369 protein-coding genes, 5 tRNA genes and 1 pseudogene (2 of these 375 running past the window's edge) are annotated in these 461,373 nt (G+C 46.3%); 200 read left to right on the forward strand and 175 right to left on the reverse strand.

The window, feature by feature from the left end; genetic code table 11:
- The 4 genes from UNH61_RS06125 to UNH61_RS06140 form a co-directional block, all read right to left on the reverse strand.
- On the reverse strand, positions 1-832 hold the 5' portion of the coding sequence (locus tag UNH61_RS06125) for a site-specific integrase (RefSeq protein WP_326991251.1). It extends 272 nt beyond the left edge of the window; only the first 832 of its 1,104 coding nucleotides appear in the window; it begins with the start codon at positions 830-832; the stop codon falls past the left edge of the window.
- Between the two features lie 378 nt (positions 833-1,210).
- Positions 1,211-1,294, reverse strand: a tRNA-Leu gene (locus tag UNH61_RS06130).
- Between the two features lie 147 nt (positions 1,295-1,441).
- Positions 1,442-2,077 carry a LysE family translocator gene (locus UNH61_RS06135; RefSeq protein WP_326991252.1) on the reverse strand — a complete coding sequence of 212 codons (636 nt, stop codon included), beginning with the start codon at positions 2,075-2,077 and terminating at the stop codon, positions 1,442-1,444.
- A 55-nt stretch (positions 2,078-2,132) separates the two neighbouring features.
- Positions 2,133-4,034 (reverse strand): AAA domain-containing protein, encoded by a 1,902-nt coding sequence (locus UNH61_RS06140; protein ID WP_326991253.1) that lies wholly within the window; start codon positions 4,032-4,034, stop codon positions 2,133-2,135.
- A 136-nt stretch (positions 4,035-4,170) separates the two neighbouring features.
- Between UNH61_RS06140 and UNH61_RS06145 the strand changes: the two genes are divergently transcribed.
- The 4 genes from UNH61_RS06145 (at position 4,171) to UNH61_RS06160 (ending at position 6,773) form a co-directional block, all read left to right on the forward strand.
- On the forward strand, positions 4,171-4,575 hold the full coding sequence (locus UNH61_RS06145; RefSeq protein WP_326991254.1) for a DoxX family protein: 405 nt from the start codon (positions 4,171-4,173) through the stop codon (positions 4,573-4,575).
- A 171-nt stretch (positions 4,576-4,746) separates the two neighbouring features.
- Positions 4,747-5,061, forward strand: coding sequence for a hypothetical protein (locus tag UNH61_RS06150; RefSeq protein WP_326991255.1), 315 nt, complete (start codon positions 4,747-4,749; stop codon positions 5,059-5,061).
- A 61-nt stretch (positions 5,062-5,122) separates the two neighbouring features.
- On the forward strand, positions 5,123-5,842 hold the full coding sequence (locus UNH61_RS06155) for a DUF3592 domain-containing protein (protein ID WP_326991256.1): 720 nt from the start codon (positions 5,123-5,125) through the stop codon (positions 5,840-5,842).
- A gap of 334 nt (positions 5,843-6,176) precedes the next feature.
- Entirely contained in the window at positions 6,177-6,773 is a 597-nt protein-coding gene (locus UNH61_RS06160) for an NAD(P)H-dependent oxidoreductase (RefSeq protein WP_326991257.1), read from the forward strand.
- Between the two features lie 101 nt (positions 6,774-6,874).
- Here UNH61_RS06160 and UNH61_RS06165 read toward each other — a convergent pair whose 3' ends face one another.
- Together UNH61_RS06165 and UNH61_RS06170 are read right to left on the reverse strand one after the other, a co-directional pair.
- Positions 6,875-8,236, reverse strand: coding sequence for a DNA/RNA non-specific endonuclease (locus tag UNH61_RS06165; protein WP_326991258.1), 1,362 nt, complete (start codon positions 8,234-8,236; stop codon positions 6,875-6,877).
- A gap of 45 nt (positions 8,237-8,281) precedes the next feature.
- Positions 8,282-8,683, reverse strand: a complete 402-nt coding sequence (locus UNH61_RS06170; protein WP_326991259.1) for a nuclease A inhibitor family protein — start codon at positions 8,681-8,683, stop codon at positions 8,282-8,284.
- A 166-nt stretch (positions 8,684-8,849) separates the two neighbouring features.
- Between UNH61_RS06170 and UNH61_RS06175 the strand changes: the two genes are divergently transcribed.
- Positions 8,850-9,956, forward strand: a complete 1,107-nt coding sequence (locus UNH61_RS06175) for a DUF695 domain-containing protein (RefSeq protein ID WP_326991260.1) — start codon at positions 8,850-8,852, stop codon at positions 9,954-9,956.
- Between the two features lie 3 nt (positions 9,957-9,959).
- Here UNH61_RS06175 and UNH61_RS06180 read toward each other — a convergent pair whose 3' ends face one another.
- The 4 genes from UNH61_RS06180 to UNH61_RS06195 form a co-directional block, all read right to left on the reverse strand.
- On the reverse strand, positions 9,960-10,205 hold the full coding sequence (locus UNH61_RS06180) for a hypothetical protein (protein ID WP_326991261.1): 246 nt from the start codon (positions 10,203-10,205) through the stop codon (positions 9,960-9,962).
- Between the two features lie 10 nt (positions 10,206-10,215).
- Positions 10,216-11,223 carry an SPFH domain-containing protein gene (locus tag UNH61_RS06185; protein ID WP_326991262.1) on the reverse strand — a complete coding sequence of 336 codons (1,008 nt, stop codon included), beginning with the start codon at positions 11,221-11,223 and terminating at the stop codon, positions 10,216-10,218.
- An 11-nt stretch (positions 11,224-11,234) separates the two neighbouring features.
- On the reverse strand, positions 11,235-12,590 hold the full coding sequence (locus tag UNH61_RS06190) for a hypothetical protein (protein WP_326991263.1): 1,356 nt from the start codon (positions 12,588-12,590) through the stop codon (positions 11,235-11,237).
- A gap of 173 nt (positions 12,591-12,763) precedes the next feature.
- Complete coding sequence (locus UNH61_RS06195) at positions 12,764-13,618, reverse strand: AraC family transcriptional regulator (protein ID WP_326991264.1); 855 nt, start codon at positions 13,616-13,618, stop codon at positions 12,764-12,766.
- 913 nt (positions 13,619-14,531) lie between these two features.
- Between UNH61_RS06195 and UNH61_RS06200 the strand changes: the two genes are divergently transcribed.
- Complete coding sequence (locus UNH61_RS06200; protein ID WP_326991265.1) at positions 14,532-17,363, forward strand: FAD-binding and (Fe-S)-binding domain-containing protein; 2,832 nt, start codon at positions 14,532-14,534, stop codon at positions 17,361-17,363.
- 96 nt (positions 17,364-17,459) lie between these two features.
- On the opposite strand, the gene UNH61_RS06205 is transcribed toward UNH61_RS06200, so the two are convergent.
- From UNH61_RS06205 to UNH61_RS06270, 14 genes are all read right to left on the reverse strand, one after another.
- Entirely contained in the window at positions 17,460-18,251 is a 792-nt protein-coding gene (locus tag UNH61_RS06205) for an SDR family oxidoreductase (protein WP_326991266.1), read from the reverse strand.
- A gap of 48 nt (positions 18,252-18,299) precedes the next feature.
- Positions 18,300-18,881 (reverse strand): TetR family transcriptional regulator C-terminal domain-containing protein, encoded by a 582-nt coding sequence (locus tag UNH61_RS06210; protein ID WP_326991267.1) that lies wholly within the window; start codon positions 18,879-18,881, stop codon positions 18,300-18,302.
- Between the two features lie 226 nt (positions 18,882-19,107).
- A complete protein-coding gene (locus tag UNH61_RS06215) occupies positions 19,108-19,926 on the reverse strand; it encodes a class I SAM-dependent methyltransferase (protein WP_326991268.1) in 819 nt (272 codons plus the stop codon).
- A gap of 452 nt (positions 19,927-20,378) precedes the next feature.
- Positions 20,379-21,470: a TlpA disulfide reductase family protein gene (locus UNH61_RS06220; protein WP_326991269.1), complete on the reverse strand. Its 1,092-nt coding sequence runs from the start codon at positions 21,468-21,470 to the stop codon at positions 20,379-20,381.
- 42 nt (positions 21,471-21,512) lie between these two features.
- Entirely contained in the window at positions 21,513-22,016 is a 504-nt protein-coding gene (locus UNH61_RS06225; protein WP_326991270.1) for a protein-disulfide reductase DsbD domain-containing protein, read from the reverse strand.
- Positions 22,013-23,524, reverse strand: a complete 1,512-nt coding sequence (locus UNH61_RS06230) for a hypothetical protein (protein WP_326991271.1) — start codon at positions 23,522-23,524, stop codon at positions 22,013-22,015. Before UNH61_RS06230 ends, UNH61_RS06225 begins: the two co-directional genes overlap by 4 nt.
- 136 nt (positions 23,525-23,660) lie before the next feature.
- Positions 23,661-25,094, reverse strand: a complete 1,434-nt coding sequence (locus UNH61_RS06235; protein WP_326991272.1) for a RagB/SusD family nutrient uptake outer membrane protein — start codon at positions 25,092-25,094, stop codon at positions 23,661-23,663.
- Between the two features lie 18 nt (positions 25,095-25,112).
- A complete protein-coding gene (locus UNH61_RS06240) occupies positions 25,113-28,652 on the reverse strand; it encodes a SusC/RagA family TonB-linked outer membrane protein (RefSeq protein ID WP_326991273.1) in 3,540 nt (1,179 codons plus the stop codon).
- A gap of 118 nt (positions 28,653-28,770) precedes the next feature.
- The gene (locus UNH61_RS06245) at positions 28,771-29,973 is read right to left on the reverse strand and encodes a FecR domain-containing protein (RefSeq protein ID WP_326991274.1); all 1,203 of its coding nucleotides are present in this window, start codon (positions 29,971-29,973) and stop codon (positions 28,771-28,773) included.
- Positions 29,974-30,081: 108 nt separating this feature from the next.
- Positions 30,082-30,732 carry a sigma-70 family RNA polymerase sigma factor gene (locus tag UNH61_RS06250; RefSeq protein ID WP_326991275.1) on the reverse strand — a complete coding sequence of 217 codons (651 nt, stop codon included), beginning with the start codon at positions 30,730-30,732 and terminating at the stop codon, positions 30,082-30,084.
- Between the two features lie 282 nt (positions 30,733-31,014).
- On the reverse strand, positions 31,015-31,491 hold the full coding sequence (locus UNH61_RS06255; RefSeq protein WP_326991276.1) for a DUF6036 family nucleotidyltransferase: 477 nt from the start codon (positions 31,489-31,491) through the stop codon (positions 31,015-31,017).
- Positions 31,492-31,698, reverse strand: coding sequence for a hypothetical protein (locus UNH61_RS06260; RefSeq protein ID WP_326991277.1), 207 nt, complete (start codon positions 31,696-31,698; stop codon positions 31,492-31,494).
- Between the two features lie 252 nt (positions 31,699-31,950).
- A tRNA-Leu gene (locus tag UNH61_RS06265) sits at positions 31,951-32,034 on the reverse strand.
- Between the two features lie 76 nt (positions 32,035-32,110).
- Positions 32,111-32,923 (reverse strand): 2,3,4,5-tetrahydropyridine-2,6-dicarboxylate N-succinyltransferase, encoded by an 813-nt coding sequence (locus UNH61_RS06270; protein ID WP_326991278.1) that lies wholly within the window; start codon positions 32,921-32,923, stop codon positions 32,111-32,113.
- A gap of 27 nt (positions 32,924-32,950) precedes the next feature.
- Between UNH61_RS06270 and UNH61_RS06275 the strand changes: the two genes are divergently transcribed.
- The 6 genes from UNH61_RS06275 (at position 32,951) to UNH61_RS06300 (ending at position 40,602) form a co-directional block, all read left to right on the forward strand.
- Complete coding sequence (locus tag UNH61_RS06275) at positions 32,951-34,171, forward strand: glycosyltransferase family 1 protein (protein ID WP_326991279.1); 1,221 nt, start codon at positions 32,951-32,953, stop codon at positions 34,169-34,171.
- Between the two features lie 6 nt (positions 34,172-34,177).
- Positions 34,178-34,744: an L-threonylcarbamoyladenylate synthase gene (locus UNH61_RS06280; RefSeq protein WP_326991280.1), complete on the forward strand. Its 567-nt coding sequence runs from the start codon at positions 34,178-34,180 to the stop codon at positions 34,742-34,744.
- 69 nt (positions 34,745-34,813) lie between these two features.
- Positions 34,814-36,250, forward strand: a complete 1,437-nt coding sequence (locus tag UNH61_RS06285) for an HD domain-containing protein (RefSeq protein ID WP_326991281.1) — start codon at positions 34,814-34,816, stop codon at positions 36,248-36,250.
- Between the two features lie 105 nt (positions 36,251-36,355).
- Positions 36,356-36,931 (forward strand): hypothetical protein, encoded by a 576-nt coding sequence (locus UNH61_RS06290; RefSeq protein ID WP_326991282.1) that lies wholly within the window; start codon positions 36,356-36,358, stop codon positions 36,929-36,931.
- 103 nt (positions 36,932-37,034) lie between these two features.
- Entirely contained in the window at positions 37,035-37,934 is a 900-nt protein-coding gene (miaA, locus tag UNH61_RS06295) for a tRNA (adenosine(37)-N6)-dimethylallyltransferase MiaA (protein WP_326991283.1), read from the forward strand.
- 304 nt (positions 37,935-38,238) lie between these two features.
- A complete protein-coding gene (locus UNH61_RS06300) occupies positions 38,239-40,602 on the forward strand; it encodes an ABC transporter permease (protein WP_326991284.1) in 2,364 nt (787 codons plus the stop codon).
- Between the two features lie 112 nt (positions 40,603-40,714).
- Here the strand turns inward: UNH61_RS06300 and UNH61_RS06305 are convergent, their stop codons facing one another.
- Both UNH61_RS06305 and UNH61_RS06310 read right to left on the reverse strand, forming a co-directional pair.
- Complete coding sequence (locus UNH61_RS06305; RefSeq protein WP_326991285.1) at positions 40,715-42,295, reverse strand: hypothetical protein; 1,581 nt, start codon at positions 42,293-42,295, stop codon at positions 40,715-40,717.
- A 155-nt stretch (positions 42,296-42,450) separates the two neighbouring features.
- A complete protein-coding gene (locus tag UNH61_RS06310; protein WP_326991286.1) occupies positions 42,451-43,488 on the reverse strand; it encodes a hypothetical protein in 1,038 nt (345 codons plus the stop codon).
- 286 nt (positions 43,489-43,774) lie between these two features.
- Here UNH61_RS06310 and proS point away from each other — a divergent pair, with 286 nt between their 5' ends.
- The 3 genes from proS to UNH61_RS06325 all read left to right on the forward strand — a co-directional run bounded on the left by proS (position 43,775) and on the right by UNH61_RS06325 (position 49,079).
- Positions 43,775-45,250 (forward strand): proline--tRNA ligase, encoded by a 1,476-nt coding sequence (proS, locus tag UNH61_RS06315; protein WP_326991287.1) that lies wholly within the window; start codon positions 43,775-43,777, stop codon positions 45,248-45,250.
- Between the two features lie 146 nt (positions 45,251-45,396).
- A complete protein-coding gene (locus UNH61_RS06320; RefSeq protein ID WP_326991288.1) occupies positions 45,397-48,321 on the forward strand; it encodes a histidine kinase in 2,925 nt (974 codons plus the stop codon).
- Complete coding sequence (locus UNH61_RS06325) at positions 48,318-49,079, forward strand: LytTR family DNA-binding domain-containing protein (protein ID WP_078672331.1); 762 nt, start codon at positions 48,318-48,320, stop codon at positions 49,077-49,079. The genes UNH61_RS06320 and UNH61_RS06325 overlap by 4 nt, the downstream gene beginning before the upstream one ends.
- 83 nt (positions 49,080-49,162) lie before the next feature.
- Here the strand turns inward: UNH61_RS06325 and UNH61_RS06330 are convergent, their stop codons facing one another.
- Together UNH61_RS06330 and UNH61_RS06335 are read right to left on the reverse strand one after the other, a co-directional pair.
- Positions 49,163-50,740 carry a trypsin-like peptidase domain-containing protein gene (locus UNH61_RS06330; protein WP_326991289.1) on the reverse strand — a complete coding sequence of 526 codons (1,578 nt, stop codon included), beginning with the start codon at positions 50,738-50,740 and terminating at the stop codon, positions 49,163-49,165.
- A 339-nt stretch (positions 50,741-51,079) separates the two neighbouring features.
- On the reverse strand, positions 51,080-52,078 hold the full coding sequence (locus UNH61_RS06335) for an acyl-CoA reductase (RefSeq protein ID WP_326991290.1): 999 nt from the start codon (positions 52,076-52,078) through the stop codon (positions 51,080-51,082).
- Positions 52,079-52,169: 91 nt separating this feature from the next.
- On the opposite strand from UNH61_RS06335, the gene UNH61_RS06340 reads away from it, so the two are divergent.
- The 4 genes from UNH61_RS06340 (at position 52,170) to UNH61_RS06355 (ending at position 54,838) form a co-directional block, all read left to right on the forward strand.
- Positions 52,170-52,517, forward strand: coding sequence for a 4Fe-4S dicluster domain-containing protein (locus UNH61_RS06340; RefSeq protein ID WP_326991291.1), 348 nt, complete (start codon positions 52,170-52,172; stop codon positions 52,515-52,517).
- Between the two features lie 149 nt (positions 52,518-52,666).
- Positions 52,667-53,653 carry a D-alanine--D-alanine ligase gene (locus UNH61_RS06345; protein ID WP_326991292.1) on the forward strand — a complete coding sequence of 329 codons (987 nt, stop codon included), beginning with the start codon at positions 52,667-52,669 and terminating at the stop codon, positions 53,651-53,653.
- A 26-nt stretch (positions 53,654-53,679) separates the two neighbouring features.
- Complete coding sequence (locus tag UNH61_RS06350) at positions 53,680-54,498, forward strand: PASTA domain-containing protein (RefSeq protein ID WP_326991293.1); 819 nt, start codon at positions 53,680-53,682, stop codon at positions 54,496-54,498.
- Between the two features lie 34 nt (positions 54,499-54,532).
- Entirely contained in the window at positions 54,533-54,838 is a 306-nt protein-coding gene (locus tag UNH61_RS06355) for a rhodanese-like domain-containing protein (RefSeq protein ID WP_326991294.1), read from the forward strand.
- Between the two features lie 107 nt (positions 54,839-54,945).
- Here the strand turns inward: UNH61_RS06355 and UNH61_RS06360 are convergent, their stop codons facing one another.
- Complete coding sequence (locus UNH61_RS06360; protein WP_326991295.1) at positions 54,946-55,338, reverse strand: RidA family protein; 393 nt, start codon at positions 55,336-55,338, stop codon at positions 54,946-54,948.
- Positions 55,339-55,387: 49 nt separating this feature from the next.
- The gene (locus UNH61_RS06365; RefSeq protein ID WP_326991296.1) at positions 55,388-56,509 is read right to left on the reverse strand and encodes a hypothetical protein; all 1,122 of its coding nucleotides are present in this window, start codon (positions 56,507-56,509) and stop codon (positions 55,388-55,390) included.
- A gap of 232 nt (positions 56,510-56,741) precedes the next feature.
- Between UNH61_RS06365 and UNH61_RS06370 the strand changes: the two genes are divergently transcribed.
- Positions 56,742-57,287 carry an ORF6N domain-containing protein gene (locus UNH61_RS06370; protein ID WP_326991297.1) on the forward strand — a complete coding sequence of 182 codons (546 nt, stop codon included), beginning with the start codon at positions 56,742-56,744 and terminating at the stop codon, positions 57,285-57,287.
- Between the two features lie 139 nt (positions 57,288-57,426).
- Positions 57,427-58,179: a hypothetical protein gene (locus UNH61_RS06375; RefSeq protein WP_326991298.1), complete on the forward strand. Its 753-nt coding sequence runs from the start codon at positions 57,427-57,429 to the stop codon at positions 58,177-58,179.
- Positions 58,180-58,239: 60 nt separating this feature from the next.
- Here UNH61_RS06375 and UNH61_RS06380 read toward each other — a convergent pair whose 3' ends face one another.
- The 6 genes from UNH61_RS06380 to UNH61_RS06405 form a co-directional block, all read right to left on the reverse strand.
- Positions 58,240-58,779 carry a hypothetical protein gene (locus tag UNH61_RS06380; protein WP_326991299.1) on the reverse strand — a complete coding sequence of 180 codons (540 nt, stop codon included), beginning with the start codon at positions 58,777-58,779 and terminating at the stop codon, positions 58,240-58,242.
- A gap of 330 nt (positions 58,780-59,109) precedes the next feature.
- Entirely contained in the window at positions 59,110-60,312 is a 1,203-nt protein-coding gene (locus UNH61_RS06385) for a hypothetical protein (RefSeq protein WP_326991300.1), read from the reverse strand.
- 12 nt (positions 60,313-60,324) lie between these two features.
- Positions 60,325-61,221, reverse strand: coding sequence for a GMP synthase (locus tag UNH61_RS06390; protein ID WP_326991301.1), 897 nt, complete (start codon positions 61,219-61,221; stop codon positions 60,325-60,327).
- Positions 61,222-61,255: 34 nt separating this feature from the next.
- Positions 61,256-62,356, reverse strand: a complete 1,101-nt coding sequence (locus UNH61_RS06395; RefSeq protein WP_326991302.1) for a carboxylate-amine ligase — start codon at positions 62,354-62,356, stop codon at positions 61,256-61,258.
- An 84-nt stretch (positions 62,357-62,440) separates the two neighbouring features.
- On the reverse strand, positions 62,441-63,493 hold the full coding sequence (locus UNH61_RS06400; RefSeq protein ID WP_326991303.1) for a hypothetical protein: 1,053 nt from the start codon (positions 63,491-63,493) through the stop codon (positions 62,441-62,443).
- A gap of 7 nt (positions 63,494-63,500) precedes the next feature.
- The gene (locus UNH61_RS06405; protein WP_326991304.1) at positions 63,501-64,208 is read right to left on the reverse strand and encodes an alpha/beta hydrolase-fold protein; all 708 of its coding nucleotides are present in this window, start codon (positions 64,206-64,208) and stop codon (positions 63,501-63,503) included.
- A gap of 56 nt (positions 64,209-64,264) precedes the next feature.
- Between UNH61_RS06405 and UNH61_RS06410 the strand changes: the two genes are divergently transcribed.
- The 25 genes from UNH61_RS06410 to UNH61_RS06530 all read left to right on the forward strand — a co-directional run bounded on the left by UNH61_RS06410 (position 64,265) and on the right by UNH61_RS06530 (position 101,949).
- Positions 64,265-65,008, forward strand: coding sequence for an alpha/beta hydrolase-fold protein (locus tag UNH61_RS06410; protein WP_326991305.1), 744 nt, complete (start codon positions 64,265-64,267; stop codon positions 65,006-65,008).
- 239 nt (positions 65,009-65,247) lie between these two features.
- The gene (locus tag UNH61_RS06415) at positions 65,248-65,820 is read left to right on the forward strand and encodes a DUF4255 domain-containing protein (protein WP_326991306.1); all 573 of its coding nucleotides are present in this window, start codon (positions 65,248-65,250) and stop codon (positions 65,818-65,820) included.
- 5 nt (positions 65,821-65,825) lie between these two features.
- Positions 65,826-67,160, forward strand: coding sequence for a hypothetical protein (locus tag UNH61_RS06420; protein WP_326991307.1), 1,335 nt, complete (start codon positions 65,826-65,828; stop codon positions 67,158-67,160).
- A gap of 60 nt (positions 67,161-67,220) precedes the next feature.
- Positions 67,221-68,639 (forward strand): phage tail sheath C-terminal domain-containing protein, encoded by a 1,419-nt coding sequence (locus UNH61_RS06425; RefSeq protein WP_326991308.1) that lies wholly within the window; start codon positions 67,221-67,223, stop codon positions 68,637-68,639.
- 46 nt (positions 68,640-68,685) lie between these two features.
- Complete coding sequence (locus UNH61_RS06430; protein WP_326991309.1) at positions 68,686-69,627, forward strand: hypothetical protein; 942 nt, start codon at positions 68,686-68,688, stop codon at positions 69,625-69,627.
- Positions 69,628-69,666: 39 nt separating this feature from the next.
- Positions 69,667-70,593 carry a hypothetical protein gene (locus tag UNH61_RS06435; protein ID WP_326991310.1) on the forward strand — a complete coding sequence of 309 codons (927 nt, stop codon included), beginning with the start codon at positions 69,667-69,669 and terminating at the stop codon, positions 70,591-70,593.
- Between the two features lie 46 nt (positions 70,594-70,639).
- Complete coding sequence (locus tag UNH61_RS06440) at positions 70,640-71,107, forward strand: phage tail protein (protein WP_326991311.1); 468 nt, start codon at positions 70,640-70,642, stop codon at positions 71,105-71,107.
- 4 nt (positions 71,108-71,111) lie between these two features.
- Positions 71,112-71,615: a phage tail protein gene (locus UNH61_RS06445; RefSeq protein ID WP_326991312.1), complete on the forward strand. Its 504-nt coding sequence runs from the start codon at positions 71,112-71,114 to the stop codon at positions 71,613-71,615.
- Positions 71,616-71,618: 3 nt separating this feature from the next.
- Positions 71,619-71,786: a DUF5908 family protein gene (locus tag UNH61_RS06450; RefSeq protein WP_326991313.1), complete on the forward strand. Its 168-nt coding sequence runs from the start codon at positions 71,619-71,621 to the stop codon at positions 71,784-71,786.
- Positions 71,783-72,478: a hypothetical protein gene (locus tag UNH61_RS06455; protein ID WP_326991314.1), complete on the forward strand. Its 696-nt coding sequence runs from the start codon at positions 71,783-71,785 to the stop codon at positions 72,476-72,478. Before UNH61_RS06450 ends, UNH61_RS06455 begins: the two co-directional genes overlap by 4 nt.
- Positions 72,475-74,247: a type VI secretion system tip protein VgrG gene (gene vgrG, locus UNH61_RS06460; protein WP_326991315.1), complete on the forward strand. Its 1,773-nt coding sequence runs from the start codon at positions 72,475-72,477 to the stop codon at positions 74,245-74,247. Before UNH61_RS06455 ends, vgrG begins: the two co-directional genes overlap by 4 nt.
- A 41-nt stretch (positions 74,248-74,288) precedes the next feature.
- A complete protein-coding gene (locus tag UNH61_RS06465; RefSeq protein WP_326991316.1) occupies positions 74,289-74,579 on the forward strand; it encodes a PAAR domain-containing protein in 291 nt (96 codons plus the stop codon).
- 24 nt (positions 74,580-74,603) lie between these two features.
- Positions 74,604-75,032, forward strand: a complete 429-nt coding sequence (locus tag UNH61_RS06470) for a GPW/gp25 family protein (RefSeq protein ID WP_326991318.1) — start codon at positions 74,604-74,606, stop codon at positions 75,030-75,032.
- A gap of 33 nt (positions 75,033-75,065) precedes the next feature.
- Entirely contained in the window at positions 75,066-79,502 is a 4,437-nt protein-coding gene (locus tag UNH61_RS06475) for a baseplate J/gp47 family protein (RefSeq protein ID WP_326991319.1), read from the forward strand.
- 26 nt (positions 79,503-79,528) lie between these two features.
- A complete protein-coding gene (locus UNH61_RS06480; protein ID WP_326991320.1) occupies positions 79,529-86,026 on the forward strand; it encodes a hypothetical protein in 6,498 nt (2,165 codons plus the stop codon).
- Between the two features lie 31 nt (positions 86,027-86,057).
- Entirely contained in the window at positions 86,058-87,503 is a 1,446-nt protein-coding gene (locus UNH61_RS06485; RefSeq protein ID WP_326991321.1) for a contractile injection system tape measure protein, read from the forward strand.
- Between the two features lie 13 nt (positions 87,504-87,516).
- Entirely contained in the window at positions 87,517-91,044 is a 3,528-nt protein-coding gene (locus UNH61_RS06490) for a DUF4157 domain-containing protein (RefSeq protein WP_326991322.1), read from the forward strand.
- A 6-nt stretch (positions 91,045-91,050) separates the two neighbouring features.
- Positions 91,051-91,914, forward strand: coding sequence for a hypothetical protein (locus tag UNH61_RS06495; RefSeq protein ID WP_326991323.1), 864 nt, complete (start codon positions 91,051-91,053; stop codon positions 91,912-91,914).
- 16 nt (positions 91,915-91,930) lie between these two features.
- Positions 91,931-93,274 carry an OmpA family protein gene (locus UNH61_RS06500; RefSeq protein ID WP_326991324.1) on the forward strand — a complete coding sequence of 448 codons (1,344 nt, stop codon included), beginning with the start codon at positions 91,931-91,933 and terminating at the stop codon, positions 93,272-93,274.
- 12 nt (positions 93,275-93,286) lie between these two features.
- Entirely contained in the window at positions 93,287-96,172 is a 2,886-nt protein-coding gene (locus UNH61_RS06505; protein ID WP_326991325.1) for a DUF4157 domain-containing protein, read from the forward strand.
- A 33-nt stretch (positions 96,173-96,205) separates the two neighbouring features.
- On the forward strand, positions 96,206-97,078 hold the full coding sequence (locus tag UNH61_RS06510; RefSeq protein ID WP_326991326.1) for a hypothetical protein: 873 nt from the start codon (positions 96,206-96,208) through the stop codon (positions 97,076-97,078).
- 16 nt (positions 97,079-97,094) lie between these two features.
- On the forward strand, positions 97,095-98,468 hold the full coding sequence (locus UNH61_RS06515) for a vanadium-dependent haloperoxidase (RefSeq protein WP_326991327.1): 1,374 nt from the start codon (positions 97,095-97,097) through the stop codon (positions 98,466-98,468).
- Between the two features lie 11 nt (positions 98,469-98,479).
- Positions 98,480-99,262 carry a ParA family protein gene (locus tag UNH61_RS06520; RefSeq protein WP_326991328.1) on the forward strand — a complete coding sequence of 261 codons (783 nt, stop codon included), beginning with the start codon at positions 98,480-98,482 and terminating at the stop codon, positions 99,260-99,262.
- A gap of 28 nt (positions 99,263-99,290) precedes the next feature.
- Positions 99,291-100,577 carry a DUF4157 domain-containing protein gene (locus UNH61_RS06525; RefSeq protein WP_326991329.1) on the forward strand — a complete coding sequence of 429 codons (1,287 nt, stop codon included), beginning with the start codon at positions 99,291-99,293 and terminating at the stop codon, positions 100,575-100,577.
- A 19-nt stretch (positions 100,578-100,596) separates the two neighbouring features.
- Positions 100,597-101,949 carry an ATP-binding protein gene (locus UNH61_RS06530; protein ID WP_326991330.1) on the forward strand — a complete coding sequence of 451 codons (1,353 nt, stop codon included), beginning with the start codon at positions 100,597-100,599 and terminating at the stop codon, positions 101,947-101,949.
- A 62-nt stretch (positions 101,950-102,011) separates the two neighbouring features.
- Here UNH61_RS06530 and UNH61_RS06535 read toward each other — a convergent pair whose 3' ends face one another.
- Positions 102,012-105,311, reverse strand: coding sequence for a carboxypeptidase regulatory-like domain-containing protein (locus tag UNH61_RS06535; RefSeq protein ID WP_326991331.1), 3,300 nt, complete (start codon positions 105,309-105,311; stop codon positions 102,012-102,014).
- Between the two features lie 425 nt (positions 105,312-105,736).
- On the opposite strand from UNH61_RS06535, the gene UNH61_RS06540 reads away from it, so the two are divergent.
- Entirely contained in the window at positions 105,737-106,939 is a 1,203-nt protein-coding gene (locus UNH61_RS06540) for a bifunctional 3,4-dihydroxy-2-butanone-4-phosphate synthase/GTP cyclohydrolase II (protein WP_326991332.1), read from the forward strand.
- 56 nt (positions 106,940-106,995) lie between these two features.
- On the opposite strand, the gene UNH61_RS06545 is transcribed toward UNH61_RS06540, so the two are convergent.
- Positions 106,996-111,870 carry a translocation/assembly module TamB domain-containing protein gene (locus UNH61_RS06545; protein ID WP_326991333.1) on the reverse strand — a complete coding sequence of 1,625 codons (4,875 nt, stop codon included), beginning with the start codon at positions 111,868-111,870 and terminating at the stop codon, positions 106,996-106,998.
- Positions 111,871-112,486: 616 nt separating this feature from the next.
- Here UNH61_RS06545 and UNH61_RS06550 point away from each other — a divergent pair.
- Genes UNH61_RS06550 through UNH61_RS06565 form a run of 4 tightly spaced genes read left to right on the forward strand, consistent with a single transcriptional unit; the run spans position 112,487 to position 118,925 of the window.
- The gene (locus UNH61_RS06550; RefSeq protein ID WP_326991334.1) at positions 112,487-115,642 is read left to right on the forward strand and encodes a SusC/RagA family TonB-linked outer membrane protein; all 3,156 of its coding nucleotides are present in this window, start codon (positions 112,487-112,489) and stop codon (positions 115,640-115,642) included.
- Between the two features lie 18 nt (positions 115,643-115,660).
- Positions 115,661-117,217: a RagB/SusD family nutrient uptake outer membrane protein gene (locus tag UNH61_RS06555; protein ID WP_326991335.1), complete on the forward strand. Its 1,557-nt coding sequence runs from the start codon at positions 115,661-115,663 to the stop codon at positions 117,215-117,217.
- Between the two features lie 28 nt (positions 117,218-117,245).
- Positions 117,246-117,914 (forward strand): hypothetical protein, encoded by a 669-nt coding sequence (locus UNH61_RS06560; protein WP_326991336.1) that lies wholly within the window; start codon positions 117,246-117,248, stop codon positions 117,912-117,914.
- A 21-nt stretch (positions 117,915-117,935) separates the two neighbouring features.
- Positions 117,936-118,925, forward strand: coding sequence for a DUF5007 domain-containing protein (locus UNH61_RS06565; protein WP_326991337.1), 990 nt, complete (start codon positions 117,936-117,938; stop codon positions 118,923-118,925).
- A gap of 59 nt (positions 118,926-118,984) precedes the next feature.
- Here the strand turns inward: UNH61_RS06565 and UNH61_RS06570 are convergent, their stop codons facing one another.
- Genes UNH61_RS06570 through ggt form a run of 4 tightly spaced genes read right to left on the reverse strand, consistent with a single transcriptional unit; the run spans position 118,985 to position 122,710 of the window.
- Positions 118,985-120,022, reverse strand: a complete 1,038-nt coding sequence (locus UNH61_RS06570; protein WP_326991338.1) for a hypothetical protein — start codon at positions 120,020-120,022, stop codon at positions 118,985-118,987.
- Positions 120,023-120,028: 6 nt separating this feature from the next.
- Positions 120,029-120,451: a hypothetical protein gene (locus UNH61_RS06575; RefSeq protein ID WP_326991339.1), complete on the reverse strand. Its 423-nt coding sequence runs from the start codon at positions 120,449-120,451 to the stop codon at positions 120,029-120,031.
- A 3-nt stretch (positions 120,452-120,454) separates the two neighbouring features.
- Positions 120,455-120,985 (reverse strand): DUF1572 family protein, encoded by a 531-nt coding sequence (locus UNH61_RS06580; RefSeq protein ID WP_326991340.1) that lies wholly within the window; start codon positions 120,983-120,985, stop codon positions 120,455-120,457.
- Between the two features lie 18 nt (positions 120,986-121,003).
- Entirely contained in the window at positions 121,004-122,710 is a 1,707-nt protein-coding gene (gene ggt / locus UNH61_RS06585) for a gamma-glutamyltransferase (RefSeq protein ID WP_326991341.1), read from the reverse strand.
- 111 nt (positions 122,711-122,821) lie between these two features.
- Between ggt and UNH61_RS06590 the strand changes: the two genes are divergently transcribed.
- Positions 122,822-125,344 carry a M14 family metallopeptidase gene (locus UNH61_RS06590; RefSeq protein ID WP_326991342.1) on the forward strand — a complete coding sequence of 841 codons (2,523 nt, stop codon included), beginning with the start codon at positions 122,822-122,824 and terminating at the stop codon, positions 125,342-125,344.
- 83 nt (positions 125,345-125,427) lie between these two features.
- On the opposite strand, the gene UNH61_RS06595 is transcribed toward UNH61_RS06590, so the two are convergent.
- The 11 genes from UNH61_RS06595 to UNH61_RS06645 all read right to left on the reverse strand — a co-directional run bounded on the left by UNH61_RS06595 (position 125,428) and on the right by UNH61_RS06645 (position 136,222).
- Positions 125,428-126,036: a redoxin family protein gene (locus UNH61_RS06595; protein WP_326991343.1), complete on the reverse strand. Its 609-nt coding sequence runs from the start codon at positions 126,034-126,036 to the stop codon at positions 125,428-125,430.
- A gap of 145 nt (positions 126,037-126,181) precedes the next feature.
- Positions 126,182-127,141 (reverse strand): YihY/virulence factor BrkB family protein, encoded by a 960-nt coding sequence (locus tag UNH61_RS06600; RefSeq protein WP_326991344.1) that lies wholly within the window; start codon positions 127,139-127,141, stop codon positions 126,182-126,184.
- A gap of 93 nt (positions 127,142-127,234) precedes the next feature.
- Positions 127,235-128,284: an endolytic transglycosylase MltG gene (gene mltG, locus UNH61_RS06605; protein WP_326991345.1), complete on the reverse strand. Its 1,050-nt coding sequence runs from the start codon at positions 128,282-128,284 to the stop codon at positions 127,235-127,237.
- A gap of 137 nt (positions 128,285-128,421) precedes the next feature.
- On the reverse strand, positions 128,422-128,793 hold the full coding sequence (secG, locus tag UNH61_RS06610; RefSeq protein WP_326991346.1) for a preprotein translocase subunit SecG: 372 nt from the start codon (positions 128,791-128,793) through the stop codon (positions 128,422-128,424).
- A gap of 6 nt (positions 128,794-128,799) precedes the next feature.
- Complete coding sequence (locus tag UNH61_RS06615) at positions 128,800-130,080, reverse strand: hypothetical protein (RefSeq protein WP_326991347.1); 1,281 nt, start codon at positions 130,078-130,080, stop codon at positions 128,800-128,802.
- 32 nt (positions 130,081-130,112) lie between these two features.
- Positions 130,113-130,634, reverse strand: coding sequence for an LptE family protein (locus UNH61_RS06620; protein WP_326991348.1), 522 nt, complete (start codon positions 130,632-130,634; stop codon positions 130,113-130,115).
- Between the two features lie 25 nt (positions 130,635-130,659).
- A complete protein-coding gene (locus UNH61_RS06625; RefSeq protein WP_326991349.1) occupies positions 130,660-131,898 on the reverse strand; it encodes a sigma-54 dependent transcriptional regulator in 1,239 nt (412 codons plus the stop codon).
- 89 nt (positions 131,899-131,987) lie between these two features.
- On the reverse strand, positions 131,988-133,400 hold the full coding sequence (gene miaB, locus UNH61_RS06630) for a tRNA (N6-isopentenyl adenosine(37)-C2)-methylthiotransferase MiaB (RefSeq protein ID WP_326991350.1): 1,413 nt from the start codon (positions 133,398-133,400) through the stop codon (positions 131,988-131,990).
- Positions 133,401-133,577: 177 nt separating this feature from the next.
- Positions 133,578-134,081, reverse strand: a complete 504-nt coding sequence (locus UNH61_RS06635) for a hypothetical protein (RefSeq protein ID WP_326991351.1) — start codon at positions 134,079-134,081, stop codon at positions 133,578-133,580.
- A 23-nt stretch (positions 134,082-134,104) separates the two neighbouring features.
- On the reverse strand, positions 134,105-134,884 hold the full coding sequence (locus tag UNH61_RS06640; protein WP_326991352.1) for a (Fe-S)-binding protein: 780 nt from the start codon (positions 134,882-134,884) through the stop codon (positions 134,105-134,107).
- Between the two features lie 24 nt (positions 134,885-134,908).
- Entirely contained in the window at positions 134,909-136,222 is a 1,314-nt protein-coding gene (locus UNH61_RS06645; protein ID WP_326991353.1) for a (Fe-S)-binding protein, read from the reverse strand.
- Positions 136,223-136,362: 140 nt separating this feature from the next.
- Between UNH61_RS06645 and UNH61_RS06650 the strand changes: the two genes are divergently transcribed.
- Positions 136,363-136,860, forward strand: a complete 498-nt coding sequence (locus tag UNH61_RS06650) for a phosphoribosyltransferase family protein (protein WP_326991354.1) — start codon at positions 136,363-136,365, stop codon at positions 136,858-136,860.
- Here the strand turns inward: UNH61_RS06650 and UNH61_RS06655 are convergent, their stop codons facing one another.
- On the reverse strand, positions 136,861-137,799 hold the full coding sequence (locus tag UNH61_RS06655) for a DUF2279 domain-containing protein (protein WP_326991355.1): 939 nt from the start codon (positions 137,797-137,799) through the stop codon (positions 136,861-136,863). It abuts the gene before it with no gap.
- Between the two features lie 132 nt (positions 137,800-137,931).
- A complete protein-coding gene (locus UNH61_RS06660; protein WP_326991356.1) occupies positions 137,932-139,659 on the reverse strand; it encodes a phospho-sugar mutase in 1,728 nt (575 codons plus the stop codon).
- A gap of 124 nt (positions 139,660-139,783) precedes the next feature.
- Here UNH61_RS06660 and UNH61_RS06665 point away from each other — a divergent pair, with 124 nt between their 5' ends.
- Entirely contained in the window at positions 139,784-140,437 is a 654-nt protein-coding gene (locus tag UNH61_RS06665) for a protein-L-isoaspartate(D-aspartate) O-methyltransferase (RefSeq protein WP_326991357.1), read from the forward strand.
- On the opposite strand, the gene UNH61_RS06670 is transcribed toward UNH61_RS06665, so the two are convergent.
- The 5 genes from UNH61_RS06670 to UNH61_RS06690 form a co-directional block, all read right to left on the reverse strand.
- On the reverse strand, positions 140,438-142,924 hold the full coding sequence (locus UNH61_RS06670) for an outer membrane beta-barrel protein (protein WP_326991358.1): 2,487 nt from the start codon (positions 142,922-142,924) through the stop codon (positions 140,438-140,440).
- A gap of 192 nt (positions 142,925-143,116) precedes the next feature.
- On the reverse strand, positions 143,117-145,711 hold the full coding sequence (locus tag UNH61_RS06675) for a TonB-dependent receptor (RefSeq protein ID WP_326991359.1): 2,595 nt from the start codon (positions 145,709-145,711) through the stop codon (positions 143,117-143,119).
- A gap of 156 nt (positions 145,712-145,867) precedes the next feature.
- The gene (locus tag UNH61_RS06680) at positions 145,868-146,425 is read right to left on the reverse strand and encodes a DUF445 domain-containing protein (protein WP_326991360.1); all 558 of its coding nucleotides are present in this window, start codon (positions 146,423-146,425) and stop codon (positions 145,868-145,870) included.
- A gap of 89 nt (positions 146,426-146,514) precedes the next feature.
- Positions 146,515-146,588: transfer RNA gene (locus UNH61_RS06685), tRNA-His, on the reverse strand.
- 128 nt (positions 146,589-146,716) lie between these two features.
- Positions 146,717-146,790: transfer RNA gene (locus UNH61_RS06690), tRNA-His, on the reverse strand.
- Positions 146,791-147,210: 420 nt separating this feature from the next.
- Here UNH61_RS06690 and UNH61_RS06695 point away from each other — a divergent pair.
- Together UNH61_RS06695 and UNH61_RS06700 are read left to right on the forward strand one after the other, a co-directional pair.
- Positions 147,211-148,416: a hypothetical protein gene (locus UNH61_RS06695; RefSeq protein WP_326991361.1), complete on the forward strand. Its 1,206-nt coding sequence runs from the start codon at positions 147,211-147,213 to the stop codon at positions 148,414-148,416.
- A 120-nt stretch (positions 148,417-148,536) separates the two neighbouring features.
- A complete protein-coding gene (locus UNH61_RS06700; protein WP_326991362.1) occupies positions 148,537-149,079 on the forward strand; it encodes a hypothetical protein in 543 nt (180 codons plus the stop codon).
- Here UNH61_RS06700 and UNH61_RS06705 read toward each other — a convergent pair.
- Complete coding sequence (locus tag UNH61_RS06705) at positions 149,076-150,176, reverse strand: lipase family protein (protein ID WP_326991363.1); 1,101 nt, start codon at positions 150,174-150,176, stop codon at positions 149,076-149,078. The two genes, UNH61_RS06700 and UNH61_RS06705, sit on opposite strands and share 4 nt — an antisense overlap.
- A 134-nt stretch (positions 150,177-150,310) precedes the next feature.
- On the opposite strand from UNH61_RS06705, the gene aspA reads away from it, so the two are divergent.
- A complete protein-coding gene (aspA, locus tag UNH61_RS06710) occupies positions 150,311-151,714 on the forward strand; it encodes an aspartate ammonia-lyase (protein ID WP_326991364.1) in 1,404 nt (467 codons plus the stop codon).
- Positions 151,715-151,845: 131 nt separating this feature from the next.
- Entirely contained in the window at positions 151,846-153,183 is a 1,338-nt protein-coding gene (locus tag UNH61_RS06715; RefSeq protein WP_326991366.1) for an anaerobic C4-dicarboxylate transporter, read from the forward strand.
- Between the two features lie 73 nt (positions 153,184-153,256).
- On the opposite strand, the gene UNH61_RS06720 is transcribed toward UNH61_RS06715, so the two are convergent.
- Positions 153,257-155,713 carry an MG2 domain-containing protein gene (locus UNH61_RS06720; protein WP_326991367.1) on the reverse strand — a complete coding sequence of 819 codons (2,457 nt, stop codon included), beginning with the start codon at positions 155,711-155,713 and terminating at the stop codon, positions 153,257-153,259.
- Positions 155,714-155,834: 121 nt separating this feature from the next.
- On the opposite strand from UNH61_RS06720, the gene UNH61_RS06725 reads away from it, so the two are divergent.
- Positions 155,835-157,070, forward strand: coding sequence for an NAD(P)/FAD-dependent oxidoreductase (locus UNH61_RS06725; RefSeq protein WP_326991368.1), 1,236 nt, complete (start codon positions 155,835-155,837; stop codon positions 157,068-157,070).
- Positions 157,071-157,167: 97 nt separating this feature from the next.
- Here the strand turns inward: UNH61_RS06725 and UNH61_RS06730 are convergent, their stop codons facing one another.
- Positions 157,168-157,800 (reverse strand): deoxynucleoside kinase, encoded by a 633-nt coding sequence (locus UNH61_RS06730; protein ID WP_326991369.1) that lies wholly within the window; start codon positions 157,798-157,800, stop codon positions 157,168-157,170.
- A 6-nt stretch (positions 157,801-157,806) separates the two neighbouring features.
- Positions 157,807-158,313, reverse strand: coding sequence for a 2-amino-4-hydroxy-6-hydroxymethyldihydropteridine diphosphokinase (folK, locus tag UNH61_RS06735; protein WP_326991370.1), 507 nt, complete (start codon positions 158,311-158,313; stop codon positions 157,807-157,809).
- A gap of 87 nt (positions 158,314-158,400) precedes the next feature.
- On the opposite strand from folK, the gene sppA reads away from it, so the two are divergent.
- The 5 genes from sppA to UNH61_RS06760 all read left to right on the forward strand — a co-directional run bounded on the left by sppA (position 158,401) and on the right by UNH61_RS06760 (position 163,123).
- Positions 158,401-160,161, forward strand: coding sequence for a signal peptide peptidase SppA (sppA, locus tag UNH61_RS06740; protein ID WP_326991371.1), 1,761 nt, complete (start codon positions 158,401-158,403; stop codon positions 160,159-160,161).
- Between the two features lie 134 nt (positions 160,162-160,295).
- The gene (locus UNH61_RS06745) at positions 160,296-161,405 is read left to right on the forward strand and encodes an ABC transporter permease (protein WP_326991372.1); all 1,110 of its coding nucleotides are present in this window, start codon (positions 160,296-160,298) and stop codon (positions 161,403-161,405) included.
- A 39-nt stretch (positions 161,406-161,444) separates the two neighbouring features.
- On the forward strand, positions 161,445-161,972 hold the full coding sequence (locus UNH61_RS06750; protein WP_326991373.1) for an SRPBCC family protein: 528 nt from the start codon (positions 161,445-161,447) through the stop codon (positions 161,970-161,972).
- A 15-nt stretch (positions 161,973-161,987) separates the two neighbouring features.
- Positions 161,988-162,518, forward strand: coding sequence for an SRPBCC family protein (locus UNH61_RS06755; RefSeq protein ID WP_326991374.1), 531 nt, complete (start codon positions 161,988-161,990; stop codon positions 162,516-162,518).
- 110 nt (positions 162,519-162,628) lie between these two features.
- Positions 162,629-163,123 carry a DUF2911 domain-containing protein gene (locus UNH61_RS06760; protein WP_326991375.1) on the forward strand — a complete coding sequence of 165 codons (495 nt, stop codon included), beginning with the start codon at positions 162,629-162,631 and terminating at the stop codon, positions 163,121-163,123.
- Between the two features lie 122 nt (positions 163,124-163,245).
- Here UNH61_RS06760 and bioA read toward each other — a convergent pair whose 3' ends face one another.
- From bioA to UNH61_RS06790, 6 genes are all read right to left on the reverse strand, one after another.
- The gene (bioA, locus tag UNH61_RS06765) at positions 163,246-164,541 is read right to left on the reverse strand and encodes an adenosylmethionine--8-amino-7-oxononanoate transaminase (protein WP_326991376.1); all 1,296 of its coding nucleotides are present in this window, start codon (positions 164,539-164,541) and stop codon (positions 163,246-163,248) included.
- Between the two features lie 57 nt (positions 164,542-164,598).
- On the reverse strand, positions 164,599-167,055 hold the full coding sequence (locus UNH61_RS06770; RefSeq protein WP_326991377.1) for an ATP-binding protein: 2,457 nt from the start codon (positions 167,053-167,055) through the stop codon (positions 164,599-164,601).
- A gap of 279 nt (positions 167,056-167,334) precedes the next feature.
- Complete coding sequence (locus UNH61_RS06775) at positions 167,335-169,284, reverse strand: LTA synthase family protein (protein ID WP_326991378.1); 1,950 nt, start codon at positions 169,282-169,284, stop codon at positions 167,335-167,337.
- A gap of 62 nt (positions 169,285-169,346) precedes the next feature.
- Positions 169,347-171,332 carry a TonB-dependent receptor gene (locus UNH61_RS06780; RefSeq protein WP_326991379.1) on the reverse strand — a complete coding sequence of 662 codons (1,986 nt, stop codon included), beginning with the start codon at positions 171,330-171,332 and terminating at the stop codon, positions 169,347-169,349.
- Positions 171,333-171,392: 60 nt separating this feature from the next.
- Positions 171,393-172,655, reverse strand: a complete 1,263-nt coding sequence (locus UNH61_RS06785) for a HAMP domain-containing sensor histidine kinase (protein WP_326991380.1) — start codon at positions 172,653-172,655, stop codon at positions 171,393-171,395.
- 18 nt (positions 172,656-172,673) lie between these two features.
- On the reverse strand, positions 172,674-173,345 hold the full coding sequence (locus tag UNH61_RS06790) for a response regulator transcription factor (protein ID WP_326991381.1): 672 nt from the start codon (positions 173,343-173,345) through the stop codon (positions 172,674-172,676).
- 250 nt (positions 173,346-173,595) lie between these two features.
- Here UNH61_RS06790 and UNH61_RS06795 point away from each other — a divergent pair, with 250 nt between their 5' ends.
- Positions 173,596-173,982, forward strand: a complete 387-nt coding sequence (locus tag UNH61_RS06795) for a hypothetical protein (protein WP_326991382.1) — start codon at positions 173,596-173,598, stop codon at positions 173,980-173,982.
- Between the two features lies 1 nt (position 173,983).
- Here the strand turns inward: UNH61_RS06795 and UNH61_RS06800 are convergent, their stop codons facing one another.
- Positions 173,984-174,628: a hypothetical protein gene (locus UNH61_RS06800; protein WP_326991383.1), complete on the reverse strand. Its 645-nt coding sequence runs from the start codon at positions 174,626-174,628 to the stop codon at positions 173,984-173,986.
- An 81-nt stretch (positions 174,629-174,709) separates the two neighbouring features.
- On the opposite strand from UNH61_RS06800, the gene UNH61_RS06805 reads away from it, so the two are divergent.
- Positions 174,710-175,876 (forward strand): DUF5009 domain-containing protein, encoded by a 1,167-nt coding sequence (locus tag UNH61_RS06805; protein ID WP_326991384.1) that lies wholly within the window; start codon positions 174,710-174,712, stop codon positions 175,874-175,876.
- Between the two features lies 1 nt (position 175,877).
- Here the strand turns inward: UNH61_RS06805 and UNH61_RS06810 are convergent.
- The 6 genes and pseudogenes from UNH61_RS06810 to UNH61_RS06835 all read right to left on the reverse strand — a co-directional run bounded on the left by UNH61_RS06810 (position 175,878) and on the right by UNH61_RS06835 (position 182,567).
- Positions 175,878-176,993 (reverse strand): annotated as a pseudogene (locus UNH61_RS06810) (serine hydrolase domain-containing protein).
- A 4-nt stretch (positions 176,994-176,997) separates the two neighbouring features.
- A complete protein-coding gene (locus UNH61_RS06815) occupies positions 176,998-177,795 on the reverse strand; it encodes a PhzF family phenazine biosynthesis protein (RefSeq protein ID WP_326991385.1) in 798 nt (265 codons plus the stop codon).
- Positions 177,796-177,857: 62 nt separating this feature from the next.
- Entirely contained in the window at positions 177,858-179,621 is a 1,764-nt protein-coding gene (locus UNH61_RS06820; protein ID WP_326991386.1) for an ABC transporter ATP-binding protein, read from the reverse strand.
- Positions 179,605-181,344, reverse strand: coding sequence for an ABC transporter ATP-binding protein (locus UNH61_RS06825; RefSeq protein WP_326991387.1), 1,740 nt, complete (start codon positions 181,342-181,344; stop codon positions 179,605-179,607). Before UNH61_RS06825 ends, UNH61_RS06820 begins: the two co-directional genes overlap by 17 nt.
- A 143-nt stretch (positions 181,345-181,487) precedes the next feature.
- A complete protein-coding gene (locus UNH61_RS06830; RefSeq protein WP_326991388.1) occupies positions 181,488-182,057 on the reverse strand; it encodes an NAD(P)H-dependent oxidoreductase in 570 nt (189 codons plus the stop codon).
- 351 nt (positions 182,058-182,408) lie between these two features.
- Entirely contained in the window at positions 182,409-182,567 is a 159-nt protein-coding gene (locus tag UNH61_RS06835) for a hypothetical protein (RefSeq protein ID WP_326991389.1), read from the reverse strand.
- Between the two features lie 31 nt (positions 182,568-182,598).
- Here UNH61_RS06835 and UNH61_RS06840 point away from each other — a divergent pair, with 31 nt between their 5' ends.
- Complete coding sequence (locus UNH61_RS06840) at positions 182,599-183,045, forward strand: AAA family ATPase (RefSeq protein ID WP_326991390.1); 447 nt, start codon at positions 182,599-182,601, stop codon at positions 183,043-183,045.
- Entirely contained in the window at positions 183,035-183,793 is a 759-nt protein-coding gene (locus UNH61_RS06845) for a tRNA(His) guanylyltransferase Thg1 family protein (protein WP_326991391.1), read from the forward strand. The genes UNH61_RS06840 and UNH61_RS06845 overlap by 11 nt, the downstream gene beginning before the upstream one ends.
- Before the next feature lie 10 nt (positions 183,794-183,803).
- Here UNH61_RS06845 and UNH61_RS06850 read toward each other — a convergent pair whose 3' ends face one another.
- Positions 183,804-184,346 (reverse strand): hypothetical protein, encoded by a 543-nt coding sequence (locus tag UNH61_RS06850; RefSeq protein WP_326991392.1) that lies wholly within the window; start codon positions 184,344-184,346, stop codon positions 183,804-183,806.
- A 134-nt stretch (positions 184,347-184,480) separates the two neighbouring features.
- Between UNH61_RS06850 and UNH61_RS06855 the strand changes: the two genes are divergently transcribed.
- From UNH61_RS06855 to UNH61_RS06865, 3 genes are all read left to right on the forward strand, one after another.
- Positions 184,481-185,245 (forward strand): SDR family oxidoreductase, encoded by a 765-nt coding sequence (locus tag UNH61_RS06855; protein WP_326991393.1) that lies wholly within the window; start codon positions 184,481-184,483, stop codon positions 185,243-185,245.
- Between the two features lie 116 nt (positions 185,246-185,361).
- Complete coding sequence (locus UNH61_RS06860) at positions 185,362-185,754, forward strand: hypothetical protein (protein ID WP_326991394.1); 393 nt, start codon at positions 185,362-185,364, stop codon at positions 185,752-185,754.
- Positions 185,755-185,882: 128 nt separating this feature from the next.
- Complete coding sequence (locus UNH61_RS06865) at positions 185,883-188,303, forward strand: ABC transporter permease (RefSeq protein ID WP_326991395.1); 2,421 nt, start codon at positions 185,883-185,885, stop codon at positions 188,301-188,303.
- A 3-nt stretch (positions 188,304-188,306) separates the two neighbouring features.
- Here UNH61_RS06865 and UNH61_RS06870 read toward each other — a convergent pair whose 3' ends face one another.
- On the reverse strand, positions 188,307-189,611 hold the full coding sequence (locus tag UNH61_RS06870) for a HAMP domain-containing sensor histidine kinase (protein ID WP_326991396.1): 1,305 nt from the start codon (positions 189,609-189,611) through the stop codon (positions 188,307-188,309).
- A gap of 273 nt (positions 189,612-189,884) precedes the next feature.
- Between UNH61_RS06870 and UNH61_RS06875 the strand changes: the two genes are divergently transcribed.
- The 11 genes from UNH61_RS06875 (at position 189,885) to mrdA (ending at position 207,898) form a co-directional block, all read left to right on the forward strand.
- Entirely contained in the window at positions 189,885-190,427 is a 543-nt protein-coding gene (locus UNH61_RS06875; RefSeq protein WP_326991397.1) for a sigma-70 family RNA polymerase sigma factor, read from the forward strand.
- Between the two features lie 72 nt (positions 190,428-190,499).
- Positions 190,500-191,417, forward strand: a complete 918-nt coding sequence (locus tag UNH61_RS06880; protein ID WP_326991398.1) for a FecR domain-containing protein — start codon at positions 190,500-190,502, stop codon at positions 191,415-191,417.
- A gap of 56 nt (positions 191,418-191,473) precedes the next feature.
- On the forward strand, positions 191,474-194,992 hold the full coding sequence (locus tag UNH61_RS06885; protein WP_326991399.1) for a SusC/RagA family TonB-linked outer membrane protein: 3,519 nt from the start codon (positions 191,474-191,476) through the stop codon (positions 194,990-194,992).
- Positions 194,993-195,006: 14 nt separating this feature from the next.
- Positions 195,007-196,455, forward strand: coding sequence for a SusD/RagB family nutrient-binding outer membrane lipoprotein (locus UNH61_RS06890; protein WP_326991400.1), 1,449 nt, complete (start codon positions 195,007-195,009; stop codon positions 196,453-196,455).
- A gap of 142 nt (positions 196,456-196,597) precedes the next feature.
- Entirely contained in the window at positions 196,598-197,182 is a 585-nt protein-coding gene (locus tag UNH61_RS06895) for a sigma-70 family RNA polymerase sigma factor (protein WP_326991401.1), read from the forward strand.
- A 230-nt stretch (positions 197,183-197,412) separates the two neighbouring features.
- Positions 197,413-198,351, forward strand: coding sequence for a FecR domain-containing protein (locus UNH61_RS06900; RefSeq protein ID WP_326991402.1), 939 nt, complete (start codon positions 197,413-197,415; stop codon positions 198,349-198,351).
- Between the two features lie 132 nt (positions 198,352-198,483).
- A complete protein-coding gene (locus tag UNH61_RS06905; RefSeq protein ID WP_326991403.1) occupies positions 198,484-201,822 on the forward strand; it encodes a TonB-dependent receptor in 3,339 nt (1,112 codons plus the stop codon).
- 18 nt (positions 201,823-201,840) lie between these two features.
- The gene (locus UNH61_RS06910) at positions 201,841-203,637 is read left to right on the forward strand and encodes a RagB/SusD family nutrient uptake outer membrane protein (RefSeq protein ID WP_326991404.1); all 1,797 of its coding nucleotides are present in this window, start codon (positions 201,841-201,843) and stop codon (positions 203,635-203,637) included.
- 152 nt (positions 203,638-203,789) lie between these two features.
- Positions 203,790-204,902, forward strand: a complete 1,113-nt coding sequence (locus tag UNH61_RS06915) for a glycoside hydrolase family 76 protein (protein WP_326991405.1) — start codon at positions 203,790-203,792, stop codon at positions 204,900-204,902.
- 60 nt (positions 204,903-204,962) lie between these two features.
- Entirely contained in the window at positions 204,963-205,838 is an 876-nt protein-coding gene (locus tag UNH61_RS06920) for an SH3 domain-containing protein (protein ID WP_326991406.1), read from the forward strand.
- A 107-nt stretch (positions 205,839-205,945) separates the two neighbouring features.
- On the forward strand, positions 205,946-207,898 hold the full coding sequence (mrdA, locus tag UNH61_RS06925; protein WP_326991407.1) for a penicillin-binding protein 2: 1,953 nt from the start codon (positions 205,946-205,948) through the stop codon (positions 207,896-207,898).
- 48 nt (positions 207,899-207,946) lie between these two features.
- Here mrdA and UNH61_RS06930 read toward each other — a convergent pair whose 3' ends face one another.
- On the reverse strand, positions 207,947-208,840 hold the full coding sequence (locus UNH61_RS06930; RefSeq protein ID WP_326991408.1) for an Abi family protein: 894 nt from the start codon (positions 208,838-208,840) through the stop codon (positions 207,947-207,949).
- Between the two features lie 289 nt (positions 208,841-209,129).
- Between UNH61_RS06930 and UNH61_RS06935 the strand changes: the two genes are divergently transcribed.
- The 6 genes from UNH61_RS06935 to UNH61_RS06960 all read left to right on the forward strand — a co-directional run bounded on the left by UNH61_RS06935 (position 209,130) and on the right by UNH61_RS06960 (position 214,307).
- Positions 209,130-209,720 carry a TetR/AcrR family transcriptional regulator gene (locus UNH61_RS06935; RefSeq protein ID WP_326991409.1) on the forward strand — a complete coding sequence of 197 codons (591 nt, stop codon included), beginning with the start codon at positions 209,130-209,132 and terminating at the stop codon, positions 209,718-209,720.
- A gap of 114 nt (positions 209,721-209,834) precedes the next feature.
- The gene (locus tag UNH61_RS06940; RefSeq protein WP_326991410.1) at positions 209,835-209,984 is read left to right on the forward strand and encodes a hypothetical protein; all 150 of its coding nucleotides are present in this window, start codon (positions 209,835-209,837) and stop codon (positions 209,982-209,984) included.
- A gap of 18 nt (positions 209,985-210,002) precedes the next feature.
- Positions 210,003-211,274: an MFS transporter gene (locus UNH61_RS06945; RefSeq protein WP_326991411.1), complete on the forward strand. Its 1,272-nt coding sequence runs from the start codon at positions 210,003-210,005 to the stop codon at positions 211,272-211,274.
- Between the two features lie 161 nt (positions 211,275-211,435).
- Positions 211,436-212,353 carry a hypothetical protein gene (locus tag UNH61_RS06950; RefSeq protein ID WP_326991412.1) on the forward strand — a complete coding sequence of 306 codons (918 nt, stop codon included), beginning with the start codon at positions 211,436-211,438 and terminating at the stop codon, positions 212,351-212,353.
- Positions 212,354-212,375: 22 nt separating this feature from the next.
- Positions 212,376-213,308, forward strand: a complete 933-nt coding sequence (locus UNH61_RS06955) for an outer membrane beta-barrel family protein (RefSeq protein WP_326991413.1) — start codon at positions 212,376-212,378, stop codon at positions 213,306-213,308.
- 18 nt (positions 213,309-213,326) lie between these two features.
- Positions 213,327-214,307 carry a helix-turn-helix domain-containing protein gene (locus tag UNH61_RS06960; RefSeq protein ID WP_326991414.1) on the forward strand — a complete coding sequence of 327 codons (981 nt, stop codon included), beginning with the start codon at positions 213,327-213,329 and terminating at the stop codon, positions 214,305-214,307.
- Positions 214,308-214,310: 3 nt separating this feature from the next.
- On the opposite strand, the gene UNH61_RS06965 is transcribed toward UNH61_RS06960, so the two are convergent.
- Entirely contained in the window at positions 214,311-214,739 is a 429-nt protein-coding gene (locus UNH61_RS06965; RefSeq protein ID WP_326991415.1) for a response regulator, read from the reverse strand.
- A gap of 241 nt (positions 214,740-214,980) precedes the next feature.
- On the opposite strand from UNH61_RS06965, the gene UNH61_RS06970 reads away from it, so the two are divergent.
- The gene (locus UNH61_RS06970) at positions 214,981-215,403 is read left to right on the forward strand and encodes a secondary thiamine-phosphate synthase enzyme YjbQ (protein ID WP_326991416.1); all 423 of its coding nucleotides are present in this window, start codon (positions 214,981-214,983) and stop codon (positions 215,401-215,403) included.
- Positions 215,404-215,481: 78 nt separating this feature from the next.
- Here UNH61_RS06970 and UNH61_RS06975 read toward each other — a convergent pair whose 3' ends face one another.
- A complete protein-coding gene (locus tag UNH61_RS06975) occupies positions 215,482-217,197 on the reverse strand; it encodes a hybrid sensor histidine kinase/response regulator (protein ID WP_326991417.1) in 1,716 nt (571 codons plus the stop codon).
- A 440-nt stretch (positions 217,198-217,637) separates the two neighbouring features.
- Here UNH61_RS06975 and UNH61_RS06980 point away from each other — a divergent pair, with 440 nt between their 5' ends.
- A complete protein-coding gene (locus tag UNH61_RS06980) occupies positions 217,638-220,202 on the forward strand; it encodes a TonB-dependent receptor (RefSeq protein ID WP_326991418.1) in 2,565 nt (854 codons plus the stop codon).
- Positions 220,203-220,220: 18 nt separating this feature from the next.
- Positions 220,221-221,417 (forward strand): right-handed parallel beta-helix repeat-containing protein, encoded by a 1,197-nt coding sequence (locus UNH61_RS06985; protein ID WP_326991419.1) that lies wholly within the window; start codon positions 220,221-220,223, stop codon positions 221,415-221,417.
- A 6-nt stretch (positions 221,418-221,423) separates the two neighbouring features.
- Here UNH61_RS06985 and UNH61_RS06990 read toward each other — a convergent pair whose 3' ends face one another.
- Positions 221,424-222,839 (reverse strand): PLP-dependent aminotransferase family protein, encoded by a 1,416-nt coding sequence (locus UNH61_RS06990; protein WP_339070775.1) that lies wholly within the window; start codon positions 222,837-222,839, stop codon positions 221,424-221,426.
- 92 nt (positions 222,840-222,931) lie between these two features.
- Here UNH61_RS06990 and UNH61_RS06995 point away from each other — a divergent pair, with 92 nt between their 5' ends.
- From UNH61_RS06995 to UNH61_RS07015, 5 genes are all read left to right on the forward strand, one after another.
- The gene (locus tag UNH61_RS06995) at positions 222,932-223,399 is read left to right on the forward strand and encodes a GNAT family N-acetyltransferase (RefSeq protein WP_326991421.1); all 468 of its coding nucleotides are present in this window, start codon (positions 222,932-222,934) and stop codon (positions 223,397-223,399) included.
- A gap of 57 nt (positions 223,400-223,456) precedes the next feature.
- Positions 223,457-224,404, forward strand: coding sequence for an NADP-dependent oxidoreductase (locus UNH61_RS07000; RefSeq protein WP_326991422.1), 948 nt, complete (start codon positions 223,457-223,459; stop codon positions 224,402-224,404).
- 233 nt (positions 224,405-224,637) lie between these two features.
- The gene (locus UNH61_RS07005; RefSeq protein WP_326991423.1) at positions 224,638-225,510 is read left to right on the forward strand and encodes a DMT family transporter; all 873 of its coding nucleotides are present in this window, start codon (positions 224,638-224,640) and stop codon (positions 225,508-225,510) included.
- Positions 225,511-225,633: 123 nt separating this feature from the next.
- A complete protein-coding gene (locus UNH61_RS07010) occupies positions 225,634-227,640 on the forward strand; it encodes a hypothetical protein (RefSeq protein WP_326991424.1) in 2,007 nt (668 codons plus the stop codon).
- A 29-nt stretch (positions 227,641-227,669) separates the two neighbouring features.
- Entirely contained in the window at positions 227,670-228,149 is a 480-nt protein-coding gene (locus tag UNH61_RS07015; protein WP_326991425.1) for a DinB family protein, read from the forward strand.
- Positions 228,150-228,204: 55 nt separating this feature from the next.
- Here the strand turns inward: UNH61_RS07015 and ppsA are convergent, their stop codons facing one another.
- Positions 228,205-230,619: a phosphoenolpyruvate synthase gene (gene ppsA / locus UNH61_RS07020; protein ID WP_326991426.1), complete on the reverse strand. Its 2,415-nt coding sequence runs from the start codon at positions 230,617-230,619 to the stop codon at positions 228,205-228,207.
- A gap of 212 nt (positions 230,620-230,831) precedes the next feature.
- On the opposite strand from ppsA, the gene UNH61_RS07025 reads away from it, so the two are divergent.
- The gene (locus UNH61_RS07025) at positions 230,832-231,335 is read left to right on the forward strand and encodes an Lrp/AsnC family transcriptional regulator (protein WP_326991427.1); all 504 of its coding nucleotides are present in this window, start codon (positions 230,832-230,834) and stop codon (positions 231,333-231,335) included.
- A 10-nt stretch (positions 231,336-231,345) separates the two neighbouring features.
- Here UNH61_RS07025 and UNH61_RS07030 read toward each other — a convergent pair whose 3' ends face one another.
- Complete coding sequence (locus UNH61_RS07030; RefSeq protein ID WP_326991428.1) at positions 231,346-233,238, reverse strand: beta-L-arabinofuranosidase domain-containing protein; 1,893 nt, start codon at positions 233,236-233,238, stop codon at positions 231,346-231,348.
- A gap of 279 nt (positions 233,239-233,517) precedes the next feature.
- Here UNH61_RS07030 and UNH61_RS07035 point away from each other — a divergent pair, with 279 nt between their 5' ends.
- Complete coding sequence (locus UNH61_RS07035) at positions 233,518-234,390, forward strand: protease complex subunit PrcB family protein (RefSeq protein ID WP_326991429.1); 873 nt, start codon at positions 233,518-233,520, stop codon at positions 234,388-234,390.
- A 66-nt stretch (positions 234,391-234,456) separates the two neighbouring features.
- Here UNH61_RS07035 and UNH61_RS07040 read toward each other — a convergent pair whose 3' ends face one another.
- On the reverse strand, positions 234,457-235,305 hold the full coding sequence (locus UNH61_RS07040) for an NAD(P)-dependent oxidoreductase (RefSeq protein WP_326991430.1): 849 nt from the start codon (positions 235,303-235,305) through the stop codon (positions 234,457-234,459).
- A gap of 92 nt (positions 235,306-235,397) precedes the next feature.
- Here UNH61_RS07040 and UNH61_RS07045 point away from each other — a divergent pair, with 92 nt between their 5' ends.
- Entirely contained in the window at positions 235,398-236,621 is a 1,224-nt protein-coding gene (locus UNH61_RS07045) for an aminotransferase class I/II-fold pyridoxal phosphate-dependent enzyme (RefSeq protein WP_326991431.1), read from the forward strand.
- On the opposite strand, the gene UNH61_RS07050 is transcribed toward UNH61_RS07045, so the two are convergent.
- Positions 236,618-237,946: a GntP family permease gene (locus UNH61_RS07050; protein WP_326991432.1), complete on the reverse strand. Its 1,329-nt coding sequence runs from the start codon at positions 237,944-237,946 to the stop codon at positions 236,618-236,620. The genes UNH61_RS07045 and UNH61_RS07050 overlap by 4 nt on opposite strands.
- Before the next feature lie 174 nt (positions 237,947-238,120).
- On the opposite strand from UNH61_RS07050, the gene UNH61_RS07055 reads away from it, so the two are divergent.
- Entirely contained in the window at positions 238,121-238,663 is a 543-nt protein-coding gene (locus UNH61_RS07055) for an OmpA family protein (protein WP_326991433.1), read from the forward strand.
- An 85-nt stretch (positions 238,664-238,748) separates the two neighbouring features.
- Here UNH61_RS07055 and UNH61_RS07060 read toward each other — a convergent pair whose 3' ends face one another.
- Positions 238,749-239,744: an endo alpha-1,4 polygalactosaminidase gene (locus tag UNH61_RS07060; protein ID WP_326991434.1), complete on the reverse strand. Its 996-nt coding sequence runs from the start codon at positions 239,742-239,744 to the stop codon at positions 238,749-238,751.
- 175 nt (positions 239,745-239,919) lie between these two features.
- Here UNH61_RS07060 and UNH61_RS07065 point away from each other — a divergent pair, with 175 nt between their 5' ends.
- Both UNH61_RS07065 and UNH61_RS07070 read left to right on the forward strand, forming a co-directional pair.
- A complete protein-coding gene (locus UNH61_RS07065; RefSeq protein WP_326991435.1) occupies positions 239,920-240,957 on the forward strand; it encodes a Gfo/Idh/MocA family oxidoreductase in 1,038 nt (345 codons plus the stop codon).
- A 200-nt stretch (positions 240,958-241,157) separates the two neighbouring features.
- Positions 241,158-241,754 carry a porin family protein gene (locus UNH61_RS07070; RefSeq protein ID WP_326991436.1) on the forward strand — a complete coding sequence of 199 codons (597 nt, stop codon included), beginning with the start codon at positions 241,158-241,160 and terminating at the stop codon, positions 241,752-241,754.
- Positions 241,755-241,757: 3 nt separating this feature from the next.
- On the opposite strand, the gene UNH61_RS07075 is transcribed toward UNH61_RS07070, so the two are convergent.
- Positions 241,758-242,261: a DinB family protein gene (locus UNH61_RS07075; protein WP_326991437.1), complete on the reverse strand. Its 504-nt coding sequence runs from the start codon at positions 242,259-242,261 to the stop codon at positions 241,758-241,760.
- 892 nt (positions 242,262-243,153) lie between these two features.
- Between UNH61_RS07075 and UNH61_RS07080 the strand changes: the two genes are divergently transcribed.
- The 9 genes from UNH61_RS07080 to UNH61_RS07120 all read left to right on the forward strand — a co-directional run bounded on the left by UNH61_RS07080 (position 243,154) and on the right by UNH61_RS07120 (position 259,602).
- Positions 243,154-246,309: a SusC/RagA family TonB-linked outer membrane protein gene (locus tag UNH61_RS07080; protein ID WP_326991438.1), complete on the forward strand. Its 3,156-nt coding sequence runs from the start codon at positions 243,154-243,156 to the stop codon at positions 246,307-246,309.
- A gap of 13 nt (positions 246,310-246,322) precedes the next feature.
- Positions 246,323-247,762, forward strand: a complete 1,440-nt coding sequence (locus UNH61_RS07085; protein ID WP_326991439.1) for a RagB/SusD family nutrient uptake outer membrane protein — start codon at positions 246,323-246,325, stop codon at positions 247,760-247,762.
- A 60-nt stretch (positions 247,763-247,822) separates the two neighbouring features.
- On the forward strand, positions 247,823-250,510 hold the full coding sequence (locus UNH61_RS07090) for a hypothetical protein (protein ID WP_326991440.1): 2,688 nt from the start codon (positions 247,823-247,825) through the stop codon (positions 250,508-250,510).
- A 162-nt stretch (positions 250,511-250,672) separates the two neighbouring features.
- Positions 250,673-251,230: a sigma-70 family RNA polymerase sigma factor gene (locus UNH61_RS07095; RefSeq protein ID WP_326991441.1), complete on the forward strand. Its 558-nt coding sequence runs from the start codon at positions 250,673-250,675 to the stop codon at positions 251,228-251,230.
- An 87-nt stretch (positions 251,231-251,317) separates the two neighbouring features.
- Positions 251,318-252,514: a FecR domain-containing protein gene (locus UNH61_RS07100; protein WP_326991442.1), complete on the forward strand. Its 1,197-nt coding sequence runs from the start codon at positions 251,318-251,320 to the stop codon at positions 252,512-252,514.
- 335 nt (positions 252,515-252,849) lie between these two features.
- Positions 252,850-256,251: a SusC/RagA family TonB-linked outer membrane protein gene (locus UNH61_RS07105; RefSeq protein ID WP_326991443.1), complete on the forward strand. Its 3,402-nt coding sequence runs from the start codon at positions 252,850-252,852 to the stop codon at positions 256,249-256,251.
- A gap of 11 nt (positions 256,252-256,262) precedes the next feature.
- Complete coding sequence (locus tag UNH61_RS07110) at positions 256,263-257,726, forward strand: RagB/SusD family nutrient uptake outer membrane protein (protein ID WP_326991444.1); 1,464 nt, start codon at positions 256,263-256,265, stop codon at positions 257,724-257,726.
- Between the two features lie 32 nt (positions 257,727-257,758).
- On the forward strand, positions 257,759-258,607 hold the full coding sequence (locus UNH61_RS07115; RefSeq protein WP_326991445.1) for a substrate import-associated zinc metallohydrolase lipoprotein: 849 nt from the start codon (positions 257,759-257,761) through the stop codon (positions 258,605-258,607).
- 26 nt (positions 258,608-258,633) lie between these two features.
- Positions 258,634-259,602 carry a hypothetical protein gene (locus UNH61_RS07120; RefSeq protein ID WP_326991446.1) on the forward strand — a complete coding sequence of 323 codons (969 nt, stop codon included), beginning with the start codon at positions 258,634-258,636 and terminating at the stop codon, positions 259,600-259,602.
- A gap of 119 nt (positions 259,603-259,721) precedes the next feature.
- Here UNH61_RS07120 and UNH61_RS07125 read toward each other — a convergent pair whose 3' ends face one another.
- The 5 genes from UNH61_RS07125 to UNH61_RS07145 all read right to left on the reverse strand — a co-directional run bounded on the left by UNH61_RS07125 (position 259,722) and on the right by UNH61_RS07145 (position 267,586).
- Complete coding sequence (locus UNH61_RS07125; RefSeq protein ID WP_326991447.1) at positions 259,722-260,408, reverse strand: DUF3823 domain-containing protein; 687 nt, start codon at positions 260,406-260,408, stop codon at positions 259,722-259,724.
- Positions 260,409-260,455: 47 nt separating this feature from the next.
- Positions 260,456-262,225, reverse strand: coding sequence for a RagB/SusD family nutrient uptake outer membrane protein (locus tag UNH61_RS07130; protein ID WP_326991448.1), 1,770 nt, complete (start codon positions 262,223-262,225; stop codon positions 260,456-260,458).
- Between the two features lie 22 nt (positions 262,226-262,247).
- Positions 262,248-265,682, reverse strand: a complete 3,435-nt coding sequence (locus tag UNH61_RS07135; RefSeq protein ID WP_326991449.1) for a TonB-dependent receptor — start codon at positions 265,680-265,682, stop codon at positions 262,248-262,250.
- A 227-nt stretch (positions 265,683-265,909) separates the two neighbouring features.
- Positions 265,910-266,923 carry a FecR domain-containing protein gene (locus UNH61_RS07140; RefSeq protein WP_326991450.1) on the reverse strand — a complete coding sequence of 338 codons (1,014 nt, stop codon included), beginning with the start codon at positions 266,921-266,923 and terminating at the stop codon, positions 265,910-265,912.
- Positions 266,924-267,019: 96 nt separating this feature from the next.
- On the reverse strand, positions 267,020-267,586 hold the full coding sequence (locus UNH61_RS07145) for an RNA polymerase sigma-70 factor (protein WP_326991451.1): 567 nt from the start codon (positions 267,584-267,586) through the stop codon (positions 267,020-267,022).
- A 401-nt stretch (positions 267,587-267,987) separates the two neighbouring features.
- On the opposite strand from UNH61_RS07145, the gene UNH61_RS07150 reads away from it, so the two are divergent.
- The 4 genes from UNH61_RS07150 to UNH61_RS07165 all read left to right on the forward strand — a co-directional run bounded on the left by UNH61_RS07150 (position 267,988) and on the right by UNH61_RS07165 (position 276,717).
- The gene (locus UNH61_RS07150) at positions 267,988-270,552 is read left to right on the forward strand and encodes a GH116 family glycosyl hydrolase (protein WP_326991452.1); all 2,565 of its coding nucleotides are present in this window, start codon (positions 267,988-267,990) and stop codon (positions 270,550-270,552) included.
- A gap of 183 nt (positions 270,553-270,735) precedes the next feature.
- A complete protein-coding gene (locus UNH61_RS07155) occupies positions 270,736-273,819 on the forward strand; it encodes a TonB-dependent receptor (RefSeq protein ID WP_326991453.1) in 3,084 nt (1,027 codons plus the stop codon).
- Positions 273,820-273,846: 27 nt separating this feature from the next.
- On the forward strand, positions 273,847-275,628 hold the full coding sequence (locus UNH61_RS07160; RefSeq protein ID WP_326991454.1) for a RagB/SusD family nutrient uptake outer membrane protein: 1,782 nt from the start codon (positions 273,847-273,849) through the stop codon (positions 275,626-275,628).
- Entirely contained in the window at positions 275,629-276,717 is a 1,089-nt protein-coding gene (locus tag UNH61_RS07165; RefSeq protein WP_326991455.1) for a hypothetical protein, read from the forward strand.
- 109 nt (positions 276,718-276,826) lie between these two features.
- On the opposite strand, the gene fucP is transcribed toward UNH61_RS07165, so the two are convergent.
- The 8 genes from fucP to UNH61_RS07205 form a co-directional block, all read right to left on the reverse strand.
- A complete protein-coding gene (fucP, locus tag UNH61_RS07170) occupies positions 276,827-278,101 on the reverse strand; it encodes an L-fucose:H+ symporter permease (protein ID WP_326991456.1) in 1,275 nt (424 codons plus the stop codon).
- A gap of 11 nt (positions 278,102-278,112) precedes the next feature.
- Positions 278,113-278,979: a fumarylacetoacetate hydrolase family protein gene (locus tag UNH61_RS07175; protein ID WP_326991457.1), complete on the reverse strand. Its 867-nt coding sequence runs from the start codon at positions 278,977-278,979 to the stop codon at positions 278,113-278,115.
- Between the two features lie 6 nt (positions 278,980-278,985).
- Positions 278,986-280,218, reverse strand: coding sequence for a DUF6786 family protein (locus UNH61_RS07180; RefSeq protein WP_326991458.1), 1,233 nt, complete (start codon positions 280,216-280,218; stop codon positions 278,986-278,988).
- Between the two features lie 54 nt (positions 280,219-280,272).
- Positions 280,273-281,910 (reverse strand): altronate dehydratase family protein, encoded by a 1,638-nt coding sequence (locus UNH61_RS07185; protein WP_326991459.1) that lies wholly within the window; start codon positions 281,908-281,910, stop codon positions 280,273-280,275.
- A gap of 11 nt (positions 281,911-281,921) precedes the next feature.
- A complete protein-coding gene (locus UNH61_RS07190) occupies positions 281,922-282,704 on the reverse strand; it encodes an SDR family oxidoreductase (RefSeq protein ID WP_326991460.1) in 783 nt (260 codons plus the stop codon).
- A gap of 25 nt (positions 282,705-282,729) precedes the next feature.
- Positions 282,730-284,289 (reverse strand): aldehyde dehydrogenase (NADP(+)), encoded by a 1,560-nt coding sequence (locus UNH61_RS07195; RefSeq protein ID WP_326991461.1) that lies wholly within the window; start codon positions 284,287-284,289, stop codon positions 282,730-282,732.
- A gap of 20 nt (positions 284,290-284,309) precedes the next feature.
- Positions 284,310-285,449: a glycoside hydrolase family 172 protein gene (locus UNH61_RS07200; RefSeq protein WP_326991462.1), complete on the reverse strand. Its 1,140-nt coding sequence runs from the start codon at positions 285,447-285,449 to the stop codon at positions 284,310-284,312.
- Positions 285,450-285,556: 107 nt separating this feature from the next.
- The gene (locus UNH61_RS07205; protein ID WP_326991463.1) at positions 285,557-286,573 is read right to left on the reverse strand and encodes a substrate-binding domain-containing protein; all 1,017 of its coding nucleotides are present in this window, start codon (positions 286,571-286,573) and stop codon (positions 285,557-285,559) included.
- 104 nt (positions 286,574-286,677) lie between these two features.
- Between UNH61_RS07205 and UNH61_RS07210 the strand changes: the two genes are divergently transcribed.
- The 3 genes from UNH61_RS07210 to UNH61_RS07220 all read left to right on the forward strand — a co-directional run bounded on the left by UNH61_RS07210 (position 286,678) and on the right by UNH61_RS07220 (position 288,900).
- Positions 286,678-287,193: a GNAT family protein gene (locus UNH61_RS07210; RefSeq protein ID WP_326991464.1), complete on the forward strand. Its 516-nt coding sequence runs from the start codon at positions 286,678-286,680 to the stop codon at positions 287,191-287,193.
- A 114-nt stretch (positions 287,194-287,307) separates the two neighbouring features.
- Complete coding sequence (locus tag UNH61_RS07215; RefSeq protein WP_326991465.1) at positions 287,308-287,661, forward strand: YciI family protein; 354 nt, start codon at positions 287,308-287,310, stop codon at positions 287,659-287,661.
- A gap of 12 nt (positions 287,662-287,673) precedes the next feature.
- Positions 287,674-288,900 (forward strand): DUF6596 domain-containing protein, encoded by a 1,227-nt coding sequence (locus UNH61_RS07220; RefSeq protein WP_326991466.1) that lies wholly within the window; start codon positions 287,674-287,676, stop codon positions 288,898-288,900.
- Here the strand turns inward: UNH61_RS07220 and UNH61_RS07225 are convergent.
- Positions 288,897-289,316, reverse strand: a complete 420-nt coding sequence (locus tag UNH61_RS07225) for a carboxymuconolactone decarboxylase family protein (protein WP_326991467.1) — start codon at positions 289,314-289,316, stop codon at positions 288,897-288,899. The two genes, UNH61_RS07220 and UNH61_RS07225, sit on opposite strands and share 4 nt — an antisense overlap.
- Here UNH61_RS07225 and UNH61_RS07230 point away from each other — a divergent pair.
- The 12 genes from UNH61_RS07230 to UNH61_RS07285 all read left to right on the forward strand — a co-directional run bounded on the left by UNH61_RS07230 (position 289,315) and on the right by UNH61_RS07285 (position 310,094).
- Entirely contained in the window at positions 289,315-290,280 is a 966-nt protein-coding gene (locus tag UNH61_RS07230; protein WP_326991468.1) for an AraC family transcriptional regulator, read from the forward strand. The two genes, UNH61_RS07225 and UNH61_RS07230, sit on opposite strands and share 2 nt — an antisense overlap.
- A 178-nt stretch (positions 290,281-290,458) precedes the next feature.
- Entirely contained in the window at positions 290,459-292,894 is a 2,436-nt protein-coding gene (locus UNH61_RS07235) for an ABC transporter permease (RefSeq protein WP_326991469.1), read from the forward strand.
- Positions 292,895-293,135: 241 nt separating this feature from the next.
- Positions 293,136-293,720, forward strand: a complete 585-nt coding sequence (locus tag UNH61_RS07240; protein WP_326991470.1) for an RNA polymerase sigma-70 factor — start codon at positions 293,136-293,138, stop codon at positions 293,718-293,720.
- Positions 293,721-293,829: 109 nt separating this feature from the next.
- Positions 293,830-294,822: a FecR domain-containing protein gene (locus UNH61_RS07245; protein ID WP_326991471.1), complete on the forward strand. Its 993-nt coding sequence runs from the start codon at positions 293,830-293,832 to the stop codon at positions 294,820-294,822.
- Between the two features lie 222 nt (positions 294,823-295,044).
- Complete coding sequence (locus tag UNH61_RS07250; RefSeq protein WP_326991472.1) at positions 295,045-298,482, forward strand: TonB-dependent receptor; 3,438 nt, start codon at positions 295,045-295,047, stop codon at positions 298,480-298,482.
- 25 nt (positions 298,483-298,507) lie between these two features.
- A complete protein-coding gene (locus tag UNH61_RS07255; RefSeq protein ID WP_326991473.1) occupies positions 298,508-300,229 on the forward strand; it encodes a hypothetical protein in 1,722 nt (573 codons plus the stop codon).
- Between the two features lie 8 nt (positions 300,230-300,237).
- Complete coding sequence (locus UNH61_RS07260) at positions 300,238-301,398, forward strand: hypothetical protein (protein ID WP_326991474.1); 1,161 nt, start codon at positions 300,238-300,240, stop codon at positions 301,396-301,398.
- Between the two features lie 7 nt (positions 301,399-301,405).
- Positions 301,406-302,428, forward strand: a complete 1,023-nt coding sequence (locus tag UNH61_RS07265) for a fasciclin domain-containing protein (RefSeq protein ID WP_326991475.1) — start codon at positions 301,406-301,408, stop codon at positions 302,426-302,428.
- A 9-nt stretch (positions 302,429-302,437) separates the two neighbouring features.
- Positions 302,438-303,607 (forward strand): fasciclin domain-containing protein, encoded by a 1,170-nt coding sequence (locus tag UNH61_RS07270; protein WP_326991476.1) that lies wholly within the window; start codon positions 302,438-302,440, stop codon positions 303,605-303,607.
- A 27-nt stretch (positions 303,608-303,634) separates the two neighbouring features.
- Positions 303,635-304,612, forward strand: coding sequence for a fasciclin domain-containing protein (locus tag UNH61_RS07275; protein ID WP_326991477.1), 978 nt, complete (start codon positions 303,635-303,637; stop codon positions 304,610-304,612).
- 25 nt (positions 304,613-304,637) lie between these two features.
- On the forward strand, positions 304,638-307,898 hold the full coding sequence (locus tag UNH61_RS07280) for a TonB-dependent receptor (protein ID WP_326991478.1): 3,261 nt from the start codon (positions 304,638-304,640) through the stop codon (positions 307,896-307,898).
- A 24-nt stretch (positions 307,899-307,922) separates the two neighbouring features.
- Positions 307,923-310,094 (forward strand): IPT/TIG domain-containing protein, encoded by a 2,172-nt coding sequence (locus UNH61_RS07285; protein WP_326991479.1) that lies wholly within the window; start codon positions 307,923-307,925, stop codon positions 310,092-310,094.
- Between the two features lie 101 nt (positions 310,095-310,195).
- On the opposite strand, the gene UNH61_RS07290 is transcribed toward UNH61_RS07285, so the two are convergent.
- Positions 310,196-310,777 (reverse strand): sigma-70 family RNA polymerase sigma factor, encoded by a 582-nt coding sequence (locus tag UNH61_RS07290; RefSeq protein ID WP_326991480.1) that lies wholly within the window; start codon positions 310,775-310,777, stop codon positions 310,196-310,198.
- A gap of 159 nt (positions 310,778-310,936) precedes the next feature.
- On the opposite strand from UNH61_RS07290, the gene UNH61_RS07295 reads away from it, so the two are divergent.
- From UNH61_RS07295 to UNH61_RS07315, 5 genes are all read left to right on the forward strand, one after another.
- Positions 310,937-311,959 carry a FecR domain-containing protein gene (locus tag UNH61_RS07295; RefSeq protein ID WP_326991481.1) on the forward strand — a complete coding sequence of 341 codons (1,023 nt, stop codon included), beginning with the start codon at positions 310,937-310,939 and terminating at the stop codon, positions 311,957-311,959.
- 263 nt (positions 311,960-312,222) lie between these two features.
- A complete protein-coding gene (locus tag UNH61_RS07300) occupies positions 312,223-315,480 on the forward strand; it encodes a TonB-dependent receptor (protein ID WP_326991482.1) in 3,258 nt (1,085 codons plus the stop codon).
- 22 nt (positions 315,481-315,502) lie between these two features.
- Positions 315,503-317,155 (forward strand): RagB/SusD family nutrient uptake outer membrane protein, encoded by a 1,653-nt coding sequence (locus UNH61_RS07305; RefSeq protein ID WP_326991483.1) that lies wholly within the window; start codon positions 315,503-315,505, stop codon positions 317,153-317,155.
- A gap of 29 nt (positions 317,156-317,184) precedes the next feature.
- The gene (locus UNH61_RS07310; protein ID WP_326991484.1) at positions 317,185-318,462 is read left to right on the forward strand and encodes an IPT/TIG domain-containing protein; all 1,278 of its coding nucleotides are present in this window, start codon (positions 317,185-317,187) and stop codon (positions 318,460-318,462) included.
- Positions 318,463-318,464: 2 nt separating this feature from the next.
- The gene (locus UNH61_RS07315; protein ID WP_326991485.1) at positions 318,465-319,598 is read left to right on the forward strand and encodes a family 20 glycosylhydrolase; all 1,134 of its coding nucleotides are present in this window, start codon (positions 318,465-318,467) and stop codon (positions 319,596-319,598) included.
- A 359-nt stretch (positions 319,599-319,957) separates the two neighbouring features.
- Here UNH61_RS07315 and UNH61_RS07320 read toward each other — a convergent pair whose 3' ends face one another.
- Positions 319,958-320,320, reverse strand: coding sequence for a helix-turn-helix domain-containing protein (locus UNH61_RS07320; protein WP_326991486.1), 363 nt, complete (start codon positions 320,318-320,320; stop codon positions 319,958-319,960).
- Positions 320,321-320,399: 79 nt separating this feature from the next.
- On the opposite strand from UNH61_RS07320, the gene UNH61_RS07325 reads away from it, so the two are divergent.
- From UNH61_RS07325 to UNH61_RS07335, 3 genes are all read left to right on the forward strand, one after another.
- Entirely contained in the window at positions 320,400-321,281 is an 882-nt protein-coding gene (locus UNH61_RS07325; RefSeq protein ID WP_326991487.1) for an NAD(P)H-binding protein, read from the forward strand.
- A 5-nt stretch (positions 321,282-321,286) separates the two neighbouring features.
- Positions 321,287-322,531 carry a glycoside hydrolase family 71/99-like protein gene (locus tag UNH61_RS07330; protein WP_326991488.1) on the forward strand — a complete coding sequence of 415 codons (1,245 nt, stop codon included), beginning with the start codon at positions 321,287-321,289 and terminating at the stop codon, positions 322,529-322,531.
- Positions 322,532-322,662: 131 nt separating this feature from the next.
- Positions 322,663-322,736, forward strand: a tRNA-Pro gene (locus UNH61_RS07335).
- Between the two features lie 1,526 nt (positions 322,737-324,262).
- On the opposite strand, the gene UNH61_RS07340 is transcribed toward UNH61_RS07335, so the two are convergent.
- Both UNH61_RS07340 and UNH61_RS07345 read right to left on the reverse strand, forming a co-directional pair.
- A complete protein-coding gene (locus tag UNH61_RS07340) occupies positions 324,263-324,679 on the reverse strand; it encodes a recombinase family protein (protein WP_289034498.1) in 417 nt (138 codons plus the stop codon).
- Positions 324,680-324,906: 227 nt separating this feature from the next.
- Entirely contained in the window at positions 324,907-326,376 is a 1,470-nt protein-coding gene (locus UNH61_RS07345; RefSeq protein WP_289034496.1) for a recombinase family protein, read from the reverse strand.
- A 341-nt stretch (positions 326,377-326,717) separates the two neighbouring features.
- On the opposite strand from UNH61_RS07345, the gene UNH61_RS07350 reads away from it, so the two are divergent.
- The 13 genes from UNH61_RS07350 (at position 326,718) to UNH61_RS07410 (ending at position 335,390) form a co-directional block, all read left to right on the forward strand.
- Positions 326,718-327,263: a Chromate resistance protein ChrB gene (locus UNH61_RS07350; protein WP_289034492.1), complete on the forward strand. Its 546-nt coding sequence runs from the start codon at positions 326,718-326,720 to the stop codon at positions 327,261-327,263.
- Positions 327,247-328,452 carry an MFS transporter gene (locus tag UNH61_RS07355; protein WP_298938978.1) on the forward strand — a complete coding sequence of 402 codons (1,206 nt, stop codon included), beginning with the start codon at positions 327,247-327,249 and terminating at the stop codon, positions 328,450-328,452. Before UNH61_RS07350 ends, UNH61_RS07355 begins: the two co-directional genes overlap by 17 nt.
- 618 nt (positions 328,453-329,070) lie before the next feature.
- Complete coding sequence (locus UNH61_RS07360) at positions 329,071-329,451, forward strand: single-stranded DNA-binding protein (protein WP_298938979.1); 381 nt, start codon at positions 329,071-329,073, stop codon at positions 329,449-329,451.
- Positions 329,452-329,495: 44 nt separating this feature from the next.
- Positions 329,496-330,569: a DUF932 domain-containing protein gene (locus UNH61_RS07365; RefSeq protein WP_298938980.1), complete on the forward strand. Its 1,074-nt coding sequence runs from the start codon at positions 329,496-329,498 to the stop codon at positions 330,567-330,569.
- A 53-nt stretch (positions 330,570-330,622) separates the two neighbouring features.
- Complete coding sequence (locus tag UNH61_RS07370; RefSeq protein ID WP_298938981.1) at positions 330,623-330,802, forward strand: hypothetical protein; 180 nt, start codon at positions 330,623-330,625, stop codon at positions 330,800-330,802.
- Complete coding sequence (locus UNH61_RS07375) at positions 330,799-330,993, forward strand: hypothetical protein (RefSeq protein WP_298938982.1); 195 nt, start codon at positions 330,799-330,801, stop codon at positions 330,991-330,993. Before UNH61_RS07370 ends, UNH61_RS07375 begins: the two co-directional genes overlap by 4 nt.
- Positions 330,994-331,024: 31 nt before the next feature.
- Entirely contained in the window at positions 331,025-331,684 is a 660-nt protein-coding gene (locus UNH61_RS07380) for a hypothetical protein (protein WP_298938983.1), read from the forward strand.
- Positions 331,685-331,697: 13 nt separating this feature from the next.
- Positions 331,698-331,913, forward strand: a complete 216-nt coding sequence (locus tag UNH61_RS07385; protein WP_298938984.1) for a hypothetical protein — start codon at positions 331,698-331,700, stop codon at positions 331,911-331,913.
- Positions 331,910-332,437: a PRTRC system protein E gene (locus UNH61_RS07390; RefSeq protein WP_298938985.1), complete on the forward strand. Its 528-nt coding sequence runs from the start codon at positions 331,910-331,912 to the stop codon at positions 332,435-332,437. Before UNH61_RS07385 ends, UNH61_RS07390 begins: the two co-directional genes overlap by 4 nt.
- Before the next feature lie 32 nt (positions 332,438-332,469).
- On the forward strand, positions 332,470-332,688 hold the full coding sequence (locus UNH61_RS07395) for a PRTRC system protein C (protein WP_326991489.1): 219 nt from the start codon (positions 332,470-332,472) through the stop codon (positions 332,686-332,688).
- Positions 332,689-332,707: 19 nt separating this feature from the next.
- A complete protein-coding gene (locus tag UNH61_RS07400) occupies positions 332,708-333,862 on the forward strand; it encodes a hypothetical protein (RefSeq protein WP_298938987.1) in 1,155 nt (384 codons plus the stop codon).
- 11 nt (positions 333,863-333,873) lie between these two features.
- Entirely contained in the window at positions 333,874-334,587 is a 714-nt protein-coding gene (locus UNH61_RS07405) for a PRTRC system protein B (RefSeq protein ID WP_298938988.1), read from the forward strand.
- The gene (locus UNH61_RS07410) at positions 334,584-335,390 is read left to right on the forward strand and encodes a PRTRC system ThiF family protein (protein WP_298938989.1); all 807 of its coding nucleotides are present in this window, start codon (positions 334,584-334,586) and stop codon (positions 335,388-335,390) included. The genes UNH61_RS07405 and UNH61_RS07410 overlap by 4 nt, the downstream gene beginning before the upstream one ends.
- 313 nt (positions 335,391-335,703) lie before the next feature.
- Here the strand turns inward: UNH61_RS07410 and UNH61_RS07415 are convergent, their stop codons facing one another.
- The 24 genes from UNH61_RS07415 to UNH61_RS07530 all read right to left on the reverse strand — a co-directional run bounded on the left by UNH61_RS07415 (position 335,704) and on the right by UNH61_RS07530 (position 354,196).
- The gene (locus UNH61_RS07415; RefSeq protein ID WP_298938990.1) at positions 335,704-336,153 is read right to left on the reverse strand and encodes a response regulator transcription factor; all 450 of its coding nucleotides are present in this window, start codon (positions 336,151-336,153) and stop codon (positions 335,704-335,706) included.
- A 21-nt stretch (positions 336,154-336,174) separates the two neighbouring features.
- Entirely contained in the window at positions 336,175-336,405 is a 231-nt protein-coding gene (locus tag UNH61_RS07420; protein WP_326991490.1) for a hypothetical protein, read from the reverse strand.
- A 399-nt stretch (positions 336,406-336,804) separates the two neighbouring features.
- The gene (locus UNH61_RS07425; RefSeq protein WP_298938992.1) at positions 336,805-337,083 is read right to left on the reverse strand and encodes a molybdenum ABC transporter permease; all 279 of its coding nucleotides are present in this window, start codon (positions 337,081-337,083) and stop codon (positions 336,805-336,807) included.
- Positions 337,084-337,286: 203 nt separating this feature from the next.
- Positions 337,287-337,721 (reverse strand): DUF3872 domain-containing protein, encoded by a 435-nt coding sequence (locus tag UNH61_RS07430; protein WP_298938993.1) that lies wholly within the window; start codon positions 337,719-337,721, stop codon positions 337,287-337,289.
- A gap of 12 nt (positions 337,722-337,733) precedes the next feature.
- A complete protein-coding gene (locus tag UNH61_RS07435; RefSeq protein ID WP_298938994.1) occupies positions 337,734-338,291 on the reverse strand; it encodes a conjugal transfer protein TraO in 558 nt (185 codons plus the stop codon).
- 17 nt (positions 338,292-338,308) lie between these two features.
- Positions 338,309-339,211: a conjugative transposon protein TraN gene (gene traN / locus UNH61_RS07440; RefSeq protein WP_298938995.1), complete on the reverse strand. Its 903-nt coding sequence runs from the start codon at positions 339,209-339,211 to the stop codon at positions 338,309-338,311.
- A gap of 29 nt (positions 339,212-339,240) precedes the next feature.
- Positions 339,241-340,578 (reverse strand): conjugative transposon protein TraM, encoded by a 1,338-nt coding sequence (traM, locus tag UNH61_RS07445; RefSeq protein WP_326991491.1) that lies wholly within the window; start codon positions 340,576-340,578, stop codon positions 339,241-339,243.
- Entirely contained in the window at positions 340,568-340,852 is a 285-nt protein-coding gene (locus tag UNH61_RS07450; protein ID WP_326991492.1) for a nitrogen regulatory IIA protein, read from the reverse strand. Before UNH61_RS07450 ends, traM begins: the two co-directional genes overlap by 11 nt.
- Positions 340,853-340,874: 22 nt before the next feature.
- A complete protein-coding gene (locus tag UNH61_RS07455; protein WP_326991493.1) occupies positions 340,875-341,300 on the reverse strand; it encodes a hypothetical protein in 426 nt (141 codons plus the stop codon).
- A gap of 10 nt (positions 341,301-341,310) precedes the next feature.
- On the reverse strand, positions 341,311-341,934 hold the full coding sequence (traK, locus tag UNH61_RS07460; protein WP_326991494.1) for a conjugative transposon protein TraK: 624 nt from the start codon (positions 341,932-341,934) through the stop codon (positions 341,311-341,313).
- A 15-nt stretch (positions 341,935-341,949) separates the two neighbouring features.
- A complete protein-coding gene (traJ, locus tag UNH61_RS07465) occupies positions 341,950-342,945 on the reverse strand; it encodes a conjugative transposon protein TraJ (protein ID WP_298939000.1) in 996 nt (331 codons plus the stop codon).
- 3 nt (positions 342,946-342,948) lie between these two features.
- Positions 342,949-343,581 carry a DUF4141 domain-containing protein gene (locus UNH61_RS07470; protein ID WP_326991495.1) on the reverse strand — a complete coding sequence of 211 codons (633 nt, stop codon included), beginning with the start codon at positions 343,579-343,581 and terminating at the stop codon, positions 342,949-342,951.
- Between the two features lie 61 nt (positions 343,582-343,642).
- On the reverse strand, positions 343,643-343,858 hold the full coding sequence (locus UNH61_RS07475) for a hypothetical protein (protein WP_298939002.1): 216 nt from the start codon (positions 343,856-343,858) through the stop codon (positions 343,643-343,645).
- A gap of 22 nt (positions 343,859-343,880) precedes the next feature.
- Positions 343,881-346,388, reverse strand: coding sequence for a TraG family conjugative transposon ATPase (locus UNH61_RS07480; protein WP_298939003.1), 2,508 nt, complete (start codon positions 346,386-346,388; stop codon positions 343,881-343,883).
- Positions 346,385-346,717 (reverse strand): DUF4133 domain-containing protein, encoded by a 333-nt coding sequence (locus UNH61_RS07485; protein WP_298939004.1) that lies wholly within the window; start codon positions 346,715-346,717, stop codon positions 346,385-346,387. Before UNH61_RS07485 ends, UNH61_RS07480 begins: the two co-directional genes overlap by 4 nt.
- A gap of 11 nt (positions 346,718-346,728) precedes the next feature.
- On the reverse strand, positions 346,729-347,034 hold the full coding sequence (locus UNH61_RS07490; protein WP_298939005.1) for a DUF4134 domain-containing protein: 306 nt from the start codon (positions 347,032-347,034) through the stop codon (positions 346,729-346,731).
- 219 nt (positions 347,035-347,253) lie between these two features.
- Positions 347,254-348,891 (reverse strand): hypothetical protein, encoded by a 1,638-nt coding sequence (locus UNH61_RS07495; protein WP_298939006.1) that lies wholly within the window; start codon positions 348,889-348,891, stop codon positions 347,254-347,256.
- Positions 348,892-348,917: 26 nt separating this feature from the next.
- Positions 348,918-350,036, reverse strand: a complete 1,119-nt coding sequence (locus UNH61_RS07500) for a hypothetical protein (protein ID WP_298939007.1) — start codon at positions 350,034-350,036, stop codon at positions 348,918-348,920.
- A 28-nt stretch (positions 350,037-350,064) separates the two neighbouring features.
- A complete protein-coding gene (locus UNH61_RS07505) occupies positions 350,065-351,750 on the reverse strand; it encodes a hypothetical protein (RefSeq protein ID WP_298939008.1) in 1,686 nt (561 codons plus the stop codon).
- A 38-nt stretch (positions 351,751-351,788) separates the two neighbouring features.
- Positions 351,789-352,421, reverse strand: coding sequence for a conjugal transfer protein TraD (locus UNH61_RS07510; RefSeq protein WP_326991496.1), 633 nt, complete (start codon positions 352,419-352,421; stop codon positions 351,789-351,791).
- 2 nt (positions 352,422-352,423) lie between these two features.
- The gene (locus UNH61_RS07515; RefSeq protein WP_298939010.1) at positions 352,424-352,696 is read right to left on the reverse strand and encodes a DUF3408 domain-containing protein; all 273 of its coding nucleotides are present in this window, start codon (positions 352,694-352,696) and stop codon (positions 352,424-352,426) included.
- Positions 352,697-352,707: 11 nt separating this feature from the next.
- Positions 352,708-352,998, reverse strand: a complete 291-nt coding sequence (locus UNH61_RS07520; RefSeq protein WP_326991498.1) for a DUF3408 domain-containing protein — start codon at positions 352,996-352,998, stop codon at positions 352,708-352,710.
- Positions 352,999-353,011: 13 nt separating this feature from the next.
- Complete coding sequence (locus UNH61_RS07525; protein ID WP_298939012.1) at positions 353,012-353,416, reverse strand: DUF3408 domain-containing protein; 405 nt, start codon at positions 353,414-353,416, stop codon at positions 353,012-353,014.
- A 12-nt stretch (positions 353,417-353,428) separates the two neighbouring features.
- On the reverse strand, positions 353,429-354,196 hold the full coding sequence (locus UNH61_RS07530; protein ID WP_326991499.1) for a ParA family protein: 768 nt from the start codon (positions 354,194-354,196) through the stop codon (positions 353,429-353,431).
- A gap of 733 nt (positions 354,197-354,929) precedes the next feature.
- Between UNH61_RS07530 and mobA the strand changes: the two genes are divergently transcribed.
- Positions 354,930-355,373: a conjugal transfer protein MobA gene (gene mobA / locus UNH61_RS07535; protein ID WP_298939015.1), complete on the forward strand. Its 444-nt coding sequence runs from the start codon at positions 354,930-354,932 to the stop codon at positions 355,371-355,373.
- On the forward strand, positions 355,370-356,683 hold the full coding sequence (mobB, locus tag UNH61_RS07540) for a conjugal transfer protein MobB (RefSeq protein ID WP_298939016.1): 1,314 nt from the start codon (positions 355,370-355,372) through the stop codon (positions 356,681-356,683). Before mobA ends, mobB begins: the two co-directional genes overlap by 4 nt.
- Before the next feature lie 64 nt (positions 356,684-356,747).
- Here mobB and UNH61_RS07545 read toward each other — a convergent pair whose 3' ends face one another.
- Positions 356,748-357,095, reverse strand: coding sequence for a helix-turn-helix domain-containing protein (locus UNH61_RS07545; RefSeq protein WP_298939017.1), 348 nt, complete (start codon positions 357,093-357,095; stop codon positions 356,748-356,750).
- An 84-nt stretch (positions 357,096-357,179) separates the two neighbouring features.
- Between UNH61_RS07545 and UNH61_RS07550 the strand changes: the two genes are divergently transcribed.
- From UNH61_RS07550 to mobC, 5 genes are all read left to right on the forward strand, one after another.
- Entirely contained in the window at positions 357,180-357,419 is a 240-nt protein-coding gene (locus UNH61_RS07550; protein ID WP_326991500.1) for an alcohol dehydrogenase catalytic domain-containing protein, read from the forward strand.
- Complete coding sequence (locus tag UNH61_RS07555; protein ID WP_326991501.1) at positions 357,406-358,116, forward strand: NADP-dependent oxidoreductase; 711 nt, start codon at positions 357,406-357,408, stop codon at positions 358,114-358,116. The genes UNH61_RS07550 and UNH61_RS07555 overlap by 14 nt, the downstream gene beginning before the upstream one ends.
- A gap of 4 nt (positions 358,117-358,120) precedes the next feature.
- Positions 358,121-359,161, forward strand: coding sequence for an MsnO8 family LLM class oxidoreductase (locus UNH61_RS07560; RefSeq protein ID WP_298939019.1), 1,041 nt, complete (start codon positions 358,121-358,123; stop codon positions 359,159-359,161).
- A 24-nt stretch (positions 359,162-359,185) separates the two neighbouring features.
- Positions 359,186-359,989, forward strand: a complete 804-nt coding sequence (locus UNH61_RS07565; RefSeq protein WP_298939020.1) for an SDR family oxidoreductase — start codon at positions 359,186-359,188, stop codon at positions 359,987-359,989.
- Between the two features lie 697 nt (positions 359,990-360,686).
- Positions 360,687-362,687, forward strand: a complete 2,001-nt coding sequence (mobC, locus tag UNH61_RS07570) for a conjugal transfer protein MobC (RefSeq protein ID WP_326996161.1) — start codon at positions 360,687-360,689, stop codon at positions 362,685-362,687.
- A 27-nt stretch (positions 362,688-362,714) separates the two neighbouring features.
- Here mobC and UNH61_RS07575 read toward each other — a convergent pair whose 3' ends face one another.
- Positions 362,715-363,575: an AraC family transcriptional regulator gene (locus tag UNH61_RS07575; RefSeq protein WP_298939022.1), complete on the reverse strand. Its 861-nt coding sequence runs from the start codon at positions 363,573-363,575 to the stop codon at positions 362,715-362,717.
- Positions 363,576-364,000: 425 nt separating this feature from the next.
- Between UNH61_RS07575 and UNH61_RS07580 the strand changes: the two genes are divergently transcribed.
- The 12 genes from UNH61_RS07580 (at position 364,001) to UNH61_RS07635 (ending at position 379,964) form a co-directional block, all read left to right on the forward strand.
- Positions 364,001-365,914 (forward strand): heavy metal translocating P-type ATPase, encoded by a 1,914-nt coding sequence (locus UNH61_RS07580; protein WP_298939024.1) that lies wholly within the window; start codon positions 364,001-364,003, stop codon positions 365,912-365,914.
- Positions 365,914-366,534 (forward strand): nitroreductase, encoded by a 621-nt coding sequence (locus UNH61_RS07585; RefSeq protein WP_298939025.1) that lies wholly within the window; start codon positions 365,914-365,916, stop codon positions 366,532-366,534. The genes UNH61_RS07580 and UNH61_RS07585 overlap by 1 nt, the downstream gene beginning before the upstream one ends.
- A gap of 582 nt (positions 366,535-367,116) precedes the next feature.
- A complete protein-coding gene (locus UNH61_RS07590) occupies positions 367,117-367,386 on the forward strand; it encodes a hypothetical protein (RefSeq protein ID WP_326991502.1) in 270 nt (89 codons plus the stop codon).
- A gap of 149 nt (positions 367,387-367,535) precedes the next feature.
- A complete protein-coding gene (locus UNH61_RS07595; RefSeq protein ID WP_339070791.1) occupies positions 367,536-368,186 on the forward strand; it encodes a HupE/UreJ family protein in 651 nt (216 codons plus the stop codon).
- An 11-nt stretch (positions 368,187-368,197) separates the two neighbouring features.
- Positions 368,198-368,806 carry a hypothetical protein gene (locus UNH61_RS07600; protein ID WP_298939028.1) on the forward strand — a complete coding sequence of 203 codons (609 nt, stop codon included), beginning with the start codon at positions 368,198-368,200 and terminating at the stop codon, positions 368,804-368,806.
- A 20-nt stretch (positions 368,807-368,826) separates the two neighbouring features.
- Complete coding sequence (locus tag UNH61_RS07605; protein WP_298939029.1) at positions 368,827-373,206, forward strand: CusA/CzcA family heavy metal efflux RND transporter; 4,380 nt, start codon at positions 368,827-368,829, stop codon at positions 373,204-373,206.
- 17 nt (positions 373,207-373,223) lie between these two features.
- A complete protein-coding gene (locus UNH61_RS07610) occupies positions 373,224-374,420 on the forward strand; it encodes an efflux RND transporter periplasmic adaptor subunit (RefSeq protein ID WP_298939030.1) in 1,197 nt (398 codons plus the stop codon).
- A gap of 181 nt (positions 374,421-374,601) precedes the next feature.
- Positions 374,602-376,440 (forward strand): cation-translocating P-type ATPase, encoded by a 1,839-nt coding sequence (locus UNH61_RS07615; RefSeq protein ID WP_326991504.1) that lies wholly within the window; start codon positions 374,602-374,604, stop codon positions 376,438-376,440.
- Between the two features lie 37 nt (positions 376,441-376,477).
- Positions 376,478-376,903: a hypothetical protein gene (locus tag UNH61_RS07620; RefSeq protein WP_298939031.1), complete on the forward strand. Its 426-nt coding sequence runs from the start codon at positions 376,478-376,480 to the stop codon at positions 376,901-376,903.
- A 531-nt stretch (positions 376,904-377,434) separates the two neighbouring features.
- On the forward strand, positions 377,435-378,679 hold the full coding sequence (locus UNH61_RS07625; RefSeq protein ID WP_298939033.1) for an MFS transporter: 1,245 nt from the start codon (positions 377,435-377,437) through the stop codon (positions 378,677-378,679).
- Positions 378,680-378,763: 84 nt separating this feature from the next.
- Complete coding sequence (locus tag UNH61_RS07630; protein WP_298939034.1) at positions 378,764-379,597, forward strand: RteC domain-containing protein; 834 nt, start codon at positions 378,764-378,766, stop codon at positions 379,595-379,597.
- A gap of 205 nt (positions 379,598-379,802) precedes the next feature.
- A complete protein-coding gene (locus tag UNH61_RS07635) occupies positions 379,803-379,964 on the forward strand; it encodes a hypothetical protein (RefSeq protein ID WP_298939035.1) in 162 nt (53 codons plus the stop codon).
- A 224-nt stretch (positions 379,965-380,188) separates the two neighbouring features.
- On the opposite strand, the gene UNH61_RS07640 is transcribed toward UNH61_RS07635, so the two are convergent.
- The 6 genes from UNH61_RS07640 to UNH61_RS07665 all read right to left on the reverse strand — a co-directional run bounded on the left by UNH61_RS07640 (position 380,189) and on the right by UNH61_RS07665 (position 384,396).
- Positions 380,189-380,470 (reverse strand): hypothetical protein, encoded by a 282-nt coding sequence (locus UNH61_RS07640; RefSeq protein ID WP_326991506.1) that lies wholly within the window; start codon positions 380,468-380,470, stop codon positions 380,189-380,191.
- A gap of 165 nt (positions 380,471-380,635) precedes the next feature.
- A complete protein-coding gene (locus UNH61_RS07645; protein WP_326991507.1) occupies positions 380,636-381,904 on the reverse strand; it encodes an IS701 family transposase in 1,269 nt (422 codons plus the stop codon).
- Between the two features lie 227 nt (positions 381,905-382,131).
- Entirely contained in the window at positions 382,132-383,211 is a 1,080-nt protein-coding gene (locus UNH61_RS07650) for a PDDEXK nuclease domain-containing protein (RefSeq protein WP_298939037.1), read from the reverse strand.
- Positions 383,212-383,214: 3 nt separating this feature from the next.
- Complete coding sequence (locus tag UNH61_RS07655) at positions 383,215-383,577, reverse strand: helix-turn-helix transcriptional regulator (protein ID WP_289034703.1); 363 nt, start codon at positions 383,575-383,577, stop codon at positions 383,215-383,217.
- Between the two features lie 14 nt (positions 383,578-383,591).
- Complete coding sequence (locus UNH61_RS07660; RefSeq protein WP_289034704.1) at positions 383,592-383,999, reverse strand: helix-turn-helix transcriptional regulator; 408 nt, start codon at positions 383,997-383,999, stop codon at positions 383,592-383,594.
- A gap of 13 nt (positions 384,000-384,012) precedes the next feature.
- The gene (locus UNH61_RS07665; RefSeq protein ID WP_289034705.1) at positions 384,013-384,396 is read right to left on the reverse strand and encodes a helix-turn-helix transcriptional regulator; all 384 of its coding nucleotides are present in this window, start codon (positions 384,394-384,396) and stop codon (positions 384,013-384,015) included.
- A gap of 312 nt (positions 384,397-384,708) precedes the next feature.
- On the opposite strand from UNH61_RS07665, the gene UNH61_RS07670 reads away from it, so the two are divergent.
- Genes UNH61_RS07670 through UNH61_RS07680 form a run of 3 tightly spaced genes read left to right on the forward strand, consistent with a single transcriptional unit; the run spans position 384,709 to position 390,739 of the window.
- Positions 384,709-386,121 carry a TlpA family protein disulfide reductase gene (locus tag UNH61_RS07670; RefSeq protein WP_298939038.1) on the forward strand — a complete coding sequence of 471 codons (1,413 nt, stop codon included), beginning with the start codon at positions 384,709-384,711 and terminating at the stop codon, positions 386,119-386,121.
- Between the two features lie 37 nt (positions 386,122-386,158).
- Positions 386,159-389,356 carry a SusC/RagA family TonB-linked outer membrane protein gene (locus UNH61_RS07675; RefSeq protein ID WP_289034708.1) on the forward strand — a complete coding sequence of 1,066 codons (3,198 nt, stop codon included), beginning with the start codon at positions 386,159-386,161 and terminating at the stop codon, positions 389,354-389,356.
- A gap of 12 nt (positions 389,357-389,368) precedes the next feature.
- Entirely contained in the window at positions 389,369-390,739 is a 1,371-nt protein-coding gene (locus UNH61_RS07680) for a RagB/SusD family nutrient uptake outer membrane protein (protein ID WP_289034709.1), read from the forward strand.
- Positions 390,740-390,798: 59 nt separating this feature from the next.
- On the opposite strand, the gene UNH61_RS07685 is transcribed toward UNH61_RS07680, so the two are convergent.
- The 5 genes from UNH61_RS07685 to UNH61_RS07705 all read right to left on the reverse strand — a co-directional run bounded on the left by UNH61_RS07685 (position 390,799) and on the right by UNH61_RS07705 (position 398,826).
- Positions 390,799-391,092, reverse strand: coding sequence for a hypothetical protein (locus UNH61_RS07685; RefSeq protein ID WP_289034711.1), 294 nt, complete (start codon positions 391,090-391,092; stop codon positions 390,799-390,801).
- Between the two features lie 4 nt (positions 391,093-391,096).
- The gene (locus tag UNH61_RS07690) at positions 391,097-391,615 is read right to left on the reverse strand and encodes a MauE/DoxX family redox-associated membrane protein (protein ID WP_326991508.1); all 519 of its coding nucleotides are present in this window, start codon (positions 391,613-391,615) and stop codon (positions 391,097-391,099) included.
- A gap of 143 nt (positions 391,616-391,758) precedes the next feature.
- Positions 391,759-392,703 carry a helix-turn-helix domain-containing protein gene (locus UNH61_RS07695; protein ID WP_298939040.1) on the reverse strand — a complete coding sequence of 315 codons (945 nt, stop codon included), beginning with the start codon at positions 392,701-392,703 and terminating at the stop codon, positions 391,759-391,761.
- 212 nt (positions 392,704-392,915) lie between these two features.
- Positions 392,916-398,402: an N-6 DNA methylase gene (locus UNH61_RS07700; RefSeq protein WP_326991509.1), complete on the reverse strand. Its 5,487-nt coding sequence runs from the start codon at positions 398,400-398,402 to the stop codon at positions 392,916-392,918.
- Positions 398,389-398,826 (reverse strand): DUF1896 domain-containing protein, encoded by a 438-nt coding sequence (locus UNH61_RS07705; protein WP_298939042.1) that lies wholly within the window; start codon positions 398,824-398,826, stop codon positions 398,389-398,391. The genes UNH61_RS07700 and UNH61_RS07705 overlap by 14 nt, the downstream gene beginning before the upstream one ends.
- A 188-nt stretch (positions 398,827-399,014) precedes the next feature.
- Here UNH61_RS07705 and mauJ point away from each other — a divergent pair, with 188 nt between their 5' ends.
- Positions 399,015-399,782, forward strand: coding sequence for a methylamine utilization protein MauJ (gene mauJ / locus UNH61_RS07710; protein ID WP_298939043.1), 768 nt, complete (start codon positions 399,015-399,017; stop codon positions 399,780-399,782).
- Here the strand turns inward: mauJ and UNH61_RS07715 are convergent, their stop codons facing one another.
- Positions 399,783-400,472, reverse strand: a complete 690-nt coding sequence (locus tag UNH61_RS07715; protein ID WP_326991510.1) for an ORF6N domain-containing protein — start codon at positions 400,470-400,472, stop codon at positions 399,783-399,785.
- 83 nt (positions 400,473-400,555) lie between these two features.
- On the opposite strand from UNH61_RS07715, the gene UNH61_RS07720 reads away from it, so the two are divergent.
- Positions 400,556-402,037 carry an IS1182 family transposase gene (locus UNH61_RS07720; RefSeq protein WP_326991511.1) on the forward strand — a complete coding sequence of 494 codons (1,482 nt, stop codon included), beginning with the start codon at positions 400,556-400,558 and terminating at the stop codon, positions 402,035-402,037.
- On the opposite strand, the gene UNH61_RS07725 is transcribed toward UNH61_RS07720, so the two are convergent.
- The 17 genes from UNH61_RS07725 to UNH61_RS07805 form a co-directional block, all read right to left on the reverse strand.
- The gene (locus UNH61_RS07725) at positions 402,034-402,306 is read right to left on the reverse strand and encodes an ORF6N domain-containing protein (RefSeq protein ID WP_326991512.1); all 273 of its coding nucleotides are present in this window, start codon (positions 402,304-402,306) and stop codon (positions 402,034-402,036) included. The genes UNH61_RS07720 and UNH61_RS07725 overlap by 4 nt on opposite strands.
- Positions 402,306-404,387 (reverse strand): type IA DNA topoisomerase, encoded by a 2,082-nt coding sequence (locus UNH61_RS07730; RefSeq protein WP_298939045.1) that lies wholly within the window; start codon positions 404,385-404,387, stop codon positions 402,306-402,308. Before UNH61_RS07730 ends, UNH61_RS07725 begins: the two co-directional genes overlap by 1 nt.
- Positions 404,388-404,406: 19 nt before the next feature.
- On the reverse strand, positions 404,407-405,870 hold the full coding sequence (locus UNH61_RS07735) for a DUF3945 domain-containing protein (RefSeq protein WP_298939046.1): 1,464 nt from the start codon (positions 405,868-405,870) through the stop codon (positions 404,407-404,409).
- 87 nt (positions 405,871-405,957) lie between these two features.
- On the reverse strand, positions 405,958-406,266 hold the full coding sequence (locus tag UNH61_RS07740; RefSeq protein WP_298939047.1) for a helix-turn-helix domain-containing protein: 309 nt from the start codon (positions 406,264-406,266) through the stop codon (positions 405,958-405,960).
- A gap of 355 nt (positions 406,267-406,621) precedes the next feature.
- Positions 406,622-407,467 carry an RteC domain-containing protein gene (locus tag UNH61_RS07745; protein WP_298939048.1) on the reverse strand — a complete coding sequence of 282 codons (846 nt, stop codon included), beginning with the start codon at positions 407,465-407,467 and terminating at the stop codon, positions 406,622-406,624.
- A gap of 462 nt (positions 407,468-407,929) precedes the next feature.
- Complete coding sequence (locus UNH61_RS07750) at positions 407,930-408,127, reverse strand: hypothetical protein (RefSeq protein WP_298939049.1); 198 nt, start codon at positions 408,125-408,127, stop codon at positions 407,930-407,932.
- Between the two features lie 452 nt (positions 408,128-408,579).
- Positions 408,580-409,128, reverse strand: a complete 549-nt coding sequence (locus UNH61_RS07755; protein WP_298939051.1) for an ATP-binding protein — start codon at positions 409,126-409,128, stop codon at positions 408,580-408,582.
- An 8-nt stretch (positions 409,129-409,136) separates the two neighbouring features.
- The gene (locus UNH61_RS07760) at positions 409,137-409,991 is read right to left on the reverse strand and encodes a restriction endonuclease (RefSeq protein WP_298939052.1); all 855 of its coding nucleotides are present in this window, start codon (positions 409,989-409,991) and stop codon (positions 409,137-409,139) included.
- 95 nt (positions 409,992-410,086) lie between these two features.
- Complete coding sequence (locus UNH61_RS07765; protein WP_298939053.1) at positions 410,087-412,123, reverse strand: heavy metal translocating P-type ATPase; 2,037 nt, start codon at positions 412,121-412,123, stop codon at positions 410,087-410,089.
- A 5-nt stretch (positions 412,124-412,128) separates the two neighbouring features.
- Positions 412,129-412,917: a hypothetical protein gene (locus tag UNH61_RS07770; RefSeq protein WP_326991513.1), complete on the reverse strand. Its 789-nt coding sequence runs from the start codon at positions 412,915-412,917 to the stop codon at positions 412,129-412,131.
- A 185-nt stretch (positions 412,918-413,102) separates the two neighbouring features.
- A complete protein-coding gene (locus UNH61_RS07775) occupies positions 413,103-413,558 on the reverse strand; it encodes an MgtC/SapB family protein (protein ID WP_298939055.1) in 456 nt (151 codons plus the stop codon).
- A 33-nt stretch (positions 413,559-413,591) separates the two neighbouring features.
- The gene (locus UNH61_RS07780) at positions 413,592-414,473 is read right to left on the reverse strand and encodes a bestrophin family ion channel (RefSeq protein WP_298939056.1); all 882 of its coding nucleotides are present in this window, start codon (positions 414,471-414,473) and stop codon (positions 413,592-413,594) included.
- A gap of 41 nt (positions 414,474-414,514) precedes the next feature.
- On the reverse strand, positions 414,515-415,237 hold the full coding sequence (locus tag UNH61_RS07785) for an isoprenylcysteine carboxylmethyltransferase family protein (RefSeq protein WP_298939057.1): 723 nt from the start codon (positions 415,235-415,237) through the stop codon (positions 414,515-414,517).
- The gene (cmoA, locus tag UNH61_RS07790) at positions 415,234-415,980 is read right to left on the reverse strand and encodes a carboxy-S-adenosyl-L-methionine synthase CmoA (protein WP_298939058.1); all 747 of its coding nucleotides are present in this window, start codon (positions 415,978-415,980) and stop codon (positions 415,234-415,236) included. Before cmoA ends, UNH61_RS07785 begins: the two co-directional genes overlap by 4 nt.
- 1 nt (position 415,981) lies before the next feature.
- Positions 415,982-416,569, reverse strand: coding sequence for an HD domain-containing protein (locus UNH61_RS07795; RefSeq protein WP_298939059.1), 588 nt, complete (start codon positions 416,567-416,569; stop codon positions 415,982-415,984).
- Positions 416,570-416,587: 18 nt separating this feature from the next.
- On the reverse strand, positions 416,588-417,880 hold the full coding sequence (locus tag UNH61_RS07800) for an efflux RND transporter periplasmic adaptor subunit (RefSeq protein ID WP_298939060.1): 1,293 nt from the start codon (positions 417,878-417,880) through the stop codon (positions 416,588-416,590).
- A 6-nt stretch (positions 417,881-417,886) separates the two neighbouring features.
- A complete protein-coding gene (locus UNH61_RS07805; protein ID WP_298939061.1) occupies positions 417,887-422,206 on the reverse strand; it encodes a CusA/CzcA family heavy metal efflux RND transporter in 4,320 nt (1,439 codons plus the stop codon).
- 1,028 nt (positions 422,207-423,234) lie between these two features.
- Between UNH61_RS07805 and UNH61_RS07810 the strand changes: the two genes are divergently transcribed.
- Positions 423,235-423,699, forward strand: a complete 465-nt coding sequence (locus UNH61_RS07810; RefSeq protein WP_326991514.1) for a DUF1772 domain-containing protein — start codon at positions 423,235-423,237, stop codon at positions 423,697-423,699.
- Positions 423,700-423,874: 175 nt separating this feature from the next.
- On the opposite strand, the gene UNH61_RS07815 is transcribed toward UNH61_RS07810, so the two are convergent.
- The gene (locus UNH61_RS07815; protein WP_326991515.1) at positions 423,875-424,744 is read right to left on the reverse strand and encodes a LysR family transcriptional regulator; all 870 of its coding nucleotides are present in this window, start codon (positions 424,742-424,744) and stop codon (positions 423,875-423,877) included.
- Between the two features lie 201 nt (positions 424,745-424,945).
- Here UNH61_RS07815 and UNH61_RS07820 point away from each other — a divergent pair, with 201 nt between their 5' ends.
- Complete coding sequence (locus UNH61_RS07820; protein WP_326991516.1) at positions 424,946-425,815, forward strand: alpha/beta hydrolase; 870 nt, start codon at positions 424,946-424,948, stop codon at positions 425,813-425,815.
- 18 nt (positions 425,816-425,833) lie between these two features.
- Positions 425,834-426,811 (forward strand): zinc-dependent alcohol dehydrogenase family protein, encoded by a 978-nt coding sequence (locus UNH61_RS07825; RefSeq protein WP_326991517.1) that lies wholly within the window; start codon positions 425,834-425,836, stop codon positions 426,809-426,811.
- A 75-nt stretch (positions 426,812-426,886) separates the two neighbouring features.
- On the opposite strand, the gene UNH61_RS07830 is transcribed toward UNH61_RS07825, so the two are convergent.
- From UNH61_RS07830 to UNH61_RS07840, 3 genes are all read right to left on the reverse strand, one after another.
- Positions 426,887-427,585 carry a hypothetical protein gene (locus UNH61_RS07830; protein WP_326991518.1) on the reverse strand — a complete coding sequence of 233 codons (699 nt, stop codon included), beginning with the start codon at positions 427,583-427,585 and terminating at the stop codon, positions 426,887-426,889.
- 98 nt (positions 427,586-427,683) lie between these two features.
- Positions 427,684-427,893: a helix-turn-helix transcriptional regulator gene (locus tag UNH61_RS07835; RefSeq protein ID WP_326991519.1), complete on the reverse strand. Its 210-nt coding sequence runs from the start codon at positions 427,891-427,893 to the stop codon at positions 427,684-427,686.
- Positions 427,894-427,895: 2 nt separating this feature from the next.
- Positions 427,896-428,432 (reverse strand): hypothetical protein, encoded by a 537-nt coding sequence (locus tag UNH61_RS07840; RefSeq protein ID WP_326991520.1) that lies wholly within the window; start codon positions 428,430-428,432, stop codon positions 427,896-427,898.
- A gap of 175 nt (positions 428,433-428,607) precedes the next feature.
- Here UNH61_RS07840 and UNH61_RS07845 point away from each other — a divergent pair, with 175 nt between their 5' ends.
- Positions 428,608-428,967 carry a DUF3892 domain-containing protein gene (locus UNH61_RS07845; RefSeq protein ID WP_326991521.1) on the forward strand — a complete coding sequence of 120 codons (360 nt, stop codon included), beginning with the start codon at positions 428,608-428,610 and terminating at the stop codon, positions 428,965-428,967.
- An 85-nt stretch (positions 428,968-429,052) separates the two neighbouring features.
- Here UNH61_RS07845 and UNH61_RS07850 read toward each other — a convergent pair whose 3' ends face one another.
- Complete coding sequence (locus tag UNH61_RS07850) at positions 429,053-429,463, reverse strand: VOC family protein (RefSeq protein ID WP_326991522.1); 411 nt, start codon at positions 429,461-429,463, stop codon at positions 429,053-429,055.
- Between the two features lie 308 nt (positions 429,464-429,771).
- Here UNH61_RS07850 and UNH61_RS07855 point away from each other — a divergent pair, with 308 nt between their 5' ends.
- Positions 429,772-430,356, forward strand: a complete 585-nt coding sequence (locus UNH61_RS07855) for a hypothetical protein (protein ID WP_326991523.1) — start codon at positions 429,772-429,774, stop codon at positions 430,354-430,356.
- Positions 430,357-430,531: 175 nt separating this feature from the next.
- Here the strand turns inward: UNH61_RS07855 and UNH61_RS07860 are convergent, their stop codons facing one another.
- Complete coding sequence (locus UNH61_RS07860) at positions 430,532-431,134, reverse strand: NAD(P)H-dependent oxidoreductase (protein WP_326991524.1); 603 nt, start codon at positions 431,132-431,134, stop codon at positions 430,532-430,534.
- Between the two features lie 189 nt (positions 431,135-431,323).
- Between UNH61_RS07860 and UNH61_RS07865 the strand changes: the two genes are divergently transcribed.
- Together UNH61_RS07865 and UNH61_RS07870 are read left to right on the forward strand one after the other, a co-directional pair.
- Entirely contained in the window at positions 431,324-431,701 is a 378-nt protein-coding gene (locus tag UNH61_RS07865; protein ID WP_326991525.1) for a helix-turn-helix domain-containing protein, read from the forward strand.
- Between the two features lie 94 nt (positions 431,702-431,795).
- The gene (locus UNH61_RS07870; RefSeq protein WP_326991526.1) at positions 431,796-432,500 is read left to right on the forward strand and encodes a class I SAM-dependent methyltransferase; all 705 of its coding nucleotides are present in this window, start codon (positions 431,796-431,798) and stop codon (positions 432,498-432,500) included.
- Positions 432,501-432,513: 13 nt separating this feature from the next.
- Here UNH61_RS07870 and UNH61_RS07875 read toward each other — a convergent pair whose 3' ends face one another.
- Positions 432,514-433,761 (reverse strand): hypothetical protein, encoded by a 1,248-nt coding sequence (locus UNH61_RS07875; RefSeq protein ID WP_326991527.1) that lies wholly within the window; start codon positions 433,759-433,761, stop codon positions 432,514-432,516.
- 117 nt (positions 433,762-433,878) lie between these two features.
- Here UNH61_RS07875 and UNH61_RS07880 point away from each other — a divergent pair, with 117 nt between their 5' ends.
- Both UNH61_RS07880 and UNH61_RS07885 read left to right on the forward strand, forming a co-directional pair.
- Positions 433,879-434,793, forward strand: a complete 915-nt coding sequence (locus tag UNH61_RS07880) for a hypothetical protein (protein WP_326991528.1) — start codon at positions 433,879-433,881, stop codon at positions 434,791-434,793.
- Positions 434,794-434,880: 87 nt separating this feature from the next.
- A complete protein-coding gene (locus tag UNH61_RS07885) occupies positions 434,881-435,927 on the forward strand; it encodes a serine hydrolase domain-containing protein (protein ID WP_326991529.1) in 1,047 nt (348 codons plus the stop codon).
- A gap of 116 nt (positions 435,928-436,043) precedes the next feature.
- Here UNH61_RS07885 and UNH61_RS07890 read toward each other — a convergent pair whose 3' ends face one another.
- A complete protein-coding gene (locus UNH61_RS07890; RefSeq protein WP_326991530.1) occupies positions 436,044-437,411 on the reverse strand; it encodes a DNA/RNA non-specific endonuclease in 1,368 nt (455 codons plus the stop codon).
- 276 nt (positions 437,412-437,687) lie between these two features.
- Here UNH61_RS07890 and UNH61_RS07895 point away from each other — a divergent pair, with 276 nt between their 5' ends.
- The 9 genes from UNH61_RS07895 to UNH61_RS07935 all read left to right on the forward strand — a co-directional run bounded on the left by UNH61_RS07895 (position 437,688) and on the right by UNH61_RS07935 (position 449,326).
- A complete protein-coding gene (locus UNH61_RS07895; RefSeq protein ID WP_326991531.1) occupies positions 437,688-439,871 on the forward strand; it encodes a serine hydrolase in 2,184 nt (727 codons plus the stop codon).
- A 136-nt stretch (positions 439,872-440,007) separates the two neighbouring features.
- On the forward strand, positions 440,008-440,547 hold the full coding sequence (locus UNH61_RS07900; protein WP_326991532.1) for a sigma-70 family RNA polymerase sigma factor: 540 nt from the start codon (positions 440,008-440,010) through the stop codon (positions 440,545-440,547).
- Positions 440,548-440,628: 81 nt separating this feature from the next.
- Positions 440,629-441,672 (forward strand): FecR domain-containing protein, encoded by a 1,044-nt coding sequence (locus UNH61_RS07905; RefSeq protein WP_326991533.1) that lies wholly within the window; start codon positions 440,629-440,631, stop codon positions 441,670-441,672.
- An 83-nt stretch (positions 441,673-441,755) separates the two neighbouring features.
- Positions 441,756-444,746 (forward strand): SusC/RagA family TonB-linked outer membrane protein, encoded by a 2,991-nt coding sequence (locus tag UNH61_RS07910; RefSeq protein ID WP_326991534.1) that lies wholly within the window; start codon positions 441,756-441,758, stop codon positions 444,744-444,746.
- Between the two features lie 26 nt (positions 444,747-444,772).
- Positions 444,773-446,356: a RagB/SusD family nutrient uptake outer membrane protein gene (locus UNH61_RS07915; RefSeq protein WP_326991535.1), complete on the forward strand. Its 1,584-nt coding sequence runs from the start codon at positions 444,773-444,775 to the stop codon at positions 446,354-446,356.
- A 33-nt stretch (positions 446,357-446,389) separates the two neighbouring features.
- On the forward strand, positions 446,390-447,313 hold the full coding sequence (locus UNH61_RS07920; protein WP_326991536.1) for a hypothetical protein: 924 nt from the start codon (positions 446,390-446,392) through the stop codon (positions 447,311-447,313).
- Between the two features lie 278 nt (positions 447,314-447,591).
- Positions 447,592-447,861 carry a hypothetical protein gene (locus UNH61_RS07925; RefSeq protein WP_326991537.1) on the forward strand — a complete coding sequence of 90 codons (270 nt, stop codon included), beginning with the start codon at positions 447,592-447,594 and terminating at the stop codon, positions 447,859-447,861.
- Positions 447,862-448,052: 191 nt separating this feature from the next.
- Complete coding sequence (locus UNH61_RS07930; protein ID WP_326991538.1) at positions 448,053-448,577, forward strand: hypothetical protein; 525 nt, start codon at positions 448,053-448,055, stop codon at positions 448,575-448,577.
- Positions 448,578-448,741: 164 nt separating this feature from the next.
- Positions 448,742-449,326 carry a dihydrofolate reductase family protein gene (locus UNH61_RS07935; protein ID WP_326991539.1) on the forward strand — a complete coding sequence of 195 codons (585 nt, stop codon included), beginning with the start codon at positions 448,742-448,744 and terminating at the stop codon, positions 449,324-449,326.
- 107 nt (positions 449,327-449,433) lie between these two features.
- Here UNH61_RS07935 and UNH61_RS07940 read toward each other — a convergent pair whose 3' ends face one another.
- Positions 449,434-449,733 carry a DUF493 domain-containing protein gene (locus UNH61_RS07940; protein WP_326991540.1) on the reverse strand — a complete coding sequence of 100 codons (300 nt, stop codon included), beginning with the start codon at positions 449,731-449,733 and terminating at the stop codon, positions 449,434-449,436.
- Between the two features lie 157 nt (positions 449,734-449,890).
- On the opposite strand from UNH61_RS07940, the gene UNH61_RS07945 reads away from it, so the two are divergent.
- Positions 449,891-450,823, forward strand: coding sequence for a DJ-1/PfpI family protein (locus UNH61_RS07945; RefSeq protein ID WP_326991541.1), 933 nt, complete (start codon positions 449,891-449,893; stop codon positions 450,821-450,823).
- A gap of 66 nt (positions 450,824-450,889) precedes the next feature.
- Positions 450,890-451,660, forward strand: coding sequence for a DJ-1/PfpI family protein (locus UNH61_RS07950; RefSeq protein WP_326991542.1), 771 nt, complete (start codon positions 450,890-450,892; stop codon positions 451,658-451,660).
- A gap of 21 nt (positions 451,661-451,681) precedes the next feature.
- Here UNH61_RS07950 and UNH61_RS07955 read toward each other — a convergent pair whose 3' ends face one another.
- Positions 451,682-452,500 carry a hypothetical protein gene (locus UNH61_RS07955; RefSeq protein WP_326991543.1) on the reverse strand — a complete coding sequence of 273 codons (819 nt, stop codon included), beginning with the start codon at positions 452,498-452,500 and terminating at the stop codon, positions 451,682-451,684.
- Between the two features lie 308 nt (positions 452,501-452,808).
- Between UNH61_RS07955 and UNH61_RS07960 the strand changes: the two genes are divergently transcribed.
- The 3 genes from UNH61_RS07960 to UNH61_RS07970 are packed head-to-tail and all read left to right on the forward strand — an operon-like array spanning position 452,809 to position 459,425.
- Complete coding sequence (locus tag UNH61_RS07960) at positions 452,809-455,199, forward strand: glycoside hydrolase family 2 TIM barrel-domain containing protein (protein WP_326991544.1); 2,391 nt, start codon at positions 452,809-452,811, stop codon at positions 455,197-455,199.
- Between the two features lie 19 nt (positions 455,200-455,218).
- Complete coding sequence (locus tag UNH61_RS07965; protein ID WP_326991545.1) at positions 455,219-457,243, forward strand: discoidin domain-containing protein; 2,025 nt, start codon at positions 455,219-455,221, stop codon at positions 457,241-457,243.
- 34 nt (positions 457,244-457,277) lie between these two features.
- Positions 457,278-459,425, forward strand: coding sequence for a hypothetical protein (locus UNH61_RS07970; RefSeq protein WP_326991547.1), 2,148 nt, complete (start codon positions 457,278-457,280; stop codon positions 459,423-459,425).
- A 67-nt stretch (positions 459,426-459,492) separates the two neighbouring features.
- On the opposite strand, the gene UNH61_RS07975 is transcribed toward UNH61_RS07970, so the two are convergent.
- The 3 genes from UNH61_RS07975 to UNH61_RS07985 are packed head-to-tail and all read right to left on the reverse strand — an operon-like array spanning position 459,493 to position 460,751.
- Positions 459,493-459,969, reverse strand: a complete 477-nt coding sequence (locus tag UNH61_RS07975) for an SRPBCC domain-containing protein (protein ID WP_326991548.1) — start codon at positions 459,967-459,969, stop codon at positions 459,493-459,495.
- Positions 459,970-459,980: 11 nt separating this feature from the next.
- The gene (locus UNH61_RS07980) at positions 459,981-460,406 is read right to left on the reverse strand and encodes a VOC family protein (RefSeq protein ID WP_326991549.1); all 426 of its coding nucleotides are present in this window, start codon (positions 460,404-460,406) and stop codon (positions 459,981-459,983) included.
- Between the two features lie 6 nt (positions 460,407-460,412).
- Positions 460,413-460,751, reverse strand: a complete 339-nt coding sequence (locus tag UNH61_RS07985; protein WP_326991550.1) for a metalloregulator ArsR/SmtB family transcription factor — start codon at positions 460,749-460,751, stop codon at positions 460,413-460,415.
- 208 nt (positions 460,752-460,959) lie between these two features.
- Between UNH61_RS07985 and UNH61_RS07990 the strand changes: the two genes are divergently transcribed.
- Together UNH61_RS07990 and UNH61_RS07995 are read left to right on the forward strand one after the other, a co-directional pair.
- Positions 460,960-461,259, forward strand: a complete 300-nt coding sequence (locus UNH61_RS07990) for a hypothetical protein (protein ID WP_326991551.1) — start codon at positions 460,960-460,962, stop codon at positions 461,257-461,259.
- A 23-nt stretch (positions 461,260-461,282) separates the two neighbouring features.
- Positions 461,283-461,373: the 5' portion of a glutathionylspermidine synthase family protein gene (locus tag UNH61_RS07995; RefSeq protein ID WP_326991552.1), read on the forward strand. Its footprint extends 1,040 nt past the window's final position; the window shows 91 of its 1,131 coding nt (coding positions 1-91); it begins with the start codon at positions 461,283-461,285; the stop codon falls past the right edge of the window.

The raw sequence follows: 461,373 nt of genomic DNA on the forward strand, positions 1-461,373 counted from the left end.
ATCTAAATACCAGGCTATTCCCGGTGTCCTGCGAGCCCAGCATTTTCTTTCTTTTTTCCAGGATTGCACGGGCAATGGGATGGAGCGTCAGGGTAACTGGCTGTCCCGTTTTTGCCTGTATTATTCTGGTGACCAAAGTAGCCCCCTTTATTTGATCCCATGAAAGTGTCTTTACATCACACCAGCGAAGACCTGTATAACAGCTAAGTATAAATGCTTCCTGCACTTCCTGATTAAGGCAGGGAGTTATCAGAAGTAATAAATATTCTTCTACTTCCAGGTGTTCTTTTAATTTGGTGCTGGGATTGGATTTAGCCGCCACATCTTCCGAAGGACTTTTGACATAGTATCCATCGCTGGTAGCTGCGTCAAGCACCCATTTAAACCGGGTAAAGTAACCGCTGGGTGTTTCTCCGGTATATTTATCCATTAGGTACCGCCGAAATTCCTTGCACAAATTTTCAGTAACCTCGATAGGAGAAATAAAATCCTTTGTCAGGAACTGCTTAAACTGAGTGAAGCTGTTGGATAGGTGCCGGTTGCCATCGCGTTTGTTTCTTTCCACGTACTCATCGTAGTAATCTAAGAAATTGGCTTTGAATTTATGTGGCGGGATATAGGCTGACCCGATAGCCTGCTGCTCAATTGTTTTTTCGCTCCTCTTTACGTCTATTAAGGCACGGGCCTGTTTGTTATGAATTTTCTCCTCTCTGCTTTTAGGATTGGTATAAATAAAGATTCCAGTTGATGGTCTTTGTCCCTTCTTGCGCCCGTAGTCATAATAGAAAGTGATCTTATCACCTTTTCTGCTCAATCTCTCCAGTATATTCATACGGTACAATTTTTACGAGTGAAACAAACAGTGATCAATCTGTATACCGTGTCAGTTGTGACATGTGTGATATTTACACATGGAAGGGAAAGCGGTGAAAAGCGGATAAATCTTTTTTCAAGGTTACATTTTTTGAAGATGTCATTTTGCCGCGTGTCACCAGTTGTGCTACAAAACAAGAAAAACTGACACTTTTTTTTGAGAGGAATGGGCAAGGTGTGCCAGTAGTGTGCTGGTGCTGGCATGCGAATTTGGTGTGTCATTTAGTGTGTCAAATTTGTGTCGTGAATAGTGGGAGAAAGCGGTAAAAACCGTTAAAAACGACACTTGACTAAATGAAAAAAGGCTTGTAAGTCAATTACTTACAAGCCTCTTGTGTGCCCAGAACTGGATTCGAACCAGCACACCCTTGCAGGCGCTGCGACCTGAACACAGTGCGTCTACCAATTTCGCCATCTGGGCAACTGATATTGTGTCAGGGGTTGCAAAGATAAGCAGACAAAGCATTTCGCCAAATTTTTTTTAAAAGTTGTTGATTTTTTTGGCGACGTCAGTAAATAAATACGCTGAAACCCTTTGCCGGCAGTATTTTTAGCTTCCGGCAAGAAATTATTTACCCTTATCCAGCGCCATTTTCAAGGCTAATCCGCCGAAAATGCCTGCCATAAACCATTTCTGGATTTTCACCCACCGGGGATTGGCCGCAAACCACCCTGTTACCCGGGCGGCAAATAATATGATGATAAAATTTACAGAGATACTTACACAAACCTGGGTGATGCCTAACATAAAACTCTGGGCAAGCACCGACCCATAGGACGGCTTTATAAATTGGGGGAAAAACGACAAATAAAATACAGCCACTTTTGGATTGAGCATATTGGTAAATAACCCCATACTAAACAACTTCATGGAGGAATCGGTAACCTGGGTCCGGCTATTGTCGAATAGTCCCTTTCCGCCAGGCTTTACAGCCTGCCACGCCAGGTAAAGGAGGTAAAGGCTGCCCGCCATTTTCAACCCGGTATAGGCATAGGGAACAGCCAGTAACACAGCTGTAAGTCCAAATGATACCAGCGTAATGTGAAACAGAAAACCACAAGCGACTCCCGCTAATGAAATCAGCCCTGCTTTCTTCCCCTGTGTTACAGAACGGGAAATCAAATAAATCATATTAGGCCCTGGCACTAATACCATAAGCAATGCGGCAAACGCAAATAATAAAAGTTGACTGATCGGTAACATATTCGCTAAGGTCTTCACGCTGTTTCTTAATTCTTCATTCTATATTCTTAATTCTTCACTCCATATACTCCCACGCACTCTTATACCCATTCCTTTCTTCCGCATAGCTGATAAATCCCGCATAGAATCCAAGCTGGGAAAGCGTGCCACTATCACCAACAATAACAAGTTTCTTCCTGGCCCTGGTCATCGCAACGTTCATTCGCCTGATGTCCGACAAAAAGCCGATTTTATTGTCAGTATTACTGCGGGTCATGCTGATATACACGATATCTCTTTCCTGCCCCTGGAAACTGTCGATCGTATTAACGGCAATTTTATCAGCATAAGGTTGCAGTTCCGGGCTATGGTCCAGCTGCTCCCGCAACAGCTGTATCTGCTGCTTGTAGGGGGAAATCACAGCTACGGAAGGGAAGTTGTCGCGGGAATAATGAGAGCTGAGCTCACTCACGAACTTCGATAAATGCCTGAACAAAAATGCAGCTTCCTCCGGGTTGCTGGTGCTGGTCCCTTCTGCTTTTTCGTCAAATCCGCAACCGGCGGTATCTATGAAGGAGAGGGGACTGTCGTCAGGAAACAACAGATGGTCAGCTACCGAAGCATGCGCCTTTAACCTGTTCTCATAAAAGATATCAGCAGAATAGCCCATGATCGTAGCATGCATGCGGTATTGCTCTTCCAGCATGCTCACGCTTTCAGAATGGAGGTGCACGCATTTTTCCAGCAGGGTAGTGCTGAGCCCCTGCCTGGCTGCTTCGTCCGACTTGATCGTAGGCGGCAGCTGGCAATGATCGCCGGCCAGTATCGCTTTTTTCGCCTTCAGAAGGGGGATCCAGCAGGCTGGTTCCAGCGCCTGCCCGGCTTCGTCTATCACTACGGTCTGATAACGCAATTGCTTTACGGTATAATGATTGGCGCCAACAAGGGTAGCTGTAACTACCTGCGCTTTTGCAATCAGATCGTCGATGATATATTGTTCTGTATTACTTACTTCTTTCATTATCTTCCGGGCCTCATCAAACAGGGCTTTCCGTTGCTCCCGCTCTGCCTTCCCGAAATTCCGTTTGTATTTGTGAGCCATGTCGCGGAACTCATTGGCCTGTTTTTTCAGCCGCTTGATTTCCCTGCTGCTGTTATGTGCAGCTATCCTGGCATCGAGGGTAAGGGAAGTGAGATGCTCCGATACGCGGGCAGGGTTGCCTACGCGCAGCACATTCAATCCTTCAGCTGAGAGCTTTTCACTGAGCAGATCTACTGCGGTATTGCTGGGCGCTACTACCAGTATCTGCTGCGGTTCCTGCTGTATCAGTGCTTTGATGGCCTGTACTAGGGTAGTGGTTTTACCCGTGCCCGGCGGACCATGCACAATGGCCAGATCAGTGGCCTGTAATATGTTGTTGACCGCCGCCTGCTGCGACGTATTAAGCCGGTTACTGCTAAAAGGAGGATGGTCCTGGTTGAATACCGGTTTTTTCGCGCTGGTCAGTATTTGTATAAGCCGGCCCTCGGGCTTGTCTTGCAGGGTATCAGCCAGTTTAAGGGCATTTTGCATTTCATCATAGCTGTTGTCGTCGAACAGCAGATCAATGCCCAGCTTTCCGTCGTTGGCCCAGTCGGGCAGCTCATCGGTGCGCAGCGTGATTTTCAGTCGGCTCCCGCTTTGCCAGGAAATAGTGCCTTCTATATGGTCTTCCTTGGGATCGTGATTGGAAAATAGCACAGCTGCTGCGCCAAATCGCAGCTGATGGGGCAGATCCTGGTGAGTGGTACGCTCCACTTCCACGGTCAGGTAATCGCCCCGGCTCATTTCGGAACCCCGGATGGCAATAGGGTACCAGGTGAGCCCGTTAGCCCTTCGCTCCGCCACACTGGTGCTTTCTGTCATTCGCAGGTATTGCTTTCTGTCTTCTTCCCGCTCTGTTTTCAGTAATTCCAGCTGCTTTTTGAAATAATCCATGACGCAAAGGTACGCTGTTCCTGCTTTGTCGCAATCACCCACGAAGAATGTCGTATTTGGCCAGCCCAAATGCTGAAGAACCGCGCTAAGTTTGTATTGTCAGAAAACATCAAATAACCCTGTCAAACAAAATCATATGGAAACACAAACATTGTATATGAACACAAAAGCTCCTTCAAAAGCCGCTAATATCACCGGCCTGGTAATTTACATATTATGCATCCTTTTCCTGCTGGTAGATGCCGGAATGAAGGTAGTCAAAGCAACTCCCTCCATGGAAGGTAGCGTAAAGCTGGGCTGGCCCGCTGAACAGGTGCAGGGCATCGGTATTGTATTGCTGATCAGTACTATCCTTTATTCCATCCCCCGCACTGCTGTACTCGGCGCGATGTTCGTTACCGCCTATCTGGGAGGCGCCGTTGCTGTTATGTCAAGAATGAATGCCAATTATTCCTTCCCCATCATCTTTGGTATCCTGGTATGGGTGGCATTGTATCTGAGGGTGCCTGCACTGAGAACAGTGTTCCCACTGAAAAATTAAGAATTGAGAATAAGGAATGAAGAATGAAAGCGGAAATATAAGCAAATAGCTCTTCGCGTTTACTATCTCCGCTTTCATTCTTCATTCCTTATTCTCCATTCTTAATTCCTCCGATGGGGGTTAGGTTCCTTCTCACGCGTCTTCTTATTGAATGATCCTAAATGTGCTTTTATGAGACGCTCTTATCAAATACTATTAGCCGGAATACTGCTACTCTCCGCTGTTTCCGCCCATGCGCAACGGCAAGGTCCGCTACTGAAAGAACATCATATTCTCCCCGTTACTGCCGACAGCACTAAGCCTGCCGCTATATTTCAGGTGAAGAACTGGCCGTACGGAGCCCTGCAGGCACCCACCGCCAACAAACCAGCCAGCGCCCAACCGGTTTTCTCTGCCATCTGCAAAACATCCGGTACTGCCTTCCGCTGGAATGATGTGGAAGCCATCACTGCGCTGGCCATGGCTGCTTACGCACTTTTCAGGTAAGGGCTGGTTGCTGATCACGACAATTTTGCTATATTGTGTGCTGATTAATAGTTTGACCCAAATGAAGCGTGGTTCCGTAGGTCTGGTTTTCAATATCTTTCTGGTTATTGGCCTTCTTTGTCTGACAGGTACTTTCCTGATCTGCTACAATATCAAAAAATTTAATAATGCAGCGGTAAAAACTAATGGTACCGTTGTGGATCTGCTGGCTAAAGACGGGCGCCGTTCGGTCTCCTATACGCCGGTGGTTAACTACACAGATGCCGGTGGCCAGGAACACCGCTATATTCCCTCTTTCTCTTCCAATCCTCCGGGATTTTCCATCGGCGAAAAAGTGGGTGTCTACTACAACCCGAAAAACCCCGATGAGGCAAAACTGGATGGCTGGGGCGAATATATCGGCGCTATGATACTGGGTGGCCTGGGCCTGGTGTTCAGCCTGATAGGAGCAGGATACCATGTCGTACGACGATTAAACCGCTCCCGGAACGACCGGCTCAAACAATCCGGGGAATTAGTGCAGGCCGACTTTATCACCGTCGACGTTAACCGGAACGTTTATGTCAATAACATAAACCCTTTCTTTATCCGCTGCGAGTGGAAAGACCAGCTGACTGGAAAGAAACGCAAATTCAAAAGCGGCTTCATCTGGTCGGACCCTACGCCCTACATCGAGTTACACCGGAAAATGGATGTATACATCGATCGTAAGAATACCCGCCGTTATTATGTGGATATTTCATTCCTCGACAACTGGGCGCCCGACAAAAAATTGAACTGACGCTTTTCTGTATGAGCCGGCTACTTACGAAGAACTGGTAACACAAATCACTGATACAGGATTCAGACTGCCAACAGAAGACGAATGGGAATACCTGTGCGGTGGAGGATCCAGAGCATTCTATCCCTGGGGGGATTGCCTCGATATCGGCTACCTGAGTATCGGCACCTATTTCCGGGATTGCTACATTTTTGATGAGGAGATGGCATATAAAGATGAAATAACCGGTGATTATACTTTTACAAGAAGAATAAAAAGACTGTCCTAACCAGTAATATATTTTTCCCGGATGTCCCCCATGGGGAAACTCACTCGTTATCTGGAAAAATATATCATGAAAAAGATCTTGCATGTTATTTCAAGCGCCAGAGGCGACCACTCCTATAGTAAAGGGCTGAGTGCTGCTATTGTTCGTAAACTAACAGCAAAGAACATTGCCGGCGAAATAACAGAAAGGGACCTGATCAGGGATTTTCCCCCTTTTATAGAGCCGGCGTCGGTGGAGAATCTTTATAAAAACCCGGACGCACTAACCCCTGAAGAAGAACAGTTATTTAGCTACTCCCACATGATTGTTGATGAAATCCGTGCAGCGGATATCCTCGTAATCGGTACCCCGATGCATAACTTCGGAATTTCGGCGCCATTAAAGGCCTGGCTCGATCAGATTGTGCGCCATGGCATTTCTTATGTCTACGACAATAACGGAAAACGGGTTGGCTTATTCGGTGGTAAGCAGGTGTACCTGGCCATCGCATCAGGAGGCAGACAAACCTCAAACCCAGGATCAGAATTTATTGAATCCTATCTCAAAGCTGTTTTCAGTGCCTACATGGGCATTACCGATGTTACTGCCTTCAGAATAGAAGGAACCGTAGAACCCGGCTTTAAGGAAAATTATGAAGAAGCCTTGAAAGAATTAAGAGTATAGAAAGAAGAATTAAGAAATAACGCGAAGACCTGAGCGATTAAAATTTTCGCTCAGGTCTTCGCGTTATTTCTTAATTCTTCTTTCTATATTCTTAATTCTCCTCAGGGGTCAATCCTTGTTTCCAGGCTGTCCTGCAGTGATGGCCGCAGATTAGACAGCAGGTTATATCCGGTCGCGCTTTCAATATCCCGAACAGTTGTTTTGTATTGGGTCCAGTCTATGTTGATATCGTTGCGATTGGGAGTATTTACGGCTATAACCCTGGTATTGCCATTGATCCTGTTGATATCGTTGCTGCCATCAGGTATTACTACCACTACTTTCCAGATGTTGGAAGGAACAGTTACATGGCCGTTGTCGATGGTGTTGGTAACGCCACCCAGTGAGCCTGTACCGCCCTGACCATACGAACCGCAGATAATGTATACTTCGTTGCCTGCTCTTACGAGGTCACGGGTATAGTTTTCCAGGTTAGCCCAGGTTTTCTGATTATTGTTTGGCGCCTGTGGCATCATGTTGGTCATGAGGAAGGTAGCTGAATTGGCAGTGGCGGTGGAGGTTCTGTCGGCTGAAGGGCAGTTATGACCACGGTCGAAGCCGGAGCCGGTATAGCTGCTGTTCTGCACCTGGTACCAGCCGGCAGGCAGAGAGGTGTCGGCACGGAAATCGTTGCTTCTGGACAGGGTGCCAAGGTCGGTCGACTGTACATGCCAGCTAACCCAGTTGGGGGTACCACGGCTACGGCTATATGATAATGAGTAATAAGTTTTTACCATCAGGTAATTATTCTCCGAAGTGATCGCTGCCAGTGCATTGCTGGGGTTACCAAGCAACATGTTGTTATCGTCGCCCGGAACTGTACCGCCGCCGGTGCCGCCACCAGTACCGCTGCCGGCTGTTACGTTAACGTCGTCGATATTGATTCTGTTAGTGCTGCCGGAAGTTTTACGGATGGAGATACGCAGGCTGTTAGTTGCCGGGAAGGTAAACGTAGCGGTTTGCAGGCTGCTGGATGTGGTAATGGTATTGCCCTGCTGCGCCCAGGTTTGCCCGTTGTCGGCAGAGGTCCAGAGCTGCCAGCTGCTGTTGGCATCTGAACCATAGGTACCATGTTTAACGCTAACAGTAACAGTGCCGGTTGCGCCGGTGAGACTGAAGTCTGTAGTAATACTACCAGTATTCCTGATACGTACAGATTTGGAACCATTTTTCAGGTCGCCCGCCAGGGTGCCGATCAGCGCGTCGTCCAGGGTCCAGGATCCGCTGCTCAGCTGTACGCTGCTAACGGCGTAGGCTGTTTTAGTGCCTGATTCAAAGTCTTCATTTAGGAGTGTTACAGATTCTGTAACCGCCGCACGTGGCTTGTTGATTTCCTGGGGCTGGATGTCTGCTTCCTTTTTACAGGCGGAGAACAAAATGGCTCCGAGGCAAATGACAATGCAATGCCTGATGAATTGTTTCATAATTCAAGTGTAGTTTTAAGGGTTGCTGTAAATGTGCCGATTTGCTTACGATTCTATCGCTGTTGTAGCCAGTGCAACACAGGTACCATCCGGTTGATGGCAAACGATATACACCGGAATGCTGGTGCCGTTTTCCACCCGGATCACCTGGATTCCGGTAAAGTGCTCGTTCAGAAACTGATGCAGGGCTTTGAATCTTTGTGCGTTCTCTACAATGGGTGCGTCGTTTGGATCTGGTGCTCTTTCTACTTCGTTGAAAAAATCTGCTGGGCTTATTGGCTTTATTACGTTGGGTTCAACCTGATGTTGGGCTGCGATCTTTCCGGTTACTTCGGCTACTGGAAGCGGTCCCCATTGTTCAATGGTAAGTGGGTTCTCTGATTCGCTGTAGTACAAAATACCAGTTATCTTGCTAGCCAGGTTTTCTAATAAGATGTTCTGTTGCATGAAATGAAATTAGTATTTTCTCTGGAAATTTTTTTACAAGACAAGAATGGTAACATTACTTTAATCTGTGCCTGCAACCTGAGCAGTAGCAGGTGGCCGGCCATACTATTTCTTTACAACGGATAGATGTATCTTGGTATAACTGTATAAAACTAAAACCTGGCACATGAATTTTTTAAAGAAACTCTTTCAGTCGCCCAAAAGTACTGTAGCAACTACCGTAGTTAATACTTATGAAGATTTCTGGAACTGGTTCAGACAACAGGAAAAAGACTTCTTCAACATCATTAAAAACAGGGATCAGCGTATCGAAGAAGATTTCTTCAATAAACTGTCGCCCAAACTGAAAGAACTCAGAGACGGCTATTTCTTCCTCGCCGGGATGTATGATAACAACACTGCCGAATTGATTATCACCGCCGATGGTCGTGTGAAAAACATAATTTTTGTGGAAGAGCTGATCGCTGCAGCTCCCGCCATCGCCGGATGGAAGTTTACTGCGCTGAAACAGCCCACGGATATGAAGGGATTCAATATAAACATGTCGGGGTACAACTTCACCACCGATAATATGTGGTTTTATGCGAATGAACTCCCCGGATATCCCGATGAAGTGGATGTAGTGGTAGTGCATAGCGATCTTGATGAAAACAATAAAGAAGCCATTGGCAATGGTATATTTATTTACCTCGATAATTACCTGGGAGAATTAGACTTCGCCACCAATATCGATAATATATCCGTTGTAAGTCGGAAAGATGCTGCCGGTGAGCTAATTCCCATTGAAAAACTCAAGGAATACCTTATCTGGCGGCAGAAGGAATTCGTAGAGAAGTATGAAGGGGTGAGAAGAGATACGGAAAATGACAGCTATGCTTCTTTCGAAGCAGAGCTGGAAAACGGCAGGCCCCTCATCGCTATCGCAAATACCGACCTCCTTAACTGGGACAGCACTCCCTCGCATCCCTGGATACTGCATATTGAAATCGGCTACAAAGGAGGCCAGAATGGAATGCCGGATGATAGTACTTATCAGCTGCTGAATGAGATAGAAGACCAGGTAACTGAAAAGCTGAAAGATGCAGAAGGCTACCTGAATATAGGCCGGCAAACGGCCGACGATACCCGTGATGTATTCTTTGCATGCAGGGAATTCAGATTACCCTCAAAAATAATGGATGCTATCCGGCAAAGATATGGCAACAGGGTCGCCATCGGCTACGATATATACCGCGATAAATACTGGCGGACGTTCGACCGGTTCAGAAGCTGACTGCTAGCGGATCTTCTTCTGGGCAATGCCTTCACTGCGCTGATCGTAGCCACGCTTGTTCCCGCCGAAAAAGGGGATAATAATGGCTACGATCAATACCACAGCAGTCACTACAATGATCAGTAGGCTGTACATTAACTTGCTGAAATTTTCAGGGGAAAGCAAATTGATATCCCAGATTCTCAGCAGAAAATAAGTCGCTACAAACAATACCAGGGCCGTGGCCAATACACCAATAACATATTTCATATCCGGGAATTTATATTTTTGATAAAATCTGTTTCTTTAGTGCATCAAACTCTTCCTGAGTAATGATCTGCTCTTTCAGCAGTATATTGAGTTTTTGCAGCTTCTGTACAAAGTCGCCTTCCTGCTCATTTTCTTTCAACACTTCTTCTTTCTTTGCTTCATACTGTTTCGCAATCTCAATGCCGGCACCCAGCTGTGCACCGATCCCCGCCAATCCGCCCGGATTCCTGGCCGCATCGCGAAGCGCCCGGAGCTTCTCCAGCTCAGTGTAGCTCAAACCTGCTTCCTGTGCCGCTTTATTCTGACTGGTAATATCAGCGATACCGCCAATCCGCGCAATCGTCTTTTCATCAAACTGAGTACCCAGTATCTTAAAATCATTAATTTCCAGCCCCAATGATTCGAAATCCTTGTTCAGTAAGCCCTGCAAGCCCGTTCCGATATTACTGAGCTGCGCATCAATATCCGTATAACTGTACTTCGATGAGGCAAGGAAAGTGGTGATTTCCTGAGGTAGTTTATTGACAATGATTTCACGGATATCCGCTGATTTCACCTCATCTTTATTAGCTACAATATTATTGTAAAAAAATTCCGGGTTACTGATACGGTACGCAAAAGTACCGTTGGCGCCCAGTTCAATCGGAATCTCGTACCTGGGATCCATATATTTGACAGGATTATAGGTACCCCACGACTGGTTCACTACAAGAGCCCGCCTGAAGAAATAAATATAAACTTTATGCTCCGATGTAAAGCCCTGCCTTAACCTGGATAGCGTTGTCAGAAATGGATGGTTATCCGTTTTCAGGTTGTAAATTCCTTCTTCTGCAAGTACGTTTTCCACTTTACCCTCGTAAACCAATATGCATCCCTGTCCGGGTGCAACAATCAGTTTGCTTGCATTCATAATTTCATCTCTCTTGGAAGGATGTTTATACCAGAGTACCTCGGAATCCTGGTTCTTCCATTCAATGACTTCAGATAGCTGGTTGCTGAAAATATTAAAGAAGCTCATGGTGATTTAATTTAATTAAGGTCTTTCGGTTTCAGGTTATATTGATCCACTTCCCGGATCTTCTTACCATTTATATCGTAGTAGTAATACTTATTGCCATTGACAATATATCCGTCTTTTAAAATTTTTCCACCACCGCGTAAATCGGCAGGATCAGGACTGAGCGTTTTAAGAATAGCACCTGTATTGCCATTCAGTATTTGAACCTGGTAAGGCTCATCCTCCGCGGGGGTTGGTTTATTGGCAATCATGACAACAGAATCATTGGATGCCAGCACCAGGGGCGAGAAATAAGTCCTGCCCGGTGTAATGTCCTTATAGTTGATAAGTCTCGATTCCTTTATACTCCAGTCTCGAATAAATACTTTTTTATAAGGAGAGCGGTCCGTGAATATCCCGGAACCACCAAAATCTTTATCCCAGCCAAACTGGGGCTCATCTTTTGGATATCCATACTGATAATGATAGGTATACTTTATCAACGCTTTTTTCTCCTGTGGAAATTCAAAACTTTCCTTACTGAATCTGTACCCTGTGGTTACTACCGGCTGTGGCACCGGTTGCTTAATAGCTGCTTTGAAACCACTTTCCGTATATGTTTTATTGATAAGCGGCATAAATACGAGGTTCCTGCCGTCGTTTGTGACTAATTTATAGCCGGAACCATAGCTGTTGTAATTGAATTCAATCTTCGCAATACCAACACTTAAATCATCGTTCCCTTTTTCATATTGCTCCAAAACATTGTCAATAGTGGAGTTGGCGATGTTGAGTCTGAATACAAGTTTATGATTCAACATGATATACAGATTGTTGTCCTCAAAAACGCGCAACTGATAGTCTTTCGTTCCCGAGGGTGGGAGTTCCGTGAGCACTCTGATCCATTTCTTATCTGATGTGACAGCATCAAATAATGCCAGATAAATTTTATCCGGCTTGCTGTCATTGAATCTTTCCGAGAGATTGGCATATAATTGCCCAACCTTGGCTATATAAGGATGTTGCTGGTTGTCGGTGATCGATAAGGCGGCACTGTTATCCCAATTGTAAGTGGGTGCTTCCTGCTGTGTTACAGCAGGCGCGGGGGCCGTATAGGGAAGCTCCTGCGGATGGTGTGAGCTCCTGGTTGAAAAAAGTAATTTGAGAACGAACAGGAAAACGACCGCAATAGCTACGCCAATGGCAATTTTCGGCACTACTGTATTCGTATTCCGGGGGATATTATAGTTGTGGTTGATGTTGATATCATCCGAGTCCAGGAAAAAATCAGTACCGCAACTATTGCATTTGTAGTAATCAGGTCTAAGTTCAGTGATCTTTACGCTGCCACAGCTCGGACATTTAATCGCTTTAATTCTTTTTGCCATTGAAAAAACCGTATTGGACCTTTTCGGGATTAAAAATCGGTTAACCGGTCGCAATATAAGGCTTAGATTTTAACTTTGAAAATCATGAAGTTATATACATATTAATTGTTTTGCATATGAAGATGGGAGACTGCCAGGGTATACCTTTGAATGGTTCTGTGACGGGAGGTTGGTCAATCGGCATCAGTTCTGCCGCTTCGGAATACACGGGGCGACTGGCCCGTATATGATTTGAAGAATTTTGAAAAATATCCCAGGTCATAAAAACCCAGGTTGTAGGCAATCTCTTTTATAGACTGCCCGGGAACGGCCAGTTGCCGTTGGGCTTCCAGTATGATCCTGTTGCGGATCAGGGAGGCAGCGGATTTATTAAAATGTTTCTTGCACAGGATGTTCAGGTAGTTGGCAGTGATGTTCAGCTTACCGGCATAGAACTCTACTGTTTTATGCTCCCTGAAATGGATATCGATCAGATTCAGGTATTCGGATAGTATCGGAGCAATCGTGTAGGTTTTGTGGTCGCCGAACAGCAGCTCCGATTTCCGGCTGGCAATTTGCGCAATGATGCGGGTTCGGGAGTAAACGATTTCCCATAGTATGGGCTTGGCGCCTAATTCCTTTTTGATGCCTTTGAATTCATAGCGTAGATCGTCAAATTCTTCCTGCGAAAGATCAATGATCGGATGCTTTTTATAGATGGCGGTATTGAAACGGAGCGCACTGGCAATAATATTGAAGTGCTGTTGGTTGATCATCAGCTGGTAGGCGATCGTATTACTCGCCAGCTGCCAGTAATGCACCTGCCCCGGAAATAGGAAATGCAGCTGCCGGCCCTTTATCTCATGATTTACAAAATCAATGGTATGGGTACCTTCAGAAGTTTCTGTCAGAAGAAGCATGAAAAAATCATGAACATGCGGCCGCTCTACTATCAGTGAATTACCCTGCCATTCAAAGTATAGAAAGCTGCCGTCATGATTCTGCTGATCCCGGTACGTATTTAAGTTAAATGTCGGTATGTGACCCATCTTTCAAAGGACAAAATTTTAAAAATATTCCATTGCGTAACAGAAATACATGACATCGTCAACATCCATATCCTGCCACGAAACAGCACTCCCGGCCCGATGCACAACAAGCGGGTTGGATTACGCCGGGAAAACAGTATTGAACTGACAGTCATTTGGGGTAACAAGCTGGTACTCCATTTCTACTTTGGCTTGTTATGTTCACTGTTGGTACATAGGCTGTTTGTATGGTAAATAAGTGTGACAGCCCTGGCTATTAAAAGGCCAGGCCAACAGCATTCCTGCCAGAGGCCCAACCCTTTACTCTCTATCAACGTCGTTTTTTTCCTTTGTTTACAATCCAGTGTTATTCGCTGGAGGTGCAATTTAATTGATAAGAATACATCTTCATATACAGGTTATAATAGGAACAAGTTTTTGCGGATTTTATACAAGTTTTAAAAATTGTTTTAGGGTAATTTTATATTGATAGATGGATGTGTGAGATGCGCTGAAAATAGGCACTGGAAAGAGATTCCGGGATGTTTATGCCACTTCTGGAACATTTCCCGCGAAGAACTCATCAGGAGTGCCATGATTCATTTTTTGTCATCTTGCTAAAATAATGGCCACAACACAGGACCATTAAAAGCTACAACACTACAATAGGAAGATGTTGAATACGACCGGGCTTATAACGGTTGAGTGCAAAAAAACACGCAGCAGTATCTACTGCTGCTTTAATTTTTTTAACTGGCCGGGAAAAAGTGTCAGGATAAGAATTTACCGGCACCCGGCGGAGACAAGATGGTAACTGTGCAGTGAAGCCGTCGCCGGCCTGTACACCAGATATCCGCCATAACAGTATGAGATATCAAAGGAGATGCTTAGCTTAGCTTCAGTTTTGTGTTAAAAAGCCGATAATCTTATTTCAATGGAGCAAAGCAGTATCCCGCAAATCCTGGAAGAAATTTTCCCTAAAGAACGTATCCGGTCCCGACTGATCGACCTTGTGTCTTATGCATCTGACGCAGGATTCTATCATTTGGTGCCAAAAGCCGTGGTACAACCGGTAACAGAAGAGGAGATCGTGCGCTTGTTTAAATTTTCCCATACTCACCAGGTGCCAATGGTGTTCCGCACCGGAGGTACCAGTCTTTCCGGCCAGGCGGTTACGGATGGCATACTGGTAGACCTGAGTCGCTACTGGGATAAAATAGAAATACTGAACGATGGGGCAGGGGTTAAAGTACAACCCGGGATTATCGGTGCGCGGGTAAACCAGTATTTGAAAAAATATCAGCGGAAAATAGGCCCGGATCCATCAAGTATATCTGCCGCCATGATGGGGGGCATTTTATCTAATAATGCCAGTGGTATGTGCTGTGGCGTGGAAAAAAATTCTTATCACACTACAAGATTTATCCGTTTTATATTACCGGATGGACAAATTTTCTCCACGGCGCTCAAAGAAGATTATGATCGCTTCCTGGTGTCATGTAAGGATATCAGCGAAGCCCTGATAAACCTGCGGAAACAGGTATTGGAGCAGCAACAGCTGTACACACGTATAAGAGAAAAGTATAAAACAAAGAATACGGTTGGATATTCACTGAATGCCTTGATCGATTTTGAACATCCCCTCGATATCCTGGCGCATTTGTTAATTGGGGGAGAAGGTACGCTGGCCTTTATTGCCGAAGCGGTGCTGGATACGGTACCCGATCCTGCTTTCAAAGCCACCTCACTGCTGTATTTTCCGGATATTTATAAAGCCTGTAAAGCCATTATGCCGTTGAAAGATGCAGGGGCCGAGATGGTAGAATTGATGGATCGGGCATCTCTGAGGGCTATTGAAGACCTGCAGGGCATATCACCGGATATAAAACTTTTGCCCGAAACGGCCAGTGCTTTACTTGTTGAGTTCCAGGAATCCTCTTTGGAGGCCTTAACGCTGAAAGTAGATGCTTTTCTGGCACAGGCAGATACACTTTCTCTATTGAACGCTCCTGCTTTTACATCCGATGCGGCAGAAAGAGATTTTTTGTGGAAAGTACGGAAGGGTCTTTTCCCTGCCGTAGGCGCGGTGCGTAAAAGCGGCACCACAGTGGTGCTGGAAGATGTGGCTTTCCCCTTGCCTGTGCTGGGCGATGCCATTCTCGATCTGCAGATACTGTTTAAAGAATATGACTACAATAACGCTATCATATTTGGTCATGCGAAGGATGGGAATATTCATTTTGTGATTACCCAATCTTTCAATACCGATGAAGAAATTGCGCAATATGACCGCTTTCTGAAAGATGTAGTACGCCTGGTAGTAAGTAAATACGATGGTGCGTTGAAGGCCGAACATGGTACCGGCAGGAATATGGCGCCATTTGTTGAAACCGAATGGGGCGGCGAGCTGTATGCTGTCATGAAACAAATCAAAGAAGTGATAGACCCGGCAGGGTTGTTGAACCCTGGTGTTATTATCAATGCGGATGAGAAAGCACATATCCAGCATCTTAAATTATTACCTTCTGTGGAAGAGGAAGTGGATAGATGTATTGAATGCGGATACTGCGAACCCGTTTGTCCCAGCAGAGAGTTAACCATGACGCCCAGGCGCAGGATTGTTGTCCGGAGAGTGTTGGCAGCGATGAAACAGTCCAATGAGAAAGATTACAAAGAACTACTAAAGCAATATGATTACGATGGCTTGCAGACCTGTGCGGTAGATGGCCTTTGCGGCGGTAGCTGCCCTGTATCGATCAATACCGGAGATCTGGTAAAAAGACTGAGAAGAGAAAATCATAGTAACAGGGCCAACAAGCTGGCATTGCTAATTGCGAAAAGATTTGCCCTTACGGAAAAGCTTGCCCGCTTTGGGTTGCAGATGGGAGCTTTAATAAATAAATGCTTCGGTAAAACGGCGATGTTGAAGCTGACTAAGCTGTTGAGAAAAGTATGGCGGGGTATGCCGTTATGGTCAAACCAACTGATGGCTCCTCCGTCGCTCAAGGTATTAACAGTAGCACAGCCTGTTGCATCTGCGACCCAAACCATTGTGTATTTCCCGGCCTGTATTTCACGGGTGATGGGGAGTGCAGCCGAAGGGAAGAAAAACAGCATGGAAGTGTTTATGAGTGTATCTGCCAAGGCCGGCATAGGTGTAAAAGTTTTAGACCCACTAAACGGAAGCTGCTGTGGACAAATTTTCTCATCCAAAGGCCTGAGCCAGGCTTATCAATATACTGCCGCAGATATTACAGACCGCCTGTGGAATGCAACAGCCGAAGGGAAATACCCTGTGGTAATGGATGTAAGCTCCTGCGTGTACACGTTAAAGCATATACGAAACAGTTTGCCGCCGGAAAAACAGAGGCAATATGATAAACTCGTTTTTTTAGATAGTGTAGACTACCTGCATGACATGGTGACTCCGCTTCTTAAAGCAGTACAAAAGAAAAATAACATTGTCTTACATCCCGTATGCGCTGTAGAAAAGCTGGGAACATCCGGTAAGCTGCTGAAGCTGGCAAAGCTGTTTGCAAATGATGTCACGGTGCCGGTACATGCAGGCTGTTGCGGAATGGCCGGAGACCGCGGCTTCCTGTTTCCCGAACTCACTAAATCTGCTACCCGGGCAGAAGCCGGTGAGGTCGGTAAAAGTGCATACGAAGGATATTATGCTACTACTAAAACATGTGAAATAGCCTTGTCAGAGGCAACGGGAAAAAATTACGAATCAATACTTTACCTGGTGGATGAATTGACGTGATAGGGGGGACCACTCTATCCGTAATGGCGCCAAAAATGCCATACCAACTACTATCTGAACATACATCTTATCATCCGGAGGTTCCTGAAATGGCCATCAAATGGTATTAACGGCGCCTCCGTCAACCCGAATGGCAGCCCCGTTTATGGCAACAGATAACGGACTCGCCAGGAAGGAGACAACGTTGGCAATTTCAGATGTTTCAATAAACCTGTCAATTAATGAGTCAGGCTTATTGGTTTTCATTATCTGATTTTTAATATCATTCACCGGCAAACCGTTCGTCGTTGCAATATGCTCTACCGCTGTGGCTACTCCCTCAGAATAAACAGGTCCTCCTAAAATTGTATTTACAGTCACGGCAGTTCCTTTAGTAAGTTTTGAAAGCCCGTTACTAACAGCCAGCATGGCTGTCTTAGTCATTCCATAATGGATCATATCTGCCGGAACGTTGATAGCAGATTCACTACTGATGAAAATTATTCTTCCCCAGTTTCTTTCCAGCATGTCGTGCATAATCTTCCTTGACAGGCGAACACCGCTCATGACATTTACCTGGAATATTTCCTCCCATTCGTCATCTGAAATGTCTGCAAATGGTTTTATATTGAAGATCCCGATATTGTTTACCAACACATCAATCTTTGGCAACTGATGAAGCAGATTTTCAATCTCATTTACTTTTGAAAAGTCTGCGGCTATGCCCGAAACCCGGGCTGCCGGAAATTCGGATGTCAGCTTTTCAACACTGCTGTTTACCTTTTGGGAATGCCTGCCATTAATAATTACATGTGCCCCTTCCGATAGCAGTTTTTGCGCAATGGCAAATCCAATGCCCTGTGTAGAGCCGCTGATAAAGACGTTCTTGTTCTCTAATTGTAAATTCATAAACAGTTTTTTATTTTGTATCGATCATTCCATAATTAGTCAAAAAAATTAACTGAGCACGCTCAGCTGCAATCTGATCAAAGGTTTTAAAGAAGCAGCATCGGGATGCATACGGCGGGTTACATTTAACCCGTTCCATACCGTGATTAAATACCTGCCAAGTACCCTTGCATTCGTTTTAGTAGTAATGATATTATTCCGCTGAGCATGTGAAATTGCTGCTGTAAACATATCTTCCACATCTAATAAAATCTGTATTGCTTCCTGTTCCAGCTCTGCATCAATAAAGGCCAGTTCTGTAACCGAATTAGCAATGATACATCCTCTTTTATGTACTGCTGTATTTGCATCAGCAAGCAGGTAGAAAAAATCTTTAATCAGCGCTAAAGGGTTTTTACTTTGCGAAAGTTGATGTTTAAATTCATTGAAATCTGCCCTTCTTTGCTGAATAGCTTTGCTGAACAGTTCTTTTTTTCCTCCTTTGAATGTGTTATAAAGACTGCTGCTGCCTAATTGTGTAGCATCTTTCAGGTCATTTAAAGAAGTAGCTGCATAACCCCTTTCCCAAAAAACTTTTTGGGCGTTTAAAATCACTTCATTCTCATCGTGTTCTATTGGCCTGCCTCGCATAACAGAAATTAATTTTGGATTGATTGGTACAAAAATAGGAATTTAAATTTAATTGAAAGATGAAATAATGAAATAGAAGTTTGGAAATCCGGTTTCAGTTATCGGGTCACCCGGTTTTACGGAAACAAAAACGGTTGTATATCATTCTATATACAACCGTTCCTTTTTCGCGTCTGGAACTGGATTCCAACCAGCAGCCCATATGCTTATAAACGAGATTGGGTACTTACTGAATTTTTGATATATTCAATGTTACAGAAAACTCTTTATTGGGATAGTCATTGACGTTAATATATGAAGTTTTAAATTTAGCATTAACATTCTTCATATAAACTGCACACATCGTATTAGACACATGATATAAGTGTTTATGTTCTTCTACGGGTAACCCATCCAGTATCCCGGCTAAAACCTGATATCTGACACGCTCTGTATAGTTACCATAGTCATGCCATGCCAATACAGAATTGCTATCTCTTAATAAAGGAAATACGTTCCTGGTATCTGACTTTAAAGCACCGTAACTGTGATCACCATCTACAAAAATTAAGTCAAATTTATCTTTGAGGGTTTCAAATTTGAAAGTAAGCGAATTTGCTTCGATACGGGTTGTGTTCTTCAAATTATTCATAAACATACCACTAACCTTAACAAATTCTTCTGAAGCCCCTAATTGGATCATTTCAGCTCTTGATAATGTTATTGACACGCAACTTTCAGCAACTTCCGAAACGTTTGCTATGCTCTCTCCTCTGAAACTACCAATCTCCAGGTATTTACATTTGTCAAGGCTGCGCGCCAATGCTTTCAATAATGCAATGTCAGTAACTAAAGAAGTTCCCTCCAAAAAGGTATAGTGATGCACTGTCTCATTTAACGTGGGGAAAAGTTCATTCATATCTATGGTCGGTAACTGACTCATCCCATATTTATCAACAAGATAGTTTTTGTATTGAATGTCTTCATCATATAGTTGCAGTAAACTTTTAGGATTAGACAGGATTTTGCCAACTATTATCTTTGCTTTTTGGACTTTAGTTTTCATATTTTAATCTTAAGTTTAGGTAAAATAGGTTAAAAAAAGACAATCTCAAGATCTACAGTCATTAATTCTCGTTATTTTAATCTTAAGTGTAGGTAAAATAGGGAAAAAAAAAGATAAACTCCAACTTCCGGGAGTTAGTTTTCATTGACAATATGGTCAAAGGAAATTGAACGCCAGCGTTAGCTTATGCTGATTATTCCTGTATGTGTGAAGATGCCGGCTCCGGCCGCAAAGTCCTAAACTTCTCTTGCTCCTTCTGCAGGGCCGTTAAAAACGATATTCACCTAAAAGAAAAGCGGCTTGTAAGTTTATACTTACAAGCCGCTTTAATTCCCGGAACTGGATTTTTTATATTCTGATTTTCAATATCTTATAAGTGAAGTGTGTTAAAACTGTGTCGCAGTTGGGAAGAACTCCTATCTTGAAACTTTACGCGCTCTTTCTCCCTATCGTCACAAGCATAATTTATATTGGGTCAATGCTTCCTCATATTTATTAACCGTATCATGTTTAATGTAGCTGGTAAACTGCCCATCTTTCAGTGCTGTTTTCGCAGCTGTTATCGCTTTTTTTTCCTCGAGCACGGCATTATGATAATCTCCGCCTTTTGCGTAGCAGGATGCCAGCGCATGCAGTTGCATTGGATTGATAGCTGATTTATTTTTTTGATAACATCCTGCTGCCCATAGATAGGTGCTTTTTTCCAAGCCATCGCGTAATGCAACCACCGATAGTATAAAGGGTGCCTCTAATACCCCTTCCTGCCGGGCCACATCTCCGTAGGCAATGGCCTCCTGCTGATTAATTTCAAGCAGGATATCAAATTTAATAGCTACCAGCACCAGTTTGTTGGCGGGTTCTTCTACGATCAGTTTATCCACCAATGTAAGTGCCGATTTATATTCCTTGGCGCCCATAGCTGCATAAACCGGTTCCAATGTTTTTGAGAAAGCCTTCTCCCGGGAGCTGCGGGTGGTTTTCTCATAACGTTGCTTATATTCCTCCATATTGAAACGGCCGTTTAAGATTTGGGAGATGACAGTATCCACTTCAAATGGATGTCCAATCCACACGATCTTCCCGTTCCGAACAAGGAACGTGGAGGGGATACCGGTGATCCCTGCATCGCCTAACCATCTATTGGCCATGTGCTCGTCGTTACTGTCTGCGATGACCGAAAAACCCATCTTCTCATGGTTCGTTTTCACAAACTTTCTGACCGTTGGCAGGGTGGCCGCCGGTGAGAGTTTGTCTTTTCTGCCTTCCCATACATTGACGCCGATAACCGTTATTTTCCCTTTGTATTGTTTTTGCAGTTTAGAAATATGCGGCATAGCAGCTATACACGGCGCGCACCAGGTGGCCCAGAATTCCAGCATATATAACTGATCACCTGTAAAAGAATGAACAGGCGTGCCTTTGATCCAATCTGAATATTTAAGTACGGGCGCCGGATCGCCAATGTGTAGCGTAGCATTTTCTTGTGCACGTCCTGTAATGGCCATAACAGACGCCAATATGAACAGGCTTAATAACTTTTTCATGGTTTATTCTTTTGAACGTTTGAATATTTTTGATGCAGGCCTTCACAGCTTCAGATCTACCATTTTTTCATCCGGCGGAAGGCATTGACGCAGGTCACAGGTTTGATAGAACAGTCCGGTCCGGATCGGGTTCCCCGCTTTGGCAGCAGCTGATTTCACTGCTTTTTGAATAAACACCGCTTCATTTTCATACACCAGCACTCCGGGGTCATTGGCGTAGGATGTAGGCCGGGGCTCGATCCAGGAGCCGGAAGCACGGACGGTTTCCGGCAGTTCCAGTATATGGCCGATCACAATATAGGGCAGTGAAGACGGCACATACTGATAGATATGCCACCCCGGCGCTATCACTACTTTCACAATAATGGCGATGCTGTCTTTTTCCTGGAGCAATTGCGCATTCAGGGAAACCGGGTTACGATCGTCTGGCGCGGGACAAGTCAGTGTTTTAGCTGCTTCCGCAATCCGGGCATCAAAACCGGATTGCGCATGTATCCTCAATACTACGAGCAAGAAGAGAAGGAATATGATCAGGCACTTCATCATTTATAGGTATTGATGATAAAACGATATCCACCGGTTTCTGAAAAGAATAATTTCTTTCTGTTTCCGGTGAGCCATTTGCTCCATTCCTTCGCCGTCGTAAAGTTTTCTCCAGTGTACCGTTTCAATACCCTGAGCGCAAGGTCTGGCTGATCATTACGTTTCATCATATCAATACAGGCATCCAGCAGCTTTATGCTGTGGTTGGAAACGCCTATTTTTTGAACATCCTCGTCCACACTGTAATCATAGAAAGCATTGGGATCGCAGTACAAATAATCCATATTGTTTTTCATAAATTGCTGATAGGCAGCGGCGTTTGTCCCGAAACGATCTGCGTACTTTGCCATATTTTTTTTCAGATATTCTTCATAACTTCCCGCAGGTTGCGGGAATCCGAGGTATTTCAGGCTCTCTTCTTCCGATAACGTCAGGGCCTGCCCGGCCGATTTTTTGTCTTCAATACGCTTTTTTTCTTTCGCATTTGATTCATTAAACTCATTGATCATTTTAACGTGTTCGTCATAACCTTCTTTTGAAACGCGGCCAACTGTTTCTTTAATCATGCCTGTGGTAGCCATACGTTCATTGTATTTCCTGGTGATGGGCATTCTGCCGTCAAATTGTTTCATATAAGCCACTACATTCACAAAGACCTTCTTAGCCTCTTCTGTCATCTCTGCCGGCGAAGACCCAAACCCCCACAAAAAGAAATTCCCATGCCTGCCCAGTGCTACCGCGCCAACGTCTTTTGTACAAACGCCACTGGAGATCACTTCCGCATCCGGCCCTTCTGTAAACCTGTCTCCCCGGGATACTAATCCAATTGGCGTCTCTCCATTAAAAGCCTCCGGAATATTTACCCGCCACATGGGTATCTCTTTAGGAATAGTATCTCCTGACGTATAATGATAAATTCCTTCAGGAGTTTCTTTCATGACCAGTGTAGGCATGACCCGCTCCAGCGGGCCTTTGAAAATAGCATGTTGTGTATTTAAATGATGCGCGTCACTATTAAGGCAGTGACAGAGCCAATCGAGTTTCAGCCCCAGTCTTTCCCCCATACGGGCCGCTGTGGTGGCAATAAAAACCACCGGCTTTGAAAAATTATCTGGCAGATATCTTTCTGCTATATATTTTGTTTTTCCGTCCGCATCTTTTTTTTCCTCCGCATTTTCCAGTATCGTGGTATTAAAATCGAAGATGACCACATCATAAGGATCAGCATCAACAGGTTTCCAGTCACGGCAATCCATCGTCTTCACCTCCGCAAAATATTTACGCAGTAATGCGCTGAATGCCGGCATTCGCATGGGATATTGCTTTTCGAACATCTCCTTGCTCATTCCTCCCGGATATCGCTGTTTGGCCTGGGGCATAGGCTTTGAGGGGTCGTACCCCACAAATAAAACTTTCAACGGGCTTCTGCGCTGTTGGGCATGTGCCGTGATCATACCGGTCCAGAGCACCACGATGAGCAACATAAAAACATATAAAGGCTGCTTCTTCATATCATTGTTTTTTTTATCAATAGTTATTTAATAATTCAGTTGGCTTGGTTATAAACACCATGGATACACGGTTTTCATCCTGAAAAGCGCACCTGCTTTTCTGCTATCCTGTTTTCTTTATTATATCGGTTATATACTATCTGTCGTAGCCTGGATTCTGATCTCCTATAACAGGGTTCTGTAGAAATTCTATTAGGGGAATCGGAAGAATATATTGTTTCTGGCTGGTAATAGTAGGTTTTAATTGCCTCACTGTATTAAACGGTAGCCTCAAAAGTGCCATCCATTCAATACCATCTTCCCCTGTCAGGTTACGCAGTATTTCATAGTAGTTCTGCAACAGTAGTTCTTCCGGTGTGCTAGCATTATCAATGACAGTAAAGTCGGACACGCCCGCTTTTGCCATCACCGTTTTAATCAGTGTTTTTGCTGCAGGCAGGCTCCCGCCTGAACGGATAATTGCTTCAGCCTGCAACAGGTAGACTTCCGTTAAACGAAAAGCGTAGGAAGTTTCGGTAGTCTGGGAAGGCGTGCCTTCATAGGGGATGTATTTGGTAAAATACCTGGCGCCGGGGCTGGTAGCCTGGGCACGCGGCACCAGCGGGCCCACCATCCACGCCTCCCGCGGGTCGTTACGGAACAGGTCTTTAAATCCTTGTTTAGCTACATAAAGCCCGGATGCCCCCGGATAGTATTGCCTGCTGAGTATATAGCGAAAGACTTCCTGGTTTGGCTGGGGCTTGATACCCAATATTACCTCCTTGCTGTTTAAGCCTTTTACATAGAAAAGGTCTTTCAGATTATTTTCCAAAGCATAGGAGCCGGACTGCCCGACCGTATTAGCGAGGTCGATGACTACCGTATAATCGTTTTGTCCTCCGCGGCTCATCAGCACTCTCATTTTTAAAGCCATGGCCGTCCATTTGGTGGCATAATACGCAGGATTGGCAGCAGGCCCGTTGGCGATAGCATAGTCCAGATCATCGAGTATAAACTGATAACTGTCGGCAACGCTGCTGCGTGCTTTGGGGATGTTACTCAGGGTAGACAGTTCATTTCTCAATAATACGCCATAAGGGCTGCCGGGTTTATACCATTCAGCAAAATAGATCAGCAGTTTGAAATGTGCATAGGCCCTGAGGAAGCGACTCTCAGCAAGCAGTTCATTTTTGCGGTTGCCGGTAAACATATGGTCTGATACTGCATTAATTCCCCGGATAACACCGTTGGCAGCATTCAGCAACTGATAATTTTCATCCCAGAGGCCTCCTGAAAATTGACTATTCTGATTCTCATTAAACTCATCTCTGAACGACCCGTAAGCATAACCCAGCATCCCGGTATGCATACCACCGGTCATCTGATGATTCAACCAGTATGTTACATTATTGCTGTTCACACCTGCCAGGCGGTAATAAACACCATTGAGGCTTATCCGGGCTGTCTTTTCATCCGTTATTGCCGTACCCTCCACCCTGGCGTTCCTGGGTGGCTCGCTCAATTGTTTATCACATGACAGGTGAGTGATGGTAATAGCCAGCAACAGTAAATATGTTAAACGTAACTTCATGCTGAAATTTTTAAATGTTTAGAAACCAAATCTGACACCAACACTATATTGCCGCATGGCCGGATAAGTAGCCGCATCGCTGTATCCGTTTATCAGGCTATAGGGATCATTACTCACTTCAGGATCGGGCCCCGGATAATTCGTAAGGCAGAACAGGTTACTTCCTGACAGATATATCATTGCCGTGCGCAGATGCCATTTGCGAAGCAAATGCTGGGGCAGTTCATAGTTGAGCGAAACAGACTTCAGTTTAATATAAGACGCATCATGCACAGCAATACTCGAGTTACTGTTTCCTGCGGCGCCATTACTTTCTGTCATAACCAGGCTTGGACGATCAGCATCAGGATTGGAACTGCTGTAATGGTCCAGTAGTACACGGGTACTCCGGTTACCCATATCTAACAGGCCAAGCGACCGCAGATCATTCAGGTAAAGCAGCTCCCCACCGTAGGAAAACGTGAAGAGCGTTATTAAGCTAAGTGATTTATAACTGATAGTATTAGTAATACCGCCATAAAATGTAGGCTCTGCTTTTCCGATAATGTCTCGTGCAGGTTCTCCCTTGTACAGCCCGGTATCAATAACCGCGTACATCGGATCACCCAGCGCCAGGTACCTTAAACTGCCATTCGTCGCCGCTTTGTAGTCATCCAGCTCCTTCTGCGTTTTAATAACCCCTCTGTACTGATAGCCGTAAATCAACCCAACCGGATAACCTTCCCTCAGCACGGTGTTACCAATAGAAAAGACTGACGCCCAAAATGGATCACTGTACCCCAGGTTCCGTGGGTTCTGAAGGTCCCGGTTGATTCTTGTCACCATCGAGCGGTTGCCGGACACATTTACTGCTACATTCCATGCGGCTTTTTTGCTGCGTATAATATCCCCTCTCAGATCTATTTCCAATCCCTTGTTTCGGATATCGGCCACATTTACCAGCACAGAATTAAACCCTGAACTGGTGGCAACAGGAAGCGCCATCAACAATCCTGAAGTCTGTTTATGATAATAGGCAATGGCGCCCCTCAACCTCGAATTGAACAGGGCGAAATCAACTCCCGCATCCTTTTGCAGGGTAGACTCCCATTTAATACGATCATTACCCAGTTGCGTAGGCACCAGAGCATTGGTAGAAGCGTAGGAGGCAGGAGTAAAAAGCGTATAAAACAGGTTGTCTGCGATATTTTGTGTACCGGTATAGCCGGCACTTGCCCGGATTTTTAATTCATTGATCCAGGTAGCAGATTTTAAAAACGGTTCTTCATTTATTTTCCAGGCGATTCCGAAAGAGGGGAAATAACCAACCCTGTTAGCCTTCGGAAACTTGGATGAAGCATCAGACCGTCCTGTGATGGTGAGCAGGTATTTTTCCCTAAACGCATAATTGGCACGCAGGTAAAAACTTAGCAGGGAACTCTGCGTTTCCCGGGCCTGCGGAGGAAGTGCCAATGCAGCAGAGGATAATCCATTGAGATACTTGTCGTCCGGAAACCCCTGACCGGAAGCCGAAAAATATTGTGAATTAGACTGTTGCCAGGAAGTACCCAATAAAAGCGTAAGCCTGTTTTGCGGATCAAATTGTTTATCCCAGGTCAGCGTATTTTCATAGAAAACATCGGCTTGTTGCGATTGCGCCTGTGTAGCGATGCCTCCTTTTGAACTTCCAATGGTTTGACCATCATTGGTAGATACTGACACCACCGAAGGTGCATAATTCAGTTGATGGTAGTTTCTATAGTTTGCGGAAGCTGTGCTCCTGAATTTCAACGACTTCAATATATCATATTCGACAGCCAGAGAGCCTATCAATGATAAAGTCTTGGAGCGGTTTATTCCCTGCAGCATCGCCATCGGGTTCTGAATTCCGCTATAAGCATCAATCCAGTAACGATCTTCATCAAAGGTAGTCACAGAACCATCAGGGTTGAAAGCCGGCAATGTTGGAGGGGCATACATGGCGGAGGCATAAATACCATTTGTAATATTATTCCGGGTGAATCCATAATCCAGGTTGGTAATCACCCGGAGACGGTTGGTGATCTCATTGTCCAGGCTTACTTTACCTGAGATACGGCTAAAATCCGTCCCCAGCAAGGTACCTGTCTGTTTCATATAGGCAAGGGAAGTGTAGTAACGCGAACTCGTTCCTCCCCCTTTTATACTAAGGTCAGCATTATGTGTAATACCTGTCCGGGTCACCAGGTCCAGCCAGTTTGTATTGGCTGTGCCCAAAAAATCAGGATTATTGATAATGGCAGGCGCCCGCCCATCCACCGGACGCCCCTGCGCAGTACGATTTGTTACCAGGTTCTTTGCTCCCTCCAGCATGACCGCTTTATATTGCGTTGCATTGAGTATCTTCTCTGTTATGGCCTTACTGAACCCTGCATAATAATTGGCCTCCAACATAGGCTTCATGTTTCTCTTTCCCTTTTTGGTAGTAATAATCACCACCCCATTAGCTGCCCGGGAACCATATATAGCAGTAGCGGAAGCATCCTTTAAAATATCGATGGTTTCGATGTCATTCATATTCAGGCCAGCCAGTGTGTTCAGCCCGCGGGCAAAGGATGAACCAACAGCGCTGTTGGCGTAGCTTTTATCGTTTCCGAGGCGTTCAACCGGATTGACGATATCCGCAGCACCTTGTATATAGCTGTTTTGAATAGCCACCTGCACACCGTCAATTATATAAAGCGGATCGTTGCCCCCGATCAATGAGGAACCGCCGCGGATACGGATCCTGGCCATCCCTCCCGGCGAGCCGTCTGCCTGTACTACCTGTACTCCGGCAGCTTTCCCTGCCAGTGCCTGGTCAATGCTCACAAACGGTGCATTTTTTACTTCTTCCACATTGACGGAAGCTACTGAACCGGTAAGATCTTTTCTATTGACCCTCCCATATCCTACTTCTACTGTAGCAAGTCCCACCACCTTTGTGTCTACCAGAATAAGTACCGGGCTAAATCTTCCGGTCAACTTTACCTCCTTTGTTTCAATATTCGTTCCGCTGATGACGAGAAGAGCATCTTCATTAATCCTCCGTAGCAGGAAATTTCCTCCTTCGTCTGTAATAGCCCCTACTTTGGTGCCTTTCACCTGAATACTGGCGCCGCCAACCGGTTGATGGTTTTCATTAACGATTTTCCCCCAAACGTCAACGGGTGGCGGCAGCGCATTGGGTCCTTCAGATTTGGGTTTTACAATAACCGTTTTACCCTCTATTTTCCAGGTCAGCGGCTGGTTGGAAAAACAGATGTCCAACGCCTTCTCAAGGCTACCATTATGAACCCTGATATCCACTCTGCGGGCCTGTTTCAGCACTTCGCTCGAGTACAAAAAAGAATACCCGGTCTGTTTTTCGATCTCCCCGAACAATTTCTCCAATGGGGCATTTTTTTCTGATAGCGTGACCGTCTGAGAATAGCCCAGGGCACTCACCTGAAGGCAGGCCACTAATAAGATGGCGGCTGTAAACTTCACCATTTGTAACAGTTGTTTGGTTGATTGGTTTAGGCATAGCGGTACCGATACGCTACATGGCGTTTTTTTCATACTTCGTTTTGGTTGGTTTTTGATATTACATTAATAGACAGCTCCCGACAGCTTGTACATGGGCAGGCCCACCCCATCAACAACCAGGAATGTTGGCATCATTGCTGGCTTTTTGAGGTCAACCCGCAGCACGCTGGAATTTTTTTATAACTACCTTTTTACCCTCTATGGAAAATCTTAAGCCACCGGTTTCTTCAAGCATCTGCAACACTTTGGAGATGTTGGCATCTCTTTGTATACTTCCGTTAAAATGTTGTGTAATCACTCCGTCAAACACTACTTCCACGTCATACCATCTTTCAATTTGCCGCATAACGGTTTGAATATCCGTTTCCCTAAATTCAAACAATCCGTTTTTCCAGGCCATTACCTGATTTACATTCACCTGATTTTCTATACTGATTGTATTTGTAACAATGGCTTGTTGTCCCGGTTGGATAATGACTCCCTTGTTTGCCTTGTTCACGCTAACACGCCCTTCCAGTAATGTTACGCTGATAGCCTCCTCATTATCGTAGGCGTTCACGTTAAAATGTGTCCCAAGCACCTTTACAGTCGTTTCTCCTTTAGTTATAATAAACGGTTGGTCCGCGTCCTGGCCCACTTCAAAATAGGCTTCTCCCGTCATGGAAACATGTCTTTCATTTCCGGCAAACGCAACCGGGAAAGTGAGGGAGCTGCCAGCATTCAGCCACACATGGCTGCCATCAGACAGCGCAATATCAATCGTTTTACTTCCCCGGGGATTGGTAAGCGTGTTGTAGGTGACAGGAAGCGGTGTTGTCACGTCATCAGCAGTTTTTTCATAAACAATTTGACCGTCATCCAGCTTTATCAGTTTTATGTTACCCTGAACAGCCAACGGCCCGTTAACAGTGCTATCCAAATCAAGCCTTTTTCCATCAGACAGCATGATCATAGCCTTGTTGCTCTGCGGCGGATTTACGTCCTGTACGACCGGCCTGTGAACAAACTGCCGGGGTTTGTCTTTTTTCTGAAATAAAAGAAGAGTCCCCACTGCCCCCACTATCAGGACAACAGATGCCGCAGCTACCCAGCGGCTCCACCTGACAGCGCGTCTTTTCGGCAGCCTGTACATAGGCGGCCTGGCGTGCACTATTTTCTGAAAGATCGATTCTGCCTCTTCATAAGTCATATCCTTATCTTCAGGCAATCTGTCATAGAAGGCATCAAGGATCTTCGCCCGCTGCGCATCCAGACCGGAATCCAGCCAGAGCTGTAACAATTCCGTTTCCTCCATGTCTGATAGCCGGCCGTGCATAAACCGGCCAAACAGTTCTTCAAGACGCTGTTCTTTCATGTTTGTCAGTTATCGTCCGAAACAACAAGGCAGTATACCTGTTTGTCGCCCTGTATTACTTTAGACAAAAACAAAGGAGCCGGGAGGCCATTGGGGGGAAAATTTTTTTTAATCCAGGTAAAAGGAAAGACCAATCAGTATAGTTACATTTATTCTGTTTTCGAGAAAAAGGCGTATGGAATGGAGTGCCAGTTTCATATATTTCTTTGAGGTAAACAATGAGATGCCCAGTTCCCTGGCAATTATTTCATGTGATAACCCTTGCTGCCGGTGCAGTACATACACTTTCTGCTGTTGTGGAGGAAGCTGGTTGATAGCAGCCTGCATTAATTGAGCATATTCCCGGTCGGCGGCATCACTTTCTGTAAACCTGTTATCTCCCTGGGGACAGGCAAGCAGACGGGTCATCCCCAGCTTTTCCATGGCCAGTGTGCGAAAATAATTAAGGGCAATGTTGCGGGCGATCGTACGCAGCCACGCATTAAAATAAACAATGTCCTGTAATTGGCTTCGCTTCTCCCATATCTTCATAAATACATCCTGGACCATCTCCTGTGCAAGGATATCGGATTTTGTCAGGAACATCCCCAACGAATATATCTTCTTCCTATATTGGTCATAGAGGACCCGAAAGGCGTTTTCATCGCCATCAGCAATCCGCAACAACAACTCCCGCTCGTTATATGATGAAGTGTTTTCCAATTTCTTTACAGATAATAAAGCTGGTGAAACTGCCTGACTTTGTACGGTATGTTCCACAAAATCAGATAGTATAAATCATAGATTTTTGAGGGAAAGAGTTTTTTAAGAGGGAAAGCTTTCGCCGAAGTGTATACCGCTACTTTACGAGGGTAAAGCTAAATATTTATTCTGAAAAAACAGCTGATTATTCTTCAAGGTGAAACCAATTAAAATCAACATATTTAAAGCTTCAGGAGAAGTAGCTGGAGCCATTGCCCGCGGGTTCGCCCAACATGGCGCAAAGGTATATGTGACCGCCATGGGACGGGGTGGTAATTTATGCTACTTCCCAGGTGTCAATTAAATGTCGCTCTGCTGTTCTCCGGAAGTTAATTTCTCAATATCATCGAGATCCTTATGTCTGCCTGCTGCTTTCTTGGCCTCAATAAGATTGTTCAGGTGCAGGAATCTGATCATTAATCCTTCTTCATTGAAAACCTGAGCTTGAGGGTAGGCATCGTCAAAGTTTACTCCTTTAAGTTTTGTAATAATATCAATACTTACCGGGGGGCGTCCATAAGAAAAAACATCCGCAGTATCGGTATCAAGAAATTTTGACTCAGTCATATCAAAAATAGGCAGGCCAAATTCCTGAAACGCATGCGCTAATTTTAAATAGTTTTCTTTTGTTCTATTAACCCATATATCCATATCTCCAGTTACTCTGCGGTATCCATGTAAGATCACTGCATAACCTCCCACAAGAATGTACTCTACATCATGATTATTCATCGCCTGAATGAACTCTCGGAAATCATCATTGAAAATAGTTCCCATTTATTTATTGAGTTTTCTACAGGTAAAATATTCCTTATCTATTCTGGGCTGATTTGCCATTGAAAATCCGTATGCCTGAGATATCAGGTAATATGCTTGCCGCAAACGTTCAATATATGGCACTTCTTTACCAAATATATTTGCTGCATCTGCCTCTTCGAAAGTTCTGATTTTAAATGCTGTTCTATCAAGTTTAAAGTCTGCCATATGCAAGGTTATATGGTAAATATACAGATAATGTAAGAAGGGCGATTATGGGAATCCCAGAAGGATCGGAATTGGAATTATTCATTTTAAAACACAAGATGGTTCGATTTCTTCCGAAAATTCACTTTTGCCAAAATTAATTGTCGAACCGTTAGATGAAACGAAGCTGCATGCTAATATACACACTCGACGAGGGTCTTCCGCAAAATAAAAATGGACAAACCGAGATAAACTTCGATTTGTCCACTTTAGTGCCCAGAACTGGATTCGAACCAGCACACCCTTGCAGGCGCTGCGACCTGAACACAGTGCGTCTACCAATTTCGCCATCTGGGCATCCAGGTCCTTTGTTAAAGGGATTGCAAAGGTAATCCCTTTTCCGAATTTACCAAACTTTTTTTCAAAAACCCGCTTACACCGCTACATTAAATTCACGCAAAGTATCATTCAGGCTCGTCTTCAGATCTGTAGATGCCTTACGCTGACCAATGATCAGGGCACAGGATACCTGGTATTCACCTGCAGGGAATTTCTTCGTATAAGTACCCGGAATCACCACGCTGCGCGCTGGTACGCGACCCTTGTATTCGTTCGGCTCGCTGCCGCTTACGTCAATGATCTTGGTCGATTGCGTCAGCACCACGTTAGCACCCAGTACCGCTTCTTTTTCCACCACTACACCCTCTACTACAATACAACGCGATCCAATAAAGCAGCCGTCTTCAATAATCACCGGGCTCGCCTGCAGCGGCTCCAGCACGCCGCCAATACCAACACCGCCACTCAGGTGAACATGTTTACCGATCTGAGCACAGGAACCTACGGTAGCCCATGTGTCTACCATGGTACCTTCATCCACATAGGCGCCAATGTTTACGTAAGATGGCATCAGGATACAACCCTTCGCGATATACGCGCCATAACGGGCTACTGCATGAGGCACTACGCGCACTCCCAGATCTTTATAGTTGGATTTTAACCTCATTTTATCATAGAATTCAAATGGAGCCAGTTCCATTGTTTCCATTGGTTGTATAGAGAAGTACAGCAAAATAGCCTGTTTCACCCATTCGTTCACCTGCCAGCCATTTTCAGTTGGCGCGGCAACTCTCAGATGACCCTTATCCACTGCTTCTATTACTTCTTTAACCGCATCTGTATATTTTGTTTCCGCTAACAGGCTGCGATCAGCAAAGGCCGCCTGTATTTGTTGTTGTAATTCCATGATTATTTTTTTTTGCAAACATAATAAATGAATCGCCGAAATACCAACTCCCGGCACAAAGAATCAACCACTCCCGCCCGCAACCTGTCACTAAACCCTTATCTTCGCTGCATGAAAATAGGATTCGACGCCAAGCGCGCGTTCCAGAATAATACAGGCCTGGGGAACTACAGTCGTACCCTGATATCATCGCTGGCGAAGGATTTTCCGGAAGATGAATACTTCCTCTTTGCCCCTAAACAAACTTCCATGTATGATGTCAGTGAATGGCCTGCCCTCAGGGTGGTAACTCCCGAAAAACCTCCGTATTCCTGGCTCAGATCCGCCTGGCGCAGCCGCTTCGTGGTGAACGATCTCCGGCGTTATAAACTCGACCTGTACCACGGCCTGAGTCATGAACTGCCCTTCGGCATCCATAAAAGCGGTGTCAGATCTGTAGTCACCATGCATGACCTTATCTTTGAAAGATATCCCCGGCATTATAACCCCGTGGATGTATTTACTTATCGCCGTAAGGCACAATATGCCTGTTTGCATGCCGACAAAGTAGTCGCCATCAGCGAACAAACCAGACAGGATCTGATCTCTTTCTATAATACTCCCGCCGATAAGATTGAAGTGGTTTACCAAAGCTGCGATCCGGCGTTTGCCATCACGGCGCCCGATGATGATATTGCGGCCCTGGGCGCGAAATACCAGCTGCCCTCGCAGTATTTCCTCTATGTAGGTTCTATCATTGAACGTAAGAACCTCCTGGGCATCGTAACGGCCATGAATACACTGAAAGGCGTGTCAGACATTCCATTGGTAGTACTGGGCAATGGCAGCAGCTATAAGAAAAAAGTAAAGGCTTACCTGGATGCAAATGGTCTCACCAGTCAGGTGCTATTCCTGAATGAACAGGTAAGGCTGAGCAACGGCGATCTCCCGTTGCTCTATCAGGGCGCGCTCGCACTGATATATCCTTCCATATTCGAAGGCTTTGGTATCCCCATCCTCGAAGCCCTGCTAAGCCGCACGCCCGTGATTACATCCAGCGGCTCCTGCTTTGCGGAAACTGCCGGCGATGCTGCCCTTTACGTCGACCCGCTCGATCCGCATACCATTGCCACTGCTATGCGTGAAGTAACTTCAAATCCCTCCCTCGTGAAGCAGATGCAGGAAAAGGGATGGATCCATGCGCAGCGCTTTACACCCGCAAAATGCGCTGCCGCTATGATGAAAGTTTACCAACAATTAAATAATTGATGCATAATGTTTGAAGATGATATCAGCGAGGCGTTAACGGTGCTTCGCGCCGGCAAACTTATCCTTTATCCTACAGATACCATCTGGGGAATCGGTTGCGATGCTACCGATGAAACCGCCGTCAGCAGAGTTTTTGCACTCAAACAACGCAACGAAAGTAAAAGTCTGGTAGTGCTGCTGGCGGATGTAAAAGAGCTGCTGCATTACGTGGCCAATCCCCGCCCCGATATCGCGGAACTGCTGGCTGGCTTCGACCGCCCCACTACGGTGATCTATGAAGGAGCGCTCGGACTGGCTCCCAACGTCATCAATGACGATGGCAGCATCGCTATCCGCATTGTGAAAGATACTTTCTGCCGTCATCTGATAAAACGCCTTCGTAAACCATTGGTATCCACTTCCGCCAATATCAGCGGAATGCCTTCCCCGGCCACTTTCAGGGAAGTAACCCCCGAAATACGCAATGGGGTCGACTATGTAGTGAAATACAGGCAAACGGAAACCACGCCGGCCGCGGCTTCCAGGATTATCAGGATAAACCGCGATGGTTCTGTGGCGATAATACGGGATTAAAAATGTTTATTTATTACATTTGCGCCCTGATTTCAGCGAAAGGAATAAATTTAACAGGAATATTTTGATATGATCAGCAGCAAGCCGTTGGATATTCCCTGCTCCCTGCAGGAAAGAAAAGTACTGGAAAGGATAGCCCTGGCCGCCCATGAACTGGGTGTTCCGGCCTATCTGATCGGGGGCTTCGTGCGGGATAAACTGTTGGGAAGAAAAACAAAGGACATGGACATCGTATGCGTTGGCGATGGTATCGCCCTCGCTCATAAGGTGGCCGAAAGCTTTGGTGACAATGTTCCCGTTAATTACTTCAAAACCTATGGTACTGCCCAGGTGAAATGGAACGACCTGGAAATTGAATTTGTCGGCGCCCGGAAAGAAAGCTACCGCCGGGAATCCCGTAATCCGGAAGTCACTGCAGGTACGCTGCAGGATGATCAGAACCGCCGCGATTTCACCATCAACGCGATGGCAGTAAGCCTCCGCGACCGCGACTATGGCGAACTGCTCGATCCCTTCAACGGATTGGACGATCTCGATAAAAAACTGATCCGTACTCCGCTGGAACCGGCACAAACATTCAGCGACGATCCGCTCCGCATGATGAGAGCTATCCGCTTCGCTTCTCAGCTGCAGTTTACGATCATCGACGAAGCTCTCCAGGCTATCCGGGAAAATGCAGATCGTATCAGAATCATCTCTCAGGAAAGAATAACAGACGAATTCAATAAAATAATGCTCTCCCAGAAACCTTCTGTAGGACTGGATCTCCTCTATAAAACCGGTCTGCTGAAGATTATCTTCCCTCAGATGACAGATATGATAGGAGTGGAGATGTATGAAGGCAAAGGGCATAAAGACAATTTTTATCATACCTTGCAGGTGGTGGATAATATTGCTGCCAATACCCGTGACCTCTGGTTGCGGTGGGCGGCACTGTTACACGATATTGGTAAACCTGCTACCAAGAAGTTTGAGCCAGGCCATGGCTGGACTTTCCATGGGCACGATGCCGTGGGAGGTAAAATGGTGTCACGTATCTTTACGAAACTGAAACTGCCGCTGGGCGAGCAGATGAAACTCGTGAAAAAACTGGTAGAACTGCACCTGCGCCCTATTAGCCTTACGAAAGAAAATATAACAGATTCGGCTATCCGCAGATTGTTATTCGATGCCGGCGACGATATTGAAGGGTTAATGTTGCTCTGTGAAGCCGATATCACCTCAAAAAATAAAGCGAAAGTAAAACGATACCTGGAAAATTTCGACCTTGTACGCAAACGACTCAGGGAAGTGGAGGAAAGCGATAAGATTCGAAACTGGCAGCCTCCCATTACCGGCGAAATCATTATGGAAACATTTGGCCTGAAGCCGGGAAGAATAGTGGGTGACCTGAAAACTGCCATCCGGGAAGCTATACTGGACGGGGAAATTCCGAATACCTATGAGGCAGCCTACGCTTTTTTATTGGAAAAAGCAAGTGCATTGAATCTTAGCCCGGTTAAATAAAATTGGTAATTTTACATTACTGTTATAATTAGCATACACTAGCATTAAGTGCCTCCTCCAAATTGGAGGGTTCAATCATTAAATAACTTATAACCTTTTTTTGTCATGCCGGTTTTGAAATTCAGAGTTTATTGGGAAGAAGATGAAAGTGTCTATAGAGACATTGCCATCAAACCGAATCAGACGTTCCTGGCTTTTCACCAGGCTATTTTACAGGCATTCGAATTCGACTCCAAACATAAGGCTACCTTTTTCCGCAGCAATGATAACTGGCAGCGGGGCCGGGAAATTATTCTTGAACAGGATAACCAACCCCGTAAAGCTGAACCGCTGCTGATGGCAGACACCGTGATCGCTGCCGCCGTAAAAGATCCTAACCAGAAATTCATCTATCTGTATGATTTCGCAAAAAACTGGTCGTTCCTGGTAGAATTGATTGGAGTTTCCAAAGAAGAAAACAGCAAACTCACTTATCCCGCCTGTGTACGTAAAGAAGGCCTCGCGCCAAGCCAATATGGCACCAAAGGCCTCGTCGGCGATAAGCTCGTGGAAATGGAAGAAAAATATGACCTTAATAAGGAAGGAATGGATGCTGATGGTTTCGGGGAAGAAGGAGAAGAAAGAGACACTATGAGCTCAGAAAACGGAGAAGAATTTGGCGGAGAAGAAGAAACTTTTTAAAAAGATGAATACCAGTAAGAGTTACAACAAATCCAGGTTGTAACTCTTATTTTCTTTTGGATACAATAACCCCATTTCATCCCTGATCATTAATCCGTTTTTCTTGCAAAAGACTGTCATCATTATCGCAGGCCCCACCGCTTCAGGTAAAACAGCCCTGTCTGTTCAAATGGCAAAGCTGTTCAATACCGCCGTGATTTCCGCAGATTCCCGGCAATGTTATCGCGAAATCAGCATCGGTACCGCTAAACCATCCCCGGAAGAACTCGCAGCCGTTCCGCATTATTTTATCAATTCCCATAGCATTAAAGAAGAAGTAAATGCAGGGATCTACGAAAAACTGGCATTGGTATACGCCCGCAATATCTTTAAGGATAACAATGTAGCCATTATGTGCGGTGGTACAGGGCTGTACATCCGGGCCTTTACAGACGGCATCGATGATATGCCGGTAATTGAACCGGGAATCCGCACCCGCCTGAACGATATCTACGCGCAGAAAGGTATTTCCTGGCTGCAACAACAATTGCAGGAACGCGATCCCGCATTCTACGCCGGCGCCGAAATCCATAATCCTCAACGCCTGATCCGCGCCCTGGAAGTACTGGAAGCCACCGGCAAATCCATCACTACCTTCCGGACCGCTACCCGCACACCCCGCGATTTCAACGTCATCAAAATCGGTATCACGCCCCCTAAAGAAATATTGCACGAGCGCATCAGCCACAGGGCCGACCTGATGCTGGAAGCTGGTCTCGTAGAGGAAGTGCGTGCGGTTGCCCGCTACCGCGAGCATAACGCCCTGCGTACAGTAGGCTATCAGGAAATATTCCAATACCTCGATGGCCACATCTCGCTTGAGCAGGCCATCGAAGACATAAAAGTACATACCCGCCAATATGCAAAGCGCCAACTGACCTGGTTCAGAAAAGATGCCGACATCCACTGGTTCGATCCCCGCCAGTCTGATGAAATCATCGCGTTCGTTCAGCAGCAGCTTTGAATTGCCCGCCACCCGCACAGGCCCTCGCTTTTCCATCTTCCAGCTATTTCCAAATTTCCAATAAAGTACCAGGTACCCATTGCTGTTGCCCGCCACCCGCACGGGCCCTCGCTTTTTCATCTTCCAGCTATTTCCAAATTTCCAATAAAGTATCCCACCGGCAAATGTGAACATCACCCTGGCCGGAAATGAACATATAATGTGAAAAATATTATATAGTATTTTTATTTTTATGTAGATAGAATAATGGCACCTTCTTCGCGGCATTACTTTCTATTGTACTGAATCTAATTTGCTTCCGCGTATGCTGATAAACTACCTCAAAGTTGCCTGCCGTCATCTGCTGAAAAACGGGCGCTTTACTGTACTGAATCTCATTGGGCTGTCTACCGGCCTGGCCTGTGCCTTGCTGATCTACCTCTGGGTACACGACGAACGCTCGGTCGATAAATTCCATACCAACAACAGCCATCTTTTCCGGGTATTGGAAAACAAACCGCATGAAAAAGGTATAGAAACGTCGCCCGGAATGCCAGGATTACTGGCGGAAACCATTACCACCACTATGCCCGAAGTGGTCACCGCTACGGTAAGCACTCCTCCGGGCTGGTTTCAGAAAATATTGCTCACTACAGAAAATAAAAGCCTGAAAGCAGCGGGTATTTTTGCGGACCGGCATTACCTGGAAGTATTCTCTTATCCGCTGATCGAAGGAAACGCGCAATTGGCGCTGGGAAACAGGAATGGCGTAGTGGTTACCGCTGCGCTGGCAAAACGTCTTTTCGGCAGCACGGGCGCCGCAGTAGGCAAAACCATCACCTGGAAACTCGACCGCATACAGGAAACAGCTACTGTTACCGGTGTGCTGAAAGATATTCCCGCAAATTCTTCTACCCGCTTCGATTTTCTGCTGCCATTCACCGCTTTTCAGGACGTGATGAATATCCGCGATCTCCAGCCGGATGGTCCTTTCTTTACCTACCTGGTAACAAAGCCAGGAACCGATATCACTCAGCTCAATGCTAAGCTGAGCAAGCTGATGACAGATGTTAGCCAGGCCAATCCCGCCCGGGAGCTGTTCCTGCAGCATTACAGCGATAGCTACCTGCATGGCAGTTTTGAAAACGGCAGCTCTGCCGGCGGCCGCATCAGCTATGTCAGGCTGTTTTCATTGGTGGCCCTGTTCATTATCCTGATCGCTTGTGTGAATTTCGTGAACCTCTCTACTGCAAAGGCTTCCGGCCGGATGAAGGAAATGGGCGTGCGTAAAGCAATAGGCGCCAATCGCGGTACCCTCATCGTGCAGTATCTCAGCGAATCCATGCTGATCACATTCACCGCCATGCTGCTGGCGTTGTTGCTGGTAGTACTGCTGCTGCCGGTATTTAATCATATCACTGATAAAGCCCTGACGCTTTCTCCTGATCCCGGTATCATCGGCGGTATACTGGCTATTACACTGGTTACCGGTCTGTTGGCCGGCAGCTATCCCGCCTTATACCTTTCCGGATTCAATCCGCTACATATACTGAAAGGAAGCGTGCAACGTGGTACAGTCACACAACTGCTCGCACGGAAAGGGCTGGTGGTATTCCAGTTCACGTTATCGGTGCTGTTCCTCGTGGCTGTGATCACCGTGTACCGCCAGATCGTGTTCATACAATCCAAACATCCGGGATACGATAAAGACAATATCGTCTACTTCGATGTGGAAGGAAAAGCCACCGAAAATATGCCCGCTTTCCTGGCGGCGCTGAAAGAGATCCCCGGCGTAGTTAATGCTTCGGGCATGGTAGGAAATGTGCTGGGGGCGCCTGCTATCAGATATACCTGGAAGGGGCGTGGTGTGCCGGAAACAATCCTGTGCCGCCCGTTCCCGGTGAACTACGGCATGATCGAAACATTAGGCCTCGAAATGGTGGCCGGCCGGCCTTTTTCGAAGGATTTTGCTACAGATAGTACGAAAATCATTTTTAACGAAGCGGCAATAAAACTCATGGGCATCAATGATCCGGTAGGCAAGGTGATTGAATTCGACGGTGCCAGAGCTGAAATATTGGGCGTGGTGAAGGATTTTCATTTTCAATCCATGCACGAGCCTATCAAACCGCTGTTCTTTAAACTCGATTTTCACAACAGCACGGTGATGGTGAAATTAGCAGCCGGACGTGCGAACGAGACGATCAGCAAACTGTCTGCCTTCTATCATCATTACAACCCCGGCTTTACCTTCGACTATAAATTCCTGGATGAAGATTATCAGGCCCAATATGCAGCAGAGCAGCGGGTGGGGGTATTGTCCAGGTATTTTACCGGCCTGGCTATTCTTATTTCCTGCCTGGGACTCGCCGGGCTGGCTACCTACACCGCTGAAAGCCGGCGTAAAGAAATTAGTATCCGTAAAGTGCTGGGTGCTACTGCTGCCAATATCAGCTTCATGCTATCCACCGAATTCCTTCGTGCCGTTGTAATCGCCATTGCTGCAGGGCTCCCGCTGGCCTGGTATTGCATGGATCGCTGGTTGAATACTTTTGCTTTTCACATTAATGTAGGCGTAGGAGTGCTGATATTTTCGGGAGGTATCATACTGTTGATCTCTCTTTGCACAGTGAGCTATCAATCTGTACGCGCAGCGCTGGAAAACCCCACGAAAGGATTAGGAATATAGAAAGAAGAATTAAGAAACAGCGCGAAGACTTTAGCGATTGATAGTATATCCGCTAAAGTCTTCGCGCTGTTTCTTAATTCTTCTTTCTATATTCCTAATTCCAACGTCGTTTTTAGAACTTAAAACCAAGCGTCATCATAATATTGCTCCGGTTATAATCGATGGTAGCCGGGGCAGGAGTAAGTTCAGCCTTCTGCGTAACATATGGCCTGTACCTGTCATTACCCTGAGTATAACTATAGGTAAGATCAAGATAAAGTCCTCTGTGACGCAAGCCTACACCACCGCTATATACCTTACGGGAAGCATCTGTGCCGGCATTGTAGTAGTCGTTGCTGTATGGGTTGCCATAGTAGGCAAAACCTGCTCTGACTGCATACATCGCAAGGAATTTAACCTCGGCGCCTACTCTTACATTGGATACGGCTTTGTAAATGGCGGAAATATTGTCGTTTAATCCTCTTTCGGTAGACTTATAATCCGACATTCTGAACTTACCGGACGACTGATTTACATACTCGTAATCAGCCGTGAGGAAACCCTGTGGCTTCTGTGGATCTTTCAGATCTCCGAAGAAATAGGAGGCGCCTCCCATAGCTTTCAGAGGAGCAGTGTAGTTGTAGTCAAATTCTACCGGGTAGCCGTTTGTCATATCGCCGGATGAATAACTATGTACACCGGGATTCTGGCCGTCGGGGGTACCATTTTCAATATCTGCGGTCATATTAGCGTCGTAACGGTCATGGATGCTATACCAGGTTGGTGTATGGAAGGCTGCACCCAGTCTGAACCGCTCTGTTACTTTATAGAGGATACCTAACTTAGCGCCTACACCCAGCCCCGTACGTTTCAGCGTTCTATTGTAATCGAAGTAACCGAAGTGATTGGTGTTGTTCTTTTCATCTGCATCGTCTTCCGACCATTTGAAGTATTCCTTATAGTTGATGCTGGGTAATGCGAGGCTGGCGCCAATGTAAAGTCTGTCGCCATAATTTCCCCCAACCGCAAAACTATATTCATTCAGCCCGCCTTCTGTCTGAAGCGTACCGCGTTGCTGAACACCTGTTAAGCCGCCTATCGCTCTGCTTGGAGAGGCCAGGCTCATCAGGTTGGTATTGGAGCCTGCCGGATACCTGTCTAATACAAATGTCTGCCAGCCAAGGCTTCCATCAATCGGATAACCTTTTTCCCATTGGGCATTCCCACCTGCCTGCAGTTGGTCTACCCAGTAATCTGTATAAGATGATTTACTGTTAAGCCCGGCGATAGCTATTTTGTTATTATAATTTGCGAGGCGGTCCAGACCCAGTGAAAACGTAATGTTGTTCCAGCTGCTGCTGCCATTACCTTTATTGGTGGCGAATATCACCCCTATATTGGGCACCTGGAAATTGGTACGGCTTCCGACATTGTCCAGCTGACCGTTTTTCAGGTAGGTAGATGTATTATTCGCAATACCTACTCCGCCTGAGATCAGAAACTCACCTGTTTTGAACATCGCGATGCCTGCCGGGTTAGAATGGGCAGATGAATAGTCTCCTCCAAGGCCAATGCCTGCGCCTCCCAATGCCTGGGTTCTTGCCGTTCCGTGCGGCTGCATAGGGGAGTAAAGCAATGCGTCGTTAGAGCTTTGGGCTACAGCGGTTACAGATATAAACAAGCCGCCTAAAAGAGGATAAAGTCTTTTAATCATGATCTGTATTAACTTAAAAAATATAAGATTTGCTTTGCAGGTATATGAAGCCTGCCTTGTTTCAGCGATTGTATAACGTGCTAATCAGGTAAAACGTGTATCGTGATAAAAAATAAGCGTAGTTTTTAGGCTACGCTTATCTAGTAAGGTTATTTTTAACGGCCGCCTCGCGAAGGACGGGAATATCCGCCACCACCGGTGCTTCCACCTCCACCGCCGCCTACGCGACCACTGGAAGAAGGAGGACTGTAGCTGGGAGGAGTATAGCTCGGAGCAGGCCGGCTGTATTCAACCCTGGATGGCCGGCTGTAGTTACCACCACCGTTGTAATCCACCCTTGACGGGCGACTGATATTGCCGCTGTTGCCGGGCTGATAGTTGTTAGCTGGTCTTTCACCCGCTGTAGGCTGGAATACACGACGAGGTCTGTCGCCACTGCCCACAGGAGTTACATATCCGCCACCGTTGTTGGCAGGCTGGTAAACACCGCTCCGTGAAGGACGGGAATATCCACCACCACCGTTGGTGCCGCTGCTTGTATAGTTAGGTACTCTTGATACTCTTTCGCCGGAACCGCCTACAGGACCGTAGGAGTTAGATGGACGGCTATAGTATCCGCCGCCGTAATATCCGCCGTGACCGTACCAGCCACCACCTCCATAGTATGGATAGTAGGAATAAGGCCAGTATCCGCCCATGCCCCAGTAGCTGCCTACGTACGGATAGCCCCAGCTGCCGTACCAGGGGTTGTAGAAACCACCACCCCAGCCCCATCCCATGCCAATGCTCAGGGAAGGTCCGTAAAAACTACTATAGAAAGGGCTGTAACCCCAACCTAAACCGCTGCCGTAAAAGCCGCTGCTCATATACAGGTTGGATGCTGCATTGTAGCCATCCCAGTAGCCACCGTTATATTTGCTGTCTCCAAAACGTTGTAAACGACGCGCGTAATCACCCTGATCATCATCCTGGTAAGTTACATAGTTGCCGTCTCCCTGGGTACCCTGAACATAATTGGCGTCATTCTCATCCTGGTAACTATTACCATTTGAGCCGTTCCCATAAGCATAGGTACGTTGTTCCTGACGGGGAGAGTAATACACATCGTCGGGCGTCTGTGTAGTCCTGTATGCACTGGAACATGCTCCCAGGGCGAGCAATGATACCAGTCCAATATATGATATAGGTTTCATTTGAAATATATTTTAAGCTTGATTCGTATAGTAAATTTACTCCTTTTAAACGGATTTATGCAGAAGAAAGTTACAATAACACATTCTGGCCGATATTATTTTCCTATAACTGTTTGCACAGTTATGTTTTTCATCTATGTTTGTGGCATTTTTCTTCTCTGGATGAGGCGGCAAAAACGAAGCCAATTCAGCGTTTTTTTCCTGCTGAACACGCTTTAATTTTGTCTCGATAAATACAGAAAAAATTGGTTTAAAACAAACGATATATAAATAAGGTTTATTTTTTATGAGTAAAGAGATTACAGCCCGCTCGGAAGACTATTCAAAATGGTATAACGACCTGGTCCTGAAAGGAGGCCTGGCAGATTATTCCGCCGTACGCGGTTGTATGGTAATCAAACCATACGGCTTTGCACTGTGGGAAGCCATGCGCGATGTTCTGGATCGCAAATTCAAGGATACCGGTCACCAGAATGCTTACTTCCCGCTGTTCATCCCTAAAAGCTTTCTCAGTAAAGAAGCTGCCCACGTGGAAGGCTTCGCCAAAGAATGTGCTGTGGTGACCCACTATCGCCTGAAAAATGACCCCAACGGCGGTGGTGTTGTCGTAGATCCTGAAGCACGACTGGAAGAAGAGCTGATCGTTCGCCCTACCTCCGAAACTATTATCTGGAATACATATAAAGACTGGATACAGTCGTACCGCGACCTGCCGGTGCTCATCAACCAGTGGGCCAACGTAGTACGCTGGGAAATGCGTACCCGCCTGTTCCTCCGTACCGCCGAATTCCTGTGGCAGGAAGGACATACCGCCCATGCTACTGCGGAAGAAGCGATCGCAGAAACAGAGCAGATGCTCGATGTGTACGCCGACTTCGCAGAAAACTACATGGCTGTTCCGGTTATCCGTGGCGTAAAATCGCCCAGCGAAAGATTCGCCGGCGCCGTGGAAACTTATTGTGTGGAAGCCCTCATGCAGGACGGTAAAGCCCTGCAGGCCGGCACTTCCCACTTCCTTGGTCAGAACTTCGCCAAAGCATTTGATGTGCAGTTCTCTAACAAAGACAATAAGCTGGAACACGTGTGGGCTACATCCTGGGGCGTTTCTACCCGCCTGATTGGTGCACTGATCATGGTACACAGCGATGATCAGGGCCTGGTAATGCCTCCGGCGATTGCTCCCATTCAGGTGGTAATTGTGCCCATCTACAAAGGAGCTGACCAGAAAGCCGCACTCGATGAAAAAGTGAATGTCATTGTAAAAGAACTGAAAGCCGCCGGGATCAGCGTGAAATATGACGACTCCGACAACAACCGCCCCGGCTGGAAGTTTGCCGAGTATGAATTGAAAGGTGTGCCGGTGCGTATAGCCGTTGGCGCGAGAGACCTGGAAAATAACGTGGTGGAAGTTGCCCGCCGCGATACCAAAGAGAAAAGCAGCCTCCCGCTCGAAGGATTGACAGGAAACATCCGTGCTTTACTGGATGAGATTCAGCAGAACCTCTTCAACAAGGCCAAAACTTACCGGGATAGCCACATTACCAAAGTGGATACCTTCGAAGAATTTGAAAAAGTGCTGGACGAAAAAGGTGGCTTCGTGGCTGCTCATTGGGATGGTACTGCCGAAACTGAGGAACTTATCAAGGAACGCACAAAAGCAACTATCAGATGTATTCCGCTCAATAACCCTCAGGAAGCCGGTACCTGTGTACTCACAGGTAAGCCTTCGAAAGAAAGGGTGTTGTTTGCAAGAGCTTATTAGAAGGAATTAAGAATCAGGAATGAAGAATTAAGAACCAACAGCGTAGATCAGCATGAGAACTTCCAGTATCTTTGAAGCTCCGCTTCTGCTTCTTAATTCTTTATTCCAAATTCTTAATTCTCATTTGTAATCCCTAAATTGGTTCGATGCCCCTGATCCGTTACATACTGTTATCGGGCCTCGTTTTTTTCTGCATCGTTACAACAACGCTGGCCCAGGGCTTGATGATCCGTAACTACAACGTGAAGGATGGTCTGGCTAACGCTACTGTTTATGCCGCTGTGCAGGATAAAGATGGTTTCATCTGGTTTGCCACACCCACCGGTGTCAGCAAATTCGATGGGAAACGATTCCGTAACTATGCAAAAAAAGATGGTCTCACTGATAACGACGTAGTGAAACTGGCAGCCGATTCCAAAGGCAGGGTATGGTTCTTTACCCTGAACGGAAAACCCTCTTTCTACGAAAAAAGCCGTATCCATAACGAAGAAAATGACTCTTCACTCATTTTCAACAGCGGAAGCCATTATATGCAGTACGCTTTTGAAAGTACCGGCGGAACGATATGGTTTCAGAATACCAACAACCGTATTGTAAAATATAACGGGAAGAAAACGACTTACGATAATCTCGGCCAGACCGACCTCTTTTTCCTGCTACGAAACGACAGCATCTTCCACCCCCTGCAGGCATCTTTTCATCTCGATAATCTTGATGATATCAATAACTCCGGGCAACAGGTTTTCCGCGTATGTCCGTACCCGTTAACCGACACCGGATTTCAGGCCCGTATCAGATCCAATAATGTGGTGATCCTCAGAAATACCGCTTATTCCTATACTGCAAAGGAAGCCGTGTGCTTTTTTAATGGTGCTGAATGGGGTATTAAAGACGATATCAACCATATTTGCATCGACAGCGACAATCTCTGGATAGGTACCCAGCGTGCATTATATTACCTCAAAGGATATTTTAAGGGCGAACATAAAATGATCCGCCTGCTCGATAATCACTACATCACGTCTTTACTGAAAGACCGGGATGGCAACATCTGGATTACTACTTTCGGCGATGGCGTGTACAATATTCCATATAAGAATTTCTACTTCAGCTATCTGGATAATACGAACGGACTGTATTCCCATTCCATCTTCAGTATCAGCAAAGACAAGAAAAATGATCTGCTGCTTATTGGACAAAATGCCGGTATCCTCAATACCATGGACGGGTCAAACCATATCCGTCAATATACACTGGATACCACTTCGGGCCGAAACAGCGTTCTTTCCATACAGCCTTATAAACCTGATAATGTGCTGATCGGTACTGATAACGGGCTATATAATTTCAACGTCAGTACCCGGAAGGTCAGCTTGCAGAAAGCGGTGAAAATGCTGAAAGATGTGGATATTTCCCCATCCGGCAAAGTCAGGATTGCAGCGAAAAATCAGGTAATCGCGCTGGACGATTATACCATTGGTGACCTCGATCTGCTGGTCACTTCCATCGCCTGTGTCAACGACTCCGTTTATTATGTAGGCACCAACAACGGCCTGTTCTATTGCACAGACAAGCTCAGAAAACTGCTGCCGACGGGCGCTGACACGCTTCGTAAAGTCAGTATCAAAGATCTGAAATGGATTAATGGTGCGCTCTGGATAGGTACCAGCGATCGCGGTATATACGTCATGCAACACGACGAGGTGGTGAAGCATCTTTCCACCGCCAACAACCTGGCGAGCGACATCTGCCAGCAATTATACTACGACGGCGTAAACCGTCTCTATGTTGCCACCAACAAAGGAGTTTCTGTGATTGATGTGAGAACCCAGACCATCACGAGAAATATTACATCTAATGATGGTCTTAGCTCAGATGACATCCGTGGCGTTTACGTGGATGGCGACATGCTCTATATAGCTACCTCCAATGGGCTTTGCTACTTTAACGCAGATCATATTCCGGTGGATACGGTGCCACCGGTCATCTACCTGAATAATATCCGTTATGGCGACAGTACCTTTACCGCCACCAATAATTTCGTGGATCTTTACAAACGAAAGGCCTCATTTGAAGCGGAATTTGGCACTATCGTATTCGATTTGCCCGACCTGGTGGAATACCAGTACAACTTTTCAGGAGATACCACCAACGGATGGGTAACTACCATGTCTAATATCATCCCGTTTCCCGACCTGCAACCCGGTAATTACAAGCTGATGGTGAGGGCCCGGAAATATAAAAGCGACTGGTCCAAAACCCTGAATATGGAGGTGAATATCCTGCCCAGATGGTACCAGCAATGGTGGGCGAGGGGGATATTGTTACTGGCGGGGCTGCTGCTGGTGCTGGTTGGATTGCGTTACGTGGTACGCCGCATCAAACAGGCGGAAAAGCGGAAAACGGAGTATAACCGGCGCATTGCCGAGCTGGAAGCAAAGGCGCTTACCAATCAGATGAACCCTCATTTTATCTTCAATTCCCTGAACTCGGTACAACACCTGATCCTGGAAAAAGAAGAAAAACAGGCCCTGAACTTCCTGGCTGATTTTGCCACACTCATGCGTCAGATGTTGAATAACTCCCGTAAATCCTATATTTCCCTGGAAGAGGAGATCGCATTCCTGACCCGTTACCTCGAGTTGGAAAAGATCCGCTTTGCGCACTCCTTTACCTACAAATTCATCATGGAGGATGCCCTGAAAGACTATACCGTATATATTCCGCCTATGATTATCCAGCCAATCGTGGAAAATGCCATTAAGCATGGCCTGGCTCCGAAAAATATCAGTGGTTACCTGGAAATACGCCTTGAAATGGTGGATGATTTGTTATATTGTTCTGTAGATGACGATGGAATAGGCTGGGATAAGTCGAATAGCATTAAAAGTTCAAGGCTCATTAAACACGAGTCTACTGCACTTAGCGTGATTAAGGAGCGCTTGCAGATTATAAAATCTTTTAATGGAAGTGTTGGAAAGTTAGAAATTATTGATAAATTTAAATCTGGTTTCGGCAATAAGGAAGGTACCTTAGTTGAAATTCTGATTCCCATTGTTAAGATGTTATGAGTAATATAAAAGCTGCCATTGTAGACGATGAAGTCCGCAACATTCATATTTTACGCAATATACTGGAGAACTACTGCAAAGATGTGACAGTTGTTGGTGAAGCGCAAAATATCAATGAGGCGGCAGAAATGATTAAGAATAACCCCATTGACGTGCTCTTTTTAGATATTGAGATGCCGCCGCATAATGGGTTTCAGCTGCTGGAGATGTTTCCTGTGTTGAATTTTGAGGTTATTTTTATCACTGCTTTCCAGGAATATGCACTGCAGGCGATTAAGTTTGCGGCGCTGGACTATTTGTTGAAACCAATCAAAGTAAGTGAGGTAGAAGATGCCCTCGAAAAAGTAAAGAAGAGCAAAAAAGGCCGGTTGAACGAGCTGGCTTCCATCCTGAAAGATTATGTTAAAAACAATGATAATGCCTTCTCCAAGATCGTAATTCCGGTAAATGACGGATATAATGTCATCGACCTGAAGGATATTATCTATTGTGAAGCTTTTGATAGCTATACCAAAATTCAGCTGATCAATAATGTATCCCACCTCATTTCCAAATCACTGAAAGAATATGAGGAAATGCTCTCAGACAAGGGATTCTATCGTGTTCACAAGTCTTTCCTTATTAATATCCATCACATCGTGAAGATTATCAAAGGGCTGGGTACTGCTGTTGTTATGAGCGACCAGAAGAACATCCCTATTTCTTCCCGCAAAAAGGACGAATTCTTTACGCAGCTCAAAGGCGTAATCAACTTATAGCAATAGCTGGTATCAGCAAAAAAAGCAGCGGAGAACATCATGTTCTCCGCTGCTTTTTTGCTAAAGGCTAAAAGCCAAAGACTTTACAGATCTGTTCCGGTTCCGCCGGAAGTAGATATATTATAGTAGTAGATATTTCCGCCTCTTTCAGGATAAAAGCCAATCAGGCGCAGGCTTTTCTGTTTGTCGAGCACTTTGCTAAGCTCATCTACAGAAGTAATCTGGTCGTTACCCGCTTTCAGGATCACGAAGCCGGGGGCCATGGTGGTTTGCTTTTTCAGAATACCATTGCCGATGTCGTTTACAATCACTCCACCATTCACGCCAAGTCGGGCAGACTGGTCTTTGTCGAGTTCCGACAGGTCGGCGCCCAGACGGTCGAGGTTGGTCACCCTTACCACATCAGTGTTACCTTTCAGGTTTTTCATGAGCACGTTATTAATGGTGACCTCTTTGTTATTGCGCATAATGGAAACGCTGATCTTATCACCTGGTTTGTAACGAGCCACCTGTTCGCTGAGTTGGGAAGTACCCTGTATTTTCACACCGTTAATGGCTGTGATCACGTCTCCGGCCTTCAATCCGGCTGCAGCAGCAGAGCTGTTGGGCATTACATCTGTCACCTGAACCCCGTCAACATCTCTTTTAATACCCGCTTCTTTCAGCTGATCATCGCTCATATTAGCGATAAGGGAAGAAGGAGCGTATCTGACACCCAGGTAAGCCCGTTGTACGTTACCGTATTTTACGATGTCGCTCACTACTTTCTTGACAAGATTGACCGGGATCGCGTAGGAATAACCTGCATAGGAACCGGTGGGGGAAGCGATGGCAGAGTTGATACCTACCAGTTCCCCGGCTGTATTTACCAGTGCGCCACCACTGTTACCCTGGTTCACTGCAGCATCGGTTTGTATGAACGATTCAATGGCACTGTTGACCTTGCCGCCACTCTTATTGATGCCGATAGAGCGGGACTTGGCGCTCACGATACCTGCGGTAACGGTAGCATCCAGGTTCAACGGATAACCTACTGCCAGTACCCACTGGCCAATTTCCACGTTGTCGGAATTACCATACATCAGGTAAGGGAGGTTATGTGCATCGATTTTGATAACTGCCAGGTCGGTACTGGGGTCTGTTCCTATCAATTTAGCTTTGAAGGTTTTGTTGCCACTGGCGGTAGATACGCTGATTTCGTCGGCATCAGCAATCACGTGATTGTTGGTAACAATGTAACCATCATCAGAGATCAGCACACCGGAACCGGAAGCCATCTGGCCGGGGATGTAGTACCTGCGACCGTCTCCGCCACCATTGAATTCATCTCCAAAGAATTCATCTCCAAAAAGATCCTGCAGAATACTGCGTTTTCTCTGCAGATTATTGCCACTGCTAATCTGGCGGGGATTTATCTTGGTTTTAATATGCACTACACCAGGAACAGCTGTTTTAGCTGCCGAGGTAAAATCGGAAGGAGGGGTGGCGTTTGAATTCCCTTCGGTACCGGGCATATAACGTGTATAATTCACGGGAACTTCAGTGCCATTCTGGAAGAAAACAGGCTGCCTTGATTGAAAATATTTGCTATACACAAATATGGCAGCAACGGCAGTTACAGCACTGATAGAGACAGTTGTAACAATTTGCTTGAATTTCATATTATAGTGTGTTTGCGTGATAACTTATGATAAAATATTAACGCAGGGATATCATCAATTAACATGCCCCGTACTACAAATTTAATCAGCAGGAATAATGAAACACAACCATTGATATTTACTTTAACACATTTTTAGGCGAATCGTTAAAAGTCTTTAGCTTTTAGCTATTAGCCTTTAGGGCATGGGCAGGCAAAGATGACAGTCTACGTGTCAATATAACAATTTAACAAGACAAAATGTTAGCGTCTTTGGTGTTAAGCTTTTAGCCTTTGGTAAAATGCAGCGAAGATCATATTGTGTTAATATAATATGATCTTCGCTGCATTTTACTCAAAACTAAAGACTCAGCAAAAACTTCATTGTGTCAATGCCATCGGCGTAATCGGTGAGGGCAGGTTGCTGGGCGTAGCCAAAAGGCGTGAATTCGTGCCCTACAAGGCATTGCAGTGAGTCTTCCCCGCTGAGTTCCTGCTGCAGCTGCGCCATTTCAATGTAATAGCTGTAATGCAATACGCTCAGGGGTGAGAAAAGTGCGGTATTTTCCTGGAGCAGCAGGCTGCCGTTGGTGATATAGGAGCTGTTGTTGAGCAGCAATAGCGCCAGGTTATAATCGTAGTTGTTTTTGTATTTATGATGGTCTGTCAGGTAGCTGTACTTCCGTAAAGCTTCCAGCAGCGGTTCGAAATTGTATCCGACTGGAACGTATATTTTGGTGACGTTCCGGCATCCCAGCCCGAAGTACATCATAATATCATCTGCCAGCGCCGATAATTCTGCCGGCGTTTCCCGGCCGGTCAATATAGCAGCGGAGGTGCGGTTGTGGCGGATGATATGCGGGTATTTCGAAAAGTAGTAATGAAAATAACGGGCGGAATTATTGCTGCCTGTGGCAATATAGGCGTCGCAACCCTTCAACATGTCGTGTATAGTGGTTTGATGGGCCTGGTCTGGGTACCATTCCGCCATTTTTTCCAGGATATGTTTCATCAGGATCTCATCTTTTCCGGAAAGCTTCATTCTTACCTCATGCCCGCTGATAAAACCACAAAGCCAGTCGTGGAAGCCCACCAGCGGAATATTACCGGCGGCTACAATACCCACCGTTTTCGGTACATGTGTTTCATTTGCCTTATGATAGCCTGAAAGCCATTCCTGTAGCGGACCGGGGCTCAGAAAATATCTGGAAATACTGTCCAGGGCATTATCGATAAACGATGGAATAAACCATCCATTGGCAATATACGCGCGTTCTTTGACTGCTTCCAGTTCGGGGCTTTTGCTGGCCAGATACTGTCCCAGGCGTACCAGGGCGGCTTCTTTTTCTGCTATATTCATGAAACTATAATAAATAATAACCTATATAAACCGGGAAAATTCTATTTTTGTTCCACAAAATTAATGGCTTACTACTTAAAAAGATTACACTATGGCAATTAAGATAACAGATGAATGTATTAATTGTGGTGCCTGCGAACCAGAGTGCCCCAATAACGCTATATATGAAGGTGGTGTTGAATGGGCGCTGGCCGACGGTACTACCGTAAAAGGAGCCTATACCCTGATGGATGGATCTGTAATGGATGCTGATCAGCGTAATGCCCCTATCAGTGTTGATACTTATTACATAGTTCCCAATAAATGTACTGAATGCCAGGGATTTCACGAAGAACCGCAATGTGCGGCTGTTTGCCCGGTCGACTGCTGCGTGCCTGACGAAATGTACCGCGAAACTGTGGAGGCGCTGATGGAGAAGAAATCCAAACTGCATATTTAAAATATTCTTAAAGGAAGCTTAATAAACCGTTCCTGCTTTGGCCGGGACGGTTTTTTTTATGTAAATTGAACGAAACTGCCGGAAACGGCCGCAGTTCTTGACAATTGACAAATAACATTTAACTTTACCCGCTTATTGTAAAATATCTTATGAAGAAGAACATAGCTTTGGTGGCCGGTGGTTATTCCGGGGAATATGTGATTTCCGTGCAGAGTGCAGTAACTATAGAGAATAATCTGGATAGTGGTAAATACAACGTTTACAAGATTATTATTACAAGAGACAGCTGGACGTATACTGATGCCGCGGGTCAGGTTGTTCATGTAGATAAAAACGATTTTTCCCTGACAGTCGACGGAAAGAAGATCACCTTTGATACAGTGTTTATTGGCATCCACGGTACTCCCGGAGAAGATGGACGCCTGCAGGGATATTTTGAAATGCTGGGGATCCCTTATACCAGTTGTGGTATGGTTACCTCTGCTGTGACCTTTAACAAAAGCTTCTGTAATAAAATAGTGGCAGCGCTGAATGTGGTGAATGTTTCCAAATCGGTGCATATTTTCCGTGATCAGCCATACGATGCTACTGAAATATTGCAACAGCTGCGGTTACCGGTGTTTGTGAAACCGGCAGAAGGAGGCAGCAGCATAGGTATGTCTAAGGTGAAAACAGCCGAAGAATTGCCTGCTGCTATTGATAAGGCTTTCAGAGAAGATAGCCAGATCCTTATTGAGGAATTTATCAAAGGACGGGAGCTGACCATCGGGTTGTTCCGCACCAATGGTACGCTGAATGTACTGCCGATCACGGAAGTAGTGAGCAGCAAGGAGTTTTTTGACTATGAAGCGAAATATACGCCGGGCGTATCCAACGAAATCACGCCTGCTCCTGTTGCTGATGAAATCACGAAACGCGTACAGGAAACAGCGAAAGCGATATACAATAAGCTTAACTGTAAAGGAATTACGCGGGTGGATTTTATTTATGAAGAAAGCACCGGGAAACTGTTTTTCCTGGAAATCAATACCATGCCGGGTCAATCCGAAAACAGCCTGGTACCTCAGCAGGTAAGGGCCAGCGGCAGTACCCTTCAGGAGTTCTATGGGCATCTGATTGAGGAAAGCATGAAGTAAGGATCATCACATATAATATAATTACCGTGTTCAACTTTATTACCAAACGATCATTCGGAATCAATCTGTTAGCTGTTATCGCGATGTTTTTTGCCATTGCATTGTTATTCTTTTCATTGCTGGGCGTTATCACTAAACACGGACAGCAGCTCACCGTACCGGATGTGCGGGGGAAAAATGTAAAAGAGGCAATGGCGCTCCTGGAGAAGGCTGGTTTTGATGCAGATGTGCGTGATTCTATCTACATCGATTCTATTCCGCCGTTGGCTGTATATGCGCAAACACCGGACAAAGGCGCCCAGGTAAAAGTGGGAAGAACCATTTATCTGACCGTCAACAAAACAGTAGCCCCTATGGTGAAAATGCCGGACCTGGAAGGACTGACCTTCCGCAGCGCAGAAATGATGCTGAAAAGTCTGCGTTTGAATGTGGGAGATACTATCTACAAGCCAGATTTTGCTGCCAATACAGTATTACAGCAGTTGCTGAATGGTAAGAAAATAAAACCAGGTACCCCTGTTGCCGAGGGTAGTAATATTACCCTGATCCTGAGCAGTGGCACCGGCAGTGTGGAAAACCCGGTACCCAACTTTGTAGGACTTACCTACGCAGAAGCCCGGGAAATGCTGAGTGCCAGCAACCTGAATGCAGGCACGATAATCATTGATCCCAGCGTAAAGGATACTGTCAATGCCTTTATCATTAAGCAGGTGCCTACCCGTAAAAACGAAATCGGTGATTTCAACATGGTAAGGGCCGGTGAAAGCATCGACCTATGGCTTTCTGCCACCAAGCCCACTGCGGACAGTACTGCCAATGCCAAACCGGCGGAACAGAATAACTGAAAATGATGTAATTTGATTTAAAATACCTTGTAATATGCAAAATATAACTGCGGAAGAGCTGAAACAGCGGATAGACAACGGTGAAGTGCTCCATATATTAGATGTCAGAGAACCTCATGAACGTGCCGAATTTAACATCGGCGGCACGCATATTCCATTGGGCTTTGTACAGCAAATGCAGGTGGATGAAATTGAGGACTGGAAAGATAAGGAAGTGATTGTGTATTGCCGTAGTGGCAATCGCAGTGGTCAGGCTTGTATGCTGCTGGACTCCATGGGTTTTACCAATGTAAAAAACCTGGTGGGCGGCATGTTAAAGTGGACAGAACTTTATAAATAAGTTTTCGTTATTCCGGGGCGCTTTTGCTGGCCCACCTGGCAGGATTTATTTGCCAGGTGGGCCAGCAAAAGCGCCCCGGAATAATTTTCAGTCATAAGGTTTGTTGCTCAGCCCTTTGGCTCAATGATAGCAGTGGCTTCCACTTCTACCAGGTACCTGGGATCAATCAGTTTACTCACTTCTACCATCGTAGTAGCCGGTTTGATGCTCCTGAAGAACTCTCCGTGCGCCCGGCCATATTCTTCCCACTTCGATATATCCGTTACAAACATCCTGGTGCGCACCACATCATGTAAAGTGGCTCCTGCATTGATCAGTGCGGCTTCAATTTTTGCCAGCACAAATTTCGTTTGTTCATAGGCGTTACCTTCTGCCACTACCCGGTCGTTGTCTGATGCTACAGTACCTGATACTTCAATTACATTACCTATCCTGACTGCGCGGGAATAGCCTACTTTCCCTTCCCAGAGCGCGCCGGACGAATAATTGGTACGTTTCATAGTTATTTTTTGAAGAGGTGAGGAGATATGCAAATCTACAACTTCTTCCTCACCTGGACCCGCTGTTGTCGCCGGGAGGCACAGCAGTGCGGAACTTCACCACCTTTCCGAGCAGGTCGAACCAGAACGGCGCACCCAGGGAAATGGCCAGTGCGGTAATTCCCCAGCCGCCAAATACGAGCCAGCTGTTTTGCTGATAGGGATGCGTCAGGCCGCAACGGACAACAGGCAGTTGGTGCCCGTTGCTATCGATCCGGCAGGCCCGGCTGATGCCCAGCACATTCGACGCTTCGCCTGCATCCTCGCGTAGCATGGCATAGATCCCGATCAGGGAGGTATCGCTCACAAATACGCGCAGGGAAGAATCGGCGCGGAAAAAGGAACTGTCGCGGTGCAACACGTTTTTCTGTATAAGCGTATCCGTTATAGCTGTATACGCAGGCGCCCTGCTACTGGCCAGTTGCACCAGCTGGGAGCGGGCATCCTTGTCTTTCATCAGGATGTGCGCAATGGCAATGCTATCCACATTGAACAATGCTGCAATGCCCAGTCCGAGCAGCAACAGCCAGGTTTGCGTTTGCCGGCGGTACCAGCCACTGGCCCGGTTCATCGTTTCGTTAAACCATTCTTCCATATTAACCCGGAAAATACCGACGTCTTCACCGGCGTCTTTGAAGAGTTGCCACAGATGATCCCTGGTTTCCGGCGCCAGCTGTAGCAGGTTGCCGGTGAGGGCAGTTTCTATGGAAGCGGCGTCAGTACTGCCGGGAGAGGGGCAGCTTTGCCGCAGCAGGTGTACCATCGTTTGCGAAAATATCCGTGGACTGATATACGCCGGCCTTGCTGCAACGCTGTTTTCACCCAAACGACGGATGGCTGGCGATTCATAGAACTTCCGGAGAAAAGGACTTCCACGAAAGGGCTCAAAGAAATATACCAGGCTCCAGCCCAATTCATAGAACCAGTTAAAAAACGTGAATTTCCCAAACCAGCCCAGATCGGCACGGTGATCGTCTTCTTCCAGCATCCGCCGCAATCCTTTCGTCAGCAGCCTGGCGCGGGAATGAAAGATCCTTGCCAGTAATTCCTGTATTACCGAGGCCAACAAACTGTAGAGCAGATAGATGAAAATAAGGCCCAGCACAACATCTATCGCCAGGTTACTAAACATAGGAATAAGGGTTTAAAATTGACATATTGGTATAAATGTAAATATTATTATTAAAGTTAGGGTATCACTACGCAGTGTATTTGTCAGGAAAATAAATATGACGTTAGAGGGCTTCTATGTGTATGATATAATGGAGCATATAAAATAAAACGTGCTGAATGGATTACAGGATGCAGGGGACAAATTCTATCCATTGTAAGTAAATCTATTTTAAACATAAAAGTTATCACTAATGAGTAAAACATACAAGGAGGTAATATTACCGGATGAATCTATTATGAGCAAAATACTGTTAATCAGAGGTAAACGGATAATGATCGACAAGGATTTGGCAGAGCTGTATTGTGTTCCAACAAAGCGGCTTAATGAACAGGTAAAACGTAATGAGAGACGTTTCCCGGAGGACTTTATGTTTCAATTGACTACAGAGGAAAAGGAGGAGGTGGTCGCAAAATGCGACCACCTCAAAAGTCTGAAGTTCTCACCTAACCTTCCTTATGCCTTTACGGAACATGGCGCCGTAATGCTGGCCAGCGTACTAAACAGTGATCGGGCTATTGCCGTAAATATTCAGATCGTCCGTATTTTTACCCGGATACGGGAAATGATACTAACACATAAGGATATATTATTAAAACTGGAACAAATGGAAAAACGTGTATCTGGTCATGACGAGCAGATAGAGCTTGTTTTTGAATATCTGAAACAATTGTTAACCTCACCGCAGGAACCACGGGTAAGGATTGGCTTTACACGGCATGATGAGGTGGCAGAATAGGCCGCCAGCCAGTGAACAATATGATGATAACCGAATATTATAACAGCCCTCAATCATAATTTTTTTGTTTTTATACCGTTCTTCAATTATCATTTATATTTACACCTGGTAAAGGCAGATAAACAACATTCTGGATTATATGAAACTGAAAAATTTATCCCTGTGTTTTCTCCTGGCAGCCACGTCTGCGGCTTCCGCTCAGATCAAATACAGGGACACTGAGAAAAAGCCGGCTTTAGTTCCTTACGACAGTAGTATTGCATTTCAGCATCTTACACCCGACATTGCCCAGCTGACGCTGGTAGGGCAGGATATCACCTTTCTGAAGCTGAATCCCAGAAGGGCTGTCCGGAATAAAGAAGATTCCCTGCTGGATAACCTGAAGGTAAAAGCAGTAGTGGAAGTACCTTATAAGAGTGTACTGAAAAGCGGACATTTTTACACGCCTTACCGTGCCGTGGAAAACAAAACCTTCAGGATCGTTGACTATGATCGCAGGATGCTGGACGGGAATTCACCGACGCTGATATTTACATTGAGAGATGCAGACCGCAAATTGCTGCTATTCCAGGTACCGGAAGAGCAACTGGCCAGTACGCCGGTGATCATCAATGCTAATTATGAATGGCTGAAGCGGAAGTATATCGGAAAGCAGCTGCATCTCCGTAACGAAAGCTACAAAACAGAGAACATCCTGGAAGATAACAGGGAGATCACGCTGAATAAGGCGGAGGTTTATTCCTGTACAGATGTGGCGTTCATCTTTTCCGGCCGGCAGAAGTATGGTCAGCCTTTCCTCATCGTGAAAAACGGCGCCAATGAAGAGCTGGCGATCGGGCTGGGGAAACGTAGCGAATATGCCAATGGCCCACTGATCGCGGAGTTTGAGTGATAACGTTATCAGTAGCTTTTCAACCTGGAAAGTTAACCCCTATGCTATGTATTCATTAATTTATAGCACCAGCTCCTTTATGGTTACATTACCGGGCAGGTCATAAACCCTTATTTCCAGTTTGCTACCGGCAACGGGTATACGAATAGTATAAGTCCATTCGTTGCCATCTACATCCTGTATGGCATTTCCTGTTTCCAGTAATTGTCTGTTGGTGTTGTAGATTAACACACTCACCATTTTTACTTTTATAACATCTGTTGCCCTGATGCAGATAGTATCGCCTGAATGTATGTCAACCCTGGTAATTTCCGGAGCATGAAAGGCATCAGCCACAGCCAGGTTGTAGGCCGACTGGCCACTTTTTACCACCGCCTGATATAACGCGAGCACATTGGGATTAGCCAGTACTGATTTGCCATAGATAATAGCATCCCGAAAGCGCGCTCTCACAGCCTGTTGTGCAGGAGAAAGTACCCTGTTTATAAACACAGGTTTTTTACTTAGTATTAATTGCCCAAAATACCGGCGGAACACTACCTGTTTTGCGAAAGTTCCGTGCACTCCTGAGAGGAGTATATTGTCTGTTACTTTTGCCATATAAACCAGTTAAGTGTGGAGAAATGCCGAATAGCTACAGGCATTCAGCGGTTAACAATACAAAGTTGGGGGATTCTTTTGTGAAGGAATGTGCAGGAGATGAGAAAAAATGTGCCGACAGTGAGAAAATAGAAAATGTGAATATAGTATTGGTATGAGACAGGCATCTCCGGGCCTGGACAGCAGGATACACTGAAGATGCGCTGAAGATGGCCTGAGGCTGATCGAATGAATGATGGCTGTTGATTAGGAATCAACAGCATATAACATTAAAAATATAGTTTTTATAGTCTGAAGAAAGGTTGAAATGATATTATTTTAGCGGCAAAATTAAAACCCGTTTGCTTCAAAGAAACAGCAGCTGCCACCTACCCAGGTTTCTTTACTATTAAATCCTACGCCAATCATCTTTCCCTTACTGATACGAGCCAGATTATGAATCAGCATGGGGCGTGCAACGCCGTCCTGCCAGATATAGATCATCCGGATCTCACAGATGGCAGGTCCGGTTGGCGTATCAATAACTGGCGCGTATTTTACTTTCCGTTGCAGTATCCAGTTCTCAGGATCCTTGATCCCGTCTATTTCTTCCTGCGTTACATCTATCAGTACTCCTTTGCCGGCAAAAGAGAAGAGAGGTTTCAACACATAGTTCTCCAGGTCCGATGGTATAACAGGCAGCTGATGCAGGAACCAGCTTTTCGGAACATATTCGCTGTGAATAAAGGGCATCATGTATTTGCTGATGCGATAGAACCAGTTGGGATGTGTAATCCATTCTACATCCAGCTCCTGGAAGAGATTCACATGATCGCCCAGCCCATCAGCCTGCTGTTGCAGGTCGTCGAAAATGATACGGTTATAGATGCGCTGAACAGGTGTTTTGACCCCGTCTCTCTGGTAAAATAATTTCTTTCCTTCCTGGGTCAGCTCTGTAAGACAAACCACCGGTATACCAATATTTTTTTCTGTGCTGTAAAAATCGATACGGGTCTTTTGCTCATGTGGTTTCACCTCCAGTAATATCACTTCTTCCGGCGGAAGATCTCCGACAATCATATCTTTCAGCAACCTGTAATAAGCGGCTTCATCGAGGTTATTAAAGAAGTTATTGAGTGAATCAGGAATGTTGAAATGGGTTTTGAAGCGCCGGGCCATAATCTCCTGGAAAGCCAGCATCGTAGGAAATCCCTGCAGTTCTATCAGCTGGGGCACCAGTTGTCCATCGTCGGTTTGGCATACGGCGAAATCGATCACAATAAAATGTGGATGATCATTTTCCCGGGGCACTTTCAAATCGGGAGGAATGGCATCCTGTGTAATGGTTTTGAAATCGGGACGCAATAACACATCCACAATTTCTTCACAGGCCTGTACCAGTTTACTGCCAAGTGCCGCCGGTACAAATACCGGTGTTTCTGCTACCCGGAATGCGGGCGCCACACCGGCGTCAGCAGCTATGCCTTCCAGGAATTCCTGGTATTGTGCATCGCTGAAGTTTTTATTATACGCTGTTCTTATGGAGGGAATCATATTTGCATTTGATTAAAAGAACGAGTGCTCACTGTTATCAGGCGCAGCAACCCGGGTCATTTGTTCAATGGCTGCCAGTCGATCGGAAAGATGGCCATAAATCGCATAATCCAGGAAAGCGGTGATAAAACGATCGTGTGTAAGCATGATTTTGTCGGGATCGGTAAGCTGACTGATCATGCTGTTGTATTTCTCCAGGCCATGATTGTCGATCACCTGTTTTTTCTTCTCTTCCTTTTGCAGGTACATATACATACCCGCTGCATCTGCTTCCGGATGGAATTGGGTGCCGATGAAATGTTCATTGAACCGGATAGCCATAGTGGCGCGTTCCAATGGAACATGAGGCCGTTCTTTTTCCAGCGCCAGTACCTGACCACCCATGGCTTCCAGGGTATCATTATTCAGCTCAATCACCTGCCAGTCGCGGCTGTCTACAATATAAAACGGATCGGGGAGGGCGCTGAATACTTTTTCGCGCATACCTGCCGCTGTTTTATGTACCGGGAAGACACCAAAAGCCGGGGATTTCCGTTTACAGACATTGCCAATTTTAAAGTAACGGCACATGATCTGATAGGAATGGCAGATGAAGAAAGCAGGTTTCTTAATTGTTTGCGTGCGGTTCCATTCCAATAAACTGTTCACCAGCGAAAAATAGGCTGCTTCCCATTCACTGCCTTCACTGTCGACCGGACTGCCGGGACCACCTGTTGAAATATAAATATCATAGGAAGTGTCGGGAATCGCTATCTTTTGTCTGACTTCAAACTCATCGTAACGAAGGTCCAGTGCGTGCATGCCGGCATATTTCTCCAGGATTTCGCGTATGCAGCGCATCCCTTCATTGGGAACACCCTCGTACATATCCAGCACTGCTACCTTCCAGCTTTTTTTATTTGGATGCATATTGCAAAGGTAGGAAAAAGCTGCCAGCTGCCAGCTAGCAGCCGGTCAGGAACTGTTCCCGGATAAAATCTGTAACTGCAACCAGATCATTGGTTTGCGCGTAAACCTGCAGTTGCCTGTCGGCGCCTGTGCCGGTATCCAGCAGCCGGGTAGTGGCGCTGATAACATCGCGGCTGCCGAGTTCGTCTACCACGTCGTCAATAAAATCGAGTAACTCGAAGATAAGCAACCGGGTATTGACTTCTGTTTCCTTACCGAAGTCGATCAGGTGACCATCAATTCCATAGCGGGAGGCCCGCCATTTATTTTCATTGATGAGTGCGCGGTTGTAGATAATGAAATTCAGGTTCTGCATCCGCAGCTTGTATATCTTGGCGCAGACAGCCTGGAAAAGGCCGGCAATGGTAATGGTTTCGTCTACTGTAAGCGGCACATCGCAGATGCGGAATTCCACTGTGTTGAAGAAGGGGTGTACGCGCAGGTCCCACCATACTTTCTTGGCGTTATCGATGCAATTGGTTTTTACGAGCAGCTTGATGTAGTTATCATATTCCTCAATGCTGGGAAAATAATCCGGGATACCGGTACGGGGGAATTTGTCGAAAACCTTTGTACGAAAGGATTTGAAGCCGGTATTACGGCCTTCCCAGAAAGGAGAATTTGTACTCAATGCGAATACATGCGGCAGGAAATACCGCACGGAATTGGCGATGTGAATGGCCATCTCCCTACTTTCCATACCCACATGTACATGGAGGCCGAATATGAGGTTAGAGCGGGCAGCATCCTGCATTTCGTTGACGATTTCGAAATAGCGGGGATGATCGGTAATGAGTTGTTTTTCCCATTTACTGAAAGGATGGGTGCCGGCGGCGCCAATGCTGAATCCGAGGTCGCCGGCGATCTGGGCAATCGTGCCACGCAGCAGGGCAACATCAGCCCTGGCTTCATGGATATCGGCGCAGATGCGGGTACCCACTTCCACTACTGCCTGGTGAAATTCAGCTTTCACCTGGTCGCTGATTACTTTATGCGCCTGCTCTACAATTTTCTGTTCGTGTGATCTGAGCTCCCGGGTAGAAGGGTCTATCACCATGTATTCTTCCTCGATCCCCAGCGTAAACGCCTTGAACATGTGTTAGGATTTAGCGGCTGGCTGTTAGCCAGCTGCTGTGATGAAATATTTTTGCAAAATACAAATGTAGGGAATAGCTAATAGCTATTCTTTCTTTTTCGCTGCGCTTTTTTTCGCGGGTGCTTTCTTTTCTTTTACGGTGGTTTTCTTCTCTTTTTCTTTTTTTACGGTAGTTTTCTTTTCCGCTGCCGGCCGGGTGCGGGTGGGACTGCGTTGTACAAACTTACCCCAGGTAAGATTGTCCTTGCCGGGTTTTTGTGCAATCGCTCTTTCGATGGCATAGCGCGCACTGGTTTCCACTACCCATTCGAAATGTTCTTCACCAATGGAGTTAAGATCGGCGTCTGGCGCTGGATTACAAAAGTCGATGGCATAAGGAATATCACTTCTTACGGCAAATTCTACTGTATTGAAATCGTATCCGAGGTATTCGTGCAATTTGATTACCTGCTCCGTAATCCGCGCGGACAGTTCAGGACTGGGTTTGAAATCGGATTCGTAACGCTGGTGCGGCGCATTCTTCGGGCTGTAAGGCATAATGCGCACTTCTTTTCCGCCGATGCAATAGCAGCGGTAATATTGGCTGAAGTCAATTTCTTCCTGCAACATCATTACCAGCTGGCCTGTTTCACCATGTTTCTGGAAAAATTCTTCTTTATCTTCCAGCCGGTATACATGCTTCCAGCCACCGCCGGCGTACGGTTTCATATAGGCAGGAAACCCAACGTATTCAAAGATCGTGTTCCAGTCGAACGGATAAATCAAATTCCGGAACGATTTATCCGTTGTATCGTCCGGCAGTTGATTAGATGGCAGCAGCACGGTTTTAGGCACATTTACGCCGATTTTTTCAGCCAGTGCATTATTGAAGAATTTATCATCCGCACTCCACCAGAACGGGTTGTTGATGACAGCGGTACCGGCAGCAGCGGCATTTTTCAGGAAGGCCCGGTAGAAGGGAACATCCTGCGAAATGCGGTCTACTATTACAGCGTAGCCACTGTCGGCCCCCTGCATTACTTTGTCGATGGTCACAAATTCGGCGAAGATGCCGGGTGGGTTGATACGGTTAACCCTGTCTACAAATGCCTGGGGAAAAGTGTTTTCCTGTCCGAAGAGAATGCCGATTTTTTTCATACTGTACTTACTTGATCAGTGAAATATAATGAGGCAACATTTCCCGCCAAACCGGCCAGTCGTGCCTGGTTTGCGGCCTTATGTCGAGCCAGTGTGAGATTTTTTTACCTGCCAGAATGCCTGATAATTGTTCGTTCTGTGCGCGGGCTACGTCTTCATCAGCAACGCCCAATACAATGCCCATGCGCCAGAGGTCTTCGTCCTGATTCTCTGACATAAAATCAGCCGGGTTGTTGTAATATACGTTATCATCGTAGTGCCCGTCCATGCGAAACCTGATATCGAATATCCCGCTCAGGCTGAAGAGATAGGATACCCTGGCAGGATGCCTGAACGCGAAGTTGGCGGCATGATAACCACCGAAACTACAGCCGGCAGTCACGATGCGCTGTTGCCCGGTTTCAGCTTCCATCCTGGGTAACACTTCTTCCAGCAGCAGCTGATCGTAACGGGTATGATTATACGCCCGTTGTTCCGGGGGGATGTCTTTGTTGTACCAGCTCATGGTATCGATACTGTCCGGGCAGTAAACCTTTATCCGCCCTTCTTCAATAAACCAGCGGATGGAATCAATCAGGCCAAAGTCTTTACTTTCATAGTAGCGGCCCATAGAGGTAGGGAAGAGTAGCAGGGGATATCCGCTGTCGCCGAATACCAGCATCTCAAAATCCTTTCCCAGGTTGGGAGAATGCCATTTCAGGTAGTTTTCAGTCATGGGAAAGTGTTTAGTTAAATTTAAAAAAGATTATTGGTTTATCGTAAATTACCGGCGTGCAAATACATCAATATTCTATTAAGTCCGGTTATCTGAACCGGGAAGTGGTACTGGACACATATTTTACAGAAGGGACTCCGAAGATTTTATTGCTGGTAAACGACGGGCAGGATCTTGCCGGGATGCTGACGGCGCTGCCGGCAGGCGTAATGGCGGCGGGCATCTATGCAGGTACGCAGCGCAAGCAGGAATATGGCACTGCCGGCATACCTGATTACATGGGGCAGGGGGCGTTGGCGGAAGTGTATACCCGGTTTGTGACAGAAGAATTGCTACCATTCCTGGAAGCGCAATATCCTTCGTTGTACAGGCAGCTCAAAGCTTTTGCAGGCTTTTCACTGGGAGGATTGTCAGCATTGGATATCGCATGGCATCATCCGGATATCTTTCAGCTGGCAGGCGTATTTTCCGGTGCCCTGTGGTGGCGCAGCCGGGCGGTAGGCCCAGGGTATTCCGACGCCCAGCACCGGATCATGCATCAGCAGATCCGTTCAGGCGAATATCATCCGGGGCAACAGTTCTTTTTTGAATGTGGTACTGCTGATGAAACGGCCGACAGGAATAACAACGGGGTGATCGACAGCATAGACGATACGCGTGATTTAATAAACGAACTGTTACAGAAAGGATACCAGCGGGAGAAAGATATTTTTTATATCGAGATACCCGGTGGGCGTCATGATATCACTACCTGGAAGTCGGCTATGGAAGTGTTTTTGCAATTACCTTTTTTTCACTAACCCGAATCATTCCATAATTTTCATATCTATACGAAAAGATGTGAAGTCGTAATTTTTTGTAATGAAGAACGTTACGGAAAATTATGCCGGCTGCAGTAGCTGTTTTCCCGTTTATTTTCCTTTCGTCAGGAATAATTTTTTTGGTTTCAAAAAAATGTTTTTTAATTTAGTAAACGAAAACCGCGAGTAAGGAATAGAGCGACCCCAAAAATTAATGACCCCAAACCCCACCGTCATCTATGATAAGTAATGCGCTTACATTGATACGTGATTACCTACAGGCTTACTTTTCCCAACGAGGATTCCCTAACAATAGCGTCATCGTTGAGAACATCGGCTTGCTGGAAACTCCGCATGCCAATAACTTCAATGGCAATGTGATTATCACGTTGGTGAACGTGGAGGAGGAAAGTGCATTAAAGAACGGCAAAGCATTTACTAAATGGCCGGATAATACGGCTCACTATCAACACCCTCCGGTTTATCTCAACCTATACGTACTATTTACCGCTGTACTTTTTGGCGATGCTACACACGACTATTATGAAGAAGCATTGAACAGGCTTTCCGCAGTAATCAGTTTCTTCCAGGCGCAAAAAACTTTTCAGAACAGCACCGGCACCCTTAACCTTACGCTGGAACTGTACACACTTACCTTTGAACAGATCAACCACCTCTGGGCCTCCTTAGGCGGCCGGCAGGTGCCTTTTGTGATGTATAAAGTGAGGGTGGTGGCTATTACTGAGAATGCATTGCTGCGCCAGGTGCCGCTGATAGAAGAAATACAAGATGCCGAACATCCCACTGCTTAACCGCTATGTCTGTTATATATAAGATATTTTTTGAAGTGCAACTGCTGCATGAATATTACCTGCAGAACAGTAAAGGAGACACTTATTTTACGTTGCCTGACGATCAGCAACGTAATGCTTTTCTGTTGGATAAACTGCAGCAGGATGCCTATCAGCTTTCGCACGACTGGGACATACAGCCCTTGCCGGGAACGGCTTTGCTGCTGAAAAACTATCGCATGCGCTTACTCTCTACGCCAACGGGATTTCGTGTAGCCATTTCCGTTAAGCAGCAGCGGCAGGGCACTACTGTTTCCTATCTGCCTTTCGTGGTCCCTGATGTGAACACGCCCCTGGAGTTTGCCGTTGTGCCCCGGTATGCGGGTGCGCTGGCTTTCACCAACTGCCGCATGCGGCGCAGCACGCCTTCCATTTACTATTTTACCAACCGTGATACGGCCGCTAAAACTTTTCCCTCTCTTTCTGTACCAGTGCCGGCGCAGGATAACACACGCCGCTATGAACAGGGAGAGCTGGCCCTGGCAGGCGGTAAAGTAAAAGAGTATGTGAACCGCAGCGGAGTAGCTGCCAACGATCCTTCGCAGTGGCGGGAAGTAAAAGGCAGCGGACTGGCACATGAAGGAGATCGTCCACTATTGCCTTTCGCTTTCACCTATACGTTTCCGCCGGAAGCGCAGGTGAAGCAGGGAACAGCCACGGTAACAGCGGTTATCGGCGGTCTGCAGCTGCAGCAAAGCTGGACATCGGCCAGCGTGTTGCGAACCATACCGTTGGATTTTTCCGGGCCGCTGGCCGATCAGTCGCTGTTGGCCGACGGTTGGTACAACCTGCTGGTAACAGGCGACAATAGCTACAACGCGCAGCAAACCGTGTACCTTAGCCGTAATGGCCTGTACCAGCCCAATAGCGTAGGCATTATATCCATTACGCCTGGTAATACCGGCACGGCTCCGGGCAGCTTCGATCTGCTGGAAAGCGACGGCAGCCTGAAAACCAAATGGCAGAACGGCGTACGCCTGCCCCATACGGTTTATGAAGTACGTTTCCGCAGCCGCAGTGCTTACTGGCGCTACCAGCCTCAGGCCGGACAAACGCTCTCATTCGGCGCCCATGCAGATACTTTCCTGTCGCCGGCCGATCCGGACGGCAGACGCACCAGCCTGGATCCCTGGCCTTTTTCCTACAGCAAGCTTTTCTTTCCCGTTACAGAAAACAATACTACCACATACGAACAGCTATTGCCCAACCCTGCCGGCTTTGCTTTGTCCAGCGATGCAGACCAGCGTTTATACGCAGACGTTGTGATACTGCTATCCAAGATCTTTCCGCAAGGTCCATAGGCACAGGATTTTACCAGTTCACCGATTGCAGATTCACTTATTAGCTAAAACCCCAAACATATGGCAGAATATAAAACTCCCGGCGTTTATATCGAGGAGATCGTCAAATTCCCCCCTTCCATAGCCTCTGTAGAAACAGCTATTCCCGTATTCATCGGTTATACAGCCACCGCGCAGAACAAGAGTCCTAACGATCTGCGCGACGTGCCAACCCGCATAAGCTCTATGCTGGAATATAACCAGATATTCGGCGGTCCGCAGGTGGAAGAAGGCAGCATCACCGTGAATGTCGACAGCACACAGCCCCAGGCTGTGATTAATGCAGTGGCAGATCCGCTCAAGACTTCCAAATACCTGATGGCCTACCAGTTGCAGATGTTCTTCAACAACGGAGGCGGGCCTTGTTACATCGTGTCTGTAGGTGATTACAGCACCGGCACCGTATCGCTCACAGACCTTACCAATGGGCTCAACAACACAGAAAAGATTGATGAGATTACGCTCATCCTTTTCCCCGACGCTATTAACATGACAGATGCCAATTCCTACTACATCCTGCACAAATCAGCGTTGGATATGTGCCAGTTACTGGGCGACCGATTCACGGTAATGGATGTATGGATGGATCCTTCGATTGGCCCGGCAGACAATATCATCGACCATAACGTAACCTTGTTCCGTAATGCGGATTTTGGAGATATTGATACCAAGAAGTATGGCGCCATTTATTTTCCCCGGGTAAATGCTCAGCTCCCATACACCTACGACGCCAACACCGTAACGGTAAAGCAAACCGGGGGAGATGGCTCACTGAATGGCACGCTGGCTGCCTTGAAGAGCGTTAACAATGCCTTTTATTACCAGGCCCTCAACGCCATTTCGCTGATCCCCATCCTGTTGCCGGCATCTTGCGGCGTAGTGGGCAAATATGCGGAAACCGACAATACACGCGGCGTTTGGAAGGCTCCCGCGAATATTGGCATCAACAACGCTATCAGCCCTGAAGTAATTGTTACCAACCGGCAGCAGGAAGACCTGAACGTAGATGTGAAAGACGGGAAGTCGGTAAATGTGATCCGTACCTTCCCCGGCCGCGGCCCTGCTATCATTTGGGGCGCCCGCACATTGGCAGGCAACGACAACGAATGGCGTTATATTTCCGTTCGCCGCTTCTTCAGCATGGTGGAAGAATCCGTAAAGAACGCTACTCAACAGTTTGTGTTTGAGCCCAACGACCTCAACACCTGGGTGCGTGTAAAGTCCATGATCGAAAACTACCTGACCCAACAATGGAAAGCCGGCGCGCTGATGGGTACCACCACCCGGGAAGCCTTCTTTGTAAAAGTAGGCCTGGGCGAAACCATGACGGAGCTGGACATCTGGGAAGGTCGTATGATTGTGGAAATAGGCATGGCAGCGGTAAGGCCCGCCGAATTCATCATCCTGCGCTTTAGTCATAAGATGTTACAGGAATCCTAACTAAAAAGGCGGTATGGCCGATTCAGAACCATAAATCATTTTACGTATGAATACCATGAACACCACGCAAGCCCCTCCCAGCAACGGCTGCGGCGATGCTACCAGTAAAACTCAACAATATATCGATAATAATAAAAAGAATATCTGCAACGATTTTAAAGATGCATTGGGCAACCTCCGCCAAAGGGAGGGGGAGTACAAGGGATATAAGCCCGTATTCAAATACAAACAATGCTTCTTTATCAAAGCAGAAGAAACCTGGCGCTTTTACCGGGGTATAGATGTTTGTACCAGTTTGCCTGCCCAGAAAGACGGCGACCTGCTCAAAGACAAGCTTGGCAAGGCCGGCGACACCAACAAAGCCATTGCCAAAGCCTTAGCCGATGCAGCCAAAAGCATACAGGACGCGAAAGCAAAATTCTCCCTGCTCAGTGAAGCTGCCCTGAAACTGAAAAACAAGGCCGATGATAATTGCAACAAAGCTCAGCGGGGTGCGCTGGCCAAGCTGAAAGCAGGAAACAAGGATTTTGAAACCTGCTTCAAAACCATCGTAGACGGTTCTCAACAAATGTACGCTTCAGACGGAGGCTGCAGTGATGGCGATGCCGTGAGTATCAATAAAGTGGCCTGCACCGTCGGAGATGTATCCGGCATACAGTCGTTCACTAACATCGACAGTATATTGAGCCTCCACAAAGACCTCACCGATGCGCTGAAAGCCTTCCGGGATGATGTGTTAGCCAATATCAAAACCGGTGAAGATGATCAGAAGAAAACCTACGGCGACCTGGGCGATGCACAGCAACAACGGGTAACTATCAAAGAAACGCTTTGGACAGCCAGAACGCTGACGGACGGCGTGGAGGATATACGTGAATTCCTCTGCAACCTGCCCTGCGGTAATCTGCCGCCAATCAAAACCATTTGCGATCAGGCGCAGAATAATTACTGCAGTGGCGGCAACAATGGCGGCGGTTGCAACGACTAATAGAAAGCAAACATTTCTGATTCCCCAAAAATATGTATCATGATTTGCGAAAAAGTATATAACCCCTTTACTGAAAGCACCGACAATTGCTGCACCACCCTGGATGGTGGTACCGGCAGCGAATGCGGTTGCGTAGACGATTGGAAAAAAGAGCTGAAAACGAAAAGCAGCCAGTATCAGCAGAAAGCGGCGGAAGCAGCCAAGAAAAAAGATGAGCTGGGCCGCGCACAGGATTGGCGCAACAAACTCAAAACTTATTTCGATAACGTAAAACAAAGCGCTGAGAAAGCAGATACGGTGGTGAGCAAGGTGAAGGCCATGTCCGACATGCTGGACAAAACCTGCAAAAGCACCAGCTATACCATTACAGCAGTGGAGATTTTGTTTTGCATGGTGAAAGAACTGTATACCAAAGTGGACGAAATCTACACTTGCTACAGCAACATCAGCAAAGCGATTGACTGCTCCAATGATCAGGTGCTTAAAAACGGAGGCATTACAGATCAATGGGCCGATTATGGCAAGAAGTTGCAGGATGTGATCAACATCGGCAACGATATTTTCAACAACATAGTAGCCGCACTGAAAGCCGCTAATATCCTGGAAGAATCACTGTGTGGGAAAGATTACGGCATCCACGTGGCCATTGATAATATCGGCTGCCTGTTCAACAACCCTTCCGACGGCAGTTCCAGTGTTGGCAATGGTGGTGCTGGCATGAAGCCCGCTGATGGCGATAGTATGGAAATCTGTTGTACAGATAAACTGGTATGTCCGGTGTTCCCACTTACAGCCGATCAGTATTACACGCTTACCCAAAAGCAACTGACTGCTGCCGACAACAGACTGGCAGCCGTTAAACCGGAATATGACAGCGTAAGCCAGGAGGCGAACAGACTGCAGGCTTGTACCGACAGCCTTACCAAGGCTATACAGCAAGCACAAACAGCTAAAGCCTGCAAGTAGCATCAATGCAGCCTTAACTTTTTCATCATCTTAAAAAAATATTGATATGCCTGCAAAAGGAACATACCCGTTACCCAAATTTCATTTCCTGGTAGAATGGGGAAAAGATGTACGCCTGGGATTCACAGAAGTATCTGGTCTCGATTTCGAAACAGAAGTGATAGAATACCGGGAAGGTAACAGCAAGAAATACAACAAAAGCAAACAACCCGGCCTCACCAAGTACGCCAACATCACCCTGAAGAGGGGCACTTTCGAAGGCGACTATGATTACTACAAAGCCTGGCGCGAAACCTATTTTTTCCAGGAAGGCAACAAAGCCGGCAGCAAGTACCGCCGCGATGTAACCATCAAGTTGCTGAATGAAAACCACGACCCGGTGATTACCTGGAAAGTGTTGAACGCCTGGCCCATTAAGGTGACCTCTACTGATCTGAAAGCAGATGCTAACGAGGTGGCCATTGAAACCATGGAGCTGGCACATGAAGGATTGGAGATCATGAATGTAGACTAAGCATATGGCACAGGTAGCAACAAAACCCGATAACTTTTATCAGGCCGTAGGCTTTCATTTCTCGGTCACCTTTTTTGGCCTGCCCAAGAGCGGCAGCCAGTCGGGTGATCAGGGTAGCGACCTGGACATCCGCTTTCAAAGCGTGAGCGGGTTGGAAGCCAGCATCGATACGGAACAGGTGAAGGAGGGCGGAGAGAACCGGTTCGAGCATGTAATCCCGGTACGGCGCAGGTATTCACCCCTGGTGCTGAAGCGGGGCCTGCTGAAGCCTGCCGACTCTTCACTGTCGGCCTGGTGCCGTACCGCATTGGAAGACCAAAAGGTAAAGCCATTACAATTGGTAAAAGTGGCACTGCTGGATGAGGAGCACAACATACTCATGTACTGGAACCTGTCGTGGGTATGGCCTCGTAGCTGGAAACTGGGTGAGTTGAACGCCGAGCGCAGCGAAGTGCTCATAGAAACACTGGAGCTGAACTACAATCGTTTTGAATTCAAAAATAGTTAAGTCATGCCCATAGAGATCAGGGAACTGGTGATCAAAGCTGAGGTAAGCCCGGATAATACGGCTGCCGGAAATAGCAGCGCCGGAAATGGGAATAGCACTCCCCAGGAGGCGCTGATAGAGCTATGCGTGGAAAAAGTATTACAGGTACTGAAAGAAAAAAATGAGCGATGAGCGACGCGAAACTGGAAAAGATCTATATACTAACGTATACGGATAAACTACAACAGCAATTGGATAAGGGCCACAAATTCACCGTTCCGGTGAACGCGGAAACTTATACCCGTACGCTGAAAGTAGACTACGATATCCGTAGGGAGCCAGGTAGTCAGAAAACGGAAGCACGCTTTATTTCCACTATTCCGGAAGAGTTGAAACTGGATTTTGTGCTCGATGGCACCGATACTATTGAAGGATACGGCTATGCCGGTATGAGCGTGCAGGACCAGGTGAAACTGTTGCTGGACACGGTATACCGCATGGATGGCGAAACACACCGCCCACGTTTCCTGAAAGTATTCTGGGGCAGAGAAGTTGCCTTCCCCTGCGTGATGTCGAACCTGGACCTGAACTATGTGCTGTTCAATGCCGATGGCAGCCCCCTGCGGGTGAAGGTGAGCGCCACCTTCCTCAATTACATGGCCAAAGAGGCCAATGACCGGGAGCAGCACAAGTCTTCGCCTGATCTTACACACTACCGCGTGTTTAAGCAGGGCGACCGTTTAGACCTGTACAGTTTCAATATCTACCAGGACCCTAAATACATGTTACAGGTGGCTATGCAGAACCAGCTCACTACTTTCAGACGGGTACCTATTGGCAAAGAGATCTATTTTCCACCATTTGACAAAAGCGAAACATCATGAACCAGACAGCCATACCCAACACATCCACCCATGATGTAGCCTCTTTTGATATACTGGTAAACGGCACCCAGCAGCTGAATCCGGTATATGAAGTGCTTTCGCTGACGCTTACACAAGTGGTGAATAAGCTACCAATTGCCAAGATTGTGTTGCGCGACGGTTCTGCAGCTGATCAGGATTTTCCCGTAAGCAATGCGGATGCGCTGGCACCCGGCACGCAGTTAAGCATCAAGATTGGGAGAGATGGTAACAATGCCTTGTTGTTCAAAGGTATCGTGATACATCAGGGTATTAAATTCCGGCAGGATGGTAACCCGGTGCTGACAGTAGAATGCCGCGACGAGGCCGTGAAAATGGCCATAGGCCGGCATAGCAAGTACTATGAACAGGTGAAAGACAGCGAGGTGATAGAACAGCTGATCCGTAACCATGGCCTCAGCAGCGATGTAGAAGTAACCAGTCTGCAGCATAAGGAGATGGTACAGCACCATTGCAGCGATTGGGATTTCCTGTTATTGCGCGCAGAGGTGAATGGTAAGCTGGTAATCGTAAACCAGGGAAAGGTACAGGTGAAATCGCCGGATACCGCCGCCACTGCTGCTTTGCAGCTGCAATACGGTTCTTCCCTGTTGGAACTGGAAGCGGAGATGGATGCACGCTATCAATGGAATGCCGTACAGGCCACCGCCTGGAACTATACCAGCCAGCAGTTGTATCAGGCCGAAACTTCTTCTGTGCCGTATACGGAGCAGGGTAACCTTAGCAGCAGCACGCTCGCTGGCGTGATAGGGCTTAGCAAATACGAACTGCAACACAGCGGCCGCCGCTCTGAAGAAGAGCTGCAGGAGTGGGTAAAAGCGGCTATGCTGAAAAGCCGGCTGGCCAAGATCCGCGGCAGGGCGCGTTTCTTAGGGTTCTCCGGTATATTGCCCGGCAACGTTGTGACTTTACAGGGCATGGGTAACCGCTATAATGGCAACGCATTTGTAACCGGGGTACGGCACGAGATCGCCAACGGCAGTTGGGATACGCACTTGCAGTTTGGCCTGGAGCCCGACTGGATCTCCGCTACCTGTGAGAACATTGCAGATGTGCCCGCAGCCGGCCTCCAAAGCGGTGTACATGGCCTGCAAATAGGCGTGGTGGTACAGTTACAGGATGATCCCGATGGAGAACACCGTATACGGGTGAAGATACCGGTGATTAGCAACGATGCCCGCGGCATTTGGGTACGTATGGCCAGTTTGGATGCAGGCAACAATCGCGGCGCCTTCTTCCGGCCGGAGATAGGTGATGAGGTGATTGTAGGCTTCATTAACGAAGACCCCCGTGACGCCATTGTATTGGGCATGCTCAACAGCAGCGCCAAACCGGCGCCCATCACTGCTCAGGATGCGAATGATGAAAAAGGCTTTGTGACCCGCAGTGGTATGCGTATTCACTTCAACGACAATACGAAAACTATTATCATTGATACGCCACAGGGCAATAGCATCACCATTGATGAAGCTTCTGCCAGCATCAAATTAAAGGATCAGAACGATAATAAAATCACGATGGATAGCAGTGGCATTAAGGTGGAAAGCCCTATGGACATTGAGTTGAAGGCAGGCGCCAACCTGAAACTGTCGGCCGCCGCTTCTTTATCTATCGGTGGCGCCAGCATTTCAGCGAGTGCCGATGGCATGATGGAGCTAAAAGGTTCGCTGGCCAAGCTATCCGCACAAGGGATCACGGAGATTACGGGTTCCCTGGTGAAGATCAACTAGTAAATTACCATTCACTTTAACCCCAAAAAATCACCTAACATATGCCTCCCGCAGCACGTATCAGCGATTTTCATACCTGTCCCCTGTTCAATGGGCCCGTACCTCATGTAGGCGGCCCGGTGGTAGGGCCTGGGGTGCCTACTGTACTGATCGGCGGTATGCCGGCTGCAGTGGTAGGCGATATCTGTACCTGTGCAGGCCCTCCGGATACAGTAGTAAAAGGCTCTGTAACGGTGCTCATAGGCGGCCGCCCCGCTGCGCGCCTGGGCGACCTGACCGCGCATGGTGGTGTAATTGTGATGGGGGCGCCTAATGTAGAAATAGGCGGTTAATGATGAACCATAAATTCAAACCTTATGTCGCAAAATGATCCGCATTCATTCCTGGGAACAGGCTGGAAATTTCCCCCGGCTTTCGACTTACAAAGTCGCACCGTAGCACTGGTGAGCAATGAGGAGGATATTAAAGAAAGCCTGAACATACTTCTTTCTACCAGCCTCGGAGAAAGGGTGATGCAGCCGAGATACGGATGCGACCTGCAGGACTATATCTTCGAGCCGCTCAATGCCGCCATGATAGGGTTTCTGCGCGACCTGGTCACCAATGCCATCCTCTTTTATGAGCCCCGTATTGTGACCAACGCCATAGATGTAGTACCCATGGATTCATCCGACCTGATAGAAGGCCGGTTCACCATATCTGTGGATTATACCATTTCCGCGACCAACTCCAGGTACAACTACGTGTACGATTTCTATTTGTTGGAAGCGGCTACTAAACCATGATCCATTTGTTTCATTAAATCATAGTCATGCACGATGGCTAACAACTGCGAAAATATTATCCACCCCTTTCAATATGCACCCGGCATTAGCCAGCGTAACCGCGCGTTGCCTGCGCTGGATGCCGCCAGTGCGCCGGTAGACGGGAGAACGCTGGCCGACCTGCTCAACTACTTTGTGCAGATGGCCCCTCAGATCAATTATTACCAGTACAGCGGCATTAACCAGATCAGTGATTGGCGCCCTTTCTTTGAGAATAGCCTGCCTTTCCTGCTGGCACGCATCAGCAAGCTGGATACCGGACAATTGCAACGCGATTTTGAGCAATATGCGCAGGAAGTGTTCCAGCGTCCGGTTAAAGATACGTTGCAACTGCTGGTCGACTTTTTCTATTTTGATGTGATCCTGCCTATTGCCGGCTGGCAGCAAACCTTCCACGGTACCGGCTTGCCAGTAGAAAGAACTGTAGAGGCACTTATACAGCAACAATTGCGCGGTCCTTTTGCACAGTTTGTGCAATTGACCAATGGTGCCGTAAAACTATTTTGCATCCGCCCCCTTGACCTGAAAGCGTTACGTGATCCGGGTTTATGGGGAATAGACCCGGTGCTGGGAGCATTGGAATGGAATACTTCTTTCAGCCAGGCGGCTACTGCACGGGAAAAAGCTTTGCTGTTGCTCAATACCTACCGCGCGTTATTGCAGCCTTTTATAGACGCTATGGGGGCTATTGTACAACTGGCGCCTACATGTATACAGGAAAGCCTGCAGCCCCTGAATGAAGCCTATAAGCAACGGCATGCCCCACATCTCGGGTTGCTGTTCTCCTTCCTTTACCTGTTCGGGCATGTGCAAAAACAGATGAATGGTTTCACACAAAAGCATCTCGACTTTTTTTATAAAGATGTGCTGGGCTTGCGCCCCAGGCCGGTTACGCCTGATAAAGCACATATCGTATTTGAGCTTCAACAGCCATTCAGTAAGTATTTACTGAAAGCAGGTACCTTATTGCGGGATGGAAAAGACGCGAATAAAACAGATGTGCTGTTTGAGCTGTCGGATGAAATTGTGGTAGACAATGCGGCTATCACCAGCTTGCGCACACTTTTCCTCAATCCTGTGACCGGTGTGAGACGTACCGCTGTGGGAGGCGCGCCGCCTACCTGCCAGTCAGGCGATTTTATCGAAGGCGTGTATATTGCCCCGCAGGCTAATTCAGCCGATGGGCAAGGCGCTGCGCTGGATCCCGGCGCCAGTTGGTATACAGCAGGCGCGCGTTACAGCAAACTGGTGCCTCCCGGGAAAACCCTGCCGGCACAGTATCCGTATGCCCGCCTGGGTTTCGTACTGGCGTCGCCGGTATTGCTTCTGCAGGAAGGTACACGCACCATCACTACTAAAATAAGCTGTATAGCGCCTGATGAAGGCAATTGCGGCAAAAATAATAGCAACAACGCTGTGCTGATAAATGATCAGTTTTTCTTTCCTGCGTTTAAAACAATGCTGAGCAAATCTTACTACTATTTTTCGGACGACCTGATTACACAGGCGCAGAAAATGGGTATAGCCAGCGCTATTACGGATCAAATGACTGCCTTGCTGACTGCCACGGACATAGCAGCTGACGGTACTCATGCGGTGCTGGAAAGTGATAATACAACCTATACTGTACTGCTTAACCAGGTGAGAGCTTTCACGCCGGCTGTGGCGCAATTGTTTAAGCCGCGAAAGTTGTTGCAGGTCTATTTCAGCGGCGCCAAAGCCTGGATCACGCCACCTGAGCTGGTAGCGCAAAGCATTGAGAAAACAGTTGCCGGCTACGATATAACTCTGACGGCTATACTCCCCCCTGATGTACCAGCTGTTACATTTTACGACAAAGGCGTATTGAATGAAGATCTGAACACTACCCAACCGGTAATGAGAGTAGAAGTAGATCAGCAAATAAAAATAAACCTTGACAAAATACTGGAACAGCAGCCCGGACACAACTGTGAACAATGCTGTTTGGAAAAGGAGAAGAAAAGTACGGCGGCTGCCATTGCGATATACCATTTCCTGCGCGACCTGCGCATAACAGATGTGAACATCTCTGTACAGGTATGTGGTGTGAAGAATGTGATTGTGCAAAATGATGAAACGGTGCAGGATGTAAACGGGCTGATGTATCCTTTTGGTAGCAGGCCTACTGTTGGGTCTAATTTCTATATAGGCAGCGAAGAAATATTCATGAAGCATTGGGAGGAAGTGCGGCTGAGCCTCAATTGGAAAGACCTGCCCACAGGGAAATTCTCAGATTATTACAATGGCTACCAAAACGTTTACCGGAATGCTAATGTGACCAAAGGAAAAGTGCTGGACAATAATTTCAAAGTGAGGTTTGGATACCTGCAAGATGGTGACTGGATAGACGAGGCGGCAGTAAACTGCAAAGACGATGGGTCTGATACCAATAACCTCTTGTTCAGAAATAAAACAGCGCCCCCTTTATGTAATGGAGCGAATAAAGACCTGGATTACCAGTTCATTTTGACGCCGAATACCTTTCCGACATTGGCCGATCCCAAAGAAACGTTCACCTATACAGGGATAAAGCGCATGGATGCCAGCACCCGGCGTGGCTTTTTGCGAGCCACCCTGCAATGCCAGGATTTTCAACATGATAAATACCCCATTGCATTGGCACGGCAAATGATGGCTGTATCCAAGTTGCCCGAGATTGTGGACGGAGCAGTTTATTATGGCGTAAACCCCGGGGACACCAAGTTGGAAACATTGAGCATAGATGATCTTACCAAGGTTATCAAGGACAGTTTTACTGACGCTGACAATGTGAAGCATATTGTAGATCCCTTGGTAAATCAGATATTTTCGGAAGGTAGCGGAGGCACTATCACCGCCTCTATTTGGTCGCTTTTATTCAATACCATCCCGCCGCCTCTTTCAGGTGATGACTCTAAGCTAAAGCACGGTGTAGACCAGCTTTGGCAACGCCTGAAAGACCAGGCAGACAAGATAGACCAGGCCAAAGAAAAAGGGGTAGTCATTCCTAAAGAACCATGGACCCCAATTATCAAAAATCTTTCAGTTGACTATAAGGCTAGCGCCGGAATGAAAGACATGCAACTCCTCCATCTCTACCCCTTCGAAAATACACACAAAACGGAAGTGCTGACACTGCAACCGCCGTTATTACCTGTCTACTGCGAAGAAGGCACACTTTTTATAGGCCTGAAACAATTGCAGCCCTATGGCAACCTGCAATTGCTTTTCCAGCTGGCCGAGGCAACTGCAGATTCAGAATCCGAAAAAGCAGATGTGAACTGGTATTACCTGAGTAGTAATATCTGGAAACCGCTACGTACAGGCTTTGAGATCCTGAACGACGATACCGACGGACTTACCCGCTCCGGCATCATCAAAATGACTATCCCCGGCGATATCAACACCTTCAACACTATCATGCCTTCGGATAGCTACTGGGTTAAAGCGGCTATCCCTGCACATGCCGAATCAGTATGCGAAACCATTGGCGTGCATACACAAGCTGTGCTGGCAGTGTGCACCGTTGCGCCGCAAAATGATACCGGGCGGATGAGTGCTGCACTGCCGGCTGGTAGCGTTAGTAAACTGGATGCGGCTGATGCACATATCAAATCGGTATTACAACCCTACGATTCCTTTGGCGGACAACTACCGGAAGCCAGCGGTCATTTCTATGTACGCATCAGCGAGCAATTGCGTCATAAGGGAAGAGCGATACAGTCGTTCGATTACGAAAGGCTGGTCCTCGAAGCTTTTCCACAATTGTATAAAGTGAAATGTATCAATCATACCCTGGGGCTGGGTGCTAAGGAGTACCAACAGGATTTCACGTATGCCGGCGGTTATGTGGTGCTGGCCGTGATCCCCGACCTGCGGCAAATAAAAGCAGGGCAGTTACAGGAGCCCAAAGCCCCGCTTAGCCTGCTGGAAAAGGTGCATACCTATCTTAAACAGCGCAGCTCACCCTTTGTACGGTTGAAAGTAACTAACCCGCGCTATGAGAAAGTACAGGTGAATATCGCAGTAACCCTGGTGAAAGGAAAAGATCCTGCCTTTTATACCGCGCAGTTGAAAACGGATTTACAGGAATTCTTTGCCCCCTGGGCGGTAGGTAAGTTGGATAAATTGTCGTTTGGCCAACTGGTAAACGAATCGGATGTGGTGCGCTTTGTAGAGCAACTGGACTATGTGGATTTTGTGAAATGCCTGCAGTTGTGGCATGAACTGGAAGACGCGCCTGCACAGCGGATCCGGCCACATACACCCCGTTCTATTTTGGTAAGCGGGAATATTGATGTATCAACGGATGATTGTATTGCTCCGCAGCCGAATGATCATCCGGAGATAGATAATGAAGTGGATTGTAACCACCCCGAACCGCTGCTGCCACCTTGTACTGATGATAAAATCGGACAAGCGCCCCGTTAATCGCTCATTTTTTAATCAACATTGTTATGGCTGAGGATACAAATGCTACAAATGTGATCAGGAAAAAGGATGCCACATTTCCGCCAGACCTGGATTTCGAAACCTTGCGCAGCGAGGGGATCGATTACCTGGGTAAATTGTCAGGCAAAATATGGACTGACTATAACGTACATGACCCCGGCATTACCATCCTGGAAGTGTTATGCTACTCCCTGCTCGACCTGGGCTATCGCGCCAGTCTGCCTATAGCCGACCTGCTCAGCATGAACCCTGCAGCAGCTAGTAAGGAAGATAACTTTTTTACTCCCGCCCGCATACTCAGTATTAACCCGCTTACTATACTCGACTACCGCAAACTGTTAATAGATATAGACGGCGTACGTAATGCCTGGCTGGAAGTAACCCACCAGGCGCAACAGGATGTTTACCGGCATAAGGGCGATAAACTGGATTGCTATGGGCAGGATGTTTCCAGTGAAGGCAACCAGGGAAAAGTAGCGTTGAACGGATTGTACAATATCCTTATTGAACCGGAAACCCTGCCCACTGATGCCGCCCAGCGGGCGCAGGCACTGAGTACCCTGAAAGTACGTATCCGGGAGCGCCTCATGGCCCACCGTAATCTTTGTGAAGATTTCTACAACATCAATATTCTTTGTCACGAACAGATAGGTATTTGTACCGAAATTCAACTGGAAGATAACGCAGACGCACCTACGGTGTTAAATGCCATGGTACAGGCTTTGTACCGTTTTCTTTCGCCTCGCGCAAACTTTTACACTTTACAGCAAATGCTGACAGATAAGCAATTGCCGATAGAGGAAATATTCGCAGGTAGAGACTATACGCCCAGCAGCCATGGCTTCATAGATACAGCTGAGTTGGAAGCCATTGTACCCATTACGGAGCTGCATGTATCAGATCTGTACCGGGAAATGTTCCGCATATCCGGTGTAAAGTCGGTGAATACCCTTTCTGTGGCAGGGTATGTCAACAATATGGCCACACCCGTAGTTAGCACCAATGATGTTAAAGATCTCAAAGGTACTAAAAGTAAAGGCGCTATCTGGTCGCTGCCCTTGCTGTCCGGTCATTTGCCGGAACTGTCCCTGCCCTATTGCCAGTTTGTATTTCGCAGAGGTAGTGCCACTTTTACTTTTAAGGGAGATGCTATTTTGCCCTATGTAAATCTCTCAGCGCTAAACGGCAGCAAAGTAGCTTACAAACAACCTTCCCTTTATCTGGATACTGCTGTGCCCAGCGGATTTTTCCGCTCCGACCTGGGCCAATATTATTCCCTGCAGCACGATTTTCCGAGGGTATATGCCATTGGGAAAGGAGAACTGGGCAGAGATGCTTCTCCCCAGCGTGTGGTAGAAGTACAGCAGCTGAAAGGTTTCCTGCTGTTTTTCGATCAGCTGCTATCTAATTATCTGGCCCAGTTGCAGCACTTACGTAACATCTTTTCATTTTCTCCGGATGTTACGCCACATACTTATTTTATCGGGGGACTAGAGGACGTGCCAGATCTGGATCAGTTGCTCCGTTTCCAGCAAAACGGGATTTATGCTGACTTAGGCTGGCAACAACAGGACACCCTGATGTTGCCGGTAGATAAGTCCCTGCTCAATACATTACGTGTAGACGTTCCTGTTACCATTGATATTATACAACGCTGGCGTAACAAATACTATAGCTACGACTACCTCGTGGCGCGCAATACCGCCATGGAGCAATTGTTGCTGGATATGGTGAACCAGGACAACCAGGCCTATGTTCAAACCTATTTGTTTGGAGACGCTTGCTGGTTTTTTGTGATAGCACCCGCTAACCGGCCTTATGTGCTGCTCTCCAGTCGCTATTACCCTACACAGCAAAAGGCAAAAGAAGCTGCGCAGTCGGCTATTTTCCTGGCCGCCAGTAAGAGTAATTTACGTGCTTTCAGTTTTGAAGACAATACAGGGCATGACCGTTATGCTTTTGACATTGTTTTCAGTCTGTCGGATTACCGGGGGTACCTGCAACAGATTGTAGAAGATACCACATTATATGTGCAGCGCAGGGAGCAGATGTTGAATCACTTACTGGCCAGGTTTGGTGAGGTATTTACCGATTATGCGTTGGTGTTATATGGCGTAAAAGACCCGATGGTAGCCGCTGCCAGGGGCATACGGGCGAAAGCCGCATTTCTTTCTGCTTACGACAGCCTGGGCCGCAACCGCGGCAAGGCTTACGACTATAGAGCCAACAAGTGGCGTTCCGCGAATATTTCCGGTTATGAAAAGCGGGTAGCAGCACTCGCCGGTATTGCCGGGCAGCAACAGCATTATCTCTGCCCCTTTATTGTAGGACCGTACGAGGCCTATTTTTACGGAGAATTGAAAAATGCCGGAGGAGAAGTAATCCTCCGCACCAGCAACTACGTTACTGCGGAAGATGCTATGCAGGCTACCATGCAGCTTACCAGGGCTTTAGAGCAGCCGCAGTTATATGTCAAAACGGATGATTCGATAACACAGCAATACGGCTTTAGTATCCCTTTAGCTGCCGGCAATGCTTACTGGGTGCCCGCTACAAACAGTGCTGCCCAACGCGATGAACAGTTGCAGGCGTTGCAACAACAGTTTGCTGTATCTCCCTTGCAGGGTACAGTGGCTGTCAGCCGTTATCAGTACTCCATTGAAGTAGCCGATCCGGCAGGGCATCCCTTCCTGCACTCACATCAGGTATTTCCCAGCCAGTCGGCCGCACAAACTGCCGCCGACGAGCTGTTGGCCAATGTACAGGAGCAGGAGTGGGAGTGGCAGCAGCCAGGCGAGCCGGCGCCCCTGCAGCTGCTGTCTGTGAATGCGGCACACTCGCAATATGTGAATCTTACTGCGTTTAAAGTGGTATATACTCAGGATGGAGAAGGGAAGTGGGTGGTAACGCTCAGCCATGAGCCTGATGCAGAGAATATGTTGGTGAGCGCAATACCGGTCGACAGTGAAGCGCTGGCAGCGGATGCCTTTCATATGATCCTGCAACTGGCTGCAGCCCCTGCCAACTACCTAGTACGCCAGAACGAACAGGGCAAATACGAAATTGCACTCACAGAACGTAATGAAGTAAAGGCGCTGCATCCGGCTGTTTTTGATGAAGAGCAGCAGGCAAAAAATATGGCGCTGCAATTGCAACAGGTGATGGCCGCCCAACAGTATACAGTTACATATACACAGCAGCCCGTTGGCTGGAATTACCAGATACAATTACATGGCATGCAGGAGAAACCCTTCCTGTTCAATGGCCCGGAAGAATATACATCTGAAGCGGCGGCTCAGGCAGCACTGACAACCGCTATTGCTTCTCCTGCGCACATCAGCCTGCAGCCAGCAGCTAAAGATATTGCACCGGCGCTGCTGCATGCTGCTACTGCCGAAACCTTACCCCTGGCAGCAAACGCCGGCACGGCCACAGGCGAAGCTATGAGCCAGGCCATTTCCCTGGCACAGTTGCGTAGCGGCGAGCTCCCAACAGATGCCCTGAGCTACGTGCGCAGCACGGCCACCACCGATGGCGATTATGTATACCGGGTGATCAACAAGAACAGCTGCATGGCATTTTATCCGGGCAAACTGGTCGATAAAGCCGCAGCGGAGCAAACACTCACAAGCCTGCGTAGTAAAGACCAGCAGGGTATCGATTACCTGGAAATATGCATGGGCGGCGAAGATGTGGTAGCGTGCATGATAGATCCCATAACCCAGGTAAAGCGTTACTACTACGTCATCAGCGGGATGAAGAAAGCCTATGTGGAAGATATTTACCCCAAAGAAGAAACCATCTACTTCAGAAGCTATAAGACATATGCATCTTCCGAAGAGGCTGCCGCCGCTTTTATGCAGCAGTATCTGCAACTGACGCACCTGGCAGGGGATCCGGCTGCTTACGGTAGCAGCATCGTATGGGAGGGGGATCCGGTAACGGCCGATCCTTCAGCGCAGCCGCTGGCCCTGGTGCCTGCCGCCACTATTAACCAATTTGGTGGCAAAGCATCCGCACAGGCCATTATACCACAGTTGCTGAGAAGCTTTCCCTACCATTGGCTGGAAAATGTACAGCGCTTCCGGGTGCAATTGTATGATGCGAAGGCCGGGAAACGCTTGTGGAAGCTTTGTGATGCTTACACTACTATGGGCGAAGCATACGACGGCCTGCAATTATTCCTTTCCCTGGCAGCTTATGCTGGCAACACACGGATATGCACAAACGAAGAAAGTTGCAGGTACCGGGTGGTAATGGATGAAGTATTGGTAGAAAGTCTGCATCACTATTCCAACGCTCCCGATGCCTGGGGAGCAGAAAAAGAATCAGAAAAAAACGGCATCTATTTCACGGGCCTGGAATCCTTACTGGACGCTACTCGATGGGGAGGTGATGCCTACTATCCTTACAAAACAAATCAGTACTATAGTTTTAAAGTCGTGCGGAAAGGATACCGCCTGGCTTTGCATCCGTATACCTACAATACAGAGGCCGACCGTGATATTTATTTGAGCCAGTTGAAGCAGTTGGGTGCTAAAAAGGGCGGCCATTGTCCGGTCAATATTACCACTTCGGTAATACAAACGGATAAACACTGGGAAATACAACTGATGGTAGACGGGCAATTACGCTTAAGCGCTGCTCAATCCTTTAATAGTATCGGTAGCGCCCAACAGGCGAGGGAAGACTGGTTGTTCCAGGTATTGCAGTGGATATGGAATGATAGTTATTTCCTTTTGCATGCCGGCGAGGATCGTTTTAAACTGGGAGATGAACGCAGTAAATTTGTATTGGGCTACTATGTGCCGGATAGCAGCTTTACCTTAACAGATGCCGGCAAGCAGCAATGGAAACAATTATTGCGCGATGCGGCTTTATTATATCCCTTCCGCCGCATTAAAGCAGCGTTAGGATATAACTACCTGTTCCGGCTATACGATAACGATTTTATCCCGCAGGAACCTGTGCGGGACCCCTCCGATCCGGCTGGCTGCAATTGCGATGCCCCACCGCCGGCTCAGCAAAAAGGCGCCATCATTTGGGAAAGTGCGGCTATATACGACTGTCTTGCCGCCGCCACCCGCGATTTCCAGCGTTTTTGCAACGCTTTGAAGGTGCCGGATAATTGTCAGCCATCGGCAGATGATGGTTGCGGCCCCTTTGGTATTGAGTTGGTGGATGCAAACTATGTGGAGGCATTTAACCCCCAACACTATGCCTCGCTGGCCATGGCAAAAGCCGCCATCATCAGGGCCGGCGCTGCTATCAATGATGAAGGCATGCACCTGGTAGAACATATTTTGCTGCGTCCCCGCCGCAGAGAGCAGGACTGCAGTTGTTTGCTGCCGGTGCACCCGGATATGCTTTGCAAATTACCCTGGAAGGAAGAAGTGGTAGGATATACGTTGCCTCAGGAAGATATTACGTCAGGGGATCCCGATATACTGAGCACTACCATAGTACCTTATACAGACCCTTATTCCTTTGTAGCTACAGTGGTACTGCCTGGCTGGCCGCTGCGTTTTCGCAATACGACTACCCGCGCCATGATGGAAGACCTGCTGCGCAGGGAAGCGCCTGCGCATATATTATTGAATATACAATGGGCCAGGCCCCGCACCTTTTGCAATTTTGAAACACTGTACAGGCGCTGGTTACAGCAATTGGCCTGCAAGTCTGTCTGCAACGATACAGGTAACCTGCTCTGTTGCCTTATTTGTGCCCTCTTTGGCATAGAAGCAATGCCACCATTGTCCGACGATGCGCCAGATCCGGATTGTACGCCATTACAGGCACCTTGTGCATCTGATAAGATCACAGATCCGGACTTTGGAAAAATACTGAATGGGCTCTTCAGCAAATCTTGCGGAGAGCAGTCGCTGGGTTGTTTGGGTGAAGACGTACCACCGCCACCGCCGCCACCACCGGGTCTTACAGCCCCTCCGCTTCATGTAATGGAAGAACCGGTTGCCACTAATCCGGAGGGAGCAGCCCCTTCAGTGGAAGCAATGGCATCTGCAGCAACAGTCGCCGACAGGGCGGCCGTAGAAGAAGCTACCATGCAGTTGAACCGCCGGGGTCGCCAACGATTGCTCAAATACAAGCAGAATATATTGCCGGTTGATGCTGATACAATAGTAGATACCGAAGCCTACGGGCGCACAGAAAAATTCATGGAAGCAGGCCCGTTGAATATTGATAAATACAACGCCCTGGCCGATTTTCTCCTGGGCAGGCTGCCTGACGACAAAACAAAGGCTGCTGCCAGCGAACAGGCTTTACTGCTGGCAAATGCCACCTGGTTATGCCTGGATCAATTGCTGTTGCGGGTACCAGCTACGCTGTCGGCCGGTGAAATGGAATTATTACAGCAAATATTCAGGAAGATGAAAGAAAAAGGCCTGGACCTCAATGCGCTGGCCAGTAACTGGAAACCGGAGGATTTGGCGACCAGTGCTAACACAGACCTGATCAGGCAATGCAAACAATGGATGGAATGAAGCTATCGTAACAACGTATAGCCTTTAACGTATGATACATAAAATACAACAACAACGTTTTCAGCTGACGGCGCATAACAAAGACGCCGTATTGGCCTGGCAACAACAGGTCAGGGATAGCTATTGGCAGAAAACAGTGCCCGCGTTGGAACAGTTGTTCAATCAATTCAGTACGGAAGATACCCTGAGTTATATAGACCTGCTGGAAGTGGACCTGGGCCGTATCAGCGTGGAAGACCTGGAACCAGCACGGTTTACCACCCTTCTGCTGCAAAAGCTAACCGTGGCGTTGCAGGAGTGGCGGCAGGAACAGCCTGCTATTGCAGATAAAACCCTTCCTCAACATGCTTTTGAACAATGGTTGTATTACATGGAAAAAGGCACCCTGCCCTGGGACATCCAGGCAACTGAAGCCGCATGGCTGGAAAAAATACAGCAAACATTGGCGCTCGATTTTGCAGCTGTAGAGCGCTTACGGGCCTTGTTGTTGAAAGATGCGGACAGCACCCGACGCGTGGTATACCAGCATACGCCATCTTTTCTGCAGCAGTTGTTAGTGCTGATTAGCGCCCAGGCGCAGGAAGACTGGGAAACCCTGCTCCGGCAATTATATGAAGTATATGCCCGGCTTACCCGTCAGACAACAGCCGTAACCCTACAGGATGAGCGGCACTTTAGTTTGCAGGGATGGCAATGTCTGTTGTTGCAGGTAGCCCGCCATCCTAAAGGAGATAACCGGGCGGCGATAATTGGTTTGCTGGAACAATGGCCGGTATTTGGCGTATATGCGTCGCTGTTGGTATCCTGGTGTAAGGAACGAGGCTGGCCGGCGTTAACAGCGGTGGCAACAGAATGGATGGAAAAGAAAACTGACATGGAAAATAATACTGCAGATCATAGCGCCAGTGAAAGTGTGGTAAACGCAGCGATAGTGCCTATGCGGCGGGATTCGACTGCCATACAGGAACCAGGCAAAGAAAGCTGGTATACCGGTAATGCTGGCATTGTGCTGTTGCATAATTGGTTGCTACCCCTGTTCCTGCAATTGGAATGGGTAGAAGGCAGGCAGTTCCGCGATATCGTAACGCAGCAACAGGCTATCCTGCTGTTGCATTATATGTGCACCGGCAGCCAGGAGGCCGCCGAATATGAAGTGCTATTGCCCAAAGTGCTCTGCGGCTGGCCTTTACACAAACCGGTTGATACCCGTATCAGCCTCCCCGCTGCTGCTTTGGAAGAAGCAGCAGGTTTGATGGAGAACGCCATCGCCCATTGGCAGGTGCTGAAAAGCACTTCTGTGAAGGGATTACAGGAAGCCTTCCTGCAAAGGCCGGGTAAATTGAGCAGCGGAGAAGATCATTGGCGTTTGCAGATGGAGAAGCATACGATTGATATTTTATTAGACCATCTACCCTGGAGCATCAGTGTAATAAAACTGCCCTGGATGAAAAAGCCCCTGCATGTAGAATGGCGTTAGGAAAATAAAAGATATGAAAACGAAGACTGCCACGGCTACCCCTGCTGCTCCCCAACGGAGCAGCCGTCCCTTCTTCAGGAAGGGCGCTGATGGCATGTTTTCGCAAGAAACGACGCCTTTCTTTTCTCCCACCAGCGGTATTTTACAGACCAAACTGACGGTAGGTCAGCCGGGTGATAAGTTTGAAAGAGAAGCAGATGCGATGGCCGACAAAGTAGTACATCGCCTGGCAATGCCTGAAACAACGCCAGCCACAGCAGGTAACCTCGACGTACAAACGAAATGCAGCTCCTGCGAAAAAGAAGAAAAACAACTGCAGCAAAAAGAAAAGCCCGAAGAAGAACAGGTGCAGCGTAAGCCTATATTTGAAAGTGAAGCCAGCCCGGACGTACAGGCGAAATGTGCGACTTGCGAAGCCGAAGAAAAGCAGTTGCAAAAGAAAGAACTGCCTGAAGAAAAAGAACAGGCACAGCGCAAGCCCATCTTTGAAAGCGAGGCTAACCCCGATGTACAAACGAAATGTGCTGCCTGCGAAGAAGAAGAAAAAGTACAGCGTAAAGAGAATAATACAGACGCTGCAATAATGGAGCCTTTAGCGGCTCCCATAGCACCAGAAGCACCGGCAATAAGCCCCGTGCTGCAACCTGCTCCCGTACAAACCAAGCCCCGGTTGGGCAAAGAACAGGAAACGCAACAAGAGGAAACAGAGCAGGAATTGCCCGGGTTACATAAAAAGCCACTGGCGGATGTGCAATGTGACGCAGAAGCAGCGGCATCCCCCGCGGCCTCTCTGGAAACTACTTTGAATAGTAGCAAAGGCGGTGGACAGGGTTTGCCGACAACGTTACGATCACACATGGAGACGGCCTTCGGGGCAGATTTTGGCGCCGTGCGCCTGCATACCGACAGCAAGGCGCAGCATATGAGCCAGGATTTGCACGCACAGGCGTTTACCCATGGCAGTGATATCTATTTCAACCGGAACAAGCTGGATACCGCTTCCGGCACCGGTCAGCACTTACTGGCCCACGAGCTTACTCACGTTGTACAACAAGGGAAATCCACTCCGCTGGTTCAGAAACAGGAAGCCGGTGTGCTCAGCGATGAGGATATTGAAAAGGATGGTGATACCGTATATCATGCATTACACGGCTGGACGACCTCCGGCGACAGTGCTAAGATATTGGACACCTTCAGGGGAAAGAACAGGATTGATACCAACAAGATAGTCGACAAGGTGGTGGATAAAGCCAGCATGTCTACTCCGGAAGTATATGCCTGGATGTTAGATGACATGACAACGGCCGATTGGAAAGCCCTGTTGAAACTGTTCATCAACGTAAGAGCTTATCTGATAGAAACAGCCATTGCCAGGCAGGTATATAAATTGGTAACGGGCCTTTATGTATCAGCCGACGATAGTCGTCAGGCTTATGAATATTTCAACGGTGATACACCGTTAACAGGTGATCTACTGGACAATGTACTGGTGCGGCTGGAAGCAGAAACAGACGAAGGCACAACTCTTACGGCTGTCAAACTGTTTCACCGGATGGAAAGCACCGATGCCTATCATTTGTCCGACTACTTCTTTAATTCCTTCAGCATCCTGGCCGTTAGATTTGCATCGGCCTGGGTGGCCTATAAAGTGGTAGATCTGCTGTCGGGCTTTACCAGCGGGGGCGACAGCACATCCATTGTGCAGAACATACAGCGGGTACCGGATGCCTGGCGCAGTTACGTACTGCTGGAACTGGAGAAGCAATGCCAGGATAAATGGCAGCAGTCTGCCAGCTTCATGTTGATGGATAATATGGATGGTGATGACTACATTACCCTGCAACAAATGGCCCCGGACCAGCTGGAACCTTATTCACCACGCAAAGGCTTCCTGGGATGGGATTGGAAGAAGATAGCCCGCCGGGTAATGATCGTAGAATACATTATTGAATATGCGCTTTGCGGTCTTGTAGGTGTGGTGTTGGGTGTCCTGAACATTATCAAGGATATCGTGGTAATGGTATGGGATATCATCAGGGCTGTTTATGATATCGTTGGCATGGTCATTTGCTGGATCAGCGGTGGCGAATTGGGATGCGAAAGCCGCGATCGTGTTTACGGCTTCTTCAAAAGCCTGGCGCAATTCTTTGGCGCACCAGGTGAGGCTGTAAGTCAGATGTGGAGTGAGTTGATGCTGGAAGCATCTCTTATCGAAGGCCCTTTTAAAGAATGTAATCAGGCTATCTTCTGGGTCACTAAGATTACTAACGTAATTGTTAATATCGTGTTGGTGTTTGTGGCTGGTTATGGTGTGGCGAAAGCCGTAGTGGAAAGCATAGAAGCACTGGCTACACTGGTGAGGGCCGGAGAATTACTAAAAGCTTTAAGAGCATTACCCGGCCGGCTATACGAAGCTATTAAAGGTCTGCCTTCCGCGGCGGCTAAAAGTATTGCCAGCGGGGCTGGTAAGATCGTTGAATTGATAAAAGCCCCGGCGAAGATCATCGCTGAGGTAAGAGATACATTAACGGCTGTACGTTTGGCTGCAGAGGAAGAAGGATATTTCAATGTGTTGCGCAAGCAGGCCGGTAAAGTAGTAGAGAACGAGTCCGAGTACTGGAAAAAGCGTAAATCCTTCTGGAAGAGCCGCGCCCAAACCATAGACGCAGGCGTAACAGGCACAGAAGGAAAACTGGCTGCAGCGGTAGACACTGCCACCACCGATACGGCAACAGGTGAAAAGATAGTAGCGCAAACGGAAGGTGAAACCAATGCGGCACAGCATAATGCGGACGACCTGATGAATGATGTGAAAGGGAAAGATTCCGCAACGGCTAAAGAAGGACAAGGACCGGAGGCCGACAAAAAGGAACAGCAGTTGCAACAAACGGCTGCCAAAGAAGGCCCCATCACACAGGAAGAGGTACAGGCAGAAGCCGGGTGGGCCAGGGAAAACATGGGCCGTAAACGGCCTTCCAGCATGCAAGGGTATGTGGAAGAAATTGAACTGCCCAATGGCCATACCTGGCGTAAAACAAATGAAGGTGTATGGTGCCGGTTCTCCCCATTCCCGCCGTCCTTGTGTACCAGGGAGTTTGAATCAGCACCCGATCTCAAGCCCGGCCGCAAGTTATCTAAAACCGAAGTATCGCATGATATCGGCGCGCAACTTGGGCGCGAATACGCACAGGATGTACTGGGATTGGAAGACGCCCCCGAAGCAGTGAATCCATTCGAATTTCATGGTAAATTCGGGCAAGGGTTTGATGATATCATGCGCAGGCCTGGTACGGACGACCTCGTGATAGTGGAGTACAAAGGAGGTTCGGCCGAGCTCACCGGCGACCAGATGCAGGCTTCCTGGGTTCAGAGCCGCATAGCGCGCATGCGTAGTCAGGGCGGCGATCTGGGCAAGTTCATGGCCGATATCCTGGAGAAAAAATTGAATGAAGGCAAACTATATGGGGTGGCTTTACAAACGCCGGTATCCGAAGCCGGCGTGCCGGGAGCTACCACTGTTATAAAAACCTGGAAATACTAAGCACAGATGCAGCATAATAGAAACATATTCAGGGAATTGTTAGGAGATCCGTGGCTCTCTGGCCGGTTAACGGATGAAATGCAGGCGCTGCTCAAAGGGCAGGCATGGCTGCTGGAGCGCAAAGGAAATGTGAACGCACATGCATTCCTCCTGCAGGCCCTGCATTACAAGGAAACCGCATTATTAGACTACGCCCTGAATGGCGCCTCCCTGCATACCGGATTTTATTTTGCCGCAGCAGCCTTACATTACCTGCTGTTGCTGGAGCAGGCGGAAGTATTGGAGATGCCGATGGAATTTATAGGTGATGGCAGGCAGATGGCCTGGGATGTAGATCCGGTCAAACATCCGGAGTTGTTTAAACAGGATCGCTCTATTTTTAATTCCCGGCAAAGCCTCGAAATGATGGCCTGTGCCTTGTTAGGTTCCAGACCGCAGGAAGCCGGGCAAATAGCGGCAATGGGAGAAGAATCGCAGGAAGAAATATACCTGCTCCAGCCGTCTTCTATCAGCACCATGGCCGAGCATCATCTATTTTACGCAGTAAAAGCATTTTACCGGTCAGGTAATGTGGCAGTCCGTCAACATTTGGATAGCATACAGCAGAATGATACAATAACTTCCATGGCCGCGCAAGCATTGTATGCGTTGTTGGAAAAAGACCGCATACATTTCCTGTCGGCCCTGGAAGGACAATTGCAGTTGCAGGAACAATTATTTACAGAAGAGCAGCGAGATATCCCGTATTTCATATGTTCTGCTGCCGTAATTACTGCTGCATTAGCCCTGCAGGAGGGATTGGTTACGAAAGATAGCCTGCCCCAGCATAACAACTTTTTTCCCTTGCAGCTTTTAGCAGCTGCAGGTTGAAGGATATTTGGATGAAATGAGAAAGAAGAGCCCCAATACAAGTCCCCATCAGGCGGAACCCCAACCGTCTTTCTTCAGTAAACCTGGAGGGGATAATGCTTTTTTCAGCGGGCCGGCTCCTATACAGTTGCAGCCCAAAGACAAGAAGGATGCGGAAGCCCCGGTAGTAGATGCATGTAAAAATAACAACTCAGCAGAGGCCAGTTGGGCCACTACACACCCGGGAGGTGTATTTGGTGTAGAAGACAATTTAAAGGGACCCAAAGCCAGTGATGAGCTCATCTTCTGGAATTATTGTGTGGGAGAATCTGCCATGCGCACTGCCCACCGCCAACGGCTAAACGAAACTGCGGATCGCTGGGTTAAGTTGTTGCAGCAGGATACATCTCTCAAAGTGAAATTACAGGGTGCTGCCAGTACTTCCGGTAATGCAGACGCCAATAAGGCCCTGGCACTGGAACGCGCGCAGGTGATCCGCGATTTCCTGATTAGTAAAAAGATACCTGCCGGCCGTATTGAGATAGATGATGTGAGCACACCCCGCAGCCTGGCGCCGGAAACTTCGCCGGATAACATGGCCCGTAACCGCCGCGTGGAATTGTACCTGTTTCGGCCTACTCCGGTGGTGAATAAACTACCACCCTGGGTAGATGTGGATATACAGCACTTGCAGATCAGTCAGCCGGCTAAGGCCGGCGACCTGGAGTTTGATCCCGCTGCAAATAGCTTCGTGCGTACGCATTTTGGAATGGCTGCTTCGGCAGATATAACGCTTACTTCCCTGGGCGGCACTGGCGTTGGGTTTTCGCAGGTACTGTATGAAGATACCCTGATGGCACAGTATCGTGACCCCAAAACAGGGCAGCAATTGGTATTAGACTACGGCAATTGCAACCTGCTGCCATGCAAGGACCTGAACGATGCCACCAGTCAATTTTCTGTGGATAGTACCAGCTTATTCCTGGCTGCGCCGGGATCTGTTACCGGCGCTATCAGTATGAGCGACAGGCCGGGCGCAGTTTTTCCCTTAAAATATCCGGATGCAAAGGGCGCCTTTGAATTGAATCATTATTTCTGGCTGATGCGTTTTGTGGTGATATTGGGCGCAAGAGAAATGGGGGCTTTTATCCCACTGCGTCATGCCTTTTGGAATGTTGTAGCACAGGAAGATGTAGATGTCAGTCATAGAACCACCAACGGATTGTCGCCGATCTCCATTATAGGAGCCTGGCAGAACGGCATGGCGCCGGGGTTTGATCTGGAAGCGATTTATGCAGGTCCGACCTGCCGCTATGTGCGAAGGTCGGAACAAAGTGATAATAAAGTGAACGTTTGCCGGCCCATGGTAACGTTTGGCTGAAAATAAAATTTTATGGCAAGGATGTTTCCACGCATAATGAGCCGTCAACAGCCTTTTTCTTCCGAAAAGAAAGAGCAGCCTTTCTTTGGCCCGGGCGCTGCGCAGGAAACCCAACCGGCTTTCTTCCAGCCGGCCCTGCAACGCAGTGAAGCGCCGGTGAAAAAGGAAGAAGAGCGTCTGCAACGCCAGGAAACCGCCAATAGCGCACCGGAGCCAGGCCCCGCGCTCGAGGGCAGGTTGTCGAAGGGAGGAGGAGAACCGTTGCCCTTCCGGCAGCAGGAGTATATGGGGCAGGCCATGGGCGCAGACTTTAGCCCGGTGCGGATACATCGCAATGCAGAAGCAGCCGATATGAGCCGCCAGTTACAGGCAAAAGCTTTCACGCATGGCAACGATGTATATTTCAGTGAAGGCGCTTACAATACAGGTACACGCGAAGGCCAGCACCTGCTGGCCCACGAGCTTACGCATGTGGTGCAACAAACCGGGGCAGGGCATATCGCCCGCGTGCCGGCTGCACCTACGCCCCTGGCCCGTGGTAACCGGTTGGCTGTATTGGGAGATGGAACGGTCGCTAACCCTGGTATGACCCTCGAGGAATTTGACAGGTATATGCGGCAGCAGGCCGATTGGTTTGCTGCGCCTACCTTAACTGCGGCCGACCGCACGGCGCTCTGGCAACTGGTTGATCACCTGAATGAAGGCCCGCATATACTTGCCGGTCTTGGAGACCTGCGGCTGACAGATCTTATCGCTGTAGCAGCGCCAGATTGGCCCAAGCTTTCGACTTTCGGACATGGATGCCACCAGGATGATACGGTCATTATCCTCGCTCGTACTACTTATACCCTGCCACAGCGGATTAACATGGGAAGTGTGATGCAAACCCTCGAAAGTATTATTGGTGGCGTGGTGATCAAAGAAACAGTAGCGGAAGCTCAATTGGTAGACTTATCGCTGAATATCCCACTATTGACCAGAATAGCGCCGTACTGGGCGGTTTTTCACCCACATTTGGAACAGGCGTATACAGCGGCTGCCGGCGCAAGGGATATCGAATTCCAGCATATCATGGACCTGATGACTGATCCGGCAGGTATCGGGCCATTCATACTTTTGTGGGGCAATGTGCGTAACCTGCACCGTTTTAGCAGGGCATTGCTGTTAAAACTGGTGCATAATTTTAGCGACTTCAGCAGAAGCCATCCGGTACAGTTGATATTGCATACCGGGCATGATGCTGGCGCTTTCCAGCCTAGTGCGCATTTGTTTGAAGATCTGGTCGTGAATTCTCCTAACCTGGTACTCATGCTCGAAGGTGCCAATAGTCTGGCAGATCTCACGGCACGCGTGCCAGCCATTGCCAATGCTTATGGCCAGCCGGATGGTACCGGGCATAATCGATTGTCACAGGTGATGATAGCCGGCCATGGTTCTGCCAGGAGCGTGCAAATGGCCGGTACTGGCGCTCCCATACCCGGCCAGGGACATATCAGCTATCCCAGCGAAAGCCTGAACATTGACAGTAATTTGGCTGCTACCCAGGCTTTGTTAGATGTATTGCTACGGAATATGGACCCGGCCAGAGCCCGCATTATTTACGCTGGTTGCCTGGTAGGGGCCAACGCAGTACCAGCAGGAACCCCGGCGGCAAATATCGCTCCCTATATAGCTTCACACCCCAGCCTGGGAACATTCACACAGCAGCGGGGAGCTGCATTGGGTGTACCAGTGCAGGTAGAAGCGGCCAGAGCTTCTGTGGGGCTCTCTGCGGCATCGTCTTTCAGAGATCCCGCCAATAATCTGCATATCAATTATAGTTTCGATCCGGATGCGTTTGGCGGAGCGGCGGCCTATATTGCTACTGGTCATGAACCGGAGGGAATGATGCGGGCGGCAGTAGAAGATGCTGCCGTAAATCCTGTCGTTGCAGCTAATCATCTGAGGGCGCGACTTGGGTTCGGAGTAGTCTCCGATCCCTGGTGGGATCAATGTACGATCGCAATGATCAATACTGCATTGATAGGCGTACCTGTTGGCGGCCCGGTGAATATTGAACGGTTGAACCAGCTGGCAGATATGGCAGAAATACCTTTTCTGGGTGGTTTTGGAACGGATTATCACATTTCAGTAGCCCATTACGTGGTCAAGGTCAACAATGAGCCCCCCGCTGCGGATCTGTATGGACAGATAAGCGCGACATCGCTGATGGTAGCGCCACCCAACGTACCAAAGCAGATTGGGCGTTTCATGATGGAGCAGGGATGGCTGAACCTGGGAGGCCTGAGGGCCGCGCCATTGATAGCTTTTCTGACCGCCACTCCCACACTAACGGTACCGCATATACGTGTACACCTCGATCCTGTGAATATTGCAGCCGCGTCGCCGCTGCTATTTCCGGCAGGTGCACCACTCGATGCAGGCAGGATCCGTTTGGCCCTTGCCTGGTTAATGAGGGACCCCGCCAATCTCGATGTGAAACATTATCTCGATGCGCAGGTGACCAATACGCCGGCAGGGCCCGCACTTTCTGCGCCCGTGGCGGCAGAGCTGACTACTTCCGGAATCACCCTGAACGAGGTGTTGAATGCCCTCGGACGCCTGGTACCTACAAGGCCGGTAAGGGAAGGCGGGGTAACGGTAAACCGGCCATTGGCCAATGCGGAAATACCAGGCAGGAGAAGGAATACGGTACGCATAGAACCGCAGGCTTATCGTGCTACAGTGGTGCCAGGCCGTAACTGGCCGGTATACCGTGGTCCAGGGCCTGCCCATATGAATATTGGCGTAGTGCATCCCGGAGATGTACTGCAGGTGGCCGGCTTTACCGGCAATTGGGCAGCAATAGACTTTAACGGAAGATTGGGTTTTGTGCATCATACTCACATTACCCCCTGACGGAATTATATTTTATAGGAAAAAAGTAACTGGATGATGGAGGAATGGAAAATATTGAAAGATGGCTCAGGCAACCGGTTGGCAATAAACGACACTTACGCAGTGGCCGCAGAACCACTGTGCATCACCGTTTGGAAGGATGGCGAACTATATTTCCGCCAGCAGGTAACCTTTCCGCAACCAGGCTTTCCCCGCTTGTCGGGCAACAAAATATACTGGGGGCCCGGTATGCTGGATCTCGAAAAGCGTGTATACGTTCCCGTTGTTAAAGCACTGGCCGTACTGAAAACAGAAATGGTGCAGTTAGGCACGCCTTCCGACACCTATCGCCCGGTAGAATACGCCTGGGCGCCCGACGGGAGCGCAATGGCGGTTTCCCTGCAGTGGAGCGGCAAACCAGGACCTCCACCTGCAAAAGTATTGCTGCTGGGCGCAGGCGGCGAACTGGAAGCCAGGCTTTGGGAAGACAGCGACGTGCCTGTTACGGCTCTTTGTGTGAGCGAAAAATGGGTGATTGCCGGCACGAGGCAACTACGCATTTTTGAGAAACATCACCCTGCGCCTAAAATGCTGGCCGCCGCCGTGCCCGCCGTAAGAATAGAAGTAACCAAAGATGAACGCCGTATGATGCGCCTGCAATACGATCATATTGCACTGTGGGACCTGAGCGAGCCAACGCTCCTGCATCGTTGGGATGGCAACTGGCTCGATGCCGCCATCACCCCCGACGGAGATAGGATAGTAGCAGCAGATAGTAATGGAAAGCTCTTCAGCATCAACACCACATCGCCTTTCCATATAACGCCACGCAGTGCGCCCGGCCCCGTTTTTTCCCTGGCCCTGAGCGAACGTTATCTCCTGGCTTTTTTTATGGACGGTGCGGTACTAAGGCTAACAACACTTTAAAAAATAAAAATCATATATGTCAACCCCTTCAACCCTCGTAGTACAATGGAACCAGTTGGCGCTGAACGCCATCTGCCGCACTGCCACTGCTCCGCCGCTGGCTGCACGCGCTCTGGCTATGCTGCATACCGCCATGTACGATGCCTGGACTGTATATAATCCCTGTGCAATCAGCACCACTACCGGCAGCCTTATCAAAAGACCAGAAGTAGAGCGCGGCAGCGCTTTCAAACGCAAAGCCTACAGCTTCGCTGCTTATCGTGTGCTAACTGAATTATTCTGGCTGGCCCTGCCGGCGCCCGATAAAATGATATTCCACGACTTTATGTTGCAGTTGGAATACGATCCTGCCAACACTACCCTGGATATCACCAGGCCGGAAGGAATCGGTAACCTCGTTGGAAAGCTGGTGCTGGAAAGGTTCAGAGGCGATGGCGCTAACCCCTATGGTACACTGAGTATGCCTGCCTGGTCGGACTATACCGGCTACCAGCCTGTAAATACCCCTGATCAGTTGATGCAGCCGGGGCGTTGGCAGCCACTGAAGATCCCCGACGGCAACGGCGGGTACAAGATACAGCACTTCCTGACCCCGCATTGGGGCCTGGTACGCCCCTTTGCATTAGCGCATGGGGGCGCATTCCGGCCCGGTGCGCCTTATTTGCCCGGCAGCAATGAGTTTCAACAGCAGGCCGATGAATTGCTGGCTATCAGTGCAGGCCTCACCGATCAGCAAAAAGCTATGGCAGAGTATTGGTCCGACGGGCCGGGCACCGAAACCCCGCCGGGCCACTGGTGCCAGGTGGCGCAATATGTATCCGGTCGTGATAACCATTGCAACCAGCAGGACCTGAAACTGTTCTTTGCATTAAGTAACGCCATGCTCGATTGCAGCATCGCCTGCTGGGAATGCAAGCGCTACTACGATTCCGTACGCCCCATATCGGTCATCCGCTACCTCTACAAAGGCCGCAACATCAAGGCCTGGGGGGGGCCCGGGCAGGGTGCGCAGGAAATGAAAGGAGAGGAGTGGATGCCTTTCCAGGCGGCCGATTTCGTCACCCCGCCTTTTGCAGAGCATGTGTCCGGCCACAGTACATTCAGCAAGGCCGCAGCATATATTCTGGCCCAATTCACGGGAAGCGATAAGCTGGGTGCCACCGTACTGCGCACCAAAGGAAGTTCACTGATAGAACCGGGATATAGCCCTGCAAGCGACCTGCAGCTCAGTTGGAATACCTTTACAGAAGCGGCCGAGCAGGCAGGTATGTCGAGATTATATGGCGGTATTCACTTTGCCCGGGCTAATAAAGACGGGCAATTGCTGGGACAGCAGGTAGGGCAGGCTGTTTGGGAGCTGTCCAAATATTTCTTTAATGGAACTTTATAACCTGTATTACTATGTCTGTTATTGCGCTGGCTATACAAAAAGGCGGCTCCGGCAAAACCACTACCGCCATTAACCTGGCTGCAGCCCTGCAACGGGCGGGCAAAAAAGTGTTACTCGTTGATGCCGACCCGCAGGCTAACCTCACACAGGCGCTGGGCATTGCTGAGGAGCCGGAACTACATCTTTACACTGCCCTGAAAAAAGAAATCGCCGGCGAAGAAGCTGAATTGTCGCAGGCCATTGTGACGACCCCATGTGGACTAATGCTGGTACCCTCAGCGCTGGAACTGGCAGGGGCCGAGTTAGAGCTGGTAGGCATGTATGGGCGCGAACAGGTGCTGAGCTGGATGCTGAAGCCCCTCCAGGCGCAATTCGATTTCATACTGATAGACTGCCCGCCCGCCATTGGTATGCTAACCGTAAACGCCCTGGTGGCCAGTCAGTACATCATCATGCCCCTGCAGGCAGAGTTTCTGCCCCTGAAAGGCGTGCGTAGTTTTATGTACCATTTTGGCAACATAAAAAAGAAACTTAATACGAACCTGGAAGTGCTGGGAATTGTTTTGACTAAGTATGATGACCGTAAGTCGATGAACCGGCAAGTGAGAAAAGAGTTGGAAACTACCTTCGGAACTACGGTACTGGATACGGCTATCCGCAGCAATATACAATTAGCCAAAGCCCAGCAGGCTGGTATGGATATTTTTAGCTTCGATAATACATCCCATGGTGCTAAAGACTACCATGCCCTGGGAGAGGAAATACTGGGAAAGCTGCCGGCTATGGGCAGTTGAATTTTTTATGTCATTTTAAATGTAATGTATGTTTCGCAAAAAGCAACCCGCGCCCGCTAATATGGCTGCACAGCCCTTTTTCGGCGGCGTACAGCGGAAGGAAACCGGCGCCTTCTTTCAGGCGCGCCTGGCTGTAAACCGCCCTGGTGATGTGTTTGAGAAAGAAGCAGATGCCGTAGCCGATCGGGTGGTAAACCGTAGCAATACGGCCGGTCCTGTAGTACAGCAAAAAGAGATCAGCAAAATACAGCGCCTCGTCACCTCAGAAGCAGATGAGAAGCTGGGTACCAACGATGCCCGCATGCGCCGCGACAGAGAAGATGTACAAACCAAGCCGGATATACAGCGCATGTGCCCCGAATGTGAAAAGGAAAAGAAGGAAGCCGGTGGCAACATACAACGCGAAGCCGGTAGCACCGCTGCTCCGCATACCGCTTCTCCTCAGCTATCGGCGCGCATAGCCGGCGGCGGAGGTGGTCGTGCATTACCCGCCAATACCCAGCGGGAAATGTCGGGGCGGTTTGGTGCCGACTTCAGCCAGGTACGGGTACACACAGGTACCGAGGCCGCACAAATGAACCAGGAACTCAGCGCACAAGCGTTTACCCATGGCCGTGATATCTACTTCAACAGTGGCAAATTCAACCCCGAAACCAGCAACGGTAAGCATTTGCTGGCCCATGAGCTCACGCATGTGGTGCAGCAGGGCGCTGTGCAGCAAAAGGAAATTCAACGCTCCTGCTCTGATGGTGTTTGCAATAGCTGTGCAGGAGGTAAAAAAAATCTTTGGGTAACCTTCTATTTCAGGCGTCCTGCCAATAAGAAAACGATGGAGTTTATCCGCAAAGACATCAACGACTCCAAAAAGATACTGGCTAATTGTTGTATTACCCTGAAAGCTGATTTCGACTGGACTTTATTGAAGGGAACTACCCATTTCAATGACCTGAAAAAAGGGGCTGACGGCAAAGAGCATTATGCAGAAGATGCCGTGCAAGCCGGCGGTGGTAAAACATTCAACAAAAGCAAAGGCATACCGGTGTTGGTAATAGACGAGGTAACCGGGACTGGTGGTGGCCTGACAGTAGATAAGGGCTTTGACGCTGATTATACAGGTAAAACATATATTGCTATGCCGGTAAGTCAACCTGACTATAATGCGTCCTGTCCCACATTGGCGCATGAGCTTTGGCACGTGTCCGGCAGTTTTAACCACGCAGAAGCCAAGGGCGGGCAAATTGCCGCTTGCACCGGCCCGGGCGTAAATGAAACTTTCTGTACCGATGTACGTGCGCTGGCCAAAGGCAAGGCATGACCGCAAAAATATAACCCCCATGAAAAGAAAGGAACAACCCCCAACATCCGCGGAAACAGGCCAGGCGCCTGAGTTACAATACCTGCGCAATCTGATTGAGTACCGGCTGCAATCGTCCTTCAACAATACCCCGGCCAGTTGCCCCCGGTTACCACCTCTGCAGGAATGGGAAATTGTGAAGCCGGAACTGTTGGAAAAGCTCCGCTGTGGCCCGGAAGAAGCCAGCTTGCTGTTGCTGGCCCTTGCTCCGCACATCCAGCCGGATTTTTATGATACGGCGATACAGCAGCTGTTGCCCCAGGCTGGCGAGTTCCCGCAGTTAGGCGGAGTAAGGGGGAAACAATTCCGGGGATTCCTGCCCACAGGAGATACCGCCCTTTTTTTGCTGGCTGGCAACAACTGGGAACAGCGGATGCAGGTGCAGGAACTGTTTGAGCCGGATCATGTTTTCGCCAGAAAAAAAATACTTTGGCTGGAAGATGCCCCCATGGGAGAACCCATCATGAGCGGCAAACTTATGATAGACCAGGATTATGTAAACCTTTTCCTGAAAGGTAAAACAGGACGCCCGCATTTCAGCATGCATTTCCCGGCCAGGCTCATCGCTACTGAGCTTACCTGGAACGATCTGGTGTTGGATGAAAGCGTATTGTTGCAAATAAGAGAACTGGAAACCTGGCTGCAGCACAATCCCCAGTTGATGAACGAATGGGGTATGCAGCATAAGCTCAAAAAGGGCTACCGGGCACTGTTCTACGGCCCGCCAGGTACCGGCAAAACCTTCACGGCCAGCTTGCTGGGCAAATACACCGGCCGGGATGTATACAAAATAGACCTGTCTATGGTCGTATCTAAATACATCGGCGAAACAGAAAAAAACCTGGAAACCCTCTTTGCTAAGGCAGAAGATAAGGGCTGGATCCTCTTCTTCGATGAAGCCGATGCACTCTTTGGCAAGCGCACCAGCGTACGTGACGCGCACGACAAATACGCCAACCAGGAGGTATCTTACCTGTTGCAACGCATAGAGGAATTTGATGGCTTGGTAATTCTGGCTACCAATATGAAAAATAATATAGACGATGCTTTCATCCGCCGTTTCAACGCCATCGTACAGTTCCAGGTGCCCGGCGAAAGAGAGCGGGTAGCCATCTGGCAACGTTCTTTCCCATCCAACATACAATTCCAGGACGATTTAGATATCCCCGGTCGCGTAAAAAAATATGAAATCACCGGCGGCAACATTATCAATGTCGTACAATATGCCTGCCTCAAGGCGGTGGAACGCCAATCGAGGCTGGTACGACTCGATGATGTGCTGAATGGCATTAAGAAAGAAATGAATAAAGAAGGGCGCTCATTTACAGTATAGCAAAAAGAAAAGGCCCGCTGGTTTAACCAGCGGGCCTTTTCTTTTCGTGTATAAAAACAGTTTTAGAAGCTATATCTCAGCCCCAGTTGCATACCCCATGTGCTGAGGTTATTGCGGGTATCCTGGAACGGACTGGTGAGCAGGGTGTTATTATCAACATTCGTCATGTTGTAAGTAACCTTACCTGTTGCATCCACTCCTTTGCTAACCAGTGGGTTTGCAAAAGTAGTCTGCTGTCTTACGCCCCAGTTTTTATTCAGGAGGTTAGGCAGGTTCAGCATATCCACGCTGAATTGCAAGGTGTGACGCATATTGTTTTTAGTGGTGATATAGAAGTCCTGCAGGAAGCGGGCATCCAGCTTGTTGTACCATGGCAGCAGCGCTCCGTTTCTTTCTGCATATTCACCTTTGTGTTTGCTCAGGTATTTGCTGTTGGAAATAAACTGGTCGTAAGCGGCCTGTTGTTCCGCAACAGTAAACTGTCTGGTTGAATTTCTCGGAGTAAACGGTGCAAAGTTTACATCAGTACCTTTTGCATAGATGTACATCAGATCGGCAGCGTTGTTACCATCGCCGTTGATATCACCATTTACAAGATAGCTGATTCTGCCCAGGTTCTGTCCTTCGTAGAACAGTGACAGGGTAGAAGCGAAGTGCTTGGCATATTCCCTGCGGTAGGAGATGTTAGCTACTACGCGGTGAGGAATAGAGTACTGAGAGTTGTACAGTTCAATAGCATTGGAAGTACCGATGTTAGGGTTCAGCTGCCAGATAGAAGCAGCCTGGTTACCCGGGTTACCGGTTACATCTTTTGCACTGGTGAATGTATAGGCCACAGAACCATATAAGCCATTAGAGAAGGTTTTGGTTACCTGGGCGGTTAAAGCCAGAGAGTGACCCTTAGAAGTGTTTTCCATCAGGATCACAGAAGTCTGGTTTACGTTTACGAATTTATCGCCTTTAGTTTGAGTAGGAGGATACCATGGACGGTTATCGCCATTGGCATTCAGCTGACTGGTTGGATCTTTCAGGTTGGCATTACGCATTCTTACGGCGTTGATGTCTTTGGTATACATCGCATCGAAAGTGAACACGAATCCGGCACCCAGGGCCTTGTCAACACCGATATTGGTTCTGAACACCTGAGGGAACTTAAAGTTAGGATCGATCAGGGTAAAGCCTGCAGGCGCTACGTTAGATGGAGTAGTTGGGAATTTACCCAGGTAAGTGCCCGGATCAGGGTTGAATTTGATGCCAGCCAGATCAGCAGCTTTGTTGATCACTACCTGGTTCTGATACATACCACTGTTGGTTGGCATGTTGGTCAGGTATACGAAAGGTATTTTACCGGTGAAGATACCAGTTCCACCACGAACGATGAAGGATTTATCACCTTCAACATCCCATCTGAAACCAAAACGTGGCGACAGCAGGATGCGTTTTTTAGGCCATGTACCAGTACTGTAATTGGTCATGTTACCATTTTTATCAGGGAACTGCAGCGCTGAGATAGCAGGGTTTTCCAGTGGTTGTTGGCCATAGATTGGTAAATCGGCACGTACACCCAGTGTCAATCTCAGTTTTTCATTCACCTGGTATTCATCCTGTGCATAAACACCCAGCTGGCCAATTTTCAATTCTGCTGAATATACCGAAGGAGTACCAGGGATCAGGGAATAAGTATTGGCGTAAAACGCAGGCGCTTTATCTGTCATGAAGTCCTGTAAGGTATTATAGATATAATAGCTGGAAGAACCTGGCATGAACATGTTACCCAGTTTCTGGTGTTCGTAGGTGATACCACCAGTGAAGGTATGTTTGTTAGCGTAGTAAGTGAAGTTGTCAGTTGCAGAGAAGATCTTATTGATCACGTCGTTGTTACGGGTGAACGGATCTGTTCCGAAGCTGATGTAGTTTTTACCGGTGCCATCAAAAATATCGACAGTCGGGAACGGAGAACCCAGTGAATTACGGGTATCCTGGTTCCGGGTATAGGTAAGGATCAGCTGGTTCGACATTTTTGCATTGAAGGTGCTGTTCAGTTCCACAGTACCGCTTCTTACGGTATGGTCAAAGCCATAGTTGGAATTGTTGAACGACATAGAAGCGTTGCCGAAACGGCTGTTTGGCAGGCGGGTATCGCCATTAGCAGAACCACCTGTTACAAAGAAGGGCCCGATGGTGCTGTTCGGAACGCTGGTAGCATTCAGCTGTGCCACTTCGCTACCTTTAAAGTCGCTATACTTCAGCGTTAATTTATGTACAGAGTTAATGTTCCAGTCGATCTTCGCAAGGATCTTGTGGTTCTTGGTATCGAATGTCGGGAAGTTATCGTAAGCTCCCGGATTGTAACCATATTTAGAAATCAGGAAATCAGACAGTTTCTTCAGTGAGTCGATAGGAGTGGAAGACACTGTACCTTGTCCTGAACCACCTTTAGGAGTGGTAGTGATGCCCGGCGCTTTTGATTTTTCAAATTCTGCACTTACAAAGAAGAACAGTTTGTTTTTGATAATCGGACCACCGAGAGTACCACCGATGATTTTGTTTTCGGTTTTAGGGAAGGTCAGTACATTGTCGTGTACTTTGGTACCATTAAAGCTCTGATCGCGGTAAAAGCCGTAGAGAGAGCCATGGAATTCGTTGGTACCGCTTTTGGTTACGGCGTTGATACCAGCACCGGTAAAGCCGGACTGTCTTACGTCGTAAGGAGCGATGTTAACGGAGATCTGATCGTAGGCGTCCAAAGAAATCGGAGAAGCACCACCACCAGGCATCGGGTCATTGCTGAGGCCGAAGTTGTTGTTCAGGTTGGCACCATCTACCTGGATGTTGTTGTAACGTCCGTCACGTCCGCCAAAATTATTTCCGTTCGCTTGAGGTGTAAGGCGGGTGAAATCGGTGATGTTACGGCTTACGGTAGGGAGTGTGCTTAACTGACGGGTGTTGATGACAGTAGATGCCCCCGTTTTGTTCTGGCCCAGTCTTGCAGAGCGTTCGCCAACGATGTTAACGGTTTGAAGGTTTTGGCCGGAGGTCAGCTTTTCGTTGATAACGTAAGCTTCACCCAGGCTCAGGTTGATGCCTTCCAGTACTTTGGTTTGGTAGCCGATATAGGAAATTTCTACTTTGTACGGGCCGCCAATGCGCATACCCGGAATGGTGTAGTTACCATCTGCTCTGGTTACAGTACCATATACCGTTCCTGACGGCATATGTGTGGCTTTTACGGTGGCTCCGATCAAGCCCTCGTTCTTATCATCTCTGATACTTCCGGTCATGCTGGAAGTGGTTACCTGACCAAAGGTGATAATAGATACGAGCAACAATGAAAAGGTAGAGAGTAATTTTCTCAATCTCATAAGTCCCGAAGTTTGATTCATCCAGCAAAGTTGACGAATTTTCCGGTGAAAATTTTAACGCCAAATTAACAAATCGTTAAGTAGACTGTGGATATCTCGATGCCTTTATAAAAAATTGGATGGCTTCTATCGGGAAGCAAAATCATGATAGGATTATTCAAGAAATCGCATAAAAATTATGAATCTTCAAATTAGCCGGGAAAAAGATTTATAGACCCGGTTACAGTCGTGAACTTTATCAGGGTCTGATTGTATTTATCTGAAAAAAATGACGATTAATTTGTATGTATTAAAGATGAAGAGCATAAATGACAGATATGCAGCATGCTTTTAACCCAAAAGCAACGCCCGGCGCCTACACTATTTCACGTTGATATGTCGTAACTTTGCGCCATTCAACAATACCGACCCGGAGGGAAATTAATATGTTAGATACAATAGAAGCAGCTATAGAAGATATAAAAAAAGGTAAACTGGTGATCGTAGTAGACGATGAAGACCGTGAAAATGAAGGTGATTTTATCACAGCAGCACGGAATGTAACACCTGAGATTATCAATTTTATGAGCACTCACGGCCGTGGTTTGATCTGTGCTCCCCTCGTAGAAGAGCGTTGCGAAGAACTGGGCCTCGATCTGATGGTGCGCGACAATACCGCCCTTCATCAGACGCCGTTTACTGTATCTGTGGATCTGCTGGGGCATGGATGTACCACTGGTATTTCTGCGCACGACAGGGCCAAAACAGTACAGGCGCTGATTGATCCGACTACCAAGCCGGAACATCTGGGTAAACCTGGTCATATATTTCCGCTGAAAGCTAAAACCGGTGGCGTTTTGCGCCGTGCCGGCCATACCGAAGCTACTATCGACCTGGCCCGCCTGGCGGGGTTTGAACCTGCCGGCGTACTCGTGGAAATCATGAACGAAGATGGTTCCATGGCCCGCTTACCGGAGCTCCGCGAAATAGCCAGGAAATTTGATCTTAAACTGATCTCCATCAAAGACCTGATCGCCTACCTGCTCAGCACTGAAACCCTGATCGAAGAAGGTGTTAAGGTGCAGATGCCTACCAAATACGGTAATTTTGAGCTCATTGCTTTCAAACAGATCAACTCAGGAGAAATTCACATGGCCCTGAAGAAGGGAGAGTGGGAGAAAGATGAACCGGTGCTGGTAAGGGTGCACTCATCCTGCGTAACCGGCGATATACTCCATTCCCTGCGCTGCGATTGTGGCGAACAGCTGCACGCTGCCATGCAGATGGTGGAAAAAGAAGGCAAAGGCCTTATATTATATATGAACCAGGAAGGCAGGGGAATAGGCCTCATGAATAAACTGAGAGCCTATAAACTCCAGGAAGAAGGATTGGATACTGTAGAGGCAAACCTGGAACTGGGTTTCAAAATGGATGAAAGAGATTATGGCGTAGGAGCACAGATCCTCAGGCGCCTGGGGCTTTCCAAGCTGCGGCTTATTACCAATAACCCCCGCAAGCGCGCCGGATTAAGCGGATATGGGCTGGAAGTAGTGGAAAATGTACCCATCGAGATACATCCGAACCCGCATAACGAAAACTACCTGAAAACGAAACGGGATAAACTCGGACACGATATTTTGAGAAGCTAGCTGATAATTACCAGCTGACAGGAAGGAGCAAAAGCTATACAGCCTTTGCTCCTTTTTTATTGTTTCTTAAAGCGAAGGGAATCGAGTTGTCTGGTGCGGACTGAGTCGGCTTTTTGTGCACGGAGGGAGTCTTCCTGCTCCTGTTTGCGGATAGTGGCCCGTTGCAGGGAATCCAGCAGGGGAGGCCGCTTGTGCCGCAGGCTGGAGAACAGCTCATTGAAGCGGTTATACTCACGGATATAGGAAATACCTACACCCGATTTGGTGCGGTTATTCAGGGCATACACGTCGTAATCGGTTTTGCTGAACGCATTGATACGGAAACGGCCATCGGGCGTCAGGAGGTATTCGATGCGGAAGTCGCCCGCAAACCGGTTGGCGTTGGCAGAAGAAGTTGTTTTCCCCCAATCGTAATCACCGCCGGCATATAACCGGAAGCGGTTGTTGAACAGATTGCTGGTAATACCGGCACTCACCTGGTTGCGGTCTACGGAGGAATTGTCCTGTAGCCCGCCACCGATGTTATAGGCACGGTAATTCACATTTACCCCGATTCCGCTGTTCTTAAGCAGCGCGCCGGTGATATTGTTCAATATGGCCTGCGCCTGTGCGGAGAGCGCCTGACCCACGCTGTTCTTACCGGTGATACCCACATTGGCGGCCGCTGTTGAGGTAGCGTCGTCGGGCAGGAACTGGTTAGAGAACAGCAGTCCCCAAACCTGGAGCAGTGCTTTGTTCTGGTCGTTGTTGATCTCCTTCAGGTGGGCTGCTACACCGCTTTCGTAAGCAAGACTACCCACATCCGGCAGTTCAATGGAATAACTGATATCCGGTTTCATCAGGGCGCCACGCAGGTTAATCAGCACGTCCACTCTTTCTGTACGGGCTGCCAGTTTATCGGCCTGAACGTTGCTTCCCTGGCCTACCAGGTTGTAAAGACTCACCTTCGGCAGCGAATATTTAGCCACGATGTTTACGCGCGCTTCTGTAGGATCGCCGTTCCAGGTAATGGTACTGTTTTTCTCAATGTCAAACTTCCAGCTGGTAAGTCGTTGAAAGGTGAAGTTGTAAGATCCGTTATTGATCTCATAATTACCAAACATAGTAAAGTCGCCTTCTGTATTCACGGTGATCTGGAGGTTACCAGTACCATTGGCAGAGATGATATCGCCGGTGGTGGCATCCAGTATCACATCAATCTGTGCATCCGGATTGGCGGCAATGTCCAGCTTGACGGTCAGTTTGGTATTATCTTTCTTTTTCTTCTTCTCTATTTCGGTACCATAGGTTTTGAAGGTGATGTAATCATATTTACCAATATCCTTGCTATCGGACATAGGCAGGTAGAAGTGCGTACCCTTGATAGGCCTGGCCAGGATATGCATCTGCATATCGTTGATCGGGCCGGAGAAATACACTTTACCATCGGCGATTACATTTCCATAAAAAAGATCATTATTGGTAGCGGTGGTGTTCAGGAACTGGAAGCCGCGGCCTGTTACATCGAAATCGAAATTCAGTTTATCGAAATGGTCGTGGCTGATATACCCACTGGCCGTGCCTTTCGTATTGTATTGATCCACCAGCAGGAAATTGCCGAATTCAATAAGATTATCGTCCACGTTGATATTCAGCTTAGGGATCCGGTAGTGGGTACCGAGGTAGTCGACGGTAACACCTACCGTATCAAGACTCAACGTGCCTTTTACAGAAGGCTGGCTGGTGTTGCCACCAATAGCCAGGTTGCCGGTAACGGTACCGCTCAGATCTGAAACATAACCGGTCAGGTATCTGTTCAGCAGACTGATGGACGTGCCATTTAGTCTGACAATGCCATCGATGCCGTTGTTGGTGCTGGTTAGTCCTACTTTCCCCTGAGCCAGGAAGCTTTTTCCTTCGTTGTTGGATTGTACGTTAAAGGTGGCTTCGCCTGTTTTGTGATAATAGCTGCCATCCAGTTTAACAATGCCGATAGAGTCGTTATTGATACGCAGTTCCCTGGTGCTCAGCGAAGCATTGATATCCAGGTTTTGGGTGGGATCTGCAATATTAATGGTACCATCGGTAATGCCTTCTATACGCGTGGTGATCAGCTGGGCGGGAATCACATCCGCCAGGTTCAGGTTTTTGAGCGTGACGATGAACTTGGATTCGTCGGGATTGAATTCATTGGTTTCTACCGTAATGCTCTGATCGTTCCGGTTAATCTTCAGATTTTTTACTGTGAGGAAATGTTTGCTCCAGTAAATTTCATTGCCGGGGGTAACATTCCACTGGCGCTCGTTTACAGTGAAAGCGCTGTTGAGGAAATTGATCTTTACGCCTTCCGCCACCGTAATCACCCGGGCGTAAAATCCATCCAGCGAAGAAGTATCTTCTGCAGAAAGGTCTACTTTCACGTAGGAGGTATCGTGGCTGGAATTGGCCAGTATGACCGGATCTTGCAGCACTACGTTCTTGCCCGACAATACCTTCCCGATGCTCGTACTGATATTGACCTTGTTGAAATTCCCATCTCCCTTTACCTGTAAATCCTGTACATGATATCCTTGGTATCCGGCTTCCGGTACCATTACATTCAGCGAGAGATTCCCGCCATTCATGGTATTGAGGGCGCCTGTTACCTTACTTTGATTGAAACCGGTAAACTGATTGGTAAAGCCTTTCAGCAGCTTATCGACCTCACCAAGATTGAATGCAAATGTAAAATCCTGATTGATGGCTTTATTGGCGGGAGCGCTGAAATAGGACGGGTAGTATTTGTTCAGTAACAGGTGAAACGCATCGGGCAGCTGCAGGAAGCTGTACTGGCCTTTTACAAACCCGCTGACTTCACTGCCTGCAAATTCAAGCACCTTTTTGTTATCCACCATATGAGAGGATACGTTCAGCGAGTCGAATTCCAGGCGGCGGTTGTCCTTGAATACCGATACTTCGTACATCCGGGCGATACCGTCGAAGTTATCGATGTTGCTACCGGCAAAGTTAAGGTCCAGCTTGGCCTGCAGGGTAACGGAATCTTCTGTTACGTGCATGGCTCGCAGGTCGCATTTACGTATTTCGGAATTAAAACGGAATACCGGCAGGGCTTCGTTGAAATCGATAGTACCGGCGAAGTCCATATCCAGATTAGGATCGTTGGCCGTCAGTGAGCCGTTGAAAAATTTGCGGCTCATATCACCTTTCGTTTTGATGTTATGGTAGTTGTATCCGAAAAGTGCTATTTCCTGTATGTCCGCATCTATGCTGGCTTTCAGGGTTTTGATATTAAACCCTTCCCCGTTGATCTTGGAGTCCAGGGAGATGGTAGTGAAATTGTTATTATCCAGCAACGTACCTATGTCGAAGTTGACGGCTTTCAGGCTACCTGAATATACCGGAACATCGCGGTTGGTTTTAAAGTTAATATCAGAATTCACGCGGCCGAGATTGGTCTGAAACTGGCCATAGGCTACGAAGTCGTTGATGAAACCGGTATAGCTGCCATCGAAACGGATAGCAGTGAGTTTATCGATCCGCACGGTGTTCAGCACATCTTTGACTGCCGGCATGATCTGTATTACGTCGGCGCCGGTGGTCACCAGTTCATCAGTATGGAAGTCGATGAATGTTTCTTTGATATCAGGCAAACCGCGCATTTCCAGGCTTCCTTTCAGGCGGGTGGTATTACCTGCCGTGAGGTCGATGTCGGATGCCTTCAGGTTGCTGACGGGGCCACGGGCTTTACCGGTGAGGGTGATTTCTTTTTTCCAGCCGGAAAGGGGAGGAGCAAAGAAGGCGATATCGTCAGAAGATATTTTACAGTTTTTGAAACGGGCCTGCATGAACACATCGTTCACATAGTCGCTCATATCATTGATATCACTGTATTGCATGGTGTAATAGTCGCCAATGTGGCTGCGGTTCGTTTCCAGATCGAGCTGGGAGAACTCCATTTCCACGGGCGACATTTTAAACCTGCTGGTAAGTTTCTTTACCTCAAACCCGCTGCGTTCTTTGGTACGGAGGCTCAGATCTCCGATGATACTGTCTTTTATGAGACTGGTATTCGTCAGCGAAAGATTGATCTGATTAAAGCGGATATGATTGGGAGCAAAATAGCCAGGCTCAATTTTGGTGGAGTCGTCGGGGTTATCCACTCCAAAGGTTCCGTTTTTAATATTCAGCTCTTTAACAAGTAACTTCCAGTTGGCATTATTCCATCTCAGGTCATGCAGCTGACCGGTGTCGGGCACCTGGCTACCCGGGCTCCTGGGGCGTTTATGCCGGAGCGGGGAAGAGGCATAGTCACTGATCACAAAGCTGGGGTCAGTAAGCGTCAGTTCCTGAATATCGATGTTATGCTTCTGCAGGTCGAGGTTTTTGGCATCGAGATAAATGCGTTTGGCATAAGCGCGCATATCTTCACCGATCCAGGCATCGACCTGGTTCAGCCGGATATTGCGGAGGTCAATTTTCTTCAGGTCGAGCGACAGTCCCCCGGAGGTTTTGCTGCTGGTATCAGGAGCAGCGGTACCAAAGGCTTCCTCCAGGAAATGATAGTTCCAGACAGAATCTTTCCGGGAACGGAGCAGGTTCACCTGGGCATTTTCGAGACCGATGTATTTGATGACGGGTTTATCCTGGAAAAAGAACCAGTCAGTGATACGCACCTGCAGGTTGCCTGCATACAGCAGGGTATCGTGGTTTTTGTCTTTTATCAGCGCGCCTTCCATCTGCATATAATTAAACAACCTGAATGTTACCCTGTCTATTTCAACTTCCGTTTTCAGGCGCTCCGACAGGCGGCTTGTCACCTCATGTACAAGGAGGTTCTGTACTATGGGAACATTGATCAGAATCCCAATCAGAATGACAAGGCCAAACAAACACAGTAATACTACAGATGATATTTTCCGTACTTTTTTCAGGCAGTAAAGTTTATCCGGCAAAAATAATTAATAGTTGGCAGTCAATGCCATTTAACGGATAAATAAGGTGTATTTCCCCATAAATGGTAAACATCGATCCCTTTGCAGTTTCGTATATAGGTCGCCGTGAGTAAGCATCCATGGAAATTCCCGATACTTCATGTCGTCATTAAAATGTCATACTGTGGAAGACGGAGGTGGCATTATTTTAACTTTATCTAGCAGGATATTGACATATACTTATCTTGCTATATACTTCTAATATAGTTAATTATCTGATTTTAAATTTGTTATAGATGAATGTACCAACTTATAATTGATCGTAAGAACAGTCATGAATTTGTCAGTTATCGCGCAGGCTTTATTAGGAAAATTTTAACAGTTCTATTTTTCCGTCCAGAACAATGAACGTCTGAAGCATTGAAAGTATTGTACGGAAAAAAGAACGTTTAGCATTGATCAGTGAACACTAATTGTTATCAACCAGATTTTTTATTTCACCATTCAATTATTTAATCAATCGTCAACACCCGGTTTATCTCATCAGGTAAACAAACAAAACCTTAATTATTTACCAGTGAACAAATAATCGCTGGCCGGACAGGCCATTCCAGCATAATTTATTAAACCAGAATCTATGCACAAAAAGTTGCTACTACTAGTGCTAATGGGATTCCTATGCCTGCAGGCATGGGCCCAGGAGCGAAAAATTTCCGGAACAGTAACAGATAATTCGGGAGCACCGCTTCCCGGCGTATCTGTTAAAGAAGTGGGCACCAACAATGGTGCGGCCACCTCTCCGGAGGGTAAATTTACCCTGACCCTGAAGGGAGCTGCCCATAAGCTTTCTGTATCTTTTATCGGTTATGAAACGCAAACGGTGACGCTGACCGGTAATAACTCGTATACCATTTCACTGAAGCCCGACCCTAAGAGTCTGAAAGATGTGGTGGTGATCGGGTATCAGGAAGTAAAGCGGAAAACCGTTACTGCCGCTGTATCCAGCGTGAAGGGTAAGGAAATTGAAAACCTTCCCTCGCCAAGTTTCGACCAGCTGTTACAGGGCCGGGCCGCCGGGTTGAACGTACAGAACTTCACCGGGGAACCTGGTGTACGCGGTTCGTTCGTAGTAAGAGGAAATACCTCTATCAGTCGTGATGCCAGCGCCGCACGTACCCTCAGCTCTCCGTTGTTCGTGATCGACGATATTCCCATTTCCATGGATGATGCCGCTGCATTCGACAACACCGGTACCAACTATATCGCCGGCCTCAACCCGAACGATATTGAATCGATCGACATCCTGAAAGATGCTTCTGCGGCTGCTATTTATGGGTCGCGCGGTGCTAACGGCGTTGTGATCGTAAAAACCAAGCGTGGTAAAATAGGCAAACCCCAGGTGAATTTTTCCACTTACGCCGGTATGGTGGAAAAACCAAAATTGGAGAAAGTATTTGGAGGGGCAGAAGAACGTTGGTTTAAAATGGGCTATTTGAATAAATACCTGACCTACGATCAGAAGCAAAACACCATTCCGATGCTGCTCACCGACAGCCTGAATCCCGCGTATATGGGGCAGGTCGACTGGCAGGATCTTTTTTACAAGAACGCTGTTATCCAGAACTACGACCTCTCTGTTTCCGGTGCATCTGACCAGATGAACTACCGGATAAGCGGTAACTACTATAATGAAGGCGGTACCATCCGTGGTACAGGCTTTAAGCGTTATACACTTTCCGGTACTATGGGCCTGAGAGTATCGCCCAAACTGAATGTGGTATCCCTATTCCGCCTGAGCCGTGGCGATCGTTCCAGGGGAAGAGGTACCGTTCCCGGAGAGGATGTGATACCACTGATGAACGGGCAATATCGTTCTTCTCTTTACAATCTCTCTGATATAGATAAGAAAAACTTTACCGGCGATCTGGAAGGAGGAAGAGATAAAAACTTCAATGACGATATCACCGCCAGCCTGACGGTTAGCTACGACTTTACGAATAAACTGCGCTTTACTTCTATCGGATCTGTACAGTCGAGCGTTAACGCGCGAGACCTGTTCCGCCCTGGTATCCTGAATCAGCAAGGGTTATCTTATGCGCAAAGCGGCAGATCCAGGTATGAAAATCTGAACCTGGATAATACCCTGACCTACAACACCAATATCATCAATAACAATCATCACTTCAATGCCCTTCTGGGTAACACTATCAATAATGTAAGGAACGAATATACCGGTATTGGCAGTGGCTCCCTGGGGAACGACAATGTAAAAGTGGTACAGGGGTATAACCTGAACTATCTGATGTATAAAGATGTGTATGGCAACCTGGTATCAGGATCTGATTACCAGTCGGCCGGGATGCTGTCGTTCTTTGCCCGTGTTAACTACGACTACAAAGAAAAATATCTCTTGTCCTTCGCATACCGTGCAGATGCGTCTTCCCGTTTCGGCGCAAACAGCCGCTGGGGATATTTCCCCTCAGTATCCGGTGGATGGAATATCTCCGAAGAGCCTTTCATGGCGCCATTGAAAAAATGGGTGGAATATTTCAAAATCCGCGGGAGCTTTGGCGTGACAGGAAGCTTACCTACCAAATATTATCTTCCTTTCAACACCTATATCACCAATCAGGGTACTTACGGTGGTTCTATCGGAGGTACCTACAATGGCGTGAATGCGGTGACACCTAACTTCTCCGACGGGGTGGCTCAGAACGGGCTGACCTGGGAACAGGCTTTGCAGTCGAACATTGGTATCGATGCAAGTTTCTTCGGCGGACGGCTGAACATCGTTGCAGATGCGTTCAACCGGGGAACCTCCAAGAAGTTATTTGACCTGATGCTGCCATCTACTACCGGATATGATAAAGTGAATACCAATGCTGTAAGCGTACGTAATACCGGGATGGAATTTACCATACAGGGCCGCATTATGCCGCCCACCAGTAAGTTCCAGTGGAACGCGAACCTCATTCTGTCTTTTATCAAAAACCAGATTGTAGAACTGCCAAACAACAACCGCGACCTCGTGGTGCCGGACAACAACACGGGTATGACCTACATCCTAACGAAAGGCCGCGCCATCAATGAGTTTTACATGATCAAGAGCAAGGGCGTATATGCGTCGGCGAAAGACATTCCGTTTAACCCATATACCGGTGAAAAGATGACTTACTGGAATGGTAATCATACCGTACAGGCCGGCGATTTCATCTGGGTTGATCAGAATGGCGACTACGATGTATGGGATTGGAATGACAAGGTGCGCGCAGGTAATCCTAACCCGGCCTGTACCGGCGGTTTCCTGAACAGCTTTACTTATGGCCCGGTTAGCCTGCAGGTATATACTACGTTTACCCTTAAACGTGATATCTACAATAAGTTTATGTCCGACCGCCTGATAGGGCTCACTACCACTTATGCAGATATCGCTGCCATCGATCCTTCAACCATCGACAGCTGGCATAAGGAAGGCGATCATGCTAAATACTCAGAGGTAATCCCGTACAGCAAGAATTACTATTATCAATTCCTGCCTTTTTCGAGTGCCTTTGTGGAAAATGGTTCCTATGTACGTATCAAATACATCAACGTGGCTTATCAGTTTGGGCCTAAGTTTCTGGAAAGAACCGGTCTTAAAAGGTTTCAGATATATGGCGTGATAGATAATGTGAAGATGTTCCAGAAAGCCAGTGTACCGGATGCAGAAGCCGTAGATGAGAAAGGTACCTATACTGGCGGCGGCTACCCGATTCCGAAGAAGTTCACATTAGGTGTAAACATTGGTTTATAATTTTAAAAAGACGTGGATATGAATTGTCTGAAAAATATATTTACGGTAATAGCTGCAGGTATGCTGTTATCTCCGTTTGTTTCCTGTAAAAAACTACTGAACCAGGATCCGATCAACTCTCCTTATGGTTCCGTATTCTGGCAAAACCAGCGTGATGCAGAACAAGGTGTGGCAGGAGGATATGCCTTATTGCGCAGAGCACTTACTACCAATACGGACTGGGATAAAAACATGTCACATTTCGCCTATGGTTCATTGCCTGCATTTGAGTTCAGGGATTTTAACGTATACGATGTGCAGTTCCTGGTAAAAGGAGGAGATGGTATGGCCAATGCGGATTTCCTGGGATCTTATTTGGATAAATACCACGACTGGTCGCCCTACTACAAGGTGATCACCCAGGCGAACATTATGCTGCATAACATTCCCAACATACCGGATGCACAGTTTACGGATGCTCCAACGAAGGCCCGTAACCGTTATATGGGAGAAGCCTACTTCCTTCGTGCGTATTCCTATTTCTACATGGTGCGCTTATGGGGCGATGTGCCGTTGGTGATGTCCTTTGATGATGATCCGGCGCATTCCGGTAATCTTCCGCGTACCAACGAAAAGGCGGTGCTGGATACTGTGATCGCTGATCTGAAAAAAGCGGTTGACTTATTACCCTGGGAATATAAGAATGGGGGAGAAAGAGCAGTGAGAGCCAATAAAGGCGCCGCATACGGATTACTGGCGCATGCTTACATGTGGCGTAATTTCCTGAATAAAGGAAATACCCCGGCTGATCTGACCAACGCCATTGGTGCCGTGGATGCCGTGGAACAAAGTGGGCAATACCAGTTATTGACCGCTGATATGTATCCCAAGATCTTCCACGGTAAATCAAACGAAGGCGTATTTGAAATTAACATGCAGGTGGGTAGCGGAGAACAACAGGTAGAAAAAGGTTTTTATTACAATATCCTGAAGGCGCCATTCATTGCAAATAGGACCGGAAAACCGGATGCACCGAATAAAGACCTGATCAGTGAGCTGTACGACGACGATGCCGATTTGCGTCTCAAATATTATTTTGCGAGCCTGGATGTAGACGATCAGTACAGCGTAACGATTTGCAAATTTGCGGGGCCTAACCGTGAGAATATTTATTATCGCAACCCCGGCACATTCACCGACGCTGCTGTAGATGCCAATATCATCATCATGCGATATGCCGATCTGTTGTTGTTGCGTGCCGAAGCATACGCCGACCAGGGAAATATTGCAGATGCACTGCGCTATGTGAACATGGTGAGAACCCGCTCTAATGCCTACACACTTACAGCTGCCGATATAGATGATATTAAGAAGGAGGTTTCCAGAGAACGTTCCCGTGAGTTATACGCCGAAGGGCAACGCTGGTACGACCTGGTGCGCACCGGCTTCCTGACCAGCCTGGATATGAACGCCGGCGGTAATTTCCCTCAGAGCCGCTACGACGCAGGTGGCTGGAAATGGCCGGTAGGGCGCGTATTGTTCCTCAACAACAGTGTGCTGCAACAAAATTCTTACTGGTTAGGAAAAGTGAAATAGTATTCAGATATCATTTAAACACATTGACATGAACAAATTCAGCATATTCATTGCCCGGGCTGCAGCAGGATTAATCCTTGCTTCCCTGTTGTTTTCCGCCTGCAGAAAGGATGATCATTTCATGGGTGGCAGCCCTACAAAAGCGCAGTCGGACCTGACTACCTACGATTATCTGAAAGCCAATCCGCTTTTTGATACGCTGGTACAGCTGATAGATAAAGCAGGGCTGAAAGAAACCGTTAACAGCAACATCACGTTCATAGCTGTGACCAATTATTCCGTCAAATCTTTCCTGGACGTGAGAACGAGGCAGTTGCAGAAAGCGACCAACAACGAGAACGTTAAGTATACACTGGATAGCATCAAGGCACCGGAGCTGAGAGACTCCCTGCTGGCCTACTGCTTTAAGGGAAGTATTGTAAGATCCGATCTGTCGATGGAATCGCAGGTATACAAAAATATGGTAGGCGAGGATTTCGCTTTTAAGCTGACCCTGCTGAACAGCGATATTCTTTCCGCAGGCGTCAAATACATCACACTGGCGAAGGTGATCAACGGGCTTGATCCCGATCCGCTGCCGGATAACTTCCCGCCGGGCGACAGGGATAAAGTATTCACCCTGCAAACTACCGGTATCCTTACCAAAACGGGCGTATTGCATGTATTGCAAAACAACCATGTATTTTATTGGAAGTAGTCATTATCAAAATTTAAAAGTATGTCTGAGAAATATAATTTCAAGAAATTACTGGGAGGCGCGTTATTACTGGGTTTGCTGATCACAGGTTGTAAAAAAATCAGTGAGGGTTTCCTGAGCGATGGTCTTTATGTACCTGATTCCCCGATCAAAGTAGAACGTGGTAATCCTTTCCAGAAAACAAATGCTATCCTGCCGGATGGTACTACCCAGCCAATGACCGTGAAGTTGCTGGATATACGCAGAGCTGATAACAAAAAGCATGCAGATGAATTCTTCAAAGAATATCCTGTTTACGTATATACGGCATCGGTAGATCCTGCGGTAGATACAACTATAGAACAGGTGAATAAGAAGCGGGCGCTGAAAAACATGCAGCCCTTTGTATTCCTGCCCAGCGGCCAGTTTTTGTTCAATGGTGCCACTGATAGTTTACCGGTAGGCGTAACCTATGAATATGATGTGGAAGTATCTAATGTTGCGGGGAGTAAGCTGTACAGGAACATCGGTACCTTAACCACTATTGATCCTCCGCTGGTGACAGAATTAACTGCTAACTGTAACTTCTTCCCTGATGATGGTTCTGCTACCGTTCCGATGGGAATGCCTGCATTTACCATCTCAAGAATAAGTGAGAGCGGTGCTTCCGTGATCCTGAAACTGACAGATAAAGATGGTAAGCCTTTCAATCCCGCAAAGGGAGAGATCATCAAACGTGGCGACCGTCCTGTATTTGAGAACTATGCGCGGTTTCACCCAATCCAATACACAGATACCGCGATGATCTGTAATTTCGAAATTGCACCATTCCCCCTGAGCAGATATTCTTCCGGTGGCACCAACTGGAACTACCTGATGTATTATCGCATCCCATCGAGGTTTGTGAGTGTGGATAAAGGCCTTACCAGTAAAGTCGGCAGCGTGAATCCGCTGTTTGCCTTCCGCCTGATGAAAGCCGGAACGTGGCTGGTAGAGTATAGAATGCCGAAGACGGTAAGGGTTTCGAATTAAGAATAAGGAAATTAAGCATTAAAGAGAAGAGCTTGGCGGTTAATGCTAAGCTCTTCTCTTTAATGCTCAATTTCTTTCGATAACGCAATCAGGTCTTCCGGTAAATGCAGGGCTGAAACCACCGCTCTGTTCACCGGCTCACTATGCGGATGTGGGTAGGGAAAACTGGAAATGATAATATCCCGGTTCATTAACTGGTGTACCAGCTGTGCTCCCTGTTGCAGTATGAACATCGGGAGTGAGTGGGGATTGTGTACCGTTGTACCGGAAGTGAGTTGTTGCAGGGTAGAGATGTTGTGTTGGAGTGCAATGCGCATTTTTGCCGCAATACTGGCGGCATTCAGCCAGGTAAAAGCATTGGCGGGCGCCATGGGAGTACTGCCGGCAAAGAGTGGTGTTCTTTTCAATCCGCTGATATCAGCAGCGTGACCCGCTACTACTCCGCCTTGTACGCTGTAAGCCTTTGCCAGCGATGCCGTAAGGAGGTAGCGTACCTGCGGAAGCTGTGGCAGGAAATGAATACTGCCTTGACCATCGGGGCCCAGGATGCCGATGCCGTGCGAATCATCAGCAATAACCAGTACCTTACGCTGCAGTACTTTCAGCCAGTCGAATGAGTGGATGGTGCTGGTCAGCGGATTCACGGTATCTGAAACAACTGCAAAGTGATGATCCGGATGTGCATTTATTTTTTCGATGGTCTGTGCAATCCATTCTTCCCGGCTGATGTTTTGCCGGGCTGGTTGATGGTGCCAGAGCGAGGGATGCGCTCCGGGTGCGTACAGCAACTGGCCGCAGGTGGAGCCGTATTGGGCAGCTGCCTGAGATGCCAGAAAACCGGATGAAAATACAGCAGCCGATTGCTGGCCCAGATGCGTACAAAGCGCATGCTCTGCTTCTTCATACAACGTCAGTCGCAGGTTACCTGCCCTCGATGAAGGAAACATCGTTCCATATCTGGCAATACCCTCTGCCAGCAAGCGTTGAAAAGCCTCTTGCTGATGCAGGCCCAGGTAGGCAAATCCGGAAAAGAACAGGCAGGTACGCCCGTCTATTTCCGCTGTCCGGCCTGGTGTATAAGCTGTATGCTGGATCATCCCGGATCAGTCTTTTTTAGTACATAAGATAAACTGGAAATCAGTGGAAGTAACTTTCATATCGAAATGATCTTCATCCAGCCGGGTGATAGTAACCAGGTTTTCTACCTTGCGGTCGCCGTTCTTTGCGGTAACCGAGATCATTTCTCCGTTGCTGAGCAGGAAGTATTTTCCGGTATCAGATTTTCCTGCGATAGTAGCAATAAACATATTATTATCGAGGAACTGATAATAGGCATCACTGTAATAGCCTTTCTTCAGATCTTCTGCCTGAATATACTGGGTATTGCTGATAGGCGCATCAGGCGGGATCTTAACATCGTAAACCCTCCACTTTTTATTCATCAGCAGTTCATTATTCTTTTTACTCCGGCAAGCGGTCGTCAGGGATAGTGCGGCGAGTACAATTGATATGGTGCGTATTTTCATGAATTACTTTTTCTCAGTTTTAGCCTGATTGAAAGCAGCAGAGCCTCCTTTGGGGATCGACAGGCTTTCCCATTGATCTTTAAGAAGCATTTTGCCAATATATACGATCTGTCCTACATGATAGGGAACATGCGCCAGTTGCCGGTTAATGGCATCTATCACTATATGCGGCTCGCTGCGGATATACACTGTTTTTTCAATGTCTTCCTCACGCAGGTTGCGGATAGCGTTCATCATGCAGTCCCAGCCTGCATTCCAGTGTTCGAGCAGTTGTTCCTTACTGGCAGTATGGTCTTCAAATTCCTGATCACGATGGCGATTGGGTTTTTCACCATCGCTCGTGAGGAAGTCGGTCCAGCGCGATAACATATTACCATGCAGGTGCTGAATGATCAGCGCAATGCTGTTGGGCTCACCTTCCGGTTGCCAATGCAGCTGTTCTGTGCTGAGGCGCTCTATGGTTTTAAGGCCCAGCTGCCGGTGCATTTCAAATCGTTGCAATACACTTTGCAGATATATACTTTGGATAGACATAACGATGTTTTATTTACTTTAATAACCTGCAGCGCTGTCGTCGCCTCTTTTATCTCCGGATGCTTCCAGGAAGCGGCTTTCAGGCGCTCTTTTTATTATTTCTGTACGGCCTATAGCACCGCGTTTCACTACTTTGTAGCCCATCTTTTCCAGTGCCGTGATAGTAGAATCAGGGAAATCTTTCTCTACAGCAATCTCGTCAGGCAGCCACTGGTGGTGGAATTTAGGTTTGTTGATTGCCTCCGATGGTGATAGCCCGAATTCCAGTGTATTCATTAACGTTTGAAATACGGACGTAATGATGGTAGAGCCGCCGGGTGTTCCGAGTGAATACAGCACTTCATTTTTTTGCAGCACAAGCGTGGGCGTCATGGAGCTGAGCATGCGCTTGAAAGGTGCAATGGAATTGGCTTCTGTGCCAACCAGTCCGTACATGTTGGGCACGCCCGGTTTTACGCTGAAATCATCCATTTCGTTGTTCAGGAGAAAGCCTGATTTTCCTACCACTGTTCTGCTGCCAAAGTGCCCGTTGAGCGTAGTGGTAACTGCAATGGCATTACCATCTGCATCGATAATACTGAGATGCGTGGTTTCTTCGCTTTCAGGGAAAATACCGGCTTTGGTTTTATCGCTGGAGCCGGCCTGGCCCGGTGTATAGTCCTGCATACGTGCGGCGAGATACTTCTTGTTAGTCAGCCTGGCCACCGGTACCTTTACAAAATCCGGATCGCCGAGGAATTGTGCCCGGTCGGCATAAGCCCTTCTTTCCGCTTCTATCATCAGTTGCACGGCCTGGGCAGAATGAAATCCCCATTGTGACAGCGGATAGTTTTCCACCATTCCCATCAATTGCTGCAGGCAGATACCGCCGCTGGAAGGAAGCGGCATCGTCACAATCGTGTAGCCTTTATAGTCAAAAGTAACAGGTGTTCTGTCTTTAGCCTTGTAGTTTTTCAGATCCTGTAGGGAGATGATACCTTTACCCCGTTTCATCTCAGCTACTATATTCGCCGCAGTTTCGCCCTGATAAAAACCAGCTGCTCCTTTATTTCGTATAAGCGTGAGCGTATGAGCCAGTTCCTTTTGTATCAGGGTATCGCCAGCCTTCCATGGTTGTGCTTTAACAAAAGCTGTAGGTGCTGTATTGAGCTTTTCGAAATCGCCTTTGTAGGTATTCAGCCCATTTGCTTCTGCTGCTGTGATAACGAATCCTTTCTCCGCCAGGCGTATGGCCGGATCTATCAGTTTCGTGAAGGGCAGTTTCGCATATTTCATCGCAGCAAACAAGCCTGCCACCGTACCGGGTATACCAGCTGCCAGATGGCCATCGAGGCTCAACTGTGTAATGGCATTGCCGGCTGAATCGAGGTACATATCCCTGCTGGCTTTGGCGGGAGCTGTTTCGCGATAGTCGATGGCAATGTTGCGGCCGTTTTTCAGGTGCCCGACCAGAAAGCCGCCACCGCCCAGGTTACCTGCACCCGGATATACCACTGCCAAGGCCAATTGTGTGGCAATGGCTGCATCCACTGCATTGCCGCCCTGCTCCAGTATTATCGAGCCTACCCGGCTGGCCAGCGGATGTGCAGATACCACTGCGCCGTGCAAAACCTTGATATCTTTATCAATGGAGTAATCGTACGGGTGTAAATCATCTATGGTTTGTTGGGCAAAGGCAGTATGTAACGTGCATACCGTGAGCCCCAGCAGGATCAGGAAGCGCATGAAAATCGTGTTTGAGGCTAAATTAAGACTTGCGGGGGACTGTAGGAAATTTAATTAGCCTGGAAAACAATCCCTATCTTACAGTTGTATTAATTAACAGCAAGGCTTTATATGCGCAGATATATCTTAATGGCAGCCATACTGCTTGGTTTTCTCAGATCAGGCGCTCAGGCACCTACGCCCGACCAGTTCCTGGGTTATCCGTTGGGTACCAGGTTTACTCCCCATTACCGTGTAATTGATTATTTCCGGCAGGTAGCCGCTTCTGTAAAGAACGTGAAGCTGGAGCAATATGGCACTACCTACGAAGGCCGGCCACTAATGATGGCTATCGTAGCGTCGCCGGAAAATGCGGCCCGGCTGGACGAAATACGTCAACATAGCCTGGATATGTCTAACGCCCGGGGGGCCGGTACCGCAAATCAGCCGGTAATTGTATGGCTCAGCTACAATGTGCACGGCAACGAATCGGTTTCCACAGAAGCAGCGATGAAAACGCTGTATGAACTGGTTAATAACGGAAACGCACAAACGCAGCAATGGCTGAAGAATACCGTTGTCATCATAGACCCTTGCCTGAACCCGGATGGAAGGGAGCGCTACGTGAATTTTTACAATACCACCCGCGGTGCAAAACCGAATGTAAACCGCTATGCCCGCGAACATAATGAGCCATGGCCGGGAGGAAGATCGAATCATTACTATTTTGATCTGAACCGTGATTGGGCGTGGCAAACGCAAAAAGAATCGCAGCAGCGTGTAGCAAAGTATAACCAGTGGATGCCGCAGCTGCATGTAGATTTTCACGAACAGGAAATTGAAGCGCCTTATTATTTTGCTCCCGCTGCAGAGCCGTTTCATGATGCCATTACTCCCTGGCAGCGACAGCTTCAGCTGATGATTGGTAAAAACAATGCAAAATATTTCGACGAACAGGGTTGGCTTTACTTCACCAAAGAGCGCTTCGATCTTTTCTATCCCAGCTATGGCGACACGTACCCCATGTACAATGGAGCTATTGGTATGACCTATGAGCAGGGTGGTGGCGGCCGCGCAGGCCTGGCCGTAGTGAAGAAAGATGGGGACACGCTTTCACTGGCCGATCGTATCGCACATCATTTCACGACGGGTATGTCGACTATAGAAGTAGCCGCTCAAAATGCAGATAAGATCATTACCGAATATGCACAGTATTTCGAATCTGCCCGGAAATCGCCGCAGGGCGGATATAAAGCTTATGTAGTGAAAGCCGGCGGCAATACGGAAAAACTGAATACCCTCGCAGAGCTGCTGCGCAAAAACAACATCGCATTCGGCTATGGCGCTACCATAGGCGCCGCCACCGGGTTCAATTATTTTACAGGAAAAAATGAAAATTTCGGCATTGATAAGGAAGACCTGGTGATCAACGCTTTTCAGCCTCATTCCAATATGCTCAGGGTACTGTTTGAACCGGTGTCGCATCTGACAGACTCCGTAACCTACGACATTACCGCATGGGCGATTCCTTATGCCTACGGGCTCACTTCCTATGCACTCAAACAACCATTAACACCTGCGGCCGATGCTCCTGTGATAAAGAACAATGCTCCGCTTTCGGCGCAGCGTCCTTACGCCTATCTGGCGCAATGGAACAGTCTGCGGGATGTGAAATTCTTATCCGCATTGTTGGAAAGTGATATCAAAGTGCGGTTTACTGAAACGCCTTTCACTGTGGGTGGAAAAGATTTTCCTGCCGGCACATTGGTCGTAACCCGCTCGGGTAATAACTCTTCTCAGTTCGATCAGTTTATCACATCGCAGGCCGACCGGTTCAAAATCTCCCTCGACGCAGTATCCAGCGGGTTTGTTGACAAAGGGATGGATTTCGGCTCCGACAAGATCAGGTTCATTAAGAAACCAAACGTGGTCGTGTTGGGTGGCGATGGTGTTTCATCGCTGGGAATGGGCGAGGTATGGCATTTCTTCGAGCAGCAGCTCGATTTTCCGGTGACAGTAGTGGATGTAAAAGACATAGGTGAAATCAATTGGGATGGAACGGATGTGCTGATTATGCCTGACGGGGATTATAAATTCCTCACCGATAAAGCGTCGGCCGACAAACTGAAGGAATGGGTAAGCAATGGCGGAAGACTGATTGCGCTGGAAAGTGCCGGCGTGCAACTGGCGGCAACAGACTGGGGAATCAAACTGAAGAAGAACGCCGACAATGATAAGGATGTAAAAGAGAAAGGCAACGAAAAAACATACGATGTGCTGAGAACCTACGCCAACAGGGAGCGGGAAAGCATCCGGCAGTTTGTACCCGGGGCCATCTATAAGGTGCAGATGGACACTACTCATCCACTGGCATTCGGCTATCCGGCTTATTATTACACGTTGAAACAGGATACCCGCTTATACGAGTTTATTGAGAACGGCGGCTGGAATGTAGGCGTGCTGAAAAAAGACAGTTACCTGAGCGGATTTGTAGGTGCCGACACCCGTCAGCAGATGAAAGATGGGCTGGTATTCGGCGTAAAGGAAATGGGGAACGGACAGGTGATCGTGATGGCGGATAATCCATTATTCAGAAGCTTCTGGGAGAATGGGAAATTGTTGTTTAGTAATGCGGTGTTCCTGGTAGGACAATAGCAGCTGCTGGTCTTTAGTAAAATGCAGCGGAGATCACGTTATATTATTAATACAATGTGATCTCCGCCGCATTTTATCAAAGGCTAAAACCTTTTGATATTGCACCCCAAACTATGTGATGCATTCACGCTAACAGCTTTACCAGCCAGCATTTCGTTGATGGCATTGTGGAGATATTTGTTTTTAACAGCTTCGGCGTTTCCCGGGCTGTCGTCAATTCCTCCTTTGTATACGAGCCGGCTGTTTTTATCAAACAGGAAGCATTCCGGTGTGTGGTTGGCATCGAAAGCATCGGCCAACAGGGCGTTCCGGTCGAGTATATAATGCCACGTGAATTGTATGGACGCCGCATATTGTTTCATGGCGGCAAAGGATTCACTTCCGTTGCGGGCTGCCTCATTGGAATTTACCATTACCACCCCGATATTGTTTTTATGTGCGTACGCGCAGATGTTATGTAGCCTGTCGTGGTTACGTAACATGTATGGACATTGGTTGCTGGCGAAAATTACGAGCAAACCATTGCCCCCTTTGGCAGCGCCCAGTGAAATATCTTTCCCGGAGATATCCATACAGGCAATTTCCGATTTAGGCAAAAGCGCCCCTGGCTCCAATGGCATTTCCCGGTCAGGTGGTTGAAAGGAGGACAGCAAAACAGCACAACAGGATAAATAAAAAGCGGACTTAATCATTACTAGTGGTTTACAGGTCCAGGTTAAATATAGTAAATGCAACAGTAAATGTGATACAACTTCATTATTCTATCGAAATATAATAAAAAATATTATAATTAATAATTGTCAGATATATTACGGAAGATATGTGCCAGCGCAGGTATCATGCCGGTACCTGGTGCTTTTTCTCGTCCTGTCGCGCATCGCTGAGCGTTCTGATGCTGGCATTCAATTCAAACCCTACCAGCAGGATGAGAGAGTTGAAAAAGATCCATAACATGAGTACGAGGATCGTACCAATAGATCCATAGATCTTGTTATAGTTGCCAAAGTTATTTACGAACCAGGAGAAGCCCAGGGTAACGAGTATCATGAAAGTAGTAGCCACGGTAGCGCCGGCAGTAATAAACTTCCACTTTCTGGTAGTGGCGGCGCCTATACGATACAGTACGGCATTGATGGAGTAGAAGAGTAGTATAATCAGTACCCATCTTGCTATATCAATCACATGCCTGAGCGGAATGCTTTCAATACCCAGGAGGCTGAATACCCAGCGTAGTGTGGCACCCTGCACAATCACCAGCGCCACGCAAATAAGCAGGATCAGCACCACAATGGCCGTGAGCTGCAGCGCAATGAGCCGGTTTTGCCACCATTTTCGTTTCCGGAAGCCCGCACCCTGTATTTTACTGAAAGAGCGGAGTATGCCCATTACACCATTGGAGGAATAGAAGTAGCCCATTACGAAGGCAATCGACAACAGGCCGTTCCGGTGTGTGTAGAGGAAATCATGTATCATTCCTCTTACGATCATGTAAGTATTGTAATTGGGCGTAAGGTCCTGCGCAAGGTCGTACAGGGTGGATTCGATGTTGGTAACAGGGATGTATGGCACCAATGTGAACAGGAAGATAAAAAACGGCGGAATCGCCAGCAGGAAGTTAAAAGAGATGGCCCTGGCACGGTCGCCCAGGCCTCTGTTTTTGACCTCCTGCATAAAATGTTTCAATACATCATATAAGGGCAAGCCTTCAAACCCGGGTAGTATCAGGGTTTTAGTGCGTTCCACCAGGCGGCGCCAGGGGCGGGAATGCAGTATAATGTTCTCGGGTTTGAAGGGCATTAGCAATTAGCTTTTAGCCTTTAGCTGCTAGCAGCTAAAGGCTAGTCGGATCACATATTAAAACAATTATTATTGGCTACTGGCAGCTACCAGCTAGTAGCCTCTTTTATTCAGCTCCGCCTGGTACAATCTTGCGTTCACCAGGTGGTCTGCATAGGTGGCTGCAAAAGCATGATAGCCAGAGAAATCGGATCTCGCACAAAAATACAGGTAATCTGTTTCCGGTGTGTTCAACACGGCATTTAATGTTTTCTCAGAAGGAGTACAAATGGGGCCCGGTGGTAATCCTTCATAGCGGTAGGTATTGTAGGGAGAATCATACTGCGTATGAGTTTCCCTGATGCGTTTCAGGCCGAAGTCCTGTAAAGCAAATTTAACTGTTGGATCAGCCTGAAGGCGCATGCCTTTGCGGTAGCGGTTCAGATACACACTGGCGATCAGCGGTTTCTCATCATTTTTATTGGTTTCTTCCTCTACAATGGAACCAAGAATGGTTACTTCGTTGAGTGAAAGTCCGAGTTTGGCCGCTTTTTCTTTCTTTTCCGGCGTCCAGAAGGCTTCTCTGGCTTTTTCGAGTTTCTTGAAAACCGCTTCAGCTCCGGTATTCCAGTAGAATTCGTAGGTATCAGGTACTACGACGCACATGACAGTGTTGGTATCCAGCCCGAACTGGCGGAGGTAAACAGGGTCGGTCATCAGCGAACGAAGCACGCCGGAATCGGCTTCCAGGTTATTGGAGATCTTCCTGACAAAATCATCTTTTGTGCGGATCTTATTGATGACCAGATCAACGGGCGATTGTTTACCTGAACGGAGCATGCGGGCAATATCAAAATTGCTCATGCCTCTCGTGATTTTATACCGGCCTGCCTTTACCCGGGAGGGGTAGTCGAGTTGCCTGGCTACCCAGTTGAAACTATTCCGGTTACGGACGATCCCCTGTTCTTCCAGTCCATCGAGCACATTGTTATAGGTGCTGTTGGTGCGTACATAGAAATACTTGCTGTCGCCGAAAGCCTTGGTATTAGGACCAAATACGCGATAGGAAATATAGACCAGTACCCCGGCGAGCAAGCAGCCGGCAATAACCAGTCCCCGTCTTAACCAGACTGTTTTTCTGCTGGAAGATTTTTTCTTAGCCATAAATAATATTGGACGTTACAATTTCGGGCGAAATGCACTAGTCAGCCAGGTTTTTCAAGATACTCCTTCAGTTCGCCATTAAAAAAACCTCGCTTTTAACGGCGAGGTTTTAAATATTATTATTCAGGTAATGTTAATTACTTGCCCTGACCCGGAGTAGCGGGAGCAGGATTTTGTGCAGGGGCCTGAGCCGGAGCTTGTACCGGAGGCGCCTGTTGAGGAACAGGTTGGCCGGCAGATGCTCTTTCAACAGCGCTGGGCGCAACAGTTTGTGTTCTGCTGGTTTTGCCAATGAAGAAAGGAGCAGTGAGGCACAGTAATGCAATGATTACAGCCAGTACCCAGGTACCTTTTTCTAATACGTCAGTAGTCTGACGTACCCCGATCACCTGATTACCAACACCGCCAAGAGCGCCGGAAAGACCACCGCCTTTAGGGTTTTGGATCAGCACAAAGAAGCCTAACAACACACAGGCTAAAATGATCAGGACACCAAAAATTATCAACATAAATTATTACTTATTTTTGTCTGTTAGTGACTTTAATTCTAATATCTTTTGCGCAAAATAAGCGTTTTTGTCGGGATTAAGCAAACTTAATTTTTGATATATCTTAATCGCGTTGCCATATTGCTGTTGCCGTATCCAGATTTCTGCCAGGGTTTCAGAAACGATGTCGTTGTTAAACACAATAGAGTCCATGGCCATCTTTTCTACTGTTTCTGAAATTTCCGGTTCTGTTTCTTCTTCATAAATACGGTGCAATTGCTGATGGTACCAGTCTTTGCTGGTTCTGCCGGAAAAATTATCCTTTATCTGGCGCAACCATGAGGTAAAGCTTTTCATTTCAGCGGCGCCCTGGTCGCTCAGTTCATCTGCTTCTTCCGGACTTTTCAGCCGTTTATAGGCGAAATAGTCGTCAGTATATAAAGGTTGAAAGATCAGTTCTGTATCTGCGGTTTCTTCTACTGCCAATGGGAATATTTTAATGGGTCCGGACGACTCAGGCTCATCGTCGCTGTTGGCATCACTGGCAGTGATGCTTTCCACGTCCGGAGGTTGTACGCCGGCCGCTGTATGGGCGGGGTTTTCGGCGGGTTCATAATCGGCCACGGCTTCCAGCGGTGCTGTTTCAATTGCCTCGCTGGCCAATGGCTGTTCCTGCATAAGAGGTATTACTTCTTCGCGAGATGCAGTATGGGTGGGTGCTTCCACTGCGTCACCGGCTATCGGTTGTTCCTGCATAAGAGGTATCACTTCTTCGCGAGATGTCGTATGGGCGGCAGCTTCCACTGCGTCACCGGCTATCAGTTGTTCCTGTATAACAGGTATTACTTCTTCGTGGAAAGCGACAGGGGCAGCTTCTTCTTCCTGCATCAGCGCAACTGGCTCCTCCACTGTGTTTTCCAGCACCAAAGGAGCAGTTGTTTCTTCAGAGGCCGGCAGCACAGCTGCTTCCTGCACTTCTGCAGCAGCCGTTGCTGCCGCTGAAGGGATATCCTCTTCCGGCAGGCTATCATCCGGTATAACCGGCGCCACGCGGGTTTCTACTTCCTGTAATACCTGTTCTGCCGTGATCACACGATAGGCATGATGTGGCTGACCGGTATATAGCAACGCCTGTTTAACAGCTGTTTCATGCAGGTTGCCGGTTTGCTGAAATACCTTTTGGGCCAGCAACAGGCGTGCAGCGGCGAAATACGGGTGGTCTGCCACCAGTTGTTCCATGGCCGCTTCATCCACCTCCCGCAGGGAAGGTTGCTGAAACACATGCGCTATAATCCTGTTTACCGTCATAGGTTACTAATGTAGTAAAAAATGAATTTACATTACCAGTTTGCAAACGCCCTGTTGAAGATATCATCGATGATACCAGGGATGATCTTGTCGTCGAGCAGGCCATTTTCCACACTGCTGGGCAACTGCGATGCCGAGAACTCCCCAGAGCGGGTGAACGACTGGGTGAATCCTTTTTTATCGCCTATACGTTTGATGAAGGTTACATTTACGGTCACATTCAAACGGGAAGTGGCCGCTTTATCCACGTCGGTTACCGCGGCGTTGGAGAAGGAGTAGCCGGTAATGGTGGCCTTGAACTCATAGTCGGCCCTCGGTTCTGTTTCATTCACCTGCGTCAGACGGGTCTGGGAAGTGATTTTATCGCGCAACTTCTGAGTCAGTTTCTGGCTCAGGGTTGGGTTATTGATGGGCGCGCGGTTTTCTATAAATCGAACATTTACAGTTTTAGCCTCCTGATCGATACTGGCGCCTGTGGTAGAGTATTTAACACTACAGCCGGCCAGCATGGCCAGAAACGATATAGATATGAATAATCTGATATTACGGATCATTGTGATGCTGATATTAAAAATTCGTTTATTCGGCGATGTTATATTCTTTTAATTTGCGGTAAAGCGTTCTCTCGGAAATCCCCAGATCAAGTGCGGCGTCTTTACGTTTACCCTTGTGCTTTTTCAGTGCTTTCACAATGAGTTCTTTCTCCTTGTCGGCAATAGATAAGGTTTCTTCCACCTCTTCATGATGATCTATTTTATTATCGGCGATGATAATCGGCTGCGTGCTGCTAAGGCCAGGAGCCGCTGGTGTAGCTACTTCCGGAGCAGAAGGGTAACTGTGCAATACATGATTATCCGGATGGTATTCTGCAGTATGCGCAACATTGGGATTCTGCAGGATATCGAAAAACATTTTCTTCACCTCAGTCACATCTTTCTTCATGTCGAAGAAAAGCTTGTACAGGATATCTCTTTCGCTGGCGAAATCGCTGTTCTGCTGCTGAGGCGCTGCCAGCATTGGCAGGCGGTTTACTTCCGGCTGTTCCGGCAGGAAGCGCTTCAGATCGTTAGCGGTAACCAGTTTATCCGTAGCAAGAACGGAAATCTGCTCTGCAATATTTTTCAGTTCGCGGATATTTCCCCTCCAGGTATAGTTGACGAGTATATTACGCGCTTCTTCATCCAATTGTATGGCAGGTGTTTTATATTTTTCGGAGAAGTCGACCGAAAACTTTCTGAACAGCAGCGGAATATCTTCCTTGCGGTCGCGCAGCGCAGGTACGCGGATAGGTACCGTATTGAGCCTGTAGTAAAGATCTTCACGGAATTTTCCCTGTTGGGTGCGTTCCAGCAGATCCCTGTTGGTAGCGGCTACCACGCGTACATCGGTTTTTTGTACTTTGGAAGAACCCACCCTGATATATTCCCCGGTTTCCAGTACACGGAGCAGGCGGGCCTGGGTGCCCATTGGCATTTCCCCGATTTCGTCGAGGAAAATAGTGCCACCGTTCACCGTTTCGAAATAGCCTTTGCGGCTGTCGACAGCTCCGGTAAAGGAGCCTTTTTCATGACCAAAGAGTTCCGAATCGATGGTTCCTTCCGGAATGGCGCCGCAGTTAACGGCTATGAACGGATTATGTTTCCTGGCGCTCAGGGCATGAATAATCTGTGAAAAAACTTCTTTACCAACACCACTTTCACCATTAATGAGTACGGTGAGGTCGGTATTGGCTACCTGAACAGCCACCTGCAATGCGTAGTTGAGAGCAGGGCTACTACCAATAATGCCAAACCTGTTTTTTATAGCCTGAATGTCCATAAGCGGTTATTCGTAAGTTTGATGGTTTAAAATTGTTTCAGCGTTTTGCATGGTAACCAACACTGAATATTAGTAATGTTGCCAGCCCTCTACTCAACAGCCTTTCCTATCAACGTACCTGAAGTACAGCTTTCCACTTTCACCATTACATAATCACCTTTTTTATAGCGCTCCTTAGGGAACACTATCGCCTTGTTCTGATCGTTACGGCCAAAGAGGTCATCTTCTGAGCGTTTGGAAAAGCCTTCTACCAGTACTTTGAAGGTTTTACCTATTTCTTTTTCCATGTTTTCCTGAGAATGCCGGCGGTGAAGCTCCACTATTTCAGCTAACCGTCTTTTCTTTACATCTTCCGGTACATCATCCTGATAACGACGCTCCGCCAATGTACCCGGGCGTTCAGAGTAGAAATACATATATGCCAGATCGTAATGGGCATATTCCATCAGGCTAAGCGTTTGCTGGTGGTCTTCTTCTGTTTCTGTGCAGAAGCCGGCGATCACGTCGGTCGACAAGCCACAATCGGGCAACAGCTCACGGATGCGTTCTACCTTTTTGATATACCATTCCCTGGTGTAAGTACGGTTCATCAGCTGTAATATACGGGAGCTGCCGCTTTGTACCGGCAGATGGATATAATTACAAATATTCTCGTATTTCTGCATGATGAACAACACTTCATCCGTAATATCTTTCGGATGGGAAGTGCTGAAACGCACGCGGAGCAATGGATCGATGAGAGCAACCCTCTCCAGCAGCATCGCGAACGTAACGGTTTCGCTGTCATCCGGACTGGTCCAGTAGTAGGAATCCACGTTCTGACCCAGCAGGGTGACCTCACGATAGCCATTCCGGAACAATTCTGCAGCTTCTCTAACAATGGAGTAGGCGTCGCGACTGCGCTCCCGGCCACGGGTAAATGGTACCACACAAAAGGCGCACATGTTATTGCAACCCCGCATAATGGATACGAAAGATGTAACTCCGTTCTGATCCAGTCGTACCGGGCTGATATCTCCATAGGTTTCTTCGCGGCTCAGCAAAACGTTCACGGATTTCTGTCCGCCTTCTGCTTCTGCGATCAGGGCAGGCAGGCTGCGGTAAGCGTCGGGGCCCACTACCAGGTCTACCAGTTTTTCTTCATCCAGCAGTTTGGCTTTGATACGTTCAGCCATACATCCCAGTACGCCTACCAGCATTCCCGGCGTTTGTTCCTTTATTTTTTTGAATTCGGTAAGACGTTTACGCACTGTTTGTTCCGCTTTCTCGCGGATGGAACAGGTGTTTACCAGTATCAGGCTGGCTTCTTCGGCATTCCGGGTAGGACCATAGCCTTCTTCTCCGAGTATGGAGGCTACAATTTCACTATCATTGAAGTTCATCGCACAGCCATAGCTCTCAATGTAGAATTTTTTAGTATATGTTTGGGTGCCGGCCGCTGTGGGAGCATAAGCTTCTCCCTGGCGACTTTCATCATGCACTTTGGTATCCAGATCTAGCATCCTGACAAAAATTTTGGAAAGCAAAAATAGGCAAAAAAAAATAACAAAATGACAGAATGGCAGAATGGAATGAAGAATTGGGAATGAAGAATTAAGAATGAAAGCGAAGAACTTAGCGATTGACAATACTATCCGCTAAGTTCTTCGCTTTCATTCTTAATTCTTCATTCCCAATTCTCAATTCGTAATTGCCAGTTTTCTGGCAATCCACGAATCTTTCAAGGGCACCAGCCAGTTCTTATCCAGATCCTGTTTGGTTAGTACGGTGTTGTTCAGATAGAGGGTATTTTCGTTGATATACCCTTTTTCAAGCGCGTAGGCCACCTGCGCCATGGGCAGGAGTTGTACTTTATCGTTGACGAGGAAGCCCAGCAGGAGGCGATCGAAAAGATTGACCTCGTACTGTTTTTCCAGGCTCTTGATGATACGAACGGAACTATCTGTGCTGCAACCACTTACGGTTGTTTGTGTTTCGTCGGCCAGCAGTACTATTACCTGGTTCAACACTACACCGCCCCATCCTTTCACAGGATCGCCATGGGCATTCCACTGGGCAGTGAACTGATGAAGCTGCTCGTTGATCTCCAATATCTCCTGTTCATTAAATGGTCTGTTGCTCTGGTAGATCCAAACCCTGGAGGAGGGAGAAAATCCTTCAGGGAAGATATTGCTGCTATTCATGGTACAAATTTAAGTAAATGAAATTACTTCATGCTTTCGGCGATCAGCTCTGCGATATCCAGTACCTTGACTGAATCTTCCTTACCGGCTTCTTTTACGCCGTCGGTGAGCATAGTCATACAGAATGGGCAGTTCGCGGCGATCACAGATGCCCCGGTAGCCACCGCTTCATTTCCACGCTCGAAATTGATACGGGTGGCGCCTTTCTCTTCTTCCTTAAACATCTGCGCGCCACCGGCACCGCAACAAAGCCCTTTGCTACGGCAACGCTTCATTTCCACCAGCTCAGCATCCAGCACCTCGAGTACCTTCCGGGGAGCTTCATATATGCTGTTGGCACGGCCCAGATAACAGGAGTCGTGGTAAGTGATCTTTTTTCCCTTGAAGGAGCCACCTTCCTGCATTTTTATTTTCCCTTCATCAATGAGGGATTGGAGGAAAGTGGTATGATGTATGACTTCGTAGTGGCCGCCGAGTGCCGGATATTCATTTTTAAGTGTATTGAAGCAATGAGGGCAGGCAGTAACAATTTTCTTCACCGCATACATATTCAGGAGCTGTATATTGTTCTGGGCCATCATCTGGAAGATGAATTCATTGCCGGCCCTTCTTGCCGGGTCGCCTGTACAGTTTTCTTCCTTACCCAGGATCGCAAATTTGATCCCTACTTTATCGAGAATGGTAGCAAAAGCCCGGGTGATCTTCTGGGCACGCTGATCGAAACTTCCCGCGCATCCTACCCAGAACAGTACTTCCGGGGTTTCTCCATTCGCGGCATATTCTGCCATTGTCTTAATATGCATTCCTAAGAGTTTAAATTAATTAAGTCAGATGCTGGTCCATTTGTCGCGATCGTCCATGCTGAACTTCCACGGGGCCATATTATTTTCGATGTTACTGAACATCCCTGTCCATTCAGCCGGAGCACTGGATTCTTCCATAACCAGGTGCCGGCGCAGCTGCAGTATAATGTCGAGGGGACTGATGCTAACCGGGCATTCCTGTACACAGGCGTTGCAGGTGGTACATGCGCGTAATTCTTCTTCCGAAATATAATCCCGCAACAAGCTTTTATTATCATCCTGGAAACTGCCGTTAGCGCTGATGTTGCGTCCTACTTCTTCGAGGCGGTCGCGGGTGTCCATCATGATTTTGCGGGGCGAAAGCCGCTTGCCGGTGATGTTAGCCGGGCAGGCCGCACTGCATCTGCCGCATTCTGTACAGCTATAGGCATCCAGCAGATTTTTCCAGGTAAGGTCTGTAACGTCTTTTGCGCCAAATTTAGGCATAGTGGTAGTTGCCGGTTCATTAGCCGCCAGCTCGGGCTGCAGCATCAATTGTACTTCATGTTGTACTGCAGGCATATTCTCCATTTCTCCTTTAGGCTCCAGGCTGGAGTAGTAGGCATTGGGAAATGCCAGGATAATGTGCAGGTGCTTGGAATAGGGGAGGTAGTTGAGAAATGCCAGTACACCTAAGATATGCAGCCACCAGCAACCACGTTCCAGCGCGGTCAGCGTGGTGTCGGACAAACCGTTGAACAAAGGGGTGAACATCCCGGTTATCCAGAAATTACCGGTGGGCAGGTAATGAGCTGCCCCTCTTGTCTGTAGCGTAAGGTCGGCCGTATTCATGGTCAGGAACAAGGTCATGAGCGCTATCTCCGTGATGAGGATATAATTGGCATCAGAACGCGGCCAGCCATCCAGGTCTTTGCTTCTGAAGCGCATGATCTTCAGGATATTCCTGCGTATCAGGAAGATGGCACAACCGGTGATCACCAGCACGGCCAGTATTTCAAATAGACTGATCAGCACAGGATAGAGATCTCCTAAAACGGGAACGAATAAACGATGTTTACCCAGTATCCCATCGAGTATGATTTCCAGTATCTCGATATTAATGATCAGGAAGCCAGCGTATACAAAGAAGTGAAGGACAGCTACCAGTGGGTTGCGGAACATCTTTTTCTGACCGAATGCGAGTAACAGTACATTTTTCCAACGTTGGTCAGGGTGGTCGTTCAGGTCTTTATCGCGACCCAGCAGGATGTTTTGCCGTATTCTGCCAGCCTTCCGGGAAAAGAGGTAGACGGCGGCTCCAAATAGGATTACAAATAACAGTTCTTGTACAATATGCATTATATCAGATTTGACTCCCTAATTTAGGGCTTTTTTGACTGCCGGCCAGCAGCTTTAGGCTTTCGTTTTTTATGTCAGGGGCTTTTTAATTTTTTCGTTAAAAGCGGACGACTAATACCTAATTGCTTATTTTTGCGGCTATGGAAAGCAGGAATATCATTCTCACACAGGATATCATTCAAAAGAAACTCGAGCGCATCGCTTATGAGATATACGAACTTAACAGCGACGGTACCGATATTATACTGGCTGGTATATGGGACCGCGGTGTGATCATTGCTCATAAAATAGCGGCTATCCTGGGGCAGATTTCTCCGCTTAAAACACATATCATAGAATTGCGGCTGGATAAGCAGCATCCGGGAGAAGTGAAAGTTTCTGAGGCGATCGACTTTACAGACAAAGTGGTAGTAGTAGTGGATGATGTGGCTAACTCAGGTCGTACGATGTTATATGCCCTGAAGCCCCTGTTGGAATACCTGCCTAAGAAAATACAAACGGCCGTGCTGGTAGACCGCAGGCATAAATCTTTCCCGCTTTCTGTTGATTTTGTTGGATATTCACTGGCCACCACCATGCAGGACATGGTACTGGTAGAAATGAACGGAGAAGAAATTGTATCGGCTTATTTCGAATAATTAAAACCAGAGTGCATGTAACTTCGCTGTGCCGGCCGAATTGATCTCCAGCGCCGGAGCAGGAAATTTCACCATATTCAATACCTGCAATAATACTTTCACACCTTTTTTCCGGGTGGGGATCTTCGTAAAATCCACATCCGGAGAAATATAGAAGCGCCGCAACCGGGGAATATGACTATAGTCCCTCTCTATACCGTGGGCGTCTGTCCAGGTATTGTCCGTGCCACCCAGCATTCCCTGTGCGCCGTATCCTATTGCTACGTTCAGCCATTTGGGTAAGTGACTGTCTTTCCGGAACGACCACAGGTTTACAGACAGCCAATAGGTTTGTCCGTTGTAGTCTTTCAGCGTCCGTTCCCAATAGGGATCTCCGAACAGCTGTTTGGCTTTGTCGTGCAACACAGGATCGCTGTATCGTTCGGGATGTGCGGAAAATTTCATTTGTATCCTTTGTTCGTTCCAGGCAAGTTCCTGGCTGATCAGCATACCGGAACCGATGGCGTTGGCGGCCATGTCGCCCCAGGAAAAGCCCCATTCAGCGGAGAATCCGTCCAGTATTTCAATGACTGATTGATACCCAAGGCCGCTCAGCCCTCCGATCCAGATCTGTTGCTTTCTCGGCAAGCCCGACCAGCGCCACATTTCGCGGCTGTATTTTCCTATAAAGTAAGCGCTGAATATGTGTCCGGCTTTATCCATCTGGTTCCATTCGCCCATATCGTTGAAGAAATGAAAGCCGGAGCGGGGATAGCCTTTATACCAGGCAACATTAAGCGCAGCAAGACTGGCGCCATAGAGTGCAACGGTGGTGCCGCTCAGCAGCCATACATGGGATTTGACAGTAGTATCGGGTATAGAGAAGAACGGCACTTTTTTTTGTGCCCTGCTGTTCATGGTTAACAGCAATATCAGGAAGATAAGCAGTGGTTTTTTCATGTAAGCAGCTGATGAGAATTAAGAATAGAGAATGAGGAAATTAAGAATGATGAGCGAAGACCAAAGCGATTGACCACGTTTGTAATCGCTTTGGTCTTCGCTCATCATTCTTAATTTCCTCATTCTCTATTCTTAATTAGTCAGTTTCAGATCCTGAATAATACCATTTATTTTCTGATCCAGTTGGGCTGTTACTTTATCAAAGTCGGCCGCACTTGCCAGTGGAGCATTGACGCTGAAGTAAAATTTGATTTTAGGTTCTGTTCCTGACGGACGGGCGGATATTTTGCTGCCGTCGGCGAGCAGAAACTGCAGTACATTGGATTTGGGAAGATCCAATGGCTTGATATCACCGGTTTTAATATCCCTGATCTGCTGCAGTTGATAGTCATACAGGGTTACTACCGGGGAGCCATTGATGGCAGCCGGCGGGTTTTCCCTGTAACCACGCATCATTTCGGCAATTTCTTCTGCTCCTCTCATACCTTTTTTGGTAATAGAGATCAGATGTTCTTTATAATAACCGTAGCGGACATAAATATTAATCAGTTCCTCGAAGAGGGATTTTCCCTGGCTGCGGGCATATGCTGCCATCTCACAGATCATGGCTACAGAAGCCACTGCATCCTTGTCGCGTACATTCTGGCCAATCATATAACCGTACGACTCTTCACCGCCACAGATAAAGTTTTCCTGTGCTTCTTTGCGACGGATCATATCGGCAATCCATTTAAAGCCGGTCAGTACATTATAGCAATTGATATTGTTTTTTGCAGCAAATACATCGATGAGATCGGATGTTACCACCGTTTTCGCGATATAATCGTTGGGTTTAGCCAGCCCTTTACGTTTGCGGGCTTCAACGATATAGTTGAACAGCAGTACGCCGGTCTGGTTGCCATTGAGGAGTATCCATTCGCCTTTCAGATCCTTTACGGCAATGCCTACACGATCAGCGTCAGGGTCCGTTCCGAGCAGGATGTCTGCATCCAGTTCTTTGGCTTTTTTCAGGCCCAGGCTCATCGCTTCGGATTCTTCCGGGTTGGGATATACCACGGTCGGGAAGTTGCCATCCGGTGTAGCCTGCTCCTGTACAATATTAACATTGGTGAACCCATAACGCTCCAGTACCTGGGGCACCTGGGTAATACCGGTACCGTGGATTGGGGTGTATACTATTTTAAGGTCGTGTTGCTGTTTATTGATCTCAGGGTTGATAGACAGGCTCACCAGCTCTTTTCTGTAAGCCTCATCCACCTCCTCACCTATGATAGTGATATTGGCCTCGCCTCCGGTCCATTTTACATCATCCGGAGAAGCAATGCTCTCTACTTCGTGGATCACGTTACTGTCGTGCGGCGGAACCAGTTGGGCGCCATCGTTCCAGTAAGCTTTATAACCGTTGTACTCCCGGGGGTTATGGGAGGCAGTAAGCACTACTCCGCCATGGCATTGAAGGTGACGGATGGTGAAAGATAACTCCGGGGTTGGACGGAGGCTTTCAAAGAGAAATACTTTGATACCATTGGCCGCAAATACATTGGCTACTGTTTCGGCGAAAAAGCGTGCATTATTGCGGCTGTCGTGCGCAATGGCTACTTTGATTTCACCGGAAAAGCTCTTTTTGAGGTAGTTGGCAAAGCCCTGGGTAGCCATACCTATGGTATATTTATTCATGCGGTTGGTACCCACGCCCATGATACCTCTCAGGCCTCCGGTACCGAATTCGAGGTTACGATAAAAAGCATCGGTGAGCTCATCGGAGTTGCTTTCCTGCATTTTCCGGATAGTGGCGATGGTTTCCGGGTCGAAATTACCATTGAGCCACTGAGATACTTTGTTTTGAATATTAATATCCATGGTACTTATTTTGTAAGCCGTCAATCATAAATGGATTGTAAAGTAAAAATAAAAAAATGAATGTCCGAAATTACAGCCCCCAAAAAGAGATGGAAAATCGATGGTATTGGTTAATTTTGCGGCCATGAGGCGGTATGAAGATACTTATAAACAAAAAGGATTACGTAAACAGCTGGTTGATGGCATCCGTCAGAAAGGTATTACAGATGAAAATGTACTGGCGGCTATCGGCAATATTCCCCGGCATTTTTTCCTTGATACGGCTTTTGAGAGTATAGCATACGACGACAGAGCCTTTCCTATCGGAGAGGGGCAAACTATTTCACAGCCCTATACGGTGGCCTATCAGACCCAGCTGCTGGAGGTGAAACCTTATGAGAAGGTACTGGAAATAGGTACGGGGAGCGCTTACCAGGCCTGTGTACTGGCAGAGCTGAAAGCCAATGTTTTTACCATAGAACGTCAGCGTAAGCTGTTCGACCAGGTGAAAACCTTTCCTTTTAAGTCGCAGTACCGTAATCTCCGTTTCTTTTATGGCGATGGCTATGAAGGATTATCTACCTACGCGCCATTCGACAAAATACTGGTTACTGCTGCGGCTCCTTATGTTCCCGAAAAGCTGCTGCAACAGCTCAAAATAGGTGGTAAAATGGTCATCCCTGTTGGCGGACACGACGTGCAGCGTATGTTGCGCATCACCCGCACCAGCGATACCGATAGCGAAGAGGAAATCTTTGATAATTTTTCCTTTGTGCCAATGCTGGCAGGAAAGAAGTAGTTAAAGTCTTCCTTCTTTGGGCTTCTCCTTTTCGTCTTTTTCTTTTTCTTCAGGCTTCTCTTCTTCTTCCTGCTGGTGTTTCTTCTTTTTGAAGAGATTCGGATCCATTTTTCCGAAACGATAACGCACATTCAGCCGGATGAACCGGGTAACCCTTTTCCGGTCGTAGTCCTGTATGAAGGTAGCTGTTTGATAGTGTGAGCTGAATTGCTGGGTGTTAAAGAGATCTGCCACATTCAGTGCCACCACCAGGTTCCTGTTTTTCAGGAATTCCTTACGTATGCCCATGTCTATACCATTCATTGCTTTGAAGGTACCCTGGGGCTGTATCCGGGGCGAGCGGAAATGGCCGCTTACTTCCACACTAACCCTGGCGGGCAAACGAAATTGGGTGTTCCCATTGAGCCCGTAGCTTAGATTCTCGTTATTGATGGTTACACTGGTCAGCTTGTTATATTCAACATTCAGGTTAGCCCACACTTTCCACCATTTTGTAAGATTGAGGCTGTAGGAGATATTACCTCCCATATTCTGCTGGGTGGCCAGGTTCATGGGTTTGGTGGTGGTCACACCACTGATGGTGTCGAGTGTACTGATACGGTCGATATTATCGTTGGTTTGCGCGTAATACAAACTCGTGCTCATGTAATTGTTCGTCTTGGGATAGTATTCCGAATAGCTGATCTCAAATTTGTGAGACAATGCCGGCTGCAGATCAGGATTTCCGACACGGATATTCTGCGGATCGGAGTTATTGATATAAGGCAGCAACTGATCGAAATTAGGCCGGTCTATTCTCGTGGAGTAATTGAAAACAAGGCTCTGGTTCTGGTTTTTAGGCAGGTTATACTTCAGGAATACACTCGGGAAGAGATTGAAGAAACGGTTGTTCACTGTAGTGTCACGTGAATAGGAATAACCTTTCAGGTGCGATTGTTCAGCCCGTACCCCAACCTGGTAGCCGAGATTCCCGATGGCGTTTGCAAAATTGATATAACCGGCAAAAATATCTTCTTCATAACTATACTCGTTCGACAATAATTTGCTGACTACATAATCATTTACGTTCCAGTTATAGAGAGATGCGATATAGTTGTTGTCGATGCGGCGCATAGTCGATTTTACCCCCGCTTCGATCTTACCTTTCTTACCGATCGGGGAAGTGTAGTCCGACTGCAAATTCCAGAAGCGGTTGCCGTTGCGGCCGTTGTTACGTTGTTTATCGGCATGGGGCAACGTATCAATATTGATGATATGATACTGTGTGAAGTAGTCACTCCCGCTGCTGTTCCCGTTACGGCTATAGGCAACATAGGCGGTAAGTTCCTGGTTGGGCTTGTCGAAAGTATGTTTGTAGCTGATGTTGGAATTGACATTATTACCGTTGCCGTAGCTGGAATTATGCCGTTCACCATCGCGCAGGGTTGATTTTTTGTTATCCATGTAGTCCAGGAAGATATCATCCTGGTTACGGTTCTGGCTGAAATTAAAACCCTGTGAGAAGGTGAATGTGTTATGATCGTCCATGAAATAATCAAACCCCAGGCGTCCGCCATCGTTGCTGTTCCTGTTCTTGTTTTTGCTGCTTTGGGAGAAGAACCTGGTATTGCTGCTGTCGGCAATCAGATTCTGGCGATAGCTGAATCCGCTGCCATTTGTTTGTTCATATCTGCCATTGTAGTTGCCGAAGAAGTTGAATTTTCTGATACGCAAACTGGCATTGGCGCTGCCGCTTCCTTCGCCGCGGGTGGCCCCACCCAGATTGAACATCACGTTGTAACCGATCGCTTTATCTTTTTTCAGCACAATGTTGATAATACCACCAGCGCCATTGGCTTCGAATTTGGCGGAGGGGTTGTTGATCACTTCCACACGATCGATGGTTTCCGCAGGAATCATCTGCAGTGCTGTTTTAGCATCACCGAAAGGAGAGGGCTTGCCATCCACATAAATCGTAACACTTTTACCGCGAAGCGTGATATTATCATCGATATCCACATCCACACTCGGAATATTTTTCAATACATCCGTTCCTGTTCCTCCTTCCGCATTGATCATGCTGCCGGCGTCGAATACCTGCCGGTCGATCTGCATGGAGAACGCAGGTTTCTCTGCTTTGATCTCTACCGCATTCAGTTCCTTACCGGCTGTATGCAGGCGAATAGTACCTGCCAGCGTATTTTTCCCTTCTACTACTTTAATGGCTTTCTCCAGTTTCTGATAACCCATGAAAGTAATGCGGAGCACGTAAATGTCCGGGGCAACATTGCTGAATGTAAAAACACCGGCGGGCGTAGTGTAAGCACCGGTTACCATAGAAGAATCCGCCTGTTTCAATAACACAACAGAAGCATATTCGATGGGCTTGGATGTAACAACATCCACTACCTTTCCGGTAACTTTCAGTGCGCCGGCATTGGGCGTTTGTGCGTGAACGTTATACGACATAACGATCAGCACCAACATGAGTGAGAAGAAATTACGCATGCGTGGATTTAGCAACTTTAAAACAGCAGCCGTTGGCTGCTATCTGATACAACAACGGTATAAAAGTAATAGGTGAATGTTTAAACATTCAGGAAATATGATGAGTGGTCAGGATAAAAAATAGCCGGCAGAGTGCTGTAACACTGCTAGCCGGCCTGTGGTTTGCATTCACCGTCTTGAATATTGTATGTCCTAGAAACTTTGCATTTGGTCGCCCATTTGTGAGTCAGTTCCCTGATCTCTTTTTTTCTTTTTGAACAACGAGGCATCGAATTTACCGAAACGGTACGCGAAATTTACCCTGAAGATACGTGATTCGCGTTTACGGATGTAATCCTGTGCAAATTCAGGTGATACCTGGTTCAGTTCATACTGGCGTGTATTGAAGATATCTGAAACGCTCAGTGTAACGGATGCTGCTTTGTTTTTCAGGAAGTCTTTTTTTACTGCCAGATCCACTGTACTGAAGCCTTTGATAGTACCCTGGGCAGAAGACGGAATCTGGTTGAAGCCGCCACCACCGCCACGTCCGCCGCCACCATTGCCGCTGGAGGCAGGCAATGCAATAGTAGGAGCCTGGTAAGTAGCGTTTACCTGCACCGTGAAATTGGCCGGCAGCTTCGTTTCAGAATTGATTTTAGCAAACCAGCTGAAACCACTGTTGGTAAAATTCTGTCCGTTAGTATTAACCTTCATATCTGTCTGGTACAGGTTTACGTTACTGGTCAGATCCCATCCTTTTATGATCTGGTTTTTGAAGGTCAGTTCCGCACCATATGAATTGGCCCTGTTAGCATTGATATAGCGTGTCAGCAGGGTATCTGCTCCGATAGGTGTGCTGAGGGTGGAGATCATATTGTTGGTATTCCTGAAGTAAATGCTTCCCAGGAAATTGCTGGTAGTCCAGTTTTTTACATATGAAAACTCAAAGCTGTTGGTGTATTCCGGTTTCAGGTTAGGATTTCCTTCCCGCTGGTTTTGCGGATCACTGTAGTCGCGGTAGGGTATCAGCTGAAAGAAATTGGGCCTGTTCACGCGACGGGTATAGTTAAGTTGCAGTTCCTGATCGTGTTTGAGTTTTTGAGACAGGAACAGGCTGGGGAAGAGGCCAGGCACGGCCCTGGTGGGTTTGTATTTGGTGCCCTGATTTTCCCCTGCATATACGTACTGCTCCATCCGTACTCCGGCCTGGTAGCCAAAATTGCCAATGGTATTGGCAAAATTGGCGTAGCCGGCGTAGATCTCCTCGTTGTATTTATAATTATTGGACAGTAACGGATTGTAGATAAAGTTACCGGTGGTAGTATCCTTATCATACACGTTATATATACTGGTGTAATTCCTGATAGTGGCCTTTGCACCGAGTTCCAGCTTTCCGTTTTTTCCGACCGGATTGGTATAATCCGTCTGCGCACTGATGTAAGTGGTTTTCCCGGAAGTAGTGTTATTCTGCAACAGGGATTGCCCTACGGGATTGCCGGCAGCATCCTGTGCCTGCGTGAGGTAATCTCCGTTGCGGCTGTTATTGCTCCTGTTATAGCTGAAATCTGCGGTCCATTCCTTGTTGGGTTTGGCGTATGTATGCCTGAAACCCAGTGTGGTAGTGTAATTGCGGAAACTGAAATCACCATTGTTCAACCGGTTGGATTTACCACTGATCAGATGGTTTTTATCGGAGAAGGTACTGGTCAGGTCTTCCGAGTTTTTGAAATCACCTGCAACAATATTCTGTGCAATTGAAATCGTGTTACGGTTATCGGGCATGAAATCCATACCAAATCTGCCAAACTGGAACAGCGGTTTGCTTTTGCTGTTGCTGCTCTGAAACAGGTAGCTGGTATCTGATTTGCTGCCGCTGCGGTAATTGCTGCGGTTGGTGGTACCATCCGCCCAGGCATGATTGGAGTTGATATTGTAGTTGGCGAAAACGTTGAATTTACCCTGACGGATATTGATATTGCCACCGCCGTTATATTTATTGCCGGTGCCGATACCTACATTCACAGACCCGTTGAAACCGGCTTTACGGTTTTTCTTCAGCACGATATTCAGGATGCCTGACATCCCTTCCGCATCGTATTTGGCAGACGGGTTAGTTACCAGCTCTATGCTTTCAATGGCATCCGCCGGTATCTGATCGAGTGTGAGCGTAGACGGCTTTCCATCCACGAAAATATTGGGCGTAGCATTGCGCACGGTAACGTTTCCGTCGAGGTCTACATTCACCGCCGGCACGCTTTTCAGCACATCCTGTGCTGTACCGCCCACGCTGCTGAGGTTCCTGTCTACATTAAACACTTTCTTATCGATGCCCATGGTGAAGGCGCTTTTCTGACCGGTAACTTCCACCGCCTGCAGTGTTTTGGTGTTGGCGGTGAGTTTAATATTGCCGAGATCCTGTTCGATCGACTGCCCGGTGATCATCACTTTTTTCTGCAGACTGGTATAGCCCATAAAATTGACACGCAGTATCATAGGACCGAACGGCAGGTTCTCCAGACTGAAATCACCATTGGGTTTCGATAGCATACCGGTTACCAAAGAAGAGTCTCTTTGTCTTATCAGCGTAACAGATGCGTATTCTATTGGTTTGTTGGTTTTGGCGTCAACCAGTTTGCCGTAAAGGTGGCCGATCTGGGGCATATTAGGCCTGCCTTGTTGTCCTGTCGCTGCCTGTTGTCCTGTTGGAGCTTGTCGTTGCCGGGGCGCTGTGGTGCCAGGCGCCTGTGCAAATAGTTGCGCCTGCCACAGGAATATACCAGCAAGAACTGCGTAGCATTTATTCATCCTCAATTTTTTTATCCGGACTTTTCAATCAGATGTAGCAAAATTATCAGGCACCTGGTATGAGTGGTCGAAGATTGTGATGAATGGAATTATTCACAGGGGAACAGCAAAAAAGAGGCTCCGGAAGGTCTTAACAGTAGTTAACAGAGATAGCAGTTACTGGTGGCCGATCAGCGTGATAACAATAGCGAGCAGGCCGGTAATCAGCCCGGTTAGTGCGCCGAGAAGACGGAACTGGTTTAGTTCTTTCCCGAATTGCTGACGGGTAGTGCTTTCCAGTTTTTCGGCAGAAATGCTGCTGATTTTATCTGTTACGATTTTTTCAAGATTCAGATCCTGCTGCACATTGTCGAGGTACTGACTGATCAGGATCGGGAACAGCGCATCAAGTTCGGTAACGAGATGTGATTTTATCTGATTGATGGTGCTATCGCCTATGAACATCGACAGCACAGGCATTGCTTTCGGGAGCCTTTCGCGAAGGAAGGAGTCGAGGTGTGTTTCTACTACCGGAATAATGGAGCGTATTTTCTCCGGATCAGTAAGCCTGCTTTTTATATCATTGATGGAAAATAATTGTGAGCCGGCATACGCGCCCAGGCCAGCGGCAATGCCGGATTGATTTTGAGAGAATTTACGGAAGATGATATTAATGGCCAGGCTGTTCATAAACCAACCGATAACAGCAGCAATAACCGGGAGCAAAAAGATCATGGAATGAATTGATTTTCGCAAATGTATAGAAATGCCGGGCAAATAGGAACAATAAAAAAGGCTTCCTTTTGAGAAGCCTTTTTAACCAGGGTGACTGAAGGGTCTCGAACCCTCGACCCTCAGAACCACAATCTGATGCTCTAACCAACTGAGCTACAGTCACCGTTTTTCCCGTTTTTGGGAGTGCAAATATAAGTGAAACTTTCGTCTGCCAAAATATTTTTTTCGGTTCTTTTTCACAGCAAATGAAAATAAAAAAAGGCTTCCTTTTGAGAAGCCTTTTTTAACCAGGGTGACTGAAGGGTCTCGAACCCTCGACCCTCAGAACCACAATCTGATGCTCTAACCAACTGAGCTACAGTCACCGTTTCCGTGTTGGGAGTGCAAAGATAAGCGAAACTATTTTTAAAATCCAAATACTTTGAAGAAAAAAAATCCAGTAGGTTATATATATCGACAATTCAACAAATGATGCCTTATCATTACTGTTGTGTTTGCCAATATGGTGGCTGTTTTGAAGAATTCCAGGAATACGGTTTTGGTTTTGTTTGGGTCCGGAAAAGATGTATCTTTGCGCACTTTCCCATTCCATTCCCATTTTTTTAAGTAGTTGATAATCAACTGAGAGTTGTTTTTATGGCATCAGAGGAGCCCCTGACTTCAGGTGTTTCCATGCCGCCGATCCGGATGTATGGTCCGGAACAAAAAAAAATTAACAAATATCCCTGAACACTGTTGTCAATTAGAGAGAATATAGGTTTTTAATATTTAATTGTATATACATTATGGATCAGCTTAAACTGAAATTACAGGAATACTATCAGCGTTACCAGCAGATGGATCAACGGGTGAAGCCTGGAAAGGAGGAGCCTGGTTTTGAGGACGTGCTGGACATGGAAAACGATATTCTTTCGCAATTTGGATTACCTGCATCGCGGCGTTTTGTACAGATCTTACATGATTTTGTGCATCATGGCCAGGTAAGCGATCAGTTGCTGGATTATGTGAGTAAGAAACTACGTGCGGCCGCACGCAAGTACCTTTTGGCGCCGGTTATGTCTGATATAGATCTGTTGGAAGGAGCCCGCGAACAAAAGCGGAGTCCCTACGATGTGCTGCCTGAACTGGGATACCCGATACATGAATATGCCCAGTTCCTTATATCCGAGCTTTACTATCGCCGGAATATGGCAGCCACCGATGTACTTGATGAGCTGAAGAAAATGCAGCATTCCGATAGCTGGAATGATCTGATGTTGTTGACTAAGATCCACAACCATACTACGCATGAGCTGTATACTAAATTGAAGAAACAGGATCTGCGTTTTGTAGATGAGTTCATTCAGTTTACCCGCCGCCAGGAACCGGCGCGACTGGTTAACAAACGGGCTACGCCATTGGAAGAAGGATATGCGCCCAATTATAAAACTATCACCAAGGTACAGGTAGAGGATATCATTTTTGATGAGCAAACTTCTCCCAGTCTTTTCGGTAAAATCAAAAGTGGCCGTGGCTATGCACGTATCACTATCAGCCTGGAATTCTCTGAGCTGAACCAGATTCTGATGAGCAGCGATGAACTGGGGGTGGAGATCAGTAATCATATAAAGAAAAGGCTGGCAGATCCCGCAGCAGAGAAGCCAACAGTAATAGATATACGTGCTGAATTCGGAGATGTGCTGAAGCTTGATAACTGCTACCTGGAAGTTTATAAACCTCAGCACAGGGAAGGTAAGAAATGGGTAGAAGATAAGGACAACTTCTACTTTGTGGATAAGATACTCAGCAAGAAAGAATTTGAGAAGAGAACAAAAGAGGCAGAAGTTAAACGTAAGATACAGGAGTGCCTGGAACTGATCGGGGGCTCTTATGTATACTACCAGCGTCTGCGCCGCCTGGGGATCACAGATGAAGAAGCCAAGCTGAGAGCGGGATTACAGGATGAGCTGTTGTTTAAATTGTCATTCTTCCTGAATAAAGTGAAGGAATAGAATAGTTATTAATCTTTAGTAAGATACTGCGGAGATCACATTATGTTGTTTACATATTGTGGTCTCCGCTGCTTTTTGCCGGAAGCTAGCAACCGTTTTATTATTTTTACAAAAAAAACGATGGAAGAACTTACACTTGGCGTTGGCTCCAGAGTTCAGCATGCTCACTATGGTCCCGGAGTGATTGTAGCAGTTAAATATGCCCAGTACAGGGTTACTTTCATGGATCATGGCATTAAGATGATCGATAAAACAGATCCGCTTTTTGAAGTGCTGGTAGCAGAGAATGTTACTCCGGAAGTAGAAACTACTTCCGACGTGGAAACTTCTTTGTTAAAGATCCTCCGCCTGTGGGGCGGCATTGCTGAGGTGGTGCCGATGGGCGATCGCTGGCGGGGTGGCATCATGATCCTGCAACCGGCCGATAATAGCCTGAAACCAAAAGAAGTTCCTATTGATACATTCTTTCATAAAATAGTAATGCTACGCGACCGCCTGCGTGTATTGGAACAAAACATCAACAGCCATAAGGTGCTTACTGATGAAGAGAAGGTAAACATGCAGCAATATATCACCCGCATCTATGGTTCCCTGACTACTTTCAATGTACTGTTCAGAGATAAAGAACACTGGTTTACGGGTGAAAAAGGCGCTAACGATTAGTCGGTGCTGATGTGATAAATCTTTTCCAGCTCCCAGCGGTAAACAGCTGGCATGTGGTGTACGAAGATATTTTTTCCGTTGAAAGGAAAGGTGTCATCATACCCCGCTACCGGATACAGGATGACCGGCGTGCCTGCCGGAGTATAGTTATGGCTGTTTACGAATGGCGGCCGTTCATACTCCGGCAGTATTTTTTTTACGCGCTTGTAAGCGAGTTTGCCCAATATCCGCTGCATCCGGCGTGCCGACCGCTTCGTGGGCCTGTCGAGCCGCCCGTACATATACCGTAGCACACTCCGTACCGGCCACTTTTGCTGCTTCAAAGCGGCGTTGATGTTAGCGAATGGGCTGACCGCCGTAAAATCTCTGGTAGTTTGTATGGAGAAAGGCGTTTCCGCCACCCAGTCGCGGGTGTTCACCACCCGTAATCCCCAGCCTCCGGCACAAATCCGGTCGAAATCGTAGGCATAATAAAGATTACCAGGCTTAGGCGCCGCACTGGCGTAGGTCTTGAATACAATATCTTTCGGTAGTCCATCTGCATAGGCAAGATAAGAACGCATCAGGAAACTGATAGCCCCTCCCTGGCTATGCCCGAATACAATAAAATCGTGTATGCCTTGCTGATAGTATTCGTTAATTTTTCGGATCATTTCCGGCGCCATCGCAGCTACGCCTATCATCCAGCCGGCATGTACATATGCTTTCGGATCTTCTGCCACTTTATAGGGGAAGCTGGTGCTGTCGTTGAGCCGGAGTACGCCCTGAGAGGGGATCATACCTGCATAGAAATTTTCCAGCCAGGAGTCGGCCGTGCCGTTGGTACCGCGGATTACAATAACGACCGTGCGATCATCGCGCAGCCATAGATCCCAGCGGTTCTCCAAACCAGATGTAGCTGAGCGGTACACCATCCGGGCATTGCGGGGTGGCTTACTTTTTACATTCGTCCACGGGGTATCGACAACTCGTTCCATCATTTTCAGCAGGTCATCGTATTCCATGGGATCAAAGCCGGGCAACAAATGCTGCGCAAAACAACTATTTCCTGCAAATAATAAAAATAGAAAACAGCACAGCGAAATACCAAACTTCATAGACAATTGCAAATTATAGATTACTAAAGATGAATGAAAGCTAATAAAACACTTCTCTTTAAAACAAAACACAACAATTGAACAGGCGCTATTGTTGTAAATGCGATTAACTTCAAGCCTAAATTAGTTTAAATATGTCAAAGAGAATTGAGCACGACTTTCTGGGAGAAAAAGAGATACCACATGACGTATACTATGGCATACAAACGCTTCGTGCCATTGAGAATTTTCATATAACAGGCATTCCGCTCAAGGTGGAGCCCATTTTCGTACAGGCGTTGGGTTATGTTAAGAAAGGCGCAGCTATGGCTAACCGCGATTTAGGCGTGCTGGATAAAAATATTGCAGATTATATTATCCGGGCATGTGACCGCGTGATTGCCGGCGAGTTCAACGATCAGTTCCTCAGCGATCTGATTCAGGGTGGTGCAGGGACGTCGGTAAATATGAATGCCAACGAGGTGATTGCTAATATTGCATTGGAGATGATGGGGAAAGAAAAAGGACAGTACGAATACTGTCACCCTAACAATCATGTGAACTGCTCACAATCGACCAACGATGCTTATCCGACCGCTTTCCGCATCGCACTGATCAACAAATTATCCGGCTACCAGACTACATTAAGTGAGCTGGCAACGGCATTCGGTGCCAAAGGCGAAGAGTTTAAAGATATATTGAAGATGGGGCGTACGCAGCTGCAGGATGCTGTTCCGATGAGTATGGGAGATGAGTTCAAGGCATTTGCCACCAATATCAACGAAGAGTTTTCGAGGATAGAAGAAAGTAAACGGCTTATTTCCGAAATTAATATGGGAGCCACTGCTATCGGAACCGGTGTGAATGCACCCAAAGGATATTCCCAACTGGTGACTAAACATCTGGCAGATATCACCGGGTTAGCATTGATACTGGCCGGCGATCTGATAGAAGCAACCTACGATACCGGTGCATATGTGCAACTGTCGGGTGTGCTGAAACGTACTGCGGTAAAGATCTCCAAAATATGTAACGATCTGCGGTTGTTATCTTCCGGACCACGTACAGGGCTAAACGAAATTAACCTGCCTCCGATGCAGCCAGGATCTTCTATTATGCCCGGAAAAGTAAATCCGGTTATCCCTGAAGTAGTGAACCAGACAGCTTTTTACGTGATAGGTGCGGATCTGATGGTAACCATGGCGGCAGAGGCAGGCCAGCTGCAGCTGAATGTTATGGAGCCTACCATTGCGTTTGCACTCTTTACTGCCATCACTTATATGAACAATGCCTGCAAAACGCTGAAGGATAAATGTGTGGTAGGAATCACCGCCAATGCCGACCGGACACGGGAGATGGTAATGCAGAGTATTGGTATCGTTACCCAGCTCAATCCTATTATCGGATATGAGAAATGTTCTGCAATTGCCAGGGAAGCGCTGGAAACGGGCAAATCGGTACACGATCTTGCTGTAAAAGAAAAGCAATGGGTGACCCAGGAAAAATGGGATGAAATTTTCACCTTCGATAACCTGATCCGACCTCAATTCAAGCAATAAATCTTTGTCCGGCCAGCCATTCTCCCGGCTGGCCGGAAACACTATACCCAACTGCACACCCCATGCAGTAAAATGTTGCAGGAAAATACAGCTGTTTATCATTATCTTCAGACATACTTCTTACTATTTATATGATCTGGATACAATTTGCAATCTTACTGGCTGCTATTCTGATTGGAGCCCGCATGAAAGGCATAGGACTGGGTGTAATGGGCATGGCGGTGATGGCTGTTTATGTTTTTCTTTTCAGGATGCGGCCCGGTGAACCACCGATAGATGTGATGTTGATTATACTGGCGGTAGTGACCACTGCTGCTACGTTACAGGCGGCAGGAGGGATGGACTACATGGTACGGCTGGCGGAAAAAATCCTTCGCAGCAAACCATCGCTCATCGTTTTGTTTGGTCCGCTGGTGACCTACCTGTTTACTATTTTCGCGGGTACTTCGCACATTACTTATTCGTTGTTACCCATTATTTCCGAAGTATCTGTGATGAAACGCATCCGCCCGGAGCGGGCGCTGAGTATTTCTGTAATAGCAGCGCATCTGGCCATCACTGCCAGCCCGATATCGGCGGCAACTGCTGCCATGCTGACCATTCTGGGAAGCAGTATATCGTTATTAACCATTCTGAAGATATGTATCCCGGCTACCATCGTAGGTACGCTGGCCGGTGTAGCTGTATGCTGGAAGAAAGGCCGGGAGCTGGAAAAGGATCCGGTGTTCCTGGAGAAAATGAAGGATCCTGAATTTGCCGCCAGCATTGATATTGATACTTCGGCAAACAGGGCTCCGCTGGCCCGGGGCGCCAAAACATCCGTAGCCATATTCGTCGTAGCTGTTTTACTGATCGTATTGGCCGGATCGTTTCCCGGTATGCTGCCATCTTTTGGAGAAGGTAAAAGCAACCTGGCTGTTGATGCCAGCGGAAAGATCAAGATGGCGGCTGTTATTGAGCTGGTGATGCTGGCTGCTGCTGCCGCTATTATGCTGATCTGTAAAACTACCGCAGCTGCTGTAGCCAAAGCCAGTTTGTTTAGTTCCGGCGCACAAGCTGTTGTATCTATCTTCGGCGTGGTTTGGATGAGCGCCACCTTTATGCAAACCAACAGTGCATTGATAGAAGCCACGCTCGGCGGTATGGTGCGTACAGCCCCCTGGACTTTCGCCATCGCGCTGTTCCTGCTGGGTATCCTGCTATTCAGCCAGGCTGCCACCACCAAAGCCCTGATGCCGCTGGGCGTGGCATTGGGTATATTCCCGCTTCACCTGGTAGCCATGTTCCCTGCTGTGAACGGCGATTTCGTACTTCCCGGCTATCCCACGCTGCTGGCCGCCGTTAATTTTGATCGCACCGGCAGCACTTATTTCGGTAAGTACCTGGTCAATCACAGCTTTATGATACCAGGATTAGTGAGTGTGGCGGTGTCGGTGGCAGCTGGTTTTTTGATAGCAGCCAGCTTTTAGCTATTAGCTATAAAAGAGAAAGACCGAAGCGGATAATATCTATCGCTTCGGTCTTTCTCTTTTATGGCTATTATTAGAATTCCTGTTCCAGTCTACCAACGCTTCCATCATCTCCGATACCTTCCACTACCATACGGAAACGCTTGCTAAAGTCGTTGTTGTAGAATTGTACCCTCGCGGTGTGGGTAAGGGTATCCACCGCTACAGTTGGGTTCCAGTAGAGGGTGAGGCGTTTATCAGGAAGTGCGTGCACTTCTTTCTTTACTGAATAATCCGGTGAGTAGAATTGCTTAACAATGGCATAGCCGGCTTTTTTATACAGTTTGAAACCACGGATGCTTGGGTCGTTTTTAGGTGTATTATCGCCTCCTTTTTTGGTATAAATGGCGATAGCACCATTAGCGCCACCGGCTGCACCCATGAACGGTGGACGGAGTACCTTCACCAGCGCGATGTCCTGTATGGCGATGGAACTTATCATACTAACATCTGTCTGCATTTCATTGAGATAAAGACCCGGTGCGCCGCCTCTCCAGGAAAGAGAAGGATTGTTCAGATCGCCCGAGATCTGGAGCCCTGCTACCCTTGACTGAAGGTATTGGAAGATGTTCATGGCGATGGGTGTTTCCTTGGTAAGGTCAAATGTATAACCATCTCCCCCCGCAAACATACCGGATACATAACGTTTCTCGGTTGTTTCTTCCGGTTTTGCTTTTTTCGCATTTACGTTTACTTCCTGCAGATAAACCGTTTTGTTGTTGATAGAACGGTTTACCTTATTGCTTTCCGATGCGTTGACCAGGAATTGTTTGAGAGCGTTGTTATCTACCACGGGCGGAATACGCAGTGGGTAAGGGATCTTCACCTGGGTAGGGCGCTCGAAGAAATGATTATCAAATTTCACATTCACATCCACACCCTTTTTCACGAGGTCGTTGCCCTGGTAGTAGATGTAGGCAGTATCCGGGAAGATCATGTTGGCTACTTCAAATTGTCCTTTGTCGTTGATAGGAGCAGAAGCAAACATGGAGGAACTGTCTATCGGCAGGCGGATGATCATGTCCAGTTTACCGGTAGGCATAGGCCGGCCATTCATCAGCGTGGCTATACCTTTCATCATCAGTCCCTGTTCGTATGGATAGCGTATTTCAGGCATTTCATTCTTCAGCATTTTCTCCCAGCTGAAGCGCCTCCATCCGTTTGTCATCATTACAAGGTCGAGGCCATGTAAGGTGGAATCGGCAGTATTGCGGAAGTACCAGGCCGGATTATATACATAGCCCTTGATATCGGAGGTCAGCAGGAGCGATGAAACGATGCTGCCGGCATTTTTATCAACGGGTACCGCATCTGCATCAGTGATGGCTACCGAGATGTTAGACTGCATGGAATCCGGCAGGCGAAGTTCGATGGTGCTTTGTTTTCTGGGTTCCTTGTGCATATCTGCGTCCAGTACATCCATCTGCAGCAGATCGCTCTTACGCACGAATACGAGCCGCTCTGCGAGCGGCACGCCGGATTTGGCAAAGAGGGTGATCTGCAGGATGCCGCTGGGCAGGTGATCAGCCGGAATGAAGCCGCTGATACGGCCTTCAGGCACGTTCAGGTTGGCTTTATACACCAGTTGTTGTCCCATTTGCGCAATGATAGCCAGCTCGCTGGTGGCAGTATCGTTGTTGTTGGCGGCAACTGCCTGATAGAAAATACGGAGGCCTTTATTGAATACTTTCAGGGAAGCGCCGGAGCTGGCAACCGCCGGCAGCTGAATAGTTTTAGTTTGTCCTTTGGCGCTCTTCACTGTGGCCTGAAAGGCATCCTGTGCATCGCCAGGGGTAATTTCAAAGGAGCCCATACCATCGTGAACGGATTTGATGGCTGCGCTGCCACCTTTGTTGCCCTTGATGGTACCAGACACTTCGATGGGGTAGCCATTGTTGTCGATCGCTTTGAAGGCTACGACATTCGGCTGACCGGGAATAAGATTGCCCCCTTCAGGAAAAAACTGCACGGAAAAATCGGGAGCACTGATACTGTCTGCTTCCGGCTGTGTTTTTTTAGAAGGATCAAATATTTCAATGGTTCTGGAGTAGGTAAAAGCCGGATCAAAATTGAGCATCCACGCAGTATAAGCTCTCAGTTGGTATACGCCGGCTTTCTGCGTTTCAGGCAATTCGAAATTGCCCGGGGCACCGCCATTGCCAACGGCAAACAGCTTCTTCTGAACAATATTATTATTCTTATCCAGCAATTCCACATACAGGTTGGTAGCGGAAGTAGCGGGCATGCCCTGCAGGGTTACATAACCTTTGAACCAGATGGTTTCCCCGGCAGCGTAATAGTCCTTGTCGAGATGCAGGTATACTTTTTCAGCCGGATAATGCCTGCCATAATTCTGCAATGCCTTTATGATACGGTCGGACCAGTCTTCGCGTGCGGGTATAATAGCCAATGCACTTACTATGCCGGTCAACAGAACGGCCGGGATCATCCATTTCAGGTGATGTCTCTTTTTCTTCGGGTGCGGTTGCATGCAATATAGTTTGAGCCTGTATAATATATGCCAAAAATATAAACTTCGGAAGATTAATCGGTAAGAATACTCCAGGTTTGTTATTATTGCATGTTCAACCCAGGGTTTTAACAAGATTTTAATGAGTTCAGGACAAAAACGTTTGGTAGTGGCGGGCGGTGGGGCCGCAGGTTTCTTTTGTGCGGTGAATGCAGCCCGGATGTCGCCCGGGCTGGAAGTGGTACTGCTGGAAAAAACAGGGAAGCTGCTATCCAAGGTGAAGGTAAGCGGGGGAGGGCGTTGCAACGTTACACACAATGCCCCTGATATTACGTATATGGCTAAACGTTATCCCCGTGGCCAGCACTTTGTAAAGAAAGCTTTCTCCAGGTTTTTCGTCTCTGATACCATTGCCTGGTTTGCGGAGAGAGGAGTGAAGCTGAAAGCAGAAGACGATGGAAGGATGTTCCCGGTAACGGATAATTCGCAAACGATCATCGACTGTCTCCTGCGGGAGGCAGATAAGTATGGGGTAAGTATCCGTATGCATACCGAAATAACAGGTTTCGGTAAAGAACCGGATGGCCGCTGGCGTTTGCAGTTACAGGGAGGGCAGGCAATACCTGCTGATTACCTGTGTATAGCCACCGGAGGTTTTGCGCAGGCAGATAAATTCAACTGGCTGGCAGCATCGGGGCATACTTTCGCGATGCCCGTTCCGTCGCTCTTCACTTTTAACATGCCAGGTAACCCGGTAACAGCCCTGATGGGCGTAGCTGCCACGGCACATGTGAAAATAGCCGGCACCAAACTACAGGAGCTCGGGCCCTTGCTGATCACGCATTGGGGGATGAGCGGACCGGCAATCCTACGGTTATCGGCCTGGGGTGCCCGCGAACTGCAACAGCTGCAATACACCTTTACTGCCATTGTTAACTGGCTGCCCGACTATAACGAAAATACGTTACGTGAGCACTGGCAGGATCTCCGTTTTGAACTGGGCAAACAAAAGCTCTACCATAAAAATCCTTTCGGCCTGCCGCAGCGCCTCTGGCAATTCCTGCTGGAGCAAACCGGTGCCGGAGCCGAGCTTCGCTGGGCTGATCTCTCCGCCAAAGACCAGAACAGGCTGATGAAGCTCCTCGTAAACATGGAGTTTCCTGTAAAAGGTAAAACCACCTTCAAAGAAGAATTTGTTACCTGTGGCGGTATCACGCTTAGTGAAATAGACCCGGCCACTATGGAGAGCAAGCTGGTACCTGATCTCTTTTTCGCCGGTGAAATCATGGACGTAGACGGCATAACAGGAGGGTTTAATTTTCAGCATGCCTGGACGAGTGGATTTGTAGCTGCGCTGAGAATTACGAATATGGAATGAAGAATTAAGAAACAGAGTGAAGACCTTAGCGGATACCACAATACTCGCTAAGGTCTTCGCTCTGTTTCTTAATTCTTCATTCCATATTCTTCATTCCCTACGATAGCTTCAGGTAGTGAACGCCCGGTTCATACTCTTCTTCCAGTGCTTTCAACAAGCTATTAAAATCTTTAGGATTACGAAGGAAATCTACTTTGGTGGTATCTACGATCAGCGTTCTGACAGGATGTTGCTTGATGTACTGCATGTAGGTATCATGTACACTCAGAAGATACTCATCCGGTATCTGTTGCTCATAAGACCGGTTGCGGTGGCGAATGTTCTCCTGCAGCTTTGTAACAGGCGCATTCAGGAAAATGAGCAGCTCCGGTTGCATGAGCTGGGGATTAATAATATCAAAGAGTTTCTGGTAAAGGGAATATTCTTCTTCCGGCAGGTTGATCTTGGCAAATAACAGGCTTTTGATGAAAAGATAATCTGAGATGATTACATCGCTGAAAAGGTCCTGTGCCTGCAGCATCTCTTTTAGTTGTTTATATCTTTCCGCCATAAAAAACAGCTCCAGTGGAAAGGCATATTGTTGAGGGCGGTCATAAAAAAGTGGGAGGAAGGGGTTATCAGCAAATTCTTCCAATATCAGTTTTGCGGAAAAATGATTGGCGAGCATATTGGCAAGGGTGGTTTTTCCAGCGCCTATATTCCCTTCTATCGTAATAAATTTATAATGCATGAAATGTTATTTTGAAGTAATGCTGTTATTTTCCCTGTATACACTCACCGGACATGTATCCTCACAGTGCGCTGCCAGATAACTTACTGTTTGCTGCAGTACCGGATGTACATAATTGGGAACGATTTCATTCAGTGGAACCAGCACAAACTGCCGGAGATGCATCCGCGGATGCGGGAGCTTCAGCTCCGGGAGGTTCATGATACTGTCGTTAAAAAAGATAAGATCGATATCGATCACCCGCGCTCCCCATTTTTCCTGGCGAACACGCCCGATCGTTCGTTCGATCTCCAATAGTGTATGCAGTAACGTTAGTGCATCCAGTTCAGTGTGGATCTCCAATCCCTGATTCAGGTAGTCCGGTTGTTCTACGTGCCCCCATGGGGCAGTCTGGTATAAGGCGGAAATCTGTACGATTTCCCCGGCTGATTCCGCGATCAATCCGGCCGCCTTCCTGAGGTTCCCGGTACGATCGCCTAAATTGCCACCTATAAGTAATATTGCTGTATTCATGTATATTTCAAGCCCCAAAAGTAGCCATATTCCTTATTTTTGAAAAAATGTATCTTTCTACGTCAGTTTCATCTTAACCAAAAAAGTATGCGTTTCTTTAAAGTATTTTTTGCTTCCCTGCTGGCATTCATCGTGTTTACCCTGCTGTGCGGGGTAGTTTTATTGATAATGATCGGGAAGGCCCTTACCGCTGAAAAGGTGACAATATCCCCCAACGGCGTGTTAACCCTCCAAACCGGACAGGCTTACAACGAACAGAAGCTGGTGAACCCCGTTAACAAATTGATGGGAGGCGAGTCGGCCGAAACCCCGGGTTTATTCCAGGTATTAAGACTGATCGATAAAGCTGCCGGCGACGACAACATTAAAGGGATCTACCTCAAGGTAGACGGTAACCCCAATGGTTTTGCCACCACAGAAGAGCTGCGTGACGCCCTGCTGCGTTTTCGCAAATCCGGGAAATTTGTAATTGCCTATGGAGAGGTGATGACACAAAATGCCTACTACCTGGCTTCCGCCGCGGACAAAATTTACCTGAATCCCAAAGGTGGCGTGGATTTTACCGGTTTTGCCAGTGAACTTCCTTTTGTAAAGGGTACCCTGGAGAAGCTGGAAATCAAACCGGAGATCTTTTACTGCGGTAAATTCAAAAGCGCTACTGAACCATTACGGGAAACAAAAATGACGGATGCCAACCGTATACAAACTACCCAGTTCCTCGGTGAACTGTACGGAAATTTCCTTACCGGCATCAGCCAGACCAGGAAAATTGATACCGCCACTTTACATGGTTACGCCAATGAAAACCTGATACAGGAAGCGGCGGATGCGCTTAAATATAAGCTGGTAGATGGTCTGAAGTATGATGATGAGGTGATGTCGGAACTGAAGGGAAAGACAAATACCAAGGAAGATGAGCAACTGAATGCAGTGACCCTCAATAAATACAATAGCGGCACCGACTTGTCTGATGGCAGTGGAGATGGACGTATCGCCGTTATTTACGCCCAGGGAGATATCGTTGGTGGGCAATCGGACCGGAATAATACCATCGCCAGCGAAGACTATCTGCAAACAATCCGTAAGGTGCGTGAAGACAAGCACATTAAAGCCGTGGTATTCCGGGTTAACTCCGGCGGAGGCAGTGCACTGGCGTCTGAGATCATCTGGAGGGAGTTATCGCTTACGAAGAAAGTGAAACCGGTAGTAGTATCCATGGGCGATTATGCAGCTTCCGGTGGCTACTATATCTCCTGTATGGCCGACAGCATCTTTGCGGAACCCAATACGCTGACCGGTTCTATCGGTGTTTTCGGAGTGATGTTCAATATGCAGGATTTCTTCAAAAATAAGCTTGGGGTTACCTTCGACGGGGTAAAAACTGCCCAGTACGCCGATCTGGGCTCTATGGGCCGCCCGCTCACCGATGTTGAGCGGAAATTCATTCAAAATGGGGTCGACAGTACCTATGCCTCCTTTAAATCGAGGGTAGTGGCTGGTCGTAAGCTGAATCAGGCCGTTGTCGACAGCATCGCCCAGGGCCGTGTCTGGAGCGGGCTGGAAGCCAAACAGCTGGGCCTGGTAGACCGTATCGGCGGTATTAAAGAGGCACTGGCATCCGCTGCTGCCCTTGCGAAGCTCAAAGAATACCGGTTACGCGAGTACCCCGAAATAAAAAGCCCGCTCTCCAAACTGATAAAAGGCCTCGGCGCCGATGCCAGCCTGAACATCGTGAAGAAAGAGCTGGGCATCAATTACGAGTTGTATCAGCAACTAAAGGAAGTCCAGCAGATGCATGGCTCGATTCAGGCGAGAATGCTGTTTAAAGAATTGGGAATTAAAAATTAAAAGCTAAGAAAGAAGAAATAGCAGGAAGAGCTTAGCGGATATCCGCTAAGCTCTTCCTGCTATTTCTTCTTTCTTAATTCCCAATTCTTAATTTTTCTCGTAGTTTTACCGCCGGTTTTTAAAAAGCAGATCAGATGAATGGAGCCAAGTACAGTCAGTTGAGGGCCATGCTAGCCATTACGAAGGGGAGTTTGAGAGGTATTTTCCGTAGCCCTTCCGCCGTAGTGTTCAGTTTGGGCTTTCCGCTGGTATTTATCCTGGTGTTTGGATTTATTGGTAACAGCACCGTTTCCGTGAAAGTGGGAGTGGATCGTGAAACCGATATTAAAACGCAGTTCTATCAGCGGTTGTCGCATGTGGGAACATTGAAGCTGGTGACCGACGAATCGGCCGATGAAATGGAAGATGACCTGAAAAAAGGCCGGCTGGTGGCGGTTTTGAATATCGTACCAACTCCGGGAGCCGATTCAGGGGCCGTGCATTACACCGTGAATATCCGTACTTCTACGGCATCCGATGCTAATAAGAAGGCCATTCTGATGTCGGTGCTGAAAAATCTGACAACGCAACTGGACAATGAAACCTATACCCGGCCTACGGTGGCTACTTTTAAGGAAACCGAGATACCGGGGCGGATGTTCAAAACCATCGATTTTATCCTTCCTGGTCAACTGGGTTTTGCGCTGATGAGTGCAGCGGTATTTGGTACTGCATTTCTCTTTTATAATATGCGTCAGACGCTGGTACTGAAGCGTTTCTTTGCCACTCCCATCAAACGTACCTATATTGTGCTGGCGGAATCGCTGAGCCGTATGATATTTCAGCTGATCAGCTCCGTAGTGATCATCGGATTGGGGCATTTTGCCTTTGGTTTCACGCTGGTAAACGGTTTGGCTACTTTCCTGGAGATGCTGGTATTATCGGTATTCGGCCTGCTGGTATTCATGGGCTTTGGCTTTGTGGTAAGCAGTCTGGCAAAGAACGAGAGCACCATTCCGCCGCTGGCCAACATTTTCACCCTGCCGCAGTTCCTGCTGGCGGGTACTTTCTTCCCGATCGACTCATTCCCTGGCTGGCTGCAGCCGGTTTGCAAGCTGATGCCGCTGACCTGGCTGATTGATGCCCTCCGTAAAGTAGCCTTTGAAGGGCAACATTTATGGAACGTAGGGGGCGATATTGCCATCCTCACCCTATGGGGCATCGTCGTATATGCGGTAGCCGTGAAAGTATTCAAATGGGAATAGTGCTATTTCGTTAGCTTTGTGCTAACAAAATCCCTTCACATGCAAGCCTTGTTCATTATCCTGGGTGCGTTTATTGTTTTTGTGCTGGGACTGTTTATTTTCAGTCTGTTCCTGTCATCTTCTGTTAAAATAGAACGTTCGCTGGTGATCCCGGCTGAGGCAGGGGTCGTGTTTCCCCTTGTAAACGTAGTCCGCAACTGGGAGCGGTGGTCGCCCTGGATGCAGGAAGATCCCGGCGTAAAGATCACCTATGGCGAGAAGGAAAGCGGAGTGGGCGCCAGCTATAGTTGGGAGAGCCGTAACCGCAATGTGGGAAAGGGCCATATGACGTTAACAGAGTCGAAACCCGATCAGTATATCGCTACCAGCATTGATTTTATGAAGATGGGTATTGCCAAAGGGTATTTCCGCTTCGACCCGGTGGCCGGTGGCACCCTGCTTACCTGGGGAATGGTGTGCGACATGGGGCATCATCCCTTGAAAAAGGTAATGGGATTGATGATGGACAGATGGGTGGGTAATGATTTTGAAAAGGGACTGGAAAATATAAAGCGCCTTCCCAAGTAATAATATATTTTTTCTATGCGTTTTTTTAAGTTAGGGCTGATCAGTGTAATTGTAATAGGCGGCCTGATGTTTTTTTTGTCCCTGGCGATGCCGTCGACAGCAGTAGTGGAGCGTACCGGGGTAATACAGGCCCCGATCGACACCGTTTATGCGCACATCAGCAACCTGCGTGCCTGGGCAGCCTGGAATCCCTGGACCCGGCCGGATACTACGGCTCCGCTGGTATTTTCGGAACCATCTGCCGGCGCCGGCGCCTGGTATAGCTGGAATGGCCAGCTCAATAGTGGTAAAGTGACGGTATTAGATAGTGATCCGGGCAAAGGGTTACATTATCTCCTGGATATCAAAAATATGAGACCCGTAAAAGCCGGAATTGAATTGAAGCCTACGGCAGATGGAAAGGCCACCGCTATTTTCTGGCATATGGAAATCAAACTGGGGCTTTTGCCCTGGTGGAAGCTGCGCGGTTTTGTGGCCGACAGGATCTACGGACCCGCTATGGATCATGGCTTAACGACGCTGAGCCGCATCTGCGAAGGAAAATAATATCTATTTATTTTACCATTGATCCAATAGTTTTGTTTTTGCCCGGTTTTATCGCTTAACTTGATAATATCAATTACTACTATTCTTTTACACCGGAAAAACTTAAAAAAATGAAACATTTCTTTCTGGCAACCTTATTTCTGGCTTTCAACAGCCTTCTTTTTGCACAGGAAAAACCACCTAAAAGTCCACATGTTACAGCGGAAGGCAACGGGATCAAAATCGTATACGGACAACCCTCCAAAAGAGGCCGCGTTATATTTGGCCAGCTGGAGCCCTTTGGCAAGGTTTGGCGCACCGGCGCTGACCAGGCTACTGAGATCACCTTCAGCAAAAATGTTGTTTTTGGTGGTAAACCAGTAAAAGCAGGTACTTACACCCTGTTCACCATTCCTGATCCCAAAACCTGGACCGTTATCCTGAATGGAAAGCTGGGCCAATGGGGTGCTTACGACTATGAGAAGAACAAAGGGGAAGATGTACTGGCTGTTAAAGTAAAACGTGAAGCATTAACTACTCCTGTAGAGAAACTTACTTTCACAGTACCAGCCAATGCAGTAGTGTTTGAGTGGGATGATACGAGGGTAACGATTCCCGTGAAGTAAGAAAGAATTACGAATTAAGAATTACGAATTACGGATCAAAGCGAAGACTTTAGCGAATGATAATGATATTTTGTCATTTGCTAAAGTCTTCGCTTTGATCCGTAATTCGTAATTCGTAATTCTTAATTCGTAATTCTTTCTTGCAGCGTCGCAATCAATTCCCTGATACTGGTATACACCTGCTCAAGCTGCTCATTGGTGATGCAGTATGGAGGCAGGATGTACAGGGTGTTGCCGAGCGGGCGGAGCATGATACGTCTGGCTCGGAAAAACCGGTGAAGTTCATCTGCGAGTTCGTTCGTGTATCCGTCGGCGTTAGCTGTTGCGATATCGAAGGCCAGGATGGTGCCTAGCAGTCGTGGTTGTTTGATGATGGAGTAGGTGTGCAGCTCTTCCAGGAACGCTGCATGTTTTTCGTGTATGCGTTGCCGGTTGGCGGCGCAGGCCGGATCTGTAAACAGATCGAGGCTGGCCAGGGCCGCCGTGCAGGCGAGCGGATTGGCTGTGAAGGAGTGGCCGTGGAAGAGGGTCTTGAGTTTATCGTTTGAGAGGAAGGCTTCGTAGATGTTGGCCGTGCTGGTAGTTACGCCCAGCGCCATTGCCCCACCGGTGAGTCCTTTAGAGAGGCATACGATATCCGGCTGGGTGTGCAGGTATTCCATCGCGAAATTTTTTCCGGTTCTGCCAAAGCCGGTCAGCACTTCATCGGCGATCAGCAGGATATCATGGGCATGGCAGTAGCGCAGCAGCTCATCAAAGGCAGTTGCATCGTACATGATCATACCACCGGAGCCCTGTAGCAGCGGCTCGAATATAAATGCCGCAATATCTTCGGGCTGAAGCGCTGTGATAGCCGCTTTCAGCTGATCTATATTATCAGTAGTGGGCACATCCAGAAACTGCACATCAAACAGGCGATCATCAAATACCCTCGTGAATACGCTTCTGCCACTAACACTCATAGCGCCGAAAGTATCGCCGTGGTAGGCATTGTTAAAAGCAAGCAACTTGTGTTTTCGGATACCTTTATTGTCCCAGTACTGGATCGCCATTTTCAACGCCACTTCAATGGCTGTAGAGCCATTATCTGAATAAAATACCCTGCTTTGATTTGATGGCAGGAGCCGTAACAGCCGTTCGGCAAGGTTTACAGCCGGAGGATGTGTATAGCCCGCAAAGATACAATGCTCCAGTTCCATCGCCTGTGCTGCTAACTGTTGCGCAATATGTGGATGCGCGTGCCCATGTATATTTACCCACCAGCTGGAGGTAGCATCCAGGTAGCTGTTGTTTTCTTCATCAAAAAGCAGCGCACCCTGGCCCCGAACAATACCTACCGGAGCAGGTGCTGTTTGCATTTGGGTGTAAGGATGCCAGATGATGTTGAGATCTCTTTCTGCTAAAGATCCTTTCTTCATAAATTAAGAATTGAGAATGAATGCGAAGATAGATCATCGGGAATTCCCAATACTAACTTACAGCTTCTTCCTCTTCAAAATCTTCAACAGATCTTCTGCTGCATATGGCTTCGGCAGTATTTCAGTGATGCCAAGGCTGGAGAGGCGTTCACTCACGTCGGGCATGATATCGGCGGTGAGTATAATAATAAAGGCTTTTGGCTGGAGATTCCGGATATGCGGGATGGTTTCATAGCCGTTCATTTCAGGCATGTGCAGGTCCATGATGATACCATCGAAATCCTGTTGCTGCATTTTTTCCAATGCCTGCCTGCCATTAGTAGCCGTTGTAATGGTGGCTCCTGACTTCCGCAGCTGAAGTTCGAGGATACGGATATTGATGGCATTGTCTTCTACTATTAGTAATTTCATATCATTCAGAAGGCCGTCGATTTGTTTATCTGATTGATGGATATGGCTGGTATCTGTTTCCGGTAGCCGGAAGCAGATATCGAAATAGAAAGTGGTGCCTGTGTTTTTCCGGCTATCGAGCCGGATCTGGCTTTTATGCAGTTCTACCAGTTTGCGGGCGATAGTCAGGCCCAGACCGGTGCCGCCGTGGTGGCGTGTGGTGGCTGCATCTTCCTGTATAAACGTATCGAATATTTTCTCCTGCATGTCGGAGGCAATACCAATGCCGGTATCTTCCACCGAAAAGGCGAGTGTACATTCGCTGTCTGATATACTGCTTACCCGAACCTGAAGGCATACGCTGCCTTCTATGGTAAATTTAATGGCATTGTCGAGCAGGTTATTAAGTATCTGCGACAGGCGATAAGGATCTCCCAGCAGAATAGAAGGAAGCTGTTTGTCTGCTTCCAGCAACAGCTGAACGCCCTTGGAATCGGCCAATGGCTTATGATTTCCGGTAATGCCCCGCAGCAGGTGGGTGATATTGAACCGGATGTTTTCCAGCTCAATCCGGCCAGCCTCCATCTTGCTGAAATCAAGGATATTATTGATCAGTCCCAGTAAATGGTGAGAAGAAAAATCAAGATTCCGGATCATTTCCATCTGACCGGGAGCCGGGTCTTCGTTCATCAGACCGGCGATACCGATGATGGCATTTAGTGGTGTCCGGATTTCATGGCTCATTACCGACAGGAATTCGCTTCTGGCCTGTGCAGCTTTCTGTGCGGCGTCGCGGGCATTCATCAATGCCAGTTCTGCATCTTTCTTATCTGTTATATCCATCAGGATACCCCTGAAATGAGTCAACTGTCCGTCGGCGTTATATTCCGGGCGGCCAACAGTACGCATCCAGGTTCTTTTCCCTTTGGCGGAAATATGCCGCAGTTCCAGGTCGTAGGGGATCTTGTCGTTGAACAGGTGTTCGCGGGCTGTATGTAATACACTAATCTCGTCGGGATGATAGAATTTCAGGGAGGCGTCCAGGGATACGGAAAAATCATGGGATACTTCCCGCAGCTCATACATTTCCTTTGTCCAATACATCTCTCCGGTATCTACATTAAATTCCCAACCGCCCATTTTACCCATCTGCAAACAGATACTTAAAAGCTGGTTGCTACGCCTGAGATCAGCCTGTGCCTGCAGGTATCCGTTGTTCTTTTTCTCGCTTTCAGAAATATTCCTGATCAGCAGCAGCATACGTTTAGGGGTGGGATATATGCTTTTTATCAGCCGCATTTTCAGTTGGTACCAGTTCTGGGGGCTTTGCCTGATATCGGGATATACAAACAGCTGCTCTTCCCCGGTGCGCAGCAACTTATCCGCCAGCTGGTTAAAGCCGTGAGCATGTTCGCCAAGTGCTTCTGCAATGGTTTTGCCGAGTATTTCTTCCTTAGGCCGGAAAAGCAGATGCTCCTGGGTACACCACACATGTGTGAATACCTTCCGGTCGTTCAGCACAAATACAATATCGTCCAGCGTATTCATCATCGCTTCCCGGTCTTCTTCCATTTGCCGGCAACGGTTTTGCCATTCCATCGCTTCTGCGGTGCTACGGGCATGTGTATGCAGGTGCCCCAGTACCTGCAGCAGTGGCTGAAAGAAGGCAATGGTATCTGGTGTATATCCTTCCTGATTGCCTCCCAGGCCAATTACTGCAACAACTGTTTGTTTATGCACGACCGGAAGCCCCAAAAAGCTGCGCGTAGTACCGGAATCGGCAAGGATGACGGGTTGTTCGCCGGAAACAACAGCCTGAAGAGGGGCTGTGAAATTCCAGTTGAACTGAGGCGCCAGGTTGATGGTCGCCATCGTATGAAGAAAAGGAATATTATCTTTTTTACTGATCTCACCGGCAAACCCATACTGGCTGTTGGTAAGTTCCATCATTTGCTGTAGCAGCCGTTCTACCTGATACCGGGTATGGTCGCCGGAGGCATAATCTGCAGACAGGTTGCCTATCAGCTCCAGCAGCTGTTGCTGCCGGACGAACAGGGATTTTCCCGGTATATTTTTTCCGTCAGGATCTCCTTTCAGTGAATCGTTAAAGGGACTTGCCAGCATATTGCGACGTCGGTTTAGTTAGTGATATGGCCACTTATGTACAGAAGCCTGTTTAGGGGGCTGACAATGCGTAACCAGTTATTAGTTCTATATAGCTGCTCGTTTCGTATGGCCGGATGTGAGCGATCCTGCTCCAATCTTGAATGTGTGCAGATAAATTTAATGAATAAACCGGAAAAAGGAACACCGTTGTTAGTTATTTTCTGTTACCCGGTATTTGATTGAAAAAATGCCCGATGCGCTCATCACACATCGGGCACTGATCTTCAATGAAGTTGTTTATTGTTTCATCCCATTGTTTTTAAACAGGGAGTAAGCAGTCTGATAGTTAGCAATGCTATTCTTCAGAAGGTTGCTGTCCATCGGCGCGGGATGCTGCTCGTTCTTTTCGCTGTTCCAGCTAAAGTATTCTGCTTTTTGCTGCGGGCTCAGGATAAGCAGCTTACCAGGTTCCAGGTAGCCCAGTTTCTGATAGGTGCTGATCATGGCCCGTGGCTGGTAGCCCGGCGTCAGCACGTTTTTTCCGTAGAGCCTGGTGGAGTAAGACCAATGCAGCATACCCAGCAGGGTAGGATATATATCGATCTGTGAACACATCGCATTTATCTCCTGTGGTGCGTAACCAGGAACGTTATAGATAATACAGGGGATATGATACTTGCTGATCTCTATTTCATTTTTGCCGGCGCTGCTGGCACAGTGATCTGCTACGAAAATGACGATTGTATTTTTAAACCAGGGTTTGGTACTGATTTTTTTCAGGAATTCGCCAATCGCGTAATCTGTATATTTCACGGCGCCTTCCCGGCTGGAGCCGGAAGGAATATCAATTTTGCCGGAGGGATAAGTAAACGGCCGGTGGTTGGAGGTAGTCATGATGAAATCATAGAAAGGCTTGCCTGTAGCGTATTTTTGGTCTGCGCTTCTAATGGCGGCTGAATAGATGTCTTCATCACAGATGCCCCAGGCATTTTCGAACTGTACTTCGTTGTCGGGGATATTGGTACGGGTAGTGGTGATCCGGTCGTTGCCCAGTTTGTGGCGCAGGCGGTCGGTAATATCGTAGCCATTATTACCGAAGAATTTATTCATATTGTCGAAGTAACCATCGCCACCATAAAAGAACGTGCTTTCGTAGCCAGCCTGTTCAAACAGATAGCCGACGGAGAAAAGATTTTCGTTATTCCTGCGTCGTACGATACTTTGGCCGGGAGTGGGAGGAACGGCCAGCGTTAGTGCTTCCATGCCCCGCACGGTACGGGTGCCGGTAGCGTACATATTAGTGAACAGGATACCTTCCCGGGCAATGCTGTCGAGTACAGGAGTGATATGCTGCGTATTTCCGAAGCGGGTCATAAAATCCGCACTGAAACTTTCGATGGTCACCATGATCACATTCGGTGTAATACGTTGGGTGGTATCCGTTATATTCCGGCGTATATTTCTGCCGCTATCGGCGAATTGACTGCCCGGTTCCTGCAGGAGAGAGCGGAGGCGCCGGAAGGCCCTGTTCTCATCTTCCATCAGGTAATACTTATCATAAGCCAGTTCATTATTGAAATAAGCCGATACGAAGGAATATACACCGGCTTTGGCCAGCTCCTGGGCGTAGCGGTTGGTGCCTTTCTCGGCCCAGGTGTTACTCACCACCAAAACATGGAGTATAGTGAGGCCCAGCAGCGAGCCGAAGATAGTCAGCCGTTGCCGGAAAGGTGTATGGGAACGGAAGCTGTTACGGAATATACCACGGCGACTGAGTATCCAGGTGATTAGTGCGGCAAGCAGCAGCACACCGCCAATCAGGAGAGGCAATGGATACGACTGGTTAATATTGCTGATCACTTCATAGGTGTAAATCAGGTAATCCACGGCGATAAAATCGAACCGGGCAGCGTATTCTCCCCAGAAGGTAAATTCTGCAAAAAAGGAAAATATCAGGATCACCGTGGCCAGGAAAAAACCGGTGTAGGTGAATATCCTGTTAAACAAAGTATTGTTAAGCCTTTGTGGTAAAACCAATAAATAAAAGGCGTAACCGATGGTGAAGAAAAGCGCAACTCCTGCGTCGTAAATAAAGCCCCTGGCAAATATCGCGGGTATATCGGTGGCATTCAGCCCGGCCTGAGGGAAGGCCCAGATTAACAACGCGGTTCGTACAAGGAAGGAGAGAAAAAATATCAAAACACCAAAGCCAAATAAAACAGCGTACCTGCTTCTAAACGATCTCATTTTGTACAGAATGATTAGGATCGCAAAGGTACGCTGTTCCAGGTATTTATAGTGCTCTCGACCTATAAATTAAATTTGATGGAGGCGTTGATGGTACGGCCATCAATAGGGCCCCAAAGCGGTGCAAAAACCGGGTTGCTCACTGAGCCGGTATAAAGCGGTGTATTCTTACCCTGACGGGCATCGAAGATGTTTTCCGCATTCAGCACCACGGTAATATGTTTGCCGAACTGGCGGGAAATCATAGCTGCCCAGAACCAGTAGTTCGGCGTTTTCTGATTGTTATAATCGTATTGGTTGCCCACCCAGCTGTTCTCAATACCGAAGCGCCATTTCCCTTCGATTTCGTAAGCCAGGGTGCTGGCAAATTTATCTTGTGGTGCAAAAGCAACGTTGGTGGAGCCGTCGTTGTTATAGTGAGAAACAGTATGGTTGTAGCCCAGGTAAAGTTCCAGTGCATCCAGTTTGAAACGCAGGTAACTGTCGGTACCCAAACTGTTTACTGCGTACGGCATGTTTGCCAGCAGGTACATATTGTTCTTATCCTGCACGGGGAGGATAGGATCTTTGATATGTGTATAATACAACGCCTGGTTGATGGTTACATCCACTTCACCGAGTGTGGTATGATAGTTACCATCGAAGTTGACGCCTCCACTTTTTTCGGCCTTAACATCGGCGCCAAGAGGCAACAGGTTGCGGTAGCCCAATGTTTGGGTTTGCGTGGTAAAAATAGCGGGCGACTTGTAACCGGTACCGCCACTGAGTCTCAGCGAAAGTCCTTCCACAGGTTTGTAAACGAAAGCCAGGCGGGGAAGTATAAACCAACCGAATACATTGTGGTAGTCGGCCCGCAGTCCGGCTTCTGCCATAAACTGATCGGTAAAGTGATAGCCGTCCTGTACGAAAGCGCCCATTGTGTTGTAGGTATAGTTGTTCAGCAGGGTGCTGTCGCCGCTGGCGCGGCGGTAAATTTCGCCGGTGTTGTTGAGGCCTGCCACCCAGTCGTGTTTGCCGCTGGTTTTGTGGTAAGCTGCTTCCAGGTAAGTATTGGTTTGGTTACCTATCAGTGCAAATGTACCTTCACTGTTTTGCAGATGGAAGAAGCTGCCGTTTCCTTTTACAGAAAGGGTACCGCCGCCGAGGTTTTTGCGGGTGAGCTGCAGTTCCACACTATGGCGGTTGCTGTTATTCACTTCTGTGTATTGATGAATGCCTTCCGCATGGTGTTCGAGTACCTGCATATCTCCGCCTTCGCGTTTTTCGATAGTACCGTTATAGCCGGCAATAAAGGTGGTTTGCGGATTGATATACCAGAAGAAGCGGGGATGCAGCAGATACTGGCGGAGGCGGGGAACGTCGCTGAAGCCGTCTTTGTTCACATCTACGGGATTCTGTGTGGTAACGCCGGCAAAGAGGGAGAGGCCCGTTTTGCCATAACGCTGGGAGTAGAAGGTATTGAAATTAGTTTCTTTCAGGGTAGAGCGGTTCACGAGTACGGACAGTTCCGGTTCGCTGCCGGGTGTTTTCGCAATGAAATTGATGATACCGGCAATGGCGCCGCCACCGTAGAGTGTAGATACGGAGCCTTTGATGATCTCGATCTGTTTCAGATCCAGTGGAGGAATGGCCAGCACACCGAAATTACCGCTGAGACCTTCGTACACGGGCATACCATCGCGCAGCAGCTGTGTATATTTACCATCGAGTCCCTGCATACGGATAGCGTTATTGCCGTTCACCGCGGAGGTGTTCTGAATATGAATAACGGAAAGGTCGCCCAGGATACTGGCCACGTTTCCGGGTTTTATACCGCTTTCCTCCATCATTTCTTCTTTGCCTAACACTTCTACTTTCATGGGAAGGTCTTCAATACGGCTATTGTTTCGGGTAGAGGAAATGATCACTTCGTTGAGGTCTGATACTTTGCTGATAGTATCCTTAGGGGGTAATTGCGTGGTGTCTTTAACATTACCGGGCACGCGGTTTTGCGCATTCAATACGGATGCCGCACCCAATAAAATTCCTGCCAGTAGAATATGTTTCATATATTGATTTATACAGCAAAGAAACAAAGTGAATCTGGAGCAATTCTGAATGGTGGCGTTTTACAGGGTGGCAGTGAAAATATGCCGATCATTCCTGTAATGATATTGTAGGGAGAAGTGATAAGAACCGGCAATTTTTTTAATGATGGCAAGGCCAAGGCCATTCGAATTGGTATAGCTGCTGTTATGTTTTTTGAAACGCTGAAAAACAATGTCGGACGGGATTTCGGGGAGATGACTGGTATTGGAGATGCTGAAGTATCCCGGAGCCAGCCGGATGTCGATACTGCCATGTTCATAATTGTATTTGATGGCGTTGCCGAGCAGGTTGCTGACCAGTATATCCGCCAGGGCGGGGTGCAGGGGCCAGGGAACGTTCGCTGTCATATCCTTGTTGATGTGGAGTTCTTTTTCCCGGATCAGCTCTTCAAACAGCAGCAGGTATTTTTCAACAACGGCATACAGATCCGGTTGTTCGGTAACAGGATACTGCTGGTTCTCGATCTTCGCCAGCAGCAACAGGTTATGATTAAGACGGGAAAGGCGCTGCAGTTCGTCGTAGCTAATGAGGATGCCCTGCTGCTGGGCTTCTGTCAGCGTATCATCCTGTAACAGTAGCTCCAGCTTGCTCTGAGCAATCGCCAGCGGTGTTTGCATTTCATGCGCAGCATCTTCTGTCAGCTCTTTAATATTGACGTAATCCTGGTGGATACGATTCGTCATGTTGCGCAGTGCATTATTCAGCTGGTTGAATTCGAAGGTATCGGTACGCTCAAATACTGCATTGGTCAGCTTATTCAGCTGCAGCTGCTGAATGTTGTAAAGCGAGCGGTAGAAGGGCTTCCAGACCTGGCGGCTGATCAGCCAGTTAGACACCAGCACAAACAGCAGTAGTCCGCCGAAAGCAACCAACATCACATGTATGACATTTTTGATCAGGTCATCTTTTTCAATCAGCGATTTACGCAATATCAGCTCATATTTCCGGCCATGTACATCCACCACCTGGCTTAGCTGCCGGAATGGGGCATAGTCATCTTCCGATGCCTGGTAAATTTTGACGCCCTTCAGCTTAGGTTCATCCTGTACCGGTTTGTCAGTAGGCAGCAATATGAATTCCGAGGTTTGGATATTAAAGATCGGGTTGCTGATGCTGGCGGTATCAAGATAGTGCATCCATTGTTGCTTATCATTCACCAACTCCTCATCCGTTTCATGTTTGATCTCTTTATTGAATTTTACGTACAGGTAATAGGCGCCGCCCGCAAAGATGGGCAGCATAATAAAAAGAAAAAAGATTGTTGTCTTGGAAAGTAATTTCATAATAGCTGATCGCTTTAGCTAACCAAACCGGTATCCGGTACCATATACAGTTTTAATATAATCTTCGCCGCCGGCTTCCAGCATTTTCTTGCGCAGGTTCTTGATATGGGTGTATATAAAATCATAGGAACCTGCCTGGTCGTATTCGTCGCCCCAAAGGTGACCGGCCAGGGCCGACTTGGTAACCACCCGGTGCTGGTTGGCGATGAAATAGAGCAGCAGCTGGTATTCTTTACCAGTGAGGGTGATAGACTTGTTATGTACCAGTACCGTTTTGGAGATTGGTTTAACGGTTATTTCATGAAAGCTGATGGTGGTATTGCCATCGAAATTCTTGCGGCGGAGAATCGCATTAACGCGGGCATTCAGCTCCGAAAGATGGAAGGGCTTTGTCAGGTAGTCATCGGCGCCCAGTTCGAGGCCCTTGAGCTTATCTTCGAGAGAGTCTTTAGCGGAAATAATGATAATGCCCGCGGTGGATTCCTGTAGTTTCAGCTCCTTCACTATGTCCAATCCGTTACCCATGGGCAGTCCTATATCGGCGATGATGCAGTCGTAGTCAAATTCATTGACCTTGTCGCGGGCGGCCGGGAAATCCGCCGCCACTTCCACAATATAGCCCTGCTTTTCCAGGTATTCCTCTATACTGGCCCTGAGCACGGGCTCATCTTCTATAATGAGTACTTTCATGGGGCTAAAAGTAGGGATAATTCCTAAAGAAATTCTGTAGCAGGGAGTTCAGGGGAGATAGTAGCTGTTAATAGGCTATGGTGCTGCTTTATGGAGTTATATTGTTAGGTGTCCGTATTTATTTTTGAGAGACTTTTCATACGTAAATGATATGAGCAGGGGCAGTTTTTTCTTTTCCACATTAAAACTAAGCGTGGTCACTTATCGTAGATAAATACCAAATAGCAAATCATTTCATGCAAGCATTATTATGAATTCTTATTTAAAGATGATTGCAGGCAGGTTATTGCAGAAGAAATACTCGTCCATGGCAGTTTCCCGGCGGCCCAGGCCGGATAAAGATACGAGGGAACTGATAGCGCTGATGGATAATATCCCCAATGCCAGGCTGGTAGCGGCAGCCTATCAGCGAATGATGAGAACAGGCCGGCTGGAAAGGCGTTTCACCAGTGGTGATCCCTGCAGAGGCTGGCTGGAAATGGAACAGATGATATTAGACCGGGAGTTGAGGCGTAAAGAAAATCGCCGTAAAATTATTTGGATGGTGCTGGTGTTTGCTGTGGTAGGGGCTGCTTCTTATATTGGAGGCGTTTACCTGCTGAATCAGGGAAAGAACCTGTCTGTACAGGCAAGATGAATTATACCCTTTTTTCTGAAGTCATGTGAATGGTGCGGGTGCCCGCTTTCACCAATAGTTGTTTACGCGTTTCAGTTAGCCCGTTTGTAAGAATAGTTACTAAATCTTCATGATGACCATCTTCCTGCGTGAAGGAAATTATGCAGGGTTGCTGGTTAATGCCTATGCTGGTCAGATCCAGATAGTGCCCGGTTGCAATTGTTCCGCTGATTAACCGGCCAGAAATAGTGAAATGGGTGCCAGGTTCGGGAAAGGGATACCTGAACTCCAGCTCGGCTACGGTTTGATGGTGCCAGCTGTAGAAGCAATGAGGACATTGCCTTGCTGAAATGGTTCTTGCCAACCCGTTGCAGCGGGGGCAGGTGTTCATGAAAATTTCTTCCCGATGTTTTTCGAGGATGCCTGATGCAATGTTCAGGTAGCACTGATCTACTCCCCGAGCCAACAGCGATAATATTTCGGGATCTTTGGTAAGCCACCCCCGGTCATACATTTTCTCCCGCAGGTGAGGAGCAGTTTCGCTTTGCGCGTAATAGAGTGCATGCCGCATTGCTACCGTTTCTTTAAAAGTCATCAGGTATCCGTAGTGATCGGCAATATATCTGGCGGTAGCAGGATCCATAGTGTAGATAAATGAGTGCAGCAAAATACATATAATTTATTTTCTTTAAAAACGATGAGAACATCCCCGACACATGCTCTTTGTGTGAACAGGATAACTCTCTTTATGACCAACAAAACACAACGACTATACTCCATCGACGCATTCCGTGCAATAACCATGCTGCTGATGATCTTTGTGAACGATGTAAGCAGCGTAAGCCACATCCCTTCCTGGATTGGGCATGTGAGCGCCGATACCGATGGTATGGGCTTCGCCGACACCGTATTCCCGTCTTTTCTTTTTATTGTCGGCTTGTCGCTGCCTCATGCCATCGGATACCGGCTGAAAAAGCAGCAGTCTTTTCTCTCCATTGCATCGCATATCTTTTTGAGATCCCTGGCGCTGATCGTAATGGGGTTTTTCCATGTAAACCTGGAGAGCTACAACGACGCTGCCGTGCTGCCATACCCGGTATGGGAGCTGGTCATTACAGTAGCTTTTTTCCTGATATGGCTGGATTATCCGGATACGCTTTCCCGCAAGCTTCGCTACAGCCTGATCGGCGTGGGGATTGCTGCACTGGTGGCCATGGCCTGGTTGTATAAAGGAGGAGAGCCGGGGCACCCGCACTGGATGGAGCAATCGTGGGGCGGCATTCTGGGAATCATTGGCTGGGCTTACCTGGTGAGTGCCCTGGTGTTCCTGCTGGTTCGCGGGCAATTTGGCTGGTTGCTGGGCGCCACGTTCTTATTCCTTGCGATCAATATCGGTACGCATGGCGGGTGGTGGCACGTGCAGCTGCCGGTAATAGGGGATGCTTCCGCTATTGTGCTGGTTATGGGAGGAACCGTGATATCCGTTTGTTACAGCCGTTTGCTGGCGCAGCAAAGGCTGGTATGGCCGGTACTGACCATCGCAGGCGTTATCGCCATTGTGTTGGGGTTTATAGTGAGACCTTATACGGGAGGTATTTCCAAGATAGGCGCTACGCCGGCATGGGTGCTGATTTGCGGCGGTATCAGCATATTGGTATTTGAGCTGCTGATATACGTGGTGGATGTTTGCGGGAAAACCCGCTGGTACCGCCTGATCCGGTCGGGAGGCACTGCTACACTCACCTGCTACCTGATGCCTTACCTTTTCTACTCCCTGATGATGTTGGCCGGCATCAGCCTGCCGGCATGGTTCAATACGGGCATAGGCGGTATACTGCGCTCCTTTGCCATAGCATTACTACTGATTATGCTGGCAGGGTGGATGGAAAAGAAACACCTGAAGCTGAAAATATAGGTTATAGCTTCACCCGGCGTGGCCAGGGTGTTTTGGGATCATTCACTGCACTCCATAGCAGCCCGTCAAGATCATTGAAGAAGGCGCCATTTGTGCGGGTATTACATAGTATTACCCAATTAAATCCCTTTTTAGCCCGGATGATTTCTGTGGCTGTACCTGGCAGGGAGCCTGCATGCCACCAGTTTTGATAGGCGTTCACACCCCAGCCGAGCGCATATCCTGGATTGGCCGCAGAACCGGTGGTCATAGCTGTAATGGAACTATCGCGCAATACATCAGGAGGATTCGGAAACCCGTCTACATGCAGGAGGAAACGGGCCATATCGATGGCTGAGGCGATCCATCCGCCGTGGGCATCCATGCGGCTGATGTTGTACATATACGGATCCTCGCTATTCTGGCCATAGTAGATGACTTCACCGGGTTTGCGTTGCTCCCGGGTATTGCCGCCTATTTGCATGGAGCTGATGCCTGCCGGGGTGAGAATGAGCTTTTTCACTGCTGCGTCATAAGGCATGCCAGTCAGTTTTTCGATCACACGGCCCAGGATGCAATATCCAAAATTAGAGTAGGCGAATACTTTGCCTGGCTGGTTGGTGAGGCCCTGGTGGTCCAGCGTCCACGAGATCAGTTCTTCCGCAGTCATTTCCGGGTGATGAAACATCGGATCGGTGAAGTTGTTGGTCCAGCCACCGCTCGTATGCTGCAACAGCTCCCGGATGGTGATCTATTGAACGCCGGTCGCATAGGGAGGATGGCCATATTGGGTACCCAGTATGGAGCCGGGGCCAAATACCCGGTCGTTGAGGGTGAGTTTCTTTTCTTCCACGAGTTTTAGTATAGCCGTGGCTGTTATTGGTTTGGAAACACTGGCGAGGCGGAAAAGACTATTCGGAGTAATGGCTGTTTTGAGCGAGGTATCTGCATAGCCATACCCTTTGGCATATACGATTTCGCCGTTGCGGGTAACAACAACAGCGATGCCGGGAACATGATAATGTTGCATAAAAGCGTGTACGCTGTCATCTATCCCGGGCAGGGATTGGGCATTGGAAAGAAGCCCAGGGGCAAGGCTGCAAAGCAGGCAAAGCAATAGTTTACATGGGGCTGTCATGATATTAAGGTATTAAAATATTCCCTTCGAGGAAAGTCCGGCAGGAGCCACCAATGAGCACTCTGTCGCCCATATCTTCACAATACAACTTTCCCGCTCTTGGCGATACCTGTAGTGCCGTGAGTTGCTTTTTCTCTAATTGCCGGCTCCAGAAAGGAATCAGGGAGCAATGAGCGGAACCGGTAACAGGATCTTCAAAGATGCTGGCCTGTGGCGTAAAGAAGCGGGATACAAAATCTACTGTACGACCTTTTGCGGTGGCGATGATTCCGCCGGGATCGAGGTTGATCTGGTTGAGAATAGCCTGATCCGGCCGGAGGTTGCGAACGATGTCTTCATCATGATACACCAGTACATAATCCCGGGCTTTGAGCACTTCCATCGGATAAGCGCCCATTCCGCGGAGGATCTCCGGTGGTAATGAGGCGGCAGTAGCGGGGCGCGACGGGAAGTCGAGCATCAGCATATCGTTGTGCCGCGTTACAGTGAGTATGCCGCTTTGGGTCTGAAAAACGATCTGGCGCATGTCCCATCCCATATGGCTGAACAACACATGTGCCGTGGCGAGGGTGGCATGTCCGCAGAGGTCCATTTCAATTTCCGGTGTGAACCAGCGCAGTTCGTAATGTCCGGGTTTGCCAGCAGGAATGAAAAAAGCTGTTTCCGGCAGAAAGTTTTCAGCAGCGATTTGCTGCATTACAGCCGTTGGGAGCCAGGCTTCGAGCAGGCATACTGCTGCCGGGTTTCCCCTGAATAGTTCATCCGTGAAAGCATCTACCTGGAAAATCGGAATACGTGGCATAACGAACAAATTAACCCTTGCAGCAAAGGTATCTTCTTTAGTGTAGAGTACAAAAGATGCTCTTAGCTCATCCTGATTCCATGCATCAGTTTCTCCATGGCGTTCCGGAATGATCCTGCCCTGGTCACTTCCCCGGAATTCACAAAGAAGATCTCATCCGCATTTTCAATGGTATTCAACCGGTGTGCGATGATCACGCGGGTAGTGGATGATGGCAGCTTCCCGAGTATCTCACTCAGCAGCTGTTCCGTTACGGTATCGATGTTGGCCGTGGCTTCATCGAGGATCAGGAGATCGGGTTTACGCAGTACGGCGCGCATGAAAGCGATGAGTTGTTTTTGCCCGAGGCTGATACTATCGCCACCGGAAGTTACTTTGGTTTCCAGGCCTTCATCGAATAGGGCCAGGAGCTTGCCCAGATTGGCTTCCTCTATTACTTCTATCAGCTGTTCGTTAGAGTAGTTTTCATATTGAGGATTGCCATAGAGGATATTTTCCTTTACGGTACCGGTGAACAGGAAAGGTTCCTGCAGGATGAAACCGATTTGCTGTGTACGTGCTGATGGATCATAGCTGCGTATATCCTTTCCATTTAGCAATACGGTGCCGCTGGTAGGATCGTAGAGGCGGGCAATCAGCGAGGCAGTAGTGGTTTTTCCGCCACCGGTGGGGCCTACGAGGGCATATGTTTTTCCTTCTTCCAGTGTAAGGTTAATATTATGCAGTATTTCCTTCCCTTCCGGATAGCCGAAATGCACGTTCCTGAATTCCAGCAGTGAGGGGGCAGCGGGAGCACTGGCTGCTGCCGGAACAGTAAGCAGATTGGTTTCCAGGGCCAGTATCTCGGAAATACGGTCCCAGCCAGCCATTGCTACCTGGAAGTTGGCCCAGAGGGTAGCCAGCTGCCGCAGCGGATTGTAGAAGTAAGTGGCATAAGCCAGGTAACTTACGAGCAACCCTATGCTAAACTCATGTTGGGCAATGAGGTAAATACCGCCTGTTAATACCAGCAGTTGCGCAATGCTGGCACACATGGCATAAAACGGAAGGAATATGTTATTGGCTAAACCAGCGCCGATGGCTGTTTTGTAGTTGTTGTTATTGGCTTCATTAAAACGTTTCCTGAAATAATCGCGGCGGTTGAAGGCGATGATCACTTTGAAATTATTCAGGCTCTCCTGTATTTCTGCGCTCAGGCCGCCTACTGATTTCATATTAGCCGCATTTTTCCGTTTTACCCAGGGAGAAAGCACACGTGTGAAGATCAGTATCAGCAGGGCCGGCGCCAGGGCGGCGATACCTACTTTGTAGTTGATCACCAGTAAGAAAATCCCGGCGCCGATCATCGTCATGATATTGCCGACGAATTGCATCAGTGATTGGGAGAAAAACTGATTGAGTTTATCGGTGTCGTTGTTCACGCGTGAGATGAGGTCACCGGCCTTGTTCTGGTTAAAGAAGGCAACGGGCAGCTGTTGTATCTTGCTAAAAATCACATTACGTAAGGTATACAGGGTACGTTGTCCTACGCCTCCCATCAGCTTCGTTTGGTTGTAGCTGGTGAACAATGCAACAAGATACATGCAAAGCAGAATGCCGGAGAATACCAACAGGCCGTGGTATTGTTTATTTTGCACATAGTGGTCGATCGCATAGCCCGTCAGGAAAGGCCCCAGCAGATTGAGTGTGGAGTTGATGATGATGGCAGACAGGGCCACCACCAGGTTTTTCTTTTCTCCGGAGATCAGCTGCAGCAGGTTCCGGAACGCAACGTAGTTCGACGTTCTGTGATCCTTTTCCGTATACTTGTTAAGATTGTAATTCATAATTGCTGGTACTTTGCTGGGAGTTAAAAATCTGGATGTATTCAGGACTGGATTGCATCAGCTCCTGATGTGTGCCTATGGCAATGATCTCTCCCTGCATGAGCAGAATGATCTGATCGTAATGTGCCACAGATGCAATTTTTTGTGTGACGGATAGCAAAGTGATTCCCGGGTACATGGCATGTACATTTTCCAGGATCTTTTTCTCTGTATTGGTATCCACGCGGGCGGTGAAATCGTCGAGCAGGAGCAGCTTAGGATTGATAGCCAGGGCCCTGGCAAGCATGATGCGTTGTTTTTGTCCACCGGAAAGACTAGCCCCTCTTTCCGATACTACTGTTTCCAGTCCATCCGGGAGTGTATCGGTGAAATCCTTTAACGCGGCGACTGTGAGGGCCTTCTCCATATCCTTATTGGTAACGGTTTCATTGAAGGCGATATTCTCCCGTATGCTCATATTAAAAATGATGCTGTCCTGGAACACGAAGCCAACCTGGCTGTGGAACGATTCCGGGTTGTAATCACCGACAGCATGTCCATCTACCAAAACATTACCGGCAGTAGGTTTAATCAGTCCTGTGAGCAGGTACAGCAGCTGGGTTTTACCTGCCGCCGTGGGGCCAATCACGGCCACTTTGGATCCTGCTTTCACCCGGAAGGAAATGTCTTTCAGCACCGGCTTCTGACCGTAGCTGACATTGATGTCTCTGAATTCGATATCGCCTTTCAGGGAAGCGGTTACTGATCCGCCGGGCATGATGTCGGGCATGTTTACCACAGCGCTGATACGCTGATAGGAGGCGGAGGCCTGGGCAATGATATTGCTCATAAAGCCAATAACGAGTATCGGGAAGATGAGAAGCGTAAGATAACTGCTGAAGGCTGCAAAATCGCCCAATGTCATACTGCCCGAGATAACAAAATGGCCGCCGAGTGTAAGAATGACCAGTGAAGCGATGCTGGCAGAAAAGGTGATCACAGGAATCAGTCCTGCAAACAATTTCACAATGCTTAGTCCGAAGCCCATGGCCTTGCCGTTGGCATCAAGGAATTTATTGTATTCCGGCTGTTGCGAGTTTACCACCCTGATCAACGCAGCACCAAGAATGCTTTCATTGATCACTTTATTGAGCCAGTCCATTATTTCCCGGCTCTGGATAAACAACGACCTTACTTTTTTCAATACCAGGTAAAAAGTAATTCCCATGATAGGAAGCGTGGCTATTACGGCCAGCGCCAGTTTCCAGTTGATAGTGATCAGCAGTACGCTGGCTCCTATAATAATGAACAGAGATGATACCAGCGACACAATTGCCTGCGATACGAACAGTTTGATGGAATCTACATCGGCGATCAGGTTGGTAAGTAATCGCGATGGATTGGCTTGTTCCACCCAGGCATAACTCTGGCCGGAAATCTTATCAGAGATCTTCGTCCGGAGGTTGCGGGCCACCTGTTCCGAGACGTAGGTCTGGATGATATTCTGGAGATAAGTAAACAGCAGGATTACCGCTATGGCCACAAGAAATTTGATCAACAGGGCATTGAGTTGAAAAGTGCCGCGTCCGAAATCATCAATTCCTTTTCCGATAATTTTGGGCAACCACAGGTTAAGACCGTTACTAAGCAGCGTAAACAGGATCAGCAGCAATACCATACCCATATATGGTTGCAGCAGACTGAAGATGCCGGCTTCCTTTTTTTTGCTTCCTTCTTGTTTCATCAGATCAGCTATGTTTAATGCAGGGTTTTCGGGGGAGAAGACGAATGTACGCCGCAAATATTGTATATAAATACATCAATTTATAATTTTTGGGAAGGACGGCAATAAAAAAAATCCGGGGATGGCGGCCCCGGATTTTTGAATCAGGCATTGACCGTGGCCGCTTTTTTCCTGTCGGCAATAGCACCGGCCAGCCATAAAAAATCATCCAGGAATTTCCTGGCATTTTTGCTGGTTTGTTCATTTACGAGGTCGTGGCGTTCATTGAAGGCGCCGTAAATTTCAGGTACCAGCAGTTTGGAAGGCAGTGGAAATGCGCCCATGCTGAGGATGACATGCTGAAGATGGTTGGAGGCGTTGATTCCTCCCATTTTGCCGGCGCTGACAGCGGCTACTCCAATTGCTTTACGGGAGAATTCCGCATAGAAATAGTCCAGCGCATTTTTCAGAACGCCGGAGAAGCTGCCATGGTATTCCGGCGTTACCAGTATCACCGCATCGGCTGCATACAGACGCCGGCTCAGATCCAGGGCGGTTTGTGGCAGTTCGGGGTGAAGGCCCACGCGTTCTTCCAACAATGGGAGCGGGGTTTCAGCCAGATCTATCAGATCGGTTTCCTGGCGGCTGTCAGTAAGCTGTTGTTCCAGGTAATGTGCTACCCGGTGCGACTGTCGGCCCAGGCGTATGCTGCCAATGATGATTGCAATTTTCATAATTATCAGTTTTATTGTTTTAGTAAGCGCACAGCTGTTCCATTGCATCCCTGTGCAACAGATCCGACTGCAGTTAGTATATAAGTTGGATTTGGGTGTCGTATCAGCCGGCGGGCCCGGCCAGCTGATATCTCTCTGAGAATAACAGGAAGAATGCATACAGCTGCAGGTGTTCATGATACCGCTTGCCCATAAGCTTCCCCGGCTGATGATAATATTTTATAAAACAAAGATAGTATCTTTGATTAATAAACATAATAAACACTTTGTTTATTATGAGTAAAAATATCATGGAAGCAGAAAGGACGGAGGCCCCGGCAAATACCTGCTGATACAACACCATTGTCCGATTTACGCCGTAGCGGGACAATGGCCGTCGTTTTGCCGTTCGGAGCTGGAGATGTTCAGGAATCTGCTGGGAGAAGCGGTGAAGGTAGAGCGGCCGGAGCATATGTTTTCGGGGCAGTGGCGTTGTGTGTACAGGATTAGCGGGCGTTGATTTTTTTCCATACATTGCCTGCATATTCCGTCCGGATAAAATATGGAAGCAATTATTTTCTGTGGCATACAAGGCAGTGGTAAGACCTCATTTTATAAGCAATACTTTTTTGATACGCACCTGCGTATTTCACTGGACCAGCTGAATACCCGCAATAAAGAAGGTAAGTTGATAGATGTTTGTGTAGCTGTTCATCAGCCGTTTGTTGTAGATAACACCAATCCTACCCGGGCTGAGCGGGAAAAATATATCCGTATTGCAAAACAGCACAAGTACAAGATTAAGGGATACTTTTTTCAGTCGGACCTAGCCGCTGCCGTGCAGCGTAATAACTTGCGCGGGGGGAAGGCCTGCATTCCGGAGATTGGGATCCGCAGCACCTGGAAACGGCTGGAGCCACCTGTAATGGAAGAGGGATTTGACGAATTATATATAGTGGAATTATTGGCTGATCAGTTTATAATAAAAGCATGGAATCATGAAGTTTGATGACCTTGATAGTAAAATGCGCGTATACGAAACGGCGCATGATGAATCGGTAGTACCGGGCATGTATATCGTGGCCCGGATAGATGGGAGGGGATTTACGCGTCTTACCAAGGAATTACATTCTTTTGAAGCTCCTTTCGACGAGCGTTTCCGGGATTATATGATTGAAACTACCCGGCACCTGATGAACTGTGGCTTCAAAGTAATATATGGATTTACCCAAAGCGATGAGATATCATTGTTATTTGATTATAACGAAACTGCTTTTGCCCGGAAGCACCGGAAGTATACGTCGATATTAGCGGGAGAAGCCAGTGCAAAGTTTTCGTTATTGCTGGGTAGCATGGCAGTATTTGATTGCCGCCTGAGTTTATTGCCGAACAAAGCGTTGGTCGTGGATTATTTCCGCTGGCGCAATGAAGATGCGTACCGGAATTCACTGAATGCACACTGCTACTGGCGGTTGCGCCAGGAGGGCCTTTCGAGGGAAGCGGCTACAGGCCGGATTGAGAAACTGAGTACAGCGGAGAAGAATGAGTTACTATATGGATTCGGCATCAACTTCAATGATTTGCCGTTGTGGCAGAAGAGGGGAACAGGGGTTTACTGGACCGAAGTAACTAAGGAAGCATTTGATGTAAAAGTGCAGGCACAGGTGATGGTAAAGAGGAAACAGTTGTATAGCAATATGGAATTGCCGATGAAGGATGAGTATAGTTTGTTTGTTGGGGGGATGTTGGAGGGATAGGTTACTCAACTTAGCCGGCTGGAAGGATAGCTTCGATGAAGCTGTTGCACTGGTCCCGGAACTCATCGCAATGATCAAATAGTAAGGCTCCGCCATCGGGTTGCACATGGCGTTGAATAGTAGTGAAAACGAGATTTTCTTTATAAGGTGAAATTCCTGCAAAATCGAACAGGATTTTATTGGTGGATGACAGATGAGTGTATAATGAAACAATCTTCTGGTCGCATGACGACAGGTGTTGAAGAATACTGTTTTCATTTATTTCCGGGATGGCGTATAATTCCGTTATCAGTGCACTTCGCGGGCCGGCATTTTTCCGGACAAATTGCTGAACAGTGGAAGGTAGAAAGCGTCGCTGAGGAAGAGAATCTATAAACGCAAACCCAGCCCCGGGTACCAGCGTTTTCACAAACCTCTGTACCGTTTCCCGAAAGAACGGGCCACCGGGGATCTTTATCACAACTATTTCTCCGGCATGTAACCGGAAAGCGGGAATGAGAAATCGTCCTGCCCGTTGCTCCTTAAAATCAAGTATCACCTCCTGATGCTGCATATACCCAAAAATACGGTTTCGACAGTTCCCCGATTATTAAATACTTAAACACTCACCATTAAATACTTAAACTATCACCATAATCAATCCACCAGGTAACCGGATCTTTGTGTCATCAAAAAAACAACAAGCATATGACATCACAGAACAAAATAGCCCTGGTAACCGGTGGTAGTCGTGGTTTAGGCAGGAATATGGCATTGCAGCTGGCCAAAAGCGGTAACGATGTAGTCATCACCTATAAAGGCAACAGGCAAACAGCAGAAGAAGTAGTGGCTGAAATAAAAGCCCTGGGCCGTCAGGCAGCGGCGTTTCAGCTCGATACCGCCGATACACGCAGCTTTAAAGCCTTCTGGGAAACAGTGGCCAGCCACCTGAAAAGCGCTACCGGCGATGGCCGTATCGACTTCCTGATCAACAACGCTGGTATCGACAGGGGCTCGAAAATCCCTGATACGACAGAAGAAGATTTCGATGAGCTCTACCATGTGCACCTCAAAGGAGTATATTTCCTGACCCAGCAGGCATTGCCATTTATACGCGACAATGGCCGTATCATCAATCTTTCTACGGGTCTGGCCCGTTTTGTAACACCTGGTTATGCGGCGTATGCTTCCATGAAAGGCGCTATCGAGGTATTTACCCGCTACCTCGCCAAAGAGATCGGCCACAGAGGCATTACCGCTAATGTGGTAGCCCCGGGAATTATAGAAACTGATTTCACCAAAGCCGTATTTGAACATGCGCCGCAGGCCATCGCTCATATCAATGCTAACACTGCCCTGGGCAGAACCGGCGTGCCCGACGATATTGGCGGAATTGTAGCATTCCTGTGCACAGAGGAAGCCCGGTGGATCAATGCGCAGCGGATTGAGGCTTCGGGAGGAATGTTCCTGTAAGAATTACGAATTACGAATTACGAAATGCATAGGAGATATAAGCGAGTCACAATAATATCCGCTTATATCTTCTATGCATTTCGTAATTCGTAATTCGTAATTTTAAGAAAAAGCCCATGCCTGATAACGCGCTCTTAAAGAAACTCTACTTCTACAAAGCTACCAGTGCGCTGATCGTAAATGCGCCAGAGGTATATTGGTTGCTGGTCGGCGACATTCCCCACGACACTAAAGCTGCCGCAAAGAAGAAGGGCTCCTATGATTTTGTACAAGTGTTTGCCACCACTCAAAAGGAGCTGGAAAAACTGATAGCGGCTGTAGTCCATGATGGCAAACATGATTGCCTTTTCTGGGCCTGTTATCCTAAGGGAACGGGAAAAATAAAAAGTGATATCAAACGGGAAACAGTGTGGGTAGCTTTTGAGGCGGCAGGACTGGAAGCTGTGTCCAGCATATCTATCGATGAAACATGGACCGCCCTGCGGGCAAGGCCGCTGGGCGTCAAATAAGGCTGACCGTAATCGGACACCCGTGTACCAAAAGCGGGCATTGTTTTGAAATTAAGATGCTGATTGTCAGTGTGTATTTGTTTCGGCACTTATTTGGGGCAGGATACCCGGACCTGCAAAGCTGCACCATGATCAAGAATTATTTCAGCATCGCCCTCAGGAACCTTTGGCGAAATAAAGGTTTTTCAGCCATTACCATTTTCGGGCTGGCAATAGGTATTACTACCTGCTTACTGATTGTATTGTTTGTAAACGACGAGTTGAGCTACGACCGTTATAATAAGAACGCCGACAGGATATACCGCATCGACGCGGATTTCCTGGTGAATGGCGCCGCATTCAGAGAACATACTGTGCCTGCACTACTCGGGCCTGTGCTGAAAGAAGAAAATCCGCAGGTGGAGAATTATGTGCGATTATTGATCGGTGGTAATATCCTGGTCCGTAAGGGTGATAATACTTTCGCCGAAACTAATGCCTGCTACGCTGATTCCAGTATATTCGATGTGTTTACCCTGCCGATGATCAGTGGTGATCCGCGCACCGCGCTTACCCAGCCGCATACCATGGTTATTTCAGAACGAATGGCCATGAAATATTTTGGCACTACAGATATAGTAGGCAAAACCATGATCACTGATAATGCAACAACTTATCAGATCACCGGAGTGATCAGGAATATGCCGGATCAGGCGCACATGCACCTCGATTTTATCCGGGCTATGGCGGAGCGGGGCGATAGCCGGGATGCAGCCTGGATGTCGGATAACTTCACCACTTACATGCTGATGCGTAAGGGTGCTACCGGGCAGCAACTCCAGCAATATGTGGATGCCGCCACTAAAAAATATATGGAAGGTCCACTGAAGAAGATGACCGGCAGCAATTTAGATGAGCTGAAAAAAGCGGGAAGCCATTTTGGCTATACCCTGTTACCGTTGACCAGTATTCATTTGTACTCGACCCTGCGCGATGAAGTAGAGCCATCGGGCAACATGCAATACGTATACATCTTCATTGCGGTGGCCATAATTATTCTGCTAATCGCCTGCGTAAATTTCATGAATCTTTCTACCGCCCGTTCTGCCGGAAGGGCTAAAGAAGTCGGAGTCCGGAAAGTACTGGGCTCCAGGCGCTCCGCACTGATCCTGCAGTTCCTGGCGGAATCCACTGTTACCAGCTTCTTCGCCATGTTGCTCGGCGTAGCCATGGCTGTGCTGTTGCTGCCGTACCTGAACCAGGTGGCCGATAAACATATCCGTTTCCACGCTGCGGCATTGGTGTGGATCCTGCCGTTGCTGGCAGGAGTTACCCTGTTCATCGGTTTGCTGGCAGGCATCTACCCAGCGTTGTTCTTGTCGGGGTTTGAACCCATTAAAGTGCTGAAAGGGAAGATCCGTATGGGATTCAGCGATAGCTGGTTGAGGAATAGCCTGGTTGTTTTCCAGTTTGCATCTGCCATACTTCTTATTGTTGGTACTTTGGTCATATACAATCAGCTGAAATTTATCCGTGATAAACAGCTGGGCTACGACCGGAACCAGGTACTGGTGCTGACAAATACCTATCCGCTCGGGGATCATGCACGCGAATTCAAAGCTGAAGTAATGCGGCTGCCCGGCGTAGACAAAGGATCCATCACCGGCGTGCTGCCTACCGAGCTGAGTACAAATACCGCCATCTATTCCAGAGACGCCGCTTTCAGTACAGGCCAGGTAACGGGCCTGGTGGAATGGCTGGTGGATGGCGATTTTATTCCAACCATGGGAATGAAAATGGCCAATGGCCGCAATTTCTCCGCCGACATGCCTTCTGATTCATCTGCTATATTGGTCAATGAAACCGCTGCCCGTTTGATGGGAATTACAGACCTGAACAACAGGATGCTTTACGGAGGCAGCCAGGGGAATGGAACTGTCCTGAACGTCATTGGTATTGTGAAAGACTTTAATACCGGATCGTTAAGAAGTAAGATCCCGCCGGTAGTATTCCGGCTTGTTTTCGAGCCCAGAAGAATTGCTTTCCGCGTGAATACACATCAGCTGCCGGAATTGCTGGCGAAGATAAAGCAGGTATACCAATCGCAGCACAGCATGGCCGGACAGCCATTCACCTATTCCTTCCTGAACGATGATTTTAATAAACTATACCGTGCAGAAGAACGTACCGGGAAAATATTTGTGTCGTTCGCCATTCTGGCGGTACTGATTGCCGCACTTGGAGTATTCGGACTGATCACTTACGCAGCAGAACAGCGTACCCGGGAAATAGGTATACGCAAGGTGATGGGTGCATCAGTGACCGGCATTGTGCTAATGTTGTCTAAAGATTTCTTCAAACTCATTGGCATATCCGTATTAATAGGCAGCCCGGTGGCATGGTTTATCATGAGCCGCTGGTTGAGGAACTTTGCTTATTCGGTAAACATCAGCTGGACGGTTTTCCTGATCGCCGCGTTGATTGCGATAGCCATCACCATTGTATCGGTTATTTACCGGGCTGTGAGCGCCGCCACGGCCAATCCGATAAACAGTCTGAAAGCAGAATAAGGGCTATTTTGCCAGGGGCAGCTCCAGGTAAAAGGTACTGCCTCCTTCCGGATTGTTTTCAAACCAAAGCCGTCCATGCTGGGCGATCGTGTATTCTTTGCAGAGGTACAGACCTAGCCCGACTCCTTTTTCGTTATTAGTACCAAAAGTGGAACGGACTTTCAGTGAAAAAATATCATGCTGACGGTTCTTGTCGATACCGGCACCACTGTCTTTTACCGATATCAGGCATTTATTGCCGGTTTTGCTGGTGCTGATAAAAATAGCACCACCGGCAGGTGTGAACTTGGCGGCATTGCCCAACAGGTTGCGGACAATCAGTTGTAACATATTGATATCTGCCATGACGCGGATAGAGGCATCGATACTGGTATCAAGACTGATCTTCTTTTTGGTGACAGCCATCTTGTTGATCTTCAGGATAGGGTGTATGGCCGCAGCCACGTCTACCGGCGCGAGGTTCACGTGCTGGCCATCGAGCTGCGTTCTCGACCAGATCAACATATTATAGAGCATCTCCTGCGTACTGTTCACTACATATAGCAGTTCGGTTTCCATTTGTTTTTTGTCATCCGGGCCCAGCTCAATTTCCCGCATCAGTTCCAGGTACGATTGTATGGAAGCCAGCGGGTTACGGAGATCGTGTGAGATAAGGGAAAACAGCTTACTTTTCTCTGCGTTCATGATTTCCAGCGACCTTGCCTTTTCCTCATTTCTCTTTTTTTCTTTGGCGTATGCATTTTTCAGATAAACAGTACCAGCAAATATGACCATAGAATTAATGATATAAGTAGGCGTCATATCTGCAAATATATCTCCCCGGGTTTGGTATACTGCCTCCACCGGATGATAGTATTCCCACCAGATAAGCCCCAGTACCGTAATAAGATTCAGCGCCAGCCACCAGATATACTGTTGCCGGGGCGAAATGAGCATGGTCAGGAAAAAAGCCAGTGTGAAAGACAGGAGGGAAGCACCCTGAATACCGCCGGCGTAAAAATAATTGATGGCAAATATTACATTGATCGTAACTACGGAAACGGCTATACTGATTGCCATCTGCCTGCGGTATCTTGATAAATAATAGATACCTGAAAATATGATGACCAGTACCCCGAAAAGCAGCGAGGTGACAGTAAGGCCGGTAATATAATTGTAAGGAACATTAAAGGCAATGATAACGAGAGCAATGACACAAATGGCATTGAAAATCCGGTTTTCGAGGGTGAAATGCGCGGCATCTCCGATAATCAAATTCGTTATTTGCTTCACTCGTTGTCTTAGATTGCTTACGCCGGGTGCTGACATGTTACTAATTTAAACAAATCCGATGGCTATCTGCAGCGAATTTGCCAGGATAAGGATAAAATTTTTAAGTTTTGTTCTCACATTTTGATTACTTTTCATAAAGAAGTTATACAACCAAAATGTAATGCGCATGTTATGAAAAGCAATATCCACGCCATTTCACACTATATGAAATAAATTGTTTCAACTAAATTAATGTTTTAATAATACGCCTGCTATGCACCGGCTAAATGGATAAAAGTAATTTCGTCGGATGTGACCATCTCCCCGTATATGACCACCCAGTTATCAGATATGGCCTTATTCCAACTCATGAAAGCCGGCAGCATTGAGGGCTTCACGGAGTTATACAACCGGTACTGGGAGGAACTATATGGTTTTGCCTGGAAGATATTAGGAAATAAAGACCATGCGGAAGATGTGCTCCAGGAGCTGTTCCTCCATATATGGGATAAGCGCGATGCTATTCAGATCACACACCAGGTAAAAGCTTACCTGTACCGCTGTCTTAAAAACAGGATCTATAATTTTCTCAAAGCCAACGCTGTAAAAAACACGCATTACCAGGCCCTGCTTAATACCATTAACCATTTGGAAGATGAGGACGCACGGATAGAACAAAAAGAAAGTACCATCCGGCTCCTGCATCACCTCGAAATCCTTCCCGGCAAAATGAAAGAAATTGCCAGGCTGTATCTTATCGAAGGCCTCAATGTCAAAGAAATCTCTTACTTACTCTCCCTTTCCGAACATACCGTCAGAAACCAGCTGAATAACATGAAACGACGGTTACTACGCAATAATCAGAAATGTTAATGAAATGTTAAATGGTGGTTTAGTCTGATCAAAAAATAACCGCAGGATTGTCTTCGTACATATGCAAGGGTTATGACAGATCATCTTGATAAGAAAATTTCTGACTTCTTTGACCGCCTGGGTAACCGTCCGTTACCCGGTCCCTTCTCATCAGATGATGAACGTGCGGAAACGAAACAGCGTTTGCTGGGTGCTATACTAACGAAAGCTGCGCCGGATGCAAAGGTGCGCCGTATAGGCAAACCATGGCGGGCGATTGCCGCCGCTGCCGCGGTACTGGTATTACTGGGTCTGGGAGCCGCATACCTCTGGCGTATACATCCGCAGCAGCAACCATTGCTGGTAACCCGCATCAGCACTGGTATCAGAGAACAAAAGAAAATAATGCTGCCCGATAGTTCAGTGGTCATACTGAATGCGAATTCATCTGTGAGTTTTAACAGCGACTTTAATAAAACAGACCGTATCGTTACCCTGCAACAGGGAGAAGCTTTTTTTACCGTACAAAATGATGCTGCCCGCCCGTTCCGGGTGAAAGCCGATAGTATCACTACTACCGTACTGGGTACCTCCTTTAATATGATGAAGTATGCGTACACCCCTATGGTGAAAATACTGGTGAAAACAGGTAAGGTAAGTGTGAGCAGTAATAAAAATGAGCTTTGCAGACTGCAGCCGGCAGAACAGGTATCGGTGAATACAGTCAGTGGACAGTTTAAAACCAGCCATGCAGAAGGGTTATCGGGCGATGAGTGGACAACCGGCCGGATCATTATCCGGGAAGAACCTTTGTCGGTAATACTGGAGCGTCTTGAAATGCTTTATGGGGTGGAGTTCGACACACACGCTGTGCCGGATGAATCGCTTCGTACCATCACCTTTAACGCCAGCATGCCCTTGCAGGATGTATTGAATATTGTAGAGAAGATAAGCCAGGTAAGGTTCAGCAAAAAAGACCATCAAACCAAAATTCACGTGCATGTAAAATAAAAACAGCATTCGCCCTAACGAATGCTGCGGAAAACTCTCACATAAAATGAAAGCTCATGATTCTCATTTCTAAAATTAGAGAAAGGATACCTATTTGCAAATTATTTAGGTTAAAAATAAGGTATCTCTTTTTATGTTTCTTATCACTTATCCTGTGTTATCCGGTACTGGCGCAAACCGGCCGGCAGCTCGACCGTAAAATACCGCATCTTTCCGTTGATGCAGGCAACGCCCTGGAAGCTCTGCGGGAAATAGAAAAAGTGACCGGTCTTAATTTCGCCTATAATGCCAACCAGCTCAAAAATTATCCGGTATCTAAGCAGACCTTCGATAACAGGTCCCTGCGCGATATTCTTACCAGTCTATTGAAAAACACCCATTCTGTTATCAATGAACAATCCGGCGTGATCGTGATATTGCCGGTAGCAGCCCAGGACAAAGCCCCGGCGCCGGTGAAGAAAACCACCGGTATTATCAGCGACAAATCCGGTCCGCTGCCGGGAGTAACCGTACAGGAAGAGGGTACCAGCAATGGTACGATCTCCGACGAAAACGGTCGCTATGCCATCAAACTAAAAAATCTCCCCTCCACACTGGTATTCAGTATCACCGGTCTGAAAAAACAGGTGATACCGGTAACAGAAGAAGGTACGCTGAATATTTCTATGGAAGGAGATCTTCAGAAGCTGAATGAAGTAGTAGTTACCGCGCTGGGCATCAAACGGGAAGAGCGTTCCCTGGGATATGCCATCCAGAAAATCGGTGGCGAACAGGTAGATAACGCCAGGTTCACTGACCTGAAAACCGCGCTGGCCGGGAAAATCGCCGGCGCCCAGTTGGTAGGCGCGCCCAGCTCCACTTTCAGGGATGCGGGCATCCGTATGCGCGGCGCCAACAGTTTAGGCGGCGGTTCTCCTATTTATGTGCTGGATGGAACTATTATTTCACATACCGATATCAACCTGGATAATATTGAATCCATCTCCGTGCTGAAAGGCGCTGCAGCTACGGCGCTCTATGGTATCCGCGCTGCTGCCGGCGCCGTACTGCTGACTTCCAAAACCGGGAAACGCAATCAGCCTGTGCGTGTAGAGGTGAACTCCGGAACGGCTTTCGAAAAATTATCGGTGATCCCTAAGTATCAGAATATTTATGGCGCCGGCGATAACACGAACTTCGATATATTCCATTTCGATCCGTCCAAACACCCGGCCGATTGGAAACAATTCGACGGCCAGAAAATGGTGCAGTATTATATGGACCAGAGCTGGGGCCCGAAGATGGATGGCACGCCGGTAAGAGAATGGTTCAGCTGGTATCCGGGTGAAGACTTCGGCAAGCTCACACCGTTTGTACCGCATCCCAATAATATACGCGACTTTTTCCGTACAGGCATTAATCTCAATAACAGCGTGGCTATTTCCGGTGGCTCTGAAAGGGCATCTTACCGGATATCATACGCTAATCAATACCGGGATCTCATTTACCCAAACGCCAACCGCAAACGTAATTTCATTGATTTCGCGGGTAATTTTGATGTCACTGACAAGTTCTCCGTTTTTGCAGATATCAATGTAGTCAGCACCGTGCAACTGGCCGAGCCCTATGACGGCGGAAACTCGAATCAGCGCAGTATCATGGCCCAGTTCAACCAGGAGTTCCAGCGTTCCGTTGATATGAAACGACTGCTTCCCTATAAAACACCCGACGGTACTTACCGTACCTGGAACATTGTAGGGCCTAACGGCAACGACTCCGCTTCTGCATTGCGGCCACGGAAAAGAGATAATCCCTACAGCGTTTATTATGAGAGTTACCGCCGGTATAACAATTACCGCATCTTCGGTAATGCTGGGTTCAACTATAAGATACTGCCAGGGCTGAAACTCCAGTCGCTGGTACGTGCGGATATCATGGCCGACGAATACGACGACAGGATTGCCTCCGGTACCGTGAAACAGGATATGTATAAATCCGGCTCCTCCCTGCCCCGGGAATTCAACTATGAAATGACGCTGAATTACGGCAAACAGCTGAAGAACCTTTCTATAGACGCTTTGCTGGGAGGCAATATCCGCCATTATAAACTGACCCGCAACGAAGCGAATACAGTGGGTGGTTTGAGCGTACCTAACCTGTATTCCATTGCTGCTTCCAACCAGCGCCCGAATGCCTTCAACGACTATTTTGAGCAGGAAGTGAGAAGTATTTACGGCAAGGTATCATTGGGATACAAGCGTTTTTTGTATCTCGATCTGACCGGGCGTAACGACTGGTCGTCCACTTTACCGGTAGCGAAGAATTACTATTTCTACCCATCTGCATCGGGTAGTTTTATTTTCACCGAACTGCTGCCCCGCAGCAACTGGCTGAACTTCGGAAAGGCTCGTCTGGGTGTGGCGCAGGCCGGATCTGATGCCGACATCTACGCTATCAATACCGGCTATAACCTGCAAAACCCCTACAATAACTATCCGGCGCTCACTACGCCCGATAAGCTGGTAGACCCGCATTTGTCGCCCGCCCTGAGCACCAGTATAGAGGCCGGTCTTGCACTGAAACTGTTCAACAACCGGCTGGGACTGGATTTCAGCGTTTACCGGAACCGTAATACCAAACAGATCGCGAACCTGGCCATCAGTGAAACCAATGGCTACAACAGCTACCTGACCAATCTCGGTGAAATAGAAAGCAGGGGCATGGACCTGGCTATCACGGCTACGCCCATACGAAAAAAGGAACTGCAGTGGGATGTGTATGCGAACATAGCAACAAATAAATCGAAAGTGATAGACCTGGCCGCTAACATGGATAACTACCTGGCTGCCAGCCGGGAGAATGGTTTGCGCCTGGAGCTGGATCATCGCAAAGGCGCGGAATGGGGGCTGCTGGTAGGGCCTACCTTCCAGTATTATCAGGCGAAAGATGCGAATGGTAAACCGATGGAAAGTCCATATAACGGCAAGCCTGTACTCAACGCCAATGGTGCTTATCTGACCAATGAGAACCAGCCGCTGGGTTCCATTTTGCCGAAGTTTACCGGCGGACTGGGAAGTACTATTATATACAAGAATTTTGATTTCACTTTCTCTATCGATTACCAGGTAGGAGGTAAGTTTCTTTCGCTTACCAAAATGTTTCTGCTGGGTACCGGGTTGGATCCCGCCACAGTGGGCGTGAACGACAAGGGTATCGACTGGAGGCTGCCGGTGGCGCAGGGCGGAGGCATCAAGCCGGATGGTGTGCTGGCAGATGGTACCCCATTCAACGGCTACGTAGAAGCCCGGACTTACTACTGGACTTACCTGTTCAACAAAGTAGCCCCACCGTTTATTTTCGATGCCAGCTATGTAAAGCTGAGAGAGCTGCGGCTGGGTTATACATTCGGCGCCAGGCCCTGGACAAGGCAGCTGGGCGTGAAGAGCCTGAATGTAGCCGTATACGCGCAGAACCCCTGGCTCATTTATACCGCCCTGAAAGGCATAGATACATCTGAGCTGGAAAGTTTCTGGGAGGAGAGAGGACAGGTGCCGGCCACCCGCACCATTGGTGTTAACCTCAAACTGGTATTATAATTAAACATAACAATATGAAGCAGCATTATATATATTGTATCCTTTGGCTGATGTTGGCCGTGTATGGTTGTAAGCCCGGCGATTTCGGTGGAACCAATTCCAATCCCAATATGCCGAAAAAGCCTTACACCGGTTATCTGATCACGAATATTATCCGCGAAATGGCGGCTACCATTGAGGGCAGCAATGGGGTGCCGATCCGGGAAGCGCCTTTGTATTCGCAGCATCTTGCAGAACTGACATATCAACGTGAAGGGGTATACGTAAAAGGCAACTGGGACTATGGATATTACTTGGGCCCGCTGATGGATGTACAGGTAGTGATTAACACCAACCAGGATCCGGTGAAGAAGCTGGAAGCCCAGGCATTTGGCTCCAACGCCAATCAGCTGGCGATGGTGCGCATTATCAGGGCTTATTTCTTTTTACATATGACCGATCGCTGGGGCGATGTACCCTACTTTGATGCGCTGAAAGGTAACGACAACCTTACACCCGCATACGACAAGCAGCAGGATATTTATAACGATCTGTTTAAAGAACTGAAAGAAGCCATCGCGCAGTTCGATGGAGGCGTTAATGTAAAGGGAGATATCCTGTTTGGCGGTGATCCGGCTAAATGGAAGAAATTTGCCAATACCCTGCGCCTGGTAATGGCACTCCGCCTTTCGAAAATAGATCCCGCCAAAGGAAAAACAGAATTCAATGCTGCCATCGCCGACGGTGTGATCATGGATAACAAGGATAATGTGGTGTATAACTATCTCCCGTCGGATCAGAATAACGAAAACTACTGGTCATTTTCCTGGAGAGTAGATAACAATCCTTATGCCTTATCGACCACACTGGTGAACCTGTTGCAGGCTGGCAATGATCCGCGGTTACCTAAGTTTGGTGATAAAGCGGGAGATGGACAATATCACGGTCAGGTATATGGTGTGATCAATACCAATTTTTCCTCTGTGTCTTTACTGGGAGCGGCGATGAGAAAACCGGAATCGCCTGTGTATCTCTATACAGCCGCCGAAGTACAGTTTGCGCTGGCAGAGGCAGTACTCCTGCAATGGATCCCTGGTGGCGATGCCGATGCAGCGGCCTATTACCTGGCTGGAATCAAGGCTTCCATGCAACAGTTCGGTGTATATACTGATGCTGCTTATACGGCCTGCATCACTTCTCCGGCTGTAGTTTACAATCCGGCAACAGCCCTGGAGCAGATTGGTACCCAAAAATGGGTGGCCCTCTTCCTGAATGGCTGGGAGGCCTGGCATGAATGGAGAAGAACGGGCTTCCCCCGGCTCACGCCACCGGCCAACGCCCAAACCCGCGATGGTCAGATCCCCCGCCGGCATGGCTACCCCACCCGGGAAGCATTGCTGAACAAACAACATTATGACGAAGCCGTGCAACGGCTGGGAGGACCGGATGATTTGAGCAGCAGGGTGTGGTGGGATAAGAAATAATTAAGAATAGGGAATTAAGAATGATGAGCGAAGGCCTTAGCGATTGATGATACAATTAATCGCTAAGGTCTTCGCTCATCATTCTTAATTCCCTATTCTTAATTTTCCTTATTTTTCGCCTTGTTTTTAATACACGCGAAAAATGAAGAGTGATGGAGACTTACTGCAGCTGATTAAAAAAGACGATACGGCTGCATTTGAGGCTATTTATGATAAATATTGGCAGGGCCTTTATTTAAAGGCTTGTCAGCGCGTGGATGAAGCTGAAGCAAAGGACATGGTACAGGAGGTGATGATCACGCTCTGGCGCCGGCGGCACGACATAGCAGTCACACAGGAAGGGGATTTGGGGCGCTACCTGTTCACGGCTATACGTTACCGGGTGATCAGTTATTATGCATTCAGCTCGGCTGAGATCAGGAAAGCCGGTTTTTTCGACACATTTGACCAATATATCAATACCGATAATCTGGAAACCAAAGAGTTGAAAGAGCGTATCGAGGCGGAGATCAATAAGCTGCCTACACGCATGCAGCAGATATTCCGTATGAGCCGGGAAGATGATTACACGATAGCGGACATTGCAAAAACGCTGAAAATTTCTGAGCAAACTGTAAAAAACCAACTGACAGACGCCCTGAAAAGATTACGGGTGTCCTTAAAAGCATCTTCTGCCAACGACTGGACCATGGTGCTTATATATTTATTCTTTCATCTCCATAAATAATCATTAATCCGGTTTTTCTTTAAATGCCTGGTTGTATTGCCGGCATAAATAATCCTGTGCCTGCCTGCTGTGAAGCAATGCGTGTAGCGGAAAATCCGTCAAAAGTTATTTCACTGGCCATTGGCCTGCCGTTGTCGTTTTCAGGGAGAATGATAACGGCAGAAATTTTTTTTTACCCGGACTAGTACCGGAGCCCTTTTTTTCAGATAACCAATAAAAAGCTGTGCATTTTGGAAACTGCTAAAATCAGACGGTTGTTAAAAAAGTACCTGCTGGGAGAGAGCCAGGCAGAGGACAATAAGGCGATTGAACGGTGGTATCAGTCGTTCGATGAAGAAGCCATGCCCGTCATGGACGACCTCACCCGGCACCGTATCCGCCAGGAAATCTGGAGTGGCATCCATCCGCAAATTGTAGTAGCTAAAACGTTTTATCTTCGACGCAATCTCATGCGGGTAGCTGCCGCAGTGCTGGCACTCGTGGCCACTGGCAGCACCTGGTATCTCATTGCCCATCGTCGGCCTGCGGTTAATTACACCACCTATACCACCCGCATTGGCGAACGGAAAACGATTCATTTGAATGATGGATCTGTACTAATGCTCAACGCCGGATCCACCATCAGGGTACCGGATAATATGGCCATATCCAGGCAACTGAACCTGGTAGACGGAGAAGTATTCTTTGACGTCCGTACTAATCCCGAAGTTCCCTTCATCGTAGAAAGCGGCCCTTTACAGACAACTGTACTGGGTACCTCCTTCAATATTGCTGCCTACAAAGGCGTGCATACCCTCAGTATCGGTGTAGTGTCCGGTAAAGTACAGGTAGCCGGCGAAAAGCAAGCAACACGTGTGCTGGAGCATGACCAGGAACTGGTATACGACAAGGCCAGCGAAAAAATCAGCATAACATCTGTGGAAGAATCCCTGGCAGCATGGCAAAACGGGAAACTGGTATTCAATGATTTGTCGTTTGCCGATATGGTTATACTAATGGAGAAGAATTTTGGTATTACCATCACTACTGCGCGTGACGAGGTGAGGAGCACCAGGTACACCACAGAACTGCCAACAAACATGGAGCCGGTAAAAGCAGTGCAGGTACTGGCAGCCATCCATCATTTGAATGTACGCAGCATCAATGTGCATGCTGTTGTCTATGAATAATAAAATGTATCACCAAAGCTAATCGCTAAAAACAAGTACGTACTCATGCCACGTAAATGGAATTTTTCATTAATGCTAACAATTAATGCCTAACCACGTATGAAGAAAATTGTAGAAAATCTAAGAAAACGAATGCTTGCAGTCGTTTTGGCGCTGACGTGTGCACCGGCCATACTCCCTGTATACGCCGGCCAGGGCCAGATACTGCAGGAAACCAATGTCACTATTGCGCTGAAAGGTGGCAGCCTCGAGTCCGCCATCCGGGAGCTGCACCGGCGCACAAAGATCATCTTTGCCTACGACCGCCAGTTGCTTTCGGCATACACGGTAGAACGCCATTCTTTCTCCAACGAACGGCTGGATAATGTGTTGCAGAAATTATTGCAGCATAAATCGCTCGGGTTTGCTGAAGTCAATAACATTGTGGTGATCAGTAAAATGACCCCGTCGGCCACTCCGGCGGAAGACCGCCAGGAAATAGTGGTGTCGGGCGTTGTAAAAGATGAAAGCGGCAACCCGCTCCCCGGTGTAAGTGTAGCCGTTCGCGGGGTAAGCACCATGACCGCCACCGACGGAACAGGCCACTACAAGATCATTGTCAGATCTACCAACGATGTGCTGGCATTCAGCTATATCGGTTATGAAACAGCCGAGGTGCCGGTAGGCAATCAGACTACCCTTAATATACAATTGAAACCTGCGAGCAAATCGCTTGGAGAAGTGGCGGTGGTAGGCTTTGGCACGCAACGTAAAGTGAGCCTGGTAGGTGCCCAGAGCACCATCCGCCCGGCGGAATTCAAGCAGCCGGCTTCTGATATCTCCACCATGCTGGCGGGGCGTATATCCGGCGTAATTGGTGTGCAACGCTCCGGAGAACCGGGTAAATCCGGCGCCGACATATGGATACGCGGTATTTCCACCTTCGGAAATGGTAACAAGGCAACACCGCTGATCCTCGTAGATGGAGTGGAAAGATCTATCAATAACGTTTCGCCGGAAGATATTGAATCATTCACTATCCTGAAAGATGCAGCCGGTACGGCCGTATATGGTGTACGCGGCGCTAATGGCGTTATCCTGCTGAAAACCAAGACCGGAAAGGTGGGGAAACCCCAGATCTACTTTGATTATAATGAAGGGATCAACTCTTTTACCAAAAGACCGGAAATGCTGGATGGGATTACTTATATGAATCTCGCCAACGAAGCAGCTACTACCCGGAATCAGAATCCTGTTTTTTCCCAGGAAAAAATAGATAAAACTAAATCCGGAGAAGATCCATTGCTATATCCCGATGTTAACTGGATGGATGCCGTATTCAACAAATATGGTCATACCCGCAGCGCAAACCTGAATGCCAGCGGGGGAGTGGAGAATGCACAGTATTACGTTTCCCTGGGCTATTTCAATGAAAGTGGTTTCCTGAAAACAGATGAACTGGCAAAGTATAATTCTTCCCTGAAGTATAACCGGTATAATTTCACTTCTAATCTGAATCTGAAAGTCACTAAATCTACCAAACTGGATGTAGGAATACAGGGGTATTTCTCCAATGGAAATTATCCCGGCATTCCGAGTCATGATATTTTTCAGAGTGCGATGGATGCCTCTCCTGTGGCTTATCCTATCATGTACCCCGGTAACAGGGTTCCCGGACAGTCGGCCAACGGAGGATTCCGTAACCCCTATGCAGATCTTACCCGCAGGGGATACCGGAATGAATTCAAAAACCAGCTGTATTCCAATATCCGTGCAACGCAGGATCTGAAGGCTATCACACCGGGACTTTCCGCCACGGCCATGTTTGCATTTGATGTGTACAACCAGAACTATATCATCCGCTCGAAAAGAGAAGATACCTGGTTCCCGGATATGAATAAACCTTACAACGCCGACGGCACACTGAACCTGGTGAACACCTACCGGGGCGACGATTACCTCGGATTCGACAAGGCCGACGGCGACCGTCAGACAACCCGGCAGTTTTATACAGAAGCCGCTGTGAATTACGATCGTGGCTTTGGTAAGCACCATGTTACCGGTCTTGGTTTATTCTATTCCAGTGATAAAAGCAACACCCTCGCGGGCGATTTTATCAGCTCTATTCCCGAAAGATATCTCGGCTTCGCAGGTAAAGCAGCCTACTCTTTCGATGACCGCTATTTTATGGAATTCAATTTCGGCTACAACGGCTCAGAACTGTTTGCGCCTAAGAATCGCTTCGGATTCTTTCCTGCAATAGGTTTGGGCTGGGTTGTCTCCAATGAGCATTTCTTCGAGCCGCTGAAAAATGCTGTTTCCTTCCTGAAGTTCCGTTACTCTAACGGTAACACCGGTTTGGGTAGCGCAGCAGAAAGGTTCCTGTATATCACCAATCTCAATACTAACGATAACAACTATAAGTACGGTACCGGTTTCCAGGATAATGGCAGAGGTATTAGTATCAACCGTTATGCAACGGATGTACGCTGGTCTGTTTCCAACAAGCAGGATCTGGGAATGGAGCTGGTAACGCTCCACGACCGTCTGCGGCTGAATGTAGATGTATTCCAGGAACATCGTACCGGTATCTTCCTGCAAAGAGCTTCCAATGTGATGTTCATGGGGCTGGAAAACCAGCAGTATGGTAACCTGGGTATTGTAGATAATAAAGGGATAGACGCTAACCTGGAATACCGCATCTCAATCGGACAGGTAGAAATGAACCTGAGAGGTAATATCACCTGGAATAAGGATAAGTTGATAGAAGACGACCGTCCGCCGCAGCTGTATCCCTGGATGGAGCACAGAGGAAATAATGTGCTGGCGCGCTATGGTTATATCGCGGAAGGGTTGTTCAAAGACCAGGCGGAGATCGACAAAAGCGCAGTACCCGGCGATCGTTCACAGGTGAAGCCTGGTGATATCAAATACAAAGATCTTAATGGAGATGGCATTATTAACTCCGCCGATATCGCCAAAATAGGCCGGGGCGATGTACCCGCCATGGTATATGGTTTCGGGATGGACATCAGCTGGAAAGGCTTCAACTTTGCATTCCTGTTCCAGGGCGTATCCGATGCAGATCGCATGTTACAGGGAAGTGCCATCATTCCGTTCAATGGAGGAGGAGGTGTTACCAATGCTTTTGCGATTGCTACCGACAGATGGACCGTCGATAATCCACGGCAGGATGCCTTCTATCCGCGCCTCGCATATGGTGAAGCCGAAAACAAGAATAACACACAGCCCAGCAGCTGGTGGGTGAAAGACGTCAGCTTTATGCGTTTGAAGTCGGCGCAGATCGCATATAACCTGCCATCGGACGTGCTGAAACGCTATGGCATCAGGGCTTCGGCTGTGTACCTGCAGGGTATCAACCTGCTTACATTCAGCAAATTCAAACTGTGGGATCCGGAGCTCAACACAGATAACGGTTCCGCCTATCCGAACGTAAGAACCATTTCTCTCGGCGTGAACTTAAAGTTCTAATCTCTAAAACAAGCGAAAATGAAGAAACTGATATATATCTTTCTTGCTGCAGGAATACTGGGCACCTCCTGCCGCAAATTCCTGGATCAGGTACCAGACGACCGGCTGACGATCGATGAAACCTTCCGTACCTGGTCGACCGCACAGCGTTTCCTGGACAATGTGTACAGTCGTATCCCCGATGAATTCGGGCAACGCAACCCCGGCGATAACAATAACCGCGGACTATGGACCGGCGGCTGCGATGAAGCCGACTATGTATGGGGGTTTGTACAGTCGAACGATGTGAACATCGGTAACTGGGATGCCAAGTCCGGCTTTGTGGGCGACTACTGGCGGAATTTCTACAAAGGCATCCGTGCTGCCAGCGTATTCATAGAAAACGCCGACAAGATCACGGATATATCGCCTGCCCTGAAAGATCAGGCAAAAGCCCAGGCCCGCGCCCTCCGTGCTATGTACTACTTCTACCTGATGCGTATATACGGCCCCGTAGTATTGATGGGTGAAAAACCGGTACCGGTAGATACCACCCTGCAGATACCCCGTAATTCGTTTGATGAATGCGTAGCGTATGTGAGCGACGAGCTGCTGAAAGCGGCGGAAATACTGCCTGTTACCTATTCTTCAGAATCACTGGGGCATATTACGAAAGGAATTGCCCTGGCCTTCCGGGCCAATGCGCTGATGTATGCTGCCAGCCCGTTGTATAACGGTAATGCAGATATGGCGGCACTGGTGAATAAAGATGGAAAACATCTGATCAGCCAGTCGTACGATCCTAACAAATGGAAAACAGCCGCTGCTGCGTATAAATCTTTCATCGATCAATTTGTACCCGGTACTTATAATCTCTTCCGGAAAAATGGCGCTGATGGAAATCCGGATCCCTACCTTTCCTGCAGAGACGTTTTCCTGACCGACTGGAATCCTGAAGTAATCATGGCAAGGCCGGATAACTCCCTGAGTGCCCGCCAGTACGAGATGTGCCCTTATCATAGTGGTCAGGAATCCCGCGATGTACGAGGCAGTGGTGGTTTGGGGGCTACCCAGAATATGGTGGACGCATTTTTTATGAAGAATGGAAGAAGCATCGATGACCCTTCGTCTGGTTACGTAAAAACAGGTTATTCCGATTTCAAAGCACCTAACGACAAAGTATCCCAGCGTATCTATAACCAATGGGTAAACCGCGAGCCCCGTTTTTATGTGAACATCACTTACGATGGCAGCATCTGGCTGAACACCCGTTATCCGGGTATCGTCACCCGTTTATACGCCACCGGTAATTCGGGAAAGAAAACCGGCGGGAATGATTATTCCCCTACCGGTTATATTGTACGCAAAGCAATGGGGCTGGATAAATGGGATATGGGAGGCCGTACCCTGATACTCATCCGTCTCGCAGAAATATTCCTCAGCTATGCAGAATGCCTGAATGAAGCCGATCCTGGTAATGCGGATGTATTGAAATACATCAACCTGATCAGGGAACGTGCCGGCATTCCTCCATACGGTTCCGGTGAGCTGCCTGCGCCCATGGGGCAAGCTGCTATGCGCGATGCCATCCGCAAGGAACGCCGCGTTGAACTGGCCTTTGAAAACAACCGCTTCTTCGATGTACGCAGATGGAAGATCGCTGAGCAAACAGAAAATGGTCCTATGTACGGCTTGAACATCAACGCCGATCTGCCGGACTTCCTGAAGGTAGTACCGTTTGAAGTACGTGTGTTCAACAAAAGACATTATTTCTTCCCGCTTCCGGCCGATGATGTGGATAACGACAGACAGCTGGTGCAGAACCCGGGATGGTGATAATAATTAGGAATAGAGAATGAAGAATTAAGAATGATGAGCGAAGGCCCAGGTGGATAATACTTAGCAAAATCTGCCTGGGTCTTCGCTCATCATTTTTAACACATCATTCTTTTGATATTTTTTAATCTTCGCTTTCATTCTGCTTAATTATGAAAACAGCTTCTTTTTTACTTAGCCTTTTACTGCTGACTACCAATTGCTCCAAAGGTGATGGTAAGCCGCCAACAACGATCGTTCCCCCGCCCGTGGCCGTTGGTTTTACAGATAAGGATGCCACCACAGCGTATAATAGCTTCAATGGGTATTTCTACAGTACAGCTGATAAGCTCTATTACGTCAACACAGAGAAAAAAGATATAGGCGCCATCTGGACACAGGCTATTTACTGGGATATGGCAATGAACGTATATAAACGTACAAAGGATGCAGCTGATCTGCAGCGGGTGCGCGATATCTTTGAGGGCGGTTATAACCGGTACGATAAGTATAACTGGAATAATACGAAGGAGTGGTTTATATACGACGATATGATGTGGTGGGTCATTTCCCTTGCACGCGGTTACCAGCTTACGGGCACAAAGGAATACCTCGATCTTTCCGTATCTGGCTTCAAACGGGTATGGGATGGGTCTTTTGATCCTGACGGAGGCGGTATGTTCTGGGATTTTAATCACAGTGGTAAAAATGCATGCATCAATTTCCCGACAGTAATTGCGGCGATGACTTTATATAAGATTACCGGCGACGGTACCTATCTCCAGAACGCAAAAGACATATTTGCATGGGGGGCAGATAACCTGTACGACAAAACTACCGGCAGGGTAGCCGACAATAATGTAAGAGGAAACAAAGGATGGTCTGACTACACCTATAACCAGGGGACCTTCATCGGCGCCGCAGTAGCGTTGTACAAAGCTACCGGCACCGCGGCATATCTCGATATGGCTAATCAGGCCGCTGTTTATACCCAAAAGAGTATGAGTGATGCCAATGGTATACTGCCTGCAGAAGGCGACTGGAACGAACAGGGCGTACTGAAAGCGATCTTTGGACAGTATATCATGCAACTGATCAGCGAAGGAAATCAAACCCAGTTCCTGCCGTGGATACAAAAGAATATCAATGCAGCCTGGGGGAACCGGGATGTTACCCGTGGACTCACTTACCGCAATTATAAGATCCCGTGTGCGACAGGAACGCTACAGTCGTACGAGGCCAGCAGCGCAGTATACATGATGCAGATATGCCCTCCGGCAAAATAAGATTTCGTCGTTTTCATGAGGCAATACCCTATTTTTGCGCTTCAATAACAGTAATGCTTCATGAAAACGATGTTTTACCCTGTACTCCTTTGTTTGTTGATTTGTTTTAACCTGAATGCAGCAGCCCAGGAACAGGAACCCGCCTTTAATACCTGGATGATTGCTAAAGACCAGTTCCGTTACATCTTTGCCGATACCGCATTTGTACGGGTTAGTCCTGATACAAAACAGGCGCCCGTAGATACCCTGCTGCTGGGCGACGAGGTGAAAATAACCGGGTTTACCGGAAAAAATCTCCTGCTGAAAAGAATGGACCTGCCCTGGCTGAAAGTTTCCTATAAGAAAGACGGGCAGGACAAAGAAGGCTACCTCTGGGAAGGGCTTATCTCTTTCACACAGATACGCCGTGGTGATCTGAAGTTTGTATATGCTTACGACCGGATTGTGGATACACTTATCGAAAAACAACCGCATGAGCAATATGTTGTAAAGCTGAAAGTAGTGCAGGCTGGTAAACAGCTCACCGGTACATCGTTTAAGATATTTGCAACGGAAAGCTCCAGCTTTGCTTCCGGCAGGGTCATGAGCGGGCTCGGATTATCCAATGTGCAGCATATTGTCAGCCTCGAGTTTGGCGGAGATGCCTGTGGTGTTGAAACCAACTGCTTCTACTTTGCCATGATGAAAGACGGCCGGCTGGCGGATTTGCCGGGCAGGATGGTAGTGGGAGATGCCGGTGTGTATTATCACAATGAGTCTTTTGTATTCCCGGCGGAGAAAAATGGAGAACCAGATACCATCATCATGAACCTGACAGAAGGAGAAGAAACGGAGAAGATGGATAAGGATGGAAACCCTGTTATGAAAGAAACAAAAAGCAGTATGAAATATACCTGGGACGGAGAGAAAGCAAGCTTCCGAAAACTCAGCAGGTAAAGAAGAAGAACTCATCATTCGTAATGGCCGCTCGTCTATATTTTTTTCAAAGCGCTGTATTATTGAAATAGCTTTGTAAATCTAAACGATGCCCGTCATTACTTCCCATGTCCGTCTTTAATCATCCCAGGAAACGCGTTGTAGTATTCATTATTACAGGATTGGTACTTATGCTGATAACCCGGTTGCTTTACCTGCAGCTGATAGAAACCCGTTACGCCCGATTGGCAGATGCCAATGCTGTATCCCGGAAAATAGTATACCCCGGCAGGGGCATTATCTTCGACCGAAAAAACCGGAGTATTTTAGGTAACGATGTATTGTACGACCTCGTGGTAACCCCGGCTGCGGTTAAGAAGATAGATACTGCCTACCTCTGTAATATTCTTAGTATTAGTCGGGATGAATTTAGAAATCGTATATCCGATGCCGTTAGAAAGAACGGGCGGGTACGGCCTTCTGTATTTGCAGCGGCTTTAGCGCCAACAGCATACAGCCGTTTACAGGAGAGCATGTACCTTTTCCAGGCGGGGTTTGAGCTGGTACCCCGGCAGGTACGTTCATATCCTTATAAGGCAGCGGCCAATATCCTTGGTTATATCGGTGAAATATCGCCGGGGATGCTCAGGATGAAAGAGTATCATGAGTATCAGTCGGGCGACTATACCGGGTTGACCGGGCTGGAGAAAACTTACGAACGTATACTAATGGGCCAGCGCGGAGTGCAGAATATTGTAAAGGATAATCTGAACCGGCCGCAGGGATCCTTTGAAAACGGGGCATTTGATACCGCTGCTATTGCGGGGAAGAATCTTCGTTTATCGCTGGACATAGAATTGCAGCAACTGGGCGAAGAGCTGATGCGTAACAAGACCGGCAGCATCGTAGCCATTGATCCGCAGACCGGCGGTATACTGAGCATGGTAAGCGGGCCGGTGTTTGATCCCAACCTGTTAACGGGGAGTGGCCGTGCGCGCAATGCGGGGAAGCTATTTAATGATCCGACGGAACCCTTTCTGAACCGGGGAATACAGGCTACCTATCAGCCTGGCTCCGCGATGAAGCCGCTGACGGCCATCGTGGCGTTGGACGAAGGCCTGATCACACCGGCGTTCGGATATCCCTGCCGGGGAGGCTATAATGCCTGCGGACATTTCGTTAAGTGCCTGCACAGCGAAGCGGGTCACGCTGCCAATTTGCGTACCGCCATGGCGCATTCCTGCAATGCCTACTTTATTCATCTTTACCGCCTGGAAGTAGATGCCGGTAAATGGGGCGGAGTAAAAAAGGGACATACCAAATGGAGAGAATATATGCAGCGGTTTGGTCTGGGGCATAAACTCGGCATAGATGTACCCGGAGAGAACCCCGGTATAGTAGCTGATACAGCGGTGCTGAATCGTTTGTACCGCGGCAACTGGAGCTCCTGCTCGGAGTTGTATGTGGGAATGGGGCAGGGCCAGGTAGCTGTTACACCACTGCAGATGGCCAATGCCATGTGCATGATTGCCAATAAGGGGTATTATTATCTGCCCCATTTTGTGACAGCTATTGATAACGACAGCTCTGATATCCTTAATAAATACAAAGTGAAGCATACCGTTGCCAATGTATCCGATACCGCCTATCACGCTGTTATTTACGGCATGGAGGATGTGATTGAGCACGGAACCGGGAAAGGAGCTATGATGGAAGGAATAGCTGTTTGCGGCAAAACCGGTACGGCACAGAACCGTGCTAGAGTAAACGGAAAGGTAGTGGACCTGGAGGATCACTCGGTGTTTGTAGCTTTCGCGCCCCGCGATAACCCACGTATAGCCATTGCCGTGATTGTGGAGAATGCGGGTACCGGCGCCCGGTTTGCGGTGCCTATTGCTAACCTGATGATGGAAAAGTACCTGCACGATTCATTGCCGGCGTCTAAAAAGGCGCTGATGCAACGGATGCTGGAATCGAATACTATTCTGGCAGCGAAGCGGGAGGGATCCAGGATTGATTCATTGAATAATACTACGGGGGCATTGACGAACGAGGAAGTACTGAAACGGTATTTTCATTAGTTGTGTTGCGTAAATAACCTTTTATGTAGATAGGATAAAGCGAGGGGGCTATTGCCAAATGGTTTCCCGCCTCCAGTCTTCAGTAAATCCCATATATTCATAATCAAGGTGAGGATTATTATCAATAAGACTTAAAAGGTTGGATTTAAATTTTGAATCAGGCTGAATCTTACTGATTAAATGTAGCATGCAACAAATCGTGGCGTATAAACTATTTACGTCAATTCCCTCCATGTCACGGATAAACCGGTGTTTCTTTCTTGATGGAAAGGTGATTGTTTTAGCCATTGATCTATATACAATTCTGCTATGATGTGCGCACCTGTTCCTCAATTGGCTGATACAGTGTAACCAATTATTGAGAATAGTATCAGGCAAGTTAAAATCACTACATATTTTTAGCTTAATGTCTCTTTCTCCTAAATGTTCAAACATCCTGGAAATTCTTCCGAAAGAGATAATTTCCATTATCATCCAACAGGGAGGTAATGGCGGTGTGTCGTAGAAATGCCTGTAATGCTTAATTGGAGCTTCGTCGGAATCTTTAACTTCCGCTTCGATGTAGGTTAGAAAATTATCAAAATCAAAGGTAGGCAGAAAGTTATTTCTATCAATATACCAGTGAGCCCCAAGTTTATGAGCCATGGAATTGGACACTAATGTCTTAATTGAAACTTCAATGGTTTCAATAGCGTCAAATAAAATGAACTTCAAATTTCTGTCAAACAGAAAAAGGCCAATCACCTGATCGAAGTTAACATTCGATACAAATTTTCGGGTTTGAGCATCTTTGAATTTGTTGGTATAATGTTTTAGCCTGAAATAGCTGACATGTGACAACCAATGTGCTGAATTACTTTCAGCGATAATATTCAATCCTTTCTCCCTGAGAAGTTGGAGTTGCTCTTCAATGGTAAGTGTTGGAGTATTAAAACAGTTCATATTTTACCAAAAAAAAAGCCTGCCATCATCTGCGGCAAGCTTCAATAAGATAAAAAAAATAGCCTGCCAGATTTGCCCATGCATGCAGAGGGGTGGCAGACTGTGTTACCACAAATTTAGATAAAAATCCTTCAAGGAACAAGAAAAATATCCGCGCAGATTAAAAATATTTTAGCATACATCTTTCACTTAAAAACGCAGCAGTTAAAGATGGTTTCGCATCAAATGAAACGCTCTTTCAAAAAATAATTTTTTAAATAAGCAATTGCTCACTTATCTTTGTGGCGAAATGAGATATAGGGATGAAAATAAAATACAGGCCATTCGTGATTCAGCCATTGAAATGATAGCGAAGGATGGACTGGAGAATTTCGGGATCAACCGGCTGGCAAAATCAGCGGGTGTATCGCCGGCTACTATTTACATCTACTATAAGGATAAGGAAGATCTGCTCACCAGCATTAGTGTGGAGGAAGCGCAGAAGATGGTAAGAGCAACGATGAAAGGATGTCACTCCGGAATGCCTTTCAGGGAATGGTTATGGGTGCAGTGGAAGAACCGGGCAGCATTTGGGATGGATAATCATAGCGTGGCCGGCTTTTTTGAGCAGCTGCGTAATTCATCTTACAGAGACAAAATGCTGGAAACAATCAGTGAGGAATTTAAACATGCCATGGGGGCGTACCTGGAGAACGCAGTAAAAAGCGGAGAAGTTAATTGGGTGCCGGTAGAAGTATTTTGGGCAGTAGCATTTGCACCGCTGTATACCCTGGTCAAGTTTCACAATGAAGGGAGGAATATTGATGGCAGCCCTTTCAAGCTGACCGAATCAATCATGAAAGCTGCTTTTGAGTGTATCATCAAGGGAATGTTGAAGTAGAATTTTTTTTGATATATTTATAAATGAGCGCTTGCTTATAAAATGTGACAACATATTCTCATTTTCAAAACGAACATTGCTACCACTACCGATCGCTCGAAAATAGCGCCGGTATTGGACCGGCAGCAGCATGTAGTTAGCTGGACGGTAGATATGGAAGATGTGGATTGCGTGCTCCGGGTAGTAGCCAACGAACCGGTACTGGAAGAAATCACCGCATTGATCAGTGCTAACGGCTACGCCTGCACTGAGCTCGACGACTAAGTTTTAAATACACCCAATATGAAATCAACACCTGCATTTTCTTCTTATCAGAAAATCATTATTGCATTGTTGGCAGTTACCCAGTTTACGGTAGTATTGGATTTTATGGTGATGTCGCCATTGGGCGATATGCTAATGAAATCAATGAACATAAAACCCGGACAATTTGGAATCGTTGTATCTGCCTATGCCTTCAGCGCCGGGGTTTCCGGGCTGCTGACAGCCGGTTTTGCCGATCGTTTTGATCGTAAAAAATTGCTGCTGTTTTTTTATGCCGGCTTTATAACAGGCACCTACTGTTGTGGATTGGCTAACTCTTACTACGCCATGGTAGCGGCTCGTGTGGTTACGGGCCTGTTTGGCGGAGTAATCGGATCGATCTCCCTGGCGATCGTTGCCGACCTTTTTGACATCTCACAACGGGGCCGTGTAATGGGCTTTGTACAGATGGGCTTTGGCGCGAGCCAGGTGTTGGGGATACCTGTTGGTTTATATCTTGCTAACTTCTGGGGATGGGAAGCACCTTTCTTCCTCATTGCAGGTGCGGGTACTATTACGATGCTGCTGATAGCATTGAAAATGCAGCCAATCGTAGCGCATCTCGCTTTGCAGCGCGATCGTAACGCCTTTGCGCATCTCTGGCATACCCTGAAGAACTCCGAATATCGCATCGGCTTCATTACAACAGGCCTGATGTCCGTGGGCGGTTTTATGATGATGCCCTTCGGTACCGCCTTCGCTGTAAATAATCTGCTCGTACCACAGGATAAATTATTCCTGCTGTTTATGGTAAGCGGTCTGGCTTCATTGACGATGATGCCGTTGATTGGTAAGCTGAGCGACAGAATAGATAAATTCCGCCTGTTCGTCATTGCCACCTGTGCCATGATGTGTGTGATCCCCGTATATACGCACCTGACACCGCAGCCGCTCTGGATCGTGATGGTGTTTAACGTATTGATGATGACGGCACTGGTGGGCCGCATGGTACCTCTGACTGCCCTCACAACTGGTATCCCCGACATGGGCGACAGAGGCGCTTTTATGAGCGTGAATTCATCCCTGCAACAGATATCCGGTGGGGTGGCTGCCGTGATCGGTGGAATGATTATTACCCAGCAGAATAAATTCAGCCCACTGGAACACTATGATACCCTGGGTTGGGTAGTGGTAGCGATATCCGCACCGTGCTTATACCTAGTATACCTGGTGAGTATGTTGGTGAAGAATAAGATGGCCAGGGGAGGAGCGGCTGTTGCCAAGACAACTGCCGCTGCACTTGAACATTAAGAATAAAGCATATGGAATGAAGAATGATGAGCGAAGATTAAAGCAGATGACAATACACTTATCCGCTTTAATCTTCGCTCATCATTCTTCATTCCATATTTTCTATTCTTAATTATTTTTTTTCTATTTTGGCGCCCTCAAAAGATAACCTGATATTCTATATGCGTCAACTTATCCTGCCTGTACTGTTAGGAGTTTCCGCTTGTGTGATGGCCCAGGATTCCACGATGTTTGTACGTAAACTGAAAGGAATAAATGTTACTTCAAAAAAGAGAACAATTGAAATTAAGGGAGATAAAATCATTTATAATGTAAGCACCAGTGTAAATGCCATGGGCAGTAATGCCCTGGAATTATTAAAGCAATCGCCCGGCGTGATGGTAGGACCATCTAACAGTATATCCCTGAATGGCAAGGCAGGGGTAACTGTTTATATCGACGGTAAGCCGTCGTATATGCAGGGCGATGCACTGGCTGCGTTACTGAAGTCGCTGCAGTCTGCCAATATCCAGAGCATAGAACTGATGCCCAACCCTTCCGGAAAGTATGATGCCGCCGGTACTGGCGGTATTATCAACATCCGCCTGAAGAAGCTGACTACTGCTGGTTACAACGGGGATGTTTCCGCCGGCCTCCATTTTGGGGAAACGCCTAAAACAGAAGCGGCGTTGAACATGAATTACCGGACCGGAAAATTCAATCTTTACGGAAACTACAATCATTATTTCGGTCACCGGAATATGCGCTACGATTTTTATCGGGTGCAGTCCGGCCAGATCATCGACAACCGCACCGCCGACACTGATATGCGCAATCCTGTGAATTTCAAGGCCGGGGTGGATTATAATGTCAACAGCAGGCATACACTTGGGGCGATGATGAATGCCAACCTTTACTTCGGCCCGGGCCTCACCAACACGCTGACCTATCTGTCCGACAGTACTACGCAAAAACTGCTGTCAGTGCTTCGCGCCCGGAACGACTATTATTCCCAGCGTCAGAACTGGAAGAACTATAATTTCAACTACCAGTATAAGGATACTACCGGCAGGGTATTATGCGGCCTACCTGCTGGCTGATCAGCAATGGGGCAATTGGAAATTGCAGGCAGGTGTGAGAACGGAAAGAACAGTGGCAGATGGCGCTTTGAATGCTAAAAGCAAAGTATCCGGGCAGGATACAGTGCAACAGGTCAGTAACCGCTATCTCGATTTCTTTCCATCCCTGCATCTCACCTGGAAAACCAATGATCATCATAGTTTTTCTTTGTCGTACAACCAGAAGATCGACCGCCCCACTTACGCAGATCTGAATCCGTTTGAGTACCAGATGGATGAGTTATCGTCCTGGAAAGGAAATTCTTTCCTGCGGCCTCAGTATGCGAACAGCGTTACACTGGGCTATAATGCCACCGGTGTGCTGGCGGCTACGGTATCGTATACACGCATACAGGATATGTTCGTTTCCGTAACAGATAGTATCGATGGAAATAAGATGATCATCATGCCGCAGAATGTGGGCACACAGCAGCTGTTTTCCCTGCATATATCTTCGGCGGTGGAAGTAATGCCGTGGTGGAATATTACGGCCAGCGCCGGTTTTTTCCACAAGCAGAACCATATCAGCTACGATGTGGCCCGGGCTGTAACATTGCATGTGAATACGATGATGCTGAACCTGCAACAGGTATTTGAACTGGATCGAAAAACACAATTGGAAGTAAGCGGGTATTACAATTCCCCGGATCTGACCGGAGGGTTCCAGCGTACGAAGTTTGTATGGCAGGTGAATACCGGTGTACAGCGTAAGGTATTGAGAGACAAAGGTGTTGTAAAACTGGGCATCAGCGATCTGTTCCAGACCTACTGCTGGGCCGGCATAAGGGATTATGATGGCATGTACTATCGGAACCAGGGCGCGGAAGACTCGAGGCAGCTGAAGCTGGGCTTTAATTACCGCTTTGGCAACGTGAAAATCGCCAGGGAAAGGGACAGAAGTTCGGGATTGGATAGTGAATCGAGAAGGGTGAAGTAATTTTCTTAGATTTGGAATATGAAGCAGATATCCATACTCGTTCCTAAGGGCGCAGCAGCGCTCAGTTGTATTGAAGGATCCTTTGTGATGTTCACGAAGGTTAACGACTTCCTGGAGAGCGTAGGAAAGCAGGCTATGTTTGATGTGAAGCTGATCGGGCTGAATAAGGACTCCCAGGTTTATGACAAGTTGTTCAAAGTAACACCCGATCTGACTATTACGGATGATCACCGGGCCGATCTGATCATTATTCCGGCTGTTAATGGGGAGAGGCAGGAAGTAATAGACCTGAACAAGGACTTTTATCCCTGGATCGTGCAGCAGCATGAAAAAGGAGCCGAGGTGGCGAGTTTATGTGTAGGCGCTTTTCTGCTGGCTGCCACCGGCTTGCTGACAGGTAAGCGTTGTTCTACTCACTGGCTGGCTGCCGATGATTTTAAAAGTATGTTCCCGGAAGTGGAGCTGGTATCCGAAAAGATCATTACAGATGAAAAGGGCGTTTATTCCAGTGGTGGCGCCAATTCTTTCCTGAACCTGTTGTTGTATCTGATAGAAAAGTACACCGACCGGGATATGGCTATCCTGACATCGAAGTATTTCGAAATAGAGATAGACCGGACCAATCAGGCTACATTCACCATATTCAAGGGGCAGCGGGAGCACCAGGACGAATCTGTAAGGCTTGCACAGGAATTTATTGAGCAGAATTTTTCAGAGAAGATAACCGTCGATCAGTTGTCTTCTATGTTTGCGGTAGGCCGCAGGAGTCTGGAACGAAGATTTAAAAAAGCAACCAATAATACCGTTGCAGAATATATTCAACGTGTAAAAGTAGAAGTAGCCAAAAAAGGTTTTGAAAGCAGCCGTAAAAATATCAATGAGATCATGTGGGAGGTTGGGTATTCAGATACCAAGGCTTTCAGGACTATTTTCAAGAAAACAACCGGCTTATCGCCACTCGAGTATAGAAATAAATACAACAAACCTGCTGTAAAATAACGGTTATCGCTCCGCGGCTACCTGTGATGAGAAAAGTTTTTGCCATCTTTCTTCCAGTACACCTCTTAACATGGTACACAATTCCTGGAATGTATTGGGCTTGGTCAGAAACAGCTTCGCGCCCAACCGCATAGCATCTTCTATGTCTTCCTTCATATCGGAAGTACTGAGAATGATGATATTGGTGAGTTGGTGATGCAGCAGTTTCTTTAACTCCACGAGACATTCCCTTCCGTTCATGAGGGGCATGTTAAAATCCAGAAAGATAAAATCGGGCCTTACTGCTTTATTATCGTGCAACATAGCAAGTGCCTGTATTCCGCTATCGCATGCATGGGTTTCGATCACCGGGGAAATGTTGCTGATGGCTTCCTGGAAAAAGTTCCTGTCATCCGCATCATCGTCAATGATCATTACTTGTGGTGTCGCCATGGTTAAAATTTAATGATTAAGGATTTTCAAGCTATCGGTCTGTTATTGTGGCGGGTGGATGAAGGTAACTAAAAGTACATTGGTATTCGAATTAAATATTTTATAATACATATTGCTGAATCCGTTTGGCTGTTCCGGGGTTATTGCGCATCATTCAGGGAGTGGAATGTTATCACGCTTATTCACATCTTCCGTAATCCTTTTACAAAATCAGTAACTTGCGTGCTGCTAATTATTCCGCATGAAAATATACCAGCAACCGGTTGCACTGGCGCCCAGGAGAAGAGGTTTTCACCTGATCACTACAGAAGTATTGCAGGCATTTCCGCAGATAGCGGAGATCCGGACAGGAATGCTGCAGGTGTTTATACAGCATACATCGGCGTCGCTGACGATCAATGAGAATGCGGATCCTACGGTGAGAGCGGATTTCGAGACTTATTTCAGCAAAGCAGTGCCGGAAAACGATCCGGATTATGAGCATAACGATGAAGGCCCGGATGATATGCCGGCGCATCTGAAAGCGGCGTTGCTGGGTAGTTCTGTTACGATACCGGTACGTAATGGCCGTCTGGCCCTGGGTACCTGGCAGGGCATCTACCTCTGCGAACATCGCAATTACGGGGAAAGCCGCCAGCTTATGCTGACGGTTTGGGGAGAATAGATCCGGTAGAAGAAACCTGATGGTATGAGTCGCCGATAGGTGCGGAATCCATCCGCTACGCGGTACAATAAAGTGCACTCATGCAGTTACCACCAGGTCCTTCAGCACATTGTACAGCTGTTCAATGTTTACCGGTTTACTTATGAATCCATCAGCACCCGAGGCAATCACTTCTTCTTTTACTTCACTATAGGAATTCCCGGATACCAGGATAAATGGTATTTGCCGTAGTTGCCTGTCGGCCTGAAATAGAGCCAGCATTTCTATGCCACTGGTATGCGGCATAATCATATCCATCAACACCGCATCCGGCTTGAGTAATCGTGCTTTCGACAACCCCTGTGGGCCGGAGTCGGCCACTATGGCCTCTATTCCCATTCTTTTCAACACCAGGGTAAAGGCCAGCTGGTTGAGCGGGTCATCGTCTACCACCAGTACTTTTAATCCCTGCAGCAGAGAATAATCCATCGTACGCAGGGTAGCTGGTGGCGGCGGAATGGCTTCTATGGGGAGTCTCAGGGTGAAGATACTTCCGCCTCCGGGGTTGTCGCCCACGGTAAGGTCGCCGTTGAGCATCCTGGCGATATGGCGCGCAATGGGCAGGCCCAGGCCGCTGGATTCCGACTGCTGGCCGGAATCGGTCACATAAGGATCGAAGATGTGCTCTTTTTGGTGATCGGGCACGCCGCGGCCCTGGTCTGCCACTGTAATACAGAGTTGCTGGTGGCAGACGGCGGCATTTACGCTGATGACAGAACGGAAAGTAGTAAACTTGATCGCATTGCTTAGCAGGTTGACGATGATCGTACGAAGTTTAGATTTATCGGCCAGTATATATTCCGGCAATTCATTGCTGATATCTATATGTATGTGTACCGACCGTCTTTTTGCGAGATATTCATACGTATCGCAAAGATGTTGCAGCCAGTTACAGAAATGAAAGGGCGATTTACAGATCTCTTCTTTCCCGGCTTCAATTTTAGACCAGCCGAGGGCATTATTCATTACCAGCTGCATATCCTGGCAGGCAAAATGGACCGCTTCCAGGTGAGCGATTCCCACCTGGACGGTCCTCTTCCCCTGATCGGCCGTTTCGATATAGTTCTGGAGTATGCTGTTTACTACATTTAACGGCGACCTGATCTCATGTGTGGTTTCGCGGACATAGATCCGCATCGCCTGATTGGTTTTGTCGAGCTGCTGTACCAGCTGTTTCAACTGTAAATTCTGGTACCAGCATTCCCGGGCGAAATAATACAGGGCAATGGCGTTGAGGAAAGTGGCCGCAATCACCACCATCCATTTTATAGTTGATTCGGCTTCCTCATTAAATTCAAGCGGGGCAATAACCGGGTGCCGGTAATTCAGCTCTGCCAGCAATAACATACCGGCACTTACGGCTAATGCCATCACTTGTGCCCTGGGGCGATGGAAAACCAGAAACGCACAAAATGCAAGAAAAGGAGTGAACAGCAGGATCTGCGAAGCCGGACCCAGCAACGCACAGAAAAACCAGACGGCGATACTATGTAAAAGGAACATCAACTGCTTGCCCAATTCAGGACTGATGTATCTTGTAACCGGTAGAATGCCCAGAAACAGTATACTTTCCAGCATTGCCGGATAGAAAATGATCCTGTAACCCGTTCGGGAATACAGGAGGCAGCCAAATGTAAATGCAAGTAAACTGGCTCCCGCTGCCAGCAAATTGACGATCCTGACAATCCCTTCTTTTACTTCTTCTGCTCCGGCATTGTTATCATGTATCCTGGCGGGTAAATAATATGTCTTCATAAACTCCAGGTTTTCACGTTAAGGGGTTCTTTTTCCTTACCATGGCCGTCAAGGTAGAGGAATGTGTATTATCAAGTGTAAATTCTTTGTTAACAACATTATTGTTTCCAGACTGGTTCAGTTCCGGCGCTTTAAGATCTTAACAATTAACGCACATATCGGAACGAGTTATGAACAATTTTCCGGATAGAGATAACAGCAGAAAAATTGCGAATGCAGCAATAAGTGTTGCGAAGATTTAGGAGATGTTGAAAGTGGCCACTGTAGCTTGTTTTGTCGCATACGGACGAATGGTGTTGTACCATATAACCGGCGAATTCTGAAGAGATTCTGTAGTAGATTTTAATAAACCATTAATGAATGGTTATGAAATAATTAAATGGTGATGTGATAGAAAAAATTTGAAGTGATCGCCTATAATTTCGCATGAAATTCAAATTATGTACAAGCAAATGATCACCCGATTCATTTCTTTTGTACTGTGCATATTATTCTTTCAGAAAACCTATAGCCAGACCCGTGTTAATCAGCATAACACACAGGTCAGAGACACCATTTCCAAAGTAAAGCAATTACATCAGGTATCCGTATTTGGTCAACTCAGCAGGGAAGAAGAGCCTGGTTCGAGAGCCCGGGAGCGGCATGCCGACAATGTCACCAACATCATTTCTTCCCGTGCCATGGAACGGTCACCGGATATCAACGCGGCCAACGTATTGCAGCGTATGAGCGGTATCACCGTGCAGCGCTCTGGTGGCGGTGATGAGGCGTATTCTATTATCCGCGGTATGGAACCGCGCTATAATAATACGCTGGTGAATGGTGTGAAGATTGCCAGTCCGGATGAGAAGTCGAGGTTTGTGCCGTTAAACATCATCCCTTCTGATCTCCTGAGCAGCATTGAGATCAGCAAATCGTTGTTACCTGAAATGGAAGGCGATGCCATTGGAGGTACCGTAAACATGATCATGAAAGATGCGCCCGACTCCCTTACCTTCAAAGCCACAGCAGCACTGGGTTACAGCCAGCTGTTCTTCGACCGGCGCTATACAGGTTTTGGGAAAAATGAGATACGTCCGCTCAGCCCTTTGCAACGTAACCCGCCGGGATACAAGGCGCAGCCGGATGATTTCTCCCGCTCCAACCTGGATTTCAAGCCACAGTGGCCGCTGCCTACCGGCATCTTCGGAGTTACCTATACACAACGTTTTTTGAAAAATAAACTGGGTGTTATTATCGCAGATAATATACAGAATCAGTATTATGGAGATAACAGTCAGTTCAATGGCATCTCGCCGGAAAACCAGACCATCTCCAACAAGCTGCATGCAATAGATGTATCTAACAGGCAAGGGAGTACGCAGCAAATGAACAATGGGCTGATTACACATATCGATTACCTGTTTAACGAACGTCATCATATCAATATAGATAACCTGTTCCTCTATTCCTACCTGGCGCAGGCGAGGCTCAGTAATGATACTACACTCGATGGAACCGGCCGCCATGGCCCGGGCACCGGGCAGGTGTTTTTCAATGACCGTTCGCTCACGCAGAAAGAATATATAGAACACCTGAAAGTATCCGGTCGCCATCTGCTCACACCATCGTTGCTGCTGGATTGGACCGGTATCTGGTCGACCGCAGGAAAGCGTGCGCCAGACAGGGCTACGCTCACCACAGATCTGCTCATAAGGCCGGATTACACTGTTACCGACCGTTACTTTGATGGTATAGAACATATCTGGCAGAAGAATAACGACCACGACTATACGGGAATGATCAACCTGGCCTGGCGCCCTGCTTTGGGCCCACACCCGCTGGAATTGAAAGCAGGAGGTTTGTATCGTTCCAAGTCGAGGTACAACACCCAGGATCTTTACGATCTGAGGCCGCCCACTGTTAACGGCAACGGTGGCGCCACCAGCGGCAAACCGCCTTTCACCGATATCTACAGCGCACAATGGTCGGTGTTCAACAGCGCCGGTTCCGGCGCCTACGATCCCAACGCCTACACCGCAGATGAAAAGGTGACGGCTGCCTTCCTGCAGGCAAAGTGGCAATTGGAACGCCTTGACGTTGTTGGTGGTTTGCGCTGGGAAAATACGTTGCAGGATTTCGCCACCAGCAAACAAAGCATTACGGCTGTTACAGCCGCTACCATCAAGTATTACGACTTCCTGCCGAGCCTGAATCTGAAGTACCGGCTGGCATCTATGCAAAACCTGCGGTTGTCTTATTATAAATCTATTTCCCGTCCTAACTACTTCGAGCTGGTGCCTTATACGATCCGTGGCCTCGACTTCGACGAGCGGGGGAACCCATACCTGAAACACACGGTGGCGGATAATTTTGATCTGCGTTACGAATGGTATCCGCGTGGAGAAGAACAGCTCTTTGCCGGCGTGTTCTACAAACGCATACAGGATCCGATAGAGCTGGGCCTGCTGGATGCAGGTATCAGCGGCGGCCAGATCTACTACACTCCGCAGAATTATGGCACTGCGCATAACTACGGCTTCGAACTGGCGTTTACGCATTACTGGGGGCGTATAGGCGTAACCGGTAACTATACGTATACGCATTCTGCTATTACCACGCCGAAGCAATTATACTACAAGGCTAATCAGAATGCGGGCCTGCCGCAGATCGACAGTTTTCATGTGAATGAAACCAGGCCGTTGCAGGGGCAGTCGGATCATGTAGTCAATTTATCACTGCTGTACCGCGATACCAAAAACGGATTGTTTGCACAGCTGGCCTATGGCTATATCGGCCGCACGCTGGCCGAGGTATCCATTTACTACGCATCTGATTATTATCAGCGTCCTATGTCCACGCTGGCGTTCTCCATTGAAAAGGATGTACGCCGCCATTTAACCATATTCGGAAAGTTCAATAATCTGCTTAACACTGCCACCACCGTGGAGGCGCAGCGAACGTTACTGGTAGCGCAATATGTATATAAAGCTACCTATAGTGTAGGTATCAGGTATAATCACTAACACTTAAAACTACAACTTATGCAACAACCCATTTTTGCTGCCCGCAGAGGCTTCCAGGCGATGGTACTGGCGGTGCTGGCAGGAGCCTCTTTACTGGCTGCCTGCTCCAAATCAAATTCCGTGATCACCAATCAGCCGGTCATACTGCCTGCCAATGCCATCACCGCTACCACCCTTGCCGGTGGCGCCGTAAAAGGTGTCATGCTGTCTGATTCTACCTACATCATCAATGGTAATATCACTGTCTTATCTTCCGATACCCTCACCATACAACCCGGCGCAACTATCAAGGTCAATAAAAATGCTGCCTTCTATGTACAGGGGATGATTATTTCAGAGGGTAGCAAAGACAAGCCCATTACCTTCACTACGTCTACGCAGCAGGCTGGCGACTGGGGCGGGATACAGGCCGATAGCGCCAAATATGTAAGCTTCAAATGGACTAAACTGTTATGGACCGGTGGGCCGGATTCCAGTGGCAATCCGCGTAAAACACTCTTCGTAGCAGCGCCTGTACAGGTGAACGTATGGGATTGCTGGATTCAGGGCGGCCAGGACGATGGTATACGTTGCCAGAATGGAGCTAAAGTGAGCATCCTGCGTAACACCATCGATGCACAGGGCACTACCGATGGAGAAGCCATCAATATAAAAACCGGCGCTACCGGCGACATCGCATACAATGTTATCTGGGGCGGTGCAGGCAGTGCCATCAAAATAGAAACTTCTACCACGGTGCAGATACCCACTACTTATGTGCGCGTATATAACAACACCTGTGTAGACAATGGCTTCCGCCGTGGCGCTGCAGAGCCGGGAAGAGGTATACTCTGCGATGCATTCGGCAGCGGTGAGTTTTTCAATAACCTCATCGTCAATAATTATGAGGGTCTCGATATTGCACCGGATGCAAATATTGCCAAGGTCACATACGGTAACAATTTCTTTTATGCCACGGTAGATTCTCTGCGTGCAGGCTTCTATCCTGTTGGTTCTGTAGGTAAACCTCAGTCCGGTGATATTATTTCTACCGGCACCAATAACAACAATCCTATGTTTATCACCTATACCACCAATCCGCCGAATCCTTCACTGCGCAGCAATCCTAACAATTTTCATCTGCAGTCAGGCTCTCCGGCAACCGGTAAAGGTAACGCCACCTATAACAACGATATCGGCGCATATACCAGCGATAACAAAGGGAATCAGCATTAATTCCTTTTACATCATCCCGGCCGCGATTTTCCCTAACAACTGCAATCGCTGTTCGAGTTGTTTCGTCCAGGCCATGCCAAGAGAAAGGCGCATGCAGTGATTAAACTGAGGTTGAAGCGTGAACATCCGGCCGGGAGCGATGCTGATTTTTTGACGGAGTGCATGCTCATAAAGCTCGGCAGCAGAGAGGTGTTTATCGAAAGCTACCCACAGGCTCAGACCGCCCTGTGGCTGGCTGGTTTGCGTGCCGGCAGGGAAGTGGGAGGCGATGGTATGCATGTATTGAAGATAATTGGAGTGCAGCGTCTGGCGCATCTGACGAAGGTGCTGGTCGTAGCGGCCGCTGTCCATGAAAGCGGCAATAGCTTCCTGGGTAATAGCAGTGGAAGAAATGGCATGCATGTGTTTTAGCTGCAGCACTTTTTCCCTGAACCGGCCGGGGGCCACCCAGCCTACGCGATAGCCGGGCGCCAGTGTTTTAGAGGCAGAGCTGCACCATAGTACCCAGCCTTTGTTGTCGTAGGCTTTGCAGCAAAGAGGGCGATTATTACCGAAATAGAGGTCGCCGTAAATATCATCTTCGATGAGTGGGATGCGATGCCGGGTGATCAGTTTAACAATAGCGCGTTTATGCTCATCCGGCATGCAGCTCCCCAGGGGAGTGTTGAAATTGGTGACAAGCAGGCAACAATGGATCTGGTGAATTACTTTCTCCAGATTGGTGGGATGCACGCCTGTTTGCGGATGTGTGGGAAGCTCCAGCACTTTCAGGCCAAGGCTGACGGCCAGTTGCAGGATGCCCGGGTAGATCGGGCTTTCCACAGCAAGTGTATCACCCCGACGTGTAGTGGCCATCAGACAGAAAGCGATGGCATTCATGCCACCGGCGGTGGAGATAATATCATTTTCCGTCAGGTAACCACCCCAATGAAACGAGCGTTTGGCGATAGCGCGGCGCAGGCGTTCGTTACCGGCTAACGGCTCGTATCCGGTGCCGGAACCTGGCAGGTCCCTCGTGGCTTGCAGGATGGCCTTGTTTAGTTTGGCAACCGGAAGCAGTTCTTTCGCAGGGGCGCCTATGGAAAAGAGCGTCAGCCCCTGGTTTCCCATATCCCCGTATACTTTTGCGATCAGGTGCGATGGCCTGGAGTGGCTGTTCAGCGGCGACGGATGGCTGGTTTCAGGGATCTGCAGTTTCCTGAATGGCAACCTGTTTACGTAGTAACCCGATTGCGGCTTTGCTTCTACCAACGCATCACGTTCCAGTTCCAGGAATACCCTTTTGGCCGTATTCATGCTCACCCCATGCTCTGTGCAAATATCGCGTACAGAGGGCAGTTTGTCGCCCGGCTGTAACACGCCTTCCCGGATAAGCCGGGCCATGTTCGCAGATATCTCTCTATACAGGTAATCTTTCTTCATACATATAACTGTGCTCATCAAAAATACAAAAATTGTATCTGTATTCATTTTAACGGACTTCCGACTTTTGCAGGTATAATAGGTAAAGCAAGATGGAAGAAAACGAAATCACTATCAGAACAGGGGTGGAAAACATGGACCTGCCGGTTATTCACAGATTTTTACAGCAGGAATCTTATTGGGCTCAGGGAATCGGTATAGACACAGTTGTCAATTCACTAAGGCATTCTTATTGCATAGGTGCATTCGTCGGGGAACGCCAGGTTGGCTTCGCGCGGCTAATCACCGATTACAACACCTTTGGCTGGCTGGCAGACGTGTTTGTGGTGCCGGAAGAGCGAGGAAAGGCAATCGGAAAACACTTGATGGGCTTCCTGATGGCGCAGCCGTGGACGGCCCGTCTGCGAAGAATTATGCTGGTAACAAAGGATGCGCATGAGTTGTATCGCCGCTATGGTTTCCGGGAGCCTGGTAATCCGCAACTGCTGATGGAAGTACACCGGCCTGATATTCACCGGCAGCCTGAGAAAGCGCCGCTGAGTATACCGGATCAACAATGATCTTATTATAACGCCAATATATTCTGTACTACATTTGCTTTTGTAATAGCAGGCAATATGAAAGCAATTGTTTTAAAAGACTTTGGCGGAGTAGATAATCTTATCTATACAACGCTACCCGTTCCGGAGCTGGCAGAAGGAGAGGTGCTGGTGAAAGTAAATGCTATCAGCATCAATCCCATCGATGTTAAAACCCGCTCCGGAAGCGGGATGGCAGCTGCATTGAAAGCGTTTTCCCCCATTATACTGGGTTGGGATATTTCCGGGGTGGTGATTGCTTCCCGTTCATCTTTGTTTAAGGAAGATGACGAAGTGTTTGGTATGATCAACTTCCCGGGGCATGGGAAGGCTTATGCAGAGTATGTGGCGGCGCCTGCAGCAGATCTCGCGCTGAAGCCTGCCGGTATTTCTCATGAAGAAGCTGCGGCAGCATCGCTGGCTGCGCTTACAGCCTGGCAGATGCTGACGGTCTATACGCCCGTACAACCGGGGCAGCGGGTATTGATACATGCCGCAGCCGGCGGGGTAGGGCATTATGCTGTACAGATCGCCAAACACCTCGGCGCTTATGTGATTGGTACTTCATCAGCGGCCAACCGGGAAATAGTACTGGGGCTGGGTGCCGATGAGCATATCGACTACCGCGCCGGCCGCCTGGCCGACCAGGTTGGCGGAATCGATTTTGTATTGGATGCGATCGGCGGCGATAATATCGATCTTTCGCTGGAAGTGATGAAGCCCGGCGCCACTATTGTAAGCATTCCATCCGGATTAAAGGAAGCAGCTCCTGCTAAAGCCGCTGCCAGAGGCATGAAAGGCTTCGCACCCAGGGTAAGCTCCAATGGGGCTGATATGAAACAACTGGCTGCTTTGCTGGCTACCGGCCAGCTGCGGTCGCTGGTATCTGCTGTATTTGCATTCGATGAAATGGCCAAAGCCCATCTCCAGCAGGAAACTAACAGAACGGTTGGGAAACTGGTGGTGAAAACAGATACCATTTCGTAAAAATTTACTACTTTGGCAGACTAAAATCTTATCACCACATGCATCGCGTTTATTCAAGTACGCCTCCTCCTGCTGTTGTTGTTCTCTGCGCAGAATAACCAGCGTTCCTTCTCCTGAAAGCTGTTCCCGTTGCGGGATCAGCCGGTTTACTATATCTGCTGGGGTTGTATAACCTGGTTATTTTCGTGTACCCACTTTTTTTCAATTATCCTTTTTTACACAATCGAAAATAAATGACCAGGTATATATTCATGGTTTTTGCCGGCGCATGCAGCTTCGGTATACTATCTACTTTTGTAAAATTATCTTATCACGAAGGCTATACAACAGCAGAAATATCCTTTACACAGGCACTGACCGGGATGGTAGTGTTGTGGCTCATCTATCTCGCCGGCAACAAAAAAAAGCAATCGCTTACCAGGAAAGATGTGATATGGTTGCTGTTAACCGGGGCTTCCATCGGCTGTACGAGCTGGGTGTATTATTTGTCGGTAGTCTATATCCCTGCATCTGTGGCGATTGTAATACTGATGCAGGTCACCTGGATAGGATTGCTGATAGACTGGGTACTTTTCCGGAAACGCCCCTCCGGATTACAACTGCTAACAACAGGAATGATACTCCTGGGAACCTGGATGGGCAGCGGGCTGGCAGGAGGTGCTGCTGTTCATCTCTCCTTTAAAGGGCTATTATTTGCAGGTATTTCCGCACTGGTGTATGCGATATATGTAGTGGCCAACAGCCGGGTTGGCAAGGAGATACCGGCGCAATTGAAAAGTGCAGGTATCATGACCGGTTCTACGCTGTTCATTTTTCTCATCAATGCACCGGTGCTGGTAACAAGTGCGCATTACAATGCAGGGCTATTGAAGTGGGCACTTTTTCTGTCGCTCTTCGGTACTATTATTCCGCCGCTGTTGTTTGCGAAAGGAATTCCGAAAATAGGCGTTGGAGTTAGTGCAGTGATTATGACGGCGGAATTGCCGGTGGCGATTCTTTGTTCGCACCTGATATTACATGAACACGTGGATGCTGTGCAATGGGGAGGTGTGGGGCTGATGCTGTTATCGATGGTGTTGCTGAATGTACGTTATCTGAGGAAATAGCAGCGCAGGTGCGCCATTTACACCATGGCGCGCCTTTAAGATGATCATTTAACGCAATCGTTTGTTCGGAAAATTTCCATCAAAATCAGCTATCATTATACCCGATCAACAGCGTTAAATTCCATGAAACAAAGCATCATCTCCATCATCTTATCAGCACTCCTGTTACCAGCGCTGGTAAATGCACAGATATATTACGCCGGTAAACTTCCCGCGAAAGCTACTTCTCCGGCAGGCAATACGCTTGAGAATAATGTACTGCGGCTGAAAGTAGAGGGAGGTAAGCAAATTTCCCGGATCGTTTTCGCAGCCAAACTTTCGGCAGCAACAGCCACATTTGAGAATGATCACCTGTTCCGGCTCAAATTGAAAGACGGAAAGCAGCTGACCGACCGGGAGTTTTATGTTGTGAAACAAAGCATGGCTACCCTTCCGGCAAAGCCGGGCGCAGTGCGGGGAATAGACCGCCTTCCCGGGAAGCAGCTGGTGTATGTGATTACAGATGCATCCGAAAGAATCCGCATCACGTGGAGCATGACGTTGCGCGACAACTGCAACTTCGTGCAACACCTTTTTCATATGGAGGATCCCGGGGAACTTATTGCAGATCTTACCCTGGTGGATGTTCCCGCCGGGAATCAACCGGAGTTATCCGGTAAGGTAGATGGTTCGCCGGTGCTTGCCGGTTCCATGTTCTTTGCGTTGGAGCATCCGATGGCACAGCAGACCACCACTGCGGAAGGCGTAACCTGTAATCTGGCTGCTTCTGCTGCGTTGCGTAATGGCAACGGCTTTGATGCCAGTGTGGCCTGGGGTATTACGCCGGCCGGGCAGCTCAGAAGGGGCTTCCTGTACTACCTGGAATTGGTGAGGGCAGTGCCTTATCATGTCTTCCCACATTATAATTCATGGTATGATGTAGGATACGACGGACGCGAAATAACAGAAGCAAATGCGCTGGACCGCATCCGGATGTTTGGTGATAGTCTTGTTGCGAAACGTAAAGCAAGGATCCGCGCTTTCCTGTGGGACAGTGGTTGGGATGATTATAACCGGCTTTGGTATTTCAGCAGCCATTTACCGAATGGTTTTAAGAAGATGGACGAATTGGCGAAGAAATATCGTGCAGGCATGGCCGTATGGGTATCTCCCTGGGGCGGTTATGATGCAGAGAAAATCAGCCGGCTGGCCAGCATCAAAAGACTGAACCTGCCGTTTACGCCTAATGATAATGGTTTGAGCCTCGCTGATAAAAACTACTTCAACTATTTCAAAAAGCTGACGGAAGGATTTGTAAAGAACCAGGGCGTGATTGCTTTCAAGTTCGATGGAGTGGGCGCCGGTAACGGTGTTGGCGGTGCAGAAAAATATGCGAAGGATGTGGAATCTTTCCTGCGGGTGATTACCGCATTGCGGCAAATAAAACCGGATTTGTATTTCAATCTTACAGTAGGTACCTGGCCCTCTCCTTACTGGCTGAATTACGGCGATGCCATCTGGCGTGCAGGTGGAGATATGGATGTACAGGGCGCCGGCACTAAACGGCAGCAATGGATCAATTACCGCGATGCGGAGGTATATAAAAACGTGGTGCAGCGTTCGCGCCTGTATCCGTTGAATGCCTTGATGTATCATGGTGTAGTGGTAAACGATCAAAGCGGTGTGGGAGCTTCCTTTAAGAACGATGATGAAGGCGTTGCGGAAGATATCTGGGAATTTTTCGGGAACGGTACCGCGATGCAGGAACTATACATCAATCCGCATCTGATGAGCAGCAGAGGCTGGGATGAACTGGCACGCGCGCTGAGATGGTCGGAGCAACACCAGGAGGTATTAGCTGATGTGCACTGGATTGGTGGAGATCCCGGCAAAGAGGAGATCTATGGTTTTGCTGCATGGGATGCGAAATCGGGTGTGATCACCTGGAGAAATCCATCCGCTCATGCGCAGAAAATAACTTTCAATCTGAAAGATGTAATGGAAATGCCTGCGGATACAAAGGCTGCCTATGATGTGCTGAATGTGGTGAAGCAGCAATCAGCCGGTACCATGCGCACCGGGGAAAATATTACGCTGGAATTACAGCCATTTGAAGTAAAGATACTGGAGCTGAATAGCAGTAGAAAGTAAGCAAAGCGTTAATCCCGTATATTTATCATATGAATAAAGTATACAGGAAAGGAGCCACCGGAGCTTTACTGGACGAATATGAAAAAGCTGTTACTGAATTGCAACAGGTGATCCGTGATATACCGGATCACCTGTTGGTGCATATAGCAGATCCGCTTACATCGGACGACAACTGCCGGTCGGTGCAAACGGTGCTGGCGCACGTAGTTAGTTCAGCTTATAGTTATGCCATCTATATACAGGATCTTTATCATCCGCCGGCACTGCGGCCGGAGAAGAAATTCCGGACTACAGCTGCAGATTTTGAAAAGGATTTGTCAGATGCTTTTCTGTTCACTACTGTTGTATTTGAAAATATAAAAGACAGTGAGCTGGAGGAAAAAAAGATAGCGGCCCGATGGGGGCAGGCGTATGATATTGAACAAATGATGGAACATGCTATTGTGCATGTGCTGCGGCACAGGCGGCAACTGGAGCGATTCCGCATATCGCTTGGCGTACCGTTATAATCTGTAAAACGCCGCCACTCCGGCTGATCCGGGGCGGCGGCGTTTAGCTGCTTTTCTAATCTTCCGCCTCATGAATCGCTCTCACCGTTTTTAAGACTGCATCTGGTGTAACTGAAATACTATCGATACCCAATTCAACAAGGAACCGGGTGAAATCCGGAAAATCTGAAGGGCCTTGTCCGCATATGCCCACTTTCACTTTCTGTTGCTTCGCCACTTTGATCAGTTGTGATATCATGCGTTTTACTGCCGGATTCTGTTCGTTGTAGATATTGGCTACCAGCGAAGAATCTCTGTCGAGGCCAAGTGTGAGCTGCGTCAGGTCATTGGAGCCAATAGAGAAGCCGTCGATATACGCTGAGAATTCTTCTGCCATCATGATATTAGACGGTAATTCTGCCATCAGGTATACTTCCAGGCCGTGATCACCGCGGCGCAGGCCGAATTCTTCCATCGTGGCTAATACCAATTGCAGTTCTTCCACTGTGCGGCAGAAGGGAATCATCACCACTACATTTTTCAGTCCCATCACCTGCCGCACTTTACTGATGGCCTGGCATTCGAGTCCGAATGCGGGTTTGTAGTTGGGCGAATAGTACCGGGAAGCGCCGCGCCAGCCGATCATCGGATTTTCTTCTGTAGGCTCAAAGTATTTTCCTCCCAGCAGATTAAAGTATTCATTGCTTTTGAAATCAGAGAAACGTACAATTACTTTTTCGGGATAGAAGGCTGCGGCTATTTTCCCAATGCCATAAGCCAGTTTATTAACGAAGTAGCTGGTTTCATTTTCGTGCCCTTGTATCAGCTGCGCGATGCTGGCTGAGAGGGCTGCATCGTTCAGCTCTTTGTGATGTAATAACGCCAGCGGATGTACCTTGATGTAGTTGTTGATGATGAACTCTTCCCTGGCCAGTCCTACGCCGCGGTTGGGCAGATGCGCGAACTGGAAAGCCATAGAAGGAGAGCCTACATTCAGCATCAGCGGGGTACGGATGGCCGGGAGTGTGGAAAGATCCAGCTGTTCTTCGCGGAAAGGGAGTATGCCGTCATATACGATGCCATCGGTTCCTTCGGCGCAGCTGACGGTGATAGCCTGACCATCGTTTAGTTTTTCGGTAGCATCGCCGCAGCCAACGATGGCAGGGATGCCCATTTCACGCGCTACAATGGCAGCATGACAGGTACGCCCGCCTTTGTTGGTAACAATAGCCGACGCCATTTTCATGATCGGCTCCCAGTCGGGATCTGTCATATCTGTTACGAGTACATCACCTGGCTTGAATTCGCTGCCGGTGATAAGGCGATTATCAAGAGAAAAGAGGATGTTGACGTTGCCGGCAGCTATTTTATCACCCACGGCAATGCCTTTCACCAGCTGCCGGGCCGGCACGCCGTTGGTTTCCATCGTATAGGTGGTGATCAGGTGATGCTCTTTCCGGGAATGAATGGTTTCCGGCCGCGCCTGTACAATGTACAGCTCATTAGTAAGACCGTCTACCGCCCATTCGATATCCATCGGGCACCAGCGCTCTTTCTTTGCTGAATAGTATTCCTCAATGCAGCGCACCCATGTGGCCAGCTGCATGATCTGTGCATCGCTCAGGCAGAAGCTGTGTTGTTGTTTCTTTTCTACCGGTATAATCTTCGTTCTTTCGTCGCTGCTTTCACCATATACCATCTTCTTATCTTTCACGCCCAGTTTTTTCTCTACAATGGGTGTGAAACCCTGTTGCATACAGGGTTTGAATACAATGAACTCATCGGGGGAAACAGCTCCCTGTACTACCATCTCGCCTAAACCAAAAGATCCGTTAATGACTACTACCTCTTTGAATCCTGATTCCGTATCCAGTGAGAAGGCCACACCGGAGGCACCCAGATCGGCACGTACCATTTTCTGCACACAAACGGATAAGCCTATACTAAAATGATCATAGCCGAAATTCTGCCGGTAGCTGATAGCCCTGTCGGTGAACAGCGAGGCGAAACAGTTTCTTACAGCATCTATCAGTGCAGCCGGACCTCTTACATTCAGGAATGTTTCCTGCTGGCCTGCGAAAGAAGCATCTGGCAAGTCTTCCGCAGTAGCGGAGGATCTCACGGCTACGTCGGTTTGTTCCTGATCGTATTGCTTAGACAGTGCATAGTAGGCAGCGATGATCTCTTCGCTCAGCTCATGCGGAAAGCGCGTGCTGCTGATCGCCTGCCTGATTTTCTGACCTGCGCGGCGCAGGGTAACAATGTCGGAGAAGTCGACCGTGGCGATCTGCTCCGCGATGAATTGTTCCAACCCGCTATGTTTGAGAAAGTCGTAATAAGCTTTGGTGGTGATGGCAAAGCCCGCCGGAACGGCGACTCCTGCTTTCGACAAGTTGGCAATCATTTCTCCCAGGGAAGCGGATTTACCGCCCACAAGGGCAATAGCATCCATACCTACCGTTTCCAACGGCAGTACAATTCTTTCGCTCATGTAAAATGAGTTTAATCTGTGATTGATAATATGGAAGGAGTTTGACGTCTTCCAAACGTGGTGTATTTGTATGTCCCTAGCAATTTATAACACAACAACGTTTTAATTTGTTTGCTTTTTTAAAAGCGAAAATAAAACTGAAAAAAGCCGCTATGTCCGACTTTTTTTTGCTAAATCATTTGCAGTATCCCTATTTTTGAAAAAAAATCGCCATGAGTTTCATTCCTGACCAGATTGATATGTGTATAATGGACATATTGCAAGAGGACGCCAGGACAACCAACAAAGAAATTGCTTCCAGGTTAGGTAAGTCTGTTACTTCTATATTTGAAAGGGTAAAGCGGCTGGAGGCCGAAGGGTATATTTTACGCTATATCGCTGTATTAAATAAGAACAAGCTGGGTAAGAACCTGGTGGCTTATACGAGTGTGACGCTGAAGGAGCATGGGCACGACAGGCTGGTGGCGTTTGAGCAGAAGATCAACACCTTTCCTGAAGTGATGGAATGTTATAAGATGAACGGGCAGTTCGATTATCTGCTGAAAGTGTTGGTAGCGGATATGGAGGCCTATGAATTGTTTAATATCAATAAATTATCCAAGCTGGAGAATATCTCGAAGATCCGCAGCCTGTTTGTTTTAGCAGAAACCAAGCAGGAAGTGGAATTGCCATTAAAAGCTGCCTTGCCCGTTAAACTGCAACACAAAAATAAATAATCTTAAAAAGTTATCTGCCGTTGACCACCGGAAATTGAGAGATACGCAGATGTGTACAACCATATGGTACCAGGATGATATCTTCTTCATCTCCTGTCTCCATACCATAAATAATACTATAAGGAACAGGGCCTGCCATCTCATTATATAATTGCCAGGAAGGAATACGTTTGGCTTTTGTTTTTATATAGACAGCTGATTGATCGGGATTCCACGGCCAGGCGGGCAGCTGACCGTTTTTTACGACTGTATAGCGTTCATTCATTTTATCGTCCGGAGTGCTGATCAGGGCATAGTTCCAGGGAGTAGTGGGTCTTACTTCAAAATATTGCTGACCATAGTCGACCGGGTCTTTATCGTTTTTTACATCACGCATCTCTTCTCCGATTTTCAGCGCATAGGTAAGTGGACCGCGTTCCACTGACATAGTGTTTTCGAACCAGTTTTGCCGGAAGATATGCATAGGCAGCAGTAGTTCCACTACATCGCCCGTTTGCCAGCTGCGTTCAATTTTTACCACCTGGTTGCCGGTAGCATCCTGCCAGTGCCGGCCATTGATGCTGATGCTGCCTTTTTTACACCAGGCGGGTATGCGCAGGTGAAAGGGGAAACTGGTTTTACTTGGACAGCTGATCCGGAAGCTGATTTTTTCGTCGAAGGGATAGTTGGTGATTTCCTGTATGGTGACAGGTGTTTGGCCGCCTGCATATATTTTTACGCTACTGGGTGCGTATACAAGTGCAGCCACGCCGCTGTCGGCCGTGGCGTACCAGAGGTTCTGTGTAAACTTGGGCCAACCCTGATGCATATTGGACGTACAGCAGGGATAACCGCTGAGTAATCCATAGCAAAGGTCGGTACCGCTGTGGTTCACATCAAAATTACGGATATGCCTGGTGGCCATCACCTGGTTAGCCTGCTGAAAATACTGGCGATGCATGAAATCGGCCGTGATCTGGCTTGGGAGGGCGTTGTAGGCAATTTTCTCCAGCTGGTCAGCATACCTCACCTCGCCGCTGACCTCCAGGATACTTTCCAGGGAGAACATCATTTCCACGGCGCTGCAAAGTTCAGCGCCCTGGGTAGGATTGTTGCCATGGAGGGCTTCATCGCCACCATACAGGCCGTGGGCCATTCCGTTGAACCGCTGCAGATCGTCGAAGCCTTTTGAAGTGGCTTCAGTATACATCTTATCCGGGTGCTGCTGATAGTATATCATCGGCTCCTTGATGCCCTGAGCGAGGTTAACGCCATGAATGCTTCCCTGTGTCGATAACAGGGCGGTATGCAGGAATGCATTGGTATAGTCGAAGGTTTGTTTATGAATCAGCTCTGCGAGATCCAGCAGAAAGTGGTCGCCGGTGATATTGTACAGCCAGTATACCACCATGAGGTTGTCGCCGGCGCGGTAGCGTGCCCAGAACGTCCAGTGGTCCAGCGGAAACTGTGGCAATTCTTTCAGCTGGTAGCGGAAGTATTTCGTCAGCATGCTGATGACGCGTTGATCGCCGGTGGCCTCATAATATTGTTTGAGTACTTTCAGCATAACCATCTTCGGCCACCAGTCGCGGCTATTGTCGCGCTGTATACCCGGTTCATTGTTGGGATAATCCTTTGATGGGCCGAAGTATCCGTCGGCCTGCTGGCTGCGGATCGACCATTCCACCCAGGGCTTTACTTTGGCAATCAGCGCAGTGTCTTTAAGAATATAGGCTAAAGGTAAGAGTCCGTCTATCCAGTAGGGCCCCCGTTCCCATTGGTCCCCATCGCCTCCCAGCCAGCCGTTCCGCTGGTTCATGACCAGCGGATATAATTTATCCAGCTGTCCGGTAGCACCGTTTTTCTGGGCTATCAGCATATTCTTCAGCCATCCTTCCGGGGAGATGGCGCCCAGGGGTAACATGACATAAGGTTTTCGGTACAGGGGAGCGCGGTTGGTTAAATAATGTGGCACAGGTTCACTGTTCTTTTTCCCCTGTGCCACGGATTGCAACGTTAGAAACAGACTAAGTGATATCGTGGAAGTTAAAGCAATAAATTTCATACAACGGCTAAAATAGCGGGATTATCTATCGGTAGCTATTCCATTTGCCTCAATCTTTCTATAAAATGTCTCGTTCCCTGAAACAAATGGCATCCGGTTAAAATCCTGTATTTTCGCACCATGAAAAACACCTGTTTTATGCATCTATACAAGGCAGTAGCATTACCATTATTCCTGCTTACCCTGCAACCCGCCGCTGTTAGTGGCCACCATATTTCTCCTGCCGCTGTAGTGGAGGCTCCCAGGCCGAAGCCAGGGTTTTCCCTGGGCCAGGGCATTGATATGATCGTAAAAGCCCTGGGGCTGAATATCGACAATATCCGGTTCATCAAGGCGCCGCAGGCAACAGATTACTTTAGCAAGGCCAATAACAAAGCATCTTATGCGCCGTCGCTGATTATTGCGGGTGTTAAGGGGATGGAATCCGTGCGGGAGCAAAATCCCGAGACTCCGGCTACGAGGGAGTTATTTGCCCAGGCATTGTACGATGCCATTCAATCTACCGGCCAATACCCGGTAAATATGATGTGGATCATTATCAAAGACGAGAAAGCATTCAAAAATAACGGTATTAACGCGGTGCAAACGTTGATTAAGTTTAACGTGGTATCCCTTCAAAATGGCAACTTCCGGCCAACGGCCAACATTACAAAGGCAGAGGCGGAACAGATGGTGAAGAAGGCAGCAGAATTTGTAGCCTCCCATGCCCGTACTACCAATGCGGATGCCAATGCTAATGCCGGACAAGGCAGCAGCAACGGTGTCACATTCACCAGCACTCCTGTGAACGACAAGGTGACCAGCGTAGTAATTTCCGCAGGCGAGAAGCCTACTTCCGGCTATGAACTGCATGTTATCAGCATCACCTTTACGCCTGCCAAACAAGCGATCATACATTATAAACTGACTACCCCTCCCCAGGGCAGTATGAACCTGCAGGTAATCAGTGAACCAAAGGCAGAAGCTTTTGTGCCGGCAGGATACCAGATTGAAATTAAGAAAGAAGAATAGAGCATTAAGAAACGGAGCGGAGACCTAAGCGATTTATACTATTTGCTTAGGTCTTCGCGTTTTTTCTTAATGCTTCATTCCTCCTATCACAGTCCAATCCTTATTTCCGTTTCCTTCACTGATCCATTTGTCCATTTCTGCGGCGATGGCTGGAAGTACCGCCAGTGGCTGGCCGGCTTTCTGAGCGGCATCGATGAACAGCTGGGTGTCTTTCCTTGCCATGCTTAATTCCCAGGAAGGGTTGTCGTAGTCGCCGGAAGTCATGCGCTGCAGGCGCGTCGAGAGAGCATTGCCCGGGTTCCAGGCGGTGAAGAGGGAATTGATATCGTTAAGGGGAACATTGAGGGCTCTGGCAAGGGATAGTGTGTCGGCCAGGCCGGCAGTAAGGCCTACCAGGAAGCTGTTGCCGATAAGTTTCATGGCGGCGGCTTTGCCAGTGGTATCTCCGAAGTTGATCACTTTCCCGGTCATTTTAGCCAGTGCGGCTTCCCAGGAACTGATCACCTGCTGATCGCCGGAAACGAGCATATATCCGGTACTGTCGAGCGCATTGGAAGGACCCATGAATACGGGGGCGTGGAGATAGGTAAAACCACGGTCTTTCCACGCTTTGGTGCGTTGTACAGCGCCATCGGCGGAAGTAGTGGTATGATCGATGATCACTGCGCCGGGAGTGAGGCCGGGAGCGGCAGCTGCCAGTACTTCATCTACTGTATGATCATCCTTCAGGGTAAGATGTATGCGGGTAACGCCTTGCGCTGCCGCTGCAGGGGAAGGACAAACCCTGACGCCATAAGCTTCCAGTGCGCTGGCTTTGGAGGTGGTGCGGTTCCATACCTGTACCTGTTCTCCTTTACTGATCAGAGCCCTCACGAAATTTGACCCCAGAAGGCCCATACCTAAGAATGCTATCATAACCTTTTTTTTCCGAAGGTAGGAAAAAGCAGGAGGAAGAATGGAGGTTTACAAAACCGGATTTTCTGGGAGGGAACTGCTATTTTTACAGCATGAGCCAACATCCTATTTTTTCTGCCATGGCGTCGGCAGCCATTCATGCTGCACAGTCGCATATGCCTGAACAGGCCCATCTGACACCTGTTTTCGCCACTTCCACTTTTGTATTCGATGATGCACAGCAGGGTATGGATCGCTTTAAAGGAACCGCGCCCGGCTATATTTATTCGAGGTTTGGCAATCCTACTGTTGCAGTGGCGGAAGAGCTGATAGCCTCACTGGAAGCTTTTGATATTTTTACCGGAGATGGAAAGCCGCTGCAGTTGAAAGCTATACTGCACGCAAGTGGACAGGCAGCTATGGCCACTTTATTTCTTTCCAATGTAGTGGCCGGCGATATTGTTTTAACACATTATTCCCTCTACGGTGGTACGCACGAATTCCTGTTTGATCTGCTGCCACAGTTCGGTGTTACTGCGCAGATCGCAGATTTGTATGATTTGCCGGGTTTGCCGGCGTTGCTGGAAGCGCATCCCCGGGTGAAGATGATTCACCTGGAATCGCCGGCAAATCCTTCCATGCGTTGTGTGGATATTGAAGGGATCTGTAAAATAGCAGCAGCATATGGTGTGAAAGTGAGCGTCGACAACACCTTTGCAACGCCTTACCTGCAGCAGCCTTTCCGCTACGGGGCCGATTTTGTATTTCATTCCACCACTAAATTTCTGAACGGGCATGGCACCGCTATCGGTGGCGTGTTGCTTGGAAAGGATCTGGCATTCATGAAAAGCAAAGCGAAGAAAACGGCGGTGTTGCTCGGCGGCTGTGCCAATCCTTTCGATACCTTCCTGCTGATCCAGGGAGTGAAAACGCTGGAGCTGCGTATGCAGCAGCATTGCAGCAATGCGATACAGGTAGCGCAGTTCCTGCATCAGCATCCGGCGGTGCGGAAGGTGAACTACAACGGCCTTCCGGAGCATCCGGACTATGCGTTATCGGCCCGGCAGATGCGCCTGCCCGGAGCGGTGATGAGTTTTGAACTGGCCGGCGGTTTTGATGCAGGGGTACGTTTCATCGACCGGTTGCAGCTTTGTTTGCGCGCCGTATCAGTGGGTACCGTAGATACACTGATATCGCATCCGGCATCTATGACACATGCCGGTATGAAAAAGGAAGACAGGGAAAAAGCCGGTATTTCCGATGGCATGATCCGGATGAGTGCAGGCCTGGAAGGGATCGCGGATATTATCCGTGATCTGGATCAGGCATTGGCTTAAGCCCGCAGGAAGAGCGATAGCAGGTATACAAAAGAAACAGCTACCAGGCCCATGACCAGGGTACCGGTACTGTATACACGCAGCATGTCTTTTATCTCCAGTCCGGAAAATTTTGAGATTACCCAGAAATAAGCATCGTTGGTATGTGATATCATCAGTGAGCCGGCGCCCATCGCCAATACGCCAATGATGCGGCCATTAGCGGAATCCAGTCCGATTGCCGGCAACAGCGGTTGCATGATGGCTGCCGCAGCGATGATAGCTACCGTAGAAGAGCCCTGCGCGGTTTTCAGCAGCGCCGTTACGAGGAAGGGAAGAAACAGTCCCATGGCGGTGATGGACGGATTCTGCGCAATGTGATTCCCTATATTCGCCTGGGCGAGGATTGCGCCAAATGCGCCACCTCCGCCGATGATCACCAGTATGCCCGCTGCTTTTTCGGCGCCTTCCTGTAATAAGGACGCCATATTTCCTTTCAGCTGGGTAAGGGCGAGCAGTATACCTACGCCAATGGCTACTTCCGGAATACCTGCTATCTGCAATGTCTGCAACAGCACGGAAGCATGGCCTGATTCCAGCCCGCTTAGTGAGCGTAACGCGATGAGCAATATAGGAACAGCAACAGGCAGTACTGACATGAGTACAGACGGCCCGGCTGCAGAAGTGGTAACAGCGGTGCTTTCATTGCTGCCAGCGGTTACGTGCATCCGCCGGCAGGCGAAACCCGACCATAAGTAACCAGCTGCGGATACAGGAATGGCGATCAGCAATCCATATAGCATTACCTTGCCCGTTTCGGCATGGATGGTAGCCGTGGCAGCGGTGATGCCGGGGTGCGGAGGCATGAGGCAATGAACGGCATAAAGCCCGGTGGCAAGTGAGGAAGCCATCATGATCATCGGGATTCCGGAACGCAGCGACAGTGCCTTATTCAGACCGCTTAGTACAATGAACCCTGAGTCGCAGAAAATGGGCATTCCGGTCAGATAACCGATGATGTTCATGGCCAGCGCCGCCCGCCCGGTACCTGTACGCCGCAGGATGTAGTTGGCTAGTACAGTGGTGCTGCCACTTTGTTCCAGTATCAGTCCGAGGGTAGTACCCAGTACAATCAGTAATCCTAATGATCCTATGATATTTCCCATCCCGGTTTTTACAGCCGTAAGGATGGTGGAAAATGGTAGCTGTAGTATACAACCGGTAAGAATGGCGCCGAGCAATAGCGCAAAAAAAGCATGTACTCTGAACCGGGCAGTAAGGAGTACAATCAATCCTACACCCGCCAGTAAACCCGATATACTCTGGATCAGCGAAATGGAATTCATAGTATATGAAGATAAGAATAATTGTTTCTTTATTTTACATATATCGGAAATCGTGTAGTGTTCGCTGTTTGGTAACTTTAATGAATATGTGTTTTTTTGAATATTAAGAATGTGTTATTGCAAAGGCCTGGTAATGTCGATTTTATATACCTTTGTGGCCTAATTAATAAGTACATGAAAAGAATGTTATCGATTACACGCTACTGTTTGCTGGTAGCAGGTATTGCCTTGCTGGCCTCCTGCGCTGCTTCTAAAAAAACAACCGACACTCCGCACGCGTATATGACGAGGCAATATGAAGAGCTTAAAGATGTGTTGAATGATGCGGAAGTGAGTATCATTAAAGATAGTTTAAAGGTGATTTTCCCAAACAATGTGCTCTTTGCTACCTCATCTGATCAGATCAGCGATGGCATCAAACCGACCTTCAGGCGTTTTGCAGATATACTGAATAAATATAATAAAACATCGATCATTGTTTCGGGTCATACCGACAGTACCGGGTCGTCTACTTTCAACCAGGATTTATCCAAGCGCCGTGCGGAAGCAGCGAAGGATTTGCTGAAGAGTTACAGTGTAGCGGATGAGCGGATGATGCCATGGGGAATGGCAGCGAGAGATCCGCTTGCCACCAACAGCACCGAAGAAGGAAGGGCGAAGAACAGGAGAGTGCAGTTTGTGATACTCTATAACGTAAAGAGTGATGCGAAGAATTAAGCGTTAAGCAATATTTCATTTAAATAAAAAAGCCGGCAACAGCCTTATTCTGTTGCCGGTTTTTTGTGCCGATGAAGTAACGGGATTAGTGTTCTTCCCAATAGGCCGATCCATCTTCAGGATCGAGGTAGGTACCATCAAAACCTGCGTCTAATATTTTCTGCGTATACGCGTTGGCGTTACCATAGATCAGATTTTTCCAGTCTGTCATCCAGTAACGTACATAGTAGCTGCCATCCCAGTATGGATCGTGTTTTTCCATCCAGGCAGGCGGATTTTTTTTCCAGTCGCTTTTCCAGTACCAGCGGTATTGTTCTGCCTGACCAATGCTCATGTAGGCGAGCACGAGTCGTTTTGCGCCGTTTTGCTTTACTTTCAGGGCGTTAATGGTTGCTTTAGGCCACGGTGTGCCTTCGGGAGAAAACGCATCTATCACCAGCACGTCGTAATTGGTAGCTTTCACAGCAGCAACGAATTGTTCGCCTGTATTATCCATATTGATATAATAAAGGAAATTTTTTGCATCGGCCAGCGTGTTGATGTTGCCGACATTCTCCTGGTAGGGTGAGCCGGCGGGGATATTGTTCAGCTGGCGTTTAGTGGCAGCGAAGGAAATAAAGCCATAACTGTTGTTGGTGCGGTAAGAGTCTGCCATCTTTTCCGGCGTTGTGCAGTAGTCGGTGGTCATTACTTTCAGACCACTGGCGGCGCCCATTTTGCAAAAGCTCAGCCATAGATTTTTTTCATTTGTTGGCGTAGAGGCGTTATCGTTATTATTGTAGCCATACAGCAGTTCTTCCCGGCCGATGCCGTTCAGTGCCTTTACATAGGCGGAAGCCGCCGTGTCTGTGGGTTTTCCGCTGGCGCTGAGCAGTTCAGAGCCATTCTGTGCTACTACAATGAAGGAGGGTTGCTGCGTACGGGCCCAGGCACTGATTTCCTGGATGAAGTTGCGCATCTCCTGGCGGTAATTAACCGTAGCGGGTGGCTGGTGTGTTCCGGTATTGTCCGGAGGCACTTCTTGTTTGCTACAGGAAATCAACAACATGGCAACAGCTATTGCAGTGTGATGATAAGGCATGGTTTTTCTGTTTGTTATTAATGTATGGTGAATCGGGTTTCCTGAAATAAAACGTACTGATCAGGGCTACCCCCTAATAGCAGATAGTGTATGTTCCGGAAAAATACTGCTTAGCGGTGAGGAATATTTGCGCTAACTTCAGGTCAGTCAATGAAAATCCGAAAAGAATCCTGTTATGAGTACGCGTAGAGATTTCCTGCAAAAGCTTACTGCATCTATGATGGTTTTGCCCTTAGCACCGCTGACCGGGCTGGCAGCAACACGCCGGGGAAACGACGGCCCTGTTTTGCGGGTAGCGATCATGGGCCTTGGCAGTTATGGTAACCGCGTGGCAGAGGCGATGCGCGATTGTACAAAAGCTAAGCTGACAGGCGTGATCAGCGGTACTCCCTCCAAGATAAGCGACTGGCAGTCGAGGTTCGGTATCCCGGCAAAAAACTGTTATAACTACGAAAACTTCGATCATATACGGAACAATCCGGATATAGACGTGGTGTACATTACTACACCGAACGGACTGCACCACGATCAGGTGATCCGTGTGGCGGCAGCGGGCAAGCATGTGGTCTGTGAAAAGCCGATGGCGTTGAATGCGAAGGAAGGCCAGGAAATGATTGATGCCTGTAAAAAAGCCAATGTGCATTTGCTGGTAGGATACCGGATGCATTTTGAGCCGAAGACACTGGAGATCATCCGGATGAGGAAGAACGGAGATTTTGGTAAGATCCTGTTTTTCCAGGGACTGTGCGGATTCCGGATCGGAGATCCGACGCAATGGCGGCTGAACCGGCAGCTGGCCGGTGGAGGATCGCTGATGGATATTGGAATTTATGCCATTAATGGCGCGCGGTATATGACAGGTGAAGACCCTGTTTGGGTAACTGCCCAGGAAACTAAAACAGACCCGATTAAATTCAGGGAAGGAGTAGATGAAACCATTCAGTTCCAGCTTGGGTTCCCGAGCGGAGCAGTGGCCTCTTGTTTATCGACTTACAGCATGAATAACCTCGACCGTTTCTTTCTCAACGGAGAAAAGGGATTTGCAGAAATGCAGCCGTCTACCGGTTACGGACCTATTAAAGGGCGAACCAATCAGGGTGAGCTTACGCAGCCTCACAGAACACACACCAGACGGTACAAATGGACGAAATGGCGGGGATATTGCTGGAAGGCCATCAGCCGGTGGTGCCTGTTAACGGGGAGGAGGCGTTGAAAGACCTGAAGATCATCGATGCTATTTATGAGGCAGTCAGAACAGGGAGTAAAATCGCATTAAAATTGGGTTAACCCCGTGTTCACTGGCCGAGGAAATTTCCGGCGTAATAGTGAAAAAGGGCGGGATCATCTATTAGTGGTTCCGGTGCAGCAATAGGCATCTTTTCAATTCGTTTCTTTATGGTTAAAATCACAACTATGAAAAAACGGATACTATTTGCCTGGCTACTGATGTTGACGGTAATGACGGGAGTGAAAGCGCAGGGGCTGCACTATGGAATTAAAGCCGATCTTAACCTGCTGAGTATCGATGGTGCAGGTATTCAGTCGAACTACACAATAGGCGGCCGGTTTGGTCTTTTTGCCACTTACGACTTTTCAAAACGCTGGGGAATACAACCTGAGTTGCTTTTTTCCCAGAACACGGTGAAGCGCGCCGATGATTTCAGCGCCAAGTATATTAATAACAGCAACGATAACGCCAATAAGAATATCAAGATGAGTTATCTTACCCTGCCGGTGTTATTACGTTACAATGTTTCCAAAAAACTTACGATTAATGCGGGACCAGAATACAGCTACCTGTTTTACGTCAATGAAAATCTGCTGAACTACAATCAGAGTGCGTTTAAGCGCAGTAATTTCGGAGTGGCAGCTGGAGCTACTGCTACCTTCGATATACTGCATGTATATGCGAGGTATGTGCTTGGGCTTTCCAATATCAACGATATCGATGACCGGTATGAATGGAAAACCCGGCAGATACAGGTTGGATTAGGTGTAAATATCAGGTAGCTTTTATTCCTTTACGATAGCGGCATGTATACCTTCGAGCTGGTGTATGTGCCGTTGCGTATGTACGGTAATGAACTGTATCCATTCCATTCTGGTAAATGCTCCGAACCCGGGCACTTCAAAGTCGGTGCACAGCTCGCGGAGATCCACTTTCTGTGTGGCATCAAGGAGTTTGTTCCAGGTAGCGTTTACCTGTCCAAGCATGGCCGCTCTTTCCAGATAGCCATTGTCCGGTATTATCCATTCAGGAGAAGTCATTTTGATATTGAAGTTCAGAAACAGCTCCTTTACCATAGCTGTTTTCTCATCCGGTTGGCGATCGGCAGGTGCGGTGGTGCCATACAATATATCACAGTTCCCCGCTTTGCATATATGCGATGCCACCTGTGCGGCTGTCCAGCTGCCTTCGAAAGGTACCGTATTCATTTGTTCCTCTGTAAAAGACGACAATAATCGCGTCAGCTTATCTCCTGTGCTGGTTACTTCGGCAAGCAATTCTTCTCTCATATCTTTCTTTTTAAACAAAATTAGGTGGATGCCTGCTACAATATCGGGGGGGATTGTGACATTTATGCGGGTGTGTTGTGACAAAATCTTAAACAGGAGGCCATTCCGGATACTATATCCTGCTTATATAAAATAATATACATTATTTGGGTTATTTTGTAAACAAAAATTCACCAAACTAATACGATTACTGCTGAAACGATTTTCTGCCCGTCAGATCACCATAGTACATAGTTTTTATATAAGAATTATACGGGTGGTTGGTGAAATCTTTTTAAATAACCTGATAAAATGAATAAAAACAATCTGGTTAATTTTTGTTTTGTTTACAAAATGTAATTATATTCGTAAACAAATAAGCATGAAGGATCCGGGTCGTAAGTTACCGGTCCGTTATGAAAAACAAGTAGAAAAAGCATCGTGCAGATTGATATACGTCATGAAAAACAACGAAAGCCGACTTTACTTCCAGGTATTTCTGGTTACTAACGTTGGTGTATCAACGAATATCTTCCGACAGTATTGATGATATCAGGCAGCAATGGCCGGCAGGTAAACTATTGCCTGTAACCGGTATGGGGAGGCTGTTGTGTGAATGCAGGTATAGTTCCATAATGCCAACAGGAATGTTGTACGCGTATATATTTTATCAACTATAAATTATCAACCAGCGAAGCCGGTCATTGCTCCGTTACCGGCTTTAAACAGAAAAAACTATACCGGAAATATCAGCACATATTCCGATAAATAAACGATGAACACAGGCAAACGGAGCACTGGTGCTGCAATAGAAAGAACATCATTAAAACAAACAAGGGGAACAAATACTTCAACGTAATACCGGGTTTCGCCCGGCTCAGGCAATTTAATTTTTCACCTGTAATTAGAAAATATGCTTTTCAATGTCCGTACCAGGAATAGCGTACATACTTTATATCCTGCATTGGGTTCCGGATCTGGTATTTTAAGAATGGCTGCGATGCTGACAACTATCGTTGTTATGCTTGTATTGTGCAGCAGCGGAGCCGGAGCAACCGGTAAATATGTACTAACTGAAACGAATACACGTAATTCAACAACTGTTACTTCCCTTGCCGATACAACAGGGGTTGGCGGTACTGTAACCGACACGCTGGGAGTACCTATACCTGGCGCGCTGGTGAAGGTAGCGGGCACCACGCAGGCGGTTACCACCGATGCAAACGGTTACTTCCATTTCAGGCAGGTACCCGCAGGAGCCAGCCTGGTAGCGAGTATGATGGGATACGCATCCAGGCAGGTTGCCATTAACAGCAGTGTGGTGAACATCCGGTTACGCACGGGGCTCCGGCAACTGGATGAAGTAGTGGTGACGGATGGATACCGTACTACCACCAGGGCGGCCAACACCAGTGCAATAGGCACCATTGGCGGCGCTGCGTTGGAAAACAAACCCTTTTCCACCTTTATGCAATCTATGCAAGGCAAGGTAGCCGGCGTTTCTGCTCCGTTAACCAGCGGGCAGCCCGGTGCTAATGTCAATATCCGCATCAGGGGAGTAGGATCACTTTCGCTGTCGTCGGACCCGCTGATTGTAGTAGACGGAATGATCGTGAATTCCGGTGCTTTATCCGGCACTGTTACCACTTCCAATGCGCTGGCTGGCATTAACCAGAACGATATTGAAAGTATTGATGTGCTCAAGGATGCGGCAGCCACTGCATTGTATGGCTCCAGAGGCAGCACCGGCGTGATTGTGATCACTACCAAAAGAGGTAAGCTGGGGAAAACCCAGGTACGGCTCGATGCTGAAGGTGGTAACTCCAGTCCGATTGACCTGCCTCGCGCCGGCCGGCCGCTTAATGCCGATCAATTTAGCGTAATGTTTAAAGAAGCATTGAGCAACTCCGGTTATACGGATGCACAGGTGAAAGACCTCTCCGACAAATATGGTCTGAACAGCGGCAAAAGCAATAACTGGTATGATCTTGTAACCCGCACCGGTGCACAACAGCAATATAACGTAAGCATCAACAGCGGCTCTGAGAAAACCAAACTCTTTGCCTCCGCCGGATACTTCGATCAGCAGGCAACTACCATTGGCGCCGATTTTAAAAGAATCTCCGGCCTGATCAATTTCGATCAGCAAATCAATAAACGTATTCAGCTCTCGGCCGGTGTAAACGTTTCCAACGTTGATCAGAACACGCCCTACAGCACGCAGTACTCCGGTAATCCCACTTATGCTGCACGCATACTCCGGCCTTATCAGCTGGCTTATAATGATGATGGTTCCATTAATTCAAGTATCACCGGCAACACTAATTTCCCCGGTGTATACAATCCTTTATGGATAGCGAAATACGACAGCAAGCGCCTTTCTGAAACCAGGATGTTGGGTAATACCAGATTGAAATGGAATATCTGGGATAAACTCACCTATACCAGCTATTTCAGCATAGATTATAATCTGCTGGAAGAAACCGTTTACCTGAATCCAACAATGGGAGATGGTGTTTCTGCAGGCGGAACCAGCAAGAACTATTATTCCCGCTATTTCAACTGGCTGACCCGTAACCAGCTCGATTATCGTTATGATATTCCCGGATACGATAATTTCTACGTGACCGCATCCGTAGGTTATGAAGCGCAGAAATCCAGGAAGTACCTGCTTGCAGCCGTGGGAAGTGGCTTCCCTTCAGCGCATCAGGATCTGACAGCGTTGAGCAATGCTGCCAATGCAGTGGGTGCATACGGACAATTCAGCAACTATGCATTTACTTCGCTGTATTCCAGTGCAGGTATTAATTTCAGGAACAAGTATGCACTTAATGGCTCGTATCGCCGTGATGGATCTTCGAGGTTTCCCACCAATAACAGGCATGCAGGCTTCTATTCCATAGGTGCTACCTGGAACATACATGAAGAAGCTTTCTTTGATCAGCAGCATATACTTTCCTCCGCGAAGCTGCGCTCATCTTACGGTACTACCGGCAACGCCAACCTGGGCAACTACGACTGGCTGCCGCAGGTGAATTACAGCAGCAGCTACAGCTATGCAGGATACAATGGCAGCCAGTATTCGATTGTTGGTAATACGGATCTGCGCTGGGAAACGTCGAAGAAATTTGATGCGGGCGCCGATATAGGATTTGCCAACGACCGCTTCATTTTTACTGTCGATTATTATTACAATAATATCAATGGACTGATAAGGGCAGTAGCTACCTCTCTTACTACAGGCTTTGGCGGTGTAAGTCAGAATATAGGCGCGATGGTGAATAAAGGATGGGAGTTCACCGTGAAAGGCGATGTGCTGAAGCACCGGAATTTCAACTGGTACAGCAACTTCAACCTGGCCATGAACAAAAATGTGATTACCAGTTTGCCTAAAGGAACGATCGAACGCAACGATATGTTTTACCTGAAGGAAGGATACAGCTTTAATAACTACTACCTGAAAGAGTTTGCCGGCGTAGATCCGCAAACAGGCAGTCCGCTGTATTACACCGATGGTACGCATGGGGCTACCACCACCGATATTTCTAAAGCCGCTTATGTAGTGCTGAACCGGCAGTCTGTTCCGAAGTATGTGGGAGGCTTCAGCAATGTATTTACCTACAAAGGCATCAGCCTCGGAATTGATTTTAATTATAACCTCGGCTACTGGGTATATGGCGCTTCAGATATCTACTTTACTTCCGGCGCTTATTATACCTACAATAAATACCAGTACATCTACGACCGCCGCTGGACTACCCCCGGGCAGGTAACCGACGTGCCGAAATATTCGCTGACCACCGATAATTCCACCAGCACTTTCCGCTTGTATCGTGGCGATCATATCCGGTTGCAGAACGTGAGCCTGGGTTATGATTTTAAAGATATACCGCTCGCCAAACGCCTTGGTGTAACCAAACTGAATGTATATGCACGGGCCACCAACCTGTGGCTGAAGACTTTCGATGATCGCCTGCCGTTTGATCCGGAAGTGAATTACTCCGGCTACGATTATCAGAATATGCTGAAGTATAAAACTTTCACCCTCGGAGTTAATGTTGGATTTTAAAAGCTAATTACAAATGAAGAAAAGAAACACATACATCCTCCTGCTGCTGGCATTTGTAATCGCAGGATCTTCCTGCAGCAAGAAATTCCTGGATGAAGAGCCGCCTACTTCCGTATCAGTGGAAAAAGGTATCCTGACGGAGAGCGATATGATGGAGGCTACAGCCGGGCTGTACAGGAACCTGGATAACTACTTCCTCTTTGGCCGCAATGCCATAGCATTTGGTGATCTGCTGGCAGATAATATTTATATCAGCAGTACCAACTCAAGCCGGCTATTGCAACAATACAGCTATACGTTTGTATCTTCCAGTCCTGAAGCGAAGTTGCTCTGGTCGCAGAGCTACTACAGCATCCTGCAGGCAAACCGGATCATCGGGGCCAGTCTGAAGTTGTCCGACAACGTCAACCAGCTGAGAGGAGAAGCATACGCGATCAGGGCATTGTGTTACCTGAACCTCGTGAACTGGTTTGCCACGCCATATACCGTTAAGCCTGATGCCGACGGAGTGCCGCTGGTAACTGTTTCTACAGATGTGGGAGGCGCTTTTATTACTCCTGCCAGGAGTAGTGTGGCAAAAGTGTATGACCTCATTGTTTCCGACCTTGACAGTGCTTATAAGATCATGCCGGAAACAACACCAGCTATTCATGTGGCTAATTCCAACTTCATCGCGCGTTATGCTGTAAAGGCGCTGCAGGCAAGAGCTTATCTGTATAAGGCAGACTATGGGAAAGCCCGTGATGCTGCGCTGCTGGTGGTGCAAAAAGGAGGATACACGTTAGCCGCAGATTCAACTGCATTCGCCACTTATTGGGGCTCCGCCATCGCGCGGACTGATAAGCAGGAATCTATTTTTGAGCTGAATAATTCCGCAGCGGCTAATAACGGACCAGAGGGATTGGATTATATTTATTCCCGCAACGGGTTGGGTGATTTTCTGGCAACAGACGATACCTACGCCTTGTATACTGCTTCCGACAAGCGAAGAAGTCTGATCATAGACGGCACCAGAGGTAGTAACCAGGCCTATATCGTCAACAAATACCAGAATGCTAATAAAACAGATAAAGATGAAGTGAAGCTGCTGCGATATGCGGAGGTGCTCCTGACCCTGTCGGAATCCTACGCCCGCCTGGGAGATGAAGCCAGTGCCCTGCAATATCTTAACCAGCTGGCGCAGAACAGGGATGCTAAACAGAACGCCTATACGTATACAGGCAAAGCACTGGTAGATGCTATTATCAGGGAAAGAAGGAAGGAACTGGTATTCGAAGGATTGCGGTTCTTTGACCTGACAAGAACCAACGCAGAGTTTACCCGGCAGGATATGGGTGTTAAAGCGTATGCCCGCTATCCGTTAGTGAAGATAACCGACTTCAGGCGACTGCAACCTATTCCGGACGCGGAAACAGGAGCGAATCCGAATATTACGCAGAATTTTGGGTATTAAGAGAATTACGAAACGGTGCGGAGATTAAATGGATTTAATAATAATATAGGTCAGGAAATAATGTACAAGAGAAAAGGATGGATGCTATTGTTGTGGAGTTCCTTTGTTACGCTGCAGGTGTTTGCACAGGCAGGTGGCAAAGTAACGCCATTTATAAGACTGAAGGCAGATGATGCAAAGGTAAATGCACGCACTACCGAAATCGTGGGCGATAGTCTTAGATGGCTGGCATTGAAGGCCGGGGCTGCGGAAAAGAAAGATAGTACCAACATGCCGCCTGATGCGGTGTTTGAAGTGAGGGCACCACATGCAGGCACATTCGAAATGAGCACCTACGCAATAGGCAGGACATTGCCTGAAGGAGTAAAAACGCCCACTTCTTTTATCTGGATACAGATAGATCATGGACGTCCTACAAAAAGAATCGTGCTCGATACCTACTATGGCTCTTCGCAGGTGGCTGGCCGGTTTGAGCTGAACGGAAAGAAACAGCAGGTGAAGATCTGGTTGCCCGAAGGGATACGTTTGGGAGAGGTGAGCTGGAAGGAGTATGTGCCTCCTGCAGTGCCGGAAGCCGCACGTAACTATGTGCCCAAAATAGTGCCTCCTGCAGGCAGGCCCCGGCTGTGGGTGAATGCAGAGAGTCTGCCGGTAGTGAAAGCAAGATTACATGCCGGCGAAAATGAGGCAGCCTGGGAGAAAGTAAAACAGGCCGCGTTACTGCCTTATCCGTTCAATTTTCAGCCCGACAGGGAAATGTTCTACGATGAAGCGCTGGAAAAAGCGGCGCAAACAAAAGCGTTCTATTACCTCATGACGGGTGACCGGAAAACGGGCATGGAAGCGGTAAGACTTGTAACAGATTATCTTTCTGTACTCGAATTCGGTAATGTAAAATATGGCGATATTACAAGGGAGGTAGGGCGCGCTATTTACACCGGTGCGCTGGTGTACGACTGGTGCTACAACTTACTCGATGTAAAAGATAAACGTTCTCTTCGCAAGAACATGATGCGGCTGGCAGAAGATATGGAAATCGGCTGGCCTCCTTTTGACAACAGCGCCATCAACGGACATGGTAACGAAGCACAGGTAAGTCGGGATTTGCTGGCGATGAGCATGGCCATCTATGACGAAGATCCTTTGCCTTATCGTTACACTTCCTACATCATCCTGGAGCAGTTGGTACCCATGCGGCGGTTCGAGTATCAGTCGCCCCGCCACAACCAGGGTGTCGACTATGGTGCTTACCGCTTTGGCTGGGAAATGCATGCAGCATGGCTCTTCTACCGTATGACCGGCAGGCCTGTTTTCGATGATAACATCAAAAATTTGCCGGAGTATTGGCTGTATATGCGAAGGCCTGATGGATTGATGCTCCCGGATGGGGATATGTTCAACGTAAAATCGCCCCAATATCCCTATTACTGGAAGCAGCCGCAGACGATGTTGCTGTGCTATGCCTATTCCGGCAATCCGCTCATCAAGGGAGAATTCGAGCGGGAAGGAGGATTACCGGATAACCCGGTGCTGTTCCTCCTCGTGAATGATCCGGCATTGAAAGGAGAAAAGAGCGTGGCATCTCTTCCGCTTACCAAAGACTTCGGGCCGGTACTTGGCAGTATGGTAGCCCGTACCGGCTGGAATAATACGCCTGTCAGCAATGATGTTATTGCCGAGATAAAAGGCGGTGGCTATAACTTTGGCAATCACCAGCATGCCGACGCAGGTGCGTTGCAGATTTATTATCATGGCATACAGGTGGGGGATATCGGATTGTATCTTTCCTATGGTCCGCCATACGATTTCAATTTCAACAAGCGCTCTATCTCGCATAGCGTGATGCTGGCCAGAGATCCCGGAGAGAAGCTGCTGTTCCGCACGGAGGCCAATGATGGCGGTTCCAGATTCAGTCAGCGTTTTCCGGTAACGCCGGCAGAAGTGACCACCGATCCCTGGTTCAACTACGGACGGGTGCTTTCGGCTGATTTCGGGCCTTCGAAACAGACACCCGTTTTTAGCTATTTCAAAGCGGACCTGACGGCCGCCTATACGTCGAAGCTGAGTAGCTATTCCCGGGCATTCTGCTTTCTGAATCTGGGCCGGGAAGATGTACCGGCAGCCATTATTCTGGCCGATGACATGATAACATCCGATCCGGCATTTAAAAAATACTGGCAGATCAATACGCTGAAAGAACCGGTTCGCACGCCGGCTGGTTTTATTCTGCGGAATGAACAAAACGGCATCGCAGGAAAAACCTATGTGGAGATGCTGGTGCCATCGGCAGCAGACCGTGAAGCAACCATACTCAGCGGAGAAAAAGCCAACAGCACATTCGAATTTCAGTATAAAGTAAATTCTAACAAACCGGAAGCCAGCGCACACCGGATTATGGTATCGCCTGCTACGCCGGAGAAGAGGGATCGGGTTCTTACTGTCTTCCAAATGACGGCAGATAAAGTAAATCCACTACCGGTAAAATTCTATGAAACAGGCCCATGTTACATCGTCATTATAGGAAACAGGGTAGTAGGCATGAGTTCCGCCACTGCTGCTATTGAAACCGGCTTTACGTTCAATATTCCGGAAACGCAGGAAAAAGAATATGAAGTAATCCTGACCGGACTCGCCCCCGGTATTTGGCATGTACAAGAGAAGAATCAGGATTTCAGAGTTGATGAAGGAAAGAACACGTTGTACTTCAAAGCGGCTGCAGGAAAGTACACAGTGAGAATTACGAATTAGGAATATAGAATTAAGAATTAAGAGCGAAGATTTTAGTGGTTAGTAGTATTGTGCTATTAACTGCTAAAATCTTCGCTCTTAATTCTTAATTCTATATTCCTAATTCGTAATTTCATATCTTACCTGGCAACATTATCAACTAAAATATAGACATCATTAAGTTTGTCTGAGGGTGAAACACATATAAAAGAAGCGCTCCTTCTGCGTGTAGCGGATGGAGATGAGAAAGCATTCACACAATTGCTGGAAGCATATTCGGGCCTGTTGTATGGTTTTGCCCTGCGGCATGGCATCGCCAGGGAAACAGCGGAAGAGTTGGTGCAGGATATATTTACCCAGATCTGGCAGACGAGGGAAAGTTTGGCAGAGATCCGGAATTTCCGGACTTATTTGTATGTGATATCCCGCAATCGTATCCTGAATGAGGTAAAGAAGATGATCAGGGAGCGAAAGCGTTATCAGGAGTGGGCCACGTCGGTAATAGCAGGCAGCCCGGAAACAGATGGCCGGGAGAAGGAAGAACAGTTAAGTCTTGTGGATGCAGCTATTCATCAATTACCGCCCCAGCAGAAGAAGGTATGGACACTTAACCGCAGAGAAGGGCTTACCTATCCGCAGATTGCTGCAGAGATGGGGATTTCCAGGGAAACAGTAAAAACCTATTTGCAACATGCCAATGCCACTATTACCAGGTATATTGTTAGCCGGCAACAAGGCTGAATAAATCCCGAAAAAATTTTTTCTACCCATTACCCCCTTTTTTATTTTCCCGTTGTCCTTATTGTGAACCTATTAAAATATCAGGACTTGGAAAACCGGCTCGAATATTTATATAGACGATGGAATTCGCAGCAACTCACAAGCGAGGAAAGGGAAGAATATTTCTCCCTGCTGGAGCGGGTGGATGTAGATGAGGTGCTGGGGCCATTGATGGAAAAGAGCTGGGCAGCCGCCACGGACGACGGAGCTTTATCTCCCGAACAGCGGCGTACCATGGCGGCTGCGATATTAACAGGTAAAGAGCGTGTGAAACCGGCAAGGATGCGTTATCTGCGTTGGGTTGCCGCAGCTGCAGCGGTGTTGCTGCTGGCAGGAGTGAGCTATCGCTGGCTGGTGCCGGTATCCGGGAAACATACGGTTGCCCCGGTAGCCGATATCGCACCAGGTAGTAATGGAGCGGTGCTGACATTGGGAGATGGATCCAAAGTAGTACTGGACAGTGTAGCAGACGGTGTGGTGGCGCAGCAAAAAGGAGCTAATGCCGTCATGAAAAATGGTCAGCTGGCTTATCAAACGGAGGCTGCCGGGAAAGCCGGAGCGGAGGTAATATATAATACCGTGTCGACTCCCCGGGGAAGACAATTCAATATGAAGTTGCCCGATGGTACAAGGGTATGGATGAATGCTGCAACGGTAATGCGCTATCCTACTGCGTTTTCAGGTAATGAACGGATCGTGGAAGTGACCGGAGAAGCTTATTTTGAAGTGGCACAGGATAAGAATAAGCCATTCAGCGTACGTTTTCTTTCTTCTGTAGAAGGGGGGAGAGAGGGGATTGTAAAAGCATTGGGAACGGAATTCAATGTTTGTGCTTATCGTGATGATCCGGCGGCGATGGTAACATTACTGGGTGGAAAAGTAATGGTACTGCCATCACCGAACAGTGAACAAAACAGTATTTTAACACCCGGCCAGCAGGCATCTGTATTTTACGGCAAATCCCGGAATGCAGGAATGACAGTACAAACGGCTGATACCGCCCGCGTAATGGCCTGGAAGAACGGCATGTTAAACCTGCATAACCTGAGTCTGACAGAAGTAATGAAACAAATATCCCGCTGGTATAATATAGATGTTGTTTATGAAGATAAAGTTCCGGAAATCACCTTCTGGGGCGAGATCAGCAGATCGGAGAACCTGTCAACTGTACTGAGTTTTATGGCAGAATCGGGCGTGAAGTTTAAAATAGAAGACGGAGGGAAAAAGTTAATCGTCGGAAAATAATAATAACACAAAATCTATGTAGCAACGAACCCATTTCCTGCAAAGAGGCAGGAAGAAAACCTGTTGTTGCCATGTAACAGCAGGGTAACATTTATCAATCAAAGTAAACCTGATCTATGCATTTGACAACCTGCAAGGGCTGTTCTCCTAAGGAGCGGCCAGGAAAACTATTGAGAAAACCCGCAGCATTTATCATGCTTATATTTTGCCTGCAAATAAGCGTCAGCGGACAGTCTCAGATTGTTTCCATCTCGGGAAAAAAGATACCCGCTGAAGAGGTATTCAATTCCATTAAAAAACAAACTTCCTATGCTGTAGTGTGTAAATCTTCCGTAATGAAGCATATCAGGCCGGTAGACCTGAATGTAACGGATATGCCCCTACGTAATTTAATGGACCTGACCCTGAAAGATCAGGGGTTGCAGTATACCATTGGAAAAGGATCGGTGTTTGTTTACCCCGACTCCATCGCTGCAAAGAAACAGCCCGCGGAGCCCGCGCCGGCTGTAAAAGCGCAGGAACCGGTAACTGGTAAAGTTACTGATTCAACGGGCGCCCCACTGGCGGGAGTAACGGTGTTTATCAAAGGAAAATACAGTTCATCTACCGTCACCGGTAAAACAGGCGCATTTTCCATCAACGCGGCGGAAGGGGATGTACTCGTTATTTATAGCCCAGGATTTGCCACCCGGGAAATACTGGTTAAAAAAGGGCAGCCGATTCATGTAATGCTAAAGGTTGCTGAAAAAGCGTTGAACGAAGTGATCGTAACCGGCTTCCAGCAATTGAATAAAGAAACATTCACCGGTTCGGTTGGCAAGGTCGACAAAGCACTGTTGCGTACCGCGGGTGTGGGAGATGTTTCCAAAATGTTGCAGGGCGCAGTAGCCGGCGTAGCAGTAGAAAATGTATCCGGTACTTTCGGTACCACACCGAGAATAAGGATCAGGGGAAGCGCTTCTATCAGCGCCAACCAGGAGCCACTTTATGTCGTGGATGGTGTTCCCATCACTTCTCCGGCTAACATTCAGCCCAATCAGCTCTATTCCGGCGATCCTGCTTCCCTGCTGGGATCAGCCATATCCGGATTGAACCCGGCCGATATCGAAGACATCGCCATTCTGAAAGATGGTTCTGCCACGTCGCTCTACGGTACCCGCGCGGCAAACGGAGTAGTGTCTATCACCACAAAGAAAGGAAAGAAAGGGCTGGTGAACGTTAACGTAGGATCTGCACTTACGCTGGGGATAAAACCTAATGTGGCAACGTTTAACCTGATGAACTCAAAAGAACAGATGGATCTCTCCGCGGAGCTTTATCGTTTCGGATATCTTTCTGTGCTGAACTACCCCAGCAGCACCGGTGCTTTTACTGATATCTACAACCAGTATACCCAACGGCAGATATCGATGGACAAGGCGAACGAACTGCTGAACAAAGCCAGGGGAGTGAACACCAACTGGTTTGATGTATTGTTCAGAAACAATCTTGTGCAGGAACACAGTATTTCGATCGACGGAGGAAATGACCGTGCCACTTACTATCTCTCCGGCAGCTTCATGCACGATGATGGTCAGGCGAAGAGTTATAACATGAACAGGTATACGGGAAATTTTCGTACAACCGTTAAGGTGACATCCAAACTCGACATCGACTTTATCACCAATTTTACCTATAGAGACCAGCTGGCACCGGGAACATTCAACAGTACGGTGACCGACGGGCAGCTCACCCGTACCTTTGAGCTGAATCCATTCAGCTATGCCGCAAACACCAGCCGGGCAATGGTGCCTTACGATGAGAACGGCAACTATAAATACTATCTGCGTGATTTTGCACCATTTAATATTTTACAGGAGCTGAACGAAAATTTCAATACACTCAAGAGTCAGGAAATAAGAACAGCGCTGAAGCTGAATTATAAGATCACTCCGGATTTGCGTTATGAAGCCCTGATGTCGGCCAGGAAAACGGCTGCAGACTATAGCCATGTAATGACAGAAAGATCCAACGTGGCGGCAGCCTACAGAGTGGATAATCCGCTTTCTATTGCGAACATCAATACGTTGCTGTACAAAGATCCTGCTGATCCTTATGCTATTCCGCAAACCATCCTGCCCTCCGGAGGTATCCTCGATCAGCGTACCGCCAGAGGAACCTTCCTGTCTATGCGTCATGCGCTGAACTGGAATCATACTTTCAACATCATGCATACCGTGAATGTTTTTGGCGGTGTTGAAATAGGCAGCGATAAGGTGAACAGCAACTACGTGCGTGGATATGGTTACCAGTATTATGCAGGAAGGATCATTTCTCCCAGCGTACTGGCATTAAAGCGTGCCATTGAAAAAGACGAGCAATATTATACAGAGAATTTTATAAGAGAAAATAAAACGGCCTTCTTTCTCAATACCAACTATGTATATGATAATAAATATATCATAGATCTGGCAGCGAGAGTGGATGGCAGTAACTTATTCGGATCCGGTACCCGCACCCACTTCCTGCCTAACTACAGTATAGGTCTTGCGTGGAACGTTGACCGGGAAAAGTTTATGGAGTCTTTGGACCCTTCCCGCAAGATCGACTACCTGAAGCTGAGAGGAAGCTATGCACTGAGAGGCAACGCCTGGCAGAGTTCTCCTGCCCTCGATGCCAGGTATAACAATGCCTATCGCGGCGATCTGACGTATAATGAACTGGCCATACAACTTCGTTCTCCGGAATTGTATAACCTGAACTGGGAAAGAGATTACACTACCAGTGTAGGCGTTGACGTTGGATTATTCAATAAACTGACATTAACTGCTGAATATTATTCAAGATCCAATAAAGATCTGGTGGCAGAAAAGAATGTAGCCTATGAAGATGGTTTCAGCAAGAAAACGATCAACTGGGCAAGCATGACGAATAAAGGTATAGACGTTACCGTTGGGATTAAGAATATTGTGCGTACCAGGGACTTTCACTGGGATTTCAATGTACTGATGGGACAGGTGACTAACCGCGTAACGGATGGGGTATTTTCTCCCTTGCTGACAGTAAAAACATCGCCGGATGGATACGGCGCAGTAGGAAAGCCGTTGAGAGGATTGTATGCATACCGTTTTGCCGGACTGGATCAGGCCGGGCAGCCATTGTTTTATACCGGTACCAAAGGCGCTGTAACAGATAATATAAAGCTGACCTCTCAGGATGATTCACTGATTACCTATGTGGGATCGAGGGAGCCGACAATAACAGGATCCTTTACCAATTCATTTGCCTACAAAGCATTTGAGCTGAGAATATTTTTTACCTATAGCATGGGGAACAAAGTATTCAGAAACCCCATCGTGAGCAGAACGTACGACGACAATCTTGCTACGCAGCGGGATGTAGCCGCCCGCTGGCGTATTCCCGGAGATGAAAAAATTACAGATGTGCCCGGACTGGTATCCAATATTCAGCAGGCATATTACAATTCGGCATTCATCCGGAAAGACTTTGCCTATAACCGCGGAACCCAGATGGTGGTGGATGCGAGTGTGCTCCGGCTTAGCGAAGTCAGACTCACCTACAATTGGATACCTCGCAAAAAGAACGTGCTGAAAGGCGCGCAGTTTGCGCTTTCGGGTAATAACTTATATTTCTGGGCCGATAAAGATCTGAGAGGAGTGGACCCTCAAAGCATCGTTACTGGTATAAATCTGCCTAACCCAACTTCCTATTCATTCAGAATAAACGCCCAATTCTAAATCATTCAGACATGGTATACCAACAACTGAAAATAAAAAAGCTCCTGGGTGGTTTGCTGCTGGCAGTTACCCTTATTACAGGTTGTAAGAAATTCACAGAACAGCCCTACGATAACAGGGCAGATATCCAGACAGCAGAACAATATGCACAGTTATTGATTAATGCATATCCTTTGCGGCATGATATGTTTACGGATATCCTGACAGATGATTTTGACTATCATGCACAGTTAGCGCAGGCATCTAATATTGCGAACTATCTGCCTATGTATTTGTGGAAAGATGACTATCCGGACAATATAGGCTCCGGCCCTGCAGTGGCCTATGCTGAATTCTATTCAAAGATCTTCTACACCAACCTGGCACTGGAAGGCATTGATGCAGCTCCCGGAACTCCGGAAAAGAAAGCAGCGGTGAAAGGAGAAGCATTATTGCTCCGTTCCTACTGTCATTTCATATTGGTGAATCTTTTTGGTATGCACTACAATCCGGCTACGGCTTCGAAGAACCTGGGGGTGCCTGTTGTAACGACCATCAATAAGGGCAACATCAATTATTATCGGCGTAATACGGTGCAGGAAGTGTACGACAAACTGGAGGCAGATGCCGTAGAAGGGCTGGCACAGCTGAAGAAAGCAGGAACTGCCGTGCCCTCCAATCCCTATCATTTCTCTATTGCAGGCGCGAATGCATTTCTTGCCAGGATAAAGCTGTACAAGGGAGAGTGGGACGAAGCTGTGAAATATGCAGACGCAGTGATTGCAGAGAAAGGACGGAATGTAAGAAGACTAAGTGATGATCTTCCGTTTAAAAAGTCGAACGGTATTCCTTTCTTCGCGAACCGCTTTATGGATCCGGCACTCCACTCAAATATCCTGATGATATCCTATTCTTCCGGGCTCGCTCCTATCACCACTACCGGTTTCCAGATTTGCGGTTTCTTTGCCAGCGATTCAATTACACCGCTATTTGGTACCAACGATCTGAGGAGTCAGTTGTTTACTTCCGTCGGCACCGTGATCGATAACAGGATGATGGCTATCAAGTTTGCCACACAACCTAATAGTCCCAATAATACGCCTATCCGGACACCCTATTTCACCATGGAAGAAGTACTGCTCACACGTGCCGAAGCCATGCTGAGAAGCAATAATGCCAATGCAGTTACAGAAGCCCTGTCGGATATAGAAGCACTTCGCAAAGAACGTTACCGGCCTTATAATCCATTGAACCCGGCTGTCGGCCGGCAGGTGCTTTTGAATACTGTGCTGCTGGAAAGAAGGAAGGAATTCTACAACGAAGGATTGCGCTGGTATGATGTAAAACGGCTGGGAATTGCCGTGGAGCACCGTTTGGGAAGGAATGAAGCTCCCGCTTCTGTGCTTGCGCCGAATGACCTGAGAAGAGCCATACAGATACCCCGGATGGAACAGGAGAGAAATTCTCCCATCACGGGTGAACTCAATCCAAGATAGGTATGCCTTATTACGTACGTTCAACTTTTTTTATGAAACAGACTATTCAATTTTTCATAATAGCGATAACAGGTATGTTGATGTTCATGTCGTGCCTGAAGGATAAGAAGCCGGTAATAAATGATAACATCAATTATTTCGCCACCGCAGCTCCGGTGAACAGGCTCGACAGCCTGATAGATACGATTCAGCATAACTATGGCCTTCGTGTTATTTATAAGTTTGATCCGAGGGTGATAGATCCTACTACATTCTTTGTGCCGGCTAACTACGACAAAGCACTGCCTTATACAAAATATGTGATAGAGAAGATGTGGCTGGAGCCGATACGGATTTTTGCACCGGAATTCTCTAAGAACCAGATACCTATTGAGTTCCTGACAGTGGGTACTGCTATTCACTTCAACTCTATCACTGCAGGCACCGCTGCCGGTGCAGGATTGAATGCCCAGTATTACAGGTTAGGTATGGGAGATGTGAATAACTTCCGGGTAAGCAGGGCCTGGATCAGGGAGCATATCTGCATCCTTTATCATGAGCATGCCCATCAGCTCGATCAGAAGTTTGGTCGCCCTAAAGGATATGACCAGGTTTCACAGGGTACTTATTACGATTTACAGTATATCAGCAGATCCGATGAACAGGCTCAACAGGATGGTTTTTTCCGCGCTTATGGAGGTTATCAGGCCGTAGAAGATTTTGCCACTACGGTAGAAGCGATGATGCGCTTTCCTAAAGATTCCATTCTGAAAATAGTGGCTAAAAATCCAAAACTGGAAACCAAATACAGGATGGTGAACAATTTTTACCTGAGTAAAGGGATCGATCTGCATATGATGCAAACGAAACTCGATTCTGTTGTAAAATCGATCGTACCATGAGATTACTTACTCCTAAATGCGGAAAAATGAAATACGTATATCCATCACTGTTGGCATTGGTACTTATTGTACTGACAGCCGGATGTAAGAAATATGAGAAAGACTTTGACCTGGATGCCCAGGCAACCCGGCAGAAGGCACTTACAGACAAAATAATGCAGGAGCTGGGCAATAATCCAAATGGTTGGCTGATCTATGTCCCGAACCTGGATACGGCTATTATAACGGCCACTCCGGTTGTAGTGAAGTTTGATATAACAAAAGGTACATTCACCACACAATCGCCTTTCCCGGCTTCAAATACCAGGGTACCTGCATTGTTTGAGCTGAGCAGCGCAACAGGAGCACCCCTGCTGAGTTTTGCCACGGGCTCTATCTTTTCAGGCTGGTATGAGTCAGGTAACACTAATGACTACTACTTCAAAGTAACGGGTGTAGTGAATGATACTATCAGTATACAGCCTTACCGGAAAGGGAATATCTATACATCGGAAGGTGGTATACCCATGAAAATGATCCGCCTTAAAGCACCTTATACCGTCTTCGATCAGCCTGCCAGCCTGCCTGAGCTGCTGGTAGATCCAAACTCGCCCTTCCAGCAAAGCACTGTCAATATGCTGAAGCTAACCTACAGGAATGGCTATAATTTCACTCCGTTGATCATGGGATTTGATACATGGAGCCCGGCAACAATAGTGTCTTTCAAGGGAGGCCTTCCGTTCTTCAGAGATCTTGGCATGTATCCATTTGTATTGTACACCAATAACGACGGTAACAACTATTTTGCCTATTATGCCGGGAACAATACGCTGGCAGCTCACATTGATGTGCAGCTGAATTCAACTTTACAGGGTCGTGCAAGACAATTCATCTCGAAAGTTAAAACGGATTACTTCCTCATCCGCAGCATCAGCGCTGATCAGAAAACAATTACTGTTTACGCGGTAGATCAGAATGGAACAGAGGTGATCAGTGGAACGCTGGAAGCCAATTAAGAATTGAGAATATAGAATTAAGAATGAAGAGCGAAGACCTAAGCGGATATTGTGTTACCTCACCCGCTTAGGTCTTCGCTCTTCATTCTTAATTCTATATTCTCAATTCTTAATTCTTTCTACTGTATTTTCACCTCCATCACTTTCGTATAGTTATACTTGTTATACGCATTCGCTGTTCTTGCTGCAACCCGCACATAATACGTTTGCCCGGATTGCAGGGCAGTCAGCGTGTCGCTGAACTTGTTGCTCAGGATGGTGTTATCGTCAATACCTGAGAGATCATGTGTGACAGCCCTTTCATTGATAGGATTGCTGACCGCAGGATAGGCGGACAACAACGATTTACATTCCACGATCTTATCCTGGGCTTTAGGCCTTGAAATGGTGTAAGCCAGTACGATACTGTTGCCCAGTGTAGTGGCCTGAGCTTGAACGTTCAGGAATGGCGTAACGGTGAAGGATATATCGGTGATACCGTTGACGGTTATTTGTGTGGTATCAGCATTGAAGAACGGGCCTTCCACCGGCACTATTTTATAGGCTCCTGAAAATAACTGAGTGGTTTCAAAAGTGCCGTTGGCTCTGGTCCATATATCCTGCGGACTTACATTCCCCTGGTATTTCATTTCCAGCATCCTGATTTTGACACCGTTGGGCTGCTCGGTTTGCAGTGGTTCTTTTGTAACCGCGTCTATGACATTGCCTTTTACACCTGCATCAGGGGCGGGGTGGTTATCCAGTTTGCCACAGGCCGCAAAGAAGATCATTGCCACCAGGAAATATATTGTATGAGATAGTTTCATTTGTAGATGATTTTATGTTTTTAGATGCCATGTTGTTGTACCAGCGGCTAGTAGCCGGGGTTTTGTACAAGATTGGCGTTTTTCGAGATTTCACCCGCGGGGATCTTTTCATAATACAGGTTGGTGGTGAATGTTTTCGGAAAGCCCACGGCAGTAGTTTTGAAAATATATGTATGTTGCTGAAACATCAGATAGGGCAACAGTGCGGTGGCTTTGGCGTTGTTCAGCAGTTTGTCGGCTATATGCCATCTCCTGATATCCCAATAGCGATGGCTTTCAAACGCAAGCTCTATCTGTCTTTCATGACGTATTCTGTCTCTTGTTACTTCATTCCCGGCAAGCGTCCGTATACCTGCTCTGTTCCTGATGGCGTTTACCGCCCAGGCGGCGTCATCTGCGCGACCCAATTCAACAGCGGCCTCAGCGTAGTTTAACAGTACTTCTGCATAACGGATATCGATATACGATTGTGAAGAAGTCCACGGAGCCACATTAGAAGGATTGTAGTTGGGATTGAGGTATTTGCGCAGGTAGAATCCTGTTTGTGATACCTCTCCGCCACCGCCTCCTATACCGTTATTGCCGATGATATGTATGCCCTGATACAACGATTTATAATCACCAGCGGTAATGGTTTGACCGTTGTCGATGATGCCTGCCTGCACATCAATGATATTACCTCTCCAGTCGGCGAAGGGATAAATACAGGTGGCTGCAAACCGGGGATCTTTATTCAGGAACAGATCTGTTGCTTTGGCATACTCGATGGGATTGCCATTGGCGTCATTCAGCTTCAGCTTTCCAGGGGTACCATCTATGTATTCAAACTGTTCCACCAATTCCAGCGTTGGATTGGCCCGGCTGCCATATCCGGCAGTGCCTCTTACGGAATACGGAAGGTTCATGTTATCGAAGCTGTGTGCTTTATTGGGGTAATTGAACTGTTTTATAAGAATGTTTTCCGTACTGGTGACATCCAGGAAAACGTTGATGAAATTCTGTATGTGATCGGGATTTTTGTTATATAGCGTGTATTTAGCGCCGTCTATTACTTTTTTGGCAGCGTCGTAGGCAGCCTGCCAGTATTTGCCTGCATCGGCAGCGGGCAATCCTACCAGCCCATTCAGCTGTATACTGCCATATTGCGCTATAGAAGCTGCGTATACCATGGCCCTCGATTTCAGCGCATATGCAACGTATTTGTTAGCCCTTCCGTTGTCGCTTGTTTCACTTAGCAGGTTTGCTGCGGCATCTAATTCGGAAGCTACGAAGTCGTATACTTCTTTCTCCGTGTTCCGCGGAACTTTCAGCTCTTCCAGGTTTTTGCCGTTATAAGTTTGTGCTGTAGTAACCAGAGGTACACCGCCGTAACGTTTTACCATACCAAAATAATAATATGCCCTGATGAATCTGGCTTCACCCAGCCATTGATTTTTCTTGTCGTCAGGGAACCCGGCTGCGGGCAGCTTGGCAATGAAATCGTTTACATTCCTTACAGCGCTGTAGTTCCAGTATTGCAGCCAGGTGCCGTCGCCTATACCATTGCTGTTATCGGTTTGACAGGAAATGGCTTCGTCACTGAAATCGTGCAAACAGGCACCTCCATTTGGGAATGTATTGAACCCGTTGCGGCTGAAATTAAAATCCTCTATAGGCAGGTCGTTATATAGTGTTGCAAAATAGGCATTGATAGCCGATTCGCTTGTATAAAGACTTTGATCCTGTAATATATTCTGTGGAGGAACATCCAGATCCTTGTCACAGGAGAATAAGAAAACGGTACTGAGTAGGAATATATATAGTGTATGTTTCTTCATAATACTTATTTGAAAGACTGAACTAGAATGTAACATTTAACCCGATATTGTAATTCCTGGTAATCGGGTATTCGTACCCGTATGTATTCTTGGTATGTTCGGGATCTACGACACTGTTCAATCCCGACCAGGTAAGCAGGTTAAATCCGTTGGCGTATACACGGAATGCCTTGATCCCTGCGCGTTCCAATATGCTGGCTGGCAGCGTATATCCCAGCTCAATACTTTTCAGGCGGAGATAAGTGGCATCATGCAGCCAGAAATCGGAGGTGTAGTAATTCCATGGAGCAGAGCCATTGGGCCTTGTGGAGGGATATTTTCCGGGGACCCAGTTATCAGATTTATTATCGAACATATCTTCCCGGTGCCATCTGTCCATAAATATATCCAGGCCGTTTCGTCCCCAGGGTAATGGTCTTGCAAGCTGGTCTGAGCCGAGGTAATCAATAGTGAAATTAGAAGCGCCCTGGAAAAGCATATTCAGATCGAAGCCTTTCCATTGTGCTCCAAGGGTAAACCCAAAGTTAATGCCTGGAGTGGAGCTGTTACGGCCGATAGGGCGTACGTCGTTGTCGTCAATGACTCCGTCGTGATTTACATCTTCGTACTTCAGGTCGCCGGGCAGCAGGTTCCGGTTGCCATTGCCATCCTGCACCGGGGATTTCCTGATCTCGTCCATTGATTTGAACTGACCTATTACATGATATCCCCAGTATATATCAGACCAGCGGTTGGTATTATTGGAACGCCAGTCGTTGTAAGAATTGTTTGACGCGGCTCTTTCTATGTAACTACTTTTGGAACGGGTAAAGGATATATTACCGGAAATATTGTACCGTATCTGTCCTATCTGGTTCTTGTGTCCAAGAGATATCTCCAGGCCCTGCTGAAGGTCGCTGTTCAGGTTTTCCTGAGGTAGTCTTACGCCTACGGTACCTGGCAAACTGAGTGCCCGGTCGGCCAGCAGTCCTGTTCTTTTTCTTCTGAAGATGTCAAATTCGGCGTGGAATTTTCCCTCCCATAGATCTGCATCCAGGCCTACATCTGCCAGCTCGGAAGTGTACCAGGTGAGGTTTTCATTGGCGAGTCCTCTGGGAGAAAGGCCGGATGTAAGTGAGTTACCCAATACGTAGTTAGGTCCCGGGTAGTCATATCCGCTCAGATACTGGAAACGGGAAGATGCGTCGTCGCCCAGCTTCCCGTAAGAAGCTCTTAGCTTAAGATTGGAGATCAGGTTAATATTGTCTTTGAAGAATGGTTCTTCTGATATGCGCCATCCACCGGATATGGCAGGGAAGAAGCCCCAGCGGTGCCCGCGGGCGAACTTTGAAGATCCGTCCTGCCGGAAGCTTGCTTCAAGCAGATACTTTCCCGCATAGTCGTAATTCAACCTGCCTACGATGCCTTCCCGTACATAGTCGAACATCGGTGCGGAGCCGCTGAAACCGGGTGATTGCGAACTGGAGCTGGCTTGCGTACTGTTGTTGTTCCCTGCATTCATCTGGTCTATATCGTTGAGGGAAAACTGTCTGGAGGCATTGAAGTTGTCTATTCGCTGACGAAGTTTTTCAAACAACAACAATGCATTGATGTTATGTTTTTGTGCAATGCGCTTCTGATAGTTTAGCGACAGTTGTAGTGTTGAAAATTCCAGTTGGTCAAATCCTTCTGAGAGATTGGAAGGGCTGTGAGAATATTTTGGCGTATAAACATCCGTGGCATTGTTGTAGTCATACAGTGCAAATTGTTTTTTCCAGCTTTTCGTGAACAGGTACTTACTGTCATAGCTATACATCCCCCTGGCTTTTAACCCGTCAACGAAAGGTATATTGTAGTTGAGGGCAAATGACCCCTGGAAGGTTTTGCCTACTGTTTTATTGTACCCGGAAATGCTGGAGGTGGTTACTGCCAGCGGATGGGTGCCATCGGCAACATTGCTCAGGTACAGCGGGTTGTTGTTAGCATAGACGGGGATGGTAGGTATCTGCATCCACATGGATTTAAAAACAACCCATGTAGGTTCGCCCGGTTCCATTTTATTATCCTGTATACCGTTTAACAATAATTCAGCATCCAGATTTTTGGTAATCTGCGCATTGATATTGGAACGGATGTTATAGCGTTTGTAGTTAAGATCCCCGGATTTCCACATGCCCTTTTCATCGTAATAACCCAGAGAAAGGAAATATTTAATTTTATCACTGCCGCCGCTGGCACTGAGGTTATGTTGCCTGATAGGAGCCTGTTTACGCACTACCAGGTCGTACCAGTCTGTTCCCGGCGTAGTACCATCTTTTAGTTTTCCCAGTGCTTCTTTTGAATAAGTGGGAGTTGTTTTACCTGAGTTGAAGTCGCTTTCATCAATAAGAGTAGCATATTGGTAAGCATTCAGCACATGGGGTGAATTGGCAATGCTGGCCCATCCCGTGGTACCGGAATAGGTAAGTTCCGTTTTTCCTGTTTTCCCCTTTTTGGTAGTTATCAATATCACCCCGTTGGCGGCTTTCACCCCATAAACTGCGGCAGATGCGTCTTTCAGCACGGAAATGCTTTCTATTTCATTGGGATCGAGACGGGTGAAGTTATCCCTGGGCACGCCGTCGACGATCATCAGGGGAGAGCCGAAACCGCGGATATCAAAATCGGTGGCGTAGCTTCCCGGTTCGCTGTTACGTTGTGTAACACGCAGTCCGGGTAACTTACCTGCCAGCATATTGGCGATGTTTGAATTAGTAGCGGTTTTCAGCTCCTTATTGGTAACACTGGATATGGCGCCTGTCAGCGAGGCTTTCTTTTGTGTGCCATAGCCTACCACCACCACATCGGTCAATGCGGTGGCCTCTTCCTGCATTTGTACGTTGATGGTGTTACGTCCATCTATGGCCACTTCCATGGTGCTGAACCCAATGAGTTTAAATATCAGCACGCCTTCTGAATGGGGGAGGGATAAGGAATAGTTACCCTTAGTGTCTGTAGTGGTTCCCTTTTGGGAGCCTTTCAGCAATACAACCACACCCGGTAGCGGCTGACCACCGTTGTTGGTAACCACTCCTCTGATAGTTACTTGCTGAGTGGGCGTTTCCCTGCCTTTTTCGGCAGCAGGACTAAGTACAATCCGGTTGTTGCTGAAGCTGTAGGTGATACCATCGGGCGTCAGCAGGCTGTCGAGCACAACACGGAGGGGCTGCAGTTTCGCCTGCAGGGTAACTTCCCGTGCGGTAGGTACAAAGGTGGAACTGTAGATAACGGGAACGCCCGTTTGTTGTTCCAGCACTTTCAGTGCTTTGTCGAGGCGCACTGCCTTCAGCGAAATGCTGATGGAGCTGTCGAGCACATGCTGGGCTTTGCAGGTATGTGCATAAGAAACTCCGGTGAATACGATGGCCATTGCTATTTGGCTAAATGCTATTTTCATGAGCTTGTAGCGGTCAATCGATAGTTTAGAAGTAAATTTCATAATTTTGGATGTGTCGTTTTTTAAGGAAAATGAGACAAAGCATCACCGGCACAACTGCTGAAAGGCAGTTACGCATGGCTGATGAAGGCTCGGGAGTGTCATCACCACTCCGGGCCTTTTAATTTGCAGGAAGCCGGATATCTCAGACCTGTGACTGAATGTTCTTCATACGTGGATTAATTTTAAGATTAAGGTTGTATCGATAACGTGTTTGCCGGGTATTCAAATCACCGGCTGAGTAATTTCATTTCATTCCCGTTTAGTTCATATCTGATATTGAGTGATTTCTTCATCATGTCAAGGATGTCTGGCAAATGTTGGCCGGAGAAATCGGCGTTAAGCCGGTAATTTTTCAGGTTGTTATCGCCGAAGACGATATGGGCGCCGAATTTTTCATTTAAGACCGTTACTACCTGTTGTAAGCTGGCATTGTCGAAATGAATTTCCCGTTTTTGCCATATGGTCATCTCTTTGTCGGCACCAGTATGATGTATATCCAATTGTTCATCCAGTAAGGTGGCGGCCTGGCTGGCAGTAAGCAGTAATGAGTCGCTAGCGGTCTGACGTAAGGGCATCTGCGTTGCTGTGGTATTCAGCAGGCTTACTGCTACTTTGCCGCTCATGACATCTATACGGGCTGTATGATCACCACTGCTGGTTTTGATACGGAAAGAGGTGCCCAGCACCCTGGTGAGCATCCTGCCGCTGTAAACATAAAAGGGATGGGCCTGATCCGGTGCTATTTCAAAAAATACATCACCGGTCATATGTACTTCCCTGGTGCCCTTTTTACTGTTATGTATATAGGTAATGCGGGCATCGGGGCTTAACCATGCCACAGAGCCATCCGACAGCCGGCGTTTGTATATGCAATGTCCCTGATTACTGACGATCAGTTCTTCTTCCGGCGCCAGGTTTCGTGAACGGGCTTTCTTTTCTGTTTTCAGCCATTGCAGGCCCACCACCAGTAATATAACAGCAGCAGCCCCGCTAAGTGCATACAATAATATTTTTCTGACAGGAGTGCGCCTGTGCCATCGTTCTTCTTTTTGCGCAATCCCGCTTTTTATGTTTTGTAACAGTTTAGTTTGCAATTGATGCCGCGTTTCCGCATCAAATGTGCTGTAAGGCTCTGGATGGTCTTCAAAAGCGTCATACCAGTGCAGCAGCTCTGCAGCTTCTTCCTGCGAACACTCGTCATTGATGTACCTGGACAATAGCTCTTTTATTCGTGGCGTCATACGTATAGCGTGATATTATCAACCGGCAGGATGATTAGTCCTCTATATAAGTAGTGAAAGAAAAGGGGCTTACCCCCTACGCGGTGCAAAAATTTTTTAGAAGAAGAGGGCAACAATGTCTTTCAGGTTAAGCCTGAGGATGCGTAAAGCTTTAGTGAGTTGGTTTTCCACGGTTTTCTCGGAGATATTCAGCGTTTCGGCAATTTCCCTGTTGGATTTATATTCTTTACGGCTTAGCTCATATACCTGCCGGCATTTCCGGGGAAGCTGAGTCAGCGCCTGTTCAAGCCGGGCATGCAGGTCTCTGGCCTGTATAACGGCTTCTGTAGAGGAATCCACCGGCGTTGACGCTGCCTGCATATGATTTCTGTATGTTTGCATGGCCATTTCCTGCTGGAAGTAACGTAGTACCATATAGCGTACAGACGCCGAAAGATAAGCTTTTAACGAAGTGTGTACCTGCAGCTTCCGACGGTTGAGCCAGAATGTAGTGAACAGCTCCTGGACCATTTCTTCCGCTACTTCCCTGGATTGCACACGCTTATAGGCTATGCCACATAACAACGCCCAATACCTGTAGTAGATTTCATCAAAAGCAGCTTCCTCATCCCGCTGTAACGCTTCCAGCAACATCTCATCAGAAAACTGAGCTAAATTCCGCATATCAGACACTTGTGTAGCTAAATATAGGGCCAAATTTTTGAATTACGAATTGGGAATGTGTAATGAAGAATGATGAGCGAAGATTTTAGCGGATGAATTTTTTAACAATGAATGTTGGGATGATTAGTACCAATGATATAATGTTTGTCTTCGCAGTATTCATTGCTAAAAAATTCATTCGCTAAAATCTTCGCTCATCATTCTTCATTACACATTCCCATTTCATAATTCTTTTTTTGGTTTCTTCATTAACTTGTTTTAGCTTTATCTTAAATTGCTTAAACGTTTAAGCAAAAAATATTCCACGAAAAACTTAAAATCAATTCCACGGCACTGACCTGATGTGAGTACCTATGCGTGATGATGTGTCAGTAGCTACCTTATTCAAAAACACTGACGACATGAAAAAAAGTAACAACCGGCGTTTTTTTCTGAAGAATATTGCTGTAGCCACTTTGGGGATTTCTGCATTACCAGCGGTTTCCTTTGCGGAAAAGGAGCATACTCCGGATTCGCCTTCAGCCGAACCGGAAAGTGGCCGCCGGTTTAATGATGTTTATAAAGGAAGATATAATAACCGGGTGGCTTTCCCCATAGGAGGCATTGGGGCAGGTATGTTTTGCCTCGAGGGAACGGGAGCCATATCACATATGTCTGTACGGCACAACCCCGAAATGTTCCAGGAACCGGCCATGTTTGCAGCGCTGAGTGTGAAAGGCATGACTGGCGGCGCAAGAGTGCTGGAAGGCTATGTGCCCGACTGGAAAAAATTCGGTATGCGCGATGCGGGGCTTGGTGGTACCGGTGGCGCTACCTGGGGCCTGCCACGTTTCCGGGATGCTGCCTTCAACGCCCGCTTCCCGTTCGCTGATATTCAGCTGAACGATCCGGCAGTTCCGGTTAAGGTGCAGATAACGGGCTGGAGCCCTTTTGTGCCGGCTGATGAAGATAGTGCCAGTTTGCCGGTTGGCGCGCTGGAGTATCACTTTACCAATACCGGCAGTACCACCGCCGATGCAGTATTCTCCTACAACGCACGCAATTTTATGCGGACAGCCGATACGGGAAATACGGTGAAGCCTATACGTAATGGATTTATCCTTTCACAGGATGCGTTAGCGAATGCCCCCGAAAAGCGGGGGCAGTTCGCTATTTACACGACTGAACCGGGCACGGTGACCGATCATTGCTGGTTCCGGGGAGCATGGTTCGATCCGCTGACGATGGTATGGAATGCATTGAAAGAAGGGAAAATGCCAGATAACCCACCCGTGGAAAAGGATGCACCGGGAGCTTCCCTGTTTGTGCCCTTTCAGCTGAAACCGGGCGCTACGAAAGTCATCCGCCTGATGATGGCCTGGTATGTACCGGATTCCAAACTTCGTGTAGGCGACGACGCTAGTGGGAAAACCAATGGGCAGTATTACAAGCCCTGGTATAGCAGCCGTTTTAAAGATGTGGAAGAAGTAGCAGCCTATTGGACCAGTGGTTATGAAGATCTCCGTAGGAAGACGGCATTATTCAGTGATACCTTTTATAAAAGTTCCCTGCCACCCGAAGTACTGGAAGCAGTAGCTGCCAACCTGACCATCCTGAAATCGGCCACAGTCATGCGGCAACACGATGGCCGCTTCTGGTGCTGGGAAGGCTCCGGCGATAACTGGGGCAGCTGTCATGGTACGTGCACACATGTATGGAACTACGCACAGGCAGTGCCTCATCTCTTTCCCGCACTGGAACGGAGCCTGCGGCATACAGAGTTTCATGAGAACCAGAATGCAGAGGGGCATCAGGGATTCAGGGCGAATATTCCTATCTCACCACTGGTGCATAACTTTCACTCGGCAGCCGATGGACAGCTGGGAGGGATTATGAAAGTGTACCGCGACTGGCGCATCAGTGGCAACGACGAATGGTTGAAGGAACTGTTTCCGCTGGTGAAGATAAGTATGGATTATTGCATACGTACCTGGGATCCTAAACGGAAAGGCATCGTGGAAGAACCTCATCACAATACCTATGATATTGAATTCTGGGGCCCCACCAGCATGTGTACCAGTTTCTACCTGGGCGCGCTGATGGCTTTTACAACAATGGGAAAACACCTGGGTCAGGAGGTGGAAGATTATACATCGCTCTATAATAAGGGGAAGCAATACCTGGAAACATCTTTATACAATGGTGAATTTTTTATACAACAAATCAGGTGGACCGATCTGCAGGCGCCGGATCCGGTAAAGGCACAATCCTTTGCCACGCAATACTCCCAGGAAGCGCTGGCTGTACTGAAAAAGGAAGGGCCTAAATATCAATACGGAGCAGGATGCCTGTCGGACGGTGTGCTGGGCTCCTGGATTGCCAGGGTATGCGGACTTCACGAACCCGTAGATCCTTTGAAAATAAAAAGCCACCTGCTCTCCGTACACCGTTACAATCTGAAGAAGGATCTGGGCGGGCACGTGAACCCGCAACGATCCACCTATGCGCTGGGCAATGAAGGCGGACTATTACTCTGTTCATGGCCCAAGGGAGGCATGCTCTCTTTGCCGTTTGTATATAGCAATGAAGTATGGACCGGCATCGAATACCAGGTAGCGTCGCACCTGATGTTCCAGGGTGAAATAGAGAAGGGGCTGGACATTGTACGCGCCTGCCGCAAACGTTATGATGGTACCGTGCGCAATCCATTCAACGAGTATGAATGCGGCCATTGGTACGCCAGGGCTATGTCGAGCTACGGACTGCTGCAGGGACTCACCGGCGCCCGCTACGATGCAGTGGATAAAGCCATTTACATCGACTCGCGGATCGGCGACTTTCACAGCTTCATTGCTACCGACAAAGGCTTCGGCACGATCAGCTGGAAACAGGGCAAACCTTCCCTGCATGTAGCGTATGGCACTATCCCCGCAGCAAAGGCCATCGTGGGTGGAAAGGAAATGCCCCTGCACCAAACGACAGCGTAGCTGAATTACATCACGTTTTCATCCATCCGGATAATCAAAGTGGCGCTGGTAATAGTATCGCTTTGATATAGTTTACTATTCAACAAATCCACACCAGCATGGCAGTTGCATCCAAATGGCTTTCTTTATTTGCTTAAACGTTTAAGCAATACGGTTTTTATCAATCACCAAAATCCACACGCTATGAAAGCTTCGTTGCGGGTTAGTCCGCATGTACCGAAAGCGTTGACAAAAAAATGTATCCGCTTTCTTTTCTTTCTTTATTGTATGTCCGGTCAATTGCTGTATGCACAGAAAGTGATATCCGGAAAAGTAACCGGTGCGGCCGACGGAAAGCCTTTACCCGACGTCAATGTAGCCGTAAGAGGCACACCGGTAGGCACCACTACTTATCCTGATGGTACATACGCGATTAAAGTAGAGAATGATAACGCCGTGCTGGTGTTTACTTATGTCGGATATGAGATGCAGCAGGTAACCGTAGGAGGCAGTGCTGTTATCAATGTGGCGCTCAAACCGCAAACAAGTACGCTCGGAGATGTTGTGGTGGTAGGATTCGGCAAGCAGAAAAAGATTTCTGTTACCGGTGCCATCTCCAGTGTACCGGTCAACAACCTGCAGCGCATTGCTACGCCGTCGCTGTCGAATGCGCTGGCAGGAAGTATGCCCGGTATCGTTACCCGGCAAAGCTCCGGTGAGCCGGGATACGACGGCGCCGCAATATTTATCCGCGGCTTTGGTACCTGGGCTAACAGGAGCCCGCTGATACTGGTAGACGGGGTAGAGCGCGATATTAACAATATCAATACCCAGGAGATAGAAAGTTTTTCTATTCTGAAAGATGCCTCTGCAACAGCTGTTTACGGTGTACGTGGCGCCAATGGTGTTATTCTGATCACCACCAAACGTGGAGCGCTGGGCAAACCTACTGTGACCTTTCGTACCGAAAGCGCCACCCTCACTGCCATGCGGCTGCCCAATTATATTAACGGGGCCGAATATTCGGGGCTGATCAATGAAGCACTGGCCAATAATAATCTTCCGCCGCGTTATACGCCGGAGGAGTTACAGAAATTTAAAGATCATTCGGATCCCTACCTTTATCCGGATGTGAACTGGACAGATGCAGTGCTGAAGAAAAATACTTTTCAGTCGATCAATAACCTGAGTATTTCAGGAGGCACAGAAGTAATTAAGTACTACGCGAATGTTGGCTATACGCTGCTCAATGGCATCTATCGGCAGGATCCGGCAAATGCTTATAAAACCAATGCGCAGATGAAGCGCTACAACTTCCGCTCGAATGTGGATATCAATGTGTCCAAAACGATCAGCCTGGAACTGGGTATAGGTGGTATTATACAGCAGGGGAATTATCCTGGCACCAGTGCCCCGGATATTTTCAGCGCGTTGAAAATTACATCTCCCATTAATTTCCCTAAAGTAAATCCCGATGGCTCTGTGTCCGGCGCCTCTACCTCTTATCTCCAGAATAATCCCTGGGGGCTCGTCACGCAGGCTGGTTATACCCGGCAGGATCAGAATACCCTGCAGGGTACATTTGGTGGTAAATGGGATCTCTCGTCGCTCGTAACAAAAGGGCTTTCCTTACGTGGGATGTTTTCCTATGATCACTGGTATTTTGCTTCTACCAGCCGTATTAAACCATATGCAATCAAACAATATCTTGGAAAAGATGCACAGGGTAAAGATCTGTACTCCGATCCGCCTATCCGGGAAGAACAGCCGATGGGTTATGCGTTGACGAACAGGGCTAACCGTGCCATATATACGGAGATCGCGCTCAACTACAACCGCGCATTCGGTTACCATACCATCACCGGCATGATACTGGGTAACCGCCGCGAGTATATTGACCTTACTGCCGGCGCTACTATCGACAACCTGCCATACCGGCGGCAAGGTCTGGCAGGGCGCATTACCTACAATTTCAAAGACCGTTACCTCGCAGAGGTAAATGCCGGCTATAACGGTTCTGAAAATTTTCCGGAAGGAAAACAGTACGGATTTTTTCCGTCGGTTTCTGCCGGCTGGGTGGTCAGCAACGAGCGCTTCTGGCATATCAACGCTATTTCCAACCTGAAGATCCGCGGTTCTTACGGTCAGGTAGGGAACGATCAGATAGGAGGAAGGCGGTTCCTGTTCCTTACTACCATTAACCGTCAGGGGCAATCTTATTTCTTCGGCGACAATCAGCGCTTCTATCAGGGCTTCGATGAAGCGCAGATCGGAAACGATAACGTGACCTGGGAGGTAGCCACCAAATCGAATCTGGGACTGGATATGGAACTGCTCAATGGTACCATCAGTTTGCAGGTGGATGCATTCAAAGAGAACCGCTCAGGTATCCTGATTCAGCGTGGCGTTATTCCCCGCATTACCGGATATTATCCCTGGACGTTGCCCTACGCCAACCTCGGTAAAGCAAAGAACCATGGTATAGATGCATTACTGGAAGTGAAGCACACTACCGCTAATGGATTCTACTATAATTTCCGCGGAACGTTTACCTATGCCCGTAGTATATGCACACAAAACGATGATCCGATTCCGAAGTATCCGTACCAGTCGTTTGTAGGGCAGCCTATCGATCAGCCGATGGGACTCGTGGCAATTGGTTTTTTTAAAGACCAGGCAGATATCGACAACAGTCCGAAGCAAAACTTCATGGAACAGGTAAAACCCGGCGATATCAAATACAAGGATGTGAATGGCGATAAAGTGATAGACGACTACGACCGCGTACCGATCGGCTATCCCAGAACGCCGCAGATCGTTTACGGCGCGGGCGCGAGCTTTGGCTATAAAGGGTTTGAGCTGAGTTTCTTTTTTACCGGCGTTGCACAAACGAGCCTGTTTGTAGATGGTCCATCCATGTATGCTTTCCAGATGGGACTTGGTACCTATAATATCCTGCATGAATATTACGATCATCGCTGGACGCCGCAGACGCCGGATGCCAGATACCCACGGGTATCCCCCTACGAAAATCCAAACAATAACCGGACGTCCACCCTGTTCCTGCGGGATGCGAGTTACGTACGGCTGAAAAGTGCAGAAGTAGCTTATAACCTGAAGCTGAAGCAAGGGAAGAGGCCCGGGCCACAGAGCATACGGATTTTCATCAATGGTTATAACCTTATTACCTGGGATAAGATCAAGGTAGTAGATCCTGAGTCTGATTACGGTACCGGCGGTTATCCATTACAGCGGAGCGTGAATTTCGGCGCCCAGGTTACCTTTTAACTCATCACCCTGTTTAACATGTCCGTTATGAAATCGATAAAAATACTCCTGCTGATCAGCGCTGTTATGCTGGCTCCGGCCTGTACCAAAAATTATTTGAAGAAAGCGCCTGACGAAGATCTGGATATCAAAAAAGTTTTTTCTGAACGTAAGTATGCAGAATCATTTTTAACATCTGCCTACAATAATATACCGGTTATGCTGGGAGCGGCCGACTGGGACCAGCGCAATCCGTTTACAGGCGCCAGCGATGAAATGGAAATCACTTTCCTCGGCGCTTATTGCCATTTGCTGAATTCAGGCGCGTGGAGTGCCAACGACTATTACCCCGACATTTGGGGGTTCATGTTTGAAGGCATCCGCAAAACCAATCTGTTCCTGGAAAATGTAGGACAGGTACCGATGGATGAAAATGAACGTAAGAAGTGGATCGGAGAAGCTACTTTTCTGCGGGCATTCTTCCATTTCATGCTGGCAAGGATTTACGGGTCTGTACCCATTGCCGATCATGCCTATACTCTCAGTGAAGACTATACGAAAATACGCCGTGCACCGGTAGATAAAGTAGTGGCATTTATTACAGGTGAATGCGATAAAGCGGCGGCATTGCTCGACTGGTCCGTAACACCTGATAAATATGGGCGGATCACCAAAGTAGCTGCTATGGCGCTGAAAGAGCAGGCGTTGTTGTATATGGCAAGCCCGTTGTGGAATGGCAATCCTGATTATACCGGAATAAAAGATAAAGAAGGTACTTCCTTATTTCCTGCTTTTGATAACGGAAGATGGAAACAGGCCGCAACAGCTGCCAAGGCATGTATAGACGGCGCAGAGGCTAATGGCTACCGGCTTTATCGTTCCGCCTCCAACGATCCGGTGAAAAATTATCAGGAGATATTCACTGAACGCTATAACCCGGAAGTATTGTTTGCCCGTAATGCAGGTGAGCACTCACATTTTGAGCGTTGCAGTAATCCTATCAGCTATGGAGGATACTCTATTTTCTGCCCTACGCAGGAGCTGGTGGATGATTATGAAATGGATAATGGCATGAGACCCGTTACCGGGTATAACGCCGACGGCTCTCCGATAATTAATGCCGCATCGGGATATGTGGAAACCGGCTATGTTGCAGCAAAGCATCCAAAAGATTATTACCCGGCCGGAGTCAGGAATATGTATGTTAACAGGGAGCCGCGTTTCTATGCAAGTATTAACTTTAACGGCGCGATCTGGAAGAACCGGGGCATTCAGTTCTGGTTCGAAGGACTGGATGGCCGCAAGCGGGCAGGCTCTGACTATTGTATTTCAGGTTACCTGATGAAGAAAATGGTGAATCCTACTTCCGATATATTTCAGAACAGGTTTTCGCTGAACACCTGGATCTACTATCGTTTAGGTGGCATCTACCTGGATTATGCAGAAGCATTGAATGAGGCCGACGGGCCGGTAGGGGATGTCTATAAGTATGTTAACGCCATCCGCGACAGATCCGGGTTACCGGCATTGCCGGCAGGATTAGCGAAAGATGAAATGAGGGAGCGTATCCGCCATGAACGACGTATAGAGCTGGCTTTCGAAACATATCGCTATTTCGATACCCATCGTTGGAAAACCGCAGCGGATATTGATAGTAAAGAAGTACATGGTATGAACATAGGAGCAGGCTCTTCCCTGAATGACGACAGATTTTACAAGAGAACGGTGATAGAAAAAAGGGTATTCATTGCTCCCAAACATTATTTATGGCCTATCCAGCAGGGCGAAATCAATAAAAATCCTAACCTTGTACAAAATGTTGGTTGGTAAATGACGAAACAATTATTGAGTGTATGCGTTGCCGTTATAATGCTGGCGTCGACAGCAAATGCGCAGCAAGCAGGAGCAGACGCTGAATGGATCCGGCCTGATCACCCGGGTGCACCGCCTGTGTGGGGCATCCGGAACGGGATCGTTGTGGGCCTCTGGCCGGCCCCGATTGAGCATCCACGCCCGGGTGCCGACGGCGGTCCGCGTGGATTGCTGCGTATCGGCTACGAGTGGAAAGGGAGTATCTATCATATCAATTACATGGCCATAGAACCGGTAGTAGCCGGGCAAATGGAGTTCAGCGAAATTTCTCCGTCACGTGTAGATGGCAAGTGGGGCAAAATCATGTGGGCAGGAGATACGCCGGATCCGGGCAGGTTCAGCACCACCAGCACGGTGCAAGGTGTACTAACGCATCCTGATGCCGCGCATCCGGAAAAAACAACGTTGTCGCTGTATATTTTCATGGAGCAATTTGCCAATGGAGCGCATCCCTATTTGCGCATCAGTATCAGTAACGACCGGCCCGAAGAGCTTTGCATGGAAGTGTTTCATCTACCCGGCAGCGCTGCTATGGAGCGATGTGGTATTACCGCCACCATGGGCAATTATTCCCGGCTGAGAAACCTGTACCTGAAGAACGAAGTAGTAAATGCACGTAAGCTGTATGCAGGCTTTGAAGGAACCGGTTTCGTTGAGAAGGATCCTTACCCCGCCAAACAAATGATGCGAACCCGGAATGGTGATTACATCGTAATGGCCCAACCTGACGAATCCCTGTCGGAACTGGCAAGCTGGCCGGAAAACGAAAAGTATGCGGCCAGATGGAGCTGGCGCTACCGGCCCTTTTATCGCCTCACGCAATACTGGCGCCATCCGGGCTCCGATAGTACCCACACCCTTCAGGTAAGAGTGAATGGAAGAGCCAAATACTGGAGTGGCGGCAGTAACAATCCTGCCGCTTATATCGACATTCCCGGAGGCCCGGCGTATGAGAACTTTGAACTAAGAGAGCAGTATTATCCCGGAGTGAAATGCTGGTTCGGGCTTAGCAGGAAAAGAATAGAGGAAATTAAGAATATGGAATGAAGAATTAAGAATATGGAATGAAGAATTAAGAATGAAAAGCGGAGATCTAAACGGATAAGATATTGTATAATATCATCCGCTTAGATCTCCGCTTTTCATTCTTAATTCTTCATTCCATATTCTTAATTCTTTTCGCGTATCCTCCAACCACCGCAAAGCACACTAACGGTACTGCATATCCCCATTGCACATTCGCATAGTACGTAATGGCCCCGAGGCCAAGGGGAATGAGTGCGCCGCCTACGATAGACATAACGAGAAATGCAGAAGCAGATTTGGTTTCATTGCCCAGGCCGGCGATGGCAAGAGAGAAGATGGTAGGAAACATAATGGACATGAAAAATTCCACACCAAGCAATGCATATACGCCTGCTTTTCCGCCAATGAATACGCTATAGCAAAGCAATAACACGCAGGCGATGCTATAGATAAGCAACAGTTTCCGCGGTGCTATCTTTTGCATCAGCCAGGTACCTACGTAACGTCCGGTCATAAAACAAAGCAGGAGGAATCCAAGGTAAGTGGTAGCTTCTTTCTCATGCATATGCCCACTGAATCCGGCATATCGTATGAAGAAGCTGGAAATACATACCTGTGCGCCTACATAGGCAAACTGTGCGATCACGCCTTCACGGAAACGGGGATGCCTGAATACACGAAGATTGATGGTCACGCCTTCTCCATGTTCTTCCTGAGTAGGAGGGAAACGCATGATACGAAAGAGAAGGGCTGTCAGTAACAATACGCCGGCGATGGCCAGGTAAGGCGCCTGCACGGAACGGGCTTCAGATAACAGGTACTGCTGCAGCGTTTCCGGGGCCATGCTATGCAGTTGTTCGGGTGTTAGCTCTTTGCCGGAGAGGATGACTTTGCTCAGAAAGAATGCTGATACAAATGCACCGAGGCCATTGAAGGCCTGCGCGAAGTTAAGTCGCTGTGTAGCGGTTTCCGGGCTGCCCAGAATGGTGATATACGGATTAGCGGCTGTTTCCAGGAAGGTCATACCTGCCGCCATAAGGAACAGTGCAAACAGAAAAAGACCGAAGGAACGTAGCTCTGCCGCCGGAAAAAACAGGATAGCTCCGGCTGCAGCAATCAGCAGTCCGGTAATGATGCCCGTTTTATAACTCCATTTGCGCATTACAAAAGCTGCGGGCAAGGCAAAGAAAAAATAGCTGATCCAATAGGCGGAGTCAATAAAGGCCGACTGGAAATCGTTCAGCTGGCAGGCTTTCCGCAGGTGCGGAATGAGTACAGGAATCAGGTTGCCGGTAAGCGCCCATAGAAAAAACAGGCTGATGATAAGTATGGAGGCTACCCGTAGTTGACTGCCGCTGGCGGCTGGCGTTGTAGAGGCAGTTTTCATGGTGGCGGTGGAATTCATAAAAGCGGTTTTTATGATGATAAACGGCAGGTTTGTACCTCATTAACCAATTGGCCTATATGATCGATGCTGATCTCCACACGGTCGTTGTCACGGAGCGTGAAACTATTATCTGGCACCAGGCAGGTACCCGTCATCAGGTAGCAGCCCTCCGGAAAGGCACAGCCTCTGTAAAGAAAGCCTGCCAGCTCCTTGTGGCTACGCTTCATCTGGCTGATAGGAACACTGTCGGCATACTGTACTTCATTATTCCTGTAGATGCTCATTCTGATCACGGTGTCGGGCGGAATGGGCCGGTCAGGCACCATCAGGCAAGGCCCCAGGCCCGCACATTTTTCATAAACTTTTGCCTGGGGAAGATACAGCGGATTTTCCCCTTCTATGCTGCGGGAACTCATATCATTACCAATCGTATAGCCTTCAATGTTACCCCTGCTGTTGATAAACAGCGTGAGCTCAGGTTCCGGCACATCCCAGGACGAATCCGGGCGGATATACACCGTTTGACCATGACCGGATACACGATGCGGTGTAGCTTTGAAGAACAGCTCCGGCCGTTCCGCCACATATACTTTATCGTAGAAAGTGGCACCACCGGATGTTTCGGATTCCTCCATGCGTGCGGTACGACTGCGATAGTAGGTAACACCTGCTGCCCATACTTCCTGCGTGCCTATAGGAGGCAGCAGTTCACGAGCAATTAGCTGTGTAGCTGCTTCAGCAGTTACAGATGAATAAGACGATAACTCCGTAACGATGCTGTTGTACAGCTGTTCCCTGTTTACAAATCCATTCCATTCCCGCTGCACCTGGTACCAGGCGTCTTTATGAAAGACCAGCAGTCCGGAAGTTGTTTTATAGATGAGGATAGTATCCATGTTGATTTATTTTTTTGTGAGGAAATGTTCTACTTCTTCAACAGGTAGTTGCCACAGTTGAGAAGCCAGTGTTTGCAGTGCATTCCGGTTACCTTCAAAATGCATGGTTACCTGTTTGTAGCTGAGCGATTCTCCCGGTTTCAGTGGGCGGGCGTCTGACGAGGATTCCACTTCATAGAACGGGCCCATCTGAGTGCCATCTGCCAAAGGTCCATCGTTATAGCAGTTGACAGCATCTCCTTTGAACGGTTCTTTTTGTTGTTCCCATTTCGAATTCACATAACGGCCTTCAGGCACTACTTCGTAGAACAATACAGTAAGCGTGTTATGCTGAAGATCGATGCTGCCGGCGCCTTTTTTAGCGATAAGGGGCGATAGTCCGAGTTTGCCACGGGCTTTACCATCGGCACGGAACAGGAGAAGGCTGTCTTTCACCTGCAGGTTGGCAACCGGGATCTTACCGAAGTAATCATCGGTGATAAGGCTTCTGGAGCCACTACCCGCGCGGAAGGGCACAATGATGGCAGTCTGATCGGAAGGCTTGAACATGCCCAGCAACCAGATGCTCAGGAGCCCGCCTTTTTCTTCCCAGGTATTGCCGCCTTTGTTGGTAACAATATTGGTGGTTTGATAAGCTACGCTGTTGAGGCCCGCAGGTAACTGAAACCCAAGCATACCGGCAATGTCACCATTGTTCAGCAGACTGATGGTGCGGGAAATATGAAGTGTGAAGTTACTGCCACTGTAATTCTGCAGTGTTCCTTCTTTTTCGTAAGTAATGGTATTATCGGAATGGGCAGTTACTGCATAATGGGCAGTATCTATTAATCCGGGTGTTTGCCAGTTATTGAAATCAAAGCTTTTGCCTTTCGGAAAGAACAACGCAAACTGTCCGCCTTCAGGGCCCAGCCAGAAACGTTCTTCACCGCCGAATGCATTGATATGGGGGGCGTATTTACCGGATGATACCAGGGCATAATTGATCCAGCCAAAACTATTTCCTTTTTCCCCGTTGGTGGTACTGGTCATAACGCGGGCCTGGTAATCGCCTGTAACTACCAGTCTGCTGCTATCACCGGCGTTTTTCAACACTACTACATTTTGCAGGTGTTGTTGCAGAAAAGCAACATCTTCTCCGAAGTTAGCAGGTATTGTGTCTTTCATTTGATGGGTATTACCAGCGTTGTTGCAGGCTGCAAGGCCCGCTATCAAACAGCCGTAAATAATCTTAGACTTCATAGCAATGGAATTTAGTGAATCGCTACTAACCACTAGCAGTTAATAGCTAACAGCTTATAAAGATATCCCTCTTTTCCAGGGAATAAAATCGTTTTGTTCCAGTTGTTGTGCTTTGGCGCTATACTCGCCGCTGGCGCTGCTGATCACCAGTTCCAGGATCTGGTTGGCCATGTCGTTGATGCTGGTGTTGCCACTGATGATACCACCGGTGTCGAGGTCGATGATATCGGGCATTTTAGCGGCGAGCGTACTGTTCGTGGATAGTTTGAGCACGGGTGTAACCGGGTTGCCGGTAGGAGTGCCCAGCCCTGTTGTGAACAGTACAACATTAGCACCGGCGCCTACTTCTGCGGTAGTGGATTCCACATCACTGCCTGGTGTGCAAAGTAGCGCCAGGCCCGGGTGTTGTACCCATCCGGGATAATCTATTACGTCTGTTACCGGTGAAGAGCCTCCTTTTTTGGCCGCTCCGGCCGATTTGATGGCATCGGTAATGAGGCCATCGCGGATATTGCCGGCAGAAGGGTTGGAGTCGAAGCCCGAGCCTACGGCCTCCGCGCGACTGGCATAATCACGCATCAGTTGTACATAGCGTGTAGCCAGCTCCGTTGTAGTGCAGCGATCGCTTAGCTCCTGTTCCACGCCGCATAGTTCGGGGAACTCCGATAATATAACCGAGCCTCCCAGTGCTACAACGATATCGGCCACGCGCCCTACAGCGGGGTTAGCGGAGATGCCTGAGAATCCATCGGAGCCGCCGCATTCCATACCTACGCATAGTTTGTTGAGAGGGGCAGGTTTGCGTTGGTATTGATTCGCTTTTGCCAGTCCTTCAAAGGTCTGTTGTAAAGCCTGCGACATGAGATTTTTTTCTGAACCGGCCTGCTGCTGTTCGAGGCAGATAACGGTGCGGTCGAAGCCAGGTACGCGTTTTTCAATTTCCTCTTTCAGCATGGCGATCTGCGCGTTCTGGCATCCGAGGCTTAACACCGTGGCGCCGGCTACATTCGGATGGGTGATATAACCCGCCAGTATGCCGCACAAAGCACGGGCATCCTGTTTGGTGCCGCCGCAACCCAATGTATGTGTCAACAGTTTAATACCGTCGATGTTGGGGAAGGTGCGGCCTTTGATATTGATTTCGGGAGATGTTGCTCCGGCAGTGGTACTGTTTTGCTGCAATCCCTGGAGTAGCCCGCGCAACATCGCTTCGTATTCATGTTGTTTGCGGTAGCCCAGTTCGTTCACGAGCACTTCGTGCAACAGCTGAACGTTGCGGTTTTCACAGAAAACGAGCGGGATGATTACCCAGTAGTTGCCGGTGCCTACGCGGCCATCGGTACGATGATAGCCCATAAAGTGCCGGTTGCGCCAATGGCTTACATCCGGCGCCGTCCAGTTGCTGTGGCGTTCTCCCTTTACGGCAAACTGGCCGGAAGCATGACGGATATTTTGTGTGGTGATCAGGTCGCCGGCGGCAATAGCCTCGTTGGCGAGGCCTACCAGTACGCCATACATGGTAACGGGGGCATCTTTCGGGATGGCGCCGGCAGCTATTTTGTGCTTAGCCACCACATCGCGTATAGCCTTTACCGTTACACCGTCATTTTCCACGATACTGCCGGCGGGTATGTTTTGTAAAGCAACCCATACGTTATCGTCGTGATGTATTTTTAAAACAGCTTGTTTCATGATTGTAGAAATTATTGAAGAGCTCTGTCGAGATGAACATAACCACCGTCTACATGTATCAGTTGTCCGGTGGTATGGCTCGATTTTTCTGATAGCAGGAAAGCTGCCATCTGGGCGATTTCTTCCGGTTCTGTCATTCTTTTTTCCAATGGAATGCGTGCGACAATACTGGCGAGCTTAGCTTCTTTATCGGCGAATGTATTGATCCAGTTTTCATACAGCGGCGTCCACGATTCGGCAACAACGATCGCATTTACCCGGATGCTGTAGGGAAGCAGTTCCACGGCCCATTCGCGGGTAAGCGCATTGCGCCCGCCATTGGCGGCTGCATAAGCAGAGGTGTTGCCCTGACCGGTTTCAGCGGTTTTGGAGCTGATGTTTATGATAGTGCCTTTGCTTTGTTTCAGGTAGGGCAGTGCATGATGTGCCACCAGGTAGTAGTGAACAACATTGCGGTGCAGTGATTGCATAAACGCTTCATAGGAGCCGTTTTCCAATCCTACGCCATCGTTGAGGCCAGCATTGTTAACGAGCCCGTCTACCCGTCCGAACAGGCTGGCCACCGCTGCTACTGCCTGCCGGCAGGCATCGGGGTCCGTTAGTTCCGCTACTACGTGCGCGCCATCACCGCCGGCCTGCCGTATCCGATCCAGCTGCTGCTGGTTGTCGGCCTCACTTCTGCCGATGATAACGGGAAATGCTCCTTCCTGTGCGAGTACGGATGAAATAGCTGCTCCTATACCTTTGGCGCCTCCTGTTACAATAATGATCTTGTCTTTTAAACCCAGGTCCATATGTTGTTTTTGATGTGTATGTAGATTAATGGTTACCCAGATTGGTAAAGGCGCCGTTTACCAGTCGCCATATACCCATGGGGTTATTATCCTGTAATTCCGGTGGCAGCAGTGCTTCGGGGAAATCCTGGTAGCATACAGGGCGACAAAACCTGTAAATCGCAGCGGTGCCTACAGAAGTGCCGGCAGCAGGGGTAGTGGCTGGCCAGGGGCCTCCGTGTACCATAGCCGGACTAACGGCTACGCCTGTAGGAAAGCCGTTGATGATGAGCCGGCCTGCTTTTTCTCTCAGGATGTTGATCAGGGTACCATGTTCTTTCAGCTCCGTTGCAGTACCGTGGATGGTAACGGTCAGTTGTCCTTCCAGGCCGCGGGCCAGGGCATAGAGCTCGTCTATATCTGCTGCCTGTATATGTAACGACGAAGGACCGAATACTTCATGGCAAAGCGCCGGGTTTTCCATTGCCTGCGTAGCGCTGACCTGCAGCAGGCAGGGGGAAGCCTGCGCAGGAGCAGCGGTGGAGGCGCCGATTAGTTCGGCGCCCTGTTGCCTTAACGTGGAGATGCCTGTTTGATAAGCATCGAGGATACCCGGTGTGAGCATAGCGCCGCCGGGCATTTTACCGATCTGCAATTGCAGTGTATGAAGGAAATGATCGGATCCGGGAGTAGTAACGAATACACCAGGGTTGGTACAGAACTGGCCGGTACCGAGCGTAACAGACTGGAGGAACTGTTCTGCCAGTGCGGGACCTTTTTCCGCCAGGATGCCTGGCAGGAAGAAGACGGGGTTTACGCTGCCCATTTCGGCAAATACCGGAATGGGTTTGGAACGGCGTGTAGCCGTATCATATAGTGCCTTGCCTCCCCTGAATGAACCCGTGAAAGCAATAGCGGATACCAGCGGATGTGCTGCCAGATATTGCCCTGTTTCATGGGATATACCATGCACCATGGAAAATACGCCGTCAGGCATTTGAGTACGCATGGCCGCTTTACGTATGGCCGTAGCCGTTAGGTGCGACGTATGCGGGTGTGCGGGATGCGCTTTGAACACCACCGGGCATCCGGCAGCCAGGGCGGCGGTAGTATCGCCGCCGGCAACGGAAAATGCCAGCGGGAAATTGCTGGCGCCGAAAATGCCGATAACGCCAACAGGTATCTGCATCTGCCGCAGATCGGGCGAAGGTGTATTGATGCGGGCATTCACCCAGGATCCTTCAGCGATCATGGCAGCGAAGAGCCGCAACTGATTGGTAGTGCGGTCGCGCTCCCCCTGGAGGCGGGTCACAGGCAGACCGCTTTCAGCAGCGGCTACCTGTATTAATTCATCTCCCAATGCAATAATATCATCAGCAATAGCCTGCAAAAAAGCAGCACGTTGTGCCGGCGTAGTTAATTTGTAGGTATCAAAAGCCTGGGCAGCCAGTGTAAGGGCTGCCTCCATTTCACCGGCAGTAGCTTCCCGGAACTCGGGCGGCAGCCACGCCTGTTGCAGTGGCGCAAAGGCGCGGAAGGTATGATCGCCTTCGCCGGAAAAGCTGTTGCCTATCATCTGTAATCCTAAGGTGGCAGTTCGACTCATGTTCCGTTTATTTATAGCTGTTAGTTTACTTCCAGGTCGTTTTTAGAAGGCAGTTTCGGGAATGGTGCGTGTGGCTCCCGCTGATACCAGAATACGGTGCTGCTGATATCTGATTGTTGCGGAAGATAGCGTCCGCCGCTGCGCCAGCCCAGATCCTGGATCGTCACTTTCAGTTCTTTCTCAAAGCGGATAGGATCCATGATATGCCAGCGGTACAGCCCGAAGCGCTGCTGGGATTTATACAACCCATCCGGGCGGATTACCTGAGGTAAACCAGTGTATGGGGTGGAGAATTCCTGGTAATGGCCTTTGTGGTCGAAGTTATAGGAACCGCAGAAATAATCTTCCGTACCGGTGCCACAAATAGTTGGGAATTTGTCATCCCCATCCATGAAGAATTTTATTTCTCCTTCACCCCACCAGCCGTTGTTGTTAACGCCCCAGGCGAGGTAAGTGCCCACGTACTGGCCTTTTCCTTTGATGCCATCTACCAGTGTATGAACGGCGCCCTGTACGGGATTGCTCCTGCGGAACTGCGCATGGAAATAACCGGCATCATCCGGTACGCTTGTCAATGTATAATCAACCTGGTAGTACAATGTCATCCTTTCTGTATTGATATTCTCCATAGTGATCTTACATTTCTTCCGGAATGGCATCGCCCAATAGCAGTTAAAGGCGCTGCCCGGATTTACGCATATAGGCAGTGAAGAGAGCGGAGAATATTCACCCCAGCCCATGCCGAAGAAATCGCCGACAGGCACTTCCACAGAAGGGGTAGATTCATCGTCCCAGTAGATGCGTATAATTGAATAACGCCAGTTACCGGTGGGTGTCATCCAGATGTGCTGAATAGCGCCGGGGCCATCAATTTCCGCGAGGGTAAAGGTTTTGCCTGGCTCAATGAAAATGAAGGGATTCACTTTCCAGCCCTGACCCAGGTCCCGGGCTGCGCCGCGGGCATTGCCCTGATCGAGGGTAGCCATGCCGCCTTTGCCAGGTTCGCCGGTGAAGTTTTCCGGGCTGATAGAACGGGTTTTTGCATTGGAAAGGCGGTAGAGATTGCCCATGTTCATATCTAATCCGTTAAAGGCCTGCTGGGCAGAAGTAGCAGCCCAGGTGAACAAGGTAATCAAAGACAGAAAGATTAGTTTTTTCATAATGCGTGTTGTTATCAATTCTGGTTTTGCTTTATCGTTTAAGCAACGTGGAAAATTTTATAGCATTAAACAGGCGCGGGCAATGAAGAGGGCGGTGGCAGCAGGGTTCAGCTACCGCAGGACTTCCTCACCACCAGCGTGGTATCAATGCAAATATGCTCAGTTGTTGTTGTATGGTCTTTAATCTGGTTCAGCAGCACGCGCACGGCAGATTTTCCCATTTCAAGGATGGGTTGTTTTACAAACGTGACGGGAGAGTAAAACAGGTCGAGCGCTTCACCTTCATCGAAAGTAATAACAGCCAGTTCTTCGGGTATGCGTATACCCAGCTGGTTAATGTATTTCAGTCCCTCCAATGCCAGGCTGTTAGTGGCAAAGAAAATAGCATCTGCCGGTTTTTTTCCTTTCAGCAGCTGATCTATGGCGAGTTGTATGTCTTCCTTCAGGTGTGAATAACGTGCCTTTTTCAACAGGCTGGCGGGCGCCTGCACATCGTGTTGTTCCAGGCCTTCCTGGTATCCGCGTATCCTTTCCGTGATGTGGTGCAGCGACGTTTTATACGCCACCATGCCTATCCGGCGGCGGCCTGCTTTGATCAGGTGGCTCACGGCATTGAAGGCGGCTTCGCAGTTATTGACGCCGATATAGCTGCCTGGTAACCCGGGAAAGAAACGGTCGATCATTACAAAGGGTACCCGTTGCTCCTGCAGTTGCAGTATCTGCTTTTCTGAACCTTCCGTAGGCGTGATAATGAGGCCATCGACCTGCCGGTTGATCAGTACATTAATAAGGTCCTGGGATTTGTCGACGTTTTCATCGGAGCTGCCGAAAATCACGGTATAATTATTCTTCTTGGCTTCGTCTTCAATCGTGCGGGCAATATTGGCAAAGAATGGGTTGGAAATATCCGCAACAATCAACCCTATGGTAAATGACCTGCCGCTTTTCAGGCTACGGGCAATATGGTTGGGCTGGTAGTTGAGTTTGCGGGCAATCTCCCGGATCTTCTTCGCCATTTCTTCCCCAATCCGTGCTTCCTTCTCTTTATTGGTTAACACATAAGATACCAGGGCGGTGGATACGCCTGCTGCGGTTGCGATATCTTTCAGTGAAACCTTCTTCATTTTTTAAAGGTATGCTTAAACGTTTAAGTATGCAAGTCTTTGGCGAATTTTTTTTTAACCTGCTGTGAATGGGTAACTTAGGGAAGGTAATATTATAACAAGATATGATTACGCTTGAAAAATTCACAACTGAGGATTTCGACCGTTTTATTTCATGGATAGGCACGGAAGAAGAGCTGGTGCAATTTGCCGGTCCTATTTTTACCTATCCGCTAACACGTGAACAATTGTACCGGTATCAGCAGTCGGTTGGCAAACAGCCATTCCGGGTGCGGTTGACGGCCACCGGTGAGGTGATCGGACATTGTGAGCTGAATTTCGAAAACTATCTGCCGCGCTTGTCGCGCATACTGATTGGCGACAGAGAGATGCGTAACCGCGGGCTGGGGAAGCTGATTGTGCGGGAGCTGGTGAACAGGCTTTTCAGCACTACCATCCACGACATGGTAGACCTGAACGTGTACGACTGGAATGCAAATGCCATTGCAGCCTATACCCGGCTGGGCTTTCGTGTCAATCCGGAAAAAGAAAAAACAGTACAGGTGGGCAATGCCACCTGGCGCGCTTATAATATGATATTAAAGAAAGCCGACTGGCAGCCGGAAAAGATCTTTGCTTAGCATGAACCGCCGCGTTGGTATCTCCCGAAAAAAAAATGATACCCGTGTCCAATCCGGGTAAATCCATTTGTTGAAAGGGTATAGTTTATTCACTAACACTTAAAACTTATTGCAATGGACGAGTTTATGTTAATTTTCAGACATGAAGACGGCACCAAGATCGCGTCTCCTGAACAGATACAGATCTGGATGAAACAAACCATGGATTGGATAGGAAGTATCGCTGCACAAAACAAATATGTAGGCGGTAACGGCCTGCCTTTCGACAACAGCCGGGTGGTGTGGCATAACAACGTAGTGACCAATGGCCCGTTTGGCGAAATAAAGGAAACTATCGGCGGTTATATTATAGTAAGGGCGGAAACTGTAGACGAGGCCGTGGAGTTCGCGAAAGGATCTCCTGTACTGGCGGGAAATGGCAACAGTGTGGAAGTACGTCGTATTTATACTCCTGCAGAACATCCATAACCCATGCCGGATATGCAGCACCAGGAACTGATTCCCCGTTTGTTCCGGACCGAATTCCGCAAGATCACAGCGGTACTTTGCAAAACATTTGGCTTAGATAAACTGGGAATGGCGGAAGATATAGCCAGTGAAACATTTCTGGCAGCCATGGAAACATGGCCCTACAAAGGCATTCCGGAGCAACCTGTTGCGTGGCTTTACCTGGTGGCAAAGAACAAAGCAAAAAATTACCTGCAGCGGCAACATCTTTTCGACGGAAAGATTGCCGCGCAGGTAAAATCCAATGGCGCAGATGAAGCAGCTATTACGATCGACTGGTCCGATCAGTATATCAACGACAGCCAGTTGCAGATGTTGTTTGCAGTTTGTCATCCTGCTATCTCGAAAGAAGCCCAGGTAGGGCTGGCCCTCCGCATACTCTGCGGGTTTGGCATCACTGAAATCGCCAACGCATTTCTGACTAATAAAGAAACCATCAACAAGCGTTTGTTCCGTGCCCGGGAAAAGCTCCGGGAAGAGCAGGTACAAATGGAGATGCCCGGCAGTGCCGGCATCAATACCCGGCTCGATGCGGTACTAACGACGCTTTACCTGCTCTTCAATGAAGGCTACTACTCAGAAAGTGACGATGTCGTACTTCGTGAAGATCTTTGCCTTGAAGCGATACGCTTAACACATTTGCTAACGGAAAACCCCTCCACGAACCTGCCGGCAGTGAATGCGTTGCTGTCGCTCATGTGTTTTCATGCTTCCCGGTTTCCTGCCAGAAAAGACAGCAGTGGAGAAATCATTCTCTATGCCGATCAGGACGAGCGCCTGTGGAATGAAGAGCTGATCAGTCGTGGTGCCTGGTACCTGCATCAGGCATCGCAGGGGAACCAGCTTTCGAGGTATCACCTGGAAGCCATGATTGCCTGGTGGAATACACAGAAGCAGGATACTCCGGAAAAGTGGGCGCAGATACTACAGCTATATAACCAATTATTGCAGCTGATCTATTCGCCGGTGGCAGCATTGAACAGAACCTACGCGCTGGCACGGGTATATGGCCCCGAAACCGGCATCCGCGAAGCAGAGAAACTGAAGCTCGAACAAAATCATTATTATTTCGTGTTGCTGGGAGAGTTGTATACCAGCGTGGATACCGCCAAAGCAGCGGAGCATTTTCAGAAAGCCCTCGCGCTGGCGCAGACGCAGGCAGATAAACAAACTATTCAGCGAAAACTGGATGTGCTTTAATAATCGTGATCGCCCAGTGTAATGCGCAGGCGGTTCAGTGCATTCATCAGTGAGATGCTGGCTGTAAGATCTACCAGTTCCTTTTCTGTAAAAACCGATTCCAGTTGCCTGCGGGTAGCAGGAAGATCGCCCTCCATCAGCGTTAGTGCATCCGCCCATTGCAATGCCAGTTGTTGCCGCTCCGTAAAGCCCGCCGCCAGTTTCCAGCCGGGCAATTGATCCAGCAGTGCAGCATCCACGCCCCAGGCGCGTAGTTCGCCGGCATGAAAACGACAGCAATAGGCGCAGCCGTTGAGTTGTGATACCCGTAATTCTACCAGTGCAATGAGCTGCTCATCCAGACCGGACTTCCTCAGACTATTGTGTGCCTGATACATATGACCAATCACATCTTTCGAAATTGCTTTATAATTCATGACAAGTATTTTTGCCACACAAAGATCCGCTTTCGGATCCTCCATCAATGGTACGCTGAAAGGAGAAAACAGTAACCTCATTGGATCGGGGATACAGCGTCGGCGGATTCGTTACATTTGCTGCATGGATTTCTTACAGGGCTTGTTTGCCATTGAAACGGTGACATATACCGAATGGGAGGAGAGAAGCAGAACGAATAACTTCTTTGAGCTGGTGTATGTGCTGGAAGGCGGGGGAATGCAAAGTGTCAATCACGAGTTGCGCCCGTTCAGTAAAGAAGCGCTTCACTTGTTGCCGGCGGCGAGGTGTTACAAATATATTATCGGGCAACCTTCCACATTTCTCTTTATCCGTTTTGCCGGCAGCTATTTCCTGCCGGCCAGCCGATTTGATATTGACTACAGCCAATGGTTCGGACAACTGAATTTCATACTGAGTCATCATCCGCATCATCCCGGCGAACTGTTGACCGATCCGCGTGAAAAGCAACAGGTAATAAAGCTGCTGGAAGCAATACAGCTGGAGCATGAGAAAGGGGCTGCTACCGCAGTGGCTGTTGTGCAAAGTGTGCTGGCCGCCATATTGGATATAATATCTGCCAGCGTGCAACGGAAAGCTTCGCAGGAAAGGGTTTTCAGCGATTATAAATTTGCAGGGCTGTTGAATTTTATACAGCTGCATCTGACGGATCCGGAAAAAGTGACTGTTGCTTTTCTGGCGCGCATGTTTCATATATCCACCACTTATTTCAGCGAATATTTCAGGCGTAATGCTGGAGAGCCATTTCAGGATTTTCTGTTAAAAGCCCGGCTGAATGTAGCCGTTTCCCGGGCCAGGTACACGCAGTTACCCGTGCTGGAGATAGCCATGGATCTGGGCTTTACTGATAGCAGCCATTTGAATCGTATGTTGAAGAAGTACTACGGAAAAAGTATCAGGCAGATCAGGATGGGAGAGGAGTAGTCACTTTTTTTGCTGTGTAGATAAGTTGAATAGTTTGTGCCCCGTTCGGATAGGAACGACGATATGTTCGTAAATGAACAAATAATCCCCGGGCTATAATAATTACCTGCTGCAAATCAACAGATTGTACTTTTTGCTTCATTTTTGAGGTAGCAGATTATTTTTAATTCGTATAGGCATGATCCATCTGAAAACAATTATACGTAGCCTGAGGAACAGGAAGATGTTTACTGTACTGAATGTGACAGGGCTGGCAGTCGGTTTTGCGGCCAGTCTGCTGATATTTGTGTTGATCCGTCATGAGTTGAGTATAGATACCTTTCATAGTAAAAGCGACCGGATTTACCGGGTAGTATCTACAGAAACCTTTCGCAACGGGCATGTAGAGTATGATGGTTGTGCACCGCGGCCTTTGCCGGCTGCGTTGAGGCAGGAGTTTCCGCAGGCGGAGAAAGTATCGGCGGTATTCAGGGAGCGGAGGATGCAGTTTGCAGTGGCAGGACAAGCGGGTGTTGAAGAAAAGAAATTCCGTGTTGCAGATGTATATTTTGCAGAGCCGGAGCTGTTTGAAATATTCGATTTCCCCTGGATAGCCGGCAGTCCCGGCGCCGCGTTGCACGATCCGTTCACGGCAGCTATATCCCGTTCGCTGGCTGAGAGATGGTTTGGCCGTTGGGAGGATGCAATGGGGAAAGTGATCCTGGAAGGCGATGGCCGGCAGCCATACCGTATCACGGGGATCATGAGTGATCCGCCGGCAAATACGGATATTTCGCTACAGCTGGTTTTGTCCTATGCTACTGTACGCGACCGCTGGGCGCGTGAGCTGACAGATCCCAGAAGCTGGGATAGTTTTACTACTTCTTCTCAATGTTTTTTCCTGTTGGGCAAGCATCAGACCATCGCGTCAATGGAAGCCCGGCTGCCTGATTTTGTGGCCCGGCATTATACGCCCTTGTTCGCGAATTCCAGTACACGCGACTCCAGCTATTTTCAATCGTTGAGGGATATGCATTTCGATGCTAAGTTTGCCCGTTATGGCGGGGAGGGCTGGTCGTACAAAGAATTGTGGGCGATGGGGCTGATTGGCCTGTTCCTGCTGGCAGTGGCCTGTATCAACTTCATCAACTTATCCACCGTACAATCCCTTACCCGTGCGAAGGAAGTGGGCGTACGTAAAACCCTGGGCAGCAGCCGTTCGCAGCTGTTTATACGTTTTCTTGCAGAAACAGCTTTATTGGTACTGCTGGCGATGATACTGGGTTGTGTGCTGGCGGAGCTGGCATTGCCTTCGCTGAAACAGCTGCTGAGTAAGCCGGTAGCCATCCGGATGCTGGATGGTAGTACGCTGCTGTTTTTGTTGTTACTGGGTATACTCACTACATTCCTGGCAGGGGCTTATCCGGGGCTGATTCTTTCAGGATTTAATCCTGTTGCAGCGATGAAGAATAAGTTGCAATCAAGGGCGGCAGGCGGTATTTCGCTCCGCCGGAGTTTAATTGTTGCCCAGTTCGTGATTGCGCAATTATTGATTATAGGAACGCTGGTGGTGAACCGGCAAACGAAGTTTTTCAGGGAGCAGCCAATGGGCTTCGACCGGAAAGCCATCGTATTACTGGATCTGCCCTGGAGAGCAGAAGGTACTTCCGTATACAGGTACCTTAAAAACGAAATGAAGCAGGTGCCCGGAGTATTATCGGTAACACAATGTGATAACCCACCATCAATAGACTGGCAACGATCAAGTTATCTGACATTCGGGAATAATACACATCCGGAAGATTTTGAGGTTTCCTACTGGAATGCAGATTCGGATTATCTTAACACTTTTCAACTGAAACTGGCTGCGGGCCGATTTCCGCGTCTCACCGATACGGCTAAAACAGAAGTGGTGGTCAATGAGAAAACCGCGAAGGTACTGGGTTTCAATGATCCTGTAACCATCATCGGAAAGCGTATCCGGTTGGGCGATACCAGCTGGCCGCTTATACCTGTAGTAGGGGTGCTCAGGGATTATAACAATGCTTCATTGAAAGAGGCCGTACATCCTATGCTGATTACTTCCAGGGGAAATGAACTTAATATGCTCGCTATAAAACTGGATCCTGCGCGCATGGAAAGTGCGATGGAAGGGTTGCGGAAATTGTATACGGCTAATCTGCCTGCCCATATATTTGAACCTGTTTTCTTCGATGAAATGGTGGGGCGCTTTTATAATGCAGAGGTGATAACAGGAAAGCTGTTCCGGATTTTTACACTGCTGGCGATCTTCATCTCCTGTATGGGCATGTATGGCCTGGTATCTTTTTTAGTGGTGCAGAAAACGAAAGAAGTAGGGATACGGAAAGTACTCGGGGCATCCGTGCAGCATATCGTTTACCTGTTTTCGAAAGAGTTTACCCTGTTGATTGGTGTCTCTTTCCTGATAGCAGCGCCGCTGGGTTATTACCTGATGCATCACTGGCTGCTGGGTTTTCAGTATCGTATTCCGCTGGGCTGGGATATTTTCGTATATGCCATCCTGTTATCAGTAGTGGTCGTTTGGCTGAGCGTAGGGTATAAGGCAATCAGTGCTGCTTTGACGAATCCTGTTAAAAGTCTGAAAACGGAATAGCTGGCATCTGAACGTAGTAATATCCTTCTCTGATGAAGGATGAGGTGGCTATTAACAACGGCTATATCCTGCAGTTTGGGCAGGACATCGTATCTTAGAAAATGATCAGGGCGAAACGCCTGTCTTTCCCCAATTCCCAAATCTAGCGAAAGCAAATGGGGGCATAACAATCGATGTCTTAACAATTATTTTATATTCGATCTTACTTCGTGCGAATTACTTTTGGAGCGAATTTGATCATATGGATATCGAAAATGGTGGACTTCCGGATGAATTTTTACTGGTAGAAAAGTTGCGGCAGGGCGATGAAAGGGCTTTCCGCGACCTGTATGATTTCTATTGGGAAAAGCAGTACGACCTTGCCTACTATAAACTGGGCGTGAGAGAACTGGCGGAAGAAATTACACAGGAGGTATTCGTAGCGCTATGGGTGCAGAAAGCCGACCTGGACCCCGGCAAGCCGGTGGGGGCCTGGTTATATGGAGTTACAAAGAACCGTATATTGAATGCTTACCGGAGACAGGTATCGCACCATAAATACCTTCAGCACGCCCCTATGCAGGAGGAAACCAATAATACCACAGAGCAGCTTTCCTTTAATGAGCTGAATGCCCTGGTGCAACAACGTATCAGTGAATTACCTGATAAATGCAGGGAAGTATTTACCCTGAGTCGTATACAGGGATTTAATACCCGGCAGATTGCTGAAACCCTGAATATTTCCCCGAAAACGGTGAATAATCACCTCGTAAAGGCCCTCAAGATAATGAGAGGCAACCTGAAAGACTATATTACCCTCCTGATCCTGTTATCGATTCACAGGTAACATTAATTTAACGTAGCCACGAGTAGGTGTAAAGGAAGACTTGCGGTAAGTATGATTGATGTAAGTAAACAAAACTGCTTTTGCTTGCTGTTCATACAATCATATTTTCATGCAGGACGAGAACAAATTAAACAGGCTCATAGAAAAGTATCTTACCGGCAATGCTACACCGGAAGAAGAAGCGTGGCTGAATAGCTGGTTCGACCAGTTGCATACGCCGGCTCCGGAGAATGAAGAACAACGCAGCAGTGCCGCACGCCGGCAACTGGGCGAAAGGATCTTTACCACTGTAGAAGAAAATGTGAAGTTGTATGAGCAGCAGCAACAGCAGATAATACCAATACGTTCATCGCGCAATATGAGATGGCGTATAGCCGCTTCCGTTATTTCGGCTGCACTTGTAACAGGTGGCGGATGGTTGTATAAATCGAGAATACAGACACGCAAACCGGTGGCCCGGATGCTGGATTTGCGCACGCAGGAAGGGCAGCTTTCCAAAATCGTATTAACCGATAGTTCGGTAGTATGGCTGAATGCCAACAGTCATCTGCGCTATCCCGAGCAATTCACAGACAACAGGACAGTATACCTGCAGGGGGAAGCGTATTTTGATATTCATCAGGATCCCCAACACCCCTTTATTATTGAAAGTAGTGGTTACCGCACACAGGTGCTGGGTACCGCTTTCAGCATCCGTTCATATGCCGCTCCCGGTAGCTATAGAGTAACGGTAGCATCCGGAAAGGTGGCCGTTTTTAAATCAACCGACAGTAGCAGGGTTGCCTTCCTGACTGCTGACCAGGAGTTGCGCATAAACGGAGATGCAGGCACGCAACAGGTAAGAAGCGTACATGCCCAGGCCATGATGTCATGGAAAGAGGGCAGTCTGAGCTTCGAAAAAGATTTCCTCTCTGAAGTGGTGATATCCTTACAGAACCGTTACGGCGCCACTTTTTCCTTTAGAAAAGCACAGCTGAAAAATATGGAGATCAGCGGCACATTTGATCATTCCCAGTCGCTGAATGATATCCTGAAGATATTAAGCAAAGTATATGGTCTGCACTTCAAAAAGCAGGCAGATGGTATTATCAATATTTCCTGATCTATTTAAAAACAACATAATGGAAGAAAGATTTACATAACCATGCTAAAAAAACCGGATGACGCAAGCGTACCCGGTTTAAGGTGCGATGCTGATGATACCAGGCCTGAGAAACCGCATCATCGCGTCGCTGTCATTAACTAACCCGAAGGATTAACTAATTAACAAGGTAAAAGTATGAATTTTTTCCTGGGGAAACCCTGTGCTTATTTAAAATGGGTTATGCGTATCTCCTTTTACGTATTGGTGTTTTCAATAACCGTCACTAACCTGATGGCCAGTGTGAGTTCCAAAGGCCAGTCAGTTGAGCGGATACGTATGTCGGCCGATTTCAACGGCCAGCCGCTCAGAACGGCGCTGGAGCAGTTATCCGCCAGATCCGGTGTCAGGATCTATTTTAATGATGAAAAGGTAGATAAATTAAAACATGTATCCCTGCATGCGGACGATGCGCCGCTGCTGGAGATACTGGATAAACTGCTTGCCCCGGCGGGAATGGTGGCGCAGGTATATGGTGAAAACAAGATCACTGTGGTGCCCGTAAGCGCTATACCTCCGCCGGTAAAGGGAGTAGTAACAGACAAAACCAATGGCACACCGCTGCCGGGCGTGGGAATCCGTATAAAAGGCCATAGCACTGGTGTTATAACGGACGGAACAGGTCATTTCAGCATCAATATCCCCGAAGAAGGGGCGGTGCTGGTGATTTCCTATATCGGTTATCAGCAACAGGAACTGAAGGTAGCGGCCGGTACTGCCAGTTTGCAGATTGCACTGAAACCCTCCCGTACCCAGCTGAACGAGGTACAGGTACAGGCGCGCCGCAAAACCAATACAGAAGCCTCCGTACTGGCAGAAAGAAAAGCTTCTGCGATTGTGCAGGACGCCATTTCCGCTGCCAATATCGAAAAAACGGCCAGTATTACTACTACCCAGGCACTGCAACGTGTGTCGGGCGTAACCATCACAGACGACAAGTACGTGGCTATCCGCGGTTTAGGCGACCGTAGCGTAATTGGTCAGCTGAACGGCGTACGTCTTGCCTCCTCTGATCCGGATCGCAGCGCCATTCCGCTCGACCTGGTGCCTGCAGCTTTGCTGGATAATATTACCATCTATAAAACCTATACGCCCGATAAACCGGCCGATGCGGCTGCGGGTATTATTGAGCTGAAAACCCGTTCTGTTCCTGATTCTGCGGTGCTTAGCATCGTGGCGCAGACAGGGTTTAATTCCAATATCGGATTGGGAGGAAAAGTGAACAGCTTCAACAATGCAGATCCGGGATTCCTGGGCCAGAAGGTGAAGAACGCCGGGTTATCGTCCGATTTCATCGCCCTGGGCCAGCAGTATCCGGGCGGATTTTCGCAGGTACAGTCCATGATCGCCAATAGCGGAAATGATCCGCAGATCAAACAGGAAGTGAACCGTATCAATAACATCATGCATGGTTTTGATCCGGTGCTGACCACACGCTATGCTCCTGCTAAAATGAACCAGATCTATTCCGTTACTTATGGAAATAGCTTCAATGTTTTCCGCAGGCATAAACTGGGTGTGATTGCCGGTGTGAACTACTATCAGCGTTCTACAGATATCCACGGCGGCGACCTGACCCAGTGGAGCATCTACCAGGGTGTGCTTACCGGTAACAACCAGGTAAACAGTTCCCGCATTATTCCTAACTACATTACACCTAATAACATCAACCTGGGTAAGTATATTTCCTATAAGGAAAATACCGGTACCTCCACACTCAACTATGGCTTTCTTGGAGGGCTCACTTACCGCTTCAACCCTCGCCACGAGATAAGCATGCAGTATATGGGCAGCCGTGGCGCGGAAGTACAGGCCACTAACCTGTACGGTGCGTATGAGTATACCGGTTTATCCGGAGATGTATCCAACATTGTGTATTCACTGAAACGCAGCTATCGTACCCTCAATACCTTTAACCTACAGGGGGAACATAAGCTGATAGCAGGTGAATACTCTCCCAGGTTGAGTTATAATATAGCTACCTCTACTTCCAGCCAGGAAGATCCGGATTACCGCTTCGTAAACCTGGCGGCATACCGCCCGGTAGGCGGAGGTACTATTACGTTGCCCGGTACCCTGCCTAATTCTACCATCATTACCGGCACACCGGTATATTATTCCCTGGTATCGGGGTATGTAAATGGATACGGTCCGTATGGTATCATCCAGGCCGATCCGAATGGCCGCCGTTACCGCAACCTGACAGAAACCAACTATAACTATAAAGCCGATCTGACACTGCCTTTCCGCTTTCTGGGCAGGAAGCAGGAATTCAAGGGCGGGGTGAACTACCTGTTCCGTGATCGTAAGTTTACAGAGAATGTATTGTCGCTACCCGGCTCTAATTTCTCTTCCACCGGCAACCAGGCATTGTATACCGTTCATGGTAACCTGGATCACCTTGTAGGCTACGACCAGATAGGAGTTAAAATACCTTCCGGCGCTACCGGAGAAGGTCAGCCGGCTATCGGAGGTTTCCTGTACAATGCACAGAAATCGCCGAACAATTATAAAGGCTCTTTCGAAACCCGTGCTTTCTATGGCATGCTCGATCTGCATCTGCTCGACAATCTCCGTGTTACAGGAGGGGTTCGTTTCGAGATGACCGATATACGGGCAGCAGTAGATACTTCCGGCGTTTTCCTGGATCCATCGCTGACCACGCCTAATCAGGATGGGAAGACGGTGAAACTGGTATTTACTCAACCCAATTCAATTTACAAAACTGATTATAATCCCTATTATTCCCTGAACCTTACCTATACCCTGCAGGAGAACATGAACTTCCGCCTGGGTTACAGCACCACGCTGGCAAGGCCGGAGCTGCGTGAAATCACCAACGTGTTTGAATTTGATCCGTTCCAGTTTGCGCTGGTAGTAGGTAATCCCAAGCTGGTGAATCAATCAACCACCAACTACGATTTCCGCTGGGAATGGTTCTCTAACCCGGGTGAGGTCTTCGCTGCTTCTGCCTTTTATAAGCAGATCGATCATCAGCTGACGAAAGTGTATTCACAGAATTCTTCCGGCCTGGATGCCCGTTTCCCGGAATTCCCTGCCATCCGTTTTGAGAATGATCCGAACAGAGGCCAGGTATACGGTATAGAGCTGGAAGTGGTGAAGAACCTGGGCCGCCTGTGGTATCCGCTGAAGAATTTCTTCCTCGGTTCCAACCTGTTGCTGGCACAGAGCGAAATCAAGAAATCACCCGAACGGCTAAACGATTCACGTATAGTAGACCGCCGCGCACCTTCCAACAGTCCGCTGTTTGAACAGGCGCCTTATTCCATCAACGCATACCTGAACTACAACAACCCGCGTACCCGTACAGACATGACGGTTACCTTCAACGAAGTAGGCGAACGCCTGATACAGATCAACCTGACCGGCGAACCGGATCTGTACAGCAGACCCGCGGCGGTATTGGATTTCGTATTCAGCCAGTATCTCACCAAAAGGCTGCAGCTGAAAGGTTATGCGAAGAACATACTCAATCCTGCGTGGAGAGAAGTATATGCTAACCCCGGCACCGGAGGTAAGTATTATGGAAATACGTATATCCGTCGCAGTTACTACAAGGGCACAGAGTTTATGCTGGGTCTGAATTATAATATTTTCTAAAGGGATTGACAGTAAAATGAAAATGATGCAACCTGTAAAATGTTTTCTGGCAATACTACTGCTTTCAGGACTTTGGGCCTGTAAGAAAAGTAAATCTGACTACCTGTACCAGGAGCAGCCGCAAATGCCGCCGCTGACAGGATCTACGGTCAGGTTGATGAACATGGGGCGGAAGGCTACCGAGCTGGCTATTAATGGTACGTTGCTTACCAGCCTTGTACAGCCTAATATAGAGGGATATTTTACGGATGCCCGGCCTACGATTTATTTCCAGAACGGCCGTATGGGATCAACGTATACTATTCCTCAGAAATTTATCCGGCAGGATGGAACGGCGCATATCAAAATCGGTCAGATGATCTATGGCACTCCTTCGATGATATATCCTAAGGAATTTGATATTCATGAAGATGTAAATAATCCTACTGACTTTTACAACGTGCTGTATGGATCACATACAGGAACAGAAGTGCTGAGCACCGATTCGTTATTTGCCATTCCCCGTTCAGTGTCACCGCCGGCGAATCCTGAACATTTCAGGATACGTTTGCTCAACCTGAGTTCTTCTCCTGACGGCGCATCGCTGCAGGGTAATATGACGCTGGTATTGGCAGATGGAACGAAAGTGAGCGCTGCTACCAATAGTGTGGTACCGGGTAAATACTCTGATTACATAGAGCTGCCTTACGGAACGTACCAGTTTAAAGTGATGACGGACGATGGACGCGTGCTGCCGGCAACAAATGTAAATTCAGAAGAACAAACTCCGGATGTTAGTCCGACTACCGGATCCATGACAATTGGTAACAATCCGATAATTGATACCAGGTTAACGTATGCGCCTATACGTGCTTTTCAACCCGGTGGAGTATATACCATCCTGGTAAGTGCTAACATGTCGTTCGCCTATGCAAGCCCGGGAGGTTCCACTTCTACTCCGATTGCACTGAACAGCTACAGAGTCATTGCTGATAACAAGGAATCGCTGAATATCACCTATGGCCGTTTGCAGGCTGCGAACGCTATACCAGGTACAGCTGTTTCAATAAACGTGGATAATGCTCCGTTGAGCGAAGCTGGATTAGCTTATGCAAAAGCATCTGCCTACAAAATTCTGATGAATGGTGTACATACGGTAACCCTGAATGACGCCAGCGGTAAAAAACTGGCAGAACAGCAGGTCACTATTAATGGCAGCGACAACTACACTGCGTGGGCATATCCTGACGAGAACGGCCAGCCTGTATTAAAGGTGGTGGCGAATAATCTCAGTGGTAATTTCTACATCGGCAATAATAAAGGCGACGATGGCAGCAACGATCAATACACCGTTTCGATGCCATTCAAAGTACGTTTCCTGAATCTCTCCACCGATGTTCCTGAATTGACATTTACAGAAGCCAACGGCGCGCTGCTTTCGGGGTACCTGACCTTTAGCGGCACCGGAAGTCAGCATCTGGGAAGGGGATATGTAGTTACTGATCAGCCATATATTCTCTTTGGCGTGCTGCTGGGGATCAATAGACTGATGGCGTATGCTTCAAAACCAGGCATTTTGCCCGGCGATTGGATCAGGGAAGTACCGCAGCTGAAGGGTACGGATTTCGTTGCCCGTCCGGAGTTATATAACGGTAACATACCTGCATTCGAAACAGGCGTGTATACCGTAGCGCTGACAGGCAGCTTACATCCTAAGAACCCGGGTGATGCGCCAGCGAAAATGATCATCATCAAGCATAATCAATAACGACTATTATGAAGTGTGTATATAAAAACAAACGGAATATTATTTGGGGATATATAGCCGTCGTTGGTTTATTGATGGCCGGCTGCCGTAAAACGGATTTCCCCGATGTCAGCTCGCCGGCTTACCTCAGGGTATTCAACTGCCTGACCTATAACGTATCAATCGACAATAAAGATGCTCCGCAACCCTTTATGACTATGTTGATAGATCCTCAGCTGGATGCTTCGGGGGTACCGGTAGGCGCTGATGTAACATTCGATTTTCTGGCAACAAGAGGACCGCTGGCGAGGCCATATCCGGATGCAGGTAATACTGCATTATGGCAGAAAGAATTCCCGGGTACGGCAAAGATACCGGTGGGGCCTATTGTAAACGGATACGACCTCTCTGGTTACGGAATGGTTAAAAGCGGAAAGCACCGGTTTCTGTTTATGGCCCGGCCGCGCAGTAGCGATCCGTTTTACACATTGCCGGTGAGCGCAAGAAAAAAGGTATTGGCAGATACCACTGTTAACCTGGATCAGGGTGAGATTTATACCATGAACATCCTGGAGAAATCGGTGCGTACCCGTGAAACAGGCGTCTATCTTCGCAAGGAGCTGTTCACCAAAATACCGCTATCAGATTCTTTGGTATATACCAATTTCTACAATCTTAGTTCGGAAGGGTATGCGCAAACTTACGTATTTGACGAAAACAGCGGCAACGTTTGTATCAGGGACACCATGAATATTTTTTATTCGCTGTACGCTAAAGGAAGGGCTATCCCGGGATTTACGAATGTTTTCACAGGAGGTATAGTCAGATCCCAGGATCCGGTAGTGCATCCTTACAACAGCTTCCCGCTTTTTCCTGATTCAACCGCCAGTCACATTTATGCAGGCACCGCTGGTCAGCTGTTTAATATCCTGAGCCCTGGAACTCCGCCGGATCAGGGCTTACAGTCTGGCACCGCTAAAGGTTCTTATACTTCGTTTGCGCTTGGACCTGAAGCACCGGTAGCAGTATTTAACCTGGGAGGCGACGTGCGTACAGGAATGGTTATCACCGTTTATTCCGGTATATATAACCCACGGTCATTTGCCACTATCAATACCGTAGAGTATGTGAACGGCAATATGTATATCACTACGCTGCAACGCCGCTATGATCCGCCAATCTATAAATAATTCAACCATGAGAAGAAATTTCATTTTTTATATAACGCTGTTAATGTTGCTGGCGGGCGCCTGTAAAAAAATAGATGTTACAGAAGATAACCACACCAGTGATATACGCTCGGTTGGTGACTTCGTTCGCAATAACTATGATCTCAGCCTGCTCAACGCTGCATTACAGAAAACAGGTTTCCTTGACAGTCTGAATGCGGAAGGGCCATTCACCCTGTGGGCGCCGGATAATACCGCGTTTAACAATATTGGTATTATGAAGCCGGAAGACTTTAATGGGATGAATGCCGACAGTCTTCGTACCAGCCTGAAGAATCTGGTGATAAAGGATCGCTTATACATCGCCAATTTACCTACACAGCTGGATAGCCGGTATCCCTGCCTCGGTGGTATGCAATGCTATTTATCCGTAGGTGTGATTGGTACTAACCCCGATGCATTTCCTGTTACATTCAATGGTAGCTGGATATATGATGCACCCAAGCGGAATCTGGCCATGAAGAACGGGGTAATACATATCATGAAGGCAGTACCAAAGTATCGGGAGCAAAGTACCCAGGACTTCCTGGCAGCAGATACGAGCCTTTCCCTTTTCGTAGTGCTGCTGAAGAAAACCAATCAATGGGATACGCTGAAAACAGCCGGGCCTTTTACCATTTACGCACCGGTCAATGCAGCTTTCCTGAATTACAACCTCACCGCCGACAGTATTAACAAACTGGATGTAAGCCGTTACAACCCACTGGCATTTAATATTTATACGCTGGGTTTGAAACCACACCATATCCTGATGGGTGATTTCGGGGTAATAGGTGCCTACAGTGAGAAACTGAATCTGGGTAGCGGTTATACCATGAACCCTGGCTTCTCATTCACTTTATGGGCTCCCAATGGTCAATGGGGATATCACGGTCCGAACACCGTTACTATTGCTGATGGTGCAAAAGGGCAGGATATCATGGTCACAAACGGTGTGATAAACCACCTCAACAATATCCTGCTTTATCCTGATTCACTTTTAATCAAGTAAAAACCGGAAATGATGAAGAGAAAATATTTCATATATACGTTTACGTTATCGATCCTTTTCCTTTCTGCGTGCCGGCTGAAAGATGCGCAGGTAACACCGGTAGGTAAGCCTATCGAGTACAGCGGTCCGTCATTGCTGATCAGGAAACTGCTGGATAGTACCAATCTTACTATTTACAAAGCGATATGGAAGAAGGTAAACATGGATTCCGTGATTGATGCAGGAGGATACCAGGCTTATACCCTGCTGGCGCCTTCGGACGATGCTTTTACAAAGGCGGGCATCACTGCTGATAAAGTGAACAGTATACCGGTAGAACAACTGGATACGCTGCTGCTTTACCATGTGTTGGATACCTGGTTATCAGGCATTCAGTTGAAGCAACTGAATGGGAGTAACAACATGAAGTCGCTGCTGAGACGTATAGACTATCCCGGGTATTACAGTAACAATCCTTTTATCTATTATCAATACCTGGGGCTTCATGGCGGCAAGCTGATGGTAAACGGGAAACCACATCCGCTCAACGCGCTGGAGGCTACTAACGGAACAATTTACATACTGGATGAAGTATTGAAGAAACCGGAGCAGGATATGTATGAGTACCTGGGCAGTAACCCTGATTTCTTTTACTTTATGGAATCAGTCCGGATTAACGATAGTATTTACAAGACTTCCTGGGCAAACCCGCAACTGACAAGGTTGCTGCAAACTACCTCCGATCATCGTTCGTTTACGCTGTTTGCGCCCACCAACAGGGCCTTTCAGCAAAGTGGTTTTAAAACCGTTGATGATATCCGTCAACGAGCACTGTTGTACCCGGTAGATTGGGCACATTATGACAATAACAATTACTACGTGTACCCGACCACGTCGATGGACACCGTACTTTCTGCCAACCACCTGGATTATAACGGAGGAATGCGGGTGAATTACCCGTTGGTGCTCTTTTCGAATGATCTGACAGACAATCCCTCCCTGTCAGGGTTTCAGATTAGTCCGGGTTCGCAATATCACGAAGGGCCTCAGTTTATCAGGCTCAATTTCACCAGCAGTAATGGCGCCATCATGGTAAAACAAACCGGTTCAGCACTCCCGGCCCGCAAGCTGGTAACCACTGACCTGTTGCTCCGCAATGGTGTTATACATGTGATCGACGACGGATTGTTCATGCCATAAGCCTCATACATAAAAGCATATAGTAAGATGAAGAAGAATATTTTGTTTTTTGCGTCGATGCTCTTATTGTTTTCCTGTAAGAAAGACGATAATAAGCCTTCGGGTTCCAGCCAGGACAGTAATAAGCTCCTGTATGTCATCGAGGATAATAAGTTCAATTTCTCCAATTTCAATACGGCACTGACGGTGACGAATTTCAATACAACGTTATTGGATAATGGACCGTTTACAGTGCTGATACCGGATAATAACGCATTTCAGAAAGCAGGCTATAATACTGACCAGGACGTGGCAAAAGAGAAAGGCGCCGTATTGGTGAACATGGTGAAATATCATACCCTGAAAGGATTATGGCAACTGGATAAGCTGCCGTTCCGGTTTAACCAGCCGGTGGTCACTTCTTCCGGTGCGCAGTTATTCATTACTCACTGGGTACATAATCAGGATACGGTAATTACTATCAACGGTACAAGGGTAACCGCCCAGAACCTGCCGGCCAGCAATGGTTTGATCCAGGTGATCAACACTGTGCTGAACCCGCTGACCCAGGATAAACTGAGCGATGCCATTGCAGCAGAGCCTTCGCTGACTTATTTCAATGCCGCCTTGCAACAGGCAGGATTGAAAGATCTGTTGAAAGGAGATGGACCGCTGACCGTGTTTGCCCCCAACAACACAGCATTTATTGCAGCAGGCTTTCTTACCACCGACAGTATTGCACAAACAAGTCCGGCGGTGCTGCGTAATATGCTGCAGTTTCATATGCTGGCCAACCGTCGCTTTGTATACGACTATGTATTGAGCACCGACAACTCCAATCAATCCCTGCAGAATATGCTTAATAGCAGTGCTACTACTGTGAACCTGCAGAACTCCGGTAACGACTATACGATTACTATACAGGGAGCCGGGAATCTGCAACCCGCACAGGTAGTGAAACCTAACGTGCTAACCAATAACGGCGTATTACATATCATTGATCAGGTGCTGGCGGAAAATTTCTGATGCGTTCACTAAAAAAGATCCGAAAATGAAAAAGATATATACATTATTGTGCCTGTTGTGTTTACTGTTGACGACGCAACTGAAGGCACAGGAAACCAGCGGGCGGCTCGATGGGCGCGTGCTGGACGGTAAAGGGCAGCCTGTGCCCGGTGTGACGGTGCAGGCTGTTCATACGCCAACGGGTACACGTTATGGTACCATTGCAGGCAACGATGGGCGTTATCATCTCGCCGGACTTCGTATAGGTGGTCCGTATACCGTACAGGCCACTATGATGGGCATGGGCACTCAGGTCCGGGAAGGTTTGCAGATCCGCCTGGGGGAACCGTTGCAGCTAACGTTGGTGCTGGAAGACTCTAAGAAGCAGTTGTCGGAAGTGGTGGTGAAAGGCGCAAAAACCGTGAAAGCGAATACTTACGGAGCAGGCCAGAATATCAGTGGTGCACAATTGAAAAACATGCCCACCATCAACCGGAGCATACAGGATATGACCCGTCTGGTACCACAGGCTTCCAAGGATAACTCTTTCGGGGGTACGAATTTCCGCTACAACAACGTAACGCTGGATGGCGCCATCAACAACGATGCGATTGGCTTCAGTCCTTCTGTGGGAGGGATTACCGGTACCTCCGGAATGCCTGGTTCCAGCACTCATACCAACCCGGTATCGATGGATGCGATTGAAGATATGCAGGTATACCTCGCGCCATTCGATGTGAAGATTGGTAACTTCACCGGCGGTAGCATCAATGCCGTAACCCGTAGTGGTACCAACAACTTTACAGGCTCCGTATACGCTTTCGGCAGAAACGCCGCTATTACGGGTAAAGACAAAGCTGGTTCGCTGGGTAAGATGAACAGCGACTTTTACGATTATCAAACAGGTATCCGCATCGGATTTCCGATCATTAAAGATAAATTGTTCTTCTTTACGAATGAGGAAATGACCGGTCGCCGTGATCCGGCACAGCTCATGGCAGGCCAGTCTGAAACAGCGCAGATACTGAGCGTAAAAGACGAACAGGATATCCGCAACGCTACCCTGCAACGCTACGGTAAAGCATTTGATCCGGGAACAGGTGGTGCGTTCAACGCCAGCAGCAGTTCGAAGAAGTTCTTTAACCGCCTCGACTGGAACATCAACGACCGGAATCAGCTGTCGATCCGCAACAACACCATCCTTTCTGAAGCAGTGATCATGGACCGCGACCAGGCCGATTTCCGCTTCACGAGCATGGCGTATAAACAAACCAATAACCAGACCTCTACGGTAGCTGAACTGAAAACCCGCATCAATCCAAAGCTGGCGAACAGCCTGGTGGTGGGTTACACTGTGGTGAACGACAAACGCGATCCGCAGTCGGATCCTTCATTGCCACAGGTGCAGATCATGGGCCGTACACCCGGTACCACTATTTACCTGGGTACAGACAGGGAGGCCGCCATTTTTAATATGCAGCAGCGCACCTGGGAAATTACCGACAACCTCACCTGGTACAAGGGAAAACATACTTTCCTGTTTGGTACACACAACGAATTGTATCATATCAACTATGGTTTTGTGAACAGCTGGAATGGCCGTGTGGATTACCTGAGCATTGATGATTACCTGAATAATAATCCGTGGAGAGTAAGAGGAAGTTACAATTATACTGATAACAGCAGGGACTATATCATGGCACATCCGCAGTCGTTCAACCTGGATATGTTGAGTGCTTATGCACAGGATGAGATTCAGCTGACGGATAAACTGAAGATTACTCCCGGAGTGAGGGTGGATTACACCTTACTACCGGTGAAGCCTATACTGAGCGATAAAACCAGAACAGCTATCCAGGATGGATACCTGGGAACTACCTATTACTATACACCTTTAAACCAGATCAGGAATAGTTATTTTAACCGGGTGCAGATCTCTCCGCGCCTGGGATTTCGTTATGACTGGCTGGGCGATCAAAGCCTGATCCTGCGCGGCGGTATCGGTATGTTTACCGGCAGAATTCCGCTGGCATGGCTGGCTTACGCCTACTACAACAATGGCGACACCTATGGCGCATTCGATCAGAAGGCCGATCAGCAGGCATTTGTAAAAGGTACCGATCCGCTTAAACCCAGTGGTAATGGCATCGGTGGATTCATCGGGCAGAACGGAGCGGTGCTGAATAACAAGAACAGCGGTAAAACGCAGGTAGATGTCGTAGATAACAACTTCGTGATGCCGAAAGTACTGCGTACAAGTCTGGCTATGGATTACACTACTCCAACCGGATATAAATTCACTATTGAGGGTATTTATACCAAGAGTTTGAAAGATGTGATGTTCCGGCAGGTGAATATCAAAGACGATCCGCGCTATTATGGTTATGACGTGAACCAGGTACAGCCGGTATTCAGCGGTAACATTGACCCGCGTTTCGCCAATGCTTATGAATTAAGCAATACCAATAAAGGATACAGATATAATGTAACAGGAAGCATCAACCGCAATTTTGAATTTGGTTTGAATGCAGGCGTTTCCTATACCTATGGAGAATCGAAGGATGTATCCAACGGTATTCGTAACTCCATGGAAAGTAACTGGCAGCTGAACCAGGCATTGAATCCCAATAACCCGGATCTGGCATACTCTAATTTCGATATCCGTCACAGGATCGTAGTACATGCCGATTACCGGAAAGCCTGGGATAAGAAGTGGGTCAGCAGTTTTTCGCTGTTTGTGAGTGCACAGTCCGGCTCTCCGTTTAGCTATGGTATCGTGAACAACAGTATCCAGGGATTGCCTCAGCAGGTGAGCCTGGTGTACATACCACAGGCTTCAGAGGCAATCCGTTATTTCCAGGATTATACAGATGCTGCCGGCAATGCAGTAACAGCCGCAGCACAGGCAGATGCCTTCAATCGTTTTGTGGATGGAAATGCTTATCTGCGCAGCCGCAGAGGAGGTTTTACAGAACGTAATACCGGTCGTACGCCATGGAATACACAGGCCGACTTCCACTTCGCGCAGGAGTATCATTTCTCTGCACGTCCGGGTAGCAGCTATCTGACATTTACGCTGGATATCATGAATCTCACTAACCTGTTGAACAAAGACTGGGGCAGGGTTTACTTCTCTCCCAATACCTTTAACTCAACAGCCAGTGTGGGATTGACGCCATTTTATCCCGGCCGTCAGAGTAAGGATAACTACCCGGTATATATGTTTACCGATCCGGGTAAACCGTACTCCATCGATTTCTTTAGCTCCCGGTATCAGTTGCAGCTGGGGATGAGGTATTCATTTTAAGGTATCAATGTCAAACCAAAAGCAATGAAGCAATTTTTATTTTTCCTGACATGCGCCGTGGTATTGCTGGCAGCTTGTAAAAAAGATCATAAGGAAGCTGCCGCCCCGCTTACTGTTTCGGGATTTTTGCCCAACAGCGGTAACCCGGGCACGGTGGTGACTATACGAGGAACAGGATTCAGCAGTACGCTGGATGCAAATGAAGTATCATTCAATGGTGTAACCGCCAGGGTGATGAGTGCCAACGATACTGTACTGATTGTACAGGCGCCGGATAAGGGCACTACAGGCCCGCTGACGGTAAAAAACGGAGAGCGTAAAGTACAGGCGGCTGCCTATACTTATCAGGCATTGAGCATACATGGTATATCACCTGCCAACGGACCGGAAGGAACCAATATTTATATTTCCGGTGCCGGCTTTGCCGGTACTAATGGTCCGGCTACGGTTACTGTTAACGGGCATTCCGCCATTATTTCCAATTCGAACGATACCCTGCTGGTAGCTATTGTGCCTGCAGGGGCAGGAGCAGGGGCGGTAGAAGTAGCAGTTAATAATACCCATGCTGCCGGCCCGGTGTTTAATTTTCAGTCGATCACTGCTATCAAGCCTGTTAAAGGCGGCGCCGGCACCAAAGTGATAGTCACCGGTACCGGATTTGATCAGACGCTGGCAAATAACCTCGTGGCATTTAACGGAACCGCTGCAACAGTGCTGAGCGTAACCCCCACATCAATGGTGGTGATAGCGCCGGATAATGTAAGAACCGGCCCTGTTTCCCTGACCGTAAACGGCCAGAAAACGGCTGGTCCGGTGTTCACGCAGGTGCCTGCTCCTTCTATCAAAACAGTAGCACCGCTCAGTGGTCCTGTAGGCACTATGGTGACTGTACAGGGTGATAATTTCAGCGAACTGCCTGAAGAAGATTCTGCCTACATCAACGGTACTGCAGTTCGGCTCCTCAGTGTAGCTAAAAATCAACTGACATTTACTGTACCCGCGGGTGCTACTACAGGAGCCATCAAAGTAGTGGTAAATGGTCAGCAGGTAACTGGTCCTCAGTACACCGTTCAGGCGTTGGGTATTTCACAACTATTGCCTGATAATGGTCTGGAAGGATCTGTTATCAGCATCAAGGGAACAGGATTTGATCTGTCGCCAGGCAATAATCATGTAAGTGTAAACGGTGTTGCATTAACAGTGAACACCGCAACAGATACCCTGCTCACAGTAACTATACCGAATGGTATTACCACTGGTGCAGTGAATATCACTACCGGCAGCCTCTCGGCTACAGGACCTGTTTTCCGCAGGGCAGGAGTAAGTACTTTCTATGCCGGCTATATGGTACAGAAAAACCCGCGTGGTATGGTGGTAGACAGCAAAGGCAACGTATACATCGGTAACCACGAGTTTATCTACAAGATTGCTCCGGATGGCACTGGTGGTGTGTTTGTAGGTAGCGTCAGAGGTAATGTGGATGGTGTGGGTACGAATGCACAAATTGGTCTGGCTTACGGACTGGCTATCGATGCGCAGGATAATATCTACATGGCGGATGCTATATACAACAATATCCGCAAGATATCTCCGGCAGGCGTGGTCACTACGTTCTTCTCCAACCTCGATAATTCGCCACGGTATATGTCGATTGATGCCGCTGGTAATATTTACGTTGGTTCTGAATACAACGGTACTTACGTGATTAAAGCCGATGGTAGTCAGATTACGCAGGCCTCGAGGGGTGGATTCTCAACCGCCTTTACTTGCGCGAACGGCTATGTGTACTGGTCTAATACAGACGGAAATCTGGTACTCCGTTATAACATGACTACCGGCCAGTCGGAATTCTTCGCGGGTATGTGGGGCCAGAACGGTTATGTAGACGGACCGAAAGGAACGGGTAAACTCGATGGGCCATCTTCATTAACGTATGATCCGTTAACAGGTATTATCTATGTGATAGATGCGAATAACTATTCTATCAGAACTATTTCTACCGTGGATGCCACTATTGGTACCATCACCGGGTCTGGAGGAACTTATCAATCCGGTCAAAGCGGATATAAAGACGGTACGTTGACGGAAGCATTGTTCACCGTTGGACAAGGCTCTTCAATGGCGGTCGATAAACAGGGTAATATCTATGTAATAGAAGAATATCCTGGCAGGATACGGAAGATCACCCTCAAGTAAATGAGAATCCTATATGCGAAGAACCCGCTGATCATCTGGTCGGCGGGTTTTTTTATACAGCCTGGTATACGGGATCTGCCTGATCCGGACAACATCCGCTTTTAGCGGTAAAAAACCGTAGAGAGCGCCACCAGCAATAGTCCGTAGTCCTTGAATTCTTCCCGCATTACCTGCAGTGATTTGCCCATATGCTTTTCTACTGCTTTCACGGAAATGCCTAAACGCTGTGCAATTTCTTTATTAGACAGGTGATCCCGTCTGCTGAGGAGGAATACTTCCCGGCTGCGGGCTGTCAATTGATCCAATGCCAGTGCAAATCTTTTTTCCAGCAGCTTGTAGTCATAGGCATGCTCATTTTCTGCTGTTTTGGTAATAGGGAGATGTTGATGATGTTGCTGATGTAATAGTGAATTACGTAATTCATTGAAGATGCGGTTGCGCAGGGCACTGTGAAGATAGGCACTGAAATTTTGTATGCCCGTGAGTGTTGCGCGTTTTTTATAGAGGGTGGTAAAAATGTCCTGTATCATGTCTTCCAGCAGGTGTGGCACAGGAAATTTTTTGTATGCATGGTTGTATAGTGTAGCGGCATAGCGCTGATACAAGGTTTCGAAGGCCTTGTTATCATTATTCGCCAGTAATGCTATTAATGCGTTATCCTCTAATGCAATATACTCCGTCATGCGTACCACTTATGCCGGTCTAATTTTGGTGTCCGGCCGCCATAAAGCGCAAAAGATATAAAAAATGGGTGGTTACCGGTAAAAAAACAGAAAATTAATTTCAAAAAGGGGTAGGGTGGGTGGAGAATGCGGTGTCTATACCAGCAGACAACCAAAATAATGAGTGATCAACAACTGATTGGATTATTGGAAAAATACCTGCAGGGCCAATGTACGAAAGACGAACAAGCGGCGCTGGAATCCTGGTATGAAAACTACACAACCGCTCAAATGCCTGATAGTGGTGATGCACAGCCGGATTTGCCGCGCATGTACACCGATATTACAGATCGTTTAAAGCGGGAAGGAGCGTGGCAGGAAGACCCGGTAGCGGTGGTGCGTCGTACTTCGTTCAGATGGTGGAAGGTGGCTGCCGCCGCAGCGGTCGTACTGCTCGTGGCAGGTTCGGCGGTGTGGCTGTGGTTGCCCCGCGCCGACCGGCAGCTGGTGCTGGATACCCCCGAAGGCGTCCGGAAAAAGGTATTACTGGAAGACGGCACGCAGGTATGGCTCAATGTGGGTAGTCATCTCTCTTATCCCGCCAATATCGGCAGCAGCCATCGTGAGGTATACCTCCGTGGTGAGGCTTTTTTTGAGGTAGCCCAACAGGCAGCACATCCTTTTGTGATTCATACGCCTGATTTGAATGTGCAGGTACTGGGTACCCGCTTCAATGTAAAAGCTTACGACGGAGAAGGCAGCATTGAAACCACGCTGGTAGAAGGTCGTGTGGCCGTGAGCCGCAATGGTAACAGCCTGGTACTGGAGCCCGGCGAAAAAGCCATCCTGAAAAAGAAAACATCGTTAACCAATGCCATGGCGACAAACGGACGTATGGTAGATTGGGGCGATGTATTACTCATCGTGGAAAAGGTAACACCGAATGTAAGCAGTCAGCAGGTGAGCGAACTGGTATGGATGGACAACCGCCTGGAGTTTAAGGATAAAACATTCCCGGAACTGGCGCAACTGATGAGCCGCTGGTACAACCGTAAAATTATATTAACAGATACCTTCCCGGCAGATTATAAATTCAAGGGCACTTTTAAGAAAGAAACTGTCACTGACGTCCTGAAATTATTACAGGTAACAGCCGATTTTAATTATACGATAAAAGGAGATACTATTTACATACATCATTAGTCAACCAAATCACAAAACAGTAACACGATGAAAAACAGTACGCCGATTCCACCAGAACCTGTATAAACACACTCTTTCCGCCAAAAAAAAGAGGGAAGTGTCGCCACACCTCCCTTTTAAAAGCTAAACATGGAACGAAACAAGTAGTCCGTGCGGGATTTTTATTGTTTCAAATGTCTAACATTCAATTCAAATGTATGAAAAAAACGCTGTGTTTAAAAACAGCCCTTTCCAACTATTTAGTGAGAAAAACATTCTTGTGTATGAAGCTTTGCCTCATCCTCATTACGGCTTTCATCCTGCAGGCGCGTGCCGATGTGCACTCGCAGAGCCGGTTTACGCTTAACAGCAAGCAAATGGCGCTGCATAAGCTGCTGGAGTGGGTGGAAACCAGGAGCGATTACCGTTTCCTGTACAACTACAAAACCTTTCCGAAGGATGAAAAGGTGGATGTGAATTTCAAAGAAGCCACGCTGCCGGAAATCCTGGACCAGGTGCTGGCCAAAAACTTTCGCTACAAAATGTTGGAAGGTGGACTGGTAGCTATCTCTGAAAGTACAGCAGATATAACGGTAACGGGTAAGGTAATGGCAGAAAATGGCCAGGAGCTACCTGGTGTAAATGTGCAGTTGAAAGGTACCAGTAAAGGCACCGCTACGGATGTTGATGGTAATTTTAAAATGACCGTGCCGGAAAATGGTACCCTGGTGATTTCCTATCTCGGGTATGAAACCAAAGAAGTACCGGTAAAAGGAAATACCCGGTTAGTGATTAAGCTGAAGGCAGCGGAATCAGGCCTCAACGAGGTAGTGGTATTAGGTTACGGACAGAAACAAACCAAACAAAGTATTACCGGTGCGGTATCCAGCATACAAACAAAAGAGTTGAAACAAAGCCCTGTAGCTAACTTATCCAATGCCCTGGCGGGAAGGCTGCCGGGATTGATCACGGCGCAGCACTCCGGTCGCCCGGGTAGCGATGATGCGCAGTTGTTCATTCGTGGTATCAGCACTACCGGTGCCACTAACCCATTGGTGGTGATCGACGGGTTGCCCCGTGGCGACGCCAATATCGGGCAGTTGGACCCTAATGAAATAGAATCCGTTTCTATCCTGAAAGATGCTTCCTCTACTGCATTGTATGGTATACAAGGTGCAAACGGTATTGTGCTGGTCACCACCAAACGCGGAAAGGATGGTCCTCCCAATATCCAGGTAAATATGCAGTATGCGTTACAGCAGCCTACCAATTTTCCCCGCTTCCTCAGCGCTTATGAGTCAGGTGTACTGGAGAATGAAGCGGCTAAAAATGACGGCCTGCCGGCGGTATTTACCGACCAGGAATTAGAATATTATAAAACCGGCCTGAAACCATACGACTACCCCAATACCGACTGGTACCACGAAATGATCCGGAAAAATTCACCACAGAAAACACTGAATATTAATATCGGTGGCGGATCCAAATATGTAAAATATTTTGTTTCCGGTTCTTACCTGCGCCAGGAGCCGATCTACAACCACGCCAATGAAAACATCTACGGCATTAAATATAAATACGACCGTTTTAACTTCCGCTCTAACGTAGATATTACGCTGGATAAAAATACGGACCTGCAGGTGGACCTGGCATCACGCCTGGAAAACAGAACCAGTCCTTCCGGAGATCGTGGCAACAACGAATTTTTCTTCGTCGTGCTTTCACAAATGATCAATCGTCTGACCCCAGTATTTAATCCCAATGGGAGCATTGCCTCCGGTACCATGCGGGAAGACTTCTATAATCCGTATGGACTGGTTACCCGCAACGGCTACCTCGACGCCTACTGGCATAGCACCAATGGTAGTGTGGCACTGACCCGTAAGCTGGATTTTATTACGCCCGGCCTGAAAGTCAGAGGACTCTTTACTTTCGAAAACTACGGTGATATCAACTTTGCACTGGACCAGGAATTTGATTCCTGGCGTTATAAATCCACTCCCGGCGGTGATGGCACCTATACCCAACACCGCAAAGCTACCAGCTTACAGCGTTCTGGTTTTTCCAGCGGAGAAAGATATTACTACTATGACATGAAACTCATGTACGACCGGGATTTCGGTAAACATGCCGTCAGTGGTTTGTTCCTCTTTAACCGGAACTACCGCTCCCAGTCGGGCAACCTCCCACGGGTATACGAAGGTTATGTAGGAAGAATTGCCTATAACTATGCTACCAAATATTACCTGGAATTCAACGCTGGTTACAATGGATCGGAAAACTTTCCTCCCCGCAGACGGTATGGATTTTTCCCGGCCATTTCTGCTGCCTGGGTGATCAGCCAGGAAAATTTTATGAAAAACCAGCAAGCATTCAGCTTCCTGAAAATGCGCTTCTCACATGGGTATGTAGGTAATGACCAGGTCAACGGAGGACGTTGGTTGTATTTATCTGACTACTCCCGCGGCAGTGGATTTACCTTTGGTAGCGTGGCTTCCGGCGTAGGAGGCTATTATGAAAACAGGATTGGTAATCCCGCCATTACCTGGGAGAAAGCCGCTAAAACAGACCTTGGTATTGAAACCGGTTTCCTGAGAGATAAGCTGAAGTTTTCTGTAGACTTCTTTAATGAACTGCGTAAAGACATTCTCGTAGCAGCGCGTACGATTCCTGGATATATGGGTATCACGGCGGACCTGAACAGGAACATGGGACGTATTCAGAACAGAGGTATAGAAGCAGAACTGAACCTGAATGCCAACGCTGGCCAGGTAGGCCTGTTTGCAAAATTGAATTACCAGTTCGTGAAAAATAAGATCCTGGAACTGGATGAACCCAAGCTGGCCTATCCTTATCAAAGCCAGATAGGACTGCCTATTGGTTATGATCTGGGTTACGTGGCAGAAGGATTGTTCCAGAGCCAGGATGAAATCAATAAGAGCCCTAAACAAACCTTTGCCCCCTTGATTCCAGGTGATATCAAATACAAGGATCTCAACGGTGATGGCAAAATTGACGAGGCCGACAGAACGATGTTACCGATGTTGAATGTGCCTACCGGTTATTTCGGCGCCACTTTCGGTATTGATTATAAAGGGATGGATGTGAGCGTATTGTTCCAGGGCGCTACGGGTGGTCGTCAGATTTTCTCTTCACAGCTCACCGCCAACTACCGCGAAAGTTATCGTCCGATTCATGAAGGCAGATGGACGCCGGAAAATGCCGCCAACGCTACTTTCCCGGCCCTGCACCTTTCTGAAAGCAATATGTCTAACAACTTTATCAGCTCTACCTACTGGATTAGAAAAACAGATTATGTGAAATTGAAGAATGCAGAAATAGGCTATCGTTTACCGGCTCATTTACTGAAAAGAGTGAAGATAAAGAGCGCCCGTATTTATGTGAATGGCATGAACCTGATTTCATGGGATCACGTAAAAGACCTGGGTATAGATCCGGAATCCAATACCGGCGGACGTTGGGGCTGGCAGCCTTATCCGATTATGCGCATATATAATGCAGGTATTACCATCAATCTTTAATCACGGTAGATAAATTATAATGATGAAAAAGGTGTTATTTAAAACAGGGATTACTGCCGTAGTGATGCTGTGTGCAACTGCATGCAGTAAAAATTATCTCGACAGAAGGCCCAGTGACCTGATCACAGAGAAAGAGGTCTTTTCTAATATTGAAAATGCAGAAGGCTTTGTAAATGTGATTTACATGAGCTTGCCCAATATGTTCAAACCTAATTCAGGATGGGGCACGGGCAGTGCAACGGATGAAACCAACCAGAGTATCGACAACTCCGCTTCTTACCCGGATGCAGGTAATTTCAACACAGGGTCTATGAGTCCGTCGAATTTCCCCATGTCTGATTTATGGAACAGTTACTACGGAAAAATCCGCGCCTGCAATAAGTTCCTGGCGAACTATGACCTGGTGCCTGTAGATCCCAATTATCCTGAACGCCGCGGCCGCCTTAAAGGAGAAGTGTTGCTGTTGCGTGGGTATTACTATTTTGAGTTGATGCGCATGTGGGGAGGACTGCCTTTGTTGCTGACAGAAAAGAGCCCGTTCGATGACCCGGCGAGTATTTATTATAAACGTAACAGCATTGACGAAGTGACTGCCAGTATTCTGAAAGACTTGCAGGAAGCGAGTATGCTGTTACCGGTTACTTATGCCGACCGTCCCTCTAACTGGGGACGTGCCAGCAAAATGATTGCCATGGCGCTGGAAGGACGGGTACGCCTGTTTTATGCCAGCCCGTTGTTTAATCCCGCCAACGATGCCACCCGCTGGCAACAGGCGGCAGTAGCCTGCCGCGCTGCATTAGACACGGCTATCACCAACGGCTATACGCTGAACGATAGCTATAGTGATATTTTTACGCAGTATTTCAATAAGGAAGTGATCTGGAGCCGCCCTGCGCCCGGTGCTTTCGGTGATGGCGGTATCGACCGCGAAATGAATCCGCGCAGTGCCAACGGTTATGGTAACGTTACCCCTTTACAGGAGCTGGTAGATGATTACGAAATGAAAGCTACCGGTTTGCCGATTACCGATCCTAACTCCGGCTATATTGCACAACGCCCCTACGACGGAAGAGATCCCCGCTTTTACGCTACCATACTGTATCCTGGCTGTACCTGGAAAGGGAAGGTATTGGATCCCAATGGTGCGGATGCGCCACGTTCCGGACAAATTTCTACCAACTACTGGCCGCGTAAATACCTACTGCCTTCTGTGGACCTGTTTTCCGGTAGCGGTGGAAGCGACCGCAAATGGGTGCTGATCAGAACGGCAGAACTGTATCTCAACTACGCAGAAGCGCAGAATGAAGCGACCGGTCCGCAGGCAGATGTATACAATGCCCTGAACGCAGTGCGTGCCCGTGCAGGCATGCCTGCCTACAGCGGGGGCGATAAAACATCCCTGCGTGCTAAAATCCGCCATGAAAGAAGAATTGAGCTGGCGCTGGAAGATCATCGCTTCTGGGATGTTCGTCGCTGGAAAATAGCGGAGATAGTGGATAATAAAGCCGTTCATGGCGTAGCGGTTTCCGGTAGCGGTAACATTACCTATACCTATCCCGTGATCGAAACCAGGGTATTTGATGCGAAGAAAAACTATTGGTTACCCATTCCGCAAAGCGAGATTGACAAGGTGAGTGGCAATAATCCCGGCTTTACCCAAAATCCGGGCTGGTAACTGTAACTGTTTCACTTAAACAAGAACGAATGAAAACTATATTATATCATTTGCAAATAGTGTTGTTGATATGTGTAGCAGCAGCCTGTAAAAAAGACAAAGGCTTTGTGCACGACAACAACGCTCCGATCATCGTCGACAAATTTACCCCTGAATCAGGCGCATCAGGCACCGAGGTATTGATTTATGGCAGCAATTTTACCACGGATACCGCTGCGGTAAATGTGACCGTAAACGGTGTGAAAGCATTGGTAGAAGGCGTTATCAGTGATCATATCCTGGTAGTGATACCGGAAAAAGCCGGTAGCGATAAAATCACTGTGACCATCAATGGCAAAACAACTACCGCCGCTAAAGCGTTTGGATATATCACTTCCTATAAGGTAAGCACGCTGGCCGGCAACGGTGCTGCGGGCATTGCAGATGGAAAAGGAATTTTCTCCTCTTTCAATTTTTCCAGATGTGGATTGGATGTAGACGACGCCGGTAACGTATACGTAGCCGATGGCAACAACCGCCGTGTGCGTAAAATTACGCCGGATGGTAACGTAACCACCCTCGCAGGTAATGGTAACGGGGGCTACCAGGAAGGTAAAGGACAAACCGCACAGTTCTCATTTCCCCTCGACGTAGCGGTAGATAAAGATGGCTCCGTGATCGTAGCAGATCCGGCCGACTGGACCATCCGCAGGGTGACGGCTGATGGCACTACTTCTCTGATTGCGTGGGGAGAAGCATGGGGTATTGGCATCGACAAGCGCAACGGAAATATTTATTACGCCAACGCCCGCGGGTCTGGCAGCATTTACCAGGTAACACCTAATGGTACAGCCACGGAGATTATTAAGAACCTCGTTTACCCCGTAGATGTAGCTGTAGATAGTAACAGTAACCTGTATGTATCCGAGAACGGTACTTCTATGATTAAGAAGTTTGCGGCGGATACCTGGGAGCCTACCGTAATTGCAGGCGCTGCTTATCAAACCGGTTTGGTAAATGGAAAAGGCACCGATGCGCGTTTCGACTATCCATGGGCGATTGCGGTGGACGCCAACAACAACCTGTTTGTAGCAGGTAATGGTACCGGCGATGGTTCATCTGTGAACACCAATCAGTGTATCCGTAAGATCACGGCCAACACCTGGGATGTGACTACCTATATTGGCGGCAGCACTCCCGGATTTGCCGATGGTGCCGGCGCGGCGGCGTTGTTCAATGCACCCACCGGTGTAGCGGTAGATAAGAACGGAGTGGTATATGTAGTGGATAGAAATAATAACAGGATTAGAAAAGTAATTGCAGAATAAATATGACCAGGTTAAAGAAGATAGTATTAGCAGGATGTTTATTGTTAGGGTGTTTCCAGTTACGCGCACAACAGCCCGCTCCTTTTAAATGGAATGTATTGCCTGTAAAAGGGTTGCTGTTGAGCGTGCCGCAACGGCAGGATGTACCGCTGCTTTGCGACTTTATCAAAAAAGCATTGGTAGCGGAAGGCGTGAATACGCTGGCGTTAAGAATAGAATTGGCCTACAAATTTAAATCGGATCCGGAAGTAGCCGAATGGAATGGTATCACCGAAGAAGATTTAAAACAGATTGTACAGGCCTGTAAGGAAGCGAAGATCCGCTTTATTCCAACCGTGAACCTCTTGGCGCATCAGTCGGAGCAAACGGAGATAGGGCCGCTGTTAAAGAAGTATCCGCAGCTGGACGAGTCACCGGATTATAATCCGCCGGTGCCCTGGAAAGATGGTGGTATGTTCGATTTCTACAGCAAGTGTTTGTGTACACAGCATCCGGATTTATTCAGGATCATTTTTCCTTTGGTGGATGAACTGATTGAAGTAACCGGCGCAGATGCCTTTCACGTGGGGCTGGACGAAGCCTGGATCATCGGGTATAATAAGTGTCCGCGTTGTGGTGGCAAAGATCCGGCGGAATTGTTTGGCGCTTATGTGACCGCCCTGCATCAGCATCTCAAAGAAAAAAAATGCCAGATGTGGATGTGGAGTGATCGCCTGATAGATGGTAAGGAAACCAATCTGCTGGCATGGCAGGCCAGCATGAACAACACGGCACGCGCCATAGACATGATACCGAAGGATATTATGATTTGCGACTGGAAGTATGAAGATGCCCCACCTACGCCTGCCTACTTTGCAGTGAAAGGATTCCAGGTATTGCCCTCTTCCTGTGGAAAGGAATCATCAGCAATGGCGCAGCTGGAGCAGGTGTATGCTGCCCGTAAAAATGCCCTGCAGACCGATTTCTCCCGCACATTAGCAGAACGTATGCCCGGCATCTTTGAAACGATGTGGGTAAATACCAAAGAGTTTATTGACGGATATTATGGCCGTAAAGGCGTGCGTCCGGGAACAATGGCCAATGTGAATACGTTTAAGGCCTTGTTTGCGGAAATAAGAAAGAAAGAAAAAATGTAGCGCGGGCTTTTGTGTGGATCAGGATTGAGCTGATTACATTTTTAGGATGTAGAAAGATAATAGCCTGTTTATTATCTTCTAAATCCTGAAAATCAAAATAAAAAATCAGTTTAATCGGTTTAATCCTGATCCAGACAAAACTATCAATTGTGTTTTATGCTGACCGCAATATAAGGTCCCGATTCAATTATCATTTGAGGTAACCTTATACTTGTTTTACTTGTGTTTTTAAAATAGTACTTTGGTGTGGTAACCGCCAATTATCATTTAGTTTTGCCAGCCATAATAGTTGAGGGTTCAATTAAATGCGTTGTTATGTCGTAAGATCGTATAACCGTTACCGTTAACACATCAAATGTCTACTTAAAAGCTCCTTCCATATCTTTAAATGCCCAGGCAGCCATTGCCTGTATCACCGGAAATAGTCCCTGACCTGCATTGCTCAGCCGGTAGGTCACAAAAGGCGGTACTACCGGTTTCGATTCCCTGATAACCAGGTTATCGGCTTCCAGTTGTTTCAAATGCTGGATGAGCACTTTCTCCGTGATCGCCGGAATTGCCCGTTTCAACTCACTGTAGCGTTTGTGGCCGTTAGATAAATGGTATAGAATAATCGGCTTCCAGTAGCCGCCTATCTTTTCCATTACGTAAGTCACCGGGCACAGCTCCAACGCATATCGCTTATTTTCCTGAATAGTGGACGCTTCTTTAATTCTTCCCATAATACATACTTTGGGGTAAGTACTTGTTAAAAAGTAAGTACAAAGATACCTTTGTTTCTCCAAAAACAAAACAAGTAAAATGAAATTAATCGTAACAGGTTCTTTAGGGAACATAGGGAAACCTTTGACTAAAAAATTGATTGCTGCAGGGCATCAGGTAACCGTTGTGAGTAGTGCCGCTGCCCGCAAAGCCGCCATAGAAGAGCTGGGAGCAACAGCAGCCATCGGCTCAGTTAACGACGCTGCTTTCCTGGAGCAGGTATTCGCCGGCGCTGACGCCGTATGGGCTATGACGCCGCCCAATATGAGAGGCGATAACGCAATTGCAACTACTACCGAAGCAGGTAAAGCATTTGCTGCAGCTTTCAGGAAAGCAGGGATACAGCGGGTTGTAATGTTAAGTAGTATAGGAGCAGATCTTCCGGGCGGCAACGGACCTATTGCGGGTTTGCACAATATAGAACAACTATACAGCCAGCTCGAAGGAGTTGCTGTTACTTATCTGAGAGCCGGCTTTTTTTATACGAATTATTACAACGATATTGCGTTGATCAAAGGTGGAGGTATCATTGGCGCTAACTATCCGGCATTGCAGGAAATGCTGCTCGTGCATCCGGAAGACATTGCAGCAGCGGCTGCAGAAGAGCTGCAACAATCAGCTACCGGACAGCAGGTACGATATGTAGTCAGCGATATACGCACTACCGCTGAAGTGGCGGCTGCGTTAGGCAATGCAGTAGGGATACCGGCACTGCCCTGGGTGGAGTTCACAGACGAAGCGGCGTTGCAGGGTATGATAAATGCAGGGCTGCCGGAAGAATTTGCAGGATTGTATACAGAAATGGGTGTGGGGCTTCGCAATGGTAGTATTATGGCTGATTTCAGAAAAAGAAGTGCACAGGCAACAGGCAATATTAAACTAGAGGATTTCGCAAAAGAATTTGCAGAGAGATTCAAATAAACAGCATGAAACGTATTTCAGTTTTATTGACTTGCTGTATTTTAACATTCCAGGTAGCCGCTCAGAAAAGTCCGTTTCGCTATCCAACCTACAAAGGACTGGTAATGGCAGGCTACCAGGGATGGTTCAATACTCCCGATGATGGCGCTCGCCGGGGATGGCATCATTATGAAAAACGGGGAACCTTTGCCCCGGGATCCTGTGAGATAGACCTTTGGCCGGATATGCGGGAATACAAAAAGCAATATCCCACACCGTTTCAAAATGAAGATAACCAGATAGCTAATGTATTCAGTCCATATGACGAGTCGACGGTGGCCCTTCACTTTAAATGGATGAAAGACTACGGTATAGACGGAGTGTTCATGCAGCGTTTTGTGGCAGAGATCCGTAATGAAAGTGGCAGGCGCCATTTTAATACAGTATTGCATCATGCGATGGAGGCTGCCAGGGCAAATGACCGGGCTATTTGTATCATGTACGACCTCAGTGGAATGAACCCCGGGGAAGAGCAGTTGCTCCTGCAGGATATTGACACGCTGAGCAGGGAATACGGACTGCTCGATGGTAAGGGGAACAAATTTCCTACCTATCTGCATCATGCCGGTAAGCCATTGGTAGCAGTATGGGGAGTAGGTTTCAGCGATCACCGGAAGTATGGGTTTGGAGAAGCTGAAACAATCATCGCCGGACTTAACCAGCGGGGTTTCAGTGTGATGCTGGGAGTGCCTGCCTATTGGCGGGAATTTGGGTCCGATGCGCTGAAAGATCCGGATCTGCACAGATTATTAAAGAAATGTGCTATTGTAGCTCCCTGGTTTGTAGGAAGATATGATCAGGAGGGATATCCTGCCTTTCAACAAACAATAGAAAAAGACATGCTATGGTGCCGGGAAAACCACCTGGATTATGTACCTCTTGTCTTTCCTGGTTTCTCGTGGCGTAATATGAACGGGCCACAGGCCCGCAGCATTCCACGGAATAAAGGCTCCTTTTTCTGGCAACAGGTGGCAGGGGCAAAGAAGGCGGGCGCAGAGATGTTATACATCGCCATGTTTGACGAGATGAATGAAGGCACTTCCATATTTAAATGTGCAACCCTAAGCCAGCTTCCCCGGAACCCCGGTGGCAGTTTTGTGGGAATAGATGATGAATTGGGAAGTGATTATTACTTATGGCTGGCAGGTCAGGCGGGCGACTGGTTTCATGAGAAATCCGGATTCAGTGACCATCTCCCTGTAAGAAAATAGATGTTGGATGAATAATTACCATGATATTTTATTGCGTTTAATGAGATCCGCTTTTTGTTTTTTTAAAAATGACAGGTCAGAAATTTGTGATTTTAAAGTAATTGTATAAATTTGCAGCCCGGGATTAATAACGGGATGTAGCGCAGCCCGGTAGCGCGCTTCGTTCGGGACGAAGAGGCCGCTGGTTCGAATCCAGTCATCCCGACTTGACGGGACAAAGTAGAAAAATCTACTTTTGTCCCGTTTTTATTTTGTCGTAACTTCTTGTTAATCAGATTGATGTATTGAATGAAATCGTTACGCCGGGCGGTTCGAACTTTGCTTTCCTCAAAAACGATTTTTTCAGGGTAAATTGAACCAACATCTTTTCTTATCTCGGATAAACATCCGTCTTTTAGCGCTTCCTTAATTTCAAAAACCCTTTTAACCCCTCGTTTTATAAGGATTTGAACATTATCAGCATCATTATTCATTCGTGTCAATTGTGACTCCAGCATTGATATTTTTGCACTGTACTGTGATTTCATATCACGGTAGTCATCGGCGTCTATTTGACGTGTTGCAAGAAGGTCCCTTGTGTGTGAAAGTCTATCTTCATAATCCTTTATTTGAAGCAGAATTTCTTTCTTTTCAAATTGAACTTCATTCGTCTTATTAAGGTACTCCTTGATGATCAATTCCTGATAGAATGCCATGTCACCAATTTCAGGAACAAAGCTCGCAAGATCTTTCAAAATAGCTTCGTTCACTATTTCTGCATTTGTTCTATGCTTACACGCACCAACACAATGATAATAGGAATAGTATTTTGTACGCCCTTTAGACTTGCTTCCTGTTAATAATTTTTCACATTCAGGACAGATCAGAAATCCGCGCATTGGAAACTCATCAAGGGTTTTGACTTTTGGACGGTAGTTTCTTCCTCGGCCATCAAGGATATCCTGCACCTCATAATATAATTCCTCCGATATAATGGCTTTATGTTGTCCTTTTACAAAGCGACTTTCTTCATCCTTGAATTGAGGGATGAAAATCTTACCACAGTAAAGAGGGTTTCGTATTACCTGCCAAAAAGCATTTTTGCTACATTTCAACCCTTTTTCTTTAGCCCGTTTCCATATCTGCTCCGTATTGAAGATACCCTTTGCTATTTCTTCAAAGGCCCATCGTAGTATCGACGCATCAGGTTCCAGTGGAGCAATATATTTTCTCCCGTTTTCCTCTGTCTTATTAATGTAAGCTACGGGTGCAAGACCCATATATCGCCCCTCTTTACGCGCCCTTCTCATGCCATAGAAAACATTCAAGGCACGCCTGTCGTTCTCCACTTCCGGGGCGGCAAGGTAAAATGCCAGCATCATTTTGTTTTCCGGTATGGAAAGATCTAATGGTTGCTCTATCGCCTGTGGTTCCACGCCAAATCCACGCAGCACGTTAATCATCTGATAAGCATCACCAGCATTACGACTGAACCGATCCCATTTAGTGAACAATATCAGATTAACATTGCTTTTTTTCTTTTTCAGACCCTGTATCAAACTTTTCCATTGTGGCCTGTTGAAAGACTTTGCAGAATGATCCTCGTATATAACGTTACGAATCATGATGGAATGGCTCTCACAATATTTGCGCAGCATCTCTTCCTGGTTTCTCTGGGAGTACCCCTTATCGGCTTGCTCGTCGGTACTTACCCGAATGTATAAATCAGCAATATTTACCATGATCTATAATTTAATTGCCCTTTATCGGTTGGTTAAATAACCTACCAAATAATTGTTCAGTTGTCAAATCTTGAAGTTTACTCCTGTCAGCGCAGAAACAAAAATCCACATCGTATAGCCCTTTGAAACGTTCTTGCTCTGTTGCAAACAACGCATAATTCCTTCCTATGCGAGATGAATCTACACTTATCAGAAGTTGGGCTCTTCCAAGATTGTTGCTTAGATAAACCTCCAATTCCTTCCAGCCTTTTCGATTGAAATTATTTCCGGATGAAACATCCCAAAAGACATTTACTAACTCAATATTGTTCTTCAAACAATACTCTTCAATAGTCGCCTTTTGTCGAATAAGCGAATCGAAATTTCCCATTTCGATTTTCGCAGCCCGCAAATAGGACACCGCTCGCTTTCTTATACTTCTCTCCATATCTTAGTGTCTTTGTTTGGCACTAATTTACGTTATTTGGCCGACAGAAATAGTTGTTTAGCTGTAATATTTGAAGGCAAGGATTACCCATAGTGGGTTTGAAAGCCAGGAAGGTTAATGAGAGCGTGTTTGGCCACAAAAAAAGCATCCCTTCCAGGATGCTCTAAATGATGAAAGCAGAAAGATAAAACTGTTGAGGTTCTTTTGGAAGATCCTGACCTTACACATTATCTAAGATGATAACTATAACTCAATGCTACGTTTACTTTTCCCACTGAAAAAACATTCCCATTAAAGGTTAGTTTATCAGGGTATATCATGTTTACGATGGCTCGTACATCTTCATTATTCCCTTCTCCTAATATCTTATCCAACCTCATGAGGTTCTCCAATCCCGATGAAAGAAGCCCTTCCAGACAAGGAAATTTTGCGTTAAGGCCATCGACTTTTATATTTAACTGCTCGATCGTGGAACTGTATTGAGCTTTAAAATCGTTGTAATCCGATGCCTCTATCTTATCCGTTGCAAGAAGGTCCCTAATGTGAGACATTCTTTTTTCATATTCATTTATCTGGCCCAAGACCTGTTTTTTTGAGACCTGAATATCATTTGTCATTTCATAATAAGTTTCGCACACTATCCTATGATAAATATCCAATATCTCCTTTTTGGGTACGTATCTTTTCAGCTCATCGTCGAAAGCCTTTGTTATTTTTTCAGAATTAATCCGGTGTGAACATCCTCGGTAACAATGGTAGTAAGTATAATGCCGACTTCTTCCTCTTGATTTACTTGCTGTAAGCAGCTTTCCGCATTCGGGGCATATAAGAAAGCCTTTCAGGGGAAATTCCCGCTGCGTCTCAATCTTTGGTCTGTATTTTCTACCACGACCGTCCAAAACGTCCTGCACACGATCAAACAATTCTTCTGTAATAATTGCCTCGTGCTGCCCCTCTACAAAATAACTTTCCTCATCCTTAAACCTGGGAATAAAAATCTTTCCACAGTACAACGGATTCCTGATCAATTGCCAAAAGGCATTTTTGCTGCATCTTAGACCTTTATCCTTAGCCTTTTTCCAAATCTGTGCTGTATTGAAAGCCCCTTTGCCTATATGTTCAAAAGCCCATAAAAGAATTGATGCGTCAGGTTGCTTTGGAGCGATGTATTTATTGCCTGTCTCATCAACTTTGTTCTTATAACCCACCGGAGCAAGTCCCATATAACGACCTTCCTTCTTTGCCCGTCTCATTCCGTAAAAAACATTGAGGGCACGGCGGTCATTTTCAACTTCAGGTGCGGCAAGATAGAATGCCAGCATCATTTTATTCTCCGGTATAGACAAATCTAAAGGCTGCTCAATAGCCTGCGGCTCAACGTTGAGGTCACGCAGCACATTTATCATTTGGTAGGCATCGCCGGCATTGCGGCTGAATCGGTCCCATTTTGTGAACAAGATCAAGTCTATCCGATTTCTGTGCTTTTTAAGTTGCTGAATTAATTTCTTCCACTCCGGCCTGTTGAAAGATTTTGCGGAATGATCTTCATAAATAATATTACGGATCTCGATAGAATGGTTGTCACAATATTTCCGCAACATTTCCTCCTGGTTTCTTTGCGAATAACCTTTGTCCGCCTGCTCATCGGTGCTTACGCGGATATATAGATCAGCGATAGGTTCCCTGTCCTTTTTCATCTCTCTAAATATTTTACGACCACAATCCTGGCCAGTTTCTTTAAAAACAACAACAGCTTTGCTGCATCCTCACTGCTCATTTCCTTAGCCTCTCCATTAAACATTTTAATGAGCTTTTCGGGTGTCATCTTGCTGTTTGAAAAACTGTTATTCATCTTATTCACTACTCTTGACAATTATGGAAAGTTTAAATTATCAAAGAGTTGTGGCGGGTTTTCAAATGTGGCAGCGAGTGGAAGCATTTGGCTATCCGGGACGCCTCATAGAGCTGTAAAATGCTGTTTGCTATAAAAAATATTATTACACATTAAATGTAACGACCGTTACATTACATTTGTATCATGATTAAGGTCAATGCCTGGTTGCTGTTAACGTACAAAGTACCGCCGGAACCATCAAAAAACAGGATCGCTTTATGGCGCAAATTGAAAGCACTCGGTGCTGTATATCTGCAAAACAGTATTTGTCTCCTACCTAAAACAACGGAACATATCAGGCAATTGAAGTTGATAGAAAACGATATTGCCAGGATTAAGGGCGAAAGTGTTCTGTTAGAAACTGTTGGCTTAGATAAGACTCAGGAACAAAAAGTTGTCAGCCGGTTTAAGGCAGACAGAGACGAAGAATACAAGGAATTTTTAGGGAAATGCGCCGACTTTGATGCCGAAATTAAAAAAGAAACTAAAGCCAAGCATTTCACCTACGCAGAACTTGAAGAAAACGATGTGGACTTAAAGAAACTGCAAACATGGTTTGACAAGATTAAGAAATTGGATTTCTATGGAGCGGCGCTTGCTGTAACAGCAGGCCATAAACTCATGGAATGCCAGGTTATATTGGATGAATATGCCCGGAAAGTATATAACGCGCATGAAGAAAATCAATAACATTGTCCTACCTCGCCAGTCCAATTTAAGAAGAAGGTCATGGCAGTTCATCTTACTATTTGGTATCATTAGTATGTTCGGTGACATTACTTACGAAGGCGGGCGAAGCATCGCATCACCGTACCTCGCTATTTTAGGAGCCGGTTCTGCAATGGTAGGTTTAGTAAGCGGCTTGGGGGAATTTATTGGTTATGCCTTTCGGCTGGTGTCGGGTTATATTGCTGGTAAAACAAAATCATATTGGACTATAACATTTGTCGGTTATGGACTATTGATATCAATTCCATTGCTTGCCATTACCAATAATTGGCAATTAGCAGCATTATTTGTAGTGCTGGAACGACTTGGAAAGGCTGTAAGATCTCCTGCTAAAGATACCATGCTTTCATTTGCAACATCCAATACCGGAAGAGGTTTCGGATTTGCGGTACATGAATTTATCGATCAGATAGGCGGGATTATAGGCCCGCTACTTTTTTCGATAGTCTTCTTTTTGCACGGAACATACAGAACGGGATTTACCCTGCTCTGGATACCAGCTATACTCACTATTATTTTTTTACTCATAGCACGAATAAAAGTACCCAAACCTGAATTATTGGAAGACGATCATACAGAAAAAGAAGAGCTATCGGCTCTGCCCCAAAAATTAAGTCCAAAATTTTGGCGTTATATGCTATTTTCTTTTTTAAGTGTCTTAGGCTTTGCCAATTTTCAACTTATTGCTTATCACCTGAAAGTAAATGCTGTCATAACTGACACACAGATTCCTTTGTTTTATGCTATTGCAATGGGAGTTGATGCAGTAGCTGCATTGATTATTGGTAAAATATATGATAAAACCGGACTGAAGGTTTTAGGTCTGCTTCCACTGATAACTATTCCGATTGCTTTTGCCGCATTTACACACTCCTTCAATTGGGTACTGGTCAGCGTTGTATTATGGGGTGTCGCAATGGCCATTCATGAAACCATTATGAGAGCTGCGATTGCCGATATAGTAACAGCAAAAAGAAGAGCATTTGCGTATGGCATCTTTTACACTGCTTATGGATTAGCCTGGTTCTTAGGAAGCACTTCAATAGGGTATTTATATCAAATAAGCATTCCCCTCATTTTATGGTTTGTTGCCTGCGTTCAGATTTTAGCCTTGTTGTCTTTCCTATTCCTTTACAAAGAATTGAAATAAATTTCACGATCAATTGCGGGACTTCTTCATTAAAACCAGGGAAAACAACATACGATTGTAACAACTACCCATCGTTCCATATTTCCCATTTTGAAGCGATAATACCTATCTATAAAAACGCTTCTTCATTTTCAAATATCTCCCCTCTGTTGTGTGGCTTTTACAGCCACAAACTTTTAAAAAAGGTTTAGAAAATTCAACGAATTGGTTGTGTTGTTTTGATACACTCCAGGCCGTTTCCTAATGCCTTTTTCACTGCTTCCACGGATTTTTTTTATTCAAGAGCCAGTATGCTGTTTTTGTTTCGTTTCAAGAGCAAAGGTATGACCGTGTTCTTAACGGGGGCAAAAGGTCATGCAAGTTTGGAAAAAAATCTCCACCCCTTGGGTAGTATTTTTTCCCAAAACCTTGTGCCCCCTAAACACTAACCTTTCCTGCTCGTGAAACGAAACATAGCATACTCCGGCTCTTTACACGAATAAAAAAAATGTCAGAAGTGAAAAAATACAGCATTGGAAACGGCAACAAAGTGAAACGAAACAGCACCTCCTCTCATTGCCGAATAAATCAAAAAAAATCAGACAAGAACAAATTCAATAACGCTAAAAATCAACAATCATGAACATCACAGGAAGACTGACAAGGGATGCGGAAGTACGCACAACGTCAAACGGCAAACAGGTAGTAAACTTTTCCGTAGCGGTAAACGACAGCTACAAGAACAAACAGGGCGAGCGAGTGGAGCAAACCGCCTTCTTCGACTGCTCATACTGGATAACCCCGAACGTGGTGAAGATGCTCACCAAAGGGCTACTGGTGGAACTCACAGGCAGGGTAAGTACAAGGGCGTGGGTAAGCAAGGACGGAGAACCGAGAGCAGGACTAAACTTCCATACCTCCAACATCAAACCGCTTGCAGGAGGTAGAAGAAGCGAAACGCCACAGGCTACTACGGAACTGAACACAGGCAATACACAGGAAGACGACCTACCATTTTAAACAGCAATCGATCATTTTTTTAACAATTCAAAATTTAAAACATCATGGCACATAATCTCAATTTCAACAGCAGAACAGGTAAATACAGTTTCTTCAGCGTTCAGGAAAAAGCATGGCACGGCTTGGGGCAGATCGTACAGGACTATCCCACAAGTGAAGAAGCAATCCGATATGCAGGGCTTGATTACGAAGTCATCAAAAGTCCGCTGTTCACCAAAGGCTCAAACATCATAGAAACTTCACAGGGTATCGAAGTAGGATACAGCGAACTGGACGTTCCCAACTACTTCGCCAACATCCGAAGCGACAACAATGCAGTATTAGGCGTTGTAGGCAAGGATTACCATATCGTGCAGAATCGCGAAGCGTTCAATTTCTTTGATGCCATTGTAGGCGGTGGGGACGGCATCCTGTATGAAACAGCAGGTGCATTGGGCAACGGTGAGCGCATATTTATTACGGCAAAACTGCCCGACTATATACGAGTTGGCAACGGTGATGATATTACAGAAAAATACATCTTCCTGACAACCTCCCACGATGGAAGCGGAAGTATTACGGCAGCGTTTACGCCCATCCGTATCGTTTGCCAAAATACCCTTAACGCTTCGCTTCGCAACATGAGCAACGTGGTACGTATTAAGCATACATCAGGCGCTAAACAACGCTTGGAGAATGCGCACAAGGTTATGGGACTGGCAAACACCCTCAGCAACCAATTACAGGACATTTTCAACAACTGGACAAAAGTAAGGGTAACGGATAGCGAAGTAAAGAAACTGATACAGCTTGCACTTTGCCCCAACAAGGAAACCCTTGACCTGCTCAAAAAAGGTGCAGAGGAAGAAGTTTCCACTGTGTTCAAAAATACCGTTGATGATGCCTTTGCCTATGCAATGATAAGCGATACACAGCAGATGGAAACCACCAAAGGCACTTTGTTCGGAGCGTACAATGCCGTGACAGGCTACTATCAGAACGTAAGGAATTACAAAGACAGCGAAGCCAAATTACAGAGCATTGTATTGGGCGGTACTGCACAGTTAAAGACCCAAAAAGCCTTTGAACTGTGTACCTCATTCGAGAAAATCGGGGCAGACGCTTTTGAACTCAATTAAGTAACCACAGGCGACCGCCTGCAAAGGTGGTCGCCCTTAAAAAAATTACAGGAATGATACTCGAAACCTTTATAGCAACCGTAAAACACGACAATGGCAAAATTCGATTTAGGGTTGTATCACTAAACGGAGAGCAAGGAGTAATCGAACAGATAACGGCAGCAGAAGGATGCCCCCCAAGCGCTATTGTTAAAATAAAAAAAGTTGATAACGATATAAAAAGTGAGATATGAAAGCAAAATCAATAGACGAAGCGAAAAGTTACGCAAAAGCACAAAGCCTGAATAAAGATAACAAAGATGTGGCTATATATATCATTCATTGTAACCGAACAGAATCTTTCTACGTAGATACCGATAGTTTAATACGACTGTGGGAGCAGCTAATCGGCTACTATATCAATGGGGTTTTTACTTCTGAATAATTACACTCCTAATATTAAAAATTCAAAGAAAATGAAAACGATTAGTATAAAGCTATACACCTTTTCCGAACTGGAAAAGGAAGCACAGGACAAAGCAACGGAGCATTTTAGATTCTTTAACACCGATCATAACTGGTGGGAAAGCGAATGCGAGGATTTTATAACTATCTGCTCATTAATTGGCATCCGTATAAACCTGAAAGAGATTTATTTCAGAGGATTTTATTCGCAGGGAGACGGGAGTTGTTTCATTTCAAATATTGATGTATCAGCATTCATTAAAGGTATAGCGGAACAGGCTTGGAAAAGTTATGCCCCCACACTGGAGCTGAACATACAGCCATGTACCATTGACAGGCGTGTAATAAAACTTATCGAAAACAGGACAATAGAAATGCCAATGTGGACAGACAAACCCCACATGGGTTATTATGTAGCGTATTACTCTGAAAGTTATTTACATAAGGATAGCGGCAGGCAACACGCTTTAATTGAGGCTGAAATCGAAAAACTGGACGTGTGGGTATTGCGGACTTTAGAGCAGTTAAACAACTATCTATACAAGTGCCTTGAATGTACTTATGATTATTTGATAAGCGATGAAGCCATACAAGAAACCATAGAAGCGAACGAGTATCATTTTACGCCAAACGGAGTGCATACTGACTGGCTTTGTAATTATGCCGAATAAAAAATCAGCAACAATGAAACTATCTATAACAGATTTAAATGGCCACCCGATTGAGGTCACAGACCTTGACAAAGCGATCAGGATAACAGCCGAATACAAGGCATACAGGCACGAGGACAAAAGTTTTTCTGATTTCGACAACAGGCAATGCGCCTACTGGACAGATATACACGAGAAACTCATGTCATTAAAAAAACAATTAATGAATAATAAAAACTTAAAGAAATGAACGCAAACTTTTTCAAGCAGATAACACAAATGAACATTACAGGTGATTTGCATCTGGTTATTTCAAAGGGTGCAGATAATACCCTTATTGTTACCACACAATTAAACAATGAGCATTGCGGAGACGATGCAAAGCACACCATAGTTCCACTCAATTTAAAGGGAACGGCAGAAGAACTGGACGAGGGATATTTTGAGCGGATAACCGCACCTATTGAAAAGGCTTCGGGATTAATGGTGAACATGGAAGCCTTTTTAAAGCAATTGGAGGAAGCGCAAAAGCAATCTGCTATGGAGAAGGAAAAAGCAGACAAAGAGCGCAGGGAAAAGGAAGCAAGGGACAAGAAGTACAAAGAAGCAATGACAAAAGCGGATGAACTGGAAAAAGAGGGCAAACACCGTGAAGCATGGATGAAAGTACCCGACCCAACCGAATACCCCGAAAACGCCGAGGCAATACGCAAACGTAAATCGCAATTGTCCGACAAGTTCGCATCACCGAGCCTATTCGGGCAAGCAGAGTAAAACAAATTGTTCAACGCCAAAAATCAGCAATCATGTTATTAGCAACACAGTTAGAACGCATATTCCTGTTTGAAGACAAAGGGCAGGAAATCAGGTTGACAGACCCCGAACCCCAATGGAGCGTACAGGCAGTATTGAATTTCTATTCCAATACCTACCCGATACTCACCACTGCAAAAATATCCGCACCTGCTATCAGGGAAGATACGGTGCAGTACCGTTTTGAGAGCGTAATGGGAACAAAAGGTTAATCTAAAAAATAGTAAAACGATGACTTATGCAACAACATATCATATCGGGTACGATATGCCTACCCAAAGAGCCAAAGCAAAAACGGTTGCACCGCCAGTTGAGCGAGTTCGCAAACTGGATGATCCGTCCAAAGTATGCAGCAGAGATACAAAAGGACAAGCGACAGTCCGTACCAATAACCATGTTGCCAATGGTTTTCTAAAATGTTCCTTCCTGCCAAAGCTGAAAGAAACGGAAACCGTACAGGCTTGTGGGAAATCTGCAAAAACGGAGAGGGATTTTTATAAGTCCCTTTCCCAACTTGCCGAGCATTACGCCATACAGCCCATGCAAACGCAGTCTTATGGCTATCCGTACAATATCGCATTGGCATTATGGGACACGCAGGAACGGTTGGGAAGAAACGTAAGGGATTGGGAAGAAATTAAACTCCTACAGGATAGCAGGAAAACATATTTGACGAGCGAGGAACGATACAATACAGGTGCTACATTGTTCTATATTCCCGTAGTGCCTTTGTACCGAATGCTCAAAAACCCAAAAAGGAAATATACCGCACAGCTTTTGTTATCGGTATGTACTTACCTGTACCACATAGCGGACATACCGTATTACAGGCAGGAAAACAGCTTCCTGTACTGGCAGTACGAGATGTTGAAGGAATGGGTAGTAAGTGATGAATATACGGACGAAACGAGCATCTACCTAAGTGAGTTAGAACAGGCTGAATGGATTGGAGACCGCATGGAACAGAAAATTTTCCACCTTGCCAACCTTACATTTTTCGGGCAACGTCTTGCAAGGCTTAAAACCGCAGATGCCTTAGACCTCGATTGCCTGAAACTTGCCCAGGAAGCGTTTGAACTATATCAACGATACCCTAATGAAAAAGTATTTCGCAATGCCCGACCCAATGGCGAAGCCGAAGAAGACGACATGGAAAACGTCATTCCAATGGATAAGTACGTTTCATTTTGTGCCGATGGAAAAGGCTGGTTAAACGAAAACCTCGAACAATGTGTAAATACGGATTTACAGGAATACGGGCAAATGGAGGAACCTATTATTATTAAGCGCTTTGACGGAAACGACATAGCGGGCAACAATCTCGATTTTGAAAACCGCTTGTTCATCTTAATGGAGGAACTGGCATACCTACTAAGCAACATTTAAAAAAAGAAACGATGAACGATATAACAGGAAACTTCGGAACGCTGTACCACCCCAAAACTGCTTTGGTATTCTATCAAACGAAAGGAACCAACACAGATACTTATGTGGAATACTTCGACATGGACAGCAATGGTACACCCATCAATGCCCATCCATTGACGGTAAGGGAAGCAAACCAACTGGCAAAAGCATTGAAGACGGCAAAGGAAGAAAAAGAACCCTGCCTGAAAGTTAACGGCATTTTGGGTAACCACATTTTACACCTTGACCCGCAGAAAGGCATGGCGATATGGTTTACCAAAACCATGAAAAGGGAACTATACTTTACCGAAAAGTTGGGCATTCCCAAAGGAACCGCCCATGTACCGCCGATGCTGTGGGTGGCAGGCAGAAACAGCCTGTATGTTTTTGCATTGGCATCCAACCGCAGACCCACCACACGTACAACGCTTTATAATGCGCCATTTTTTAACGTGTACGAGGAAGGAAATGTATGTATGGGGACGGTGGATGTGCGTATTAAGAAAACCGCATCACTGGAGGAATTTATCACCGCGTGGGAAGGCTACTTTTTTAATTCCTATTTCAGCCATCTGATGCAGGACTACAATCCGATTAACGGCAATTGTGTAAGCCTTTGGGAGCATCTTATCGCAACTGGAGATGTATTTCCCAAAGAGGTACTGAAAAAGAGTAACATAACCTTAAACGATTTTTTACAATGAATACAGATAAAATAAAAGTCCATTTTACGGACAGCGATTTAATAGACGCCACCAATCCTGTAACGGTAAACCTGATCGGTGCAGGTGGTACAGGCTCGAAAGTTCTTACAGGCTTGTTGGAAATGAATCATAGCCTTATAGCTTTGGGACATGCAGGTTTGCACGTTCGGTTATGGGACGATGATATTGTAACGGAAGCAAATTTGGGACGACAGCGTTTTTCGGAATGTGAAAAAGGACTGTATAAATCGGTAGCCCTGATAAATAGGGCAAACCGTTGCGAGGGTACAAACTGGAAAGCAGAAAATCGAAAATTTGAAAGAGACAGTTTAGGTAGGTTGCCCGAACATGCAGAGGCGAATATTTTTATTACCTGCGTTGATAGCGTAGCAGCAAGATTTGAAATAGCCGATATATTGAAAAAAATGAACAGCGGCAGGTATTATACAAACCGTCCAAGCTATTGGCTTGACTTTGGTAATACCCTTTATACTGGACAGGTCATACTATCCACTATCAGGGAGATACGGCAACCCAAGTCCGAGCGATATGAAACAGCAGCCGTCATGCCTTTTGTTACCGAAGAATTTGGCGACCTATTGAAGCAAGCCGAAGAGCAGGACGACACGCCAAGCTGTTCGTTGGCGGAAGCATTGGAAAAGCAGGATTTGTACATAAACGGCTCGCTTGCTCAAATGGGATGTTCCTTGTTATGGAACCTGTTCCGTAAAGGTCTAACACCATACAGGGGATTTTTTCATAATATCGGGGAGTTCCGCACACAGCCCATTCCCATAGCCTGACCCGCCCCCGATGGCTATCGGGGCGGGCAAAAAGACACTCCCTGCCGACGGGCGGGGCAGTCTTTTTGCTGTAAAGCGGAGCAACCCCTTTGGTAAAATGTCCCCGATGCACAATATCTCTTTGAGCATTTTACAAAAACAGGTTGCGCTCATGTTTGTGGGATATTCGTTATCCCTTTCTTTATTCTGGCAGACTTCTTTTCTTTCCATATAAGCGACCAAAGAAAAGAAGCAAAAGAACGCCGCTGTTGTTGCCGACCGACCAAGACTACTTTCTTTCGTGAGATGGCGAAAAAGAAAGTAGCAAAGAAACCTATGATTGTAATCGAGGTTTAAAATATTCCTTTGCTACTTCGCATATACCAGCACTGAAATAACGTCCCCCATCGCAGATAACACGGATTGCCTTTGCCAGTTCCTGGGGATCTGCGCCTTTCAGGATATATCCATCGGCCCCATTGCGAAGCATTTGCACCACATCATTCTCATCATCGTTTACGCTGAACGCCAAGAATTTCAGTAATGGATATTTTGCCCGTAGTGATTTGACCGTCTCAAATCCATCCATAACCGGCATATTGACATCAACAATACACAGATCGGGGAGCATTTCACAGGCTTCCATTTTTATCAATGCCAACTGGCCGTTTTCGGCTTCAAACACAGTTTCAAGACCATGATCTTTGAGAAACTGGCAGATACTCTCCCTGAGTAGATCGTGGTCATCTATAATAGCTATTTTTATTATTTTTTGTTCGCTCATAGTTTTCCATTTTTATTTGAGTTAAGACATCTCTTCATTTTTAGCAGCATCATTGAGTAAATCGGTCGTTCTTATATCCCTCACGCTATGAGAGATTAACCAGTCGTAAAATCGCCCGACATCATCGGGCGTAAACCGGATCAATTCTCCATTTTTGAGGGAGATGATAAAAAGGTCAATACACACTGTAAAAGCAGATAGCTCAGCGGCGGGAATGTTCAGGGCGGGATAGTTTTTGCTGCCAGTGTCCATATTCTTGTTTTTTGGGTTTAGTGGAGCACTGTACAAAAAAAAGCGCAGGCAACCACACTTACCGATACTGGGGCACTGGTATGCCTGTCTCCGAATAAGCGAGCGCCCACGCCATAGCATGAGCGTTCTTACTTATTGTCTCGGAGATATAAAAATTACCAGTTTTCAGTATCGAGACTTAAAGCAAAAACACTTTAAGATTTTCAATATATTTCTGCAAAGATACCAAACTCCTCTTTATTTTTAAAATGATGCATCTTTGGAGTGCACAGAATTGCCTCGATGTGTAAAAAAGCAGCATTCAGATGCGCCACTTTTTACATTTACAGTTCTATAAGCAAAAAAAATCGGATACCCTTTCAAGGTATCCGATTTACTTTAAGATTTGTTATCGTATGCTTACCGAGAATTTTGTGTTTCTACGTTTTGAGATGCTTTTTCTTTTGCCTTTTTCTGCCTTGAATAGCTCCATAAAAATAATAACCCAAAAATAATCAGGGCATAAGCTATCCATTTGCCAACCCGTTCAATAAACTTAATGGCAACCGACTTCTCATAAGATGAAAAGCCCTCAGCGCCGGTAGGACTGCGCCGGTAAAATTTCCGCCGATTAATCCAATATCGCAGAACTAAGCCCAACACCAGCGCTATAATACCCAATACCAATGATGCAACCATATTCTTAATCTTTACAATTTCACAAGTATAAATTTAAGAAAATTAATCGCCATTTTCTATTCCGAATGTATTCCATTACAAGACCTTCTGCCGGAGTGCGGTTCCTGCGAAAAATCAAGTGACAAAAGTCCGCAAACAGCAAAAGTCCCCGATCATAAAAAATACTTCGAGGACTTTTGTTCGATTTTTTATACCCCTCAATTTTAGTCGCTACTATTGAATTGAAAGCTCAACTGCTTTTCATTACCGAAATTGTCAGAAATCCAAATATCAAAGGATTGCGACACCGCAGAAGCCGATGTATAATATAACCTGAACTGTGTCTGCGGTAATGGGTAGAGATCATTGGGCAGGTATGGCGTTTCATTATAGTATCGTAAGGCTCCTATGCCTTCGAACTGAAAGTATCGGATGTAATACTGGGCGTCACTGAAGTTGCCCGCACGTTGTATGGTAATCCTTATTTCAACGGTCTGTCCGTTCGCCATGTCTGCGGGAACAGGCATCACTTTAACTTCAAACGGGTAATTTTGTTGTATCTCCAATTCGTCCTTATCACAGGATGATAACATGATGGCACTTGTAAAGACCAGGACAAGCATCCACAGAAATTTGCTTTTATTCAATAATCGTTTCATTGTTTGTTCTTTTTAAAAGTTAAACCTTAGTCCAACACCTGCCGATGGACGAAACTGTTTTAAATCCGTACCCCAAACTACTTTGGTACGACCTTGCAGGAGTAGGACAAACCTGTCGGACAGATAGGTTTCAAAAGACAACCGCCCTCCGGCTCCGTAGATAAAGTTGTTTTTATCGAGAATTATTGAACCGTCATAAAGCATTGTCTTACTACGGTTGATGGTTTCGTAGCCTGCAATGGCGCTGAGTCCTGCATTCAGCGTAATGGTCTTTCTTGCATCGCCCAATAACTGAAGACTATAATCCACCTCGCCCGTATAGGCTTCCAATGGTATCTGCAAATCCCTGTAATCGGCAACCTGATGTGTGTACTCCGCACCCCACAGCCAGTAATTGCCATTCTTTCCGTTTACAGTAAGCATGATATTCAGATAATAATTGTCGCTTACTTCTTTGGACAATAAACCTGCGTTAATTTCCACCCCCTTTTGTTTGGGAAGCATACGCTGTGCCTGTACAGCCGTAATGCTTAACATCGCAAGCATTACGGCAAAAATGTATATTCTCATTGTTCTTTCTGTTTGGATTAATTAATCTTTAGGTGCATATCCTTTATTTGCTTTGCGTTTACCAGGTCGGAATTTTCTACCTGTAAGGTTTGCTGCCTGCCGCCGTTCTTTTCAAAGATTTCGATAACCAATACCTTGTCATCGGCAATGGTAAATTGGTCCAGCAGGAATACGTTTTGCTCAACGGTGTTACCGGCGATTTCATCCAGTGGTTTATACAACCGAAGCGGCACCATCGGTTTTTCCTGTACCACCGTGCGCCTGGCTACTTTTTTATCAACTACCTTGAAGTTCACGAAGTCAATATTGAAAGGAACGTTGCTTTTGTTCCTCAATTCGGTGTGGAAATAAAACTTCCCGTTATGAACGTATATGCCCTTTAACAAAAACTGGATGCCATAGCTTTTTGAGCCAATATGCTTAACGATTCTTTTGTTCTTTTTGTAGACTGTTTCTAATATCAGTCCGGCAAGCGAAGGCGGGTTCTTTCCAAGTTCTTCAAAAAGCACGTCATTACTATTTTCCCTGCTGGACATCTTCTGCATCGTAAGCAGGTCGTAGTTCATTGTTGGGGGATTTGGGCTGTAAAAAACATTGAAGTTGTAAAAACGACCGTCATCGGTGATCACCGAAAAATTAGTTTCTTCATCAAAATCTCTCACAGATGCTTTTACACGCAAGACATTTTCGGCATCCTCCGCTTTACCGGCAATGAGATACTCACTACCCAAGTCCACATACCGGATAGCCGCAGGGAAGATCAGGTGAGAAGTTTTGTTATAGGTGACCTCCATCTGGTAAGGTTCCACCTTACCCATATTTAATTTGGTTGTAGTAGTTGCAGCCTGCTGTGCATACGAGTGGAAATGGCCTGCGACAATACAGGTCAAAACCAATATACTTTTAAACAATGTTTTCATTTCTTACTTATTTATTTAGTGTTGAACAATTAGTTTTTTGAAACAAGGAAAAGTTGATGGCCTGCCTTGACGGTTACTTTTGGTGTTTTCACTTTTTTGGAAAAATAGCCGGATATGCCCTGTACCACGCCACGGCTCAAGTCACCCGCCATTTGCTGCCCTGCCGAACGAGTCATCATAATGCTGGTGCCTGAAGTCTGGCTCATGTTGGAGGCGATTTGCGTTAAGGCGTTCATTTCGGGAGAATATGGTACACTTAATCCCTGCTGCCCGTCAAGACCATATACCGTAATATCTACAGGCATGAAATAGCCATCTAATTCAATAGAAGTAACTTTTAGTTGGAGGCGATTGCTCCCAAACTTGGCTCTGGCTGTTATGGTAGTTCCCTGCGGAATAATCCTATTTGTGATATGGGCAGGTTCCAACAAGCGTAGTTTCACATCACTGTCCTCCATAATGGTCTGTGTTTCCTGTACCACCGCCCTGATGCTGTTTTTAGGCTGTATCACCTGCTCCGAAACACCCGCCGTATAAAAACCCCGGTTCCGGGTTTCATTCCAGCTTGCAAGAAAAGCACTGTCGGTCGGCTCACGGTAAAGGGCGGAAACAGCATTTTTTCGGCTCGGGGTGAATGCTGCAAAGTGTTCCTTTTGCGTGGCCTGGGACGATGCCGCAGTTGCGGAATCGCCTTTGGCTGACTGTGCAGGATTATTCATACCTGAAGGCAGATAGCGTGAAGCCATCTCGTAAGATTTTTCCATCAGGGCCAGTTGATCCTGTACCGTAGAGGTCGGAGGTACATTTTTTTCTGCCAGTTGTTCCTTCAGTTCTTCAACCTGCTTTCGCAGTTCCTGTGTCTCGTAGTTGTTATCCTGATAGAATGAGCTCAGGGTACTCTGCGCATTGCGGTAACTATTCAGGGCAGGATTACCCGACCTTTTTTTGCCATCTTCGTAGCCAGTGTCTTCTCCAATGCCTTCCTCCGGCTGCTCCATCTGCTCATCAGTTGCACTGTCAGTGCTCCAGTAGTCAGAAAGCGAGGTCAGTGCATCACGTTTTTCCTGCATTTTCTTTTCGAGCATTTCCTGTTCGTAAGCCTTTTGTTTATCAGATTGAAGTCCTGCATCGGTGGCTTGCGGCACGGCATCGTTTAAACCGATATCCTCTACTTTTTTCTTGTCAGAAGAAGGTTTGAAGATCAGGTACATGCAACCGAAAAACACAATACCCATCAGGATAAAAATGATCGGCTTTTTAAGTTTTTCAGCCTTTTTATGCACACGCTCATTGGGTGCATCTGTACCGGTTTTCTGGTCATCTTCCTCGACCAGAAAACTCACTCTTTTGTTTTCGTTATCTTTCATACATTTTATTTTTAAGAATTTTTGAAATACTGTCCTGCGATGGAACCGAGGACTTTTTTTGTTTGATAACCGGGTTCTCAATATGCTCGATGCTCATTCCCTCGTTGGGTTTGCCAACGTCATAACATACTTTCACGATGACGATGACAGACAGTAACGCATAACCGGCAAAGAGCAACAACATATATCGGTGCTGTTTTTTCCAGGGCAATGCACGCCACCGTTCATCGAGCTTGTCGATCCGGTTATTGATGATTGTTCTTAAATTTTTCATTCCATAATTTTTGTTGCGATTTTTATAGCCTTCGCCCGGTGCGGGAAACAACGTTTTGTATGGCCGCATCACTGACCATAGCAATAGCCTCTTTTGATCTGGGTGCGCCAATCGTAGACAGGTTATTTAATTCTGTTTTTTTCAGCAGTTGACCAAAACGATCTTTTTTCGTGACCTCCATTTTTTGGAGGTTAAATTTTCCGTTCTGGTATTTTACCCACATGCTGCATTCAATTCGCGGTTTGTCTTCACCCGACCATTGCAGGTATCCCGTCAATAACAATACAGGCTTAGCTACACCCTCTACACCATTGCGGCAGTTGTCCAGGTATTCGCCAATACTTTCTTTCAGCTTTCCGGCATACGCACCCTGCGTATGGAAATAACCGTCATATCCTTTGTCAGTAAGGATTTTCGCAAACGTGTTCAAATCTGATAATGCTTCCATAATATTGATTTTAGCGGTCTATGACCTCCACGTCTTTGTTTTCCAACACAGCAAACTTTTCGATATTAAAGCCCTGCGGGTTGTTGTCGGATCGAACAGAGTTGACCAGATAGCAGGCGGTAACCAGGCTGCGCCTTGTTACATTGCTTGAACGGATGATAAACTGTTTGGCATAAGTTCTTACGGCATAGGGATAGTTGTCAAAATTGCAGACTACACTGTCCACTTCGATGCGTTGCTGTACGTTGCCGGATATGATCCGGTTGTAGTAACCTTTTTCCGAAAGATCCTTGTAATAATCAAAGGCGCTTTTGTCGGCAAGGTTGAACGCCCGCTTCATATTGCTTTCGATGGCATTTTTGTCCGGTGCCAGCGTAAAGAACAGTTCATGAAAGCGACGTACATGCTCACGGGCTTCTACCGGCCTGTTAATACTTGCGTCCTGCGAGAGTGCCAGCATCAATGATTTGCCGTTGTCAAGCACATAAACTTTTTGCCTTTGTTGCTCCGCAAAGCGGTAGGATTGCCAAACGGCATATCCCACCACGCTGATGCAGAGTACGGCAAATACAATGGCATATAGCCTTATTTGCCTGAAACTGTTTTCGATGTTTCTTAAAGTCTTAAATTCCATTTCTATTAATGATTATTATTTGTTCAATAGCCTGCCACCGATATTGCCTGCCACAGCTCCGGTACCGGCACCTGCGATATTTCCTGTTTTCGATGCGGTCTGGTTGACATTGCGCATAAAGTTCCCTGCGCCTCCTGCCTGAATGACCCAACCCGCTACTGTTGGAATGGTGAAGTAGCCGACAATGCCAATCAGCATGAATATCACATACACCGTATTGGAGGTATCAGGTATGTAGGTGGGATCAGCCAGCATCTCGATGTCCCGCTCCAGGATAAGCGACTGGATTTTGGCGAGCATAGAGCTAAACATATCGGCGATGGGCAACCACAGATATACACTGATGTATCGCGTGAGCCATTGCGTAAGCGTGGACTGGAAGCCATCCCACACCGATATGGCAAAAGCTATCGGCCCCAGTATTGAAAGCACGATCAGGAAGAACGTTCGTATCGTGTCAATGACCAATGCCGCCGCCTGAAAAAGCATTTCGAGCAGTTCCCGGAACCAGTCGCGGATACTTTTCTTTAGATCGTACATTCCTCTTTCCATGTACATGCCCGACATCGTTACCAGGTCGGAAGGTGACCAACCCAGCTCGTCCAGCTTTTTATCAAACTCTTCGTCCGATACCAGATAGGCTGTTTCGGGATTACGAAGCATTGCCTCCCTTTCCAGCAGGTCTTTTTGTTCTTGCAGCTTGTTCAGGTCAAGTACCTGATTTTGCAGCATAGCATTTGTGCCTTTCACCACCGGGCTTAATACCGCATTGATAGTCCCCAACACAATGGTTGGGAAGAACATTATGCAAAGCCCGATGGCAAAAGGTCTTAAAAGAGGAAACACGTCTATCGGTTCTGCCCGACTGAGTGCCTGCCATACCTTTAAAGCCACATAGAATAACGCGCCTAACCCGGCTATACCTTTTGCCACTGCCGCCATGTCTGCTGATAATGGCACCATCTCATCGTACAGCGAGCGCAGGAGTTGATGAAGATTTTCCCATTCCATAGCTTACCAGTATTTTTGTTCAGCAGTACCATATAGCTCCAGCACTCTTTTGGTGTTGTTCTGTTTTTTTGCCCGCAGAATGCTCACAGAAATATTCTTGTTGGTATAGTAGCGGACAAGATTATGATAGTCCTTAACTTCTTTGTACACACGGTCAATGATGTCCATGCGCTCCTTGTCGTTCAGTGAGAGGCCGTTGGAGGAAACAATCTGCTTCAACTCCTTTAACAGTTCGGTGCTTTCGTTCAGCAATGTGGAATAGCCATTAGCAATTGCCGAAAGCTCCTGTGGTGTGAAATTGGGATCGTTCATCATCTTTCCAAAATTCTTTACATACATTTCGGAAACATCACCTACAAGTAAAACAGTCTGCTGCACCTTACGTGCATCTTTGACAAGATTGTTCACGGCTTTGAGTTTGTCGTAATATTCCTTGCCCTGGTCGTACACTTTCTTTACCTCGTTGAAGTTTTTCACCACATTAGACACCGTGGATGAAGTCTGTACAATTTCATTGGCACTATTGAGAATACCGGATATAAGATTTCCGGGATCGGTCACGACCCATTGCGCTTTTGCACAAGGTGCTACGGCAAGCATGATTGCCGTACACACTACTAACATGATCTTTTTCATTGTTTCCTGATTTTTAAAATGATTAATAATTATTTTTCTTGTCTCCTTCAGGTGGAAGGCATTATATCTTCCTGCCCGTTTTTCTGCCGACTCCAGTGGATTGTTTCTGTTGCAGATCATTGAGCCGGATAAAAAAATCCTGTAGGCTTTGAGGCTTGGTGGCTGCAACATCCTTACATAGTTTTGCAAAATCTTGATCCTCCTTGTTTGCGGGATCGGCTTCAAATATTAAAGCCTTGTTGCCCCCTATGGGCAGTGTGATTTTTTCTTTTTCCATCTTTCCAGTTTTTTAAAATGGGTTAATAGTTGTCTGCTTTTTCACGCCTCTGAAGAGCAATGCGTTTGATAGCCATTTCCACATTGCCATCCAGTTCATGGGCGAGTTGCATCACTTCCATTTTTTCCGACTCCTCTGTGGTATAGGCCAGGTACTCTTCCAGGCTAACTTCGGTGGCATATACAGCCGAGTGCGTACCGCCCAGCCCGATCCAGACTTCCTTGTAAAGCCTGCTGGCATCATTGTTCATATTGATCGAAAGGATCTGGGATTTTTCTTTTTCGGTGAGGCCAAGCATTGCCTGGATGTCATCGAATTTGTTCATGTATTTGCGCTGGTCTAATAAAATTTTGCAGTCGCTATTATTGATGATGCTTTCCTTTACGATGGGAGATTGGATAATATCATCGACTTCTTGTGTCACGACGATAGCCTCGCCAAAAAATTTCCGGACGGTTTTGAATAAATATTTTATATACTCCGCCATTCCCTCTTTCGCAATGGCCTTCCACGCTTCTTCGATCAAAATGAGTTTACGCACACCTTTTAGCCTGCGCATCTTGTTGATGAAGACCTCCATTATGATGATCGTTACGATGGGGAACAAAATTTTGTGATCCTTGATCGCGTCAATTTCAAAGACTATAAAGCGCTTGGAAAGCAGGTCGAGTTGCTTATCAGAGTTGAGTAAGTAATCATACTCGCCGCCTTTGTAATACGGTTCCAGCACGTTGAGGAAGTTGGCAAGATCAAAGTCTTTTTCCCTTACTTTCTTTTCTTCCAGCACTTCCCGGTAGTCGCTCTGTACGTATTCATAGAAGCCGTTAAAGGAAGGATAATCCTCATGCTGTTTGATGCGTTCGATATAACCGCTCACAGCGTTGGATAACGCTACTTCCTCGGAGCGTTTCGGGGGTTCGTCGTCACGTTTCCAAAGGGTAAGAATGAGTGTTTTGATGCTTTCCCTTTTTTCAATATCGAACACACCATCGTCTGTGAAGAAGGGATTAAAAGCAATCGGGTTATCCTCAGTGTACGTGAAATACACACCGTCTTGTCCTTTGGTTTTTCCCTTAATGAGTTCGCAGAGTCCCTGGTAACTGTTACCGGTATCCACGAGCAGAACGTGAGCGCCCTGTTCGTAATACTGTCGTACCATGTGGTTGGTAAAAAAAGACTTGCCTGAACCCGACGGACCTAATATGAACTTATTGCGGTTCGTAATGATGCCACGCTTCATGGGCAGATCTGAAATATCCAGATGAATAGGCTTGCCTGTAAGCCTGTCGGCCATCTTAATACCGAAGGGTGAGGGTGAACTCTGGTAATTAGTTTCTTCGGTGAAGAAGCACAATGCCGGTTCAATGAACGTATAAAAACTTTCCTCTGCCGGGAAATCCCCTGCATTTCCCGGCATCGCTGCCCAATACAGCGTGGCAACGTCTGTGGTGTTATGCCGTGGCTTGCATTCCATCAATGCCAGTGCACTGCCCGTGTCGTTCTTCAGGTGCTTCAGCTCATGCGGATCGTCTGACCAGGCCATCACGTTGAAGTGTGCCCGGATAGAGGAAAGCCCATAGCTGTGCGCTTCATTGAGATAACGCTCGATCCACTCTTTGTTGATCTGGTTGGCACGACTGTACCTTGCCAGGGAGTGCATATTGCGTGCGGACTTTTCAAACTTGCGCAGGTTCTCTTCGCTGTTATCTAAAAACAGATACTGATTGTAAATGTGATTACAGTTAAGCAGCAACCCTACAGGCGATGCAAAGGATAAAAGGCAGTCGCTCCTGTCTGTTGAAAGTTTTTCGTATCGGGTATTTGCCGATACCGTTCCGGGAAGGTCGTCCGTATCAGATAAGGTATGCAGACTTAAACGTTTATTGCCTACACGTACTTCCTCATTTCCCAGGCCGATATCCTGCATAGCTGTCCCCGCTTCCCTTGACAGGGTAAGATATTGCTCCAGTAATCCCAGGCTTTGCGGCGCACCAATGATGTCTTCTTCGCTAAGGCGTTCCAGTTTCACAAACCCGCTATCGTTCACGATCCGCTCAAACTGAGCGACCGCCTCCATAAAACGGCGAACGGTTTCCCTGTCCCTGATTTCTTTGGGGATAAGAACACCTTTACAAAGCGAGCTGAAATTGCTTTGCATCCGCATTCGTTCCTTTGTTGTCTTGGTCAGGAACAGGTAGCAATAATGGTTCAGGAACGGGCGCTCATTAAAATGGCGCTGATAAGATTTTGCAAGAAAGCTCTGGTTCTCCTGCGCAATGTCGGGATCGTAGTTCTCTCTGATATACCAATCTTGCTTGTGGATAATGGAAAAGTCCGGCAATGTTTTGATCGCCTTGTGCCATGCCGAATGGATGGCATCATATTCCGGTGCAGCTACGGTGAACAGTTCCGGCAGATGTACCCGAAAACATGCCGTTATATCTGCATCCTTGGAGATGATGCAATGGTTCTCCACTGCGAACAGCGGAAACTTACTTTCCAGTGTCGTGGTCTTTGCGGTGTTTCTCATACGGCACTGGATTTATGGGTTAACTTCAGGTAGCGATGTGCAGGCTTGCGACAGACGATGTACTTCGGATGTCTTTTTCTTGCACCGAGCTTCATTAATCCGTGCTCACCGTACTTACCATTGAGCGCAAATGTTTGCCAGATAATGAGCGATGCACCACCGGCTCCAATAAGCAGGCAGATATAGGAGTTCACCCCAGCCATATACATCACCATCACAAGGATCAGCACACCGAGCAATCCACCTGCAAAAATGAACAGGTACTGCGCCTTCAATCCGTTGAACTCAACTGTTCTTCCGATGCCTTTATTGATATTGTATTTACTCATAGGGCGTCGGATTAAAGGAAGAATGAACGAAGGATGGTAGCAGCCACAATAAGGAAGATGCACGCACCGAACCAGCTTGCCGCAGTCTTGCTCGTGTCGGGATCGCCACTGCTGAATTTGTTGTACACCTTAACACCTCCGATTAACCCAACGACGGCTCCAATGGCATAAATTAATTTGGTAGCCGGGTCAAAATAAGAGGTCACCATTTGTGTGGCCTCGTTGATGCCCGCACCTCCATTTCCTTGAGCGAATACACCAAATGCTGACAGCAATGCAGCGCCTGTCAGCCACACTTTTTTTCTTTGCTTTTCCATGTTTGAACTGAATTATTTTGTTACTACTTTCCCGCTTCATGCGGGCTTCGGAACAAAAATGTCATGGAAATTGAAGCGCTCTAACGATGTGTCTTTCAGTGGAATTACTTGGCAGTAGGTGGCTTTGTGATGAGGTTTCGGGGCATAAAAAAAGTGTCAGGATTCTACAATCCTGACACTTGAAAATGAAGTACAATAAGCAGCAGTTTTTTAGTCGATCTACATCTTTCGACCTTTACCTTTTTGCGATTTATTTACTGGCGGTTTGATCATCGGTTTTTGTTTTTTCGCCTGCTTTTGTTGCCTTTTCAGGTTCTCCTTTATAATTTCCGGCAAGTATGTTTGCTGCCACGGAATTGTTTGAGCGATGAAATGGGATTTTACGCCGATCTTTTTTAAGTCGTCTTTTATATCCCAACCACCGTGCCTGTTCCACCCAATAGGATCAAGGTCTTTCTGGAATGGGAACTGAACCGCTATCAGGTCTTTTGGAAAGTCAGTGATCTTATCGTAATCCAGTTCCCTAAATTCATGTTTCTTTGGATCGTAGGGTATCAGGTAGGCGTTCCTGTCTTCAGAAAAATAATGATCGATTTCATCGAACACTATTCCATTAGATAAAAAATCATCTTTTGGCCGCAGCATATCCATACGTATGTCCACATAAAAAAGATGACCGGCAATATCAACAGTAGGTAGCCTTCCTTTATTCAACCGCAGGTCAAAAGCATACTGATCCACCATCAGTTCAAAATCAGTTTTAGTCTTTACCTCATCCACGGTGAGGCCATACTTTTGTGCCATACCAACGGGATCAAGCCCCACAAATTCCGGTATCTCTATCAATACATCGCTTTTCTCAAATACATCGGGAATATTCTTAGTTTTCCTGTTGTATTCAAAAGAATACCCTTCACCAAAGTCTGTCATATCTTTAAAGGAAATTACATTGCCTTCATTGGCTTTTTCCCGAAGTTCAAATTTGCTCACATCAACAACGAAGGCTGTTCCTTCTATATCCACTGTAGGCAGGTCCGGTTTTGAAGGTTTGGTATTCAGGTTATGAAGTGCCCAATGGTGCTCGCTTTTCAAGGTGTTGATATATTCTTCATAGGGAATGGTCTGCGGATCATAATGCATGGTAAGCGTCCTGTACATCAATCCATAGCGGGGATCATTCCCGTACCCCAAATTGGTGCCGATGGGGTCAAGGTCGGATAGACTGGGAACCTCCAGGATCAAACGGTCAGTGTTTTTGTCAATAGTACCATCCCTGAACGGATCTTCAACCCTGGAGGTTGATGTGTTGTAAAACAGGCGATACGATTCACGGTCTATGGAAAAGTAATCATACAGCGCGTTCAGGTAAATGGTTTCCCCGTTGCCATCCTGCGGACGTAATGCGTTGCCAGCTACATCAATTTCAAATCTTTTCCCGGCGAGGTCTATGGTTACAGGAATACCGTCCATCCTTCTGCCAAAAATGTCCTGGTCTACCATAATCTCAAAATCGGTTTTTTCCGAAATATCTTTCAATGTGCACCCGTATTTGCGGCACATGCCGTCCGGATCAATCTCACCAATGCAGGGTATCTTAACGGTAATAAGCGGATCACCTGCGGGCGCCGTTTCGGGTTTGCCTAAAACAACAGGTTTGTTCCGCAGATAAGGAGAATGCAAAACATGGAATTTTTTGGAAACCCCGCTGTAATCAAACTCATAGTGCGTCTCATAATTCCGCATAGATGAAAAGTAAATCCGGTTGCCTGGATTTGCCTTTTCTGAAAGGACTATTTTGTCAATGTCAAAGAGAAACTCCGTGCCCTCAATGATCACCGTTGGCTTGTCATTTTTCATTTTTTCATTTTTTAATACATCAGTTGCTACATCTTGCGCCCGCGTTTTCGGGATTTGTCAACCGTATGATCCGGTTTTTCCTTTTTCGACTCCTTTTGCAGCTTATCCAGATTCTCTTTGATCCTTTCAGGTACATAAATATGTTCCCAGGTTTCAGTAACGGCTTTAAAGTTCATCCGTAATCCCGGTTCTTTCATTTCATCGATCAGGTCAAAGCCATGCTTTTTGTTCCACCCAACAGGGTCAAGTATGGCTTCGTTCGGGAAGGAGACAACCATTAGGTCTTTGGGAATTTGCGTGATCGTTTCGTAATCTATGTCCCGGAACTCATGTGCTTTCGGGTGGTATGGAATAAAGTAGCGTTGCGTATCATGATCATAGAATTTCTCGATTTCGGAGAACACGATGCCTTTGGAACTAAAATCATCTTTTGGGCGCAGCATATCCATCTGTAGATCCACATAAAAGGTATGCCCTTCAATATCCAGTGTAGGCAACACGCCCTTATTCCAGCGCAGGTCCAGCAGGCTGCCCGGCTCTATGGTCAGCTCAAAGTCGATCTTGCCTTTTACCTCCTCCAAACTCAGGTTATATTTTTGGGCCACACCAATGGGGTCAATGCTGGTCAACTCAGGTATTTGCACCATTTGCAGATCGGTTGAATCTGTAAAGGCCAGTTCCCTTCTTCTTTCATTGGTAGGAAAATTTTTGGTACTTACATCATAATGAAAAGTATATCCGTTTCCGTTACCAACATATTGCATTTCCTTTACGCGCATCACATTTTGCGGGTTGGCTTTTTCCCGCAATTCATCTTTGAGCCCGTCAACGATAAATTCCGTTCCTTCAATGAACATCGTTGGTTTTTCCCGCTCTGTTTTTGCCGCTTCTTTTTGCTGGCGCACTTCAACCACCCAATCAATATAGCCTTTTGCGTCTTCCATATTATGAGGAAACGATTTCCTGCGCCCGGACAGCTTGGAATCATCAAGACCAACTATAAACCCGTATTCGGGAAAGTCTTCTGTACGATAAACAATAATGAGGTTATTGATGTTCTTTTCAGCAACATTGTTCCTGTGGCTGGCGATGGTATGTCCTTTATATTCCTCGAATATATAGTCGGGATCATTTTTTGAAACCATGTTCGTGTGTTTTAATTTAATTGAATGACTACCTGCTGCGCCCGCGTTTCTTTACCTTATGAACGTTATGCGCAGGGATGCTTTTCTTGGATACAGAAATAATGGGTGATTTTTGATCCGGCTTAACCCGCTGGCTATTGTTCCTTTTGACGGTCTCCGCAAAGCGGGTCTGATCCCACGGAATAATATTCGATTGAAAATGTAACTGCGGCCCTTTCTGTTTAAGGCCGGCCACTACATTAAATCCGTATCTCCGGTTCGCCCAAATGGGGTCCAGCCAATCTTCATGAGGTATCTGGACAACGATTACATCTTTCGGGATTTCTTTGCTGCTCAGACTTACTTCCTGGAACGTATGTGTTTTTTGATTATAGGGAATGGTATATGTTTCGTTTTTCGGCGAGTAGTAATATTCAAGTTCAGAGAAGATGATACCGCGTGACCATATATCATCTTTGGGACGGAGCCTGTCCCTTGCAAGGTCAACATAAAAAGTATGGCCCGCAATATCAATAGTAGGCAACATCTGTTGTTGTTCCAGCTTATTAATGACAGTCTGATCTACCATCAGATCAAAATCGGACATATTCTGTATTTCACTTTCCGGTACGCCATGCTTTTTTGCCATACCAGCCGGGTCAAGCTCTACGAAGTCAGGTATCTGGACAACGGTATAATCCCATTGATCTATTCCGGGCAAGCCTTTACTTTTTCGGCTGTAAGGGAACTCATATCCTGAACCGGGAAGCTCCCGCATGTCCAAAAAGGAAATAACATTTTGCCGGTTGGCTTTCTCCCGCAGCTCCAAACGGTTCACATCCACGATAAATTCCGTCCCATGTATGTTGAGTATTGGAAGTGCCCTTGCCGTATCGGTGGGTAGCCTAAAAGGGATATCCGTACGCATATCATTGACTTCATATTCTTCTTTTGGTCTTAATTGCTCGGCGGTATTCCGCTTTATGTGCATCGGCACATCGGTTTCCTCCCAGGGCAGGATGCGGGCTTCATGATGCATCTGGAAAGACTCCAGGCTTTTGAAGTTGGGGAGACTGAAACCGTATTTTTTTGCCCAGCCCGGTTCATCCATTTCGGCAGCATGGGGAAACCGTACCATAATAAAATCTTTCGGGAGTTCAGTCAGGGCGGAAGTATTGTGCTGCTGAAACTCTCGTGTAGCAGGATTATAAGGTATTACATACGCTTGCCGTTCGTCATCATAATATTGCTGTATTTGGTCAAAGCCTATGCCTTTGGATCTGAAGTCATCCTTTGGGCGGAGTTTATACATTTGCAGGTCTACATAAAAGGTATGCCCCGCAATATCCAGCGTGGGCAGGATGCCTTTATTTAACCGTAAGTCGAGCGGGCTGCCCGGCGCAATCATCAGATCGAGATCGGACTTTCCGATCACCTCTTTCAATGGCCGCCTATACTTCTCCGCCATACCTAATGGGTCAATGCGGGTCAGTTCGGGTATTTCCACCCTCGGAAAGTCATCTATATAACTAAGATCAACGATCTTACTTTCGTCAACAATATTTTTTGTACCCAAATCATAATAGAAGAAATAGCCATTGTTATTTCCTGTGTACCGCATATCAGTTATGGGCATTACATTTTGCGGATTATTCTTTTCCCTTAGTTCTTCTCTGAGAACATCTATAATAAACTCCGTTCCTTCAATTTGGATACTTGGCAATGTTCTTTCCATCTCCCTTTAATTTTGAAAAACAAAAGGGAGCTGTCTTTTCAGACAAACTCCCCAATGTCAAAGTCACTCAGATCATTTTTCCGCAAATCGGAAGAACCGGAATCCATTCCTGTCGGCAGGCTCCTGTCCAATAATACTGCAATCTTTCGGGAAGCGCCTTCCATTGAGTTTTCCAAAAGGCTGAATAGTTCGGTTCCCTGTATCCTTTGAACTATATCCACCGCTTTTTGCTGCAAGGCCGGTTCCAGCACTTCTTGCTGTAACAAGGCCCCCACGGTACTCAGTTCGTCGAAGGTAACCCCTGTGGCAAAACCGTCATCGCCGTTCGGATAACCATATCCATTCCATTCTTCTTCCTCTTCTTCAAGGTTGGGGCCGTCCCCAAAAACTTCATCCAGCTCTTCCTGCGGAATTTCCCTTGCGAAACCCTTTTCACTGGTTTCTGTTTCAAAATTATCAGCCGTAACCTTCGGTTTAGCTAAATGGCGTTGGGTGGCATTACTTGGCACTGCTTGTCGTACAGGCGGCTTTGGCTGGCCCATTATTTCCGGTAAATCAGGATTTACAGGAGGCTGTTGCCGATTGTTCCGCTCCACTTTTTTAATGGTAATTTTGTCCTTCGCCAGCAGAACAATGACGATGAGCAGGCATATTAAAATCAGCAGTTCCATAACTAAAATATAGGTTTGTTCTTGTCGTTATAAATGGTTTTTATTTCCTGGCCAAAATCCTGGAAGTGGTGCTTCAGAACACTATGCAGATAATCAGCAATGGTAATTTTTCCCGCACCAAGTATAAATGCAATGTGGGACAGTTTTTCGTGGAACTCCGGGCTGACATATACCGTTTTCCCGTCCTTTGCCAAAAAACCGGTAGGTGTTAAGAATGCCGATTGATATTCGGCAATGCGTAACGTGTTCCTTTGTTTTTGATTTGTCTTTTTCATGATCCAATACTTTAAAAAATGGGTTTAAACTTTTCATTAAAATCCTTGGTAATTGCCTGCTCGAACTGCTCGAAATGATGTTTAAGTATATTGTCCAGATAAGCGTACAACGGGATTTTATCATCTCCAATGACGTGAACAATCCTAACGATACGCTCATGGTATTCGGGGCGTATGTAGATCGATTTTTCACCCCGGCACGCCATTGCGTGCTGTTTCAGGAACTGGGTTCCGTAGCTTTCTTTTTTAACGGAGCCATTACCTGCCTGTATGGTCTTTGCGTTTTTAATATTCTTTTTCATTGGTTTTGTTTTACTATAAAATGGGTTTATACCTGTCATTGAAATAATCCGTTATCTCGTTGCCAAATTCCCTGAAATGATATTCGAGAATATTGTCTATGTAGGAATAGAGTGTCGTTTTATCCTCCCTTGCCAGTTGAACGATCCGCAGCAGCCGCTCGTGAAACTCCGGTCTGATATATACCACTTTCCCATTTCTTCCGGAAGGGTAACGATTGGTCAAGAAAACATCTTCGTAGTCAATTTTCTTTGATGAAGCAGACTTTGTTTTTTCACGGGCTTTAGGCTCTTTATGCTCCGCCTGATCCTTATCCGTCTTTGTTACCGGAGCAGGTTCAGCGCCGCTCATAATGTTCATCAGGTAATCCTCATCCACGTTGGGCTTCTCAAATCCTTTCTTTATGTTATCTGTATCCATATCACAACTGATTTAAGAATGAACAATTTTTAAGAACTCTTGTACAAAGAGATCCATTTTAGTCATTTTCAGCAGGCCCGGTTCTGCCGCAAGCAGGCTTGAACGGAAGATGTAGTTGCCCGTATCGTCCGTTTCCTTGCGGAAGCGCTTGCTGTCCATAATTCTTGTATCCATAATGGAAAGGCCAAGCTGTCCGATCACCTGTTGGTAAGCATCGTAAAGCATCGTCTTCTCCCTGCCGTCCACCTGGTTCCAGAACAACCAGAATACCTGCTCTTTATTGGCGTTTTCAATTTCAGGAAGCTGGAGAAATGCTTTTGCAAATCCGAGCGTACTTTCCACTACAAACCGGTCCGCAGTGAGCGGCGAAAAAATAAAGTCCATTGCTTTCAGCGTTGTCAGCACGCCCTTTGTGTTTGCCGTTCCCGGCAAGTCAAAAAAAATCATATCGGGGTGTGCCGTCGATTGCTGCACATACTCCAACGCTTTGTCCAGCGCTTCATCTGCCCTGCAACGGATAATGGGATAGGCTTTCTTATTGATAGCCTGGAATTGTTTCATTGCAGCTTTTTTGTGATAGTCGTTCTGCATAACGGTCTTCAGATCCCTTTCCCTCATTTTGCTTAGGCTGTGCTGGGGAAAATCGCAGTCCAGTACCACTATATTAAATCCGAGCCGGTAATGGAGCAAGCTGGCAAGCAGGGTTGTTATGGTTGATTTTCCCACGCCGCCTTTTTGTGTGGAGAAGCTGATTTTTAAAGTTTTTTTTACTGTTTCCATTTTTCTAAAATTTAAAATTGTCCATTTGATAAATTGTGCAGTTGTACTGCCGCTTTTCTGCTTTACCATTTTTCCGGGTTGCTGTACCGTTGTGTTTTTTTACAGTTTCCCTGTTATATGCTTTTGCTTAAATCTGAAAACCCGTAAAGGTTTGTTTCTGTAAACATTGCTGCTTTTACGTTTTTATGGTTTTAAAACTTTATACTTTTACACCCCTGCATTTTTAAACCTGTGTTCTTTTCCTGTTTTCTGTATGTGCTTGAAACAGCACATACATTTTGTTTTTTTCTTTTCCGCACTTTTTTCTGTAAGTGCTCCTGTACAACTTTGAAACAAAGAAAATACCTCGGGCAGCTATATTTTAGAATGTGGTAGTCATTGGCGTTCAGTGGCAGTCTTTGGCAGTGTGGAGCACTGTAATGCTTTGACAAAGCAGCCCTTACTTTGTAATAGCTCCAATGCTATGGGTAAATGGAAAGAACATTACAACATACAGGTAACAGGTGGAACGGCTCGCAGCCGTTTTTTTCTGCTTTATCTAATCCGTCCCGCAGGGCGGATTTTTCTGTTCACCCGAACAGAGCAAGTTGTGTTTTGAGGCACTCGGAACCTGTTCCGTGCCTCAAAACAACTTGCCCTTGCAGGGGGCCGGAAAACACCCTCCGAAGTCGGGGTTTTTGTTGGATTACTGAACGATCAGCTCGCTGACGCTCGTTTTAAAAATTATATAGTTATGAATGAACAGCAGAAAAAGAAACAATACAAAGGTGGTCGTAATCCTAAAGCAAACCCAAGCATCCACCGTTATGTATTTCGTTTGACGGACGAAGAAAATGCAAAATTCCTATCGCTCTTTGAAGCCTCTGGAGCAGATAACAAGGCGCAATTTGTTACTTCTTTACTGTTTGATAAACCGGTAAAGAGTGTGAAAGTAGATATGGCCGCAATGGATTATTATACCAGACTAACCGCGTTGTTCGGCCAGTTCAGGGCAGTTGGGATTAATTATAACCAGGTCGTGAAGATCCTTTACCGCAATTTTTCGGAGAAGAAGGCCGCCGCTTATCTCTTTAAACTGGAAAAACAAACGGCAGAACTCGCAAAATTATGCCGGGATATTATGGAGCTAACAAAGGAGTTTGAAGTCAAACACCTGAACAAAAGCGGGGAGAAATGATAGCGAAAATTGGTCATGGTGTAAATATGACAGGTGCACTTTCTTACAATCAGCTTAAAGTAGACAAGGAAAACGGGAAGGTTTTAGCAACACAAAGGATTATGGAAACACCGGATGGCAGCTATTCGGTAGCTCAGTTATACCGTTCTTTTGAACCTTACCTCATCGCAAATAAAAAAACCGAAAAGCCCGTATTGCATATATCGCTCAATCCCGATCCCGGTGATAAAGTAACGGATGAAAATTTCAGGCAGATTGCCAAAGACTACATGGAGCGAATGGGCTACGGAGAACAGCCCTATGTCGTTTTTAAGCACACCGACATTGAACGCACGCATATCCATATTGTGTCTACCTGTGTTGACCGGTACGGCAAGAAGATACCCGACACATTTGAGAAGCTGCGCTCGATGGATGCTTGCAGGGCGTTGGAGCAAAAGTATAACCTCATACCTGCAACAGAGAAACAGCGCACCGGCAATGATCAGCTATTCCGCCCGGTTGATTATAATGCCGGGGACATTAAGAGCCAGATCGCATCCGTAGTGCGGCACCTGCCAAAGTATTACCAGTACCAAACGCTTGGAGCCTACAATGCCCTGCTTTCGATGTTCAATATTACCGCTGAAGAAGTAAAGGGAGAACTACATGGACAGTCCAGGCACGGCATCGTGTATTTTGCGCTGAACGAACACGGAGAAAAAGCCAGTAACCCTTTTAAGTCATCCCTTTTTGGTAAAGATGCCGGATGGGACACGTTGCAACAGCATTTTATCGAGGCCAAGAAAAAAATGAAGACTGATCCAGCAAAAGCCATCCTCAAAAATACCATTGAAGCGGCAATGCACCTTACCGGCACCGAGGCCGATTTTAAAAAGCAACTGATGGAGCAAGGCATTAACACCGTTGTACGACGCACCGGGGAGGGGCGCATTTATGGCATGACGTTCATAGACCATGAAAGCCGTACGGTTTGGAATGGATCACAACTGGATACAGATCTTTCAGCCAATGTTTTTAACGATTGGTGGAAAGAGCAGTTTGCAGAACATCGTCAGGACGCCGACGATGCAAGGATCAACACGCCATTGCCAACCACTGGTAAAAATGTCGGGGAAGCGTCAGACGAAACCCATGAGCTTTTTGATTTTCTGAACGAAGAACAGCCTGCCTACCTCAATGAAGACTTAGGACTTATAGATGGGTTAGGTGGGTTATTGCCTGAAGCCCAGGGAGAAGATTACGAGGAACAGGATTTTGCTAACCGGATGAGGAAAAAGAAGAAAAGCAAAAGACAGGGCAAACAGTAACAACTTAGGAGCAGAAAATTGTTTTGAACAGACCTGCCATTGCCAATTACAGGCAAACAATAGCTTACTTTTCTACTATCATTTTATGATGCTTTTTACCCCATTCAATCATTTGAGTAATTAGGTTTCCGTATTCTTTGGAATATTCTGTGAACACGTATTCAACGGTAACCGGTGCATCTGTGCGCACTGTTCGGGTAATTAGTTTATTGTCTTCCAACTCTTTCAGATTGCGGGATAGCATTCTGGTAGTAATTCCCGGAATGCTGCGCTCAATATCCCTGAAACGTTTATTTCCATTACATATTGAATGAATAATGGGAAGTTTCCATTTGCCCCCGATGACATAAATAGTGTCCTGCAAAGCCTTTGTCTTTGCGGCCAGCTCCTCTTGATTAATCTTTTTTGCCATAGCTGTTTTTTGGTATCATCCGTTATAGTGGTTACAAAGTTATACCATTTGATACGTAATTTTACCTGTTTAAAGTAAAATTAGATGAAAGCAATAATCTTAAAAACATCGGGAGGGGTAGAAAACTTTGCCCTGGCAAACATCCCGACACCTGAAATAAAATCAAACGAAGTATTGATCAAGGTAAAGGCTATCGGTATTAATCCGGCGGATGCCCGTGTGAGAAATGAAATGAAGAAGGCTTATTTTGAGAATGCCACCATTATCTTAGGGTGGGACGCTTCCGGTGAAATCGTAGAGATCGGTAGTGATGTTGGATTTTAAAGTCGGAGATGAAGTATTTGGGCTTATCGGCTTGCCAGGTGTGGGCAGAACCTATGCAGAGTACGTCGCTGCTCCTGCATCACAGATTGCTGTTAAACCCAAAAATATCTCACACGAACAGGCGGCGGTTTCCACAATGGCTGCACTCACCGCGCTGCAAGCCATCCGCAAATTAGGCATCAAACAGGGTGACCGTGTTCTCATAACTGCCGCAGGTGGTGGTGTGGGGCATTTTGGTGTCCAGTTTGCAAAATTATACGGCGCGTATGTTATCGCCCTTGCTTCTACCGACAAAAGAGATTTCGTCATAGGTTTAGGGGCCGATGAGTTTATTGATTACAAAAAACAACGTTTTGAAGATGTTGTAAAGGATGTTGATTATGTGCTGGATGCAGTGAAACAGGACGACCATATACTTCGCAGTCTTGAAGTATTGAAAAAGGGTGGTACACTGGTCAGTCTCTGGTCAGAGCTTCCTAAGGAACAGATGGAAAAAGCAAAAGAGCTTGGCGTACATGCCGTTTATAATGTGGTGCAGGCCAGTGGCGATGATATGAAGTTTGTAGCAGGGCTTCTGGAGGAAGAAAAAATTATACCGCACGTTTCCAAAACTTTTGTCTTTGAGGATATGGCCCAAGCCCACCTGGAAATAGAAAAGGGACATACACAGGGAAAAATTGTTGTTCAAATCAAATAGCGGGATGAAACTTTCAATATTGGACATATCGTATGTACCCTATGGCGGCAACCGTAGGACAGCATTGCAAAACACCATCGAGACCGCACAAGTTGCAGAAGATTTGGGATATGAACGTATATGGTTTGCGGAGCATCATAACATCGGTCACATAGCCGGACGCACGCCGGAGGTCATGACTGCTGCGGCAGCAGCCAATACAAAGCGTATTCACGTAGGTTCGGGAGCCGTTTTATTGAACCATTACAGCCCCTATAAAGTGGCGGAGGTCTTTGCTACTTTATGCGAGCTTTATCCTGGACGAATTGATTTAGGAATCGGCCGTGCTACCACGGGACAGTATTCCGACTTTGCTTTGCAGAGCAACCGTACATCATTGCAAAAAGCGGATAACTCAATGGAACAGTTGGTGGAGTTACTGGCCTGGCTCACGAATGATTTCCCTTCCAACCACCCATTCAGCCAGGTAAAACTAAACAATGATGGTAGTTTACCGAATGTCTACCTGCTGGGCACAAGCGATTGGAGCGCTGAGGCGGCAGCCCGTTTGGGTTTGGCCTATGTCTTTGCCGCATTTATAACATCAGACCAGCAAAGAACTTTTGACATTACCCGCCATTACATTGAAAATTTCCAGCCGTCGAATAAGCCCTATGGAAGAAAAGCACCGGGTTTGACGCTGACAGTATATGTGTATGCCCACGAAAATGACGAATTAGCATTGGAACTTGCCGCGCCCTCATTGTATTCTATGCAATTGCTTAACGCGGGAAGAAGGGAAGCCGTCAACCAATCCTTTATTCCTGAAAAGGAAGCATTGGAATTGCTTAATGGCTCTTATACGTTGGAACGCCTTACTAATCCCAACAAACCCCCAAGGCACTTCATCGGCAAAGCTGAAACCGTTGCCAGAGAATTAAAACAAATGCAGGCAGCATTCGGCTTGGAAGAAATAATGATACAGCTTATTTCAGGCAACCATCTGGGCAGGTTAAAGTCATTTGAATTATTATCACAGGCAATAGAAAAGGAAAAAATGTCTTAAAGCAAACAACTAAATTTTTACAAAATGAATAATCAGAAAACTATCTTCATCACAGGTGCGTCAACAGGTTTAGGGAAAGCCACGGCCAAACTGTTCCAGCAAAAAGGCTGGAATGTCATTGCCACCATGCGCAACCCTGAAAAGGAAACTGAACTTTCGCAGTTGGAAAACGTAAGCCTCTTGCAGCTCGATATTGCAGATCCCGAACAGATCAAAACAGTTGCCCAACAGGCAATTGAACTGCATGATATTGATGTGGTGTTTAATAATGCAGGTTACGGGTTGTCCGGCGCTCTGGAAGCGCTTTCGGATGAACAAATCGTACGCCAGATCGATACGAATCTTTTAGGTACTATTCGTGTTACCCAAGCCTTTATTCCCTATTTCAGAAACAGGAATAACGGCCTTTTCCTGAATACGACTGCAATCGGCGCTTTCGTTGCATTTCCGTTCGTTTCCACGTATCATGCCACCAAATGGGCATTGGAAGGATGGAGCGAAAGCCTCTCGTATGAGCTGGGACTGTTCAACATCGGTGTAAAAACGATTGTTCCAGGTGGTATCAGGTCAGATTTTGGCAGGTCTATGGAGATAGTTCCGCACCCTGTTTATGATGAAGCAGCAAAGAAAGTTCATGCATTGGCACACCCGGATGCATACGCTACACCGGAACAGATTGCGGAGGTGGTTTATGAGGCAGCAACCGACAAGAAAGATCAGTTGCGCTATTTTGCAGGGGAAGATGCCTTTTCACTCTACAACAGACGATTGGAAATTGGCACGGAAGCGTTCAGGAAAGAAATCAGGAAAATGATTTTTGGCAAGTAGTCAATTTATCCAATGTTACTTTGCTATTGGATGAAATTAGAAAATATTCCGGACAGCCGGTGTTGTCACCGATTTTAGGTGTCACTGCGGCATAGGTAGTTCAGGCTACGGGATATGAGCGAGGAGCTGTTGGCCTGTGAAGGGAAGCTCGCTCACCCGCGCCTGGATAAAGCGCGTGCCCGCATTACATAATAGCCCACTTACCAATTAAGGTAATATCCGGATGATTCGCATTTTTAAACCGGATGCGGGAAATGTGGCTTAGGGCTTTTGATATTTGCCTGCTTACACGGGAGCGGAACTGTAAAAGTTATTTTTTGAGAAAAACCGGAATTGAAAACGCGTAAGCGCTTTCGGTATAACTCGCCATAAACTGCACCAGTTTTGTTAAGGAGCCAATTTTGGCTCCTTAATTATTTTACAGCAAAAAAAACACATAGACACTTATTGCTATGGGCTTGCTTAGCAAATTGTTTGGAAACGGGAAACGTCGAATGTAAGATCAATCTGATTCTATTGAAGGATTTAAAACTGCTCCGATTACCTGCCATTTAATTGATGCGCATGTCAGCTCCAGCAGTATCTAATAAATGATTCTATACACGCCAAATACTGCCACTAAAAGCCATCTGCCGCCACTCCCTGGCAACCGATAATCACAACTTATAAATTCACCTGCATCACTTCAATTTATTGAATTATGCAGGGAGAAGACGATCTGAGAGGATTAGCCAAAATCATGGCTTTTATGAGAGCGGTAAGCATCATCATTGTGTTGATGCACTTTTATTGGTTCTGTTACGGGTTCTTTGCCGGGCGTGGCTGGACACTGGAAATCATCGGTAAGATACTGACCAATTTCAACCGCACCGCAGGGCTTTTTTCAAATACGCTTTACACCAAAATTTTTGCACTGGTGTTACTGGCGCTGAGCTGTCTGGGTACTAAAGGCGTAAAAAATGAAAAGATTACCTGGACAAAAATCAATACCGTATTGGTCATTGGTTTTATCCTATTCTTTCTAAACATCCCCCTTTTAAAGTTACCCGCAGAGACTGCCGCTACGCTTTACATACTGACCACCTCATTAGGCTATATCGCTCTAATGGTTGCGGGCCTTTGGATAAGCCGCTTACTGCGCAATAACCTGATGGATGATGTTTTCAACAACGAGAACGAGAGCTTCCAGCAGGAAACCCAGTTGATGGAGAATGAATATTCGGTGAACCTCCCTACAAAGTTTTATTACAAAGGCAAATGGAACAACGGCTGGATCAATGTAGTCAATCCTTTTCGTGCCTCAATCGTATTGGGAACTCCGGGTTCCGGTAAAAGCTATGCTATCGTAAACAACTACATCAAGCAACATATTGAAAAGGGCTTCAGTATGTATATCTACGATTTCAAGTTCGATGACCTTTCCACCATTGCCTACAATCACCTGCTGAAACATACCAACAAGTATAAAGTAAAGCCCAAATTTTACGTCATCAACTTTGACGACCCGCGAAGGAGCCACCGTTGTAATCCTATCAATCCTGAGTTTATGACGGATATATCCGATGCTTACGAATCCGCCTATACCATCATGCTCAATCTTAACAGGTCGTGGATTCAGAAGCAAGGCGATTTTTTTGTGGATAGCCCAATTATCTTATTAGCTGCCATTATTTGGTTTTTGAGAATTTATGAAAACGGCAAATACTGCACGTTCCCACACGCAATAGAATTGCTGAATAAAAAGTATGCGGATGTTTTCACGATTTTAACTTCTTACCCGGACCTGGAAAATTATTTGTCTCCTTTTATGGATGCCTGGCAGGGAGGGGCGCAGGATCAGTTACAGGGGCAGATAGCATCGGCCAAGATACCCTTATCGCGTATGATCTCGCCGCAGCTTTATTGGGTGATGACCGGCGATGATTTTTCACTGGACATCAACAATCCCAAAGAGCCGAAAATATTGTGTGTAGGTAATAATCCTGATCGTCAGAATATTTATTCTGCGGCATTAGGATTATACAATTCGCGCATCGTAAAACTCATCAACAAAAAGGGGCAGTTAAAGAGTTCCGTTATCATAGATGAGCTGCCCACGATCTACTTCAGGGGACTTGATAACCTGATCGCAACTGCCAGATCAAACAAGGTGGCAGTATGTTTAGGGTTCCAGGATTATTCGCAGTTAACCCGCGATTATGGCGATAAAGAAAGCAAGGTAATACAGAATACTGTTGGTAATATTTTCAGCGGACAGGTAGTGGGTGAAACTGCCAAAAACTTATCAGAACGCTTCGGTAAAGTATTGCAGAAGCGCCAGAGCATGACCATCAATCGCAATGATAAGTCCACTTCCATATCTACACAAATGGATAGCCTGATACCGGCTTCCAAAATTTCTACCTTAACACAGGGTATGTTCGTAGGGGCCGTGTCCGACAATTTTGATGAACGCATTGAGCAAAAGATCTTTCATGCAGAAATTGTAGTGAATAACGAAAAGGTTACGGCAGAAACCAAAGCATACAAAAAGATACCGCAGATATTATCCTTTACCGATGAGAACGGAGCGGATAATATGAAGCAGGAAATCGAAGCTAATTACCGGCAGGTAAAAGCAGATATTGTGCAGGTGATCGAAAGTGAGCTGGACCGTATAAAGAACGATCCTGATTTGCAGCACCTGGTGCAACAATAAAAAATGTTGTCACACAAACATTAGAACTTAATGTTTGTGGTCATTCTTATATTGTTTGGCAGTTTTACCAAATGCGCTTTTAAACATTTTGTTTAGATGGCTCTCATCCGTAAAATTCAATTCACCTGCTATCTCCGATATGGTCAAGTCGCTGAATTTAAGCCTTGTTGTAACTAAATTGAGTTTGTAGCGAATAATATAGTCTTTAATCGTGCTTTCCGTCTCAGCCTTAAAATATCTGTTTAGATGGTCGGTCGATTTGCCAAAATGAGTGGCTATACTGCTGATTTTTAGTAATTCACTATCGTAAATGTGCTGCTGTATATATGCCGTAATTTCATGTACCCTGCTTTTGGGGTTTTCCCTTTTCGAAAATAGTGAAATGTTCTGCTGTATATTTCTTGCAATGAAATGAAGCAGCAGAAAAATGATATCCTGGATAATGATCTCATCAAAGAATTGTTTTTTGCCCTTCTCCTTGATCAACTGGTTGATCAGTGCTTTGAATATCGGTTTGTCAGGATCGGATACAATGCTGCCCTGAACGTTATGATGATTATGAAAGATAAATTCCAGTTGTTTATACAATTCGCTGATATTGGCTTTCGTTTCACCAACCCTGCGGTTCTTCACAAAAAAGCCTTTGGTAAAATCTACTATACAGAATTTGGTGGGTGTGCTTATTTCAAAGGTGTGCGCATCTTCCGGCGTAAGCAGGAAAACATCACCCTTTGAAAATTCAAATCGGTTGTTATTAATATTATGTATTCCGGTGCCATCCAAAACATATATGAGTTCAAAAAAATGATGTTTATGCAAGCCGGAATTATTAGATGCCAATTCCTTCACGGTGATTTCCTTATCTGTAAATAGCTGCAACGATTTCATGCAGTAAAGCTACTGAAAAATGTCGGTTTTTTACCTGTTTTACCCTTTCTTCCTTATCTACCTTTGCAAAAAATGAAGTTGTGCCGTGCTATATAATATTTGTAAGGCAGCCGCATTTCCCGGGACGGGCGACATTTCCGCTGAAAGATCAATTAAAGAAAAGTGAATGGCAAATTTGGAAGCAACCGGCGACAAGATCATATTTTACCAATGTATAGGGCCCAATTGCCGCAAGAAGAAAGGCAAGCTATTGGGACATTATATCAAAAAATACAGACTGGAGAAAAAGGTACAGACTGGGACAATGGGCTGTACCGACAGGTGCAGCAATGCGCCCGTTCTGCATCTGCACCCCGATGATATTTGGTTTTCGGAAAAAGATTTAGGAAGCGTTTTTAAAAAATACATACTCAACAGATAAAATTATGACAGAATTAGCCATACCCAACGACAGAGCAAGATGGTCGTTTTCCGATATATGGGAGAAACACGGAGCGGCAATTATAACAGCATTATGTTTGCTGTTCATTCTATTGGCTTGGTGGGCGGGCAAGCAAAATATGCCTACTGCTGAAATTATCCTCTTTATACTGGCTTACGTTGTTGGTGGTCATCAGAAAGCCATAGAGGGATTGACAACACTTTTTAAAGAAAAAGATTTGGATGTGGATCTCCTGATGGTTGTGGCAGCAATCGGTGCAGCATCCATCGGCTATTGGATGGACGGGGCGATACTGATATTCATTTTTTCACTAAGCGGTACATTGGAAGATTACACAATGGAAAAAACGAACAGGGATATCAGGTCTATTATGAAACTTCGTCCGGAAGAAGCTGTTTTACTCGAAAATGGCGTTGAAAGAAAAATAAAGGTAGAAGCACTTAAAAAGGGGGATGTTATCCTGGTTCGGCCAGGTGATCGTATTTCTGCTGACGGCATCATTACCGGGGGATATTCTGCCATCAATGAAGCGTCCATTACCGGAGAAGGCATTCCGGCAGATAAGAAAAAAGGGGATGAAGTTTATTCTGGAACGATCAACGGGCAGGGTGCATTGGAAATAGAAGTAACCAAACCGTCAGAAGAAACCGTTCTCTCCAAGATCATTCATCTGGTACAGGAAGCAAAAAATGAAAAGCCGCCCAGTCAGCTATTCGTTGAACGCTTTGAAAGCATCTATGCAAAAGTTGTGGTATTGGTCGCTATTTTATTGATGGTGCTCCCTCCGTATTTATTTAACTGGACCTGGAGCGATACGATATATAGGGCAATGATTTTTCTTGTAGTGGCTTCACCCTGTGCGCTCGTGTCGTCTATTATGCCCGCAATTCTTTCCGGTATATCCAATGCTGCACGAAAAGGGGTGCTATTTAAAGGAGGTGTTCATCTTGAAAACATTGGAGGCGTTAAAGTAGTTGCCTTTGATAAAACAGGAACCTTAACCTACGGCAAACCTAAAGTGATAGATATTGTACCTTTTTCGGGAATGAGCACGGATGATTTGCTGCAAATTACCGCTTCAGTAGAAACGCTGTCCGAACACCCCATAGCAAAGGCCATTGTTCGTGAAGCGAAGGATAAGAAACTGGATCTTTCCAAACCAAAGGAACTGCAAGCCATTCATGGTCTGGGTGTTCATGGTATTTTAAATGGTAAAGAATATAAAATCGGTAAAAGGGATCTTCTTAAAGATATAAATATTACTGATGAAGATCAGAAAAGAGCCACCGGTATAGAAGAGCAAGGCAGAACCGTGATTTTTGTTGCTGCCGACGGTCATGCCATAGGTCTGATCTCCGTGGAAGATACGATTCGCCCACAGGCAAGAAAAGTCATTGAAGAATTAAAATCAAAAGGTATTAAAACCGTCCTATTAACCGGTGATACCCAAATAACCGGCAAAGCGATAGGTAAACAGGCCGGCATCAATTTAGTGTATTCAGAACTATTGCCCGATCAAAAGGTGGACGCTGTTAAGAAGCTGGGAGAAAAATACGGCAAGGTGGCAATGGTAGGCGATGGTGTCAATGATGCGCCCGCTTTGGCTACTGCATCGGTCGGTATTGCAATGGGAAGCGGAGGAACGGATGTTGCAATGGAAACCGCAGACATTATCCTGATGGCTGATAATATCGAAAATATTCCATTTGCGATTAATCTTGGTCGCAGGGCCAGCAGTGTTATCAAGCAAAATATCGTGTTCGCCATAGCAGTGGCATTAACACTCATTACGCTCAATTTTATAGGTGAGGGTAAAATAAGCCTGCCTGAAGGAGTTGTTGGTCATGAAGGCAGTACAGTGCTGGTTATTTTAAGTGGATTAAGATTATTGAGATAATGCAGGAGCGATATAATATTGAAGAGTTCAATGAAATTCTCCTGCACCGCAGGAGCATATACCCCTATCAGTATGCAAAGGGCAAAGTCATTCCCGATGCCATCATTTGGCAAATTCTCGAAAATGCAAACAGAGCGCCCAATCATAAGCAAACAGAGCCGTGGCGATTTTGCGTTTTTTCGGGCGGGGGCCTGAAATATTTTGGGCAATTACAGGCTGGTATTTACAGGGAATTTGCAGCAGACAGTTACCAACAGGACAGGTATAAAAAACTTATTGAATATCCGTTAATGTCTTCCCACGTTATCTCTATCGGGATGAAGCGGAGCGGGGCGGATAAACTGCCCGAAATTGAAGAAGTAGAAGCCGTAGCCTGTGCTGTCCAGAATATGTTCCTAACTGTTACCGCTTACGGTTTGGGATGTTATTGGACAACGGCAGGTATCACGTACTTTGAAGAGGCAAAATCCCATTTCGGGTTAGAAAGAGCGGATAAGCTTTTGGGCTTTTTGTATATTGGTTATGTTGAAAAACCGGTGACTGCCATCTCAAAACGGAAGCCGATCGGCAGTAAGGTAAATTGGATTGATAATATAGAAGGAATTAAACCGCCCGACTGACGTAAAGGAAGAATGCGATGCACTTTTAAGCGTCTATTTTTCAATTTATTACCCTTTATTGTCTATCCCGAACCTTTTTTATATATTTGCGAGGATGTTGCGTAAGAACTTAGCCATAGTGTTTTTTGTTATTGCCCAGGTAGTATTACTTGGACACGGCGTTATTTCGCATCATCATCACGAAAAATTCACGGCACACAGCCATAGTCATCAGTCCCACGATACGCACGAAGGCTGCGTGGATTTGGGAAACTTATTTTCCCATATTCAACATACAGGAGAGCAGATAACATTCACTAATGACAGAACAGATGTATCGGTGGCAAAGGAATTGTCCCAACCGTTTAATGCTGTCATTTTTGATTATCGATACCCCATTGAATATATCGTTGCTTATCAGCAGCATACCTTTCCACCGGATAGGAACATAATTCACCAATCACCGCACTATAGCGCCTACTCCCTCCGAGGTCCTCCCTCTTTCATCGTTGCTTAACTTTCACCCTCTGAAAGTTAGAATTTGATTTATGCCCTTCATATCAGGGCAAATAGCTTCTTTTTACAATCAATCTTTAAAAAACGATGAGAAAATCATTCATAATAGCGGCATTCGCTGCCTTTGCTTTTACAGCTTGCAATAACAACGAAAAATCTTCGTCTGACAACAACTCCAATTCTGAACAATCTCCAGCCACTCCTGCGGTTAACCAGGATAGTATTGATAAGGCTCATGGACATTCCCATGACCCGGCAGGTAATCATGCACCAGCGGTGAATCAGGACAGTGTGGGTAAGGCTGCACCTGCTGCAAATCAGGACAGTGTTGACAAAGCTCACGGGCATAAGCATTAATTAATCCCCGGCACATTCTTCTACCACTTATATTTTAGCGTTCTATCGCTATAATATGCCTGTGCGTATTCCTATAAGTAATCCGAAGTTTGTGCCGATTAAATTCAATGTTCTAAATGAGATATATAAAAATAGTTTTATCAATAACCTTGTTATTATTGATAACAGGATCGGTGTATGCCCACGGAGTTGACGGGGATACCCAGGCATTCCTGAGCGGAAATTCGGGAGTAGCTTTTGTGCCGTTTCTTTATATCGGGGCAAAGCACATGCTTACCGGCTATGATCACCTGCTGTTTTTGGTAGGTGTCATCTTTTTCCTGTACCGGCCAAAAGAAGTATTGCTTTATGTGAGTTTTTTCACCATTGGACACAGTATAACCCTTTTGCTGGGAGTGCTGGCAGACATGGCCATCAACGCTTACCTGATTGATGCGATCATTGCATTGTCCATCGTGTATAAAGGCTTCGACAATTTGGGCGGTTTCCAACGCTTTTTGGGCTATCAGCCCAATACCAAAGCAGCGGTTCTGATCTTCGGTCTTTTCCACGGTTTCGGGTTAGCCAGTAAATTACAGGAATTAAATTTTGACAGGACAGGACTTCTGACAAACCTCATCGGCTTTAATATCGGCGTGGAAATAGGTCAGTTTATAGCCTTAGCCCTTGTGCTTTTTATCATCACCAATTGGAGGCGGTCACCAAGTTTCATGAAGTTTTCTACCCTCACCAATACCCTGCTTATGGCAGCAGGTTTTCTATTGTTCGGCTACCAGTTGGTCGGTTATTTTAACTCTTAAAAAAAATCAAAATGGCAGAAATAACGCATCAAATATTAGATAAAAGATCCATAGTCAAGCAGGTAGTTATTGCTTTGGTTGTTGGAGCGGTACTCCTGGTAAGTGCCGTACTTCCGGCAGAATATGGGATAGATCCTTTGGGTATTGGCAAGGCAACAGGATTTAGCAAGTTGTATGTTGGCGATGCTGGTACGGAGACATTGGCTTCGGGACCGCATAAAGTATTGCAACTTGAGAACGTTGGCTCCGGTGCAGATGTACCCAAACCTGCGGCGGCGGATAACCCGGCTCCTGCTACACCGCTTGCAGAGCGTACCGATGAAGTCAGTGTGGTCATACCCGCAGGAAGGGGACTTGAACACAAAGTAAACATGCAAAAATATGGCTCCCTCAAATACGCATGGATTACGGACAAAGGGGAATTGTACTTTGATTTTCACGGAGAGGTTAAGGGCAATAGCAATTATTTTGAAAGCTACACCATTGCTTATTCCAATAACGTGGCAGGCTCTTTCATCGCTCCGTTTGAGGGACCACATGGCTGGTATTTTAAAAATAATTCCAATGAGGATATTACTGTCAAAATAAAATTGAAAGGACAGTATCTCCCTAAACAATAAAATCATAACAACATCATGACATGTTAAATAAAATCATTCATTTTTCAATTAAGAATAAGTTGGTAATAGGTCTGTTTACCCTGGCATTGATATGCTGGGGTACTTATTCCGTTACCAAACTTCCGATAGATGCCACACCTGATATCACGGATAATCAAGTTATGGTCATCACGGTGTCGCCTACATTGGCGGCACAGGAAGTGGAGCAACTGGTAACCTTTCCTGTGGAACAGACAATGGTCAGTATTCCGGGGATCAAGGACATGCGTTCCTTTTCACGTTTCGGACTATCCATTGTTACCATTGTTTTTAACGAAGGGGTAGATATATACTGGGGGCGACAGCAGGTGCAGGAACGCCTGACCATAGCCTCAAAGAATATTCCAGAGGGAGTTGGAACGCCGGAAATGGCCCCTGTTACCACAGGGTTGGGCGAAATATTCCAGTATGTGATCCACCCCAAGAAAGGTTATGAGGATAAGTATGATGCTACTGAACTCAGAACCATCCAGGACTGGATTATCAAACGGCAGTTATTGGGAACACCGGGAGTTGCCGAAGTGAGCGGCTTTGGAGGTTTTGTAAAGCAATATCAAATTGCAGTAGACCCTGATAAGCTGGCAAGTCAGAATATTACCATATCCGATATATTCACAGCACTGGAAAAGAACAACCAGAACACCGGGGGAGCGTATATTGACAAGGGGCCGAACGCTTATTTTATCCGTAGTGAGGGCCTGGTAAAGAACATTGAAGAAATTAAAAACATCGTTGTTAAAAAAGAAGGTGGTGCGCCCGTGTTCATCCGCGATGTTGCCCAGGTGGGTTTTGGCATCGGCCCCCGCTATGGTGCAGCTACCAGGAACGGACAGGGTGAAACGGTTACGGGTATCGTTATGATGCTGAAAGGAGCCAATTCATCAGCAGTTATTTCCAACGTAAAGGCGAAAATCGCTGAAATACAGAAAAGTCTTCCGGAAGGCGTTGAAATAGAACCATTCCTTGACCGCAAAAAACTGGTAGATGGGGCTATTTCAACGGTTTCGACCAATCTTATTGAGGGAGCTTTGATCGTGGTCTTTGTGCTGATTTTATTTCTGGGAAATCTTCGTGGCGGGCTTGTGGTCGCATCGGTCATTCCTTTGGCAATGCTCTTCGCCATCTGTATGATGAACCTGTTTGGTGTTTCCGGTAACCTGATGAGCCTTGGAGCGATTGACTTCGGGATCATTGTCGATGGAACAGTTATCATAGTGGAGGCAGTCATGCACCGAATAACCGGAAGCAGAGCCCGTTATGGTGGGGTGGAAAAACTCACCCAGGACCAGATGGATGAAGAGGTCTATGAAAGCTCACGCAAAATCCGTTCGGCTGCTGCATTCGGCGAAATCATTATCCTTATCGTTTACCTCCCACTGTTGGCATTGGTTGGCGTGGAGGGCAAAATGTTCACGCCAATGGCTCAAACGGTGTCTTTCGCCATTTTAGGAGCCTTTATCCTTTCTTTTACTTATGTTCCTATGATGTCTGCTTTGGTGTTAAGCAAGAAAACCGTGCATAAGCAAAACTTTTCCGACCGGATGATGAAGGCTATACAGAAAGTGTACGCTCCGATCATCAATGGTGCAATGAAGCGCAAACTTCTGGTGGTATCCATTGCGGTTGCACTGTTTGTTATCACGCTCATCACCTTCAACAGAATGGGCGGTGAATTTATCCCGCAGTTGGACGAGGGTGATTTTGCCGTGGAAACAAGGGTTCCCGTTGGAAGTTCGATAAATCAGATGATAAGCGTTTCCCAAAAGGCACAAACCATCTTGCTGAAGAATTATCCCGAAGTGAAACAGGTGGTCAATAAAATAGGTTCCGGTGAAATCCCTACTGATCCCATGCCGATTGAAGCGGGAGATATGATGGTAGTGTTAAAGCCTAAGAAAGAATGGACAAGTGCAGAAACACGGGAAGAGCTTATTGAAAAGATGCAGCAATCCCTGTCTGTTATCCCAAATGCGACGTTCAGCTTCCAGCAGCCCATCCAAATGCGCTTCAACGAACTTTTAACCGGTGCAAAACAGGATGTGGTATTGAAAATTTATGGAGAGAACCTGGATGTATTATCCGATTTGGCTTCTGAAGTGGGTAGGAAAATCAAGTCCATTGAGGGCGTTGAAGACCTGTATGTAGAAGAAATAACCGGTTTGCCACAAATCAACATCAAGTTCAACCGCGATAAGATCGGGCAGTACGGAATGAACGTAGAAGATGTAAACAGTGCTATCTCAGCGGGATTTGCGGGCGAGGTAGCAGGTCTGGTCTATGAGGGAGAGCGCCGGTTTGATCTGGTGGTCAGGCTCGACAGTGCTTCCCGCGTGGATATTACCGATGTACAGAACCTGTTTGTGAGTACACCGGATGGGCAACAAATCCCTTTAAGCGAAGTTGCAGAAATCAGCTTTAAGCCAGGCCCTGTGCAGATACAACGGGATAACGCTAAAAGACGGATCACGGTAGGCTTTAATGTCCGTAACCGCGACGTTAAGAGTATCGTAAAGGATATTCAGGATGTTATTGCTGCCAAGGTAAAAATGCCTGCGGGTTATTATGTGACCTATGGCGGACAGTTCAAAAACCTCGAAGAAGCCAATGCCCGGCTTGCAGTTGCGTTACCCGTAGCCTTGCTGCTGATTTTGGTGCTTTTATATTTCACTTTCCATTCTTTAAAGCAGGGATTGCTGATATTCAGTGCCATCCCATTATCGGCTATCGGTGGCGTGTTCGCATTGCTTATACGGGATATGCCTTTCAGTATATCTGCCGGGGTGGGATTTATCGCGCTCTTTGGAGTTGCCGTCTTGAATGGTATTGTATTGATTGCAGAGTTCAACCGACTGGAGAAAGACGGTATATCGGACATTTATGAGCGGGTGCGTATTGGCACAAGTGTAAGGCTTAGACCCGTGTTGATGACGGCAACGGTGGCCTCATTGGGCTTTCTGCCAATGGCATTATCATCATCATCAGGTGCGGAAGTACAGCGTCCATTGGCAACCGTAGTAATAGGTGGATTGATTACAGCTACGGCGCTGACTTTGGTCGTGTTGCCGGTGCTATACATCTATTTTACCCGTCCTCCTAAAAACAAGAAGATGAAAACCGTACCTGTAACAATTTTACTTTTCGGGTTATTCCTGTTGCCGATGCTCGGCAATGCACAAACCCCAACAAGAGCATTGACCTTGCAGCAATCCATTGATGAAGCCTTGAAGAATAACGCACAGGTAAGAATTGCTAATTACGATATCAATTTACAGCAGGCGCTCAAAAAAGGCAGCGTTACAATGCCCAAGACGGAATTGTCTTATACACAGGGTGTCGTCAGTAATCCCACTATAACGGATAACCTGCTCAATGTCGGACAACGCATAGACTTCCCAACGGTGTACGGCAACCAGTCGAAGCTGGCGCAAGAGAAAATAAAGAGTAGCCAGGCATATAAAGCCGTGACAGAAAATGACCTGGCACGTAGCGTGAAACTGGCGTATGTTCAGTACCAATACGCATTGGAACGAAAAACACTTTTGGTGCAGCTCGATAGTATCTATGTAAAACTAAGCAAGGCCAGCAATTCAAGGTATAGAACAGGGGAATCGACCAGTTTAGAGAACATTACCTCATCGGTTCAGTCCAAGCAGATCCAAAATGAACTTGAAAGAAGTGAGGCCGATATTAAAATCGCCAAACAGCTTCTCCAAACACTTCTCAACACTACGGACGATATTACCATTGCTGATACCGTACTGGTTGCAAAAGAGCTATCGTTGCCGCAGCAAAGTGTTTCGCCTGCGGACAACCCATTGTTAAGCTATCTGCAACAGGAAATTGCGGTAAACCAACGGAATACGGCTTTGGAGAAAAGTAAAATGTTGCCCGACATTATTCTTGGATTTAGCAGTCAAACATACAGAGGGACACAATTCATAGACGGTGCTGAGCGAACTTTTACGGGAAGAGACAGGTTTAACTTTTTTCAGGTTGGAGCAGCCATTCCTTTATTTCCGGGCGGTTACAGATCAAGGGTAAACGCCTCCAGGATCAGTGAGCAGAAGGCAAAGGCAGAAGTGGAACTTACTGCTACGAACCTGAACGGAAAACTGAGAGAGCTGGTGCAGGAGTACACCAAATACCAGAAGTCGCTCACCTATTATCAGCAAGAGGCTTTGCCGCAGGCTGATTTGATTATAAAGAACTCCGATAAAAGTTTCAGGAGCGGTGATATTTCTTATACCCAGTATTTGCAGAACCTCACCCTATCCAGCAATATCCATTCGGAATACCTGGATAACCTGTATAACTATAACCAGATAGTGATTTCAATAGAAGCGATTTTAGGAAACAAGTAATCAAAATTTTTTAAGCAATGACAAAATTATCAATAAAATATTTGCCGCTACTGCTCTTCGCAATGATAGCAGTATCCTCTTGCAAAGACAAAAAGGAGGGCAACACGGAAGGTAAAGAAGTTCCCGAACAGGCGACGACCGACACCGCGGCAAATGGTGTTAAAACCATCACGTTTACAGCCGACCAATTTAAGTTATCCGATATTCAAACAGGGGCAGTCGAAAGCCGCAACCTCAGTAGCATTATAAAAATGACAGGTGTCATCAATGCTAAACCCGGAAGTGTTGCCTCTGTATCAGCGCCTTTAGGCGGATACATTAAAACATCCGGTTTACTACCTGGACAGCAGGTAAGAAAGGGACAGGTATTAGCCACACTGGAAAACCCTGAATTTATTTCTATCCAGCAACAATACTTAGAGAGCATAGGTCGGCTTGAATATTTAGATGAGGAATACAAAAGACAACAGCAACTAAGGGAGGAAGATGTCAACGCTACCAAAACTTTCCAGCAGGTAAGCTCCGACCTGAAAGTAATGAAAGCCAAAATTTCGGGATTGGAACAGCAGATGGCTTTGATAGGGATCAGTAGTTCGGCTTTGAAGAAAAGCAACAGCATTTCAAGAACGGCAAACATATATGCCCCTATATCCGGATATGTAAAAACAAGTAATGTGGACATCGGAAAATATGTAGCATCCACCGATGTACTTTTTGAAATTATGGGAACAAGCGACCTGCATCTTGCATTGAATGCCTTTGAGAAAGATTTAGGTAAGATCCGTATAGGACAATCGGTTAAATTCTCCTTATCCAACGAAAACAAATATGACAGAACAGCAAAGGTATATCTCGTTGGACAGGCTGCTAACGACAATAAGATGATACCTGTGCATTGCCGTTTTACCCAGGAATCCGGCTTACTTCCGGGCATGTATGTAAAGGCATTACTTGAAACCGGTACGGCACAACAGAGCGCAGTTCCATCCGAGGCCCTCGTCCAGTTGGAGGGAACGGACTATATTATTGTTGAGACAAAACAGGAAAAAGGCAACCACACGTTCCAATTAATCCCGGTTTCAAAAGGTGTAGAGCAGACAGGCTATACAGCTATTGAATTGCCATCAACAGTCGATGCAGGGCAGCTCACTGTTGTTGTCAAAAACGCTTATACTATTTTATCCGCAATTAGAAATGCCGAGGAAGAAGAATAAAAGGAAAAGGAGATTTGTACCTCCGCCCCCAAAGAAAGGAGGTATAAATCAAAGGCGTTCGTCAAAAATATTGAAGTACGTTCTGATTGCTCTTGGAATAATTCTGCTTATAGTTTTACTAATAGTATCAGTCGTTATATCAAACATAGGGACAGGACACACTCATTAAAATCCTGATAATATGAATTATTTACAAACTTTTTTTTCCCGGCAATTCTTTTGGGAAATCATACGCATCATTACAGTGGGCATTGCCAGCCTTCTGTATTATTTAGAAATCATACCACTTCCTGTCCTGCTGGCAGCAACGGCTTTTGGTTTATACTCATTACTGAAAACTGCTGTACTGGAACTTATCAGAGAGCGGAAAATCGGGACGGAATTATTTATTTCTATTGCAGTCATTGTATCTGTCATAGGTAAAGAATACCTGGCGGGTTCAGTGGTGTTGATGATCATCCTGATTGCTGAATATATTGCCAGTGCAAGCGGTGAAAGAGCCAGAGCCTCCATCAAGGAACTGATCGGCTCTGTACCACAGACAGCCATTTTAAAAAAAGACGGCAAAGAGCAATCCGTATCCATTGCATCGCTCACGGTAGGTGATGTTTTGGTAGTAAAGGCGGGTGAAAAAATACCCGTTGATGGCAAGGTGCTGGCCGGTTCGGGATCAGTAAACCAGGCCCCCATAACAGGCGAAAGCGTACCCGTGGAAAAAACCTCCGGGATAGATGTTTTTGCGGGTACGATACTGGAGTTAGGTGCTTTGGACGTAGAAATGACCAAAGCGGGAAAGGACACGGTATTTTCAAGGATCATCGCTTTGGTAGAAGAAGCGGAAAGTAGTAAAGCCCCGATTGAAAAATTGACGGATAAGGTAGCCGCATGGCTGATACCATTTGTTTTCCTTTTTGTAATAGGCGTTTACTTAGTTACTAAAGATGTAAAGCTGGTCATTGCCCTGCTTATTTTCACTTCGCCTGCTGAATTAGGGCTGGCTACTCCTTTGGTAACCATTTCAGCCATAGCCAGGGCTGCCAGAGAGGGTATCCTTGTTAAAGGCGGTAAATTCCTGGAAGAACTGGCAAAGATAGAAACCATCGTTTTTGATAAAACCGGCACATTGACCATAGGCAAACCGACTGTTAACCAAATTGAAATATTGGATGATCGATTTACCGAGAGGGACTTGGTGCAGTTGGCGGCTTCAGCCGAAAACCGTTCCAGTCATCCCCTTGCCAACGCGATACTGATGTTTGCGAAAAATCTGGGTGTTTCACTATCGGAGCCTACGGCTTTCGATGTATTCAAAGGAAAAGGTATCAGTTCAGTCATAAACGGCAAAAAGGTATTAATTGGTAATAAAACGCTGATGGACGACCATACGATTCCCGTATCCGTCAATAGTAAGAACCAGACCGATACGGCCATCTACATGGCAGTAGATGGCAGTGCAGCATCGGTGTTTTATGTGTCAGACGCTATACGCCCCGGCGCAAAAGAAATGATTGAGGAATTAAAGAGAAGCGGTGTAAAAAACATCATTATGCTCACAGGCGATAACCAGCAGACCGCCGGGCATGTGTCGCAGCAGTTAGGCATTACGTCATTCAGAGCGGATATGTTGCCCGAAGACAAAATCCGTGCAATACAGGATCTGCAAGCCAATGGCGAAAAGGTGGCGATGGTGGGAGACGGCATTAACGATGCCCCTGCTTTGGTGCAGGCAAATGTGGGCATTTCAATGGGGATGGTGGGTACACAAGCCGCAATGGAAGCTGCTGATATTGTTTTAGTAGAAGATAAGCTGGAGAAAATAGCCAGGTCTAAGGCCATCAGTAAAAAAGCATTCAGGACTATCAAGGAAAACATTATTGGCGGGGTGGGCATTGTTCATGTCGTGGGTATTACACTCGTGCTTCTTGGTGTATTGGGACCTGTGCAGGCTGCCATTATTCACCTGTTACCCGATACATTGGTCTTTTTAAATTCAATTAAGCTTTTAAGAATAAAAATTTAGTTATCGTTTATTTATTCACTTTTAAAAATCAAAAAAAATGAGAAAAATCAGATTGATTGGAATGTCATTAATGCTTGCAATGACGACTTTGGCAGTTAACTCAGCAATGGCTCAACAGACAGGTCACGGCGCTGCTCCTCACGGTGGAAAAATGGTAGATGTTGACAAGTACCATATCGAAATGGTAAAAGGAAACAATCTGCTTTCCTTCTATGTGCTGGATGCCAATGCTAAAACATTAGGTAAGCCCGCCACCGGCTCTGTAGAGTTTGCTTTTGAAAATGGCACAAAATCAACTTCAGATCTTAAAGCGGATAAAAATGGAGCACTAACAGTTGCATTACCTAAAAACGGCATTCATACAAATTGCACCGTTACTATAACTGTTGAGGGCAAGAAATTAGTTGGAAAGTTTAAAAATGAGGTTTCTGCTGCTGACAAAGCACACGGCCATCAGCATTAATTTTTCAATAAACCATTACAGTGATTAATGGCTGTAGTGAAAAACCAATAAGGCTTTGAGGATTATATCTTCAGGGCTTTATTTATCTAAGACAAATACTGTTTGATAATCTATAGCTAATGACGCTATTACAATCTTTCAAATTCAACTAAAAGAAACCAAAAAAAAGCTATTGTAACCCAAAAATGTCCTTATCCGTAATGCAAAATATTGTCCACTACTCTTTACACTTCCTTTTTCCCGGCTTAGTCGCCTTTGTATTTTTCAAAAAGGAATGGAAGCGGGTTTGGATGATCTTATTAACTACAATGCTTGTTGATATGGATCACCTATTTGCAGAGCCGATATTCGACCCAAACAGATGCAGTATCGGGTTTCACTTCCTGCATTCGTATTATGCAATAGTTGTGTATGGATTGTTACTGCTGTTCGGAAGCAAGATAATCAGAATTATTGCACTTGGTCTATTGTTTCACATGGCAACCGATTTTCAGGATTGCCTTTGGTAGCAACTTAAACAAACATGGTATAATGGAAAAAAGACCTTTACTAAAAATATTTACAGAACCTTTTAAAACATTGCGGAATACCACTTTCGCAAGGCTTTATTTTGCCCAGATCGCAAGCCTGTTCGGGGATGCCTTTACCTGGTTGGGACTGGCGTTGCTTACGTATGAAATCAATCCCGGTAACGCTGCCGCTATATTGGCATCGGCTCTTACATTACGGGTTACGGCGTATATCATTTTTTCGCCCTTTGCAGGTGTAGTGTCTGAAAAGTTTCAGCGCAAACAAATATTGCTGATAACGCAGTTTGCAAGAATGGCAATCGTGTGTATGCTTCCTTTTGTCAACGCTGAATGGCAGGTGTACGTATTAATATTTTCGCTCAATGTATTTGCTGCGTTCTTCACGCCAACATACAGGGCTATTATTCCGCAGATAGTAGCCAAAGATATATACAGGGAAGCCAACGGTCTGTCAATGGCTACATTCCAGTTGTTGAGTGTTTTTGGTCCGGCACTGGCAGGGATCGGGGCAGTGTGGTTAGGCGCGAAACAGATATTCTTTGTAAACGGCACAACCCTTTTAATTGCGATACTATTTATTCTCACCATTCCTAAGACATCATTGCAGAAGGGGATCAATACTGCCGATAATGCAATGCCCAAAAAGACGTGGGGCGAAGTATTGAAAGGTATTCGCTTACTGTTCGGAAATAAGATTGTGCGTTTCGCCTTGAGTATCGAATTTATATCGGCCATTGCAGGAGCAATGGTATTGGTTAATACCGTTGGCCTGGTAAAAACATCCCTGCAATTGGATGATAAGCATTATGGATGGATAATGTCTGTATTTGGTGTTGGCGCGGTCATTACAGCATTTTTGCTGGGTAGTTTGGATAAGAGCAAAACACGCAGTAAATCACTGATAAGCGGTGCTGTTTTAATTGGTATAGCTATCAGCCTTGCCAACTTCGTTCCGTACAGCGGGTTGCTTTTTTTATGGGTGTTGGCGGGTATCGGGCAAACACTTGCCGACATGCCCTCCGAAACGCTGATAGGCGAAAATATCGAACCCCAGGACCAGGGTAAAGTATATGGTGCACATTTCGCGTTCTCTCATTTATGGTGGGCAATAGCTTATCCGATAGCCGGTTTTTTAGGCACGAAATTCCCCGATAGAGAATTTTTGTATGGTGGTATCCTCACGTTGGTCTTAGCGATCATTGCCGTTTTAGCCCTTAATCGCCGCAAAACAATCATTAAAAAATAGATGGATGAAATAATTACCAAATAGTAAATCTATGTAGTGACACCCATTCATTACTACCCTCCAGTGAAAATTCAAAATAACCGTATGGAAAAATTTTATACTGAAACGCTTCAGAAGTTGGAAACAGAAATCAAAGAATTAGAGATTGAAGCCGATTGCTCAATAGAGCGGATAGAAGCTGTAATAGAGCTTATTATTAAATACTTATCCGATGTAAAAGATTTTGTCCTTAAAAAAGGGTTTACGAATATAGATGCGGAGATTCGTTTTTTCAAATATCAGAAGCCGCTTATTGTTTCCAAACTGATATACTATAATGCTATTTATAAAATTGAAATAAGAAAACCGCACGGGGCAAAGGCTATAAGAAAACATCTTAAAAAAGAATTGAAAAAGCTCAAAAGGTTCTTTGACAGCAACCTCGATTTTTATAAATATTATCGCAACAATTATTCCTTTCTTGACGAGAAGTTCTTTGTGCGGGGTAAGCATGATATAACGCTATGCCTGGATACTTACTATTTTCAGTCCGACCATACCTTTTCAACCTCACACGATTACAAGGTGGCTAAGATAATGGCGAACGACTTAATACAGCTATACCTCGAAGACCAGCTTTATCACATAAAGAAGCACCTGTTATTGAAACGGCCATCCCTCACAGCTCTTAACTGGACCGCCAGTAAAGCTGCCATGATAGAACTTATTTATTCGCTCCACTATCAGGGTGTTTTTGATAACGGGAATAGTGATATTAGGTTGATTGCGGAATATTTTGAGAGAGCTTTCAATATTGATTTGGGAAACTTTTACCATACCTATCTCGAAATTCGGAACAGGAAAATTAACCGCACCAAGTTCCTTGATGCGTTACGGGATGCGCTCATTAAGAAGATGGATGAGCAGGACGAGAGATAACGGGGCTTTATACCAACTTTACCAATTGAGGTAATGGTTTAATTTTCTACGTTTTATGAATTTAAAAAGCAGTTTCATGAATGGAAACTGCTTTTCTTTAATGGGTTACTACTAAAAGATGATCCCTAACCTTTAACCTTATCCTATGGAGAACTAAATATACGAAATGGTTGCCTCAAAGATAGCTATTTTATATTTTTATCGTATGAAAGCAGAAATACGGCTACCGGATAATTTTACCGAATACAGAAGTGATGGCATATTCTCCAACCTGACCAATGAGATTGATTACCTGGTAGTGGAAGCCATTAAATACAAACCGCTTTCAGCAGCTTTAACAGCGTGGGACTATTTTGGTGTAGTCTAGTGGAATGATGACATCGGGTATTGGTGCGTAGAAATATGGCAGTTTAACAAATACAAGACAACTCACATATCCGAATCTTTCGAAGATCTTATTCAGGAAATCCAGGAAGCGTATGGGTATAAATAACAGAACTAAATAGCGCTGTTGTTATGTCATCCAAGCTTTTAAATTTTCAATTATAGGAAAATATCCCTCATCCTGATTTGCGATCTGCAATCTTTTGGCTACCGCCTTTCTTTTATCAGATCCAGCACGGAGGTAAACTTCCAAACATCGCTATCATACACCCTTTTCCGATCCGTCTCGTTTTCCATCACATCAGAGGTAGTACCACCGGTTGAAATTTCCTCCAGGTCTTCCAGCAAAGTGGCCTTGCCGGATTGTTCAAGAAAATGAATGGCATCCGCTACAATTCTATATAAAACTAACGGCCCTATTACATTCGTGCTATGGAAGAGTGCAAATGAATAAGATCTGTTTTCAGTATAAGTGATCGCAGAAACCACTGTTTCCTCTTCGTAATTCTCTTCCGTATCATCCGTAACAGCCGTGTAAAATTCAATAAGGACATTTAGTGCCAGCAGCTTATCTGTATAGGCAAAATTTGTATCCTGTCCATCTTCGTCAACAAAAGGCTGAAGCCCGATGCCGTTATGTTTAACTCTACTTTGTCAAATTCGTAAATACAGTGATCTTCTGACCAAACGCTTGTCTGGCGGTTGTTTCGATAGGATGTGATCCAATAAATCTTCGAGGCTTCGTTTCACAAAATGAAGCGAAGATTTGATTGTTTGAATAACATCCTGTGTTGTTAACCACAATTTCTCGTGCTCATAGTGTATTCGTTTTTCCTGGTTTAAGAATAATTGAGCCAGCATAATCATGGCCATATGTTTTAGCCAGCTCTCTTCACTGCGTGTTTGGTATTCGTTCAACCCCAGTTCTTTTTTTCCTTCCCGGAAAGCTTTTTCTATAAAGTAGCGTTTGCATTGCCGGTATGCCAATTCTTGTATCGAGGCACCCGGGCAATGACAAAAACTGTATTTTATGGTTCCATCTTTGTCTTCCCTGATCAATAAACTTACCAATTGCTTTCGATTGGTAAGCGGATTTATAATATAGACCTCTCTGGAATGGAACCATGCCTGCAATTTTTTTCCACCGCTTTGATGCCGCACGGTAATAAATTTCCATTGGGTTGGCTGCAAACTGGCAGCATATGCTTTTATAGAGACGGACGGCCGGTTCGGTTTTGCAAGCTTCGATTTACGGCCTCTTGCACCCGGCTGCTGAACGGGAACACGCATTTGAAAAGGCTCTAGCCAGATGTGTAAATTGTCCTGTACATCGGCTACGAACTCCATCTCGTTTTTAATCAAATCCGCCAGGAGTGCAGCATCCCGCCCATAAAAGGCATCGAAACATACCCAGCGAACGGGTAGTTTCAGCTCCTTCATTACATGCCGGATGAGGTGTTTAGCCTGCTCAATTTTGCTGCCATTAGTGGCTGTTCCAAATAAAGAGGCTTGTACGAGATTCACAAGGGAGCCCGCACACAAGGCACCAAAAACACCTACCTGACAGTTCTCAAGTTTGCCTACCTGGCCGCAATATTGACGTTTCACCCCTGCAGAATGGCGTCCTTTCTTAGGATTTCCGGCTTCATCGATAATCAGACAACTATCTTCCGTAAGATGTAGGGATTCGATAAGTTTCCAAAACTGCACCGTCACTACATCCATCACCTGGCGGACGTTCCATTTAGACTGCGTGATAAAATGATGTAAGCGTTGTTGATTCGACTCCTGAAGTTCCATGGCCATCTGCTGGCAATTGCGGCGACGACAAAGGAGCAGTCCCTTTAAATAAACCAGGGCATTGCCCGATACCTTACGGGTGAGTGTGAAAAAAAGAAACTCAAAACGGAGAAGAAAATTCAATAACCGACTCTCTACGAGTCGGAAATTATATATTTTCGTCCCATAGTTTTTTTTATTTACACCCCGTGGGTTTCTACTCGTGGGGTGTGTCTTTTTTCTGACCGCTAAATTACGTGAATTCCGCGTCCGGCGTGCGTTTCGTCCCTAAAAAAATCAAAGAACTAAATTTGACAAAGTAGAGTTAAATAATTTTTCCATTTTAATACGTTATCTTCCTTGATGGTTGTTTAATTTTTATCATCTTCACTGTTTTCAAACAGCTCATGTAATTTTTGCTGTAATATTTTTTTGTCCGGCAATTGTGTTTTGTACTCGGACACCATTGTTGGTGAAAGGTTGCGGCTTAGTGCATACTCCACCACTTCACTGTCTTTGTCCTTGCAAAGCAAAATACCGATGCTTGGGTTTTCATTTTGTTTTTTTACATCCCGATCCAACGCCTCCAGGTAAAAATTGAGTTGCCCTAAATGTTCCTGTTTAAACTTATCTGCTTTTAATTCAAAAGCCACCAGGCATTGCAAACCTCTATGATAAAAAAGGAGGTCAATATAAAAATCGCTGTTACCTACCTGCACTTTATATTCTTCTCCAATAAAAAGAAAATCTCTGCCCAGTTCAAGGATAAAGTTTTTCATTTGTTTTACCAGCCCCTTTTGTAAATCGCCCTCATTATGTGGTTCAGGCAGGTTCAAAAACTCAAAAACGTAGCTATCCTTCAATGTATTGGTTATATCTGCATGGGCTTCCTTTATCGTTTGCGAGAGCTTGTTGTTTCCAAGCATGGTGCGTTCAAAAAGGCTTGCGGAAATCTGCCGGTCCAGTTCTCTTACGCTATAATTTTCTTTAACGCTTACCTGAATGTAAAACTGCCTTTCTTCATCCGTTTTGCATCGGGAGAAAATAGTGCGGTGATGTGTCCAGCTCAACTGTACCAAAACAGTATTTCTGATGTCCTGCGGCTCAAATTGTGTCCCCGCCGGGGCGACAATTTTATTCTCCTCATTATCAATATGTTGTGTTTGTTGCCGCAGTGAGGCGACAAATTGTGAAGACACATAGGTTTCAAAGAACTGCACCATTCTGTAAAGCCCTGATCTGTTAAAGCCCTTCAGTTCCGGGTTGTTTTTTTGAATGAAAATTGCCAATTCTTCAACAGTCTTATCACCCCATTCGGCGGCAGACAATTTTTGCTTAATGTATGCGCCCACATTCCAGTAAAGGCTGATCAGTTCCGCATTAACAACCCTGATAGCATTTGCCCTTGACTGTTTGATTAGCCTTACAATGTCCTCAAACCTATTATCCATTGGTTAGTTATTCCTTGTCTTTGCCTGTAAGCGACTGGCCTCTTGCTTACTTTTTTTTATCTGATCTTCAATGTTCTTAATTTGATCGGCAGTACATCCCTGATACATAATATTTACTCCTTGATTTCCTTCATAGTTATTAAAATGATTTGTGAAAGCAGATTTCTCTTGGTAAGTTAGAATGTATTCAGGAGCAACTTCAAAAATTTCTGCCAATTCATATAGCCTGGACACAGACACATCAGCAACATTGTTTTCTATGTTACTATAAGCTTTTGGGGTTATTCCTAATGCTTTTGCTACCTGTTCTTTTGATAGCTTTTTTTCTTTTTCGCGGATATCACGAATATTATCTCCGATTTTCATATTTATAGAGTTTTTTAGAAATCAATATTATTTTTTTTAAGTAAAGCTTCCAATAAAGCAATTCTTTTCTGTTCACTTTCCAAAAGCTGCTGCTGTAGCTCATAAATTTTTTCCTTATTACTAAGCATACTGCCTACGCTCGTTTCAATATTCTGGTGCATAATGTTAACCCCTTTATTCTCAGGGTAATTATGGAAATAGTTATAAAACTCCTTTTTTGAAGATTTGTATGTAAGAATGTACTGGGGACTACATTCAAAAATTTCCGCAATTTGCTCCAGTTTTTTCATTGAAAGATCTGTGCGATTGTTTTCTATATTGGCGTAAGCGCGAGTTGACATATTTAACCGTTCAGCAACATAGCTTCTCTTAAAGTTTTTTTCAACTTCTCGAATCTCGCGTATGTTATCACCGATTTTCATAAATACAAGCGTTTCAAAAATCAAACTCGATATTATTTTGCCGCAAAAGTTTTTCCAGTTTGGGTATCCTGTTTAATTCTTCTGCATAAAGTTCTTTGTATGCCTGCCTAATCTTCTCCTGGTCTATTCCCTGCACATGAATATTTACACCCGAATTTCCGTTGTGATTAAAGAAGAAATTCCTAATCCCTGTAATTGGTTTATTGAGCGTAATCAAATCGGCAACTTCAAGCGATAATAAACGTGATATTGCTTCAAGCATAGAAAGTGTTATGTCCCTCTCATCCCTTTCGATAGCTTCATATTCTTCTACACTGATATTTAGCTCTTGCGCCATAAAAGTTTTTTCGATCTTTTGAGCGGTCCTTAGCTGACTAATGTTACTTCCGATTTTCATATTCCAATGCTTATTATTTTACCAAATATAGTAAAACTTCCAATATGGAACAAATTCTTCCTAATTGGTTGTACAATCCAGAGGTGCAACCTCCCGTAATCATCGGTTATTTGTATAACAACCAATAAAGATGATAAGATTGACGGACAAGTATAAACAATATTGCTGCTTTTCCATAGCTGGACAAGGCAAGCCCGTTGTTTTATTTTTCTCCCTTAAATTCAACCTTCGCACCATCATTAAAAGTCCGGTTTAAAGTAGCGATACACCTCATGGAGTATTTACTATTTATAAACCTAACTATATCACTTAATGATGAGCGTATCACTATGTAACAAGATTTTTTTTTCAATTACTTGCCGCCGTTTAGCACTGGGAACGTTTGGTAGGATTGTGAGCAGAACCGGCAAGTATTTTTTGCTACTGGTTTTTCTCATGTATGCAGCCATCCAACAGCAGAGCCACGCACAAGTGGCTTCTGCTAAGGCTGCTAACACCTTTAAACCCACCCCGCTTGCCATCGGCGACAAGATCCCCGATGAACTTTGGAACCTGCCCTTGCAAGTGGTAAACCATCCCCAGGGCAAGAAGACCATTACCCTAAGCGAGTACAAGGATAAGCTGATCATACTGGATTTTTGGGCCACCTATTGCTCACCCTGTATTAAAAACTTTCCAAAACTACATGCCTTACAAAATGAATTTGGCGACAAAATAAAAGTGCTGGCAGTAACCCAAGAGGATACAGATAAAATAACCAGGTTTTTTAAAACTGGTGCAGGTAAAGGACACACTTACGTCAATTCGGTTATTAATGATAGTTTTCTTTCTGAATACTTTCCATTTATCGGCGTTCCGCATATAGTATGGATAAACCCCGCTGGCAAATTATTAAATACTACCCGTGCGGATGAGGTAACCCATGCTAATATAAAAGCTGTTGTAGATAACGAAAATACACAAATGGTGACCAAAAAACTTATTGACCCTAATACGCCATTGTTCCTTTCCAAATACCTCATAGACGGATTACAGATACAGGCATTTTCCATTTTTACCAAAGGTGAGTATTCCGGACTTCCGGGGGGAAATGTTTTCAGAAGAACCAAAGATGGTAAAGTATATGGCAGACAAATCACCAATACCTCAATGATGAATATATATCATGCTACAGTGGACGAGCTATTTAATCGAAATGGTGAACAGTTCTCTACAAGTCGCATGATAGTGGAGGTTAAAAAACCTGCTTTTTTAAGTTTAATAAAGAAAGATAATGGCGAATATGAGAAGTCTAACCAGTATAACTATGAAATGATTGTTCCTGAAGACAAAGCCGACAGTCTATTCTATTATATGCTACAAGACCTTAACCGCTATTCGGACTATAACGGCACAATTGAGAAGCGAATGGTTGACTGTCTTGTTTTAGTTAGAACCTCTAAAAAGGACAAAATAAAAAGCAAAGGAGGAAAATCAAAGAACACTTTTCCGGCATCGCCTTCCATAATAATTAATCAAAAACTTAGTAACATGATTAATATGATTAGTGATGATACTCCTATTACGCTACCCATAGTTGACGAAACTGGCTATACCTCCAATGTGGATATCGAGGTTTCAGCGGTTACTGATTTAGCGAGTTTTAAGAAAGAATTGAACAGGTACGACCTTGACCTAATACCAGCAAAAAGAAGCCTCAATATGTTCGTGATAAAGGACAAATAACTGCTTCCATTTTTTTACGATTTAACTCAATTGATGAATGAAATTTTTTATACCTCTTATTACATTACTTATCATATCAGGCACATTGTATGCCCAACGACAAATTATGGGCAAGGTGATTAGTCGTAATGATAATATGCCTATCGAGGGAGCGAGTATTTCCTTGCAAGGGACAAATACAACAGTAAGTACCGACGGCAGGGGTTACTTTACTATACAAACAGCAAATGGAAATATCGCTGTTTTGACAATTAGCCATGTAGGTTACGAGCCATCTATGCTAACCGTGAACCTCCCGCAAACAGATACTTTAAAAATCCGTTTAAATGCCTCATCCCGTTTGTTGGACGAAGTGGAAGTAGTATCAACAGGGTATCAGAAAATACCTAAAGAGCGGGCAACAGGTTCGTTTGCTACGGTAAGCAACGAACTGTTTAACCAGCAGGTTGGTACGGACATCCTGTCCCGACTTCCAGCAATTGCTAATAGCATGGTGATGGATGCGGGCAGAAGCCAATATAGTTCCCAAATGATGATACGGGGATTGAGTACAATAAACGGACAGAAAGACCCCTTAATAATTATAGATAATTTTCCGTATGATGGAGATATTACCAATATTAACCCCAACATTGTAGAAAATATAACTATACTGAAAGATGCCTCCGCTTCCAGCATTTGGGGAGCAAGGGCGGCAAATGGCGTTATCGTTATCACCACCAAAAGCGGACGTTTTAATCAGCCGATTACCTTATCGTTTAATTCTAACCTCACTATTGGAGCAAAGCCCGATTTAGGCTATATCCGTCAGATGTCGTCCAGTGATTATATTGATATGGAGCAGGAATTGTTTAATCGAAACTTTTACAACAGTCAAATCAATTCATCGAGCCGCCCTGTAATCAGTCCGGTTGTTGACCTTTTGAATAAGGTGCGTACAGGTGCAATGACACAGGAGCAGGCACAACAGCAAATTGACGCATTTAGAAATGTAGATGCAAGAGCGCAGTTTAATGAGTATATGTATAAGCCATTAGTCAATCAGCAATACTTTTTAAGTGCGCAGGGTGGCGCAGACAAATTTTCTTGGACATCATCGGTAGGTTACGACCACAATAAAAGCAACTTAGAGGCTACTTATCAGCGTGTTAATATCCGTTTCCAAAATACCTATCGTCCTATTAAACAACTTTCCCTTACTACGGGTTTGTATTATTCACAAACTCAAAATAAGTCAGGTCGGTATGGGTACAATAATGTATCTATGAAAAGCAGTGCCTTTGTGCCTTATATGCTAATGGCGGATGCAAACGGGAATGCGCTGCCAGTAGCAAAGAACTATAATCAAAGCTATGTCCAAAATCTCGGTGACGGAAAGTTGCTTGACTGGAATTACTACCCGCTTACAGATTGGCAGCACCAAACATCAAATAGCAACGTATCCGATGTATTGGCAACGGCTAATCTCGAATATCGAATTATTAAAGGGCTGAACGCAACTGTAAACTATCAATATGAAAGACAATTTGGACTAAGTACCAATTTGGCTGATGAAAATAGTTTTATGGCAAGGGACTATATCAATCGCTTTTCCCAAATCGTAAACGGAAGCGTCATTTACATTGTTCCCAATGGTGATATTTTGGACAAAACCAATAGTGTTTTAAATGCAAATAATTTACGAGGACAATTAAACTTTGATAATACATACGGTAAACACAATATAACTGCCTTAATTGGAGGTGAAAAACGGTCGGCTCATACACAATCAAATCAAGAACGTTATTATGGCTACAACCCTAATAATTTAACTACGGGTAATGTGGACTATACAAATACATATCCAAGCATTATTAATGGTGGGGCAGACTATATTCAAAGAGGTCAATATCTCGGTGAAACAAGTACAAGATTTATGTCCTACTTCGCCAATGCTGCCTATACATTTGACAATAGGTATGTGATTTCAGCAAGCGCCCGCCGGGATGCCAGCAACCTTTTCGGCTTAAAAACTAACGACCAATGGAACCCTTTTTGGTCGGCGGGCATTGCATGGAAACTTTCAAACGAAAAGTTTTATAAGGTTGATTTTTTGCCTTATCTCAACCTCCGGGCAACCTACGGCTTTAGTGGCAATATTGACCCCGCTATGGTTGCAGTAAACACGATTAGATTTCTTCCAAATACATCCTTTTTTACTGGTACTCCGTACGCAAGTTTTAATAATTACTACAACCCATTATTAAAATGGGAAACCTCCAAGATGTTGAACCTTGCGGTAGATTTTCGTTTGCGAAATGAACGTTTGACAGGTTCAATAGAGTATTATCACAAAAAAGGTATTAATCTTTTTGGTATGGCTCCAATGGATTACACCACAGGAGTTGACCCCTATATGTTGCGAAATGTAGCCAGCATGAAAGGAAACGGTTGGGATATACAGTTAAGAAGTGTAAATATAGACCGTTCATTTAAGTGGAGTACCATACTGAATTTCAGTCTATATAAAGATGAAATAGTTGATTATTATTTAGAAAGGACATTGGCACAAGAATATGTCAATGTTTCTTCGCCACCCATATCCGGTGTTAATGGAAAGCCTGTATATGCTATCTATGCCTATCAATGGGCTGGACTTGACCCCAATACAGGTGAAGCACAAGGATACCTTAATGGTGAGGTAAGCAAGGACTATTACAGCATTATTGGTACTGAAACTAAAGTAGAAGATTTAAAATATTTTGGTTCTGCTATTCCAACAAAATTCGGTTCGTTAATCAATGCAGTATCTTATAAAAATATCAGCTTACAATTAGGTGTTTCATTCAAATTCGGGTATTGGTTCAGGCGCAATTCTATTAATTACACAGACCTGTTTAACAGTTGGCGGGGACATTCAGATTATGCGCTACGTTGGCTGAAGCCCGGGGATGAAGCATATACAGATGTTCCTGTAAATCAGTATAGAACTAACTATAACAGAGATGCCTTTTATAGTGGTTCCAGTGTGCTGGTAGAAAAGGGCGACCATATCCGGCTCCAGTATATTAACCTTGCTTATGATTTTAAATTGTCAGCAAAGGGGATTAAGGGATTGCAATTATTTTTTAATGCAAATAATCTTGGGATATTATGGAAAGCCAATAACGCAGGCATTGACCCTGACTTTAGCTTAGGTTATAATATTCTTAAAACACCTGCAAATTATTCACTTGGTCTTAAAGCCAAATTATAAAAGAATATTACAATGAAAAAGAACACTCCAATATTAGCGTTGATGCTATTGCTAATAATACTTTCTTCGGGATGTAAAAAGTTTCTTGAAGAAAAATCAGATGATAAACTGGCTATACCTACAACTTTAAAAGATTTTCAAGCCTTAGTTAATAATTGGGAAACTCTTAATTCTAATTTTTGCTCGGCAGGCGAAGCCAGTACCATTGACTATTTTTTGAAAGATGAGGATTACGATGGTTTTTATTATGAAAGCGATAAAAGATTGTACACATGGCAGCCAGACTTTGTTACAAAACCATTGTCATCGGCGGGTGATGAATGGTACTATTGTTACAGTGCAATTTATGTTTGCAACTCCGTTCTAAAAGGCATTGAAGATAATTATTTGACCGGAAATATAGCGGACAACCTAAAGGGTCAAGCGCTGGTTTTTAGGGCATCCCGCTTTTTGGACGCCGTACTGATATGGGCGCCAGTTTATTATAAACAAACTGCCAATACAGATTTAGGAATGGTGCTACGCTTAGACCCCGATATGAATATTCCGTCGGTGAGGTCGTCCGTACAAGAAACCTATGACCGGATATTGAAAGACCTCAACGATGCACTTCCTTTATTACCAAATACAAGTGCTGCCGCAACGTTACCAACTAAAGCAGCAGCCTACGGATTATTAGCAAGAACACATTTGATTATGGGAAATTATGCCGATGCTTTGGAAAACGCTGAAAAGGCATTTGCGTTTAATAGTCAACTCATAGACTTTAATGGGTTAGACCCCAATGCAGATTTCCCTATTCCCTCAATAAATCAATTAAGTTCAGAAGTTATCTTTCAAACAAGCATGTTTCCTACCGACCTAAATAATCTTGATATGGCGAGAATATCACCTGCTCTTTATGACCTTTATAATGATAGAGATTTAAGAAAGACTATATATTTCAGAAAGGGCGATGATGGAGATTATAGGTTTAAAGGTACGCACATGGGATATGCAGGACTTATTACAGGTATTACGACAAATGAATTGCTCTTGATTATTGCTGAATGTAATGCCCGACTGGATAAACTTGCTGATGCTGCAAATGCTCTTAATAAATTACTGATAAAACGATGGGATGTTGCTCAATTTACGCCTTACTCGTTTACAAATAAAGACACAGCGCTGAATACCATTTTAGCTGAAAGAAGAAAGGAATTGGTGTTTCGTGGGCTTCGTTGGTCTGATATTAAGCGGTTGAACCGGGACGGATTTAATATAACATTGACACGGACTGTTAACGGGCAAACCATAACATTACCACCAAATGATTTACGCTATGCCATTGCTATTCCCGAGACTATAATAGAAGTGGGTGGGATACAGCAAAATCCAAGATAACTATAATACACAAAGGGGCTAAAAATGCCCACTTTGTGTATTTAATTATACCCGAAAAATTAATTTCGCTTGCTATCAACAATACTTAATACCTGCGGATTGGTTTTGCCAGCTAATTTGCTTTCCAAATCTGCTTCGTCTTCGGCAGTTATTTGGCAAGGTTTCGCCGTCCCTACACAATTCGTAGGTGAAGTTCCGGGTTCCCAATTGTCAGGGTTCGCAAATGCTCCGGCAGCCGTACTTTCACTTGCATAATGAAAGGTTGAAGCTGTACCTGCCATCTTAAATGACATGGTAACTGCCGCAATCGCTAAAGCAACTACCATAAACAGGTTTAATTTTAATTTTTTCATCTTCTTAAAATTTAGAAGTTAAAGAATATTGTTTAATATGTCTTTTGGCCGACCCGCCCTTGGCAGCTTCGCTTCCCGCGTCACCGCTTCGTAATTTGCGCCACAGATAAAGTCCTGATAGGCTCAGGAACAAAAAGAATAGATTGAAAAGGAAATGCCGCTCCCAGCTCATGCCACTAATGACCGATCCGCAGCCGCAGGGCAGTTTTTTCCAGGCTCCTAAAAGCGCAATGCCCACATATCCGGTAAAGGCCGTCATCAGCATTGTGGAGAGGATCAGGCCGACTTTGCGCCAGCCTTCGTAGATCAGGCAAATGATAGTAGCACATTCCAATACAGGTAATGTATAGATCAGCACATTGCCCAAGCTGTCTGAAAAGGGTTGATTGTAAATGCCGCTTTTAAAGGTTTCAAAGTCAGTCAGCTTATCAATAGCTACGGGTATCCATAGGGCCAACAAAGCGAGCATTATGATCTTAAATGCAATCTTGCTTCTTTTCTGATATTTGAGGGCTTTATCCATTTCCTTTGTCGTTAGCATGGTTTTCACCATCTTGTTAAGACAAAGTTCATCAATGCGCTCAGCGTTGGAAAGTCAAAATCGGTAAAAATTGAGCAAATTTGTGTAAGAAATTTTCCGATTTTGACAATTTGCGGGAAATTGTGTTACCGGCGTTTGAGGTACCGTTCCAGGGCGGAGCGAAAGGTGCGTTCATCGGTATATCCCACTTCCATATAAACATCTTTTATGCCAATACCTTTTTGCTGCATAAGGAGCAGCGCATGGCCCATGCGTAACTCGGTATAAAACTCCTGCACGCTCATGTTATATTGCCGCTTAAAAACGTTTAGGAGCGTACGCTCGGTGAGGAAAAAATAATCTGTAAGAAATTTTACGCTCAGTCCCGCATCGCAATAGTGTTCCTCTATATACGCTTTGATCTTATAAGCCAGGTCGCCGTTCTGCTCCCGGATCACCTGGTCGTAATGCTCCAGCAGGTAACTAATGTACTTGCGCAGGTTACCGTCTATAGCACCAATATTAGCCTGCGAGTAGCTGTAAATCTTATATAACCATCGGTGGATCTTCCGATCCATCCGGCATTGATACATGGTATCATAAGTCTTGTTCTCATTTTTAAAACGATGCAGGATGTCTTTCAGATTATCGTATTCCTGGTACATGCTTTCGATCCATTCCGGAAGGATACTTACTACAAATGCTATATGCATTCCTTGCGGGGCATAAGCAAAATAGTGTCCAATGTCATAATAGGACATCAAAAAAGTATTAGGCTGAGTGCGTATAATGGGCCGGTAATCACCTGTTGTGTACAGCAACCTGCCCTTGAGCATAAAGTACAGGTACAATTGCCTGTCGTTAATATCGAAAGGGATATAAGCAGGTTCTTTTGCGTTGATCTGAACCAGGTCTATAAAAAACGGCTCCTGGTTTAACTGCTGGCTTATCAGCTCTATTTGTGGTTGCTTAAAGTAACGTCGTTCCAGGGCAAAATGCAACGGGTATTTGCACCAGTCGGGAAGTTGGGAATACTGATGCAATGGTATTAAGTTCTCATCTTCAAATTTTAAAAAGTAAGGTATTTTCATAGGCTACCTGGTTTCTCTATGTCTTGTATAATATTCTACTCCAGTCACTGCTACATTCCATTTGTTATCAACGTGTTCTCATTATCGCATGGAGTGAAACAGGCATTACAAATTTTAAACATTGTTAGGAATAAAAAACCCAAGTTGGGAAAGATTGAGCACGCTTTTTTAGGATTTGAATTGGTATTCGGCAAAAAATCCATTGATTATCATTACAATACACTACGAGGTAAATGAGCGCCTTTGACGTAAACGGTCGGTTCTGAATTGTCTGAAACCGGTGTTTGCTCTTCAACCTGATCCGTTGTTTTGCCTTCAGACTCCGGCTTTATAGATAACTGTATTTTTCTATCCACTGCGGCCAGTTCTGTTTTCAATTCTGCCAGTGCATTTTCTTTTTTCCAAGCACCGTTGACTACTTCCTGAAGCACGGGCAGGTCTTTCTGCAATCCGGCAATTTTCTTTTGTTCCTGCTCTACAATACCCGGTATTTTTTCAAGCGCATTGAGGAAGTTTAACGATGCAGTTTTCGCATCGGTCGCCATCCGGCCATTGTTATAGGTGTATTTGATACCGCCTTCACCTTGAACAAAGAAACGATTGTCCCTTTCGAGGGTTGTACTGTCATTTTCTGAAACCTCTGTTTTCACCAGTAATGTAAAGCCATACAACGAGCCGATTTCCTCATACTGCCCGCCTGTACGGGCTTTTTCCGAAAGCTGGTTGAGTTTTGCGCCTATCTGCTTAATATCAGCATTGGGCGGTAAACCTGTTAACTGTACCGGGTTGAGTATATCACCATCTTTGTTTTTCTCTATCCGTTTTTGCAGGTTTTCCCAATCAAGTGTCATCCGATCCAATCGTGCTTGTGTACTTTCCAATGTGGCCGTAATATCTTCCAGCTTATATTTGGAAGAAAACTTGGCGCGATTGAATGCCTGCCGCTCACTTTCCAGACCGGCGATCTGCTTTTCCAACTTGGCTTTTTCCAGCAGATCTGTATTGCCCGAAAGTATGGCTACATATTCCGAGAAATTCATACCCGTTTTTTCATCCATTGCGCCTTCATCAATGGTACGTTTGCCCAGACTGTTGGTTTTTAGCTGGTCGATAAATACCTGCTTATTGTACAGGGTATTGAATTTATAGCTGTCCAGCGATTTTTCTACCGCATAAATGAAAATATCTACTTTGTTGTCGGCAAAGAACTTCGCAATTTCATTACCCTTACGGATCGCCCTGCCATCCCGCTGTGCAAGATCGCTTGGCCTCCAGGGAATATCCAGGTGGTGAACAGCTACGGCACGCTTTTGCGCATTAACCCCCGTACCGAGCATTTCGGTGGAACCGAACAGTACCCTGATCTTTCCTTCATTAACTGCCTGTATAAGTTCCTTGCGCTGCTTTTCATTTTTCGCTTCCTGTATAAATCGTATTTCGTGTGCAGGGATGCCGTGGTCCTGCACCAGCTTACGCTTAATTTCGGAATAGACATTCCACTCACCGGGCTTATAGGTGCCGAGGTCGGAGAAAACGAACTGTGTTCCTTTTTGTGCATGGAACCGGTTATAATATTTGGCAATATTAGCCGCACAATGCGATGCCTTGTTATCAGGATGGTCGCCATACTTTCGGCTGATCATCCGCATATCCAGCGACATCTTTCGCGCGTAGTCCGTTGCGATCAGCATTTTTGCTTTTTCTTCGCTTTCGCTTAACGGAGGTCTGCCCAACAGTTCTGCATTACCGGTTTTGGCAAACTCCATCAGTTTTTTGATAAAGACCTCCTGATCCGGCGTAGGCGGTATGTGGTATAATACCTCGTTCTTTTCGGGCCGGTCAATACCAATATCCTTTGCCGTACGGTAATCCGTTATTTCTGAATAGAACTGCGCCAGCTCCGGCACTTTGATAAAAAAGCGAAAACGTTCTTTTGATACGATATTATTGGCGACCGAAAACTCGTAATCCGTCGTTTTTCGGGCGTAAATGGCTGCCCAGGCATCAAAACAGGAAATGCCCTGTTTTTCCATTGCCTGCGGGCGCAGGTATTTAAACAGCAGGTACAGCTCTGTAAGCGAATTGCTGATGGTGGTTCCCGAAAGAAAGGTAGCACCAAGATCTTTGCCGGTGCGCTCCTGTATGGTACGGATGGCAAACAGCAGGTTCATAGCCTTCTGGCTGCCGGCCATATTGCCCAACCCGGCCACACGCTCATGCCTGGTATTAAACATGAGGTTTTTAAAACGGTGGCTTTCGTCCACAAATACATGGTCAATGCCCATCATTTTGAAGTCCACTACATCATCCTTGCGGTTTTCGATGTCGTGCTCCAATGTTTTGAGCTTCACCTCCAGGTTTTGTTTACGCAGCACAACACCCTTCAGCATTGCCCGCGAAACCTCCTTGCCCTGTGCCTTCAGTGCATCGAGGTTTTCCTCTACGCTATCCAGTTCCGCTTGTAGTATCTCTTTTTGTAATTCGGGTGATTGGGGTATCATACCAAATTGATCATGGGTTAATATGATACAGTCCCAATCATTGTTTTTGATATCACCGAAGATGCGCAGCCGCTTTTGCGGTGTAAAATCTTCCTTGCCGGGATATAATATTTTGGCATGGGGATAAGCTTTTCGGTAGGTTTCAGCGATCTCGTGCACATTGGCTTTTAAGCCGATGATCATCGGCTTATGGGCCAAGCCCAGCCGCTTCATTTCCTGTGCAGCCGTACACATGATAAGCGTTTTACCGGCACCTACTTCGTGGTCGCAGATGGCTCCGCCGTTGAGCTTGATCATCCATACAGCATCCTTCTGGCTGGGATAAAGGTCTTCGATGCCGAGCGCCCTACGATCCAGCCCCGGAAAATTCTGGTGGCTGCCGTTATATTGCGGACGGACGAAACAGTTAAAGGTATCATTGTACCTGTCGGTAAGGCGTTGTTTGAACTCATCGTTCTGCGCATGGAGCCAATCCGTAAATGCTTTGCGCATCTCGTCGATCTTGGTATTCGCCATTTGAATGGCTTCCATGTCCCGCACCTTTACTTCCCTGTCACCTATTGTCTCTTTTCTGGTGATATCAGGCGTGGTATTGACCAGTGCATGTTTAAATAAAGCAATGCCATCATAGGTACGGCTTTGTGATTTGATGGCATATTTTTCTGTGATGTGAATGTTCCTGCTATCACAATGGATAGAAAAATCATCCGTGTTTTCGGTATAGTGAATGCGTACCTCGGTATCGAACAGGTGTGATGCAAAGCGGTTATAGATGCCGGTAGGTATCCAGCGTTCACCGAGGTTAAAATCCAGCTCTTCAAATTCAATGCGGCGGGGCCTGGCCTCTTCAAGTGCTTTAAGGCTTTCGGCAACTTCTTTATCATCCGGTTGGCTGGAAAGGTATTCCCGCACTTTTCCTGCTTTCTCAACCACATTGCCCGATACCCATTTTTCAGCGATCTCGTATTCCTTCTCCAGTGGGTTGTAAAAGATCCGGCCATGCAGGGCATTCTTCAGGTCTTCTTTGGACATCCCGCTGATCCCCGCCATATAGTTGATATGAACAGCCCCGTATTTGTTAAGCGATGCAGTTAATGCTTCATCGGGATTGTCGGTAGCAAGCGTTGCGGTGGAGAAACTGACAGGCCGGTGGAATATATCTGCTTTATGTACCACACCGCCTACCACACGCTCCAGGTACGGCATTTCTTTTCCTGCGCTATCGGTTTTAATCACCTTGATATTATCGGCGCTGTTCAGGTTGCCGTACCTTTTCACAAAAGCATCATAGAGGTTATTCAGTGTTTCCCTTTCAGCCTTATGTTCGGCCCGAAGCGTCGCTTCATTGTTATAAAGATGCTGATAAGCATCCCTTAGCTGTATATAGGCTTCTGTTCTTGCTTTTTGAAGTGGGGTCAACGGTAAAGGATGGAAAATTGCGGAGCCTTTAGACGTATTAATATTTCTTAGATAGCCTACATAGCCATTTTCCGTTGCAAGGCAGTCATCCTTATGGAATGCCTGCACTTCGCCGTTATACGGAGCCGGATCGGTAGTTGCTTTTGATTCGGTAACCTGCTCAACTGGTTTTGTTTTTTCCAGCTCGCCGTCATTATTTACATTGATAGCGGAAAAAAGATCTCCCTGTCCGGCGGGAATGCCGTTCGCCTTTGGTGATGACGCGGCTGTATGATTGGACGGTTTTGCCGCCCGCACAGGAATGTTATCAAACAGCCCCGGTTGCCTTCTTTGTACAGTCCTTTTAACCGTAATTTTCCTTTTTGTGGTTGTGACAGGAGCAGCTACAACGCTGACCTGCGGCGCACCGCCAAAAAGATCGAACAGGCTTAATTGTACCTGCTCCTGTGGCGCTGCATCATTGGCTGTAATTATCGTATTTCCCTGTAGCTGATCTGATGCACGGTTGCCTGTCGCAGATGAATGAACAGGTGTATCAGGCGCTTGCATTCTTTGGGTAACAATGCCAGTAGCTGGCGGTTGAGGTGCTGGTGCCATTCCTGGCTGCACAACGGGCTTATCGGGTAAAATTCCTTTGTAGAGATTCAGGTCCAGATGATTCCTGAAATCTTCGCTCAGAATTTCCTTTGCATCCTTTGCAATACCACTAACGCCTCCGTTATGGACAAACATGGTATAAGGTTTACCATACAGATCGGTTGATTCGATGATCTCATTGAAAACAACACGGTCAGTGTACAATACCAGCGCATTGGTGTGGGTATTGTTCTTTGTTTCCAACGAGCGGCAAAAATCCTTTTCCATTTCAGACAATACCTGCTTGCCTGTGTTTTTCTGAAGAACGATGAGATCGCTGCCTACTTCGGTTCCCGCATGATCGGTAAAGAGGTTGTTGGGCAGCCTTACTACCGAAATGAGGTTATGCTCCCTCATCAGCGCTTCCCGGATAGGCTGGTTGGCAGGGCTATCCAATACACCTTGCGAGGTAATGAAAGCCAGGATGCCACCATTCCGGAGCGCATCGGTTCCCTTTAGGAAAAAGTAGTTGTGAATGCTGCGGGCAGCCTGAACCCTTGCCGGATCTTTTCCCTTCGAATACGAAAGGTCAAAAACTGAACTGGTGCCAAAAGGAATATTGCTGGCAACTACATCGTAATGGTTCAGTTCGCTTTCAGGCAGCTCTTCAAACCCCTTAATTCGGATTTCCCTGTCCGGATAGAGTTGCTCCAGCATCTTACCTGTAAGCAGATCTTTCTCATAAGCCGTAACATGGACGATTCCTTTATTAGCAAAGGGATCGACAAATGCACCAACGCCCGCAGACGGTTCGAGAAAATTGCGGATTTCTATACCGTTTTCTGTCAGTACATCTGAAAGTGTATGGATGATTTCCGGTGGGGTATAAAAGGCGGACAGTACCGAGCCTCGCATACTGTCCACATACCGCTTGTATTGTTTTTCATCACCGGCATTTTCTTTGAGCACCCGGTGCAGCTCCCTTGTCATTTCAAACAGTCCCCGGTCATATTCCGCCCATTGCTTTATATCTGTGGGGTTTTCTACGGGATTCAACACGAATTTGAGACCGCCAAATCCGCTATATTGCTTCATTAGCAGCCGTTCTCCCTGGGTAGCGTTGCGTTTCTCCTTTTCCAGTTTAAAAGCTATTTGCAGGGCATCAATATTCCATTGGAGATGTTGACGCTTACTGAAGGCCATTTTCCTCGATCCAGATTGCTATGGTTCCCGTTATTTCCGTGTAGAGCAGGCCGTATGCTTCGCTGTAAGCAAAATCATCCGTCAGTTCGTAGTTTGCGAACAGCGAACTGCATACAGGTAACATCTTTAAGGCAAAAGGGCGTAGTTCTTCATCCGCCATAATCGTATCGAACTCATTACACACCACCTGGAATATGGTGTCAAACCGGGAGAAGTGCAGTCCTTCAAATAATATGTAATCAGCAATATGGTCGCATTGCTCAATCGCATTTCCCGACCGGAAGGCACCCTCGTAGGCATTGGCTGCCCAACTGGAGCGTTGCTTAATGAATTTCTGGTCGTGTGCCTTTTCGGGAAAGCTGGTGTACAGTAACTCCTGAAGCCTGAGTGTAAAATAGGAGAGATCTTTTTGCGGTGTATCCATACAGATTTTATTTTGAATTTTATGATGGGCTAAAATATAATGGAAACAATGCCCTACACCTAAAGCAGTAGCCATTGGCGTTGGGTGGCAGTTTTTGGCTTATTGATTGGATATTTCCTGAAGTTTAATTTCTATTTTTACAAAGCAGACGGCTAAAGTAAAAGCCCGGTCTTAATGCAAACCAAACAATGAGAATATATAATGTAGAATTATTAGTTTCCGGTCCTGTAACTATTAGGAGAACAATAGATTTCAGAACAGACAAGGAATTGGACCTCGGAAATATCTTCCAAAGCGATATTTCCATACGACCTCACAAAAATGGTTTTCTGATCTCGTCCACCGTTTATACTGCTGATCAGGATCGTGCCTATAAAGTAGCGCTTCTTTTTATAGGCAAGATGCTTGATATTTTAGCTTTAAGAACTAACTCGGCACTAAATGTTAGTTTGAATGAATACCATCAAGTGAATGACAGAAATCCGGTAAGAGCAATTGTTGAAAGGCAAGAATTTATGTTTTGTTTCAGACTTGCAAGAGATTTGAATCTTAATGAAAACAAGCTGTTGAGAGCATTTAGCTGGTACAGAAAAGGGCTATATACTGAAGATCCATTTGATAAATTTCTTGCATTCTGGAATGCGATAAGTGTCATAGCAGACGGATATTGTAACGACAATGAACGGACCAGGCAGGGGATTATAAATAAGATATGGGATTGCTTCATTACTCTATGGGGTGAATGTATTGATTGGGAATACGTAAACGGTAATGAAAGATGGATTAACGATAATAATGACATACGAAACAAAATTGCACACGGCGGCGTAACAGTGGATGTACAATATGTTGAGAACGTGATTGCCCAATTGTCGATCGTCCAAAATGTTGCTTTTAAATTTTTGAAACAATGGGCTGAAAAGTTGGGCAGCGATGTCACAGAGCAATTCGTGTAATCAAATGTTGTTAGCGCTCAGGAAAGTTAGCATTCTACTGACTTCTGTATTCATCTTTGAGAAGGCAAACCATTTCTTGCCCAAGTCTTTTAAGGACGCCCCGATATGATAAAGTTCTGTTCCGTCAATTAGGAGGAACCGGTCATGTGCAAGCGTAAATATCTGAACGTCGATCTGTGGATATTGGCTGTTGTATCTGTGCACATCAAGTTGCAATTGACTGGATATGTTCTTTGTATAAATGGTGGCAGTTACAAACTGCATACGCTTCCCGAGCAATGTAAGCACCGTGTCATCAACGAAATTATCTATGAGAATAATTGATCTTTCGGCACTGCGTATAATATCCGAAACAAATGCGTAAGCATCAAATATCTGTCCGTTATAAAAGATGCCCTTTTCGCTATGGAGCTTACCGCTTTCCAGTGCTCTGAAAATTTCTTCAAATTTTCCGTCGGCTTCGAGTTGTTTGAGTTCAATTTTATCCAATCTTGAAAACAGCGCAGCATTGCCTATCAGCATCTTTCGCATTTCAACAAACGCATTCATAATCTCTATACTAACCTTTACGGCCACTTCGCTGCGCAATACGGCAGATAACATCGCAATGCCCTGTTCTGTAAATACATGAGGTAAATATCGCCGCCCGCCCCGTCCGGCGTTTGAGGTTCCAATTTGTGCTTGTTGCACAACTAAATTAGGTTAAAATAACAGCTTCTATTTTTTTATATTTAACTGATAATCAGTATATTTATGTCAGTTAAACAAAATTTATGCAAGGCAATAAACAATATCAAGAAAAGCTGTTTCTTAGTTTCCGTTTGTCGGAAAGGGTACCTCAAAACAACTTTTATCGTAGGTTAAAAGAAGTACTTGATTTTTCTTTTTTGCGGAAGCAAACGGCTGGTTATTATGGAACCGAGGGACAATCAAGCATTGATCCAGAAGTTTTCTTCAAACTAATGCTTATTGGATATATTGAAAACCTGTGCTCTGATCGTAAGATAATAGAGCATGCGTCCATGCGGATGGATATGCTATATTTCTTAAACTATGATGTTGATGAACCCCTTCCATGGCATAGTACATTGAGCCGAACACGCAAACTATATGGAGAGGAATTGTTTCTTAATGTCTTTCGTCAGGTGTTAGGTATGTGCATAGCAAAAGGTATGGTAAATGGAAGCAGACAAGCTATTGATAGTGCATTCATTAAAGCAAATGCCTCTATCTCAAGTCTGACTGAAAGGCAGATACAAGAAGATTGTTCTGTTTTTTACCAAGACCTCTTGAAAAATGAAGATGAAAATAAGAGCCCGAAAAACAAGGCAAGATCAACTGAAAACCAAAAATATGTGAGCACTTCGGATCCCGATTCTCGCCTGTCTAAAAAAGCTAACAAACAAAAAGCACTTAATTATCTTGGTCAGATTAGTGTAGATACATCTTCCCATGTGATTTGCGGTGCAATAGCTGATTTTGCAGATAAACGAGATGCCCAGTGCCTACCCACCATACTAAACCAGACGGTTGAAAGTTTAAAACAGAATGGACTGGAAGTGGAAGAGGTTTTGGCGGACTCGGCTTACAGTAGTGGCTCGTCTTTGAGATATTTGGAAGAAGTGGGAATACAGGCCTACATACCATGCATTGCTAATTACTTGCCATTTAGAGAAGGCTTTGATTATAACGAAATTGGTGACTTCTATCTGTGTAAAGCCGGAGTGAAAATCCCTTTTAAGGGAGTACGCACAGATTTTAGGGATAATAGTAAAACCAAGTACTATTATTCTTCTACAAAAGATTGCCAGCATTGTCCTTTCAAAGTAGAATGTATTAAAAATGCGAAGTATAAACAAATCGGTGACACCATAGATAAGCCCTATTATGATAGGATGTATACACGAACAAAAAGCAAAATGGGTAAGAAGATGAAAAACCTCAGATCATCTACTGTGGAACCAGTCATTGGAACCTTACTATATTTTCGGGGCATGAAGAAAGTCTATACAAAAGGGATAGATTTGGCTAAAAAACATGTGTTGCTTGCCGCTACTGCTTATAATCTTAAGAAATTACTTGCCTTTAGTGCCAAACGAAGTGTCAATTTTGATACTTCGTTTGGTATAAACTGTAAATTTAATCAACTCATAGGTTGCACAATGCGTATTATAGACAATATTACTGTAATATCCATCATAAAGATAAAAATCACATCTTTATTAGGACGCAAAAGAATCTTAACGCATTTTTAAACTAACTCCTGTTTGTGAGACCCTTTTTGAGATGAAGGTCGTGCAACAAGCACAATTTGGAACCTCAAAGTTTCGCTTTCCGCTTCGGTCAACTGAAAGCAAAACGTCTCCGGAAATCGTTCCATATTCCTTTTTACGGCTTTGTTCAATATTTTGGTTTCTACCCGGTACAGGGAGGCCAGGTCCTTATCAAACATGACCTGTTTGCCTCGTACTGAATAAATTAAATTTTCAATTTCCTTCCGGGTTATGATGGTGTTTTCTGTCATTACTTTTTTTGTGAAGTATTTTCAAATTCAAAAGAGGATTCTCCATTATCCTTTATAACGATATAAGCGTTGAACTTTTTGCCCGACTTGCTTTTCATTCCTTTGATAAGAGACGTTTTACCTTCCTTCACCAGTTTCTCAATCTCCGCCGTCGTAAGGGTTACCCCGCAAATGGTACGGAACTGTATCCAATTACAGGTTTCATCGGGACACTTTACTACTTTATCCCTGATAAGCAGGGCATGGCTTTTACATTTCGGGCAGGCGAGTTCCGGCTGTTTTTCTTTTGCAATATTCATGTTCAGAAGTTCCTTTGTTATTGCCGTTGCATAAACTTCCATTTCGTTAAGGAAAGTCGCCGCATCAGCCTCGTTGTTCTCAATTTTTTGCAGGGCCATTTCCCATTCTGCGGTCATGGCAACGTCGGCAATTTTTTTATCCTTTACTGTGTGGTACACCTGTAACCCCTTGTCAGTAGGGAACAGCGACTTTTTTTCACGCTGGATGTAATCTCTTTTAAAAAGAGTTTCGATAATAGCAGCTCTTGTTGCCGGTGTGCCAATACCAATACCCTGTAAGACCTTGCGTTCGGCATCATTTTCTATTTCCCTTCCGGCGGTTTCCATAGCAGACAATAACCCGGCTTCCGTATAGAGCACCGGCGGTTTGGTTTTCTTTTCAAGTACCTGGGCTTCTTTGATCTTCAGTTTGTCACCGGCCTTTAGTTCCGGCAGTTCCTGTACCGGCTCACCATCCTCCTCCGTAAAATTTCCCCTGATGGCACGCCATCCCGGTTCCAGGATCTTACATCCTTTAAGCGAAAAGTCATAGTGCAGTGCCAGCAAGCTGATTTCGGTAATTTCTTTAGAGCAGGCATGTGAAACTGACTCCAGTAAACGCAGGGCGATCATATCATAGATCGCATCTTCCTTTCCCGTCAATCCCAGCGGGATTTTCTCCGTAATCAAAAGTCCGTGATGATCGGTAACCTTCACATCGTTGACAATACGTTTCGTAAACCGTCCCCATTTCACCTTTGAAACGGCTTCTTTGCAGGAAGGTTTCTCCTCCAGCGCCCTGATTAGTCCCGGAATTTCGGCCCATATATCTTCCGGTATATGTTTGCTTCCAGTGCGGGGATAAGTAATGAATTTGTTTTCATACAAGCTTTGGGCAATATTTAAGGTTTGTTCGGCAGAAAGCCCCAGCTTTTTATTGGCTTCTTTCTGCAAACCGGTAAGATCGAACAGCAAGGGGGGCTGTTCGGAAACGTTTTTCTTATCAACCCCCGTTACCGTTGCCGATCCGTTTCGCTGGATGGATTTAAGCGTATCATCGGCGAGTTTGCGTTCATCCCATTTGGTTTTGGAAAGGCTTTTGAAATCCATGAACTCCTTGCGGTGCTCCAATTGAATCTGCCAGTATTTCTGAATGGTAAAGCTCTTGTTTTCCAGATAGCGTTTACAGATAAGGGCCAGCGTGGGTGTCTGTACCCGGCCCAGCGAATACACGCCACTGCCAGCGGCAATACTCAATGCCTGCGATGCATTGATGCCCACTAACCAGTCGGCACGGCTCCGGCCTTGCCCGGCCTCGTAAAGACCATCAAAATCACTTCCGGGTTTGAGTTTGTCGAAGCCCTGCCTGATGGCTTTTTCCGTAAGTGAGCTGATCCATAAACGCTCGAAAGGTTTGCTGCACTTCAGATATTGATAAATATACCTGAAGATGAGTTCCCCTTCACGGCCCGCATCAGTAGCCACGATAATGCTTTCCGAGCGGCCAATAACCTGTTCAATGACTTTTAATTGCTTTACAGCTCCGCCATCGGCGACATACGATCTGTCCTTTTTTATTTTTCGTACCGTTAATAAAAAGGGAGCCGGAATTATGGGCAGGGATTCTCTTTGAAACCCCAACAACCCATAATCTTCCGGCATCGCCAATCCCACCAGATGGCCCAACGCCCAGGTTACCAGGTAACCGTTACCTGCCAGGTATCCATCTTTTTTTTCTGTTGCGCCTAACAAGGCTGCAATCTCGCGGGCTACACTTGGTTTTTCTGCAATTACTGCTTTCATAATACAGTCGTTTTAGTGATTACCTTTTTCTACCCCTGGACTTTTCCGGAGCTTTGGTAGCATCCTGCTGTTGCTGCTGCTTTTTGTCCTTAGGCTGTTGCTGGCCGGTTTTCAAAGGCTCTTTGATATTCTTGGTAGCTTCATTGGTCTTTCCATCGGAGTTAACAGCTACCTGCGTTTTGTTTTCTTCTTTGGGCTGGATTTTCTCCTTTAGCTTATCAGGATTGTTGAAAGAAAATCCTGTTTTTCCTGTCTCTTTATCAAAAGTGATATAGCCCTGGTATTTCTGTCCCTTTTTGTCAATCAGCCCGTCCACATAAACCGTTTGACCTTCTTTGAACTTATCGTATTGCTGGTCGGTAAGTTCTTTTCCTCTGAATGTCCGGGGTGCTTCCTGCAATTGCCCCTGCTGCTGTTCTGCTTGCTGGTTTTGCCCGCGGTTAACATTCCGGTCAAAAAGAAACTCTACAAAACGCTTGTCGGCATTGAACTGTACCGGTGCATTGAACGGTTCCCCTTTTTTTGAAATCATTCCTTCAAGGTAAAGTGGTTTGCCTTCCATCAGGGCCTGCTTCTGCTGTTCGTTCAGTTTTATGCCTTTCATCTCATCCGGTATTTTCATCCAGTCCTGGCGCAATGCGATCACTTCGTTTGTCAACCTGTCAATGCTGATTACGGACGGCATTTTTTCGCCGGTTTTAGGATTGGTCAAATCAACCACACGACCCATGTTTCCTGTTTTTAGCAAATTCTCTTTGTCCTCTTTGCTAAATTCGTGTCCAAAGAAGGGGAAGTTTAAATTTGGTTCCCTGCGAATGCCATGAATAGCAACTACTACATCGCCGCTTTCATTGGTCTGAAGTGCGAGCCTGGCATCCATACGCGTAATGGCCGTACCGAGGTTAAGGCTTACGGGAACCAGTTCATTGGTCTTGAATCCCCGTAATAGCGGGTCGAGCAGGTTCTTCTTTTCAAGATACTCTTTGCTCAGTCCGAGGTTGTTCATTGTTTCCCAATCGATCTGTTCCGGTTTGTAGCGGTATTCGCTGGTTACCGGTGTTGCTTGTGCTGTTTCCATATCTTTTTTGTTTTCTTGTTTATTTTCTTGTTGCTGATCCTGTGGCTCCTTTACTGCAAGTTTTGCCATTACTGCTTCGCCCTCTTTGGTAGGCTGGTCTACCTGCTGCTGCATCTTTTGAGCCGCGTCAATGGCTTCAGCAGCGGGAATTTTAAAGAAGGAGAAACGTGTCGGGTCTTTAAGCTGCCTCCAGAAATTGGAAAAGAAATTGGAGAATATGTCCCCGCTCTTATCAACCCGCATAAACTGGCTCTGGTTTTTCTTATCCGGGTCCACGGTCTCCAGCTCTCCGTTTTTGTTGATACCTGTAACAGCCTGGATTTTCTTTTTTTCTTTATCCAGCACCAACAGAATGTCCGATAGCTGTTCGGGATATTGTGGCGTTGTCGTAGTCTGTTCACTCATGATCCTGATTATTTAAGATTGTAATAGTCCGAAAGTAGGAGAAGCATTGAAGCGTATGTTGTAGTTGGCTTTCCGTGGCACTATTTGTCACTTATTGTCCTTTGTTCTTTGCAGCGGAGCATTAAAATTATCCCGGACAAACTGATGCACATCGGACAACTTATAGTAAAGTTTGCCACTGATCGTGTAATAGGCTAATTTCCCCGAAGAGCGATAGCGCTGCAAGGAGCGTTGGCTTATCTTCAGCATTTGCAAAAGATCCTGGTTGTCGAGCAGCTCTTCACCGTCTATACTATTTCGGTCTTTGTGTATATTATTAATATGGTCGTTAAGAATGTCGAAACGATCCATGATGCGTTCCATCCACGCGATAAATTCCATTCTGTCAATATTCATACGGATACGTTTATTATGTTCATGATTTGTCTTGCCTCAATCATCGTTTTGCCTGGTGCCTGTATTACACGCACTCATTGGCTACGATTTTGTCTATACATCATTCAAACATCACAGGACAAAATTGAACAGTTTGGCACTCGTTGTCTGCCAAGTCATGCCAATTGAAAAGGCGGATTTTTTATTTTTTTTGCAATCCGGTTAAACCGTTGTTGTAGAGGTATTTCCTTGCTTTGGAGGCACTTTTAGTCTATTATAACCCTGACTTTGCCAATTGGCATATATGGGCAAAATGATGGGCATAAAAAAAGCAGCACGGATAACGTACTGCTTCTGTTTAGGGATAGCTATATTCCTATAAATTCTTATCCATGTATTCTTCCAGTGATTGTTTGAGCTGATCTAAAAATGCTGTCTTTGAGCCGGAACGGGTTTTCATCCGGTGGAAAGCATGATGCAGATCTCCGAGTGGAATACGGAACAGTATCTGGAACATGAGGCTTATTTTTCGGATACCGATTTTGCCATGTGAAATGGCCCCGGAAGCATATAGGGCGTAAATCAATTCGATCAATGCATTTTTTGATTCTGTCCAGAATACATCCTTCGTTGATTCTGGCTTTTGCATGACCATATCGGGATTTTCATCGGGATTGATCTTAGAAAGCAGATAAGTATAAAGCAATTCGTTTGCGATAATTCTTGCTATTTTATAGTCGTAGAAGGTTGAAAATGCTGGATCAATTTCAAAAACTATGCTGTTAAGGCCATCATGGTAATTTATATGGCCCCGCTTAAAATAAGTATCGTCCCGATCTGTACGACCCGAACGATAATAACGGTAAAAATCCGTATTGCAAATGTGCTCAATATATTCCCGCTTTAAATGGGCTAACTGTGTAGAGAAATAACTGTAGTACATTTTTCCATTGCTTACGGGACAGGTAGTTTCTATGCGAAATACCTTGTTATAATAAATCAATTTTCCCAATATCTGGGGTTTCACTGTCCGGAAGAAATGGGTTTCCTCTGCTTCGTCCTTAAAACCTTCTTTAATGACAAACTCTTTTACGGAAAAAAGTAGTTCCTGGAGATACAAGGTCATCTCATAAGCCTCATCGATTAACCTTTTATTTTGTAAGGAAACCTTGTCCTCTTTATTGTGAATTTCCAGGATAATGGTTTGTAGAGAGTATTTCATAGCTTATAATTTTTGTAGGATTAGCAAACTTTATAGTTGAAACTTTCCTAATTAAATCACAAAAATTATAATTATAAACGAAAATATTCCCCAAGTAGAACCCAACTTGGGGAATTATATATCTATTGCCTTATCGGAAAGCCCCAATCCGGCTAAGCGTAATAATCATGGAGTATTCGGGGTAAAGGTCTAGGATCAGTTGAGTATATGCGGTAATCTTCAATATCCCCCTTGACTTATATCAGGTTATGGAAGGAGTATTATAGACACAGGGCAATTGGGTTACCATAGGTAAACAGAAAAAACGGTCTGTTGCTGCCATTGATACAGCCTGTTTATCTACAACTCGGTAAAAATATGGTGAGGGATCACGTAGGATAAGAAATGGAAGGTTAGATTATTAAATAAAATGGAAATTAGATTATGATCTGACTAAGATCCAATCTAATTTCCAATTTCAGCTTACTTTTTTTCTTTAGTATCATGGTGCTCTTTTTCATCATGATGTTCAGTCTCCGGATGATGCTCTTTTTCTTTATGATGCTCCGGCTCATTGGCATGTTCCGGTCCCTCATGATGTTCCTTGTGTGGATGGTGTTCCTGATGTTCGTGGTGTTCAGGATGCTTGTGTGATTCCTTTTTTTGTTCTTCGTTGTTCATAACATTTTAAGTTTAAAGTGAATACTATATGCTTACATTCTATGAATATTATAATGGAGACAAATACAATGCCACTAAGTTCCTAACAATGCGGCTTGGTAACAGCCTACTTTTGCTTTTCCACGCTTTTTTTGTGCCCTTCACCTGAAACATGAAGGTAATAATGCCTCACCTGTGCTATAATTGCAAGAATAAGTATTGCACTCACTATTATGATGAATATTATCCTGAGAACAGCATACCATTTTTTTTTAGGTCGCCGCTTAGGTGTCAACTTCCTGTTGATGCTATAGATCGGAGCAACCGGTTTTTTATTATTCGCTTTTTTGTTCTTTCTCATTTTAGCTGAATTGTTAGTCCTCCAATATGTATGTTTAAACCCCACACACCTGTGAAATCAACAAAAGAACAGCCCAATAATCTCATTTGATCCTGCAACTAATGAATATTTCTCAAAGATGCTGAAGGATAAAATCGACCCTTTGATCAGGAGGTAGTACGGGAACCTGGATGACCGGACACGGGAAACGGCTATAGACCTCAATAATCAAATTATGTATCCTAATCTGCTCTTGTTCATCCTCCAGTCTTGCATAATCATTGATTAACGGAAGACGGTCCAGTACAAACACTTTCTGATAACAAAATTTCTTGCACATCACAATAAGCCTATCGTCATATTTCAGTCCAAGAAATTCGTAATAGGCCATAGCATCGGGAAGTGCTCTATCCAAAAAAGCGACTTTGTTCACGTCCAGTGTTGATTCCTCCCTGATCTGAAGATTCAGTATTTCCAACTGGAATTGCTCCCTGTTACTCCTTATTTCTTCAACTGTTCTACCTTCAACTTTTTGGGTATCGATATAGTGTCTTGCCTGTTCTGCAATCGTCACATATCCCCGTTTTGCCAGCAGTTCCACCACGGTAGTTTTTCCAGTGCATGGCCCTCCTGTAATTACATACCAGTTTGTTTTTATTTCTTTATGGTTGATGACATCCATTTTTTGTACTATTTTGATGGTTCGCAGAGCATACGGCACTCATTAACGATTGACCTGATCTTCGCAGCAGATAGTCCCGACTTCTCTAATATTTCGCTACGTTGCAACAGGGACTTACAGAGAATAACATCATTTGCCAATAAGAATTTTTTGTCTCTTTCAGTTAAGGTAACCAGGCAGGTAACCGGATAAAGACCGGCGCGATCTATAAGATCTTTAAAGCCTTTGCCCCTTGGAAAATCCCACCCAAGCAATTGCATTTGCATGCAGTTGCCATATTGTATCGCATCCTCGGAAAAGCGTCCGTTTGTCACTATCCAGCTTTGATGAAACTGGGGGCCGTGACAACCACTATCCTGCCATTTTTTTTCCGCATCAAGAAATCTTGATTGAATATAGAGTGGTATTTTGACATCGCTTACAAAGCCCTGGCGGTTATGGAACTTGCATTCCACCATGACATGGTGTTCCACTTTTGTAGCGATAACATCTATTTCATGCTTTACACAATGTCCCGGAACAATCACTCCTGTTTGGGTGCTGTATCCCATTGATTCCAAAATGGCTGCTGTAAGTTTTTCAAACGGGAAACCTGTAGGGCCGAGCGCCATCACCGCTTTTTTCAGGTTATAACGGGCGGAGACAGACTTTGACATTTTTTTCAGCCATTTGAAAGCAGTCCTGTAAATATCCTGCGTAGCCATTCCATCTTTGAGGATGTCCTGCACTTTTTGCAGCACAACCTCAATCTGTTCGGAAGTCGCTCCCGACCTGGACAATGATTGTCTCAATTTGTTACTGTCAAAAACCGCACGTTCGCCTGATGCTTTCGTAATGTATATTTCATTGATGGTATTTTGCATAACTATTTCCATTTTTATCTAAAGAGGTGTATCCCTTCTAAGGACTTACTTAACACGTTTTTCATTACCGAAAACTTCTTACCCATAATTGTAGGCTAAAACTTCATTCGTTGTATCCTTATGGCATTCAATATTGCAATCAGGGATACGCCCACATCAGCAAAAACAGCCTCCCACATAGTAGCCAGACCTCCAGCCCCTAAAATCAAAACGATACCTTTTACCACAAAGGCAAGGGTAATATTCTGCCAAACGATCTTTTTTGTTTTCTTGCCGATATTGATGGCTATTGGGATTTTGGATGGTCTGTCATCCTGGATGACAACATCTGCTGTTTCTATGGTCGCATCGCTCCCAAGTCCGCCCATTGCGATACCGACATCACTTAGTGCAACTACAGGGGCGTCGTTTACCCCGTCACCCACAAAGGCTACCGTTTCGTTCTTAGCTTTGATTTCCTTTACCCGGTTGACCTTATCTTCCGGCAACAGATCACCGAACGCATTGTCGATCCCCAGTTTATCGGCTACAAATTTCACGACCGAAGTTTTATCACCACTTAACATGGTCACCTTCACATTGAGCTTGTGAAGCAGGTCAATGGTCTGCTGCGAGTCTTCCTTGATACTATCGGCAATGGTAATATAGCCTACAAATTTTCCATCGCTGGCCACTGCGATAGTCGTATAGACTATGGTTGATGGATCAACATCGTAACTGATACCGAACTTATCCATCAATTTAAAATTTCCAACCAAAAGTTCCTTGCCATTTATTGTCGCTTTCAAACCATGTCCTGCTATCTCTTCCGTATTTTCGAGCTTAATAGAGCTGTCAATATCTCCCACGTATTCGTGTATAGCGGTTGCTACAGGGTGCGTACTCAGGCTCTCTATCGCATTAACAAGTTTCAATGTTTCATCCTTATTAAATTCGGGCTTGAACACTACTTCCTGTACCTTAAAAACTCCTTCAGTCATTGTACCGGTCTTATCCATTACGACATTTTGTATCGCAGCCATTGTATCCAGGAAGTTGCTTCCTTTAAAGAGAATACCATTGCGGCTGGCAGCTCCAATACCACCAAAATATCCCAGTGGAATGGAAATGACCAATGCACAAGGACAGGAAATCACAAGGAATATCAAAGCCCTGTACAGCCAGTCATTGAATACATAATTGTCTACAAAGAAGTAAGGAACAAGACATATTCCTATTGCCAGAACGACCACGATAGGGGTGTACACTTTCGCAAACTTCCTGATAAAAAGCTCCGTCGGGGCTTTTTGGGAGGTGGCGTTCTGTACCAGCTCCAGTATTTTACTAAGTTTACTATCTGTATAAGCGGTAGTTACCTTAACACGGGCTACTGTATTGAGATTGATCATTCCGGCAAGCACCGTTTCTCCCTTGTTCTTGGTATCCGGCTTACTTTCACCCGTGAGCGCTGCTGTATTAAAGGATGCATTGTCGGTAAGGAGTTCACCGTCAAGCCCAAGTTTTTCTCCGGGTTTTAGCTGAATAATATCCCCGATCTGGGCTTCTTCCGCTTTGATGGTCTTGGCACGGTCATCTACAAGGATAGTTACCTCGTCGGGCCGCTGGTCGAGCAATGCCTTGATGTTTCTTTGTGCCCTGGATACGGCAAGGGTTTGGAACACTTCGCCAACTGCATAGAACAGCATTACTGCTACTCCTTCGGGGTATTCTTTGATAAAAAACGCACCGATAGTTGCAATGCTCATCAGCAAAAACTCCGAAAATACCTCACCTTTTGAAATACTTTTGATGGCGTCTTTAATTACAGGAAATCCCACAATTGCGTAGGCTATCAGATACCAAATAAACCTGACAGTCCCCTTAAACCATTCCTGAGGTATCCAGTTATCGAATGCTATGGCAGCGAGCAAAAGTAACAGGGAAATGATGGAAGGAAGGAACATTTTAAATGGACTTTCACTTACATTACCGTGGTCATGACCAGCATCATCGCTATGGCCATGATCGTGTCCGTCATTTTTATGATGTTCCTCTTTTACAAGGTCTTTTGCGCCTGCCTTGGTATATACTTTTTCCGTTTGGGTGCAACAGATCTGCCTGCCCTGCGCGTCATATTGATGTTTGTGCTCCATGATTTCTATTTTAAAAGATTTTTTAATATTCTGTCTGTAAAAAATTGCTTTGTAATCTGATTACCTTCTTTCAACACATCATCAATTGAAGGAGCTTTGTTGCCCAAATACTTCTTCGCCTGAAGTATTGCGTCCTTTTCATTTTTGATGCCTTTGGTTTCCATGATAGCCTCTGCCAACGCCAGTAGTCCGAAGCCCCGGTCTTTGAGTAGTCCCAATTGCTCAATCATCCAGCTAAGAGCGAAAAAACTATATTGGGAAAGCAATAGCGGGTGCAGTTTTTTATCCTCCACCGGGGGTAACCTATTGTAAGGCGAGTTTAATACGGAACCTGTAAGGTAGTTCCCTAAGGCCAGTTTTTCCTGTTCAATCTCTACGAGCTTTATGCAACCCTGTAAAACTTGTGCGTATATACTCAACCAGCGCAATTTTCTGCGCAACTCGTGGATACCCGATTCTACATCGGTAAAAGCAACTTTGCCTTCTTTTGCGAAATCCACTATCTCTTCAATTTCCGACCTATAGAATTTCCGGAGACGTTTGTGCTGTTCATCTTTATTTTTCCAGCCTGTTTTTTTAAGATCATTGTTAATCCTTTCTAATTGCTTTCCGTTTAACCAGCCCTCGCTCTTGAGTATTTTGTTAAGCTTGCTTACGGTTTTTTCCTCTTTACGGGAAAAATAAGACTTAACATCCCCCGGTATTTTCTCATTGCTAAAAAACAGTTTGCCGTAAGCATCAAAGTAATCTATACTACCTAACGTATCTTCCAGTAGCTTGAATTTTTCCTGCATCTTATCAAATTTCTTCCTGTTAGGCCCGGTGGAGCTATATATCCTGGCCAGTGCCTCCAGTTGAAACAACGGTGTCCTGAAATCGTTCTCAAAGAGATACACAGCAGGGTCTTCGGTAGTTTTTGCCCTCTCCAGGAGGACGGATATCGTATTTAGATGGATATCAAATTGGATATTGTTTTGATTCATTGTTGCTTTTCTTTATCGTTAAATAATTTGTCAACAAATTTTCTATAAGGAGCAGATTTGTTGATACTAAAAATCAAGAGAATGATGAGCGTTGATGAGACAGCTATTACAAACATATTAAGGGCGATGGCTACTCCGATCGCGGAAGTCGCCCACAATCCGGCGGCTGTAGTGAGTCCTTTCGGCATATTTCTTTCATCCCGGAAAATAATACCTGCCCCAATAAATCCTAAGCCCGTGGCAACCGCTGACAAGACTCTTGAAATTGCCGATTTATCTTCAGACAAGTGCGCGGCGACAGATACGAACAGACATGAGGCAACACAAATGCAGGCGAAAGTACGGATGCCTGTGTTTTGTTGTTCTCTTTCGCGCTCCACGCCAACAATACCTCCCAGCAGAACTGCCAGTAACAATTTAGCCGAAAGTAAAAGTTCAAATTGAATATCCATTTCGCTTATGGTTAATGATTAATAATGATAACCTTACATTTCATAATAAGAGTCGTTTTGAGGCTTCACTGGAATATCTTTTTCCCCGATCATTTCTAATATGTTGATCTCTATTGTTTGTGCCAAAGAAGTCATCGGTGTATCAACAGGAGTATTCTCGAAAGGGTCCTGCATGATGATGGCCGTTTTTTCGATGGCAATAAAAAGTGTTGGGATAAGGATGGTCATTACGATTTCGACAGCAAGCTGCGAATCCTCCAACCCGAACGGTAAAATAGCTGCGAAAACATAGATTAATGTATGTACCAAAAGGCTATATGATCTTGGGAAAACGGTATTCTTAATTCGTTCACACTTACCCATACTATCGCATAACCTTGCAAGTGTTTCATTTAACTGTACCTGTTGAATATCCGTAATTGCTCCCGCGGCAGCTAACTGCTTGATAGTCTCGGAATGTTTATTGAGTAAAACGTTTGGTATGTTTGCAGCATTTATCTGGTGAATATTTAAGTACGCCTGAACAGAAGGGGAAAATTCCTGCCTGCGCAATGACTCTCCCAAAGCATAGGTCCAGACGATTTGCCTGCCAGCAAATTCTTTGATTTCGTACTTGAGGTCATCAGGAATAAACTGTATGAACTGTCTCACTAAGCTTCGTGAATCATTTACGATAGCACCCCAAACTGTTCTGGCTTCCCACCATCGTTCATAGGATTGTGCCGTTCTAAAAGCAAGCAAAAGGGAAACCGCAGTTCCTACCAGAGCAGGAACACTTAGAGGCAATGAAGTTTTTTTAAATGTCGGATGCATATCCAACAATCCGATAGATATCGCAAAAACACAGATCAAAACCATCTGTGTTTTGATTTCATTGACAAAGTACCATATTGATATTTTACGATTTAATAACATAAAAATATTGTGATTTTATATTGTCATTTTTACCGCAGGCATCATTTCCAACGCCCGGATTTTTTTATAAATCTTATCGTGAGGTAATAGGTGCCAATGACTAAAAAACATACTACAGCATACTTTATTCTGGTCGCCTGATCTCTGCCGATTAGGTCGGGATACTTATACAGTAATATAAATGCTATGCCCAAAAGCCAGACAAACTGTGTCCCATACTCTTTGATCAGCCATCTTCTCCAGTTAAATTTCATTGAGGAAAACGTATCCCCGATACCTTTAAGACTGGGAACCCATCGATTCACTTTCTTGGTGTAGTCTATAAAACCCTGACCAAACTTTTTCCTGAGATAGTCTTCTTCAGCAAGGACAATACACTGATATATACCAACAAACAACGGCATTATTACAAGTGTAAACAACAATGAATTAGCCATTATTCCGGCTCCCCATAACATGAGTATGTTTCCTATATAAAGGGGGTTTCTTACATGGCTGAAAATTCCGGTAGTGACCAATTCGTCTGCGTACACTTTTCTATTTTGCCCGCCTCTTATTATATACGCTAACCCTATGGTGCCGCCCCTAATGAGCTGGCCGGAAATGGTTATTATTAAGCCAAAAACAATGGGATAAAAATAATATTTGTCACCCCATCTTTCCGCTCCAAACAACTCCATCGATGGGGCAAATAGTAGTAAGTACAGAAATATGAAAATTACATTTCTGTACCTAAAGAAGAAATTTCCTAATTGTATTATCATTTTTTTGCTATTATTCCTGTGAAATTATACCAGCGAAAAAACACCTCGACTTGTTTAAAGCCCGCGTTTTTCAGCATATTGATATTTTCGCTTGTCTTGTAAGGTATCAACACGTTTTCAAGCGCTTCCCGCTTCTGTGAAATCTCAAGCTCACTGTATTCGTTTCTTCTTTTGAAGTCATAGTAGTAGTTGATGTACTCCCTGTTAAATGAAGCTTCTTCCGTGAGGATCTTTTCGACAATGATAAATACTCCGTTTTCGGTAAGTCCATCATATATCTTTTTGACAATTTCCAGTCTATTAATAGGTCGAACAAATTGAAGAACCAGTACCATCGTTACAACTGAAGCATCCTGTACAGGTACATCCTTTGTAATATCAACCATATTGAGTTCTATTTCTCTGTTAAGCGATAGACTATTCAATTTTTCCCTGCATTTGACAATCATCTCTTCGGAATCATCTATTCCTACAAGGTTTACATTTTCAGGAACCAGTTTAGATATTTGTATTAAGGTGGTTCCTGTGGAGCAGCCTATATCATACACTTTTGTCTTTGGCTGTACATGGTTTTTTGCCAATTCACTTACCATTCGCTGCATCTCCCCATAGAAGGGTACCGACCGACTAACCATGTCATCAAAAACCAATGCAACTTTTTTATCAAATGCGAAATCAAAGGCGGTATCAACTTTTTTCTTAAATACATCATCCGATAAGTTGTTAGTATTTTCGTCTTTCATTTTAATTTTTTTTCTTGTTCACCAATTCAACATTAACGTCCTTAAATCTGCTCAGGACAGACTTTCCATACTCGGTGCAATAGTTGTGAGCCATAAGTAGCGACGTGTTTACTTTCTGCCATTCTTCTTCCGAATATATCTTGTCAAGAAACACTTCAAACTCTTTCCTGATGGCTTTTGCATAATGAGGATATGAGGTTTTAGTAAAATGGAAAAGGTCAGCGTCGCACAATACTTTTTCAACCATAGTCCTTGGACGCTGTGGAAATTTCGTTGCTTCTATACAAGCCAATACTGATAAAATAAAATCAGTATTGGCACCACATTTTTCCAGATAACTCTTTGCTATCTTTTTACTTTCTTCTTCATGACCGGTATAAGCATAAGCGTATCCGCAGTCGTGAAACCAGGCAGCAACGATAAGTATCTCCATCTCTGATTTATCCAAATCGCTGTTTTGCCCGATCTCCCAAGCTGCGTTAACTACTTCACTGGTATGAGCCAGGTTATGAAACACAAGGTCAGATGAGAGTTTTTGCTTTAGAAAAAGCAAAACGTAATTTTCTACAGACTCTATCAATTGATTCATAACCTCATCATTTTAGGATTAATGATCGTCATGCCCTCCAGCATTGCTCAGTTTGGCATTAATGAAGAAGGCTCCCTTTGTAACTATTTTTGCGTCTTTTGGAATATTAGTTACAGGAGTGATTACCGTATATCCCAATTCGGAAACGCCTTTCGCTACTTCGATCTTTTCAAAGTTCATTTTAGGTTCGCTTTGTTGGTTCTCGGCAACATGATCGTGTTTTTCGCCTTCTTTGTGTTCATCACCTCCTTCTTCATGACCGGCTTCAGGTTCTTTGTCTGTGTGAACGAAAATGTAGAATTTACCTTCCGCCTCAACAATGGCCTCATTTGGCACCGTAGGTGCCATAACATTTTCTACACTCACCATTCCTGTGATGTTCATGCCATCAATCAGTCCGGTTTTATTACCTACCACTGTACAGTGCACAGCTACCGTTTTGCTTTCGTTTTCAAATGATGAACCTATATTGAATACTTTTGCATTATATGTTACCTGGGGGTTATTGGTGATGGTGAAATTCACCGTTTGTCCCACTTTCATGTAGGGGAGATCCTTTTCAAATACCTGAAGGTCAAGATGGAGCAAACTGTTGTCTACAATTTCAACAACGGGGGATGACACATCTACATAACTACCGATCTTGGCAAACTCATTACTTATTGTACCACTGACAGGACTTGTAACTACCAATGCAGCTCTTAGATTATCCCGGTTGATACTTGTCGGATTAATACCCATTAACTGTATCTGCTTTTGCAATGAAGCCTTACGAGCCAATAATGCATTGATATCGGCTGTAGCACTTTGAAGGTTCTTCAAAGCCCCGGCGTTGCCTTGATTAAGCTCTTTCTGACGATTTAATTCCTGCTGCGCCAGGGTAATCTTGCTATCGATGGTAATATATTCTTCCTGCAACTGAACAAACTGCGGATTTTCGATGGTGGCAATAACTTGGCCCTTATGGACAAAATCACCCAACTGAACACGAAGACTTTTAACAACACCTCCATAAAGCGAAGTAGCATTTGCCTTTTTATTATTGGGAACCCTAAGCGCACCATTCGCTTTAATAGAAGCAGTGAGATTTTTATTTTCGATATTTCCAAGAGTTATTCCAACCGCCTTGATCTGTTCCTGGGTAAGTGATGCAATGGTTGTGGACTCTTCCTCTCCATGCCCTTCTTCGCCTTTGGCCTCTGCCTTTTTTGCTTCGGCAGTACTACCTTCTCCGGTCTTTTCCTTTCCACCACAGCTATATAAAGAAGATACAAGTATAACTGCAACTAATATTTTTCCTATGATTTTCATTTTATCTTATTTGTTATTGAAGTAATTGAATTGGATGGCAGATTGGTTGTACTGATTCATAACATCCAGATAATTTTGACGGATACTGATCGCCTGGTTAAGAAATTGACCCAGGTCTGCAAAACTTATTTCACCGGTTCTATAACTCAGGCTTGCCGCACTAATGATTTCCTCAGCTTGCTTTAACCCAGAGGTTTCATAGAAATTCAACAAAGTGTAGTTTTTTTCTATATCAGCGATTGCAGAAGCTCTTTGCGTCTGGAATACTTGAGTTTGGTAAGACAGCGCCTTTTCCTGTACTTCTTTTTCAGCCACTGCAACCCTGACTTTATTCCGGTAGGCTCCGGTTCCGAACAATGGGAAGGATGCCATTACCGAAAATCCGGAGAAAGGGTCTTTCGCACCCCACACCCGCTGACTGAAGAACCGACCCGAAAACTCCGGCTTATTGGTATTCTGCTGAACTTTAATATTGGAAGATGCAATATTTACATTCTGTTCCTGTAAGGCCAATACCGGGTGGCTGGCGGTATTTTCCAACAATTCAACTTCTACTTTTTTAAGTGGTTCGGCCACCGGGAGCAACCACTCATTTTGATTTAAAAGCATCATCAATTGTTGTTGTTGTACCGTCATTGCCTTCTTGTTCTGTTCAAGGAAAGCCTGTAATTCCCGCAGCTTTGCCTCTGCCGCTACCTGGTCCAGTTTTGCAACGTCTCCCGTTCTTACACGTACTTCTGTAGTTTTGAACAGCATTGTATATATACTGTCCAAACGTTGAAAAAGAGCCTGTTTATCCTGTAAATACCAAAGCTGATAATAAGCGGTTCGCACATCTCTTTTGACAACGGCATTTAAAACATCGGTATTGAGTTCAGCATATTTGAGTTGTTCCCTGAAATAATTTTTCCGGGCTGCATATAGACCAGGCCAGGCAATACCTTGCGACAAACCTATTTTTAAAATACCTACGTTATCGGAAGGACGTAAGTCCTCGTTTTCAGCAAACACACCTGTTTTGGGAATATCAGTTGCCGTCTTCACATTTAGAGAAGCACTTTTGATTTGAGCAGTATTCACACCAAATTGTTGATTGCCCTTTAACGCTGTACCTATAGCGTTATCTATTGAAATCCGCTGTTGTTGCTGTGCCTTAACAGATGAAAAGCCTCCCAAGAACAGCAAGATCACTACTGCCATTGTTTTCATGCCTTTGCCTTTGATATTTGGTTTCGAGTTGAAGATGATGTATAGGAGTGGCAATACGAACAGCGTTAGAAATGTCGCTGTGATCAATCCGCCAATCACAACGGTCGCCAGGGGCTTTTGCACCTCCGCACCGGCACTGGTACTGATAGCCATAGGCAGAAAGCCCAAAGAGGCCACCGTTGCCGTCATTAATACCGGGCGCAAACGCGTCATCGTACCTTCTTTGACCCTTTGGAACACATCATCCAAACCTTCTTTTTTTAACTGATTAAACGTTCCTATTAGCACGATACCATTTAATACAGCAACCCCAAACAGGGCAATAAATCCGATACCCGCACTGATACTGAAAGGCATCCCCCGAAGCATTAATGCAAAGACACCTCCTATGGCACTCATGGGGATTGCGGTAAATATTAAAGTAGCCTGCTTAAAGGAGTGAAACGTGAAATACAATAACATAAAAATTAGCAGTAGCGAAACAGGAACTGCGATCATCAGGCGGTCACTCGCTTTTTGCAGATTCTCAAACTGTCCGCCATAAGTGAAGTAATATCCGGAAGGCAGCTTGACTTTAGCTGACAACTGTTGCTGTATATCTTCCACGACACTCTGCACATCCCTGCCAGCAACGTTGAACCCTATAACAATACGGCGTTTTCCTGCTTCCCGGCTTATTTGCGCAGGTCCCAACTTGTATTCAACATTTGCAATCTGGGATAGCGGTATTTGTATGCCTGTACTTGTAGGTATCATCAGGTTATTTACATCATCTATACTGCTTCTATGTGCACTATCCAACCGGACAACCAAATCAAATCGTCTTTCGTTTTCATATACTTGGCCCGAGCTTTTGCCAGCAAAAGCGGTACTCACCACGTCATTTACGTCCTGTATTGTCAACCCGTAGTTGGCAATTCGAGTGCGATCATATTCAACATTGATCTGCGGAAGCCCGCTAACCCGCTCGACCTGGGGAGAAGTAGCACCGGGTACACCTTGAATAACCTCACTTACTCTATTCGCATAAGAAGCCAGCGTGTCGATATTCTCACCAAAGATCTTGACTGCTACATCCTGTCTGATCCCCGTCATCAGCTCATTAAAACGCATCTGGATCGGCTGGTTTTTTTCAAAGAACACACCTGGTATAACTTCCAGCTTTTCCATTATAGCATCTGCGAGTTCCGTATAACTTCGTCCAGATTTCCATTCATCCTCAGGTTTAAGGACCGCCATTAGGTCAGTAGCCTCAGGAGGCATCGGATCTGTAGGTACCTCGGCTGCGCCGGTTTTACCTACAACCATCTTGACTTCATCAAATTGTTTGATAATCCGAGAAGCCTGCATGGAAGTTTCGATACTCTGATTCAAGGAACTTCCCTGTGGTAGAATACAGTGAAACGCATAGTCTCCCTCTTGTAATTGAGGAATGAACTCTCCACCCATTCTGCTGAAGAAAAATATAGCAATTGCAAAAATGCCAACGGTGACGCCTACTACAATATATTTAATCCGGATAGCTTTTTGTAACAATGGTTGGTACCAACTTTGTAATTTCCCCATCATCTTGTCACTAAATGTGCGTTTGTGACTGGTTTTCTTTGATAAAAACAAAGCACACATCACTGGGATATAAGTCAGGGATAATATCAATGCTCCGAAAATGGCAAAGCCAACTGTCTGGGCCATTGGACGGAACATTTTGCCCTCAACACCAACCAAAGTAAGAATAGGGATATATACAATGAGGATAATGATTTCTCCAAAAGCAGCACTGGTACGTATCTTAGACGCCGAAGTAAATACTTCATCATCCATTTCAGTTTGAGTCAACTTGGCCGTCGATTTTCGCAGACCAAGATGGTGCATTGTAGCTTCTACGACGATAACAGCCCCATCTACGATCAGTCCGAAGTCTATAGCTCCTAAACTCATCAGGTTGGCGCTCACTCCAAATACGTTCATCATTCCAAGTGCAAATAACATTGCAAGGGGAATGGCAGAAGCTACGATCAATCCGGCCCGGAAATTCCCAAGAAACAATACCAGTACAAAAATCACTATCAGCGCTCCTTCAATCAAATTCTTTTCCACTGTACTGATAGCCCGACCCACAAGATCAGTTCTGTCCAGGTATGGTTCGATAGTAATATCATCAGGCAGCGACTGTTGAATAGTAGGTAACTTTTCTTTTATCCGCTTAACAACCTCGTTACTGTTTTCCCCTTTCAACATCATCACTACACCGCCTACAGCGTCTACTTCTCCATTATAAGTTAAAGCGCCATACCTTACTGCGTTACCGAATTTCACTTCAGCAACGTCATTTATATATATGGGTACGGCTCCGGAATTTTTAACCACAATTCTTCTAACGTCATCTAAAGACGTTACCAGACCTATACCTCTGATGAAATAGGCATTTGGCTTTTTGTCGATATACGCCCCCCCGGTGTTCTGGTTATTCTTTTCAAGAGCTGTAAAGATATCCGGGATACTTACACCCATTGCTCTCAATCTATCGGGATTTACAGCAACTTCGTATTGCTTCAATTGACCTCCAAAGCTGTTCACTTCGGCAATACCCGGAGTACCATATAATTGCCTGGCAACGATCCAATCCTGCATCGTGCGAAGGTCTTTTGCGTTGTATTTGCTTTCGCTTCCCTTTTTAGGGTGAATGATATACTGGTACACTTCGCCTAAACCTGTACTGACCGGTGCCATTTCCGGCGTTCCGATTCCCTGAGGAATTTTATCAACAGCCTCTTTGAGTCTTTCATTGATGAGCTGCCTGGCAAAGTATATGTCTACTTCCTCTTCAAAAACAACGGTTATCACCGAAAGTCCGAAACGGGAAATACTGCGGATTTCTTCGATTTTCGGAACATTGGCAATACTTTGCTCTATGGGAAAGGTTACCAGTTGTTCTACTTCTTGTCCTGCCAATGTTGGACAGGTAGTAAATATCTGAACCTGATTGTTGGTAATATCAGGGACGGCATCTATGGGCAATTTGGTGGCACTCCACGCTCCCCATATTATAAGTAACAAAGTCATTAAACCAATAATGATTTTGTTCTTTATACTGAATTTAATAATACGATCTAACACAGTGTATTTTGTTATTTAACGCTTAGTAAAAAGATATGTAGTCCTTTTCTCAGAATGGAAAAAGGCGGGAAAGATGCGTGCTGTGTATTGTTATACGTAAATTGTACAACACCTGATCAAAGCCGAAAAGCAATGATGTTACGGACGATATGCACAAAATGCATATCAAACGATAAGACACGATCTAAAAGAAATTAAGCGTTAAATCTCGGCGGCTGCCAAATATTTCCGGAGTAGTTGGAAACAAAAAAACAATCCCTTATTGAACCTTTTTGGCTTTAAATTCTCGTAAAGGGATATTAAATTCTGGTAAGTTAAACTTAAAGGAGGTTACTGAAACACTGCAACAAGTGCACTGGCAAAACGGGGAACAATTATCGTCTTTGTCTTGATTATGATTATGACTAAGGTCTTTGGATGGAGATTTTAGTTCCGCACAAACATTCTTAGCATCGCTGCACGGAGCACCGAAAAGTGCCGTGAAGTAAATTACTAATATGGTTGCTATCCATTTCATGCAAGTGCAAATTTAAGAAAAAAATCCGTGCAATACTGTTGCAAAAATCACTTTTTTTCCTTATAGATACTATTTTCTCTAAAATGGGGTGGTTAATAGAATCGAGCTGATTAGTTAGTTAATAGCCGACAAAATGTTCGAGTAACCGGAGAAATGCCCTATGGATAACAGATTTGCTTCATAAAGTCGTTCTTCAGATATCCTGAACCACAAAACAAATGGTAACAAAAACGTTAACTATAATTAGCGAAAAAAATTATGTTTTTGCAACATTGTATAAAAAATACAGGGTTTTTCAACCCCCATATTTAGCTGGTATTAATAGCTTTTTTCTGAAACCAATTTCCTCAAATCCTCCAAAAAGTGGTTCGAAAATTGTCCCGACAGGACGACTAGAATGTTAAAAGAGGCATGTCCTCTTTTTTCTTTTTTATCCCTTTTAAAAACTACTATCAACACTTCTCTATAGGTCAATTTTTAGTATCTTCACATGAGGATAAAAGGACATTACATGATCCTCCCACTGATACGGTTTTTCAACATCATATTTTCCGCATTGCTTGCGGGAACAAGTTTTGGAATTTGGTTGGGGTTCAATCCAACGAACTATTCTGCTTCTACTTATGTAGAGCAACAACAAAATCTGGTTCGTTCGCTCAATACATTGATGATTACATTGGTTGTCATTACAACAGTGATTACAATTATTTCCGCCTTTCTTCAAAGAAAAAACAAATCTGTCTTTGTCGCATTACTTTTAGCTGCCGCTTTTTTTATTTCCTGCATGGTAATAACCCGATTTGGAAATGTTCCAATTCAAATAGAAATGCTTAAATGGACAAAGGATTCATTACCTGGAAACTGGGCAATGTTGCGTGACAAATGGTGGTTATTTCACATTATGCGGACAATTGTGGAGTTGATAGCATTAGTTCTGGTGACGTGGACAACAGTTCAAAATAAGACAAAAGGATGATTGTTTCCAAGGTAACAGCAACCAGGCGTTCAGGACGAAGAGGCCGCTGGTTCGAATTCAGTCAGTCCCTTTGGACTTGCTGCCGGTTTGCAGCTTACCGACAGGACGACAGAAGACAATTTCCTTCGAATTTAGAAGCCTGCAAACTTCAATGTTTGCAAGCCTTTTTTATCACTTAAGCAGTATCTTGCAGATACATATCAATAAAACTTTGTAGCCCCCTGGAAGGTATCTTATCTTTTCTATAAACCAACAAAGTAGTCATTGTTCCCAGTTGCTTATTTAGAGGATAAGTGCAAATCTTTCGTCCCTGATAGTATTTTGACACTATCTCTTCTGGTAACAAACTAATACCTAAACCCGCTTCAACAAAATTTATAATTCCTTCAATAGAGTTGAGTTCAATACTTTTATAGTTATGAATTCCTTTGTGGCTAAACCAAGACTCTAATCTCTCTCTAAAAATACAACCGTTACCAAAAACTATACTTTTCAAAGGCTCCTTTGCTAATAACTTATTTAATCCGGCTTCTTTTGAAGAGGCTAAAATCACCAGCTGTTCTTCTTTTATCTTTATTTTTTCTAATCCATTTATATTTAATGGGGCTGAAACAAAAGCTGCATCAAGTTTGTAATTTAAAACATCTGAAATAAGCAAATCCCTGTCATCAGATTTAAACTCTAATTCCACAGCAGGATATTTTTCTCCAAAAGCCAGTAGTATCCCGGGAGCTTTTAATGCCATTGTAGTCTCCATACATCCTATAGTCAAATGTCCATTAACTGTATCACTACTTTTAATTTCATGTTTAGCTCCTTCCACTAAATGTTGAATCTGTTTAGCATATCGCATCAGTACTTTCCCTTCTTCTGTTAGCTCTACCTTACGGGAAGTACGAGAAAACAATTTTGTATCAAACTCTTCTTCAAGGCTTTTTATCCTTGCTGTAACGTTGGATTGCACAGTAAACATCATATCAGCAGCTTTGGTAAAGCTACCACTCTCTGCAACTGCTTCAAATATTTTTAAATCATTTGTATTCATATTTAAAAATCACTTTTTATGATTTATTAAATCGCCATTAATCGTTTTTGGTAATCAAAGATCCTATTTATTTTTGACGATCGAAATAACAATATGAAAAAAGTAATTAAACAAATCATAGTTGGTCTATCACTTACACAATGCATTAATAACATTGCAATGGCACAATCATATCAGAATTTAATTTAAAAAAATCAAAACATGGAGAATCACTCAATTCACTATCACAACATTAAAGTAGACGGATTAAATATATTCTATAGAGAAGCAGGAAATGCAAGTAAACCTTTTCTACTGCTATTACATGGATATCCAACATCTTCTCATATGTTTAGAAACTTAATTCCTATTCTAAGCAAAGACTATCACATTATAGCTCCTGATTTACCAGGATTTGGATTTTCAGATGCCCCGGATCATCAGCGGTTCAGCTATACATTTGACAATCTGGCTAAAACGATGCAGGGATTTATTGATCAACTGAAAATGAAACGTTTTGCTATTTATGTATTTGATTATGGCGCTCCTGTTGGCTTTAGACTTGCTATGAACAATCCTGAAAAGATAACAGGAATTGTCTCTCAAAATGGAAATGCCTATGAGGAAGGGCTTAGTAACGAGTGGAATCTGATACAACGCTACTGGAAGGATCCGTCACAAGCAAATCGCATAGCTTTAAAAGGCTTTGTTGCTAAAGAAGCAATATGGTTTCAATATCATCAGGGAGTAACAGATACTTCTTTAATAGCACCTGAAGCTTATACCCTTGATCAAAAGTTTTTAGACAGACAAGACAATATTGAAATACAATTAGACCTTGTTAAAGACTATAGCGCCAATGTTGCCTTATATCCTAAATTTCATGAATACTTTAGAAAATATCAGCCTAAAGTATTGCTCGTCTGGGGTAATAAAGATCCTTATTTCTTACCACAAGGTGCCGAGGCTTATAAGAAAGATTTGCCTGATGCTAAACTAAAATTCTATGATACAGGACATTTTGCATTGGAAACTCATGTCACTGAAATTGGAGCAGAAATCCTTGAGTTTATGAGAACCTTATCTAAATAATCTAACTATAGAAAAGAAATGAAAGCAGCAATATTGGAAGAATTCGGTTCTGTTGAAAATTTTAAAATTGCAGAAGTACCAACACCCAAACCTCAATTTAAAGAAGTTTTAGTAAAAGTTCTTGCTTCTTCTGTTAATCCTTTAGACTACCAGGTTCGTCGTGGAGATTATAAAAACGAATTAACCCTTCCTGTTATCACTGGACATGATGTCTCTGGTGTGATTGTAGAAATCGGTCCTGGTGTTGAAAATTTCAAAGTTGGTGATGAAGTTTATTATTCTCCGGAGATTTTTAACGGACAGGGAAGTTATGCACAATATCACTGTGCTAACGAATCAATAATAGGTTTAAAACCTGAAAATATTAGCCATCTTGAAGCTGCAACACTTCCTTTAGCTGCAGGTACCGCGTGGGAGATGCTTGTTACCAGAACACAACTTAAAATCAATCAAACCATTTTAATTCACGGAGGCGCTGGTGGTGTTGGGATACCAACTATTCAAATTGCTAAAGCTATGGGAGCAACTGTATTTACTACAGCAAGAAAAGTTCACCATCAATTTCTTCTTGATTTAGGAGCTGATTATGTTATTGATTACGAAAATCAAGACTACATCGAGGCTATTAATCAATTAACTAATAATAAAGGAGTTGATGTAATTATTGATACCATAGGCGGTAGCACTCTTTCTGATAGCGGAAAGATCCTTAGTCAATCAGGGCAGGTAGCTACACTTGTTGACATTGAGAAACCTCAAAACCTTATTGAGGCCTGGGGGAAAAATGCAACTTATCATTTTGTTTTTACAAGACAAAATAGAAATAAACTAGACGAGCTAAGCAAGTTAGTAAAGAGCCAAAAACTAAAACCTGTTTTAGTTAAAGTCTTCTCTTTAGCAGAAATAGGCAAAGCACATAACTTACTTGAGACAAAAGCCGGCGATGAAAATTTCTATGGTAAAATTGCAATAGAAGTTAATCATGAAACGCTTTAAATTCCAAGGAAAGGTAACTTATATTATTTAAACTGATCGTTTTGCGTTTATCATTCTGCTATTATAGATTTCTGTTCAGCAGATCATCAACAACCTGTTCTGCCCGGGGTTTTCCTTTGGTGCACGGTGAAGACAAGGAAGAACCTTACTTTCAGGATGGTCGACCGCCAACCTCCATAGATTACCAATACCTAAGCTTATCGGACGTGCATCAGGTTTAGCTTCATAGTGCAGATCAAAGAAATGTTCACTTAAGAATGATTCAAAACCTTCATCTGGTCCATGATATAGTTTTCTAAGCTGATCACGTATTGCTGGGATAAGCACTTTCTTTTGACCTTGTGAATTTGGCAATATTTCACTGGACTCGCCATAGTAGGTACATAAAAAGGTGTCGGTTGGTACGGGAGAGCGATCTACATGAAAGGAATAAACATCGGTTGGAAAAAACGGGTAAGTATCATCCCGATCATAGTGGGTGATCACATTAAGGACGGGCGATGCGCCATGAGCTTTCAATATCTTCAGGTCATTTAAAAGAATTTCACAGGCAAGTTGCCCTTGTTCACTCAACTGAAGTGCACGAAGTTCCTCTTGTTCAATTTCTGTTATATTTCCGCTTAGCGCTATTTTTTTAACAATCTCAGAAAAATCACCTATTAGTTTACGGGTCCAGCAAATCGCATTAATTTCTCCGTTAAATGGCGCAGAAGCAAGGTCCTGGAAATTCGTGACACGGCGAATATGTTTCTCTGTATGAGATAAATCTATCATTATAGTTGATATAAATATAAAATCATTCGACAACGAAGTACGGAAATAATAGCCTCAGTTCCCGTTTGGCAGCACCATATATTTTTTTAGAGACGATGCTATTCTTCCTTCCTATACTCAAGGATATCTCCGGGCTGGCAATCCAGTACTTTACAAATCGACTCCAGGGTATCGAACCTTACCCCTTTGGCCTTCCCATTCTTTAAAATTGATAAATTGACATTTGTAAGTCCGACTTGACGGGAAAGCTCATTTAATGAAATCTTTCGCTTCGCCATTATTACGTCCAGATTGATAATTATTGCCATACCTATATGAATAGTTCGTTCTCTTTTTTAAGCATCACAGCTTTGCCTATAAATTGTCGTACAGCCCAAAGAATCGTGGCTAAAAGAAGATACATTGTCTGTGGTTCTTTAAATACCAGCAACCGGGTAAAAGACCGAAACAATAAATTGGATATGCTCCATAGGGAAGTCCACTGCTCTAAATGCATTTCATAAAAATTATCGCAAATAGTTTGTATTATTCCCAGCAAGGCCAGACAGAAGCAAGAAATGATCACCCAATCAAATATGCGAAGACTATCCTTTCCAAAAAAACCAGATTTGCGATATTTCCTGAAAATTTTTAAAAGTAATATCCCCACCGATAAAAATATTACGTTGCTGATAATCTTCCCTACGAACCAAATGAACGGCATCTTTTCCGGAGGAACAATATAGGAATGCTGACCTGACAGGAAAGGAATGAACCATCTGATATAGTATATCAGCGCTTCTGTTGAGAAGAAAATGGCGCCATATATCAAGCCGATCAGAAGACGGGAAGATCTTGTTGTATTCATGTTTTTTTTTGCTAAAATACAATTATTTAAAATAAAACAAAAAATATTTATTGTTTTATTTTAAAAATTTAAAGCTTTGAGCGAAGGTTGCATTACCGGAAGATGAAATAAAATCAAAACATAGCGCTATCCTATGGCCCGTCGATATATTGACTTCCAATCATCTCAACTTACGATGGCAACTACGGTTTTCCGTAAATTGGTTATTCCCAAAAACTTCATTTTGCAGGTCTATATAAATCAAAAAATTATGGCCAGATATCAAATTGCCTGCATTAACAAGCGTGGTAGCCACTACGGCGATCATGAGAGGATTTCCCACATAGGTGGACTAAACAACAACGGAACGCGCTGGAAATTAACTGAAGAGGAAGCAATCCAATTAATTGAACATGGTAAACATCAATTTTTCGTTAGTGTCAAAGGCCAAAGTGTAGAGGTTATCATTGCCTTGCATGGCAACCGAAAATATCTCAAAACAACAGCTGATGGATACAGTCCTAATAACCTGCTGAATCTTCCGGAGTGTCAATGAAACTTAAATTTCTCCAATGGAACTCCCGGCAACAGCCAGGAGTTCCATCTGTTTATGCCAACCTTTGAAAGCCAGGCACAGTGCCTCAATCGAGTCTTTCAAATCTTTCCTTCGCTGCTGAAGTTGTTGGTGTAAAAAAGTTGACAAGGTTACCATCCGGATCCCTGAATAGCAGCGACCGGTTGCCCCAGGGCATAGTAGTTGGTTGTTGTATAACAGCTTTATCCAGGAAGGCAGCCAGCACCTCATAACTTTTGTCAACATCATCAACCTTGAACTCAATGATAATTGAACGGTTAGAGGCCGCTTCTGCCACTTCGTTTCCACCAAATAATTCCAGTGTTCTTGTACTTCCAATAGCAAGAGATGCAAATGCGGTGCGCAGTTCAGCAAATTCATCAGTATACCATGTCATGGGCATTCCGGTAATATGCTCATAAAACTGAACGAGGCGCTTAATCTCAGCAGTGATAATCCTGGTCGAAGAAAAATTCATGATGAATGTTTTTAGTATGGCAAAGAAAAATATCGTTAGTGACAACCCTATGTCAGTAGAGACAATTATGAGCCGGCTGCTGGCTAAACATTTCAAGAAAGAAAATAATTTCGATATTTGTAGTGGCAGGTCAACTTGAAAAATGCAACTGTTCAGCTTGTTGTATTGGCAGGAAATTCCACGGATAATTTCACCTGGTTACTACATGCAAACCTGGCTGCAACATTTGTCAATGAGGTGATGTATTGTCAGGCAAGATGCAGGGATTTAGCAGAAAGAAAATTAATTTTCAAACAAAATTGTAGCATATGACATTCGTTAAAATCGCAACAGTAGTTGGAATTGCTATATCTGTATATCTGATAGGCCAACAAAATTTACACAGCAAGAATGCTGAACGCATTTCGGAAAGCGTTGCAGCAAATGCTGCCGGGACAACTGAGCGTTTAAGTAATCTGAATGCTATAGATCCCAGGAAATTGTTTACTAAAGCGGATGCGGATAAAATAATGGGCCAATCTACTCATCTGACTGATAGCTCTTCTAAAATTGAAGCGCTTTCATCTTCTTACTTATGTGGTTACAAAGCGGATGTCAAAGACGGTAACACTGAAAAAGTAGGAGCAATCTATTTTCTGTTTGAACAATACCAGCAAATTTCAGACGCTAAAAAGAACTACACAGGTATTATGCAGGCAAATAAACCACATGGCATAGAAGAGATAAGTAATTTGGGCGATGAGGCGTATTTCCACACAGATGGAATAAACTTTTATTTTATTATGGTCAGGAAGGGCAAAAATGTGTTCAATATAAAAGTGAACAAAATAACAAAAACTACCTCTCTGAATCAGTTTAAAATAACAGCGAATAAAATAACAGCATCGATTTAAAAGTCGGCCTGCCAGCTTTTTTTGATGTCTCAACCAGACCGGGCCTGGCGATGGTCATACTGCCTGCTGCCTGCCTGGTCTGACTGAGAGAATTGTTTGTCATGTGCCGATATGTCTCCTGTTATTATGCCAATCTTTAATAGCAGGATAACTCCGGTCGATCAGAAAAAGGATGTTAATCAATCTTTATACTGTCAATTGCCTTATCCCAGGCATGTTCCTTCACTCCCGGCACTTTTAGCCCTTCTGCGCGGAATACTGTCAGATCTGTCATGCCTAAAAAACCGAGGAAAGCCTTCAGATAAGGAGCAACGAAATCGTTGGCGTTACCCGGGCCTTCTGAATAAACTCCGCCGGAAGACATAGCTACATAAATTTTTTTCCCGGCTACCTTTCCAACGGGGCCACTTTCAGTGTATCCAAAAGTAATACCGGGCCTGGTGATATGATCTATCCAGGCCTTTAATGCCGAATGGATGGTGAAGTTAATGAGCGGCGCACCAATAACAATGATGTCTGCAGCGAATAGTTGCTTAACCAGTTTGTCGGAAAGATGAATGGATTCCCTTTCTTCTGCAGTCAGCTGATCTCCGGGAGTAACCATAGCGCGAAGAACAGCAGGGCTAAGATGTGGGATATCGATATCCACCAGATTTAATTCTTCAAGGGTACTGTTTGGATACCTGTCTTGAATTTTTTCGATGATGGCATGGCCCAGTTTAATGCTATATGATGATGCACCTTGCAGGCTTGACTTTAAATGAAGAATGTGTTTCATAAAAAATGCTTGTCTGATAATATGATCAATTTTAAATTCCGGGATCATCAGAATCCTTTTCGTGTTAATGTTGAAGGTTTCTTTAGTCCGGATTATCAGCAGCAAATGTATGGTTGCAAAGCGGTGAAATGCTGCTACTTACCCAAAGGGAAGCGGTTACTTTGAGGTAATGTAATTATCTTTGTGTTTATGAAAGATAGCAGAAATGAGATGTGTCAGGGTAAGGAGGAATTAGACGCTTCTCTTAAAAACGTTCTCGACGCTTTGTCTGTTCTGAATGGAAAATGGAAGCTGGCTTTGATCCTTTCCATTATGCAGTCATCAAAGCGTTTCAATGAAATTCAGCATGAGATTACCGGTATATCTTCCAAGGTACTAGCTAAAGAACTCAAAGATTTGGAGCTGAATGATTTTATTAAGAGAAATGTATATGCCACCGCTCCTCCGAATATTATCTATGAAGCAACTGACTATTGCCGAACCCTGAAGAAAGTTGTTGATGAATTGAGTAGTTGGGGAGAACAACATCGGGAAAAAGTTAAGCAGGGTATGCGGAAGCGATCCTGAGTTGGTAGCTGCCTCTATCTAATGCCGCCATAGGAGTATCAGTTTTGACGAAAGATCCGTAACTTCATATCTCATCCTAAAACCCTGTTACATCATGGCCCCTCAACAAAAAGTGAATTACGGTGTCGACGCTCCTAACGTGATCAGAAATCTCCTGGTTATCGGCGTGATTCTCTTCGCGATACCATTTTTCTTTCCCTATATCTATTTCAGCTGGATGATCTTTCCTGGTATCATCTTTATACTGGAAGCGGTGTTGATGCTCGTATATTCATTATATGGTAAATTTGTGCACCGGGATCGTATGCTGAACAAGATTGGTTGGAAAGGCGATGAACAGGTACTGGACGTAGGCACCGGCAAAGGTTTGCTGATGATCGGCGCTGCAAAAAGGTTGACTACAGGGAAATCTACCGGCATCGACATCTGGAATGCGGAAGACCTTACCGGCAATAATCAGCAGAACGCATTAATGAACGCAACTGTCGAAGGTGTTGCTAACAGGATTGAAATTAAGAATGAGAATGTTATGAAGATGGACTTTGCCGACAATTCTTTCGATGTGATTCTCTCCAATCTTTGTCTGCATAATATCTACAACAAGGAAGGCCGAATTGCCGCCTGTAAAGAGATATGCCGGGTGCTGAAACCTGGTGGCATAGGCGTAATCTCTGATTTCAGACATGGTAAAGAATATAAACATAATTTTGACGCATTGGGTCTGCAAACAACCGCTTACACACCCAATTACTTCAGCACCTTTCCTCCATTGAGGATATTGATGATTAAAAAACCGTAATCAATGATTACTTTCAAAATACATCAAATACAGATCTACCGGTGGTGCCTAAACGAATATTTTTTACAGCACCCGCACCGCGAAAAGCAAACTCCAATCCAACTATATTAACTGCTGCTGCCGGTGCGGGGCATTGGTACGCGAATTTGTCATTGATATAAAAGCGGATACTATTGCTATCATTTTTGCAGGATACCTTTACCCAATTGCTGAAATCAACACCGAACGCAGAAAGGTCAGTTGTTTTACCAGACGCGATATGATTAACAGCGTATAGCGCAAGCTCCGATACACAACCCTTTGCCGACAGAGGGATCACAATAGGTGCATCATCCGTTAATAATACAATGTCGCTGAACTGGCAGGCGGCCGCACCTTTATTGTATTCATGTTTCAACGTAGCACTAAAGGAAAAATGATTGACAGGAACAGGATCAAAATTGCCAACATTGTAATAGCGTAAAATTGGCGGCACTGTTTCCATCTGTGGAACGAGCCGTTGTATTTCGGCTACGGATACACGTAATGCGTCGGGTTGAACAAAGCTGGCACTGTCCAGGTAAACGGGCACCGGTTTGTTTTTTATCAGTCCCAGCCATCCTTTTGTCGAAATCATTAACGGATGTGCTTTTACCGTCTGCTTACCAATAATCAGGAGAGGATGATAAAAAGCCGGTTCATAGTAAATGGACGTATGTGTATGACCGTTCTTTTCAACCCTGACCCGCGAGTTCGGGTCCCAATCCTGTTGAATAAATATCGAATCTGTTGTGGCCGCTCTGGCATCATAAGTAAAAACAACTGTGTTAGGCAGCTCATGCGTTAGCTGTTTATGGCTGAAACTATAGTCGCCAGGTTTGGGCAGTCCCTGCAATAGATTTTCTTTCCTGAACACCAACAGTGTCAATATACCTGCTACGATAATAGTTAGCGTGAGCAGCAGAACATTCCTGATGGGGGAGCGCCGTTTTCCGGGTATTGGCACGGGCTCGCTATCATCGGTGTTTAACTTCAAAAAAGCACGCCAGCTTTCAACACCTGCAAAGTTTGCAAGTGCATCCAATGTTGTAGTACTTGGCAGATGATTGTGTGAAAGCCTCCCCCAGACCCTGCGTAATGTAGCGGTACTTAGGGTCACCCCGGTTTTATCGGTAATCAGATCTCTTAAGTTTTCAAAATCTCTGATTTGCCAACCATTGCCTTCTCCCCAATCCAGTTTTTTTTCGATGAGGTGTACTAGTTTTTTTATCTCAGATAGCATTGATTATCAGCGTGACAAAACTTGACAAAACTTGTTTCCTACTTGAACAATCTGCAAAAATGTCAACGTCTATTTTTGCTTTATGCCTTCACTAAAATACATAAAATACTAAACTCAATGAGCAAGCTTTTACCGGTTATAGTTATCGTGATACTGCTGTTAAACGCATGTACAAATGAACCGAAATCATTTTGGGAGAGCCCGAACGCTTATCTTGGTCAGATACCGCCCAACGATACGCCAAAGCCATTTGCGCCCGGGCTGCTGGCCGATACCGGCGGTATAGCCCTGGACCGTGTAGCATTTTCTCCGGATGGCCGGGAATTTTATTACTGTCATAACACATCCTGGTTCAGTTCCACTAACCTGAAGATTAAAGCATTTAAGTTTACCGGAGATCGGTGGCAGGGGCCTGTTTTAATAAACGAAACATTCAATTCGCCTACTTTCTCAATGGATGGTAATACACTTTATTTTCCGGGAGGTGATAGTACCGGCGCTGTAGTTTGGCAGTCGAACAGATCGGATAGCGGGTGGACAAAGCCTTCGGCCTATCTCAAAGCATCCTATTCCCTATATGACTTTATGCCCACCAAAAGTGGTAATATGTATATAGGTACAAACGGGAGATGGGGAAGCGCAAAAGATTATTCCTGTTTTGATATCGCCAGGCTAAATGTAAACGGAAAAGATACCGTTCTTCAAAACCTGGGTACTCCCCTGAACACAACCGGAGCATTCGACGGCGATTTCTTTGTAGCGCCGGACGAATCCTATATCATTATCAGCACAAAAGAAACCAAAGATTTTGAATGTGAGCTTTATATCAGTTTCAGAACAGCCGACGGTAAATGGAATACCCCCAAGAGCCTGGGCCCCCTGATTAATAATGGGCTGGCGCATAGATGGGGTCAGTATGTTACACCCGATAAGAAATACTTGTTTTACACACAGGCAACGAGCGAAAAAGATTGTAAAATATATTGGGTCCGTTTTGATAAATTGCTGGAGAAGTTGAGAGCGCAAAATTAACTTTCGACTTTCAATCTCACGCTATCTACCTGAGACAGATCTATTACTTTAAAGCGCACAATCCTTTTGCTGGTTAAAGTCAAACAAATGAAGAGAATAATACTGATTGCGTTGTTGTTGCTCAGCATAAGCCTGCAAGCGCAGGACACCAGGGCTAAATTGACAAAACTGATCAATGATTTCAAAGCAAAATATCCTTCAAATGGACTCAGCATCGGCGTAATCCGCGATGACAGCATCTATTATTTTTCGGTCGGCAACACAGGAAATATTCCGATTACTGAACACACTGTTTTTGAAATAGGCTCGCTTACGAAATCATTCACAGGGCTGTTGCTGGGCCTGGAAATTGAAAAGAAACATATTGATAAAAATAGCTTTATCGACAGCTATTTACCGCAGGGAGTTCATTTGCGGCCGGGGATAAGGCGGAAGATTAAAATGACAGACTTAGGGTCTCATCAATCCGGGTTACCTAATTTCAATGATGACCAGTATATCATGGCGCTGTTCAAAAAAGATCCTGAACAGCCTTTCAGAAGCGCCAGCAAGGCTTATTTGTTCCAGGTACTGGAGAAAACTGATACTTTGGTGAATCATGGAACGTACGCTTATAATAATTATGCTGTTGCGTTACTTGGACAACTTTTGGCGATACGTTCTCACCAAACATATGCCGCGCTGCTGAAACACGCTGTTCTTGAGCCGATGCATCTGAAGAACACAACGTTAAATGACCCGGCCCAGGGAGCGTCGGTAGCCGGGCGTTTTGATGACAAAGGGGACGTTAAACCCGCGATGATCATCAATGCCATGACACCGGCAGGTGGTCTTCATTCAAACGCGATTGATATGATCAACTTCCTGAGAAAACAGTTATCCCCATCTAATGATCAGATGGGGAAGGCCATTAAAATGTCGCAGCAAACTTTTTATCGTGATAAGGAGTTGAGTGTAGGGTTGGGATGGGAGATGCAAAACGGAATGATTGAAAAAACAGGAGATACATGGGGTAACTCCAGCATGCTGAGCTTTGATCCGGAGAAACATGTGGGTGTTGTTGTACTTTCGGATCATCGGGATGCTCAGCTGGTGCAGGATATTACTGTTGCTATTTGGAAGGAAATAAAATAACAGGATATGCAACAATACCTCAAATAAGGGTTTTCATAGGTGATGGAGGGAGTGCGTTTACACTCCCTGTTTTGTATTACCGGAATAGTCAGGTGTCATCAGTTAAGCATAGCAACTTACTGGCCGCTGTCTAACTTTGCTTTCAGCACACTGGCAATGTTGGCAGGCACATTTGATAAAAGACGATAGCTGGTGGCTGCTTCAATATCATTAATAGTGGTTAAATAAGATTTCCAGTCGGAGCTTACACTATTATCATTGGGTGTATTTACCGCTATCACCCGTGTGCTTGTGGTAATACGTGCCAGGTCATTATCTCCCTTCGGCAATACCACTATTACTTTCCATATATTACTGGGTACGTTTACACGACCGTTATCAACATTACCGGCGCTGCCATTACTGCCACTGCCACCGGTACCATAGCTGCCCATTATAACATACGTTTCATTACCCTCTCTGACGAGGCTGCGGGTATAATTTTCAAGATTGGCCCATACATGACGGTTGTTGTTCGGCGCCTGAGGTATCATATTGGTCATCAGGAATGTAGTGGAATTAGCGGTAGCGTCAGCAGTTCTGTCGCCGGAAGGGCAATTGTGTCCTCTGTCAAAACCACTGCCACGGTAGCTGGAATTCGACACCTGGTACCATCCATCCGGCAGAGTAACATCCGCTCTGAAATCATTTGAACGGGAAATGTCACCAAGATCTGTATCCTGCAGATGCCAGCATACCCAGTTAGGTTCGCCTTTGTCGCGGCTGTAAGAAAGTTTAAAATAAACTTTATCCATCAGGTAGTTATTAATCAATACAATGGAAGGAGCTGCATCGGAGGGATTACCCAGCAATATATTATCATTATCACCGGGAACGGGTCCACCGCCACCTCCGGTGGTGTCGCCATCAGCTGTTATTATAAACGTGTCGAAATTTATTCGATTGACGCCACCGTCCGTTTTCCTGATATCAAACCGCACAGTACCACTGGCAGTATAGGCAAAGGTTGCCACCTGTAATTCGGTGGAAGAAGAAGTGATGGTTTGCCCAATCCTGCTATAGGAGGCGCCTCTGTCGGCTGACGCCCATAATTCCCAGTTGCCACTATCGTCTGTACCATACACTGCATGCTTAACTGATATGGTTATTTTGCCGGTGGTATTCACGTCAAATTTCATACTGACTATACCATTGTTACGAACTCTTACGGATGTTGCTCCTTCTTTGCGGTCATTGTCCAGCGTGCCGAGTAGTGCATCAGAAAGGTTCCAGGTGCCACTGCCAAGCGCTACATCGCCTGCAGCATAAAAGCGTTTAGTACCCTGTTCAAAATCTTCAGACAAAAGCTGCTTTGCTGTGATGAGCACACCCATCTTTGCTGTTTTGGGTATCGGTTCGGGTGTCACTATATCTTTCTTGGTACAAGCGGAAAAAATTACTGAAACGATTGTAACGTACAGTAGTACACTAGTGATTTTTTTCATGACATTTGGGTTTTTGGTTAGATAGTTTGTTTTTAGATATTGATTATTTATTTTCAGAAGATGGGTTTCAACGTAGTTTATCCGGGGATGCAATAAAAAAGATATAGTCTTACGCTACACTAATAAAACGATGATAAACAGGAAACCTCCTACCGGGTAATAATTAAATAATATTGGAAAAAAACTGTAGCTTATGATGAGTTTATCTATTCGCTGAAATCAATAATATAGTTGGGATACTTATAACTATTGTAACGAGATAGAAATAACTACTTTATGAAGACTGAATTCCTTAATCCCGGAATCTTTAATTTTCGGATCAGACCGTGGATCATTATTTTTATCCTGCTGTCTTTTGTTCTCCGCGCGCAGGGCCAATCATTCGAATGGACTACTGCATCGCCGGAAACAGAAGGTTTCTCTTCTCAAAAACTCCACGCCATGCGGGACACGCTCGCGGCGCATAAAACCACATCGATCCTGGTGATCAGAAATGATAAAATCATCCTGGAATGGTATGCTCCGGGATGGGAATATAAGCAGCATGGAACGGCATCGCTCGCCAAAGCGTTGGTGGGTGGTATGTCTTTGCTGGTAGCACTGAATGATGAACGAATGCAGCCGGATGATCTGGCCTGTAAATTTATTCCCGAGTGGAAAAATGATTCGCTGAAGGCGAGGATCACTATCCGCGAATTAGCCACGCATAGTTCGGGCCTTGAAGATGCAGAAGTGACACAACATGATCTGGACATTGCCAAATCACAAGGCATCGTCATTAAGAATGCACATATGGATATTCCGGGCTGGAAAGGAAAATTCTGGCGAAAAGATCCTGATCCATTTACCATTTCACGTGATCAGGCTCCCGTTCTGTTTATACCTGGATCGTCTGAAGCATATTCAAATCCGGGTATGGCCATGCTGGCTTATGCTGTCACTGCCAGTTACCGGGGTACACCATATAAAGATCTGCGTACGCTGCTGCGAGATAAGGTTTATAAACCGATTGGCCTGAAGGATGATGAATGGCATATAGGCTATGACAAAACTTACACTGTGAATGGGCTTGACCTGGTTGCCAATTGGGGCGGCGCCAGTTTTACACCGCGTGCAGCCGCAAGAATAGGCAGGTTGATGTTGAATAAAGGCAATTGGAACGGACAGCAATTGATTAAATCAGGCTGGGTGGAACAGGCGGTGAGATATGCCAATACCCCCGTTCCTGATAGAAGAGAAGATGCCTTTACCCTTGCAAGCGGCCTTGCCTGGTATACCAATTTTGACGGAGCCTTCCCGAATGCACCAAGGGATCTGTTTATGGGATCAGGAGCTGGAAATCAGACATTGATCGTTATTCCCGGCATGCAGTTGATTGTGGTTCGCAATGGAGAGGACATGCATGACGAACAGAAGGGGGAACCCTATCACTATGGGGTAGTCAATTATCTGGTAAACCCGCTGATGGCCGCATACGATACACCGCCTTATCCTAAAAGTGACCTGATCAGTCAGGTGTTGTTTGCACCCGCGTCTTCCGTAGTTCGTAAAGCCTGCGACAGCGACAACTGGCCGGTGACCTGGGGCGACGACGACAGCCAGTATACGGCTTATGGCGATGGTGCCGGATTTGATCCGAAAGTGGATGGGAAGCTGAGTCTTGGTGTAGCAAAAATCTCCGGTGGCCCCGACGATTTCCGGGGAACCAATATTCGTTCCGCTACCATTGAACAGGTTGGCCATGGTCGCGTTGGCAGGAAGGCCAGCGGAATACTGATGGTAAATGGGGTCTTGTATATGTGGCTTAGAAATGTAAACGGAAACGGAGAGGAATCGCAGCTGGCCTGGTCAGAAGATCATGGTGTTACATGGGCGTATAGCGACTGGAAATTTACAACAAGCTTTGGATATCCGACATTTCTGAATTTTGGGAAAAATTATCAGGGCGCCAAAGATGATTTCGTATATGTTTATTCACATGATGAACGAGATGCCTATAAGCCGGCAGATCACATGGTGATGGCCCGTGTTCCCAGGAATAAAATTTTAGATCAGCGGGCATATGAATTTTTCCAAAAGCTGGACCTACATGGAAAACCGGTTTGGGAAAAAGACCTGGCCGCCCGTGGGCCTGTTTTTATCCATCCCGCGGGTTGTTGCAGGTCATCTGTTACTTATGACGCAGGGCTTAAACGCTATCTCTGGTGTCAGATAGATCCCTATAGCAAACATCCGCAGGGGAGCCGGTTTCAGGGAGGATTCGGCATCTATGAATCAACGCAGCCGTGGGGACCCTGGCGTACCGTATTTTATACGAGGGACTGGGATATGGGGCCTGGGGAAACAGCTTCACTACCTGCGCGATGGATGAGTAAGGATGGAAAGACCTGCTATTTGCTGTTTTCAGGTAATGATTGTTTTTCTGTTAGAAAGCTGGAATTGGTGGTGGAGGAAAAGTAGAAAAGGTGTATGCTGCGGATACTATTCAATATACCTGGTATAACTATCCCCCGCATTTTTTAATATTCCCATAACATTCATCCCCAAACCCTTTTATATTTTTGCTCCCAATCATCTTAATCCTTAATTACTCATCGTGCACACCGTATTGGCCATACAACAAGGCAAGGAAAAAGCCTTCCGGCAGTTATACAGCCAATACCATGACAAGCTGTACTACTGGCTGCTTGGCAAAATGAAATCTGAATATTGGGCGCAGGAACTGGTGCAGCAAACCTTTGTGAAATTATGGATATCCCGGGAGAATCTTTCAACAACAATCAACATCGATATACAGCTGTTCCGTATTGCCCGCTCCCTGATGATTGACCAGTTGCGCAAGCTGGCTAATGAAAGAAAGGTATTGCATCAGCTTCCCCCGGTGCAGGAGTCGGAAGATGTAGTATGGAATAATTACAGCGCCAAAGTTACCCGGCAAACTATAGAACAAATTATCAGTGAGCTGCCTGAAACCGCCCGGCAGGCTTTTCGCCTGAGCAGGGAACGTGGACTGACCTACCATGAAATTGCCAGCGAACTTTCCATCTCCCCAAAAACTGTAGAATACCATATTTCAAGGGTGCTAAGCCTTCTCCGCAAGTCGCTGACCGTTATTTTACTGGCGCTTTTCCACTAATTCACAGCTGCCAATGTTACCAAATTGTTATGCGCCAGGGTATTTTCATTTTTAAACGAACTTATATCAGAACACCGGCCAATGAATATATCGCAGCAATTAATAGACAAATTTCTGAGTAACCAATGTAGTGCGGAGGAAGCAGATTTTGTAGTACATTATTTTGAAGAGCATCCGGAGGCATTGGAAGAATATATAAACGAAGAGGAGTGGCAGCATTTTAAAAATACTGCGCAATTACCCGTGGATACTGAACAGGAAATGTGGCGCGAAGTAAAACGACGAGCCTTCCCGGCTTCCGGTATACGCAGGATGGGGTGGGTGCGTGCCGCAGCAGCGGTAATGTTATTGCTGGCTGCAGGCAGCACCTGGTGGATATTAAAACAGACACAGCACAACTCCCTGCCGGTAGTAGCTTTACAACAACCGGCAGCATTGCCTTTAATACATACCATTACCAATACCACACATAAAAGCAGGCTATTGCAACTGGAAGATGGTTCAGAAGTAACGCTGTTGCCCAATAGTATCCTGCAATATCAGCAGCCTTTTGGAGCCGCTCAAAGACAGCTGCAACTAACCGGGAAGGCGTTTTTCAAAGTTGCGCAAGACCAGCAAAAACCTTTTGTAGTAACGGCCGGCGGCCTCACCACTACCGTGCTTGGCACCTCTTTCTGGATCACTGCTTATGACAGTACTGCACAGGTGCAGGTGCAATTGATCAGTGGACGGGTGGTCGTAAAAAAAGATACCGCCAATGCAGGGCATTCGTTTAGCCCTGTTTACCTGTCGGCAGGACAACAACTGGTATTCAATCAGCAAAATGAAAAAGCTATAGTGTCTGCAATATCTGTTCATAACAATAGAGTCGGCAACAGACAGTCCAATCAGGCAGATGGCCCATCCAAACTGGTGTTCAGCCAAACGCCTTTAATTGCGGTCATACGGCAATTACAGGAAAAATATCATGTTACCATTGCGTTTGATAGCGCGCAAATCCATCATATAAAATTCTCCGGCGCTTATACTACCGGGGAAGATGTAGGAGATATCCTTAAAACAATTGTACTGGTAAATGATCTTAAATTAACAAAAACAGCTTCCGGCTACCGTATAAACCAATAACCACCTGATTATTACAATCTGGTACCTGTAGGTACAAACAGCCCTGGTGGCTGAAGGGGAGATATTTTTTAAAAAATATGGAAATGACATCAAAATTGACACAGCAATTTTTACGAACAGGCAGCATCCTTATCTGCTTTCTGCTAGGCCTGCAACTGGCTGCGCTTGCGCAGGGTAGCATCAAAGGCATTATAAAAAATGAGCTGGGAGAACCTTTGCCAGGCGCCAATGTAATGCTGGCCAATACGACTACCAATTTCAAAACTTATGTACTCACCGATTCGCTGGGGCTGTTTCGCTTTACTCACATAGCTACCGGTAGCGGCTATACGATTGCTGTATCATATGTAGGGTATGAACCGCAAACATTTAACAACTATGTTTTGAAAGATGGAGAACAACTGGCAGTTGATATAAAACTACGCGCCAAAAATAATGGCCTCACAGAGGTGGTGGTAGTGGGTTATGGAAAACAATCCCGCAAGGCGTTGAGTACATCCATCAGTACCATTACACAGGAATCGTTTAACCGCGGCGGATTCAGCAATCCTGCACAACTGATGCAGGGGAAGGTAGCAGGCCTGAATATCACCCGCTCCGGCGACCCGAATGCGCTGCCTTCCATCAGTTTGCGCGGTCCTTCTACGTTACGTACCGACAATGGAGCCATGGAACCTTTTTATGTAATTGATGGGGTGCCGGGGGCGGACTTTCGCCTGGTGGCGCCGGATGACATTACAGATATCAGTGTGCTGAAAGATGCAGCCGCTACCGCTATATATGGTACCCGCGCTGCTAATGGTGTAATTATGGTAACTACCAAAGCCGGACAGCAGGAGGGCAGTACGGTTGCCTATAACGGTTATGTAGGCGTAGAACATGTGGCACGTCGCATACATATGATGAATGCAGGTCAGCTCACAGACTATCTGAAAAAAAATAACCTGAGCCTGGATCCCTCTGATGCACTCGGTGCTGATACAGATTGGCAAAAGGCAATCAGCCGCACTGGCATGCTGCAGAATCATAACCTGTCACTGAATGGTGGCAGCAAAAATACCCGCTACAGTGCAGGGGTTAACTACTTTGATAACAAAGGTATCCTCCAGGATAGCCGCCTGCAAAGGCTCATAGCCCGTGCCAACCTTTCGCAGCGAGCCCTGAACGATCATTTAAAGCTGGGCCTCAACATCACCACCTCTTCCAGCACGCAGGATATGATTCCCAACCAGGATATCGTATTATACAACTCACTGCGTTATCTGCCTACCGTGCCGGTACAACAGAATGGTGTTTATACAGAGAACCTGCAACGTGTACAATATTACAATCCGGTGGCATTACAGAACAATGCCAGTTACCAACTGAAAACAAACATCACGTTGATCAATGCTACCGCGCAGGTACAGTTACCGCTGGGGTTGCAATATAATCTGAGCCTGAGCTACCAGAAAGAGTTGGATAACAGCGGCAGCTACGCCGCCAGCAAATACGCTCTGAAGCTGGGGCTGGGCGGAGAGGCCTATCGCTCTTCCTACGAAAGTAATAAGAAAGTAGCCGAAAGCTATTTCACCTATGATAAAACAGCAGGTCGTCATAACATTAACCTTGTGGCAGGTTATAGCTGGCAGGAAGATGTGAACAATGACGGTTTTCAGGCTAATAATCGCAATTATCCTACAGATGACCTGGGATATAGCAATATTGGATTGGGGAGTCCCACTGGTAACTTCAGAACAGACTGGGGCAGCAACAATTACCAGAAACTGCGTCTGATCTCATTTTATGGACGTGCCAATTATAACTATGCCAATAAATATTTAGCCCAGGTATCTGTACGCCGTGATGGTTCTTCTGCATTTGGTATCAATAACCGCTGGGGTACCTTCCCTGCTTTTGCAGTGGCCTGGCGCATCAGCCAGGAAGGCTTTATGCGAGGGCAGCACCTCTTTACAGACCTGAAGCTGCGCGCTGGTTACGGTGTTACCGGTAACTCCATTGGCTTTAACCCACTCATCTCTAAAATCCGCTACGGCGCTGCCGGTACGTTCTATAATAACGGCAGTTTTGTAAACAGCATATTTGCTACCCAAAACGCCAACCCTGATTTGAAATGGGAGAAAACTGCCATGACCAATCTGGGTATCGATGCCTCGTTGCTGAAAGGGATGTTGAATATTACAGCGGAGTATTATGATAAAAAAACGAGCGATCTTATCTGGGCTTACCCGGTATCTACCACTCAGTATTATGTAAGCGCCTATACCGCTAACGTGGGTGCTATGCGCAACAAGGGCGTGGAAATCACCATCAGCGCTACTCCGGTGCGAACCCGGAATTTCCGCTGGCAATCTGATTTTAATCTGTCTCATAATAAAAACCTGTTGACCTCTCTTTCCAATAATATCTTCAAACTGGATTCCATTCCTCAGGCAGAACCAGGCGGACAAGGCCAAACCGGTACCATGGTACAACTGTTAAAGCCCGGCTATCCCATCGGCCAGTTCTTTACGTTTAAATATGCCGGCAAAAACGACAATGGCGTTTCTCAATATTACGATCATAACGGAAAGCTAACCACTTCCCCGCAAAACTTCACCGACTACTATTACGCTGGCAGTGCCCAACCCAAGCTGCTGCTGGGATGGAGTAATACGTTTAACTACAGGCATTTCGATCTAAATATATTTATCCGCAGCGCTCTTGGAGGAAAATTGATGAATGCTACCCTGGCAGATCTGAACCGCCCTGCAGACGCCAGGAGCTATAACCTGCCCGTATTCTCTGCAAACGAATCGCCTGCGGATATCAATGCCTACCGCTACTCCGACCGGTACATTGAAAACGCCTCTTATGTGCGGATAGACAATCTCACACTGGGCTATACCTTTCCTTATATCAAAGGCATTAAATCATTACGTGTATACGTTACCGGTAATAACCTGGCGGTAATTACCAACTACCGTGGTATAGACCCTGAAGTGGGCCTGGGTGGCCTTACACCGGGTATTGATAACAAAAACTATTACCCCCGTACCCGCTCTTTCCTGCTGGGCCTGAATGCATCTTTCTAAATCATCTGTTGTAAAAAAATATAAAAATGAAAGCTTCTTTTAAATATATCATTCGTGTAGTACTCGCTGCCGCGCTGTTCAGTGCCTGTACGAAACTGGATGTGCCTGTAGAAAATGAACTGACTCCTGAAACTTTTCCTAAAACAGCAGAGCAATATGTGCTGGCCTCAGGCGCCGTATATAGTAAATTCAGGGAAGCATATGCCATCTCTTACTGGCAATTACAGTCATTAAGCACCGATGAAGCAATACTGCCCACCCGCGGCAGTAACTGGTACGACGGCGGCCGCTATCAGCAACTCCACTATCATAACTGGACGCCTGATCATCCCCTGGTAGCAGGTACCTGGAGCTGGGGCTTCGGAACTATCAGCGTTTGCAATCAGGTACTTTCATTATTTGATCAATCACCGGATACAGACGCTAAGCTGAATATCGCAGCAGAAGTGCGCACGATGCGCGCGCTGTCTTTGTATCTGATGATGGACCTGTACGGTAATATACCCGTGAGCACTACTTTCGGTGATAAGCAGTTGCCCTCTACTAAAAACCGGAAGGAAGTATTTGCTTTTATTGAACAGGAAATAAAGGCGGTGTTGCCACGCCTGAGCACTACTACAGGCGGCGCCACTTACGGCCGCCCTACAAAATATACCGCATTTGCCCTGCTGGCAAAAATGTATCTCAATTCCGGAGTCTATACAGGTACAGACCGTTCCAGTGACGCAGTAAGTATGTGCGATAGTATCATTCAATCAGGCAAATTTTCATTGGCAGATGATTATGCCGGCATGTTCCGCGCAGATAATGGCCCTGCTACCAAAGAATTTATTTTTGCTATACCCTATGATCAGGCACAAGCCACTGGGCAGCGTTTTACCTGGTACGGTCTTCACTATGCGTTACAAACTAAATATGGACTATCTTTTCGTATAAGCGGTCCTGTTAGTACCCTGCCGGAGTACTACGCCAACTTCGACAATACATCAGCAGATGTACGCAATAAGGTATGGCTCACCGGAAAGCAGTACGACAACAGCGGCAATCCTGTACTCATCAATACCACCAAAAAAGGCCTGGACGCTACTTATGCCGGTGCGGACGGATCTGCCCCGGTAACATATCAATTGGAATTTACGCCCAATGTAACCATCATTAACACCGCCAACTTTGATGCAGGCAGCGATGTGCTGGCTAGTGCCAAAGGTATCCGCAATATTAAATATGCGCCTGATGTTGCCGCTACTACCCGTGATGCCAGTAATGATGTGCCGGTATTCCGCTATGCCGATATACTGCTGATGAAAGCAGAAGCTATACTCAGAGGCGCTAATGTAACCAACGGAGAAACCGCTCTGGTACTGGTAAATCAGCTGCGCGCCAAAAGGAATTCCACGAGCTTTACGTCCATTAATCTGGATGAACTGCTGAGAGAGCGCGCCCGCGAGCTGAATTGGGAATCATGGCGCCGTAATGACCTGATCCGGTTTGGTAAGTTTGAAAACAGCTGGGGATATAAAACAGATGCCGACCCCAACAAACGTTTGTACCCCGTGCCTTCAGGAGAACGTATTCTGAACCCTAACCTGGTGCAGAATACGGGTTACTAGTCATCCATCAATTTCCTATAAAATCCAACAAACATGAAAAAAGTAACATTGCTTTTACTGAGCTGCAGCAGCCTGCTATTGTTTACGCAGTGCCGTAAATCTGCAGGAACTTCCATCCAGTCTTTATCTGCTAAAACAAAGGCTGTATCTGTAGCCGCAGCTGCCACCGCCAGCTGTGCCTGCGCCGAAAGCGCCACCAAAGTAACCGGCGCCCAGGCTGAAGCCTGGGCCAAACAGTTTGCTCCGCTGGCTAAGTTCGATCGTTCTGCACCGGACTATCCTACCACAGTGGAAGACATCTGGGCTAATACAGATCCGGCCAGTATCGTTTGCGGTGGTAAATTAGTGCTGCTTAATGATGATCCTCCCCGTAGCCTGAACTTTCCTACCTATTATGATGTACTGGCGCATCCCAACGATGCTAACAAGGTGTTTATTGACTACTGGATGCTTTACAAGCGGCAGTCTAACTGTATCGGCTCTACGGGCGGCCATGATTATGACCTGGAGCATATGGTGGTACAGTTCAATAAAGTTACTCAGCGCGTACTTACCGTTACCTACTTCCAGCATAAAGGCTGGTATACCAAAGACTGGCGCAACGTGGATCCTGCCACCCGCATTGAGGTATATGTAGGAAAAAAAGCACATGGCATGTATCACTTTGGCCGTTCCTCCAGTTTCCCGGGTGTTGAATGTACCTATTGGGGCGATTACCGGAATCCGGCCGGTCCACAGGACTATGCCTCTACCTGGAACAACCTGGTGCAGATGTCGTGCAGCATACCGCAGTTTAATTACGACGGCGACTGGGGCAATCCTGGTAAAGGCCCCATGCACAGAGATCGTAACTACTGGGACTTACCTTCCTGTAAAGGCACAGATGGCGCAACAGGCACAGATGGTTGCAGCCAGTGTGATTTCGATCAGAGTGTGCTGATCGGTAGCATCAATTAAAAGAGTGAGAGGTAAAAAGTGAATGGTCAGTGATCGTTACTGGACTAAATTCACTTTTTACCTTTCCTTATTGCTGTCCCAACCAAAATATAAACGAAGAGGCTGCTGTTCCAAACCCAGGCGCCCGTGCCTAATGCAAAAAAGATCTGCCCATTTTGAATTATTGGCAACAATGTTGTGGCTTATATATATAGAAGTTACGGTTAAATAGGAGTGATGTAAAACACTGTAGATAATGACGATCCCGCTTGTATTTCATTGTATTAAAATTTACAGGTATGAAAAAGAATATTTTTCTTTTAGTGCTTTCGGGAGCATTGCTGTCGCCCATTTTACGGGCAACCGGTGAAGATGCACTGCCAGTGAGAGAAACCTGGGTTCCAGAAAATGTATTTAAGACAATTAAAGATATGTACATGTCGCAAGGATTGTATGATATTACAACGATAAAACTCCCAAGTGGTAATGAAGGCTATGTTATCCGCCTGATCAAAGGTAGTCAGGAAAGCACTATGGCAGTAGATGCAGCTGGTAAGCCTGTTCAGTGATTGGCGCCAGGTTATTGTAATGTATAGTTTCTGATGTTTGCTCATTTTAAATAGATGACTTTGAAGTGATCAACCGTCACTTCGTTGTTATTAGAAAAGTTGTCTGGTTAGGATGGGCTTTCTTTCATCCGTTGTTTTCCCACCAGTAACATTATGGCATCTTCCTCCGTTTAACTCATTAAACGTTATACATGAAAGCCAAAATTTACCTTTATTTCCTGTTACTGGCAGGCATCCTGTTTATATCCTGTAAAAAAAGCAACCTCGCTTATCAAAATGATTTTAATAAGAGCTATCAATCCTGGATGAACTTTAAATCGTCATCTGGTAATTCCTATCGTTTTGCGCTTGCTACTTATTCCTGGGTAGGTTCCAGTTCACAAACTATCATTACAGTTAAAGACGGAAAGGTAGTGCAGCGTGCTTATACAGCTAAAATGAGGGCGAATGATACATCGAATCAGATCAGGGTATATGAAGAATGGATTGAAGATGAAAGCAAGTTAGGGTCGCATTCAACGGGGTTGGCCTTCCGTACTTTAGATGACATATACCAGGAAGCAAAAGATCAATGGTTGTTAAAGAGAGATAATGCTGATATTTTTTTTGAAACAAAGAATAATGGGATGATATCCAGTTGTGGATATACTGAAAAGGGTTGTCAGGATGATTGTTTCCGGGGTATCCATATAGATTTTATTGAGAAGATACAATGATCGCTGTTTTTCCAATTCTGTTACCTGAGTGAGATGGAATATTGAATGTGTCAGGGAACCCGGCTAAGGCCCGCAATGTGGCGCAATTGTCCCCTTCTTTGTCGCTAACGCCCCGGTGTCGTTATCCGGGAAGGGCTTAATTTGGAGAAACAAATCTTTAAGTTATGCGAAAGTTAATCATGAAAATGTCGATGTCACTCGACGGTTTCGTATGTGATGCCAATGGCCGGAAAGATTGGGTCTTCAAGACCGGGGACGAGGAGTCGTTGGCCTGGAGTGTCGGGATAATCAGGGAGGCCGGGCTTATTATCATGGGCCGGAAGTCGTTCGAGGAAATGGCGCCTTACTGGCCAACAGCGACCGGGCCGTTTGCTGCACCGATGAACAATATTCCCAAGGCTGTCTTTACAAAAAGAGGATTTGATCCTGTGCATACGACAACAGGGGAACAGTTAGCCGCTGCAGCTTCCTGGACCGGGGCGCAGGTTTTTGATGGCGATCTTGCCGAAGGAGTCAGGGAGCTTAAAACCGGGTCCGGGAAACCGATTGTAGCCATTGGTGGCGCGGAATTTATGCAGCATCTCATAACAACGGGGCTCATCGATGAATATCATCTGGCCATTCATCCGGTTGTACTAGGTTCGGGACTGCCCATCTTCAATGCGCTTACAACTCAGCTCGACCTGAAACTGTTAGCTGTGAGGGAATTTCCCCGTGGAATCGTTGTTCATACTTATCAGTCTGCATAGGGGCTTTCGGGCCTCTATATAATAGAGGGTTTGAGATCTGAAGAGTTTATCGATTATTTTATTACCGATCAGGGCATGAGGGTACAAACAGGGCTGCCGGGAAATAATTACAGCATAATAACAGCGTCAATCTCTGAAACTTCTTTATAGTACCCGATTATTTCTTCTTCATCCTGCACATATATTCTTACTGTAAAGGATTTATATTTTCCTGTGGAAGAACTGGTTTCAGAAATCTTAGCATCGGTATTGGCAAAGATCTGTTTCAATTCTGTTGTTTTATCTTTATCTGATTTAACAATGAATTTATAGATATATTCTGTCGGAAATACTAAAGACTGGCGTAACAATAAACGGAATTTATCATATGGGTCAGTTCCGGAATCTGTGTTTGAATGCTTGCTCATGGAAATATTATATGCTATTGCTTTGTGAGTATAAACCTGCAAGATAGCGTCTTTTTGGAAACTTCCACTGCATTACCTGTCTCCCGAAATTCATTCGATTAAAAACGGCTGAATTTCCCGCTCTCCAAATTCCATATACCTTTGGTAACTTAGTACTATGGAAAGAAAGCGGGTAGTATTTTTCTTATTTGATAGCGTTCATCTGCTGGACCTGGCTGGTGCGGTCACGGTTTTTTATGAAGCCGGATGTTGTGGCCATCCATACGAATTACGTTATGTATCGCCTTATACTACACCGGGTACATCCTCGGGATTGACCTTTACACAGGTGGAGCCGCTGGATGCTGTTGCCATTCAACCGGATGATATGGTGATAGTGGCAGGCATGGACCTATCGAAGTGGAATCGTGCAGACGATAACGCCTGGATGCCCTGGTTGCAACATGCCGCCGCAGTAGGCGCTACAGTATGTTCTGTTTGCACGGCTGCATTTGCATTGGCTGCAGCAGGTTTGCTCGATGGCCGTAACTGCACTACGCATTGGGCATATACGGACACGTTGCAGCAGCGCTTTCCGAAGCTGCACGTAATAGAAAACAGGTTATTCGTAAAAAGCGATAATATTTATACCAGTGCAGGCATCTCAACGGGTATCGACCTGGCGCTATTCCTGGTGGAAGAGCATTACGGACCTACGTTTGCGTATACCGTAGCAAAGGACATGGTGGTATATATCCGTCGTGATGGCGCTGCCACCCAGCATAGCATCCACCTGCAACACCGGCAGCATATCAATCATCAGATCCACAAAGTGCAGGATTATATCACCCATCATCTTCATGTAAAATTAACCATAACAGACCTGGCAGCGATGGTGTATATGTCGTCCAGAAACCTCACCCGCTTGTTTAAATCCACTACAGGTATTACCATCGGAGAATACATTCATGACCTGAGGGAGGAAAAAGCAGTGCAATTGCTGAAAGAGGGACAGAAGCTCTCGTGGGTAGCCAACGCCTGTGGAATCAGTAGCACCCGGCAACTAAGCCGGTTGGCCAGGAAGGCGGGTATGCCGGCAAAAATGGCCTGATTTGCAGGGCGATTGTCCTTTTGAGTACAAAGCGGCTGATTTAACTTGTGCGCATAAATAGGTTATATGAGATCTCTGATCATCTTGTTGTGGCTTTTTCCACTATGGGGAATGGCGCAGCAAAAAAAAACGGATTATGTTTGTCCTCCCTGCGGGGATTGTGACACCGTGATATATCATCAGCCGGGAGTATGCCCCGCCTGTGGCATGACGCTGATACTTAAAGATACCAACGCTAAATCGCAGCAGCAGCCCTACAGTATCTGCTTTTACCTTTATGATGGCACAGAAGTGCTGGACTTTGCGGGGCCATTGGAAGTATTTTCCTATGCCGGGTTTAAAATATTTACAGTCACCAAAACCAAAGCGCCTGTAACGGTGCAGCGTACACTAAAAGTTATTCCCGACTATAGCATTCAGGATGCACCGCCAGCTGATTTTTTCGCAATATTCGGAGGCGATGACGAAGTTGCAGCTAACGATCCGGAAGTCATCAGCTGGATAAAGAAACGGGATGCAGCAACAAAAGGATACTTTTCAGTTTGTACAGGTGCCTTTGTATTGGGCCGTGCTGGTCTGCTTAACAACCTCACCGTAACTACATTTCATAACAGCATCCAATCACTACAAAAGGCAGTACCATCTGCTAAAGTACTGTCTGATGTACGCTATGTAGATAATGGGCGTATCATTACCACCGCAGGAATTTCCGCTGGTATAGATGGCGCACTGCACCTGGTGGCCAGGTTGAGGGGCGAAGCAGAAGCCATGCGTATTGCCAGGCATATGGAATATGATAAGTATGTACCGGAACAAGGGCTGGTAGTAAAGCATTAGGTAATGTTACCAGTGTTTTTGTTACCGGTTATAAACAGGACATCTTTTCAGTATAAACAGTAATGCATCCTTATACGACGATTCATTGTCGAGAAGAGCAGTGCGGCGGGTACCAAATATCTTACTGTTTTGCCAGTTGTAAATAAGTATCGTCACTTCGTTCTGGTATGTTTTCTCTACTACCGTGTTACTGGCTTTGTTTTGATTAATACGGTCGTCGTCTTTTTTGATCGTCTTGGTTTCTGCGCTGGATATATTGTCTTTGCTGCTGCGCGACAGGCTTCCCTGTACTATATACTCCGTACCCAGGATTTTACAAAGCTCATCAAAAGTATAAGCTTTGATGTTGTTTTCGTCAATACCATTTCTCATCAGCAGTGCGTTGGTAGTTTGCGGATCCTGGTATTTGTACTGGCCGTTGTGCCGGCTCAGGTACGTATAAGCATCGTCCTGTAATTTTTCTTTAGTGGCGCCGATATCTTCCCAGGCTTCTCCCACGCTGCGGTATTTAAAGGGCAAAATGGCTATCAGATTGCGTTCCATGGGAGGGTAGTTGTCAAATTTTATAGCTGTAGGTACAGTAATGACTTCCGTTCTGCCACTGGCAAACACAATTTTTTGGATATCTGTTTTTTTCAGGGAGTACTCCAGGCTTTCGTTGCTATGTACAAAAGAGATGGCGTCTGTGCTTACGGCGGTTACCCTGCCGTGTTTGATTTCACCGGTTAACATGATTACGCTGTCTTCTTTTGCGGGAGTGTTTTTCTGTGCTGTCAGGGGGTGATAGCAGGTGATGAGAAGGCAGAGTAACAGTACTGGTAAGCTGATATGCTTTTTCATATATGGGTGAAGGTTGGTGGTTACAGTATAATTACGTGTGTGGCATGGGGGGACCCCTATGGATGGGGGAGGAATTTTTGCATGAGAAGTTGGGGGGAATTAGCGCTTCGCGGTTTGTACATTGATTGGTAAAATTCCTACTTCAGGCGCTCAAAATTTCCTCCCTTCCCTCCCAAATTTTCCCTATCTTGTCTTACATGGCCCCCGCTTGAATCACGTGAAACCCGCCTTCGGCCATCATCAAAAAACAATTCCACGCTACAGCACTTCCCTCCTCCACAGGTCCGGAAGCTTAAAACCATCATCTTATGAATCAATCTGTCACCAAACCTGATTCACAAGGCGCCTACTCCCGGCGAAAATTCATCCGGCATTGCTCCACAGCCGCTATCGCCCTCGCCGGTACCCCGCTGCTCAACAGCCCGATCTTCAAAAACAAACCCGGCCGGATCATCTCACTGAACCAAAACTGGCTCTTCGGTGGAAAATTCAACCCCGCCATGCTGAACGCAAACGACTCCGCTTTCTCGCCGGTTACGTTACCACATTGCGTTGTAAACCTCCCCTGGAGGGAATGGAATGCTGCCGACTGGCAGGATCTCTGGATCTATCGCAAACATTTTATACTCCCCGCCAACATGGCCGGGATGCGTGTCTTCCTTCATTTCGATGGCGTCATGGTGGGCGCTACCCCCATCATCAACGGGCATAGCCTGCCCCCACATCTTGGAGGCTATCTGCCATTCAGCTATGAGGTCACAGATTGGATAAGCACCGAAAATACGCTAAACGTCATCGTAGATGCACGCTGGAGCAATGTGCCCCCTCAGGGCGCTCCCGTAGGCGCAAAGCGTATCGATTACCTGGAACCGGGAGGTATTCACCGCTCTGTAAAACTAGCCGCTGTGCCAAAGACCTTTATCAGCGATGTTTTCGCAAAGCCGGTCAGGGTGCTCGACCCCGGCCGATTTATAGAAGTAGCCTGCACGGTTGATACGGCGGCTTTACCGCAGGGCCCCGTACAATTAAAGGCGGAGATGAAAACAGCACAACACATCGTTGCGTCAGCCAGTAAATCACTGCTGCTGAAAGAACCCGGTAAAACTACCACTACACTGGTGCTTTCAGATCTGAAAGAAGCGACCCTGTGGGATATCGATAACCCTTTTCTTTACGATATAACGGTTACGCTGCTGGTAAACGGACAAGCACCACATGAATACCAGACCAGGATCGGACTGCGGGAAGCCCGGTTTACGAACGACGGCTTCTGCCTGAATGGCCGCCGGCTCCAGCTTTTTGGACTCAATCGCCATGAAATCTTTCCGTATGCCGGCTTCGCACTGCCCGACAGGGTCATGCGCCATGATGCGGAAATGTTGAAGGAAGAATTCAATTGCAACATCGTACGTTGTTCTCACTACCCGCAAACCGAGGCTTTCCTGGATGCCTGTGATGAGCTGGGACTGCTGGTATGGGAAGAAATCCCCGGCTGGAATTATATCGGAAATGAGGCCTGGAAGGAATTAATGGTCCGCGATGTAACAGATATGATTACGAGAGACCGGAATCATCCTTCCATCATTGTCTGGGGCACTCGCGTCAACGAATCTCCCAACGAGGTAGAGCTTTATAAGCGAACGAGGGCCCTTGCCCGGAACCTCGACGATTCGCGGCCCAGCTCCGGATCTATGACTTCCCATTCCACAAAAGATTGGGCGGAAGATGTATTTGCTTTCGATGATTATCATGCTGAGCCGGATGGCAGCGTGGGTATTCTTGACCCGCTGGAAGGTGTTCCTTATATGCTTGCGGAGGCAGTCGGACAATTTAATTATGTCGAAAGAAAGGGATTCAATAGCACGTACCGCCGGGATGCGGCCCCGGCGATACAGCAGCTGCAGGCATTGTACCACGCGCAGGCGCACAATAGGGCTGCAGGTAATCCGCGTAATTGCGGCGTCATCGGCTGGTGCGCGTTTGAGTATGCCAGTCTTGTTAATTCGTACAAGGGAATCAAAAACCCTGGCGTGGCCGATGTTTTCCGCATTCCCAAAATAGGTGCTTCCTTTTATCAGTCACAGGTAGATCCGGGCTTGAAGCCGGTGATCCATCCCAACTTCTATTGGGATTTCGGGCCGCAGTCGCCAACCGGCCCCGGAAAGCATGCCGCTATTTTTTCCAACTGCGAGCGACTCGAGATATTTGTCGGCCGCCATCATGTTGATACGCTGCGTCCCGACCATATCAATTATCCTAATCTGAAATACCCGCCTTTCGTTACGGATCTTGAAATAGATGACAGCGGGCATCCGGAATTGCGGATCGAAGGCTTTATCGGCGCTAAGCTGCTATTGTCACGGAGTTTTAGTGCAGATCCCGAACAGGACCAATTACTGCTGGCCGCAGACGATAAAGAACTGCTCGCTGATGGGGCCGATGCTACCAGGGTCATGTTTTTCGTGGCAGATAAATACGGCGCTCACCGGCCCTTCGCCGGAGGAAAGGTCGATTTTACAATCGAGGGTCCGGGAGAGATGATCGGAACTAATTCCTTTAATCTGGAAGAAAACGGTGGGGCAGGGGCTGTCTGGGTAAAAACACAACCCGGCCAATCCGGGCGTATCACGCTAAAAGCATCTCATGCTCGTTTCGGAGCCAGCACTGTTGAGATAATGGTCCGGAAAAACAATTCATAAAACTATTTGCAATACTTCAATGCGCACATTTAATAGCTATAGTCATTACAGTTGGAGCCTCTTATTTTTTCTCTGTCTTATATCGCTTATTTCGTATGGTCAGCACCGTGAGACAGGAAAAATGGTTTGGCCGGAGAACAACGCCCTGCCATATTTCGCCCAACCGGATACCGTAATTGACCTGCTGGATATGGGTGAACTATCCTTATCCCCGCTGGAGAAATTAGCCGTCACGGCGCTGCAGGGATTAGTTAACAGCATTAAACCACGTATTTATCTGATGGATAAAAAACGGGAAGAAGGGAAAGACTGGTGGTCGGCGACGTTGAATTTACAAACAAGAAAAATAGCGTCGCCATTGAAATTAATAGATAAGTATAAAGATGAAGTATCAGGGGTTATCCTGTTTAGCAGTAAACAAAACGTACATTTTATTAACCTGGCCACTACCATTGGAGGTATTAAAAACGCCCTGCCAATAACAGACTCTTTAAATGATGTGCTTAAGAGCAATGGGATTGTACTTCCGGTACTGGCGGATTTGAGAAACCTGCAACTGAATACGCCGTTAGAAGTATACAGATATCTTTACGACCACTACTGGCAGCAATGCAATAAGAGATTATATGTGAGCCTGGCGCCGGGCTTTTCCAACTACATCCGCGATATCGCCGTTGCTACTAAATCGGCCGTCATATGGCTGGATCCCCGCAAGAAGGAAGACTCCCTGCTGGCAAACCGTTTCCTGAACGACATGCCCCAGGGGCGCAGCTGCATACTGGGATGGTGGCCGGAGGAACGCTCCGGTGTTGGCCTCGGCACTAAACACGGTATTCCTACCATTGCGGCCGACTTTTTCGAGAACGCTACTGTTTTCGCCGGTCAGTCACATACCATACATCTTCCGGCAGTTCCTAAAATGCCGGTGCTAAAGAATAAGATCTATCTGGCTATCTATATGAGCGATGGCGATAATATCCAGTATTGCCAGCACTCACTCGTGAAACTATGGCAGGATAAGAAAAGAGGAACTATCCCGATTAACTGGACGATAAGCCCCGCACTGTATGACATAGCGCCACAAATGCTGAACTACTATTACCAGACTGCTACTGCCAATGACTGCTTCGCGTCGGGCCCGTCAGGACTCGGATATGCCCTGATCTACGACGCTTTGGGAAAAAAGCTTAACATGCCCGACAACACATTGCTGGATACTTATACCCGTTTTTCCGCTAAGTACCTGGAACAATGCGGCCTGAGAATTATTACCATCTGGGATGAAGTCAGTCCCGCGCAAATGAAGATCTATGCCGATAATTGCCCATACCTGTATGGCAATACGAGGGAAGACTGGGGCAGGGGAGCAGCATTAAAGCCCTGCATCATCGACGAACGCATGCCATTCGTCCCCAACCGGCCCGGTTATGCAGGTAATATCGAACAGATCTTTCATTCCTGGAGCGACACTATAAAGAAATTCGATGGAAAACAACCGCTGTTTTTATCCGCCCAGGGCGTTTCCTGGAAAATGACCCCGGAAAATATCCAGGCACTGGAGGAGCAATTGCAGGCGTTGTCTCCCGGAAATATTACCGTTTGCCGGGGAGATCATTTCTTCAATCTCTACCTGCAGGCAAACCACGGCAATTTTAATCTCTGCATGCTGCCCGATATGCTCATCACATCAGATAGCCCCGCTGCAGATATCAGCAGTATCGCCGATGGAAGCCGCTCTACCACCAGTCGATGGACGGGCGAACAATGGATCAGATTCGATTTCCGGAAAAACTATCTCATCAGCAGGCTTGCCTTGCTTTATCCCCGGGAGCCGAACGGTAAGATGATTGATGGAAGATCATTACAGGTAGAAGTAAGCCAGGATAACCGCAAATGGACTACTGCAACCATCCGTGTGAATCCTGCCACGTTAAGTATCAACATCAGCATACCAGCAGTAAAGGCAAGGTATGTTCGTATACGGGTAAATAAAGGAATGAAAGAAACGTTGGGAGATATAGAAATCTATGGCAAAGAATTATAACAGGCCTTTGTAAATGATTAAAAACGTTATGTAAATGAAAAAAGATGCACAAAAAAAGTGGCTGACGGCATTGATGATGTTTTTACTGGTATTGCAAACAGGGATGTCGATGGCGGCTGATATTGAGCTGAGCGACAAAAAACTCAGGATCATTTTCAACAGGGAAACCGGCGCCATCGTGCGGCTGGAGAACCTGGAAACGGGATGGGTGATCGACCGGAGAGCCGCGCTGGGCATTTCTTTCAGGATGCACGCCCCGCTGCCGGACCGGCGTTATAATTTCATTGATGGCCGTCAACAGCGCGCCGTGGTGAGAAAAGTTTCAGAACAGGAAATCCGTTTTGAATGGAAGAATTTAAAAAGTGAACATGGGGGCACACTGCCCATCACGTTCAACGCCACCGTTACTTTAACGGATGGAAAATTAACCTTCGCAGGTAAGTTGATTAATAATACGGATCTGACAATAGAAACAGTTGAATACCCATACCTCGCCGATTTAAATCCACCTGCTAAGAATACTTTTCTAAATGCCCGCACCATGTGGTATGGTAACCTGGATTCGGAAGAAATTTATCCCAACTTCGATAACAGAAAAGGCTATTGGGGCGTCTTCAATCCCGTTAAAACCAAAGAGTCTCACCACAGTTTATATTGCCTGTTGCAATCTGCCGGGCAGGGGCTTTATGTAGGTATACAGGATCCTACGCTGCGTTACCTGGTGGAATATACATTTGAACAACATCCGGCGAATATCAATTCCGTGAATGCGCTCGTACCGCAAACAGACAGTATTTCAGGCATCACCGTGAATACAGACTTCCGCCTGTGTCATTTTTTATTTGCGGCACCTGGTTCAACAACGGAGCTGATCCCCATTATGTTTACGGGTTATAAGGGAGACTGGCAGGCTGGTGTGGACGTTTATAAAGTCTGGCGGAAAACATGGTTCCACCCGCCACATCTGCCAGACTGGATACAGGACGTACACTCCTGGATGCAGTTACAGATCAATTCTCCGGAAGACGACCGGAGAGTATCATTTAAAGATTTGTATCAATACGGAAAAGAATGTGCAGATAATGGTGTGGCCGCTATTCAGTTGGTAGGCTGGAATAAATTAGGGCAGGATGGGAACGATCCGCTGCAGGACTTTGACCCACACTTGGGTACATTCGATGATCTGCATGCGGTAATCCGGAAAATTGAAAGCCTGGGCGTTAAGATCATCCTGTTTGGAAAAATAAACTGGGCCGATAAAACAACGCAGGCCTACAAGGACGAATTGTATAAATACGAAGCCAAAGATCCTTACGGAATAGCCTATGAAGCCGGCGGCTACAGCTATTTTACGCCTACTCAGCTGGCAGGTATCAATAATCACCGTCGTTCGATCATGGATTTCAATAGTCCCGGATATCAGCAGCTGGCGGCAAGGGAGTTTCAAAAAATACTGGATCTGGAACCTTCCGGTTGGTTGTTCGATGAAAATTGCCACCACGGTCCTGTCTTGTATAACTTTGCTCCCGATCATGGGTATACGGCGCCGAAGTTTATATACGGTGGGGATATGCCCATGGGAGCAGTGTTGAATGATATGGCGCATAAAAAGAATGCTGATTTTCTTTTCGCCGGTGAAGGGCACCAGGACTGGCTGATGCAGTATTATCCCTGTTCTTATTTCAGGATGAACCTGGCTTCAACGCCTATCTGCAGATATATTGATCCCCATGCGCCGCTGGTAGTTGCCGTTACAGGGGTCGACGACCGGGAAAAACTCAACCTGATTTTACTGGATCGTTATATCATTAGTTATGAGCCCTATTTCTTTAAAGGGCATGTCAATGATTTTCCGTTAACATTAGCATATGGTAAGAAGATAGATGCGCTCAGACGCCGCTATAAACAATGGCTCTGGGACGCTGACTTTAAAGATGTAACAGGTGCTCAGGTGAGCGCCAACGGATTTCACCGCTACACTGTTTTCCAGACAGCCGAAGGGAAGAAAGCAGTGGTGATTGCCAATATGGAAAAAGAAAAAAGCATCCGGGCAAAAGTGACATTAGCCGGGCACGAGGCCGTTGGTTTTAACCTGGCAACGCCGGAAAACCCGGATGCAGTGGATAATACAGGCATAGTGGATATACCTGCCCGTTCGGTAGCGGTGTTGATGGAAAAGTAATCGTTGTTCCATGAGCAAAGGTGTATCAGGTACCGGTTGCCTGGTACACCAGCTGCCATAGCCCCGTTCACTTGAAAATAGCCTCCATCTTTTCCACGCTCTGCTCCAGCCCAATCTGCGCAAACTGGCTCATAGAGCCAAATTCGGCGTATTCTGTAACCGTCATGGTGGTTTTGCCATCTCCGGTTTCGTTGAAGGTTACCACTGTTCTGATATCTAACGGGAAATCCGCAGGCATGCCCAGTTTCACGGGATCAGTTTTATTCCCGTCCTTATCCGCCAGGTTCTGAATAAACTCAATTGTTTGCTGTGGAATAATTTTTTGATATTCCCAGATAGAATAAAATTCCTGTCCACCCATTTCCTGGGGAGCCTTCATGCTAACAAGAGATCTGCCTCCTTCCCTGAAGTCGATGATGGCCACCGGCGATATGAAATGTTTCGGACCCCACCAGCGCTTAACCAGTTCCGGATCTGTCCATATTTTCCAGACCAGGTGAACGGGTGCATTAAATGTTCTGGTAACTTCAATTTGTTTTGCCATAATCACGCTGATTAAGCATTTTCCAATTCCGCAATATCGAATTTCTTCATCTTCAGGAAAGCCTGCACTACCCGCTGCGCTCTTTGCGGGTCAGACATTAACTCATTCAGCCTCGTCGGAACTACCTGCCACGAAAATCCGAATTTGTCTTTACACCAGCCGCATTGGCCTTCCGAACCGCCATCGGCCGTCAGCTTATGCCAGTAATGATCAATTTCATCCTGATTTTCGCAGGGAATAACAAATGAACAGGCTTCGTTAAACTGGAACTGATCTCCACCATTTAACCCCATGAAGTATCGCCCGTTCAGTTCAAAATTTACCACCATTCCTGAGTCGTTGATGATCCTGGAATTCGGAAAAATGGTACAGTAAAATTCTGCTGCAGCGCTGGCCTGATGGTTAAACCAAAGGCAGGGGTACATTGACTTTGCCATGTTATTTTATTTTTTGGGTTTATGTTTTCCTTTTTGCATTTCATCCAGCAATCCTTCAATTTCGTCGAACCTGCTTTCCCACATTTTGCGGTATGGATCCAGCCAGTCGGCTACTTCTTTCAGCTTTACCGGGTTGAGGTGATAATAGATCTCCCGGCCCGATTGAGATTGATTCAGCAACTCACATTCAATTAAAATCTGAATGTGTTTTGAAATGGTTTGTCGCGATGAATCGAAACTCTCCGCTATGGCCCCGGGTGTCATTGCCTGCACGGCTACCAGACTCAGTATGATCCTGCGGGTAGGGTCGGCCAGGGCTTGAAAGACATCTCTACGAATCTTCATTTATGCAGTTATTTAGTTGCAAATGTAACGCAGCTATTTGACTGCACAAAATTTATTTATGGTATACTAGAATATTTTAATAGATTATTTCCTGGGTATTAGTTCCAGGCCAATACAAAACTTTCGCGGAACTTATGCACCTTTGCGCAGTGATCGCAGTGATGTTGGGATTATTATTCGTATAATATCTCCGGAAATAATGTAATAAATGAAGAAATCCAAATTAATAGCCCTGACTTCTGTACTCGGACTCGCCATTACAGCATGCAGGAATACCCCACGTACCTATAATGATGAATGGATATCGGGCAATGAGCAGAAAGACACTATCGTCAACAATAATCATTACAGATATTATGGCGGCTATTGGTATCCCGTTTATTATAACAGGATAAACCCTGGCAGATACAATGGCGCCTCATTCCAGGAAATAAGCACCTCTTCTTTCCGGCCTTCTGTAAGATCAGCAGGTTTTGGATCATCTGCCCACTCCTCCGCGGGCGAATAAGTACACTTATCAATTGCAGGTAAATGAAAAGGATAAATATTACCCAGAGAAATAATTGGGAAGATAAGATCAAACAGCAAGGCTTTGTTTATTACAAAGACTACTATAACGAAG

This window comes from Chitinophaga sp. 180180018-3, assembly GCF_037893185.1.
Lineage (GTDB): Bacteria > Bacteroidota > Bacteroidia > Chitinophagales > Chitinophagaceae > Chitinophaga.

Coding starts and splice junctions, on each gene's coding strand:
- UNH61_RS06275 (WP_326991279.1), top strand. CDS start 32,951: ATGAATCGCCGAAATACCAACTCCCGGCACAAAGAATCAACCACTCCC.
- UNH61_RS07035 (WP_326991429.1), top strand. CDS start 233,518: ATGCATCTATACAAGGCAGTAGCATTACCATTATTCCTGCTTACCCTG.
- UNH61_RS07685 (WP_289034711.1), bottom strand. CDS start 391,092: ATGAAAAAATTAAAATTAAACCTGTTTATGGTAGTTGCTTTAGCGATT.
- UNH61_RS06510 (WP_326991326.1), top strand. CDS start 96,206: ATGATGGAGGAATGGAAAATATTGAAAGATGGCTCAGGCAACCGGTTG.
- UNH61_RS06905 (WP_326991403.1), top strand. CDS start 198,484: ATGCTTGCAGTCGTTTTGGCGCTGACGTGTGCACCGGCCATACTCCCT.
- UNH61_RS07755 (WP_298939051.1), bottom strand. CDS start 409,128: ATGGATGTCATCAACCATAAAGAAATAAAAACAAACTGGTATGTAATT.
- UNH61_RS07860 (WP_326991524.1), bottom strand. CDS start 431,134: ATGAAACACATTCTTCATTTAAAGTCAAGCCTGCAAGGTGCATCATCA.
- UNH61_RS07750 (WP_298939049.1), bottom strand. CDS start 408,127: ATGAACAACGAAGAACAAAAAAAGGAATCACACAAGCATCCTGAACAC.
- UNH61_RS07605 (WP_298939029.1), top strand. CDS start 368,827: ATGTTAAATAAAATCATTCATTTTTCAATTAAGAATAAGTTGGTAATA.
- UNH61_RS06135 (WP_326991252.1), bottom strand. CDS start 2,077: ATGTTACCGATCAGTCAACTTTTATTATTTGCGTTTGCCGCATTGCTT.
- UNH61_RS06805 (WP_326991384.1), top strand. CDS start 174,710: ATGACCAACAAAACACAACGACTATACTCCATCGACGCATTCCGTGCA.
- UNH61_RS06365 (WP_326991296.1), bottom strand. CDS start 56,509: ATGTTTAGTAACCTGGCGATAGATGTTGTGCTGGGCCTTATTTTCATC.
- UNH61_RS07705 (WP_298939042.1), bottom strand. CDS start 398,826: ATGGATACACCGCAAAAAGATCTCTCCTATTTTACACTCAGGCTTCAG.
- UNH61_RS07395 (WP_326991489.1), top strand. CDS start 332,470: ATGTTATTAGCAACACAGTTAGAACGCATATTCCTGTTTGAAGACAAA.
- UNH61_RS06635 (WP_326991351.1), bottom strand. CDS start 134,081: ATGAATAGCAGCAATATCTTCCCTGAAGGATTTTCTCCCTCCTCCAGG.
- UNH61_RS07730 (WP_298939045.1), bottom strand. CDS start 404,387: ATGAAAGCAGTAATTGCAGAAAAACCAAGTGTAGCCCGCGAGATTGCA.
- UNH61_RS06535 (WP_326991331.1), bottom strand. CDS start 105,311: ATGAGATTGAGAAAATTACTCTCTACCTTTTCATTGTTGCTCGTATCT.
- UNH61_RS07430 (WP_298938993.1), bottom strand. CDS start 337,721: ATGAAACGATTATTGAATAAAAGCAAATTTCTGTGGATGCTTGTCCTG.
- UNH61_RS07405 (WP_298938988.1), top strand. CDS start 333,874: ATGAACGATATAACAGGAAACTTCGGAACGCTGTACCACCCCAAAACT.
- UNH61_RS06470 (WP_326991318.1), top strand. CDS start 74,604: ATGTCGCAAAATGATCCGCATTCATTCCTGGGAACAGGCTGGAAATTT.
- UNH61_RS07655 (WP_289034703.1), bottom strand. CDS start 383,577: ATGAAAATCGGAGATAATATTCGTGATATCCGCGAAAAAGAAAAAAAG.
- UNH61_RS06890 (WP_326991400.1), top strand. CDS start 195,007: ATGAAGCAGCATTATATATATTGTATCCTTTGGCTGATGTTGGCCGTG.
- UNH61_RS06285 (WP_326991281.1), top strand. CDS start 34,814: ATGATCAGCAGCAAGCCGTTGGATATTCCCTGCTCCCTGCAGGAAAGA.
- UNH61_RS07365 (WP_298938980.1), top strand. CDS start 329,496: ATGGCACATAATCTCAATTTCAACAGCAGAACAGGTAAATACAGTTTC.
- UNH61_RS06455 (WP_326991314.1), top strand. CDS start 71,783: ATGAGCGACGCGAAACTGGAAAAGATCTATATACTAACGTATACGGAT.
- UNH61_RS07380 (WP_298938983.1), top strand. CDS start 331,025: ATGAAAACGATTAGTATAAAGCTATACACCTTTTCCGAACTGGAAAAG.
- UNH61_RS06175 (WP_326991260.1), top strand. CDS start 8,850: ATGAATTTTTTAAAGAAACTCTTTCAGTCGCCCAAAAGTACTGTAGCA.
- UNH61_RS07725 (WP_326991512.1), bottom strand. CDS start 402,306: ATGACAGAAAACACCATCATAACCCGGAAGGAAATTGAAAATTTAATT.
- UNH61_RS07070 (WP_326991436.1), top strand. CDS start 241,158: ATGAAAAAACGGATACTATTTGCCTGGCTACTGATGTTGACGGTAATG.
- proS (WP_326991287.1), top strand. CDS start 43,775: ATGAGTAAAGAGATTACAGCCCGCTCGGAAGACTATTCAAAATGGTAT.
- UNH61_RS06975 (WP_326991417.1), bottom strand. CDS start 217,197: ATGAAGACATATTATTTACCCGCCAGGATACATGATAACAATGCCGGA.
- UNH61_RS07905 (WP_326991533.1), top strand. CDS start 440,629: ATGAATATATCGCAGCAATTAATAGACAAATTTCTGAGTAACCAATGT.
- UNH61_RS07475 (WP_298939002.1), bottom strand. CDS start 343,858: ATGGAAAAAGAAAAAATCACACTGCCCATAGGGGGCAACAAGGCTTTA.
- UNH61_RS07610 (WP_298939030.1), top strand. CDS start 373,224: ATGACAAAATTATCAATAAAATATTTGCCGCTACTGCTCTTCGCAATG.
- UNH61_RS06235 (WP_326991272.1), bottom strand. CDS start 25,094: ATGAAGTTACGTTTAACATATTTACTGTTGCTGGCTATTACCATCACT.
- UNH61_RS06985 (WP_326991419.1), top strand. CDS start 220,221: ATGCAACAACCCATTTTTGCTGCCCGCAGAGGCTTCCAGGCGATGGTA.
- UNH61_RS07785 (WP_298939057.1), bottom strand. CDS start 415,237: ATGATAATACAATTAGGAAATTTCTTCTTTAGGTACAGAAATGTAATT.
- UNH61_RS07315 (WP_326991485.1), top strand. CDS start 318,465: ATGACCAGGTTAAAGAAGATAGTATTAGCAGGATGTTTATTGTTAGGG.
- UNH61_RS06310 (WP_326991286.1), bottom strand. CDS start 43,488: ATGAAACCTATATCATATATTGGACTGGTATCATTGCTCGCCCTGGGA.
- UNH61_RS07525 (WP_298939012.1), bottom strand. CDS start 353,416: ATGGATACAGATAACATAAAGAAAGGATTTGAGAAGCCCAACGTGGAT.
- UNH61_RS07680 (WP_289034709.1), top strand. CDS start 389,369: ATGAAAAAGAACACTCCAATATTAGCGTTGATGCTATTGCTAATAATA.
- UNH61_RS07770 (WP_326991513.1), bottom strand. CDS start 412,917: ATGCAGGAAAAATTCAAGCTACTGGAAGATACGTTAGGTAGTATAGAT.
- UNH61_RS07410 (WP_298938989.1), top strand. CDS start 334,584: ATGAATACAGATAAAATAAAAGTCCATTTTACGGACAGCGATTTAATA.
- UNH61_RS07665 (WP_289034705.1), bottom strand. CDS start 384,396: ATGAAAATCGGAAGTAACATTAGTCAGCTAAGGACCGCTCAAAAGATC.
- UNH61_RS07180 (WP_326991458.1), bottom strand. CDS start 280,218: ATGAAGTCTAAGATTATTTACGGCTGTTTGATAGCGGGCCTTGCAGCC.
- UNH61_RS06580 (WP_326991340.1), bottom strand. CDS start 120,985: ATGTCTATCCAAAGTATATATCTGCAAAGTGTATTGCAACGATTTGAA.
- UNH61_RS06415 (WP_326991306.1), top strand. CDS start 65,248: ATGATAAGTAATGCGCTTACATTGATACGTGATTACCTACAGGCTTAC.
- UNH61_RS07920 (WP_326991536.1), top strand. CDS start 446,390: ATGAAAAAAGTAACATTGCTTTTACTGAGCTGCAGCAGCCTGCTATTG.
- UNH61_RS07115 (WP_326991445.1), top strand. CDS start 257,759: ATGAAACAGACTATTCAATTTTTCATAATAGCGATAACAGGTATGTTG.
- UNH61_RS07155 (WP_326991453.1), top strand. CDS start 270,736: ATGAAAGCTTCGTTGCGGGTTAGTCCGCATGTACCGAAAGCGTTGACA.
- UNH61_RS07005 (WP_326991423.1), top strand. CDS start 224,638: ATGACCAGGTATATATTCATGGTTTTTGCCGGCGCATGCAGCTTCGGT.
- UNH61_RS06450 (WP_326991313.1), top strand. CDS start 71,619: ATGCCCATAGAGATCAGGGAACTGGTGATCAAAGCTGAGGTAAGCCCG.
- UNH61_RS07650 (WP_298939037.1), bottom strand. CDS start 383,211: ATGGATAATAGGTTTGAGGACATTGTAAGGCTAATCAAACAGTCAAGG.
- UNH61_RS07285 (WP_326991479.1), top strand. CDS start 307,923: ATGAAGCAATTTTTATTTTTCCTGACATGCGCCGTGGTATTGCTGGCA.
- UNH61_RS06485 (WP_326991321.1), top strand. CDS start 86,058: ATGATACATAAAATACAACAACAACGTTTTCAGCTGACGGCGCATAAC.
- UNH61_RS07660 (WP_289034704.1), bottom strand. CDS start 383,999: ATGAAAATCGGTGATAACATACGCGAGATTCGAGAAGTTGAAAAAAAC.
- UNH61_RS06620 (WP_326991348.1), bottom strand. CDS start 130,634: ATGATCCGTAATATCAGATTATTCATATCTATATCGTTTCTGGCCATG.
- UNH61_RS07330 (WP_326991488.1), top strand. CDS start 321,287: ATGAAACGTATTTCAGTTTTATTGACTTGCTGTATTTTAACATTCCAG.
- aspA (WP_326991364.1), top strand. CDS start 150,311: ATGTCAAAGAGAATTGAGCACGACTTTCTGGGAGAAAAAGAGATACCA.
- UNH61_RS07840 (WP_326991520.1), bottom strand. CDS start 428,432: ATGAATACAACAAGATCTTCCCGTCTTCTGATCGGCTTGATATATGGC.
- UNH61_RS07915 (WP_326991535.1), top strand. CDS start 444,773: ATGAAAGCTTCTTTTAAATATATCATTCGTGTAGTACTCGCTGCCGCG.
- UNH61_RS07450 (WP_326991492.1), bottom strand. CDS start 340,852: ATGAAAAATTTAAGAACAATCATCAATAACCGGATCGACAAGCTCGAT.
- UNH61_RS07930 (WP_326991538.1), top strand. CDS start 448,053: ATGAAAGCCAAAATTTACCTTTATTTCCTGTTACTGGCAGGCATCCTG.
- UNH61_RS07830 (WP_326991518.1), bottom strand. CDS start 427,585: ATGATAGATTTATCTCATACAGAGAAACATATTCGCCGTGTCACGAAT.
- UNH61_RS06360 (WP_326991295.1), bottom strand. CDS start 55,338: ATGAAACGTACCAATTATTCGTCCGGCGCGCTCTGGGAAGGGAAAGTA.
- UNH61_RS07300 (WP_326991482.1), top strand. CDS start 312,223: ATGAAGCTTTGCCTCATCCTCATTACGGCTTTCATCCTGCAGGCGCGT.
- UNH61_RS07225 (WP_326991467.1), bottom strand. CDS start 289,316: ATGAATTATAAAGCAATTTCGAAAGATGTGATTGGTCATATGTATCAG.
- UNH61_RS06325 (WP_078672331.1), top strand. CDS start 48,318: ATGAGTAATATAAAAGCTGCCATTGTAGACGATGAAGTCCGCAACATT.
- UNH61_RS06590 (WP_326991342.1), top strand. CDS start 122,822: ATGCGCAGATATATCTTAATGGCAGCCATACTGCTTGGTTTTCTCAGA.
- UNH61_RS06990 (WP_339070775.1), bottom strand. CDS start 222,839: ATGAAGAAAGATTACCTGTATAGAGAGATATCTGCGAACATGGCCCGG.
- UNH61_RS06505 (WP_326991325.1), top strand. CDS start 93,287: ATGGCAAGGATGTTTCCACGCATAATGAGCCGTCAACAGCCTTTTTCT.
- UNH61_RS07700 (WP_326991509.1), bottom strand. CDS start 398,402: ATGGCCTTCAGTAAGCGTCAACATCTCCAATGGAATATTGATGCCCTG.
- UNH61_RS06405 (WP_326991304.1), bottom strand. CDS start 64,208: ATGACTGAAAACTACCTGAAATGGCATTCTCCCAACCTGGGAAAGGAT.
- UNH61_RS07350 (WP_289034492.1), top strand. CDS start 326,718: ATGATTAAGGTCAATGCCTGGTTGCTGTTAACGTACAAAGTACCGCCG.
- UNH61_RS06495 (WP_326991323.1), top strand. CDS start 91,051: ATGCAGCATAATAGAAACATATTCAGGGAATTGTTAGGAGATCCGTGG.
- UNH61_RS07865 (WP_326991525.1), top strand. CDS start 431,324: ATGAAAGATAGCAGAAATGAGATGTGTCAGGGTAAGGAGGAATTAGAC.
- UNH61_RS07895 (WP_326991531.1), top strand. CDS start 437,688: ATGAAGACTGAATTCCTTAATCCCGGAATCTTTAATTTTCGGATCAGA.
- UNH61_RS06650 (WP_326991354.1), top strand. CDS start 136,363: ATGGAAAGCAGGAATATCATTCTCACACAGGATATCATTCAAAAGAAA.
- UNH61_RS06230 (WP_326991271.1), bottom strand. CDS start 23,524: ATGAAGAAGCAGCCTTTATATGTTTTTATGTTGCTCATCGTGGTGCTC.
- UNH61_RS07470 (WP_326991495.1), bottom strand. CDS start 343,581: ATGAAAAAGATCATGTTAGTAGTGTGTACGGCAATCATGCTTGCCGTA.
- UNH61_RS07985 (WP_326991550.1), bottom strand. CDS start 460,751: ATGAAGATTCGTAGAGATGTCTTTCAAGCCCTGGCCGACCCTACCCGC.
- UNH61_RS06390 (WP_326991301.1), bottom strand. CDS start 61,221: ATGCATCCAAATAAAAAAAGCTGGAAGGTAGCAGTGCTGGATATGTAC.
- UNH61_RS06770 (WP_326991377.1), bottom strand. CDS start 167,055: ATGCTGGCAAGTCCCTTTAACGATTCACTGAAAGGAGATCCTGACGGA.
- UNH61_RS06615 (WP_326991347.1), bottom strand. CDS start 130,080: ATGACGGTAAACAGGATTATAGCGCATGTGTTTCAGCAACCTTCCCTG.
- UNH61_RS07585 (WP_298939025.1), top strand. CDS start 365,914: ATGCAGGAGCGATATAATATTGAAGAGTTCAATGAAATTCTCCTGCAC.
- UNH61_RS06305 (WP_326991285.1), bottom strand. CDS start 42,295: ATGATTAAAAGACTTTATCCTCTTTTAGGCGGCTTGTTTATATCTGTA.
- UNH61_RS07195 (WP_326991461.1), bottom strand. CDS start 284,289: ATGAGTCGAACTGCCACCTTAGGATTACAGATGATAGGCAACAGCTTT.
- UNH61_RS06380 (WP_326991299.1), bottom strand. CDS start 58,779: ATGGCAAAAGTAACAGACAATATACTCCTCTCAGGAGTGCACGGAACT.
- secG (WP_326991346.1), bottom strand. CDS start 128,793: ATGTTGATAATTTTTGGTGTCCTGATCATTTTAGCCTGTGTGTTGTTA.
- cmoA (WP_298939058.1), bottom strand. CDS start 415,980: ATGAAAGACGAAAATACTAACAACTTATCGGATGATGTATTTAAGAAA.
- UNH61_RS07495 (WP_298939006.1), bottom strand. CDS start 348,891: ATGAAAAATGACAAGCCAACGGTGATCATTGAGGGCACGGAGTTTCTC.
- UNH61_RS07255 (WP_326991473.1), top strand. CDS start 298,508: ATGCAACCTGTAAAATGTTTTCTGGCAATACTACTGCTTTCAGGACTT.
- UNH61_RS07950 (WP_326991542.1), top strand. CDS start 450,890: ATGAGATCTCTGATCATCTTGTTGTGGCTTTTTCCACTATGGGGAATG.
- UNH61_RS06205 (WP_326991266.1), bottom strand. CDS start 18,251: ATGAATTTACAATTAGAGAACAAGAACGTCTTTATCAGCGGCTCTACA.
- UNH61_RS07575 (WP_298939022.1), bottom strand. CDS start 363,575: ATGAAATCGTTGCAGCTATTTACAGATAAGGAAATCACCGTGAAGGAA.
- UNH61_RS06730 (WP_326991369.1), bottom strand. CDS start 157,800: ATGCATTATAAATTTATTACGATAGAAGGGAATATAGGCGCTGGAAAA.
- UNH61_RS07090 (WP_326991440.1), top strand. CDS start 247,823: ATGTACAAGAGAAAAGGATGGATGCTATTGTTGTGGAGTTCCTTTGTT.
- UNH61_RS06825 (WP_326991387.1), bottom strand. CDS start 181,344: ATGAAACAAGAAGGAAGCAAAAAAAAGGAAGCCGGCATCTTCAGTCTG.
- UNH61_RS06245 (WP_326991274.1), bottom strand. CDS start 29,973: ATGAAAGAACAGCGTCTTGAAGAACTGTTTGGCCGGTTTATGCACGGC.
- UNH61_RS07050 (WP_326991432.1), bottom strand. CDS start 237,946: ATGAATTCCATTTCGCTGATCCAGAGTATATCGGGTTTACTGGCGGGT.
- UNH61_RS07355 (WP_298938978.1), top strand. CDS start 327,247: ATGAAGAAAATCAATAACATTGTCCTACCTCGCCAGTCCAATTTAAGA.
- UNH61_RS07800 (WP_298939060.1), bottom strand. CDS start 417,880: ATGAAAATCATAGGAAAAATATTAGTTGCAGTTATACTTGTATCTTCT.
- UNH61_RS07745 (WP_298939048.1), bottom strand. CDS start 407,467: ATGAAATACTCTCTACAAACCATTATCCTGGAAATTCACAATAAAGAG.
- UNH61_RS06920 (WP_326991406.1), top strand. CDS start 204,963: ATGAAAACGATGTTTTACCCTGTACTCCTTTGTTTGTTGATTTGTTTT.
- UNH61_RS06745 (WP_326991372.1), top strand. CDS start 160,296: ATGAATGGAGCCAAGTACAGTCAGTTGAGGGCCATGCTAGCCATTACG.
- UNH61_RS07165 (WP_326991455.1), top strand. CDS start 275,629: ATGACGAAACAATTATTGAGTGTATGCGTTGCCGTTATAATGCTGGCG.
- UNH61_RS06910 (WP_326991404.1), top strand. CDS start 201,841: ATGAAGAAACTGATATATATCTTTCTTGCTGCAGGAATACTGGGCACC.
- UNH61_RS06190 (WP_326991263.1), bottom strand. CDS start 12,590: ATGGCAAAAAGAATTAAAGCGATTAAATGTCCGAGCTGTGGCAGCGTA.
- UNH61_RS07550 (WP_326991500.1), top strand. CDS start 357,180: ATGAAAGCAATAATCTTAAAAACATCGGGAGGGGTAGAAAACTTTGCC.
- UNH61_RS06680 (WP_326991360.1), bottom strand. CDS start 146,425: ATGATCTTTTTGCTCCCGGTTATTGCTGCTGTTATCGGTTGGTTTATG.
- UNH61_RS06180 (WP_326991261.1), bottom strand. CDS start 10,205: ATGAAATATGTTATTGGTGTATTGGCCACGGCCCTGGTATTGTTTGTA.
- UNH61_RS06525 (WP_326991329.1), top strand. CDS start 99,291: ATGTTTCGCAAAAAGCAACCCGCGCCCGCTAATATGGCTGCACAGCCC.
- UNH61_RS07215 (WP_326991465.1), top strand. CDS start 287,308: ATGGACGAGTTTATGTTAATTTTCAGACATGAAGACGGCACCAAGATC.
- UNH61_RS07630 (WP_298939034.1), top strand. CDS start 378,764: ATGGAAAAATTTTATACTGAAACGCTTCAGAAGTTGGAAACAGAAATC.
- UNH61_RS06550 (WP_326991334.1), top strand. CDS start 112,487: ATGCACAAAAAGTTGCTACTACTAGTGCTAATGGGATTCCTATGCCTG.
- UNH61_RS06840 (WP_326991390.1), top strand. CDS start 182,599: ATGGAAGCAATTATTTTCTGTGGCATACAAGGCAGTGGTAAGACCTCA.
- UNH61_RS07980 (WP_326991549.1), bottom strand. CDS start 460,406: ATGGCAAAGTCAATGTACCCCTGCCTTTGGTTTAACCATCAGGCCAGC.
- UNH61_RS07370 (WP_298938981.1), top strand. CDS start 330,623: ATGATACTCGAAACCTTTATAGCAACCGTAAAACACGACAATGGCAAA.
- UNH61_RS06600 (WP_326991344.1), bottom strand. CDS start 127,141: ATGCCCTTCAAACCCGAGAACATTATACTGCATTCCCGCCCCTGGCGC.
- UNH61_RS06270 (WP_326991278.1), bottom strand. CDS start 32,923: ATGGAATTACAACAACAAATACAGGCGGCCTTTGCTGATCGCAGCCTG.
- UNH61_RS07250 (WP_326991472.1), top strand. CDS start 295,045: ATGCGTATCTCCTTTTACGTATTGGTGTTTTCAATAACCGTCACTAAC.
- UNH61_RS07990 (WP_326991551.1), top strand. CDS start 460,960: ATGAAGAAATCCAAATTAATAGCCCTGACTTCTGTACTCGGACTCGCC.
- UNH61_RS06400 (WP_326991303.1), bottom strand. CDS start 63,493: ATGAAAAAAATCGGCATTCTCTTCGGACAGGAAAACACTTTTCCCCAG.
- UNH61_RS07060 (WP_326991434.1), bottom strand. CDS start 239,744: ATGCCTTATCATCACACTGCAATAGCTGTTGCCATGTTGTTGATTTCC.
- UNH61_RS07885 (WP_326991529.1), top strand. CDS start 434,881: ATGAAGAGAATAATACTGATTGCGTTGTTGTTGCTCAGCATAAGCCTG.
- UNH61_RS06260 (WP_326991277.1), bottom strand. CDS start 31,698: ATGGCAGACTTTAAACTTGATAGAACAGCATTTAAAATCAGAACTTTC.
- UNH61_RS07940 (WP_326991540.1), bottom strand. CDS start 449,733: ATGAGCAAGCATTCAAACACAGATTCCGGAACTGACCCATATGATAAA.
- UNH61_RS06980 (WP_326991418.1), top strand. CDS start 217,638: ATGTACAAGCAAATGATCACCCGATTCATTTCTTTTGTACTGTGCATA.
- UNH61_RS07085 (WP_326991439.1), top strand. CDS start 246,323: ATGAAGAAAAGAAACACATACATCCTCCTGCTGCTGGCATTTGTAATC.
- UNH61_RS07295 (WP_326991481.1), top strand. CDS start 310,937: ATGAGTGATCAACAACTGATTGGATTATTGGAAAAATACCTGCAGGGC.
- UNH61_RS06355 (WP_326991294.1), top strand. CDS start 54,533: ATGCAAAATATAACTGCGGAAGAGCTGAAACAGCGGATAGACAACGGT.
- UNH61_RS07500 (WP_298939007.1), bottom strand. CDS start 350,036: ATGGTTTCAAAAAATGATCCCGACTATATATTCGAGGAATATAAAGGA.
- UNH61_RS06300 (WP_326991284.1), top strand. CDS start 38,239: ATGCTGATAAACTACCTCAAAGTTGCCTGCCGTCATCTGCTGAAAAAC.
- traJ (WP_298939000.1), bottom strand. CDS start 342,945: ATGGAATGGGAAAATCTTCATCAACTCCTGCGCTCGCTGTACGATGAG.
- UNH61_RS07775 (WP_298939055.1), bottom strand. CDS start 413,558: ATGGATATTCAATTTGAACTTTTACTTTCGGCTAAATTGTTACTGGCA.
- UNH61_RS06200 (WP_326991265.1), top strand. CDS start 14,532: ATGGAGCAAAGCAGTATCCCGCAAATCCTGGAAGAAATTTTCCCTAAA.
- UNH61_RS06670 (WP_326991358.1), bottom strand. CDS start 142,924: ATGCGTAATTTCTTCTCACTCATGTTGGTGCTGATCGTTATGTCGTAT.
- UNH61_RS07670 (WP_298939038.1), top strand. CDS start 384,709: ATGATGAGCGTATCACTATGTAACAAGATTTTTTTTTCAATTACTTGC.
- UNH61_RS07850 (WP_326991522.1), bottom strand. CDS start 429,463: ATGAATTTTTCTTCGACCAGGATTATCACTGCTGAGATTAAGCGCCTC.
- UNH61_RS07615 (WP_326991504.1), top strand. CDS start 374,602: ATGAATTATTTACAAACTTTTTTTTCCCGGCAATTCTTTTGGGAAATC.
- UNH61_RS07870 (WP_326991526.1), top strand. CDS start 431,796: ATGGCCCCTCAACAAAAAGTGAATTACGGTGTCGACGCTCCTAACGTG.
- UNH61_RS07875 (WP_326991527.1), bottom strand. CDS start 433,761: ATGCTATCTGAGATAAAAAAACTAGTACACCTCATCGAAAAAAAACTG.
- UNH61_RS06845 (WP_326991391.1), top strand. CDS start 183,035: ATGAAGTTTGATGACCTTGATAGTAAAATGCGCGTATACGAAACGGCG.
- folK (WP_326991370.1), bottom strand. CDS start 158,313: ATGAATACAGCAATATTACTTATAGGTGGCAATTTAGGCGATCGTACC.
- UNH61_RS06290 (WP_326991282.1), top strand. CDS start 36,356: ATGCCGGTTTTGAAATTCAGAGTTTATTGGGAAGAAGATGAAAGTGTC.
- UNH61_RS06215 (WP_326991268.1), bottom strand. CDS start 19,926: ATGAAAACTAAAGTCCAAAAAGCAAAGATAATAGTTGGCAAAATCCTG.
- UNH61_RS07390 (WP_298938985.1), top strand. CDS start 331,910: ATGAACGCAAACTTTTTCAAGCAGATAACACAAATGAACATTACAGGT.
- mltG (WP_326991345.1), bottom strand. CDS start 128,284: ATGGCTAAGAAAAAATCTTCCAGCAGAAAAACAGTCTGGTTAAGACGG.
- UNH61_RS07160 (WP_326991454.1), top strand. CDS start 273,847: ATGAAATCGATAAAAATACTCCTGCTGATCAGCGCTGTTATGCTGGCT.
- UNH61_RS07150 (WP_326991452.1), top strand. CDS start 267,988: ATGAAAAAAAGTAACAACCGGCGTTTTTTTCTGAAGAATATTGCTGTA.
- UNH61_RS07275 (WP_326991477.1), top strand. CDS start 303,635: ATGAAGAAGAATATTTTGTTTTTTGCGTCGATGCTCTTATTGTTTTCC.
- UNH61_RS07310 (WP_326991484.1), top strand. CDS start 317,185: ATGAAAACTATATTATATCATTTGCAAATAGTGTTGTTGATATGTGTA.
- fucP (WP_326991456.1), bottom strand. CDS start 278,101: ATGAATTCCACCGCCACCATGAAAACTGCCTCTACAACGCCAGCCGCC.
- UNH61_RS06755 (WP_326991374.1), top strand. CDS start 161,988: ATGCGTTTTTTTAAGTTAGGGCTGATCAGTGTAATTGTAATAGGCGGC.
- UNH61_RS07435 (WP_298938994.1), bottom strand. CDS start 338,291: ATGAGAATATACATTTTTGCCGTAATGCTTGCGATGTTAAGCATTACG.
- UNH61_RS07510 (WP_326991496.1), bottom strand. CDS start 352,421: ATGGAACTGCTGATTTTAATATGCCTGCTCATCGTCATTGTTCTGCTG.
- UNH61_RS07375 (WP_298938982.1), top strand. CDS start 330,799: ATGAAAGCAAAATCAATAGACGAAGCGAAAAGTTACGCAAAAGCACAA.
- UNH61_RS07935 (WP_326991539.1), top strand. CDS start 448,742: ATGCGAAAGTTAATCATGAAAATGTCGATGTCACTCGACGGTTTCGTA.
- UNH61_RS07530 (WP_326991499.1), bottom strand. CDS start 354,196: ATGGAAACAGTAAAAAAAACTTTAAAAATCAGCTTCTCCACACAAAAA.
- mobA (WP_298939015.1), top strand. CDS start 354,930: ATGAATGAACAGCAGAAAAAGAAACAATACAAAGGTGGTCGTAATCCT.
- UNH61_RS06835 (WP_326991389.1), bottom strand. CDS start 182,567: ATGGAAAAAAATCAACGCCCGCTAATCCTGTACACACAACGCCACTGC.
- UNH61_RS07235 (WP_326991469.1), top strand. CDS start 290,459: ATGATCCATCTGAAAACAATTATACGTAGCCTGAGGAACAGGAAGATG.
- UNH61_RS07125 (WP_326991447.1), bottom strand. CDS start 260,408: ATGAAACTATCTCATACAATATATTTCCTGGTGGCAATGATCTTCTTT.
- UNH61_RS07240 (WP_326991470.1), top strand. CDS start 293,136: ATGGATATCGAAAATGGTGGACTTCCGGATGAATTTTTACTGGTAGAA.
- UNH61_RS06345 (WP_326991292.1), top strand. CDS start 52,667: ATGAAGAAGAACATAGCTTTGGTGGCCGGTGGTTATTCCGGGGAATAT.
- UNH61_RS07200 (WP_326991462.1), bottom strand. CDS start 285,449: ATGAAAAAACTAATCTTTCTGTCTTTGATTACCTTGTTCACCTGGGCT.
- UNH61_RS07580 (WP_298939024.1), top strand. CDS start 364,001: ATGACAGAATTAGCCATACCCAACGACAGAGCAAGATGGTCGTTTTCC.
- UNH61_RS06790 (WP_326991381.1), bottom strand. CDS start 173,345: ATGAAAGTACTCATTATAGAAGATGAGCCCGTGCTCAGGGCCAGTATA.
- UNH61_RS07280 (WP_326991478.1), top strand. CDS start 304,638: ATGAAAAAGATATATACATTATTGTGCCTGTTGTGTTTACTGTTGACG.
- UNH61_RS07480 (WP_298939003.1), bottom strand. CDS start 346,388: ATGAGAAACACCGCAAAGACCACGACACTGGAAAGTAAGTTTCCGCTG.
- UNH61_RS06395 (WP_326991302.1), bottom strand. CDS start 62,356: ATGTTCAAGGCGTTTACGCTGGGGATCGAGGAAGAATACATGGTGATA.
- UNH61_RS07415 (WP_298938990.1), bottom strand. CDS start 336,153: ATGAGCGAACAAAAAATAATAAAAATAGCTATTATAGATGACCACGAT.
- UNH61_RS06420 (WP_326991307.1), top strand. CDS start 65,826: ATGTCTGTTATATATAAGATATTTTTTGAAGTGCAACTGCTGCATGAA.
- UNH61_RS06570 (WP_326991338.1), bottom strand. CDS start 120,022: ATGATCCAGCATACAGCTTATACACCAGGCCGGACAGCGGAAATAGAC.
- UNH61_RS06540 (WP_326991332.1), top strand. CDS start 105,737: ATGTTAGATACAATAGAAGCAGCTATAGAAGATATAAAAAAAGGTAAA.
- miaB (WP_326991350.1), bottom strand. CDS start 133,400: ATGCTAGATCTGGATACCAAAGTGCATGATGAAAGTCGCCAGGGAGAA.
- UNH61_RS07690 (WP_326991508.1), bottom strand. CDS start 391,615: ATGGATAAAGCCCTCAAATATCAGAAAAGAAGCAAGATTGCATTTAAG.
- UNH61_RS06645 (WP_326991353.1), bottom strand. CDS start 136,222: ATGCATATTGTACAAGAACTGTTATTTGTAATCCTATTTGGAGCCGCC.
- UNH61_RS06170 (WP_326991259.1), bottom strand. CDS start 8,683: ATGCAACAGAACATCTTATTAGAAAACCTGGCTAGCAAGATAACTGGT.
- UNH61_RS07455 (WP_326991493.1), bottom strand. CDS start 341,300: ATGGAAGCATTATCAGATTTGAACACGTTTGCGAAAATCCTTACTGAC.
- UNH61_RS06715 (WP_326991366.1), top strand. CDS start 151,846: ATGATCTGGATACAATTTGCAATCTTACTGGCTGCTATTCTGATTGGA.
- UNH61_RS07765 (WP_298939053.1), bottom strand. CDS start 412,123: ATGGAGCACAAACATCAATATGACGCGCAGGGCAGGCAGATCTGTTGC.
- UNH61_RS06705 (WP_326991363.1), bottom strand. CDS start 150,176: ATGAAGTTTGGTATTTCGCTGTGCTGTTTTCTATTTTTATTATTTGCA.
- UNH61_RS07110 (WP_326991444.1), top strand. CDS start 256,263: ATGGTATACCAACAACTGAAAATAAAAAAGCTCCTGGGTGGTTTGCTG.
- UNH61_RS07055 (WP_326991433.1), top strand. CDS start 238,121: ATGAAAAGAATGTTATCGATTACACGCTACTGTTTGCTGGTAGCAGGT.
- UNH61_RS07015 (WP_326991425.1), top strand. CDS start 227,670: ATGAATAAAGTATACAGGAAAGGAGCCACCGGAGCTTTACTGGACGAA.
- UNH61_RS07010 (WP_326991424.1), top strand. CDS start 225,634: ATGAAACAAAGCATCATCTCCATCATCTTATCAGCACTCCTGTTACCA.
- UNH61_RS06575 (WP_326991339.1), bottom strand. CDS start 120,451: ATGAAAATACGCACCATATCAATTGTACTCGCCGCACTATCCCTGACG.
- traN (WP_298938995.1), bottom strand. CDS start 339,211: ATGAAAACATTGTTTAAAAGTATATTGGTTTTGACCTGTATTGTCGCA.
- UNH61_RS06660 (WP_326991356.1), bottom strand. CDS start 139,659: ATGGATATTAATATTCAAAACAAAGTATCTCAGTGGCTCAATGGTAAT.
- UNH61_RS06435 (WP_326991310.1), top strand. CDS start 69,667: ATGATTTGCGAAAAAGTATATAACCCCTTTACTGAAAGCACCGACAAT.
- UNH61_RS07590 (WP_326991502.1), top strand. CDS start 367,117: ATGAGAAAATCATTCATAATAGCGGCATTCGCTGCCTTTGCTTTTACA.
- UNH61_RS07760 (WP_298939052.1), bottom strand. CDS start 409,991: ATGCAAAATACCATCAATGAAATATACATTACGAAAGCATCAGGCGAA.
- UNH61_RS06915 (WP_326991405.1), top strand. CDS start 203,790: ATGAAAACAGCTTCTTTTTTACTTAGCCTTTTACTGCTGACTACCAAT.
- UNH61_RS07965 (WP_326991545.1), top strand. CDS start 455,219: ATGCGCACATTTAATAGCTATAGTCATTACAGTTGGAGCCTCTTATTT.
- UNH61_RS07720 (WP_326991511.1), top strand. CDS start 400,556: ATGCAAGGCAATAAACAATATCAAGAAAAGCTGTTTCTTAGTTTCCGT.
- UNH61_RS06880 (WP_326991398.1), top strand. CDS start 190,500: ATGACAGATCATCTTGATAAGAAAATTTCTGACTTCTTTGACCGCCTG.
- UNH61_RS06935 (WP_326991409.1), top strand. CDS start 209,130: ATGAGATATAGGGATGAAAATAAAATACAGGCCATTCGTGATTCAGCC.
- UNH61_RS06875 (WP_326991397.1), top strand. CDS start 189,885: ATGACCACCCAGTTATCAGATATGGCCTTATTCCAACTCATGAAAGCC.
- UNH61_RS07080 (WP_326991438.1), top strand. CDS start 243,154: ATGCTTTTCAATGTCCGTACCAGGAATAGCGTACATACTTTATATCCT.
- UNH61_RS06995 (WP_326991421.1), top strand. CDS start 222,932: ATGGAAGAAAACGAAATCACTATCAGAACAGGGGTGGAAAACATGGAC.
- UNH61_RS06520 (WP_326991328.1), top strand. CDS start 98,480: ATGTCTGTTATTGCGCTGGCTATACAAAAAGGCGGCTCCGGCAAAACC.
- traK (WP_326991494.1), bottom strand. CDS start 341,934: ATGGAATTTAAGACTTTAAGAAACATCGAAAACAGTTTCAGGCAAATA.
- UNH61_RS07190 (WP_326991460.1), bottom strand. CDS start 282,704: ATGGACCTGGGTTTAAAAGACAAGATCATTATTGTAACAGGAGGCGCC.
- UNH61_RS06530 (WP_326991330.1), top strand. CDS start 100,597: ATGAAAAGAAAGGAACAACCCCCAACATCCGCGGAAACAGGCCAGGCG.
- UNH61_RS06675 (WP_326991359.1), bottom strand. CDS start 145,711: ATGAATAAATGCTACGCAGTTCTTGCTGGTATATTCCTGTGGCAGGCG.
- UNH61_RS07290 (WP_326991480.1), bottom strand. CDS start 310,777: ATGACGGAGTATATTGCATTAGAGGATAACGCATTAATAGCATTACTG.
- UNH61_RS06965 (WP_326991415.1), bottom strand. CDS start 214,739: ATGGCGACACCACAAGTAATGATCATTGACGATGATGCGGATGACAGG.
- UNH61_RS06785 (WP_326991380.1), bottom strand. CDS start 172,655: ATGAAATTACTTTCCAAGACAACAATCTTTTTTCTTTTTATTATGCTG.
- UNH61_RS06500 (WP_326991324.1), top strand. CDS start 91,931: ATGAGAAAGAAGAGCCCCAATACAAGTCCCCATCAGGCGGAACCCCAA.
- UNH61_RS06385 (WP_326991300.1), bottom strand. CDS start 60,312: ATGATTCCCTCCATAAGAACAGCGTATAATAAAAACTTCAGCGATGCA.
- UNH61_RS07970 (WP_326991547.1), top strand. CDS start 457,278: ATGAAAAAAGATGCACAAAAAAAGTGGCTGACGGCATTGATGATGTTT.
- UNH61_RS07485 (WP_298939004.1), bottom strand. CDS start 346,717: ATGAGTAAATACAATATCAATAAAGGCATCGGAAGAACAGTTGAGTTC.
- UNH61_RS06860 (WP_326991394.1), top strand. CDS start 185,362: ATGCCTGATAACGCGCTCTTAAAGAAACTCTACTTCTACAAAGCTACC.
- UNH61_RS06220 (WP_326991269.1), bottom strand. CDS start 21,470: ATGAAAAAGTTATTAAGCCTGTTCATATTGGCGTCTGTTATGGCCATT.
- UNH61_RS07635 (WP_298939035.1), top strand. CDS start 379,803: ATGAAAGCAGAAATACGGCTACCGGATAATTTTACCGAATACAGAAGT.
- UNH61_RS07145 (WP_326991451.1), bottom strand. CDS start 267,586: ATGCGGAATTTAGCTCAGTTTTCTGATGAGATGTTGCTGGAAGCGTTA.
- UNH61_RS07695 (WP_298939040.1), bottom strand. CDS start 392,703: ATGAAAATACCTTACTTTTTAAAATTTGAAGATGAGAACTTAATACCA.
- UNH61_RS06515 (WP_326991327.1), top strand. CDS start 97,095: ATGTCAACCCCTTCAACCCTCGTAGTACAATGGAACCAGTTGGCGCTG.
- UNH61_RS07210 (WP_326991464.1), top strand. CDS start 286,678: ATGATTACGCTTGAAAAATTCACAACTGAGGATTTCGACCGTTTTATT.
- UNH61_RS07400 (WP_298938987.1), top strand. CDS start 332,708: ATGACTTATGCAACAACATATCATATCGGGTACGATATGCCTACCCAA.
- UNH61_RS07105 (WP_326991443.1), top strand. CDS start 252,850: ATGAAGCATATCAGGCCGGTAGACCTGAATGTAACGGATATGCCCCTA.
- UNH61_RS07230 (WP_326991468.1), top strand. CDS start 289,315: ATGACAAGTATTTTTGCCACACAAAGATCCGCTTTCGGATCCTCCATC.
- UNH61_RS06700 (WP_326991362.1), top strand. CDS start 148,537: ATGGAAGAACTTACACTTGGCGTTGGCTCCAGAGTTCAGCATGCTCAC.
- UNH61_RS07625 (WP_298939033.1), top strand. CDS start 377,435: ATGGAAAAAAGACCTTTACTAAAAATATTTACAGAACCTTTTAAAACA.
- UNH61_RS07520 (WP_326991498.1), bottom strand. CDS start 352,998: ATGAAAAAGAATATTAAAAACGCAAAGACCATACAGGCAGGTAATGGC.
- mrdA (WP_326991407.1), top strand. CDS start 205,946: ATGTCCGTCTTTAATCATCCCAGGAAACGCGTTGTAGTATTCATTATT.
- UNH61_RS06820 (WP_326991386.1), bottom strand. CDS start 179,621: ATGAATTACAATCTTAACAAGTATACGGAAAAGGATCACAGAACGTCG.
- UNH61_RS07845 (WP_326991521.1), top strand. CDS start 428,608: ATGGCAACTACGGTTTTCCGTAAATTGGTTATTCCCAAAAACTTCATT.
- UNH61_RS06225 (WP_326991270.1), bottom strand. CDS start 22,016: ATGATGAAGTGCCTGATCATATTCCTTCTCTTCTTGCTCGTAGTATTG.
- UNH61_RS07600 (WP_298939028.1), top strand. CDS start 368,198: ATGGCAGAAATAACGCATCAAATATTAGATAAAAGATCCATAGTCAAG.
- UNH61_RS06795 (WP_326991382.1), top strand. CDS start 173,596: ATGAATTCTTATTTAAAGATGATTGCAGGCAGGTTATTGCAGAAGAAA.
- UNH61_RS07385 (WP_298938984.1), top strand. CDS start 331,698: ATGAAACTATCTATAACAGATTTAAATGGCCACCCGATTGAGGTCACA.
- UNH61_RS06945 (WP_326991411.1), top strand. CDS start 210,003: ATGAAATCAACACCTGCATTTTCTTCTTATCAGAAAATCATTATTGCA.
- UNH61_RS06150 (WP_326991255.1), top strand. CDS start 4,747: ATGAGACGCTCTTATCAAATACTATTAGCCGGAATACTGCTACTCTCC.
- UNH61_RS06320 (WP_326991288.1), top strand. CDS start 45,397: ATGCCCCTGATCCGTTACATACTGTTATCGGGCCTCGTTTTTTTCTGC.
- UNH61_RS06930 (WP_326991408.1), bottom strand. CDS start 208,840: ATGAACTGTTTTAATACTCCAACACTTACCATTGAAGAGCAACTCCAA.
- UNH61_RS07305 (WP_326991483.1), top strand. CDS start 315,503: ATGAAAAAGGTGTTATTTAAAACAGGGATTACTGCCGTAGTGATGCTG.
- UNH61_RS06255 (WP_326991276.1), bottom strand. CDS start 31,491: ATGGGAACTATTTTCAATGATGATTTCCGAGAGTTCATTCAGGCGATG.
- UNH61_RS06750 (WP_326991373.1), top strand. CDS start 161,445: ATGCAAGCCTTGTTCATTATCCTGGGTGCGTTTATTGTTTTTGTGCTG.
- UNH61_RS06210 (WP_326991267.1), bottom strand. CDS start 18,881: ATGCGAGGCAGGCCAATAGAACACGATGAGAATGAAGTGATTTTAAAC.
- UNH61_RS06145 (WP_326991254.1), top strand. CDS start 4,171: ATGGAAACACAAACATTGTATATGAACACAAAAGCTCCTTCAAAAGCC.
- UNH61_RS07925 (WP_326991537.1), top strand. CDS start 447,592: ATGAAAAAGAATATTTTTCTTTTAGTGCTTTCGGGAGCATTGCTGTCG.
- ggt (WP_326991341.1), bottom strand. CDS start 122,710: ATGCGCTTCCTGATCCTGCTGGGGCTCACGGTATGCACGTTACATACT.
- UNH61_RS07955 (WP_326991543.1), bottom strand. CDS start 452,500: ATGAAAAAGCATATCAGCTTACCAGTACTGTTACTCTGCCTTCTCATC.
- UNH61_RS07135 (WP_326991449.1), bottom strand. CDS start 265,682: ATGAAATTTACTTCTAAACTATCGATTGACCGCTACAAGCTCATGAAA.
- ppsA (WP_326991426.1), bottom strand. CDS start 230,619: ATGAGCGAAAGAATTGTACTGCCGTTGGAAACGGTAGGTATGGATGCT.
- UNH61_RS06475 (WP_326991319.1), top strand. CDS start 75,066: ATGGCTAACAACTGCGAAAATATTATCCACCCCTTTCAATATGCACCC.
- UNH61_RS06855 (WP_326991393.1), top strand. CDS start 184,481: ATGACATCACAGAACAAAATAGCCCTGGTAACCGGTGGTAGTCGTGGT.
- UNH61_RS07945 (WP_326991541.1), top strand. CDS start 449,891: ATGGAAAGAAAGCGGGTAGTATTTTTCTTATTTGATAGCGTTCATCTG.
- UNH61_RS06655 (WP_326991355.1), bottom strand. CDS start 137,799: ATGAAAAAACCACTGCTTATCTTCCTGATATTGCTGTTAACCATGAAC.
- UNH61_RS06465 (WP_326991316.1), top strand. CDS start 74,289: ATGCCTCCCGCAGCACGTATCAGCGATTTTCATACCTGTCCCCTGTTC.
- UNH61_RS07620 (WP_298939031.1), top strand. CDS start 376,478: ATGAGAAAAATCAGATTGATTGGAATGTCATTAATGCTTGCAATGACG.
- UNH61_RS06870 (WP_326991396.1), bottom strand. CDS start 189,611: ATGTCAGCACCCGGCGTAAGCAATCTAAGACAACGAGTGAAGCAAATA.
- UNH61_RS07855 (WP_326991523.1), top strand. CDS start 429,772: ATGACATTCGTTAAAATCGCAACAGTAGTTGGAATTGCTATATCTGTA.
- UNH61_RS06425 (WP_326991308.1), top strand. CDS start 67,221: ATGGCAGAATATAAAACTCCCGGCGTTTATATCGAGGAGATCGTCAAA.
- UNH61_RS07565 (WP_298939020.1), top strand. CDS start 359,186: ATGAATAATCAGAAAACTATCTTCATCACAGGTGCGTCAACAGGTTTA.
- UNH61_RS06375 (WP_326991298.1), top strand. CDS start 57,427: ATGAAACTGAAAAATTTATCCCTGTGTTTTCTCCTGGCAGCCACGTCT.
- UNH61_RS06160 (WP_326991257.1), top strand. CDS start 6,177: ATGAAAAAGATCTTGCATGTTATTTCAAGCGCCAGAGGCGACCACTCC.
- UNH61_RS06335 (WP_326991290.1), bottom strand. CDS start 52,078: ATGAATATAGCAGAAAAAGAAGCCGCCCTGGTACGCCTGGGACAGTAT.
- UNH61_RS06480 (WP_326991320.1), top strand. CDS start 79,529: ATGGCTGAGGATACAAATGCTACAAATGTGATCAGGAAAAAGGATGCC.
- mauJ (WP_298939043.1), top strand. CDS start 399,015: ATGAGAATATATAATGTAGAATTATTAGTTTCCGGTCCTGTAACTATT.
- UNH61_RS06885 (WP_326991399.1), top strand. CDS start 191,474: ATGATTCTCATTTCTAAAATTAGAGAAAGGATACCTATTTGCAAATTA.
- UNH61_RS07735 (WP_298939046.1), bottom strand. CDS start 405,870: ATGAGTGAACAGACTACGACAACGCCACAATATCCCGAACAGCTATCG.
- UNH61_RS06780 (WP_326991379.1), bottom strand. CDS start 171,332: ATGAAACATATTCTACTGGCAGGAATTTTATTGGGTGCGGCATCCGTA.
- UNH61_RS06555 (WP_326991335.1), top strand. CDS start 115,661: ATGAATTGTCTGAAAAATATATTTACGGTAATAGCTGCAGGTATGCTG.
- UNH61_RS06960 (WP_326991414.1), top strand. CDS start 213,327: ATGAAGCAGATATCCATACTCGTTCCTAAGGGCGCAGCAGCGCTCAGT.
- UNH61_RS06195 (WP_326991264.1), bottom strand. CDS start 13,618: ATGGGTCACATACCGACATTTAACTTAAATACGTACCGGGATCAGCAG.
- UNH61_RS07045 (WP_326991431.1), top strand. CDS start 235,398: ATGAGCCAACATCCTATTTTTTCTGCCATGGCGTCGGCAGCCATTCAT.
- UNH61_RS06725 (WP_326991368.1), top strand. CDS start 155,835: ATGAGTTCAGGACAAAAACGTTTGGTAGTGGCGGGCGGTGGGGCCGCA.
- UNH61_RS06140 (WP_326991253.1), bottom strand. CDS start 4,034: ATGGATTATTTCAAAAAGCAGCTGGAATTACTGAAAACAGAGCGGGAA.
- UNH61_RS06865 (WP_326991395.1), top strand. CDS start 185,883: ATGATCAAGAATTATTTCAGCATCGCCCTCAGGAACCTTTGGCGAAAT.
- UNH61_RS06830 (WP_326991388.1), bottom strand. CDS start 182,057: ATGAAAATTGCAATCATCATTGGCAGCATACGCCTGGGCCGACAGTCG.
- UNH61_RS06950 (WP_326991412.1), top strand. CDS start 211,436: ATGCGTCAACTTATCCTGCCTGTACTGTTAGGAGTTTCCGCTTGTGTG.
- UNH61_RS06695 (WP_326991361.1), top strand. CDS start 147,211: ATGGATCAGCTTAAACTGAAATTACAGGAATACTATCAGCGTTACCAG.
- UNH61_RS06440 (WP_326991311.1), top strand. CDS start 70,640: ATGCCTGCAAAAGGAACATACCCGTTACCCAAATTTCATTTCCTGGTA.
- mobB (WP_298939016.1), top strand. CDS start 355,370: ATGATAGCGAAAATTGGTCATGGTGTAAATATGACAGGTGCACTTTCT.
- UNH61_RS07360 (WP_298938979.1), top strand. CDS start 329,071: ATGAACATCACAGGAAGACTGACAAGGGATGCGGAAGTACGCACAACG.
- UNH61_RS07185 (WP_326991459.1), bottom strand. CDS start 281,910: ATGAAACAAGCTGTTTTAAAAATACATCACGACGATAACGTATGGGTT.
- UNH61_RS06665 (WP_326991357.1), top strand. CDS start 139,784: ATGAGGCGGTATGAAGATACTTATAAACAAAAAGGATTACGTAAACAG.
- UNH61_RS07545 (WP_298939017.1), bottom strand. CDS start 357,095: ATGGCAAAAAAGATTAATCAAGAGGAGCTGGCCGCAAAGACAAAGGCT.
- UNH61_RS07795 (WP_298939059.1), bottom strand. CDS start 416,569: ATGAATCAATTGATAGAGTCTGTAGAAAATTACGTTTTGCTTTTTCTA.
- UNH61_RS07340 (WP_289034498.1), bottom strand. CDS start 324,679: ATGGAGAGAAGTATAAGAAAGCGAGCGGTGTCCTATTTGCGGGCTGCG.
- UNH61_RS06560 (WP_326991336.1), top strand. CDS start 117,246: ATGAACAAATTCAGCATATTCATTGCCCGGGCTGCAGCAGGATTAATC.
- UNH61_RS07140 (WP_326991450.1), bottom strand. CDS start 266,923: ATGACGCCACGAATAAAAGAGCTATTGTCCAGGTACATCAATGACGAG.
- UNH61_RS06155 (WP_326991256.1), top strand. CDS start 5,123: ATGAAGCGTGGTTCCGTAGGTCTGGTTTTCAATATCTTTCTGGTTATT.
- UNH61_RS07420 (WP_326991490.1), bottom strand. CDS start 336,405: ATGGACACTGGCAGCAAAAACTATCCCGCCCTGAACATTCCCGCCGCT.
- UNH61_RS07675 (WP_289034708.1), top strand. CDS start 386,159: ATGAAATTTTTTATACCTCTTATTACATTACTTATCATATCAGGCACA.
- UNH61_RS06625 (WP_326991349.1), bottom strand. CDS start 131,898: ATGGACATTCAGGCTATAAAAAACAGGTTTGGCATTATTGGTAGTAGC.
- UNH61_RS06490 (WP_326991322.1), top strand. CDS start 87,517: ATGAAAACGAAGACTGCCACGGCTACCCCTGCTGCTCCCCAACGGAGC.
- UNH61_RS06330 (WP_326991289.1), bottom strand. CDS start 50,740: ATGAAATTCAAGCAAATTGTTACAACTGTCTCTATCAGTGCTGTAACT.
- UNH61_RS06430 (WP_326991309.1), top strand. CDS start 68,686: ATGAATACCATGAACACCACGCAAGCCCCTCCCAGCAACGGCTGCGGC.
- UNH61_RS07975 (WP_326991548.1), bottom strand. CDS start 459,969: ATGGCAAAACAAATTGAAGTTACCAGAACATTTAATGCACCCGTTCAC.
- UNH61_RS06720 (WP_326991367.1), bottom strand. CDS start 155,713: ATGCAACCGCACCCGAAGAAAAAGAGACATCACCTGAAATGGATGATC.
- UNH61_RS06895 (WP_326991401.1), top strand. CDS start 196,598: ATGAAGAGTGATGGAGACTTACTGCAGCTGATTAAAAAAGACGATACG.
- UNH61_RS07910 (WP_326991534.1), top strand. CDS start 441,756: ATGACATCAAAATTGACACAGCAATTTTTACGAACAGGCAGCATCCTT.
- UNH61_RS07265 (WP_326991475.1), top strand. CDS start 301,406: ATGAGAAGAAATTTCATTTTTTATATAACGCTGTTAATGTTGCTGGCG.
- UNH61_RS07000 (WP_326991422.1), top strand. CDS start 223,457: ATGAAAGCAATTGTTTTAAAAGACTTTGGCGGAGTAGATAATCTTATC.
- UNH61_RS06445 (WP_326991312.1), top strand. CDS start 71,112: ATGGCACAGGTAGCAACAAAACCCGATAACTTTTATCAGGCCGTAGGC.
- UNH61_RS07560 (WP_298939019.1), top strand. CDS start 358,121: ATGAAACTTTCAATATTGGACATATCGTATGTACCCTATGGCGGCAAC.
- UNH61_RS07505 (WP_298939008.1), bottom strand. CDS start 351,750: ATGGAAAGAACATTGCCAAGTATCCAAATTGAAGGAACGGAGTTTATT.
- UNH61_RS07835 (WP_326991519.1), bottom strand. CDS start 427,893: ATGGCAATAATTATCAATCTGGACGTAATAATGGCGAAGCGAAAGATT.
- UNH61_RS07820 (WP_326991516.1), top strand. CDS start 424,946: ATGGAGAATCACTCAATTCACTATCACAACATTAAAGTAGACGGATTA.
- UNH61_RS07555 (WP_326991501.1), top strand. CDS start 357,406: ATGTTGGATTTTAAAGTCGGAGATGAAGTATTTGGGCTTATCGGCTTG.
- UNH61_RS06240 (WP_326991273.1), bottom strand. CDS start 28,652: ATGAAAAAAACGCCATGTAGCGTATCGGTACCGCTATGCCTAAACCAA.
- UNH61_RS07220 (WP_326991466.1), top strand. CDS start 287,674: ATGCAGCACCAGGAACTGATTCCCCGTTTGTTCCGGACCGAATTCCGC.
- UNH61_RS06640 (WP_326991352.1), bottom strand. CDS start 134,884: ATGCATATTAAGACAATGGCAGAATATGCCGCGAATGGAGAAACCCCG.
- UNH61_RS07320 (WP_326991486.1), bottom strand. CDS start 320,320: ATGGGAAGAATTAAAGAAGCGTCCACTATTCAGGAAAATAAGCGATAT.
- UNH61_RS07030 (WP_326991428.1), bottom strand. CDS start 233,238: ATGTTACCCCTGGGCGCCATCTCCCCGGAAGGATGGCTGAAGAATATG.
- UNH61_RS07245 (WP_326991471.1), top strand. CDS start 293,830: ATGCAGGACGAGAACAAATTAAACAGGCTCATAGAAAAGTATCTTACC.
- UNH61_RS07205 (WP_326991463.1), bottom strand. CDS start 286,573: ATGAAGAAGGTTTCACTGAAAGATATCGCAACCGCAGCAGGCGTATCC.
- UNH61_RS07040 (WP_326991430.1), bottom strand. CDS start 235,305: ATGATAGCATTCTTAGGTATGGGCCTTCTGGGGTCAAATTTCGTGAGG.
- UNH61_RS07270 (WP_326991476.1), top strand. CDS start 302,438: ATGATGAAGAGAAAATATTTCATATATACGTTTACGTTATCGATCCTT.
- UNH61_RS07260 (WP_326991474.1), top strand. CDS start 300,238: ATGAAGTGTGTATATAAAAACAAACGGAATATTATTTGGGGATATATA.
- UNH61_RS07740 (WP_298939047.1), bottom strand. CDS start 406,266: ATGAATATTGACAGAATGGAATTTATCGCGTGGATGGAACGCATCATG.
- UNH61_RS07075 (WP_326991437.1), bottom strand. CDS start 242,261: ATGAGAGAAGAATTGCTTGCCGAAGTAACCAGCACAGGAGATAAGCTG.
- UNH61_RS06815 (WP_326991385.1), bottom strand. CDS start 177,795: ATGCCACGTATTCCGATTTTCCAGGTAGATGCTTTCACGGATGAACTA.
- bioA (WP_326991376.1), bottom strand. CDS start 164,541: ATGAAGAAAGGATCTTTAGCAGAAAGAGATCTCAACATCATCTGGCAT.
- UNH61_RS07025 (WP_326991427.1), top strand. CDS start 230,832: ATGAGTTTCATTCCTGACCAGATTGATATGTGTATAATGGACATATTG.
- UNH61_RS07345 (WP_289034496.1), bottom strand. CDS start 326,376: ATGAAAAAGGACAGGGAACCTATCGCTGATCTATATATCCGCGTAAGC.
- vgrG (WP_326991315.1), top strand. CDS start 72,475: ATGAACCAGACAGCCATACCCAACACATCCACCCATGATGTAGCCTCT.
- UNH61_RS06850 (WP_326991392.1), bottom strand. CDS start 184,346: ATGCAGCATCAGGAGGTGATACTTGATTTTAAGGAGCAACGGGCAGGA.
- sppA (WP_326991371.1), top strand. CDS start 158,401: ATGCGTTTCTTTAAAGTATTTTTTGCTTCCCTGCTGGCATTCATCGTG.
- UNH61_RS06970 (WP_326991416.1), top strand. CDS start 214,981: ATGAAAATATACCAGCAACCGGTTGCACTGGCGCCCAGGAGAAGAGGT.
- UNH61_RS07120 (WP_326991446.1), top strand. CDS start 258,634: ATGAAATACGTATATCCATCACTGTTGGCATTGGTACTTATTGTACTG.
- UNH61_RS07175 (WP_326991457.1), bottom strand. CDS start 278,979: ATGGATACTATCCTCATCTATAAAACAACTTCCGGACTGCTGGTCTTT.
- traM (WP_326991491.1), bottom strand. CDS start 340,578: ATGAAAGATAACGAAAACAAAAGAGTGAGTTTTCTGGTCGAGGAAGAT.
- UNH61_RS07130 (WP_326991448.1), bottom strand. CDS start 262,225: ATGAAGAAACATACACTATATATATTCCTACTCAGTACCGTTTTCTTA.
- UNH61_RS07425 (WP_298938992.1), bottom strand. CDS start 337,083: ATGGTTGCATCATTGGTATTGGGTATTATAGCGCTGGTGTTGGGCTTA.
- UNH61_RS07815 (WP_326991515.1), bottom strand. CDS start 424,744: ATGAATACAAATGATTTAAAAATATTTGAAGCAGTTGCAGAGAGTGGT.
- UNH61_RS07960 (WP_326991544.1), top strand. CDS start 452,809: ATGAATCAATCTGTCACCAAACCTGATTCACAAGGCGCCTACTCCCGG.
- UNH61_RS07890 (WP_326991530.1), bottom strand. CDS start 437,411: ATGAAAAAAATCACTAGTGTACTACTGTACGTTACAATCGTTTCAGTA.
- UNH61_RS07825 (WP_326991517.1), top strand. CDS start 425,834: ATGAAAGCAGCAATATTGGAAGAATTCGGTTCTGTTGAAAATTTTAAA.
- UNH61_RS06340 (WP_326991291.1), top strand. CDS start 52,170: ATGGCAATTAAGATAACAGATGAATGTATTAATTGTGGTGCCTGCGAA.
- UNH61_RS06280 (WP_326991280.1), top strand. CDS start 34,178: ATGTTTGAAGATGATATCAGCGAGGCGTTAACGGTGCTTCGCGCCGGC.
- UNH61_RS06595 (WP_326991343.1), bottom strand. CDS start 126,036: ATGATTAAGTCCGCTTTTTATTTATCCTGTTGTGCTGTTTTGCTGTCC.
- UNH61_RS07780 (WP_298939056.1), bottom strand. CDS start 414,473: ATGTTATTAAATCGTAAAATATCAATATGGTACTTTGTCAATGAAATC.
- UNH61_RS06165 (WP_326991258.1), bottom strand. CDS start 8,236: ATGAAACAATTCATCAGGCATTGCATTGTCATTTGCCTCGGAGCCATT.
- UNH61_RS07880 (WP_326991528.1), top strand. CDS start 433,879: ATGAGCAAGCTTTTACCGGTTATAGTTATCGTGATACTGCTGTTAAAC.
- UNH61_RS06565 (WP_326991337.1), top strand. CDS start 117,936: ATGTCTGAGAAATATAATTTCAAGAAATTACTGGGAGGCGCGTTATTA.
- UNH61_RS06185 (WP_326991262.1), bottom strand. CDS start 11,223: ATGAGCTTCTTTAATATTTTCAGCAACCAGCTATCTGAAGTCATTGAA.
- UNH61_RS07810 (WP_326991514.1), top strand. CDS start 423,235: ATGATCCTCCCACTGATACGGTTTTTCAACATCATATTTTCCGCATTG.
- UNH61_RS06370 (WP_326991297.1), top strand. CDS start 56,742: ATGAGTAAAACATACAAGGAGGTAATATTACCGGATGAATCTATTATG.
- UNH61_RS07065 (WP_326991435.1), top strand. CDS start 239,920: ATGAGTACGCGTAGAGATTTCCTGCAAAAGCTTACTGCATCTATGATG.
- UNH61_RS07490 (WP_298939005.1), bottom strand. CDS start 347,034: ATGGAAAAGCAAAGAAAAAAAGTGTGGCTGACAGGCGCTGCATTGCTG.
- UNH61_RS06760 (WP_326991375.1), top strand. CDS start 162,629: ATGAAACATTTCTTTCTGGCAACCTTATTTCTGGCTTTCAACAGCCTT.
- UNH61_RS07515 (WP_298939010.1), bottom strand. CDS start 352,696: ATGAAAAAGACAAATCAAAAACAAAGGAACACGTTACGCATTGCCGAA.
- UNH61_RS06775 (WP_326991378.1), bottom strand. CDS start 169,284: ATGAGATCGTTTAGAAGCAGGTACGCTGTTTTATTTGGCTTTGGTGTT.
- UNH61_RS07325 (WP_326991487.1), top strand. CDS start 320,400: ATGAAATTAATCGTAACAGGTTCTTTAGGGAACATAGGGAAACCTTTG.